Source organism: Psychrobacter sp. van23A, assembly GCF_030845275.1.
In the GTDB taxonomy this organism is placed as follows: domain Bacteria; phylum Pseudomonadota; class Gammaproteobacteria; order Pseudomonadales; family Moraxellaceae; genus Psychrobacter; species Psychrobacter faecalis.
The window spans coordinates 2,768,227-3,136,206 of the sequence record NZ_CP132595.1 but is presented as its reverse complement, the minus strand read 5'-3'; the positions used below and the strand labels follow the sequence as shown (position 1 = coordinate 3,136,206).

291 protein-coding genes, 11 tRNA genes, 9 rRNA genes and 3 pseudogenes (1 of these 314 only partly in view) are annotated in these 367,980 nt (G+C 44.3%); 183 read left to right on the top strand and 131 right to left on the bottom strand.

Annotation, left to right across the window (positions count from 1 at the left end; all coding sequences use genetic code 11):
- Positions 1 to 647 precede the first annotated feature (647 nt).
- The 8 genes from rpmH to RAH45_RS13300 all read left to right on the top strand — a co-directional run bounded on the left by rpmH (position 648) and on the right by RAH45_RS13300 (position 8,181).
- The gene (rpmH, locus tag RAH45_RS13335) at positions 648 to 782 is read left to right on the top strand and encodes a 50S ribosomal protein L34 (RefSeq protein ID WP_007394757.1); all 135 of its coding nucleotides are present in this window, start codon (positions 648 to 650) and stop codon (positions 780 to 782) included.
- A 205-nt stretch (positions 783 to 987) separates the two neighbouring features.
- The gene (gene rnpA, locus RAH45_RS13330) at positions 988 to 1,359 is read left to right on the top strand and encodes a ribonuclease P protein component (RefSeq protein WP_068405046.1); all 372 of its coding nucleotides are present in this window, start codon (positions 988 to 990) and stop codon (positions 1,357 to 1,359) included.
- A 1-nt stretch (position 1,360) separates the two neighbouring features.
- A complete protein-coding gene (gene yidD / locus RAH45_RS13325; RefSeq protein WP_306495353.1) occupies positions 1,361 to 1,738 on the top strand; it encodes a membrane protein insertion efficiency factor YidD in 378 nt (125 codons plus the stop codon).
- Positions 1,739 to 1,952: 214 nt separating this feature from the next.
- Positions 1,953 to 3,635 carry a membrane protein insertase YidC gene (yidC, locus tag RAH45_RS13320; RefSeq protein ID WP_306495352.1) on the top strand — a complete coding sequence of 561 codons (1,683 nt, stop codon included), beginning with the start codon at positions 1,953 to 1,955 and terminating at the stop codon, positions 3,633 to 3,635.
- A 214-nt stretch (positions 3,636 to 3,849) separates the two neighbouring features.
- Positions 3,850 to 5,295, top strand: coding sequence for a tRNA uridine-5-carboxymethylaminomethyl(34) synthesis GTPase MnmE (gene mnmE / locus RAH45_RS13315; protein ID WP_193030430.1), 1,446 nt, complete (start codon positions 3,850 to 3,852; stop codon positions 5,293 to 5,295).
- Between the two features lie 108 nt (positions 5,296 to 5,403).
- Complete coding sequence (nrdR, locus tag RAH45_RS13310; protein ID WP_068405041.1) at positions 5,404 to 5,862, top strand: transcriptional regulator NrdR; 459 nt, start codon at positions 5,404 to 5,406, stop codon at positions 5,860 to 5,862.
- Between the two features lie 123 nt (positions 5,863 to 5,985).
- A complete protein-coding gene (ribD, locus tag RAH45_RS13305) occupies positions 5,986 to 7,041 on the top strand; it encodes a bifunctional diaminohydroxyphosphoribosylaminopyrimidine deaminase/5-amino-6-(5-phosphoribosylamino)uracil reductase RibD (RefSeq protein ID WP_068405039.1) in 1,056 nt (351 codons plus the stop codon).
- 465 nt (positions 7,042 to 7,506) lie between these two features.
- On the top strand, positions 7,507 to 8,181 hold the full coding sequence (locus RAH45_RS13300; RefSeq protein ID WP_068405037.1) for a riboflavin synthase: 675 nt from the start codon (positions 7,507 to 7,509) through the stop codon (positions 8,179 to 8,181).
- A 57-nt stretch (positions 8,182 to 8,238) separates the two neighbouring features.
- On the opposite strand, the gene RAH45_RS13295 is transcribed toward RAH45_RS13300, so the two are convergent.
- Positions 8,239 to 11,172 (bottom strand): response regulator, encoded by a 2,934-nt coding sequence (locus tag RAH45_RS13295; protein WP_306495351.1) that lies wholly within the window; start codon positions 11,170 to 11,172, stop codon positions 8,239 to 8,241.
- A 183-nt stretch (positions 11,173 to 11,355) separates the two neighbouring features.
- Between RAH45_RS13295 and fmt the strand changes: the two genes are divergently transcribed.
- From fmt to thrC, 3 genes are all read left to right on the top strand, one after another.
- The gene (gene fmt, locus RAH45_RS13290; RefSeq protein ID WP_068405031.1) at positions 11,356 to 12,462 is read left to right on the top strand and encodes a methionyl-tRNA formyltransferase; all 1,107 of its coding nucleotides are present in this window, start codon (positions 11,356 to 11,358) and stop codon (positions 12,460 to 12,462) included.
- Positions 12,463 to 12,546: 84 nt separating this feature from the next.
- Positions 12,547 to 14,118: a transcription antitermination factor NusB gene (locus RAH45_RS13285; RefSeq protein WP_068405030.1), complete on the top strand. Its 1,572-nt coding sequence runs from the start codon at positions 12,547 to 12,549 to the stop codon at positions 14,116 to 14,118.
- A gap of 41 nt (positions 14,119 to 14,159) precedes the next feature.
- Complete coding sequence (gene thrC, locus RAH45_RS13280; RefSeq protein ID WP_068405029.1) at positions 14,160 to 15,581, top strand: threonine synthase; 1,422 nt, start codon at positions 14,160 to 14,162, stop codon at positions 15,579 to 15,581.
- 289 nt (positions 15,582 to 15,870) lie between these two features.
- Here thrC and RAH45_RS13275 read toward each other — a convergent pair whose 3' ends face one another.
- Complete coding sequence (locus RAH45_RS13275; protein WP_306495350.1) at positions 15,871 to 15,999, bottom strand: hypothetical protein; 129 nt, start codon at positions 15,997 to 15,999, stop codon at positions 15,871 to 15,873.
- On the opposite strand from RAH45_RS13275, the pseudogene RAH45_RS13270 reads away from it, so the two are divergent.
- The 7 genes and pseudogenes from RAH45_RS13270 to RAH45_RS13240 all read left to right on the top strand — a co-directional run.
- Positions 15,944 to 16,084, top strand: a pseudogene (locus tag RAH45_RS13270) (LysM peptidoglycan-binding domain-containing protein); the annotation flags it as partial. The gene RAH45_RS13275 and the pseudogene RAH45_RS13270 overlap by 56 nt on opposite strands.
- Before the next feature lie 63 nt (positions 16,085 to 16,147).
- A complete protein-coding gene (locus tag RAH45_RS13265; protein WP_306495349.1) occupies positions 16,148 to 16,975 on the top strand; it encodes a peptigoglycan-binding protein LysM in 828 nt (275 codons plus the stop codon).
- A gap of 79 nt (positions 16,976 to 17,054) precedes the next feature.
- Positions 17,055 to 18,305 carry a DNA-processing protein DprA gene (gene dprA / locus RAH45_RS13260; RefSeq protein ID WP_068405025.1) on the top strand — a complete coding sequence of 417 codons (1,251 nt, stop codon included), beginning with the start codon at positions 17,055 to 17,057 and terminating at the stop codon, positions 18,303 to 18,305.
- Between the two features lie 106 nt (positions 18,306 to 18,411).
- Complete coding sequence (locus tag RAH45_RS13255) at positions 18,412 to 19,047, top strand: L-threonylcarbamoyladenylate synthase (RefSeq protein WP_068405023.1); 636 nt, start codon at positions 18,412 to 18,414, stop codon at positions 19,045 to 19,047.
- Positions 19,048 to 19,206: 159 nt separating this feature from the next.
- A complete protein-coding gene (locus RAH45_RS13250) occupies positions 19,207 to 20,169 on the top strand; it encodes a TIGR01777 family oxidoreductase (RefSeq protein ID WP_068405021.1) in 963 nt (320 codons plus the stop codon).
- A gap of 195 nt (positions 20,170 to 20,364) precedes the next feature.
- Positions 20,365 to 21,438 carry a metallophosphoesterase gene (locus tag RAH45_RS13245; protein WP_068405019.1) on the top strand — a complete coding sequence of 358 codons (1,074 nt, stop codon included), beginning with the start codon at positions 20,365 to 20,367 and terminating at the stop codon, positions 21,436 to 21,438.
- A 116-nt stretch (positions 21,439 to 21,554) separates the two neighbouring features.
- Complete coding sequence (locus RAH45_RS13240) at positions 21,555 to 22,691, top strand: metallophosphoesterase (RefSeq protein ID WP_068405018.1); 1,137 nt, start codon at positions 21,555 to 21,557, stop codon at positions 22,689 to 22,691.
- A gap of 107 nt (positions 22,692 to 22,798) precedes the next feature.
- Here the strand turns inward: RAH45_RS13240 and RAH45_RS13235 are convergent, their stop codons facing one another.
- Positions 22,799 to 24,286, bottom strand: coding sequence for an alpha/beta hydrolase (locus RAH45_RS13235; protein ID WP_068405016.1), 1,488 nt, complete (start codon positions 24,284 to 24,286; stop codon positions 22,799 to 22,801).
- A gap of 477 nt (positions 24,287 to 24,763) precedes the next feature.
- Here RAH45_RS13235 and grpE point away from each other — a divergent pair, with 477 nt between their 5' ends.
- The 6 genes from grpE to RAH45_RS13205 all read left to right on the top strand — a co-directional run bounded on the left by grpE (position 24,764) and on the right by RAH45_RS13205 (position 31,504).
- Positions 24,764 to 25,378, top strand: a complete 615-nt coding sequence (grpE, locus tag RAH45_RS13230; protein ID WP_068405014.1) for a nucleotide exchange factor GrpE — start codon at positions 24,764 to 24,766, stop codon at positions 25,376 to 25,378.
- A gap of 243 nt (positions 25,379 to 25,621) precedes the next feature.
- Entirely contained in the window at positions 25,622 to 27,565 is a 1,944-nt protein-coding gene (dnaK, locus tag RAH45_RS13225) for a molecular chaperone DnaK (protein ID WP_068405012.1), read from the top strand.
- 330 nt (positions 27,566 to 27,895) lie between these two features.
- The gene (locus RAH45_RS13220; RefSeq protein ID WP_068405010.1) at positions 27,896 to 28,432 is read left to right on the top strand and encodes a porin family protein; all 537 of its coding nucleotides are present in this window, start codon (positions 27,896 to 27,898) and stop codon (positions 28,430 to 28,432) included.
- 168 nt (positions 28,433 to 28,600) lie between these two features.
- A complete protein-coding gene (locus RAH45_RS13215; RefSeq protein WP_227514939.1) occupies positions 28,601 to 29,089 on the top strand; it encodes an NfeD family protein in 489 nt (162 codons plus the stop codon).
- Between the two features lie 21 nt (positions 29,090 to 29,110).
- Positions 29,111 to 29,971, top strand: a complete 861-nt coding sequence (locus RAH45_RS13210) for an SPFH domain-containing protein (RefSeq protein WP_068405008.1) — start codon at positions 29,111 to 29,113, stop codon at positions 29,969 to 29,971.
- Between the two features lie 156 nt (positions 29,972 to 30,127).
- On the top strand, positions 30,128 to 31,504 hold the full coding sequence (locus RAH45_RS13205; RefSeq protein WP_068404322.1) for an esterase-like activity of phytase family protein: 1,377 nt from the start codon (positions 30,128 to 30,130) through the stop codon (positions 31,502 to 31,504).
- A gap of 97 nt (positions 31,505 to 31,601) precedes the next feature.
- On the opposite strand, the gene hemN is transcribed toward RAH45_RS13205, so the two are convergent.
- From hemN to RAH45_RS13185, 4 genes are all read right to left on the bottom strand, one after another.
- Positions 31,602 to 33,146, bottom strand: coding sequence for an oxygen-independent coproporphyrinogen III oxidase (gene hemN / locus RAH45_RS13200; protein ID WP_193030422.1), 1,545 nt, complete (start codon positions 33,144 to 33,146; stop codon positions 31,602 to 31,604).
- 189 nt (positions 33,147 to 33,335) lie between these two features.
- A complete protein-coding gene (locus RAH45_RS13195) occupies positions 33,336 to 33,677 on the bottom strand; it encodes a penicillin acylase family protein (protein ID WP_228706558.1) in 342 nt (113 codons plus the stop codon).
- 167 nt (positions 33,678 to 33,844) lie between these two features.
- Positions 33,845 to 35,413, bottom strand: coding sequence for a penicillin acylase family protein (locus RAH45_RS13190; RefSeq protein ID WP_306495348.1), 1,569 nt, complete (start codon positions 35,411 to 35,413; stop codon positions 33,845 to 33,847).
- The gene (locus RAH45_RS13185) at positions 35,341 to 35,928 is read right to left on the bottom strand and encodes a penicillin acylase family protein (protein WP_226928783.1); all 588 of its coding nucleotides are present in this window, start codon (positions 35,926 to 35,928) and stop codon (positions 35,341 to 35,343) included. The genes RAH45_RS13190 and RAH45_RS13185 overlap by 73 nt, the downstream gene beginning before the upstream one ends.
- A gap of 378 nt (positions 35,929 to 36,306) precedes the next feature.
- On the opposite strand from RAH45_RS13185, the pseudogene RAH45_RS13180 reads away from it, so the two are divergent.
- Positions 36,307 to 37,869, top strand: a pseudogene (locus tag RAH45_RS13180) (YifB family Mg chelatase-like AAA ATPase).
- Between the two features lie 8 nt (positions 37,870 to 37,877).
- On the opposite strand, the gene ilvD reads toward RAH45_RS13180, so the two are convergent.
- Positions 37,878 to 39,560, bottom strand: coding sequence for a dihydroxy-acid dehydratase (ilvD, locus tag RAH45_RS13175; protein WP_068404344.1), 1,683 nt, complete (start codon positions 39,558 to 39,560; stop codon positions 37,878 to 37,880).
- Between the two features lie 211 nt (positions 39,561 to 39,771).
- Here ilvD and RAH45_RS13170 point away from each other — a divergent pair, with 211 nt between their 5' ends.
- Positions 39,772 to 39,924: a hypothetical protein gene (locus RAH45_RS13170; protein ID WP_306495347.1), complete on the top strand. Its 153-nt coding sequence runs from the start codon at positions 39,772 to 39,774 to the stop codon at positions 39,922 to 39,924.
- Complete coding sequence (locus tag RAH45_RS13165) at positions 39,921 to 40,862, top strand: NnrS family protein (RefSeq protein ID WP_306495346.1); 942 nt, start codon at positions 39,921 to 39,923, stop codon at positions 40,860 to 40,862. The genes RAH45_RS13170 and RAH45_RS13165 overlap by 4 nt, the downstream gene beginning before the upstream one ends.
- Before the next feature lie 104 nt (positions 40,863 to 40,966).
- Here RAH45_RS13165 and RAH45_RS13160 read toward each other — a convergent pair whose 3' ends face one another.
- From RAH45_RS13160 to RAH45_RS13145, 4 genes are all read right to left on the bottom strand, one after another.
- Positions 40,967 to 41,686: a phosphoglycolate phosphatase gene (locus RAH45_RS13160; RefSeq protein WP_068404348.1), complete on the bottom strand. Its 720-nt coding sequence runs from the start codon at positions 41,684 to 41,686 to the stop codon at positions 40,967 to 40,969.
- Between the two features lie 92 nt (positions 41,687 to 41,778).
- Positions 41,779 to 42,279 (bottom strand): DUF4385 domain-containing protein, encoded by a 501-nt coding sequence (locus RAH45_RS13155; protein WP_068404350.1) that lies wholly within the window; start codon positions 42,277 to 42,279, stop codon positions 41,779 to 41,781.
- Between the two features lie 195 nt (positions 42,280 to 42,474).
- Positions 42,475 to 42,550, bottom strand: a tRNA-Phe gene (locus RAH45_RS13150).
- Positions 42,551 to 42,672: 122 nt separating this feature from the next.
- Entirely contained in the window at positions 42,673 to 43,095 is a 423-nt protein-coding gene (locus tag RAH45_RS13145) for a hypothetical protein (RefSeq protein ID WP_102076993.1), read from the bottom strand.
- A 360-nt stretch (positions 43,096 to 43,455) separates the two neighbouring features.
- Between RAH45_RS13145 and hisB the strand changes: the two genes are divergently transcribed.
- The 4 genes from hisB to RAH45_RS13125 all read left to right on the top strand — a co-directional run bounded on the left by hisB (position 43,456) and on the right by RAH45_RS13125 (position 46,461).
- Positions 43,456 to 44,103, top strand: coding sequence for an imidazoleglycerol-phosphate dehydratase HisB (hisB, locus tag RAH45_RS13140; RefSeq protein ID WP_193030531.1), 648 nt, complete (start codon positions 43,456 to 43,458; stop codon positions 44,101 to 44,103).
- Entirely contained in the window at positions 44,104 to 44,748 is a 645-nt protein-coding gene (hisH, locus tag RAH45_RS13135; protein WP_193030533.1) for an imidazole glycerol phosphate synthase subunit HisH, read from the top strand.
- Between the two features lie 137 nt (positions 44,749 to 44,885).
- On the top strand, positions 44,886 to 45,278 hold the full coding sequence (locus RAH45_RS13130; protein ID WP_193030535.1) for a hypothetical protein: 393 nt from the start codon (positions 44,886 to 44,888) through the stop codon (positions 45,276 to 45,278).
- 220 nt (positions 45,279 to 45,498) lie between these two features.
- The gene (locus tag RAH45_RS13125) at positions 45,499 to 46,461 is read left to right on the top strand and encodes a DJ-1/PfpI family protein (protein ID WP_198328124.1); all 963 of its coding nucleotides are present in this window, start codon (positions 45,499 to 45,501) and stop codon (positions 46,459 to 46,461) included.
- 91 nt (positions 46,462 to 46,552) lie between these two features.
- On the opposite strand, the gene RAH45_RS13120 is transcribed toward RAH45_RS13125, so the two are convergent.
- The 14 genes from RAH45_RS13120 to RAH45_RS13055 all read right to left on the bottom strand — a co-directional run bounded on the left by RAH45_RS13120 (position 46,553) and on the right by RAH45_RS13055 (position 62,635).
- Positions 46,553 to 47,884: a valine--pyruvate transaminase gene (locus RAH45_RS13120; RefSeq protein WP_198328125.1), complete on the bottom strand. Its 1,332-nt coding sequence runs from the start codon at positions 47,882 to 47,884 to the stop codon at positions 46,553 to 46,555.
- Positions 47,885 to 48,015: 131 nt separating this feature from the next.
- On the bottom strand, positions 48,016 to 50,637 hold the full coding sequence (locus RAH45_RS13115) for an ABC transporter permease (RefSeq protein ID WP_306495345.1): 2,622 nt from the start codon (positions 50,635 to 50,637) through the stop codon (positions 48,016 to 48,018).
- Positions 50,615 to 51,313, bottom strand: a complete 699-nt coding sequence (locus RAH45_RS13110) for an ABC transporter ATP-binding protein (RefSeq protein WP_306495344.1) — start codon at positions 51,311 to 51,313, stop codon at positions 50,615 to 50,617. Before RAH45_RS13110 ends, RAH45_RS13115 begins: the two co-directional genes overlap by 23 nt.
- On the bottom strand, positions 51,310 to 52,131 hold the full coding sequence (locus RAH45_RS13105; RefSeq protein WP_306495343.1) for an arylesterase: 822 nt from the start codon (positions 52,129 to 52,131) through the stop codon (positions 51,310 to 51,312). The genes RAH45_RS13110 and RAH45_RS13105 overlap by 4 nt, the downstream gene beginning before the upstream one ends.
- Before the next feature lie 90 nt (positions 52,132 to 52,221).
- A complete protein-coding gene (locus RAH45_RS13100; protein ID WP_306495342.1) occupies positions 52,222 to 53,499 on the bottom strand; it encodes an MFS transporter in 1,278 nt (425 codons plus the stop codon).
- A gap of 374 nt (positions 53,500 to 53,873) precedes the next feature.
- Entirely contained in the window at positions 53,874 to 54,119 is a 246-nt protein-coding gene (gene nqrM / locus RAH45_RS13095; protein WP_068404374.1) for a (Na+)-NQR maturation NqrM, read from the bottom strand.
- A 121-nt stretch (positions 54,120 to 54,240) separates the two neighbouring features.
- Positions 54,241 to 55,371 carry an FAD:protein FMN transferase gene (locus RAH45_RS13090; protein WP_193030546.1) on the bottom strand — a complete coding sequence of 377 codons (1,131 nt, stop codon included), beginning with the start codon at positions 55,369 to 55,371 and terminating at the stop codon, positions 54,241 to 54,243.
- A 180-nt stretch (positions 55,372 to 55,551) separates the two neighbouring features.
- Positions 55,552 to 56,352 (bottom strand): SDR family NAD(P)-dependent oxidoreductase, encoded by an 801-nt coding sequence (locus RAH45_RS13085; protein ID WP_193030548.1) that lies wholly within the window; start codon positions 56,350 to 56,352, stop codon positions 55,552 to 55,554.
- 139 nt (positions 56,353 to 56,491) lie between these two features.
- A complete protein-coding gene (nqrF, locus tag RAH45_RS13080; RefSeq protein ID WP_144297945.1) occupies positions 56,492 to 57,727 on the bottom strand; it encodes an NADH:ubiquinone reductase (Na(+)-transporting) subunit F in 1,236 nt (411 codons plus the stop codon).
- Positions 57,728 to 57,847: 120 nt separating this feature from the next.
- Complete coding sequence (gene nqrE, locus RAH45_RS13075; protein WP_068404382.1) at positions 57,848 to 58,456, bottom strand: NADH:ubiquinone reductase (Na(+)-transporting) subunit E; 609 nt, start codon at positions 58,454 to 58,456, stop codon at positions 57,848 to 57,850.
- Positions 58,456 to 59,127 carry an NADH:ubiquinone reductase (Na(+)-transporting) subunit D gene (locus RAH45_RS13070; RefSeq protein WP_068404384.1) on the bottom strand — a complete coding sequence of 224 codons (672 nt, stop codon included), beginning with the start codon at positions 59,125 to 59,127 and terminating at the stop codon, positions 58,456 to 58,458. The genes nqrE and RAH45_RS13070 overlap by 1 nt, the downstream gene beginning before the upstream one ends.
- A 1-nt stretch (position 59,128) precedes the next feature.
- Positions 59,129 to 60,061: a Na(+)-translocating NADH-quinone reductase subunit C gene (locus RAH45_RS13065; protein WP_144297944.1), complete on the bottom strand. Its 933-nt coding sequence runs from the start codon at positions 60,059 to 60,061 to the stop codon at positions 59,129 to 59,131.
- Positions 60,042 to 61,277: an NADH:ubiquinone reductase (Na(+)-transporting) subunit B gene (locus RAH45_RS13060; RefSeq protein ID WP_193030549.1), complete on the bottom strand. Its 1,236-nt coding sequence runs from the start codon at positions 61,275 to 61,277 to the stop codon at positions 60,042 to 60,044. Before RAH45_RS13060 ends, RAH45_RS13065 begins: the two co-directional genes overlap by 20 nt.
- A gap of 5 nt (positions 61,278 to 61,282) precedes the next feature.
- Positions 61,283 to 62,635 (bottom strand): Na(+)-translocating NADH-quinone reductase subunit A, encoded by a 1,353-nt coding sequence (locus RAH45_RS13055; protein WP_193030551.1) that lies wholly within the window; start codon positions 62,633 to 62,635, stop codon positions 61,283 to 61,285.
- Between the two features lie 964 nt (positions 62,636 to 63,599).
- On the opposite strand from RAH45_RS13055, the gene hisA reads away from it, so the two are divergent.
- The 3 genes from hisA (at position 63,600) to RAH45_RS13040 (ending at position 66,584) form a co-directional block, all read left to right on the top strand.
- Complete coding sequence (hisA, locus tag RAH45_RS13050) at positions 63,600 to 64,340, top strand: 1-(5-phosphoribosyl)-5-[(5-phosphoribosylamino)methylideneamino]imidazole-4-carboxamide isomerase (RefSeq protein ID WP_068408306.1); 741 nt, start codon at positions 63,600 to 63,602, stop codon at positions 64,338 to 64,340.
- Positions 64,341 to 64,542: 202 nt separating this feature from the next.
- Positions 64,543 to 66,180 carry a mechanosensitive ion channel domain-containing protein gene (locus RAH45_RS13045; RefSeq protein WP_193030553.1) on the top strand — a complete coding sequence of 546 codons (1,638 nt, stop codon included), beginning with the start codon at positions 64,543 to 64,545 and terminating at the stop codon, positions 66,178 to 66,180.
- Between the two features lie 119 nt (positions 66,181 to 66,299).
- Positions 66,300 to 66,584: a hypothetical protein gene (locus tag RAH45_RS13040; RefSeq protein ID WP_193030555.1), complete on the top strand. Its 285-nt coding sequence runs from the start codon at positions 66,300 to 66,302 to the stop codon at positions 66,582 to 66,584.
- A 154-nt stretch (positions 66,585 to 66,738) separates the two neighbouring features.
- On the opposite strand, the gene rnr is transcribed toward RAH45_RS13040, so the two are convergent.
- The 4 genes from rnr to thrS all read right to left on the bottom strand — a co-directional run bounded on the left by rnr (position 66,739) and on the right by thrS (position 73,384).
- Entirely contained in the window at positions 66,739 to 69,048 is a 2,310-nt protein-coding gene (gene rnr, locus RAH45_RS13035) for a ribonuclease R (RefSeq protein ID WP_193030557.1), read from the bottom strand.
- A 148-nt stretch (positions 69,049 to 69,196) separates the two neighbouring features.
- Complete coding sequence (locus RAH45_RS13030) at positions 69,197 to 70,441, bottom strand: toxic anion resistance protein (protein WP_193030559.1); 1,245 nt, start codon at positions 70,439 to 70,441, stop codon at positions 69,197 to 69,199.
- 481 nt (positions 70,442 to 70,922) lie between these two features.
- Positions 70,923 to 71,426, bottom strand: coding sequence for a translation initiation factor IF-3 (gene infC, locus RAH45_RS13025; protein WP_144297936.1), 504 nt, complete (start codon positions 71,424 to 71,426; stop codon positions 70,923 to 70,925).
- Positions 71,427 to 71,449: 23 nt separating this feature from the next.
- Positions 71,450 to 73,384 (bottom strand): threonine--tRNA ligase, encoded by a 1,935-nt coding sequence (thrS, locus tag RAH45_RS13020; RefSeq protein ID WP_191692435.1) that lies wholly within the window; start codon positions 73,382 to 73,384, stop codon positions 71,450 to 71,452.
- A gap of 1,074 nt (positions 73,385 to 74,458) precedes the next feature.
- On the opposite strand from thrS, the gene RAH45_RS13015 reads away from it, so the two are divergent.
- The 12 genes from RAH45_RS13015 to nrdD all read left to right on the top strand — a co-directional run bounded on the left by RAH45_RS13015 (position 74,459) and on the right by nrdD (position 88,450).
- Positions 74,459 to 75,997, top strand: a 16S ribosomal RNA gene (locus tag RAH45_RS13015).
- 76 nt (positions 75,998 to 76,073) lie between these two features.
- Positions 76,074 to 76,150 (top strand) — tRNA-Ile (locus tag RAH45_RS13010).
- A gap of 9 nt (positions 76,151 to 76,159) precedes the next feature.
- A tRNA-Ala gene (locus RAH45_RS13005) sits at positions 76,160 to 76,235 on the top strand.
- Positions 76,236 to 76,562: 327 nt separating this feature from the next.
- Positions 76,563 to 79,424, top strand: a 23S ribosomal RNA gene (locus RAH45_RS13000).
- A gap of 117 nt (positions 79,425 to 79,541) precedes the next feature.
- A 5S ribosomal RNA gene (gene rrf / locus RAH45_RS12995) occupies positions 79,542 to 79,656 on the top strand.
- Positions 79,657 to 80,567: 911 nt separating this feature from the next.
- A 16S ribosomal RNA gene (locus RAH45_RS12990) occupies positions 80,568 to 82,106 on the top strand.
- Positions 82,107 to 82,182: 76 nt separating this feature from the next.
- Positions 82,183 to 82,259, top strand: a tRNA-Ile gene (locus RAH45_RS12985).
- Positions 82,260 to 82,268: 9 nt separating this feature from the next.
- A tRNA-Ala gene (locus tag RAH45_RS12980) sits at positions 82,269 to 82,344 on the top strand.
- Positions 82,345 to 82,671: 327 nt separating this feature from the next.
- Positions 82,672 to 85,533, top strand: a 23S ribosomal RNA gene (locus RAH45_RS12975).
- Positions 85,534 to 85,651: 118 nt separating this feature from the next.
- A 5S ribosomal RNA gene (gene rrf / locus RAH45_RS12970) occupies positions 85,652 to 85,766 on the top strand.
- The 16S, 23S and 5S rRNA genes sit together here with 4 tRNA genes alongside, the layout of an rRNA operon.
- A 439-nt stretch (positions 85,767 to 86,205) precedes the next feature.
- Positions 86,206 to 86,664 (top strand): anaerobic ribonucleoside-triphosphate reductase activating protein, encoded by a 459-nt coding sequence (gene nrdG, locus RAH45_RS12965; protein WP_193030918.1) that lies wholly within the window; start codon positions 86,206 to 86,208, stop codon positions 86,662 to 86,664.
- Positions 86,657 to 88,450, top strand: a complete 1,794-nt coding sequence (nrdD, locus tag RAH45_RS12960) for an anaerobic ribonucleoside-triphosphate reductase (protein ID WP_193030916.1) — start codon at positions 86,657 to 86,659, stop codon at positions 88,448 to 88,450. Before nrdG ends, nrdD begins: the two co-directional genes overlap by 8 nt.
- A 180-nt stretch (positions 88,451 to 88,630) precedes the next feature.
- On the opposite strand, the gene RAH45_RS12955 is transcribed toward nrdD, so the two are convergent.
- A complete protein-coding gene (locus RAH45_RS12955; protein WP_193030914.1) occupies positions 88,631 to 89,524 on the bottom strand; it encodes a pirin family protein in 894 nt (297 codons plus the stop codon).
- A gap of 140 nt (positions 89,525 to 89,664) precedes the next feature.
- Positions 89,665 to 89,925 (bottom strand): DUF1289 domain-containing protein, encoded by a 261-nt coding sequence (locus tag RAH45_RS12950; RefSeq protein WP_193030912.1) that lies wholly within the window; start codon positions 89,923 to 89,925, stop codon positions 89,665 to 89,667.
- A gap of 197 nt (positions 89,926 to 90,122) precedes the next feature.
- On the opposite strand from RAH45_RS12950, the gene RAH45_RS12945 reads away from it, so the two are divergent.
- The 3 genes from RAH45_RS12945 (at position 90,123) to RAH45_RS12935 (ending at position 93,633) form a co-directional block, all read left to right on the top strand.
- Positions 90,123 to 90,788: a YqiA/YcfP family alpha/beta fold hydrolase gene (locus RAH45_RS12945; protein WP_193030910.1), complete on the top strand. Its 666-nt coding sequence runs from the start codon at positions 90,123 to 90,125 to the stop codon at positions 90,786 to 90,788.
- 110 nt (positions 90,789 to 90,898) lie between these two features.
- Positions 90,899 to 92,782 carry a DNA topoisomerase IV subunit B gene (parE, locus tag RAH45_RS12940; RefSeq protein ID WP_193030908.1) on the top strand — a complete coding sequence of 628 codons (1,884 nt, stop codon included), beginning with the start codon at positions 90,899 to 90,901 and terminating at the stop codon, positions 92,780 to 92,782.
- A 155-nt stretch (positions 92,783 to 92,937) separates the two neighbouring features.
- Positions 92,938 to 93,633 carry a lysophospholipid acyltransferase family protein gene (locus RAH45_RS12935; RefSeq protein ID WP_193030906.1) on the top strand — a complete coding sequence of 232 codons (696 nt, stop codon included), beginning with the start codon at positions 92,938 to 92,940 and terminating at the stop codon, positions 93,631 to 93,633.
- A gap of 121 nt (positions 93,634 to 93,754) precedes the next feature.
- Here RAH45_RS12935 and RAH45_RS12930 read toward each other — a convergent pair whose 3' ends face one another.
- Positions 93,755 to 94,537 (bottom strand): meso-2,3-butanediol dehydrogenase, encoded by a 783-nt coding sequence (locus tag RAH45_RS12930; protein WP_191692316.1) that lies wholly within the window; start codon positions 94,535 to 94,537, stop codon positions 93,755 to 93,757.
- A 243-nt stretch (positions 94,538 to 94,780) separates the two neighbouring features.
- Between RAH45_RS12930 and RAH45_RS12925 the strand changes: the two genes are divergently transcribed.
- On the top strand, positions 94,781 to 96,076 hold the full coding sequence (locus tag RAH45_RS12925; RefSeq protein WP_193030904.1) for a hypothetical protein: 1,296 nt from the start codon (positions 94,781 to 94,783) through the stop codon (positions 96,074 to 96,076).
- Positions 96,077 to 96,333: 257 nt separating this feature from the next.
- Here the strand turns inward: RAH45_RS12925 and RAH45_RS12920 are convergent, their stop codons facing one another.
- Positions 96,334 to 98,085, bottom strand: a complete 1,752-nt coding sequence (locus tag RAH45_RS12920) for a mechanosensitive ion channel (protein WP_144298018.1) — start codon at positions 98,083 to 98,085, stop codon at positions 96,334 to 96,336.
- A 416-nt stretch (positions 98,086 to 98,501) separates the two neighbouring features.
- On the opposite strand from RAH45_RS12920, the gene RAH45_RS12915 reads away from it, so the two are divergent.
- Positions 98,502 to 99,233 (top strand): BamJ family beta-barrel-assembly machinery protein, encoded by a 732-nt coding sequence (locus RAH45_RS12915; protein WP_193030902.1) that lies wholly within the window; start codon positions 98,502 to 98,504, stop codon positions 99,231 to 99,233.
- A gap of 140 nt (positions 99,234 to 99,373) precedes the next feature.
- Here RAH45_RS12915 and argA read toward each other — a convergent pair whose 3' ends face one another.
- On the bottom strand, positions 99,374 to 100,696 hold the full coding sequence (gene argA / locus RAH45_RS12910; protein WP_306495341.1) for an amino-acid N-acetyltransferase: 1,323 nt from the start codon (positions 100,694 to 100,696) through the stop codon (positions 99,374 to 99,376).
- A gap of 329 nt (positions 100,697 to 101,025) precedes the next feature.
- Here argA and RAH45_RS12905 point away from each other — a divergent pair, with 329 nt between their 5' ends.
- A complete protein-coding gene (locus tag RAH45_RS12905; protein ID WP_193030898.1) occupies positions 101,026 to 101,613 on the top strand; it encodes a hypothetical protein in 588 nt (195 codons plus the stop codon).
- A 223-nt stretch (positions 101,614 to 101,836) separates the two neighbouring features.
- Here RAH45_RS12905 and RAH45_RS12900 read toward each other — a convergent pair whose 3' ends face one another.
- Positions 101,837 to 102,799 carry an IS30 family transposase gene (locus tag RAH45_RS12900; RefSeq protein WP_193030505.1) on the bottom strand — a complete coding sequence of 321 codons (963 nt, stop codon included), beginning with the start codon at positions 102,797 to 102,799 and terminating at the stop codon, positions 101,837 to 101,839.
- A gap of 61 nt (positions 102,800 to 102,860) precedes the next feature.
- Positions 102,861 to 103,874, bottom strand: a complete 1,014-nt coding sequence (locus RAH45_RS12895) for a patatin-like phospholipase family protein (protein WP_306495340.1) — start codon at positions 103,872 to 103,874, stop codon at positions 102,861 to 102,863.
- 218 nt (positions 103,875 to 104,092) lie between these two features.
- On the opposite strand from RAH45_RS12895, the gene recG reads away from it, so the two are divergent.
- From recG to RAH45_RS12845, 10 genes and pseudogenes are all read left to right on the top strand, one after another.
- Complete coding sequence (gene recG, locus RAH45_RS12890; protein WP_306495339.1) at positions 104,093 to 106,408, top strand: ATP-dependent DNA helicase RecG; 2,316 nt, start codon at positions 104,093 to 104,095, stop codon at positions 106,406 to 106,408.
- Between the two features lie 451 nt (positions 106,409 to 106,859).
- Positions 106,860 to 107,954: an OmpW/AlkL family protein gene (locus tag RAH45_RS12885; RefSeq protein WP_068406115.1), complete on the top strand. Its 1,095-nt coding sequence runs from the start codon at positions 106,860 to 106,862 to the stop codon at positions 107,952 to 107,954.
- A gap of 361 nt (positions 107,955 to 108,315) precedes the next feature.
- Entirely contained in the window at positions 108,316 to 109,623 is a 1,308-nt protein-coding gene (locus RAH45_RS12880) for an efflux RND transporter periplasmic adaptor subunit (protein ID WP_068406112.1), read from the top strand.
- Positions 109,620 to 112,718 carry an efflux RND transporter permease subunit gene (locus RAH45_RS12875; RefSeq protein ID WP_068406109.1) on the top strand — a complete coding sequence of 1,033 codons (3,099 nt, stop codon included), beginning with the start codon at positions 109,620 to 109,622 and terminating at the stop codon, positions 112,716 to 112,718. The genes RAH45_RS12880 and RAH45_RS12875 overlap by 4 nt, the downstream gene beginning before the upstream one ends.
- A gap of 517 nt (positions 112,719 to 113,235) precedes the next feature.
- Positions 113,236 to 114,258, top strand: coding sequence for a DUF1852 domain-containing protein (locus RAH45_RS12870; RefSeq protein WP_068406106.1), 1,023 nt, complete (start codon positions 113,236 to 113,238; stop codon positions 114,256 to 114,258).
- Positions 114,259 to 114,341: 83 nt separating this feature from the next.
- On the top strand, positions 114,342 to 115,388 hold the full coding sequence (locus RAH45_RS12865; RefSeq protein ID WP_068406103.1) for a methionine synthase: 1,047 nt from the start codon (positions 114,342 to 114,344) through the stop codon (positions 115,386 to 115,388).
- 103 nt (positions 115,389 to 115,491) lie between these two features.
- Complete coding sequence (locus RAH45_RS12860) at positions 115,492 to 115,983, top strand: flavin reductase (RefSeq protein WP_068406101.1); 492 nt, start codon at positions 115,492 to 115,494, stop codon at positions 115,981 to 115,983.
- Between the two features lie 61 nt (positions 115,984 to 116,044).
- Entirely contained in the window at positions 116,045 to 116,887 is an 843-nt protein-coding gene (locus RAH45_RS12855; RefSeq protein ID WP_068406098.1) for a sulfite exporter TauE/SafE family protein, read from the top strand.
- Positions 116,888 to 116,979: 92 nt separating this feature from the next.
- A complete protein-coding gene (locus RAH45_RS12850; RefSeq protein ID WP_068406095.1) occupies positions 116,980 to 117,462 on the top strand; it encodes a hypothetical protein in 483 nt (160 codons plus the stop codon).
- Between the two features lie 127 nt (positions 117,463 to 117,589).
- A pseudogene (locus RAH45_RS12845) lies at positions 117,590 to 118,871 on the top strand (IS256 family transposase).
- 145 nt (positions 118,872 to 119,016) lie between these two features.
- Here the strand turns inward: RAH45_RS12845 and glmS are convergent.
- The 7 genes from glmS to hisF form a co-directional block, all read right to left on the bottom strand.
- Positions 119,017 to 120,861, bottom strand: coding sequence for a glutamine--fructose-6-phosphate transaminase (isomerizing) (gene glmS, locus RAH45_RS12840; protein WP_306495338.1), 1,845 nt, complete (start codon positions 120,859 to 120,861; stop codon positions 119,017 to 119,019).
- A gap of 165 nt (positions 120,862 to 121,026) precedes the next feature.
- Entirely contained in the window at positions 121,027 to 122,403 is a 1,377-nt protein-coding gene (glmU, locus tag RAH45_RS12835; protein WP_068407979.1) for a bifunctional UDP-N-acetylglucosamine diphosphorylase/glucosamine-1-phosphate N-acetyltransferase GlmU, read from the bottom strand.
- Positions 122,404 to 122,656: 253 nt separating this feature from the next.
- Positions 122,657 to 123,247, bottom strand: coding sequence for a phosphatidylglycerophosphatase A family protein (locus tag RAH45_RS12830; protein WP_068407981.1), 591 nt, complete (start codon positions 123,245 to 123,247; stop codon positions 122,657 to 122,659).
- Between the two features lie 3 nt (positions 123,248 to 123,250).
- Positions 123,251 to 124,291, bottom strand: coding sequence for a thiamine-phosphate kinase (thiL, locus tag RAH45_RS12825; protein ID WP_068407983.1), 1,041 nt, complete (start codon positions 124,289 to 124,291; stop codon positions 123,251 to 123,253).
- A gap of 2 nt (positions 124,292 to 124,293) precedes the next feature.
- Positions 124,294 to 125,313 carry a transcription antitermination factor NusB gene (gene nusB, locus RAH45_RS12820; RefSeq protein WP_082894382.1) on the bottom strand — a complete coding sequence of 340 codons (1,020 nt, stop codon included), beginning with the start codon at positions 125,311 to 125,313 and terminating at the stop codon, positions 124,294 to 124,296.
- A gap of 279 nt (positions 125,314 to 125,592) precedes the next feature.
- Positions 125,593 to 126,123: a 6,7-dimethyl-8-ribityllumazine synthase gene (ribE, locus tag RAH45_RS12815; RefSeq protein WP_068407989.1), complete on the bottom strand. Its 531-nt coding sequence runs from the start codon at positions 126,121 to 126,123 to the stop codon at positions 125,593 to 125,595.
- 146 nt (positions 126,124 to 126,269) lie between these two features.
- Complete coding sequence (hisF, locus tag RAH45_RS12810; RefSeq protein ID WP_068407994.1) at positions 126,270 to 127,052, bottom strand: imidazole glycerol phosphate synthase subunit HisF; 783 nt, start codon at positions 127,050 to 127,052, stop codon at positions 126,270 to 126,272.
- A gap of 187 nt (positions 127,053 to 127,239) precedes the next feature.
- Between hisF and RAH45_RS12805 the strand changes: the two genes are divergently transcribed.
- From RAH45_RS12805 to RAH45_RS12795, 3 genes are read left to right on the top strand one after another with little or no spacing between them, the layout of a single operon-like run.
- Complete coding sequence (locus RAH45_RS12805) at positions 127,240 to 128,427, top strand: homoserine kinase (protein ID WP_068407996.1); 1,188 nt, start codon at positions 127,240 to 127,242, stop codon at positions 128,425 to 128,427.
- Positions 128,428 to 128,476: 49 nt separating this feature from the next.
- On the top strand, positions 128,477 to 128,785 hold the full coding sequence (locus tag RAH45_RS12800; RefSeq protein WP_227514998.1) for a hypothetical protein: 309 nt from the start codon (positions 128,477 to 128,479) through the stop codon (positions 128,783 to 128,785).
- Positions 128,786 to 129,694 carry a class II glutamine amidotransferase gene (locus tag RAH45_RS12795; RefSeq protein WP_068407998.1) on the top strand — a complete coding sequence of 303 codons (909 nt, stop codon included), beginning with the start codon at positions 128,786 to 128,788 and terminating at the stop codon, positions 129,692 to 129,694.
- A 34-nt stretch (positions 129,695 to 129,728) separates the two neighbouring features.
- Here the strand turns inward: RAH45_RS12795 and RAH45_RS12790 are convergent, their stop codons facing one another.
- Together RAH45_RS12790 and RAH45_RS12785 are read right to left on the bottom strand one after the other, a co-directional pair.
- A complete protein-coding gene (locus RAH45_RS12790; protein WP_068407999.1) occupies positions 129,729 to 130,292 on the bottom strand; it encodes a YchJ family protein in 564 nt (187 codons plus the stop codon).
- Positions 130,293 to 130,335: 43 nt separating this feature from the next.
- Positions 130,336 to 131,052, bottom strand: coding sequence for a metal-dependent hydrolase (locus RAH45_RS12785; RefSeq protein WP_068408001.1), 717 nt, complete (start codon positions 131,050 to 131,052; stop codon positions 130,336 to 130,338).
- 114 nt (positions 131,053 to 131,166) lie between these two features.
- Between RAH45_RS12785 and RAH45_RS12780 the strand changes: the two genes are divergently transcribed.
- Entirely contained in the window at positions 131,167 to 132,180 is a 1,014-nt protein-coding gene (locus RAH45_RS12780) for a DUF3025 domain-containing protein (protein WP_068408003.1), read from the top strand.
- Positions 132,181 to 132,608: 428 nt separating this feature from the next.
- On the top strand, positions 132,609 to 135,395 hold the full coding sequence (acnA, locus tag RAH45_RS12775) for an aconitate hydratase AcnA (RefSeq protein ID WP_068408004.1): 2,787 nt from the start codon (positions 132,609 to 132,611) through the stop codon (positions 135,393 to 135,395).
- A 100-nt stretch (positions 135,396 to 135,495) separates the two neighbouring features.
- On the opposite strand, the gene RAH45_RS12770 is transcribed toward acnA, so the two are convergent.
- From RAH45_RS12770 to gltX, 8 genes are all read right to left on the bottom strand, one after another.
- The gene (locus tag RAH45_RS12770) at positions 135,496 to 135,846 is read right to left on the bottom strand and encodes a transposase (protein WP_306495956.1); all 351 of its coding nucleotides are present in this window, start codon (positions 135,844 to 135,846) and stop codon (positions 135,496 to 135,498) included.
- A gap of 15 nt (positions 135,847 to 135,861) precedes the next feature.
- Positions 135,862 to 136,002 carry a hypothetical protein gene (locus RAH45_RS12765; RefSeq protein ID WP_201542604.1) on the bottom strand — a complete coding sequence of 47 codons (141 nt, stop codon included), beginning with the start codon at positions 136,000 to 136,002 and terminating at the stop codon, positions 135,862 to 135,864.
- A gap of 34 nt (positions 136,003 to 136,036) precedes the next feature.
- Positions 136,037 to 136,531: a winged helix-turn-helix domain-containing protein gene (locus tag RAH45_RS12760; RefSeq protein WP_306495337.1), complete on the bottom strand. Its 495-nt coding sequence runs from the start codon at positions 136,529 to 136,531 to the stop codon at positions 136,037 to 136,039.
- Between the two features lie 39 nt (positions 136,532 to 136,570).
- The gene (locus RAH45_RS12755) at positions 136,571 to 137,224 is read right to left on the bottom strand and encodes a LysE family translocator (protein WP_198328236.1); all 654 of its coding nucleotides are present in this window, start codon (positions 137,222 to 137,224) and stop codon (positions 136,571 to 136,573) included.
- A gap of 248 nt (positions 137,225 to 137,472) precedes the next feature.
- Positions 137,473 to 138,513, bottom strand: coding sequence for a hypothetical protein (locus RAH45_RS12750; RefSeq protein WP_306495336.1), 1,041 nt, complete (start codon positions 138,511 to 138,513; stop codon positions 137,473 to 137,475).
- 449 nt (positions 138,514 to 138,962) lie between these two features.
- Positions 138,963 to 139,038: transfer RNA gene (locus tag RAH45_RS12745), tRNA-Glu, on the bottom strand.
- A gap of 164 nt (positions 139,039 to 139,202) precedes the next feature.
- Positions 139,203 to 139,278, bottom strand: a tRNA-Ala gene (locus RAH45_RS12740).
- 229 nt (positions 139,279 to 139,507) lie between these two features.
- Complete coding sequence (gene gltX, locus RAH45_RS12735) at positions 139,508 to 141,043, bottom strand: glutamate--tRNA ligase (protein WP_068404310.1); 1,536 nt, start codon at positions 141,041 to 141,043, stop codon at positions 139,508 to 139,510.
- Between the two features lie 425 nt (positions 141,044 to 141,468).
- Here gltX and rsmH point away from each other — a divergent pair, with 425 nt between their 5' ends.
- The 7 genes from rsmH (at position 141,469) to RAH45_RS12700 (ending at position 150,909) form a co-directional block, all read left to right on the top strand.
- Positions 141,469 to 142,482 carry a 16S rRNA (cytosine(1402)-N(4))-methyltransferase RsmH gene (gene rsmH, locus RAH45_RS12730; RefSeq protein ID WP_227514924.1) on the top strand — a complete coding sequence of 338 codons (1,014 nt, stop codon included), beginning with the start codon at positions 141,469 to 141,471 and terminating at the stop codon, positions 142,480 to 142,482.
- Between the two features lie 247 nt (positions 142,483 to 142,729).
- Positions 142,730 to 143,200 (top strand): cell division protein FtsL, encoded by a 471-nt coding sequence (locus RAH45_RS12725; RefSeq protein ID WP_068404308.1) that lies wholly within the window; start codon positions 142,730 to 142,732, stop codon positions 143,198 to 143,200.
- Complete coding sequence (locus RAH45_RS12720; RefSeq protein WP_198328238.1) at positions 143,197 to 145,302, top strand: peptidoglycan D,D-transpeptidase FtsI family protein; 2,106 nt, start codon at positions 143,197 to 143,199, stop codon at positions 145,300 to 145,302. The genes RAH45_RS12725 and RAH45_RS12720 overlap by 4 nt, the downstream gene beginning before the upstream one ends.
- Before the next feature lie 106 nt (positions 145,303 to 145,408).
- Positions 145,409 to 147,118 (top strand): UDP-N-acetylmuramoyl-L-alanyl-D-glutamate--2,6-diaminopimelate ligase, encoded by a 1,710-nt coding sequence (locus RAH45_RS12715; protein WP_068404305.1) that lies wholly within the window; start codon positions 145,409 to 145,411, stop codon positions 147,116 to 147,118.
- A 107-nt stretch (positions 147,119 to 147,225) separates the two neighbouring features.
- On the top strand, positions 147,226 to 148,674 hold the full coding sequence (murF, locus tag RAH45_RS12710) for a UDP-N-acetylmuramoyl-tripeptide--D-alanyl-D-alanine ligase (RefSeq protein WP_068404303.1): 1,449 nt from the start codon (positions 147,226 to 147,228) through the stop codon (positions 148,672 to 148,674).
- A gap of 3 nt (positions 148,675 to 148,677) precedes the next feature.
- A complete protein-coding gene (gene mraY, locus RAH45_RS12705; protein WP_068404301.1) occupies positions 148,678 to 149,796 on the top strand; it encodes a phospho-N-acetylmuramoyl-pentapeptide-transferase in 1,119 nt (372 codons plus the stop codon).
- Between the two features lie 168 nt (positions 149,797 to 149,964).
- Positions 149,965 to 150,909, top strand: a complete 945-nt coding sequence (locus tag RAH45_RS12700) for a putative RNA methyltransferase (protein ID WP_068404320.1) — start codon at positions 149,965 to 149,967, stop codon at positions 150,907 to 150,909.
- 26 nt (positions 150,910 to 150,935) lie between these two features.
- Here RAH45_RS12700 and cls read toward each other — a convergent pair whose 3' ends face one another.
- Both cls and RAH45_RS12690 read right to left on the bottom strand, forming a co-directional pair.
- Positions 150,936 to 152,387, bottom strand: a complete 1,452-nt coding sequence (cls, locus tag RAH45_RS12695; RefSeq protein WP_068404298.1) for a cardiolipin synthase — start codon at positions 152,385 to 152,387, stop codon at positions 150,936 to 150,938.
- 102 nt (positions 152,388 to 152,489) lie between these two features.
- Entirely contained in the window at positions 152,490 to 153,284 is a 795-nt protein-coding gene (locus RAH45_RS12690) for a YdcF family protein (protein ID WP_068404296.1), read from the bottom strand.
- A gap of 161 nt (positions 153,285 to 153,445) precedes the next feature.
- Between RAH45_RS12690 and arsC the strand changes: the two genes are divergently transcribed.
- The 3 genes from arsC to RAH45_RS12675 all read left to right on the top strand — a co-directional run bounded on the left by arsC (position 153,446) and on the right by RAH45_RS12675 (position 156,029).
- Entirely contained in the window at positions 153,446 to 153,853 is a 408-nt protein-coding gene (arsC, locus tag RAH45_RS12685; protein WP_068404294.1) for an arsenate reductase (glutaredoxin), read from the top strand.
- Between the two features lie 52 nt (positions 153,854 to 153,905).
- Positions 153,906 to 154,652 (top strand): arsenical resistance protein ArsH, encoded by a 747-nt coding sequence (gene arsH, locus RAH45_RS12680; protein ID WP_068404318.1) that lies wholly within the window; start codon positions 153,906 to 153,908, stop codon positions 154,650 to 154,652.
- 66 nt (positions 154,653 to 154,718) lie between these two features.
- A complete protein-coding gene (locus RAH45_RS12675) occupies positions 154,719 to 156,029 on the top strand; it encodes an arsenic transporter (RefSeq protein ID WP_068404292.1) in 1,311 nt (436 codons plus the stop codon).
- Between the two features lie 63 nt (positions 156,030 to 156,092).
- On the opposite strand, the gene RAH45_RS12670 is transcribed toward RAH45_RS12675, so the two are convergent.
- A tRNA-Ser gene (locus RAH45_RS12670) sits at positions 156,093 to 156,183 on the bottom strand.
- A 146-nt stretch (positions 156,184 to 156,329) separates the two neighbouring features.
- Between RAH45_RS12670 and RAH45_RS12665 the strand changes: the two genes are divergently transcribed.
- The 3 genes from RAH45_RS12665 to RAH45_RS12655 all read left to right on the top strand — a co-directional run bounded on the left by RAH45_RS12665 (position 156,330) and on the right by RAH45_RS12655 (position 158,228).
- A complete protein-coding gene (locus RAH45_RS12665) occupies positions 156,330 to 157,223 on the top strand; it encodes a DNA/RNA non-specific endonuclease (RefSeq protein ID WP_227514923.1) in 894 nt (297 codons plus the stop codon).
- 74 nt (positions 157,224 to 157,297) lie between these two features.
- The gene (locus tag RAH45_RS12660) at positions 157,298 to 157,561 is read left to right on the top strand and encodes a hypothetical protein (protein ID WP_068404288.1); all 264 of its coding nucleotides are present in this window, start codon (positions 157,298 to 157,300) and stop codon (positions 157,559 to 157,561) included.
- Between the two features lie 283 nt (positions 157,562 to 157,844).
- Positions 157,845 to 158,228 carry a DUF2147 domain-containing protein gene (locus RAH45_RS12655; RefSeq protein WP_068404286.1) on the top strand — a complete coding sequence of 128 codons (384 nt, stop codon included), beginning with the start codon at positions 157,845 to 157,847 and terminating at the stop codon, positions 158,226 to 158,228.
- A 200-nt stretch (positions 158,229 to 158,428) separates the two neighbouring features.
- On the opposite strand, the gene RAH45_RS12650 is transcribed toward RAH45_RS12655, so the two are convergent.
- From RAH45_RS12650 to RAH45_RS12635, 4 genes are all read right to left on the bottom strand, one after another.
- A complete protein-coding gene (locus tag RAH45_RS12650) occupies positions 158,429 to 159,703 on the bottom strand; it encodes an ammonium transporter AmtB (RefSeq protein ID WP_306495335.1) in 1,275 nt (424 codons plus the stop codon).
- A gap of 93 nt (positions 159,704 to 159,796) precedes the next feature.
- Complete coding sequence (locus tag RAH45_RS12645; protein WP_011514651.1) at positions 159,797 to 160,135, bottom strand: P-II family nitrogen regulator; 339 nt, start codon at positions 160,133 to 160,135, stop codon at positions 159,797 to 159,799.
- 449 nt (positions 160,136 to 160,584) lie between these two features.
- Entirely contained in the window at positions 160,585 to 161,439 is an 855-nt protein-coding gene (locus RAH45_RS12640; protein ID WP_068404282.1) for a universal stress protein, read from the bottom strand.
- A 149-nt stretch (positions 161,440 to 161,588) separates the two neighbouring features.
- On the bottom strand, positions 161,589 to 163,088 hold the full coding sequence (locus RAH45_RS12635) for a SulP family inorganic anion transporter (protein ID WP_193030954.1): 1,500 nt from the start codon (positions 163,086 to 163,088) through the stop codon (positions 161,589 to 161,591).
- A gap of 671 nt (positions 163,089 to 163,759) precedes the next feature.
- Here RAH45_RS12635 and murD point away from each other — a divergent pair.
- Together murD and RAH45_RS12625 are read left to right on the top strand one after the other, a co-directional pair.
- Positions 163,760 to 165,178: a UDP-N-acetylmuramoyl-L-alanine--D-glutamate ligase gene (gene murD / locus RAH45_RS12630; protein WP_068404280.1), complete on the top strand. Its 1,419-nt coding sequence runs from the start codon at positions 163,760 to 163,762 to the stop codon at positions 165,176 to 165,178.
- A 430-nt stretch (positions 165,179 to 165,608) separates the two neighbouring features.
- Positions 165,609 to 166,733, top strand: a complete 1,125-nt coding sequence (locus RAH45_RS12625; protein WP_068404278.1) for an FtsW/RodA/SpoVE family cell cycle protein — start codon at positions 165,609 to 165,611, stop codon at positions 166,731 to 166,733.
- Between the two features lie 101 nt (positions 166,734 to 166,834).
- Here the strand turns inward: RAH45_RS12625 and gluQRS are convergent, their stop codons facing one another.
- From gluQRS to RAH45_RS12595, 6 genes are all read right to left on the bottom strand, one after another.
- Complete coding sequence (gene gluQRS / locus RAH45_RS12620) at positions 166,835 to 167,794, bottom strand: tRNA glutamyl-Q(34) synthetase GluQRS (RefSeq protein WP_068404276.1); 960 nt, start codon at positions 167,792 to 167,794, stop codon at positions 166,835 to 166,837.
- 227 nt (positions 167,795 to 168,021) lie between these two features.
- Positions 168,022 to 168,465 (bottom strand): RNA polymerase-binding protein DksA, encoded by a 444-nt coding sequence (dksA, locus tag RAH45_RS12615; protein WP_068404274.1) that lies wholly within the window; start codon positions 168,463 to 168,465, stop codon positions 168,022 to 168,024.
- A 512-nt stretch (positions 168,466 to 168,977) separates the two neighbouring features.
- Positions 168,978 to 169,820, bottom strand: coding sequence for a metallophosphoesterase (locus RAH45_RS12610; protein WP_068404272.1), 843 nt, complete (start codon positions 169,818 to 169,820; stop codon positions 168,978 to 168,980).
- Between the two features lie 284 nt (positions 169,821 to 170,104).
- Positions 170,105 to 170,950: a metal ABC transporter permease gene (locus tag RAH45_RS12605; protein ID WP_068404270.1), complete on the bottom strand. Its 846-nt coding sequence runs from the start codon at positions 170,948 to 170,950 to the stop codon at positions 170,105 to 170,107.
- A 66-nt stretch (positions 170,951 to 171,016) separates the two neighbouring features.
- Positions 171,017 to 171,754: a metal ABC transporter ATP-binding protein gene (locus tag RAH45_RS12600; protein WP_082894257.1), complete on the bottom strand. Its 738-nt coding sequence runs from the start codon at positions 171,752 to 171,754 to the stop codon at positions 171,017 to 171,019.
- Between the two features lie 163 nt (positions 171,755 to 171,917).
- Positions 171,918 to 172,466, bottom strand: coding sequence for a transcriptional repressor (locus RAH45_RS12595; protein WP_306495334.1), 549 nt, complete (start codon positions 172,464 to 172,466; stop codon positions 171,918 to 171,920).
- A gap of 310 nt (positions 172,467 to 172,776) precedes the next feature.
- On the opposite strand from RAH45_RS12595, the gene RAH45_RS12590 reads away from it, so the two are divergent.
- The 13 genes from RAH45_RS12590 to RAH45_RS12530 all read left to right on the top strand — a co-directional run bounded on the left by RAH45_RS12590 (position 172,777) and on the right by RAH45_RS12530 (position 185,990).
- Positions 172,777 to 173,574 carry a metal ABC transporter substrate-binding protein gene (locus RAH45_RS12590; protein WP_227678588.1) on the top strand — a complete coding sequence of 266 codons (798 nt, stop codon included), beginning with the start codon at positions 172,777 to 172,779 and terminating at the stop codon, positions 173,572 to 173,574.
- Between the two features lie 325 nt (positions 173,575 to 173,899).
- On the top strand, positions 173,900 to 174,307 hold the full coding sequence (locus tag RAH45_RS12585; protein ID WP_068404263.1) for an ATP synthase subunit I: 408 nt from the start codon (positions 173,900 to 173,902) through the stop codon (positions 174,305 to 174,307).
- A gap of 731 nt (positions 174,308 to 175,038) precedes the next feature.
- Positions 175,039 to 175,905, top strand: coding sequence for a F0F1 ATP synthase subunit A (gene atpB, locus RAH45_RS12580; RefSeq protein ID WP_068404261.1), 867 nt, complete (start codon positions 175,039 to 175,041; stop codon positions 175,903 to 175,905).
- Between the two features lie 33 nt (positions 175,906 to 175,938).
- Positions 175,939 to 176,187 (top strand): F0F1 ATP synthase subunit C, encoded by a 249-nt coding sequence (gene atpE, locus RAH45_RS12575; protein WP_025651437.1) that lies wholly within the window; start codon positions 175,939 to 175,941, stop codon positions 176,185 to 176,187.
- 117 nt (positions 176,188 to 176,304) lie between these two features.
- Positions 176,305 to 176,775, top strand: a complete 471-nt coding sequence (locus tag RAH45_RS12570; RefSeq protein ID WP_025651436.1) for a F0F1 ATP synthase subunit B — start codon at positions 176,305 to 176,307, stop codon at positions 176,773 to 176,775.
- Positions 176,776 to 176,788: 13 nt separating this feature from the next.
- Complete coding sequence (locus RAH45_RS12565; RefSeq protein ID WP_068404260.1) at positions 176,789 to 177,412, top strand: F0F1 ATP synthase subunit delta; 624 nt, start codon at positions 176,789 to 176,791, stop codon at positions 177,410 to 177,412.
- A gap of 91 nt (positions 177,413 to 177,503) precedes the next feature.
- A complete protein-coding gene (gene atpA / locus RAH45_RS12560; RefSeq protein ID WP_068404258.1) occupies positions 177,504 to 179,048 on the top strand; it encodes a F0F1 ATP synthase subunit alpha in 1,545 nt (514 codons plus the stop codon).
- Between the two features lie 246 nt (positions 179,049 to 179,294).
- On the top strand, positions 179,295 to 180,176 hold the full coding sequence (gene atpG, locus RAH45_RS12555) for a F0F1 ATP synthase subunit gamma (RefSeq protein ID WP_068404256.1): 882 nt from the start codon (positions 179,295 to 179,297) through the stop codon (positions 180,174 to 180,176).
- A 50-nt stretch (positions 180,177 to 180,226) separates the two neighbouring features.
- On the top strand, positions 180,227 to 181,660 hold the full coding sequence (gene atpD / locus RAH45_RS12550) for a F0F1 ATP synthase subunit beta (RefSeq protein ID WP_068404254.1): 1,434 nt from the start codon (positions 180,227 to 180,229) through the stop codon (positions 181,658 to 181,660).
- Positions 181,661 to 181,775: 115 nt separating this feature from the next.
- Positions 181,776 to 182,192: a F0F1 ATP synthase subunit epsilon gene (locus RAH45_RS12545; protein ID WP_068404252.1), complete on the top strand. Its 417-nt coding sequence runs from the start codon at positions 181,776 to 181,778 to the stop codon at positions 182,190 to 182,192.
- 768 nt (positions 182,193 to 182,960) lie between these two features.
- A complete protein-coding gene (locus RAH45_RS12540) occupies positions 182,961 to 183,677 on the top strand; it encodes a response regulator (RefSeq protein ID WP_021812806.1) in 717 nt (238 codons plus the stop codon).
- A 366-nt stretch (positions 183,678 to 184,043) separates the two neighbouring features.
- Positions 184,044 to 185,729 carry an ATP-binding protein gene (locus RAH45_RS12535; RefSeq protein WP_068404250.1) on the top strand — a complete coding sequence of 562 codons (1,686 nt, stop codon included), beginning with the start codon at positions 184,044 to 184,046 and terminating at the stop codon, positions 185,727 to 185,729.
- Positions 185,730 to 185,810: 81 nt separating this feature from the next.
- The gene (locus tag RAH45_RS12530; protein WP_068404248.1) at positions 185,811 to 185,990 is read left to right on the top strand and encodes a hypothetical protein; all 180 of its coding nucleotides are present in this window, start codon (positions 185,811 to 185,813) and stop codon (positions 185,988 to 185,990) included.
- An 85-nt stretch (positions 185,991 to 186,075) separates the two neighbouring features.
- On the opposite strand, the gene RAH45_RS12525 is transcribed toward RAH45_RS12530, so the two are convergent.
- Positions 186,076 to 187,548 carry an ATP-binding protein gene (locus RAH45_RS12525; RefSeq protein WP_068404246.1) on the bottom strand — a complete coding sequence of 491 codons (1,473 nt, stop codon included), beginning with the start codon at positions 187,546 to 187,548 and terminating at the stop codon, positions 186,076 to 186,078.
- A gap of 427 nt (positions 187,549 to 187,975) precedes the next feature.
- On the opposite strand from RAH45_RS12525, the gene rpsP reads away from it, so the two are divergent.
- The 4 genes from rpsP to rplS all read left to right on the top strand — a co-directional run bounded on the left by rpsP (position 187,976) and on the right by rplS (position 190,446).
- Entirely contained in the window at positions 187,976 to 188,245 is a 270-nt protein-coding gene (gene rpsP / locus RAH45_RS12520) for a 30S ribosomal protein S16 (RefSeq protein ID WP_068403757.1), read from the top strand.
- Positions 188,246 to 188,457: 212 nt separating this feature from the next.
- Positions 188,458 to 188,991: a ribosome maturation factor RimM gene (gene rimM, locus RAH45_RS12515; RefSeq protein WP_068403756.1), complete on the top strand. Its 534-nt coding sequence runs from the start codon at positions 188,458 to 188,460 to the stop codon at positions 188,989 to 188,991.
- Positions 188,992 to 189,053: 62 nt separating this feature from the next.
- Positions 189,054 to 189,818, top strand: a complete 765-nt coding sequence (gene trmD, locus RAH45_RS12510; RefSeq protein WP_068403754.1) for a tRNA (guanosine(37)-N1)-methyltransferase TrmD — start codon at positions 189,054 to 189,056, stop codon at positions 189,816 to 189,818.
- Positions 189,819 to 190,023: 205 nt separating this feature from the next.
- Positions 190,024 to 190,446 carry a 50S ribosomal protein L19 gene (gene rplS, locus RAH45_RS12505; RefSeq protein ID WP_068403752.1) on the top strand — a complete coding sequence of 141 codons (423 nt, stop codon included), beginning with the start codon at positions 190,024 to 190,026 and terminating at the stop codon, positions 190,444 to 190,446.
- Between the two features lie 248 nt (positions 190,447 to 190,694).
- Here the strand turns inward: rplS and RAH45_RS12500 are convergent, their stop codons facing one another.
- Complete coding sequence (locus RAH45_RS12500) at positions 190,695 to 191,252, bottom strand: DUF4442 domain-containing protein (RefSeq protein WP_068403750.1); 558 nt, start codon at positions 191,250 to 191,252, stop codon at positions 190,695 to 190,697.
- Between the two features lie 425 nt (positions 191,253 to 191,677).
- On the opposite strand from RAH45_RS12500, the gene RAH45_RS12495 reads away from it, so the two are divergent.
- Positions 191,678 to 193,201, top strand: a complete 1,524-nt coding sequence (locus RAH45_RS12495) for a DUF3360 family protein (protein WP_068403748.1) — start codon at positions 191,678 to 191,680, stop codon at positions 193,199 to 193,201.
- A 186-nt stretch (positions 193,202 to 193,387) separates the two neighbouring features.
- The gene (uvrC, locus tag RAH45_RS12490; RefSeq protein WP_306495332.1) at positions 193,388 to 195,232 is read left to right on the top strand and encodes an excinuclease ABC subunit UvrC; all 1,845 of its coding nucleotides are present in this window, start codon (positions 193,388 to 193,390) and stop codon (positions 195,230 to 195,232) included.
- A gap of 448 nt (positions 195,233 to 195,680) precedes the next feature.
- Here the strand turns inward: uvrC and RAH45_RS12485 are convergent, their stop codons facing one another.
- The 3 genes from RAH45_RS12485 to lgt all read right to left on the bottom strand — a co-directional run bounded on the left by RAH45_RS12485 (position 195,681) and on the right by lgt (position 198,127).
- On the bottom strand, positions 195,681 to 196,247 hold the full coding sequence (locus RAH45_RS12485) for a dihydrofolate reductase (RefSeq protein WP_306495331.1): 567 nt from the start codon (positions 196,245 to 196,247) through the stop codon (positions 195,681 to 195,683).
- A 43-nt stretch (positions 196,248 to 196,290) separates the two neighbouring features.
- Positions 196,291 to 197,163, bottom strand: coding sequence for a thymidylate synthase (locus RAH45_RS12480; RefSeq protein ID WP_306495330.1), 873 nt, complete (start codon positions 197,161 to 197,163; stop codon positions 196,291 to 196,293).
- Between the two features lie 79 nt (positions 197,164 to 197,242).
- Positions 197,243 to 198,127, bottom strand: coding sequence for a prolipoprotein diacylglyceryl transferase (gene lgt / locus RAH45_RS12475; protein ID WP_306495329.1), 885 nt, complete (start codon positions 198,125 to 198,127; stop codon positions 197,243 to 197,245).
- A 181-nt stretch (positions 198,128 to 198,308) separates the two neighbouring features.
- On the opposite strand from lgt, the gene RAH45_RS12470 reads away from it, so the two are divergent.
- Positions 198,309 to 199,922: a DUF4139 domain-containing protein gene (locus RAH45_RS12470; protein WP_306495328.1), complete on the top strand. Its 1,614-nt coding sequence runs from the start codon at positions 198,309 to 198,311 to the stop codon at positions 199,920 to 199,922.
- 35 nt (positions 199,923 to 199,957) lie between these two features.
- Positions 199,958 to 200,776, top strand: coding sequence for an NRDE family protein (locus RAH45_RS12465; RefSeq protein ID WP_191690729.1), 819 nt, complete (start codon positions 199,958 to 199,960; stop codon positions 200,774 to 200,776).
- A 63-nt stretch (positions 200,777 to 200,839) separates the two neighbouring features.
- Here RAH45_RS12465 and RAH45_RS12460 read toward each other — a convergent pair whose 3' ends face one another.
- On the bottom strand, positions 200,840 to 201,361 hold the full coding sequence (locus RAH45_RS12460) for an RNA pyrophosphohydrolase (RefSeq protein ID WP_068403735.1): 522 nt from the start codon (positions 201,359 to 201,361) through the stop codon (positions 200,840 to 200,842).
- Positions 201,362 to 201,943: 582 nt separating this feature from the next.
- Here RAH45_RS12460 and RAH45_RS12455 point away from each other — a divergent pair.
- Together RAH45_RS12455 and RAH45_RS12450 are read left to right on the top strand one after the other, a co-directional pair.
- Complete coding sequence (locus tag RAH45_RS12455) at positions 201,944 to 202,357, top strand: OsmC family protein (protein ID WP_191690731.1); 414 nt, start codon at positions 201,944 to 201,946, stop codon at positions 202,355 to 202,357.
- Positions 202,358 to 202,371: 14 nt separating this feature from the next.
- Positions 202,372 to 202,797 carry an MAPEG family protein gene (locus RAH45_RS12450; RefSeq protein ID WP_144297679.1) on the top strand — a complete coding sequence of 142 codons (426 nt, stop codon included), beginning with the start codon at positions 202,372 to 202,374 and terminating at the stop codon, positions 202,795 to 202,797.
- Positions 202,798 to 202,867: 70 nt separating this feature from the next.
- On the opposite strand, the gene RAH45_RS12445 is transcribed toward RAH45_RS12450, so the two are convergent.
- The 6 genes from RAH45_RS12445 to hisIE all read right to left on the bottom strand — a co-directional run bounded on the left by RAH45_RS12445 (position 202,868) and on the right by hisIE (position 208,566).
- Entirely contained in the window at positions 202,868 to 203,890 is a 1,023-nt protein-coding gene (locus tag RAH45_RS12445; protein ID WP_306495327.1) for a tRNA dihydrouridine synthase, read from the bottom strand.
- 66 nt (positions 203,891 to 203,956) lie between these two features.
- Positions 203,957 to 205,456, bottom strand: a complete 1,500-nt coding sequence (locus RAH45_RS12440; protein ID WP_191690735.1) for a UvrD-helicase domain-containing protein — start codon at positions 205,454 to 205,456, stop codon at positions 203,957 to 203,959.
- A gap of 224 nt (positions 205,457 to 205,680) precedes the next feature.
- Entirely contained in the window at positions 205,681 to 206,547 is an 867-nt protein-coding gene (tatC, locus tag RAH45_RS12435; protein WP_306495326.1) for a twin-arginine translocase subunit TatC, read from the bottom strand.
- Positions 206,547 to 207,263, bottom strand: coding sequence for a Sec-independent protein translocase protein TatB (gene tatB, locus RAH45_RS12430; protein WP_306495325.1), 717 nt, complete (start codon positions 207,261 to 207,263; stop codon positions 206,547 to 206,549). The genes tatC and tatB overlap by 1 nt, the downstream gene beginning before the upstream one ends.
- A gap of 25 nt (positions 207,264 to 207,288) precedes the next feature.
- Positions 207,289 to 207,528, bottom strand: a complete 240-nt coding sequence (tatA, locus tag RAH45_RS12425; protein WP_296191325.1) for a Sec-independent protein translocase subunit TatA — start codon at positions 207,526 to 207,528, stop codon at positions 207,289 to 207,291.
- A gap of 189 nt (positions 207,529 to 207,717) precedes the next feature.
- Positions 207,718 to 208,566 carry a bifunctional phosphoribosyl-AMP cyclohydrolase/phosphoribosyl-ATP diphosphatase HisIE gene (hisIE, locus tag RAH45_RS12420; protein WP_286796784.1) on the bottom strand — a complete coding sequence of 283 codons (849 nt, stop codon included), beginning with the start codon at positions 208,564 to 208,566 and terminating at the stop codon, positions 207,718 to 207,720.
- A gap of 352 nt (positions 208,567 to 208,918) precedes the next feature.
- On the opposite strand from hisIE, the gene rpmI reads away from it, so the two are divergent.
- The 5 genes from rpmI to RAH45_RS12395 all read left to right on the top strand — a co-directional run bounded on the left by rpmI (position 208,919) and on the right by RAH45_RS12395 (position 214,020).
- On the top strand, positions 208,919 to 209,116 hold the full coding sequence (rpmI, locus tag RAH45_RS12415; RefSeq protein WP_011281253.1) for a 50S ribosomal protein L35: 198 nt from the start codon (positions 208,919 to 208,921) through the stop codon (positions 209,114 to 209,116).
- A 131-nt stretch (positions 209,117 to 209,247) separates the two neighbouring features.
- Complete coding sequence (gene rplT, locus RAH45_RS12410) at positions 209,248 to 209,604, top strand: 50S ribosomal protein L20 (protein ID WP_058369591.1); 357 nt, start codon at positions 209,248 to 209,250, stop codon at positions 209,602 to 209,604.
- 329 nt (positions 209,605 to 209,933) lie between these two features.
- Positions 209,934 to 210,989: a phenylalanine--tRNA ligase subunit alpha gene (gene pheS / locus RAH45_RS12405; RefSeq protein WP_201592051.1), complete on the top strand. Its 1,056-nt coding sequence runs from the start codon at positions 209,934 to 209,936 to the stop codon at positions 210,987 to 210,989.
- A 68-nt stretch (positions 210,990 to 211,057) separates the two neighbouring features.
- A complete protein-coding gene (gene pheT, locus RAH45_RS12400) occupies positions 211,058 to 213,472 on the top strand; it encodes a phenylalanine--tRNA ligase subunit beta (protein WP_306495324.1) in 2,415 nt (804 codons plus the stop codon).
- Between the two features lie 248 nt (positions 213,473 to 213,720).
- On the top strand, positions 213,721 to 214,020 hold the full coding sequence (locus RAH45_RS12395) for an integration host factor subunit alpha (RefSeq protein ID WP_011281249.1): 300 nt from the start codon (positions 213,721 to 213,723) through the stop codon (positions 214,018 to 214,020).
- A 187-nt stretch (positions 214,021 to 214,207) separates the two neighbouring features.
- Here the strand turns inward: RAH45_RS12395 and RAH45_RS12390 are convergent, their stop codons facing one another.
- On the bottom strand, positions 214,208 to 214,564 hold the full coding sequence (locus RAH45_RS12390; protein ID WP_198328953.1) for a hypothetical protein: 357 nt from the start codon (positions 214,562 to 214,564) through the stop codon (positions 214,208 to 214,210).
- Between the two features lie 495 nt (positions 214,565 to 215,059).
- On the opposite strand from RAH45_RS12390, the gene RAH45_RS12385 reads away from it, so the two are divergent.
- Positions 215,060 to 215,944 (top strand): KPN_02809 family neutral zinc metallopeptidase, encoded by an 885-nt coding sequence (locus RAH45_RS12385; protein ID WP_144297669.1) that lies wholly within the window; start codon positions 215,060 to 215,062, stop codon positions 215,942 to 215,944.
- 182 nt (positions 215,945 to 216,126) lie between these two features.
- Here the strand turns inward: RAH45_RS12385 and RAH45_RS12380 are convergent, their stop codons facing one another.
- The 3 genes from RAH45_RS12380 to trxA form a co-directional block, all read right to left on the bottom strand.
- Positions 216,127 to 216,372, bottom strand: a complete 246-nt coding sequence (locus RAH45_RS12380) for a YMGG-like glycine zipper-containing protein (RefSeq protein ID WP_068403710.1) — start codon at positions 216,370 to 216,372, stop codon at positions 216,127 to 216,129.
- Between the two features lie 293 nt (positions 216,373 to 216,665).
- A complete protein-coding gene (gene rho, locus RAH45_RS12375) occupies positions 216,666 to 217,934 on the bottom strand; it encodes a transcription termination factor Rho (protein WP_068403707.1) in 1,269 nt (422 codons plus the stop codon).
- 572 nt (positions 217,935 to 218,506) lie between these two features.
- Entirely contained in the window at positions 218,507 to 218,833 is a 327-nt protein-coding gene (trxA, locus tag RAH45_RS12370) for a thioredoxin (protein ID WP_068403703.1), read from the bottom strand.
- 371 nt (positions 218,834 to 219,204) lie between these two features.
- On the opposite strand from trxA, the gene RAH45_RS12365 reads away from it, so the two are divergent.
- Positions 219,205 to 219,918 carry an RluA family pseudouridine synthase gene (locus RAH45_RS12365; protein ID WP_306495323.1) on the top strand — a complete coding sequence of 238 codons (714 nt, stop codon included), beginning with the start codon at positions 219,205 to 219,207 and terminating at the stop codon, positions 219,916 to 219,918.
- A 57-nt stretch (positions 219,919 to 219,975) separates the two neighbouring features.
- Complete coding sequence (locus RAH45_RS12360; protein WP_306495322.1) at positions 219,976 to 221,607, top strand: flavin-containing monooxygenase; 1,632 nt, start codon at positions 219,976 to 219,978, stop codon at positions 221,605 to 221,607.
- Here the strand turns inward: RAH45_RS12360 and RAH45_RS12355 are convergent.
- From RAH45_RS12355 to RAH45_RS12345, 3 genes are all read right to left on the bottom strand, one after another.
- Positions 221,604 to 222,563, bottom strand: coding sequence for a D-2-hydroxyacid dehydrogenase (locus RAH45_RS12355; RefSeq protein ID WP_068403697.1), 960 nt, complete (start codon positions 222,561 to 222,563; stop codon positions 221,604 to 221,606). The two genes, RAH45_RS12360 and RAH45_RS12355, sit on opposite strands and share 4 nt — an antisense overlap.
- A gap of 243 nt (positions 222,564 to 222,806) precedes the next feature.
- Positions 222,807 to 223,769 (bottom strand): response regulator, encoded by a 963-nt coding sequence (locus RAH45_RS12350; RefSeq protein WP_306495321.1) that lies wholly within the window; start codon positions 223,767 to 223,769, stop codon positions 222,807 to 222,809.
- 96 nt (positions 223,770 to 223,865) lie between these two features.
- The gene (locus RAH45_RS12345; protein WP_306495320.1) at positions 223,866 to 226,178 is read right to left on the bottom strand and encodes a sensor histidine kinase; all 2,313 of its coding nucleotides are present in this window, start codon (positions 226,176 to 226,178) and stop codon (positions 223,866 to 223,868) included.
- A 793-nt stretch (positions 226,179 to 226,971) separates the two neighbouring features.
- On the opposite strand from RAH45_RS12345, the gene rapA reads away from it, so the two are divergent.
- The gene (gene rapA / locus RAH45_RS12340; protein ID WP_289050945.1) at positions 226,972 to 229,860 is read left to right on the top strand and encodes an RNA polymerase-associated protein RapA; all 2,889 of its coding nucleotides are present in this window, start codon (positions 226,972 to 226,974) and stop codon (positions 229,858 to 229,860) included.
- Positions 229,861 to 230,307: 447 nt separating this feature from the next.
- A complete protein-coding gene (locus tag RAH45_RS12335) occupies positions 230,308 to 231,210 on the top strand; it encodes an acyl-CoA thioesterase (protein ID WP_144297665.1) in 903 nt (300 codons plus the stop codon).
- Between the two features lie 97 nt (positions 231,211 to 231,307).
- Here RAH45_RS12335 and mutY read toward each other — a convergent pair whose 3' ends face one another.
- From mutY to RAH45_RS12305, 6 genes are all read right to left on the bottom strand, one after another.
- Entirely contained in the window at positions 231,308 to 232,579 is a 1,272-nt protein-coding gene (gene mutY, locus RAH45_RS12330) for an A/G-specific adenine glycosylase (protein WP_289050947.1), read from the bottom strand.
- Between the two features lie 123 nt (positions 232,580 to 232,702).
- Positions 232,703 to 233,632, bottom strand: a complete 930-nt coding sequence (locus RAH45_RS12325; RefSeq protein WP_289050948.1) for a DUF6414 family protein — start codon at positions 233,630 to 233,632, stop codon at positions 232,703 to 232,705.
- Positions 233,633 to 233,749: 117 nt separating this feature from the next.
- On the bottom strand, positions 233,750 to 234,160 hold the full coding sequence (locus RAH45_RS12320) for a hypothetical protein (RefSeq protein WP_200662304.1): 411 nt from the start codon (positions 234,158 to 234,160) through the stop codon (positions 233,750 to 233,752).
- Between the two features lie 81 nt (positions 234,161 to 234,241).
- Positions 234,242 to 235,198 (bottom strand): ribosome biogenesis GTPase YlqF, encoded by a 957-nt coding sequence (gene ylqF / locus RAH45_RS12315; RefSeq protein WP_201592078.1) that lies wholly within the window; start codon positions 235,196 to 235,198, stop codon positions 234,242 to 234,244.
- A 134-nt stretch (positions 235,199 to 235,332) separates the two neighbouring features.
- Positions 235,333 to 238,362 carry a DUF2339 domain-containing protein gene (locus tag RAH45_RS12310; protein WP_306495319.1) on the bottom strand — a complete coding sequence of 1,010 codons (3,030 nt, stop codon included), beginning with the start codon at positions 238,360 to 238,362 and terminating at the stop codon, positions 235,333 to 235,335.
- Positions 238,363 to 238,609: 247 nt separating this feature from the next.
- The gene (locus RAH45_RS12305; RefSeq protein WP_198328990.1) at positions 238,610 to 239,350 is read right to left on the bottom strand and encodes a dienelactone hydrolase family protein; all 741 of its coding nucleotides are present in this window, start codon (positions 239,348 to 239,350) and stop codon (positions 238,610 to 238,612) included.
- A 204-nt stretch (positions 239,351 to 239,554) separates the two neighbouring features.
- Here RAH45_RS12305 and RAH45_RS12300 point away from each other — a divergent pair, with 204 nt between their 5' ends.
- Positions 239,555 to 240,175 (top strand): YcgN family cysteine cluster protein, encoded by a 621-nt coding sequence (locus tag RAH45_RS12300; RefSeq protein WP_198328989.1) that lies wholly within the window; start codon positions 239,555 to 239,557, stop codon positions 240,173 to 240,175.
- 108 nt (positions 240,176 to 240,283) lie between these two features.
- Here the strand turns inward: RAH45_RS12300 and RAH45_RS12295 are convergent, their stop codons facing one another.
- Entirely contained in the window at positions 240,284 to 241,576 is a 1,293-nt protein-coding gene (locus RAH45_RS12295) for an Lnb N-terminal periplasmic domain-containing protein (protein WP_198328988.1), read from the bottom strand.
- 341 nt (positions 241,577 to 241,917) lie between these two features.
- On the opposite strand from RAH45_RS12295, the gene RAH45_RS12290 reads away from it, so the two are divergent.
- The 5 genes from RAH45_RS12290 to RAH45_RS12270 all read left to right on the top strand — a co-directional run bounded on the left by RAH45_RS12290 (position 241,918) and on the right by RAH45_RS12270 (position 249,387).
- A complete protein-coding gene (locus RAH45_RS12290; RefSeq protein ID WP_068403676.1) occupies positions 241,918 to 242,817 on the top strand; it encodes a CorC family transporter in 900 nt (299 codons plus the stop codon).
- A 282-nt stretch (positions 242,818 to 243,099) separates the two neighbouring features.
- Entirely contained in the window at positions 243,100 to 244,674 is a 1,575-nt protein-coding gene (gene lnt, locus RAH45_RS12285) for an apolipoprotein N-acyltransferase (protein WP_144297657.1), read from the top strand.
- A gap of 134 nt (positions 244,675 to 244,808) precedes the next feature.
- A complete protein-coding gene (locus RAH45_RS12280) occupies positions 244,809 to 245,264 on the top strand; it encodes a hypothetical protein (protein WP_068403673.1) in 456 nt (151 codons plus the stop codon).
- A gap of 305 nt (positions 245,265 to 245,569) precedes the next feature.
- The gene (locus RAH45_RS12275; protein WP_068403671.1) at positions 245,570 to 247,135 is read left to right on the top strand and encodes a peptide MFS transporter; all 1,566 of its coding nucleotides are present in this window, start codon (positions 245,570 to 245,572) and stop codon (positions 247,133 to 247,135) included.
- Positions 247,136 to 247,569: 434 nt separating this feature from the next.
- Positions 247,570 to 249,387 carry an aminopeptidase P family protein gene (locus RAH45_RS12270; protein ID WP_068403669.1) on the top strand — a complete coding sequence of 606 codons (1,818 nt, stop codon included), beginning with the start codon at positions 247,570 to 247,572 and terminating at the stop codon, positions 249,385 to 249,387.
- 115 nt (positions 249,388 to 249,502) lie between these two features.
- On the opposite strand, the gene RAH45_RS12265 is transcribed toward RAH45_RS12270, so the two are convergent.
- From RAH45_RS12265 to RAH45_RS12255, 3 genes are all read right to left on the bottom strand, one after another.
- Entirely contained in the window at positions 249,503 to 250,357 is an 855-nt protein-coding gene (locus tag RAH45_RS12265) for a hypothetical protein (RefSeq protein WP_198328986.1), read from the bottom strand.
- Positions 250,358 to 250,507: 150 nt separating this feature from the next.
- Positions 250,508 to 251,893, bottom strand: coding sequence for a beta-ketoacyl-ACP synthase II (fabF, locus tag RAH45_RS12260; protein WP_156508470.1), 1,386 nt, complete (start codon positions 251,891 to 251,893; stop codon positions 250,508 to 250,510).
- A gap of 106 nt (positions 251,894 to 251,999) precedes the next feature.
- A complete protein-coding gene (locus RAH45_RS12255) occupies positions 252,000 to 253,370 on the bottom strand; it encodes an anhydro-N-acetylmuramic acid kinase (protein WP_198328985.1) in 1,371 nt (456 codons plus the stop codon).
- A gap of 119 nt (positions 253,371 to 253,489) precedes the next feature.
- Between RAH45_RS12255 and tyrS the strand changes: the two genes are divergently transcribed.
- The 3 genes from tyrS (at position 253,490) to RAH45_RS12240 (ending at position 255,928) form a co-directional block, all read left to right on the top strand.
- On the top strand, positions 253,490 to 254,701 hold the full coding sequence (gene tyrS, locus RAH45_RS12250) for a tyrosine--tRNA ligase (protein ID WP_068403761.1): 1,212 nt from the start codon (positions 253,490 to 253,492) through the stop codon (positions 254,699 to 254,701).
- 136 nt (positions 254,702 to 254,837) lie between these two features.
- The gene (locus RAH45_RS12245) at positions 254,838 to 255,068 is read left to right on the top strand and encodes a DUF1653 domain-containing protein (protein WP_068403663.1); all 231 of its coding nucleotides are present in this window, start codon (positions 254,838 to 254,840) and stop codon (positions 255,066 to 255,068) included.
- A gap of 203 nt (positions 255,069 to 255,271) precedes the next feature.
- Positions 255,272 to 255,928, top strand: a complete 657-nt coding sequence (locus tag RAH45_RS12240) for a hypothetical protein (protein ID WP_306495318.1) — start codon at positions 255,272 to 255,274, stop codon at positions 255,926 to 255,928.
- Positions 255,929 to 255,952: 24 nt separating this feature from the next.
- Here the strand turns inward: RAH45_RS12240 and RAH45_RS12235 are convergent, their stop codons facing one another.
- Both RAH45_RS12235 and upp read right to left on the bottom strand, forming a co-directional pair.
- Positions 255,953 to 256,705: an SDR family NAD(P)-dependent oxidoreductase gene (locus RAH45_RS12235; protein ID WP_306495317.1), complete on the bottom strand. Its 753-nt coding sequence runs from the start codon at positions 256,703 to 256,705 to the stop codon at positions 255,953 to 255,955.
- A gap of 78 nt (positions 256,706 to 256,783) precedes the next feature.
- Positions 256,784 to 257,431 carry a uracil phosphoribosyltransferase gene (gene upp, locus RAH45_RS12230; protein ID WP_068403656.1) on the bottom strand — a complete coding sequence of 216 codons (648 nt, stop codon included), beginning with the start codon at positions 257,429 to 257,431 and terminating at the stop codon, positions 256,784 to 256,786.
- A gap of 402 nt (positions 257,432 to 257,833) precedes the next feature.
- Between upp and RAH45_RS12225 the strand changes: the two genes are divergently transcribed.
- The 6 genes from RAH45_RS12225 (at position 257,834) to rrf (RAH45_RS12200) (ending at position 264,400) form a co-directional block, all read left to right on the top strand.
- Entirely contained in the window at positions 257,834 to 258,400 is a 567-nt protein-coding gene (locus RAH45_RS12225; RefSeq protein ID WP_373429192.1) for a uracil-DNA glycosylase family protein, read from the top strand.
- Between the two features lie 802 nt (positions 258,401 to 259,202).
- Positions 259,203 to 260,741: ribosomal RNA gene (locus tag RAH45_RS12220) — 16S ribosomal RNA — on the top strand.
- Positions 260,742 to 260,817: 76 nt separating this feature from the next.
- Positions 260,818 to 260,894, top strand: a tRNA-Ile gene (locus RAH45_RS12215).
- 9 nt (positions 260,895 to 260,903) lie between these two features.
- A tRNA-Ala gene (locus RAH45_RS12210) sits at positions 260,904 to 260,979 on the top strand.
- 326 nt (positions 260,980 to 261,305) lie between these two features.
- Positions 261,306 to 264,167, top strand: a 23S ribosomal RNA gene (locus RAH45_RS12205).
- Between the two features lie 118 nt (positions 264,168 to 264,285).
- Positions 264,286 to 264,400, top strand: a 5S ribosomal RNA gene (gene rrf / locus RAH45_RS12200).
- 125 nt (positions 264,401 to 264,525) lie between these two features.
- On the opposite strand, the gene RAH45_RS12195 is transcribed toward rrf (RAH45_RS12200), so the two are convergent.
- Positions 264,526 to 265,620: a catalase family protein gene (locus tag RAH45_RS12195; protein WP_306495315.1), complete on the bottom strand. Its 1,095-nt coding sequence runs from the start codon at positions 265,618 to 265,620 to the stop codon at positions 264,526 to 264,528.
- A gap of 365 nt (positions 265,621 to 265,985) precedes the next feature.
- Between RAH45_RS12195 and RAH45_RS12190 the strand changes: the two genes are divergently transcribed.
- Positions 265,986 to 267,041 (top strand): 5'-nucleotidase, encoded by a 1,056-nt coding sequence (locus RAH45_RS12190; RefSeq protein WP_306495314.1) that lies wholly within the window; start codon positions 265,986 to 265,988, stop codon positions 267,039 to 267,041.
- A gap of 41 nt (positions 267,042 to 267,082) precedes the next feature.
- Positions 267,083 to 267,688: a rhomboid family intramembrane serine protease gene (locus RAH45_RS12185; RefSeq protein ID WP_191692502.1), complete on the top strand. Its 606-nt coding sequence runs from the start codon at positions 267,083 to 267,085 to the stop codon at positions 267,686 to 267,688.
- Here RAH45_RS12185 and RAH45_RS12180 read toward each other — a convergent pair.
- The 3 genes from RAH45_RS12180 to RAH45_RS12170 all read right to left on the bottom strand — a co-directional run bounded on the left by RAH45_RS12180 (position 267,685) and on the right by RAH45_RS12170 (position 270,490).
- Positions 267,685 to 268,230 carry a hypothetical protein gene (locus tag RAH45_RS12180; RefSeq protein WP_191692503.1) on the bottom strand — a complete coding sequence of 182 codons (546 nt, stop codon included), beginning with the start codon at positions 268,228 to 268,230 and terminating at the stop codon, positions 267,685 to 267,687. The genes RAH45_RS12185 and RAH45_RS12180 overlap by 4 nt on opposite strands.
- A 126-nt stretch (positions 268,231 to 268,356) precedes the next feature.
- Positions 268,357 to 270,225: a sodium:solute symporter family protein gene (locus tag RAH45_RS12175; RefSeq protein WP_102076655.1), complete on the bottom strand. Its 1,869-nt coding sequence runs from the start codon at positions 270,223 to 270,225 to the stop codon at positions 268,357 to 268,359.
- Between the two features lie 4 nt (positions 270,226 to 270,229).
- On the bottom strand, positions 270,230 to 270,490 hold the full coding sequence (locus tag RAH45_RS12170; RefSeq protein WP_068406957.1) for a DUF4212 domain-containing protein: 261 nt from the start codon (positions 270,488 to 270,490) through the stop codon (positions 270,230 to 270,232).
- A gap of 794 nt (positions 270,491 to 271,284) precedes the next feature.
- Between RAH45_RS12170 and RAH45_RS12165 the strand changes: the two genes are divergently transcribed.
- Positions 271,285 to 272,781: an alanine/glycine:cation symporter family protein gene (locus RAH45_RS12165; protein WP_068406960.1), complete on the top strand. Its 1,497-nt coding sequence runs from the start codon at positions 271,285 to 271,287 to the stop codon at positions 272,779 to 272,781.
- 244 nt (positions 272,782 to 273,025) lie between these two features.
- On the opposite strand, the gene RAH45_RS12160 is transcribed toward RAH45_RS12165, so the two are convergent.
- Positions 273,026 to 274,663 (bottom strand): electron transfer flavoprotein-ubiquinone oxidoreductase, encoded by a 1,638-nt coding sequence (locus tag RAH45_RS12160; RefSeq protein WP_068406995.1) that lies wholly within the window; start codon positions 274,661 to 274,663, stop codon positions 273,026 to 273,028.
- 677 nt (positions 274,664 to 275,340) lie between these two features.
- On the opposite strand from RAH45_RS12160, the gene RAH45_RS12155 reads away from it, so the two are divergent.
- The 4 genes from RAH45_RS12155 to RAH45_RS12140 all read left to right on the top strand — a co-directional run bounded on the left by RAH45_RS12155 (position 275,341) and on the right by RAH45_RS12140 (position 278,851).
- Entirely contained in the window at positions 275,341 to 276,075 is a 735-nt protein-coding gene (locus RAH45_RS12155) for a DUF1285 domain-containing protein (RefSeq protein ID WP_306495313.1), read from the top strand.
- Positions 276,076 to 276,119: 44 nt separating this feature from the next.
- Positions 276,120 to 277,124 carry a glutamate racemase gene (gene murI / locus RAH45_RS12150; protein ID WP_200663460.1) on the top strand — a complete coding sequence of 335 codons (1,005 nt, stop codon included), beginning with the start codon at positions 276,120 to 276,122 and terminating at the stop codon, positions 277,122 to 277,124.
- A gap of 227 nt (positions 277,125 to 277,351) precedes the next feature.
- Positions 277,352 to 278,380: a DUF4062 domain-containing protein gene (locus RAH45_RS12145; protein WP_306495312.1), complete on the top strand. Its 1,029-nt coding sequence runs from the start codon at positions 277,352 to 277,354 to the stop codon at positions 278,378 to 278,380.
- Between the two features lie 174 nt (positions 278,381 to 278,554).
- A complete protein-coding gene (locus RAH45_RS12140) occupies positions 278,555 to 278,851 on the top strand; it encodes a hypothetical protein (protein WP_068406968.1) in 297 nt (98 codons plus the stop codon).
- A 156-nt stretch (positions 278,852 to 279,007) separates the two neighbouring features.
- Here RAH45_RS12140 and RAH45_RS12135 read toward each other — a convergent pair whose 3' ends face one another.
- The 3 genes from RAH45_RS12135 to msrA all read right to left on the bottom strand — a co-directional run bounded on the left by RAH45_RS12135 (position 279,008) and on the right by msrA (position 282,027).
- On the bottom strand, positions 279,008 to 280,501 hold the full coding sequence (locus RAH45_RS12135; protein WP_306495311.1) for a lytic murein transglycosylase: 1,494 nt from the start codon (positions 280,499 to 280,501) through the stop codon (positions 279,008 to 279,010).
- Between the two features lie 217 nt (positions 280,502 to 280,718).
- Positions 280,719 to 281,384, bottom strand: coding sequence for a thiopurine S-methyltransferase (gene tmpT / locus RAH45_RS12130; RefSeq protein WP_306495310.1), 666 nt, complete (start codon positions 281,382 to 281,384; stop codon positions 280,719 to 280,721).
- A gap of 121 nt (positions 281,385 to 281,505) precedes the next feature.
- Positions 281,506 to 282,027, bottom strand: coding sequence for a peptide-methionine (S)-S-oxide reductase MsrA (msrA, locus tag RAH45_RS12125; RefSeq protein WP_144298101.1), 522 nt, complete (start codon positions 282,025 to 282,027; stop codon positions 281,506 to 281,508).
- Positions 282,028 to 282,322: 295 nt separating this feature from the next.
- On the opposite strand from msrA, the gene cmoA reads away from it, so the two are divergent.
- Positions 282,323 to 283,126 (top strand): carboxy-S-adenosyl-L-methionine synthase CmoA, encoded by an 804-nt coding sequence (gene cmoA, locus RAH45_RS12120; protein WP_306495309.1) that lies wholly within the window; start codon positions 282,323 to 282,325, stop codon positions 283,124 to 283,126.
- 83 nt (positions 283,127 to 283,209) lie between these two features.
- Positions 283,210 to 284,241 carry a tRNA 5-methoxyuridine(34)/uridine 5-oxyacetic acid(34) synthase CmoB gene (cmoB, locus tag RAH45_RS12115; RefSeq protein ID WP_306495308.1) on the top strand — a complete coding sequence of 344 codons (1,032 nt, stop codon included), beginning with the start codon at positions 283,210 to 283,212 and terminating at the stop codon, positions 284,239 to 284,241.
- A 34-nt stretch (positions 284,242 to 284,275) separates the two neighbouring features.
- Here the strand turns inward: cmoB and RAH45_RS12110 are convergent, their stop codons facing one another.
- Complete coding sequence (locus RAH45_RS12110) at positions 284,276 to 284,494, bottom strand: DUF2788 domain-containing protein (protein WP_068406984.1); 219 nt, start codon at positions 284,492 to 284,494, stop codon at positions 284,276 to 284,278.
- Positions 284,495 to 284,880: 386 nt separating this feature from the next.
- On the opposite strand from RAH45_RS12110, the gene argS reads away from it, so the two are divergent.
- From argS to RAH45_RS12095, 3 genes are all read left to right on the top strand, one after another.
- The gene (gene argS / locus RAH45_RS12105; protein WP_306495307.1) at positions 284,881 to 286,710 is read left to right on the top strand and encodes an arginine--tRNA ligase; all 1,830 of its coding nucleotides are present in this window, start codon (positions 284,881 to 284,883) and stop codon (positions 286,708 to 286,710) included.
- A gap of 138 nt (positions 286,711 to 286,848) precedes the next feature.
- Positions 286,849 to 287,691 carry an SPOR domain-containing protein gene (locus RAH45_RS12100; protein ID WP_306495306.1) on the top strand — a complete coding sequence of 281 codons (843 nt, stop codon included), beginning with the start codon at positions 286,849 to 286,851 and terminating at the stop codon, positions 287,689 to 287,691.
- Between the two features lie 104 nt (positions 287,692 to 287,795).
- Positions 287,796 to 288,890 carry a PTS sugar transporter subunit IIC gene (locus RAH45_RS12095; RefSeq protein ID WP_373429191.1) on the top strand — a complete coding sequence of 365 codons (1,095 nt, stop codon included), beginning with the start codon at positions 287,796 to 287,798 and terminating at the stop codon, positions 288,888 to 288,890.
- Between the two features lie 126 nt (positions 288,891 to 289,016).
- On the opposite strand, the gene RAH45_RS12090 is transcribed toward RAH45_RS12095, so the two are convergent.
- The 6 genes from RAH45_RS12090 to rdgB all read right to left on the bottom strand — a co-directional run bounded on the left by RAH45_RS12090 (position 289,017) and on the right by rdgB (position 296,911).
- A complete protein-coding gene (locus RAH45_RS12090) occupies positions 289,017 to 289,994 on the bottom strand; it encodes a c-type cytochrome (RefSeq protein ID WP_198328564.1) in 978 nt (325 codons plus the stop codon).
- 525 nt (positions 289,995 to 290,519) lie between these two features.
- Positions 290,520 to 291,416 carry an SDR family NAD(P)-dependent oxidoreductase gene (locus RAH45_RS12085; protein WP_306495955.1) on the bottom strand — a complete coding sequence of 299 codons (897 nt, stop codon included), beginning with the start codon at positions 291,414 to 291,416 and terminating at the stop codon, positions 290,520 to 290,522.
- A 433-nt stretch (positions 291,417 to 291,849) separates the two neighbouring features.
- Complete coding sequence (gene clpX, locus RAH45_RS12080; RefSeq protein WP_068407781.1) at positions 291,850 to 293,124, bottom strand: ATP-dependent protease ATP-binding subunit ClpX; 1,275 nt, start codon at positions 293,122 to 293,124, stop codon at positions 291,850 to 291,852.
- A 166-nt stretch (positions 293,125 to 293,290) separates the two neighbouring features.
- The gene (gene clpP / locus RAH45_RS12075) at positions 293,291 to 293,968 is read right to left on the bottom strand and encodes an ATP-dependent Clp endopeptidase proteolytic subunit ClpP (protein ID WP_373429170.1); all 678 of its coding nucleotides are present in this window, start codon (positions 293,966 to 293,968) and stop codon (positions 293,291 to 293,293) included.
- A gap of 552 nt (positions 293,969 to 294,520) precedes the next feature.
- Positions 294,521 to 295,858 (bottom strand): trigger factor, encoded by a 1,338-nt coding sequence (gene tig / locus RAH45_RS12070; RefSeq protein WP_144297796.1) that lies wholly within the window; start codon positions 295,856 to 295,858, stop codon positions 294,521 to 294,523.
- A gap of 384 nt (positions 295,859 to 296,242) precedes the next feature.
- Positions 296,243 to 296,911, bottom strand: coding sequence for an RdgB/HAM1 family non-canonical purine NTP pyrophosphatase (gene rdgB, locus RAH45_RS12065; RefSeq protein WP_306495304.1), 669 nt, complete (start codon positions 296,909 to 296,911; stop codon positions 296,243 to 296,245).
- Between the two features lie 427 nt (positions 296,912 to 297,338).
- Here rdgB and RAH45_RS12060 point away from each other — a divergent pair, with 427 nt between their 5' ends.
- Complete coding sequence (locus RAH45_RS12060; RefSeq protein ID WP_289050741.1) at positions 297,339 to 297,968, top strand: superoxide dismutase SodB; 630 nt, start codon at positions 297,339 to 297,341, stop codon at positions 297,966 to 297,968.
- A gap of 112 nt (positions 297,969 to 298,080) precedes the next feature.
- On the opposite strand, the gene RAH45_RS12055 is transcribed toward RAH45_RS12060, so the two are convergent.
- From RAH45_RS12055 to RAH45_RS12040, 4 genes are all read right to left on the bottom strand, one after another.
- Positions 298,081 to 298,953, bottom strand: coding sequence for an SIR2 family protein (locus RAH45_RS12055; protein ID WP_306495303.1), 873 nt, complete (start codon positions 298,951 to 298,953; stop codon positions 298,081 to 298,083).
- Positions 298,954 to 300,003, bottom strand: a complete 1,050-nt coding sequence (locus RAH45_RS12050; RefSeq protein WP_306495302.1) for a ParA family protein — start codon at positions 300,001 to 300,003, stop codon at positions 298,954 to 298,956.
- A gap of 218 nt (positions 300,004 to 300,221) precedes the next feature.
- Positions 300,222 to 301,040 carry a DUF72 domain-containing protein gene (locus RAH45_RS12045; RefSeq protein WP_306495301.1) on the bottom strand — a complete coding sequence of 273 codons (819 nt, stop codon included), beginning with the start codon at positions 301,038 to 301,040 and terminating at the stop codon, positions 300,222 to 300,224.
- A gap of 40 nt (positions 301,041 to 301,080) precedes the next feature.
- On the bottom strand, positions 301,081 to 302,208 hold the full coding sequence (locus tag RAH45_RS12040; protein ID WP_373429169.1) for a polyprenyl synthetase family protein: 1,128 nt from the start codon (positions 302,206 to 302,208) through the stop codon (positions 301,081 to 301,083).
- A 702-nt stretch (positions 302,209 to 302,910) separates the two neighbouring features.
- Here RAH45_RS12040 and fadB point away from each other — a divergent pair.
- From fadB to RAH45_RS12015, 5 genes are all read left to right on the top strand, one after another.
- Positions 302,911 to 305,070 (top strand): fatty acid oxidation complex subunit alpha FadB, encoded by a 2,160-nt coding sequence (gene fadB, locus RAH45_RS12035; protein WP_306495300.1) that lies wholly within the window; start codon positions 302,911 to 302,913, stop codon positions 305,068 to 305,070.
- Positions 305,071 to 305,214: 144 nt separating this feature from the next.
- Entirely contained in the window at positions 305,215 to 306,387 is a 1,173-nt protein-coding gene (gene fadA, locus RAH45_RS12030) for an acetyl-CoA C-acyltransferase FadA (RefSeq protein ID WP_201592384.1), read from the top strand.
- Positions 306,388 to 306,634: 247 nt separating this feature from the next.
- Positions 306,635 to 307,210 (top strand): isochorismatase family protein, encoded by a 576-nt coding sequence (locus RAH45_RS12025; RefSeq protein ID WP_191691966.1) that lies wholly within the window; start codon positions 306,635 to 306,637, stop codon positions 307,208 to 307,210.
- 240 nt (positions 307,211 to 307,450) lie between these two features.
- Positions 307,451 to 308,095, top strand: a complete 645-nt coding sequence (locus tag RAH45_RS12020; protein ID WP_198328604.1) for an HD domain-containing protein — start codon at positions 307,451 to 307,453, stop codon at positions 308,093 to 308,095.
- Between the two features lie 103 nt (positions 308,096 to 308,198).
- The gene (locus RAH45_RS12015) at positions 308,199 to 308,804 is read left to right on the top strand and encodes a DUF1287 domain-containing protein (protein WP_198328606.1); all 606 of its coding nucleotides are present in this window, start codon (positions 308,199 to 308,201) and stop codon (positions 308,802 to 308,804) included.
- 87 nt (positions 308,805 to 308,891) lie between these two features.
- Here RAH45_RS12015 and asd read toward each other — a convergent pair whose 3' ends face one another.
- A complete protein-coding gene (gene asd, locus RAH45_RS12010) occupies positions 308,892 to 309,725 on the bottom strand; it encodes an archaetidylserine decarboxylase (protein WP_306495299.1) in 834 nt (277 codons plus the stop codon).
- Positions 309,726 to 309,853: 128 nt separating this feature from the next.
- Here asd and dtd point away from each other — a divergent pair, with 128 nt between their 5' ends.
- Positions 309,854 to 310,306 carry a D-aminoacyl-tRNA deacylase gene (gene dtd / locus RAH45_RS12005; RefSeq protein WP_198328609.1) on the top strand — a complete coding sequence of 151 codons (453 nt, stop codon included), beginning with the start codon at positions 309,854 to 309,856 and terminating at the stop codon, positions 310,304 to 310,306.
- 48 nt (positions 310,307 to 310,354) lie between these two features.
- Here dtd and RAH45_RS12000 read toward each other — a convergent pair whose 3' ends face one another.
- Positions 310,355 to 310,963, bottom strand: coding sequence for a M23 family metallopeptidase (locus RAH45_RS12000; protein ID WP_198328611.1), 609 nt, complete (start codon positions 310,961 to 310,963; stop codon positions 310,355 to 310,357).
- A gap of 196 nt (positions 310,964 to 311,159) precedes the next feature.
- Between RAH45_RS12000 and RAH45_RS11995 the strand changes: the two genes are divergently transcribed.
- Positions 311,160 to 311,849 (top strand): putative quorum-sensing-regulated virulence factor, encoded by a 690-nt coding sequence (locus RAH45_RS11995; protein ID WP_198328613.1) that lies wholly within the window; start codon positions 311,160 to 311,162, stop codon positions 311,847 to 311,849.
- A gap of 51 nt (positions 311,850 to 311,900) precedes the next feature.
- Here the strand turns inward: RAH45_RS11995 and RAH45_RS11990 are convergent, their stop codons facing one another.
- Positions 311,901 to 312,791 carry an alpha/beta hydrolase family protein gene (locus RAH45_RS11990; protein WP_198328615.1) on the bottom strand — a complete coding sequence of 297 codons (891 nt, stop codon included), beginning with the start codon at positions 312,789 to 312,791 and terminating at the stop codon, positions 311,901 to 311,903.
- A gap of 450 nt (positions 312,792 to 313,241) precedes the next feature.
- Between RAH45_RS11990 and RAH45_RS11985 the strand changes: the two genes are divergently transcribed.
- On the top strand, positions 313,242 to 313,919 hold the full coding sequence (locus RAH45_RS11985; RefSeq protein ID WP_198328617.1) for an LOG family protein: 678 nt from the start codon (positions 313,242 to 313,244) through the stop codon (positions 313,917 to 313,919).
- Positions 313,920 to 314,021: 102 nt separating this feature from the next.
- Here the strand turns inward: RAH45_RS11985 and RAH45_RS11980 are convergent, their stop codons facing one another.
- A complete protein-coding gene (locus tag RAH45_RS11980; protein WP_306495298.1) occupies positions 314,022 to 315,569 on the bottom strand; it encodes an FAD-dependent oxidoreductase in 1,548 nt (515 codons plus the stop codon).
- A gap of 597 nt (positions 315,570 to 316,166) precedes the next feature.
- Between RAH45_RS11980 and RAH45_RS11975 the strand changes: the two genes are divergently transcribed.
- Positions 316,167 to 316,601: a COG4315 family predicted lipoprotein gene (locus tag RAH45_RS11975; RefSeq protein WP_068405150.1), complete on the top strand. Its 435-nt coding sequence runs from the start codon at positions 316,167 to 316,169 to the stop codon at positions 316,599 to 316,601.
- A 377-nt stretch (positions 316,602 to 316,978) separates the two neighbouring features.
- Positions 316,979 to 317,257, top strand: a complete 279-nt coding sequence (locus RAH45_RS11970; RefSeq protein WP_068405148.1) for a type B 50S ribosomal protein L31 — start codon at positions 316,979 to 316,981, stop codon at positions 317,255 to 317,257.
- 116 nt (positions 317,258 to 317,373) lie between these two features.
- Here RAH45_RS11970 and RAH45_RS11965 read toward each other — a convergent pair whose 3' ends face one another.
- The 5 genes from RAH45_RS11965 to RAH45_RS11945 all read right to left on the bottom strand — a co-directional run bounded on the left by RAH45_RS11965 (position 317,374) and on the right by RAH45_RS11945 (position 322,851).
- Positions 317,374 to 318,228 (bottom strand): SGNH/GDSL hydrolase family protein, encoded by an 855-nt coding sequence (locus tag RAH45_RS11965; protein WP_068405146.1) that lies wholly within the window; start codon positions 318,226 to 318,228, stop codon positions 317,374 to 317,376.
- Complete coding sequence (locus tag RAH45_RS11960; protein WP_102076943.1) at positions 318,222 to 319,619, bottom strand: nicotinate phosphoribosyltransferase; 1,398 nt, start codon at positions 319,617 to 319,619, stop codon at positions 318,222 to 318,224. Before RAH45_RS11960 ends, RAH45_RS11965 begins: the two co-directional genes overlap by 7 nt.
- Positions 319,620 to 319,748: 129 nt before the next feature.
- Positions 319,749 to 320,813 (bottom strand): bifunctional nicotinamide-nucleotide adenylyltransferase/Nudix hydroxylase, encoded by a 1,065-nt coding sequence (locus RAH45_RS11955; RefSeq protein WP_198328621.1) that lies wholly within the window; start codon positions 320,811 to 320,813, stop codon positions 319,749 to 319,751.
- 270 nt (positions 320,814 to 321,083) lie between these two features.
- Positions 321,084 to 321,719 carry a glutathione S-transferase family protein gene (locus RAH45_RS11950; RefSeq protein WP_198328622.1) on the bottom strand — a complete coding sequence of 212 codons (636 nt, stop codon included), beginning with the start codon at positions 321,717 to 321,719 and terminating at the stop codon, positions 321,084 to 321,086.
- 142 nt (positions 321,720 to 321,861) lie between these two features.
- The gene (locus tag RAH45_RS11945) at positions 321,862 to 322,851 is read right to left on the bottom strand and encodes an alpha/beta fold hydrolase (RefSeq protein ID WP_198328623.1); all 990 of its coding nucleotides are present in this window, start codon (positions 322,849 to 322,851) and stop codon (positions 321,862 to 321,864) included.
- A gap of 404 nt (positions 322,852 to 323,255) precedes the next feature.
- Between RAH45_RS11945 and nfuA the strand changes: the two genes are divergently transcribed.
- Both nfuA and RAH45_RS11935 read left to right on the top strand, forming a co-directional pair.
- A complete protein-coding gene (gene nfuA, locus RAH45_RS11940; protein ID WP_102076939.1) occupies positions 323,256 to 323,939 on the top strand; it encodes a Fe-S biogenesis protein NfuA in 684 nt (227 codons plus the stop codon).
- Between the two features lie 258 nt (positions 323,940 to 324,197).
- The gene (locus tag RAH45_RS11935; protein WP_198328627.1) at positions 324,198 to 325,502 is read left to right on the top strand and encodes an O-acetylhomoserine aminocarboxypropyltransferase/cysteine synthase family protein; all 1,305 of its coding nucleotides are present in this window, start codon (positions 324,198 to 324,200) and stop codon (positions 325,500 to 325,502) included.
- Positions 325,503 to 325,786: 284 nt separating this feature from the next.
- Here RAH45_RS11935 and RAH45_RS11930 read toward each other — a convergent pair whose 3' ends face one another.
- Positions 325,787 to 326,806 (bottom strand): adenosine kinase, encoded by a 1,020-nt coding sequence (locus RAH45_RS11930; protein ID WP_198328628.1) that lies wholly within the window; start codon positions 326,804 to 326,806, stop codon positions 325,787 to 325,789.
- A gap of 193 nt (positions 326,807 to 326,999) precedes the next feature.
- Entirely contained in the window at positions 327,000 to 327,959 is a 960-nt protein-coding gene (gene rsmI / locus RAH45_RS11925; RefSeq protein WP_198328629.1) for a 16S rRNA (cytidine(1402)-2'-O)-methyltransferase, read from the bottom strand.
- 158 nt (positions 327,960 to 328,117) lie between these two features.
- On the opposite strand from rsmI, the gene RAH45_RS11920 reads away from it, so the two are divergent.
- The 8 genes from RAH45_RS11920 (at position 328,118) to hisC (ending at position 336,282) form a co-directional block, all read left to right on the top strand.
- Entirely contained in the window at positions 328,118 to 328,585 is a 468-nt protein-coding gene (locus RAH45_RS11920) for a YraN family protein (RefSeq protein ID WP_198328630.1), read from the top strand.
- A gap of 297 nt (positions 328,586 to 328,882) precedes the next feature.
- A complete protein-coding gene (locus tag RAH45_RS11915) occupies positions 328,883 to 329,671 on the top strand; it encodes a BON domain-containing protein (protein ID WP_238060236.1) in 789 nt (262 codons plus the stop codon).
- A 270-nt stretch (positions 329,672 to 329,941) separates the two neighbouring features.
- Positions 329,942 to 330,916 carry an alpha/beta hydrolase gene (locus tag RAH45_RS11910; RefSeq protein WP_305935757.1) on the top strand — a complete coding sequence of 325 codons (975 nt, stop codon included), beginning with the start codon at positions 329,942 to 329,944 and terminating at the stop codon, positions 330,914 to 330,916.
- 100 nt (positions 330,917 to 331,016) lie between these two features.
- A complete protein-coding gene (locus tag RAH45_RS11905; RefSeq protein WP_305935756.1) occupies positions 331,017 to 331,268 on the top strand; it encodes a BolA family protein in 252 nt (83 codons plus the stop codon).
- A 104-nt stretch (positions 331,269 to 331,372) separates the two neighbouring features.
- A complete protein-coding gene (gene murA / locus RAH45_RS11900) occupies positions 331,373 to 332,641 on the top strand; it encodes a UDP-N-acetylglucosamine 1-carboxyvinyltransferase (protein WP_306495296.1) in 1,269 nt (422 codons plus the stop codon).
- A 95-nt stretch (positions 332,642 to 332,736) separates the two neighbouring features.
- The gene (hisG, locus tag RAH45_RS11895) at positions 332,737 to 333,432 is read left to right on the top strand and encodes an ATP phosphoribosyltransferase (protein WP_102077686.1); all 696 of its coding nucleotides are present in this window, start codon (positions 332,737 to 332,739) and stop codon (positions 333,430 to 333,432) included.
- Positions 333,433 to 333,724: 292 nt separating this feature from the next.
- Entirely contained in the window at positions 333,725 to 335,035 is a 1,311-nt protein-coding gene (hisD, locus tag RAH45_RS11890; protein WP_306495295.1) for a histidinol dehydrogenase, read from the top strand.
- A gap of 113 nt (positions 335,036 to 335,148) precedes the next feature.
- Positions 335,149 to 336,282, top strand: a complete 1,134-nt coding sequence (hisC, locus tag RAH45_RS11885; RefSeq protein ID WP_198328635.1) for a histidinol-phosphate transaminase — start codon at positions 335,149 to 335,151, stop codon at positions 336,280 to 336,282.
- Between the two features lie 115 nt (positions 336,283 to 336,397).
- Here the strand turns inward: hisC and RAH45_RS11880 are convergent, their stop codons facing one another.
- Entirely contained in the window at positions 336,398 to 338,104 is a 1,707-nt protein-coding gene (locus RAH45_RS11880) for an anthranilate synthase component I family protein (protein WP_201592331.1), read from the bottom strand.
- A gap of 2 nt (positions 338,105 to 338,106) precedes the next feature.
- Entirely contained in the window at positions 338,107 to 339,342 is a 1,236-nt protein-coding gene (locus tag RAH45_RS11875; RefSeq protein ID WP_198328637.1) for a beta-ketoacyl-ACP synthase II, read from the bottom strand.
- A 528-nt stretch (positions 339,343 to 339,870) separates the two neighbouring features.
- Here RAH45_RS11875 and RAH45_RS11870 point away from each other — a divergent pair.
- The 15 genes from RAH45_RS11870 (at position 339,871) to RAH45_RS11800 (ending at position 361,098) form a co-directional block, all read left to right on the top strand.
- Positions 339,871 to 341,094, top strand: a complete 1,224-nt coding sequence (locus RAH45_RS11870) for an EcsC family protein (RefSeq protein WP_306495294.1) — start codon at positions 339,871 to 339,873, stop codon at positions 341,092 to 341,094.
- A gap of 438 nt (positions 341,095 to 341,532) precedes the next feature.
- A complete protein-coding gene (rpsL, locus tag RAH45_RS11865; RefSeq protein ID WP_011281154.1) occupies positions 341,533 to 341,907 on the top strand; it encodes a 30S ribosomal protein S12 in 375 nt (124 codons plus the stop codon).
- A gap of 205 nt (positions 341,908 to 342,112) precedes the next feature.
- On the top strand, positions 342,113 to 342,586 hold the full coding sequence (rpsG, locus tag RAH45_RS11860; protein ID WP_068405119.1) for a 30S ribosomal protein S7: 474 nt from the start codon (positions 342,113 to 342,115) through the stop codon (positions 342,584 to 342,586).
- 409 nt (positions 342,587 to 342,995) lie between these two features.
- Complete coding sequence (fusA, locus tag RAH45_RS11855) at positions 342,996 to 345,122, top strand: elongation factor G (RefSeq protein WP_193030563.1); 2,127 nt, start codon at positions 342,996 to 342,998, stop codon at positions 345,120 to 345,122.
- Between the two features lie 220 nt (positions 345,123 to 345,342).
- Positions 345,343 to 346,533: an elongation factor Tu gene (gene tuf, locus RAH45_RS11850; protein ID WP_068404023.1), complete on the top strand. Its 1,191-nt coding sequence runs from the start codon at positions 345,343 to 345,345 to the stop codon at positions 346,531 to 346,533.
- 539 nt (positions 346,534 to 347,072) lie between these two features.
- Positions 347,073 to 347,148 (top strand) — tRNA-Trp (locus tag RAH45_RS11845).
- A 51-nt stretch (positions 347,149 to 347,199) separates the two neighbouring features.
- Entirely contained in the window at positions 347,200 to 347,688 is a 489-nt protein-coding gene (gene secE, locus RAH45_RS11840) for a preprotein translocase subunit SecE (RefSeq protein WP_068405077.1), read from the top strand.
- Positions 347,689 to 347,758: 70 nt separating this feature from the next.
- Positions 347,759 to 348,289 carry a transcription termination/antitermination protein NusG gene (gene nusG, locus RAH45_RS11835; protein ID WP_068405079.1) on the top strand — a complete coding sequence of 177 codons (531 nt, stop codon included), beginning with the start codon at positions 347,759 to 347,761 and terminating at the stop codon, positions 348,287 to 348,289.
- Positions 348,290 to 348,379: 90 nt separating this feature from the next.
- Positions 348,380 to 348,811: a 50S ribosomal protein L11 gene (gene rplK, locus RAH45_RS11830; protein ID WP_068405081.1), complete on the top strand. Its 432-nt coding sequence runs from the start codon at positions 348,380 to 348,382 to the stop codon at positions 348,809 to 348,811.
- The gene (gene rplA, locus RAH45_RS11825) at positions 348,812 to 349,513 is read left to right on the top strand and encodes a 50S ribosomal protein L1 (RefSeq protein ID WP_068405082.1); all 702 of its coding nucleotides are present in this window, start codon (positions 348,812 to 348,814) and stop codon (positions 349,511 to 349,513) included.
- Positions 349,514 to 349,940: 427 nt separating this feature from the next.
- The gene (gene rplJ / locus RAH45_RS11820; protein WP_025652244.1) at positions 349,941 to 350,468 is read left to right on the top strand and encodes a 50S ribosomal protein L10; all 528 of its coding nucleotides are present in this window, start codon (positions 349,941 to 349,943) and stop codon (positions 350,466 to 350,468) included.
- A gap of 126 nt (positions 350,469 to 350,594) precedes the next feature.
- Entirely contained in the window at positions 350,595 to 350,969 is a 375-nt protein-coding gene (gene rplL / locus RAH45_RS11815; protein ID WP_068405083.1) for a 50S ribosomal protein L7/L12, read from the top strand.
- A gap of 803 nt (positions 350,970 to 351,772) precedes the next feature.
- On the top strand, positions 351,773 to 355,891 hold the full coding sequence (gene rpoB, locus RAH45_RS11810; protein ID WP_068405086.1) for a DNA-directed RNA polymerase subunit beta: 4,119 nt from the start codon (positions 351,773 to 351,775) through the stop codon (positions 355,889 to 355,891).
- Between the two features lie 167 nt (positions 355,892 to 356,058).
- The gene (rpoC, locus tag RAH45_RS11805; protein WP_102077692.1) at positions 356,059 to 360,279 is read left to right on the top strand and encodes a DNA-directed RNA polymerase subunit beta'; all 4,221 of its coding nucleotides are present in this window, start codon (positions 356,059 to 356,061) and stop codon (positions 360,277 to 360,279) included.
- A gap of 276 nt (positions 360,280 to 360,555) precedes the next feature.
- Positions 360,556 to 361,098, top strand: coding sequence for a DUF6586 family protein (locus tag RAH45_RS11800; protein ID WP_102077693.1), 543 nt, complete (start codon positions 360,556 to 360,558; stop codon positions 361,096 to 361,098).
- A gap of 133 nt (positions 361,099 to 361,231) precedes the next feature.
- Here the strand turns inward: RAH45_RS11800 and RAH45_RS11795 are convergent, their stop codons facing one another.
- Positions 361,232 to 363,907, bottom strand: a complete 2,676-nt coding sequence (locus tag RAH45_RS11795; RefSeq protein WP_306495292.1) for a penicillin-binding protein 1A — start codon at positions 363,905 to 363,907, stop codon at positions 361,232 to 361,234.
- 213 nt (positions 363,908 to 364,120) lie between these two features.
- On the opposite strand from RAH45_RS11795, the gene pilM reads away from it, so the two are divergent.
- The 5 genes in view from pilM to pilQ are tightly spaced (at most 27 nt apart) and all read left to right on the top strand, a layout consistent with a single transcriptional unit that may run on beyond the window.
- Positions 364,121 to 365,176, top strand: coding sequence for a type IV pilus assembly protein PilM (gene pilM, locus RAH45_RS11790; RefSeq protein ID WP_102077695.1), 1,056 nt, complete (start codon positions 364,121 to 364,123; stop codon positions 365,174 to 365,176).
- Positions 365,176 to 365,829 (top strand): PilN domain-containing protein, encoded by a 654-nt coding sequence (locus RAH45_RS11785; protein WP_306495291.1) that lies wholly within the window; start codon positions 365,176 to 365,178, stop codon positions 365,827 to 365,829. The genes pilM and RAH45_RS11785 overlap by 1 nt, the downstream gene beginning before the upstream one ends.
- Positions 365,826 to 366,557 carry a type IV pilus inner membrane component PilO gene (locus tag RAH45_RS11780; protein ID WP_068405096.1) on the top strand — a complete coding sequence of 244 codons (732 nt, stop codon included), beginning with the start codon at positions 365,826 to 365,828 and terminating at the stop codon, positions 366,555 to 366,557. The genes RAH45_RS11785 and RAH45_RS11780 overlap by 4 nt, the downstream gene beginning before the upstream one ends.
- Positions 366,557 to 367,090, top strand: coding sequence for a pilus assembly protein PilP (locus tag RAH45_RS11775; RefSeq protein ID WP_306495290.1), 534 nt, complete (start codon positions 366,557 to 366,559; stop codon positions 367,088 to 367,090). The genes RAH45_RS11780 and RAH45_RS11775 overlap by 1 nt, the downstream gene beginning before the upstream one ends.
- A gap of 27 nt (positions 367,091 to 367,117) precedes the next feature.
- Positions 367,118 to 367,980: the beginning of a type IV pilus secretin PilQ gene (gene pilQ, locus RAH45_RS11770; RefSeq protein ID WP_102077697.1), read on the top strand. The gene runs 1,510 nt beyond the window's last position; the window shows 863 of its 2,373 coding nt (coding positions 1-863); it begins with the start codon at positions 367,118 to 367,120; the stop codon falls past the right edge of the window.

Below are 367,980 nucleotides of genomic sequence, written 5' to 3'. Positions count from 1 at the left end.
GAAAAATACTAACCCCATAGTCCAAGGTAATCGGTCAAAAGAACGTCGTTTTTATAGTGTAAATCTAACAACTTTAAGCCCCAAAAAGCCTCTTGTCTTAACAAAGATATCTTATGGTCACATGACTCAAAATCATACATCTAGTAGGGCGCTAATCTAACACAAACAGCCTGTGGATAATACCTCGTTTTTTGTGGATAAGACTGTGGATAGTTTTGTGGATAAGTATATATCATGAGTTATCCATATTTCACCCACAGGTTATCCACAACCTTACCCATAGCCTATCGTATTGATAAAAAAGTAAAAAAACAAGTTAACCTCAGATAATACGATCCCCAATAACAACAATATTTATATATATTAATAGTTAATTATTATAGAGTTCGGCACAAACTGTGGATAAGTTTTAAAAATTGATTATCAAAATAGTTTTTCTAAAAGATGATTTGGGTCTACTGATATGAGTTTATTTAACTAAATCTCTTAGCTGTAAATATCTCATTACGGATAAATATAAGAAAACTCACTCTGTTGTAAAATCATCTGTATAAAAACAGAGCAAATTAGTTCATTGACCAAAATACTATGCGGTGGTATAATCCTCCGCTATTACGAATTTAGTCCATTATTTTGATAGGTGAGTTATGAAACGTACATTCCAACCAAGCGTGATCAAGCGTAAACGTACTCACGGTTTCCGTGCACGTATGGCAACCAAAAAAGGCCGCCAAGTCTTAGCTCGTCGCCGCGCTAAAGGACGTCATCGCCTTACTGTATAATTAATCAGTAGATTGCGATAAGCATGGCCGATAGTGCTTGTTGTGTTTCTATTATTTTATAGATTGCGATCGTCAAGCATCACAACTGTCACTTAGCCATATATTAAAAGCGCCCACATCGGCGCTTTTTTTGTCTCTATACTTTGTTATTCTTTCTACGCTATTATCTCTGCTAGTGTTATTAGCTCTTATATTAGGTTGTATTATGCCCAATACCGTTTCAGCGCCCCCTAACGCTCGCTTTACCAAAGCGCAGCGCCTGCTCACGCCTTCGTCCTTTCGCGAGGTATTTGACGCGCCTGAGCGCAAGCTGCATCAGAGTCATTTAATGGCATTTGTACGTAGCAATCATTGTGAACAGCCTCGAGTCGGTATGGCCATTACCAAACGTAAAGTACCGACGGCTGTCACACGAAATTTAATCAAACGCCATGTTCGTGAGCAGTTTCGTATAAAGGCAAGTCACTTAGAAAACAAAGATATTGTATTTATTGTTAAAAAGTCTATGAAGCAATTAAATAATAAAGAAATAATAAATGAAATTAATAACATCTTTAAAAAAATAGAAAAAAAATAAAATGTATTACTTATTAAAAGTTATAAATAATTTTTTTTATAAAATATTTTATTATTTTATTGTTTTCTATCAAAGAATAATAAGCCCTATTTTACCTGCGCGCTGTCGTTATTATCCAACTTGCTCAAATTATGGTAAACAAGCTTTAGCATGGCATGGGGTTTGGTCGGGTAGTTGGCTATTATTAAAACGTATCAGTAGCTGTCATCCGTTAGGCGGACATGGCATCGATTTTGTGCCACTCCCTTTGTCTTCTTATCATTATCAATATATATCGCCTACGACGACACCAGCTTATGATAAATCGCAAAGCTGGTATGTTTATAAAGATACTAAGAGCTATGTGGCTCGCCTAAATTATCTAATGAAGTCGATATAAACTTTATTATCGACTAAGCAGTTGTGGATATCTTTCAGGTTACCCACAAGTTATCCACACGCTTGTATCATTTAGAGCGGTTTTTTAGTAAAATGATGAACATTTTATGTGATTGACTGCTGGTATGACTGCTAAGGAAAGGGTTTGATACTGTGTGGTGGTCATGACACATGCCTGATTTTTCATTCCCTAATTTTTAATCTAGGAAAGGTTTATGCAAAAGATATTTCGGGTGATGATCATCATTGCGATGCTAATCACCGCTTATCTGCTGATTTTAGCATGGCGAGATGATTATGCCGATGCACCAGCTGTAGACGCGGTACCAGAAACGTCAACATCGGCAGGTGCTGATATTCCTGCTACCACTGGCGCAGCAGGTGACATTCCAGCACAAACGCTACCAGTTGATGCGGGCGCTGTGGCAGAGGCACCTGCGACCAATACGGGTCTAATCACGGTCACAACCGATCGCTATGACATTAAAATCAATCCAGAAGGCGGGGATATCGTTTATGCGGCGTTAAAGCAATATGATGCCACACTCAATAGCGAAAAACCTTTTGTGTTGTTAGAAAATAATAGCGGTCGCGTTTATGTGGCGCAGTCTGGTCTTATCGGTCCAAACGGTATTGATACCGCCGAAGGTCGCGCCAAATATAGCCACGCTGCCAATAATTATGTGATGGAGAAAGGTCAGCAAACGTTATCAGTACCACTTACCTATCAAAAAGATGGCGTGACGGTTACTAAGACCTTTACTTTCACCCAAGATAAATATCCGATTGATATCAGCTATCAAATTCAAAACGCTTCTGCCAATCCTTGGCAAGGACAGATGTTTGCGCAGTTAAAGCGTGACGATAGTAAAGACCCCGGCATGTCTGATAAAGGCGCGCTAAGCATGGCGACGTATTTGGGCGGCGCTTGGGGCACACCTGAAGATCCTTATAATAAGTTAAAATTTGGTAAATTTAACGATGGTGAGTTGACTACGACCAGTGATGAAGGTTGGGTTGGTATCGTTCAGCATTACTTCGTTTCTGCTTGGACGCCTGAAAACTTTACGGGTAAGTTCTTTAGCCGTGAAACGGGCAATGATTACTTTATTGGTTTTAACAGTCAACCTGTTAATGTGGCACCAAACAAGCAAATTACCTTAAAAGCAACTCTCTATGCTGGTCCAAAAGTACAGTCTGAGCTAAAAGAAGTGGCAGTAGGTCTGAATCAGACCGTCGATTATGGATTGCTGTGGCCAATATCAAAAATATTATTTGCGATTTTGGATGGTATTCATAAAGTTATCGGCAACTGGGGCTGGTCAATTATTCTATTGACGCTGTTGGTTAAAATCGCCTTGATGTGGGTATCTAATAAAAGCTACTACTCAATGGCGAAAATGCGGGCTATCGCCCCAAGACTGGCGGCATTAAAAGAAGAACACGGCGACGATCGCATGAAAATGTCGCAAGAAATGATGGCAATTTATAAAGAAGAGAAAGTCAATCCGATGGCGGGTTGTTTACCTATTCTGATGCAAATGCCGATTTTCTTGGCCTTATATTGGGTATTGGTTGAAAGTGTTGAGCTGCGTCATGCGCCTTGGATACTGTGGATTCAAGATTTATCAGCGATGGATCCATGGTTCATTTTACCGCTCTTAATGGGTGCGTCGATGTTTATCCAGCAGCAACTAAATCCGCAGCCCGCTGATCCAATGCAAGCTAAAGTGATGAAGTTTTTACCGATTATCTTCACTGCGTTTATGCTGTTCTTCCCCGCAGGTTTGGTGCTATACTGGACGGTGAACAACTTATTTAGTATGACCCAGCAGTACATCATCAACCGCAAGGTTGAAGAAGAACAAAAACGTCGTACCGTCAAAGTTCTGGATTAAATAAAGTTCAAGTCTAAAAAACCATCGCTACGGCGGTGGTTTTTTTATGTATGAAAGAGAATGCTTTTCTTATGTTAATAAACAAGGAAAATAGCTATATAACCATACTTTAGGATTTTAATAATCTACTCGTTGAAGTTTGCTTTGTCAGTGCCTGCTAAGCCGTCTATAATGGGGTTTTTGCTTATTGAGAGTGATTGTGGATTCTTTAAAGATGGCACTAGCCGCCGATAATTTGGATGAATCACCTAAAAATTCTAATATATCTGGCCTTCCGACCATTGCGGCGATTGCTACACCGCTTGGGCGTGGTGGCGTCGGGGTTATTCGTCTGTCAGGCGCGCGTGCTTACGATATCGCTTGTCAGCTTACTGGTAAGTCGACTTTCACGCCGCGTATGGCCAGTTTTTGCCGTTTCTATCAGGCTGATGGCACGACCATTGATGAAGGTTTGGTGCTGTACTTTAAAGGTCCGCACTCGTTTACTGGCGAAGATGTGATTGAGCTACAAGGTCACGGCGGCATGATTTTACAAAATCAGCTGCTAGCACGCGTGTTTGAATTGGGCGCAAAACAAGCGGGCGCAGGAGAGTTTTCTTACCGTGCTTTTGATAATGACAAATTGGATTTGGTACAAGCAGAAGCCATTGCTGATGCGATTGATGCTACCAGCGCCGCCGCTGCCAGTAGTGCGATTCGCTCACTTAGTGGTGAGTTTTCACAAAAAATTAATCAGCTACTTGAGCAATTGATTCATCTGCGCTTGCACGTCGAAGCGGCGATTGATTTCCCTGATGAAGAAGACGTTGATTTCTTATCTGATGGCGTTATTCAAGATAAGCTTGAACAAACCCAATCCAAAATACAGCAAGTGCTAGCGACCGCCAAGCAAGGTCAGCTATTACGCGACGGTATTCATGTAGTGCTTGCTGGCAGACCAAATGCGGGTAAATCAAGCTTGTTGAATCGTTTGGCAGGGCAAGAGCGTGCTATCGTGACCGATGTCGCTGGGACAACACGCGATACCCTGCAAGAAACCGTCGTGCTTAACGGCTTAACCTTGCATTTAACCGATACTGCAGGTCTGCGCGAGACTGAAGATACGGTCGAGCGTATCGGTATTGAGCGTGCGCGTAAGGCGATTACGCAGGCTGATATGCTGCTGATGGTTTATGACGTGACTCGTGACCTTGCAAGCGATAGCACGCCATTACAACTGGCTGAACAGCTATTTGGCGAGTTGCCAGAAGCCAAGCGCTTACTGATTATTGCCAATAAAAGCGATTTATTAAACGATAACAGCAGTAAAGAAAGAATCGCCACTTCACAAGCAGAAATAAAAAATCGTGGCTATGAGCAGGTCAATGTTTCATGTGAAACAGGCACAGGAATTGATGATTTGGTTGAAACCTTATGTGCTAAAGTAGGTTTTCATCCGCCAGAAAATAGCTTAATCGCCCGTACACGTCATTTGGACGCGCTAAGACGTACCGCTGATTCGTTAGTAGAAGCACATGAGCAGCTGACGGTGTTTAAAGCAGGTGAGTTAGTGGCAGAAAGCCTACGCCAAGCGCAGCAAAGTTTGGGAGAAATTACGGGTGAATTTAGCGCTGATGATTTATTAGGAAAAATCTTTGGTAGCTTTTGTATTGGTAAATAACGAGTAAAAGTCTGCTTCTTTATCTGCATAGTAAAATTATCATTTTTTAGAAAATTTAGTTTTATCAATAATTATATTCGCCCTCACTATTAACCTAAGGAAAAGCGTATGCATTGCCCATATTGTAATGCGTCAGATACCAAAGTTATCGACTCACGGCTAGCAGCTGATGGCGCGCAAGTACGGCGCCGCCGCTCATGTAATAGCTGTCAGGAACGCTTTACGACCTTTGAAGTGGTAGAAGTAGTGATGCCGCGTATTATCAAATCAAGTGGCAAAATTGAGCCTTATGACAATGATAAATTGCGCCGCTCGATTTTATTGCCCTTACAGAAGCGCCCAATTACTATTGATGAGCAAGAAGCGATGATTAGTCGTATCGAAAAGCGCGTACGCCAAATGGGTGAGCGCGAGGTAAGCAGTAAGGTTTTGGGTGAGATTATTATGAGTGAGCTTAAAACGCTCGATGATGTCGCTTATGTACGTTTTGCCAGTGTCTATCGTGATTTTCAAGATATCGACGCTTTTCATCAAGAAATTGCCAATATTCGCCCAAATGAAAAATAGGCTGATGTAAGTATCAATATCTTGGTAAAGCCAATTTAATCCTTAGCAATCTTTGTAATTTAAAATTGCTTAACTTATTGAATGATTATAAAACGTTTCCTACCCTTTATTAAGTACGCCTTTATGTCGAACTCAAATTATTCTCAAGACGCCAAAGACCGCTATTTTATGATGCTCGCCGTTGAGCAGGCTAAGCATGGTCTGTATACCACGCGTCCCAATCCAGCGGTCGGCTGTGTGATTGTGCAAGCAGATGAAGTAGTCGGCCAAGGCTTTCATCCGAAAGCAGGGCAGCCGCATGCTGAGGTATTCGCCTTAAAAGATGCGGGCACGCGCGCGATCGGTGCGACCGCCTATGTGACTTTAGAGCCTTGTAGTCATACCGGACGTACACCGCCTTGTGCCTTGGGTCTTATCAAAGCTGGAGTGGAGCGTGTTGTCATTGCCGGTCTCGACCCCAATCCACAGGTGGCTGGTCGCGGTGTGAAACTTTTAGAACAAGCAGGCATTGCTGTTACCGTCGGCGTGCTAACCGCGCAAGCAGAAGCTTTAAATAAGGGTTTTTTAAAGGCGATGCGTAGCCAAATGCCTTATGTTAGTCTTAAGATTGCTACCAGTCTTGATGGCCGTACGGCGATGGCATCCGGTGAGTCAAAGTGGATCACGGGTACAGCAGCGCGCGAAGATGTACAGAAACTGCGTGCGCAAAGCGGCGCTATTATCACAGGCAGTGAAACGGTCATCATTGATAATCCGCAGTTAAATGTACGCTCTAGTCAGCTAGGTATTAATCCTGAACATGTGCCATCGCCTAAAATAGTGATACTCGATAGACGAGGGCGATTAGAATACGATTTACAGTCTGACTATCAGCTATGCCAGAGTCCAAAAACTCTTTATTGGCGTGAAGAAAGTTTAATTGAGTTATTAAAGAACTTAGTGAGTGAACATCACTGTTATGACGTCTTAATAGAGGCGGGCGCAAACGTTGCAGGGAGCTTTTTACAACAGCAACTGGTGGATGAGCTCATTGTTTATCAAGCACCGTGCTTATTAGGGAGTGAGGCGCGTCCTATGGTTGCTGTCAATCCATTATCGTTAGCGCAGCAGCTACGTTTTGATATCCACGGTCATGAGCAGCTTGGTTCTGATCTTAAGCTTACCTTATTACCTTTATAGTCGGCGTTATAAATGCCTTGTCTTTCAATATTTTATCCACAAGATTAAACCTGTATACACTATACGTGGATAAATAAAGTAGTTTTATCGAGGTTTCACATGAAACTGTGTATAACTTTGTTTCACATGAAACTTATCAGTAATTTTTAATAATATTTTAAAGCTATAAGTCATTTATAATCAATAACTTACATGTATAATTTAAGTGTAGTAAATAATTATTAAAAAACAGACTTATTGTGGATAACTCTTTAGAAACCAAGACTCTCATACTACTACTTCTTAAATCAACGCTAGTTATCCACAGTTTATCCCCTGCGTCTTTTTATTAACGCTAATTTTACAGTAAGCGCTATAAATAGCTTAAATATTAATAGCGATTATCGTTATTGATTTTGAATGAAATAATAGGCTCAAATAATATATGCTGCCTTTAACGGCAATAAAAAATACCAAGAGGTTAATATGTTTACTGGAATTATAGAAAGCATTGGCAAAGTAAAGTCCATGCAGCCAACGGGCGGTGATATCCGCTTGGCCATCGAATCTGATGGCTTAGATTTTAGCGATGTGAAATTGGGGGATTCTATTGCTTCAAATGGCATTTGCTTAACGGTAGTGGAGTTTGGTAGCAATTATTACTCTGTCGATGTTTCACGTGAAACAATCGCTCGTACAGCGCTGGCAGATTTAAAGCCCGGTTATACGGTGAACTTAGAAAAAGCCATGCTACCAACCACCCGTTTTGGTGGGCATATCGTTGCCGGTCACGTTGATGGGGTAGGCGTGGTTAGTAAATTGCAAAAGGATGCGCGCTCACTTTATATTGAAATTGAGATACCGCACGAGTTGGCACATTATACGGCGACCAAAGGCTCTATTACCCTTGATGGTATCAGTCTCACCACCAATTTAGTCCGCGATAATATCGTTTCACTCAATATCATTCCGCATACCGCGCAAGTCACCAATATTGCCCAGCATTGGCTGGTAGGTAGTAAAGTTAATGTTGAGGTCGATATTGTGGCGCGCTATTTAGAGCGTTTACTAAACAAATCGCAAGCAGATACTGCCCATGCTAGCAGCCCACAAAGTACGATTACTGAGGCGTTTTTAGCTGAGAATGGTTTTATGAAATAAGAATTAAATAGCCAAAATCATAACCAAGCTGTTATAAAAGACAGATTGTGCAAACGCTTATTGGTTTTTAATCAGCGTTTGCAAAACAGTTTTTAGCTTTTGTTTATTAATAGGCTTAGCCAAAAACTCATCCATGCCCACTTGTAAACAGGCGATTTTATCTTCTTCGCTATTATTTGCTGTTAGCGCAACGATTGGAATATCATCGCCTTGCGCGCGAATCGCTTGGGTCGCTTGCAGTCCATCCATCACAGGCATCCGGCAGTCCATCAAAATAAGCGCAATCTCCTGACGCTGCGCTTGCAATCTTTCTAACGCCTGCTGCCCATCTTCTGCCACGATACTGCGATAACCGATTTTTTCTAATATCTTACAAGCTATTTTTTGATTGGTTGGGCTGTCTTCTACCACTAAAATCAGTGGCGCTAACGTTTCATGAGCGGCGTCATCTGCGCCTAACGGGCTACTGCTTTGCTGATTGTTTTCTTGGCTAGTTGTTTGCGGTAACAGTGTTTGTCTAACGGGTAGAGTTAATCGCAGTAATTCAGAGAGTAATAATGCCACATCGAGTGGTTTGTTTAAAAAACCGTCACATTGATCCAATAACATAGAGGGAATGCGGCGTTCAGCTTTCATACTGACCAATATTTTTGGCAGCGCAGTATTAGACAGTAAGCTATTTAGAGCCTGCTGTTTATCGATATCTATACGTGTTTTATTTGCTAATTTCTCCAATTTATTTTCAGCGTCTATATTTTTATGATCAATGTTTATTTGAGGTGATAACGCGAGCGTAATGTCTTCATAATACTCGTAATCTAAGAGCAAAATAGGTGCAAGTCTTTGTGCATCTTGCGCCAATTTATTATTTATTTGCTCAAGCACCACTCTATCTATAGAAGTAGAAATAGTCGCTGGGATAGATAAATAAGCGCACAAATCGCGTAAATGCTTGGCTCGCAGCGGTTGTTTAATGACGGCAATAAGGTGAATATAAGTCAATTGCGAATTAGAGTGGTAAATAGGCTGATAGGCTGGTCGCCTACAAGGCAAATACAGGTTAAAAGTACTGCCTTTATTAAGCGTGCTTTTCATCTCAATAAAACCGCCTAATAGTTTAGCGAAGTTATTAACGTCATTTAATCCGAGCCCTTTTATGGCGCTGTTTTTGTGCGCGTAGTTAATAGGGCGGTTTTTGATGTGAACACTGTTTTGACTGTTGCTTTCATTAAAATACGTCAGCAGTTGGTGCTGCTTTGCGATATCGATCCCTGTGCCGCTGTCTTTTATACTAAACCGAATCCAGTCGTGCGATGGATGAATGGTAGTGTTTGATTTATCTAGATTGCCGTGATTCGTATCATGGCTGTTATTAGATATGTGCTCTTTATCTACCTCGCCTATACTGGTACTTTTGATATCAGCTATGTCCGCATTGGTCACCGCGTCGATGGTAAGTGACACATAGCCAGAATTGGTAAATTTAATGGCGTTATCTAATAGATTACGTAGGATTTGCCGCAAGCGCCTATAGTCGGTAACGATACAGCGCGGGCTGTCAGGCGCAAAAAAATACAAGAGCTCAAGTCCTTGCTGCCTCAAGCTTTCTACCATCGATTGACTAACTTGTTGACCAAGCTTATAAATATCCACCGCTTCAATAGATAGACGGGATGTACGAACCTCTATCTCTCCTATATCTAACATATCGTTTAGCATCGTCAGCATAGAATGGCTGGTTTGAGTCAAAGTCGTAACGATTTGATGTTGCTTAGCGCTCAGATTATCGGGATTGATAGGCTCTAACGTGTCAATCATGGCTTCTAACGGCAGGCGTAAATGATGTCCCATCGTCGATTTAAGTGCTTCAAACTCATCAAGCTGACGTTGTAGTTGACGGTTTTGCTTTTCCAAATGCGCCGTTTGTTCGACAAGCTCATGGATGTTATTGAGTAAAACGGTAAAACCATGCACCTGCCCGTGTTCGCCAAACCACGGCGTGATATGCAACTGATAAGCTTTTTTATTGTGCAAACCATAAACCAGTAGCGTGCGCGTGAGCCGCAAATCTGTCAGTTTTTGTAGCAGGGCTTGGGTTGATTCGTCTTTAGTAAAGAAAAAATCGGCCAGTTGATAGTTGCTATCGCTGTGAAAGATAATGTCAAATACCTGCTCAAAGCGTTGATTAAAAAAGCTGATTTGACCGTGTCTCATAATCATCAGCATTGGCAAGGGCGCATGATCAACCAATCGCTCTAAACGATGCTTTAAGGTAGTAATACGGCGATGACTATTATGCAACTGATAACTGATACGGCTAAGCGCGTGACCCAAACGCAAAAATTCATCTGTGGTTTTCTTTTCGATAAACGGCGGTGTGACATAGCCATCCTTAGCATGGCTACTTAACTCATCGGTATAAATGAGCAGTTGTTCCCAGTTGGCACGCCGCTTTAGAGTATAGAGTAAGGCCATAGCAAATAGTAAGATGGCTGTCATCAATGGCAACCAATAGCGATACGACATCCAATTGATATCAAGCGGTTCATGCCGCAGTATCAGGTACACCTTATGACCACTTTCCAGTTCAATGGTGCCGACCAAATTACGATTATTTAGCTCATAGGCACTATGATGATTGTTAGGAGAAGGTACGGAAGTAATGACGTTAGGAAAGGTAATGCCAGTAAATTCCCGCTCATTTGGGCGGGTACGTCGGTGAATATACGTTTGCCCAGAAGGCATCATAAAAATCAGCTGATAGCTCATATCCTTTAAAAAAGGCTTTTGTAATATCTTTTTAATTGCTAAGTTTGTAGGGTTTGAGAGCTGGGTTATCTCGTGCTGTAAATTATAAAAGCTTTGGATACTGTGCTGCTCATTATGCTGCCTCATCTCATAAAACATGGTGCCGTAATACACTGCCAACATCGCTAATAATGTCAGTGTATAAAAAATCAGCAGTCGTTGTAGAGATTTAAATTGTTGCATAAAAGCAGGACCCTAAATCGGCGGTAAGTCGGTATGTCTTAATATGAAGTCAAAACTACGCTTAATAACTATTATAAAGATAAAACGCCTGATTAATAGCGCTTGATTGCTGCTATTACAATCATGGCACAACGCTACAAACTCACCTATAATAGGCAAATTAACCATAAATACTGCCTGACTATGACCACATCTGCTGCACAATCTGATTTATCTATTAACGCCACTCAATCTCAGCAAAACGTTGCTATCAAAGTGCCGCCGGCTGCTAAACCGCTGCGAGTGGTATTTGCTGGCACACCAGAGTTTGCAGCGGTTAGTCTTGAGGCGCTTATCGAGCAGCAAGAAGCGCTGAATATAGATATCGTTGCCGTTTATACCCAGCCCGACCGTAAAGCTGGCCGCGGACAAAAACTGGCGGCGTCGGCGGTCAAACAAGTCGCTTTGGCCAATGACATTGTGGTTGAACAGCCTGCTACCTTTAAAAAATCCAGCACCGAAGGCATGGCAGCACGGCAGACGCTGCGTAGCTATCAGCCTGATGTGATGATTGTCGCGGCTTATGGGCTTATTTTACCGATTGGCGTCTTAACCACGCCGACTTATGGTTGTCTTAATATTCATGCTTCGCTGTTGCCGCGTTGGCGCGGTGCCGCCCCGATTCATCGGGCGTTACTAGCGGGTGATAGCGAGACTGGCATTACCGTTATGCAGATGGATAAAGGCTTGGATACGGGTGATATGCTTTACAAGATCAGCGCACCTATCGAAGCTGATGATACGGCCGCCAGCTTGCATGATAAAATGGCAGCACTTGGCGCGGCGGCTATTACTACCGTATTAAAAGACTTGGCGCATTACCAAGCACAAGCTGTTGCTCAAGATGACAGCCAAGCCAATTATGCGGAAAAATTGGTTAAAACCGAAGGCGAAATCGACTGGACGCAGTCTGCTACACAGATTGAACGCCAGATTCGTGGGTTGACTCCTTGGCCTGGCGCCTACACCTTTTTAGCAGGGCACCGCGTCAAAATTTTGGCCAGTCTGCCTGTAAACCCATCACAGCAAACCGTTAAGCCTGCGGGCACTGTTATCAGTGTTGGGCGAAAAGCCATACTGGTCGCTTGCGGCAGAGACACTATTAGCGAACCCCAAAGCAAAGAATACTCAGCGACGACTTTGGCGATTACTCACTTACAATTTGCAGGTGGTAAGCCGATGAGCGCTGAGCAAATTTGCCATGGTAATCAATTAAACGATGGCGATCAGTTTATGGCAGAAGTAAAGTAACTTACTTATGCTTAATGTATTTAATAACAAGCAATCTAACTTTTATCAGACGCTGTCGATCAGACGTCAAGGAAATTCAATTTAATGAGACAAACCAGCACTGCACCAAGAAATAATAAGCTCAAACCGTCAAGCAACCTTATTATGAATGGTAGCGTCCGTGTCCGGGTGATTCGCACTTTAGTGGCCATTCAAAATGGTCAATCACTTGCCAGCGTCCTTGACCCGTTACTCAACAGTCTGCACGACGGCGATAAAAGCTTTGCCCATGCCTTACTACTGACGACACTGCGCCAGTGGTACGCGCTGGCACGTTTGCTCGATACGCTAGCGGACAATCCTATCGATGAGGTTGAGGTTCGGACTACTATTCAAGTGGGTTTAGCGCAATTGCTGTATTTAGAAGTGGCGGACCACGCAGCGATTCATGAAACGGTTGAGGCGGCAAAAGAGATTGATTTTGCCCATGCAACAGGTTTGATTAACGCTATCTTGCGTAAAGTCGCTAAGAATCCTAGCAAGTTTCGTAAAAAATGTGATAAAAAGCACAGTCTGCCGAACTGGCTTGCTTATCAGCTTAAGCAGGACTGGAAGGATGAGTATGACGAGCTGATGCAAGGTTTGCGCCACGCAGCACCGATGTTTTTGCGAGTCAATTCGGCGGTTAGCTCAGTAGAGGATTATCAGAAAATACTTGATGGGGCAGAGATTGAGGCGGATGTGGTTGAGCTAACGACTGGTTTTAAATTAGCGAACTCGTCAGATACCGCTTTAAACACCACGCTATCTACTAAAGGGTTGCGACTACAGCAAAGCACCGCTGTTAGCGCCTTGCCGCATTTTGCTGAAGGGGCGCTCAGCGTACAAGATATGCACGCTCAGCTTGCAGCACCGATTATCCATAAAGCTTTGATGAATAAGGTAAGCGCTGATAAGTCCAATGCTGATTCAGATAGTAGCAACAATAATGAACTACATATCCTAGATGCTTGTGCGGCACCTGGCGGTAAATTGGCGCATTGGTTAGAGCTTATAAGCTCTAATAACGATTCATCATTGTTTCACGTGAAACAAAACGACGAATCTGTTTCTATGGCTTCAAGAGTGAAGCTGACGGCTATCGATAACGAAGCGCTGCGTATCGAGCGTATTCATACTAATTTACAGCGCCTAAACTTAAATCAGCAAGATTTAGAGCAGGCTGAGAAGAATATAGCGCTAAATATCGTCTGTGCTGATGCGACCACATGGCAAGGGGCTGGTAAGAAAAAGAGCAAACTTGTCTTTGATGCTATATTATTAGATTCTCCTTGTACGGCGACTGGCGTAATCCGTCGTCATCCTGATATCAGTATCTTGCGTACCGAAGAAGACGTTGAGCAAACGGCACTCTTACAAGCGGATATTTTGCATAACCTGTGGCCACAGCTAAAAGCGGGTGGTTATCTGCTATATGTCACCTGCTCTATCTTAAAGCAAGAAAACGTCGAGCAAATGCAGGATTTTATGACTCACTATAGTAATGTAGAAGCCATTAAATTTAGCGACAATTGCAGTTGGGGTATAGAACAAGCGATTGGTCGCCAGTGCTTGCCGATTGATAGCGAGAGCGGCGACGGTTTTTATTATGCCTTGCTGCAAAAAACTGCTGAATAAACTGTTTTAATTAATCATCTCATTGTAGACAGGACAATCTAATGAAATATATCAGTACCCGTGGTCAGACAGCGCCGATGGATTTTAGTGATGTGTTATTGATGGGGCTTGCGCCTGACGGCGGTTTGATGCTGCCTGAGCAGTATCCAAATATTGATAATGCGACGCTTACCGAGTGGCGCTCGCTTAGCTATCCACAGTTGGCGCTGGCGATTATGCAGCGCTTTGCTACTGATATTCCTGTGGCTGATTTACAAGATATCATTGAGCGTACTTATACCGCTGAGATATTTGGTTCTGATGAGATTGTTCCTGTCCGTAAGCTTGAAGGCAATTTATATATTTTAGGATTATCGAACGGTCCGACGTTGGCGTTTAAAGACGTTGCCATGCAGTTTTTGGGTAATGCTTTTGAATATGTGCTTAAAAGAAAAGACGCACGTATTACCATCATTGGCGCCACCAGTGGCGATACAGGTAGTGCGGCAGAATATGCCCTGCGCGGTAAAGACAATATCGAAGTCTTTATGCTGTCACCGCATGGCAAAATGAGCGAATTCCAGCGCGCGCAAATGTATAGCTTAACCGATGCTAATATCCATAATATCGCCATTGATGGTATGTTTGATGATTGCCAAGATATTGTTAAAGCGCTACAGCAGGATGCTGAATTTAAAGCCGCTTATAACCTCGGAACCGTCAACTCTATCAACTGGGGGCGGATATTAGCGCAAATCGTTTATTACTTTAAAGCCTATTTTGCCGTTACTACAAGCAACGATGAAAAAGTCAGCTTTAGCGTGCCATCAGGTAACTTTGGCAATATCTGTGCCGGTCATATCGCTCGCGAAATGGGATTGCCAATCGAGCGTCTAATCGTTGCGACCAATGAAAACGATGTGCTTAACGATTTCTTTAATCAAGGGGCCTATCAGCCGCGTCCGACTGATAAAACTTACGTCACCTCAAGTCCGTCGATGGACATCTCTAAAGCTTCCAACTTTGAGCGCTTTGTCTATCTACTACTCGACAAAGACAGTGCCCGTGTCAGTGAATTATTTGAAGGGGTGAAATCTGGCCAAGGGTTTGATTTGTCTGACTTGATGAAGGTGGTCAATACCCGTTATGGCTTTGCTGCGGGCAAGTCCACCCATAGCGACCGCCTACAAACTATTAAGGTACTTTATGAGCAGCATGGTGAGCTAGTTGATCCGCACACGGCTGACGGTATTAAAGTTGCTAAAGAATTACAGCGCGAAGGTGAAGTGATTGTTTGTGCCGAAACAGCATTACCGGTGAAATTTGCTGATACTATCTTTGAGGCGGTTGGAGAGATAGAAATTGCGCGTCCTGCGCATACCGATGGCTTAGAAGCCTTACCGCAGCATGTAGTAGTATTAGATAATAATGCTGAATTGGTCGCTGAGCAAATTCGTCAGCATGTGACACCAAATCCAGCTTAGGCAGCTTATTTTTATTAACCGCTTATCAAAATTAATATCCAGTTATCAATAACTAAATTTAGGTTACGCCATTGTAATAAGATGTTTATGATTGTGTTATGGTATATATAATTGTAATATTGAAAACGGCGTCGGTAAGTCATTATTAGGCTAGGCGATTTTTTACAACTAAACCCGTCAATCATACTGAATAGCTGCTTTATAGACATTATATTAGCGGTATATATTGTGGATATAACAATGAAGATGAGCTTAAAGAAGATAGCAAACGCACTATTACTGACGGCATTTAGTGGTGCAATGCTGCTGACCACTGACCACTGACCACTGACCACTGACCACTGACCACTGACCACTGCCCACTGCCCACTGCCCACGCCAATAATCCACCGCCTACTATTAAGGCTGATGCGCCCAATCGCTATATCGTCAAAAAAGGCGATACCTTATGGGATATCTCAGGGCGTTATCTAGACAGTCCTTGGCGCTGGAAAGAGATTTGGGCGACCAACAAGCAAATCAAAAATCCCAACCTTATTTATCCTAACGACGTTCTTATCCTCTGCGTGATTCAAGGTAAAACCTTGGTCGGTGTCGATACCGGCGAAGGTTGCGCAGGGGTTGAAAAACAATTGACTGGCAATGTGGTTGCCAGCTCAGTTACTGTGACCTCTACCGCTAATAGTATTCCGCCTATTCCATGGTCTGCTATTCAGCATTGGCTCGACAAGACCATCATTGTTAATCCAGCAGATTTTAATACCACCCCATACATTTTAGCCTCAAAAAAAGGCAATTTAATTACCGCTAGTGGCGATAAAGTCTATGCCAAAGGCGTACCACTTATCGTTGGCCAGCGTTACGGTATTTACCGTGAAGGCGAAAAGTATGTCGAGCCTAAAACACAAAAAATTATCGGTTTAGAAGTGACTCAAGTCGCTACCGGTCTGGTCACGTCTACCGAAACCAATGGCGTGACCAGCTTGCAGCTTATCGACAGCTATGGCAAAGAAGTGCGTGAAGGCGACCGCGTTTTTGTGGAGCTAAATAATTCAATTCCGCCAGTATTTTATCCAACGCCAGCAACGGTTAATCGCGGCGGTATGATTGTTCGCGTGATGGATTCTATTAGCTCAGCGGCTAAGGGGAGCGTCGTTGCTATCAATTTGGGCAGCGCACACGGTGCCAAACCTGGTGATGTATTGACCGTTTTTCAAAAAGGCGCGGTCATACGCGATATCAAGGATAATGACACGCCAGTACGTTTACCAAGCGAGCCTACCGGTATGGTAATGGTATTTAATACCTTTGATAATATCAGCTATGCGTATGTGCTTGATTCTGAGCTACCGCTCAATGTCGGTGATCAGCTGTTACCACCGCCGTATCTATAATAAGTGCAATATCTCTAATAAGTATAATGCTTATTCTTTGAGCTAAAAGTTTAACTTAAACTAAATGAGCTAGATGATTATGACCGCAGTCGCTTCTTTTTTATCCGCCGAGCAGCGTGCCGTTTTGGCGCTGTGGACTGAAGTGAATGCGTCATTATCAGCGTATCATAAACTCATCTCTAATTTTGGTACGGCAGGGCTTGCTTGGGACGCTAAAGTAGAGGCATGGCGTCAATTGGGCATTCATAGTACCCATCTTAAACGTCATGAGCAGCCAGAACAAACGCTCACTACTATCGATAAAATCCAGCAAGCATTGTTAGACGGAAAGTACGGTCTTTTATTTGCAGACCAGCCTGATTATCCAGCGCAGCTGCTAGAAATATACGACCCACCACCATTGTTATTTTACCGCGGTGATAAAGCACGTTTGCAGCAAGCGCAAATCGCCATCGTTGGTAGTCGCAAACCCACCGCCCACGCGCAAAAAATCACCTTTGATATGGCACAATACTTAGCGCAAGCTGGTTATATTATCACTAGCGGTCTTGCGATGGGTGTCGATAAGCGCGCCCATTTAGGTGCTTTAGCTCAGTCTGATACTGAATATCAAGGCCGTACGATTGGCGTGATGGGGACGGGGATTGATGTCAATTACCCCAATCATCATGATAAATTATTTAGTCAGATTATTGACCAAGGCGGCTGTATCGTCAGTGAGCTACTACCGCACACGCAGCCACACAAACACACTTTCCCGCGCCGTAATCGTCTAGTTGCAGGACTTAGCCTCGCGACCATTGTCACTGAAGCGACCATTCAAAGCGGCTCACTGATTACTGCGCGCCTAACCTCCGAGCAAGGTAAACAAGTTTTTGCCATTCCAAGTCATATTGATAATAGTAATGCCGAAGGTTGCCATCATTTAATACGTGAAGGCGCAACGTTGATTTATCATCCGCAGCACGTCCTTGAAGATATTAATAATCAGTTGGACTATAGAGCGCATACCTATCAGTCGTCATCTAATGCAGAGTCTAGTATTGAGCAAACAACTCTTAGCCAAAGTTCCAATTCTTTAAATACAGAGAAGCTCTCTAGCAAAAGTATTAATCAATCACCACAATCTAATCTTAAACCTTCTTCCCATACTAGTGTTATTCCTGAGCATTTAGCGCTCATTTATGAGCAACTTGATTGGCATGGGCAGGATTTAGATGCGTTGTTAAATACTACTGATATGTCGGCCGCGCAATTGATTGGGCAACTTATGGAGCTAGAGTTATTAGGGGTCATTAGTGTACAAGGTGGGCGTTATTTGCGCGTGTAGTTTTATTTTTAATCAAAACGCGATTTTAAGAAATCTTTAAACCTGCTGTTTTCCCCGTCGTTTAAGTTGTATTATATCTCCTTATACTTTCCTTTCTCATTCCGCTATGTCTACATCTAAAGCTCTTATCACCGATTCTGTCATAGAAGCTGCGCATTGGCTACAACAAGGACAGCTGCTTGCTTATCCAACCGAAAGCGTTTGGGGTATCGGCTGTGACCCCTTCAATCAACAAGCAGTAGAGCAGCTTTTGGCTATCAAACAACGACCGTTAGAGAAGGGCATGATTGTGGTCACCGATAGTGTCAGTCGACTTAAGATGTTGTTAAATAGTCTAAATGAAGATCAACGCCAGCAAGTGTTAGTCAGTTGGCGTAACGATACTGATTGTGATGTCGATAGCCAGCAGGCCCATACGTGGTTATTACCGTTATCAGAAAACTTACCCGTTTCTATCCCTGCGTGGATTACCGGTTCCCATCATAGTGTGGCGGTGCGGGTGATTGACCATCCTTTGGTGCAGCAGCTGTGCCGTCAAGTGGTGTCCGTCCATAATCCCTATGGCTTTGTCGTTTCGACCAGCTGTAACCCGTCCGGTCAGCCGCCTGCTTTAACACTTTCACAAGCACAGGCTTATTTTTCTAATAGCAATGAGCAAGTTGGCTATCTAAAGGGCGAGACGCTTGGTTATCAGCTCCCTAGCCAAATCAGCGATGCTCGAACGGGTCAAGTGATTCGTTAGTAACCATTTAAAAGCTAATATTTTTTATATTAGTAGTTCAGTCCTCTATTTATACCCAATCTTACTTTACGCCTTATACCTACAATTCATCTCTTGTTTTTGTAGATGGTTTTTTGTCACACTGAGAAAAAGGCAAGACAACTATAAGGATAAAAAGCGATGGATATTCTAATCAGTGGTGGCTCGGGATTTTTAGGTAGCGCGTTTAGTGAAGCAATCATTAAGCGCTATCAAAAAGATGATAAAAAAGTGCAGATTACGTGGCTGACGCGCGATAGTAAGCAGGCGCATCCTAATGATATTAAAATGATGACCTATGATGAGCTGGTGAAGTCAGATAAAAGCTTTGATGTTATTTTGAATCTAGCAGGCGCAGGGATTGCTGATAAACGTTGGAGTGACGCGCGTAAAGAGCAATTGCTTGCCAGCCGTATCAAACCTACTGAGGCGCTACTGGATTTTATTGCGCGTAGTAATAGCAAACCTAAGCTACTGGTTAGCGGTTCAGCGATTGGCTGGTATGGTCCTCAAGGTGATAAGTCTTTGACAGAAAGCAGTGGTTTTAACGCTGATTTTTCGCATAAACTCTGTGACGACTGGGAACAGTTGGCGCTAAAAGCTACCGATTACGGTGTCCCTGTTGCTATCGTACGCACTGGTGTGGTTATCCATCCTAAGGGCGGTATGGTCAGTAAATTATTAACGCCGTTTAAAATGGGTGTCGGTGGTCAATTGGGTGACGGTAAGCAAATTATGAGCTGGATCAGTCGTACTGATTGGGTAAGAGCGGTAATATTTATCATTGAGCAACATCTTAGTAGTCAGAGACAGCAAGTGAATAGTATTGATAATACTCTAACAACAGCAAACGCTACGCCAGCGCTGGTTTATAACTTGACCGCGCCCAACCCTGTGACCAATCATACTTTTACTAAGATGCTTGGCGCATGGCTACATCGTCCGACATTTTTTACTTTACCAGCATTTTTATTAAAGCTGATGTTTGGTGAGATGTCGACCTTGTTGATTGATGGGCAAAAGGTGCTGCCACAAGCGCTACTAGGCGCAGGCTTTGAATTTGAACACACAGCTTTAGAGCAAGCGTTGGAGCAGCAATCGTAAACTTTAAAAGATGTGTTTCATGTGAAACAATGGGTTTGAAACAACGTTTTTAAAGCATTGATTTAAAAATAGCGTTAAATTACTAAGTGCTTTATATTTCTAGTTCTATAAAGTTTCAATAAACCATCATGCTGTCTACAACAGGTAAGAATATTGGCGTACTATAAGCCCGTCTTTGTCTGATTCAATTTTATTATGTGGCCTTTTATCATTCTTACCCAGCTGCTCGCCCTGATGAGTAGCGTGATATTTTACTGGTTCTTTCAACCAAAACAGCGCTTAGCTAAAGCCGGTTTGTTTTTAAGTGTTTTTATTATCAACAATGCTTTTCTGCTCTACGGCTTGAGTGAATTTTGGCGCGAGCGCTTTCATGTCTATCTGGTTGTCGGTATTTTACAAGGCTTTATGTTTTATGCCGCATTAATAACTGCGGTTATTGCCTTGGTCTATGGTTATATTCTTAAGCAAAAAATTCAGCCAAAACTTATACGCGCCGTTGCAGCGATAACTTATATTGGTATTGTAGGTTTGGCGGTATTTAATGCCTATTCACCTGTCGTCCATCGTCTAAACGTCACGACAGATAAGCCACTTAAGCGGCCGCTGCAAATTGCTTTAGTGTCTGATACGCATTTAGGGAGATGGTTTGGCAATCGGCAGATAGATAAGATGGTGAGGCTGATCGATGCCCAAAATCCTGATGTCGTGGTCATCGCAGGCGACGTCATGAATGATTCTACTGACGCTTATGATAAAACCAATATGCATGCGCACTTATCAAAACTAACAGCGCCGCTCGGTGTCTATGCCACGTTGGGAAATCATGATTATTCTGGTAACGAAGTGGCAATTGCCAAGGCCGTTGAACGCGCAGGGATACAGGTAATTGACAATAAAAGCGTTTGGTTAGACGATTCAGTGTTGCTGATAGGGCGTTCAGATGAGACAGATCCCGCACGTCCGGCTGCGACAGATTTGCTTAGTGAAGTGAGGGCGGATAAACCAGTAATATTTTTAGAGCACAGCCCTGCTGACTTGGAGCAAATAAAAGGTTTGCCGATCGATTTGCACCTGTCAGGGCATACGCATGGCGGGCAGATATTTCCTTTAACGATATTACTAAAGTGGTTTACGCCGCTGGTTTATGGGGCAAAGTACAGTGAGGGCACGCAGTTTTTGGTGACTTCTGGCTATGGTATTGGCGCAGTACCCTTTAGGCTTGGCACGCGCTCTGAGATATGGATGATTACCTTGCAGTCGGCGCAATAGTAGTCATCCCAGCGCTCACAAGTATTGAAAAAGCAGTCGCTATAATCCGCTAATTTATAAATACTGCCACAACCCAGCAAACGCTTTATCAAAATATTATCTCGCTAGGAATTTTCATGCGTTACGCATTTATTATCACTATTATTGTCCTGCTGCAGCTGTTTAGTTTTGGCGCAGCGTGCAGTCTAGAATGGTGGCTACAGCCTTGGAGCACGCCTTTATTAATACAGGTGACTTGGCTTGCTGTCTTTGCGATTACCAATGTTTTTTTGCTGCTTAGCGTCACAAAATCATTTGCCAATAGCTATCGCTGGATAAGCGCTTGGATGATGGTGATGCACTTTATGCTACTAACGGCGCTATTGAGCAGTGTATTATATGGTGGTTTTTGGCTTTTACATGCTTTGGGTATTCCTACTTTTTATGATACAGGCGTAATTAGTATTGGCTTACGCATTTTTGCCCTAGTTTTCTTTATAGGCCTATTTAGCTATACGCTGTATAACGCTTACGTGCCGGCGGTGCGCGAGCTGTCTGTCAAGATTAATAAGCCGCTAAATTACTCGCTGCGTATTGCAGTAGCCAGTGATTTGCATTTGGGCCGTTTATTTGGCAATAAATCTATCGAACGGCTCAATGACATTGTGCAGAGCTATCAAGCAGACATATTGTTGATGCCAGGCGATATTATGGATGACAATACCAAGGCGTTTGCGGCCTATAATATGGCAGAAGATTTGGCAAAGCTGGTAAGTAGTCTGCGCTACGGTGTCTATGCGACGTTAGGTAATCACGATTTGTACGGTCACGAGCAGCCAATTAGTGAAGCTTTACAAGCTGCTGGCGTGCAGTTGCTCAACGATGAAGCGATTTGTCTGTCGCATCAAGGTCAGCCGGTTTGGCTCATTGGACGTTTTGATAATCATAAACGGCAGAGGGTAGCGACGACCGAATTGCTCGAACAAGTGAATACTACTGAGCCAGTGATTTTGTTAGACCACCGACCGAGCGATATTATGGCGCATAGCCAGTTGCCGATTGATTTACAGGTTTCAGGACACACCCATAATGGGCAGATATTTCCAGCTAATTTTATTGTAAAGGCGATTAATCGCTTGGGCTACGGCTACGAAAAAGTCGGTAAAGGTCACTTTGTGGTATCGTCAGGTTATGGGTTTTGGGGCATACCTTTTCGTTTAGGCTCACGTTCTGAAGTTTGGCTCATTACGTTAAACGGTCAGCCCAATTCATAAAAACTATCTTTATCATATTAATGTCCTTGACGATTTAGTTGTCATAAGTCCTTAATTGCCCATTAAACGCCAACCTCACTTTTTAGTGATAACGGCTATTCTATTTCTTAGGCTGCTAATAAATTTTGTGTACTTATAATGTCACGTACAAAACCAGCAAAGCCATGGATAATATGATTGGTTTCCTGCTCAAGTCCTTGGTGCACGCTCATAAAATGAATAAAGCCATGCGGCGCACCGTAGACCGTATAAGTTTGGACAGCTCTACCATAATCTTCTAACTGCTTGGCATACGCAAACGCCTCATCACGTAAAACGTCCAATTCTGCTGCAACGACATAGGTCGGGCAAATTTGTCGATTGTCACCGAGCATAGGCGACGTCAAGATATGTTGACGTGGCAGCGGACTATTTTCTAAACAAGCCGCATCAAAAACCGCCACATCGGCGTGATCGAGCAATAACCCTTCGCCGTATAGCTCCCAGCTTGGATAATCATTTTCGATATCTGTCACAGGGTATAAAGGCATTTGTGCCAGTGGCTGCGGCAGGCGCTGTAATATCTCAAACGTTTTTTGCCCATCAATCCCTAAGTCTTGCCATGCTTTTGCAGACGGCGTGATGACTTGTTGCGCAATCATGGTTGATAAGCCGCCGCCTGCACTATCTCCTGCCAAAACAATACGTGACGCTAGTGCCCCGAATGATTGGCAATTATCAGCTAACCAAGCATAAGCGGCAATACAATCTCTTAACCCCGTAGGCGCAGGATGTTCAGGCGCTAGGCGATAATCGACACTGACCACTGGCCATCCTGTTCGCTCACAGACAGCATGACAAAACTCGTGATGGGTGTTGATGTCGCCAATACAAAAGCCACCGCCATGGAAAAATAGCATGACGGTTTCATCAGGATTGCGTTTGGCTTTCTTTTTAAAACTAAAGCCTGCTGCGTTTACTTGCTTTTGATAACAACGAACCAGCATATCGCCATCATCAGCGTTGGCAATCGTCTTATCTTCCCAATTGACGCTAGGTTCATTTTTCTTAGTAAAAGGTTTTATCATGTCGAATAAGGATGAGCTTGCCTGCTGCCAAACTCTTGGCGTTTGCATAGCAACGGCGTCAGTGGCAAAGCGTTTACGCAGCTCGCCCATCTCTGAGAGCTGTAAAGGGGTTTTAAGCTTGCTATTTACCGCCAGAATCAAACGCAAATGCGCATCAACGTGTTCATACTGCTTAGCCGTAGGTCCATCTAGATAATCAACCAAGCTGTCTAATACTGTTTCTGGCAAGAGACCGATACTTTTCATTGCATAGTGCAGCAAATGTGGCTGATAAGTCGTCAGCAAATTGTGATGCAGTACTTTATCTCTAATGGATAGGTGCTCGCTGTCAATGCAGGATTGCCTATCGTCAGTGCTTATTTGCAAAGTATTGATGGGCAACGGCTCATTTTCAACATTCTCTGAAGGGTTGTTTGATGAGTTAACAGATGAATGCTGACGTTTTTCTTGACCTAAAGACGTAAGGTTTAGTGTCCTTACTGCTTTATTAAGTAAGGTGTTGACTGATAATGTCGCTGAATAAGGCATAACACCTCCCATAAATGATAAATTATATTTGTAAATATCATAAGATAGGCGAAAATAAAGTTGAGTATTCTTTGGTAAGAGTGTGCAGGCTAATAGTAATTTATCTGGCTTAACTGACGTTTTTTTGTAGGTTTTGTTAGTGAAATGAATTACTTATTGACAATAAGCGTAAAGGGAATAAGGTTGTTTTAAAGTAGGTAATCATCTCAAGCATCACCATATCGTTATCATGGATTAAGGTAGTATTCATAACCAGCGATAAAAATTCTACACAGTAGGCTTGAAATTTACCCTCATCACCTTTATTAATCAGCTATCAGAAGGTAGTTAAAAGTTATTGCTAACCATAGGTGATTTATAAAATCACGGTTTGGCTAATGGTCGATTATTTCATTGTCTGGCCAATTTATGGTGTTGTTTTCTAATCCATCATTATTCAGTTAATAGCCTTATTCATAATTATATAAAGGAGCCATCATGAACGAGCAGAATAATAATCACGAAAATATTGATCAAAACGTGCCACACGACAACGTTTCGCATGACAATGTCGAGCACGATGATAGTATCTTAAAAGAAACGCTAGAAGAGTTTAATCCACAGCAAAACTCAGGGGAAGAAAGCACTATCGAAAACGATATCGATTTAGATACTTTTAAAGCCCGTATCGCCGAGTTAGAAGGCGAGGTCAAGCAAGCGAAAGAAGGGACAGCGCGCGCCAATGCTGAAGCTTACAATGCGCAAAAACGCATGGAGCAAGAAGCCGATAAGAGCAAAAAATTTGCCCTGCAAAAATTTGCCAAAGAGCTATTAGAAGTGGTCGATAATTTAGAGCGCGCTATCGAAAATGCTCAAGCAGATGATCCTGTTATCGAAGGCGTCAGATTGACGCATAAAGCATTATTAGATGTCTTAAACAAAAACGGCGTAGAAGTGGTTGAGCCACAAGGCGAGAAATTTAACGCTGATTTGCATGAAGCAGTTGGTATTGATCCAGAAGCTGAAGCCGATACTGTGGGTACAGTACTGCAAAAGGGCTATAGTCTGAACGGTCGTTTGCTGCGCCCCGCAATGGTTCGTGTTGGACAATAGGTTCTGCCAGCTTAACCATTTAAAATTAATATTTTAAATAATAAGTCTTTAACCACGCTAAACCTTACTATTAATAAGGGTTTACACAAAAAATCACATAAAAGACATTTTTTGCCGGTTAAATGACTTGAAATAATACAGCGCCAAACCTATATAGAACAACAAGTGACCGTCTAGTATCTGCTAGATTAGGTCTGATGAGATAAATAGCTTATTTAAAAAATAAATTAGGAGCAATTAATTATGGGTAAAGTAATTGGTATTGACTTGGGTACAACGAACTCATGTGTCGCAGTGATGGAAGGTGATAAAGTTAAAATCATCGAAAATGCTGAAGGTACACGTACCACACCATCGATTGTCGCTTACAAAGATGACGAAATCTTGGTCGGTCAGTCAGCAAAGCGTCAAGCGGTGACCAACCCAAACAACACTTTATTTGCCATTAAACGTCTGATTGGTCGTCGTTTTGATGACAAAGTGGTACAAAAAGACATCGGTATGGTGCCTTATAAAATCGCTAAAGCCGATAACGGTGATGCATGGGTTGAAATTAACGGTAAAAAATTAGCGCCACCACAGGTTTCTGCTGAAATCTTGAAAAAAATGAAAAAAACAGCGGAAGACTATCTTGGTGAAAGCGTCACCGAAGCTGTTGTAACAGTACCTGCGTACTTTAATGACTCACAGCGTCAAGCAACCAAAGATGCGGGTAAAATCGCTGGTCTTGATGTAAAACGCATTATTAACGAGCCAACCGCTGCCGCACTTGCTTACGGTATGGATAAGAAGCAAGGCGATAGCACCGTTGCCGTTTATGACTTGGGTGGTGGTACTTTTGACGTATCAATCATCGAAATCGCTGACGTTGATGGCGAGCAGCAGTTTGAAGTATTAGCGACCAATGGTGATACCTTCCTTGGCGGTGAAGACTTTGACTCAGCGTTGATTGATTATCTGGTTGATGAGTTCAAAAAAGATCAAGACGTCAACCTAAAAGGTGACTCGCTGGCGATGCAGCGTTTAAAAGAAGCCGCTGAAAAAGCAAAAATCGAGCTATCAAGTGCCCAAAGCACTGAAGTCAACCTACCATATATCACTGCCGATAGCAGTGGTCCTAAGCATTTGGTTGTCACTATCAGCCGCTCAAAACTTGAGAGCTTAACGGAAGATTTAGTACAACGCACGATGGGTCCTTGTAAAACTGCCCTTGAAGATGCTGGTCTAAAAGTTGGCGATGTTGATGACGTCATCTTAGTTGGTGGTCAGACTCGTATGCCATTAGTGCAGCAAAAAGTACAAGAGTTCTTCGGCCAAGAGCCACGTAAAGATGTGAACCCTGACGAAGCGGTTGCCGCTGGTGCTGCGATACAAGGTGCGGTATTGTCTGGTGACAAAACTGACGTCCTATTGCTTGACGTAACACCATTGACGCTCGGTATCGAAACCATGGGCGGTGTCATGACGCCAATCATTGAGAAAAACACCATGATTCCAACTAAGAAATCACAAGTTTTCTCAACGGCGGAAGACAACCAGCCAGCCGTAACGATTCAGGTGTATCAAGGTGAGCGTAAAATCGCTAACCAAAACAAACAGCTTGGTCGTTTTGACTTGACGGATATTCCACCAGCGCCACGTGGTTTGCCGCAAATCGAAGTTACCTTTGACATTAACGCTGACGGTATCATGAACATCTCAGCGAAAGATAAAGGTACTGGTAAAGCGCAAAGTATCCAGATTAAAGCGGATTCTGGTTTGTCGGATGAAGAAGTCGAACAAATGGTGCGTGATGCTGAAGCCAACGCTGCTGAAGATGAGAAATTTGCTAACCTTGCGCAGGTACGTAACGAAGCAGATGGTCGTATTCATGCGGTACAAAAAGCGCTAAAAGAAGCTGGCGATAAAGTCACTGAAGATGAAAAATCAACAGTAGAAACTGCCATCTCTGAGCTTGAAGCGGCTGCTAAAGAAGATGATTATGATGATATCAAAGCCAAACTTGAAGCGCTAGACAATGCTTTCTTACCAATCAGTCAGAAGATTTATGCTGACAGCGGTGCTGGTCCAGAAGGTATGGATCCAAGCCAGTTCCAACAAGGCGCTGAAAATGCTGGTAACAACAACCAAGCGGATGACGATGTCGTTGATGCTGAGTTTACTGAAGTTGACGAAGATAAAAAATAAGCTTAATTAAAGCTTAAATCGACGTTGATTTCATAATAAAAGGCGTATCTTTCGGGATGCGCCTTTTTAATGTTGACTCTCAGTCGCTGTTAATGAGTAGGGAATATTACTCAAACTAGGTGATTGTAACAAAAGATTTCATATCTAGCCCTTTGTAACCCAAGGGCCGACAAACACTTGCAAAAGTTAACTTTCTTACCATTAAACACTGACAGAGTTTTTGACATGGTTTGTTACTATGTATACATCGTTAGCAAACAAGGCGATATGGCTAAAAAGCCCACATAAATAAATAACTTGTTTGTCCAAATTGATTTTAAGGAGCTACACATGAAAACTCTACAAAAAACTTTACTAGCCCTAGCTGCAGGTTCTTTACTAAGCGTAGGTGCACAAGCAGCCGTAGCATACGGCAATGGTTATACTGGCCAGCCATACGTTGGTGTAAAAGTCGGTCAGTTTGACCTAGACGTAGATGGTGCTGATGATCCAACTGCTTATGGCGTATACGGTGGCTATAACTTTGATCCTAACTTCGGTATTGAAGCTGAATATGTAGGTTCAGATGATGCTGATTATCGTGGCGGCGATATCGATGCCAAAACTTACGGCGCTTACGGTACTTACCGTTATGCATTCCCAAATACTGGGCTATACGCTAAAGGTAAATTAGGGGTTGCCAGAACTGAAGTAGAAGCCTCTGGTACAACTTTAGGTTTATATAACGGTACAGATAAAGATACAAGCCTAGCAGGCGGTGTTGGTCTTGGTTACTCAGTCAATCCTGACTTCAGCGTTGAAGCAGAATATGACAAACTAGGTAGCGATGCGGATCTTATGACTATCGGCGCTCATCTTAAATTCTAATTAACTGAACATTAAGTTCTATATTAATGAAAGAGTTAGATGATAAGCAAAATAAAAAACGATCACTTAGGTGGTCGTTTTTTTATGCCTATAACTTTTAAGGCGCTGTTTGATAACAAAATGTGCTACATTGAAAGCTAGAATGATAAAGATAGGGAATGAGCAATTATGGAGATGCTTTGGATGCTTGAACCGTGGCACTGGCTGGTATTAGGCTTTGTATTGCTAATCATTGAGATGTTTGTACCGACGTTTGCCAGCCTGTGGTTTGGCGGAGCGGCTATCATCGTGGCTGCTCTTGCGTGGTTGCTACCCATTTCTGTATCGATGCAAATCATTATTTGGTTGGTGCTCTCGGCTATCTTTTTATTGGCTTGGTTTAAATTTATCAAACCATTATCTGTCGATCGCACCAAAGCGGGGTTGGGCGGTAGTGTCATCATCGGTGAAACTGGGATGATTATCGTCGCGCCGCAGTTAGAGCGCGCAGGCGTTGTACGCTTTAGTGTACCTATCGTCGGGGCTGCTGAGTGGATGTGCCGTACGAGCGGTGAGCAAGTCGCCGTCGGCGATCGCGTGATAGTGACGGATATCGTAGGTAATGAGCTGATTGTCAGTAGTATGCAAGCGCAAGCAGTTATTAATAAAAATAGTTAGGCATAATAATAGAGGTGCAACATGGAAAGTTTTAGTATTGTCATGATCGTTTTGATTGCATTGGTCGTGTTTACGGTGTTCAAAGGCGTGCGCATTGTTCCTCAAGGGTATAAATGGGTGGTGCAGAGACTCGGTAAATATAGCCAAACCCTAGAGCCGGGATTAAATTTAATCATTCCTTATGTCGACGATGTGGCTTATAAAGTGACGACCAAAGATATCGTCCTTGATATTCCCTCACAAGAAGTCATTACCCGAGATAACGTGGTCATTATCGCCAATGCCGTTGCTTATATTAATATCGTGCGCCCCGATAAAGCGGTTTATGGTATCGAAGACTATGAATACGGTATTCGAAATCTAGTGCAGACGTCTTTGCGTTCAATCATTGGTGAGATGGATTTAGATAGCGCCTTGTCAAGCCGTGATGAAATCAAAACCAAGCTCAAGTATGCCATCTCAGAGGATATTGCCGATTGGGGTATTACCTTAAAGACGGTAGAAATCCAAGATATCAATCCCTCGCAAACCATGCAAGCCTCGATGGAAGAGCAGGCGGCGGCAGAGCGTTTACGCCGTGCTACCGTCACCCGTGCTGACGGGCAAAAGCAAGCGGCTATCTTAGAGGCAGATGGTCGCCTAGAAGCGTCACGCCGAGATGCGGAAGCGCAAGTGGTATTGGCGAAAGGCTCAGAAGAATCTATTCGTCTGATTACTGCTGCAATGGGCGACGAAGAAATGCCGATTGTCTATTTACTTGGCGAGCAATATATCAAATCGATTCGTCAGTTAGCCGAATCTGATAACGCAAAAATGGTGGTATTACCGGCTGACATTCTAAGTACCATAAAAGGTATGGTAGGTGATAAGCTTAAGGTTTAACTAAGTATGCTTTAGGCGTATTTAAATTTGTTAGAAAAATAGTCAGTGAGCGTTTTACGTGCTGACTATTTTTTTAACTTTTAATTGATAGCTAATCAACTTTTTAGCGTGCATTACTCTATTTTTAATAACAATAATAATTCAAGGAAAATAATAATGGCTAACGAAGATATCAATAATAAAATGACGGCTATAAATGAATTTGTGCAAGGTAGCCCGTTGCCTTATAGCGAGCTTGATGCGTCGCATATCAATGCCGCTTATCCTGAGCAGAAATTAGAGATTCGAGGCGGCGGCTACGGCTCAGATGCAGCGGCGCATCCAACCAATGCCAAGCAATTTTATGCCCTGACCGACCGTGGTCCTAATGCCGACTTTGACGGAATTGCCGGTAAAGGTAAGCAGTTTCTTGTGCCAAATTATACGCCGTCTATTGGGTTGTTTGAATTGCAAGCTGACAGCAAAATTATCAAAGTAAAAGAAATAATTCTAAAAGATAGCAATGGCAATCCTATCTCAGGACTACCAAACCCCAAGGCTTTTGGCGGCACCAATGAAGTACCTTATGATGTCAATGGTCAACCGATGACAGTCAACCCGCAATTGCCTTTTGATGCGGTAAGTAATCCGATCAAAACTGATATCAATGGTTTAGACCCTGAAGGACTCGCAGCGCTGCAAGATGGCAGCTTTTGGGTCAGCGATGAGTACGGTCCGCACCTTGTGCATTACGATGCCAATGGCGTAGAGATTGCGCGTATCAATGCGTTTGCCAATGATGAGCGTAATAATGTGATGGTTGATGCTAAGCCAATCTTGTTACCGACGGAATTTAGCAAACGTCGTGCCAATCGTGGCATGGAGGCGTTAACCATTACGCCTGACCAAACGACGCTGGTCGGTATCATGGAGTCCTCTATGGACAATCCCGATAAGTCAGGGCGACTGTCTTCTTTAGTACGTATGGTAACGATTAACTTAGTTTCAGGACAAATAGCGCAGTATTTATATCGATTGGATAATGCAGCGCATGTGACCTCTGGCATTGTGGCGCTTAATGACCATGAGTTTTATCTCATTGAGCATGATCGCAAATTCCCGCTCCAAGATAAGTCAGCACAAAAACTCATTTATAAAATTAATATCGCGCAAGCAACAGATATTGCAACCATTGCAAATGATAAAAGTGTTAAACAGAATGATAGACTGGGTTTGACAGTGAATGGGCAAACGCTTGAGCAGCTGATTGCAGAAGACGAAGAAAACTGGCAGACCCTTGAAAACTTAAACATCACGCCTGTTAAAAAAACCTTGGTCGTCGATGTGCTGGCGAGCTTAGATTACCCACATGATAAGCTTGAGGGCTTATGGTTAAGACAAGATGGTTCATTGGGTCTACTCAATGATGATGATTTTGCGATGACAGATACCGATATAATCAATCCAAAAAGTAGCGTCGAGCAAAAGTATCTCGATAAAGAAAAAACCATTGAAGATGCCAATCGCTTATATATTGTTATGCCGACTGAATAGAGTAGATTGGTTTTTTTATCAATACTTATCGTATTACAGCCAATAAAAAGACCTCGCATTAGCGAAGTCTTTTTTATTAATAACGTATAAAAAAGTTTTAAATTACTTTAGAGAAGCGGTTTTTATGTTTTTTCTCAAGATACTCATCGAACACCATAGCGACATTACGCCCTAATAGACGACCTTTTGGCAGGACGCGAATACCAGCGGCATCCATGTCAATCAAGCGGTCCTCTTGCATCGCGCCCAATTGCTGAATTTCATCGATAAAGTAAGTAATAGCATCGATACCGAATTTCTGATTAACGTCTCTAAAATCGATATAGTCGTGACAGAGCAAATTCATAATCACGTATTCACGCAGACGATCTTTAATCGAGGTTTTAATCACATTGACCGCTGGCATGATCGCTGGATTATCACGCGCGGCATCGATATTTTCTTTATATATCTGCAAATCCGTATGGTTTTGCAAAATATAGCTGCTATTGGCATTAGAGATTTGGCTGATTGACGACACGCCAAAACCTAATAAATCGCAATCGCCCATGATGGTATAACCCTGAAAATTACGATGTAACTTGCCTTCGCGCTGGGCGATAGCAAGCTCATCGTCAGGTTTGGCAAAATGGTCGATACCGATATATTGATAACCGGCCTCGCTCAAGGTATTGATGGTATTACCAAGCATGGTAAGCTTGGCAGCTGGCGTCGGTAAATCTTCCTCTTTAATTTGGCGTTGCGATTTAAAGCGCTCAGGTAAATGAGCGTAATTAAACACCGATAAACGATCGGGTGACATCTCGATAACACGGCGTACGGTCTTGTCTAGAGTCGTTGGCGTTTGATGCGGTAAGCCGTAAATCAAATCGACGTTGGTAGAATGAAAGCCCAATCTACGCGCTTCAGCAAGCACATTCTCAATCAGTTCAGCAGAGTTGATGCGGTTGACGGCAATTTGTACTTTTTCATCTAAGTCTTGTACGCCTAGACTGACGCGGTTAAAACCAAGGTTACGCAGTACCGTTAGTGTCTCGTCGCCAAGCTCACGCGGATCGATTTCAATAGAGTAATCGCCTTGGTCTTCTGGCAAAAATTCAAACTGGGTCTGCAAAAATTCCCAAAGTTTTATCAACTCATTATCTTGTAGAAAGGTTGGCGTACCGCCACCGAAATGCAGCTGCTTAACCAGTGGATTTTTACGATCGGCTGGCGTTTTTAATAGGCTACGTTTGTGCTTGATTTCCGCCATTAAATATTCTAAATAATCTCCAGCGTCGCTGTTCTTTTTGGTGATAATTTTATTACAAGCACAGTAGTAGCAAAGGTGACGACAAAACGGAATATGGAAATACAGCGATAAGGGCGCATCGGCTTCGCGCTCTTGCAGAATCTTAGTCTCCAGCCCCTCAGGCATCGGTGAAAATTCTAATGCGGTCGGGTAGGAGGTATAACGCGGCCCAGAACGATTGTATTTATTGATAATCTCTTCATCGAATGCTGGTAGCTGTTTGCTGGTAATGCTGCCACGGGTACTGGCATAGGGATTGGGCATCTCAACCACAGGGCGTGCAGTCGTAGGCTGCTCGTCGGCATGAGCGAAAGATTTTTGGTCGCTATTGATATCGGCTGGTTCTGACATGCGAGATTCCTCGGTTTAACTGTATAAATCGCCACTTAAGTAATAAGTAGTATAACAAATCAATAGTCATAGTGGCATGGACGGTAAGTTTTCGTATATACCCATAAAGTTGTATTGCTATCTACAATAAAAAAAGACTTCAGGATTACCCTAAAGTCTTTTTTATTATAATCAATAATTTAGCTAGAACTATTCTCTCAATTTAATCACTTCACCAACCGCTTGTTTGGATATTTCGCTCTTACTAAATGGCAGACGAATCCACTCTTTATCTGAATAACGGCGCGTCTGATCACGATGATAAGGGCGCGTCGTATCTCCTGCTTGTGAGTAGGCAAGCAGCGCCTCTACAACAGGACCTTTACTATCAAAGGTCACTGACTGCATATAGGTTGGGCCATTGGTCACTGGACCATAAGTGCCATCGCTGTTTTGACTTGAGCTTGCGACATTGAAGACGCCTTCACCACCAAAACCACCATGCATAGGAATCTTTTCATTGTTCTTGCCTGCATCAATAACGAACTGCAAGCTTCCTAATGGCGCATCAAGCGCAATAGTTCTATCATTAAAATATTTGGTGGTGTGTCAAAAAGTATGCTGATTAAAACTTGAACAGTTTTTGAAGCCTTGAAAGCCCTATAGAATCAGAGAACTTAGCATAGATTTTTTATTGGCTTCTATCGCCAGCATACTTTTTAGAACACCACCAAATATTTGATTGAGTCGCCAAGCGCAGTACGTGTCTTATCATTGATGATTAAGTCACGAGGGGTGTTAATGGGATCTGCCTTATTAAATGGAACACCAAAACCTGCATAATCACTCACACCAAGATTGGTCCAAAACTTTCTAAAGACATGAGCGCCTTTACTATCGAGATTATCGCGGCGATCCCAATTGCTTAGTACGTTACAAGCTTGGGTTGCGTCAATGCTGCCACCGTCTTTTAAAGGCAATAGAGGGTTAGCGGTACAATCTGCTAAGACATCATCGAGCACTAATTCGGCTGCATAACTGCGGTTGCCATAGACGACTTGTTGTAGCTTATCTAAATCAAAATTATGGCCACCAAGTCCATCTTTATTGCTCAGTCTATCTAATACTTGGGTAAATGCCATTCTGGTACGTAAAGATAGCGGTGCCGCGTCTTCAGAAAGCGGTAACAAATCACGTCTTAATAATGGGGAGAATCCAGTTAATGGTTGTTCTGCATTACTGAGCCAATAACTATCGTTTGAATTTAGGACATAATCATCACGAATTAAAAACGGTAATTTTGAGCCGCCAAAGATACCCGCTTGAGGAGAATCGGCGTCCGTATCCCACTCACAGGCAGCCGTACTACCATTAAGTGCAGGTAAGTCTGCGGCAATCAAAAGAGGAAGAGCAGCTCCAGCGTCAGCACTACAAGCTACTAACTTTTCTCTAGTGACATTAGGTACCGTTGAGATATCGGCGTAAAGCGCTTTACCGTTACGGTCAGTAGCAATGGTATTGACAAACCCTAGGCCTAGAATTTTTTGCATTCTATCGACGAGATCTCCAACGCTAGTGGCCATATTCATACTGCGCCACTGATTGAGGGCTCTTGGGTTCTCAGAGGCAGCATCACGGATAGTATAAACAACGTTATTAGCATCACCCCATGCTGGTAAGCGAGGATCAAGCAGTTTTGCATTGAGTATTGGCCCATAATGTGAAACATAGATGTTCCGAGTTATTGTTTGATTGTTTGGCATCTTAACAATGACTGGAACCGTTTCAATATCACGTTGTTCAACCTTACCGTCGCTGTTGACATAATTGTATTTAAAAGGACTACCGTTGACTAGACTAAGCTGATAAAGGGTAAAGCGCTTAGCAGTCGATACCGTATGGCTCCAAGCCACGTCTTTATTAAAGCCGATGTTGATAAAAGGTTGACCTTGCTGAGCGGAACCCATCACATCAATCTTACCTGGTATTGTTGTATGAAATTCATAAAAACGCTGAACGCCTTCCCATGGTTCATGTGGATTTCCATACATTACGCCACTATCAGTACCTGTTACCTTACTACCAAAGGCATAAGCATTACTACCGCCATCTAATACGTTGATAGTTGTCATATCGAATTTTTCATCCGACTCTGCTATAGGTTCAGGGCTACTCATTCTAGAGCTTCCCATGACGATACCTGACGCTGGAGGAGCTACTTGTGCGATTTGTTTGACGAAGTTAGAGAGTCCACCGCGTAAATTGGCTTTGCCATATAGAGCCAACATATCGTCAATATTGATTTCGCGAACCCATTCAGCGCCTGCACAGGCAGGGTCTTCAATATTTTGACCCCTTTGTCACGCAAATAGCGATTGTAGCCAGCGGCATAGCCTTTGACCGCATCAATCACTTCAGGGTCTTGAGCCCCTAGAAAACCCGATCGTCGTTCAGGAGAGTTATACCAAGTGTAGAAAACATCGCTATTCTCATTACCCTCAGCACCCAGATAGCGCATACTCTCACCCTTAGCGATTACGATTTCACGTGCTAAGGAGCAGATATTGTCTTCGGCAAAAGCATACCCGACGCCATAACCCAGACCTTTATAATTTTTAGCAGTGATGTGCGGGATACCAAACTCAGTGCGCTGGATATCCGCCGCATAAGTACTATCACCAGTGCCGTCGTCTATATTGCCGTTAAAATTGTCGTTATCCGAACAGCCAAACAGTCCCAGAGAGACTGCCATCGTCAATAGCGTGAGTGTGCGTACACGCCGATTAAGCACATTAATGCTCATAAGCTTACCCATCCATGGTTAATTACGATTTTATAAAGCGCTAACGAAAATCACCGCCAAGCTTTATATGTCAATAAAATCCTTTTATTGCCATGCTTTTATCTGTCTTATTTTCTATTTTTTTGAATGAAATAATAAATAAGAAAAATTAAAAACATTTATCAATCATATAACACTTTTAAATATCTATGCTAGCGAATAAATCGCAGAATTTAGGCGCTGATATTTTGCTTAGTAGTAGTCAGAAATGAGTTTTATCTATTAAAAAATAGGCTAGAAATAATAAGGTTTAAACGGATTGATAAAAATAGAACACGACATTTGCGCGCTGATTGATAATGCTCTATTATCGATTAATCTTTATAGTAGGAAACGCTGATGTCGTTCGCCCAAGTCTATACGCGTTCAGTCGTCGGACTGCACGCGCCGCAGGTCATTATCGAGGTGCATTTATCACAAGGCTTGCCAGCGCTGACCATTGTCGGCTTGCCTGCCGCTGCTGTGCGCGAAAGTAAAGACAGGGTGCGCTCGGCGATTTTGAATTCGGGCTTTCAATTCCCTAATCGGCGTTTGACGATTAATCTAGCACCGGCAGACTTGCCAAAAGATGGTGCAAGATTGGATTTGCCAATAGCCATCGGTATTTTGGCCGCCAGTGGACAGCTTGAGCCAGAAACGTTATCAGGGTTTGAGTTTATCGGCTAGCTTGCACTCAATGGCGAGTTGCGGCAAGTGAGTGGTAGCTTGGCGGTTGCTCGAGCGATGAAAGCAGAGTCGTTAGTGGTAAATTCTACCAAACCTTCTACAAAATCTGATGAACAAGAATCGCGCCAGTTACGGCAATTAATAGTACCGATTGATAATGGCGCGGAAGCCAGCCGTGTCGAGGGGGTGACGATATTAGCGGCGCAAAACTTAAAGGCAGTCTGTAATCATTTGCAGTCGCTCACAGATTCTAGCCTTATAGATGAGCGCTTAGAAGTCGTGCAAGCAACCGCTGCGCAGAGTAAAGTTGCTTATAAAGTTGATTTGGCGGATGTTAAAGGTCAGCATCATGCTAGGCGGGCGTTAGAAATCGCCGCCGCTGGTGGCCATTCGATACTGTTTACCGGACCGCCGGGTTCTGGCAAGACGTTGATGGCATCACGGCTACCCACTATCTTGCCAGACTTGAGTGATGAAGACGCATTAGAAGTTGCCAGCACCTATTCAGTGGCAGATAGCGACTATGATTATGGTACGCGGCCATTCAGGCAAGTTCATCACACCATATCTGCAGTGGCGTTGGTTGGTGGTGGTTCTCGTCCCAAACCTGGCGAGATCACCCTTGCTAACAAGGGAATTTTATTTTTAGATGAATTACCAGAGTTCGATCGTACGGTGTTAGAAGTATTGCGTCAGCCGTTAGAGGCCAAGCAAATAACCATTAGCCGTGCCAACTCGCAGCTTACTTTCCCCGCAAACTTTCAACTGGTAGCAGCGATGAATCCTTGCCCGTGTGGCTATGATGGTGACGGCTCAGGGCGATGCCGCTGCCGACCTGAGCAGATTAAACGCTATCAGGATAAGCTATCAGGGCCATTACTTGATCGGATTGATTTGCATATTACTGTGCCAGCGCTACCGATTGCTGATTTACAAAATGCGCAGGCTGGCGAAACCTCTGAGCAAGTCCGCACACGAGTCGCTGCCGCGCATGAGCGGCAGTTAAAACGGCAGAAAAAGGTAAATAATGAGCTTAGCCCCAATGAGATAGATAAATATATTCATTTGGGCGAGGCCGAGCAACAGTTATTACAGCTTGCACAGCAGCGTCTAAATCTATCGGCGCGCGGCTACCATCGGGTATTACGCGTTGCGCGCACCATTGCTGATTTGGCAGATAGCGAATGCATCACCAGCGCCCATGTCTCTGAGGCGCTAAGCTATCGTAGCAAGTGATTTAGCGCTTAAAACCTATCGGTAATGGCACCTTCTGAGGCACTGCCAACGGTTTTGGCGTATTTAGCCAGTACGCCGCGCTTTATATTTGGCTCTGGAGCGATCCACCTGCTTAAACGCTTCTCAATGTCTACTTCGCTGATATTTAAATTGATTTCATTATTATCGGCATCAATGGTGATGGTGTCGCCGTTTTCAATAATGGCAATCGGGCCGCCAACCATGGCTTCAGGGGTGATGTGGCCAACGACAAAACCATGACTACCACCAGAGAAGCGGCCATCGGTAATTAAGGCAACATCATTGCCCAAACCGCGCCCCATAATAGCAGAGGTCGGCGACAGCATTTCACGCATTCCGGGGCCACCTTTTGGGCCTTCGTAACGAATAACAACCACGTCACCCGCCACCACGGTGCCATCTAAAATGGCGCTCATGGCATTTTCTTCTGAGTCAAACACCCGTGCTGTGCCCGTAAATTGAGTGCCTTCTTGACCACTGATTTTTGCTACCGCACCGGTTGGTGCAACGTTGCCGCGTAATATACGCAAATGGCTGTCAGCTTTAATGGGATTGTCGAACGGACGGATAATGTCTTGGCCTTCCGGGTAATCTTTTACGTTAGCTAGATTTTGAGCGATGGTGTTGCCATTAACGGTTAAGCAATCACCGTGTAGTAACCCTTTTGCCAATAAGCGCTTCATTAATGGGGCGATGCCACCAATCTCGATGAGCTCTGACATGAGGTAACGGCCTGATGGGCGTAAGTCGGCCAACACAGGAACGCGCTTTCCTATTTCGGTAAAGTCATCAATATTTAGCTCGACACCAATGGCATCGGCCATAGCCAGTAAGTGCAGAACCGCGTTGGTTGAGCCGCCCAATACAATCACCATGGTAATGGCATTTTCAAAGGCCTTGCGCGTCATAATATCGCTAGGCTTGATATCATTATCAAGGAGCCATTGGATCGCTTCACCGGCTTTTCGGCAGTCTTCACGTTTTTCCGGAGAGATAGCTTCTTGCGCCGAGCTACCGGGTAAGCTCATGCCAAGCGCTTCAATCGCTGATGCCATGGTGTTGGCGGTATACATGCCACCACAAGAGCCAGGGCCTGGGATAGCCGTTCTTTCAACTTCTAAGACTTCCTCTGCTGTCATATCGCCACGGGCATTGGCACCGACGGCTTCGAAGACAGAAACGATGTCGGTGTGGTTTTTACCCGGCTGAATGGTACCGCCATAAATAAACAGCGAAGGACGGTTTAAGCGCGCCATGGCCATAATACAACCCGGCATATTTTTATCGCAGCCACCGATAGCAATGATCGCATCGTGACCTTGGCAGCCCGACACGGTTTCAATAGAGTCGGCAATCACTTCACGCGATACTAAGGAGTACTTCATACCTTGGTAACCGTTAGCAATACCGTCAGAGATGGTAATAGTATTAAAGATAATCGGTTTGGCATAGGCCAAATAAACGCCTTTGGCCACTTCATCCGCTAAGCCGTTAATATGAATATTACAGGGCGTCACTTGGCTCCAAGTCGAGGCAATACCAACTTGTGGGCGCTTAAAATCCTCATCGGTAAAACCGACAGCACGCAGCATAGAACGAGCAGGAGCTTTTTGGATGCCATCGACCAAAATAGCGGAGTATTTTCTGTTGCTGTCATCTTTTTTAATCATTCTCTGTCTCCAATAGCGTACGGTTTATTGGCTTATTTAAGCTTAAGTACCGCTTAATCATACGCTAAAGCGGTTATAAAAACCTAGTACTCCAACACTTACACTGGATTATTCGCCCATAACTCTCGACACTTTACTATACTTAACCCCAAGCATACCTTTAATGCTCGCTTAGACGTCCCTGACGTTTTATAAAAGGATTCTTCCATTAATGAAAGCCAAACCGCCTTTTGCTCATACTTATTGGTTTCCGCTTGTTGCGTTGTATTCCGCTTTAACGCTACCTTTATCAGTGGGTGGTCAGCTCGGCTGGTTTACTGTCCCTGCAGGCTTGCAGTACGCTTGGGTCACGGTCATGAAATGATTTTCGGTTTTGCTTTACTGGTGATTGCAGGCTACCTTGCTGGCCCGCAACCAAAAGCTTATATCTTTACTGTGATTGGGTTATGGCTAGTGGCTAGGTTGAGTTTTTGGTTTGCGCCTATTTTTCTGCGAACGGCTAAGAAATGGCGAAACAAATCCGCGGGGTTTGTGCTAGTAGGCTTAGGTATTGCTGCGGTTGGTTTTCATTTGGCTATGCAAAGCAATCAACCCGATGACTGGCGTCTGAGGTTGTTATTAGAAACGGTATTATTGTTAAGTATCTTAATGTTTTATATGGGGGGCCGAATAATAGCGTCAGCGTTGGCAGGGCATTTTCAGAGTCAAAACCGGTTCTTAAAAGACCGTGTGCAGCCCAGGTTTGAAGGCAGTGTTTTAATTCTGCTGTTTTCAGTATTGGTGTTAAATCTACTGCCTTTTGCTTGGGTAAAATTCACTATAGCAGCTCTTTTACTGCTCAGTGCGCTGCTTTGTGTGGTTCGAGTGCTGCGCTGGCGACCGTGGTGGAGCTATGGGCGTGCTGATCTATTGGCTATGCTTTTGGGATATAGCTGGATTATCGTGGGCTGGGTAGGTATCGCCTTAAGCTTGATAACGGCCAATTTTCCGATTACCAAGGCTTTGCACGCGATTACTATAGGGGCACTTGGAACGCTCACCTTCACAGTGATGTCGCGAACTCGATCACACCGAGTATTGCGTGACACGAACGCCAAGCCTTTTGTCTTTGTCTTAGCGTTATTGATAACCGCTGCCGCATTATTGAGGCTTAATCCCACTTGGTTAGGATATTCTCAAAGTATTTTTTTAGCGGTCTGCTGTTGGAGCTTTGCTTTTATAGGACTGTTTTTCTGGTTAATATGGTTAAACAAGGTGGAGAAAAAAGTGAAACGGCAACGACAATTAATGCAGGATAAGTAGGCGCTTAGATAAAGTGTTAATTATCATATTAGTCTATTTATCACTGTCGATGACGAGAATTACAGCGTCACTTTAACTACAATATCAAATCCCTATCAAAAACGTTATACGCCCAACAGTTCTAATAAGCCAGAAAACTCATCAAACGCAAAGTTTGGCTTACTATCACGAATATCGACACCATAGTTATAACCATATGAGAGCCCAATGGTATCCACGCCCGCATTTTTCCCCGCTAAAATATCATTAATCGAATCACCAATCATAAAAGCGTCAATAGGCGCAAACCCAAGCGACTCGCAAACATATAATAACGGCGCAGGATCTGGCTTTTTAGTCGGTAAGCTATCGCCGCCAATCACTTCGCTAAACAGCGGCGTCCAGCCCATATGATCTAGTATTTTAGGGACAAAACGAATCGGCTTATTGGTCACCAGTGCCAAGGTATAGCCTGCGTTTTTAAGCTGATGCAAACCTGCGCTCACATCAGGATAAGCTGTGGTTTTTTGACAATCAAGGGCGCCATAAGCGGCAAAAAAAATACGAAGCGCTTCCTCTACCGCCTCGTTGTCTAGGCTGTCATCAACAATCACCTGACCTAATAGCGCCCGCTCAACCAATACACGCGCGCCATTACCAATCCAGCCTTTAATGGTATCAAGTGGGAAGGGAGATCGACCTAGTTGCTCAAGCATCAGATTGGTGGCATCCGCCAAATCAGGTACGCTGTCAATCAGCGTGCCATCAAAATCAAAAATGAGAAGTGGTTTTTGTTGTGAAGTAAGTTGCGCTGTAATGGGCGCTGGGGCAGAGTTGTTGGACATCATAAAAGCTCTTATTATTAAGTTCAGATAAAGCGTAGCACAATAAAGCGCCTGAGGTCATTGTGATTCATGGTTGTCATTTTTATAACCGATTATTTGACGTCTTTATAGCGTGCGCGATGTTCTGCTTTCATTTTGAGATACACGTCATTTTCGCGGCATTTATCCCAAGTTTGCTTAAAAATACGCGCTGATTCTGCTTTGATGGGGTCTTTAACCTGCCGTGGTAATTCTTCACGGCCATGAGCGCCGCTTTGGCCTTTTTTATCGTCAGGGACGGGTCCTTTGTATTTCTTGCCACCTTTGTAGTTGGCGTAGCGGCGGGCGCGGGTATAGCCCATTTGAATAAATTTGCGCGCCATATCGGCACCAACAAAGTCATCGGCAGCCAGATAATCTAAAAACATCTGATAAATGGTCTCGCTACTTTCTTTTGCTATATCAGGTGTCGCAAAGCGCCAATGCGGCAATATCTCCGACTTATAAGGTTCGACCAATAACACCCCCTGCTCACCGCGACCGACGCGATAAAGCTCGGGCTGTGCGCGCAAATCTAGGTTTTTATAATCCAAATCATAATCAAACTCTCTCATGGTTTTACCCTTTTACTTTGCATCAATCGTTTTAGTATAGAGAGAGTTTACCCTTTAAAAACAGCCTAAAAGTGTTATGAATTAGTGCGACTATCAGTTGTAGTGGATAGCTATCCTTGTAATTTCCATTAAATTTTAAGCATAAAAAAAGCCCCAAACAGTAATGTCTGGGGCTTTTTGGAATGCTTAAACGAATGGTGGCTCGAGGCAGGTTCGAACTGCCGACACACGGATTTTCAATCCGTTGCTCTACCGACTGAGCTATCGAGCCGTCTTCGTTGAGGCGCTATTAAACTAAATATAGGCGTTACTGTCAAGTGGTTTTTGCATAATAAGTGAGAAAAGCCTATAAATAATCGAATATAAGCCAAAATTAAGCTTTTAACCTCGTATTTAATCCTTAACGCGCAGGAGCTCATACTCGCTCATAATACGATGAATATCAGCGTCAACAGGGACAAACTGGCGTACGCCTTTTTTCACTTCAGCATCATAAACCAGTTTGATAAACTTCGCATCGATAGCGCGACCACGATTTTGGCTGTGTACCGTAAGATATTGAAGACGTTTGGCATCGGTTTGCCCGTCATCAAAGCAAGCAACCGCGGCGATAGGCTTATCATTAAACATGCCGACATACAAAGTTTGACCACGCTTAAAGCCTTGCTCAACGAGGTTTAATACCTCTGCACCACTTGGCTGATTGTCATCGCTGTCATATAGGGCATGCAGCCGCTCTGATAACTCGTTCTCACGCGCAGGGTTTTTAATTAGGGGCGCATCTAAGCTATTGATGGCGATCGCTTCTAAAGGCATAATCGGTTCCTATAATTGTTTACCGCGTCGTAGCATCGAATGTAGGGTTAGAAAGTCAGCGCGGGTGATGATTGATAATACTGAACGCACTATTTTAGCAGAATAGGGCGATTTTGTGCGTGGATTACTGCTTGGTCGTGGCAGTAAATGCTAGGGTTTGCTATGATGAAGATAGACAAGGGTTTATACACCAAAAACCTAATATTTATACCTTTTTAAATAATTTTTTTAAGCAAATATTGAACCTATTTTTAGCTTAATCTTCTATATTTTTATTCATTGTTTTAAATGCTAGTAAGAATGCTTTGGGCGCTTTTTCGCCCTATTTTATTGACCGCTTTTCATTTATAGAGAGTAGCCATGACAGCCAATTCTACCGAACAAAATCAAAATTCTGCTCAAAATCTTTTCGGTCATGCCGCACGTACGGCGACCGTTACGCGTAATACTGCTGAAACGCAAGTCACTTGTACGGTAAACCTTGATGGTACCGGTCAAGGCACTGTCGATACTGGCGTGCCGTTTCTAGACCATATGATTGACCAAATTAAGCGGCATGGTCTGTTTGACTTAGATATCAAATGCACTGGTGACACCTTTATCGATGATCACCACAGTGTTGAAGATACCGGCATTACCCTTGGTCAAGCGTTTGCAAAAGCGCTCGGCGATAAAAAAGGCATTCGTCGTTACGGGCACTTTTACGCACCGTTAGATGAGTCGCTTACGCGCGCGGTGGTTGATTTGTCAGGCCGTCCAGGACTTCATATGGACATTCCTTTTACCCGCTCGCACGTTGGTAACTTCGATGTCGATTTGTTTAGTGAATTCTTCTACGGCTTCGTCAATCATTCATGGATGACGGTGCATTTAGACAACCTCAAAGGTAAAAACAGCCATCACCAAATCGAGTCTACCTTTAAGGCGTTTGCCCGTGCGCTGCGTATGGCTTGCGAATATGATGAGCGTGCGCTGAATACCTTGCCATCGACCAAAGAGGCTTTTTAGATGAGTCGAACCACAAAAATTGCATTATTAGATTATGGCATGGGTAATTTGCACTCGGCCAGCAAGGCATTGTCAGCGGTAGGCGCGGAAGTCTCTATTACCAATGACCCAAAAGTAGTCGCGGCGGCTGATAAGATTTTCTTCCCCGGTGTCGGTGCGATGCGCGATTGTATCGCTGGCATGCAGGATGCAGGTATTGACGAGGTCATACGTCAGGCGATATTTAATAAGCCTGTTATGGCCATCTGTGTGGGTATGCAGGCGTTGTTTGAGCAGTCCGCTGAGAATGGTGGTACAAAATGTTTGGGCATCTTAGATGGCAATGTAGAAGCGTTTGGCCCTACTTGGAAAGATGAGCAAGGGGTTACCATTAAGGTGCCGCACATGGGCTGGAATACCATCAGCGGCATGGATTTTGACCATCCATTGTGGAATGGTATCGAGGACAACGCGCACTTTTACTTTGTACATAGCTATTACTGCGCGCCTAGCGACGATGCACAAGTGGCGGCCGTTTGTGATTATGGTCAGCCGTTTTGTGCCAGTATTTTGCAAGACAATTTATTTGCCACCCAGTTCCATCCAGAAAAAAGCCACACCGCGGGCTTACAGCTGTTAAAGAACTTTGTCGATTGGGATATTTAATAACTATACTTTAAATATTTCTTCAATAATAAGGTAGATTAGCAAATGCTTAATCTACCTTTTTTATTCTCAATGTATAATTGGCTGTTTTTCATTTATACTCAGTTACTTTTACCTCTTTTACGCGGAATAAAATCGTGGATTTTTATCTCTTTAAAAACGGTGTCGTTGATGCTACTGGCTTAGACAAAGACGCCTTACATATCTATGTGGGCATTGGCGTCTACCTATTAAGTTTACTTTTGCTGCGTCCAATTTTTAAAAAATACAGCGTTAGAGCCTTTGTCGCTTTGATTTTGGTGACCGCCATCGCTCTATTGGGTGAATATTTGGACAATCGCCAGACGCTTACCGAACTTGGTGTGGTAGGGTTAAAAGCAGCAGAAATAAAAGCCAGTATCCATGATATCGTGAATACCTGTCTGCTTTCTTACATAATCTACGGCCTTACCGTATGGACAAAGACATTTCAGTCAATCAATACCGTCAAACCTATGATTAAACGGCAGAAAAAAACGGACTATCGCTAAGTCCGTTTTTTATTCCTTTGACGAGGAGCTTCTTCAAGGCTTTTTAAAACGCCAAATCTAAGCAACTCACCATTTACAAAGCTTACGAAAGTCAAAAAACTCTGGTCTATTTAATGCGTTATGAGTTTGCTACCTTACAATCAGAAAGGTAGCGACAGGCAATTATTCTATCTTTTCTAACTATCAATCCAATATAAGCAATAATAAAATAGGAAAAGTTATGAATATCTCAGACCTTAATATCAGTGACATAGTAGACAAAGCCAAAGACACCTTAGGTTTAGAGCCGCAAGAAGCCGAAGATGGCGCTTATACCCCTTCTAAAGCTTCGCTTAGATTGGCAGCGCCTAACAAAACCAACTACGATCATAGCGAGTACGAAGCGCCATATACGGGCAACAAAAAAATCCTGATGGTCTGTACCGAGCAGCAGTACATGACCATGGCAAATGATAAGAAGTTTAAGACAGGCAATCATCCGGTTGAGATGATGGTGCCGTTGCTGCATTTTAAAAAAGCAGGGTTTACGGTAGATGTTTTTACCCCAACCGGGGAGTCTGTCAAAGTCGAGCAGTGGGCAATGCCAGAGGACGATGACGACGTCAAAAAAATCTACGCGGAATATGAGTCTAAGCTTAAAAGTCCAAAAAGTATCGCCGATTTTGTCAAAAATGATATGGTAAATAGCGAGGATTACGCAGCAATCTTTATCCCCGGTGGTCATGGGGCAATGCTGGGCTTGCCTGAAGATTATAACCTTGGCGAGTTGCTACGTTGGGGTTATGACAAGGATTTATTTACCTTAGCGATTTGTCATGGACCGGCGGCTTTATTGGCGGCCAATTTAGCAAGTCCTGATAGCTCTGATAAATCTAATGGCGCTGACAATACTCATAGCGCCGATAAAGACGATAACGCCAAACGCGACTTTATTTTTAAAGGTTATAAAATGGTAGCGTTCCCGACAGCTATGGACAAGCAAATGCCAAAAATTGGTTATTTACCCGGTACGATGCCTTGGTACTTTGGCGAAAAGCTAGAACAGTTGGGCGTTACGATTACCAATAAACTGGCGACAGGACATACCCATCAAGACAGAAAGCTGATCTCAGGCGATGGCCCCTTGGCGGCCAATGACTTTGGTAAAATGAGTGCTGAAGCTTTGTTAAAAGCGCTGCGCTAAACCGTTTAGATTCAGTCATAGCACAAAAAAAACGGACTATTTATAAGTCCGTTTTTTGTTTTTATGATTCAATATCTTTATGATATAAGATTTAGTCTTTCTGACTGTTAGCCTTATCATAAAGCTCACGTACCACTTCACCAATCACTCGAATACCATCAATCAGCGTTTGCTCATCAGCAGCGATACTCATACGAATACATTCATGGGCATGTTTATAATTACTCACATCAACACCAGGGAAGAAATACTCACTTGGTACGATAATCGTGCCTTTGTCTTTGAGAATCTCATACAGCTCAGTGGTGCTAATCGGCAAGTCTTTAAACCATAACCACAAAAATATCGCGCCCTCAGGCTTATGAATCATTAACGGATAATCACCCAGCGCTTCTTTTAATAGCTTGACCGCTAATGTCGCTTGCTGTTGATAAAAGGGTTTAATCTCATTATCCGCCAACTGCTTGATACGGTCATCGTTCACCAGTGGCGTCGCAATTGCCGCACCAAAACGTGTCGGCGCTAGATTGACCACCGCATTCATAGCGCTGACCGCTTCGATGACTTTCGTATCGGCAACGATAATGCCGGTACGCATACCGGGCAGACCAATTTTAGACAGGCTAAAGCACAAAATCGTATTATTATCCCAGTTCAAATGCGCGTTAGAGTAGATGATATTCGGGAAGGGCATACCGTAGGCGTTATCGATAATCAGCGGTATCTCATAACGTTTGGCAAGCTCGGATAAATGCGCCATTTCCTCATCGGTCAACACATTGCCCGTTGGATTGGTCGGACGCGAACAACAAATCGCACCAATATGACCTTCCTTCAATGCTGACAAGCTTTCTAACGCGTCAAAATCTACCCGATATTTAAAGAAACCTTCCTCGCCATCATGCGTCACTTCATCGATATGCGGTAATACGGCGGCGAAATGCTGACCTTCGACATGCACATCGCTATAGCCAATATACTCAGGGGTTAATGGTAGCAAAATAGATTTATCTACCAATTTGCTCTGTTCGTCAACGAACGCACCACCAAATAAATTAAACAAGTAGAAAAAAGCATTCTGTGAGCCATTGGTCAAAGCGATGTTTTCTGCGCTCAAACTCCAATCATAATGACGATTAAAGAAGCTAACTAAGGCATCGATAAAGGCAGCATCCCCTTGTGGATTGGAGTAATTTGCCATACTAATAATCGCGCTACTATTCGCCTCACCGGTATCGTTGTCAACGCCAAGCGCTTTATAAGTCTCTAAAAATAGCTCATTGACGGCATCAATCTTGGCAGGGTTACCACCGCCCAGCATATTGATAGGCTGATCGCTTTTTAGCGCATCGCCCAAATCATCCATCAATTGTGAGATACCAGTTGGCTGGGTAAATTTTTGACCAAACTTTGAGAATTTCATAAGGCTACCGTACTTTTTTAAATGGTTTATGAGAGCTATATCTGAATGCTGGGACGCGCATTAGTATAGCAAATAGTCAGTTTTAAACGAGCTGGAATATTAAGAATGACTGACATTCACAATATCGACTGTTAAATCATCGCCCGTACCCGCGCCATAATCCCGCGTCCAATCACCAATCGCACATAAATAATGGCAATGGCAAATAGCAAACCAACTAACGCTACACCGCCAATACCCAAACTTGCCCACGGCACACTAAAGCGCAGATTAAACCATTGGGTAATAGCAGCCCATGCACCGATATTAGCGATAATAACCGCAAATAAAGCGGCACTAATGCCAAGTATGCCAAGCTCTAAGATATTGAGCATATATAGGTCACGCTTTTGCATACCGAGCAGTCTAAATGAGGCGCTGTCTTTCATGCGGTCTTGGGAGGTAGAGAGTAGCGAGCTAATCAAAACCATAATACCCGTCAATAATGCCAGTAAGGTGAAGACGTAAACCAAACGGCTCATTTGCACCACTAACTCTTGGACTTGCTGCGCGATAGCCGTGCCGTCGATAGTGGTCACAGCAGGAAACTCGCGTACCAGTTTACCTTGTAACTTTGGAATATCTTCCGCTGCGACATGAGCGGTGGCAAATTGGATTTGCGGCGCAGCAGATAGAACCGCTGGCTCAAATAAGAAGTAAAAATAGGGGCTGGGTCCTTTTTCATAGCGCGAGCGGATACTGGTAATTTGCCCGACGATTTCAATCCCTTGGATATTAAAACGCACCTGATCGCCCATGCCGACATTTAGCAAGCTGGCAGCAGTATCCAAAATTGATAATGGCGCAACGGTTTGTGCTGAGTCGTTATCTGCAGTCTCAATAGGCGCATAAAGCTTGTCGTTTTCTACAGCATCAGTAATGAGTTCGGTATCCATCACCGTATCGGCGTAGCTTAAATTAAACACACGCGCAGGGTCATCGAAGCCGTCAGTAGGTTCGATATCTTGAACAGGAACATCATTAGCCGTGACGACACGCGCACGAATGACAGGATAATAGCTCACAGGCGCAGCAATGATGTTATCAATCTCGTCGTGCTGGTCACTTTGAATATCGAGCAAAAATAAATTGGGCGCATCTTCAGGATAGGCATTAATAAACTGGGCATTGATACTATGATTAAGTGTAGTGATCAAAGTTAAGACCGCCACTGACAGTGATAAAGTGACAAAGAACAATGCCGACTGATTGCCTTTACGCGCAAGATTATGGATAGCAATACGCTGCATCCAGCTAATCTTAGAATGCTTGGCAAACTTAGTCAGCAGCCATAACCAACCGCGTGCCAATAGCCAAAATATCGCGACAAAAGCAGTTAAGCCTATTAACAGCTGCGCCCCTAGTAACAGAGAATTGACTTCATAAGCAAAAAACACATAGAGACCAACTAGCATCAATCCATACCAAAGTAACGGCAGACGCCGATACCAAGGCAGATTTTGTGAGTTTGTGCTTGCACCTTGATTGAGTAAGGTCGCAGGCTTGGTGGTACTTAATGTACTTAGACCACGCTGAGCAATCAGCAACGTCAGCACTAGCGCGATAATAATGGTTTTAATGGCGCTAATTGGGTTAATAGCTAAACCAACATCCGCTGGCAAGATAGCAATGAGATACGGCTGACCGACTTTAAGTAAGCCAAAACTCACGATAACCGCGGCAATACAAGCAATGATAGTAGTAACAATCAATAGCTGATAGTAGCTGCGCTTTAAGGATTTAAGCGGCTCACCTAATGCCAAGCGAATGGCATTACTAGACTGCTGCTTGGTCACAAAAGCCGTGATGACGCCGTACATCGCCACTGCTGATAATAATAGTACAGCAATGACGAGCAGCTTTAAAAACATCAAAACGTTGTCAGAGATACGCGAGACAGAAGTATCTGCTGACTCGGCATCAGAGAGCTCAATATCAGGATAATTATTGAGTATTTGCGTCAGCTTATCTCGCTGTTCTGCCATTAACTCTCGCTCACCTGCCAGCTCAATACGGTAATTAATACGGCTACGCTGCCCTAATAAATTAGTTGCTGCGAGCGCATCCTCATGCATCAAAACGCGCCCACCAAAACCAAAGGCCGTCAACGGGCGGTCAGGCTCTTTGGTTAGCACATCACTAATCATAAACTCAGCATCACCAATGGTGATTTGGTCACCGACAGTGGCGTTTAAGCTGTTCAATACTTCGGGTGCGACGACGACATTCGCAGCGCTTAATTGTGTCCAAAGAGGCTGCCCTGAGGCAAGCTCAGCGTCTCCATATAATGGATAAGCCGGCGAAACCGCTTTGACGCTGGCAAGTAAAGTTTGTTCATCGGTCACTACCATGGCGCTAAACTGATAGTCATATACAATTTGCGTATCAGCGACCGTCTCTACTTGTGCTAATACCTCGCTTGGCCAATCTTGCTTACTGTTTAAAATCAAATCGCCGCCAACGAGCGCGCGCTGATTATCATTGATATAGGTATCAACAGACTGTTGGATAGAATCTAAAGTCAGGTAAGTGGCAAGCGAAAGGACTAGCGTGATTAAGAATAAGACGGGATAGATCCAGCGCTGCCACCAGCTACGACTTAAGGCTTGCGCGCCCAAGTTTTTTGAAATTAACAGACGGTTAAATAGTTGGCTTATGATGCCACGCGAATCATTCGACTCATTATCCATGTTATCCATTGATTTTTGATCCATCTATCATACCGTCATGCATGGTAATGACACGATCTGCCATCTCCGCTAGTGCGGCATCGTGGGTGACCACGACCAATGCAGAGCCAACTTGCTGGCGTAAATCTAATAACAGCTGCATCACTTGACTGGCATTTTGCTCATCTAAGTTACCGGTTGGTTCATCGGCAAAGACAATTTTTGGCTGCGACACCAACGCGCGGGCAACCGCCGTTCGCTGCTGCTCACCGCCTGATAATTGGTTAGGCAAGCTATCACGCCGATGCCCTAAATCAACCGCTGCAATCAATTCGTTGACGCGTGCTTTATTCGGACGGCGGGCAATATCAAGCGGAAAGGCAATATTCTCGCTGACAGTTAACGTTGGCAGTAGATGAAACGACTGAAAAACAAATCCCATCTCGCGTTGACGAATGACCGCCAGCGTATCTTCATCAAGGCTGCTTAAGGTTTGTCCCGCTAACTCAACCGAGCCACTATCAGGATAATCTAACGCTGCCAGTAGTCCGAGCAAAGTCGATTTTCCCGAGCCGGATTTACCCATGATGACCACAAACTCGCCCGCATCGACATGGATATCGACGTCTTTAATAATGGATAATGATTGCTCTCCGACTTGGACGGTTTTATTCAGCTTGGAGGCGGTAAGTAGCGCTTTGTTATTGGCTGTAGCGGTCATTGGCTAGTCTCAGTAGGCGTGCTAGGTTTCGTTGCCGTATCGGTATAGGCTGCTTCTAGCTTTTCGATTTCAGGTTGCAGAATTGGCAAAATATTGTCGTTAACGATAATAGTATAGCCTTTCTTGGTTGGATGAATGGCATCGGCTTGGTTTAATTCTGCATCACCGCCCACACCGTCTAAAAAGAATGGAATCAGCGTCACATTCATATCTTTCGCCACCCTTGGGTATATCGCGGCGAACGACTCTACATAGTCAGCGCCAAGATTGTCATAAATCTGCATACCACCCAAAATGACTTCGCTACCGCCATCTTGAAGGCGTTTAATAGCGGTACGAATATTGGCTTCGACCGTTGCCACATCAATACCGCGGATGGCATCATTGGCACCGATGGTCAAAATGGTAATATCAGGTTTGGTTTGTAAAACCCAATCGAGTCGATTGACCAATCCAGTACTGGTTTCGCCGCTTAATCCTGAATTGATTACTTTGACATCCTTGTAGCCAAGCTCTTGTAAGCGAGCTTCTAGCTGCGCGGGGTAATTGGCATTATTATCAACGCCAAGCCCTTCAGTTAACGAGTCACCCAGTGCCAAGATGGTTAAAGGTGCTTGCTGCTCAGCTGAATGCTTAGATGGAGTAGATTCTGGTGTTTGAGGTTCAGCCATTGTCGTATTGACGGCCGAATTATTATTTTGAGTGTTATCAGCCGTTTTAGTGTCAGGCTGCTGTTGACAACCGCTAATAGCGATTGCGAGGCTCAAGGCGGCGACCGTGAGCAAACGCTGCGGTAGGTGAGAGGGTGCGTTTATCATGTTTCTGCTGTCCTAAATACAATAAAGTCAGTCTAGCAGAATCAGGTAAGCCGCAATATGGTACAAAAGTTAATTGATTGAAGATAAAAATTAAATCTTTTTACCATCGACCATTAGCGGGCGGCTAACCAGCCAAGCAAACCCCACGTTGATAATCATCAATACCAGCATAATAAATAACGGCAAATCCCAGTTGTCCGTTGCTTCGTGCAACCAACCGGTGCCAAGTGGACCAAAAAACGCAATCAGATAACCAATGGCTTGCGCCATGCCCGACAGCTCGCTTGATTGATTGGCGGTATAAGTACGCATCGAAAACAGCATCATACTTAAAGTGAAAATCGCCGAGCAGCCCATGCCCATTAGTCCTGACCATAGCCAAGCATAATCGGCAGACAGATAAGTGAGACCCAAGACGCCGAGCACGTTTAGTGACGCAGCAAAGATGGCCAGCGCTTGTATGGGACGCCCGCGGTTGACGAGCCACGTTAAGCTTAAAATAGCAACCGGTGCCATAAATTGAAAGACGGAAGCCATTTGTCCCGCGCTCACCGCTGACAGCCCTTTACTTAGCCAAATCGACGGTAAGAAACTGGCGACGGTATAAAAAAGCAAGGACTGTAAGCCCATAAATACCGCAATTTGCCAAGCAAACGGCGTGCGCCACATCGAAATGTGCGATAGGGCCTTCTCGCCTGCGGCAAGAGGTTTGATGGGCTGATGGTTTGATGAACCCAAACGCAGCCGTAGCACTACCCAAATGACTAAAGCAAACAAGCCTAAAATCGACCAGCCACCCAGCGCCCATTGCCAGCCAAATTGCTCAGATAACGGCAAAACCACGCCTGCGACAATCCCTGCCGAGACGGTCATGGTAAGACTAAATAAACCGGTAATCAGTGGAATATGATTCGGTGTGCGCTGCTTAATAACCGGAGCAGCAAGGGTATTGGCAAAGCCAATTGCCAACGTCAGTAGTAAGGTGCCGCTTAAAAAGCCAATCCAAGTCGGAATAATGCTACGAATAACCATACCTGCGGTTAATAACGCAATCATCGTGATCAGCGTATTTTCAAGGCCAAAACGCTTCCCAATCGTAGGGGAAATAAAAGCCCCAAGCGCAAAGGTCAGCATCGGCACCGCACCAAGCCAACCAATTTGGGTTTCGGAGATATCAAGCGCCCCTTGTACCACCGGTGCAATAGAACCCAGCGCCACAATCGGCGCGCGCATATTGGACGCCAATAAAACCATAGCACATAGCACGAGCCAAAAAATAAAGCGCGATGAGGGCAGCTTTAGGTTTGCTGGCGCATCTGGTTGAGACTGGGACGGTATATCAGATTGCAAATTAGGAGAGGTAGACATAGCAGCACGACTATTAAAATAAAAAAAGGACACGTCATTTATAAGCACTGACGCAGCAGCACTTATAAATAACCCCAAAGCCCGTCGATAAGACGGCGCTCAAGACCACATATTAGAATATAGAGTATAAAAACACTTGCAGAAAGCAAGTCATATGAACTTGCTACCCCATTTATCAGGGTAAACTTAGTATATGAATAGTGAAGTTTTGGCTTTGCTGATAGCGCTTATGATAAAAAGGCTTTTATATAAACGCTAAAGCAAAAATAGCGTCAGTCACCGTTAGTTTGCAAGGTTAATTGCAAAGGACTCGACGCTATTATAAGAATAGAGGACGGCTAAATACTACCAACGTATGGTAACAAATAGCAGGTTTATACCGACTTGCCTAATTGCGCAGCCTTTAGCGCGGTTTCTTGCTGCTGGTCAACCAGCGATTCGCATTTATTGGGGTCGTTACCACAAAATGAGCAAAACTCATCACCCATCAATTTTGCCACACCACCGCACGAGCCTCTAAGCGGCTTTTTTTTGACCATATAACCGATGCCCATAAAGATAAAAAACAGCATAAAGACGGTAAAGGTAACAGCAAGCATGGGAAGCAATTGGTTAAGCATAGAGATAACCTCTCGTTTAAAATATGAAGCAGCCATCTAAGCAATGACTTACTTATAGTATAGCAAAAATTTGCCTCGCCCGTTTGTGCTTAGCAGGTTATTACAGTCTAGACGTTTGATACTAAGACTTTTTATCGGCGCGTAAGGTTTTCATCGCCGGCGTTTCGACCACTTGCCAATCATCAACGCTGTCGGTCGCCGTGTCTGCTGCAACACCTTTTGCCAAAATGACAAATAAAGCTGCGATATTGTGCTCTTTCGCCGTAGCCAGCGCTTTTCCATAAGGCATGGCGGTCAAAGCCGTTGCCCACGCATCCGCCAGCGCCACCGTTTCTGCAGCGACCGTTACTGATGGCGCACCGCCTACGATTGGCTCACCTGTGGTTGGGGCAATAGTATGGCTATAATGCTTACCATCGAAAACAACGGAGTTGCGATAGTTGCCAGAAGTAGCAAGCGCCATGCTAGCGCCATTATTGATAGGCTGGCGAATCACCGCCATTGCTTGCCGTGTACTTACTGTACTGCCCTCAATGGGTGCATCAATAGCGATTTGCCACGGCTGCTGCTGGGCGCTAACGCCTGAAGTCGCCACTTCGCCGCCAATCTCAACCATATAGTTGCGAATTTGATAAGTGTTCTTAAGCACATCGGCAATGACGTCGACGCCATAACCCTTAGCCACCGCCGAAAAATCAAGGCCAACGCCGTCTTTGGTTTTATAAATGCTGTCATCTTTTTGAATGACACTGTCAAAATCGACCAAGGCTTTCGCTTGCGCAATCTCAAGCGCCGTTGGCGGACTTTGTAAGCGCTCAACCGTCATGGTACTGCCAAAGCCCCAAGTTTCTATCAAAGGCATTACCGTTGGGTCAAAAGCGCCGCCCGATAGCTCATAAACTTGCCTTGAGGCTTGCAACACATGGCTAAAATCGGCGTCGATAGCAATCGGCGTATCTTTGCCTAATTGGTTAAATTTAGAAATAGTAGAGTCGGCTTGATAGGTCGACATGCTGTCGTTTATATCTTGCAAGCGCTTATCAATTGCTGCTTGTATGGCAGCTTCATCAGCGCCTTTGGGTAATTGATAACTGATGTGGTAGCTGGTGCCCATGGTCTCGCCGCTAAGATTGTCGTAATCGGGCTTTTGCTGGCAGGCGCTAAGCATGAGTACAGAGCTGATAGCAATGATGGTTAAAGAGGCGGATTTTAGGGGTTTGTTAGGAGTAAGAAAGGTGGTTAAATTTGTCATATAAGTCATCACAGCTTGATAAAGCGAAGGGGTGAGTGGGGGCGTTAGTTTGCAGGTAATAAACTAAGCAAGCTAAGCGTCGCCTATTTTACACCCCTTGTTACCGATAAGGCCAATTTACGACTAACGTACGACTTAAATAACTACGACTCGAGAAGATACGATTGAACCTGCCTGTTTTTATTTAACCTGTGACTCACGAATAAGCTTATATAGCTTCGGCGGCGATAAACGATTGACTCTAGTGGCAAGCTTTTCTTTACTGCCAGCAACGATGACATATTCTTCACCCTTAGTCAGGGCTTTGACGACTTGCTTGGCAAAGGCGGTCGCAGTAAGACCTTTATTGGTGGCGTCATCCATTGTCCCTTGCGCACTACCATCACCAGTCAAGGCATTGATAGAAATATTGGTTTGAATAAACCCTGGGAATATGGTCGCGACCTCGATGCCTTGGTCATGCAATTCTGCGCGCAAGCTGTTTGCCCACATATGGATAGCGGCTTTGGCAGCACCATAAGCGCCGCGATATTGGGTACCCAGTAAACCTGCCACGCTCGATACCATGACAATTTTGCCGCCACCTTGCGCAATCATATCGGGCAATACCAGTCTGGTCAGCCGCGTTTGCGCGAAATAATCTATCTCCATCAGCTTACGTTCAACTTCCTCGGTCGTTTCCATGATAAGCGCGCGTTGACTGATGCCCGCATTATTAATCAACCAATCCACTTTTTCAGTTTTAGCCTTGATTGTTTCATAGGCTTCTTTTGCTTGCGCGGCATCGGCGATATCAAAGGGAACGACGATATGCTTTTTGCTGTTTTTGCAGCGATTTTTGACTGTCTCTAATTTAGCTTTATCACGGCCACTTAAAATAATGCTGGCACCACGTTTGGCAAAGGCAATTGATAATGCTTCGCCGATACCGCTAGACGCGCCGGTAATCCAAATGGTCAAATCTTTCGCTTTGGTTTTCATAAGAATCCTTTCTGATTGAAAATGGTTTATTTAGCGCATAAAAAAAGAGCCTCCATTGAGACTCTTAATTTATCATATATTTTAGCTTAACGATACTTGTTGAATAAATAGGTGTTATCAACCGATTTAAATAACTCGCTTAACCACCAAAATCATCAAGCATGATGTTTTCATCTTCCACGCCCAAGCTGTGTAGCATGTCGATTACCGCCGCGTTCATCATCGGTGGCCCGCACATGTAGTATTCACAGTCTTCTGGGTTTGGATGGTCTTTAAGATAGTTTTCAAGCAGCACGTTATGGATAAAGCCGGTTGGACCTTCCCAATTGTCTTCAGGGAGAGGGTCAGACAAGGCCACATGCCACTCAAAGTTATCAAACTCTTCTTCTAGCTGATCATAATCTTCAACGTAGAACATCTCACGAATCGAGCGCGCGCCATACCAAAAGCTAATCTTACGCTTGGTATCTAAGCGTTTAAGCTGATCGAAAATGTGCGAGCGCATCGGTGCCATACCCGCACCACCACCGACGAAAATCATTTCAGCTTCGGTGTCTTTGGCAAAAAACTCACCATAAGGACCAGAAACCGTCACTTTATCGCCAGGGACGAGGCTAAATACCCAAGAGGACATTTTGCCCGGTGGTATACCGTCAGGGCCGCGAGGCGGTGGACTGGCGATACGGATATTAAACTTAATAATGCCTTTCTCGTCTGGATAGTTGGCCATTGAGTAAGCACGAATAACTGGCTCATCAACTTTTGACACATATTTGAAAATGTCGAACTTTTCCCAATCTTCGCGGTATTCTTCGTCAATCACAAAGTCTTTATAATGCACTTCATGCGGCGGCGCTTCTAACTGTACATAACCACCCGCACGGAAATTGACTTCCTCGCCTTCTGGAATTTTAAGCACCAATTCTTTAATAAAGGTGGCAACGTTATCGTTCGAGACAACTTCACATTCCCATTTCTGTACATCAAAAAACTCAGGGTCAATCTCAATTTTCATGTCTTGCTTTACCGCAACCTGACAGGCAAGACGCATGTGGTTACGGATTTCGCCTTGGGTAAAATACCCAGTTTCGGTGGGCAGGATAGAGCCGCCCCCTTCGATAACGCGGCAACGACACTGCGCGCAGGTACCACCGCCACCACAGGCCGAAGATAAGAAAATACCTTCGCTTGCCAATGTTTGTAGCAGTTTTCCGCCCGCGGGTGTCACGACGTCATTATCGGGATTATCATTGATATGGATAGTAACATCGCCTGAACTGACCAATCTTGAGCGCGCTGCCAAAATAATGGCAACAAGACCCATGATGATCACGGTAAACATAGCAACGCCACCAATCGCCGTAGCGTAATCCATGGTAGGTATCCTTAATCTATGGAGTAGGGGAGCGAAAAAACGTCTTTGCGTTTTTTGAACCCCTACCGAATAAATGAATTAAATAGGTCAAAGTGCTAAATAGGGTTTAAGCTTAGCGGTTTAAATTGACATACCGCCGAAAGACATAAAGCCAAGTGACATCAGACCAACCGTGATAAAGGTAATACCAAGACCACGCAGCGGCGCTGGAATGTCTGAGTATTTTAGCTTTTCACGGATACCCGCCAAGGCGGTAATCGCCAATGCCCAACCAAAACCTGCGCCGACGCCGTATACCATCGATTCGCCAAAGTTATAATCACGCTCAACCATAAACAGTACGCCACCTAAAATGGCGCAGTTAACGGTAATCAGTGGCAAAAACACCCCAAGGGCGTTATACAGACTCGGGACGAACTTATCCAAGAACATCTCTAAAATCTGTACCACAGCGGCGATCAAACCAATATAACTGAGTAGGCCCAAAAAGCTTAAGTCGATATCAGGGAAACCTGCCCATGCCAGCGCACCATTTTTTAAGATGAACTGAAACAAAAGGTTATTTAGCGGTACGGTAATCGCCATCACGACGACCACAGCGACTCCAAGACCAATCGCGGTGGAGACCTTTTTTGATACCGCCAAAAAGGTACACATGCCTAAGAAGTAGGCCAGCGCCATATTCTCGATAAAGACCGAGGTTATAAATAAACTGACATAGTGTCCCATTAGTGACCGCCTCCTTGTGCCATGCCTTTAGATTGCGGCTTCATTACAAATTCAGCTTCTTCGACCTGTTCAGGTTTCCAAGTACGGATAATCACAATGAACAGAGCAATGATAAAGAACGCTGACGGTGGCAATAGTAATAGACCATTTGGTACGTACCAACCACCATCGTTAGCAGTTTGCAAAATGGTAATACCGAACCAACTGCCTGCGCCCAAAATCTCACGCACGCTCGCGACAAATAGCAGTACCGCCGAGTAACCAAGACCGTTACCAATACCGTCTAAAAAGCTTGGTACTGGTGGATTGCTCATGGCAAATGCTTCGGCACGGCCCATCACGATACAGTTGGTGATAATCAAACCAACGAATACCGACAAACCTTTACTGACGTCATAAGCGACCGCTTTTAAAATCTGGTCAACCACAATAACCAATGACGCAATAATCGTCATCTGCACAATAATACGAATGCTTGATGGGATTTGCTTACGGATAATAGAGATAAAAAAGCTTGAGAATGCCGTGACCAAGGTCAACGCCACACTCATTACCAGCGCATTCGCCACACTGGTAGTAACCGCCAACGCCGAACAAATACCTAAGATTTGCAGGGCAATCGGGTTATTGTCAAAGATAGGCGAGGTTAAAATCGTTTTTGTATCAGCCATGTTATGCCTCCTTACCGTGTGCTGCTGGCACTACTGCGACCAGTTCGGTTGCGGGATGCGTCTGCTGTTGATGTAAGTTCTGACCCAGTTTTTTATACGGACTTTGACTGGCTTTGACTTCTGGATCCGCCACTGTTTTGCCGTTTTGTTCACGCAGCTGGTCTAAGTAAGGCTTATAGCCTTGCTCACCTAGCCAAAACTGAATCATGTTACTGACGCCGCGACCGGTTAAGGTCGCACCACTGATGCCATCTACCCAGTTGTCTTTTGGATTACCGGCTTTAGTCACACCTGTTGCAACTGCGCCGTTTTCATCATAAGAGTGAATGCCGCTCCACATGGCGCGCCACTCAGGCTCCTCGATACGAGCACCTAGACCTGGGGTTTCTTTATGCTCATAGAAACTGATTCCTTTGATGGTATTCATATCACTTTCAAGCGTTAAGAAACCATAAATCGTACCCCATAGACCATAGCCTTGAATCGGCAGCACCACCATTTCAGGCTGTCCCGCGTCATCACTTTTGACATAGACTTTGGCGTATTTAGGAACACGGCCGATACCAGCAGGGTCATTACCGCCCAAATCTTCGCTTAGCGCCTGATTTTTGGTCGCTTGACTGGCATCGTACGCATTGCGATCAGGAATGCCAGCGGCTTTTAGCGCGTCGTCATCGAGGTAATTGCCTTTATTAAGGTCAACGATTTTTACCTCAAAGTCTTTAAAACGCTCGGCCACATCTTCATTGGTATCAGACGCTGGGTCAAACATACCAGCGGCGACTAAGATATTTTTGTTACGGTCTAAGCGCGCGTTTTCAACTTGTGCTGGTTTCAAACCCACAGCCGCCGCTGAGACCAATACAGAGCACACCAAGCATAGCGTCAACGCCACGCTGATGGTTTTTGCATTATTACTTTTGGGCTTGGACATAACGAACCCTCCGTGCTGTTTGGCGCTTGATATTGGCTTGCGTCACAAAGTAATCAAATAATGGCGCAAATAAGTTGGCGAATAAAATGGCAAGCATGATGCCTTCTGGGAAGGCTGGGTTGACGACGCGAATGAGTACGGTCATAAAACCAATCAAAATACCATAAGCCCAGCGGCCTTTATTGGTGTGCGCAGCTGATACAGGGTCGGTTGCCATAAATACTGCACCAAAGGCAAAACCGCCGATGACTAAGTGCCAATAAAACGGCAGGCTCATCATCATATTGTCTTCAGAACCGACCATATTAAAGACTAGCGATGTGGCAATTAGCCCAACCACACAACCTGCCATGATGCGCCATGAGGCAATGCGCGTCCAAAGTAGAACCACTGCACCTAGCAAAATAGCCAGCGTCGATACTTCACCGATACTGCCTTGCATATTACCTAAGAAAGCATCCGTCCATGTGATGGCATTGCCATAAACATCAACGAAGTCTGCTGGGACGACGCCAAGCGCGGCAAGTCCAAGTGGCGTGGCTCCTGAGAAACCATCAACCGCCGTCCATACTGAGTCGCCTGACATATAAGCAGGGTAAGCAAAGTATAAGAACGCACGACCTGATAGGGCAGGGTTCAGGAAGTTTTTACCCGTACCGCCAAAGACTTCTTTTGCCACGACCACACCAAAGATAATACCTAAGGCAACTTGCCATAAAGGAATATCTGGTGGGAGACACAGCGCAAATAGCACAGAAGTCACAAAGAAACCTTCGTTAACTTCATGCCCGCGCACGACAGCAAAGATAATCTCACAGAGAATACCAACCGCAAAGGTGACGATATAAATCGGTAAGAACTGCATGGCTCCGTAGACAAAGCTTGCCCAGATACTGTCTGGATTGTAGCCCGCCATACTGGTGATAACGGTACGCCAGCCTTCAGGCTGTAAGCCAAGCTGCGCAATCGCTGTTAATGCTTGATGACCGATATTGTACATACCCCAAAACATCGCAGGGAAAGTACATAACCAAACGGTAATCATAATACGCTTAAGGTCGATACCGTCGCGTACGTGTGAGGATGCGTATGTCGTTGAGCCTGGTTGACGTAAAAACGTATCAAACATCTCAAAGATGGCGTAGTACTTTTCGTGTTTGCCACCCTTGGTGAAAGACGGCTCCATACGATCGAACATACTGTGTAAAAATTTCATCGTGGTTAGCCCTCCAGCTCAATGCGCGTTAAGTTGTCACGCAAAATATCGCCGAATTCATATTTGCCAGGAGATACAAAGGTGCATAATGCCAAATCTTCTTCGTCCAATTCAAGTACGCCCAAATCGACAGCGCTAACGATGTCTTCGACAATCAAAGCGCGCAGTAGCTGCGTTGGCAGATAGTCTTGCGGCATGACTTCTTCATAGACGCCAATTGGCACCATCGCCCGCGGTGAGCCATTGCTCGAAGTGGTAAAGTTATATTTTTTACCACCAAAAAACTGCGAGATATAGATAGGCAATTTAGAAAAGCGATTGGCACCAGCGGTAAAGAAGTGAAACGCTGGACGTTCACGACCTTCGGTTAGCGCACTGATTTGATTATGAAAGCGACCAAGATAATTGGTATTGCCCGCCACTTTGCGACCTGAAAGCACAGAACCCGAGACGATACGGTTCTCGCCAGCTGTAAGCTCACCTTTGGTCAATGCTGCGATATCTGCACCGCGCTCGGTGACCACCAAATGCGGGTTTTTAACCGCAGGGCCAGCGAGGCTAAGCATACGGCGCGTATATAAACGACCAGTAGTAAACAACTTACCAATGGCAATCACGTCTTGGTAACCAATCGTCCACACGGTCACGCCGCGCATGATAGGATGCAAAAAGTGAATGTGCGTGCCAGCCAGACCAGCAGGGTGTTTGCCAGCAAAGCTATGATACTCAGTGACATTATTAGCAGCCGTTTTGGCAACTGGCGTCAGCTGGGCATCGCCATGATGGCAGACAAAGGTCTTGGGGCTGAGGGTTGATAATACAGCAAGTCCGTCATTGAACGCTTGAAGCTGCTCATTAATCAGCAACATCGGGTCAAGCGCTAATGGATTGGTATCCATAGCGGTGACAAAGATAGCGTGCGGACGGGCACCAATATCGGGGGAGCGGCTATAAGGACGCGTGCGAAAAGCGGTCCATTCACCAGAGGCAAGCAGTTGGGTTTCAACGACTTCAGAATCTAGGTCAGCAAGTTGCTGGGAGTCGTAGCGCTGAAATTCTACTTCTTCACCGTTTGGGTCGACCGCAATCACAAGACTTTCAAAAACACGACGCTCACCGCGATTAACGGCGACGACCTTACCAGCAGCAGGGGCAGTGTAGATAACGCCAACCCGTTTTTTGTCTTCAAAAACGGGCTGACCTTTAGCTACGATGTCGCCTTCTTTGACATTCATCGTGGGCTTCATGCCCACATAATCATAGCCAACAAGTGCTACATAGGCGGGTCTGTGCTCAGATATCTCGCGGGAGGGTTCACCAGTGATGGGTAAATCCAAACCTTTTTTGATGGTAATCATAAGCGAAAACTTAGTCCATAGTCTAAAACGATACCAGACGTCCTGTTTGGTATATCGGCAGCATGGATAACAGCGTCATCAATAAAGTGCTTTATCACTCCCAAAAAAGGGCGTGAAAAAGTGCTCTAGACATAACACATCATCATAACTACAAGTAAGAGTATTAACGCTGACCTTAGACTCCTTAACAACACGTTAATGTCTTATTCGAATGACCAAAGTGACGACTGGCTACCAAGGTGTATCGTAAAACTCACAAATCTAACCGCGTCCTCAACGAGGATGACAGTAGATAAAATACAGTTTTACCATACGATTTATTAAAATCTTAAAATTTGTCGTATCAGGAATCATAGGGTTATTAAAATTTACGCAGCGCTATTCATACGAGTGCATATAAATGAGGCATCAGTGATTTGTTCATACTTTATGAAAGCTGTCTTTGTGAAAGCTATCTAAGTGCTGGTTAATGACCTATGATTACAGGGTAAACTCAATGTCTTGATAAGCTCAGCATTAATTTAGTGCTAATGGGGTGCTCATATTTACCTTATGCTGATTGCAATCGTCAATAGGTAGCAGACGATTAGGTTTTATCATACAAATACAAATTTACCTAGGATTATACGCTAAACTGACCTAAAATTGCCAGTTGGTAAATGAATTTACCTAATGTTACGAGTGTTTCCTTCGGCTAAAACTTATTGTTATGATTGTGATTACGGTGATGGGTTCTTTACCATTTTTTAACCAAACTTTAACTCGTATTCTCATTTACCACTGCCATTTTTAATATTTAATCAATTTTCCCTAATAGCTGCTTTTAATTTGCTATGCTAAATAAATTTTATGTAGTCGCCCTTTGATGGGCTTGGATACTTTTTTCACTTTTGAATTTTTCTTATTCAAATTGTTATTATTCAACTATTTTTAATCGCTGATATCGTTTTATAAGGAATGCTGTATGTGTGCTGTCCCTGTCATTATCCCCGCTATTGATTTAAAAGATGGTAAATGTGTGCGTTTAAAACAAGGTCGTATGGAAGACGATACGGTATTTTCTGATGATCCAGTCGCTATGGCGGCGCGTTGGGTCAATGAAGGCGCGCGGCGCTTGCATTTAGTCGATTTAAATGGCGCATTTGATGGCATCCCAGTACACAAACAAGTGGTCAACGACATTGCCAAAGCTTTCCCCAAGCTGCCGATTCAATTGGGCGGCGGTGTGCGCAATATGAAAACCATCGAGCAGTATATTAGCGCAGGTTTGACCTACATTATTATTGGTACCAAAGCCGTGGAGGATCCTGACTTTGTGACCGAAGCCTGCCGCGAGTTTGCTGGACACATTATTGTCGGTATCGATGCCAAAGATGGCATGGTTGCCACGCACGGTTGGGCAAACGTGACCGATACCAAAGCTACCGAGCTTGCCAAGCGTTTTGCTGATGTTGGCGTATCGTCAATCGTTTATACCGATATCGCTCGTGATGGCATGATGCAAGGCGTCAATGTCGAGCAAACGGTTAATTTAGCGCGTGAAGGCGGCTTGCCGGTGATTGCGTCAGGCGGCGTCACCGATATGAAAGACATTGAATTGCTAAAACCTTATGGTGACTGTATCGAAGGGATTATCACTGGCCGCGCGATTTACGAAGGCACCTTAGACTTGGGTGAGGCGCAGCTTTATCTAGATGGTAAATAGTTTTTAGTCGCCATGTCCAGAGAGCGTTATTGGAAATGTGATATAAAGCTAGAATAATAAAGGGATACTTATGGCAGCGTATGTTGACCAGCCTCAATTACGTAGGCTACACAGGTTAAGCCAGCGCCAGTCGCGTATAACGATAAACGTCTACGCTCAGCTGTTATTGCTATTAAGTATCTTTTTAAGTGTTCTTTTAAGCATGCCAACTTATGCGGCTACAGACAGCAGCACAAGTGAGAGTATTATACTCAATAATGAGGCTACTGAAGATAGTACAGCTGACAGTGGGACCAGCGCTCAGACGCCTAACGCCCCAGCTATAAACGCCCCACCTGCCAATGAGCCAAATAATAGTCTAAATAGTGCCATCACTATTACCCCTGCTACGCCAAGTACTTCTGACACTGCGCCCGCGCCAGTTGAAAAACCGCCAGTTATCAGCGGTGAAAGTACTAATAATGCCCAAATCGAAACCACGCCAACGCCGTTAAAAGACAATGATATCCAGCAACGTATCAGTGGCATTTTTTCAGAAATTGACGGCTTGCAAGCAGTAAGTGTCAGCGTCAACCAAGGGGTTGTAACCTTAACCGGTGAGACGCCTAACGAGAAAAAAGCCCAGCAAGCGATTAATCTGACCAATCGCTTAACCGACGTGGTGACGGTAGAAGATAGAATCAATCGCACCCTTGATGTGCAGGATAATGTCTCGACTGTTTATCAGAGTCTCAAAGCGCAAACCAAAAACCTAGTCAAAGCGTTGCCGCTACTACTCGTAGGGATTGTTTTATTTGCCTTAGTGACGTGGTTTGGCAGTTGGTTATCCAATCGACAAAAAATGTGGCAACGTCTTACGCCAAATCCCTTTGTCGCAGAGTTACTTGCCCAAACCGTTAAAGTCATCTTTATCATTTTCGGTCTTATCTTAGCGTTAAGTTTGATTGGTGCTGAGACTATCTTGGGCACGCTGCTTGGTGGGGCAGGTGTTATTGGTATCGCCGTTGGTTTTGCCGTCAAAGACACCATTGAGAACTATATTGCCTCGCTCATGCTCAGTATCCGCCAACCGTTTCGCGCCCGCGACCATATTTTGATTAACAATCAAGAAGGCATCGTGGTGCGCCTAACCTCACGCGCCACGATTTTAATGACCTTAGACGGCAATCAGTTACGTATTCCTAACGCTGAAGTCTTTAAAGCAACAATTTTAAATTACACCAAAAACCCCGAGCGCCGTTTTACCTTTGAGCTCGGGGTTGATGCCAACGACGATCCGCTTGCTGCGATCAAGGTAGGTATCGATGCCATCTGTCAGTTGGGATTTGCCTTAGATAAGCCAAAAGTCACGGCGGTTATCAAAGAAGTCGGCGAATCAAACATCGTTTTACAGTTCCAAGTATGGGTCAATCAATTGGAGGCAGATTTCTCCAAAGCCCGCAGTATCGCCATTCGCGAAACCAAGCATGCCTTAGAAGATGAAGGTTTTACTTTACCCGAGCCCATTTATCAGTTGCGCTTTAACCATAAGCTAGAAAAAGCCTTTGAGCATTTCCAAAGCAGTCAAACGAACGATAAATCACCAGCGGAAACGACGGTAACGCCGCACATTTCTGCAACTGATAAAGCGTCTGATGTATCTTCTGCTACTGGTACTAGCATTGAAGATAAAGATAAGAAACAAGCAAAGGCGCGGGCCAAGCATATCTTACAAGGTCGCAATGCCGACGAAGTACTCGATGCGCGTCCTGACCAGAAACTAATGGAAAAAGTTGAGCAAGAAATTGCCGAAAATTCAGATGAAACCGACCTATTAAGTAACAACAGTCCGCAAGAATAGCCCAAAAGAGTGGCGTTGAAGATTATCTATTAAAAAATGATTACTAACTATAAAAGTCGGCATAAAAAATGCAACGAAACGTCTATCTACCTTTTATCGACATAGACGAGATATTTTTTATGCAAATCAAACATCTGATTATTTTTGCTTTGGCTGGTATCGTTATTCTCGCAGGGTTTAATATGATCAGCGGCAGCCAACGTGAAAAAAATAGAGAAGCGTTAGCCGCTAGTAGTGTCGCAGAACAAACTGACATTAACGTAGCTGAGAGTAATACTTCAGATATCGCAAGTCAGCCGTTAGGGCAGCAGCCAAAAGCTATCCTTGATAAAGCAAGCACGCAGATAGAACAAGCGGAGCAGGTCAGTCAACAACGCCGCGAGCAAATCGCTAATACGCAATAGGAGCTTTAAACCTTAGAGTTATTATTGTTTAGAATTTTAAGGCTGAAATAAGTGGCGTCTTAATAACAGCATCTAATTAATCGCCCTTTAATGAATACAAAAAAAAGACTAACGATAATGTTAGTCTTTTTTTAATCTTAACATTTAGGCAACGTTAGCTTTTTTTGCTGGTGCCTTTACCACGGCTGCTGCTTCTTTTAGAAGGGGGTTTATTCGCCGAAGTTTTGTTAGCAGAGCTCTTACCAGCCGAATTGTTCTTTGGCTGATCGCGTTTGGTTTGATTCATTTGGCTTGCTTGTAGCTTAGCTTTAAGATCAAAGTCGATTTGTAGCAGGTCCATATTAACGCCCGCTACTTTTACGCGAACCAAATCGCCAAGCCCAAATACCGTGCCTCTGTCTTTACCGATAAGCTGTTGTTGCTGCTCATCATAGACAAAGAAGTCGTCGCCAACGTTGGAGATGTGCACGAGACCATCGATATATAAGTCGGTCAAAGTCACAAATAAACCGAAGCTCGTCACAGTCGTCACCACGCCATCGAACTCTTCGCCGACATGATCTTTCATATAATGACATTTGAGCCAAGATTCCACATAACGCGATGCTTTTTCGGCGCGGCGCTCGGTATCTGAGGTTTGCGTGCCAGCATCTTCAAGCGAGAAATCCATTACTGGCTGCTGGCTATTAGTCACTTTCGCTTTAATCGCGCGATGCAGCATTAAATCAGGATAGCGGCGAATCGGCGAGGTAAAGTGGCTGTATTCATCATAAGCCAAACCAAAGTGACCGATGTTGTCAGGCGCATAGTTCGCTTGCATCATCGAGCGTAGCAGCATGCTGTGGATGCTAATCGCGTCAGGGCGGTCTTTGGTAGCTTCGATGATACGCTGATAATCTGCTTGCGTTGGGCTTTCCTCAGGGAAGCTTAAGCCAAAGTTTTTGGCATATTCATGAATGCGCATTGACTTTTCGCTATCAGGCTTATCGTGGTTACGATATAAGACAGGCAACTCATGTTTTAGGGCAAAGTTTGCTGCACAGGTATTAGCAAGCAGCATACATTCTTCGATAAGCTTTTGCGCATCGCCGCGCGTACGCGGTAAAATCGCTTCGATGCCACCTTTTTCATTAAACTTAATATACGTTTCGACTGTTTCAAACTCCATGGCATGGCGTTCTTCACGTTTTTTTAGCAGCAGCTCATACAATTGATGTAAGGTATCGACCGATTTTTTAACATCTTTATTAGCCGTTAATGATTCAGGAACGCTTTTATCTTTTGGATTGGCAAGGTAAGCATTCACTTGGTTATAAGTCAGGCGCGCTTGTGAGTGCATAACGCCCGGATAAAATTCGTAGCCTGTGACTTTACCAGCACGCGATATCTTGATATCGGCAACCATACAGAGACGGTCAAGGTTGGGGTTCAAAGAGCATAGGCCGTTAGACAATACTTCTGGCAGCATCGGAATCACGCGATGCGGAAAATACACTGACGTGCCGCGCTCGTAAGCATCTTTATCAAGTGGTGAGTTTGGCGTGACGTAATAGCTTACATCAGCAATCGCTACTAAAACACGATAGTTACCGCCTGAGCGTTTTTCGGCAAACACTGCATCATCAAAGTCGCGCGCGTCTTCACCGTCGATAGTAATAAGAGGTAAATCGCGCAAGTCTGTACGACCTTTCAAGTCTTTTTCGGTCGGCTCTTGATAGCTATTGGCCTGCTGTAATGCCGCTTCGCTAAAGTCTGACGGGATATCATAGTTGAGTAGAGTCGTCTCAATAATCAATTCACGGTCATTATCATCAGATAAGACTTGAGTGATTTTACCAGTGGCAAACTCGTGTTGGTTTGGCCAATCGATAATATCGACTTTGACTGGCGCACCTTGTTTGGCATCTAACGCTTGCACGTTTTCTTCAGTGACGGTAATCGGCTGATGGTTATTTGGGCTACCAAGCTCAACGCAATAACCTTCTTCATCATGCGCCAATGTACCAATAAAATTGTTTTGGCGACGCTCAACGATATCGACAATACGCCCTTCGGTACGACCGCGATTATCCGTAGAGGTGCCAACCGCTTGTACGGTATCGCCATTAAATACCCAGCGCATCTGCTTTTCATGCAAAAACAAATCAGGCATATCGCTCAATATCACAAAGCCAAAGCCTTTAGGGTGAGCTGACACGGTGCCAGTGACGATATCGTGTTCGGTTACAGTACGATAGCGATAAGGACGCCCGTCGCGGTTTACTTGCCCATCGCGCGCCATTGCCTTTAGACGATTGCCTAAAGCATCAAATTGGTCAGGGTCATCAATATTAAAGGCTTTTGCCAATTGTTGATGCGTGACTTCACCGTATTCATTAATCGTACTGAGTATCAGTTCGCGACTAGGAATAGGGTTAACGTATTTTTGTGCCTCACTCGAGGCGTTTGGATCATTCCAACTCATAAATTACCGTATCTATTTTTTAAAATTATTAATAAGTGCTATCTTAACACGAACAACGCCGTAATATCTTAGGTCAATTGTCTTATGTGTATCAGATAGCAAGTAGCTGCTAGCTTGTATCGCTAACAGCCTTCGACATGCGAGCCAATCAAATATCAATATCGACCGTATTTGATTGATTGGTTATCTTTTTAGTATTTAATTCTTTCGATACTTCAAGGACAGTCGTTTGATTCGACTTATCGAGATATTTCTGCGCTTTATCAACTTCGGCTGTCAGAGTATTGACCGTTTGCTTCATATTTTCTAACGCCTCGATTTTATAATTGCTAATCATATCCATCGTTTCATAGACGTTATTGAAGGCGTTTTGGAGTTTATCAAGCTCAATCGTGCTACTGGTTGCCTGCTCATGAATCTCAAGCGATTGACGTTTGAGCATCGCAGAGGTTGATTCAATCAAGCTGCTGGTCGTTTTATTTAGCGCGGTGATTTGATCGAGTACCAGTTTTTGATTGGTCATTGCTTGAGCAACCACCACTGCCGTACGTAGCGCCGAGATCGTCGTCGTCGTCGCGCGATCCACACCTTTAATCAGCTCTAGGTTGTTTTTACGAATGGTATCAAGGGCCAAGTAACCTTGTACGTTTACCGCCAATTGCGTTAAAAAGTCGGTATTTTTTTGCCGTACATAAAACAGCATTTCTTCTTTAATAATACGCGCTTTTTCGGGGTCAGTGGCTTCAACGGCATAAACCTTTTGCTCAAGCTGTTCATCGATTTTTTTGCCAACATAAATGTATTGGCGAATCGATTGCATCAGCTCCCACATATTGACTTTTTCCTGCTCAATCATGGCATTGTCTTTGAGCAGTTCGTCTTTGCCATTATAAAGGCTGGACACCACGGCGTTGATATGCGATTGCGCTGACTCATATTGACGGAAATAATCTTGCACTTTATTACCAAATGGAATCAGACCAAAGAGCTTGCGTGAGCTGGTCAGCTCTTTTTTGCTCGGATCCAAATCTTCAACAATACCGCGCAGCTCAGTCAATGATTTGGCGATAGGTGAGTTATCAAACAAGCTATCATTGAGACTTTTTGCTGGTAAATCGAGCATACGGTTTGACACTTGTGCCGATTCGCGAATTTCTTTATTGCCCAAATTATGGATAGATTGCACGTTTTGCTGAAACTCAGCGCTGTGTACTGAGTTGTTAATCACGTGATCGACAAAGGCATCGACTTTAGCATCAAGTTCAGGAATCTGGCTTTCGTCCAGTTTCACCATTTGATCCGCTTCGCTTTTTTGTATTTCTTTCACCGGCTCAGGAGCGGTTAAAGTGATGCTTGGCGTTGAGGCGTTTTCGGGCGGGGTCAATTCTTGCATAAAATTTCCTATAATATCTAAAAATGGGATTCTTTACCGACGACGTTATTTATCAATGACACTATTTATTGACTATTAATTGTCATTAACTATTAATTGTTAATGAATAACAGTTTTTGCTAAGCGCTTTTATAGTCGTGGTTTCAATTGTTTTTATTACCCAATGATTTTTATTCGAATGAGATATGTGTGATGAGATAATCTTTAGATTAACTGGTAATGAAAAGGTTGAGAAGATGGGTTTTGTAAACTGAGGTTTATAAAGCGTTTATAGAGGAATTTGGCTTATCGTACTTAGCTTTTTTATATTTAATGGGCGTATTCAGTAATAAATATGAAAAAACCATCAATATCCCGGAGTATATTGATGGTTAAGAGTATAACTATCTATAATAACGAGCTGTCTGTGTTAGTTAATTGATTATATTAACTAACCATCACATCGATTTACAGCCACTACTCGCTATAATCCACAGGTGGATTATTTTTTCTTAGTAGGTCCAAGTAGCATACCCATTTGACGGCCTTCCATCTTAGGATACTGTTCGACGTTTGAGATATCAGCGGTATCTTCAATGATACGATCAAGTTGTTTACGTCCAATCTCTTGGTGCGCCATTTCGCGGCCACGGAAACGGATACTGATTTTAACTTTATCTTGGTTTTCCAAGAAGCTGACGATTTTTTTCAGCTTAACTTGATAATCCGCCTCTTCAGTACTAGGACGTAGCTTCATCTCTTTTAGCTGGGTCTGTTTTTGGTTCTTCTTCGCTTCTTTCGCTTTCTGCTTTTGATCATAGAGGAAATGTTTATAATCCATGATTTTGCATACTGGCGGCTTGGCTTCAGGAACCAATTCGACCAAATCTAGATTTTCATCACGCGCCGCTTTCATCGCGGTTTCGATATCGACCACGCCCATTTGCTCGCCATCTTCTTTAACCAAACGGACTTCTTTAGCATTGATATCTTCGTTGATGTTCAAACGGTTTGACTGTTTAATAGGTATTACTCCTCATCTGTTTTTGGGGTCTGTCGGCCTTTTTTGCTGACAGCAGTCTGTACTAAGCTAATAAATTCTGCAACACTCATGACGCCGAGGTTTTCACCTTCACGAGTTCGGACGTTGACACTGCCCGTTTCAACCTCTTTATCCCCTAATACTAGCATATAGGGAACGCGTTCTAATGTTTTCTCTCGTATCTTAAATCCAATCTTTTCGTTACGCAAGTCACTCGTCGCTCGCAAACCTGCATTTTTCAGCTCACGGACCACATTTTCACAAGCATCGGCTTGTTTATCAGTAATATTCATCACCGCCACCTGTTGCGGCGCAAGCCATACAGGCATCCAACCGGCGTAGTTTTCGATCAAGATACCGATAAAACGCTCAAACGAGCCTAAGATTGCACGGTGCAGCATAATTGGGGTTTCGCGCTCGTTTTGCTCATTGACGAATTCGGCATCAAGGCGCTCAGGCATATTTGGATCAACCTGTATCGTACCGCACTGCCAGACACGACCCAATGAATCCTTTAGACTAAACTCAATCTTCGGACCATAAAATGCGCCTTCACCCGGTAGATATTCCCAATCAAGACCTGAGCTATCTAGGGCATCTGCCAAGGCTTTTTCGGCAAAATCCCAAGATTCATCGCTACCAACGCGTTTTTCAGGACGGGTTGAGAGCTTCATAATGATATTATCAAAACCAAAGTCTTCATACACCGCAAGGGTCAGTTTAATAAAATCCGCAACTTCTTGCTGAATTTGTGCTTGCGTACAGAAAATATGCGCATCATCTTGAGTGAAACCACGTACACGCATCAAACCATGTAATGAGCCAGAGGGTTCGTTACGATGGCACGAGCCAAACTCCGCCATACGTAGCGGCAGTTCACGGTAAGACTTTAAGCCTTGGTTAAATACTTGTACGTGACATGGGCAGTTCATTGGTTTTACTGCATAATCACGGTTTTCGCTCGAAGTGGTAAACATATTGGTGGCATAGTTACCCCAATGGCCTGAACGTTCCCACAAGCTGCGATCGACGATTTGCGGCGTTTTGATTTCCTCATAACCATGGTCATGCTGCACTTTACGCATATATTGCTCAAGTACCTGATAAATAGTCCAACCATTGGCATGCCAAAACACCATACCCGGCGCTTGCTCTTGCATATGAAATAAATTTAACGCTTTACCAATCTTACGGTGATCACGTTTTTCCGCTTCTTCGATACGTTGGATATATGCTTTTAAATCTTTTTTATCTGCCCACGCCGTACCATAAATACGTTGCAGCTGCTCGTTTTTGGCATCACCGCGCCAATAAGCGCCTGACATTTTGGTCAGTTTAAACACTTTTAAGAAGCGCGTATTTGGCACGTGTGGACCACGGCACATATCGACATATTCTTGATGATGATACAGACCAAAGGCTTCTTCGCCAGGCATGTCATTGATCAATTTCAGCTTATAATCTTCGCCGCGCTCTTCAAAAATCTTGATGACTTCATCGCGAGGGGTCATTTTTTTGATGACATCATAATCTTGCTTAATCAGCTCCATCATGCGTTTTTCAATTTTTTCCATGTGCTCAGGGGTAAATGGCGTCTCACTATAGATGTCATAATAAAAGCCATCTTCGATAACAGGACCGATGACCATTTTTACGTCAGGATAAAGCTGTTTTACCGCATGACCTAACAAGTGGGCACATGAGTGGCGAATGATGTCGACGCCATCAGCGTCTTTTGGCGTCACGATTTCAACTTTTGCATCGGCAACGATAGGGTCGTGTGCATCTACTAAATGACCATCAACGCGTCCCGCGACCGTCGCCTTCGCCAAGCCCGCTCCAATACTTTGCGCCACTTCCATGACCGTTGTATTGCCTTCAAAGTTTTTTACGCTACCATCAGGTAAAGTAATCGCTACCATAATCTATTCACCTTTTTGGGTCCGTTGGCAGTGATGATTGCAACCATCAATCATATAACCGTAAGATCACGTCAATTATATCTAACCACTATGATATGTTGGATATGTTGTAAGAAATGAGCATTAACTACAAGCACTGAGCTAAAATTTATCTTATATATTATGCTAATTAAGTAGCTATCTAATAACTGATCATCAAATCGCTATAATTCAAATCGCTATAATATAGAATAAGTTGCTTGTTCATAAGAGTAAGTAGGAGTGCCATGCAGTAATGTCATAGAAGCCGTTATTATAGCAAACGCTGTCTATTAACACTAGACAGCCGCGACGAAGTCAGCTTCCCTATATAGGTACGCTTAATGTCAATATCAATAGTGACGAATATATCTATAGATACATCTGCTATAACAAAAAAATCTAGGGTTTATAAATGTCCAATTGAGCTTACTAATAAGCTTCGTAGCAAATAATAATTAAACATTAAGGCATGTCTAGAGAATAATCTTCTTTGGTTTAATATCTGATTTTTACTAAGCTATTGAAAAATATGGTTTGTTTACCGTCTTCTAAAATAAATTAAGAAATCTATCGAAAATCGGTTGACACCCAGTTCAAACCGTCTATAATACGCACCTCATTAGGGAGAACCGGAACAACTTATATGTCAATTACATATAACAAACCTGGCTAACCCATTGAAACAAATTATAAAAAAGCTTGACAAACCAAATCATCATGATATGATAGTCGGCTCGCTAGATAGGATAAGTTCTTAACTTAAACGAACTAGCAAAGAGAAATACCCTATATATCAGTTACTGGACGACAGTAGCTTGACACTATTTAAAAGCATAACTAAAGAACAACTTGTGTGGATTTTTGCTGATTCAGAATGCTAAAAAATAAAGTTGGTTTTACTCTCTTTTCGGGAGTCATTCTAACTATAAAAATTATCATTTAAGACAGCAAGAAAACTCAAAGTTAATTCATTATATGAAACATACGAGAGCGTAATTGCCAGATTAAATGAGCCAAGTTTCGGAGTCTCTTTAAAGGACTTCATGCAAGATTAAACTGAAGAGTTTGATCATGGCTCAGATTGAACGCTGGCGGCAGGCTTAACACATGCAAGTCGAGCGGTAACAGGAGAAGCTTGCTTCTCGCTGACGAGCGGCGGACGGGTGAGTAATACTTAGGAATCTACCTAGTAGTGGGGGATAGCTCGGGGAAACTCGAATTAATACCGCATACGACCTACGGGAGAAAGGGGGCAACTTGTTGCTCTCGCTATTAGATGAGCCTAAGTCGGATTAGCTAGATGGTGGGGTAAAGGCCTACCATGGCGACGATCTGTAGCTGGTCTGAGAGGATGATCAGCCACACCGGGACTGAGACACGGCCCGGACTCCTACGGGAGGCAGCAGTGGGGAATATTGGACAATGGGGGCAACCCTGATCCAGCCATGCCGCGTGTGTGAAGAAGGCCTTTTGGTTGTAAAGCACTTTAAGCAGTGAAGAAGACTCTATGGTTAATACCCATAGACGATGACATTAGCTGCAGAATAAGCACCGGCTAACTCTGTGCCAGCAGCCGCGGTAATACAGAGGGTGCAAGCGTTAATCGGAATTACTGGGCGTAAAGCGAGCGTAGGTGGCTTGATAAGTCAGATGTGAAAGCCCCGGGCTTAACCTGGGAACGGCATCTGATACTGTTAGGCTAGAGTAGGTGAGAGGAAGGTAGAATTCCAGGTGTAGCGGTGAAATGCGTAGAGATCTGGAGGAATACCGATGGCGAAGGCAGCCTTCTGGCATCATACTGACACTGAGGTTCGAAAGCGTGGGTAGCAAACAGGATTAGATACCCTGGTAGTCCACGCCGTAAACGATGTCTACTAGTCGTTGGGTCCCTTGAGGACTTAGTGACGCAGCTAACGCAATAAGTAGACCGCCTGGGGAGTACGGCCGCAAGGTTAAAACTCAAATGAATTGACGGGGGCCCGCACAAGCGGTGGAGCATGTGGTTTAATTCGATGCAACGCGAAGAACCTTACCTGGTCTTGACATATCTAGAATCCTGCAGAGATGCGGGAGTGCCTTCGGGAATTAGAATACAGGTGCTGCATGGCTGTCGTCAGCTCGTGTCGTGAGATGTTGGGTTAAGTCCCGCAACGAGCGCAACCCTTGTCCTTAGTTACCAGCGGTTTGGCCGGGAACTCTAAGGATACTGCCAGTGACAAACTGGAGGAAGGCGGGGACGACGTCAAGTCATCATGGCCCTTACGACCAGGGCTACACACGTGCTACAATGGTAGGTACAGAGGGCAGCTACACAGCGATGTGATGCGAATCTCAAAAAGCCTATCGTAGTCCAGATTGGAGTCTGCAACTCGACTCCATGAAGTAGGAATCGCTAGTAATCGCGGATCAGAATGCCGCGGTGAATACGTTCCCGGGCCTTGTACACACCGCCCGTCACACCATGGGAGTTGATTGCACCAGAAGTGGGTAGCCTAACCTTTTAGGATGGCGCTCACCACGGTGTGGTTGATGACTGGGGTGAAGTCGTAACAAGGTAGCCGTAGGGGAACCTGCGGCTGGATCACCTCCTTATAGACAGCATTCGGTCAGCAAGAATTCACAACAAGTTGTTCTTTAGTTTAAGCTTACGTTTATACAAGCGTAATTTGGGTCTGTAGCTCAGCTGGTTAGAGCACCGTGTTGATAACGCGGGGGTCAGTGGTTCAAGTCCACTTAGACCCACCATTTATATATGGGGCCATAGCTCAGTTGGTAGAGCGCCTGCCTTGCACGCAGGAGGTCAACGGTTCGACTCCGTTTGGCTCCACCACTATAAACGCCAAGTAAGCTTTCAGTGCACAGCATAAACAGAATTAAGTGATCATCATTGATTATTTACTTCTGTTTTATACAGAACTTACTACTCGACGAGAGAGTAAGAACTATTTAAAAACATAGATATGAGTCTGGGTTAGAGTGGCGTGTTCACGCGACACTCTAACCTTAAGAAATCCTCTTTTAACGACATTGTTTGTTATCCCAAAGAGGGTTTCTTAAAAAAGTAAAGAGAACTGAATCAAGCGTAAACATAGGTGATATCGTTATCATAATTAGATTGTATGACACTTTGAAGTCGAAAGACTACTTGGGGTTGTATGGTCAAGTAATGAAGCGCACATGGTGGATGCCTTGGCAGTCAGAGGCGATGAAAGACGTGACAGCCTGCGATAAGCTTCGGGGAGGCGGCAATATCCTGTGATCCGGAGATTTCTGAATGGGGAAACCCAGCTAGCATAAGCTAGCTATCTTATATTTATATAAGAGGCGAACGAGGGGAAGTGAAACATCTCAGTACCCTTAGGAATAGACATCAATTGAGATTCCCCTAGTAGCGGCGAGCGAACGGGGAGAAGCCGATTAATGCTAATGTAGAAGAACAGCGTGGGAAAGCTGACCGTAGTAGGTGATAGTCCTGTATTCGAAACATTAGCGTTAACATATTAAGTAGAGCGGGGCACGAGAAATCCTGTTTGAAGATGGGGGGACCATCCTCCAAGGCTAAATACTCCTGACTGACCGATAGTGAACCAGTACCGTGAGGGAAAGGCGAAAAGAACCCCTGTGAGGGGAGTGAAATAGAACCTGAAACCGTGTGCGTACAAGCAGTGGGAGCCTTAATTTATTAGGGTGACCGCGTACCTTTTGTATAATGGGTCAGCGACTTATATTCTGTAGCAAGGTTAACCGTTTAGGGGAGCCGTAGGGAAACCGAGTCTTAATAGGGCGATTAGTTGCAGGGTATAGACCCGAAACCGAGTGATCTATCCATGAGCAGGTTGAAAGTGCCGTAACAGGCACCGGAGGACCGAACCCACTGTCGTTGAAAAGCCAGGGGATGACTTGTGGATAGGGGTGAAAGGCTAATCAAACTCGGTGATAGCTGGTTCTCCCCGAAAGCTATTTAGGTAGCGCCTCGGACGAACACCATTGGGGGTAGAGCACTGTTTCGGCTAGGGGGTCATACCGACTTACCAAACCGATGCAAACTCCGAATACCGATGAGTGATATCCGGGAGACACACAGTGGGTGCTAACGTCCATTGTGGAGAGGGAAACAACCCAGACCGCCAGCTAAGGCCCCAAATTCCTAGTTAAGTGGGAAACGAGGTGGGAAGGCATAGACAGCTAGGAGGTTGGCTTAGAAGCAGCCATCCTTTAAAGAAAGCGTAATAGCTCACTAGTCGAGTCGGCCCGCGCGGAAGATGTAACGGGGCTCAAACTAGGAGCCGAAGCTGCGGATTTGAATTTGTTTTCAAGTGGTAGGGGAGCGTTGTGTAAGCCTGTGAAGGTGTGTTGTAAAGCATGCTGGAGGTATCACAAGAGCGAATGCTGACGTGAGTAACGATAATGCGAGTGAAAAGCTCGCACGCCGGAAGATCAAGGGTTCCAGTCCAACGTTAATCGGGGCTGGGTGAGTCGACCCCTAAGGCGAGGCCGAAAGGCGTAGTCGATGGGAAATCGGTTAATATTCCGATACTTGTTTATAATGCGATGGAGGGACGGAGTAGGTTATGTCAGCCTGGCGTTGGTTGTCCAGGTGAAAGGATGTAGGCTTACAGTTTAGGCAAATCCGGACTGTAATACGGCTGAGATCTGATAGCAAGCGGTACTTGTACCGCGAAGTGGCAAATACCATGCTTCCAGGAAAAGCTTCTAAGCAATAGTTATAAACGAATCGTACCCTAAACCGACACAGGTGATCAGGTAGAGAATACCAAGGCGCTTGAGAGAACTCTGCTGAAGGAACTAGGCAAAATGGTACCGTAACTTCGGGAGAAGGTACGCTGCCGATGGTGATAGGACTTGCTCCTTGAGCTGTTGGCAGTCGCAGATACCAGGCTGCTGCAACTGTTTATTAAAAACACAGCACTCTGCAAACACGAAAGTGGACGTATAGGGTGTGATGTCTGCCCGGTGCTGGAAGGTTAATTGATGGGGTTAGCGTATGCGAAGCTCTTGATCGAAGCCCCAGTAAACGGCGGCCGTAACTATAACGGTCCTAAGGTAGCGAAATTCCTTGTCGGGTAAGTTCCGACCTGCACGAATGACATAATGATGGCAGCGCTGTCTCCAGCAGAGACTCAGTGAAATCGAAATCGCAGTGAAGATGCTGTGTACCCGCGGCTAGACGGAAAGACCCCGTGAACCTTTACTACAGCTTTACATTGAACTTTGACCTGACTTGTGCAGGATAGGTGGGAGGCTTTGAAGCCGAGACGCTAGTCTTGGTGGAGCCATCCTTGAAATACCACCCTGGTCATGTCGGGGTTCTAACTCAGGTATAACAATACCGAGGACAATGTATGGTGGGTAGTTTGACTGGGGCGGTCTCCTCCTAAAGAGTAACGGAGGAGTACGAAGGTGCGCTCAGAACGGTCGGAAATCGTTCATAGAGTATAAAGGCAAAAGCGCGCTTAACTGCGAGACCCACAAGTCGAGCAGGTACGAAAGTAGGTCTTAGTGATCCGGTGGTTCTGTATGGAAGGGCCATCGCTCAACGGATAAAAGGTACTCTGGGGATAACAGGCTGATACCGCCCAAGAGTTCATATCGACGGCGGTGTTTGGCACCTCGATGTCGGCTCATCTCATCCTAGGGCTGAAGCAGGTCCTAAGGGTATGGCTGTTCGCCATTTAAAGAGGTACGCGAGCTGGGTTTAGAACGTCGTGAGACAGTTCGGTCCCTATCTACCGTGGGCGTTGGAAATTTGAGAGGATCTGCTCCTAGTACGAGAGGACCAGAGTGGACGAACCACTGGTGTTCGGGTTGTCATGCCAATGGCATTGCCCGGTAGCTACGTTCGGATGGGATAACCGCTGAAAGCATCTAAGCGGGAAGCCCACCTCAAGATTAGATTTCCCTAAAGAGCCGTTCAAGACTAGGACGTTGATAGGCAGGGTGTGGAAGCACAGCGATGTGTGTAGCTAACCTGTACTAATTGCTCGTTTGGCTTGACCATACAACACCCAAGTGGTTTGTATCAAGTCTAATTATTTCGATATCACCTTAATCCTTGGTTCAGTTGGATTAAGATGACACTAGTCATTAAACACACAGACTCATATCTAACCCCTTTGCTGACGACAATAGCATGATGGTACCACCTGATCCCTTCCCGAACTCAGAAGTGAAACATCATCGCGCCAATGGTAGTGTGGCTCCGGCCATGTGAGAGTAGGTCATCGTCAGCTCTCTATTCCTGAAAACCCCCTTAGCTTAATTGCTAAGGGGGTTTTCTTTTGGCTGCTTTAAGCTAGATAATTATTAATCCAATGACTGTACGTTTTTTCATTCATAAGGCTCAACATTAGCTATTATTCGTGTATGTATATTCGGCTTAAGAATCTTATATCCTAATGAAGTAATAGCTTTATGGCGTTTTTCTAAAAAACTAATGCTCTATTCAACTTATTTAAAGTGATGTATTTTAATAAGTTGTAATATGTATAAAATAAAAATGGATATTAGCTTGACCCCATACTAAAAGCGCGTATAATGCCACCCAGTCGAAAGGGAAGGGCGCTTAGAAAGTGTTTTGGCACTGAATAAACACCCATTAGCGAGAAAGAACACATCAAGCTACTATTAAGTAGGCTGATAAAAATTTCAAACTAAATAAAAATAACTTCTTGACTAATTAAAATAAGCGTCTATAATACGCACCTCATTAGGGAGAACCGGAGTAACTTATATGTGGATTTACATATAACAAACCTGGCTAACCCATTGAAACAAATTATAAAAAAGCTTGACAAACCAAATCATTATGATATGATAGTCGGCTCGCTAGATAGGATAAGTTCTTAACTTAGACTGACTAGCAAAGAGAAATACCCTATATATCAGTTACTGGACGACAGTAGCTTGACACTATTTAAAAGCATAACTAAAGAACAACTTGTGTGGATTTTTGCTGATTCAGAATGCTAAAAAATAAAGTTGGTTGAAACTTCTTTTCGGAGTTCTTTCTAACTATAAAAATTATCATTTAAGACAGCAAGAAAACTCAAAGTTAATTCATTATATGAAACATACGAGAGCGTAATTGCCAGATTAAATGAGCCAAGTTTCGAAGTCTCTTTAAAGGACTTCATGCAAGATTAAACTGAAGAGTTTGATCATGGCTCAGATTGAACGCTGGCGGCAGGCTTAACACATGCAAGTCGAGCGGTAACAGGAGAAGCTTGCTTCTCGCTGACGAGCGGCGGACGGGTGAGTAATACTTAGGAATCTACCTAGTAGTGGGGGATAGCTCGGGGAAACTCGAATTAATACCGCATACGACCTACGGGAGAAAGGGGGCAACTTGTTGCTCTCGCTATTAGATGAGCCTAAGTCGGATTAGCTAGATGGTGGGGTAAAGGCCTACCATGGCGACGATCTGTAGCTGGTCTGAGAGGATGATCAGCCACACCGGGACTGAGACACGGCCCGGACTCCTACGGGAGGCAGCAGTGGGGAATATTGGACAATGGGGGCAACCCTGATCCAGCCATGCCGCGTGTGTGAAGAAGGCCTTTTGGTTGTAAAGCACTTTAAGCAGTGAAGAAGACTCTATGGTTAATACCCATAGACGATGACATTAGCTGCAGAATAAGCACCGGCTAACTCTGTGCCAGCAGCCGCGGTAATACAGAGGGTGCAAGCGTTAATCGGAATTACTGGGCGTAAAGCGAGCGTAGGTGGCTTGATAAGTCAGATGTGAAAGCCCCGGGCTTAACCTGGGAACGGCATCTGATACTGTTAGGCTAGAGTAGGTGAGAGGAAGGTAGAATTCCAGGTGTAGCGGTGAAATGCGTAGAGATCTGGAGGAATACCGATGGCGAAGGCAGCCTTCTGGCATCATACTGACACTGAGGTTCGAAAGCGTGGGTAGCAAACAGGATTAGATACCCTGGTAGTCCACGCCGTAAACGATGTCTACTAGTCGTTGGGTCCCTTGAGGACTTAGTGACGCAGCTAACGCAATAAGTAGACCGCCTGGGGAGTACGGCCGCAAGGTTAAAACTCAAATGAATTGACGGGGGCCCGCACAAGCGGTGGAGCATGTGGTTTAATTCGATGCAACGCGAAGAACCTTACCTGGTCTTGACATATCTAGAATCCTGCAGAGATGCGGGAGTGCCTTCGGGAATTAGAATACAGGTGCTGCATGGCTGTCGTCAGCTCGTGTCGTGAGATGTTGGGTTAAGTCCCGCAACGAGCGCAACCCTTGTCCTTAGTTACCAGCGGTTTGGCCGGGAACTCTAAGGATACTGCCAGTGACAAACTGGAGGAAGGCGGGGACGACGTCAAGTCATCATGGCCCTTACGACCAGGGCTACACACGTGCTACAATGGTAGGTACAGAGGGCAGCTACACAGCGATGTGATGCGAATCTCAAAAAGCCTATCGTAGTCCAGATTGGAGTCTGCAACTCGACTCCATGAAGTAGGAATCGCTAGTAATCGCGGATCAGAATGCCGCGGTGAATACGTTCCCGGGCCTTGTACACACCGCCCGTCACACCATGGGAGTTGATTGCACCAGAAGTGGGTAGCCTAACCTTTTAGGATGGCGCTCACCACGGTGTGGTTGATGACTGGGGTGAAGTCGTAACAAGGTAGCCGTAGGGGAACCTGCGGCTGGATCACCTCCTTATAGACAGCATTCGGTCAGCAAGAATTCACAACAAGTTGTTCTTTAGTTTAAGCTTACGTTTATACAAGCGTAATTTGGGTCTGTAGCTCAGCTGGTTAGAGCACCGTGTTGATAACGCGGGGGTCAGTGGTTCAAGTCCACTTAGACCCACCATTTATATATGGGGCCATAGCTCAGTTGGTAGAGCGCCTGCCTTGCACGCAGGAGGTCAACGGTTCGACTCCGTTTGGCTCCACCACTATAAACGCCAAGTAAGCTTTCAGTGCACAGCATAAACAGAATTAAGTGATCATCATTGATTATTTACTTCTGTTTTATACAGAACTTACTACTCGACGAGAGAGTAAGAACTATTTAAAAACATAGATATGAGTCTGGGTTAGAGTGGCGTGTTCACGCGACACTCTAACCTTAAGAAATCCTCTTTTAACGACATTGTTTGTTATCCCAAAGAGGGTTTCTTAAAAAAGTAAAGAGAACTGAATCAAGCGTAAACATAGGTGATATCGTTATCATAATTAGATTGTATGACACTTTGAAGTCGAAAGACTACTTGGGGTTGTATGGTCAAGTAATGAAGCGCACATGGTGGATGCCTTGGCAGTCAGAGGCGATGAAAGACGTGACAGCCTGCGATAAGCTTCGGGGAGGCGGCAATATCCTGTGATCCGGAGATTTCTGAATGGGGAAACCCAGCTAGCATAAGCTAGCTATCTTATATTTATATAAGAGGCGAACGAGGGGAAGTGAAACATCTCAGTACCCTTAGGAATAGACATCAATTGAGATTCCCCTAGTAGCGGCGAGCGAACGGGGAGAAGCCGATTAATGCTAATGTAGAAGAACAGCGTGGGAAAGCTGACCGTAGTAGGTGATAGTCCTGTATTCGAAACATTAGCGTTAACATATTAAGTAGAGCGGGGCACGAGAAATCCTGTTTGAAGATGGGGGGACCATCCTCCAAGGCTAAATACTCCTGACTGACCGATAGTGAACCAGTACCGTGAGGGAAAGGCGAAAAGAACCCCTGTGAGGGGAGTGAAATAGAACCTGAAACCGTGTGCGTACAAGCAGTGGGAGCCTTAATTTATTAGGGTGACCGCGTACCTTTTGTATAATGGGTCAGCGACTTATATTCTGTAGCAAGGTTAACCGTTTAGGGGAGCCGTAGGGAAACCGAGTCTTAATAGGGCGATTAGTTGCAGGGTATAGACCCGAAACCGAGTGATCTATCCATGAGCAGGTTGAAAGTGCCGTAACAGGCACCGGAGGACCGAACCCACTGTCGTTGAAAAGCCAGGGGATGACTTGTGGATAGGGGTGAAAGGCTAATCAAACTCGGTGATAGCTGGTTCTCCCCGAAAGCTATTTAGGTAGCGCCTCGGACGAACACCATTGGGGGTAGAGCACTGTTTCGGCTAGGGGGTCATACCGACTTACCAAACCGATGCAAACTCCGAATACCGATGAGTGATATCCGGGAGACACACAGTGGGTGCTAACGTCCATTGTGGAGAGGGAAACAACCCAGACCGCCAGCTAAGGCCCCAAATTCCTAGTTAAGTGGGAAACGAGGTGGGAAGGCATAGACAGCTAGGAGGTTGGCTTAGAAGCAGCCATCCTTTAAAGAAAGCGTAATAGCTCACTAGTCGAGTCGGCCCGCGCGGAAGATGTAACGGGGCTCAAACTAGGAGCCGAAGCTGCGGATTTGAATTTGTTTTCAAGTGGTAGGGGAGCGTTGTGTAAGCCTGTGAAGGTGTGTTGTAAAGCATGCTGGAGGTATCACAAGAGCGAATGCTGACGTGAGTAACGATAATGCGAGTGAAAAGCTCGCACGCCGGAAGATCAAGGGTTCCAGTCCAACGTTAATCGGGGCTGGGTGAGTCGACCCCTAAGGCGAGGCCGAAAGGCGTAGTCGATGGGAAATCGGTTAATATTCCGATACTTGTTTATAATGCGATGGAGGGACGGAGTAGGTTATGTCAGCCTGGCGTTGGTTGTCCAGGTGAAAGGATGTAGGCTTACAGTTTAGGCAAATCCGGACTGTAATACGGCTGAGATCTGATAGCAAGCGGTACTTGTACCGTGAAGTGGCAAATACCATGCTTCCAGGAAAAGCTTCTAAGCAATAGTTATAAACGAATCGTACCCTAAACCGACACAGGTGATCAGGTAGAGAATACCAAGGCGCTTGAGAGAACTCTGCTGAAGGAACTAGGCAAAATGGTACCGTAACTTCGGGAGAAGGTACGCTGCCGATGGTGATAGGACTTGCTCCTTGAGCTGTTGGCAGTCGCAGATACCAGGCTGCTGCAACTGTTTATTAAAAACACAGCACTCTGCAAACACGAAAGTGGACGTATAGGGTGTGATGTCTGCCCGGTGCTGGAAGGTTAATTGATGGGGTTAGCGTATGCGAAGCTCTTGATCGAAGCCCCAGTAAACGGCGGCCGTAACTATAACGGTCCTAAGGTAGCGAAATTCCTTGTCGGGTAAGTTCCGACCTGCACGAATGACATAATGATGGCAGCGCTGTCTCCAGCAGAGACTCAGTGAAATCGAAATCGCAGTGAAGATGCTGTGTACCCGCGGCTAGACGGAAAGACCCCGTGAACCTTTACTACAGCTTTACATTGAACTTTGACCTGACTTGTGCAGGATAGGTGGGAGGCTTTGAAGCCGAGACGCTAGTCTTGGTGGAGCCATCCTTGAAATACCACCCTGGTCATGTCGGGGTTCTAACTCAGGTATAACAATACCGAGGACAATGTATGGTGGGTAGTTTGACTGGGGCGGTCTCCTCCTAAAGAGTAACGGAGGAGTACGAAGGTGCGCTCAGAACGGTCGGAAATCGTTCATAGAGTATAAAGGCAAAAGCGCGCTTAACTGCGAGACCCACAAGTCGAGCAGGTACGAAAGTAGGTCTTAGTGATCCGGTGGTTCTGTATGGAAGGGCCATCGCTCAACGGATAAAAGGTACTCTGGGGATAACAGGCTGATACCGCCCAAGAGTTCATATCGACGGCGGTGTTTGGCACCTCGATGTCGGCTCATCTCATCCTAGGGCTGAAGCAGGTCCTAAGGGTATGGCTGTTCGCCATTTAAAGAGGTACGCGAGCTGGGTTTAGAACGTCGTGAGACAGTTCGGTCCCTATCTACCGTGGGCGTTGGAAATTTGAGAGGATCTGCTCCTAGTACGAGAGGACCAGAGTGGACGAACCACTGGTGTTCGGGTTGTCATGCCAATGGCATTGCCCGGTAGCTACGTTCGGATGGGATAACCGCTGAAAGCATCTAAGCGGGAAGCCCACCTCAAGATTAGATTTCCCTAAAGAGCCGTTCAAGACTAGGACGTTGATAGGCAGGGTGTGGAAGCACAGCGATGTGTGTAGCTAACCTGTACTAATTGCTCGTTTGGCTTGACCATACAACACCCAAGTGGTTTGTATCAAGTCTAATTATTTCGATATCACCTTAATCCTTGGTTCAGTTGGATTAAGATGACACTAGTCATTAAACACACAGACTCATATCTAACCCCCTTTGCTGACGACAATAGCATGATGGTACCACCTGATCCCTTCCCGAACTCAGAAGTGAAACATCATCGCGCCAATGGTAGTGTGGCTCCGGCCATGTGAGAGTAGGTCATCGTCAGCTCTCTATTCCTGAAAACCCCCTTACGCGAAAGTGTAAGGGGGTTTTCTTTTGGCTGCGGGGTTTATATAAAAAAATATCGCTTGCCTACTCCAATCAATGCTTACTTTACTTATCTGAAGTTGTAGTCAATTTTTTCTAGCCCTTTCATATATCTTTATGAAAGGGTTTTTCTTTATTTAAAAATACTCCTTACTACCTCTGTTTTTCACATCTATAGATTTCAAACCTATCTTTAAAAATTATTTTATTCCAAATAATTTCTCAATTTTCTTCTAATTAATCGCTTAAATAGTAGATCTTTAGTGTGTTTCTTATAGCTAAATGATTGATTTAGATATGGTTACTGAGCAGTATTTAAATTAAATACCCCACATATTGTGTTATTCGTAAGGTGTATATACTATATATAGGTCTCCGCGATTTGGTTTAAGGGGTAGTGATGTTGAATATTGTTGAATATGACATTGTTTTCCAAGAAGTGCCAACAGAGGTTAGCTTAGCGTTGACCGTTGCTGGCTGCCCTTTAATGTGCCGAGGTTGTAGTCGTGCCGACACGTGGAAAAAAGAGAAAGGTACGCCTTTAACTGATGACTTTTTAGCGGGGTTATTGGAATGCTATAAAGGTCTCGTCAGCTGTGTGCTGTTTATGGGTGGTGAATGGCAACCGTCCGCCTTGTTGTCTGCGCTCAAGCAGGTTCGACACTCCGGATTGAAAACGGCACTGTACACAGGCTTGGATGCCATACCGTCCAGTTTGCAAGCAGAGCTAACTTATCTAAAAACAGGACCATGGGTTATGGAGCTTGGAGGTTTAGACACTCCAACCACTAATCAAAGGTTTATCGATTGTACTAACGGTGAAGTATTAAATCATTTGTTTTGGAGGAATTATGAGTAAGTTGAATTCAGAGCAGTTGGGCGATAAATTGTTTTTTATCAAAGATTATATGCGAGCCAATAATGCGGCAGATGGCTCTCATGTCGATGCCAATGCCAACGTGACGGTTAAGAATATCGCCACGTTAGAAAGCGAAATTATGAAAGATTACTTTATTCAGGTTAATCGCAGTCAAGTACAACAGCAGATTCGCACATGTTTTGATGGTCATTTGGCAGATGAGTATTTGCGCCAAATCGAAGCTCATGAAATTTATGTGCATGACGAAACCAGCCTAAAACCTTACTGCGTCTCAGTATCATTATATCCATTTTTGCTGGATGGCCTAAAGAAATTGGGCGGCGAGGCAGGTCCGCCGCAGCACTTAGCGTCGTTTTGTGGCTCCTTCATTAACTTGATATTTGCCATTAGTTCGCAATTTGCGGGCGCAGTGGCGACGGTCGAGTTTCTTGCCTATTTCGATTACTTCGCTCGTAAAGACCATGGCAGTGATTATTTAACCACGCATAAATCATTGATTGAAAACTGTTTCCAGCAGGTGGTTTATTCCATTAACCAACCTGCTGCTGCGCGTGGTTATCAAAGCGCGTTTTGGAATATCTCTTTATACGACGCACATTATTTTGATGCCATGTTTGCCAACTTTGTGTTTCCTGATGGTGAAAGACCATGCTGGGAAACGATTAAACAGCTACAAGCGTATTTTTTAACCTGGTTTAATGAAGAGCGTAAGCGTGCAATTTTAACCTTCCCAGTCGTTACCTGCGCTATGCTAACCGAAAACGGTAAATGTAAAGATGAAGAATATGCCGATATGCTAGCGACCGAGTTGGCAGAAAAAAACAGCTTCTTTATTTATCAAAGCGACAATCCGGATTCTTTAGCCTCTTGTTGTCGTCTACGCAATGAAATCACTGATCACAGTTTCTCTTATACTTTGGGCGCAGGTGGTGTGGCTACTGGTTCCATCAATGTTATTACTCTTAATCTGAAACGTATGATTCAAAATGGGCAAGATTTGGCTGCAGAGGTACAAAAAATTCATAAGTATCAGGTCAGTTATCGTAAGCTGATGGAACAATATCAAGCATCTGGCATGTTGCCCGTTTACGATGCAGGGTTTATTCAACTAGATAAGCAGTTTTTGACGCTCGGTATCAACGGGATGGCAGAAGCTGCGGAGAGTCAAGGCATAGTAGTCGGTAATAATCAGCAATATCATACCTTCGTTAATAATATCCTAAAAACCATTTATGATGAAAATCGTAAAGCTAGCATAGAATATGGTTTGAAGTTCAATACTGAGTTTGTACCCGCAGAAAACTTAGGCGTTAAAAATGCCAAATGGGACAAACGAGATGGCTATGAGGTGCAGCGTGAGTGCTATAACTCTTATCTTTATCTGGTAGAGGATGAAACAACCAATACCTTGGATAAGTTTATGCTGCATGGACGTGAGCTTACGCAGTGGCTAGATGGCGGCTCGGCCTTACATTTGAATTTGGACGAAACTCTCGATAAGCAGCAGTATCGTAAATTGCTTGATATTGCGGCAACCACAGGGTGTCAGTACTTTTGTATTAACGTGCGTATTACCATTTGCAATGAGTGTCAGCATATTGATAAGCGCACCCTTTATCACTGTGAGGCTTGTGGCTCAAACGATGTTGATCATGCCACGCGTATCATTGGCTATTTAAAGCGGGTATCCGCTTTTAGTGAGGGTCGGCGCTTGGAGCATCAGTTACGTCACTATCGCCGTGAACGCCAAGTAGATGTGGCTTAAATCTGCCAATGAGTCTTTCTAGGTGATGGGACTGTTATTCAGTGCGACTAGATAGCTGGTTAAAGCAGTAGATTTGCTTTTCTTATGATTAAAAAGCCCGTATTGGCGAACTAATACGGGCTTTAACATTCAAGAGAGTATTTAAATAAACAGCGCTAATGCTTAGCTAATAGCTAAACTTTAAACACCTTCACCAAACTTGCCACTTTGGAAATCAGTAACCGCTTGCATGATTTCTTGCTGACTGTTCATGACAAAAGGACCATATTGCACAATCGGTTCGCGTAGAGGGCGACCTGTGATTAAAATCACTTTGGTATCCTCACTACTATCGGCTGTAATGGTAACGCCATCTGCACTTTCATCATTCTCAAGGATAGCCATAGTCTTAGTTGGCACCGTTTCGCTTGCAATCTCTATGGTACCGCGATAGACAAAAGCAAAAGCATTATGGTCAGCCAGAATCGCCTGACTAAAACTCGTCCCTGCTGGTAGATGGATATCCAAATAAGTCGGCTCAGTGATATCGCGTGTGACCGCGCCTTCAATACCATGCGATTGACCCGCAATTACCGTGACGTCTACGCCATTCTCTGTGGTATATTTTGGCAAATCGTCACTTTGGAAATCTTTATACCAAGGGTCATTCATTTTATCTTTGGCAGGTAGGTTAAGCCAAAGCTGAAAACCTTCCATTGCGCCGTTTTCTTGTTCAGGCAATTCTGAATGAATCACACCGCTCGCCGCCGTCATCCATTGGACGCCGCCATTTTGTAATAGCCCTTCGTTACCGGCGCTGTCGCGGTGGCGCATACGGCCAGTAAGCATATAGGTAATGGTTTCAAAACCGCGATGTGGGTGATTCGGGAAACCGGCAACATAGTCGTCTGGGTTGTCGCTTTTAAAGTTGTCTAACATCAAATACGGGTCAAGACGCTCTTGCAGCTGCTGGGTCAGTACCCGTGTCAGCTTAACCCCAGCACCGTCTTGGGTATCGACGCCAGCATAAAGATGTTCAATTTGGCGCGATTTTTTGACTGTGTCTTTTATATCAGGCGTGACAGTATGATTCATTATCTTATCCTTAAAACTATTTGAATTATCAATATTCTTTTAATTATATATAATGATAAACAAATAAATTACAACAGGTAATGTGTATATATCTTAAACTAAGATACGATATTATTAAATAAATATTAACTTAACCTTCACTAAAACAATCTTCCTGTTTCTATTTCCTCGTCAAAATCAAAGCCCAATTGCTCGCCTTTACGCTGTCGCAGCTGCTCGATACGTTGCCGACGTCCTGCTATAAGCCTTAGTACTTCGCGGCGCTGTTCGGTGGTCATATCATGCCATAGCTGGCGCTCAGGACGGCTACGCAGGCAGCCAAAGCAGTAGCCCTTTTTATTGCTTTGGCAAACACCAATGCATGGATTGGCAATCTCGAACAGTTCAAACTGCTGATTCATGGCGGCTCCATCGCTATTACGTTATTCCTTTAACTTGCCCGATTGCTTGTCTCGTCTCATCGTAAATACTATTATGGCGCAAATAGCGAGTAATACTGTGCCATTTTATCGTTACTGTTTTTGTGGCGTCAGTGCTATGCTAAGTTTTGCACCGCCATATACAGCAATCATAACAAAACCAATCAGTGAGATTCTACGTGAATATTATTTATATCCATGGCTTAGACAGTGATGCCAACTCTACAAAAGGCAGGTTGTTGGAGGATTATTGCCAAAAGTATCATCCTGATATTAAGGTATTACGACCAGATTTAAATAAGACCCCTGAGCAAGTTTTTAAGCAAATACTCTTGTTAATTGAACGTTTAGACGGTCAAAATAAAAAGGCGCAAGATAAGCCAAATAAATCTTCTCCTACCGTACTGGTCGGTAGCTCATTGGGCGGTTATTTTTCTACGGTGGTTAGCAATCATACCGGTTGCCTAGCGCTATTATTAAATCCCAGCATCCAGCCCCATATTACTTTGCAGCGGTTTGCCAAAGATTTTGCGCTAAAAAACAATGTTAAAGACGAGGATTTGGGCAAGCAGGTTATTCATTCGACAGCGGGCGGTTGGGATATTACCCAAGCAGATTTACGCTGGTTTGCAGCGCACCAACTATCAACCATTAATTATCCTAATAAAGTTGCTGTCCTCATCAAAGAAGGTGACGAGCTGCTCAATCCTGAACTGTCTAAACAGTTTTATCAAACACAAGGCGCAAGCGTAACGATGCAAACGGGCGGCGATCATCGCTTTAGTGACTTCAATGAGCAATTACCTACGATAATTGAGATGTTGCAGAAACTCGCACGGATTTAAATAGACGACATTATCTGACGTAAGCAAATGAGTATTGACCTTAAGGCTACTATTTTTCGTTATAATGGGTTAATAGAATTAATCGCACATGAATAATTAAGGATGCATTTGTGAGTCAATATAATGCGCAATCGTTAGAAGTTTTAGAAGGGCTGGAGCCTGTCCGCCGTCGCCCTGGAATGTACACCGACACCACGCGCCCCAATCATTTAGCTCAAGAAGTCATTGATAACTCAGTCGACGAAGCGTTGGCGGGCTATGCAAAGACCATCAAGGTGCAGCTGCATAGTGATGGCTCGCTATCGGTCGAAGATGATGGCCGCGGTATGCCAACCGATATCCATCCTGAATTTGGCCAATCAGGGATTGAGCTGATTTTGACCCGTTTGCATGCGGGTGGTAAGTTTTCGACCTCCAATTATGAGGTATCGGGCGGTCTGCATGGTGTGGGTATCTCTGTCGTTAACGCGCTCTCAACGCGAGTTGAAGTAACGGTTTGGCGCGATAGTACGCAGTTCGAGATGGCCTTTGAGAATGGCGCAGCGGTCACCTCTTTAACCGAAACGGTAAGCTCGAATAAACGTAAGCGTGGCACTAGAGTTAAGTTTTGGGCCGATGGTAGTTTTTTTGATACGCCAAAATTCAATGTTAAACAGCTGAAACACAATCTAAAAGCCAAAGCGGTATTAGCCGCTGGTCTGACGATTGAATTTATCGATGATATCAATAATGAAAAAGTCATTTGGCAATTTACCGATGGGGTGGTTGAGTATCTAAACGAGCAGCTAGATGGTTTAGAAACCTTACCAGAAGCACCATTTTATTATAACCATGAGGCCAAAGCTGGTGAGCGCGCTGCTATTACCTTTGCTTTGTCTTGGTTGCCGGATGGTGGCACGCCGATTCAAGAAAGCTATGTCAATCTTATCCCAACCGCGCAGGGTGGTACGCATGTTAATGGCTTACGTACTGGTATTTTAGAGGCCCTACGTGAGTTTTGCGATATCCATAATCTACTGCCTCGTAATGTTAAATTAACGGCCGAAGATGTCTGGGACGGCGTCAATTATATCTTGTCGCTCAAGTTTTCTGAACCGCAGTTTTCTGGTCAAACCAAAGAGCGGCTTTCTAGTCGTGAAGCGGCAGGCGCGGTACAAACACTAGCAAAAGATGCTTTTAGTTTGTGGCTCAATCAACATGCCGATATGGGCACACAGATTGCAGAATTGGCGATTAATAAAGCCGGTCGCCGCCTAAAATCAGCCAAAAAAGTGGCGCGTAAAAAAATCACTCAAGGTCCTGCATTGCCTGGTAAGTTGGCGGATTGTCGCGGTGATTTACGTGACGGCGCAGAGCTGTTTTTAGTCGAAGGGGACTCGGCAGGTGGTAGTGCCAAGCAAGCACGCGACCGTCACTATCAAGCGATATTGCCGCTGCGCGGTAAGATTTTAAATACGTGGGAAGTGTCGTCAGATACGGTATTATCAAGCCAAGAGATTCATGATATTGCCATCGCGATTGGTGTGGATCCAGCGTCGGATGATTTATCTGAGCTGCGCTATGACAAAATATGTATTTTGGCTGATGCTGACTCTGATGGTCTCCATATTGCCACGCTTATCTGTGCGTTGTTTGTTAAGCATTTCCCAGCGTTGGTTGATGCAGGTCATTTATTTGTCGCGATGCCGCCGCTGTACCGCGTCGATGTGGGTAAAGAAGTACATTATGCGTTAGACGAATCTGAGCTTGAGCACATATTGGCCAATGTACCAGGCAATAAAAAAGCCCAAATTACGCGCTTTAAAGGCTTGGGTGAAATGAGTGCCGAACAGCTACGCGAGACCACCATGAATCGCGATACCCGCCGTTTGGTACAGTTAGATATGGACGATATGATATTAACCAATAGTGTCATGGATATGTTGCTCGCCAAAAAACGTGCGTCTGATCGTAAGTCATGGCTTGAGCATAAAGGTAATTTAGCAGTTATCTGATATCAGCAGTGCGTGATGTATCGATATTACTTTTCACTCACTATATATAAGTAGATAAAAAACTAAGCTGGCAGGCGGTAAAAATCTATAAAATTCAATGTAGTAGCAGACGCTTAATGGTATTATAGAGGTATCTTTTACTATATGGTGCCGTCATGACATCAAAATTTTTTAAGCGTTCTAAAGCGGCTGCTTCTAAACCTACGCGCTCAAAAGTACTACCAAGTTTGAGCAAAAAGCAGCTGGGTGATTTAGTACCAAAACGTGGTAATAAGTTTGCGCCAAAGATTGGCTCGGCATTGTTAAAAGCAGTAGGTTGGCGTACCGTTGGCGAGATTCCAAATATCCCGCAGGCGGTGGTTTTGGCGCTGCCGCATACCTCCAACGTCGATGGTATTTATGCGATACCAAGCTTATTTGCTCTAGATTTAAAAATTAGCATCATGGGTAAGCATACGCTGTTTAAAGTGCCGGTGTTTGCACAGCTGTTAAAGTGGATTGGCGTCATTCCTATTGACCGTGGTAATAAAGGTTCGGTGCTGCAGGCGAGTATTGATAAATTTAAAACTGGCAAACCGCTATTTTTAGGCTTAGCGCCAGAAGGGACGCGCCAATATACCAAAGACTGGAAGACTGGCTTTTATTATTTGGCATTAGGTGCCGGCGTGCCGATTTTACCCGTAGCGATGGACTATAAAACCAAAGAAATACGCTTTATGTCGCCCGTCTATCCGACCGGTAATATCGACGTCGATTTGCCAAAAATATATGCGCAGTATCGCGGCGTTGTACCGCGATATCCTGAGCGATTATCGCAGCCACTACAGGATATCAATCATTTAGCTGAGTAACGCTTTTATGATTTTTAATAACGATTGCAATCAAAAAGCCTCTGATACTTGAGCTATCAGAGGCTTTTTAATGTTAAACATTTAAGTTTGCTATTAAGTGGTTCTGGTCGGTGATTGGCTACTAAAAATGCGGTTGTCCATTAGAGGCACTGACTCCGCCATCAACGGGCAAATTAACACCGGTAATCATAGCGGCGTCGTCACTGGCTAAAAAAGTAATGGTCGCGGCAATATCTTCTGGTTTCGCCATACGCTTAAGGGGGCAGCGGTCCAAAAACTTATCAGTTTTGCTGTCGTTGTCTTGAATAGCGGTGGTCATCTCGGTTGCTGTCACGCTTGGATTGACAGCGTTGACGCGCACGCCATCGGCGCCGTGGTCTAGCGCGAGCGTACGCGTTAGGTTGCTGATACCGGCTTTGGCCGCATTATAAGCCGCCATATTCCAGTCGCCACCGACGCCAGACAGCGACGAGACATTGATAATATTGCCTTTACTCGCAATCAAGTGCGGCATGGCAGCCTGACAGACATAAAAAGTGCCATTTAAATTGACATCAATCGCCAATTTCCAGTCTTCAGAAGACAGCTCAGTGATTTTCCCTTGCATGGCTTTGCCGGCATTGTTTACCAAGACATCAATTTTGCCAAATTTATCGACGACTCTTTTCATCATTTCTTGTACTTGAGCCTCTACGCTGATATCACAGACGACGGTCAAAAAATTATCAGTATGAATCCAAGTGCGATCTTGTGGGAACGCTTTTGCTGTTTCCTCTAGGGTGGCAGCGGTGCGTCCGACTAACACCACATTGGCGCCTTCTTGAGCAAAACGAATGGCGGTTGCGCGGCCGATACCTGAACCTGCGCCTGTGACGATGACGGTTTTTTCTTTAAAGCGTTTCATGATGTTCAGTCCTTGTTATCATACGAGTGTTATTATATAAATGAAAATATTAAGCAAGCCAAATGCGATGGCAATTTATAGCCCAGTAAACGCGGTGCAAAGCTGCTAGCTTTTATGTCATCATAACAACTCACTGCGATGAATGCGACTAGGTATAATAGCGTTTATGTTGTTCAATTTATCGCTAAAAGTTATGACAAGGTATACATTGCTATATTTATTTAATAAGAAAAGGTTGCGGCTGTGTCCAATTTGACTACGGTGATATCTGATAAAGGCTATCTTGGCGATGAGTTAGCCTGTTACCTGCAATCTGAAGTATTAGAGATTGTATTGCCTGCTGTTCAAGCGCTTGTTACTAGCTATAACGGTCAATATAAGGTGCAAAAATATGACTATCAATTGCCCCTAGGTCAGTTGCAGCTATTAAATCTAAGCATTTATTTACCTGAGGATATAGGTGCAGGATATATTGAAAACGTACGTAAAACGGCTATTGAATCGATTTCGGCATGGCGCAACGGCTATTTAACTAGGTACAAAGATAAGATAGATGCGACGACCTATGTTGTGGTTTTTGATATTCAATTTAGAAACATTTATCAGAACACAAGTAAACGTGTAAAAAATAACCTTATTGGCAATGGGTTTATAGACGGTTTAAGTTCAGAAATACATGCAAGCGAACCGCCATTACAGGTGTTTGGCTGGCATGATTGGCAATTGATATTAAGGGCATTACATACGCCATGCGAGCTATGGCGATTTTTACAATATCGTTTAGGGCAGTGGCAACATACTGATAATAGCCGTATAGATAGTCTTAAGTCTGAAGAGGCGATGATTGCTGATTTCCTAAATGACCCTGCCGTATTTGCGCAAGCTATCGCTATAGACAACGCACTGATTAAATATAAGATGCAAGATAAGCCAAATTCCGCTTTGATAGCAATAGCGCTAGCGCAAAAAAGTCAGAGTACCACCAGCCAAATGTATCAGCAGCATATGGCGCAAGCGGCTGTGTTATGGTCGCAAATGATTGGCCAAATGTTAAAGCGGTATAGCGATAATGGGCAAAAAAAGAATAAGCAAGATTTCTCGGCAATAAATCTTGCTTATTGGCAGCAGCAAATACTCGATGAGTCTTTATTTTCACGGCATGAGCTGATTCGTACTTTGTATCGCCATCCCAAACAACAACAGCAATTACGAGAACAAGGCTATGTCGTCCATCAACATTCCTATGAGTCTTTAGGTCGGCACTATATGCTGATATTTTATGGGCAAGATGCTAAAGGGCAACATAGTAAACAAACCATTCAACCAAATCTTGCGAAAATCGCTTTGGATGTGGCCACGCGCTTACCGATAGCGGAGCTGCATCACGTGATTGTATTGGGTATAGATTTCATTGAGGAGGCAAATGACACCTTCATTGATATCGATTTATGGATACAACCAGTTGCTCCCATGAGCCAACGCGAGCGCCAGCTAACCAAGAAAATACAGCAGCTGCAACAGCAAAATCTAAACCGATAGTGGGAGCAGAACCAAACATAAAATGCGCTTTGTTCTAGCTATAGTCAAAATATCCTAAAAACGCTAAGGTATTGCTGATATCAATTTTTCTTGCTTGCTGTGCCTGCGCAGACAGAGACTACAAAAAATTGATATCAGCAGTGCGTGATGTATCGATATTACTTTTCACTCACCATACCTCGTTAGAAATATTTATAAACGCGTATAAAAAAAGACAGCCTAGGCTGTCTTTTTTGTACTTAAAATATAATCACTGCTTATTTATTATTGGTATCGTCATATAAACCGCTACCAGGCAGGATGTTATTGTTAGCAATATCATCATCAGTGATACTACCATCGTTAACGTTGTTATTTACGTTAGTATTGGCAGTATTGTTGATGTCAGAAGTATTGATAGTGTCCGTATTCACCCGTGTTGTATCAACGATATCGGTATGAATATCAGGAGTTGATGTAGTCGCAGGCTTAGCCGTTGGCGTATTCTCACGCACTGACGCGGCAACTTTATCTTGCGTCGATGAGTTAGGTGTTAGAGCAGATTTCGCTTTTGCTTCGTCACGTTCTCTGTCCATCTTATCTTGCATTTTACGGAGGAAGCGAGCAGCTGCTTCTTGACCGCCAAGACCAAATGATAGGGCAAATGCAACCGCAACCGCACCTAAGGTTAGACCGAATGCTAAGTTAACGATAGAATCAGCGATACCCATCGCTTTTAGACCCATTGCCAATACTAGGCCCATGATTAAGACACGTACAATGTTTGCTAAGAACTGTGAACCTTGTTCAGAGCGCTCAACGACACCAGCGATGATGTTGGCAAGCCAAAAACCAATGAACAGAATGATTGCGCCTAAAATAATATTGGCACCAAAAGCAATAAACATAGCGATGATGGCTGAGATAGGTTCGAAACCTAATAGATCAGCGGCAGCGATAGCAGCAAATAACATGGCAAAGAAGATAATCGCATAACTGACAAGATCAGAAATCTTCTTATCACCCATGGTTTCTTGCAGACCAACTTTCGCAGGTAATTGGTTGATTTGAGTATTTTCGATCAAACCTTTGATGATGTTAGCGACCATACGTACTACATAGAAGGTCACGATTAAAATCGCTGCTGCCATAAATATATTTGGCAACGCTTCCATGATTTTGTTCAGCATGTTAGTTGCAGGGCGCGCAATCACATCGATTTTTAGCGCATTTAAAGCAGCAATAATCGTTGGGATGATAACCACTAAAAACGCTAATGAACCTGCGATATTAGGCAAGCTGTTTTGTTCGCTTAGACCTGCTTTTGATGCAAGCTTCTGTACATCGAAAGTAGAAACTAAGTTGGTGACAATGCCGCGTACGACTTTGGCGATGATATAACCCACCACGAAGACCACACCAGCAATAAGAATATTAGGAATAAAGCTAAAGATTTTATCAACCATATTGGTCAATGGCGCAAATAAACCATCAAGCTCTAACTGACCAAGTACCATGGTCAATACAACCAAAAGGATGAACCAGTAAACCATATCAGCAATGGTGCTGCTCATTGGTTTTACGCCTGCCTTGGCACTTAAACGCTCATCCATTGAGGTTTTTGCTAATGCTGCGTTAATGGCAGTACGCGCAACGGTCGCAATGACCCAACCAATCACACCAACAGCAATCGCGGCGATAAGGTTTGGAATAAAGGTCAAGACTTGATTGACCATATTAGCGAATGGCGCTGAGATAGAATTTAGATTCAGCTGACTTAACGCGCCTGAAATCGCAATGATGAAAATAAACCAAAAGACGATTTTTGAGATAATGCCTTCTAAATCGTAGCTTTTACCGGTTGAAGAATTCATGCGTTGGTTAAGATTTACTTTTGACAACACACCACGTACAAGGGCAGCGATACCCAGTGCCACAAGCCAACCAATGATAAAAATTAAAATAGCGCCGATGATGGAACCAATAGGGCCACCCAGATAACCGTTGAACGATGTATACATTGGATTCATCCTGTCCTCCTTTAATGATCATGCATTCCTTATCGAATAATCACTGCTCTACAATATAAGCCTGATTATTGGTAACGAACCCATACCTAATTATTAATATTTTTAATTGATATTATTCAAGAAGTGTTTTTTATAAGACCCTAACTAACATTCTGTGCAGATTGTTAACAAAATCTACGTTCTGTTACTTCTTACCTTAACCAATTTAGCTTAGCTGATGTAATGAGGTATTTAAAGACAGAAAGCTTAACGGCTTACTATAGTTGTGTGATAAGTTGTTAATTTGGCGGCAGATATTAACACAGACTGTACATTTGACCGATAATTTCAAGGGAATCGTAGCTCCTAAAACTAAGATTTGCTATGATAGAACAATGTGACATCTCGCCACTATCCTTACAATTTGAGAGTATTCTATGAAAAAAATTACTACCTTAAGCATTAGTGCCCTTGCTAGTGCGATGTTATTAGTTACCGGCTGTAATGCTAGTAATGGCAATAAAGAAAGCGCCAGCAAAAGCGTTTCAGTGACTGAAAAAAGCCCAGCCAATGAAAAAGTGGGTTACAGCTTGGGTTATATGATGGCAGAAGGTAATAAAGAAGCGGTCGGCGATCTGAACCTTAATACCTTTGAAAAAGGCTTCCGCGACGGCTATGAAGGTAAAGATTCAGCATTGACGCAAGAGCAAATGCAAGAAGTGTTGATGACTTATCAAAAAGAACAAGAAGAAAAGTTCGTCAAAGAGATGGAAGGCAAAGCTGAAGATAACAAAACCAAAGGTGCGGCATTCTTAGCAGAAAATGGTAAAAAAGAAGGCGTGAAAACCACCGCTTCTGGTTTGCAATATAAAGTATTGACCGCTGGTACTGGCAAATCACCAAAAGCGACTGACGTGGTCGAAGTCAACTACGAAGGTAAATTGCTTGACGGTACGGTATTTGACAGCTCTTATGAGCGCGGTGAGCCGATTGAATTTCCATTAAACCAAGTCATCGCTGGCTGGACAGAAGGCCTACAGTTGATGAAAGAGGGTGGCAAATACGAATTTTATATTCCATCTGATATCGCTTATGGCGAAGCAGGTAATGCGGGTATCGAGCCTAACAGCACGCTTATCTTTACCGTTGAGCTATTAAAAGTAAAATAAGGCGTTATTAGTTTTTTTATCCCTTTAGTTTAAAGCGGTTAAAAACAATAAAAAAGCCCTCTTAGTGTATGAGGGCTTTTTGCTGTACGCTAATTCGGCCAGTCGATGATTAATCGCTAATTACTTATAGTGTTTTTAAATTAAAGTGTTTTTTGGAACACTTTAGAATTGCGACCGTTATTATATTTTTCACGGCGCGCCTCCGGTAGAGTAGTAGCAGCAATTTCCGCAAAACCTTGCTCGACAAACCAATGTGCAGTACGAGTGGTCAGGACGAACAACTTATGCAAACCATGGCTGCGCGCTTGTTGCTCCAAAAACGCCAGCAGGTCAGCACCGCGGTTGCCACTACGATATTCAGGATGCACCGCCACACAAGCGACTTCGGCTGAATCTGCATCCAGTGGATAAAGCGCGGCACAACCCAAAATCATACCATCACGCTCAATGACGCTATAGTGATCAATTTCTTGTTCTAAGCGCTCGCGCGAGCGGCTGACCAAGATACCTTGTTGTTCTAGCGGGGTTAGTAGTTCAAGCAGTCCAACCACATCGTCGATATCAGCACGGCGAATCTCTTCATACGGGTCATGGCTAATCAAGGTGCCAGAACCATCACGGGTAAACAGCTCTTCGAGTAACGCGCCATTTTTGGCATAAGAGATGATATGGGTGCGATGTACGCCTTGACGGCAGGCATTACTGGCACAGCTTAAGAAGTAATTAATCTCGCAATTCAGATCACGATCGCGTAAAAAGCGGTCGACTTCATTTGGAATCATCTCACGTAATAAACGGTCTTCATGATTGATGCCGGCTTCTTCGCCTAAGAATATCAGCTTATCAGCACCGAGCGCCACAGCCGCACTAAGCGCGACATCTTCTGCCAATAAATTGAAAACTTCACCAGTCGCTGAATAACCCATTGACCCCAAAATCACAATATGGTCGTGTAACAGGTTGTTTTTAATGGCTTCGACATCGATTGAGCGCACTTCACCGGTCATCTGATAATCAACGCCATCACGTATTCCATAAGGACGCGCGGTGACAAAGTTGCCCGAAACCGCGTCAATGCGCGAGCCATACATGGGTGAGTTTGCTAAGCCCATCGATAGTTGGGCTTCGATTTGCAAACGAATCGCACCAACCGCTTGTAAGATAGCGGGCATAGCAACGCGCGGGGTCACGCGAATATCTTTATGCAAGGGGGAGGTAATCTGGGCGTCTTTCAAGTTTTTTTCGATTTGCGGTCGCGCGCCGTGTACCAGTACCAGTTTGATACCTAGACTGTGCAATAAAGCAAAGTCGTGAATCAAGGTACTAAAATTGGGATGATTGACCGCCTCACCGCCAAACATAATCACGAAAGTCTTACCGCGATGGGTGTTAATGTAAGGGGCAGAGTTGCGGAACCAGTGTACGTATTCAGGATTAATTTGTGGCATGGCGCTAGTAGTCATAATGGGTGCAATAGTTGTTAGAATAAGAAAAAGAGCATGACAGCAAAAGCGTGTCGCTAATGAATTACCATAGCAAAAAACACCGTTATGAGCTATCTTTTATTTTAGCCACTGTCATGAATCTTGGTAGCAAATAGATGATATACACAACCTCAACACGGGATTAGTGTACCGCCAAACGCTTTTTGTTATGCTAAGCGCTATTGCTTTAGCACCAGCTTACGCAGATAATTGATAAAAATAACCATGTTGTTGACCGACGCTTTATCAACAAATTGTTTTACCGCTATACTGTTTTACCGATACATTAACTAGGGATAATGAATGTCATGAAGAAAAGTAACCATTTTGCAAATCCATTCAGTGCGTGGAGCGGCCACCGCTTATTTCATGTTGTCGCTGGTACGCTCGTTGGCGTGATGGCAGTGACGCAGGCTTCAGCAATGTTGCCAACGCCAGAGCAAGCCGTTGATAATTCAGTGGCAATCGAGTCAAATGCCAACCCAGCCAGCACTTCAACGGCGCAAGCGGTCAATAGCAAAATCACCGCCTCATTGATTAGTGTTGATGCAAATGGTCAAGAAGTGCTGGTGCCAGTCAATGCCAATACGCGCCTGCAGTCAGGAAATGTCTTAGAATATCAAGGCTACTTTACCAATACCAATGCTGATCGCGTACGTAAAATGACTGTCACTATGAGTATTCCTGAGCAAGTAGAGTTGCTACGTGCCGTTTCTCCTGACTTCCCTTATGGTAGTGCTGACGGCAACACCTTTGCCCGTATGCCATTACGCGGTAAGGTTGATAATCAATTGCAAGAAATCCCGTTAAAATACTATAAAGCGGTACGTTGGGATTTAGAAGGCGTTGGTTTGAATGATACCGTTGTGGTTAAATATCGTGCACGCGTTAAATAAGTTGGTTTTTTGATATTTATCTAATGCTTGCCGAATCGAAAAGCACCACAGTCTAAGGTCTAGGCTGTGGTGCTTTTTTTATAAACAACTTACTAACTCAGATTTGGTAAAATGGCTTTTACCAGCTGAATGTGCTTTTGAAATTAAAGCGTGGCATATTTACTTGGCAGCTTTTCTACAATACCTTTTTCTTTCAGGGCTTTGTCTTTTATAAGCCTTAGATTCAACATTGAAGTGCAACGCACCCGAAGCTAGATTTTATCTCAAGCGGTGTTCTAAACCCTAGCACCTTTCTTGGTCGATTATTTAAACTGTCTTCAATCGACTGAACTAAGTGCCTGCATAGGTTATCTAGACGCATCGACTTAGGTAGAAACTGACGAATTAAACCATTGGTATTCTCATTCGTTCCGCGCTCCCAAGAATGATAAGGCTGAGCGAAGTAAATATCAGCCTTTAACGCGGTTGCCATCGCTTCATGGTCAGCAAACTCTTTACCGTTGTCAAAGGTGATGCTTAACGCCTGCTCACCTTTTAACATGTCAATACAAGCTTGTGTGACAGCTTTTGCCTTACGATTGGGTAGCGCTTTGATCTTAGTCTCTCGAGTCGTTCTATCTACTAAAGTAACCAGAACACCTTGATGTCCATGACCAACCACCGTATCCCCTTCATAATCGCCCATACGACTGCGTGTCTCAATGATGCTAGGACGCTCAGTGATATCACAGCGGTTCGCTATTTTCCCGCGCCTATCATTGCCTTGCAGATACCGTCTCTTATAACGCTTTTGACATCTGAGGGTGGTGTGTAGAGCACCCCCTGCCTTTTTGTCAGTATAGATGTGTTGGTATATCGATTCATGGCTTGGGACATCTTCCCAACCCAGCATCCTCAGTCGCCCTGTTATCTGTTCAGGGGAGTAGTGCTTGCTGAGTAGATGCTCAATATAGCACCAGCCAAAGCGACTAATCTGTGTGCTATTCTTAACTTTGCGCGCTTTTGCCAAACGATGGGCTTGTTTGGGGCGATAACCCCTTTGTCCCAGGTTTCGCCTTATCTCTCGACTCACCGTTGATTTATGACAGCCGATAATTCTAGCTATTTCACTCATGCCTTTTTTAGCTTGCAATAGTGCTGATATTTGATATCTTTGCTCTTGGGTAAGATGTGTATAGTGTTTCATAACGTTCTGATATGTAGGAGTTGAAGTTTGAAATGCAACACGGCACATCTTACTCTTCAACTCATTCTTTTAAAACGTTGCACTTCTTATTTGAATCTAGGAGCTGTTTAATGGCGGCAATCTGCGGGGTAGTGGCTTGCATGCCAGCCGTCATTAGCGCGCGTCGTTGACTGGTATCTAGCGAGCTAATATGACCGATATCGGGGATAATGATAATATCAGCGCGCTCACGTTCACGGCGCATTGCTGTCGAACGCTTGGTGTTTGATTGACTGGAATCAGTGACAGATGCGGTGGCATTTGCGACAAAACTGCTCTCAAGAAAGCCCCAAAAACTGCTTAATGAATTGATAGACGGTATTTTATTATTAGCGGGACTATTAGCATTCGCCGCCGTCACATCAACGGCGATGATAATATCGGCCCCTAAATCACGGGCGGTGTCGACTGGTACTAAGCTGACCACGCCACCATCGACATATTTTTTACCAATCTTTTCAGGAATGCGCGGCGCGATAAAAATATTGGGTACGCTGCACGATGCTTGTACTGCAAGTCCAGCATCGCCGCTGCTAAAAACGGCCTTTTTTAGCGTGTGTTTTTCGGCAGCAACCGCGGCAAAAGATATTGGAAAATTTTCTATAGCGCGTCCGCCAACTTTTGCATTAATAAAATTTTTAAGCTTAATACCTTCGATAAAGCCTTGGTTTGATAAGGTGAAATCTGTCAATTCGCTATCAGAAGTATTTAACGCCAATTGTTCAAGCTGTTTGGCGTTATAACCACTGGCATATAAGCTGCCAATTAGACTGCCAATACTGGTACCGACCACTAGCGTTGGCGTGATACCGTTTTCTTCTAAGGCTTTAATCACGCCAATATGAGCAAAGCCCTTGGCACCGCCGCCGCCTAAGACTAAGGCGACCTTTGGCTGCTTGTTTAAAGGAGCGACGGTTTCAATAACTGGCGGCAAACTTTGGCAAGCACTAATAAACACGCCCAATATGCCAAGCATACTAAATCGCAGCAAGCGTGCTAAATGACGATAGCCATTATAATGAGTAGATAAAAACATACGCGAAAATCACCATAGAGCAATAAAGAGGTATACGATAAGCCATTCATCAGTCGCTTAGTGAGAAATCAGCTAGACGCCATATCGTTAAATAGCTTAGCATAGGTAAGTCGCTTGTCAGTTATAATCATCATGATTAAATATTTTATAGAGGTTGATGATTATAGCTTTTATAAGACCAAATATACGTTAAATCATAACCATCATTAGGATTATTGATGCCCACATCGGTTAGCCGCACTCCTACCTTGAACTCAGCAGACACTATAAGGCCTGAGATGCCCGTTTCCGCGCTTGATATGCCGGTGACGGCACTGGCGGGCGTGGGGCCAAAAGTGGCGGAGCAGTTGTCCCAGTTAGGTATCGAGCGCATTTTTGATTTGCTGTTGCATCTACCGCGTGATTATGAAGATCGTAGCCGATTGGTATCGATAGCTGATGTGGCGCATGGGCAAGCCGCTTTGATTACTGGGCGGGTGGTGCATGTCGATACCAAGCGCAGTGGTATGACCGTGATGGTCGATGATGATACTGGCACGATATCGCTGCGTTTTTTTAAGGTCTATCGTGGCCTTGCGCAAACGATGAGTCTCGGCACACAGCTACAATTATTTGGCGAAGTAAAGGTCAGTCGTTACGGTAAGCAGATACATCATCCTGAATATCAAGTGATCAGTAGCAATGAAGCCATCGTCAATACAGGGTTACAGCCGATTTATCCAAGTGTTAAAGGCTTGCATCAAAATAAGCTGCGCACGCTAATTAAGCTTGCGCTGCAAACGGTGCGCACCCAAGGTCTACCCATGACCTTGTTTACGCCTGCCGACTTTGCGGTGGTTGCTGATTTACCGTTAGCGCCTTTTGAGCCTGCTAAATTGGCAATGGCAGAAGATGATTTTCCAGACGATATATTCTCAACCCTTGCGCGCCGTGTGCCTGACAATTCAATAAGCAATATTGGCAACGCAACTGCAGTTAATGACATGGCTAATCAAAACGTTTATAACCTAACGATATTTGAAGCCTTAGTATTGCTGCATACGCCGCCAACTTATACCGATGCAGGACGACAATATCAGCTGCTTACGCAACTAAGCGCCCGCACTCATGCTGCCTGTCAGCGATTAATCATTGAAGAATTAACCGCGCATCAACTGAGCCTACTATATCGCCGTCAGCAATTGCATCAGCATAAAGCGCCTAAATGTACGATGAGTAGCCCGCTTGCCGATAAGCTATTTGCCGCATTGCCGTTTGATTTAACCAGCGCGCAGCAACGCGTCATGAAAGACATCAAGGCTGATATGGCGACTTCTATTCCGATGCTCCGACTGGTACAAGGAGATGTTGGCGCAGGCAAAACTTTGGTCGCGGCGGGGGCGGCGGGCTATGCGCTCGATAGTGGCTGGCAGGTTGCGGTCATGGCACCAACAGAAATCTTAGCAGAACAGCATTTGCTCAATTTTAAAAACTGGTTTGAGCCGTTAGGGGTCGGCGTTGGCTGGCTTGCTGGCAAACAAACCGCCAAGCAGCGCCGTGAAGCGTTAGAAGCGGTGGCAGAAAATACGGTGCAAATAGTAGTTGGTACGCATGCCTTATTTCAAGAGCAGGTACAGTTTGCTAAACTAGGCTTAGTCATCATCGATGAACAGCACCGCTTTGGCGTTGAGCAGCGTATGGCCCTGACCAATAAGGGCGTGGCCAATAGCACCCCGCATCAGCTCATTATGACGGCAACCCCGATTCCGCGTACGCTGGCGATGAGCGTTTATGGTGATATGGATACATCTATCATTGATGAGCTGCCTCCGGGGCGTACGCCAATTACCACGGTGACGATTGACCGTAACCGCCGCGACGAAGTCATTGAGCGTATTGCGGTCAATTGTGAAGCGGGCAGACAGGCGTATTGGGTTTGCTCATTGGTAGAAGAATCAAGCGTGCTCGATGCGCAGGCAGCAGAAGCGACTTATGAGGACTTAAATGAGCGCTTAGATATTCGCATTGGCTTGGTACATGGCAAAATGAAGTCTGCTGACAAACAAGCCATCATGCAAGAGTTTAAAGCGGGTAACTTAGATTTATTGATTGCCACAACGGTCATCGAAGTGGGCGTTGATGTACCTAATGCGTCGTTAATGGTCATCGAAAACGCCGAACGTTTGGGTTTATCGCAACTACATCAGTTGCGCGGGCGGGTTGGGCGTGGTTCGACCAAAAGCTTCTGCGTACTGTTATATCAAAAGCCGTTATCAGAGACGGGTACGGAGCGCTTAAATGTGCTGCGTGACAGCACCGACGGTTTTGTGATTGCGCAAAAAGACTTGGAGCTACGCGGCCCCGGTGAGCTGTTAGGCAAACGTCAAACCGGTAACGTCGGTTATTATTTGGCCGACCTTATCCGCGATGAGCAACTATTTGCCATTGCGCAGCGCCTAGCGAAACATCTTATCTCTGACCCAACACGTAAAGCGGACGTCAGCCAACTTATCCATCGCTGGATGCCAGAAGCCAGTCGCTATACCAATGCTTAATAATTAACGCTTGCTTAGTAACTGAGCCAATTCTCTGTCATCAACTCTCCTAAAAAAGCCATTATTTTTTTAAAGATAATGGCTTTTTCTTATGGGTTTTATAAGCTATTTATTAGCGCAAATAAACACTCTATTTTTATTTTCATCAACTAATATTGACTCAGCTGTTCTCTAAACTTTCTTGATATGACGATTGAGGTATGGCAGTTTACGGCAGTGAAGCATAACTATGTGCTTTATCTATTTACTAGAATATTCTGCTGTAGATGTATTTTTTGGTGAAAATAAACCTCTAAAAACAGCACATTTCTAGTCGTTTTACCGATTCTAACAGGACGTTAGGATAGGAGTTTGATTGGCTTAATTTTGCCAGCTTTGTCTGATTTTCTTCGTCATTACTGTGCCATTCATGCTTTTAATTAACGGCCTGAATTTTTTACAAGGATGTATCATGAACAAGACGTTAACCCTCGCTTGCGCTATCGCCGCACCATTATTATTCAGCCAATCCGCTGTTGCCGAGTTTGATTATTTCAAAACCGATGGTAGTTTCAAACGCTTTTCTGTTTCGGCTGGTTGGTTGCACGCTTCTCCGCAAGGCAAAGCCAATCCAATGCAAACTACGACCGCTGCCAAAGATGGTACGGTTGCCGATAATGGCAGTGTAAAAGTAAAAACGGTGCGAGAGGTATTGGTGAAAGATCAAGACCGTTTCGGCTTCATAGATGGCACATTAAAGGGTTTAGGAGCGGAAACGGATTTGTCCGACGTTACAATATTAGGTGACGTTTCTGGTACGACCAAAATTAATGGCTTAGAGAGTTGGACCAGTGCTGGTACTGGACTTGAGGCCGATGATGTCGATACGTTTGGTCTGTTATTTAACTATTATATGAATGATCATTGGTCGATTGAGGTCAAAGCCGGTATACCGCCCAAAGTTGATATTTTAGGGCAAGGGCAAGTATATGCACCGCTCTCGGGCAAAGTCAGTCCTAGCGGTATTGCAGGCGGATTATTGGGCGATTTTGATATTTCCAAAAATATTCCCATTACTGATTTAACTCAAGGCGGCGGGGTATCTTCAAGCGCTCGCGCGTGGCTGCCAGCAGCTGGGGTGCAATATCAATTTGGCAAATCTGGGGTCAATAAATTTCGCCCCTATGTCGGCGCAGGGGTGATGTATGCTTATTTTAATGATATCGAGCTCAATGACGGTATTCGTAACGATTTAGAAATGGCTGGTCATCAAATCCAAAATATTAAGGATGGGAAAGCGGGCGCTGCATTAGAAAATGTAAAATCGACTCAGGGCATGAGCGTCGACGTTGAAGCAGACAGCGCCTTTGCACCTATCGTGACAATTGGCGCGACTTATGATTTTAATGACAAATGGTTTGGCGTTGGTTCTGTATCCTATGCAAAACTCGATAGTGATACGACCATCACCGTTCAAAACGATAGTGGTGAAGAGTTGATTCGAGCGAAAACCAACCTTGATATCGATCCGTATATTACCTATCTTGGCGTTGGCTATCGTTTTTAATAAACGAGTTAAGAAACATTAAGTTAGTAGCATCTTGATAAATATAGCGCACATTCTTAGGGATGTGCGTTGTGCTTTTTAAAAGTTAAAAAAGAAGTTTGATTTAGACAAATTTATCAAGCAGTCGTTTTACTTAGTTATCATTTTTATCCGCTTCGCTTTGCCAGTTTTACGCCCATCCTACTATTAATAGAAGCAGACTTACGAAGCTAAAACACGATATATAAAAATAAGATGATGACTTAATATATGCTATCCTCAATAAATTTATAGACTATTGTAATCATAAATAGCCCCTTTTTTAGCTATAATTTTCTAACTTTATACCCTTTCTAATTGCCTGTATTGACAGAGAGTTATCATGAGCGATGTTGAAGACAAACAGCGACCAGTTGAGTCTGAGCTACCACCTTACCGCCAAGCGGATGCACGTGCGCCCAAATCATCATCGAAATATCCTTGGTGGTTATTGCCAGTATTAGCCGTAGTCCTTGTGATTGGGGTTTTGGTCGGTAAGTATTGGGGCGGCGATAAAGATGCGAGTGTTGATTCACCAGCGGCTAACAAGGCACAAAGCGCAAACGCTGACCTAAAGGAGAGCAGCAATCAGCAGGCAGTGCTTTCGGTCGAAACGGTGATGCCAAGCCAAGACAGTATTGGTAATACCTTAAGCGCTGACGGCACCATCAGTGCCAAAGATGTCGCCAATGTCAGCCCTAAAGTAAATGGTGTGGCTATCGAGCAGGTGTTGGTTGAAGAAGGCGATCGCGTTAAAGCGGGGCAAGTCCTGGCGATATTTGATACCGATGCCATGCAGCAGCAAGTCTTGCAGGCGGAGGCCGATGTTGCCGAAGCCGAAGCAACGCTTGCCAATGCAACTGCCGATGCCGCTCGTGTCCTGCCATTGATTGAGATTGATGCCATCAGTAGGCAAGAAGCGGATCGCTATCGTACCTCAAAACTACAGGCAGAGGCGGCATTGCAAGCCTCTAAAGCCCGTCTTAGTACCCAGCGCTTGAGCGTGAAAAATGCCAATGTGGTCGCACCGGTAAGCGGTGTCATCAGTGAAAAAATGGCGGAAGTCGGTATGGTTGCTGGTGGTGAGCCTTTATTTACTATTATTAAAGGCGGTATTTTAGAGTGGCGTGCTGATATCGATCCTAAACTTCTTGGTGAAGTCAGTGTTGGCACGCCAGTGCGCGTCAGCTTGCCAGCCGGCGATTCGGTTATGGGTAAGGTTAATCGTATTGCGCCAACGGCTGATGATAATCGCCAAATCACCATTTATGCTAGCCTTGCTGCAAACTCAAAAGTACGCGCGGGCATGTACCAAACGGGCGAGTTTTTATTGGGTAGTACCAGCGCGCAAACGGTGCCCAATAGCGCTATCGTCAGCAATGACGGTTATGATTACGTGATGCTAGTGACCAATATTAAGAGCCAAGACGGTCAAAACATTGGCCGTATCAAGCAACAACGCGTGAGTTTGGGTGAGCGCTTTGGTGATAGTGTAGCGCTGGCAGAGCCACTACCAGCAGACAGCCGACTGGTAAAGCAGGGCGGTAGCTTTTTAAACGACGGCGACTTGGTACGTGTGGTTGATGGCCTAAATACCGCCAATGATACATCAGTCAGCCAAACTGGCACAGCCACGCAGGCGCGCTCATGAGTTTAAATGTCTCCGCTTACTCGATTAGAAATCCTTTAGTTGCCATCTTGCTGTTTGTGCTGCTGACCTTGGGCGGCATCTACGGTTTTATGCAAATGAAGGTGCAGCAATTCCCCGATATTGACCTGCCAGCGGTGGTGGTGACGGTGACCTTGCCGGGAGCCGCGCCATCGCAGCTCGAAAACGACATTGCCAAAAAGATAGAAAATAAGCTCACCAGTATTGAGGGCGTTAAGCATATTCGTACCACCCTACAAACGGGTGCCGCGACCATGGTCACCGAGTTTGTCCTAGAAAAAGACATACAAGAAGCGGTCGACGATGTACGTTCGGCGGTCGGTGAAGTACGTGGCGATTTGCCAGCTGCTGCCAATGACCCCATCATTACCAAAGTCTCAACGGCTGGGTTTCCCGTCGTCACTTACTCGGTTGCCTCTGACAATATGAATGTCGAGGATTTGTCTTGGTTCGTCGATGATACGGTCACCAAGCGTTTATCCGATATTCCAGGGGTCAGTACCGTTAGCCGCATCGGTGGTTTGCAACGTGAAATCACCGTTGCTGCCGACCCGATTGTGTTGAGCGGTTTGAAATATCCTATCGCTCAGCTATCAGAACAAATCACTGGTATTCAACAAGACAGCTCAGGCGGTGAAGCGGAAGTAGGTAAAACCACCCAGACTATTCGGGTACTTGGGGCGGTTGAACGTGCCAGTGATTTGAACAATTTACAAGTCGCGGTACCGACAGGTGGTACGCAAGCGCTTGGACGTATGGCACAAATCACCGATGGGGCTGCTGATCCAAGCTCGATTGCTAAGCTTGATGGGCAAACAGTGGTGGCATTTAATATCACCCGTTCGCGCGGTGCCAGTGAGGTTGAGGTGATGGAGCTGGTTGACGCCGAGCTTGCCAAGCTGTCAGCCGATGTCGGCAATATCGATATTGAAAAAGTCTACGATAGAGCCACGCCAATTGCCGAAGATTACAAAGCATCGTTACGCATGCTAATAGAAGGTGGTTTACTTGCAGTCGTCGTGGTGTTCTTATTTTTACGCAATATCCGCGCGACTTTTGTGGCAGCCGTGGCGTTGCCGTTGTCGGTTATTCCTACTTTTTTAGGTATGTACTTATTTGGCTTTAGCTTAAATATTATCTCCTTATTAGCACTGTCATTGGTCATTGGCGTCTTAGTCGATGATGCGATTGTAGAAGTTGAAAATATTATCCGCCATTTGCGCATGGGCAAGACGCCTTATGAAGCTGCGATGGAAGCAGCTGATGAGATTGGTTTAGCAGTCGTCGCGACCACATTTACTCTCATTGCGGTATTTTTACCGACAGCTTTTATGGGCGGTATTGTCGGGCAGTTTTTCCGGCAATTTGGTTGGACTGCCGCCTTATCGATATTTGCATCGTTAATGGTCGCGCGTCTTATCACTCCGATGATGGCCGCTTATATATTGCGCCCAGAAAAAAAGCATGTCGAAAAACAAAGCGCGCTCATGGATTGGTATTTAAAAGTGGTCTCTTGGACGCTGCATCATCGCTGGATTACCATGGGTGCGACATTACTCTTGTTTGTAGCATCACTTGCCTTGGTGAAATTACTACCAACGTCCTTTATTCCTGATAATGATATTGACCAAACGCGGGTTGAAATTGAGCTAACGCCAGATGTGGCGCTAGAAGATACCGAACGTGTGGCGGCGATGGCCAGTGAGCGTATATTGGCCATGCCTGAAGTGAGCCATATTTTCACCTCGGTAGGCGAAGCGCAAGCGGCAATGGAAGCCAGCTCTGGCGGCAAAGCTGAAAATATCGCAGGCTTAGATATCGTATTGGCCCCACGCGCAGAGCGTGGCTCTAAGCAAGAGATTGAACGGCAAATAAGCAGCATGCTCTCAGAAGTACCCGGCGCACGCTTTACCGTTGGTTTATCGAGTGGCGGTGAGACCGGTTATAATTTTTCTTTGACCAGTACCGACCCGCGTTTACTTGAGCAAACCGCGCAGCAAATAATGGCAGAGATTCGGGCGTTACCAAGTGCCGGCGCTGTCACCAGTGATCGTAGTCTACCGCGTCAAGAGCTAACGGTAACTCCAGACAGACTAGCGATGGCAGATAAAGGCGTGACCACGCAAGATATCGCCACCACCTTACGTGTGGCGACTGTTGGTGACTATGAGCAGCGGTTATCTAAGCTCAATCTCGATACACGCCAGATTCCTATCGTGGTGCGCCTGCCAGATGTTGCCAAACAAAACGTCAGTCAATTAGAAGGCTTATATGTCCCAAATGCATTGCCACCGGGACAAGGTGTACGGGTAGGTGAAGTTGCATCGTTAAACTTTGGTACCGGACCTGCGCAAATCAGCCGCCTTGATCGTGAGCGGGCGATTAGTATCACCGTGCAGCCTGCCAATGGCGAGCTTGGTGACTTGGTGCAAGCAGTAAAAGCCATACCCAGTATGCAGCAACTACCGACCTCTATTACTATTATCGATCAAGGACAAGCCGAAAACATGGCTGAGCTATTTAGCGGCTTTGTGATTGCGATGTCTGTCGGTGTGGTCTGTATCTTAGGTGTACTGATTTTATTATTTGGGCGGATATTGCAGCCATTTACCATTTTGATGGCTCTACCGTTGTCTATCGGTGGCGCTTTTGTCGGCTTGGTTATTACCAAGAGTAGTCTGTCGATGCCATCGATGATTGGTTTTATCATGCTGATGGGCATCGCCACCAAAAACTCTATCTTATTAGTCGATTATGCCTTGATTGCTCAGCGCCGAGGCTTGGCGCGTTTTGATGCCATTATCGATTCTTGTCGTAAGCGTGCGCGGCCAATTATTATGACCACCATTGCGATGGGCGCTGGCATGATGCCGCTGGTATTTGGCTGGGGCGATGCTGATCCTACTTTCCGTCGTCCGATGGCTGCCGCGGTATTGGGTGGTTTGGTGACCTCAACCTTATTAAGCCTCGTAGTCATTCCCGTGGTTTATACCTTGATGGATGACTTATCAGGATGGTTTGGCAAATGGTTGATACCGCATGGTAAAGAGAAGGAAAGCGTCGTTATTGAAAAATAATTCGTACTAGTAAAGCTGCTGGGTCAATCAAATAGGAATTGGTTGATCTAGGGTTTTGCACCCTGTTAATAATAAGGGTTAGGAGTATTATTGACCTTCCAAAATATTGCCTAAACTTAAGGCATAGCTCAAATTAAAGCCATGCTGACTACAACATATCTAAAAACCTAACCGCAAGCATGGCTGTTAATATAAAAATTAGAGCGCTTACGCATAATGCCTGCCAGAGAAATTTTTTATCATCCATAATTAACTACCTTACATTCTTTTATATGAATATAAAACGTTAATTATTTTCTAATGCAAAAAAATCACTCAAAATATCATTATTCATAAAACCTTCTGCCACGCTCCTAGTTATCAAGTCCTATTCCATAACCTTGTCTTATCAACGTGAATTTAACTCATCTTAGATTTAAATAGTATCATTTTTATTCATGATCGCGTTCGGGTATGATTTATCTCATATACAAATTTGGTTTTATCTCACACAATGAGAATAGGGTAGCGGATTATCATGAGTAAACAATTTACATATTCGATCTCGAGCATTCGTTTTGATGAAAACTATCATCCGGCAGATAGCACGCGTCTGACCACGAACTTTGCCAATTTGGCGCGCGGTGAGCAGCGTGAAGAAAATCTGCGTAAAACACTAAGAATGATTAATAATCGTTTTAACGCTTTGGCGCATTGGGACAACCCAGCCGCCGACCGTTACTCTGTTGAAGTTGATATTATTTCAGCAGATTTAGATATTGAAGGTAATGGCGATACTTTTCCGGTCATCGAAACGCTAAAAACCACGATCGTCGACCATAAAGACAATACCCGTATCGACGGTATGATTGGTAATAGCTTTTCCTCTTATGTACGCGATTATGACTTTAGCGTTGTCCTATTAGAGCATTTCGATAAAAACCCGTCATCGCCACCGCCGGCAGATTTTGGTGACTTACATGGCAAACTGTTTCAGTATTTATTGAATTCAGAAACCTATCAAGCCAACTTTACCAAACAGCCGGTCATTTGCCTAAGTGTATCGACCAGTAAAACCTATCATCGTACGATTAACCAGCATCCGGTGTTAGGGGTTGAATACCGACAAGACGAATATTCTTTAACTGACGATTATTTTCATAAAATGGGCTTAACCGTGCGCTATTTTATGCCGGCCGGTAGTGTCGCACCTTTAGCGTTTTATTTTGCCGGTGACTTGCTGAGTGACTACACCGATCTTGAGCTCATCAGTGCGATTGCAACTATGGAAACCTTCCAAAAGATTTACCGTCCTGAAATTTATAATGCCAACTCGACGGCAGGTCAGGTATATCAGCCCAGTTTGAAGTACCAAGATTATTCACTGACGCAAATCGTTTATGACCGTGAAGAGCGTAGCCAGATGGCAGTGAAGCAAGGTAAGTTTACACAAGAGCAATTTATCAAGCCTTACCAAGCGATTCTTGAAGAATGGGCGACAAGCTTTGATGTTAATGAGCGCACGTCGGAAGCGTGTGCAGATAAAGAATACGCTGCCTAACTATTTTCAATCTAGATGCGTTCAACCTAGATGCGTTCAATTTAGCCGAAATGAGAACACCAAAAAATAAGAAGACAAATCCTATGACACTATTATTATCGACACAAAGATTATTACCGACATCAACCGCTGGCAGCTTGCCAAAACCGTCTTGGCTAGCTGAACCGGAAAAAATTTGGTCACCTTGGGCTTTAGAGGGCGAGCAACTGCTCGAAGCCAAACAAGATGCGCTACGGGTGTCATTACAAGAGCAATTGCAGGCAGGGATTGATATCGTCAGTGATGGCGAGCAGACACGTCAGCATTTTGTGACTACCTTTATTGAACATCTTGATGGTGTCGATTTCGAAAAGCGTGAAACGGTTAAAATTCGCAATCGTTATGAGGCAAGTGTTCCGTCAGTTGTGGGTAGCGTAAGTCGCCAAAAAGCTGTGTTTGTTGACGATGCCAAATTTTTACGCTCGCAAACCGATCAACCTATCAAATGGGCGTTGCCCGGCCCAATGACGATGATTGATACCTTATATGATGGTCATTATAAAAGCCGTGAAAAACTGGCTTGGGAATTTGCCAAAATTTTAAATCAAGAAGCGAAAGATTTAGAAGCGGCTGGTGTGGACATCATTCAATTCGATGAACCAGCGTTTAACGTGTTTTTTGATGATGTTAACGACTGGGGTATTGCCACTTTAGAGCGTGCTATTGAAGGTCTAAAATGTGAAACGGCGGTGCATATTTGCTACGGCTACGGTATCAAAGCCAATACCGATTGGAAAAAAACTTTAGGGACAGAGTGGCGTCAATATGAACAAGCCTTTCCAAAACTGCAGCAGTCAAATATTGATATCGTCTCTTTGGAGTGTCAAAACTCGCATGTACCGATGGATTTGATTGAACTGATTCGCGGTAAAAAGGTAATGGTCGGCGCCATTGATGTGGCAACCAATAATATCGAAACACCGGAAGAAGTAGCAGATACGTTACGTAAAGCGCTGCAATTTGTCGATGCAGATAAGCTTTATCCTTCGACCAACTGCGGCATGGCACCGTTATCGCGCCAAGTTGCACGCGGCAAATTGCAAGCCTTGAGCGCAGGTGCAGCTATTGTACGTAAAGAGCTTAGCGTTTAGCATTTCTTAACAAAGCTTACCTTGTTTAAACCCATGAGTGACCTCAGTTATCAATGTACTTAAAGATTAAAGTACTTAAAGATTAAAATTTAGGAGTTAAGTCATGATTGAAGCAACTGATTTTAGAGATGCCATGTCTCTATTACCGACAGCGGTCAATGTGATCACCACAAAAGGTGACTCTGGCTGTCATGGGTTTACCGCCTCGGCGGTCTGTAGCGTGACCGATACACCGCCAACCTTGCTTGTCTGTATGAATCAGAGCTCGCGCTCACACGAACATTTTCTTGAAAACAAAACGTTAAGTGTCAATGTCTTAGGTACGCAGCACGAACCCATATCTAATGCCTTTGCCTCCAAACTATGCTCAGAAGAGCGTTTTTGTCACGGTGCTTGGACGACATTAACCACAGGTGCCCCTGTTTTAGAGGATGCGCTAGTCAGTTTTGATTGTGAAATTGATGACATTCAACAAGTCGGCACACACAGTATTTTTATGTGCCGCGTGGTCGCCATCAAACAAGGTGTGAGCGATGAAAGTTTGGTGTATTTCAATCGCTCGTACCATCAAGTGGGTCAAACAGAAATCGTTTAACCTACTTTTAAAGCCCTTGTTATTTAACTAAAACTATAGCTAACTGAGAAGTAACTATCCTGTGGAAATACTCATTTTTTTAATAATAGGCGCGCTAGCAGGATTTGCTGCCGGGCTTTTTGGTGTGGGCGGTGGCACGATTATTGTGCCTTTATTGTTTGTCGTTTTTACCCAAATGGATTACAGCCCTGACAGCATTATGCATTTAGCATTAGGGACGTCATTGGCGACTATTACTGTCACCTCTATCAGCTCGCTTATGGCACACAATAAAAAAGGCGCTGTGATGTGGCCGGTGTTTAAAAATCTGGCACCAGGTTTAGCGCTAGGTTGTTTCTTAGGCGCGGGAATCGCAGGGCAGATATCTGGGTTGTATCTTCAGCTGATTGTTGGGGTATTTTTGCTGTGGGTTGCTTATAAGATGTTTTTTACTGGTAAAAAGCCAGTTGCTAATCATTCTAATGGCGCTAATGATGTCAGTAGCGCCAACTACGCCAACCCATTACTACCGTCAAAACCTAAGCAATTAGCAGCAGGCGGCGTTATTGGTATCGCTTCTGCTATATTTGGTATTGGCGGTGGCAGCTTAACGGTGCCTTATCTCACGCGTTATAATGTGGTGATGCAAAAAGCGGTTGGGACCTCAGCGGCGTGCGGATTGCCGATTGCCATTGCCGGTGCGTTAGGTTTCATGTTTTTTGGCATGCAGCAGCAAGTCAATGTGCCCAATACCATTGGTTTTGTCCATGTTTATGCTTTTTTAGGCATTAGTATTATGAGCTTTTTTACCGCCAAGTTGGGCGCGAAAGTCGCGCATATATTATCGCCAGAATTGTTAAAAAAATGCTTTGCGATATTATTAACGGTGGTGGGGTTTTATTTTCTATATAAAGGGCTGGTCTAAATATATATTTGTATAATGGGGCGTATTCTCTTTAGAATGAGGATGCGCCCTAATCATATTATTTTGGCTAATTAGGTTCAATAAAGATAATTATGTTCAATAAACTTAAAGCATTGATTCTACTTTTATCTTTTCTCACAGTCATTGCCTGTTCGGATAATAATTCGGTTTTAGCTCATGATGAAAAGGTTACCACAGCTAGCAATCACGAACGTGATACGCAGGAGATGTATCGTAAGATCGATACGTTAAAAAGAGAGCTGCCAAGCGTAATTGATGAAGTTACTACGTTAGAAAAAATTGATTTTGATGGAAAAACGGTTACTTTCGGCTATCGGCTAAAGATATCTGATTATAATGCTTCTAAAAGAAAAGAGATTGAAACGGCAATGCGCGATGAACATACTAAGTTAGCCTGTGCAGAAGCAGAAGTTATGCAAGGGATAAATAAGGGATTTGATTATCAGTATAGTTATTACGATTTAGATGATAGTAAAGTGGCTAGTTTTGAGGTCACAAAAGACATTTGCGACAACCTAAATAAGGCTGACTCTGAAATTGAAATAGGGACATAATCAACTCTGGGTTACTTTGCTGCTGCATATAATATTTATACTGAGATATATCCAAATTATTGAAATTTTTTGGGAGTTTCCCAAACTCTGTGTAACTGCTTATAATCCACTAACAGGAGAATAAGCAATGACTACTCAATCTGACCTTAAAAAACTGGCCGAGCAAATGGCTGGTAGCATGAACAGCTTTGATGACATCAAAGACTTTCAAAAGCAGCTCATGCAATCTTTTATCGACACTGCCTTAGAAGCTGAGATGGAAGACCATCTTGGATACCCCAAGCATGAAAAAGCAGACAAGCCTAATAAGCGCAACGGTCATACTAAAAAGACCGTCCGTAGCGACACAGGCGACCTTGAGATCTCCACTCCAAGAGACCGTGATGGTGACTTTGAACCTGCGTTAGTGCGTAAGCATCAAACCCGTATCTCAGGCCTTGATGACAAGATCATATTTCACTACAGGCATAGCCTTACGTCTTGCGCTTCGGGCAAGTGTCTCCCAGACACTTGCTGATCCTCGCTCATACGCCAAGGGTCAAACCACCACCGAGATTGTAGAGAGTATCAAAGAGCTTTACGACGTCGATATCTCAAGCTCTCTTGTCTCAAGAGTCACTAACAACATCATAGACGACATCACCGCATGGCAGAACCGGCCGTTAAGCAGTGTTTATCCTATTGTCTATTTAGACTGTATTGTCGTCAAAGTACGTCAAGATAAGCAGATTATCAACAAGGCAATCTATCTGGCGCTAGGCGTGGGACTTGATGGTAGAAAAGAGCTGCTTGGCATGTGGCTATCAGAGAATGAAGGCGCTAAGTTCTGGCTTGGCGTTCTCACTGAACTACAAAGCCGCGGGGTACAAGATATCCTAATCGCTTGTGTTGATGGTCTAAAGGGCTTCCCTGATGCCATCAATACCGTTTATCCCAAAGCCAAGGTTCAGCTGTGTATCGTACATATGGTGCGCTATTCGATGAAGTTTGTACCTTGGACAGATAAGAAGGCAATAGCGGCTGATTTAAAAGCCATCTACGGCGCTGATACGCTTGAGATAGCAGAGGCCAATCTTGAACACTTTGATGAGACTTGGGGCACAGAGTACCCACATGTCATCAAGTCTTGGCGTAATAACTGGGAGGGCCTCACGGTGTTCTTTGGTTACCCTAAAGACATCAGAAAAGTCATATATACCACCAATGCTATTGAGTCGCTAAACAGCGTGATTCGTACGGCGGTGAATAAGCGTAAGGTATTTCCCTCTGATCAGGCAGCGTTTAAAGTGGTATATCTAGCAACACAGCAGGCATCCAAGAAGTGGTCGATGCCGATTCGTAACTGGACGTCTGCTCTTAATCGCTTTATGATTATGTTTGATGATCGTATCAGTAAGCATTTAATCTAAAGGGCAGTTACACAGAATTCGGGATGGGCTCAATTTTTTATGTCCATTATAAAAAAAAGCTTTGCTATCTATATGGTACTAGACAGCAAAGCATTTAGTGTTATACAATATTAAGATAAAAAGCTTTCAGAATCAAGCACTTATCCTACTCGACCGTGACTGATTTTGCGAGATTACGTGGCTGATCGACATCCGTACCACGCATCACTGCTACATGATAAGACAGCAGTTGCACAGGTACGCTATAAACGATAGGGGCAAGCGTCTCGCAAACCTCGGGGACATAAACCACGTGCATTCTATCTTCTGCGACCATCTTGCTTTCTTCACTAGCAAATACAAACAGCTCACCGTGACGCGCATGTACTTCTTGCATGTTGGCTTTTAGCTTATCAAACATACTGTCTTTTGGCGCGAGCACCACGATTGGCATGTCTTTATCGACCAACGCCAATGGACCGTGCTTTAGCTCACCTGCCGCATAGCCTTCTGCGTGAATATAAGAGATTTCTTTTAGTTTCAGCGCGCCTTCTAAGGCGATTGGAAACTGTAAGCCACGACCTAAGAATAAGCAGCTTTTCTTATACTCAAAATGCTCACTCATGACTTTGATAGGCGCATCGAGTTGTAAGCTGGCATGTAGTTGCCCGCGTAGCTCTTGTAATTTGCCTAACAAGGTGGTTAATTTTTCACCTGTCATACGCGCTTGTACAACACCCACTTTTAACACCAGTAACATCAACGCGGCAAGCTGAGTGGTAAAGGCTTTGGTCGAGGCAACGCCAATCTCAGGGCCGGCAAGCGTTGGTAAAAAGATATCGGTTTCACGCACCAAAGATGAGGTCGGTACATTACATAAAGCCAAGCTGACGAGACCTGCTGGCGTGTGCTTTTGAATATCACGAAGTGCCGATAAGGTATCCGCAGTTTCGCCCGATTGCGAGATGCAAATGACCAAGGTGTCATCGACGACCACTGGATTGCGGTAGCGGAACTCACTAGCAACCTCAACCGAACACGGCAAACGGGTTAGGCTTTCAAACCAATATTTCGCGACCAAACCTGAATGATAGCTGGTCCCACAAGCGATGACTTGAACGTTCTTGATACCTTTTAACTGTGCTTCATGACGCTGCAAAAAGTCATCGCGCAGCTTAGATGGCGCATCACTATCTAAAGCCATCTCAATCGTACGGGCAACTGCATCTGGCTGCTCATAGATTTCTTTAAGCATGTAATGCTTAAATTCACCTTTATCAGCATTATGCTGGGCGGCATCAATCTCATGTATCTGACGTTTTACTTTTACGCCATCGGCATAAACTTCAATACTATTACGGGTTAATTTGGCGATATCGCCTTCTTCTAGATACATAAAGCGATTGGTCACGGGCAAAAGCGCCAATTGATCAGAGGCAATAAAGTTCTCACCGATACCTACACCGATGACCAAAGGCGAACCTAGACGCACGGTAATCAGCTCGTCTGGGCAATCAATGTGCAAAATGCCAAGGGCAAACGCGCCATGTAATAAAGGAATAACGGCACGCACAGCTTCCAGTAAATCAGGCGTATTTTTGTAGATATCATTGATTAAATGGACGACGACTTCGGTATCAGTTTGCGAGGTAAACTCGTAGCCTTTAGCAATCAGCTCTTCTTTTAGCTCAGCATAGTTCTCAACGATACCATTATGGACCACGGCAATTTTACCAGATACGTGCGGATGAGCGTTGCGCTGCGCAGGTTCGCCATGCGTGGCCCAGCGCGTATGTGCAATACCGATATGACCATCGAAAAATTCAGGATTGACGGCGACGGCATCGACCAGCGCTTGTACTTTGCCCACTTGGCGCTCACGATGCAGCTCGCCATCACGGATAACCGTCAGACCAGCAGAGTCATAACCACGGTATTCTAGGCGTTTAAGGCCTTCAAGTAAGATATTGGCAATATTCCGCTCAGCAACTGCTCCAACGATTCCGCACATAATTATTCCTTAAATTTTATGTTCTCATACCATGTGATTTTGAAAGATACTGATACATGGACAATCATTAATCTATAAATATAAATAAGCAGCACCACAAATCATTGTCGTACTGCTTTAGTGGTCTTACCATCATTTTTATCAAGTTAACTATCAGCGCCGCCTTTATTTTTTAGTCGGACGCTGAAAGTCATCTTTCTGGGTTTGGCGCGCACGTCCAAAGGCTAAGGCGTTATCATCGACGTTTTTGGTAATCACTGAGCCTGCCGCAACCGTAGCGGTATCACCAATAGTAACTGGCGCAACCAAGCTGGCGTTAGAGCCGATAAAGGCATTGTCTTCGATGATGGTTTGCGATTTATTGACGCCGTCGTAATTACAGGTAATCACGCCCGCACCGATATTGACATTTGTTCCAACCGTCGCATCACCCACATAACTTAAATGATTGACCTTGCTACCTTGGCCGATAATCGATTTTTTAATCTCGACAAAATTGCCTACTTTACTGTTATTAGACAAAACAGTATCAGGGCGCAAGTGGGCGAAAGGTCCAATATCGACGCCGTTTCCAATTTGAGCACTGTCAATGACGCAGTACGGCTTTAGGTGACAGGCATTGCCAATGTGCGCATTTTTAATCACACAGCCAGCTTCGATATAAACGTTATCGCCTAAGACGCAATCACCTTCAAAGACCACGCCCACATCGACGAATACATCTTGTCCTGCGCTCAAGCTACCACGAATATCGACGCGAGTAGGGTCTGCAAACTGCACGCCAGCTTCTTGTAAGTCTGCAACCAACTTACCTTGCCATGTACGCTCTAAGCTGGCAAGCTGCTGGCGGTTATTGACGCCTTCAATCTCAAAGCCATGCTCAGGCTCAATCGCGACAATATTAATCCCTTCAGCGACGGCCATTTTAACGATATCGGTGAGATAATATTCTTTTTGCGCATTGTCGTTAGTCAGCTTCGGCAGATATTTATGCAATAACGCATTATCAACGCAGTAAATACCGCTATTAATCTCTTGGATTTTTTGTTCATCGGCGCTGGCATCTTTTTGCTCAACGATGGCTTCAATATTGCCGTCTTTATCACGTTTGATACGGCCGAGACCAAAGGGATTTTCTACCGTCAAGGTCAACATTGACATACCGTCAGTATTGGCAGATTTTAAAGCTGTTAACGTCTGGCAGCTGACCAATGGCACATCGCCATAGAGAATCAGACTTTGGCCTTCTTTTGGTAATTCGGACAGGGTGACTTTTACTGCATGGCCCGTTCCTAACTGTTCAGTCTGGGCAACCCACGTAATCGGCAAATGCGCATATTGCTCATTAATATCTGCTTGCACTTGCTCGCCGCCAAAACCATGGACGATGATGGTGTCATCAACGGTCAATTGATGACAAGTATCAAGCACATGACCGAGTAACGACTTGCCAGCCAGTGTCTGTAGCACTTTTGGCTTGGCTGATTGCATACGCGTGCCTTTACCAGCCGCGAGGATAATTACTGAAAGAGGAGCTGTCATAGTATTCCTAAAAAAGAGCTTACAAATGTAACAAAATATACTTCTGAATTATAACGCAAATTACGATTTAACCAAAACGCTATGTCGTGACATCTTTGTAAACTGATTATGACATTAGCTGTCTATAGATATAAATTAAACAGCAGGCGTTCAGAAAATCTAACCGCTAAATAGGTGAGCGATATAAAAGGCGATAAAGCAGAAGTATTTATGGTAAAAACGTTTATTTGAGGCTTAAAGGATAAGCTTAAGATTAAAAGGTAAAAGAGAAGATAAAGGTATAAATAATTACCCAAACGGCTGCTGCCATCACTCCCGCAATAATATCATCGAGCATAATACCGAGGCCGCCTGCGACTTTTTTATCTGCCCAACCAATCGGCGGCGGCTTAATAATGTCAAAAAAGCGGAATAATATAAAGGCGATAATAATCGCTACGATAGTAGGTATTTGGATGATATTTTGCCAAAAGCTGCCGTTAGCGATACCCATATAAGACAGCGGCAGTAGGGTAAGCCACATACCAGCCCACTCATCCCAAACAATATGCGGATTATCGTGACCGCCCATCAGCTCTGAGGTACGACCGCATATCGCATTACCAAGGAAACAAGCTAAAATAGTAATCATCAAAAACGGCACAAAACCTAAGCTAAGCAGCGGTATAGCGACTATTAATCCACCAACTGTACCCCAAGTACCGGGTGCACGGCGCGGCAGACCGCTGCCTAGACCGATACCAAGCCAATAAACCAAACGATCAAGCGCACTGGCATTGGCGGGTAGAGGCGGGCAATCATTGGCTTGTCGGATATCAGGCTTAGATAGGTTGTGATCAATCATGGGTTAACCTGCAAAATGTTGGTAACCCGTCAGATTGGGCCAAGTAGGAAATGGGGCGGGATGCGTCGCTGTGACTGGCTGTCCTTGATAAAAAATCTCTGGTTGTACATTTTTAGCACCATCTGTCTTATTTACGGCTATGACTTCACCGATACAGGTGACATGCGTGTCGCTATTATTATTAATCGGTGGCTCGATATGGGCAGGCAAGGTAAAAGCCAGCTCATAATCATCGCCGCCCGCCAACTGACATAATAAGCGCTCAGATAGACCAACGCTTGATAATGCTTTACTGGTAGGCAGCTGCTCAAGGTGAATGCGCATACCAATGATACTTTGCTCACAGATATGGCTAAGGTCTTGATACAGACCATCAGAGATATCTATCATCGAAGTTGCGCCAATTGTCGCCACTGCTGCCCCTAAGGCAATACGTGGCGTTGGCATATGCAGCCGATGGGCAAGCTCAATACCGATAGCATTATTAGGATGCTGTAGCGCATAAGCAGCATCGCCAAGCGACCCCGAAACATAGATTTTATCGCCGACTTGCGCGCCCGAGCGGTAAACAGCTGGCGTAGCCGCATCAAGCAATCCTTGCGCGCTGACACTGAGCACTAAGTTATCACTGCGCGTGGTATCACCACCAATAAGCGTGACACCAAATAGCTGGCAGGCGTGAAATAAACCTTTAGCAAATTCAGTCAGCCATTGCTCATTCGCCAAACGCTCAGGTAAGGCCAATGCCAATAGAATACTATGCGGCGTTGCGCCCATCGCGGCAATGTCGGAAACGTTAACCGCGACCGCTTTATAGCCGATTTGAAAGGCTAACTGGTTTACGTCATTCCAATCAGCACTAAAGTGCCGCCCTTGAACGAGGGTATCAATACAGCTAACCAAGCGCGCACCTACAGGCAAGCTCATTACTGCCGCATCATCGCCAATGCCTTTTTCGACATTGCGTGCTTCGGCAGTGCTGGACGATGACGGTGCAGCTTGCATTTGCGAAAATATACGCTCAATCAGCTCAAACTCGTTCATGGCTAGTCTTTATTGTTTTCATTAGGAGTAACAAGGTTTGAATCATGTAAGCCTACGTCAGCTGCGTCACTATTCTCATCATAGCTAACATCATTGGTAGATGTGTTTTCTTCTACAGCGCTTTCTTCTGCAGATTTGTCATTAACAATATTATTTGGCGCTTCATTTTTTGCGGCGTCATTTTTCTTATTGATCTTATAGTCCATAATATTCGCTAGCGCTTTACTCGCGCTATTACGTTTAACACTGGCATTATTGGCACTGATACGTGGTTTGTTTGAAGCAGTTGCAGTTGACGTACTATCGATATCAGATTCAGCAGTGCTTTCACTAGCTTCTTCAACAGCTGCAGATTGAACTTCAGCCTGCTTAGCATTTGCTTGAGTCGCCGCTTTTTGTGAGGTGCGCAGATTGGCTTTGCTATCGGCATCGACTTCAAGCGCGCGCAATTCAATCGCCATTTTATCAAGGACAGCATTAATTAATTTATGGGCGTCAGTAGCGCCAAAGTGATTGTTTAGCTTCATCGCTTCATCAAGCACGACTTTGTAGGGAATCTCTAAGCGGTTTTGTAGCTCATACGCCCCAATCAATAAAATAGCATGTTCAACAGTGTCCAATTTATCAATGTCACGATCAAGATGCCGACTGATTAGCGCATCGAGAGCGTCAATCTGCTCTGGAATATCGCGCATCATTTCATGATAGTAGCCAATATGAACGGTATGCATGGCGTTGCTCGCGCGCGTACGGGCAGCGATATCATGCGGCGCATTGTCCTTCCAGCCAAGCTTACCATCTTTATCAAAACGGCGGTCGGTGACCAACCACTCATATAGGCCTTGCATTGCAAAGCGTCGAGCCTTACGCACAGCGGTGTGGCTAGTCTTATAAGTCGTTTCACTCATATCAAAGGTTTGCTCACCCGCACTACTGCTCGCGATACGAGTAGCTTCAGCTTGTGCATCATTGGCTTGGGCGGTTTGTGCAGCGTTAATGGCGCGCTTGAGTTGGTCAGTCATAGGGGGTCAATACCTAAATTTTAAATAACTATCATTTTAAACATCTATCTTGGCGCAAATAACAGGCTTGGCAAAGACAGCAAGTTGTAAGAAATAGTATAAAAGTTGTTAAATAGTAGACGACTGGCAGGCTGTGACAGTCGGATATTAAAACGGTGTTTTATAGAACTGTTTATAGTGCTTTTTACTATCATATTGGCACTGCGGTCTATATCAAAGGTGATATAAGCCGCAGTGCCATTTAAATGACAAATAACCGTTTATAAAATGAAGACTTAATTACGCGTCATCACTATTATCATAGTCATCAGCAATATCTAGCTGTGATAGAACCGCTAGCATCTCAAGCACCACCATCGCCGCTTCTGAGCCTTTGTTACCGGCTTTGGTACCAGAGCGCTCAATCGCTTGCTCGATGCTGTCAGTGGTTAATACACCATTAGCAACAGGGATATTATAATCAATTGCAACGCTGCTTAAACCTTTGGCAGATTCGCTAGCGACAAAATCAAAATGCGGCGTACTACCACGGATAATCGCGCCTAATGCAATGATGGCATCAAAGCGATCAGATTCAGCGGCGCGCTGAGCAACGAGTGGCAACTCAAACGCACCCGGTACGCGAATCACAGTAATGTTGCTACCCAATACGCCATGACGCAGTAGGGCATCGATTGCACCATCTACCAATGACTCAACGACAAAACCGTTAAAACGACCGACGACGATACCAATGCGCGCATCTTCGTTTTGATGTAAATTGCCATCGATATGGGTAATATCATTGCGCTGCTGTTGTAAATTTGACATAAGAAAATCCTTTGAGTAAGTAGCGTTTAAAACAAAATTTTTATGTAAAATCTCGATTGTTTTCAATAGTTAACTGACAAAAATAAATAAGTAGCGCTATGATACCATTTTTTGCACAGGCATTGATATTTTAGCAATCTTAAAGATTAAAGACGCATCTGTATGCCTTGTGCGGCCATATAAGCTTTGGCCTCTTGCACGGTATATTCGCCAAAGTGAAAAATACTGGCCGCAAGTACGGCATCGACGCCGCCTTCTATTACGCCTTCGGCCAAATGTTGCAAGTTACCAACGCCGCCTGAAGCAATAACCGGCACATTTACGCGGCTGGTAATTTGCTGCATTAAGACCAAATCATAGCCTTTTTTGGTACCATCACCATCCATTGAGGTCACCAATAATTCGCCAGCGCCGAGAGCAGCCATTTTACTTGCCCAAGCCACGGCATCAATACCGGTTGGTTTACGCCCGCCGTGAGTAAAGATTTCCCAACGCGGCATGATGATGCCATCAACCATTATATCTGCAACGCGTTTGGCATCGATAGCCACGACGATACATTGATTACCAAATTTCTGTGCCGCCTCCCCAACGAACTCAGGGGTAAATACCGCTGCTGAATTAATCGCTACTTTATCCGCGCCTGCATTGAGCAAATTACGAATATCAGCGATTTTACGCACACCGCCACCAACTGTGAGCGGTACAAACACGGTTTCAGCCATACGCTCAACGGTATGATAAGTGGTATCGCGATCATCATTGGTCGCGGTAATGTCTAAAAAAGTAATCTCATCAGCACCTTGCTCGTTATAGCGCTTAGCGACTTCGACAGGGTCGCCGGCGTCTTTAATATCGACAAATTGCACGCCTTTGACCACACGGCCATTATCCACATCCAAACAAGGGATGATACGCTTTGCTAACATAGGGTCTTTCACCTTATAATCAATTTATCCGTAAGCGCTAGTCTAGCAAAATCGCCGCCATATCAGGCAGCTTTTCGCAAGATTATTATGCTTTTAACCAAAGTTTGCTCATGCGCGGTACAATCACTGTCATTACCGTCGATATTTATCCTATTTACCTTCTTTTAATTGCCATAAGTGAGATGTCATGTCCGTCTATACCCAGTTAACCGATGACCAGTTTGCCGCTTTTTGCCAGCGTTTTGGCGTCTCATTTGCGCGTGCCATTCCGATTACCCAAGGTATCAAAAACTCTAACTGGTTTATTCAGACGACTGACGATGTAGATGGCGCGCACTCTTATGTATTTACCTTATTTGAAGAGCGTCCACCAGAAGACATCGAAAAAATGGCGGTTATCCTCAATCAATTGGATGGTAAATTGCCAGTAGCGGCGCCGTTAGCATTGCTTGATTTAGGCGCTGATAGCGCAGAAAAACGCTATGTCATACGCTATGATAATAAAGCAATTACCCTCGTACCTTGTTTGGCTGGCGCGCATCCACAGCAAACCACGCAAGCGATGTGTTATGAGATTGGCGCCGCTTTAGCCATGCTGCATGAGACCTTACAAGCACTGCAACCTGCGGAAGAATATGGCGTGCCTTTATACCCATGGGCGGAAGTACGCGACCGTGAAATGCAGTTTATGCCCGGTGACGAAGCCAAGCTCATGAGCGATATTTGGCGCGCTTACTCAGATTTGCCGCTTGCGACGTTGCCAAAAGGCTTATGTCATTTAGACATGTTCGCTGATAATACCTTATGGGACTTATCGTTAAATAATAGCCAAAAAGGCGCAGCGCGTTTAACGGGATTGCTAGACTTTACCGAAGTCAGCGTTGAGCATTATGTGATGGATATTGCCATTACCATTAATGATTTTTGTACGACGTGGGGCGATGCCGAGCAAGGCGAAACCGTCAATTTTGACCGCAGTAAAATGGCGGCTTTTTTGCAAGGCTATGAGTCGAAACGTGCGCTTGGCGAAGATGAAAAACGCGCTTTACCAGTGATGCTCGCCAAGGCGGCGGTGATTTTTTGGCTATTACGTTTAAACGTTATCCACTATAACCGTACCGAAGGTCGGACTGGTGATAACATCATGGTCAAAAATCCTGACCTGATGAAACGCTTGGCGGCTTATCATTGGTCACATGTTGAAAAAGAACAAAATACGGTCTTTGTATTGTTAGATAATGAATCGGCGATGCAAAAAAGCACTCAGATAATCGGTATTTTTAGCAATATCACCCAAGCTGAGCAAGCACGTGATAAATTAAGTAATAGCAGTGATTTTGCAATCAAAGAATATACGCTCGACCAATTGGCATAGATTGTTATTTTTCGACCATTCCTGTATCAAAACCATAAAGGCAAATCCCATGACCGATCAAGTTGATAACTGGCACAAACTGGCGCGCTACGATACCAATATGCAAGGCGAGCTGCATGCCAATCTGCTGCGTAACAATGGCATTACGGTGTCACTGCAACCGCTGAGTGCCATGCCCGGTATGAATTCTGGGATAGTGCTGTGGATACAAGATACGGATTTGGCGCATGCGCAGCGTATTTTGGCGAATATTGACACCGATGGGGCCACGCCTTATGAGATGTTTGATGAAGTATCAGAAGCTACTCTAAACCCTCCTTTAAATTCTGCAAAAGACAACAACGGCGGTGAAGTATAAATGTGTCAACTCTTAGGAATGAACTGTAATACCCCAACCGATATTGGCTTTAGCTTTGCAGGATTTCGTCGTCGCGGCGGCATGACCGACAGTCATGAAGATGGCTTTGGTATTGCGTTTTTTGAGCGCAGTGAATGTGCCAATAATGATAAAACAGCCAATGCTTCGACTGGTTTGCGACTGTTTCATGACAATCGCCCAAGCCATTTATCACCTGTTGCCGACTTGGTGAATAATTATCCGATTAAAGCGATGAATGTCATTGCCCATATCCGTAAAGCAACTCAAGGGCAGAACTGCTTAGCCAATACCCATCCTTTCGTCCGCGAAGTGTGGGGCGAGCAGTGGGTTTTTGCCCATAACGGGCAGATGAATAGCGAATTTATCAAACGCTGTCAGCGCCTGCAAGACAATGGCAATGCCTCACATTGTCAGCCAGTTGGTAACACCGATTCTGAAATGGCGTTTTGCTATTTGGTCAATCGCCTAAAAAGCAGCTTTAAAACCCGCCCAGATGATCAAACGCTGTTTAATTTTTTAACCACCCAATGTCGCTACCTTTCTGCCAACGGTTTGTTTAATTGCCTAATCTCAAACGGTCGGTGGCAGCTGGCTTATGCTGGTAGCTTATTGTTTTATCTCACGCGCAAAGCACCGTTTGGCGAAGCAAAATTAGCAGATGATGATTTGGCCATTAACTTTGGTGATGTGACTACCGACAGCGACAAAGTGACGATATTGGTCACCGTGCCATTGACTGAAAATGAAAAATGGCAACAGTTGGCGGTCAATGAGTGCTTAATATTCCAAGAAGGTGATGTTATTTATAAAGACAGTCCAAGTCAGCGTAAGTTTTTAACCATTGAAGAAGGAATTGCGGTAGCACGCGCGGTTGGAGCGAGTGTTTAGGAGTGGCAAGTATTTAACGTTGATTAAATATCAGTTAGATATAAGCGCCACAACAGCGCTTAAATTTTTCACCTGAGCCACAAATACACGGCTGTTTTTGCGTGACAGTCATAGAAACAGTCGGGTCGAGGAAATACCAACGCGCATCGTTGTTCGCTTTGTCTGTTACTTTTACAAAGGCAGATAATTCATGATGCGCCTGTATGCCGTCATCTTTATTATCAGAGATATTAAAGTAAGCCTTAAACTCAACTTGCGCATGGCGTTTACCTAGCTTTGGCGTATGCGTAATGATTTCTAATCCTGCCCAATCTGTCTCTTTTGCCCAAGACTCAATCGCCTGAATATCTAGTAAATTTTGCTGCGCAGGCAAAGTGGTTTTGACGATATATTCTGGTTTAACTAAGACAAAGGCGCTATAACGCGACCGCATTAGACGCTCAGCAGAGTCTGGCTTTGCACCGTCAATTTTATCAGCTTCGTTATTTAAAAGCCCGTCATGATAAGGCTGGCAGCAATCTTGATAAAGTAGCGGTACGCCAATAGCATTTGAGGCTGGGTTAATTTGGCAAGGGCAGATTGGTAGGGAAATTGACATTATTTACTCGTGTATTATTCATTTTTTAACGGTTCTATAAATTTTAATTGAGCCAGTTTTTTATCAATTCTGGCCATAGTCCCAGTTTAAGCTTTGCCCAAGGTTCGGGGTCACGCAGCTGCTGCCAAAACTCAGCAAATGGCGGCGCAAAATAGACCAAGAGCGCAAGGATGACGTACAGGAGCAGATACCACCATTTATCTTTATGCTGATAAAACTTCATCGCTGTACCCGATGAGCGCTTCATTTTCATATTGGACAAATTCACACTATATAGCTCATCCAATGCCAAATGTACCATGGCGCCGCCGAATAAAAACAAGCCATAAAACCAACTGACAGTTAGCGGTAAGGCTAAAATATCGTAGCTGACGTAGGTCATTCCAAGCCCTAGTATGGCCATGTAGGGCACCGAATGAATGACGCCGCGGTGTACGGTCATATTGGTAAAAATTGAAAATACCACATAACGCATAAAGCCGTAGCCCGCCAACCATAAAGCTATCAGCGCCAGTAAACTCAGCTCACTGCGCCAATGCATGACCAGACCAAAGGCAAAAATAAACGAGGTAATATTAAACCCAAGCTTAATCGGCGTCGAGTTATCAGAATCCAAATCAGGCAGCAGCCCACCGATAGTGCCGAGTGCCACGCACATCAAAAACCCTGAATCATCAATCAAGCCTGCTTTATAAACCGCAAGACTCATCGTACCACTTGCCATGAATGCAACATTTAAGTGGGTGTTAAAATTTGCCATAAAAACTCATCAATAAATAGCGCACGAAATCTGTATTTCGAGCGGCTTGTCTAGCTGTAAAAAAGCGCTCCATGATACCATAGCCACGCCAGTCGTCTAATAGAGATAATCAATATGACCGCCACTGATTTACCTGCCAAGCCTTATCGAAATACTGCTTTTGATGCATCTATTAATAACCCGTCTGCATACGCCAGCACGCTTGATGACAGCTTTGCTGCTATTGATTGGCAAGCGTCGTGGCTGTGTCACTTAAACCAGTTAGGCTATATAAGTAAAAGCATCAGCCAGCTAAGAGGCTTAAAAAATGACCCTGCTCAGACAGAAAAACTCGAACATACGCCTGATATCATCGCCAAGGTTTTGAATACCGCATTACAGAAGCATGCTGACGCCTTACAACAGTCATTACCGCAAACCAAACCTGCGCTAAACAATCAAGCCCAAACCTTAAAATTCGTTTCACAAAATGAGCTGCCAGAAGGCGAAGCGTACGAGCGCTTTATCGGCACCACCGGTAATATCCCGACCCGTGATAATTTGCATGATTTATTTAACGGTAGTATTTGGCTCACCTTTCCAAAGACCAAAGCGCTGCTCAATTATTATCATATGCTTGAGATTAAGGAGCAAGGTATTGGCGCCAGTCGCGGCCGTGTCCGCGATACCATTACCGTTTTTGATGAAAATGGCGCGATATTGGTCACCGCTGAGTCTAGTATCGGTAAGGCATTGGTTGATTTTGATTGGCAGGAAAGTTTGGTTGCACCACGTGACAAATGGGACGAGCCAAAGCAACTTAATAAACAAGCTCAGGCAGCAGTTTATATTTTTGGTCATGCACTGTTAGAGAAGCTACTGCACCCACGCAAAGCATTATGCGCCCATAGTATCGTGATAAATGTCACGCAAGATTTTTTTACCTTGTCGCTATCTGAGCGTATCAATCATTTGGATCAAAAAGTGGCCGATTATATGGACGCGTTATTATCAGAGCCAGATGTGTCCCCGCGCAAACTGTCGCCATTGCCCATTTTGGGCGTGCCACACTATTGGGCAGAAAATGTCCAGCCGAGCTTTTATGAGGACAGCCAAGTCTTTCGGAGCGGTCGTCGTAGTCAAAGTTAAAAGATATGGGCACACCTTGTCCGGTAAACGTTGAATTTTAACTGCTAAAGCATTGTCGTGGTTACGATTGTGCCACGATTCAACACCATCTAGTCGTTAACAAAGTGCTGCTTATTTGTTATGGTAAAAGGACGTTACAGTTAAACGCTAAACAGATGCATATATCTTTTGTTAACGGCGATTTCGTTCACCTCACCGTTATCAATAAATATTTATTCAAATAAAAGCACCGTTAACTATTGTACTTAGCACTTGTTAAAAACGAGCGTTTATTAAAAAATAGTTGTCGCCATTCGATTTAAGCACATTCATTTAAATTAAGAAGAAATAAGCCACCAGTTATCAGCATAAATTGCCATGCATTCACAGTCGTATTAATGGCATAAGGATTTATGCTTAGGATCTATAACAACGATAAGGAAGCTACCATGAGTGATATTTTTAATGTAAAAGATACGATTGACGTCGCTGGCAAGGAGCACGTTTATTATAGCTTGCCAAAGCTGACTGACACTTACGAGAACATCAGCAAACTGCCATTTTGCATGAAAATCGTCTTAGAAAACCTACTGCGTAATGAAGACGACGGGCAATCTGTCGGCAAAAACCACATCGAAGCCGTTGCCAATTGGGACGCTGGGGCAGAAGCGTCAAAAGAAATCGCCTTTATGCCAGCGCGTGTCGTCCTGCAAGATTTTACCGGTGTACCATCAGTGGTGGATTTGGCAGCGATGCGTGATGCGGTGGTTGAGCTTGGCGGTCGTGCTGAGCAGATTAACCCCTTTATCCCAAGTGAATTGGTCGTTGACCACTCTGTACAGGTCGACGCTTATGGCCGCGAAGATGCACTAGACTTAAACGAGAAAATTGAATTTAAGCGTAATAACGAGCGTTATGAGTTTTTACATTGGGGCAAAAACGCCTTTAAAAACTTTGTCGTTGTGCCACCAGCAACCGGTATTGTGCATCAGGTTAACTTAGAATATTTAGCGCGTGTAGTAATGGCTGCTGAAGTAGACGGAGAGCTGACCGCGTATCCAGATACGGTATTTGGTACAGACAGTCACACCACCATGATTAATGGTATTGGCGTACTTGGTTGGGGTGTTGGTGGTATCGAAGCGGAAGCGGCGATGCTTGGTCAGCCATCCTCAATGCTCATTCCACAAGTGGTCGGTTTTGAGCTCAAAGGCAAATTGACCGAAGGCGTGACCGCAACGGATTTGGTACTACGCGTCGTTGAGATGTTACGCGCTCACGGTGTGGTAGGTAAATTCGTCGAATTTTACGGCGAAGGCTTACACAGTATGCCACTCGCTGACCGTGCAACCATTGCCAACATGTCACCAGAATACGGCGCAACCTGTGGTATTTTCCCGATTGACCAAATGGCTATTGATTATCTGCGTCTGTCAGGTCGTGAAGAAAGTCAGATTGAGCTGGTTGAAAAATATGCCAAAGCGCAAGGCTTATGGCATGATGCCGATACGCCGGCTGCGACATATTCAAGTAAGCTTGAGCTGGACTTATCATCGGTGAAACCAGCCCTTGCCGGTCCGAACTTGCCGCAGCAGCGTATCAATTTGTCTGATATGCATGAGAAGTTTGGCGAAACGCTAGAGAAAATGACCAAAGACCGTAAGTCAGAAATTGATGGTAAAGTGCGCTTTGACCAAGAAGGTGCGCAGCAAGAGCAAGCCGATAGACTGTATGCCAAGCCTAATGTCTTCTCTGACGTTAATATCGATGATAAGAGCCACAAACTGCGTGATGGTTCGGTGGTTATCGCCGCGATTACCTCTTGTACCAACACCTCAAACCCTGCGGTGATGATTGGCGCTGGTTTGGTGGCGAAAAAAGCCGCTGCCAAAGGTTTAAAAGCCAAGCCTTGGGTAAAAACCTCATTGGCACCAGGCTCAAAAGTTGTTACCGATTATCTTGAAAAAACCAAACTGATGGATGAGCTAGAGAAAACAGGCTTCTATTTGGTTGGTTATGGTTGTACGACATGTATCGGTAACTCAGGCCCACTCTTAGAGTCGATTGAACAAGGTATCAAAGAAAACGATTTGGTTGCCGCTGCGGTGTTATCGGGTAACCGTAACTTTGAAGGGCGTATTCACTCGCACGTCAAGGCCAGTTACTTGGCGTCGCCACCGCTGGTGGTTGCTTATGCGCTGGCAGGGACGGTCGATATTGACTTGACCACCCATCCGCTAGGACAAGACCAAGACGGTAACGATGTCTACCTAAAGGATATTTGGCCAACGTCCGATGAAATTAATGAACTAATTGCCAATAATATCGACGCCGATATGTTCCGTAAAAACTACGGCGAAGTGTTTGACGGTAGTGCTGCATGGAACGCCATTAGCTCAGCCGATAGTCAGCTGTATCCATGGAGCGAGAAGTCTACTTATATCAAAAACCCACCGTTCTTTGATGGCATGACCATGGAGCCAGAAGGCATTCCTGATATCGAAGGCGCGCGTATCTTGGGTCTATTTGGCGATTCAATCACCACTGACCATATCTCGCCAGCTGGTAATATCGATGCTAATTCTCCTGCGGGTAAGTACTTGCAAGAGCGCGGTGTGATGCCAGCCGACTTTAATAGTTATGGCTCACGCCGTGGTAACGATGCGGTCATGACCCGCGGTACTTTTGCCAATATCCGTATCAAAAACCAGATGATGGGCGGTAAAGAAGGCGGCTATACTTACTACTTTAAAGGCGACAACGCCACGCTTCAAGACGGCGAAGAAATGGCCATCTATGACGCGGCGATGAAGTATAAAGAAGATCAGCGCCCACTTGTGGTACTTGGCGGTGCAGAGTATGGCTCTGGTTCTAGCCGTGACTGGGCCGCGAAGGGTACGATTTTGCTCGGCGTAAAAGCGGTATTGACCAGCTCGTTTGAGCGTATTCACCGCTCAAACCTAGTCGGTATGGGCGTGTTGCCATTAACCTTTAAAGATGATGAAAACGCCGATACTTATCACCTAGACGGTTCTGAAGTACTAAGTATCACAGGCCTTGATAATGGCGAAAGTAAAACCGCAACAGTGACGGCGACCCGTGCTGATGGTTCAACTGAAACCTTTGAGGTAAACGTCATGCTACAGACGCCAAAAGAGCGCGAATACGTGCGTCATGGCGGCGTATTGCACTATGTACTACGTCAATTGGCAGCTGAGAGTAAAAACGCAGCGTAATATTTAATTAAAGTGAGAATAAGAAAAGCCCAGTCGTGATAACTGGGCTTTTTTATGCGCAATGCTTTTTAATTCGTTATTTTTATACCAAACCCAACAATTAAAGTTGTGCCCAAGCACGAGCAGTTAACGACCGAATTCTTTGTGGCTGTTTAAGCAAATTATTCCAAGCCAAGCAAGTGGCATCGACAATAGCCTCATAACTGTCATAACAACGATTAGATAGCTCATTTTGCTTAAGGTACTGCCATACTCTCTCAGAGGGATTCAGCTCAGGTGAATAAGGCGGTAGTTTAAGCATAGTGACATTAGCCTGATTCAAGCTTGGTTGATGCCATAATGCGCCATCCATCACCACCACCGCATGACGTCCTTTTGGAACGGCTTTACTAATCTCTTGCATATGCAATAACATAGTATGTTTATTCACTGAAGGCAGTACTAAGCCGATAGCCTTCTTTGTCGCTTACCAAAAGGCACCAAACAGATAAGCGGAATGAAACTGTTGCTGTTTGATCAGTCGAGGTCGCCCACCGCGATAGTGCCAAACTCTGGTCAATGAGCCTTGTTGTCCTATTCGAGTTTCATCTTGAAACCAGATGTCCACTTGATCTAGGCTTACATCAGTAGGCAGTGACGCCTTAACCTGTGCTATAAAGTTTTTTAAAAGCGTCTTGAGCTTGTGGGTCGGCTTTTGGATGCTGACTACGAGCACTTATCCAACTCATATCAATACGCTTGAGTAGCTCGTAGATACCGTTAACGGTGTAGTGAGCGTTGTAGTGTTCTTTAGCCAATTGCTGAATGTCTTTGCCTGTTAGACGACCGCCAGCTCGCTTTTCTTGTTCAGAGACTATCATGGCTTTAAAAGCGGCTGTGTCTGCTTCTGCCAATTTGCTGTGACGACCTCGACGATGACGATCGTAGAGACTCTCAAGTCCTCGTTCATAATATCGCTTCAATGTCCGTCTGGCAGTTTCAGGATGTATGCAGAGGTCTTTGGCAATATCGTTAGTGGCTTTGCCTATACTATATTGGTATAAGATGAGCAGGCGTAGTCGGGCTCTGGGATTGCGCTCAGTCTTTGAGTGTTTGCCAAAGTCATGGTCTTCTAGGTTATGTATTGGTATAGTCATAAGTGGATTATACTATATATCTTGGGTTTGGTATTACCTTTAACCCTTCTCAGTCAACAGTTTAATCCCCAAGCCAATAAACACCACACCACTAATTTTATTTAAAATAGATTCGATAGTTGGATTCTCTCGCAGCTTTTCACTGAATTTTGACGCCAGTAATGCCAAACATAAACACCATATAAAACCAGTGACGGCAAAGGTCAATCCTAAAATGATGAACGACACCATGCTATTGGCATAATTAGGATTGATAAATTGCGGGAAGAACGCCAAAAAGAATAATGCGACTTTTGGATTAAAGGTATTGGTAAGCACGCCCTGTTTATAGATTTGTCCATAATCTAAAAAACTAGTACGAGTAGGATGATCATGGCTGGATAAATTATCGGCCATTAAAGCATCTGGTTTCGTTAGCAGCATCTTTAGGCCTAAATAGCATAGGTAGCTGGCACCAATATATTTAACGACCATAAATGCAGTAGGGGAGTTGGCCAATAAGACGGATAAGCCCAGCGCCGCCAATAACGTATGCACTAAAATCCCTGAGATAATACCGAGCACGGAATAAAAACCCGCCGTTTGCCCCTGTGAAATACTGCGGGTAACGATATACATGCTATCGCTGCCAGGGATCAGGTTTAACAAGATGGCTGCCATGACAAACCCTAGGTAATTCTCAATACCGAACATCGCCAACGTGCCTTTTAGATAATAGGAGAGGCTCTTAGTATAGGCTTGTGCGCGGCGAAATGTCTAGTTTTTCAAGTTCTATTCTTTCAGACTTAAAGTGCTATTAATAAAAAATGGTATCAATAAAACGTGTTGCCAATAAAAAACGCTAGGCGAAAAAAAGCCCAATCACGATATAGTGTGACTGGGCTTTTTGACAAAGTTTAATAAGTATATTGTTCCTTACTTATTTTAGTTCATTTGGCCTTTTAGCGAACGTTATCACCAAGAGTAACGATAGGCTTGTCTAAACGATGGTTGGCTGCTGCACTTCTTGCGCCCATAATAGCAGCGATAAAAGTTAAGATAGTGCTGATTAACCAAAATAGACCACTATATAAAGCTGCTTTACGAGCAACCTCTTCCGCTTGTTGTAATTTTTGTTCAGCGGCTGCTTTTGCTTCAGCGATATTTTGCTCAGTTTTTATTTTATATTCGTTAAATGACTGCTGAACCTCGGTACGAACTTCGATAGCTTGCGCTTCTGTTAGACCTTCTTGTTGCAAACGGGTGATGAGCTCAGGACCTTTTAAGGTCTGCTCGATTGCTGCCATACGCTGTTTTGCATAGTCATCAATATTGCGCCACGTGTCGATATCGGTAAAGTCCATATTGGCTACTTGTGTCTTAGTACCATTGACCAAATCTTTAACCACACGACTGGTTGCTGCGACTTGCTGTTCGCTTAAGTTTTGCGTATTTTTTGCTACCATTGCTTGGATATCTTCTTCACTGATATCTCCTGAAACGCGCTGATAAATCTCCTGCGCTTTTTGCTGTACGCCGTCGTTTTGTGCGGCTTGACCAGCAGCGGCTGCACCGACGGTCGCTGTTGTGGCAGCCGTTTTAGCGACCGTACCAACGGTAGAACCTACCGCATTACCAGCTGTGGTTAAAATCCCAGTTGCGCTACTTAATGTAAAAAAAGTAGTAAACAGTACAATCAAAGCGGCGGTTAGCATACCCGTTAAGGTAGCATCTCTTGGATCTACATCGGTACCATCACCAAATAATGCTTCTGGCGCTGAGAATTTAATTGCAAAGTGACCTGCTACAAAAGCACTGATCAAAGCGGTAATAACCGCATATATACCGCCCGCGATACTGGTACCTTTTAAATCAAACGGTAAAAATGAGCTTAGCACTAAAGCCAAGGCAACCATTGCCATCACGATAATCAATCCCATGACCATACCGGCAAGTACACCGCGCCAGGAGGGGCGTCTTTGAGGAGTATAAGTAGTTAACATAACCATTCCTTTTTTAAAATTTCCTAATTTTGTATGGGTATTTATAGTTTTCACTCTATGCTTAGAGCAGTTGTACACGTACTTAAATTCACAACCATTGATTGATATTTATCGTTTATTGTTTTTTGCCATCAATTAAAGGTTGTGAACATAATATAAGCATAAGGAATAGAAAGACTTATTAATAATACTGTTAAGTAGAAAAGCATGAGGAATGTGTATTAGAATGTTAAAATAAGTGACAAAATCAACGAAATGTAAGTGTAAGTAAGAAAGAATTAAGCAATTAATATTTGTCTCGTAATGATTTTTTAAAATAGGCGACAAAAAATACAGACAAAAAAAGCCCAGTCACCATATGATGACTGGGCTTTTTTATTGTGCGCTTATTAGTCTAATCTAATACTTAAAGGTACTAAGCAAAAGTGCTAATAAGTGACGCCGAATAGTGGCGTCCCCAGGGGGATTCGAACCCCCGTTACCGCCGTGAAAGGGCGGTGTCCTAGGCCTCTAGACGATGGGGACGCATAGAGTGTCATAACCACTATTTTACAATAGCATTACAACGGTACTTCACAATATCAGAGTGCTTATCTATTAATAGAGCAAGCCTTGCCTAGGTGCTGATATCGTCCTACTAGCGAGTATTTATTCAGGTTTCAGTAAACTGAACGTTGCGATAAATAGTATGGTGGAGCTAAACGGAGTCGAACCGTTGACCCCTTGCATGCCATGCAAGTGCTCTACCAACTGAGCTATAGCCCCTCGCTAAGAGTGTGCGTATTTTAGGTAAGACCAGTAGTCTTGTCAACCGCTATTTTAAAAATAATGCATAAATTTGCAAAAAAAGTTAGTAAAAGTATTTAAATGGCTAATTATGGGCATTTAAGTACGGAGATTAATATAAAAAAAGGGTCAGTATTAGCCTGACCCTTTTTTATTAATTATCCATTCTACTCTTAATTAACCAGTACAAGGTTATTTAGCAGCCAAACTATTCAGCCGCCAAGAAGTCTGGCAACTCTGCCGCTTGTTTCTCAAGTTTTTTCAGTTTCTTTTTGCCAAGGCCACCCAGTACATCAACCGCATGGCGTAAACGGGTCAGGGTCATATCAGCGCCGATAATCGCCATAGAGTTCATGACTGGCGTCGATGAGGTGCTACCAGCGATAGCGATAAAGAACGGCGCCATAAAGTCACGCATTTTAATATCAAGATGAGCAGCAAGGCCTTTTAGCGTGGCATAAATATTTTCTTCCGTCCACGTCGGCAAGGTTTCTAGCTGCCAAAGCGCCAGTTGTAGCATCTCGGTAATTTGTTCAGGCGTCAGCGACTTATGGGTAAAGCTTTCAGCGGTGATAGCAGGCAGGTTTTGAAAATAAAAGCCGCCCCAGTTAACCGCATCAGACAGCAGTTCAATACGTGGTTGAATTGCGGCGGCAATCGCGGTTAGTTTATCGCTGTCACTTGCCCAGTCGAGGATTTTGTTTTTAAGCTCTTCAGGGCTAAGCGCACGTAGCCATTCCGCATTTAGCCAGTTGAGTTTTTCGATATCGAAAATAGGACCGCCAAGCGACACACGCTGAATATCAAAGCTGGCAATCATCTCATCCAAGGTGAACTTTTCCGCTTCGTCAGGCATTGAGTAGCCCATACGGCCAAGGTAGTTGAGCAGCGCTTCTGGTAACACGCCGGCATCACGATAGTAGGTAATAGAGGTTGGGTTTTTACGTTTTGACAGCTTTGATTTATCAGGGTTACGCAATAATGGCATATGACAAAGAACGGGCATCTCCCAACCAAAATACTCATAAAGCAGCTGATGCTTCGGTGCAGAGTTGAGCCATTCTTCACCGCGCATAACATGACTGATTTCCATCAAATGGTCGTCGACGACGTTGGCCAAATGATAGGTTGGCATACCGTCAGTTTTTAGCAGCACTTGCATATCGACTTGCGTCCATGGAATCTCAACCGTACCGCGTAGCATGTCATGTATTTGGCAGACGCCTTCGGTTGGCACGCGCATACGAATAACGTGCGGTTTGCATTCAGCGACTAATTGCGCGGTTTTCTCTGGTGCTAAATGTGCGCAGCGACCGTCATAGCGCGGCGTTTCGCCATTGGCCATTTGCTCAGCGCGCATGGTATCAAGCTCTTCAGGGGTACAAAAACAGCGAAACGCATGATCGCTTGCTATCAGCTGCTCGGCATGTTTTTTATAAATATCACTACGCTCGCTTTGACGATACGGTGCGTGCGGACCGCCGATATCTGGACCTTCTGCCCAGTCAAGACCGACCCAACGCAGCGCATCCAAAATCATTTGTTCAGATTGCTCGGTTGAGCGCGTTTGATCGGTATCTTCAATACGTAAAATAAACTCGCCGCCGTGGGCTTTGGCAAAGGCTAAATTAAATAGGGCGATATAAGCGGTGCCGACATGCGGAAAACCAGTCGGTGAGGGCGCAATACGCGTACGAATAGGACGCTTGCTATCAAGGTTGGCTTGGGATGATGTTTGGGTCATAAAAATCTCAGAATATGCTAGTGAATGAATAAAATGGTGAGAAAAGTTAAAGCTCAAGGCGAATAAGGAGTTTGAGTCAAAATACGGGTGAAACAGTCGCCGTCACAGTAGAAAAATAGCGTAAAATATAGCCCTAGTATAACAGAGAGCTGAGATATTTTTAACGAAAAGCCTCTCTAGCGCTTGACTCGCCGTATATCCTTGCGATAATAATGCTAGGTGAGTCATAACTTGTTTATTTTCATCTTATTTTTTACTATTACTGGCCAAAAAGGTCATCATCTACTGAGTCGTTTGTGTCCATATCGAATCCAAAGTCAAAAAACACGTTAAATTCTAAAGAAACCCCTTCTTCAGTCATTGATAGTTCTGAGTCAGAAGTCAATTCGTCTATTGTTGAAAACGATTCTGCTCAAGAGCCCGTCATAGAGCAAGCAGGTGCTGATGAATTAAATTTTGTTCATGACGCCGTGCTACTACAAGAAACGGTGGCGGCGGTATTGGGTGTCAAATCGCTGCCCAAACAAACAGATGACAGCCGTCAGAATAGCTTACAAAAAAGTGGCATTTATGTGGATGCAACTTTTGGGCGCGGCGGGCATAGCCGCCTGCTATTAAGCCAGCTTGCCGATGATGCAACCTTGATTGTGTTTGATAAAGACCCAACAGCCATTAGCGTTGCGCAAGAATTAGCAAAGTCTGATAGCCGCGTCAAAGTGGTGCATGATAGCTTTGCAACCTTGACCGATAGCCTAGCGGCAATGGGTATCACAAAAGTGGACGGCTTAATGGCGGATTTGGGTATTTCCTCGCCGCAGATTGATGACGGTAGCCGTGGTTTTAGTTTTATGCGCGATGGTGCGGTCGATATGCGCATGGACACCAGTCGCGGACAGTCGGTTGCCGAGTGGCTCGAGATGGTCGATGATGAAACCTTGGCCAATGTGCTTTATGAGTTTGGCGAAGAGCGTCATAGCCGCCGTATTGCTCGTGCGATTAAGCAGATGGACAGTTATGAGTCGACGCTTGCGCTGGCAGAAGTGATCAAAGCAGCGCATCCAAATTGGCAGCGCGGTAAGCACCCAGCGACTCAAAGCTTTCAGGCCATGCGCATTTTTATCAATAATGAGCTTGGTGATGTCGACGACTTTTTAGCACAAAGCATTCCGATTTTAAAGTCGGGCGGACAGCTGGCGGTGATTAGTTTTCACTCGTTGGAAGATCGCCGTATCAAGCAATTTTTGCAGCGCCATAGCAAAGGTCAGTATCCAGAAGATGAAAACTTGCCGATGCCGCCCAAGCGTCCGCGTTATTTTAGTAAACCAAAACGTGTTGGCCCCAGTCAGGCTGAGATAAGCAATAATCCGCGCGCGCGTAGTGCGTGGCTGCGCATGGCGACTCGTAGCGATACGGATTATAAAGCAGATGATAATTCTTAAGCTAAGTCTTAAAACTTGCTATTCAGTTATGTGGGTAAAATATGACTGAATGTTTTAATGATTACGCGGCTGTTAAAAAGCTGTAAACATTCTCTGCTAGGCTCAGCAGTTACTTTTTGCTTGGTTATGTGTTTATTGATTTTATTGGTAGTTATTTTTATTGATGGTGCTGATGGCTCATGAGGGTGTGTTCACTCGCAAATCTTAGCGCTTTTTTTATTTTGAAGTTCACTTTTTTGAGATCGTCATGGCAATATCTGACAAACCTGTAAACCGCCGCGCCGCAATGCCTCCTAATACTGATGTTGGCGAATTATTCGTGCGCCGATTTAACGTAGTCAGTATATACGTGGTCATATTAGTGTTACTGGCGGCGGCTATTATCTGGAGCGGCATCAAGACGGCAGAGGGCGTGCAGCAATATCATCAGGATTATAAAACCTTGCAAGACATGAAAAAACAAGAGCGTAAGCTACAAGTTGAGCACCAACGTCTATTGATTGAACAGCAAACCTTTAGTGCGACCCCGCAAATTGCCAGTCGCGCCGTTGCTGAATTGGGTATGTTTTCGCCAACCCTTAAAGATAAGCTGATTATTCAGCCGGGTGCGGCAGTTGCCGTCGCGCCAGTGCTCGAGGACGATGGCACAGATGCTGCCGCTGCCAATGAAACAGATTTTTTTGAGGCAGATGCTAACGCTGCGGAGGCAGGACGATGACTGATAAAAAGCCCACTGCCAAAAACGATAAAGCGGCCAAAAATAACAGCAAAAAATCCGCCAGCGGCAAAGTCACTAAGCCGCTACGCCGTGCCAGTGTTGCCAAATCTGGACAAACAAGCGGCAAAGCTGACAATAAAGCGGCCGATAACCGCAAAGCTAAGCTATTTAGCCGCCTAAAAAAGAACGAAGAGCAGGGCGCTTATACCAGTGTAAAAACCCAAAAAAGCAAAAGAGCCTTTTTGGGTAAAGCCTCTGGGGCATCGTCGCGCGGCGGTGTTGAGCTAGACAAAAACCGCTTTCGCACGATTTGGGCAATATCGTTAGTCATTTTAGGCTTATTAATTGGCCGTGCTTATTATTTACAAGTCGCCAATGCGCAGTTTTATCAAGATAAAGGCAATGAGCTGATTACCAGCGTGCGTACGCAAAAATCCTATCGCGGCATGATTACCGATCGTAATGATTTGCCTTTAGCCGTCAGTGCGCCGCTTGCGACCGTGTCGTTTAGCCCGCACGATTATGCGCGCGAATATTATGAGCTGAAACGTATTATATTGACCAATCCTGAAAGTCCGCAGCTTGTCGCGCGTATGCAAAAGCGTTTAGATAATATGGATTTAACCACGCTTGCAGCAGCGGCCAATATCTCAGTTACTGAGCTGAAAAAAGTCACAGCTATCGATGACAGTATTGACGTCACCGATGAAGAAGCGGTGAAGGCGGCGTTGCCATCGGGCGCAGGTTCACATTATCTGCCACTCCTTAATAAAGTCACGCCTGAGATTGCCCAAAGCGTCAGCTCGCTCGATTTCCCGGGTGTCTATGAGAAAAACTTCTTTCAGCGCTATTATCCGCAGCCGCAACCAAACTCGCAGCTATTAGGTTTTATGGGGCAGAACGCCAATGATCCTGAAGGCGGTTATGAAGGCCGTGCTGGTATTGAGCGTCAGTATGAAACGGCGCTGGCGGGTGAAGACGGTAAGGTGCTGGTATTAAAAGACGCCAAGCAAAACAGCTTAAAAGAAATCAAGCAAGTCGAGCCAGAAGTACCGGGTAAAGATGTCGCCTTAACGATTGATTCGCGCTTACAGTACTTGCTTTATAAAGAGCTTGAAAAAGCCGGTCGCCTGCAAAAAGCGCGCTGGTCGACCGGTATGATTGTTGATGTGCAAACGGGCGAAGTGCTAGCGCTATCGACGTGGCCATCCTTTAACTCTAATAATCTGAACGAGATGACGGGTGAAAACCAGCGTAACCGTGCGTTGCTCGACGTCTTTGAGCCGGGTTCGGTCATGAAGCCATTTACCGTGGCAGCCGCATTGGATTCCGGTAAATACACGACGACCTCATTGATTGATACCAATCCAGGCTCTATTCGTGTGCGTGGTTATACCATTCGTGACCACAATAACTTGGGACGCATTACGCTTGCGACATTGCTACAAAAATCTAGTAACGTCGCCTCAACCAAGATTGCGTTATCCTTGCCGCCTGATGCCATTACCAATATGCAAAGACAGTTTGGCTTCGGGGCAAAAACTCCGCTGCAATTCCCCGGTGAGGGCAGTGGACTTGTGGTCACGCCAAAAGAAAAAGAAACGTCAAGACGAGCAACGGTCAGTTATGGTTATGGTCTACAAGTGACCTTAGCGCAGGTCGCACAAGCGTATTCGGCGCTTGCCGCTGGCGGGGTGATGCATCCATTAACCTTAATTAAAGACGACAAAAAACAGCCCAGCAAACGTATCATGGCGCACGAACAAGCTATGTCTATCGTACAGATGCTAGAAAGTGTCACCGAGCCGGGCGGTACCGCCAAAGCCGCGGCTATTGATGGCTATCGTGTGGCGGGTAAAACAGGTACCTCACGCCGTATCAACCCAAAAGGCGGCTACTATAGCGACCAGTACCGTAACGTTTTTGCCGGTATGGCGCCCGCGTCCAATCCTAAGCTGGTCGGGGTGATGCTTATCGAAGACCCACGCGGTCAGATTTATGCTGGCTTAACGGTAGCGCCTGTCTTTCATAACGTCATGAAAGAGGCGCTGCGTTTATATAATGTGCCGTTAGATAAGCCATTAAAAACCGAAGAGCCGTAGCTAAAAAGTAAGTTCCATGGTTAAGTTTTATGACTAATTTCCATGACTAAGCTCCATGTTTCAGCTGTTAACTATTTGATGCGTTTTAACCGTTTAGGATTTGCCAATGTCTCTGTCTACCTCGCCAAAAAGCAACGCCGCAGTCACCTTACAACAGCTGATTGAAACCAGTAGCAACGATAGAGATAGGCAAAGCCATAGCTTAACGCAAGCATTAACAACGCTGGTAAGCGCATCTAGCAGTCAACTACCGAAAGCAAAAACTTCGATTGCTCATATTCCCTTTGAGCAATTCTGCTTAGACAGCCGTCAGTTAGCAGCAAACGATGTCTTTATATTATTAAAAAGTCAGACACCAAATTGCCAAAAAAGTCGCGACTACTTATATCAAGCCGCTGAGCAGGCGGCGTTTATCCTGTCGGAAATTGATCCAATCGCTTTGCTGTCTACCGCTAATGTGCCGCCACACGCCAATATTTCCTTCACAAACGATAGTGATCGCTCTAAAGCGCAGCAGCAATTAGCAGCACTGCCTTGTCCAGTAGTATACGTACCCCATATTCGTGATTTTTTAGGTGACTTGATTCAAGCGCGCTTACAGCATCAGCAGCCTGTGACCTTACCGACGGTCGTTGCGGTGACTGGTACCAATGGCAAAACCACCATCAGCCAATTGGTGGCGCAGTTGACGCAGCTGACGGGTATGAGTAGCGCGGTGATGGGAACAGCAGGTAATGGTAGACTCGGCGCGTTGGTGCAAGCCAGCCATACCACCGGCGATGCCTTAGCGGTGCAGCAGTTTTTATATCAAATGGGTTTGGAGAAGGCGCAATTATTGGCCTTAGAAGCAAGCTCGCACGGTCTCGATCAGCAGCGTTTACAAGGTATGCCAGTGTCGGTGGCGATTTATACCAATTTGAGCCGTGACCACCTCGATTATCATGCTGATATGGCAGAGTATGCGGCGGCAAAAGCCAAGCTGTTTGATAAAGCGCGTTTCCCCGAGTTAACCCACGCCATTATCAATATCGATGACGAGCATGCCCAGATTATGCTTGATACGGCGCATGCCAGTGGTTTGACCGTTTGGAGCTATAGTTTAGACCCAGCAAAATCTGCAACCTTTGTTGCCGCTGATATCAAGCCAAGCTTGCAAGGAGTTGAGATTGCGCTGTGTACGGATTTTAAAAATAAAGAAACCAAGAGCATTAATATCATTAGCCCATTACTCGGGCATTTTAACGTTGCCAATTTACTGGCTGCTATCGCCACTGTTATGGCTTTAGGAATTAACCTTGAGCGTATTGCTGATGTTATCCCGCAACTGCAAGGGGCGGTAGGGCGCATGCAGCGTGTGCCCTCCAATGATGGCTGTTTTATCGTCGATTATGCCCATACGCCCGATGCATTAAGCCAAGTACTTGCCAGTCTAAAAACCCATTGTAAAGGTCAGCTGTGGGCAGTATTTGGTTGCGGCGGTGATCGTGATGGCGGCAAACGTCCATTAATGGCGCAGGCTGGATTGGCGGGCGCCGATAAAGTGGTATTGACGGCGGACAATCCGCGTACCGAAGACCCAAATTTAATCTTGCAAGATATGCAAGCGGGCATGACCAACGAGCAGTATCAGCGTACCCATATCGAGCCTGCGCGCAAAACCGCCATCGAATATGCGGTCAAGCAAGCAGCGCCTGCTGATATCGTTGTTATCGCGGGCAAAGGTCATGAAACCTATCAAGAGATTAACCACGTGCGTTATGATTTTGACGACAGCGTTATTTTGCGACATGCCCTTAAGCAAGCCGGACGCTTATAGTATTTATAGCGAAGTAATAGCGCCTGCCATTCATTTTTTGTACGTTTTAAAAAACGTACGCTGAAAAATATCAAAGATAAGTAGTCATCATATATAAGGTAATCATTATGACAGCCGACAACGATAACAGCATTCAGTCGCAAGGGCTGTATGTTTGGCAAGCAGACAATCTGCTTGCGGCAACCAAAGTAGTGGGTGGCCATTGGCAATTTGGGGCAGTACCTATAGAGCCAAACAATAACGCAAACAAACCCATTAGCAGTACACGTATCGCTACCGATACGCGTACTATAAAAACCGGTGATATCTTTTTAGCCTTGACGGGTGATAATTTTGACGGACATGATTATCTGGATATTGCTATAGAAAAAGGTGCGGTTGCGGCTATCGTTTCACGTCCGATTGCTGCTGATATTGCGCAATTGGTTGTCAATGATACGCGTTTGGCGCTCGGTCAATTGGCGGCCTATCGACGGCAGCAGCACAAAGATTTGACCGTCATTGCCATTACGGGCTCGAGCGGCAAAACCACCTGTAAAGAGATGCTCGGTAGTATCTTTGGACGCTTGGCGCCAACGCTGATTACCCGTGGCAACCTAAATAATGATTTGGGCGTGCCAATGATGCTACTCGAATTATCCGATCATCATCGCTATGCTATTTTGGAGCTGGGCGCCAACCATATCGGTGAAATTGCTTATACCACTGAGATTGTGCAGCCTGATGTTGCGTGTATCTTAAATATTGGTACCGCACATTTGGGAGAATTTGGCAGCCGCGAAGGCATTTGCCAAACCAAAGCTGAAATTTACCATACCTTACATGATAACCAATTTGCCATAGTTCCTGATAAAGATGATTTTACCAATCAATTACGCCGTATCGCTGAAAAGCATACCCCAAACGTTATAGGCTTTGGCAATACCGATGTCAGTGCCAGTCATTTAGATGTTGAGCCTGAGCGCAGTGAGTTTAAGCTGCATATTGGTAGCCAAGTCCATGATATTAATTTGCCTTTAGCAGGCGAGCATAATGTCAATAATGCGTTGGCGGCTGCTGCTTGTGCCCATGCGCTAAATATCGATATTAGCGATATCGTCGTCGGGCTTGAAAACGCCCGTCCTGCAAAAGGGCGTTTGAATAGTCAGCTCCTTGGTATGCATCGCTTGATTGATGATACGTATAACGCCAATCCGCATTCGGTGCGCGCAGCTGCTAAAGTGCTGGCGGCGCAAACGGGTACGCAGGTGATGGTACTTGGCGATATCGGCGAGCTAGGAGAGGCGGCGATCAGTGAGCACCAAAGCTTAGGTCGTACCATTGCGACCACTGGAATCAATGTGCTGCTGTGCGTTGGTCAATATGCGCCATATACGGTGGCGGGCGCGCAAGAGATTTCTGCTATCAATGCCCATGCCTTTGCTGATAAAGACAGCTTACTGTCCTATTTGCAGTCTTATTTACAGGCACAGCAGGCGCAGCCTTGTACGGTGCTGTTTAAAGGCTCACGTTCCATGCAGATGGAAACCCTTATCAATGCGCTAGTCGAGGAGTAGGCGGTGTTAGTTTGGTTGTTTGGCTGGCTTGGTCAGTATTATACGCCGTTTTCTGCGGTTTCTTCGTTGACGCTACGGGCGTTGTTGGCGGTTATTACTGCGCTGGCGTTCAGTATGGTGTTTGGCAGTCGCGTCATCAATCGCCTGCGTGCATTGAAATACGGTCAGGCGATTCGTAACGATGGTCCGCAGTCGCATTTGGTCAAAACCGGTACGCCAACCATGGGTGGGGTGCTGATTTTGAGCGCAATTGGCGTATCGACGTTACTGTGGGCGCGATTAAACAATCCGTATGTGTGGATTTTGCTCATCGTGATGATTATCTTTGGCGCGGTTGGCTGGGCGGATGATTGGCTTAAAATCAAATATAAAGATCCCAAAGGTCTGATCGCGCGTAAAAAATACTTTTGGCTGTCGATGGGCGCGTTATTCGTCGGGGTTTCTTTATATTACATTGCTACCTTGCAGCCAGATATAGCGACCACGCGTGAGATGCAGGACTTGCTGTTACCGATTTTCAAAGATTGGATGATTCCTTTTTCGGCCGTCCCGTTTGGGATTGGCTTTATTATCTTTACCTATTTTGTGATTAATGGTGCCTCAAACGCCGTTAACTTAACCGATGGCTTAGATGGTTTGGCGATTTTGCCCGTGGTCTTGGTGGCGGCAGGTTTAGGCGCCATGGCTTATGTCTCAGGCGACGTACGCTTTGCTGATTATTTACATGTGCCTTATATTGCTTATAACTCAGAAGTGATTATTGTTTGCGGCGCGATGATTGGCGCAGGGTTAGGTTTTTTATGGTTTAACGCTCATCCAGCGCAAGTATTTATGGGTGATGTTGGGGCGCTGGCATTGGGCGCGATGCTCGGTACGATTGCGGTTATGACCCGTCAAGAGATTGCCTTTGCCATTATGGGCGGTTTATTTGTCGCCGAAGCCTTGTCGGTGATGCTACAAGTTGGCTCGTATAAGCTGCGTAAAAAACGCGTCTTTCGCATGGCGCCACTGCATCATCACTTTGAAGAGATTGGTTGGAAAGAAACCCAAGTGGTGGCACGATTTTGGATTATTGCCATTATCCTTGTGATTCTTGGCTTAATGACCTTAAAACTGCGTTAAGTTGTCAAACAGGTTTAAATCAAAAAATTTTCAAATCAAAAGCCATCTTAAAAGTTAAGATGGCTTTTTTAGGTCTTATGCGAACTTCTTTTTGTTGCGGCATTTATCCCTTACTTAGCCGGAACTTTGTTAAAATGGCAGCCATATTGCGCTAACGTTGAGATACTTGTGAGCTTATTTATTTGTCCCCTTTGTCAATCACCTCTGCATCCAGCTGCTGATACGTGGCGCTGTGATGGCAGCTTGAATCCTAAGCAAACCGCTCATCCATTTGATGTGGCGCGTCAGGGTTATGTCAATCTATTACCGGTGCAACAAAAAAAATCCAAAGCACCGGGCGACAGTCAGCAATCTATTGAGGCGCGCAAACGGTTTTTAAATGCCGGACACTATCAGCCACTAAATGACCTAATTTGCCAAAAGATGACAACGTTATTGATGGCAAAAAAAGCCAGTCTTAAGCAAAAAAATAAACCCATTAATTGGCTAGATATTGGCTGCGGAGAGGGCTATTACACGCAGGCAATGGCGCAAACGGGTATGGATGTGCTTATCGCTGCCGATATCAGTAAACCTGCTGTTGTAGAGCTGGCGAGAACCAGTAAGGCTTTAGGTCGTCTTTGGTACCAAGAGGCTAAGGAGGCTAAGGAAGATGGGACTTATGCAGCAGCTATTTATCCGCTGGTGACTAGCGCGGCGCATTTGCCGCTACGCGCGCATAGTATCGATGGTATTAGCAGTATTTTTAGTCCGATTTTGCCAGAAGCATTTAATGAAGTGTTAAGCGATGAGGGTTATATGATCATTGCCAAGCCCGATGTTGGGCATTTGGCGACGATGCGTGAGGCGTTATTTGATGACGTCCGCGAGCATGATTCTGATAAGTTTTTGGACGAATTAGCGCCTTATTTTCAGTTGTTAGAGACTCATCATGTCAGTAGTAAGCTCAGTTTAGCGGCAGAGGCATTGGCAGATTTAATGACCATGACCCCTTATGCCTATCGGGCGCGCAGCGAAAAAAGGCAGACGCTACTAGCAGAGGTGGCAGCACAACCTTTTGCGACAGAAGCTAAGTTTGTTATCTATATTTTGCAAAAAATGCCCGCTCATTAATAGGCGGCAATAGGCTAAAGGTCCACTTATAAAATCGGTCCCATGGTGGCGACGACATTATTCCAAATCCGATACGGCAACGGCCAGTTGTTAACCTCTTCAAGCGTTACTTCATCAGAATCAGCGATATACTGATATTGGCGCTCCATAATATCGGCGGTCAGTTTGTTATCACTAAAGACGATATTGTTTTCATAATTCAAATGAAAACTGCGTAAATCCAAATTGGTTGAGCCAATCAAGCTGATTTCACCATCGACGGTCAGGGTTTTGGCGTGTAGCAGCCCCGGCCTATACTCGTAGATTTTTACGCCAGCCTCAAGCAATTCCCAATAGTAGCTATGACTGGTCGCAGCAACGATAAAGGAGTCATTTTTTTTCGGAAAAATCATCGTTACTTCAACCCCGCGATAGGCGGTCGCACATAGGATACTGACCAGCGAATAATCAGGCACGAAATAAGGGGTAGAAATTATCAGGGTATGCTGGGCTTGGCTAATTAAAGCACCCAAAAACTGCGGGGTGTTACCATGACGCTGGGTCGGTCCATCAGAGAAAACTTGCGCAGCAAAATCATTGAGCGGCAGGTTTGGCTGTAAATCGGTGCTATACGGAAAGCTGTCGAGCGGCGTATCAGGGTTTTCAGTTAGCCAATCACTGGCAAATAGCATCTGATTTTGCGCAACGATGGGCCCTTCGATACGCAGCATAATATCGACCCAAGGGGCGTATTTGGGCTTTACGCGAAACTCAGGGTCGGCGCAGTTACGGCTACCAAAATAGCCGATTTTGCCATCAATCACGGTAATTTTGCGGTGATTGCGCAAGTCAATACGGCTAAAGAGCATAACCTTTATGATATTGGTTAATGGTAGCGCCACACTGAGCTGCACACCCGCGTCCTTCATTTCTTGCCATAACTTTGAGCTGACCATTTTGCGCGAGCCCATGCCATCGACCATCGCTCGGCAGGTGACGCCGCGCTTTGCTGCCCGAATCAGCGCTTCTGCGGTAGCCGTACCCATGCCATCGACCAGCCAAATATAATACAGCACGTGGATATGGTTGGTTGCCGCATCAAAGTCGTCAATCATACGTTTGCGCGTCTCATTGGCATCTGCCATTAGCTTAGCGCGATTGCCAACTGTCGTCTGAAAGCCAGTGGCTTTTGCTGAATAAGCAAAGGCTGCGCGGTACTCAGGTTTAACGGCATGTAATAACGCCACATTGCTACCAAGTACCTCTGGGCGATGGCGATGTAATTTATCGATAATTTTCTGACGTTCGCGTGTGAAGTTACGTCCTAAATGTACCTCACCGAACATCCAATAAACTAGGACGCCAAAATAAGGCAAGAGAAATAAAATCACCAACCAAGCCAAACGCGCCGGCGCCGTTAAGTCATGGCGCGCAAGGACGCGCAAGGATATCAGCACCAATAATATAAAGTGAATGGTTAATAAAATATCGACGAGCATAGCGGAATCCGTTGTTATTATATTTATGAAGGCTATAGTCGTTCTTAGTTATATTGCAGGACTAAATTATTGGCCGAGTTGCCTTATTGATGGCCTTTATCATTAATACTCACCAAACAGCCAACCACTAACGAAGGCAAAATACTCACGAAACCAAGCATTGTAGCGAATCGATAGCGGCGTCGGGCTGGCGAGCAAAATAGGTCGCTGATAGCCTTGATGCTTGGCAATGGCAGCCACACGAATGGTATGAAAATCACTGGTCACAATGGCAATAGGCGCCGTGATAGGCACTTCTTTTGCTGCCAAAATGACTTGGCTATAAATTAAGTTTTCGGCGGTACTAGTGCTATTACCTTCTTGCAAAATGTGCTCAAGAGCAATGCCATGCTTCTCATGTAAATAGCGCGCCATAATACTGGCTTCGCTATGTGTCTGCCCCATACCAATGCCACCACTGGTCAACGCTAATGCCTCGGGCTGTGCTTTAATCAGCGGTGCCGCCGTATCTAAACGCTGAGCAAGCGTCGGTGTTGGCTTACCGGCGATAGTACCTGACCCTAATACAATAATCGCCGCGACCTCCGATACAGGCTGCGAGCTCTTTTTAATTTGCTGCTGCAATGAGAAAATAAATAACCCAAAGCTTATCAGCCAAATAAAAAATAGCAGCCATAGCGTGTACCAAAGACGATTGCGAAATGGGTTTTGCCTAGTAAACTTGCGGATGGCATGCCAAAATATCCCATGGGCGACAAATGCGCTGCCCAATAAAAACGGCACGACAGTACCAAAGTTAATTTTGCCAACCGTCATTAACACGGCACAATCAACCATGATAACGGCACCGATAACGACCAATCCAACTCGCGTTATAATGAGTAGTTTTTTTGCCATAGTTTTAAATTTATTATGTTTAGGTAAAAATGCTGTAGTTTAGGGTTTATTCAATCAAGTGCTTATTTATCTATTAATTATACGTTGTTTTAATTGCATGGCGGTTTGGTCATATCAAGACATACTAAATCTAATCCCTTTAACGTAAAGAGGAAAACCTTATGACGCCAATGATTTTTCATAATCCAAAATGTGGCACTTCTCGTAATACCCTTGCCATTATGCAGGCCTCAGGTGAGACGCCAGATGTGGTGGAATACCTAAAAACACCGCCATCTCGTGAGTACTTGGTTGAGCTGTTGGCATTGATGCAGAGTACCCCGCGCGAGCTTTTACGCAGTAAAGAGAGTATTTATACCGAGCTTGGTTTAGACAATCCAGCATTGACGGACGCGCAACTGATTGATGCCATGATAGCGCACCCTATTTTAATCAATCGTCCTATTGTTGTTACCGATAAAGGCGCGGCGCTGTGCCGACCGTCTGAAAAAGTGTTTGAATTACTGCAAAATCCGGTCAATAGTTTCACAAAAGAGAATGGGGAAGTGGTGAAGCATGTTACAGAATAAAGAAACTAAAGCCTTAGTGACAGACAATATTGCTAGTAAAAGTACTAGTAATATTGGCGCTACTGATTCACCCGCTGCTGATTCACTTAATAACGATTTACCCAATGTTGATTTTGATCAAATACAAGCCATTGATATTGAGTCTTTGGTCGGTAAAGATGACCCACGCCATGCGCCAAGAATATTGGTGTTATATGGCTCCCTGCGTGCGCGTTCATTTTCTAGATTGGCCGCTGAGGAAGCAAGTCGTCTATTGCGTTGGTACGGCTGCGAGGTGCGCATGTTTAACCCATCAGGTTTGCCACTGCCAGATGACGCCGATAGCGACCACCCAAAGGTACAAGAGTTACGCGAGCTGGCACAGTGGTCAGAGGGTATGTTGTGGGTCAGTCCAGAACGCCATGGTAGTATCACCAGTATTATGAAGGCGCAAATTGACTGGATTCCGTTGGCGCTCGGCGGCGTACGTCCGACCCAAGGTAAAACGCTGGCTATCATGCAAGTCAGTGGCGGCAGCCAAAGTTTTAATACCGTCAATCAATTACGTATTCTTGGGCGCTGGATGCGCATGATTACCATCCCCAATCAATCTTCTATCCCCAAAGCGTTTTTGGAATTTGACGATAATGACCGCATGAAAATGTCACCATTATATTTGCGAGTGGTCGATGTTTGCGAAGAGTTGGTCAAATTTACCTGGCTTACCCGTGGGCGCTCGGCGTATCTGACCGATCGCTATTCAGAACGGGTCGAAAGCGTTGCAGAAGTCTCCCAACGCGTCAATCAAAAATCGCTCTAACTTCTTTGTTTTATTATTGCCCTTATTAATATTTCATTGCTTCAATTGCCCCATTAAGGTTACTTCATGCTCGCATTCGCTATTTTTATCGTAACTCTGATCTTAGTCATCTGGCAGCCGAAAGGGCTTGGCATTGGTTGGAGTGCGATGGGCGGCGCTTTGGTTGCTTTAGTATTTGGTGTGGTGCAATGGTCTGACGTTGGTATTGTCTGGGATATTGTTTGGGACGCCACTTTTACCTTTGTCGCCCTGATTATCATCTCCCTTATTTTAGATGAAGCGGGATTTTTTGGCTGGGCGGCGTTACACGTTGCTCGGCTTGGTAATGGGCGCGGGCGTTTGCTATTTCCGATGATTGTACTATTAGGGGCGTTTATCTCCGCCTTCTTTGCCAATGACGGCGCGGCATTATTACTGACACCGATTGTGATTGCTATTCTGCTGCGCCTTGATTTTGCCCCCAAATCTGCTTTAGCTTTTATTATTGCCACTGGCTTTATCGCCGATACCGCAAGCTTGCCGTTGGTGACTTCTAATCTGGTCAATATCGTCAGCGCTAATTATTTTGATATTGGTTTTGGTCGCTACGCGGCGGTGATGGTACCGGTAAATATCGTCTCTGTCCTAGCGACGCTATCGGTATTGTGGCTTGCTTATGCGCGGTACATTCCGAGGCACTACTCAACGGCAAATCTTAGCGCACCTCAATCGGCTATCAAAGATCCGCTGGTATTTCGGGCGGCTTTTCCACTATTAGTATTATTATTAGTGGCGTATTTCGCGACTGAATCGCTCGGGCTGGTTATCTCAGTGGTGACTAGTGTCGCGGCGCTTATCCTAATGGCCATAGCTGGACGCTGGTGGCAAGGCGGGCGTGATGCTAAGTTTTCTATCGTCAATATTCTTAAAAAAGCACCGTGGCAAATTGTATTATTTTCAATCGGTATGTATTTAGTGGTTTATGGTTTGGGCAATGCAGGACTTACCGCCTATGGCGCACGAATACTTAATTGGCTAGGTCAACAAGGCGCGCTCGTTGCGACGGTCGGCACGGGGTTTTTATCCGCCATCGTAGCGTCTGTGATGAATAATATGCCGTCGACGCTAATAGGAGCGCTGGCGATTGATAGCGCCCAAGTGCCCGCTGCTACTCGAGAGTTGATGATTTATGCCAATGTCATTGGCAATGACTTGGGACCAAAATTCACGCCTATTGGTAGTTTGGCGACGCTATTGTGGTTACACGTATTGGCTGAAAAGGATTATAAAATCAGCTGGGGGCAATATATGAAGGTCGGACTGCTGATAACGCCGCCGGTATTATTAGCCACGCTATTGGCGTTGGTATTTTGGCTGCCTAAATTGCCGAGTGTTTAAGGAGTTTGTGAAAAAGTAGAAAAAGATAGGAAAACTGCGGGCTTTGATTGAGCAGAATAAGATTGGCGGTGAAGGAGGGATTCGAACCCTCGATACGCTATGAACGTATACACACTTTCCAGGCGTGCGGTTTCAGCCACTCACCCACTTCACCGTTTTTTGTAAGACCAAGATTTTTGGCTGCCTAAGTATAGCGGATAGCATTTAAAATGTCACGGCCTGCGCAGCATCTTTCTTTATTACTAACGGCCTGCTAGGATAACGCCTACCGAATGGCAGGCATAGATGGTTGGAAGTGGCATGATAAGTTTTTTTAAAGATAAAGCACAGTTTAACAATAACACCATAATGACCGTATTCACGGTCTTAATAGGAATATCGGCTGCACACGCGGAAGATTTAAGTCAATGTAGCCAGTCTTTTTATGGTGGCGTCTATCCTGAATTCACCAATCCTAAGCTCAGCAACAACACCCAAGCGCTATGTATGGACGGTTTTGCTGTCATGCACTCAGGCGTATCACGTACCCCGCTGTGGTCAGCAGAATATCTCGACCGTAAGCGCTTGCAGCAAGCCAAACAGATTGATCGTGAAGACAGCTTTCATGAAGAAAGCCGCCTGCCAAAATCCATGCGCGCCAAACTGTCCGATTACTCAGGCTCAGGTTATGATCGCGGGCATTTAGCGCCCAATGGTAATATGGCCAATCGCAGTCAGCAATACGATAGCTTTAGCCTTGCCAACATCGCGCCGCAATCGCCGCGCAATAATCGCTATATTTGGCGTAATATCGAGTCAGCCACGCGCTATTTGACCCAGCAATACGGTGAAGTTTATACCATTACTGGGGTGGCGTTTACGAATAAAAAGACCAAACAACTGGCGAATCGTGTACTGGTGCCCAGTCATTTTTTTAAAGCGGTCTATATTCCAGCCAGCAACCAAGCAGGCGTGTATTATGCGCCCAATGATGAATCAGAGCGTATAGAAGTGATTAGTCTGGATCAATTAACCGCCAAGATTGGCATCGACGTGTTGCCCGTATTAGATGCTCAAACCAAAGCGCGCGCGTTTGATCTGCCGTTAAAAGCAGGTGACAGCTCAGATTTACCCGAAGACTCACCAGAAGAGCCCACTTGGATGTTATTTGTGCTGGCTATTATCGATTGGCTCATGGCACAATTAAAAGCATAAGGCGTCTAAATATCACCATATTCTCACAGTATTGCAAAATCACGTAAATTGCTGTTAAGGTAGAGGAAGCTCAAATGATTGAACCCTTTATGAATAATCATGAAAGTATGCAAATTGGCGATTTGGTTATTGAAAACCAAGAAGATAAAATTATCATTTATGGCGACATTAATCTAGTCTTTGACGAAGCTGGATATGAGCAGGCACAGCAACTACACGAGCTAACGAGCAAAATTATGCTGGCATTTGAAAACCGCAATCGATATAGTAGTTTTGAGGATAAGTCAAAACAAAAAGATGACCAATCGGGTAAAATTATAGACAATCCGTTTCTATAACTGTTTGATATGCTTTTGATTTTAGAGAAATAATAAACTATAAAAAAATTACTAGGCAAAATCTAAAAATTGCTTATAATGGGTCAAGACATCGCTTATGTCGATCGAGATTTCTCTGTCAAACCAATCATTAGTAGCATTTAATAGCATATTAACGAAGGTTACTTGCTTAAAATGAGCGTAGGATCGAAGGGTTTGCAATAAAAGAATGTTGATAAAAGGATAAGCGAAGACATTAGAAACGCAACGTTTCTAGTAATCATTAAATGAAGGGAGTCAATTTATGAAATTATTCACAAAAACCACTTTAGCAGTTGCTGGTATCAGTATGGCAAGCATGGCATTTGCCGCTGACCCATTACATAACACCACTTGGCAGACTTATGATGAAGGTAAGCCAAAAGGTTTAGTTAAAATTACTGAATCTAATGGTGTCCTAACTGGTACCTTGGTTGATACCAACTCAGCTAAAGGTAAGAAACATATTGGTACAACTATCATCAAAGGCCTAAAGGCTGACGGTGGTGGTAAATATAGTGGCGGTACAATCACCGACCCTGAAAAAGGTAAAGACTATCGTATGACCGCCAATCTAAGCGGCAGTACTTTAAAACTAAAAGGGTATATCGGTCCATTTTCACGTAGCCAAACGTGGAAAAAGAAATAAGCCAATATAATCTTACTCTATAAAGATCAGTTGCTAGACTGGGCATTATAAAAAGATAAACGGTTAAAGACTATAGTGTTAAAGAATAAATAATCCCGCAAGACCGAAAGGTTTTGCGGGATTTTTAATGGGATAGGTTTTTATTAAAAGGGTTTTATCGATGATTAGCAAATCAACAATAAAACCCTCTTAAATACTTTTTACCTTATAAACTCTGGATAGGCTTCCATACCACATTCTGCAATATCTGCGCCCTGATATTCCTCTTCTTCAGAGATACGCAGGCCCATTACGACTTTAATAATGCTCCAAACAAGCAAGCTACTGATAAACACCCAAGTAAAGATGGTTGCTGCACCAGCAATTTGACCGAGCAAAGTAGCATTTTGGTTGGTCAATGGCACTAGCATCAGACCGAACAAGCCGCACACCCCATGTACAGAGATAGCACCGACTGGGTCATCGATTTTTATTTTATCTAATGCAAGGATTGATATGACCACAATAACGCCTGCTGTCATGCCAAATAACGTTGCTTGCAGCGCCGACGGGGTGGACGGTTCGGCAGTGATGGCGACCAGACCCGCTAATGCACCATTTAATAGCATGGTCAAATCTGCTTTACCAAAAATGATGCGCGCGATAATAAGCGCGCCAATCGCCCCACCCGCAGCGGCAGCGTTGGTATTTAAAAACACCATAGCAACGGCATTGGCACTGGTGATATCGCCAAGTTTAAGCACGGAGCCGCCGTTAAACCCAAGCCAACCCATCCACAAGATAAGCGTACCAAGCGCCGCTAAAGGTAAATTGGCGCCGGGAATTGCCCGTATCTCACCGTTAGGTCCATATTTACCTTTACGCGCCCCTAAAAGCAGAACTCCTGATAACGCCGCTGCTGCTCCTGCCATATGCACGATACCTGAACCGGCAAAATCAGAAAATCCCAAATCGCCAAGGCTAAATAAGCCGAATACGGCTTTACCGCCCCACGTCCAGCTGCCTTCTAATGGATAGATAAATCCGGTCATAACGACAGCAAACAGCAAAAAAGACCATAGCTTCATACGCTCAGCCACTGTGCCTGAAACGATAGACATGCAGGTAGCGACGAACACAACTTGAAAGAAGAAATCAGAAGCCGCCGAGTATACCGCATCGCCATTAAAGCCATTTTTAGCTGAGCTCGCTAAGGCATCGGCTACTAACGTATTGTTTAAGGCATCGTTGCCAGCAATACCGCTTAAAAACAGATTACCATCGTACATAATGGCATAACCGCAGATCATATACAGAGTACAGGCGGTGGCAAAGAGGGCGATATTTTTGGTGAGGATTTCGACGGTGTTTTTTGAGCGTACCAGTCCAGATTCTAACATGGTGAAGCCAGCGGCCATCCACATGACTAGCGCGCCACAGATTAAAAAATAAAACGTATCTAGCGCGTACTGGAGCTCAAAGATTTGATTTTGCATATTAATTCCCCCTTGAATAGATGCAATACAGTGATCGAGATGACCTATAAATCTGTGTTTATAAGTGGTCTAGCGCTTAATTATTCTTAACTATTAAATAGCGTCAGGACCTGTCTCACCCGTACGAATACGAATGACTTGTTCAAGATTGGTCACAAATATCTTGCCGTCACCGATTTTGCCGGTACTGGCAATGCGCGTAATGGCTTCGATAGCAGGCTCGACCATCTCATCCATCACTGCTACCTCAACTTTCACCTTAGGTAAAAAGTCCACCACGTATTCAGCGCCGCGATAGAGCTCGGTATGACCTTTTTGACGACCAAAACCCTTGACCTCGGTGACGGTGACACCCTTTACACCGATGTCAGAAAGCGCTTCGCGCACATCATCGAGCTTAAACGGTTTTAAGATCGCAGTGATTAGCTTCATAAAAAAATCCTTATATAGATGATGTCGCAGGTTAATAGAGACCGTTTGCTGGCTCGTATTATTGTCAGGCTCATGGTAAATAGTTCAAGAATTGTGCCAAACCTACTCAAGGGGGTTGGTAGAGTTGGGCGCATTTGCTTAAAAATAACCAAGATAGTGACAAAGACTCTTGCCTATATCGCAACGATAACACTGTTTTTATGGATATAAGTTGGAGCTATCAACCTTTAACGTTGGGAGAATAAACACTTTATTATAACCAACTTTTTAAGCGCTTGGGGAGGCTATCACTTTATTTCATGTGACGATTTGATAAGAGGTTTGATAAGAAAAATGGGAAGAGATAGGAGAAAAGTAAGCGCATAAGCATTGTAAAAACGTCGATTATTAAAAACGCCATTATGAATAATAGCGTTTAAAATCAAAAGTTTATACATAAAAGGAAGGTTTTAAGCTTTGGGGAAGAGTAAATATGGAGTTTTGGTGCTACCAAGTAGTTTTTTAGTTTCGCTACCTTTTAGCAGCTCAAGCAAACGCGGTTGCCCAAAGGCGCCGGTCATCAGCAGCCCAATATCATTTTTGCTTTGATAGTAATTTAAGGCAGCAGTGACATCACGGCAGTCGAGTAAGGCTTTTTTACATTTGATACCCGCTTGTTTAAGGCGCGCATAGGCTTCCCGCAGTGCATCGCAGTTTTCTGAGTTTTCTTTGGCAACCATGACGATATGTACGGTCAACGCCCGAATAAGCGGCGTTTTACACAGCCAACTGAGCAGTTTATGCGAAGTTGGACTGTTATCAAAAGCAAATAATGCCGTCGTTGGGGGCAAAAATGGTGCATGGGTCACCAAAATGGGGCAGTGACTCAAACGTATCAGCTGACTCAAGGTTGATTTGCAAGTCACATGATGACCGATGACCATTAATTGTGCCTTGTCATCGACGTAATCAATACTGTCACTCAGGCTTTCATGGCGATGCAGAGTATAGGTTTTTAGCTTATGATGTTGCTGCTCGCAGTATGTGCTGGCTTGATGCAGCAGCAATTTACCTTGGGCTTTTAGCTCGCTATTGCTCAAATGCTCTTTTGCGGTGAATTGGTCTAACAAGACATTTTCATCGTCAACATTGAGACAGCCGGAATAATCAACGGCAGCTTTTTGTTGCAAACTTGGTACAGAATGCAGCAGACCAATGGGTGCTTGCAGACGAATAGAGGCCCACATACTGGCATCCAATACCGCTTGCACATGATTGGGGCAGTCCAAGCAAGCAATCACACTATCTGGCTTCAAATTACTCATAAGGGCACCACATATCTCAATAATAAAAACACAGGCTCGCGGCTTAAAGTTGCTCCTTTAAGCCGCGAGCCTGATTTTATATACCAATATAATTGCTGAACAATAAAGACATTATTGCGCTCAGCTTGATAACACCACTACCGTTTTGTTTAATCTAACAGTCCAATATCTCGGCGATCATGAATCGAAAAGCGATCGATAAGGGTGCGGCTGGCGCTGTTGAGTCCGACCACTTTGACATCAATACCTTCGCGCTGCAAACGCATGACCAGTTTGTCTAAGGTGTCGACGGCACTGACGTCCCAAAAGTGGGCGTGGCTAACATCGATTTGTACGCTGTCTAACGCTTCTTTGGTATCAAAGCTTTGCAAAAACTGCGTCGTTGACGCAAAGAAAACCTGTCCTTGCACGTAGTAATAACGCGTATTGCTACTGTCGTCATACTCACTAAAGACCGTTAAGAATTGCCCGATTTTATTGGCAAACGCCAACGCTGAGAGCAGCACGCCAACGCCGACGCCGTACGCGAGGTTATGGGTAAACACAGTGGTTATCACGGTCGCCAGCATCACGATATTAAAGGACAGTGGGTGGGTTTTAAATTCTCGAATAGATTGCCAATTAAAGGTACCGATAGAAACCATAATCATCACCGCTACCAATGCCGCCATCGGAATTTGGCTGACCCACTCACTTAAAAATACCACCAAGATGAGTAGCACCACGCCAGCAATAAGCGTTGATAAACGCGTACGGCCGCCAGATTTGACGTTAATCATTGATTGCCCAATCATCGCGCAGCCTGCCATACCGCCAAAGAAGCCTGATACGACGTTGGCCATACCTTGACCACGGCATTCGCGGTTTTTATCACTGGGCGTATCGGTCAACTCATCGACGATGGTCGCGGTCATCATCGATTCTAATAAACCTACGATAGCAAGCGCGATAGAATAAGGCGCGATAATGAGCAAGGTTTCAAAGTTCAGCGGAATGTCAGGTAATAAAAACACCGGTAAAGAATCGGGCAAATCGCCCATGCTACCGACGTTACGAATATCAAGATTCATATACATGGCAACCGCAGTCAAACCAACGATACAAATCAGCGGTGACGGAATCACGCGTCCGATTTTAGGAAGCAGCGGAAATAAGTAAATAATCGCAAGGCCTGCCGCCGTCATGATATAAACTGTCATGCCGACGCGCTCAGTCATCGGGTTCAGCTCAGGCAATTGAGCGGCAAAGATTAAAATCGCCAGCGCATTGACAAAACCGATGACCACCGAGCGCGACACAAAGCGCATCAAGTTACCAAGTTTTAAAATACCCATAATGATTTGAATGACGCCGCAAAGTAACGTAGCGGCAAGCAAGTACTGCAGCCCGTGCTCGGCGACCAAATCAACCATCACCAGTGCCATCGCGCCGGTCGCCGCCGAAATCATACCCGGACGTCCACCGACAAAACTGATGACCACGGCGATGCAAAATGAAGCATATAAACCGACTTTTGGGTCGACACCAGCGATAATAGAAAAGGCAATCGCTTCTGGAATCAAGGCCAGTGCGACCACTAAACCTGATAACGTATCACCGCGAATATTGGAAAACCACTCTTCACGCAAACTGCCAAAAAAAGATGTCATAAGTAAACTGTATAGGGTTAGAGGCAAAAAAAACAACCATTTATGATCGAGCAATAAAGCGTCACCCTAAAATGATTGTATCGAGACTAACGGTTATCGACCTTTATAGCGGTATCGCACAAACCGTTACCCTTAATCATTAGGATAACAGCTCTTAAAAACATGAATAAGTGTTTGCCGTGAAATACGGCGGAAGAAGATACGTCTTTTGTCAGACAAAACGCCAAAATATGGGGCAGCGGTTGCCTGTCATATCCACCTCAGCATAAAAAACATAACTGCAGGACGATGACAATGGCGCGATAAAGGTGACAACATGCTAAACTAAAATGCTAAATTAAAGATTTGGTTAAAGAGCGCTTACTATCGTAGCGGTTCTTATTAAGGCGGCTATTATAGCATTAGCGGTGCAATATAAAAACAGGCGCATAATAACACAAAGCCTCAAAAAACCAGTACCGAAATTGTGGCAATGGCTTTATGATGCTCATCATCCACAGCAGCTTACTCATACTGGTTCAAGCTGGTTCAGACTTGCTAAAAACGGCTGAGATTAGTTGTAGCCCTGACGTTTAGCGTAAAGCCCACTATAAAAAGCCATTATCAATACTATTGATAAAGCCAAGATGCTTGATACAATTTTGTTAGTTTAATAGATAAAAGGAATAGATATGACCACTAACACCGCAACAGAAGCCTTACTTCATAAGGGCAGTGGTTTACAAGTCGTGGTCGGTTTGGGGCAGTCGGGGCTGTCGGTTGCGCAGTATTTGACCAAGCAAGGTTACCAAGTCGCTGTCACCGACAATCAAGTCAATCCCACTTTAGCAAACCAATTGCCTGCTGCTGTTGATATTCGCCAGTTTGGCGCGATAGATGCCGATTTATTGCAACAAGCGGCTCGCATTATCATCAGCCCAGGTATCTCCTTAAAAACCCCAGCGGTTGCTGCGGCGCGAGAGGCTAATATTCCCGTTGTCAGTGACATTCAGCTATTTTGTGAAGCGTGCCGCGTACCGATTGTTGCGATTACAGGCTCTAACGCTAAAAGTACCGTCACCACCTTGGTTGGACAAATGGCCGCCGATGCTGGGGTCAATGTTGGCGTAGGCGGCAATATTGGCGTGCCAGCACTGACGTTACTGTCCAATACCGAGATGGAGTTGGCAGTTCTCGAGCTATCAAGTTTCCAGTTAGAGACCGTAACCAATTTAGGCGCGCAAGTGGCAACGGTACTGAACATGTCGCCTGACCACCTAGACCGCCATGGCGATATGCTCGGCTACCATCAAGCCAAGCATCGCATTTTTCAAGGCGCCAAGTCAGTGGTTATCAATCGCGAAGATGCCTTGACGCGCCCGCTAGTGGCTGATAATTTGCCACGCTTAAGCACGGGCATTCACGCTCCTGACAAAGGTCAATATGGACTGATTACCGACTCAGAAGGGCAGACGTATTTGGCCCGCGGGACAGAGCGTTTGCTGTCGGCAGACAAACTGCGTATCAAAGGTCGGCACAATTTACTCAATGCGCAAGCGGCTTTGGCTTTGGGTGAGCTTGCCGGTTTACCGCTTGATAGTATGCTCACTACTTTGCAGAACTTTACAGGACTTGAGCATCGCTGCGAATATGTGGCTACGGTCGATGGGATTGATTATTTTAACGATTCTAAAGGTACCAATATTGGCTCAACTATGGCGGCAGTCGAGGGCTTAGGAGCGGTATATGCACCTAAAGACGGTAAGCTGTTATTAATTTTAGGTGGCCAAGGTAAAGGTCAGCAATTTGGCGAATTAACGCCATTTATCAATCAATACGTCAGCCAAGTACTGTTTATTGGCGAAGATAGCCAGCAAATTGAGCAACATTTACGCGCCGCTGGTATCAACGACGATGATGTCTATATGCATCAATGTCAAACGCTAGAGGGCGCTTTTGCGACGATACAGCAAGTCACAAAAAGCAGTTTATCGCAAGTACAAGCGGTGCTCTTGTCGCCAGCTTGTGCCAGTTTCGATCAGTTTAGTGGCTTTGCGGAACGCGGCAAGTACTTTAGTCAGCTGGTTAACCAGTTAGACAAGGCGTCATAAGGTATCTTGTTACCTGATAAGACTTCTTGATTTGAGGTAGTATGAGCATTAGGTTTTAAGCGGTTGGGCTTAGCGTTATAAAATGGCAGGCGTTTTTTGATAAATGATTGTTTTGCTTATAAATTGCTGCTACTGTCAACTAGGTAATAAAGCGGACGACAAACGATTTGCAAACCATCGTTGCTATTCATGTTGCTAACCACTGTACTATTAATACTGACAAGCTAAACGATTAACAATCGGGGTTTGTCACCGCTTTGCTGTCTGCTATTATCTATTGGATAAAATCAACTTCATTTTTTTAAACGGTGGCGTTTCATAACGCCGTGTTTTCTCGTTTGCTAGTGTATATAAAATTATGGCGCTCTCTTCTTTTTTTCGATCAAACTCTCAATCGCCGCGAGCTACTGGCTCAGATGGCGTTCTCTCCATGCCCTCAGCGCGCGCCATTTTATTAGCAAGCGTCGGCTGTATGTTGGTGCTCAGCTTATTGATGGTGGCTTCTGCTTCTATCCCGTTTGCCCTTAGTCGCGGCATGAGCGAGCTGCATTTCTTTTATAATCAGCTTTTATACATGGCGATTGGGCTGGTTATCGCTGGTATTTCTTATAAAGCGGTAACGCTAAAAAGGCTTTATAAAACCGAAACCCAGTTTATGCTCTTGGCCATCACGGGGTTATTGTTATTTGCCACTTTATTTAGTACGCCTATTAATGGCTCAAAACGTTGGCTCACGCTCGGTGGTTTTAATTTTCAGGTCGCAGAGCTTGCCAAATTGGTGATGATTATCTTTGTCTCAGACTTTGTTGTACGGCGCTCATTTGAGGTACGTAACGGTTGGGATGGGTTTTTACGCATAGCCATCGTGGTTGGATTAATCACCGTTCTGTTGCTCGCGCAGCCAGATTTTGGCTCGTTTGTGGTTATTATTGGGACGGTCTTTGCCATCTTTTATATTGCCGGCGCGCCTTATAAGCAGTTTATCGCGCTCGGCGCTGTGGCCGTTGGCGGTGCTGTATTAATGGTGGCGACCGTACAATACCGACTGGTACGGGTGATGTCGTTTTTGGACCCTTTTGACGATGTACAAGACACTGATTATCAGCTAGCACGTAGCTTAATTGCCTTTGGTCGCGGACAGTTTACTGGCGTCGGCTACGGCGAAAGCGTGCAAAAACTGTCGCATTTACCAGAGGCGCATACGGATTTTCTACTAGCTATTACCGGTGAAGAATTGGGCTTTGTTGGAGTCACGATGATTCTCATCTTTGAGGCGCTGATTATCGGAAGTGCGATGCGCATCAGTTATAATGCCCTAAAACGTCGGCAAATGCGCATGAGCTATACCGCTTTTGGTATCGCGGTGGTGTTTATTGCGCAGACGATTATTAATGCGGCAATGAATATGGGCGCGATTCCAACCAAAGGGTTGACCATGCCATTTTTCAGTTATGGCGGCTCATCGATGCTGATTAGCTTGGTGATGGTCGCGGTACTGCTAAAGATTTATAAAGAAAGCCCTGAGATTGAAAAGAGCCAATGCCGTTATTACTAAGTCATTTAATGATTAGAGTGTTTACGGCATTCTAATTATTCACTATAAAAAAACGTCGCTCATAGCGGCGTTTTTTCTGTTGAGGGTTTAGAACTCTGTTATTAAATATCAGGCATATTTAAAGACTGCATGTTTTTTAGCGGTGAGTTATCCCATTGTGCAATTGCTTGCTTTAGCATGTTTGTCGGCGTGTCTCTATCAACGGTAGGCTGCTGTAATAGCTGCAAAGCATGGGCAATTAGATGACTTGGGTCACGGGTATCAATTGGCTGGGCAAGGTTTTGTTTAGAGAGCTTTTGACCGTCAGGACTGCATATCAATGGCAAATGATACCAATGATCGATGGCTGGCAAATGCGCTGCATGCATAATGCTAATTTGCGCGGTGGTCATCGGTAAAATGTCCAAGCCACGCATAATATGCGTCACACCTTGCAAGCCATCATCGAGGCTAGCAGCCAAAATATAGTTGATCATGACGTCTTGGCGACGCACCACCATATCTCCCAAGCTTTGCTGCGGATTGCTCCATTGCACACCTTGAATACCATCTTTAAAGCCGATACGGTAATCTGGTAGCTGTATACGCAGTTTGTTTTTTTCTTTATCAAGATTGGCATTTAGACAACAGCGCGGATAGCGTTGCCTGTTCAGCAGTTTTTCCTGTGCCTGCTCTGCGTCTATGCTTTCTCCCATCGCTTTTTGCTGCCAATAACGCTCAAGGCTTTTACGCGAGCATTGACAGCCGTAAGTCAGCGGATATAAGCTTGAAGATAAATAATCATTATAAATATCAAGGCGCTCAGATTGGTAGATGACATCGCCATCCCAGTGCAGCCCAAGCACTTCTAAATCCATCAAAATCTGCTCGGTAAACTGTCGATCACAGCGCTCGGTATCGGTGTCTTCGATACGCAGTAGCCATTTGCCACCAAGAGATTTAATATGACAAAAGCTGGCAAGCGCGGTGGTTAAGGAACCAAGATGCAGCTCACCGGTTGGTGACGGCGCAAAACGGCCAATAGGTTGGGGCAGAGTAAGATTAATAGGCGTGTTTGCCATAGAGGTAGCAGATGTTTTCAAAATAGACACTTAGCTAAAGTAGAAATAGATAGAATAAGTAAATCGATGCCAAAAAGATATTTGCTAAATATGCGTATTTTGTTGGTGCCGTGTCAACCACTAAAAGCTATTTAATAAAAAATAACGCCGTAAAACGCAACGAGCGACCAATGAATGGTCGCTCGTATTTGTATTTACATGATTAATGACTGTTAAATTGGCTGGATTTAAGCGCCTTGGTTTTGACGCTCTTTAATCTCAGACAAAGTTTTACAGTCAATGCACTGGGTCGCGGTTGGACGCGCTTCAAGACGACGCAGGCCAATCTCGACGCCACAAGTTTCACAAAATCCATAATCCTCGTTTTCAATTTCAGCGATAGATTTATCAATTTTGCGAATCAGCTTACGTTCGCGGTCGCGCGTACGCAAGGTTAGGGCAAACTCTTCTTCTTGAGTGGCGCGGTCATTGATATCAGGCATGGCACTGGACTCATCTTGGATATAAGTCTTGGTACGATCTGCTTCGCCAATCAATTGATGCTTCCAATCTAATAAAATGGCTTTAAAGTGCGCCAATTGCTCATCCGACATGTATTCTTCGTTTTCGGCAGGCGCATAGGGGGTGAACTTTACATCACTTGGATTTGGGTTTGGGGTCAGGGTGCTCATATGGGTATCCTACTTTTTCAAATTAATTCAATAAAACGACCTATCGACAGACAAGACGTTATCAATTTACCAAACGCTATAAATGGCTTCTTTTATATGCGTTTTACCACTTAGTGACACAAGTAACACAGCTGATCTAAACATACGGTTATTTCGATATCCTGCTAGCGATTTATCGATTATCAATGGTCAGGTATATTGTTATCAATCTTTTTATTTAAATGCTAGCCATTAAATAAAGCTACAAATCACTGACTGTGGAAACTTAGCTTGTGGTCAATTTAGCCGTCCTAGCTATTATAATCTTGTCTAAATGTAGACCGTTCTCATTTTTTACCTTATTTATGATATAACTTATTTATCATTTTTAGCTTTACGGTTAGGTTGCTAGTATTAGCAATCACGCTGTGGCTGTCTATAACCAGTAATTTTAGCTAGCCCTATAACATACACACTCTGGCGGTATTATACTAGCTAAATACTAGCCAAATTTTTGCCAATAAAACTGGTTGTCAAGTATCTAGTCTTTCAACCCAGCTTGCAACCTCTCCATTGTTGGCTAATTGCAACCAGCGATAGCCGGGAAGGGCTCTTTTATCATAAGCGAAATCATCTTCAAAAGGCTTAAACTGATAGCAGGTAGAGGGCGTACTGTAGACGGTAACTCCTTGCCGATGGCGGACTTGCTCTTGGTGGGTATGCCCGCTAATAATGACTTTAAGATGCTCAAATGTTGCCAGCCGTTGCCAAAAAATATCGGCGTTTTCCACCATATGCTGATCAATCCAGTCTGAATCGACCGCTATCACATGATGGTGCAGCGCAATAAGCGCAGGCTTCGCGCATGTCTCTAGCTGCTCACAGAGCCAATCAATGTCGCTTAGCGTCACTTCACCTTCTACCTTGCCTGTCACCGAAGAGTCTATTAACAACAACTGCCAATGGTCGGTTTCGATAACATGACGGTTCAATAAGCGTCTGTCCGCGGGTCTGGCAATCAGTTCACGCTGAAAAAATGGCAACTCACTGTTGTTTTCATCGGTAACGTCATGGTTACCGGCGATACAAGCAAAAGGAATACCCGTTGCTTGCAATACGTCAAAAATATGATCGTAAATCTCTGCTTGTACTTTATTGACCAAATCGCCTGTCACGAGAATCAAATCGCAGCGCCGCTCTGCGCTCAACGCTTGCTTGATAATCGCCTCAAAATTGTATTGGCAAACCGCTACTTCACTACTGGTTTCGTCAGCCGCCGCAGGCACGTGGGAGGATAAGTGCAAATCGGTAATTTGCAAAACATTGACTTGTCCGTCGGGCGTGCTGACTGCGCTGGCGGGGTAGTAGCTAAGCATGGGGGTTAGTCCCTTATCAAGCAAAACGATAATAAATTAAAATATGATGAAACGAAAACATTCGTTAAAAAAACATCTTAGATTGGTACACCAAGAATTTATTAAACCAAATATTCACCAACTATCGCATTGATAGTATTCAGGAAAGTTTATAACATAATGGGCATTAAAGCTCTAGCAATATTGATGAAATAAAGTTCGACAAAGGCCAAGCAAATATCAAAATCACGACCTAAATGTAATGGCTGAGACGTTTAGAAATCTGATGCTATATGTGAATAACGCTAACGGCGTGGGGACCAGAATTTTGCCAAGATGGATTCGGATCCTGATTTTTTGCTTATTAGCTTTGAGATAATGAGCGCCACAAAAAATAAAATAGCCAGTACCAAAACGATAGCAAGCCCCGTTTGGATATCTAGCCAAATGCTGCCCCAAACGCCAAGCGTGACGCCAAGCTGGGCAATGATTAAAGAGATAACAACCATTTGTTTTGGTGATGCCGACCATAAACGTGCTGTTAATGCTGGCAACACCAATAGGCCGCTGATTAATAAACTCCCAACCGCTTGCAAGGCAATAGCACAAAACCCTGCCAATACGCCCATAAAAAACAAGCGCTGGCGTGTTGGATTGATCCCTTGAATGCGTGCCAAAGCTTCGTGGGTGGCAAGCTTGATTTGTGCAGGCCATATATAAATCAGTAATCCTAAGCCCACCAAAACACTTACTGCAATCAACGGCAAATCTGCCCAGTCAAGCTCGAGCAAATTGCCAAATAAAAAACCTAAAACATTGGCTTGCTGATCGGTAAGCTGCGTCAAGGTTAATAAACCTAAACACAGCAGCGATACCGCAACCACGGCCAGCACTGCATCGACTGGCAGACGCTCATCATCGATGAATACCAAGCCCAGTACGACTAAAATACTGACGATGCCAATACCGATGCCCATCGGTAATTGCCACAAAACTGCCAACGCCACACCAAGTAACGTGCCATGTGCCAAGGCATCGGCAAAAAATGCCATGCGCCGCCATAAGACTAGGCAGCCTAAAGGCGCAGAAAGTAGCGCTAAAATACTACCAGCAATCCAAGCAGGAGCTATGATGGCTAACCAAGCGGTCATAATAGATATCCGTAACGTTTTTATAAAAGGAACAAGGCAATTTGCCTAAAAAGCTTGGTTTTTTAATTATATCTCGCTTGGGGCATGGTGCTCACAAGCGTGCGGCTGATGCACATAAGGCTGCTCATAATGATGGCCAAAAAGCTTCTGAAACTCCGAACTAATCGCAAGCTCGCTTGGTTGCCCTTCGCAGCAAATGTGCTTATTCAGACAAATGACTCGACGACTGCCTTTCATCACCCAATGCAAATCGTGTGAAACCACCAGCATGGCACAGCGCAAAAATGCTGGCAGCTCATCGATAAACTGATAGAGCCAAACCTCGGTATCAGGGTCTAGTCCTTGCATCGGCTCATCTAAAATTAATAAATTGGGCTTGTCTAATAAGGCACGCGCCAATAATACTCGCTGGGTTTCACCGCCTGATAAATGCAGCATTTGCCGAGACAATAAATGCGTCAACGATAAATTATCAAAGATAAATTGCCGCTGCTCAGCGCTTAGGCGTTTTTTATCGGCTTGTGCCAATAAATCGCAAACGCGTAACGGTAAAATAGGCGGCACGGCAAAGCGCTGCGGCACATAGCCAAGTTGCAAGTTTTGGTGCGACGTTATCTGCCCACTCGTCGGTTCGATTAAACCTAAAATTAGTTTAACTAAGGTGGATTTGCCCGCGCCATTAGGACCTATCAGACTGACCGTTTCATTAACAGCAATATCAATATCGATATGCGAGAGGATACGTTGCTGCCCGATATGGTAACTGATATCACTTAAGCTCAGCAGTTTAGCCGCGTTAGGCATGGTTTTATCGCTTATATTCATAGCAGAGGGCTTGGTTGGTAAAATTGCTAGGCTCATAGGGCAGTACTGATGTATTAATGATAATTAAGAAATGACAGAATAATAATTTAGCATGAAAGCGTAAACCTAAAATTCAGGTCAAAAATATAAGCAAACCGTTATTTTACTGACACGCTTGGCAACGACCGCTCAATTCAATGACGCTACGCTCGACCATAAAGCCAACGTCTTGCTCTGCAAAGCTCATTATTTCTTGTACCGGCAAACTGCTGCATTCTTGTACCCGCTGACACTGGGCACAGATTAAAAACGCTGCTGTATGTTGGGCGCGTGGATGACAACAAGGCACATAAGCATTAATCGAGGTTAGCTGATGAATCAAACCTTCGCTCAATAAAAACTCCAAGCTGCGATAAACCGTCGGCGGCGCGACATTTTTTGGCGTTTGATTATTTGCTTGATGGCTCGAGCTATCACTTTCTGCTTCAGGCTCGGTAAGGCGCATCTGCTGCAATTGGGTGATTAAATCATAAGCGCCCACTGGTTTATTGGCTTCTAGCACCAGCTGGTAGATTTGTTGACGCAGCGGCGTAAAGCGCGCGCCGCTTGAGCGACATTGCTCTTTGGCTGCTAGTAAACGCTCATTGACATCGGACGCTGTAAAATCTTGCACATCATGGATATGAGCGCAAACAGATGAATGAGTAGACATGCAGCAAACTCCTAAAGATGACCTAGCGGTGTGATGGACAGTATTTTTAATTAATGGATATTTTATAATGGTTTTTTATATTGTTATAGTATAACATACTAAAACGCAAAACAGAGAAGTCCTTTGCATTTATTCACAGGTCTGCTGTTTTATACCAGAATAACGTTGCAAAATATTTATAACTACCTTTGCCAATTATCCTTGAACCTTAAAAGCCGCCATTATGATTCCATTATTTAAAAACTTTATGCATTTAACTCTGCGCTTACAGCGATTTTTCATAACTAGCGTGCTTATATTTGCCTCGTTCATGATGAGCGCGCAAGCGGCAACGGTGAGCGTCAGTAACTATCCGCTGTTTTTATTAAGCCAAGCGGTGACGGAAGGCGCGCCATCAGCCAAGCAATTATTGCAAGCAGGGGAGGTCGGACATCACGGCAGTATCAGTCCCGGCGATATCAAGGCGATTCAAAACAGTAAGTTTGTGGTTTGGTTTGGCGAGCCGCTAGAAAACAACCTCGCCACCACGCTCAATAGCGCGCCCAATGCGATTGCGTTATTTAAATTCGACGCCTTTAATCGTCATCCGCTGCGCGATGTTAAAGGCAAAGCCATTGCTGGCACGCTCGATCCGCATATTTGGCTCGATCCTGAAAACGCTAAAGCCATTACGCGAGCGCTTGCTGTCATTCACAGTCATGCCAATCCGCAATATAAAAAGCTCTATCATGCTAATGCGCAAAAATTTGCCCAGCGCATGAATAAAGCCGTGGCGGCAGCTCATGCAAACCACGCGCAAAAACCTTTGCCGTATTGGGCATATCATGATGCTTATCAATATATGGAAGACAGCGCCAAGTTTCAGTTAATTGGCAGCTTAAGTACCGATCATCATTTAGCGCCAAAAGCCAGTCAATTACGCTGGTTAAATGAGCAGCGCCCAGCAAAACAAATGTGCTTGGTCAGCCCAAATCAGCCTGCTAAAGGTTTGCTGGCGAAATTACAACCGGTTAAAAGTAGCGTGCAAGCGGAAGATATGAGCAACAGTAAAGATTTTATTAGTGGTTGGCAGACAATGGCGCAGCAAATCCGTCAGTGTATTTCCTAAATAAGGGTCAAAAGTAGCGGTCAAGTTCTAATGGCAAGCTGAGCTTTTGAGCTATTTGAAATGACGTAAGTTAAATTAACGGTAGAATAGGTGAATTTAGAGGTGATTAGCGCTACTTTATTGACTCTGTAGAGAGATTTTCAGCGCTAAATAACTAAATGCTTGATAAAAGGCATATTTCACTTGCTTAAAATCTGCTTGCTCCCTATAATAAGTGGCGTTTTATTTTGGTTAAAAGATAACGTCTGTAGAGTGAGCCATTCACGGATAATATTGTCGCAACGGTGTGGCATTGTCCCCACGTTATAGAGCTATAGAAATATCAATGACCAAACCTGCCAAACGCACCCAAAGAGATAAGATTGCTATTTATCTAAAACGCCAAGCATGGATTTTATTTATCCTGATTGTGCTCGGTTGGATAGTAGATGTTACTTGGTTGGGTAATAACGGCAATACGCTTGTTATTGCAAAGAGCAACGCTATTGGGGCGCTACTCAGTTTTGCCACCCAAGCGGTCTTTGCTGGATTTATCTTTTGGTATACCGGATATCGCGCGCGCAGACACATTGTCAGCCAGCTATATCGTGGTCAAATGGTCAAATGGCTACTGACCGTATGTGGTTTTGCACTAATTTTTATTACCATACAACCTCTATCAGCGCCTGCGCTATTCGTCGGTTTTATGGTAATGCAGATTAGTCACAGTTGGATGTTGTGGCAGATACGCTAGATTTAGAACCTATTATAATTTTAATAGCTCAATAATACAGCACGTACATTTGTCATCCTGCGGTCCAGCTTCTCTAAGATTACTGTTATAAAGTCATCAACCAATGATTAAGTGACTGAAAACTGTTTTTACAATAAAAGTATGAATAAAGACGCTTAACTAGATCTAAGCGTAAAAATCGCGATAAGTAACCCTCTCTCTAAGTAGAGTGTTCAAATACAATTAAATTATCGGCTTTGATGGATAGACGCAAAGCCATAGTAGCGAACGTTAACAGCGGTTAACGTATTCATACCGTAAATAAAAAAGTCATAATTGACTTTACACGATTACAACGCTGCATTAATATAGACAGCTAACTGTCTTGCTGCTGAGCACCGTATTGGGTGTGAGGAAAGTAAAGCGAGACAAGTAAACACATACTTAAAAATTTGCGTAGATATGCAAGGGCCATTAATGAATAATCGTGCGCCCTTTTTTGATAGCTAAAATTTATCCATGACTATCAAATTGAGCCGCCGCAATAAAAAAATTGGTTATTCCGCTTAATTATTTAAGAATAACAGAGTAGTTATAGAGCTATGGGTTGGATGTTATTGGTTACATGAGGGCTGTAAGTGTTTTTCTGGATTTGCTTAATGCAGATTAAATAAAACCGCCAACGCCTCATCAGATGACAACCATATTTTTTGGTAGTTGATTAAATCGTTGATTAATAAGAAGCTTACATTATGGCATCCGAGCAAACATCATCAGAATATATCTCTCACCACTTAACGAATTGGACGTACGGCTATCTGCCGGGCGAAGGTTGGAAAGTTGCCCATACTGCTGAAGAAGCAGGATTAATGGGTTTTAAAGCTATCCATCTTGACTCCATGTTATGGTCAATCGGTCTGGGTATTTTATTTTGTGCCATCTTTTGGATGGTTGCCAAAAAAGTTACTTCAGGCGTTCCCGGCAAAACTCAAGCAGCGGTTGAGATGATCGTTGAGTTTGTTGATAACAACGTTCGCGATTCTTATAGTGGTACGTCAAAATTGATTGCGCCGCTAGCGTTGACCATTTTTGTATGGATTTTCTTGATGAACTTGATGGATTTATTGCCTATCGACTTCATTCCAAGTCTAGCAGGTCAAGTTGGCGCTGCGATGGGTCATGATCCACATCACGTGTTCTTCAAGATTGTGCCAACGACTGACCCTAATATCACCCTAGGCATGTCATTTTCTGTCTTTGCGCTGATTATTTACTACAGTATTAAAGAAAAAGGGTTGGGTGGTTTTATTGGTGAGTTAACACTGCATCCGTTTAGCGCCAAAAACCCAATCATGCAAATCATTTTAATCCCCATCAACTTTATCTTAGAGTTTGTTACTTTGATTGCCAAACCCATTTCACTAGGTTTGCGTCTGTTCGGTAACATGTATGCTGGGGAGCTAATCTTCGTATTGATTGCCCTGATGCCGTTTTGGATTCAATGGGCGTTATCGGTGCCGTGGGCGATTTTCCACATCTTAATTATTACCCTTCAAGCGTTCGTATTTATGATGTTGACGATAGTTTATATGTCGCTTGCATCATCAACTGAACATTAATTATACATTCAATAGGTAAATGAGGATACATCAATGGATCCAGTATTAGGTGGTTACACAGTTATCGCAGTAGCACTGCTTATCGGTCTTGGCGCACTTGGCACAGGCATTGGTTTTGCTATTCTAGGCGGCAAGTTCTTAGAAGGTGTTGCACGTCAACCAGAACTTGGTTCACAACTGCAAACTCGTATGTTCATCGTGGCAGGTCTACTTGATGCCGTACCGATGATTGGTGTTGGTATTGCTATGCTATTGTTGTTCGCTAACCCTCTAGCAGGTTAATCAGAAAGCTCAGTTGTAAATGTTTGGTGGTCAAAGTTTGTATATTAAACATAGCCAAAGTTTGGCTATCAAATATGATCAATGAAACTGATTTTTCATTAACAAAGAGGTGATCACGTGAATATCAATTCTACCCTCATCGGTCAAGCCATTGCTTTTGCAATATTTGTGATTTTTTGCATGAAATTCGTGTGGCCACCACTTATCGGTGCCATTAATGAGCGTCAGCGTAAAATTGCTGAAGGCTTAAACGCCGCAGAAAAAGCAAAAGCAGATTTAGCGACCGCGGAGCAAAATGTACAGCAGGAGCTTGATGTTGCAAAAACTAAAGCTGCTGCGCTAATTGAGCAAGCGAACAAGAGCGCCAATCAGCTTGTTGAAGATGCAAAATTGCAAGCCCAAGCGGAAGGCGAACGCATTCGTCAACAAGCGCAAGCCTCTATCGACCAAGAAATCAATCAAGCGCGCGAATCATTGCGTGCCCAAGTTGCTGAACTGGCTGTACTTGGTGCTGAAAAGATTTTGCAAGACAAAGTCGATGTGCAAAAACATGCCAGTATGTTAGACCAACTGGCGGCGAAGCTGTAATTGTGAGGATATCATGGCTGACTTATCAACCTTAGCACGACCGTACGCTAAAGCCGCGTTTGACTATGCCAATGAAAACGGGGTAGTAAATGAGTGGGAAAACTTCTTATTTATTGCCGCTACCGTTGTCAATGACAAGTCGTTCAGTACTTGGCTAGACAATCCAGCTGTTTCTGCTGAGCATAAGTCAGCTGCTTTGGTCGATCTTTATGATACGCAAGTAGCTAGCGCGAATGATTCTGCTTTTAAGCAGTTATTAGGTGAGACCCAAGGGGCTCGTCATGACCAAAACGCCAGCTATCCTAAAGTATCAGTAGCACTTAGTAACTTCGTTAAACAGTTATCAGAACAAGAGCGTCTGGCGCTGCTTCCTGAAGTTTATGAGCATTATCGCCGTCACAAGGCAATAAGCTTAAAGCAGCTTGACGCTTATGTGACCTCTGCTTATCCATTAACTGATGCTCAGCGTCAGACGCTGCAAACGCGTCTTGCTGACTCGCTCAATGCGAGCGTGGTGATTCACGAGTCGGTTGATCCAAGTCTATTGGCGGGCGCTACGATTAAAGTCGGTGACAAAGTTATCGATGATTCGATGCGTGGCAAGTTACAACAGTTAAAAACACAGCTAACGGCCTAATGCCAATCATCCGTGCAGCTTACTAAAGCTTGCGTGATATAAGAGCATTTAAGTCAGTGGCGGGTTATCATAAATTAAAGGAAACAAGGCAATGCAACAATTGAATCCAGCGGAAATCAGTAATCTGATTAAGCAGCGTATTCAAGACCTTGATGCGGGTGCAACTGCAAAGAATGAAGGCACGATTGTCAAAGTATCTGACGGTATCGTGCAGATTCATGGTCTTGAAGATGCCATGTACGGCGAAATGATTGAGTTTGAAGGTGAAATCTACGGAATGGCGCTTAACTTAGAGCGTGATTCTGTTGGTGCAGTAGTATTAGGCGACTTCCTAAAACTACAAGAAGGTCAAAAAGCCTATTGTACTGGTCGCATTTTGGAGGTACCCGTAGGTCCTGAGTTGCTAGGCCGTGTTGTTGATGCGTTAGGTAACCCTATTGATGGCAAAGGTCCTATCGATGCCAAGATGACTGATAAAGTCGAAAAAATCGCCCCAGGCGTAATCGACCGTCAATCAGTTGATCAACCAGTCATGACTGGTTATAAAGCCGTTGATACCATGATTCCAATCGGTCGTGGTCAGCGTGAGCTTATCATTGGTGACCGTCAGACGGGTAAAACCGCGATGGCTATCGATGCGATCATTGCGCAAAAAGCATCTGGTATTAAATGTGTATACGTCGCAATCGGTCAAAAACGTTCTACCATTGCTAACGTGGTACGTAAGCTTGAGCAAACTGGTGCCCTTGAATATACCACTGTGGTGGTCGCTTCAGCGTCAGAACCAGCAGCACTTCAATATATCGCACCGTACTCAGGTTGTACGATGGGCGAATACTTCCGTGACCGCGGCGAAGATGCACTGATTGTTTTTGATGATTTATCAAAACAAGCCGTTGCTTATCGTCAGATTTCACTATTGCTACGTCGTCCGCCAGGTCGTGAAGCCTATCCTGGTGACGTATTCTACTTACACTCACGTTTACTTGAGCGTGCATCACGCGTAAACGCGGCATACGTAGAAAAATTCACCAACGGTGAAGTGGTTGGTAAAACCGGTTCTTTGACCGCGCTACCTATCATTGAAACTCAAGCTGGTGACGTCTCTGCATTCGTACCAACCAACGTGATTTCAATCACTGATGGTCAGATTTTCTTAGAGTCTAGCTTATTTAACTCAGGTATCCGTCCAGCAGTCAACGCTGGTATCTCGGTATCGCGTGTTGGTGGAGCTGCTCAGACGAAGATTATCAAAAAGCTGTCTGGTGGTATCCGTACTGCATTAGCTCAGTATCGTGAATTGGCAGCATTTGCTCAGTTTGCATCAGACCTTGATGATGCGACTCGCGAACAGCTTGATCATGGTGAGCGCGTGACTGAATTGATGAAGCAAAAACAATATCAGCCAATGTCTATCTCTGAGCAAGCCGCCGTTATTTATGCGTCGAACGAAGGCTTCTTAGCAGACGTTCCTGTTGAAAAAATTGGTTCTTTTGAAGAAGCTTACTTACGCTATATGCATGATGAGCAGAGTGAATTGATGCGTGAGATTGATGACACTGCGAATTATAATGATGATATCGCAGGTCGTTTAAAGTCATCTTTAGAGACCTTTAAACAAAATCACAGTTATTAATTTAACGGGTTAAACCTGAAGTGGTTAGCGCTCTGCTTTAGAGCGCAAAAAGTGGCGTATTATCTGAAAAATTTTAAGTATAGAGATTTTCCTTTAAGATAATCGCGCCGCTATTTTAACCAATAAAGGTCTAAGATTGCGTCATGCCACAAGATGTAAAGACATTATTTCGATAAGTTCAGTGTTTTATATTAAATGATTGTTGCATACGCCCATGCTTTTTAACCCTCTTATATTGGAATCATTATGGCAAGCTTAAAAGAGATACGTGCCAAAGTCACCAGTATTAAAAGTACCCAGAAAATTACTCGCGCTATGCAAATGGTAGCCGCTAGTAAAATGCGCCGTGCCCAAGAGCGCATGGAAGTGGGTCGCCCGTATGCTGATAGTATGCGCCGGGTTATTTCGCATTTGGTGCATGCCTCATCAGATTACAAACACCCATATATGGTCTCGCGTCCCGTTGATAAAGTTGGCTATATCGTCATCACATCAGATCGCGGCCTAGCGGGTGGTTTGAATATTAACCTATTCAAAGCTTTATCTAAAAGCATTCAGCAGTATCAAGACCAGTCCGTACAAGCCGAGTTTGCCGTTATTGGTGCTAAAGGCGTGAGTTTCTTTAAAAACTTCGGTGGTAAAGTCACTTCAGCCGTTACTGACTATGGTGATAAACCGACGTTTGAGCAATTAAACGCGCCAGTGCAAGCGATGTTAGAAGACTATAGCAACGGTAAATTAGACCGTATTTATGTGGTCTATAACCAGTTTGTCAACGCCATGACTCAAAAACCGATTGTCAACCAATTGGTACCTTTACCAGAGGGTTCATTTGGTGATGAAGAAAGTGGTATACAAACAGAGCTGAGCTGGGATTATATCTACGAGCCTGACATTAAAACCTTGATTGATGAATTACTTGGTCGCTATATCGAGTCGATTGTCTATCAAGCGGTAATGGAAAACATTGCCTCTGAGCAGTCTTCACGTATGGTTGCGATGAAAGCGGCAACAGATAATGCTGGTGACCTAATTAACGATTTACAGTTGGTTTATAATAAGCTGCGTCAAGCGGCGATTACCCGAGAAATCTCGGAGATCGTTGGCGGTGCTGCTGCTGTTTCATAATTGAAACCCTTTATAAAACCCACTATATACAGAAGTTCAAGGAGAACGCAATGAGTAGCGGTCGTATTGTACAGATTATTGGCGCGGTTCTTGACGTTGAGTTTGACCGTAACGAAGTTCCTCAAATTTTTGATGCCTTGCAAGTAGACGGCACTGAAACCACCCTAGAAGTACAGCAACAGCTAGGTGATGGTATCGTACGTACTATTGCGATGGGTTCAACCGAAGGTTTAAAACGTAACCTACCAGTGACCAACACAGGCGCACCTATTTCTGTACCAGTCGGTATGGGTACCTTAGGTCGCATCATGGATGTTCTTGGTCGTCCTATCGATGAAGAAGGTCCGGTCGCAGCAGATGAGCGCTGGTCTATTCACCGTGAAGCCCCAAGCTATGCAGAACAGTCAAACAGTACTGAGCTGCTAGAGACTGGTATTAAAGTTATCGATTTGCTTTGCCCGTTTGCGAAAGGTGGTAAAGTTGGTCTGTTTGGTGGTGCTGGTGTTGGTAAAACCGTCAACATGATGGAGTTGATCAACAACATCGCCCTTAAACACGAAGGTCTATCCGTGTTTGCTGGTGTCGGTGAGCGTACCCGTGAAGGTAACGACTTCTATCACGAAATGCAAGAGGCTGGTGTTGTCAACGTTGAAGACTTTAGCAAATCTAAAGTTGCGATGGTATATGGTCAGATGAATGAGCCACCAGGTAACCGTTTACGTGTTGCACTGTCTGGTTTGACCATGGCTGAGTACTTCCGTGATACCAAAGATCCTGCCACTGGCAAAGGTCGTGACGTATTATTGTTCGTTGATAACATCTATCGTTATACGCTAGCGGGTACTGAAGTATCGGCACTGCTAGGCCGTATGCCATCAGCGGTTGGTTATCAGCCAACGCTAGCTGAAGAGATGGGTATGCTGCAAGAGCGTATTACTTCAACGCAATCAGGTTCAATTACTTCGGTACAAGCGGTATATGTACCTGCGGATGACTTGACCGATCCATCACCAGCAACGACGTTTGCTCACTTGGATGCGACAGTGGTACTAAGCCGTGATATCGCTTCACAAGGTATCTATCCTGCGGTTGATCCACTAGATTCAACCTCACGTCAGCTTGACCCATTGGTTATCGGTGAAGAGCATTACAACGTTGCGCGTGGTGTTCAAGAAGTGTTACAGCGTTATAAAGAGCTAAAAGACATCATCGCCATTCTAGGTATGGATGAGTTGTCAGAAGAAGATAAACTGGTCGTTTATCGCGCTCGTAAGATTCAGCGCTTCTTGTCACAGCCATTCCACGTAGCGGAAGTCTTTACTGGTGCTCCTGGTAAATATGTGCCATTACGCGATACCATTGCTAGCTTTAAAGCAATCATCGCTGGTGAGTACGATGATCTACCAGAGCAAGCTTTCTATATGGCAGGCGGCATCGACGAAGTTGTTGCTAAAGCAGAAAAAATGAAGTCTTCTGCAGCGTAAGTGGTATTGGTATGGGCTAACGAGTAGGTATAATATAACCTTTATATCTACTCCTCAGTAACGCATCGCAGTTTTTAATGTTTTTTGATCGCGCTTTGATGGTAAGGAATTAAGTATGGCAACATTACAATGTCGCGTCGTAAGTGCTCGTGAAGAGTTGTATTCAGGCGAAATTAGCATGTTAATAGCTAGTGGTACCGAAGGCGAAATTGGTATATTGCCAGGTCACACCCCGCTTATTACTTTGCTAAAACCCGGTCCGATGCGCGTACAAACACCTAACGGTGGAGAAGAAGTCATTTATGTATCTGGCGGTGTGTTAGAAGTACAACCAAAAATGGTCACCGTACTTGCTGATACCGCGATGCGTGCACACAATCTTGATGAGAGTAAAATCGTTGAAGCACGTAAGAAAGCTGAGCAAATGCTGGTCAACCAATCTGATACCGTACAAACCAATGCGGCATTAGCGTCATTGGCAGAATCAGTCGCCCAGCTGCAGACTATTCGTAAATATAAAAACCGCGCCTAGCACATTGTTACGCTTTAGTTTTTGTTATAAACATAAAAACAGTCCATTAGGGACTGTTTTTTTATGCCTGTTCTTCTAATAGTTAGCTTTTTAGTAGTTAGCGCTTAATATTTGCCATAGCTCAGACATTTACTATAGTGAGTGAAAAGTAATATCGATACAGCACGCACTGCTGATATCAGTTTTTCTTGCTTACTGTGCTTGCCGCAGACAGAGGCTACAAAAAATTGATATCAGCAATACCGTAGCGTTTTTAGGATATTTTGCCTATATTTGAAATATCTCCTAGGTTATGCAATATTTATCAAAAACTAAACTGATTTTCATAAAATGATGGAAAAGTGACTAGCGGCAACGCAGATATATGGTTATATTAGAGCGTAGCAACCACGTTTTTTCTTTTAAAAGTTTATTAGCTTTTTTAACGATATTTAACGACATTTATTATTTCGGCTTTTAAAGCGTTGGTTCGATATAAGACCAGTAGAATGATTGAATAAAATTTATCCTATGCCTTTTAAAGTTAATAAGAGGTATAATTTTTGGACGCAAACTAACGTTTTATAGGACGTAGTTTATAGGTTTTGTTACCAACTATAAGCTATAGTATAGGAAGCTGTGTGTTTAATAGTATACTGTGCTACCAAGTTTGTAACCGTGTTACGGTCACTGCCTGTATTGGCTTACAAATTGATTGAGTTACGGTGCTATTAATTTACCGCTCTTATTTTCACCGCTTTTAAATAAGATGTATTAGAGGATATAACAATGACAACGAATGAAGAAGACAACACCCCCCGAATCTTGATTGTTGAGGATGACGAGCGCTTAGCTATGTTGACCCAAGATTACTTGGTTAAAAATGGTTTAGAAGTGGCAATTGAAACCGATGGTAATCGCGCCATTCGCCGTATTGTCAATGAACAACCAGATTTGGTCGTACTTGATGTCATGCTTCCTGGTAGCGATGGCTTGACGGTATGCCGTGAAGTACGTCCCCACTATCAGAATCCTATTTTGATGCTGACCGCGCGCACAGAAGACATGGATCAGGTTTTGGGTCTTGAAATGGGCGCTGATGACTATGTCGCTAAGCCTGCGCAGCCACGTGTATTGCTTGCCCGTATCCGTGCTTTATTACGCCGCTCAGAAAATGCGCCATCAGAAGATGTGCCGCAGCGTCTTGAGTTTGGTGAGTTGGTTATCGATAACGGTGGTCGCTCAGTGAATTTGGGTGATGAATTGGTTGATTTCACCAGTGCCGAATATGATTTATTATGGTTACTTGCGTCTAATGCTGGTCGTATCTTGTCACGTGAAGATATCTTTGAGCGTCTACGGGGTATCGAATATGACGGTCAAGATCGCTCAATCGACGTACGTATCTCGCGTATCCGTCCAAAAATTGGTGATGATCCAGAAAATCCTAAACGTATCAAAACCGTGCGCAGTAAAGGCTATTTGTTCGTTAAAGAAGGCAATTAACAGCGTATTGTTAATGCAATTCTCTTTACTAAAATACTTTTTAATAAAAAACCAGCGTAAAGCTGGTTTTTTATGGTCTAAACTTTAATTTTTAAACTTAAATGCTGCGTTATGTGGTTTAATTGAGCGATAATTATGGATGCTAGATTAATAGTATAGTGAGTGAAAAGTAATATCGATACATCATGTACTGCTAATATCAATTTTTCTTGCTTGCTGTGCCTGCGCAGACAGAGGCTACAAAAAATTGATATCAGCAACACTGTAGCGTTTTTAGGATATTTTGATTATATGAGATAAATTGCGCTGCAAGAATTTCTCTTCTTCCTTTATCAATAATTTTTTATTAGGTTGGTCACGGCACGTATGTCATTAGTTTCTTCTCTTAAACACAGTATCTTTGTTCGTATTTATGCTGGACTGCTCATTGTCTGTTTGTGTGTGGCATTATTTGCGCAATTGTTGATGGATACGATCAATAAAGAACGCGTCCAATCTTACCGCGAAAATATGGCTACGGGCGCTTTTCATATCGTTGCTGAAGGCATTGCCCATCAAGAAAGCGAATCGCAGCGTGAGTATTGGCTGTCGGATGCTAGTAGCTTATTTGGCGCAGAATTTAACATTGTGCCTATTAACGAGGTCGATTTTAATGCCAGTGAGCTGCGCCGTTTTGAAAAAGGCAATACCGTCGTTCGCTATGTTGCCCAGCCTATTTACGCCGATGTTTATTATCGCTTGCCAGACAACGAGAGTGTTTTAACCGCACGTATCTCGCAAGTGACCGAGCAGCAAGTACGCGCTATCGCGGTATTTTTGCTCGATGATTTGTCTTATTACGCGACTTTATCCGATAAGCGTGCGCGTTTGGCAGAACTAGAAGAAAAATTCTCTTTTCCATTAGAATTTAGAGCGATCAATACCCTTAATTTAGACCCCGATCAAATGGCACGCTTACGCCGCGATGAGGTCGTCATCTTATTACAAGATACCAATACCAGTAAAAGTAATTCGTCGATTAAAGTGGTCGTGCCGTCTGAAATCAATGATATGGCGATTTTAATCGGGCCGGTACCTTTGTTTAACTGGTTCCCGCTCAATCTGATTGTCAGTATGATTTTGATCAGTATGTTCCTGATCAGCTTAGGCGTGTATGCGCTTATTTTCCCGCTAGAGCGCAAGCTGCAACTGATTCAAGTGGGCGTTAACGAAGTCAGTAAAGGCAATCTTGATATCAAAGTGCAGGTTATCGGACAAGATGAAATTGCGCGTCTATCCGCGACCTTTAATGCGATGACGGCACATATTAAGCGTTTGATTGAATCGCAGCGCGAGCTGACGCGGGCAGTATCGCACGAACTGCGAACGCCGGTTGCACGTATTCGTTTCGCTGTCGATATGCTGGCAGATACCGATGATGAAGATTCGCGCTTTATGCAGCGTGATTATATTGATGAAGATATCGAAGCGTTAAATGGTTTGATTGATGAGATTTTAACGTACGCCAAACTTGAAGAAGGCTCACCAAAACTGGATTTAGAACCGGTCAATCTGCGCGAGTTGCTTGAGCAAATTGAGCGTGAAACCAATGCTTTAGGCAAACCGATTAAGATAGTAACCAATCTGCCAAATGCGAAAGTGACAGCGGTTGCGGATAGACGTTACCTGCACCGGGTGATTCAGAACTTAGCCGGAAATGCTTTACGTTATGCCGAAACCACGATTATCATTAGTGCGGGAGTGAAAAAAGGCAATGCTTTTGTCAGCGTAGAAGATGATGGGCACGGTATTCCTGAAGCCGACCGTGAAAAAGTCTTTATACCATTTTCACGCTTGGACGATAGTCGTACACGTGCCTCAGGTGGTTATGGTTTGGGCTTGTCTATCGTATCGCGTATCGCTTTTTGGTTTAATGGCAATATGAAAGTAGACGAGAGCCGTGAGCTTGGCGGCGCACGCTTTGTCATGACTTGGCCGATTAAACCATTGACCCAAGTCCTTGCTGCCGATGAGTTGACGCAAGAAAAAAGTGAACGCGATTTCGATGCTTAATCTTTTATAATGACCGATAAATTGATATTGATAATTTATTAAAATGATTGAAATGAGCTTAATAGTAAAGGAGGGCAAAGGATGCCGTATTTATTTGGTGGTTTAGTGGTATTGAACGCAGCAGCGCTTGGGTATTATTTATTTTTGCAGCAGCCAACCAGCACTGAGACGCTAAAGGCTGCGCAGCAAGAAATAACCCAGCCTTTAACCTTTAGCAATAGTGCCGAGTACATTCCTCCAGTTATTGGTACTAAAAAGTAGGGCTATTAAAGTGGCCAATAACGATCAGTTATTAGCCACACTCTGATGTTGTCTGTTATTTCTATTTATTTAACGTTCATTTATTTTATTGGTCGTCTATATTGGTAGTAGCATTAAATGGTTTATCATTATCAGCAGCCAATGGCGGCTCTCCGGCAACTTTAGAAATAAGTGGGATACGAACACAGACTTGTAGACCGCCATCTGGATGATTGATGGCCTCGACCGTCCCATGATGCAAACGCGCGATACGATCGACAATTGCTAAACCAAGTCCGCTACCCTGAGTAGTACGCGCTGACTCCCCGCGCTCAAACGGTTGCATGATACGCTCTAATTGGTCTTCTGCGACGCCCGCACCGCAGTCGCGCACGCATATCAATAACTGCTCTTTTGCTTCTTTATTGACCTCATTTTCAGTCACTACATCGCTGTCTTCTACTACCGTTTTTTCTATGAATGTCGGCACCACGGTAGCGGATAAATAAATGGGCGGTTTGCCGTAACGTTTGGCGTTATTGACCAAGTTAATCACCAAGCGTTTGATAGACATTGGCCGCACGGGCACCATTTTTTGACATTCGGATTGATAAATAAACTCTAGCGGCGCAAATTGCACCATAATTTCATTAAATATGGTGTCCAAATTGGTCAGGCGCACTGGCTCATCGGAACCGTCTTTCATAAAGGAAATAAACTGCTCCAAAATCGCATCCATATCTTCGATATCGTAAATCAAACCTTCTCGAAAAAATTCATCAGGCAGCATCTCAGCGGTTAAACGCATACGGGTCAGCGGCGTGCGCAAGTCGTGCGAGATACCCGCCAGCATAATCGTCCGCTCTTTTTGTGCTTGATTGAGGGTAGTAAATAAGCGATTAAATGCCATATTGACTTGGCGGATCTCAGTGGGACCATTATGGGTCGGTAAAGTGGTAGCGTGGCCGAGGCGAATATAGTTGGTCGCCGCGCGCTGCAAATAGCGTAGTGGACGATTTAATTGCCGCGCTAATAAAATAATGGTCAGCAAGGTTAAAATTGGTAGGCCAACTAAAAACAATACTAATAAAGCGGGACTGTACTGCGAATAATACACCACCGGCTCGCGAATCCAAAAGCTGGTATCGCGACTGTCTTGCACCCACAGCTGCGGCGTTGGTTTAAACTTAAAATATACCTCTACTGGACGACCCAGTTGCGCGCCAATTTCGCGCTGCAATACATCGGTAAAGACGCCAACAAACGCCTTATCTTCTATCACCGGAAAATCGCTAGGATTATTGACCACCACCACATGCGAATGCTGATAAATCCATTGCCGGACGGCCGGCACATTTTTCCAGTCTTTATTGACGCTGTTCATCAAGCGTAATTCACTGGTCAGATAGCGCGCATGATTTTTAAGCTCTGGCAAATACAGACTGCGCCAAAAAAACGAAATCGACACCCCGACGCTAATAATGACGATAAAAGCGACCATCAAGGTGGTGAGCCAACTGTTAGAGTAGGAGCGTGCGAGCCAACCTTTGCGCTGTGGCTGTGATTTTGCGGTGGTCATATATATCCAAAAAATTAATCAAAATATGGGTAAGGTGATTTTCTTTAAAATGGCAGCTAAAGCAGGTAAGTAAGGTATTTTTATTGAATGTCTCTATAAATTAAATATCTAGATAAAAAGTAACTCGCTGTATGCGCGCTTACAAGCTTATGTTTTATGGATTTCTATCACTGCTATTGTTGGTAGCATAGCATAATCAAATAGTAAGACAGGTTGCTTTACGATAGTCAATTTGCAAGAAGACCCAGACCTGAAATAGCATTCTGCCGCTATAAATTAACAAGATATTTTGAATTGTATTTTACATGCTTTGCCATTTAAGCTATTGTTAATAAATAATTAAATAAGCACGGTTTATGTTTTCAATAAAATAAGACTGTGCTATAATTATGCCCTTTTTGGTATACCTGCGAAAGAGAGAATTCACATGGTTGTTATTCGTTTAGCACGGGGCGGTGCCAAGAAACGCCCATTTTATCAAGTAGTTGTTGCTGATCAACGCCGCGCGCGTGACGGTCGTTACATTGAAAACATTGGCTTTTTTAACCCGCTCGCTAAAGAGTCTGAAGAAGCAGTACGCCTAAACATGGAAGCGTACGATGCGTGGATCGCTAAAGGTGCACAACCTTCAGATCGCGTTGCTTCATTAGCAAAAGCTTATAACAAGTCTGCCGCTCAAACTGAAGCAACTGCTTAAGTTTGTACCGTCACTGAGGCGCTGATAGCTGGTCTATGGCAGTCTCAACAGACTTTAGAAAACATAGCGTAACTGGTTTGACCAGGGTGCGCCATTAACTGTTTATTACTTTTGATTGCGCTTAGCGCTGTTGATTGAGCTGTATTTACCCTTGTTCTTTAGTCATTGCTTTATCTATCATTGTTGTTTTAGTCATCGTTAGGTTAGCCGTTATGTCATCTGTTCCAAACGCTAGTGCACTTATGAAAATCGGCCAGCTAAAAAAGCCTTATGGCATTAAAGGCTGGCTGTGGGTATTTAGTGACACGGATGATCGCACGGCAATCTTTGACATGCAGCCTTGGTGGATGAAAACTGCTACTGGCATGAAGCCTTTAACTGTAAAGGCGTGGCGCGAGCAAGGGACGGGCATTGTCGCTCAATTTGAACAAGTCCCTGATCGTAACGTTGCAGAGACCATGAATGGCGTGACCATTTGGGTTGAGCAAAACGTTTTGCCAGAAACCGGTGAAGACGAATATTATTGGTCAGATTTGGTTGGCCTGCGCGTGATAAACGAGCAGGACGAAAACTTAGGCGATATTACTGAAATGTTTGAAACCGGAGCCCATGACATCATGCGTGTCGCGGCAACGTCAGACAGTTTAGATGCCGAGGAGCGCCTGATACCTTGGCATAAGCAAACGGTGATTGAGGTCGATTTGGCTGAGAAAACCGTGCTTGTGGCATGGCAAAGTGATTATTAATCGTAATTTCTTTTGATTGATAAAAACGTCATTCACGCAGTGTTTATGCAAGTAGAGATCTGATGTATTTTGCCGTGATTAGTATTTTCCCTGAAATGTTTGCCACGATTCGTGAGTTTGGAATCACGGGACGGGCAGTCACTCAGGAGCAAGTCACGATTGAATGCATCAATCCACGTGATTATACCACGGATAATTATCGCCGTATTGATGAGCGCCCGTATGGTGGCGGCCCTGGCATGGTGATGATGGCTGAGCCATTATCCCAAGCGATTGAGGATGCCCGCCTGCGTGCCCGTCAGCACGGTTGCCGTGTCGACAGTGCGCACTGTCCGGTGATTTATATGTCACCACAAGGACAGACGCTGAGCGAGAGTAGGGTGGTCAGCATGACTGAGTATGACGGCATGATTTTATTATGTGGTCGTTACGAAGGTATTGATGAGCGCTTACTGACGCAGTATGTCGATATGGAAATATCACTTGGTGATTATGTGTTGACCGGTGGCGAGCTACCAGCAATGGTGCTCATGGATAGTGTGATACGTCGTCTGCCTGATATTATGGGTGATGATAAATCCGCTGAGCAAGACTCGTTTGTCGATGGTTTGCTTGATTGTCCGCACTATACCAAGCCGCATGAATTTGCTGGGTTGGCGGTCCCTGAAGTTCTACTTTCAGGTCATCATAGCAATATCGCTAAGTGGCGCTTTAGCCAACAGGTCGAACGTACGCAAGCGCGGCGTCCAGATTTATGGCAAGCGTTTACGCCAACGGTCGAGCAAGCAAAGTGGCTCAAAGCATTGGCAAAAGCAGATAAAAAATAGCGTTAATAGCGGTTAAAAACATAAACAGTTAAGCAATAATATTTTGAGCAACAATAAAACGTGTCATAGCATCATGGCCGTTGGTCATAACCCATTTACGTTGTAGTTATTATTAATCCAAGATATTAATAATAGCTATGATTCATTATTACAAACAGGTGATATGCGTCAAGCCTCTATTATCTAATGTGAGGAGATAACTCTCATGAGCAACAAGCATCCATTGGTTCAGGTCATCGAAAATGCGCAATTGATTGAGCGCCCAAGCTTTGCACCCGGCGATACCGTTGTGGTTCAAGTAAAAGTACGTGAAGGTGAGCGTGAGCGTTTACAGGCTTTTGAAGGCGTTGTAATTGCTAAGCGTAACCGCGGTCTAAACTCAGCGTTTACCGTACGTAAAATCTCAAGCGGTGTTGGTGTAGAACGTGCATTCCAATTGCATTCACCAATCATTGATAGCATCGAAGTGAAACGCCGTGGCGCAGTTCGCCGTGCGAAACTATACTACTTACGTGAGCGTTCTGGTAAATCAGCCCGTATCCGCGAAAAACTTGGTGCTCGTCCAGCTGCAAACAAAAAAACTGACGCTGGCGTACCTAAAGCAGTTGATACTGCTCCTGGTATTTAAGAACCAGTTTGCTTTGCTGCGCTTAGTCGTCTGATTGGACGCTTGATGCTTGGCAAGGCGAAAGTAGATACAAGCCCTTATTCATAGGTTTATTTATAAATAAGCGGGCCATACCAAAAAAGACAAAACCCCAATCTGTGCTTATGCCAGATTGGGGTTTTTGTTTCTGCCGCTTTTATTTAGGCTTTAATTGCTGCTTTCATGCTGTTTTCATTAAAGATTTGCGTGACATGTTGGCTTTCAATGTTTTAGGTCTCAATATTGTCTACGCGGCTGGTTTGGTCTTTAGACTTACTGTACTTACGCAGTCGAATATAAAGAGTCTTAGTAACAGTAGCGACGACTTTTTGTTGCTCATCGACGATATCGACGCTGTATTCACGAAAGACGGGCTCGCCATCCTTTGCCAACTCTTGAATAGCGATTACTTCAGCACTGCTAACCTTGATCCTTGCGGTGACTTTGCTCTTACCCGGCGCGATAAATTCAATATGTGAGCTTTTATCCCATACTACGTAGCTGCTGCCCAATTGGTGCATAAGCATCAGCATATAAAACGGATCTACCATCGAGTATAAGCTGCCCCCAAACTGGGTGCCGACGATGTTTTTGTTTAAATTATTTAAGCCCATGCTGACCACGCATAAACCTTGATCTAAATTCATGTGTTCAATCTTGATACCAGCGCCGATGTAGGGCGCATAAGTGTTGATACGCAGTTTAAGCAAGTAGGGCGTCAGTAATGGCATGATATTTTTTTTCGCGTTACGTTTAAGCGTTTCAAGTCTTTTAGGCAGTAAATTCATCAATATTTCCTATTCCCTTTTTAGATATTGCTAGTCTGATGGTATGAGTTATTTTTATTGTATTAAGTTAAGTATGACTGCAAGGATTGTTGCTTATAAGGTAAGTTTTCAAGCAATGAGTCATAAAAAGATATTTATCATAGTGAAAAACCATGAAGCTCGCCAGTTTTAAAGCGTAACGAAACGGCAAATGCGACGATAAAGCCATTATCTTGTTTGCATTCATTACCATTTTCTAAGTGTGAACGATTGAGTCATAAAAAATATTTTTCATAACGTTGCGGGTAGTATCTTTTAATGGCGAAAGTCTCGCATTATCTTTAACGATGTCTTACAATAGCGGGATTTTGTTTTGGGCGGTTTAATATTTACTCGATATTAGGATAATAACGCCGCTCAAACCTCAGTTGACATAAGGAAATGTGATGAGTGGTACACAGCTTCCCACCTCAGGGCGCAACCCGCAGCAACCAATCTCTTCTGATAATGACGATTTGCAAAGCAGCTATGTAGAGTTACATAAGCCCAGCGCTAGCTTTAAAAATCGTAATGCCTACCTCAATCATGAACTGCAAATCATGCAACCAAAACGTTGGCGTGCTAATTTGCCGTTCCGCGATTATCGTTTTGAGTATGAAGATACGATTCCGGCAATGGCAGCGACCATCGGTAAAGTGGTGATGGTGGGCGCCATTGCTGCAACCTTTGCTGGTCCGCTTGGTTTGGGCGATGCTTTTGTGTTAGAAAACGTGCGTTATGAATTGCTTATCGTGGCGTTTTTTGTGATTTTATTCTCAGGTTTCCTGCTACCAACTGCCAACCTTGCCGGTACGCACGGCCCACTGATTCCGCTCATTCCTATCGTCGTTGCCGCAGGTGGTCACCCGATGGCCTTTGGTCTACTAATCGGTGCTTTTGGTTTGCTACTTGCCATTAGTAAAGGCGGCAGTCTGCTGGCAAACTTGACCAGTAAAGGCGTGTGTGGCGGCTTACTGCTGTATTTGGGCTTTATTGGCACCACCTCCCAAGTCAAAAACCTATTTGCTTGGGCAGAGGGCATTGGCATGTCACATATTGCCTTTGTGGTGATTCTACTGACGATTATCTTATATGCACTGTTAGAGAATTATCAAAAACGCTGGCTTGCAGTGCCACTCAGTTGTTTGTTAGGTGGCGGTGTTGCCTTTGCGATGGGCGCGCCTTTTACCTTTAAAACCGCACCCGGCCTACCAAATATGAATCCAATGTATTGGTGGGGCGAAAATACTGGTTGGATGTTAGGCTTGCCGACTGTCGAAAGCTTTATCGTGGTGTTGCCATTTGCGGTGTTGGCCGTTGCTATGTGGTCGCCGGATTTTTTAGGTCATCAAGTCTTTCAAAAAATAAGCTATCCAAAACGTACTGAGCGCGTGCTGATGGATATTGATGATACCATGACCAGCGCCTCTATTCGTCAGGTGGCAGGCTCTGTGCTTGGCGGTGCTAACTTCGCTTCTTCATGGGGCACCTATATTGTACCAGCGGCAATTGCGAAGCGTCCTATTCCAGCCGGTGCGGTATTAACGGGATTATTCTGTATTATTGCTGGTGTTTGGGGTTACCCCATGGATTTAGCCATTTGGGAGCCGGTAATGTGTGTGGCATTGATTGTTGGTGTCTTTATCCCGCTACTTGAAGCGGGCATGGAGATGACCCGCGAAGGTAAAACCACGCAGTCTGCGGCGATTGTCGTCTTTGCTTCTGCCTTGGTCAATCCAGCCTTTGGTTGGTCGATTACTTTGGTACTGGATAACTTAGGCTTGATTGGTTCAAAAGAGCGCAGTGCCAGCTTAACAAAAATGAGTCGCTGGATTATTCCTGTGGTGACCTTTGTCATTTTAACCACAGTGATGGCTATCGTCGGCATGTTGCCCGGTATTCCAGCGCTTTTGCCAAACTTCCGTCACTAGATTTTTAACGTTTTCCATAAAAAGCCAGCCTCGATGCTGGCTTTTTTTATGACTTTGGTTAAGCCAATTTTAGGCTTGCAAAATGCCCGCTGTTGCCCCATAAATATGATATTACTTACGTTTTTACAGTGTGCTGTTTTTACTCTGTACTAACGTTAAAGCCCTAATTTAAGAGTCAAAAATTCTATGGTCAATGTCTCCGCATCGAGTCCCGTCGACGATAAAAAAGCCCGCCTAAAGCATTTAATCCAGCGCCTGCCAAATCTGCCAGGGGTGTATAAAATGCTGGGTAAAAATGGCGATATTCTCTATGTTGGCAAAGCCAAATCGCTGAAAAGTCGTGTCAACAGTTACTTTGCTAAGACCATTGTCCATCCAAAAACGCGGGCATTGGTGGCGCGGATTCATAATATCGAAACCATTATTACTCGTAGCGAAACTGAGGCGCTATTACTCGAGCAAAACCTGATTAAAGAGCATCGTCCGCCTTATAATGTGTTACTGCGCGATGATAAATCTTACCTTTATGTGTTTATCTCAGCGGATAAGCCCTATCCAAGATTGGCTTATGGGCGCGGTAAGGGCAATCACCAAAAAGGTCGCTTTTTTGGGCCGTTTCCATCGGCTCATGCGGCGAAAGAGACGCTGGTGCTCATGCAAAAAATGTTTCAAATGCGCCAATGTACCAATACTTTTTTTAAACAGCGTAAGCGCCCGTGCCTTGAGTATCAGATTAAGCGTTGCCGTGCGCCCTGCGTTGGTTTGGTGTCGCCAGAAGAATACGCCGAGGACGTTAATAATACCATTCGCTTTTTAAAAGGTGATTCAAGTGATATTCATCAGACGTTAATTAAAAAGATGGAGAGCGCAGCGGAAGCCTTAGACTTTGAAAAGGCAGTTTTTTATCGTGATCAGCTCTCTATGCTGCGTGAAGTACAAGCGAAGCAAGCCGTTTATACCGTAGAAGGTGAGGCGGATGTGATTGCGATTGCCAGTCAGGCGGGCATGACTTGCGTCAATGTGCTGACTGTGCGCGGCGGACGCGTGCTTGGCGGTAAAAACTATTTTCCCGATATCGATAGCAGTGAGCCACTTGCGGATAATTTATCGGCGTTTATTACTTCGTTTTATTTTCAAGTAACCGATGATTTGCCAGCTGAAATTATACTCAGCCATGAGCTACCGGATCAAACAGCGGTCAATGAAGCACTGGTTACCCACTTTGGCAGTAAGACGGTCATTAAAACCAACGTCCGTGAGCACCGCGCTGAATGGTTAGATTTGGCCAAACTCAATGCCAATAACGCCCTAAAAACCAAGCTTGGCGATTATCTAGAGTTGCATGCGCGCTTTGGTGCACTGAAAGACGTCCTCGCCGACGTTACCGATCGAACCATTGACCGTATCGAGTGTTTTGATATCTCACATACCATGGGCGAAGCGACCATCGGTAGCTGCGTGGTCTTTGACCAAGGTGGGTCGCGTCGCCGTGATTATCGTCAGTATGCGATTCATGATATCCAAGGTGGTGATGACTATGCGGCGATGAAGCAAGTGCTGACGCGGCGTTATAAGAAGCAGCCATTGCCGGATTTATTGCTGATTGATGGTGGTAAAGGTCAACTTGGTATTGCTAAAGAAGTACTCACAGAGTTGGGTATTCTCAATGATACGTTGCTCATTAGTGTGGCAAAAGGTGAAGGGCGTAAAGCAGGCTTGGAAGTATTGCACTTTATCGATCACGAGCCGCTTGACTTGCCGATGGATAGCAAAGCGCTGCATTTATTGATGCATATCCGCGATGAAGCGCATCGGTTTGCCATTACCGCGCACCGTAAAAAGCGCGATAAACGCCGTTCCTCATCGGTGCTAGAAGTCATACCAGGGCTTGGCGAAAAGCGCCGCCGTGACTTACTCAATCACTTTGGCGGTATGCAGCAATTGCTTGGCGCATCGCAGCAGGAGCTGGCTGGCGTGCAGGGAATTGGTCCGGTATTAGCAAAAACGATTTATAAAGTGCTGCATGAGTAGAAAAATTAATGAAAAAAGACCGCTATCTTAGGACAGCGGTCTTTTTTTAGAAGAAAACTATTTAAATAATATTTAAACGTTAAAATCAAAACTTAACTGTTGATTTGGATAGCTGCGACAGTGCTCGCAAACGCGCTCCCAACGATTAAATCGATAGCGCCAATACCAACGAACATGCACAGCTTTAGGATAATTGCATTGAATGATCATAATGATCTCCATAATTATGATAGAAAATTCATAACCGTGCAGACATAGACATCTATTAGCAATTACTATAAAGTATGTAGACCTTCCCCAAGGTAAACAAACTCATAAGTAAGCTAAACGTTGATTATATTTCCACGATTATCTTATATAAAAGTTTTTTAAGCTCAGCAATTAGTTTTGCTGGGCTTTTTTAATTTTCCATAGATTGTTTCTCCTTTTAAGTAGTTGATAAAAGAAATTAAGCTTCCCTTTTATAAGTCACAAACCTAAAATCTAAGCCACTTTTTTCATCGTGTTTTTGCTCAGATTCTGCTGCGACTACAAACTCGTTTGGCAGCTCAGGGTAAAAGGCATCGCCATCTTTAATATCAGTATCGACATGCGTCAGCTCGACGCGGTCGGTATACATCATTGCCTCACTAAAGACCCGCTCGCCGCCAATCACCCAAATGGTATCAAGGTGCGCACCATGAGCAAGGCTGGCCGCTTGGGTCAGCGCATCGTCTAAATTATGCATCACATATGCTTTTTCACTACCGACCAAGCCATTTTGCGCGGCGTAGTCTAGTTGGGTCGTGATAATAAAGCTGATACGTTTTGGTAGCGGCTTGCTGCCCATCGACTCAAAGGTTTTGCGACCCATGATGACGATACCTTGTATCGCGCCGTCACTTTGTTTGGTCGTCATGCTTTTAAAATGCTGCAAGTCAGCTGAGATATGCCACGGCAAATCATTCCCTTTGCCGATACAGCGATTGCGACTGATGGCCGCGATTTGGGCAACTTCGGTATTGGCATAGCTCATAACCTATCCTTTTTATGGTCTTTTAAAAGTAAAGCGATTAAATTTAGACGGCAACTTTGGCTTTAATAGCTGGATGCGACTCATAACCTTCAACGCTGATATCGTCAAAGGTAAAGGCAAAAATATCCTTAATGTCAGGGTTTAGGGTTAAGGTTGGCAGCTCATACAGCGAGCGCGTCAACTGCAATTCAACTTGCTCACGATGGTTTTGGTAAATATGACAATCGCCGCCCGTCCAAACAAACTCACCAACCTCTAAGCCGCATACTTGCGCCACCATATGAGTTAGTAAGGCATAGCTGGCGATATTAAACGGCACACCAAGGAATAAATCCGCTGAGCGCTGATAAAGCTGGCAGGACAGTTTATTGTCCGCGACAAAGAACTGAAATAAGGTATGGCAAGGCGGCAGCGCAACTTGATCCGCTTCCTTTGGATTCCAGCCAGAGACGATTAAGCGGCGCGAGTTGGGATTGGTCTTTATTTGTTCAATCACCTCAGTGATTTGATCGACGCCATCGTTGTCATAACTGCCGTCTTCACGCTTGGTGGCGCCATAATTGCGCCATTGATGACCATAAATGGGACCCAAGTCGCCAGCAGGACGATTAAAGCGCGCGGTTTGGTCAGCGGTCGCCCATTCGTTCCAGATACGCACGTTATTTTCTTGCAGATAATCAACGTGGGTACTGCCACTTAAAAACCAAAAGAGCTCATAAACGATCGATTTAAAATGGACTTTTTTGGTGGTTAATAAGGGAAATCCATCGGCTAAGTCAAAACGTAGCTGCGCACCAAAGTAGCTTAGCGTACCGGTGCCAGTACGATCGCCTTTTTCAGTGCCATTCGTCATGACATATTTTAGCAAGTCTAAATAGGCTTGCTCATTTTTACTGTTATGATAATTACTGGTCATAAAACTACTCTTTTGCCTGATTCAAATATAGCATTCAATATTTAAACGTGTTTTTAATATCTTACTTGGTAATTAATGCTTAATAAGCCGCCTGTTTTCCCCAATCATAAATACCGCGTTTATAGGCATAAACCAGCATGATTAGGCCAATAATAATCATCGGTGCGCTTAATATTTGGCCTTTGGTCATCCAGCCGAGTAAAATAAAGCCTTGGTCGGCATCGGGCTGACGGAAAAACTCGATAATAAAGCGGCTAAGACCGTAACCTAATAAAAAGATAGCCGAGACTGCCATACGGGGACGCGGTTTTGAGGAATACCACCATAAAAATATAAATAGCAGCAGACCTTCTGCAAGCGCTTCGTAGAGCTGCGATGGATGACGCGGCAATAAATACTGGCCATTGACCTCAAGCATTAACGATTGTAATTCAGGATTGGTTTGTAATTGCTGCGCATCAAATGCCGCGGCTTGCGGAAAGTAAGTCAGCCAATTATAGCCACCGTCTGAGACGCGGCCCCATAGCTCGCCGTTGATGTAGTTGCCGATACGCCCAAACAGCAGACCTGTTGGTACACAGGGAATAATAAAATCGAGCACCTGAAAAGGGGTCTTTTTATATTTACGGGCAAAATATAACATGCCTAATAAGACGCCAATCATGCCGCCGTGAAACGACATGCCGCCTTCCCATACCCTAAACAGATACGCAGGATTTTGTAGCAATTCTCCAAATTGATAAAACAATACATAGCCGATACGGCCGCCCAAAATGACACCAAGGGCACCAAAAAAGACCAAATCAGACACCATGTCGGTGGTCCAGCCATCGCGTTTGCTACTGCGATACCATGCAAGGCCATAAGCGGCGGCAAAGGCCAATAAGTACATTAAACCATACCAGTGCACTTCTACTGGCCCCAAGGACAGCGCTACGGGGTCGAACTGAGGATGAATCATCATAAAGGTATCATATTATTGATAATGGAATGTGGCCCATAATAGCAAAATTCATCCGTTGCGAATACTATGATAAGTTTATCGATAAATAAATGGATGAAGGGAATGGCACATGGAATCAATAGCAAATCGGAGCAAAAACCGATAAGATGAAAAAAAGTGCTTCAATTTCTAAGGAATCCTTATGCAGCTGCCTTTACCAACATTATCCTTGCTCGGCATCATGGCTTCAGGTTTGACGCTATGTATTCCTATTAGTGCACAAGCAGCGTTGAGCAATATTGAGAACATCACTATTTATCAAGGCTTGGCCAGTGTCACGCGTACCTTGCCAATCAACGGCAGTGGCGAGCAAACGCTGGTCTTTTCTTGTTTATCGCCGAACATTGACGCTGATAGCATTAGCGTACAAGCACTAGGTAATGTTAACGTCGGTGAAGTCAGTATCGAAACCTTGAGCGCTGAGCAAGCGGCGCAATGTCAATACGGCCAATATCAAGGCGATGCCAAAGTACAAGTCCAGAAAAACACTCTTGCCGATATCAGTGCTGAATTAGAAGCGGCACGCTTAACCAAAGCCTATTTGCAAAATTTGACCAAGGTCACGCAAATTAATACGGCTGGCACATTGGCCAATAACGCCCGCGATTTAGAGGCGCAAGCAGCCAATATTAATAAAAGAATTGTTGAGCTACAGCAGCGCGAAGCACAAACAAAAGATGCGCTCAATCAGCTGCTGGCGGGCAGTACGACCTCAAAACAGAATAGCGTGACCCAGGTTAGTGTTCGCACCGCCAGTCGCACGCCAAGCACCGTTAAACTACATTATCAGGTGCGTGGCGCCAGTTGGGAGCCGACCTATCAAGCGCGCTTAAATACCGACAGCAAGCAGCTGAATATTACCGCCTCCGCCATTATCGCTCAACGAACCGGCGAGAATTGGAGCAACGTGCCTGTTATTTTAAGCAGCGTAAATCCCAATCAAACGACTACCAGTCAGCTGCCACACGTTGAGCGCTTGTCATTATATGAAGAGCAGCAACAAGCTAAATTGGCTCGTTATGCAGCGCCGATGATGGAGATGGAAGCATCGCCTGTCGTTGTTGCTTCTGCAAGAGACAATTATGGCGGCGGTGCAGAGATGCCGCCACTACCGAGCTTTACTGTGAGTAGTCAAAACAAAAATGGCATCACCGAATATCGCTTGCCGCAGCGTGTGAGTATTCCCAGTGATGGCAGGCGCGTACGCACGGTCATTGATGAGCAATCTGGCACCAGTAAGCTTTGGCTACGCAGTACACCAAGTGCCGAGACCGCCGCTTATTGGTATGCATCCGCGCCGTTCTTGACGCCTGCTTGGGCTGATGGCTCGTTGCAGCTATACCGTGATGATAACTATGTCGGGCAGTCGCGCTATAATTATCAAAATTTAAAAGAGCAGGGTATTGGTTTCGGTATTGACCCAAGTTTGCTGGTGAAGCAATTGACCGATGAGAATAAACAAGGCGATAAAGGCGTGTTTAACCGTCAACAAACCAAAACCATCACTCAAGCATATCAATTTACCAATCAGCACAATCGCAGCGTACGCTTGCAAGTGTTAAGTGCTGAGCCAGTGAGCAGTGATGACAATATTAAAGTCACGTCGGCGCACACCCCAGCGATTAGCCAAAAAGACTGGAATGACCATAAAGGTATTGTCGCTTGGGAATTTGATTTACCAAGTAAGCAATCACAAGTGCTGCAATCGACGTATCAAATCAGCTACCCTGCCGATAAAAAGCTGAGTACCAACTAAGCGCTGGTAATTTAATATTTATATCAAGGAAAACTATGTGTATCGTCGCCATTGCTTGGCAGTTATTTGATGAGTTGCCGTTGGTTTTACTGTCCAACCGTGATGAGTTTTTACAGCGTCCAACAGCGCCGCTGCATCAATGGGAGGATAAGCCTATTTATGCAGGGCGCGATAAGCAAAGTGGCGGCACATGGCTTGGCATACATCAACAGCAACATGGCGATTTTTACGACCAAAACGGGCGCTGGGCGGCGGTGTTAAATTTTCGTGATGGCGTACAAGCAAGTAATGATGAGCGCTCACGTGGCGAATTGGTCACCGATTTTTTGACCAGCACTTTAAACCCATTGGAATTTGCTCGACAAATCAGTTTGCAAGATTACGCAGGTTTTAACCTTGTTATTGGCGATACGGCGCAAGCGGTGATTGTCAATAATCGTGGTCATGCACCAACGCCGTTATATGCTGGATTGTACGTAATATCCAATGGTCAGCCAGAAGAAGGGTGGTTTAAAACCGAACGCCTACGCGGTCGGTTACGCCAAGAGGTGTTGCCATTGATTAGCGAGAACAGCGCCCTTGACTACTGGCAAGCAGCGGCGTTTGCCGTGATGTCAGATAATACGCCAGCGCCAGAAAATAAATTACCCGAAACAGGTGTCGCTAAGCAGATTGAGCGCGCACTGTCCTCCATTTATATTGAATCTGCTGATTTAAGTAGTATGAATAAAACAGCCATGCCAAGCTATGGAACGCGGACGCAAAGTATTTTAACCTTACGTAAAGAAGATAGTTCAGACAAAAAAATCAAAGCAGCACTTATTAGCCGTGAATGCCAGCATAGGCAAATCTAACATAAAAAAATTCCCCTATGAATAATAGCTATCAATAGGGGAATTTGTTTTCTATTTGAATACTTATTCCACCAACAAATGGTTGTTTTGTTCTGGAATAATCAGTTCTTGTTTAAGCGGTAGTTCGCGCACCAATTCTTGCAAGGCGCGACGATATACCCCGCGTTTAAAATGAATCACTTGTCCGAGTGGATACCAGTAGCTGACCCATTGCCAATGGTCAAATTCTGGTTTACCCTCATCAAAGCGGATGTGTTGAGTATTCGGCTCATCTAAGCGCAGCAAAAACCATTTTTGTTTTTGCCCAATACACAAAGGGTACTGCCCATGACGCACATAGCGTTTTGGCAAACGATAACGCAACCAATCTTGCGTGACCGCCAGTAGATCGACATGACGCGGATGTAAACCGACCTCTTCCCAGAGCTCGCGATACATCGCATCCATCGGCGTCTCCCCGCGGTCGATGCCGCCTTGAGGGAACTGCCAAGCGTTGTGACCAATACGTTTTGCCCACAGAACTTGCCCTTGTGTATTTGCCAAGATGATGCCGACATTGGCGCGAAAGCCGTCTGCATCTATCATGACTAAACCCTTTTAAATTGTTTAAAAATAGCTTATTTCGACAAGGTACAACGACAGCAATCATAGTTATTATAGGGTGATGACCATCAGTACTATGACAAAATAAGATTCATTACCGTTATTAAACCAAGAAACAACCAAAATGTGTAACAGTATTTTGCTATAAAATGTTTCACAAGATTAATCCTTTAAAATCAGTAACTTATAATTCTACTTTTGTAAGTAAATTCCGCAGATTTTTCTAACAATGATAAGTCGCGGTAACGATAGGTGTATAAATACTTAAATATCGAATATTATTGTTAAAGCATAAATAAGGTAGCGGTTTATAAAAGGTAAACAAGAAAAGGCAAACGAGGAAAGAGCGTCATAAATCTGGTTTTTGCTTATGCTACACTAATAAAAGACAGTATTTTTCAAAAAGAGATTGTATTTCAGAAAATAAGAAACCTTTACTATTCAAACTAAAAATCATGTCAAATTAAAAAGCATATGAATTAAGAAGCATATGAATTAAGAAGCATATGAATTAAGAAGCATGCGCATTCAAAGTCGTAGCAATTAAAACAAGGAATATCTAAGATGTCAGAGTCAAAAGCAAGCGTCACGTGGCAAGAAAATAAAGCCTTTATGGGTGTGTCGCCATCAGGACATAACGTCCAAATCGATGCTGATAAAGAAAAGGGCGCCAGTCCTATGGAGCTAATTTTATTAGGACTTGGTGGCTGTGCCAGCTACGATGTGGTGGCAATTTTACAAAAGTCGCGCCAACAAGTGACCGATGTACGTTGTGAGCTGACCGCTCAGCGTGCTGAGACCATTCCAGCAGTTTATACCGACATTCATATGCATTTTGTGGTGACCGGACAAGAGGTCAAAGAAAGCCAAGTAGAAAAAGCCATCAAATTGTCGGCCGAAAAATACTGCTCAGCCAGTCGGATGCTGGTACAGGGCGGCGTCAATGTGACTCACGATTTTGAAGTGATTGCAGGATAGGGACGAGTATACTGATGAGTCTATTCTTTGGGTTGATTCCCGATAGTGCCGCAGCGGCTATTTGGGCGATGGTGGTGGCAAGTCTGCTGCCACTGATGATGGCGCTGACAGCAAAAGCGCTTGGTGGTTTTAATTTTGCTGACAATGCCCACCCGCGTGATTTCTTACAAGGGACGACAGGAGCGGCCGCGCGGGCCAATGCTGCCCAGCAAAACAGCTATGAAACCTTGCCTATATTTTTGGCGGCAGTATTGGTTGCAATGCTGTTTTTTGTACCGCAGTTGATAATTAATACCATCGCTTGGCTTTATGTGCTGATTCGTATTGGGTTTTGCGTGGCCTATATTACCAATTTAGCGACCTTTCGCTCTATTCTTTGGGTGCTTTCGATGGCTTGCTCATTGATGTTGTTTTATTTAGCGATTCGGGTCAGTTTTTAGCTTATTGCTGCTGTAAGTCTTTGAGATTTTTATTTTTAACACCTTTACAATATCGATCATAAGGCGCTGTTTATTCGCATGTGCTATTTTGCAGCGCCGCGATAATCACCGCTTTATTTTTTTCTCTTTTAATACGTTCCCACAAGGTTTGCGCCTCAGAGTAACCTTTGGTCAACATACCAAGCCACTGCTTATAACGCCCGACCAACACCACATCGTTTTTCGCCGCACCCTCTAAAAACTTAATCTGATGGGTAATTAAATCTTGCCATGCTAAGGCTGTCAGTGTTTTTGTGTCGTTATTATCGGCATCAATCTCGGCAATCAAATCCGGACGGGTGACAGCGCCGCGACCAAGCATCAGATGCTGGGTTCCTGACTGTGCCATACAGTTTTGTGCGTGTTCACTATTCCAAATTTCACCATTGGCAATCACTGGTATAGCAAGCATATTAAAATTTTGGATTTTGTCCCAGTAAGCGGGCGGCTTATAACCTTGGGTTTTGGTACGCGCATGAATGGTTAACCAATCAGCGCCGCTCGCAGCAATCGCCGCTTTGATATCGTCCATGCGACTCGTATCCGTATAGCCCAGGCGAATCTTTGCGGATACGGGAAGGTGCGCGGGTACAGCTCGGCGTACGGCACTGATAATCTCATACATCACCTCAGGCTCATCAAGTAGCACTGAGCCACCACGATGGCTGTTAACCGTTTTAGCCGGACAACCAAAATTGATATCAATCGCAGGCGCACCAAGCTCGGCAGCATAAGCGGCATTTTCTGCCATCAATTGCGCGTCACTACCGAGCAACTGAATATGAATCGGTGTACCGGATGCAGTTTTGGCATCATGATGCAACTCTGGTACGTATTTATAAAAAACGTGTGCTGGTAAGACAGTTTGGGTGACGCGAATAAACTCACTGACCGACCAATCATAAGGACGACCCAAGTCTGACGCAATTTGGGTTAGGATTTGGCGCATCAAGGGATCAGTTAAGCCTTCCATGGGCGCAAGAAGACGAACAGAATTGGCAAATAATTGCTGTATGGTGTTTTGGCGTGCTTGAAGTTGCTGATTATGATTCATGATAGGAGAGTCAATGTTATAAAAAGAGGTCGGCAAAGGCGATGAGGGGAGAGATAGACGGGCAGATTAAGTATTACCAAAAATCACCTTTTTACCCGTCTGCAGTCCTGATACCAAGTCTTTAATATTATGAATATCTAAATTGCTTTGCGCGCGCGTACACGCAACGTAGAGCAGACGCAGCTCTTCTGGGCTAATCTTGACCGCATTGGTGGTTACGTCATAATAAAAATCATCATCGAGCTGCACTTTGCCCCACTCAAGCCCTTTGGCTTTATGCGCGGTTGAGATGACATAATCAGCATTTTCGATACGGGTTAGGCTGTTAACTGCCTGCGTCAACACATTGGTACCATGGTCATCGACCAACTTCACCAAGGTTTTAAGGTCACTGCCTTCATTGGTTTCAGAGTATTCTTGAACGTCACCCCAATTATAAAAATACGCCAGTTCGGGCACGCCATACGCCGATTTACCATTTTTTAAGTTTTCGGCTGCCTGACAAAATTTAAGCATACGATCAGTATCGGCTTGTAACGCCACTCTATGCCCAAGTTTTAAACCAGTTAATAACTGCGACATCGCCGCAGCATTGGTACGGCAAAGAATGGCATCTTTTTTACTATGTACCATGCCTTTTTCGGTAGACGATTGCTTATTTGGATTGCCTTTTAATGGTACGTCTTCTTGTAAAGCTTTGAGCAAGGTATTGGCAATCTCGGCAATTGGTTCGCCAAAACGAAACGATTGGGTCAATAAGGTTTGCGGCAACGGCAGTTTTTTCATCGCATTGACCGCGCCGCGCCACTCATAAATCTGCTGATGGGCGTCACCGACATAAATCACCTGCCGTGGCTGCTGGGTCAAAATCCCCATCATCAACGGATCGGCATCTTGAGCTTCATCAAATAAGATAAAGTCCGCAGGAATACTCGGTTTCGATAGTGCCCACAATTTAAGATAAATATCATGGCCGATACCAGCCGGATGGCGCGCATCAATCGACTGTAACCAGCGCTGCTCAACAGCAGGGTAGAGCATTTCGCGTAACTGCTCGCTATCTGACTCAGCAAGCCAGCTTGGAAATTCAAGATGCCTTGGGGCAGGATAGCTGGCGTGGGTACTACAAAAATTACTCACTGCATCACTGACAAACCGCGACAAGCGCGCTGGCGTGAGGGTAATATATTTATTCACCCCATCCATTTGCCGGCGTACTTGTACCGGTTGTAAGCCCAAATCATCACCCAAACGCTTGGGTGAAAATCTCGGTAACGACAATTTAGCGGTAATATCACGTGGTACGTGACGGTAGGCTAATGAGTGAAACGTCCGACAATCGACATGACCGGGGAATTTTTGCCGCGCATCGTTGGCAATGGCTTTGTTAAAGGCTAAATACAAGCCGCGACCGCGCAGACGCTCACCAATTAATTTGAGCGTCGTGGTTTTCCCTGCACCCGCATAAGCGACCACTTTAAATGACTTGTGATCCATCGCCATGTTTAGCGCGTTCAGCTGCTCATCAGTGGGATCGCTCATATAAGCTGGCATCGATGCGGACATAATAAAGCTACCTAAAAAACTAGAATGGGGTCAAGATTAGCGACGGTAAAAAAAGCCACTGCATAAACAATGGCTGACGGCTGATAATAACGGTGATATTGAGACACTCATTAACACTGAGGGTAGTACTGAGCGACTTAAATAAGAAAGCGATTTAAATAAGAAAGTTATATTAACAGATTAGCGTGTTGGCTGCTTTTTGAATAAGTGCCTGATAAGTAAAGTTATTCTTTCTTCAACTCTATATCGTCTGTCAAAGTCAGTTTACGTTCTTCTTTGATTAAAACTTTCGCCAAAAACAATCCCAGCTCAAACAATAACCACATTGGGATGGCAAGCATTAACATCGACACCCCGTCGGGCGGTGTAACGACCGCTGCAACGCCAAAACAGCCGACGATAATATAGCGACGTTTATCTTCTAGACTCTGAATGGAGACGACACCCGCCAATATCAATAGTAAAGTCACCACTGGAATCTCAAAGGTAAGCCCAAACACCATAAACAGCTTGAGCGCAAAGCTTAAATAACTGTCGATATCTGTCATCGGTAAGACGTTTTGCGGCGCAAACATGATAAAGAACTTAAGCACGCCCTTTAAAACAATAAAATAAGCAAACGCTACGCCCGCATAAAATAAAAATATCGAAGACATCAGTACAGGAATAGCGACTTTCTTCTCTTTTTTATACAAACCAGGCGCGACAAACGACCAAATTTGATACAAGATATAGGGCATTGCCAAAAATGCCGCCACAAAGATACTCAGACGTATTGGCGCCATAAAGTTAGAGGTGATATCGGTTGCTATCATCGTCGAGTTGGCGGGCAACTGAGCAACCAATGGGTCGGATAAAAAATCATAGAGCTCACGTGAAAATCCGACCAACGCCAAAAATATCACCAGTACCGCGACGCATATTTTAATCAGATGCCGACGCAATTCAATCAAATGCTCAGTAATCGGCATATCAGCCATTGAGCTTAAGATATCACCAGAGTCATCATGCGCAGCGGCATCTGTAATAGCATCGATGTCTGTAGCCGTTACTTTTTCTTGACGGCTTTTTTTACGCTTAAATAAACCCACTAATCATTCTCCTGCTGCTTGGCGGAAGCCTGCTGAATTGATGATTTGTTAATCGATGGTTTATTTAAATGGTTATTTAATAACGTATCGGCTTTATAATTGGGCAGGTAGGGCGGCTGCGGCAGACGCCTTGCTTTGTCATAAGCGCCCAAACGAAACCACATGTTTTCCCAGGGTTTGGTAATGGCAGTTTGGATTATTTGATGGGTATTGTCGTTAACATCAGTTTTCAGATTAGCATCATTATTTGAGTTCTGTAATTCTAATGGTTCAGGCGCTGTTAATTTTTTATCGGAGTCATAGCGGTCGTAAGCGTAGTCAAATTCTTTTGGCGTTACTGATGAATGATCGTCTTTTTCATGGTCGATTTTATTACTAGCGCTATCCACTTTCGCAGTATTAACTCGATGCGCAGCTTTAAGATGCTGGTTTTGCGAGGATTCAAATTCTTGCAGACTGCCGCGCATCTCTGCCATCTCACGGCGCATTTCAGCTTCAGTTTCACGAATTTTAGCCAGCTCTTTTTGCATTTGCTGCCGCGTCTCTGCCAAGTCAAGCTCAGCTTCGATTTCAGACTGCAACGTAGACACCGTGCGGCGAATTTTGGCATACCACTGCCCAGCCGTACGCGCCGCTTGGGGCAGTTTTTCTGGCCCCAAAACAATTAAGGCGATGACGCCAAAAAGCAGTAATTCAGAAAATCCAATATCAAACATAATGTCCCAATGCCATTATTAAATGCTATACATTATGCTTGTCATCAACCTTAGTGGTTGTGCGCTCTTCAGTGTGCGCATTGCCATCATGATCGAGCACGACTTGCTTTTTGGCATGTTCGGTATTTTCATCTTTAACGGCTTCTTTAAAACCTTTGACCGCGCCGCCCAAATCTTTACCGGCATTTCTTAGCTTGGAGGTGCCAAATACGACCACCACCACCACCAATAAAATTAGCCAATGCGTAATGGAAAAACTACCCATGATGCTATCCTTCTGTCTTGGTTTTTAGTCTTTATATAAATACTTTGAGTGTATAGAATATTGCTGTCGTACACAAAAGCTATCGACAGCTTATGCGAAGTAACACGTCATTATATTATAACCTGCACTTGTGACAAAAAGGTGAAAGCAACAATAATCAAACAGGGTAACGGCTAAGCTTAAAAAACGCTAGCGCGCGGCTTTTTCATCAATACCTGACAGACCAAAACGTCGGCCTAGCTCATTTAATACCGCTTCTGATTCTATATCAAACCATGCCAGCCCAACTAAGCTATGGAACCAAACATCAGCGACCTCATAGATCAGCTCGTGACGCGCTTCGTCATACTGGGTTTTATCCACATTTTCATCGCAATTGGCTAAGTCTTTAGCCGCGATAATGCTCTCGGTACTTTCTTCGCCTACTTTTTCTAATATTTTATTGAGACCCTTGGCATATAGACTTGCCACATAAGAGCTGTCAGCGTCCGCTCGTTTGCGCTCGGCCAATACCTTATCAAGCTGCTGCAAAATAGAATGAGTGGTAGCAAGGCTGTTATTTTGATGGGTGTTAGAATGGTCTATATTTTCCGCCGCCGCTTCATTAATTTTAGGCGTGGCTTTTGCTGCGGCGTTTGTCTGATAAATTTCTGCTGGGTCTTTTAATACTTTATCGACGGTTTGCCATTCAGGTATTTGCCCTGACAAATCCAAACGCTGATAAAAACAAGACTCGCGGCCAGTATGACATGCAATACCGCCCGCTTGCGTGACGCTCAGTACAATCACATCAGCGTCGCAGTCCAAACGAATATCATGCACGCGCTGGGTATGCCCAGACGATTCGCCCTTATGCCATAACTTGCCACGCGAGCGCGAAAAATACACCGCTGTCTGCGTTTCGGCAGTTAATTGCAGCGATTCGGTGTTCATCCACGCCATCATCAAAATACGTCCGGACACATAATCTTGGGCAATCGCAGGAATCAAACCATCAGTATTAAAATTTACGGCAGCAAGCCAAGCAGGTAAAGTCATAATCTATCAGTCGTCTTATAAAAGAAATGAGAAAGTGGTAAAAAGTATAAAGTAATAAAGATAGCACTCAAACCCTACTTAAACACAGCTACCGCTGACATTCAATATGTTAACGCAGGAAATAAAGCGCAATTATAACAGCAGCACGTTTTTGCGCGTAGTGTATTTCATATCAACTAACGCACCCTATAAAGTAGCGATTAAAACTTTCCTTGGCAAAACAGCGTACTATCTGCTAAAATAGCGCCTCCCACCTCGAGGCAAATAGCCGTTTAGTGCTTGTTTTTAAAGCGACTATTCGTTTTTACTATTTGACGACCAGGTTCTATCAAAGACAAAGAGGCAAATCATCATGAAAGTTAAGATGAAAACGAGAAGCGGCGCCGCTAAACGCTTCAAAAAAACAGCGAACGGCTTTAAGCGTAAACAAGCATTCAAAAGCCATATCTTGACCAAGAAATCAGCTAAGCGTATTCGCCAGTTGCGCGGTCTAAAGATGGTGGACAAGTCTGACGAAGCAGCAGTTCGTCGTATGTGCCCATACATCTAATAGCCTATCGTCATTTAGCTTTAATCAATTAAAGATATTTGACTTTGCAATTTGATAACGATGTCTATTAGTCAATTATTTGATGACATCGTGATTCGTTTAATAATGATTAAAAAATCTTGGAGTAATTTATGGCCCGTGTAAAACGTGGTGTACAGGCAAATCGCCGTCACAAAAAAATCTTAAAGCGCGCAAAAGGCTACTACGGTGCTCGTTCACGTGTTTATCGCGTAGCAGTACAAGCTGTGACCAAAGCTGGTCAATATGCATATCGTGACCGTCGCAACAAAAAACGTACTTTCCGTCGTCTTTGGATTGCACGTATCAATGCTGGTGCACGCTTAAACGGCTTAAGCTATAGCCGCCTTATCAACGGCTTGAAAAAAGCAAACATTGCTATCGATCGTCGCGTACTTGCTGACATCGCTATGCATGATGCAGCGACTTTCACCGCCTTAGTTGAAAAAGCAAAAGCGGAATTAGCCTAAATATTAACTATCCTTTAAGTATTCCGCTTTTTTGAGTGTTTGCTTAAATGGATAGCAATAATATTGATTAATAGTACGATATTAATAAAAGCTACCGCTGGTCGGTGGCTTTTTTTATATTAAATTATTTTACAGCCAGTTTTACACCGCAAAAATGTAAAACGTTTTTAGTAAAGTTGCACTTTTTATTGTCTAAATATTCAAGCCATTTATATCACACGCCTTTGGTTGAAAATGAGTGGGTAAATGGTTTGCAATATTTGGTCAAATCCCTACAATTATAAATCACTATTATTAATAGTCCGTTTAAATCAGGAAGAATGCGTCTTATGACTACCCCTGCTGCTACCACCGATTTGTCGGCGCTACCGACCTTGTCCACCGAGCTCAGCGAGTTAAGCGAAGCCCAGTTAAATGAGTTTGCCAGTGCTGCTGAAGCGTTAGTTTTACAAGTAACCGATGTGCGCGCGCTACAAGATTTACGTGTGCAACTGACCGGTAAAAAAAGCCCATTAACCGGCTGGTCAAAGCAGATGGGTAAGCTTGGTAGCGATGACAAAAAAACTTACGGAGGTTGGTTACATCAAGTGCGTAGCCGCATTCAAGATGCATTGACGGCGCAGCAGCAAGAGCTAGAAGTGTCGGCATTAAATGCCAAGCTTGCCAGCGAGAGCATTGATATCACCTTGCCTGCGCGCGGTGGTCAAAAAGGTCATCTACATCCTGTCACCATGATTACCCAGCGTATGCAGCAGTATTTTATCCAAGCGGGTTTTAATGTCGCCACTGGCCCTGAAGTTGAGAGCGATTACTATAATTTTGAAGCGCTAAATATCCCGTCGCATCATCCAGCACGGGCGATGCACGATACCTTTTATTTTGATGCGCATTATTTACTGCGTACCCATACCAGTCCGGTGCAGATTCGCACCATGGAAAAGAATGAGCCGCCGATTCGTATTATTTGTCCAGGTCGCGTGTATCGTAATGATTCAGACCAAACCCACTCGCCGATGTTTCATCAGTTGGAAGGGCTTATGGTGACAGAATCGAGCACCTTTGCCGAGCTAAAAGGCTTGATTAGTGAATTCTTAGAAGCGTTTTTTGCCAAAGAGCTAACCGTGCGTTTCCGTCCGTCGTTTTTCCCATTTACCGAGCCTTCTGCTGAAGTCGATATCCTCGATGATAATGGTAAATGGCTTGAAGTCATGGGCTGCGGCATGGTACACCCACAGGTGCTGACCAATTGCGGTATTGATAGCGAAAAATATACCGGCTTTGCTTTTGGCATGGGTATTGAGCGCTTTGCCATGCTGTATTATGGTATCGACGATTTGCGCCTATTTTTCCAAAACGACGTACGCTTCTTAAAACAGTTTGGCTAGATGGTCGTTATTAATATGTCACCCTTTATTCTAAAATCTTTATTATAAAATTCAGATCCGAGATATTTATGAAAATTAGCGAACAGTGGCTACGTCAATGGGTAAACCCCAACAATAGCAGTGAGCAATTGGCCGAACAGCTTACAATGGCAGGGCTTGAGATTGACGATCGCTTTGCAGTTGCTCGTGCTTTTAGCGGTGTGGTAGTAGGTGAAGTGATTAGCGTCGAGCAGCATCCCGATGCCGATAAACTGCGCGTCACGCAGGTCAATATTGGTGCCGTTGAGCCGTTACAAATCGTTTGCGGCGCGCCCAATGTGACAGTTGGTATGAAAGCGCCGGTTGCGACCGTTGGCGCCGTGTTGCCAAGTGATGACAGTAAAGGTTTCAAAATTAAAAATGGCAACCTACGCGGTGTCGATTCTAACGGTATGCTTTGCGGTGCCTCTGAAATTGATTTAACCGATAGCATCGATGGTCTGCTCGAATTGCCAGCTGATGCACCGATTGGTATGGATATTCGTGAATATTTAGGTTTAGACAATCAAATACTAGATATCTCTATCACCCCAAATCGCGGTGATTGTTTTAGTGTACGCGGTATCGCGCGCGAGATATCAGTGATTAATGACTTGCCGATGCAGCAGCCTGAGATTCCTTCTAACGTGCCAACTGACGCTAACGGTGCTGGAAATACTACGCCAGCAGTAACAGTAAGCGCGGTTGAAGCGTGCCCACGCTATTTACTCCAATCAATCAGCAACATTGATCGTAGCATCGATACGCCAAAGTGGATGACTGATGCGCTCGTACAGTCAGGACTGCGCTCGCATAACTTTTTGGTTGACGTGACTAACTATGTATTGATGGAACTCGGTCAACCGCTACATGCGTTTGATGCTGATACCATTGAAGGCGATATCGTAGTACGTTTGGCGCAGCCTGCTGAGACCATTACTTTATTAAATGAGCAAACTATTACTCTAACGGGTGATGAGTTGGTCATTGCCGATGATAAAGGTGCATTGGCACTTGCTGGTATCATGGGCGGTCAGCGCAGCAGTGTCACTGATAACACCACCAATATTATCCTAGAAAGTGCCTTTTTTAACCCATTAGCGATCGCTGCACGCGCCCGCCGTTTTGGTTTGCATACCGATGCCTCACAACGCTTTGAGCGTGGTGTCGATTTTGAATTGCCAGCGTTAGCACTAGCGCGTGCAGTTGATTTGATTACCAGTGTCACGAGCTCTCAAGCTGGGCAAATAGTAAAAGTAGAAAATATCGTGCACTTGCCAACACGTACGCCGATTACTTTGCCAATTAACAAAGTCCGTGAGGTCATTGGTATTGAGATTGAGCCTGCCGTGATGGTGCGTATTTTGACTCAATTAGGCTTTGAGGTAGAGCAGCAAGCAGATAAGCTGATTTGCACGCCGCCATCGTATCGTTTTGATATGAGTATCCGCGAGGACTTGATTGAAGAGATTGCCCGTATTTACGGTTATGATAATATTCCAAGCGTCTTGCCGCATTTGCAAGTCAGTATGGATTATGACGACACCGCGGACTTGACGCACGAGATGAAGCTCGCGCTAGTCGATAATGGCTATATGGAAGCCATTAGCTTTAGCTTTAGTGATGCAAAAATAGAAGCCTTGCTTGATGATAAAGCGCTGGGCGAAGTGTTGGCACTGGCCAATCCTATCTCTAGCGACTTGGCAGTGATGCGCCGTACTTTGCTATCAAGCTTATTGCCTTGTGTGCAATATAACCTCAATCGTCAGCAGCCGCGCGTGCGTTTCTTTGAAACGGGTTTAAGCTTTGTCGGTCAAAGTATTAGCGAGCTGGTACAAACGCCAAGTATTGCGTTAGTCGCAGTTGGCGATGTTTGGGATGAGCAAGCGTATCAAAACCGTGCGCTAGATTTTTATGATCTTAAGCATGATATTGAGCAGTTATTACCTGCGCAAATCGACAGTGCGCGTATCCGCTACGAGCGTAGTGCGCTTGCCTTCTTGCATCCGGGTCAAAGTGCCAAGCTTTATATTGATGAGGTATACGTCGGTTGGTTGGGTCAACTCCATCCTAATACCGCTAAACAGCTAGACTTGCCAGCGACGTGGGTCGCGCAATTGTCACTGGCGCCATTATTAACCTTGGTACGTGAACAGCACGCTATCACCACGCCAAGCAAGTTCCCACACGTACGCCGCGATATCGCCATCTTAGTCGATAGTGACATCAGCTTACAGACCTTGCAGGCGACGATTCGTGCTGCAGCTGGTGAATTGCTGACAGATTTATGGTTATTTGACGTCTATCAAGGCGACAAAGTACCGACCGGTCAGCGCTCTTTAGCATTCGCTTTAATATGGCAAGACAAAGCACAGACCTTATCTGATGACGCAGTAAAAACGGCGACAGATAAAGTCGTGCAAGCGCTAACTGAACAGCACGCCGCTCAGTTGCGTGATAGCTAAAACCAAGATATAACCATCTAAAACGCTCTATAGCCTCTGCATAAATGAGGCTATGGCGTTTTGCTATTTATAAAAATGTTTATCTTAGATAAATTTTCATTCATAAAAAAGTTAAGTGGTTATTAATAAAGGATTTTCATGCAGACTTTATGAAAAAGAGGACAAAAAACCTTTATAATAACTAACATTAATTCTCATACCGCTAAACCATGATATTCGACATCACGACATAGCATAGGAGTCGTACTGTGAGCACCTTAACCAAATCTGACATGATTGAGCATTTGATGAGTCATCTTAACCTGACACGCCAAGAAGGCCGCTGTTTGGTGGAGAATTTTTTTGACGAGTTGTCAGAGAGTTTGATTGATGGCAAAGAGGTCAAGCTGTCAGGCTTTGGCAACTTTGAGCTTAAAGATAAAAATAGCCGTCCTGGGCGCAATCCAAAAACAGGGGAGCCCGTTGCCGTGTCAGCACGCCGCGTCGTCACCTTTAAAACTGGACAGAAATTTCGCCAGCAAGTGGATGAGCGTTTATTTGACCAATAATAATCTTTGTAGTAAGTAAAAATGATGGTTATCACAGTCTATTGAATATATTACTGTGATAACCATCATTTTTTTATGGGGCGCTTTTATATCAAACTACTTTTTATAAAACATGAATAGTAGACATAAAAAAAGAGAGCATAGGCTCTCTTTTTTACTGCAGTACTTTTATCATGAAAAATAAAAATTACTGAGCTGGTTCTTCAACAACAACTTCATCAGCAGCGTCAACAGCTGGAGTTTCGCTAGCTACGTCAACGCTAGTAGTAGTACCATCTACAGGTACTTCAGCATCAACTTCGTCAGTAGCAGTAGTAGCTTGTGCATCAGCGATGTCAGCTTCAGCATCAGCTACAGCAGCTTCAGCTTCTGCAGGTACCGCTTCGCCTTCAGCAGCAGCTTCGTTTAGTTCTTCAGAAGCGTCTTGCACTTCTTCTTGCGCGTCAGATAAATCTTCAGCAGCGTTTTCTTTGTTGCTATCACAGGCAGTAAGGCCCATAGTTGCAGTCATGATACCAGCTAGAGCAAGTAATTTAAGTTTCATAGGGTTTCTCCGGAAAAATGAAATGATCAGTAGCAGCAAAAAAGGTTGAATATCCGAGATGTCCCAGAATTCAACTAGTATTAATTACAGCTACTCAGCTTTCACGCATTCTATATGATTTCTTTCTGCATGGAAAGAGGTTGTACAATTAAGTAACAATAAAATTGTAAACCGACTTTTAACTTGCTCATTTAATATACTTTTTAATACAACAAGCCAAATTAATCGACGTATAATCAATGACATCAGGACGTTTTAGCACTTTTTTGATAAAAGGATTTTCTTTAGGATTTTAAGCGTATTTTGAGATTATCGATAGGCTATCCATCAATAAAATTGACATTAAAATAAAGCAAAAATATAGAAGCGATTATGGTTGAAAGCTAGAATATAAAATCAACGGAATGAGTCATATATCTTATAACGTTAATAATCAAATAATAGGGTTTACTACGATAGTGATAGGCATGCTATTGGATTTTTAGGAGAAACATTATGAAGTGGCAAGACAGACGTGGCAGCTCGAATGTGCGCACCACCAGTGGCGGCGGCAAAATGATTGGTGGCGGTATCGGCGGTATTATCATTGCTGGTATTTTATGGCTGGTGTTTGGAGTCAATCCGATGACCGCCTTGCAAACGGGGCAAGTGATTACGGGTGGCGGCAATACGTCTACCCAACCTGCCACTAGTGATGACCGTGATACCCGCTTTGTAAAAGTCGTATTAGCGGATACAGAGGAAGTTTGGCATCAGATATTTAACGAGGCAGGGAGCACTTATAAAGAGCCGTCATTGATTTTATTTAATGGACAGGTCAGCTCAGCTTGCGGCAGTGCCAGCGCCGCCACCGGGCCTTTTTATTGCCCCGGCGATCAGACGGTATATTTGGATACGTCGTTTTTTGTAGAAATGCGGCAAAGTTTAGGTATTACTGGCGATGAACAAGGTTCAGGCGATAGTGAAAATCAAGGTAAAGCGGGAGACTTTGCGCAAGCCTATGTCATCTCTCATGAGGTCGGTCACCACGTGCAGACTTTGCTTGGTATTACTCAGCAAGTCAATGAAGCCAGTCGTCAAGTAACACGCGCGCAGGCTAACAAGTTATCCGTCATGCAAGAATTACAAGCCGATTGTTTTGCAGGCGTCTGGGCGCAGCGCAATCAAGAGCGCGTACAGTTCTTGGAAGCGGGCGATATTGATGAAGCCATCAATGCGGCCAGTCAAATTGGTGATGACCGTTTAGCGCGTGCCGGCGGCGGCGCTGTGGTACCAGATAATTTCACTCATGGCACCAGTCAACAGCGCGTGCAGTGGTTTACCCGTGGTTTAGAGAGCGGTAATGTGCAAGCGTGCGATACTTTTAGCGGCGCGTTATAGAGTTCGTTTTGTGTTATAAAAATATTTGGGTATTGCTTACCCTATAAACGTAAAAAAGCCTGCAAATCCATTGCAGGCTTTTTTCTTGCTAACTTTTTAATAGTCAGCTATCTTTTTTCAATACTCATGTAATCTATCATCTTAATTAAGATAATGATTTAATCATAGCTAACGAATAGTGATTAACGAGTTTGGTCAAGGATATAAGCACCTGCGCCGCCGATTGCTGCGCCGCCGATTGCACCGCGAGCGATGTCTTTACTGTTGCCGCCACTTTTAAGAAGTGCGCCAGCCGCTGCACCAGCAGTTGCGCCTTTAGCAGTGTTGCTTAAGCCACTGTTGTAACCATAACCATTGTTAGCACAACCGCCCATCATCAAAGCTGAGCTTGCAATCGCAGTTAGTGCAAAAGTTTTAGCAAATTTCATGGTATCACCTATTAAGTTGTCAAATTTGAAATCCAATATACAGGATGTATCTAAATATGTCTGTACTACTTTTAATAATAGCTTGTTTGTCTCTATCAAGCCGTAGTAGAAACGCTAAGCTTTGCAAATATACGGTAAATTATGTTACTTCGCTGTATCATTGGTAGGGGTTTTGCTTATAGTTATTGTATTTATAATGATAGTCCGCTAACTGTTTTTTGCAATTGCGTAATTGCAAAACCAAAAAGACCACATAAAGTGGTCTTTTTTAATCTAGTAATCTAGCTAACGATCTAATTTTGTGACTTACGTTTCATTTGCTCAAAGAATTCATCATTGGTTTTGGCTTCTTTTAAACGATCAAGCAAAAACTCAGTCGCTTGCACGCCATCCATCGGTTGTAACAGTTTACGCAATATCCAAACTTTACGTAGTTTATCTTCATCAAGTAGGCGCTCTTCGCGGCGGGTACCGGATTTTTTGATATTAATCGCAGGGAAGACGCGTTTTTCGGCTAAGTCACGCTCAAGGGTAATTTCTTGGTTACCCGTACCTTTAAACTCTTCAAAGATAACACTGTCCATTTTACTACCTGTATCAATCAAGGCACTGGCAATGATGGTTAAGCTGCCGCCTTCTTCGACGTTACGCGCCGCGCCAAAAAAGCGTTTTGGACGTTCTAACGCGTTAGCATCCAAACCACCGGTCAATACTTTACCCGATGATGGAATAACAGTGTTGTAAGCACGGGCAAGACGGGTGATAGAGTCAAGCAAAATGACCACGTCTTGCTTATGCTCGACCAGACGTTTAGCTTTTTCGATGACCATTTCGGCGACTTGGACATGGCGCTGCGGTGGCTCATCAAAGGTTGAGGCAACGACTTCACCGCGCACGGTGCGTTCCATCTCGGTTACTTCTTCTGGACGCTCATCAATGAGCAAGACGATAAGGTAGCATTCAGGATTATTGCGGGTGATAGACTGAGCAATAGATTGCAAGAGCATGGTTTTACCGGCTTTTGGCGGTGCAACGATAATCGAGCGCTGTCCTTTACCAATCGGGGCAATCAGGTCGATGATACGACCAGTCAAATCTTCAGTCGTACCATTACCAAGCTCTAGCTTTAATTGCTCAGTTGGAAATAATGGCGTTAAGTTCTCAAAAATCAGCTTATGACGCGAGCGATCTGGGGTATCAAAGTTGATTTCACCAACTTTTAGTAGCGCAAAATAACGCTCAGAATCCTTTGGCGGACGAATGGTGCCCGCGATACTATCGCCCGTCTTGAGACTAAAACGGCGAATTTGGCTCGGACTGACATAAATGTCGTCAGGGCCTGCTAAATAAGAGCCCTCTGATGAGCGTAAAAAGCCAAAACCATCAGGAAGTACCTCAAGCACACCGTCGCCGTAGATGGCTTCGCCGTTACGGGCATGGGTTTTTAAGATAGCAAAGATAATGTCTTGTTTACGGCTACGCGCCATATTATCAAGGCCCATTTCTTTGGCGATGGCCAATAGCTCAGCGATTGATTTTTTCTTTAGTTCAGTAAGATTCATAGATAGGTCATTAGCAGTTGATCAGATGAGAGATGCCATTATCAGCACAAATCACGACAAGGATTAAACAAAGGGTGTAAGGCGATAGAGGGTATATACACAGGGCTTGGGGCTTATGTAGGATTTGTTTTACGTGCCAGCTTATAAACGCCTTGCAAGACAGTCGGGCAGGTTTATAAAAAGTGAAGATAAAGAAGTCTACATAAGAGTCTGCGTCAAAAACTCAATATCAGTAATTGTGTTTAGTCATTGCGTTCAGTAGTGGTGTTTTATAATGACGATTGTGTTTTTGTTGATAAACACGAGGAGAATAGCGACAAGACACTTAGGAAAATGATTAGTTTTCTCTTGTCAGCAGACTATACGGCGTTCAAGACAGCGTTGTCAATAATTTTTGCTAAAAAAGCTATAATATCCAGCTTTTTGCTCAGAAAAGCAGCAAAAAAGCCATTAGCTCAAAAAGATAATGGCTTTTTCAATACGTACTTTATAAATAGCATAGCGCATTCTTTAAAATCGCTATTTTTAACAAACACCTTTAGCGATTATTAGAGGGCGTGTATTAACCGTACTTATAGATGTTTATCTAATACTTTAGCAAGTTCAGCTTTTGGCTGTAAGCCCATGACTGAATCGACTTTTTCGCCATCTTTAAAGACAAATAGCGTTGGGATGTTGCGGATACCAAAACGGCTCGCTGCTTGCGGGTTGTTATCGACGTCGACTTTAACGATTTTGACTTTACCTTGGTACTCGCTCGCCAAATCTTCTAAAATAGGTGCAATGGCTTTACAAGGACCACACCAAGTTGCCCAAAAGTCTACTAGCACTGGCATATCAGATTGTAGAACGTCTTGGTCGAAGTTTGCATCAGTGGTATTAACAATAAGGTCTGACATAATTTATCTCTCTTGTTTTATTATTTCTATCACCAGTCATCATACAATACGGCTGTCATATTCGAGCGATGAGTGGTTAAAGAATGGTTGGGAGGTGGTGAAAATCTGCCATTATATTAACATGTTTGCTCAAAGTTGACAGATGCAGGCGGGTTAAAATGTTTAACTATTACTATTAGCACAATAAATCGACACATAATGACACAGGTTATGTTTTATCTGTCACCCTAATCTCTTGCGGGCATTATTCTACATCTAGCATGTTTACCGTGTAGCGCCGTTAATATTTCTAAACCCTAATATCATTTATTGCCTTATTAGAATAATCTATTTTTAGACCACCAACCTTTTGATATAAGTAGCCCATTTTTATGCCTTTTACCGATGAAGCAATAAACGCCTTAAACGCTCAAGAAAATGCCTATCCTCTTGCGTTTTTCCAAAAATTTGCCCAAGACATTACCGTCTATGAAGACGATGACATTTGGGTTGTTGATAAGCCCGCCGGACTGTTAAGCGTCGATGGTAAAAGCCTTAAGGTGAGTTTGTTGGCACGACTCGAGCGCGCCAATCCGGCGGTAAAGTTGATCCATCGTCTAGATATGGATACTTCAGGGCTACTAATTTTTGCCAAAAATGCCGCCGCGCAAAGTCACATTAGTAAGCAATTCATCGACCGGTTGCCGCAAAAAAGCTATCAAGCGCGCGTCTTTGGTCGGTGGCAAAACGTCGGTGCCAAAGGCGAGATATCAGTGCCGGTACGCTATGAGCCTACGACCAAACCACGGCATATCGTTGACCATAATTGGTCAAAGCATGCATTGACACTGTATGAGGTGTTGGCGCATGAAGAATGCAACGGTCAAGCCGTTACTCGCGTGCTGTTAAAGCCCGTGACCGGTCGTAGTCATCAGCTGCGCGTGCATATGGTGCACGTCGGTCATGTGATGATTGGCGACCCAATTTATGCCGAAGGTAACGCCTTAACGATTGCGCCGAGGCTTAATTTACATGCTCAGCAATTGCGCCTTAAACATCCGACCCTTGGTGCGTGGATGGATTGGGAAAGTCCATGCCCTTTTTAGTAACTCCTTTCTAATAAGCTATTTTTAAATCAATCATGCAAAAACAAGGATCGTATTATGCTTGATGTAACAGCCGCCAAACAGGCACTTAAGCAGCGCTTTAAACCTAAAGCGTGGTCATCCGCCTCAAATATCCCCGTCGATTGTGAAGTACTTATCATCGGCGCTGGTATTGCCGGTATCGGTATGGCATGTCGATTGCAGCAGCAAAAGCATAAAGCGCTGTTTGGGCAAAAAAGCTCGAGTCGCTTAAAACAGCGAGCAACAAGAAAGCGGCAAAAAACTAGCCAGCGCTTTATGGTATTAGAAAAACGCGCGGATTTGGGCGGTACGTGGGATTTGTTTACGTATCCTGGTATTCGTTCCGACTCTGATGCTTTGACCTTTGGCTATAGCTTTCGTCCGTGGTTGAACCATCGAGTATTGGCAAAAGGCGGCGATATTAAAAACTATATTGCTGATACGGCGCGCGATTTTGGTATCACTGAACATATCCGCTATCAGCATGAGGTGCAGCAACTGTCTTGGTCAAGCCATAACCAACAGTGGACGGCAACGGTAAAAAACCATGTAAGTGGCGAGGTATTTGCCTTAACGGCAAAGTTTGTCGTCGGTGCTACAGGCTACTATGATTATGAGCAAGGTTATCGTCCTATTTTTGAAAACGAAGCAGATTTCCAAGGTGAAATCATTCATCCGCAGCATTGGCAAAACGTCAATTATGACGATAAAAAAGTCGTCATAATTGGTAGTGGGGCGACGGCGATGACGCTATTGCCTGCCATGGTCGATGAAGCGGGCGAGCAATGCGCGCAGCACGTTACTATGCTACAACGCTCGCCGACCTATGTAGCAAATGTACCGGGCGATGATTATGCGCTTGATTGGCTGGCAGGTAAATTTTCGCCGTTATCAAAAACGCAAGCTTATAAGCTACTGCGCGCGCGTAATGTGTTGATGCAACAAGGGACGTATCGAGCAGCGGTTTTTGCGCCGAAGGTGATAAAAGCCTTATTAAAACGTGGCGTTAAAACCGAGTTAAAGGGCAGCGGAGTTGATATTGCGCATTTTATGCCTACTTATAATCCGTGGGATGAGCGACTTTGTGCTGTGCCAGACAGCGATTTGTTTAAGGCATTACATGGCAAGCGCGCTGCCGTCGTGACTGATCAAATCAGCCACTTTACCAAAACTGGCATCATGCTTGACTCTGGCAAACACCTTGACGCTGATATTGTTGTGACCGCAACGGGGCTAAAGCTGCAAATGCTTGGCGGCGCGAAACTATATATCGATGGACAGGCAATTGATATTGGCAAACGCATGACGTATAAGGCGGTGATGGTTGAAGGCGTGCCAAATATGGTGGCGCTATTTGGTTATACCAATGCGTCGTGGACGCTCAAAATCGATTTGGCTTGTCAGTATGTGCTGCGGCTTCTCAACCATATGCATAAGCACGGTTATCAGGTGGCAGTGTCACAAGCAAAAACTGCGCATAGCGAGGCGCATGCGCAGCCAGATACGGTCATGGGCGCGCTATCGGCAGGCTATGTGCAGCGCGCGCAACACCAATTACCGAAACAAGGCGATATTTATCCTTGGCGGGTCACCAATAATTATCTGAGTGACCGCGTGATGCTTAAATACCGCAAAATAAAGGACGATTGGTTAAATTTTAGTCGTTAAGTGTTATTAGTGGTTGTCTTCTCATGCTTATCGATAAATTCTGAGACTTGTTTGCTTAAGATTTGCCACAAGGTTTCTTGCGCGCTTTTACTGCCCCAGGCGTTATGCGGACTAAATATCACCCGCGGATGCTTAGCAAGGGTTAATAAAGGGTCGTCTTTGACAATCGGCTCTTGCTCAAATACATCGGTGGCATAACCAATAATTTGCTCGTTATTAATGGCATCGGTCAGCGCTTGGCTATCGACAATACCGCCACGAGCGACATTGACAATCAGTGGCTGTTTAGCCATTTTCGCTAAGGTGTCTTTATTAATTAAGTGCTTGGTTTGCTCATTTAATGGGCAATGTAAGCTCAGTACATCAGACTGCGCCAGTACCTCATCGAACGCCGTATAATCCTCATTACGCGGCGTACGCCCTTGATGCTCCGCCCACAATACTGTCATGCCAAAAGCGCGGGCGATGTCGGTGACGCGTTTACCAATAGTGCCAACACCAATAATACCAAGCGTCTTCTCTTCCAAATCTATCAGCGGAATATCGAGCAAGCAGAAATTACCATCATCTTGCCACGTACCGTCCGCAACTTTTTCATGATAATGAATGCCTGCGCGCATGGCCGTTAGCATCAGCATAAAGGTATGCTCGGGCACGCTTTTGACCGCGTAACCAGCGACGTTATATAGCGCAACATTGTGCTTAGCACAGGCATTTTGATCGACGTTATTCATACCTGTGGCGGTCAGTTGGATAAGCTTAAGTTTGGACAGATTGGCAATGACGTCAGCATTGATTTGGACTTTATTGGCAAAGATAATATCGGCATCTTGACAGCGCTCAATAATCAGCTCTTGAGGTGTATCGTCGTAAGTAATGTAGTCAGTCACGCCAGCAGGTGCTGGTAAGTCGACATTGTCAGAAAAAGTACCCTTGTCTAAAAAAACCGCTTGCATGATGTTTCCTTATCTCATTGTTATTTTAAATAGATGATATTTTAAATAGATGACGTTTTAAATGGTCTTGCATTTTAAATAGGCTGATAGAGTTATTGGCTTAATGTAGCACGTTGCCGGGCTTAGTCAAAAAACGCGTCAAAAACCTTATCGAAAAGCGTGCAGTAAAAAACCTCTACTTCAATTGAAATAGAGGTTTTATTTTATGCGACAGGAGTTCTTGTGCTTATATCGTTTTTCGTTTTATAAAGAAAAACGCTTGCGCAATTTGCCAATCAGACTACGTACGCGACTGCTTAAATCAATACGTACATCGTTTTCAGGGTCGTGCTCCACTTCATAACGCTTAACCAACTCAGGGCTGGCTTTGAGTTTTGCATGATGCTGGAGAGCACGGTTGACGCTAATCTCAAGTAGGCTGGCACGCATGGGCTTAGGTAAGCAGCGATAAACCTGACCTTTATTAATCAAATCAATGAGCAAGCCCGCATCCTGAAATTCCGTCTGTACCAAGACCACCAAGTGCGGCGCATCTTGTTTTAAGGTGAAGATAATCGGCGCGATGTTTTCGCCGCTGACATTGATGTCGGTAATACACACGCCGATATCTTCATTGGCCAAATAATCGTAAGCTTCTTCCAAGCCTTCAGCGTGCAGGACTCTATAGCTATGCGAGAACTGCTTGCTTATTTGTTCAATTAGCTCGTCGGTTTCATCGATGACCAACAGTGTCTGCTTTTTACCAGAACTGTCGAATTGCTCCGCGTCCTCATCTGGATTATAAGTCAACGCGATTTCGGTGGCGCGACCGACGACCGCAAGTAGCTCCTCAGATTTACAAGGTTTGGTCAAATAACGATAAATCTCACCATCGTTAATAGAGCCAATAATGGCGTTCAAATCAGCATAACCGGTCAATAAAATCCGCATGGTAGATGGCGACACTTCTTTGACTTCACGCAAGATATCGACACCCACGCGCTCAGGCATACGTTGGTCGCTGACCGCCACGTGTACATGGTTATTTTTGATATAGTCGATATACTCAGTCGGGTCGGTGGTGATAAACACGTCATGCGTTTTACGAAACAGCAGTTTCATCGAACGTAAAATACGTTGCTCATCGTCGATAAACGCCAACTTCGGTTTCGCTTCAGACCCTAGCTCAGCGCCAGAGGTTTCCATTTCATGGTCAAATTCATTCATGATGATATCCTTATGATGAATAATAGTGCTATAGCTTTATATAATCATTAAAATAGCAATTGAGCTCACAACAAAACGAACAACAGAACCTAGCGCTTACGCTGCTAGGCTTTGTTCGGTTAAATCATTATAAATCGGTAGCGTTAAGGTAAAGGTGGTGCCAACGCCTTCGGTTGAGACCGCTTTAATGTCGCCATTATGCTGCTCCATAATCTGCTGACTGATGGCCATCCCAAGACCGGTTCCTTTGCCCGCGCCTTTGGTGGTAAAGAACGGTTCAAAGATTTGGTTAAGCACCTCGGCGCTCATGCCTTTACCATTGTCGCTGACATCGATATAGACATTGCGCTCATCAGAACGCGTGCGCACTTCGATTTTGCCATCCGGTTTTTCGCCCATGGCTTGCGCGGCGTTATTAAGCAAGTTCACCAAGACTTGGTTAATCTGTGACGGCGAGCATTTAATCTCAGGGTTCGGCGCAAAATCAGTGACAATTTCTTGATGTCTGATAGAGTTGCCAGCGATTTTCAATGACGCTTCGATACATTCGCGCACATCGATGGTTTTCACTTTTGACTCATCAAGACGGGCAAAGTTACGTAAGTTTAGTACCATCTCGGTGATTTGCTCGACGCCAAAGAGAGAGTCTTTAATCAGCTCTTTAAGCTCAGTGGACAAATCATCTTCTTGGATTTCATCCGACGCACGGACGATATCAGCCAATAGTTTGTCAATTTTGCCATCAGTAGCGGCGTCAGTTTTAACGGCTTTTAACCCTTGTACCAACTCAATCAGCTCTTCGTATTGCTCAGTCAACTGACCGATAATTTCTAGGTTGTTTTGCACATAAGACAATGGCGTATTAACCTCATGAGCAACACCTGCGACCATTTGACCTAACGTTGCCATTTTTTCTGAACGAATCAATTGCAGCTGAGAGTTTTTCAGCTCTTTTAGCGTCTCTTGTAGCTCAGCGGTACGCTCTTCAACTTTAATCTCTAGCTGCTGGTTGATATTGGCAAGCTTACCTTCGTTAGATTGGATACGGTCTAGGAGGTCATTAATAGAGCCGTTTACCAGCCCAATCTCGTTGCGACCTTCGGCGAATTTAACCTCGCTTAGCTTATTGTATTGCTTATCGTTAATCAGGTTTTCCGCTTGCGAGATTTTATCGGTGGTTTCTTTTAATGGTTTAAACGCTAAATAAGTGAGCATAAAGTAAATCAAACCCGCGGTGATAAGTAGCGCGAGGGCAATCCAGTTGATCAGATTTTTACTTAAGTTGTCAGCGATGGCGTTAATTTCAGCGTCAGGCTGGACGACGATAAGTTTCCAATAAGTCTCAGGAATCTCAAATACGTACGCTTGGCTGCCGTTATAGTAGCTGTCTTTTTCCAACTCAAAGCTCTGCAATAAGCGGCTATCCATCGCGTTTTGCTTATTTTCACCGTTGTTTAGATAAGCGGCGTAGTTGACGAGATAATAGCCTTTTGACGTACCGGTTTCGGCTTTATCAAGCGTGGTCAATACCTGCTGGACTTGCGGCGATACGCTAGCGGCAACGCGCTCGATAGTCTCTTTACGCTGCATCTCCAAGAAGTTTAGTACCGGATTCCAAGCAGGGTCAGCGTTGATAACTTGCTTGATATCGAGCGGTGTGCCGGTGGCTTCGTCGATATAGCTTAAGCGCTCAGGATTAGATGAAGCGATAACTTTGTCACTGTTATCGAGCAGTAAAATATAACCTGAGCCTGAGCTTTCGCTGAGCTTAACGATGTTTTCTTGCAGCTGGTTGAGGGTAAAGTTGACGGTACTGGCACCCCAGAACTGGTTGTCACGCTCGATGGCGACACCGCAACTCATCGCCAGCTCGCCTTTGGTTTGGCTGGCGCGGACATGGTTCCAAATACAGCTTTCAGGTTTGAGCAATTTCAAAACGCTAAACCAGTCTTCTTGATAATAAGGATTGGCAGGGTTTGGGTCGCTGAGTACCGCTTGATAATCGCCGTTTTGACGCACCATCAAAAATGGATGGGTGGCGGTATTGGCGCCCAGTGCGCCTTTTTCTGGCCAAATGCCGCCACTACCTAATAAGTTATAATCGCGCTTATCAAAAGCATTGGCGGTACTGGCTTGCAAAATCGCTTCTTGTGGCGGCAAAGTCTGCGCGCTTTGCTGCAATAACAGGGCACTGCGCATCACGCGATTGATATCGGCTGAGATACTATTGACCGCGGTATTACCACGCTCAGCGACCAGTTTTGCCGATTCAAGGCGAATTTTTTCATGACCTTCTTTATCAACAACATACACAACAACGGCTAGTACGACCACAAAAGCCATAAATAGAATGGTCGTCACTTGGGTACTGACTTGGTTAAAAAAGCCAACTTTTTTGGAGGCACTCATGAGGGGATTGTCCTTGGATAAACGTGACCTCAAAGCAGACTGTCTATACAGACTACTGATGCTATTTGCTGTGAGCAATCGATGATGTGGTGATACGTAAGCCTTACGAAAATGGGATTTGAGTATTGGGGCAAAGTTTTTAAGATTATCACTTAGTTAAACATCTAGATATATAACTAGTATTAAAGTATTTACGGTTAATTCATAACTTAAACGACTATGAAAAACACTATTTGGCTTACTTAACGGTCTTAAAAAGGACAGTATTAAGTAGGAGGTTGCCGAAATTTTGTGTTTTAAGACTTGATAGTTAAATTTTTTGAATAACTTTTTTATATCATTGGGAAAATCTAAAAGGGGGTAATGGTTAATATAGCTTCAATAACAATAAGAAATGTTAAATTGCATATATTAACAATATAGAAACAATTTTATGATAACAATGTTTAGGGCATAGTAGCGAGCCTTTTTCTTTACTTGTGAGTCGTTATATATGGATTTCTAAAAAGTTACTTAAGCGCAGTATTGCAATATTCTTGCCAAACAATTGCAATAATCTTGCCAAAAACTGCTCTTGAAAAGTCAAGTTAACGCACTCATCTAGGCGCTAACGTTATATAATGGTCTGTTTTATCCATCGACCTAGCTGACAAGTTGGGCGTTGCTGATAGCTTCAATGACCAGCAATTTATTAATGAGTTTGAGCTATTAATTGACTAAATCCTTGTGTGATTGTGGCTTGATTCATTAATTATCTATTTTCTTATCATCTGAGTACAAAAGACATCGCCTTATGACTATCTCTATCGCTTCATTGCACAGCACCGAATTTGCCGTTGGTCAACGTTATTTATCTGATACGGAGTCTGAGCTTGGCTTGGGTGTGGTCATCGACGTCGATGACCGCTGTGTGCATATCCTATTTCCGCAAAGTGAAGAGACGCGCGTCTACGCCAAAAATTCTGCGCCGTTATCGCGCGTGGTGTTCAAAGAAGGCGATAGCATTTCTGACCAAGCCGGTAATACCTTTACGGTGACAGCTGTTGAAGAAGTGATGGGCGTGCTCAAATACAGTGTTGATGAGCATGAAAAAGGCATTATGGAAACCCGTTTGGCGGCTAATATCACGCTGGCTAAGCCGCTTGAGCGTTTGCTGGCTGGTCGTATTGAGCGCGGGGATTGGTATGAGCTGCGTCAAGATATCTTGCGTATGCAATCAGCGCTAGCGGGTCATCCGCTCAAAGGCTTGATGGGCGCACGTGTCGATATCATCGAGCATCAGCTGTATATTGCCCATGAAGTCGGTAAACGTATCGCCCCGCGTGTCTTGCTTGCTGACGAAGTTGGCTTGGGTAAGACTATTGAAGCAGGTCTGATTATTCATCAGCAGCTACTGACTGGCAAAGCTGAGCGCGTCCTAATTCTTGTACCAGACAGTTTGCAGTATCAGTGGATGATCGAGCTGCGTCGCCGTTTTAATCTAAACTTTGCCTTGTTTGATTTGGTACGTACCGCTGCGATTAAAGAACACGACCCTGAGCAAAACGTCTTTACGACTGAGCAATGTATCATTGCCGGCATGGACTTATTGCTTGACCATCCAGATTTGTACGATCAAGCGATGGAAGCGGGCTTTGATTTATTGGTCGTCGATGAAGCGCATCACCTGCATTGGGATGAAGCACAAGGCGGCAATGATAAATATGACCTCATTGCCGACTTTGCCGAAGAAACACCGGGCGTCATGTTGTTGACCGCAACGCCAGAGCAGCTTGGTGCCCAAAGTCACTTTGCCCGTCTGCGTTTATTAGACCCCGACCGCTTTGATGACCTTGATGAGTTTATCGATAGCCAAGAAGCCTTTGCTGAAACCGCCGCTGTTGCCAGTGTTTTAATCGAAGATAAACCGTTAAGCGACGGTCAAATAGCGGCGTTGAGTCATCTGCTTTCTATTAGTATCGATGAATTAGCAAACATTAATGACGACGAAAAACTGCGTACTTATGCGCTTAATGAACTCCTTGACCGTCATGGTACGGGACGTATTTTATTCCGTAATACTCGTGAGAGTGTCAAAGGTTTTTATGGTCGTAGCAGCCAGCCGTATCCATTGTCGCTACCTGCAGCATGGGTCGATAGCTACCAAACCAAGGGTAAATTGCGCGAGCAGCTTTGGGGCGAAGAAAATCAACCCGATGGTGGCTGGCTAGAAGATGACCCGCGGGTGCCGTGGTTGATTGATATCTTAAAGGGTGAGCTTAAGCATAAAAAAGTGCTGCTGATTGCGCGGAGTGGGGCGACGGTCGAAAGCTTAGAAGCCGTCTTACGTCTGCATGCTGGTATTAAAACCGCCATCTTTACCGAGCAGATGACCTTACTTGAGCGTGACCAAGCGGCGGCGTTTTTTGCTGACTCAGAGGGCGCACAGATATTACTCTGCTCAGAGATTGGTTCGGAAGGTCGTAACTTCCAGTTTGCAAGCCAGCTGATATTGTGGGACCTGCCTGCCAATCCAGATACGTTAGAGCAGCGTATCGGTCGCCTAGACCGTATCGGGCAGACACAGCAAATTATGCTGCACGTACCGTATGTACAAGGGACGGCGCAAGAGCGACTGTACCGCTGGTATAACGACGCGCTCAATATGTTTAATCAGATTTCTCCAACGGCGCAAAGCGTACAAGAGCAATATATCCAAGAGCTAAAGCCGATGCTTGAAGGCGCGGATACCGACGCTAACCGCACCACTTTGCAGGAGATTATCGAAGAAGCACAGCAAACGCGCTTGGGACTAGAAGCACAGCTACAAGCCGGTCGCGATCGCTTGCTTGAGTACAACTCATGCCGTCCGCGCGTTGCTGGGCGTATTGCCGATGCCATGCATGATTTTGATAAACACAATCTATTGCCGCAATTTATCGAGCGCTTTTTTGCTTCCGCCAATATCGACCACAATATCCAGCGTGATGGCTCATGGGTGATTGCGCCGATTGATAGCACGGAAATTAGCGATTATATCGACGGTCTGCCGCTCGGTGATGAGGATGGTATGACGCTGACCTTTGAGCGCAAGCAAGCGCTGCAGCGTGAAGATATCGAATTTATCACCCATGAGCATCCATTGATGCGCGCGATTTATGAGCTAGCAAGTACCAGCACTTTTGGGAATACCACCGTTGCGATGCTAAAGAGTGTCGCCGTTCCACAAGGTATGGTGATGCTAGAAGTGAATTTTCGCGTTGAAGCGATTGCGCCAAGATTGCTTAATCTGCCTGCAACCCTGCCGACGCAAAATATTCGTGTGTTTATCAGTGAGCAGGGCAGTGATTTATCCGCGCGTATTAGCAGCGATATGATTATGCCGCATATTGAGCGCTTGGATAAAAACCGCGCCCGCCAAGTGATTAAGGTACGTGGCGATGTGATTGAGCAGCGTTATTATGAAGCCGAAGATATTGCCCGTCAACAGCTAGAAGACATTGGTGAACAAGCAAGCGCGCGCTTTAGCCAACAGTGGTCACGTGAAATCAAACGCCTAAAGCATTTGCAAACCATCAATCCTAACGTGCGCCCAGAAGAGATTGAGCGTCTAGAGCAGCTAAAAGCCCAAGGTGAGCAAGCACTAGGCAATTTATCGCTGGTTCCAGACTCTATTCGCGTGTTGGTCGCTGTAAAGCCATAATATAAAGTTAAATAAAAAGCGAGGTGTCTCATCATCTCGTTTTTTATTTATGTTTGTGAGCTTAGATGCTACTTGGTTAGATAATTGCTTGTTTAGATAATTACTTGCTCATTATTGTTAAGCTAATAAAGCGTTAAACCGACTCGTAAGGCGGCGACTGCCTAGTCAAAATCTTTAATATTCGCTAAGATGATTGGCTTTTCGCTTTATAATGAGCGATTGCTAATCATTTTACTGGCTATTTATTTGGCGTTCTCAGCGTTATGTGGGTGTTTATCGCAAACTATAATAGCCATGCTATAACAGTTTTAAAATAAACCTACTATACATATTATTTTAAATTAAAACGCCGCATTGGCTTAAGCCTATCGTATTGATACGCTTGACCCTTGAGTGCTTATATCTCAATGCTTGGCGTGATTGATCAAAATAAGGAAACCTATCGTCATGTCTGATTATCCGCAACTGATCGATGAGCTGCTCGCTACCGTCGCGCTTATCGAAGTCAGCCCTGATGTTTTTGAAGGTAAAAGCCACGATTATGTGGGCAGTCGTATTTTTGGCGGGCAAGTGCTGGCGCAAGCAATTATGGCCGCATCGCATACGCTCGATAAAGACAAACCTTGTCATTCGTTGCATGGTTATTTTTTGCGCGGTGGCGATATCAATCAGCCGGTGATTTACCAAGTACGCCGCCTGCGTGATGGTCGCAGTCTGTCAGCGCGTGAAGTCACGGCAATTCAGTATAAAGAAGTGCGCGGTAAAGCGCCTGTCGAGCAAGTGATATTTTCGATGATTGCTTCGTTTTCACCGATGGAAGAGGGTTTGGAATATCAAGAAGATATGCCAGTGTATCCACCGCCAGAAGACTTGCTTGATGAGCAAGATTTAAAAGAGCAGTATGTTGGAAAGGTTCCTGATGCCCTAAAAGCGCGCTTTATGCGTCATCGTCATGTCGAGATTAAACCGATTAAGCCGCGTGATCCGATTCATCCAGAACCGATGAAACCCAAGCAAGCAAACTGGCTGCGTATCCGTGAGCTTGGCAAGCAGCCAGTGGCCATTCAGCAAGCACTATTGGCATTTTCGTCTGATTTTTACTTGGTCGGTACGGGGCTGATGTCACATGGTGTCAGCTTTATGACCAGTGGCTTGCAAGCGGCGAGTATCGACCACTCGATGCATTTTCATCGTGATTTTGATTTAAATAATTGGCTGCTATATGACATGTGGAGCGACACCACATCTAATGCCAAAGGCTTAAACCACGGACAGTTTTGGCAAGATGGTCGATTGGTCGCGACGGTACAACAAGAAGGTTTGATGCGCTTGCGGGTGCCCAAATCTTAAGTTTTGTCTTAGTTTTTTGTAGGTTATAAATGAAAAAAGCGACTCAGAATATATTTTGAGTCGCTTTTTTTTATAAAGGTTACTTAGTCGCCCTAACTTAGGCTTCCAAGATCTTTACCATTGCTCGTGGCAATCCAAGTGTTGCTTGTGCATCTTCAGCATTTGACCAATTTATATTAATATCTGCTGCTTGCAAGGCTTTGGTCAAATCAGCCGTTTGCTCATTCGTTAAAGTCAGTGATTGCGGCGTTAAATACCAATGGAAATGAGTTAATGAATGTTTAATAGGCGCGTCATCAATTAAGGCTTTATTAATGGGCGCGGCTGCTAAATTATGCTTATTTAACCATTCATTGATAATTTGCTCAGCGGTGGTAAATTCTGTTTCATAGACTTTTTCATTGCTAGCAACTTTTAATGATTTATCATCGCTGGCTTTTGAATTTTTAGCAGTTGTTTTGCCACTTACTTTACCGTCAATTTTCTCAAAAAATTGCAAAGGCAAACTCCACAATCCGCCCCAAATGCCATTGTCAGGACGCTGTAGCCACAGTATTTTGCCGTCCGTATCTTTAATCAATAGTGCATTGCTAAATTTGCTGGGCTTGGGCTGCTTTTTAGCTTTGACTGGATAATCGGTTTCGCGACCCTGCGCATGGGCAATACAATCCTCTTGCAGCGGACAAAATAGGCAAGCAGGTTTGCTACGAGTGCATAAGGTTGCGCCCATATCCATCATGGCTTGCGCAAATAATCCTGAATTTTCCCTAGGCGTTAAACGCTCCGCCAATGCCCACAGCGCTTTGGTCGTCGCCGACTTAGTAATATCACCATCGATAGCCGCCCAGCGTGTCAGGACGCGCTTGACATTACCATCACAGATAACGCCGTAACGATGAAGACCCATTGCCATAATCGCCCCAGCGGTCGACGGTCCAACGCCAGAAATCGCCTCCCAACCGGCTAAGGTTTGCGGAAAGTCGCCCGTCTCATCAATGACTTCGACCAATTGCTTCGCGCCTTTATGTAAATTACGCGCGCGCGCATAGTAGCCAAGCCCTGCCCAATGCTCCGCCACCATATCCCAATCTGCTGCTGCTAAATCCTGTACCGTCGGAAAGCTATCCATAAAACGGGCAAAGTAGGGCAGCACTGTCGTTACTTGCGTTTGCTGTAGCATGACTTCTGATAGCCAAACGACATAAGGATTGGGCGTGTCAGTTTGGTGCTGTTGCCAAGGTAAGTCGTGGCGACCGTTTTCGGCGAACCAATTAAGAAGTCGCGGGGCGAAGTTAGTTAATTCAGCTTCGGATTGGCTAAATATGTGGTTTCCAATTTTATTTTTTAAATTAGCGGTTGGCTGAGTCATAAAAAACCGTCATATTAGAAGCGAGAATTAGGATATGAGGGCTTTGAGTCAGCTTTTCCATCGTTTAAAGTTAATTCATATAAAATTGTTTTATAGTTTTTACATTTACTTTATCAGATTTAGTTATAACTCAGTATATAATGCGATTGGATCAATAATTATTTCATTACTAAGCCTGCCAGTGAATGCCGATTCTAAGTTAGTTATATGGGAAACCATATTCATTATGGCTTCTTTCAAAGTTTCATAGTCATGCGTTGCTTCAGGAACGCTAGTTTGTTCTTTTTCACATTGTGTGATTATACCAAATAAAGTAAATTTCACTTCAGTCTGTCTCGAATATTTACGAATCACTAAGTCTTCTGGTTCTCTAAGAAACTTTCGATTGAGATTAGCGGAAGCTATATGATTAGACAGATTCATTTGTACTTCAAGTTGACCTCCCAAACCATATTCTAAAAGGAAACTTAAATCTTCAAGTAACTGTTTATCAAAATTTAAACCTTGATCAGACGACAGTTTATCTATATTGCTGATTCTTTTAAGTTCAGCGTTCAGCCCACTAATTTTACCTCTTTCATCTTTTCCTTTTTGAACCCTCAAGAGTTCCGCTTTAACTAACTTAATGTCTTCGTAATTAGTGACATACGTTAGGGCTTTACCCATTCGGTTAAAATCATTAAGGGTATTTATTATTGAATCTATATCGTTGAATGTTGCCTTTGCTGTAACTTTTATAAATGACTTTTCTTTTATTAATTTTTCTAAACTAGAGCTGTCGTATGAAACTGTAAGTACCTTATTTTCTTCAATAAGCTTCTTTTCAAAAAGAGTATATGAATAATCATTTAAAAATTTCTTTTCAGTATTTCTTTCGCTATTTTTTAAAATATCACCGACTATTCTACCACTGGAAACAGGACCTTTTTGCTGCTCTGATTCGGATTTATCTAAGCTTTTCTCATTTAAAATATATTCAGTCACTCCTTCAAAAAGCTGTGATGATAATGAATACATTTTATCTTCATCAAGATATATAATATTTTTAATCATTTCTTTTCCTTTTAATATACTCATCATAGTATTTTTTACGAGTTGTTATTATTGACCAAACAGCTATAAATATACCTATTAACGCTAAGATAATAGTCGCAACTATAATTATAGTAGTCATATTGTATTCTCAACAGAAGGAATAGGTATTCTTGAAACAGCATCATATACTGAATAGCTGATAACAAATGAAACTACTGCTAAACCAATAGCACAAAATGTTATAGCTCTAATATCAACAACATCTGCTCCAACTAGATTCAAAGCTAATAGAATGCTATAAAAAGCTATAAATGTAATCGAAATACCATTTTGGACAGTTTTCCATTGTTCTTCTTGTCCTACGCAGTGTTCTATTTCATTGATGTTAGAGATGTGCAAAACTAATCCAAAAGCAACAAAATCGGAGGCTGATAGTAAGTCAAGACTACCTTCTTTAGTTACAAACCAGACCATAAGTCTTGCAAGAATTGGAATTAATCCTACTAGAACGGTATAAATTAGCCATTTAGTCTTTTTGCTTTCCATAGTCCTAGGAGTACCTTAAAAGCTGTTAAGTTAAATAGGTAGGCATAATATTACTATATAGCAAGAATAGTTAATAAGCATCTACTTCCGATTCTTCCGCGTTTTTAAACGACGTAAACGTTTTTCTTCTTCTTTAGCGATTCTTTTCTCTTCGGCTGCGACTCGTTGTTCAGCGACCACAATTTCTTCAGCTTCAGTCATTTCTGGCGTCTCGAGGGTAATATTTCCAAGCTTGCCGCTACGTAACTCGTTAATCAAAATCTCAGACATGCGGTAGGTATCGACTTGATTGCCCGCGCGCACGCAGCCGCGATTACGTCCCGCCATTTCAAAAAACTCCCAATCGGTCTTGGGTAATTCTTCAATCTTATAGCGGGTTTTTAGCAGTTCAGGATAGGCTTGCATGAGATACTCAGCGGTATAACTGGCCACATCGGCGAAGTCAAACGCCGTATCACGAATACCGCCGGTCGCCGCCAAGCGATAGCCAGAGTTTTCGTTTTCAACCTTTGGCCATAGCATACCAGGCGTGTCATAGAGCATGATGTCATCGTCAAGCTTAATCAGCTGCTGCGACTTGGTGACTGCGGGCTCGTCGCCCGTTCTAGCTACCGCGCGTCCAGCCAAGGTATTAATCAAGGTCGATTTACCAACGTTTGGAATACCCATAATCATGGCTTTGATTTGGCGACCCGTACCGACTTTATTGGGCACGAGGGATTTGCATATCGCGATGATACGCTTGACGTCATCGGCTTTATTATTGTCGCAAGCGATGGCTTTAACGCCATCTTGTTGCTCAAGATATTCCATCCACGCTTTAGTCAATTCAGGATCAGCAAGGTCGGCTTTATTTAAAATTTTGATGACTGGTTTTTCGCCGCGTAATGCCGCGACCATGGGGTTTTCGCTACTATAAGGAATACGCGCGTCAATCACTTCAATGACGACGTCCATCTGCGGCATGATTTCTTTGATTTCGTTACGGGCTTTGTTCATATGCCCAGGGAACCACTGAATACTTGCTCTCTTATCCATCTGCTTTACTAACCTTTTATAAAAAATGCTCAAAGTAAGACAATCAACGTCTACTTTCTAATGGTGTTCAGTTTACTACACAACCAGCGTCACCACGTTAACATTTCATTCAACGTAACGCACAGAGCAGACTATTATTCAAACTCGTCTGTTAAATCCTCACGTGCTGGTGGCAATGGCGCTAAATAACCAATGACCAAGATTAAGCTACCCGCACCAAGGAAGGAAATCACTCGCCAAATCGCCTCGGTTTGTGATAAATCGACGATGACCAGTTTTAACACCACAACTCCCAATAGTCCAATGCCCATAAACCATAGCGTTCGTTGTCCATAGCGGCTGGCGATAATAGTGGCGACCAAAGCAATGAGCGTCCATAAAATGGTTAGTCCCGTTTGTACTTGCTCGCTATTCCAAGCGCCTCCTGTCACGTCGTATAAACCGCCAGTCCATAAAGGCGTACCGATAAATGCATGCAGCGTTCTAACCAACATACTAGAGCCTACCCAAAGGCCAATCAGCGCTAACACAATTAATAGCATATCGTTTTTAGGAATGGCTTTTAATAGGTTTCTCGAACCTCTACCATGTGGCTGACGGAGTAAATAAACGCCCAAGCCGTAAAACACCACCAGCCATAACGTCACATCATATAAGTTAAATAAAGGAAAGTAGGGCAGTTCCCAAATAATACCATCGTAAGTGAAGTTGGTAAAAATAGCCCAACCTAGTGCGATAGGTACAAAGAGTTTGGCACTGTCTAATAATGCCTGATGCCAATCAAACCAATAAGGCGCAAATGCTGAGGTCGCTGCTCCTGTTTGCGAGTGTGATTGCTTATCATTGTACTGAACCATAGCATGACGCTGTGTCCACCATAATCCAGCTAGCATAAAGGCAACCGGAACTAAAATAGTCATGACGCCTTTTGAATCGGGCAAGCCATAATGCATAGCTTCTGCCAACAGGATAATGCCAGCACCAAGCCAGCTCGCGCTATCAAAACTTTTTAACTCCAATTCTTTATGCCATGTTCTTAACCACAATTTTCCAACGACCAACCAGCCTATGAGTAGCATGATAAATATCGGCCAATGAAAGGTGGTCCATTGATAATCAAACTCATATTTTTGCGGTAGTTGAAACAGTAGCGCGGCATAAAATAGCAGCAATAACCCATGGCTAAACTGCCTAATCTCGCGCCACGAATGATAGTGATTGATTGCCTGATAAATAGCTAGGCTGGTTAAGGTGGCCAATCCTAGCAGCGCCGTCGTTGCTAATCGCCAACTGTCAAGCCATTGGTTAAAATCGATGATCAATACATACAGCAGCCAAACCATTGCAGTAAAGGTCAAAAATCGACCCAAATTTGGACTGCGCCACATCAAGTTAAACGCCATACTTTGGCTATTGATACTGGTAAGCCATTGCTTAGTAGCGAGCTCACCAATGCCCAAGGTTTTAGTATAGGCAGTCAGCGTATGATTGGCGTTAAGCTGGTTGTTGGCGTCATCAATAGGCGAGTTGCTGGCGCGTAAGATAAACATCGTAGCTAGATAGCTGAGCGCCGAAATCGTCAACGCCAACGTTGGATAATCTTTGATCGTAAAGACCACATTTATCATTAGCATCGCGATACTGAGCAGCTGCAATAACAACCCAAACAATACCGACCATGCACGTAGTGAGCGCCGTCCAAACCATACCAGTGCCAGCCCTTGTACCGACCAGCCAAAGGCAATCCATTCTGCATCGAGTGCCAGCGGAATCACCAAGGCTAAAAAGCCAAATCCCAATGCCAGCATACCCTCGGTAATTAAGGCGTAGCGCTGGCTACGCTGGACAAATACCCAGCCAATACCCAAATAAATTGCCGCGAAAATAGCACTGGTGAAGGTCAACCCATTAGGAATAGCTTCTAACAACGCCGCGAATAAACCAAAGGCCAGTATCGGCACGGAAAATAGCAAGCCGGTATCAATAGGGAATATATAGCTGTGGTTTCCTAAATAAAATTTATCTAAATGACTTGGATTCTCTGCACTATCAACGTTAGCTGTATGAGCAAAATTTGCTTCATTAAGTGTGTTATAAGCAATGATTTGCTGCGCGTAGCGAATGACGACAAACAAATATAGTAATACGTGCAGCGCCACTAGCAATACCAACGTCCAGCGCTGCGCCTCAATAACAGCGCTTAAATTTTCCGTCACACCCCAATAGTAAGCCAGTCCAAAGGTGACCATCACGCCGAGTAGATTGAGCATTTTCCAAGTACGGTAATGAGCGATGACAGCAATGGTGACGTTTAATAATAAATAATAGCTAAACAAGGACACTAAATTACCGATATCGCTACTGGTCAATATCGGTGCAAAAAACCCACCAGAAAGTGCCAACAATGCCAACGGTAAAGCGTTTTGGCGCACGGCGAGACCGATGGTGACAGCTGATAAAAGGCCAAGTCCAATAAAGCTCGGCACACTCGCCAGCACGTGATAGACGCTATAGGCAAAAAAGGTCGTCAAGTAAGCAATCGTTAAACCTGCCCCTTGCAGGGTGATGCCATAAGCAAAGCGATTTTTTGCTAATTTTAAACCAAGCGCAGCCAACGCCAATCCAATAATGCCAATGCTCACAAGCTTCAGGGCAATCGGAATTTCGATATAGTCGCTTAATAAGCGCAGCAATAACACCACCCCGACGAGCAACACCAAAACCCCAACGCGCACTACTAAGTTGCCGCCAAAAAACCAGTTTTGCATCGAGTGAATGAGTGAGGTAACGATAGGTAAGGAACGCTCGTCTGGCTCTATCGTTGTAACGGGGGTTCTCGATTTTGTCGATTCTGCTGGCTTTGGCTTTAAGCCGAGGTTTTCTTCTATGGGTTCGGCGCTAGCGTCAGCTGCTGTAACCGAATCTACTGCTGCTAACGGTATCGGTGGCGGCATTGGTGACCGCGAGGTTAAAGAGAGATCGGGCGTTGCTGCAAATTGACTTTCTTGATTGCTATTTATATCGGCGTGAGAAGATTTTGCTGTGATTAAGCCCTCTTTTTGCCGTTTAAGCTCAGCTTGTAGCGCTGTCATATCATGACGCAACTGTCTGATTTGTTGGCTTATCCTGGCGTATAGTATGAGCACCACGATCAATAAAGCCATAAAAGCCAGCCAGCCCAGCTGATTTATCAATAGATATAACATCCTCGTTACTCAATCCCACTTATAATAAAGAGATAATGACGTTATTTGCTCATAAGCACAAGATTGGTCATGGTAGTTATTGTGTATAACGACAAAAAACAGGGGTCGCTTTCTGAGAAAGTGACCCCTGTTTTTTGTCTTATGCTTTGTATTAACACTCGTTATAGTGAGCGTTTATACAACTTGATTGATGATATCTTTAAAATCATTCACCAAGATTGGTTTTCATAAATTCAAGCATGTTGTCCCAGCTTTGCTTAGCAGCCGTTTCGTTGTAGCCAAGGTCAACATCATTTTTGGCCGCGCGTTCATCGGCGTGCGGATTGGTAAAGCCATGTTTGGCACCGTCATAGACATCAATCGTGTAGTTAACATCGGCAGCATCTAGCTCTGTTTTTAGACCTTCGATTGCCTCCATCGACACCATCGAATCATCACGGCCGTGAGCGACCAATACTTTGGCTGTAAAGTTCTTGTCGGCTGGCTGTTTTGCTGATGGGTTGCCATGGAAAGTTGCGACGGCTTTTAATGGCATGCCTTCGCGTGCCATATCGAGCACCACTTTACCGCCAAAGCAATAACCAATCGCCGCTAAGTTATCGCGATTAACCGCCAGTTGATCACCAAAGTCATTGAGTATTAAGCGGCAACGTGCCATTAGCATGTCTTGATCAGCAAGTACTTGCTCCATCCACATATTGGCCATCGACGCGTCGCTGGTCAGCTTGCCTTCACCGTAAACGTCCATCGCCACCGCCGCATAGCCTGCTTTTGCCAAGCGCTCAACGACGGACTTTGGATGATCGACCACGCCCCACCATTCTGGCGCCACCAAAATACCTGCTACTGGATTGTCCTCTGAGGCAGATTCTGGCAGCGCCACATAGCTGATAAGCTCAACGTTATTTTCGGTAGTGCTGATCAATTCAAAAGTCTTAATTGACATATTATTGTCCTTTTTTTATGTTATGAAGGGGGTTTTATAAATGGCTGTTTTATAAATAACTACTTTATAAATGCTTGTTTTATAAGTATTAACTGTTCGTATTTTGCTTCATTCTTTTATTTACTTCTCCTACCTTAACGCCCAAGCATACCAAAAACAGCTATAATACTGTAACGCTCTTTATCAAAATGCTACGGCGACTTTATGACACTCAATTTGCTCAATCAATCTGAATCTCAATTAGCATCCGCTCTAGATTCCAAAACAACAACTGATTCAGATTCAGCGACGCAATCTGCTGTGCGCTTATTTCCTCACAGCCAAAACGATGCTAATGATCTATTGCGTCCGCAGTTTTGGTCACGTTTTGCGCTGTCAGAGCTAAACCATAGCGAATGGGAAGCGCTATGCGATGGTTGCGGTAGCTGCTGCCTAATTAAATACATCGATGATGAGAATATCAGCGATGACAATAATCATGAAGCAGAAATGGTTGAATATACCGATGTCACTTGTCAGCTGATGGATTGCACGACCGGTTATTGCAAGCATTACGCCACCCGCCAAGAGCACGTGCCAGACTGTATTCAGCTAACTATGGAGAATTTGCCGCAGATGATGTGGCTGCCGTCGCACTGTGCTTATAAGCGCTTGTATAAAGGACAAGATTTACCAAATTGGCATTTGTTATTGACGGGAGATGCGGTGGCAACTCAGCAGCAGATGCGCGCTGCCAATGTTGGCGTAGCAGGGCGCTGTATTTCTGAGATTGGCATAACAGATGAGGAGATGGAGGAGCGGGTGGTAAATTGGGTTCAGCCCTAACCTAAATTTTTTTATAAAGGGTTTAATCTATGTTTATGCTTAATGAACAATGGATTTAACGTCGCAATACCGCTTTGGAGAGTAGCTGCACCTCTTCGAAAACCTCAGCTATTCTTTAGAGTCCTGCGCGGCAGATTTGGCACTCGCTTCCGCATCGGCTTGTGAATCTGCCAGTGGCGGGATAGGAATATCTTGCCGAATTTGCTTGGAGAACTCGCGGCTATTGATAGCGCTGTTTCCTGCCAAATTATCAAAGCCGCGAACCTTTGGATTGATATGCGTGCGCTCGTACCACGTGTCCATTGACCAAGGCTGACCGTCTTTTTCAGGGTTGGCGTCGAGCATGCCAACGTCGTATAAGTAGTTTGGTAGCCAGCCCGATACCCAAATTCGGTAATCCCATGGCAGACGGTCGCCACTGACAATACGCGCCATATAAAAGATAATATTGGTACAGTTGCTCATCAACGTATTGTACCAAGTTGGTTTGGCATTCAATTCATCGGCGGCAGTTAAGTAAGACTCAAATAACGACTTGACCTCGTGCTGTTGTAGATTGCTGACCGGAAACAGATAAACTTGCTCACCGCGAGCATTACTACGGGTATAAATGATATCGCGCTCTTCAGCAGCAATCAGGCTCAGCTCAAAACGCCTAAAAAACCCTGCCAATGCCGAAAACGACTCGCCTTCTTCTTTACGAATCTCAAATGAGAAGGCGAGCGGTCTATCATCTTCAAAGCGGAAACTGACCAAAGTATGCGCAATCAGCGGCCCCATCCAATAGGAGTTGGTCACATCGACGCCAGAGAGTTTTGACATATCAATGGTGCGCGTGTCCCAGTGTTCAGCCGCCTCTTTATCAGTACGCCAATCAAAATTACGCACATTGGTGAGCGTGACTAAGTTAGGATTATTGGCGTCACGGCGATAGGTGACCCTTTCGCTGACTTCCGCCATCCAGTCGCGGTCTTGTTTGGGCTCGATAGAAAAGAACCAACCCAAACCGATAAACCAAACTGCGCCATATAAACCGATGAGCCATTTAACGGCCACTTTTTTATCCGGCGCTGTTAAATTATTTGATGGCTGATTACCTCGATTTTTTGGACTTTTTGACCAATGCCTTTTTGTTGCATAAGCTGCCTTAGCCAGCGCCGCTAAAATGCCGACTATCATAAGGGTCATAAGCCACGTAATTGGTGAGCGTATGCCAAACTGATACCAGATTGCCATTAACAGCCAAATAGTAGATAGGAGCAACGTAGTAACGATTAAAAGCTGCGCGAGGTAATAGCGCCAAGTCCGCTTTTGCTGGCGATCATAAGCTGCCCCATGCTCTAAGCGATTGCTGTTTGCGAGCGGCGAGAGCAGGCGAGAAAAAAAGGCACGTAGCGACATAGGTTTGACTTTGAGGAATGAAGGCTTTGACCATAGCAAAGTTTACAACACACTGACAATACAATTTGAGTGAATTTGTCGTTGAATGTCCGTAAGCCTTGCGATAAAGTGAAACTTATTAAGCTGGTCTATTTTTATCTATACTTATATAGTTGTCATTTATCGTTATGATAGGATTTTATAGATAATTTGTCCTTTATTTAAATATTTTGACCATTATCTAAATATAAAGTCGCTGTTTTATTTACTATTTTAATCCCCATTTAGATTTAAGATTTTAATTGCTATTTACTATTTTCTTTGATTACTGCTATTAACTAAAGAGGTTAAATCACATCATCATGTCCGAAGACGCTCCAAGCCCGAGTAGTTGGTCGATGCGCGGCTTAAAACGCTGGCTATCGACCGCCCCCGAAACCCGTGATGAACTGATACGTTTGGTGCAAGACTCGCGCCAGTTCTTAGAACCCGATACCGTGGATATGTTGGAAGGTGTCCTTGATTTGCCTGCCACCCAAGTTCGCGAAATCATGACCCCGCGCCCGCAAGTGGTTGGGCTGCACGAAAGCGCTAGCTTAGCTGAAGTGATGGATATCATTCTTGAGACCACACACTCGCGCTATCCGGTCTTTGATAGCCAAGACGATGATGCCGTTATCGGTATTTTATTGGCAAAAGATTTGATTCCCATCCTCGTACACATGGTGCGAGATCAAGAAGATAAAATTGACAGTCAACGTTTACGAGACTTGGTGCGTCAGCCGCTTTATATCAGCGAAACGGCACGCTCTGATACTTTGCTACGCTCATTACAGCGCACCCAAGTGCATATGGCGATTGTCGTCGATGAGTTTGGTAACTTCGCTGGTGTGGTAACGATGGAAGATTTGCTCGAAGAAATCGTTGGCGATATCGTCGATGAGCATGATGACTTCGATGAAGACAGTGATATCAATAATATCGTCGCCGATCCTGAAAGACCAAATACGTGGCGCGTGCAAGCATCGACAGTGATTGAAGACTGTAACGATGAGCTTGGCGCCCACTTTGATGATACCGATGTTGATACTATGGGCGGTTTGGTGATGCAAGCGCTCGGTCATGTTGGCGATTTAGAAGGTGAAAGCGTGGTGATAGACGATTGGCAAATTACCATTACCGATGTTGAAGGGCGCTTTATTCAAAATCTTGAGCTGTCTAAAATCAATGCTGACCAGCAAATATTAATAGGTAGCCATTAATTTATTGATGTTTATCACTTAAGCTTGGCACTTAAAGATCAGCTCGGCATTTAAATATAAAAAAACACGATTGCGGTCGTGTTTTTTTTTGCTTTTAAAATGGGCATTTTGCAACGCAATGTTACCTATTGAGTGATTTAGACTGGTATCATGGGCAGGTTTAATTTTTGAGCGCTGTATTGAGCAGCTAACGATTGGCTACCAATTCCAGCGCTAACTGAATAAAACAAAGTTAATATGTAAGTTTTAAACGACTGAAAAATAAGGTTTTGGATAACTGCTATGCGTCTGTCTACTGTTGATTTGCAAAAACGTCTAAACCCCGATAAGCCCAAGGGTTTGCCGCTGGTGTTGACCATATTGATTGCGTGGCTGGCAGGCGCAGTGTTTATCTTTGCCCTCGCGCCGTATGGTTTTTGGCCGGTGGCGTTGGTGTCGCCCGCTATTTTGTATGCCTTACTGATGCCTGATATGACAGGCAAGCGTGCTTTTGTTATCGGTCAAGCTTATGGCACCGGGCTTTGGTGCGTCGGGGCGTTTTGGCTGTATACCTCAATCCATGTCTATGGCGATACGCCAGTGTGGCTCGCGCTAATTATGATTGCGCTGATGGGCCTTGGGATGGGCTTGTTTCATGGCTTTTTGGCGCTGATTTTTAATCGTGTCGTCGGTAAGCAGCCGTTATCCTTTGCCGCGCTTTGGGTATTGCAAGAGTGGATGAAAACTTGGCTATTTACCGGTTTTCCGTGGTTATTTGTCGGTTATGCCTTTACCGAGCAGTATTGGCTATCGTCATTAGCGCCCATTGCTGGTGTGTTTGCGGTGTCTTTTGTGGCAGTATTATTGGCGGCAAGTTTGGTTGAGCTATTGCGTCGCCGCGGCGGTTATATGATTCCTACTGCCGCACTACTTATTGTCAGCTGCGCGTTATGGTTGCTAAATCCGCAATGGACAAAACCAAAGGGCACGCCTGACTTATCGGTATCATTAATTCAAGGTAATATTCCACAAGATTTAAAATGGCTGACTGAATATCAGGTAGAAACGCTAAAAATTTATGCCACCCTGTCCAGTACCGAATGGGGCAGCGACATGATCTTGTGGCCAGAGTCTTCCATTCCCATGTTTCAAGATGAAGCGCTAGGTTTTATCAGTGAAGTGGTCAAAGTGGCCAAAGAAACCGATACCACGTGGGTCACTGGTATCCCTTATAAGGATACCGCGGCTTTTGATGCCAAGACCGATAAATACCCGCCGTTTTATAACAGTGTCATTGCTTTAGGTGCGGACGCTGAAGGGCTATATAAAAAACAGCGTTTGGTACCTTTTGGCGAATATATTCCTTTTGAGGGTATGCTAGATATCTTGCCAAACCTTGCTGGTAGCCAAGATATCATGAGCTATAGCCGCGGTAGTGATAATCAATCACCGCTGCGCGTGCGTGGTCATAACTTGGGCGCTGCGGTTTGCTATGAAGTTGCCTATCCTGACACCACGCGCAAAAACGCCATCAATACTGACTTTTTATTGACCATCTCTAACGATGCGTGGTTTGGTAGCTCGGCAGGTCCGCTCCAGCATTTGCAAATGGTCCAAATGCGCGCGCTTGAAAACGGCCGCTGGTTTATGCGCGCCACCAATACTGGCGTTACGGCTATCATTGACCATAAAGGTCATATCGTAAAGCGCGCACCGCAGTTTGAGCGCACCGTCTTACGCGGAAATGTGCAGGCACGCGTTGGTAATACGCCTTATATGCGCGCGGGTAATTATCCTATTTTAATCATTATTGCGCTTCTGCTATTATTAAGCTATCTTGGCAAGCGTGCGACCCCGCAGAGACGTTTGGTCAAATAAAAAATACCCATAGGCTTTGGTTGTAAGTTTTTTCGCTAATAAACCCTTTAAATCGTTAAGGGTTTTCACAAATCGATATAAATTGCGATATAATAGGCCAATATTTTAAATATTTTGTGCAAGGTGGATAAGGTATGTCAGAACATATTGTCGAAAACAATCCCAAGAAAGAGTTCCTATTTGCCTTAGGCGGTGTTGCCTTATTTTTAGGTATCGTCTTATTAATCGGCATTTCTGGCTATTTGCGTCCAGCAGGCGAGCATATCACTGCTGAGAGCACCGAAGCGGCTGCTGAAACAGAGGCAACTGCGGCAGAAGAAACTGCGCCCGCTGCAACCGCTGCCGAGCCAGCAACAACTGGTACGCCTGCAACCGCACCTACTGAAAATCCAGCAGATGCTACCGTAACCCCAGCTGCTGATACTGATGGTACGGTTGTTGCTGCTGAATCTGGCACCGCAACTGCTGAGGGTACTGTCAATCAAGCGGCAGTACCTGATGATGCTAACTTGACAGCAGAAGAAGCCGATGCGGATTTGGATGGTGGTGAGGGTGCAGAGTTAACGCATACTTGGAAAACTGAAGAGTAAGCTTGTGACCTAAGTATTTGTTATAAAAACAAATACTTGTATAAATATAGTCAGATACCCGTAATTAAGTACAACTGTTGTGACGATACTTTATTCTAAGAGTGAAAATACTCTAGAAGCTAACATTAAAGACCTGTGCTTGGTTAACTGAGCACAGGTTTTTTTGTAGGTATTTGTGTAATTATTGAATAACTTTTTCTTTACTTGACCATAACCAAGTGAAACAATAATGCGCCTATGTGACCGCTTAGCAAAATAAACAGGAGTTTGGTCGTCATTACAGTGGTCTTTAAAGGAATAAAGTTATGAGCAGAGACTCAAAAGTAAATGTTAGTGAAGCTGAATTGGCAGCACTGGATAATGGGTTTATGGGGCACCCAAAGCCACTACGCCCGCTGTTTTTTACCGAAATGTGGGAACGCTTTTCTTATTATAGTATTCGTCCGTTATTAGTACTGTTTATGGTAGCCACCGTTGGCAGCGGCGGTTTTGGCTTTGATGAAGTCACCGCTTCTGCTATTTATGGTATTTTCGCCGGTTCATTATATTTGGCGGCAGTACCGGGCGGTTGGCTCGCTGATAACTGGCTTGGTCAAGAGCGTGCCTTATGGTGGGGCAGCGTGATTATCGCCCTCGGTCATTTATGTATTGCGCTCTCCGCCATATTTGGCATGACGCTATTTTTTGTTGGTTTGATATGTATTGTATTAGGGTCAGGGTTATTTAAAACCTGTATCTCCGTCATGGTAGGCGCTTTGTATAAAAAAGGCGATGTGCGCCGTGATGGTGGTTTTACCTTGTTTTATATGGGCATTAATATTGGCGCCCTTTTAGCAGCGCTCATCGTTGGGGTGTTTAAAGAAAAGGGCATGTGGCACGCAGGTTTCGGTGTTGGTGGTATCGGTATGCTGATATCATTACTGATCTACCGTTTTTCTGCGCAAAAAACCTTGACCCACTATGCCCAAGCCAAAAATATAAAACCTGAGTGGGAACACGCCAATGACCGCTATAAAAACATCGGTCGCTGGGTAATTGGTTTCTTGGTGTTATTGGCAGCGGTTGTGGTTTTGGTGGCAAGTGGTATGTTACCGTTCAATCCTGAAACGGTCGCTGAATATATGACTTATATCATTGCCGCGGTGGTGATAGGCTACTTTGCGGTTATGTTTGTCTCGCCGCGTCTTGATAAAACCGATAAGCTGCGCCTACTGACTTGCTTTATTTTAATCATTGGCTCAACGCTATTTTGGTCAAGCTTTGAGCAGCAGCCAACCTCGTTTAACCTATTTGCCGATCGCTATACTGACTTGAACGTCTTAGGGTTTGAGATACCGAGTATTTGGTTCCAATCTTTAAACCCGTTGTTTATTTTATTGCTGGCGCCCATTGTTAGTATTGTTTGGGTCAAGCTTGGCAAACGCGGTCTTGAACCTAATAGTATGACCAAGTTTGCGCTCGGGATGTTGATTACCGCGGCAGGCTTCTCGTTGATGATATTTGCCTCAAAAAGCATCTTGACCAGTGACGGCGGCTTAGCATCGCCATTATGGCTCGTGGGTAGTTTATTACTATTAACTTTAGGGGAGCTGGCGCTGAGTCCAGTAGGGTTATCCTCAATGACCAAGCTTGCTCCAAAAGGCATGCAAGGGCAAATGATGGGATTATTCTTTGCCTCTGTCGCCATGGGTAACTTGGTCGCTGCGTTCTTTGGTGGTCACGTTTCAGCCGACAAGATCGAAGGCTTGCCAACACTATTTACCACCATGACCATCTTTTTGGTGGTGACCGCAGTGGTGTTATTAGTACTGGCAAAACCTATCAATAACATGCTGGTCAAAAGTGAGCAAGCCGATAAAGCGGCTCAGTAAATAAAGCGTTAAGAAGATGGTGAAGATTAATTAAGCCTATTTAGCTTATTTATAGTAGCAATCGTCCCTATAAACGCCAAAAGATAAGACGTGTTACCATAATCGGTAGCACGTTTTATTGTTTCAATCAGTGAGTTATTTCTCTATCGCCATTGAAAGCCTGCTATCTGCCCAAACATCTAGAGAGGCGCTGCTTTAATACTATTATTAAAATACTATTACTAAGCTGAAATTAATAATAGCTCGGCTAAACGCCTAAGCACTCTTACTCATTTATATAGCTATCATTCTAAAAATAGTAAACCCTTTATAGGCAAATATAACGCTGTATTTAACATTGATAAATTTATTTGCCTCAATAAGACGGCTACTCATAGTCGCCTCTCAAGCGTTTTTTTTAACTCTCATTTTTAAAAGTAATAAGGACACCTTTCATGAATAAACAACACATCCACGAGCGTATTGATAGCCTACGCCAAACGCTAGCGGCACAAGATTTAACGGCGATTATCGTGCCGTCAGCAGACCCGCATTTGTCTGAGTACTTGCCAGAATATTGGCAAGCGCGTCTATGGTTATCAGGCTTTACAGGTTCGGTTGGTACACTGGTCGTTACCGCTGACTTTGCTGGCCTATGGACAGACAGTCGCTACTGGGTACACGCCGCGCATCAGCTAGAAGGCACGGGTATTACTTTGGAAAAACTGGCTCCTGGTCAGCCAAATCATATCGATTGGCTAGCGCAAAACTTAACCGAAGGCGATAGCGTGGCGGTGGATGGTAATGTATTGTCTATCGCTGAGCAAGACAGATTGCTTGATGCGTTTGATGCTAACGATATTACTTTAATCACTGAGCGCGATGTGTTGACAGACATATGGAACGACCGTCCAGCATTGCCATCAGCACAGCTCTACCAACACGATGCGCAGTTTATCGATCAGCCCGCCAGCTCAAAACTTGCTGCCGTGCGCGCAGGCATGAAGGAGGCAGGCGCAAGCCATCACTTGCTGTCAAGCTTAGATGATATTGCTTGGTTGACCAACTTACGCGGTGCAGACGTCGATTATAATCCGGTATTTTTAGCGCATATGCTCATTAGCGAAGATAAAGCGGCCTTGTTTGTTGATAATCATAAAGTCAGTAGCGAGATTGAAAAAGCGCTAAAAGACAGCGGTATCACGCTTGCAGATTATGATGCGGTGCAAGAGGCATTAGCTACCTTAACGCCAGAAGATATATTATTGTTAGACCCAAGCAAAGTGGCGGTCGGTACGTTATCAAAAATGGCCGACGATGTTGGCTTTATTGAGCAAATGGCGCCAAGTACGTTACTCAAATCAGTGAAGTCTGCGGCGGATATCGAGCATGTACGCGAAGCGATGCGTCAAGATGGCGCGGCGTTAAGTGAGTTTTTTGCGACATTTGAAAAACGCCTAGCAGACGGTGAGCGTTTGAGTGAGCTGGATGTCGATAGTATGCTCATCGAAGTTCGTAGTCAGCAGCCGCATTATGTGTCGCCAAGCTTTCCAACCATCGCAGGCTTTAACGAAAACGGCGCCTTGCCGCATTACCGTGCGACGCCAGAAAAATTCAGCTACCTTGATGTCGCTGAAGGCGAGGGCGGCTTATTGCTCATTGACTCAGGTGCGCAATATCAAAACGGTACCACCGATATCACCCGCGTGGTCGGGATTGGACAAGTAAGTTCTGAGCATAAACGCGACTTTACCACCGTGCTTAAAGCCCATATCGCCTTAGCAAAAGCGCATTTCCCTGATGGTATTGCGTCACCGCTCATCGATGCGATTTGCCGTGCACCCTTGTGGCAAGCACAGATGGACTATGGTCATGGTACCGGTCATGGCGTTGGTTATTTCTTAAACGTCCATGAAGGCCCGCAGGTCATTGCTTATAGTGCCAGCACGCCAAAAGAGCGCGCGATGAAAGAAGGGATGATATCTAGTAATGAGCCAGGTTTATACCGCGAGGGCAAATGGGGTATTCGTATCGAAAACTTGGTGGTCAATACGCCGGTTGCGAATCCGACTGAGACTGAGTTTGGACAATTCCTACACTTTGAAACCATCACTTACTGCCCCATTGATACCCGTTTGATTGAGCCTGCACTATTAACCCAATTCGAGATTGATTGGCTCAATGATTATCATAGCCAAGTCTATGCCGAGCTAAAAGATCGCGTTAAAGGTGCAGCACTTGAGTGGCTAACCGAGCGTACTAAAGCTATCTAAGGCAAAAACTTATATTCTTGAATTGAAGATATTAAAAAGCCCCGTCAATATCGATGGGGCTTTTTAATCTCTAGTTATACGAAGAAACTCCTAATTTAAATCAGGTTTTTTATAGCTAATGAATGTTTTTCTTGGCGATATTTTCATTACTTTTAATAGTAGTGGTGGTATCAGGTTCGGTTAAATGCTGTGCCAATTCGGCCCGTAACCAAGATTTTAAATTCTCAGAAATTTGCATCATTTGCTCGCTTAAATAGTCATCGACATGCATCTCAAGCTCGCGAATTAATTCTGGGTGACTCGCGCCAAGTTTAGTATCTTTTAAAGACAAAGGAATAGCGGCGTCTGAAACAGCTTTATCGATAACGGTTTTCATATTATGATCGTTTGCGCCATTTACCACATTGGCAGTTTCTTGAATGGATTTTTTATCAGTGTCAGTATCAGCAGTAGTTTTCGTAGCATCTGTTTTAGTAGCTTCCAGTTTTTCTACTGCGTCAGTGTCATTTTTACTAGTAATATTTTTACTACTATCATTGTCATCAACACTGGTAGCTCGTTTATGATCTAGCTGCTCATCGTGCTGTTGCTCTTGTTTCGCCGCTGCTGCCTCTAATGCTTCTTCTTCTTTCTGCTTAGCGTCTGCTACTGCTTTTGCCTGTTTTTCTTTTTCTACACGTTCTTCTTCTTCTAAACGCTCTTTTTCGGCAGCCGCTCGCTCTTGCGCTTGTTTTTCGGCAATGGCTTTGGCAATCGCTTGTTCAGCTTCATGATTTTCATAAAGATTATCAAGATGGGCGTCTAAGTCATGAGTGCTAAAAACAAAGGTTTCAAATGGCGTGTCGTGTTGTAAGAGGGTGGTGATATCGGTAAGTTCTTGGGTGATAGAGGCGCGTACAGGGTCTGGCGCACACGTCCAGCGCTGATAAAACTGATGGGAAAATGAGTAGCTTGACATGGTATCTTCCATAAATGTTGCATAAAATTACCCCTTATCATACGCAAGTACGATAAGGGGCTGCAAGTGGTCAAACGTAGCAAATCTGACACCAAGGTTACAACGGCTAAAATAATAGTTTTTTAACATTTATTTAGCGTTTTTAACGTTGTTTTAGGCGTTTTAGCTTGATGGTTGCACCGGCCAACGAGCGAATATAAGCGACCCATTGGTGCCACCAAAACCAAAGCTATTGGAGACTGCATATTGCAGATTATCAACTTTACGTGATTGGTTGGCCACGTAATCGAGATTGCAGTTGTCTTCAACATTATCTAAGTTAATGGTCGGCGGTACCTGCTGATGTTGCAGGGCAAGCACAGTAAAGATAGCCTCGATACCACCAGCGGCACCCAATAAATGACCGGTCATCGATTTGGTCGAGCTGACCAAAATGCTGTCTTTAACGGGCGCAAAAACGGTTTCAATCGCAATGGATTCGGCAACATCACCAGCAGGCGTACTGGTACCGTGGGCATTGACGTAGCCAACCGCGGCAGGCTCAATACCGGCATCGTTTAGTGCGTTGCGCATGGCGCGAGCCGCACCGCTACCATCTTCTGGTGGTGCGGTAATGTGGCTGGCATCGTCACTCATCCCAAAGCCAACCAGCTCAGCAAGTATCGTTGCGCCGCGCGCTTTAGCATGGGCAAGGCTTTCAAGGACGACGACACCCGCGCCATCACCGAGTACAAAGCCATCACGCTCTTTATCAAACGGACGCGAGGCTTTGGTTGGCTCATCATTACGAGTTGAGAGGGCATGCATCGCCCCAAAACCTGACATTCCAAGCGGGCTCGAGCCTTTTTCACTACCACCTGCCAGCATCACATCGGCATCGCCATAGGCAATCAAGCGCGCAGCAAGTCCGATAGCGTGGGTCGCGGTGGTACAAGCAGTCGAGGTCGCCAGGTTTGGGCCTTGTAAAGTATGCTTAATAGCGACCAAACCTGCAGCCATATTAACGATAGAACCTGGAATGATAAAGGGCGAAACCTTCATAGCGCCTTTGTCACGTAGGGTATCACGGCTGTTTTCAATGGTTTGGATACCGCCAATGCCTGACCCTAATATTACGCCAAAGCGCTCTTGCTCGACATCTTGTACAGGTGTATCAGCTGCGCTAACTTCATCGATAAAACCCGCGTCTTTTAACGCCATAGCCGAAGCTGCAACGGCATAATGCATAAATTCATCATAGCGGCGCGCGTCTTTAGCATTCATATATTGCTTGGCGTCAAAATCCTTGACCACACCCGCAATTTGCGCCCGATAGTCGGTTGCATCAAAATGAGTAATGGGCGTGATACCGCTCTCGCCATTAAGTAGACGCGTCCACGAGCTTGCGACGTCTAATCCTAAAGGTGTCACCGCACCCATACCCGTCACCACCACACGCATCTCATCTGGGCGTTCATAATGGGGCGGCTTTTGGCGCAGAGTTTGCTGGATAGTGGCAGCATTAGAGTCGGCGGCTTGCGCGTTTGGTGAACTGCTATATTGGCTCATGCGATATATCCTGTACGTGCGATCCTAAAAAGAAGGTATTTTAACCGTCATTATAAAACACATTAGTGCACGTATGTAAACTAAAATTTAAACAATTAGAGGCTTATTAAGCAAAACAAACTTGACCCAATACCACGCCTTTACTTGCGCCAGTGACCGCTGGCAAGTTACCAGTTTCTCCCATTAGGGTTTGCCGTGCCAACCATGCAAAGGCAACGGCTTCGACCCAAGCGGGGTTCAGCCCTAAGCTGGCCGTAGTTTCTACTTTGCAGTGAGGTAAATGCGCCTGCAAGCGAGTCATCAAGTAATCATTTAAGGCACCGCCACCGCAGACATAAACCGAGCTGTTTTCATTTGCCTTAATAAACATATTGATTTGCATACTGGCACTCATCGCCGTCAGCTCGGTCAATGTTGCCTGCACATCAGCTGACGAATAGCGAATATGGGCAGAGGCTTGGTCAAATTTTTGCAGCTCGCTTTGTAGCCACGCTAAGTTAAAGTCTTCACGCCCTGTGCTTTTCGGATAGGTTCGCGCAAAAAATGGATGCTCTATCAGTTGATTAAGTAACGGCTCAACGACTTGTCCTGACTGCGCCCATGCGCCACCAGCATCATAATCTTTATCCGTATGCAATGCCGTCCACGCATCGAGTAATAAATTGGCAGGGCCGGTATCATAACCAATCACCGAGCTATTATTAACAACAGCATCATTAGCATTAATAGAGCTGTCATTGGCTGGTAAGACGGTGATATTGGCAATACCGCCCAAGTTTAATAACACTCGCGTGCTATCAGGCATGGCAAATAATGCTTGATGAAAGGCAGGTACTAAGGGCGCGCCTTGACCACCGACGGCCATATCGCGGCGGCGAAAGTCGCTGACCACGCTAATACCAGTACGCTCGGCGATGATATTGGCATCGAGCAGTTGCAAACTAAATCCCATTTGCGGACGATGGCGCACCGTTTGACCATGGCAGCCAATCGCTAGCACCGACTCTACATCGGTATTGGACTGCTGCAATAGATTATTGACCACGTCGCTGGCAAATTCAGCATATTCCTTACTTGCCCAGCCAAACCAGTCTAATTCGCTGCTTGGTTCGCCCATTGTCGAGGTTAATTCTTGCACACCATTTGGCTGACAAAGTGCCAATAACACCTCACGCAGGCGTGGCGGAAAATCTTGGCTAATAGACGCTAATAGCCGTAGCGGTTGTTGGATGTTTTCTTCACCACCGAATTGACAAAGTACCGCATCCATACCATCCAAGCTGGTGCCAGACATCATGCCGATATATAAGCCATCATCGAAGTTTTCAAATACCGTTTGCTCAAGCGCATCGGTCAAGGTGGCATAATTCAAATCGTCATCTAAAGTTTTGTCCAAAGTGTTATTTAAATTATCGTCATAATTGATAGTTGAATCAGTATTATCATTAGTATCAGCAATCGATGCAGGGTTGGTCATGGCAATTTACCTTAAAAAACGCTAGTATATCTCTCAAATTCTAACATCTTTTACGGGCTACGAAATTCTAATTGGCCCAAACGCGTTACCCTTTAAATAAAGACAATAAAGAGAGCATCATGACCACCCAAACTTACACCCTAGAAGAACAACTTGCCCTGATTCAGCGCGGTACGCAAGAAATCCTATCGGAAGACGATTTGGTTAAAAAGTTAAAACTGAATCGCCCGCTGCGTATCAAGGCAGGCTTTGATCCCACCGCGCCTGACTTACATTTAGGTCATACCGTGCTGATTAATAAGCTGAAGCATTTTCAAGACTTGGGTCATGAGATTTATTTCCTAATCGGTGATTATACCGCCAAGATTGGTGATCCATCTGGCAAAAACAGCACACGCCCGCCGTTGACCGATGAGCAAATCAAAGTCAACGCGCAGACTTATGCGGAACAAGTCTTTAAGATTTTGGATAAAGAAAAAACCAAGATTGTCTTTAACTCTGAATGGTTTAAAGACATGTCAGCGGGCGATATGATTCAGCTTTCTAGCCAGTTGACCGTTTCACGCATGCTTGAGCGTGATGATTTCTCTAAACGCTATGCGGCGCAAACGCCAATTGCTATCCATGAGTTTTTATACCCATTGGTGCAAGGCTATGACTCTATCGCGCTAAAAGCCGACGTCGAGCTTGGCGGTACGGACCAAACCTTTAATATCTTAATGGGACGTACTTTGCAAGGTCGTTATGGGCAAGAGCCACAAGTTTGTATCACCGTGCCAATCTTAGAAGGGCTGGACGGCGTTAATAAAATGTCTAAGTCACTCGGCAACTACGTCGGTATTTACGATGCGCCGGGCACCATGTACCAAAAACTGCTGTCGATGCCAGATACCTTAATTCGTCGCTACTTTGAATTTTTAAGCTTTAAGCCGATGGAAGAAGTCGAAGCGTTAATGGCAGAGATGGAAAACGGTCGCAACCCACAAGAAATCAAACGTATTCTTGCTGAAGAATTGATTGAACGCTTCCATGATGCGGATGCTGCTGCTAATGCGCATAAATCAGCAGGTAACGTATTGGCTGATGGCGAATTGCCAGTCGATTTACCAGAAGTGACGTTAGAGTTAGAAGGGCAGGACGCATTATTTATCACGCAAATCCTAAACCAAGCAGAGCTTGCCAAAAATAGCTCATCGGCTAAAGATATGATTAAACGCGGCGCGGTAAAAGTAGATGGCGAAGTGGTCGATGCAGGCTTTAGTTTAACGTCTGGTCAGACAGTCGTTATCCAAGCAGGTAAAAAGGCTTATGCAAAAGTGACAGTTGCTTAAATTGACTAGTTTCAATAATTCAGGTAATCATTAAAGATAAGGTCGACATTGATTGTTGACCTTATTTATTTTGCGTTATGAATTTACTGCGACAGTATTTAGCTCGTGTACTTAAGATATAAATGAGGATTTAATCATGACAGAAAAAACGGTTTGCCAAGGCATTTACCGCCATTATAAAGGCAGTCTTTACCAAGTTTTGCATACCGCGCAGCATTCAGAAACCGAAGAAGCGCTAGTCGTTTACCGCTGCCTATACGGTGAGTATGGCGTGTGGGTACGACCATTAGCGATGTTTACTGAAACGGTTGAAGTTGATGGTAAAGAAATACCGAGATTTGAGCTGATTAAAGCCTTAGCTGATTAAGGCTTTAAAAATACTTAAAACTCATTGCTCAAATAAAAAGCGTCTTTTAAGGTCGCTTTTTTTATATGAGTAAGGCGATCAAATGAATCCAAGCACACAATCTGTGCTGCTATTCGATAGCAAATGACTGTAATAGGAAACGTATATAATAGATACTATATGTACTAAATAATAGTTTCACTGTTTAATAAGGATGTTAGCCGATGGGCAAGTTAACTTTAGCATTGCTTGATAGCAGCTTATATCCACAAAGCTGGCAGCAGCAAATATTTACCAATCCGCGCGCGCTATTGCTAGCCATGCTCATGACAGAAAATATGCCAGATGCCGAAGCATTTACAAAGCAATTATTAGCCAATGGTGTTTATCAAGATTGGATAAATAGCAGCGTCTTTGGTCGCTATCTACATCGTAATTTTACGGCCTTTTATCGACAAACAGAAGACAGCTTTAATACCGATATGCCAGCGTTATTTCGCCGCGAGCTTATGCGCCACGCCCAGTGTTTACCAATAGAGCAAGTATTATTATTTGCAGGAGATTTAGCAAAAAGCGTGCGTCAGACAAGGGTGTTAATCACAACGCTCAATCCTGCCACCGCGATTATTGATGCTCAAAAGGTAAGTGCAAAATCTACTATGAATAATCCGACCATGATTATCAATCAGATAGTAATTAAAGGTAAGCAAGTTTTAGGATTTCCGATACGCCACAATAAACGTACCAGCGAGCGCATGCGTAATGAGGTATTGATTTTGGATTTTCAGGAATTGCGCTTGGTCAATGAAGAGAGTGTTATGGCCGAAAAAAAAAGCAACATAGAGGCGACTATATTGCTTCGGTCTTATGAATTACGTTAATAAGTCAAACGGTAGTTTAAACGTTTATGAATCTTGCTTAGCAATCGTTAGACCATTATAGGTTTGCGCAACCGGCATCACTTCTAAACGATTGACGTTAATATGGGCAGGCGACTCAATCAGCCATAATAAAATATCGCCAATATCATCACCGGTCATGGTTTTAAAGCCGTCGTAGACTTGAGCGGCTTTCTTGTCATCGCCATGATAGCGCACGTTTGAAAATTCAGTGCCCGCGACATTACCTGGTTCAAGGTTGGTCACCCGTACTTGCGTACCGATGAGATCCGCGCGCAGATTTAAGCTAAACTGTTTGACAAAGGCTTTGGTCGCGCCATAGACGTTACCACCAAAGTAAGGCCAACTGCCGGCGATAGAGCCGACATTAATGATATAACCGCTATCGCGTGCGACCATGGCTGGCAAGACAGCATGAGTCAACGCCATCAAACCTTTAACATTGGTATCAATCATACGCATCCAGTCATCGATATCAGCTTTTTGTGCAGGCTCGGTGCCAAGTGCCAGTCCAGCGTTATTCACCAAGACATCGATTTGACTAAAGTCAGCCGGCAAGTCAGCAATGATTAGCGCGATAGACGCGGTGTCACTGACATCCATGACCACAGGTAAAAATGCCTCGCCCAACGTATCTGCCAACGCGTTTAGCTTATCTAAGCGTCTGGCACAACCAATCACGCGATGACCATTGGCAACCAAACGCTCAGCTAATGCTTTACCGAAACCCGCGCTTGCGCCTGTAATCAATACGTTCATCTTATATCCTTATCATTGATGTTCTGTATGTGTGTCATGGTTTATAACGCCAGCTTGTCTTGGTTTAAAGGCGTTGTCTTACTTGTTAAATAACTGCTTACCAAAGATTTTATCGCCCGCATCACCTAAACCGGGAATGATATAACCATGCTCATCTAAATGGCTGTCGAGTGCGGCAGTATAAATGGTCACATCAGGATGGGCTTCATTCACCAAACGCACGCCTTCAGGCGCGGCAACCAAGACCAATGCCTTGATATTGGTACAGCCATTTTTCTTGAGCATCTCGATGGTTGCAACCATTGAGCCGCCAGTCGCTAACATTGGGTCAATGATAAGGGCTGGGCGTTTGTCCATGTGGCTGACAAATTTTTCAAAAAACGGCACAGGCTGCAAGGTTTCTTCGTCGCGCTGTAAACCGACGACAGAGATTTTCGCCGTTGGGATTAAATCGAGCACGCCGTCGAGCATACCGATACCAGCCCGCAAAATAGGAACGATAGTCACAGTTTTGCCCGAAATTTGCTCACCAGTGATTTCACCACACCAGCCTTGCATCGGGAAGCTTTCGATTTCAAAGTCACGGCTCGCTTCATACGCCATCAAGCGCGCAAGCTCTTTGGTTAGGGTGCGAAATTTATAAGTACTACAGTCTTTTTCACGCATAAGGCTGAGTTTATGACGGACTAACGGGTGATCAATAACGGTGATTTTTAAGTCATTCATAAGGTCTCTCTTGATTTTTCGCTGATGCTTGCGCAGTTACTGCGGTTGCTATTAGTAATAAAGATACAAACACTTACTGCACTTCAACCCTATACCTAGACCATCAATAGTAAGCTTAATGCTTTAATAAAAAAGTAAGCCAAAGGCATTTATAACAAGGTTAGTTTTATTTAAGCAAACTATGTTCGACTATAATAACGCCCTAACAAATGAAGTAGTGTTCAGGCTTGCTATGATAACAAAAAAACCGCTTTTCTGATGAAGAATCTTATGACTACACAACCATCCCATACCCATGATAATACTGATAAATTGGCTACCAACTCGTTATTGTTCGACACTCGCGCCGCAGAAGTAGAAACCCATCCGTTCGGTCCAGTGTTACCGCCGAATGCTACCGTGATGATGATGGGTACTTTTCCACCGACTGCTGATAAATGGGCAATGCGCTTTCACTACCCGAACTTTTATAATGATATGTGGCGTATCTATGGCAGTGTTTTTTTTAATGACGTTGATTATTTCAGAGTAGGCGATGAAAAGCGTTTTGACCCTGAGCGTATTCGTGCCTTTATGTTCGAGCGCGGCATTGCCTCTTGTCCTACCGTCACTCAAGCTATCCGCGAGACTGGTAATGCTTCTGATAAAAACCTCACCGTTGTCACCCCCGTTGATTTAGATATTATCTTGCCACAAGTACCAAAGGTTGAAACCTTATTTACCACGGGCGGCAAAGCCACTGAAGTGCTACTCAATTTATTAGCTGAGCCACCTGCCAAATCAAAATACCCTAAGACCAATCAAAGTATGGATTACCCTTATGAATGGCAAAATGATAATAATAAGAAAGTTAATGTAAATAATCTTACCTTATATAGGTTACCTTCAACGTCGCGCGCCTACCCTTTAGCGTTAGATAAAAAAGTCGCTGCTTATAAGGATTTCTTTAAAAAGATAGGTAAACTATAGAAGTGTCATATCCTATATAGAAGATAATTATTAGATAGCCGTTATATAGGAGAGGTAAGCAATTTTAAGCAAAAAAGGTAGTCTATAATGAAGGTGAAATTGTTTTTAACCCTAACTAACTGATAAATAAACAGTATTAATGACAAGGTCAGATAATCGCTAAAATAGCGGATAAACCCCCTTGACCCCCTACTAAAAGCGCGTATAATGCCACCCAGTCGAAAGGGAAGGCGGATTGGATAAGTGGTTTACCACTTATTATTAGTAGCGAAGCTATTAACTAATCATCCAACCTACTAAATTACTTTTAAAATAAAATAATTTACTTCTTGACTAATTAAAATAAGCGTCTATAATACGCACCTCATTAGGGAGAACCGGAATAACTTATATGTGAATTACATATAACAAACCTGGCTAACCCATTGAAACAAATTATAAAAAAGCTTGACAAACCAAATCATTATGATATGATAGTCGGCTCGCTAGATAGGATAAGTTCTTAACTTAGACTGACTAGCAAAGAGAAATACCCTATATAATCAACTACTGGACGACAGTAGCTTGACACTATTTAAAAGCATAACTAAAGAACAACTTGTGTGGATTTTTGCTGATTCAGAATGCTAAAAAATAAAGTTGGTTTTACTCTCTTTTCGGGAGTCGTTCTAACTATAAAAATTATCATTTAAGACAGCAAGAAAACTCAAAGTTAATTCATTATATGAAACATACGAGAGCGTAATTGCCAGATTAAATGAGCCAAGTTTCGAAGTCTCTTTAAAGGACTTCATGCAAGATTAAACTGAAGAGTTTGATCATGGCTCAGATTGAACGCTGGCGGCAGGCTTAACACATGCAAGTCGAGCGGTAACAGGAGAAGCTTGCTTCTCGCTGACGAGCGGCGGACGGGTGAGTAATACTTAGGAATCTACCTAGTAGTGGGGGATAGCTCGGGGAAACTCGAATTAATACCGCATACGACCTACGGGAGAAAGGGGGCAACTTGTTGCTCTCGCTATTAGATGAGCCTAAGTCGGATTAGCTAGATGGTGGGGTAAAGGCCTACCATGGCGACGATCTGTAGCTGGTCTGAGAGGATGATCAGCCACACCGGGACTGAGACACGGCCCGGACTCCTACGGGAGGCAGCAGTGGGGAATATTGGACAATGGGGGCAACCCTGATCCAGCCATGCCGCGTGTGTGAAGAAGGCCTTTTGGTTGTAAAGCACTTTAAGCAGTGAAGAAGACTCTATGGTTAATACCCATAGACGATGACATTAGCTGCAGAATAAGCACCGGCTAACTCTGTGCCAGCAGCCGCGGTAATACAGAGGGTGCAAGCGTTAATCGGAATTACTGGGCGTAAAGCGAGCGTAGGTGGCTTGATAAGTCAGATGTGAAAGCCCCGGGCTTAACCTGGGAACGGCATCTGATACTGTTAGGCTAGAGTAGGTGAGAGGAAGGTAGAATTCCAGGTGTAGCGGTGAAATGCGTAGAGATCTGGAGGAATACCGATGGCGAAGGCAGCCTTCTGGCATCATACTGACACTGAGGTTCGAAAGCGTGGGTAGCAAACAGGATTAGATACCCTGGTAGTCCACGCCGTAAACGATGTCTACTAGTCGTTGGGTCCCTTGAGGACTTAGTGACGCAGCTAACGCAATAAGTAGACCGCCTGGGGAGTACGGCCGCAAGGTTAAAACTCAAATGAATTGACGGGGGCCCGCACAAGCGGTGGAGCATGTGGTTTAATTCGATGCAACGCGAAGAACCTTACCTGGTCTTGACATATCTAGAATCCTGCAGAGATGCGGGAGTGCCTTCGGGAATTAGAATACAGGTGCTGCATGGCTGTCGTCAGCTCGTGTCGTGAGATGTTGGGTTAAGTCCCGCAACGAGCGCAACCCTTGTCCTTAGTTACCAGCGGTTTGGCCGGGAACTCTAAGGATACTGCCAGTGACAAACTGGAGGAAGGCGGGGACGACGTCAAGTCATCATGGCCCTTACGACCAGGGCTACACACGTGCTACAATGGTAGGTACAGAGGGCAGCTACACAGCGATGTGATGCGAATCTCAAAAAGCCTATCGTAGTCCAGATTGGAGTCTGCAACTCGACTCCATGAAGTAGGAATCGCTAGTAATCGCGGATCAGAATGCCGCGGTGAATACGTTCCCGGGCCTTGTACACACCGCCCGTCACACCATGGGAGTTGATTGCACCAGAAGTGGGTAGCCTAACCTTTTAGGATGGCGCTCACCACGGTGTGGTTGATGACTGGGGTGAAGTCGTAACAAGGTAGCCGTAGGGGAACCTGCGGCTGGATCACCTCCTTATAGACAGCATTCGGTCAGCAAGAATTCACAACAAGTTGTTCTTTAGTTTAAGCTTACGTTTATACAAGCGTAATTTGGGTCTGTAGCTCAGCTGGTTAGAGCACCGTGTTGATAACGCGGGGGTCAGTGGTTCAAGTCCACTTAGACCCACCATTTATATATGGGGCCATAGCTCAGTTGGTAGAGCGCCTGCCTTGCACGCAGGAGGTCAACGGTTCGACTCCGTTTGGCTCCACCACTATAAACGCCAAGTAAGCTTTCAGTGCACAGCATAAACAGAATTAAGTGATCATCATTGATTATTTACTTCTGTTTTATACAGAACTTACTACTCGACGAGAGAGTAAGAACTATTTAAAAACATAGATATGAGTCTGGGTTAGAGTGGCGTGTTCACGCGACACTCTAACCTTAAGAAATCCTCTTTTAACGACATTGTTTGTTATCCCAAAGAGGGTTTCTTAAAAAGTAAAGAGAACTGAATCAAGCGTAAACATAGGTGATATCGTTATCATAATTAGATTGTATGACACTTTGAAGTCGAAAGACTACTTGGGGTTGTATGGTCAAGTAATGAAGCGCACATGGTGGATGCCTTGGCAGTCAGAGGCGATGAAAGACGTGACAGCCTGCGATAAGCTTCGGGGAGGCGGCAATATCCTGTGATCCGGAGATTTCTGAATGGGGAAACCCAGCTAGCATAAGCTAGCTATCTTATATTTATATAAGAGGCGAACGAGGGGAAGTGAAACATCTCAGTACCCTTAGGAATAGACATCAATTGAGATTCCCCTAGTAGCGGCGAGCGAACGGGGAGAAGCCGATTAATGCTAATGTAGAAGAACAGCGTGGGAAAGCTGACCGTAGTAGGTGATAGTCCTGTATTCGAAACATTAGCGTTAACATATTAAGTAGAGCGGGGCACGAGAAATCCTGTTTGAAGATGGGGGGACCATCCTCCAAGGCTAAATACTCCTGACTGACCGATAGTGAACCAGTACCGTGAGGGAAAGGCGAAAAGAACCCCTGTGAGGGGAGTGAAATAGAACCTGAAACCGTGTGCGTACAAGCAGTGGGAGCCTTAATTTATTAGGGTGACCGCGTACCTTTTGTATAATGGGTCAGCGACTTATATTCTGTAGCAAGGTTAACCGTTTAGGGGAGCCGTAGGGAAACCGAGTCTTAATAGGGCGATTAGTTGCAGGGTATAGACCCGAAACCGAGTGATCTATCCATGAGCAGGTTGAAAGTGCCGTAACAGGCACCGGAGGACCGAACCCACTGTCGTTGAAAAGCCAGGGGATGACTTGTGGATAGGGGTGAAAGGCTAATCAAACTCGGTGATAGCTGGTTCTCCCCGAAAGCTATTTAGGTAGCGCCTCGGACGAACACCATTGGGGGTAGAGCACTGTTTCGGCTAGGGGGTCATACCGACTTACCAAACCGATGCAAACTCCGAATACCGATGAGTGATATCCGGGAGACACACAGTGGGTGCTAACGTCCATTGTGGAGAGGGAAACAACCCAGACCGCCAGCTAAGGCCCCAAATTCCTAGTTAAGTGGGAAACGAGGTGGGAAGGCATAGACAGCTAGGAGGTTGGCTTAGAAGCAGCCATCCTTTAAAGAAAGCGTAATAGCTCACTAGTCGAGTCGGCCCGCGCGGAAGATGTAACGGGGCTCAAACTAGGAGCCGAAGCTGCGGATTTGAATTTGTTTTCAAGTGGTAGGGGAGCGTTGTGTAAGCCTGTGAAGGTGTGTTGTAAAGCATGCTGGAGGTATCACAAGAGCGAATGCTGACGTGAGTAACGATAATGCGAGTGAAAAGCTCGCACGCCGGAAGATCAAGGGTTCCAGTCCAACGTTAATCGGGGCTGGGTGAGTCGACCCCTAAGGCGAGGCCGAAAGGCGTAGTCGATGGGAAATCGGTTAATATTCCGATACTTGTTTATAATGCGATGGAGGGACGGAGTAGGTTATGTCAGCCTGGCGTTGGTTGTCCAGGTGAAAGGATGTAGGCTTACAGTTTAGGCAAATCCGGACTGTAATACGGCTGAGATCTGATAGCAAGCGGTACTTGTACCGTGAAGTGGCAAATACCATGCTTCCAGGAAAAGCTTCTAAGCAATAGTTATAAACGAATCGTACCCTAAACCGACACAGGTGATCAGGTAGAGAATACCAAGGCGCTTGAGAGAACTCTGCTGAAGGAACTAGGCAAAATGGTACCGTAACTTCGGGAGAAGGTACGCTGCCGATGGTGATAGGACTTGCTCCTTGAGCTGTTGGCAGTCGCAGATACCAGGCTGCTGCAACTGTTTATTAAAAACACAGCACTCTGCAAACACGAAAGTGGACGTATAGGGTGTGATGTCTGCCCGGTGCTGGAAGGTTAATTGATGGGGTTAGCGTATGCGAAGCTCTTGATCGAAGCCCCAGTAAACGGCGGCCGTAACTATAACGGTCCTAAGGTAGCGAAATTCCTTGTCGGGTAAGTTCCGACCTGCACGAATGACATAATGATGGCAGCGCTGTCTCCAGCAGAGACTCAGTGAAATCGAAATCGCAGTGAAGATGCTGTGTACCCGCGGCTAGACGGAAAGACCCCGTGAACCTTTACTACAGCTTTACATTGAACTTTGACCTGACTTGTGCAGGATAGGTGGGAGGCTTTGAAGCCGAGACGCTAGTCTTGGTGGAGCCATCCTTGAAATACCACCCTGGTCATGTCGGGGTTCTAACTCAGGTATAACAATACCGAGGACAATGTATGGTGGGTAGTTTGACTGGGGCGGTCTCCTCCTAAAGAGTAACGGAGGAGTACGAAGGTGCGCTCAGAACGGTCGGAAATCGTTCATAGAGTATAAAGGCAAAAGCGCGCTTAACTGCGAGACCCACAAGTCGAGCAGGTACGAAAGTAGGTCTTAGTGATCCGGTGGTTCTGTATGGAAGGGCCATCGCTCAACGGATAAAAGGTACTCTGGGGATAACAGGCTGATACCGCCCAAGAGTTCATATCGACGGCGGTGTTTGGCACCTCGATGTCGGCTCATCTCATCCTAGGGCTGAAGCAGGTCCTAAGGGTATGGCTGTTCGCCATTTAAAGAGGTACGCGAGCTGGGTTTAGAACGTCGTGAGACAGTTCGGTCCCTATCTACCGTGGGCGTTGGAAATTTGAGAGGATCTGCTCCTAGTACGAGAGGACCAGAGTGGACGAACCACTGGTGTTCGGGTTGTCATGCCAATGGCATTGCCCGGTAGCTACGTTCGGATGGGATAACCGCTGAAAGCATCTAAGCGGGAAGCCCACCTCAAGATTAGATTTCCCTAAAGAGCCGTTCAAGACTAGGACGTTGATAGGCAGGGTGTGGAAGCACAGCGATGTGTGTAGCTAACCTGTACTAATTGCTCGTTTGGCTTGACCATACAACACCCAAGTGGTTTGTATCAAGTCTAATTATTTCGATATCACCTTAATCCTTGATTCAGTTGGATTAAGATGACACTAGTCATTAAAACACACAGACTCATATCTAACCCCTTTGCTGACGACAATAGCATGATGGTACCACCTGATCCCTTCCCGAACTCAGAAGTGAAACATCATCGCGCCAATGGTAGTGTGGCCCCGGCCATGTGAGAGTAGGTCATCGTCAGCTCTCTATTCCGATTACCCCCTTACGTGAATGCGTAAGGGGGTTTTCTTTGTTTGGGTTTTTTAAAAAACCATCAATTGTAATAATGATGGCTCTGTCTGCTAACTTTAGACTATCATCATGAGTAATTACTCGGTCGCTGATTTGCTAAAAACCTCTTTTAAGCTAGTCGGTACTTTACGCTTAGCGTTATTATACTCATGACGAGCCTTAGAAGAGGCCTGGTAAGCACGTAGTCGAGAATGTTGTATGACGCCAATAGGGCGATTGGCTTCGAGGCAGCGAAAAGTGGTAAAGCTCAAATCTTCTATTGCTTTAAGATTGCCGTCATCAGGCACGTCTTGGCAAGGTATCGTCAAGGTTGCGACGGTGACGAATGGGGCATCAGACTCTTTCCATTCTTTGGTTAGCTGTTCAATAGGTTGTCTTTTGATATTAAGACAAAGTTGGACTTGTACTTCAAATTGATAGTCGTGTTCCTTAATCTCCTCAATGATAGCTGGCCGAATCGCTTCGTGTTCGGTAAACAAGTGAATGTTGGTACGTTTAATTTTATCCATTGACGCTTTGGTAGGGGTAACTCTGATTTTTGCCATATAGTCTCCATGACGAAACGCGCCTTGGGAGAAATAATCGTATAACCAAGCATTTTTGGGTGGAATGGTTGCTAGCTTTCTAAAGGCGTTCAGTGAGCGCAGACCTTCCATATCAGGGAATTCTTTACCGTATTTAGTCAACCAATGAAACACGAACTTGCCTTTACCCCGTAAACCATCTCCCAAATAACCATTCAAGCCAAAGTTTAATTTCGAAAGATAGGCGTAGTTTTTCAGGCTATTGGTGAAAAATATAGGACCGTTGACTAGTGCATAATCAAAAGTAGTGCTATCTTCCTTCCCTGGTGCCAGTTTTTTACCAGGCACGTCAAATATCTTAATAGCCAATCCTTGTCCTAATCCCAGTCTTCTATCGGCGCTAATCGCGGCGGCGGCATTAGAAAAGCGAATGACAGCATCATGAATGCCGGGCTTTGCATAAAGGCCTTGCGCGTATTCCTTAGGAATATCATCCAATATTTCAAACTTAGCTTTTAGACCACAATAACTTTTTGCATGAACAGCGCGTACATGGTGGTCAATGTCATTTAGTGCTTTGCTTTTTTTGACATAGAAACGAATATCGTTGGTAATCGTCTCTATGATTTCATGATCTTCATCGCTCAAGGTAATATCTTCTGGGACATATTTGATATATCTGGGTTTAAACAGTTTTTTAGCATAATCAGCTACCTAAAAGTTATAAATTAGAATTTAATACCTTAATAATGTTACAAAAGTCTAGAAACAGTAGTTTAGGATAAGTAGTGACAATGTGTAACTATAGAGTGAGTAATATATGTTGAAAGGCAATTTGTATATTAAGACAATGAAGCTTATGCGGGGGTAATTACCATAAGTGGCTCAATCGGAGTTTTTTATGGCCAAAGACAAAATACTATAATCAAAAGCCTACTTACGGGTTTGGCTTAAATTGTTAGACTGCTTTATAAGAGCGACATTTATTGTATATAAAAAATGAGTAGGAAAATATGGCTGTAGATTTTACCAATACCTTAATTGTTGCGATATCAGCGACGGCTTTATTTGATTTATCAGAATCTGAAAATCATCTGGTAGCGTTATTGCAACAGCAACCTCACGAAGCGATTAAAGAGTTCCGCGACTATATGGCTGAACGTGAAAACGATCCGCTCAGCATCGGTGCTGGCTATCCGCTTATCAAAGCGTTGCTAAATTTAAATAACTATTGCAATGATTGTGAAGGGCAGAGTTCAGGTATTGATACACCGCTGGTTGAAGTGGTGATTGTCTCAAAAAGTAGTCCGGATACGGGTATTCAAGTGCTCAATGCGATTCGTGAACATGGTTTAACCATTTCTCGCTCGGCGTTTATATCCGGAAGCCCTATAGCGCCTTATATTAAAGATTTTAATGTGGATTTGTTTTTGACCACCAATCGTGATGACGCTCAGCAAGTTGCCGATGCCAATATTTGTGCCTGTGCGATATTAGATGCCACACCAGTAAATACTTATGAGCTCGATACTAAGCAGCTGCGTATCGCATTTGATGGTGATGCGGTATTGTTTGATGACTCAGGTGAGCTGCTTTATAAACAAAAAGGGTTGCGGGCTTTTCATGAGCGTGAAGCCGAAATGCGGGATTTGCCGATAGAAAAAGGACCTTATGCAGAGCTGTTGATTAAGCTGTCAAAAATGCAAGAGCGATTGCCTGCAAGCTTGCATACGTCTCCCATGAAGATAGCGTTAGTCACTGCCCGTAATGCCCCTGCGGACTTACGGGCGATTAAAACGCTACGTGATTGGGGTGTTGATCTCGATATGGCATTTTTTTTGGGCGGACTTGAAAAGACGGCAGTATTAAAAACCTTTGCGCCACATATCTTCTTTGATGATTCGGTCAAACATATTGATGCGGCGCGTGATTTTATGCCAACGGCGTTGGTTCCTTATCATTCGACCTCTTTGCTGCATGCCAAGAGTGTATTAACGGCAGAAGAAGACGCCTCATCATTGTCATTTAAACCTGTAAAAAGCCCACGGTCTTCTGTGAGCGAGCAATAGGGTTTTAATAACATTCAAAGGTTTAAAAGATAAGGTTTGTTATGAAGTGGCAGCAATTATTTAGCTTAATAACACGCAGAATTAAGCAAGTTTTTGGCTTATATGCGTTTGTTCTTATACCGATGTGGGGCATGTTTTTTCTCAATGAAACGCTGCTTTTCGGGCTATGGAATATCTTTGGAATTGTGCCACGGGCGTTAGACTTAGGTAGTATGATTGGGGTGTTTGCGTCATGGACGATGCATGGCAACTTTTCTCACTTACTTGGCAATACGTTGACGTTATTACAAATTTTATTTTTGTTCGGACTATTTGAAAATAATGCTTATCGTACGGTAATTAAATTGATCGTGGCGTCAGGATTGGCGACTTGGATTATCGGTTCGCCATTGTCGATTCATATCGGCGCTTCGGGGCTATGTTTTGCGATGCTGGGTTATATGATAGGCGGAGCGTTATTTGCGCGGCGCTGGGGTTATCTGCTTGCTTGCATCGTCATGGGAACTGGTTACTGGTTGATCATCAAACAAGGTTTGATGCCGCAGCAAGGTATCTCATTGGCGGCGCATTTTGGCGGACTATGCGCCGGCTTATTATTAGGGGCAAACTCAAAGCATGCTTATGCCAGTATCAACACGCGTTATTAACTTTTATTGATACAAACGTTGATATATAACGGATCATTTTTTTCTAATGGCCGCCACTTAGTGGTTTGCTTCACATGCTCATCAATGCTCAGCTTACTATCCTTTTCTTGCAATACATAATCGGCGCGGGCAGGGGCAGCACAGTCAATAACTTGCGGTACTTGCTGCACACTTCGACGTCGCTCAAACAAATATAAATTCACCAAATAAACATCTGGATTATCAGCATTAGCGCGCGCGTGCCCACTGTCTGCGGCCATAAAACGAAAGGTTTGTGGTTTGATATATGACCAAGGACGAAACCATGTGCTCTGTTCAACTTTTTTCACCACATGCACGCCGTTAGGTAGTTGCGCAGTTTGCTGCTCGAACCAGCTATATTCTTGGCTGATTTGAAAGCCAAAGATGCCAATCGCACCAAACAATGGAATCAGCCATCTTGGGGCTTTTTTTCCTGCAAGTTTGCTGAGATGAGTTATGATTAGTGCTATCCCAGCCATACCAAATCCGGCAGCTATGGTGGCGATAAACTCAAAAAGCATAAGATTTTTCCTTAACGCCATCAGCGCATTTAAAACCAGTTCATAAAAAGATAAAAAAAACACTCACAAGCAGCTGCTGCCGGTGAGTGACTAGATTACAAATAATAGCACACAATATCGTCTAGATTAGTGATCGATTGCGCCGCCAGCTCCACGTGGAGAACGAACACTTTCAACCAATTCTTGGATATGTGCTGGTGGTGGCGCAGTCGCATAAGAAACGGCGAATGCCACGATAAAGTTCAGTAATGCACCAACCGCACCAAATGATAGTGGTGAGATACCGAACAACCAGTACTCTTCAGTATCAGGGAAGCTGGCTGTACCACTGATAAAGAACCAGCCTTTAAAGATAAAGATATAAACCAAGATACTAACCAAGCCCGTTAACATACCAGCAATAGCGCCAAGGTTGTTAATACGCTTAGAGAAAATACCCATCATCAGTGCAGGGAACAGTGAGGCACCTGCAATACCAAAGGCTAGTGCAACGACCTGTGCGGCAAATCCTGGCGGGTTAATACCAAGCCATGTCGCAACCACAATCGCAATCGCCATCGTGATACGGGCAACTTTTAGCTCGCCTGCATCGGTAATGTTTGGATTTAAGTTACGTTTAATCAAGTCATGACTGATTGCTGATGAGATAGCAAGTAGTAGACCCGCTGCCGTTGAAAGCGCTGCTGCCAAACCACCGGCGGCGATAAGACCAATAACCCAACCTGGTAGCTGTGCAATTTCCGGATTGGCCAATACTAAGATATCAGCGTTGACATCAAGCTCATTACCTTCCCAGCCTCTATCGACAAAGATACCATCACGCTCTAAAGCATGCTCAGCTTTTGCTTCTTCAACCGCCGCTGTCGTTGCCGCAACATCACCGCCGTCAGTAGTGGCAGCCGCTGCTGCGAGCTCAGCTGCACCAAGTCCGCTATCGCTATAGAACTGGATACGACCATCGTTATTTAAATCGTTATATTTAATAAGACCCGTGTCTTCCCACGTTCTCATCCAGTCTGGGCGTTGATCGTACTCGATAGCAGGCTCTTCAACACCTTGTGGATAAATGGTATCGATTAGGTTTAGACGCGCCATTGCACCTACCGCAGGGGCAGTGAAGTATAGTAGCGAGATGAAAACCAATGTCCAACCAGCCGTCCAGCGCGCATCCGCAACTTTAGGAACGGTGAAAAAGCGAATGATAACGTGCGGTAAGCCTGCGGTACCAATCATCAGTGATAAAGTGAATAGCACCATGTTTAGCTTGTTTGGCACGTCAGCAGTATAAGCGGTAAAGCCCAAGTCGACGACGATTTGATCAAGCTTAGCTAAGATAGGAATACCGGCTTCCACATGGTTTGAGAACAAACCAAGACCCGGAATCGGATTGCCTGTCAGCTCAAGTGAGATAAATACCGCAGGAATGGTATAAGCAATCATAAGAACAATATACTGCGCAACCTGCGTGTAGGTAATCCCTTTCATACCACCAAGTACGGCGTAGAAGAATACGACGACCGCGGCAATAATTAGACCGGTGGTATTATCCACTTCTAAGAATCGTGAGAATGCTACCCCAGCGCCGGTCATCTGACCGATAACGTAAGTGGTTGAGGCAATAATCAAACAAACCACGGCAATCATCGCTGCGGTCTTAGAATAAAAACGGTCGCCAATAAAATCTGGAACCGTGAACTTACCAAATTTACGTAGGTAAGGCGCAAGCAGCATGGCCAGTAGAACGTAACCACCCGTCCAACCCATCAAATAAGTTGAGGCCGCATAGCCGCCAGTAGCAATAATACCTGCCATCGAGATAAATGACGCGGCACTCATCCAATCAGCAGCCGTTGCCATACCGTTTACTACAGGATGGACGCCGCCGCCAGCAACATAAAACTCACTGGTTGAACCTGCACGTGCCCACCATGCAATACCGAAGTATAAAGCGAAAGATAGACCTACAAAAATAATATTAATCGTAAATTGACTCATAGGGCTATTCCTCGTCTACACCATATTGTTTATCTAACTTATTCATACGCCACGCGTAGAAGAAAATTAAAATGATAAATACGCCAATGGAACCTTGCTGAGCGAACCAAAATCCTAGGTCAGTACCGCCTATTCGAATCCCTGTTAATAATGGACGAAATAAAATACCGAAACCGTATGAACAGAGGGCCCAAATAACGAGGCAACCTATAATGAGACGGATATTGGCACGCCAATAACCAGATGGATCGTTGTGGTTTTCCATAGGACAACTCCTTTTGTCTTGCCTAAAAACATAATATTTGATTTGAGCTTAATGAGTTATTCTTGTCTATCGCTTCAAGCGAAATTGTGTCTATAACAAAACCATCCTATAGACGATTCATACAAAATGACTCAACAGCTTAGCTGAAAAAATGCGCACAAATGAAAAATAATAAAAACCAAATACTAAAACGTGAACCAGTCATAAAGCGATTTAGTAGTCATTTATTTAACATTAAGCTGACTTAATCAAATAAACGACATCATAAATGCTAGGGTTTTTAAGAGTGTCTTGCAGAAAAAAAGGGGATTTATCGAGGAAAAACGATGAAGGTCAACAATCCGCTGTCTTTTTACGATCCCGTCTTCCTGACAAGAGTCTTAAAGTTGTTAATACGTTAGTCATTCATGCCAATAAATCAATATCAACCGAATGCTAATATCTATAAAATCTACTCTATCGTAGTTAAAAAACGTGGTCGGTAATAAAGTAGACTTCTATAAGTGTTTAGAATATTTAATCTTACTAAGATCGTACGATAAATGTCTAACCAATGCTACTGATTTGTTACATTCTCCATTCTATAGGACTTCAATAGGAAGTAACATTTATTTCAGAAATAGTCTTTTTAACTTAATAACCAAATTTGATAGTAGTAGGTGTCTTAATCTCTATAGAATGCACACGGCATCTTATTAGTAGAGATGTTTAGCAGAACTATGAGCGTTATAATCAGTTAAATGTGTTTCTATATAAAAATAAGTAACATTTATAAACGTAAGTGAGGAGTAGGTATGAGTGACGGCATAGCAGGCTGGTTTAATAACATCGTGAATTACGGCGTTAGTATTATCTGGGGTAATAACGATTGGTTAATCGCCAGCAATCCTTGGTATGGATTGTTGATGTTTGTGTTGATTGGGGCTGGTCTATATTTCACCGTTGCTACGCGTTTTATTCAGTTTCGTCACTTTGGTCATATGTGGCAATTATTACGGGTGTCAAACCAAGGCCGTAAAGATGGTGGTATCAGCTCGTTTGAGGCGCTGATGACGTCTTTAGCGGCGCGTGTCGGTACCGGTAATCTGGCAGGGGTAGCGATCGCTATCTATCTTGGTGGACCGGGCGCAGTATTTTGGATGTGGATGACGGCGCTCGTCGGTATGTCGACCAGTTTTATCGAGTCAACCTTAGCCCAAGCCTATAAAGTGCCGCATAATGACAATGTTTACCGCGGTGGACCGGCTTACTATATCGAAAAAGGTTTGGGTAAGCGCTGGCTGGCGATATTTTTCTCGCTTTGTTTGCTGGTTGCGTTTGGTTTGGCGTTTAATGGCGTGCAGTCGAATACGATTGCGCAGGCGACCAATGAAGCGTTTGGTGTTCCAACGTGGATGACAGGGTTAATACTGGTCGCGCTCGTCGCCCCAGTGGTATTTGGCGGACTACGCTCGGTTGCACGTATTGCAGGTAAAATCGTGCCAGTCATGGCGATTCTTTATATCTTGTTGGCGCTTTATATTATTATCACCAACTTTAGCGAATTCCCAGCAGCCGTTGCCTTGATCGTAAAATCAGCCTTTGGCTTTGAGCAAGCGGCGGGCGGTGTGATTGGTTATGGTATTGCGCAGGCGATGATTAACGGTATCAAGCGTGGTTTGTTTTCGAACGAAGCGGGTATGGGTTCAGCGCCCAATGCCGCAGCGACGGCAAAAAGCCATCCTGACCATCCAGCGGTGCAAGGCTTTATGCAAATGCTCGGTGTCTTTATGGATACGCTGGTTATCTGTACGGCAACCGCGGCGATTATTATACTTTCAGGTGTCGTCGATCCAAATGTCGAACAAGAAGGTATTCAATTAACCCAGTTGGCACTGTCGCAGTATGTGGGCGATATGGGCGTAGTTTTTGTCGCGATTGCAATTTTCTTCTTTTCGTTTACCTCTATCATTGCCAACTACAGCTATGGCGAGTCCAATCTTGAATTTATCTCTGGTGAAAAAAATGCCAAAGTCATGATTATGATTTTCCGTTTTATGGTTTTAGGCATGGTATTTGTTGGTGCTATTGCTAGCTTACCTGCTATTTGGAACTTCGCTGACTTATCAATGGGTCTCATGGCACTCGTCAACTTGATAGCGATTTTAATCTTGTCGCCAGTGGCGCTTAGAATTTTGCGTGATTATGAAAGACAAATCAAAGAAGGCAAAACCGGCGAGCAAATCAAATTCGACCCCGATGACTTTGTAAAATTAAGAGATGAAGCCAATCGTGATGCGTGGACTGATTAGTATTTTTTAGTAAGCTAAAAAGTTATTCTATTAAATATAGTAGGTTCGCTTTAAAAGCGATGCAGTGTGACTTAGATGAATTTTTCGTAGCCTCTATGATAACAGCAAGCAAGGAAAATTTATCCCAGTCGTACGCTAGCTACTAGCGTATTGTCTTTATTTCGAGTGGATCATACAAGCATAAAAAAACCGCTCTTATATTAAGAGCGGTTTTTTATTAAGCCATAATTATCTCAAACATGATTTACATGTTTGGATAGTTAGGACCGCCGCCGCCTTCTGGCGTTACCCAAGTAATGTTCTGTGACGGGTCTTTGATATCACAGGTCTTACAATGCACACAGTTTTGCGCATTGATAACAAACTTAGCACCTTCGGCATCTTTCACCACCTCGTAAACGCCAGCTGGGCAGTACAGACGCGCAGGCTCAGCATACAGCGGTAAGTTAATTGAAACAGGCACCGTAGGATCGGTGAGTTTCAGATGCGTCGGTTGGTCTTCAGCGTGGTTGGTGTTGGAGATAAAGACTGATGACAGCTTATCAAATATCAGCTTACCATCTGGCTTAGGATAGGTTGGCTGATAAGCATGCGCCGCACGCTCTAGCTGATCATAATCTCTCTTATTATCATGAATGGTCAAAGGCATTTTACCGCCAAGCAAATTTTGCTCGATAAAGGTAAAGGCGCCGCCCATCCATTGACCCATACGGTGCATGGCTGGGGCAAAGTTACGCGCTTCGTAGTTGTCTTGATACAGCCATGATTCTTTATACATGGTGCTATAGGCAACCACGTCGTCATACTCACGGCCTGCTTGTAACGCTTCAAAAATCGCTTCAGCCGCCAACATACCTGACTTCATTGAGGTGTGCGTACCTTTGATTTTGGCAGGGTTTAAGAAGCCTGCATCATCACCGACCAACACGCCACCTGGGAAGGTGAATTTTGGTAAGGAGTTTAAGCCGCCTTTGGTCAACGCACGCGCGCCGTATGACAGGCGTTTGCCGCCTTCTAAGACGTTGCGAATGACTGGATGAAGTTTTAGGCGCTGCATCTCATCAAACGGTGACATATAAGGGTTTGAGTACGATAGGTCGATGACCATACCAAAGCTGACTTGGTTGTTTTCATCGAAGTACAACCACCAACCGCCAGATGAGCCGGTATCCGTTAATGGCCAACCTGAACCATGCATGACCACGCCTTGCTCGTGCTTCTCTGGGCTGACTTCCCATAGCTCTTTTAGACCGATACCATAATGCTGAGGGTCTGAGTCTTTATCAAGCGCGAAACGGCTGATGAGGCGCTTGCCCAAATGTCCACGGCAACCTTCGGCAAAGATGGTATATTTACCTAGCAGCTCGTAACCTGGCTCAAAGCTCGGCTTGGCTTCACCATTGGCAGCCACGCCCATGTCGCCTGTCAAAACCCCTCTTACCGAACCGTCATCATTATATAAAATCTCATCGGCAGCAAAGCCTGGGAACATCATGACTTCAAGCTCTTCTGCTTGCTCAGCTAACCAGCGAACGACGTTGCCCAATGAGACAATGTAGTTACCTTCATTGTGCATGCTGGCGGGTACGATAGAATCAGGGAGCTTGGTTGCTTTGGTCGCAGAACCGAGCATATAAACGCGGTCTTCAATGGCAGGTACGTTTAGTGGCGCGCCTTTTTCTTTCCAATCTGGTATCAGCTCGTTTAAGGCGCGCGGCTCAATAACCGCACCAGATAAGGTGTGCGCACCAAACTCTGAGCCTTTTTCGACCACACAAACCATGAACTCATCATTGCCCGCTGCAAGAGCAAGCTGACGCAGACGAATGGCCGCTGATAAACCCGCTGGGCCGCCGCCGACGATGATGACATCAAATTCCATTGATTCACGTTCGATTTCAGGCTCAGTAGTTTCTGGTTCTACGGCTGGCTCGGGCGTTGCTTCTGTTGCAGTAGTGGATTCTACTGGCTCAGCGGCAACTTCTGTCGCCTCAGTTGCAGCGCTTTCTTCAGTAGTGGCGACTTCTTCTACGGCTACATCAGTATGTGCGATGTCGCTATTTACAGTGTCGTTACTGACAATGTCATTATTAACAACGTCGTTGCTAACAGTGTCATTATCAACAACAGGCTTTTGATTGTCTTGCTCTTGCATACCTACTCCTAAACTTTTAGTGGCTTATCTCAGGGCATCATTAGCTTAACAATTGAATAATAAAGCTTGCGGCGCTAACGTTACTCAGACATATGGCTGCCCGATAAGAACTGTCTTTGCGGCATCAATTGACGACGTTAAGCGTACAAAGATTGACGTAAAATCTAGCACCCATAACGTAAAATGTGTTGTTAATTCAACACCCACTGAACCATTGCAAATAAATAATCGTTACTCATTATAAAAGAAAAGTCCTACAAACACGATACGCATTTCTGGGTATCAATGTTAAGGTAAGAGGGAAATAATGGGGGTACAATGACGATAGGCTTTCATCATACCCGAAACAAAAATTTATAGTAATAATAGATGCGCCAAACTTTGATTACTACATAAAGGATTTTATGATGAATGACGATAATAAAAACGACAATTCTAATGATAAAGATAACCTCAAAGTCACGAATGACAAGGTATCTGCGCCAAATGGTATGGATGCTTTGAGTCAGTATTTTAAGTCAGCGCCAAGTATACGCGAAGGGCGCGCTATACCGCCGCTTGAGAACTGGCATCCTGAGCAAGTAACGGACATGGATCTAACCATCAAAGCCAACGGCGAGTGGTGGCACGAAGGCGGGCACATGACCCGTCAGTCATTAGTCAGTTTGTTTGCCACTATTTTGTGGAAAGAAGAAAATAATGGCGCGGTTGAGTATTTTTTAAAGACACCGGTACAAAAACTGCGTATCCACGTAGAAGATGCGCCGTTACTGATTAACGATGTTGGTATCGTTGAAGAACAAGGTGAAAGCTGGCTAGAATTTACGACCACCACCGGTGATGTAGTGCGTTTAGATGATGAACATCCGATTAGTTTGCGTGCTTATACAATGAAAGACTCTGATGACAATAGCCATTCTGACAAAAGTAAGAATAAAGAAGATAATGAAAGTACAGAAAGCTCTACGCAAATTCGTCCTTATATGATGGTACGAAACGGCTTGGAAGCATTGATTGGACGTAACGCTTTTTATCATTTAACAGAAATTGGTGAATTGACAGAGCGTGAAGGTGAGACGATACTAACGCTGCAAAGTGGTGATAATGCTTATACGTTATCAATGCCATCAGATTCATAATAGACTATATTTAATACTTATATAAGAACGGCGGTAAGAAAGCAATGAAGGTTGCCGTAAAAGCAGTGCCTGATAATACAAGCCTTGATATTATTGATAGCCTTGAGACGCACAAAACCACATTTATTAATGATAGTTTTAAAACGCTTAAAGCAGATGATAGCGTGATAAATAACGCGCTTAAAAAGGAACGCAGTGCGCCAATCGGCTTGTTCGATTCGGGCGTCGGCGGCTTGTCGGTCTATCTACATCTGGCTCAGCAATTACCGCATGAGCGTTACGTTTATTATGCCGATACCTTGCATGTACCGTATGGCAATCGTGATAGTGAAGACATTAAAGCCTTAACGCTCGCTGCAGTGGCATGGCTATACCAACAAGGCTGCAAGCTTATTGTCATCGCCTGTAATAGTGCTTCGGCGTATGCGTTAGAGACGGCCAGACGCTATTATCCGCAGCTGCTTATTGTTGGTCTGGTGCCTGCTTTAAAACCTGCGGTATTGGCCAGCAAAACTCATCACGTAGCCGTATTGGCAACGAAAGCGACGTTAAACGGTGCGCTACTAAATGACGTCATTACGAATGTTGCCATTCCTCATGCCACCAGAGTCTCCAAATACTTTGACCCAAACTTAGTCCCTTGGGTTGAGTCAGGTATGCCTAAAGACAGCAAAACGGCTCAGGATTTACGCCTGCAATTGCAGCAATTTTCGCAAGATGGCGTCGATCAGTTGGTATTAGGCTGTACCCATTATCCATTTTTTAAAGCGTTTTTACGCCAAGAAATTACTCAGCAGCAGTTAGCGCTACATATTGTCGATTCGGGGCATGCAATCGCTGAGCGCGTTAAGCAGCTATTGATAGCAGAACAGTTGTTAGCATTACCCGTTAAGGTATCAGCTAATGAAGCGTTAAATGGCCTAGCGACCGCTATAGATATACCGCCGGCTTTGACTTTTTATGCGACTAAGTATGATAAACAGCTCGGCGCTGTAGTGCGACGTTTATTGGGTAAACAGTCTCGTATACAGTATATTCTTTCGCCTTAAGCCCTTTTGTTTTAGTCTAATAGGGTTTTTTGCCTGTGCAATAGTGAAGTAGCTGTTATAATCCCGCAATATATTAGTGGAATTAGCAATAAATTAAACGTATTCGCGTAATATAATGCTAGGCTAGTATTTGCCAAACAGAATATTAGACAGGCTCTGATGCTATCGCTTTTCGATAACAATCGAGATAACTTTCATTTATATGACTAATAAGTTTAGAGGTGATTGTGTCAAACCGTCGCTATCATATTCACGTCATATGCGCTGACAACGACCAACTGTTGGTTTTAGACAGTGTGGCGATGTTTTTCCAAGGCCGCGCATTTTTAACCTATGACGTTTCTAGCAAATTACCCAAAGCGGCGTTATATGGTCGCCAGTGTATCGATGCTTGCGATTATGCGCTGATGATAATCGGTGATAGCTATGGCACGGCGCAAAATACTGGTGTCAGTCAAATGCATTTGAGCTATCTCAATGCCAAAGCCAAGCTCAAACCCTTGTTAATATTGGTCAAAAGTCATCATAACGAGGTCAATATCAGTCGGCAGCTGCAAGAATTCACCAACATGGTGACCAAAAAAGCCGATAAGATTTATTACTATGAAACAGAAAATGATATCGAGCAGCTACTCATTCAGGCCTTCTATAAAATGGTCGCCAATCATGAAGTAGGGGACGGCTGGGTAAGAGTGAGCGACGAGCTGATGAAAGCCAATAAATCGGCACTGGCCGAAGAAACGGCCACGAGCTTTTCTACCAAGAAAGCCAAACTTACCCAATCTCGCCCTGCTGTTACCGATCATTTAGCAGCCGATAGTGTCAGCAAGCCACTGGTGCTGACAGACACTTTTGAGATTCAGTACAAAGCCCAAGCCTATGAAGGCGGTAATTTAACCGACGTCACCCGCCCTATGACTTTATCGTGGCAAGAAGTGCTCATCGCCTTAATAAAAATACCGGCTACCTTTTCAAGCTATGGTTTACAGAGCGCCATTAATCGCTTAATCGCAGTCAAAGCTGAAACAGATATCAAAAATGACATGCCAAATGTTCACGCGGTGGCACGTTGTCAGATTTATCAAGATGACTTAAACCAATTACAGCGGCAGTTGGTGACGGCTAACTGGATTCAACTCACCACCTATGGCACGCGCGTGTCACAAGAGCTTTGGAAACTCACCTTTTATGCGAAGAGCTTATTGACAGGCACTGACGCCAACACTTTTAGTGCGCCAACTTTACCGCTTAGCTAGGGCAAATGCTCTCTGCTCTATTTATAATTTTATGGATAAAAAATCCATTTATAAAGCCGGCGCTTACCCTTTGTAATACAAAGCATACGTCTCTGTAGTTGTGAAGCTGAGCAATACCCGTAATAATAAGCGTATAAATACATAATAATGCTTAATAATTAGGGAGAACGAACAATGAGTGATGCCAAAAAAAATTTAAATAGTGAACTAACCAGCTTAGAAGAAACCATGCTTGAAGCCGACCAGTTTCGTACGCTCGAAGAACAAGTCGCCGATATGAAGCGCCGCGGCATTGACCCAACCCAAGCCTATAAGGACTTGGATAGAAAGGAAGAAGATGCTGACTGGGGTGATGCGACGTGGAAAGAAAACGGTAAATGGAAACCAAAAACGCCTGCGGATTTAGATGACAAAGCCCGCGAAAATTGGGATGGCGATAATGGAAAACCAAATCCGCCACCTGTTATCTAGTAGGTATTATTTAACAAAATAATAGAATGATGACCGTATTTTTTCCAATTTATTCAATTCATTTAATAAAAAAGCCACGCTCATTTGCGTGGCTTTTTTATTAGTCGCTAATACATGCTTGTAGATACTAAATAAATCATTCCTTAGCTTAGCTAATTATGAACCTTCATCGACACGTACAAGCTTTATCGTACCATCAGGACTGGTAACCCGGCGATAACGCGTATTGCCCGATGAGGTTGATGGTCTAACGGTTGGCTGCACAGACGGCTGTACCGAGTAAGGATTAGAGTTTGAGCTGCCAGTTTGCTGTTGAATCAATTGCCCCATACGGTCTGCAGGCGCAGGGTTTAAAGGACGACTGTTTGCTGGTTGTCCGTACGGATTTCCATATTGGGAAGTGCTTGCAGCACTATTACCGACGATGGCGCGATAAAATTTTTGTCCGGCGCGTCCATCGGCTGGAAAGATGCCATGGCTTGATTGATATTGCTGAATCGCCGTACGCGTATTATCACCAATGATACCGTCCACTTCGCCAATATCGTAGCCTGCATTTAATAATGCTTGCTGGATATCTTTAGATTGCTGACGGCTAATACCAGAGTCGTCCGTCGGCCAGGCAGTGACAAAGTCGGTTTTGCTGCTGTCTTCACGCGCGATTAAGTCTGATAAGTGGGCAATTGCTAAAGCATAATTTTCTGAAGCGTTATACGAATAAAACGTGTCGAAGTTTTTACCCACCAAGAATGCTGGGCCATCAGTGCCGGCTGGTAATAATAAACCTGCGCTGCCCAAGGTAGAAGGCAGAGGGCTGCCGTTCGCCAATGTCAGCCCTTGATTGCGCCAATGGCTGATAGATTTTTTGTCTTTACGGTTTGATGCGCCCCAAAAACCACTCGGCAGTTTGACTTCATAACCCCATGGCTCGCCGGTACGGTAACCACGTTTGTCCAAAAAGTTGGCAGTAGAGGCGAGCGCATCAGGGACGCTATTAACTAAGTCGCGGCGGCCATCACCATCGAAATCGACAGCCAGTTCTAAAAAGGTACTTGGCATAAACTGCGTTTGCCCAAATGCACCTGCCCATGAGCCGGTCATATCACTAGGCGCAATATCGCCATTTTGGACGATTTTTAGCGCATTGGCATATTCGCCTTGGAAGTAGCTTTGACGACGATCAAAACATGACAGCGTCGCTAAAGATTCAAACAAGGGCTTTTTACCCAATGTCTGGCCAAAGTTTGACTCCACGCCCCATACGCCCAGTACATGCTCAGCTTTGACCCCATAGCGCGATTCAATGCGGCGCAAGGTATCTGCCCATTGGTGCTTAGCCCGAATACCATCTTCGACCCGCTCTTTATCTACCAATGATGACAAATAATCCCAAACGTCCTTTTGAAATTCAGGCTGGTAATTGAGTGACTGAATCACACTAGGGTCAGGCTGGCTTGGACGATAGTTATTAAACGTATAGCTATCGACGCCGCGGAATTTACTAGAGTTTTTTAAACCATCTAAGCACTGTTGAAACTGGCTATTAGATAGGTCTGGTGCTGGTGGTTTGGCCGCTTGCGCAGTACTGGCAAAGCTGAGGCCAATCGCGATGCTAAGTAGCGATAACGTAGAGGTCGAAGAAAAACGCATGGAAATATCCTATAAACATCGAAATAGTCATTGAAAGAGAACAAAGCTGAATTAAGCAGTATGAACTTAGAGTAACCAATCTCAATAGTAAAGAAAAGGTATCGAAGCACTCAGTTACTATAAATTGACGTGAGCGTGAGGTTAAGAGAGGGTTTGGCTATCCTGTTGAAGCAAGCTTTAGCGCTTTTTCGTGGTTTAGCTCCAATGAATAAGTTGATTAAGAATTTAATAACCAAACCTGTTCAGTTACGGCTAGCTCAGATGCCGCATTAAGGGTTGATGACTGGTTTTCAAGCTCGATAATTTTATAGTCGGTATCATAATACTGCTGTAACTGCTGCTGACTAATCGAAAAAGGCGGGCCGTCTTTTTTACTTTGGTCATAGTTTAGGGTGATTAATAGTTGTGGCGCATGATTGCTAAGCTTAACTATTTGCGCACTATAATCAGTACGCATCGTTGCTGGCAAGGCTATCAATGCTGCTCTATCATAAACGGCATTAATCTCGCCTATATCTATTGCGCTAATAGCAAAAATATCTGCTGCCCATAAAGTAATGGTTTGCCCAGCTAGCTGACCCTGATAGCGTTTTAAAATGGCGTTAACAGTAGCGCTCGTAAATTCAGTAATAGTTGGAATAACCTTTTGCTCAACAAAGAACGCTTGCACAGCCGTTTCCACCAGCTCGACGCCAACGACGTCATAGCCTGCGTGCGCAAGCCATACCATATCAACCGATTTACCGCATAAAGGTACCAAGACTTGGCTGCCGATGGGCACTGCCAGTTCAGAAAAATACTCGGTTAGTTGAGGATTGACGTTAGACTTATGAAAGCCAATACGGCCATCTTGCCAGCGCTGTTGCCAAAATTTAGAATCCATACCTTTATTCCTAACCTATATATACTTTAGATGTTTGATATTATCATACCGCTAAACGCAATAAAAAAGCCAAGCGTCTTAACCCTTGGCTTTGATAGCGTATAAAACTTACGTTACTTGTTTAATGCACCATATACTCACTAAATTCTTTGCGTAGTTTGGCAAGTTTTGGCGGAATAGCAAAGTTACAATAGGCTTGACCCGGGTTTCTATTATAGAAATCTTGATGGGCGTCTTCAGCTTTGTAAAATTCCATAGCAGGATGGACTTCTGTCACCACATTAAGGCCCATGTCACGTAATTTGTTAATAGTACGGTCGACCGTTGGTTTTTGCGCCTCATCGGTATAAAAAACCACGCTGCGGTATTGGCTGCCGACATCATTGCCTTGACGATCCATGGTGGTGGGATCATGCGTGGCAAAAAACACATCAAGAACCACTTCTAATGGTACGATAGACTCATCAAATTCAACCTTGATTACTTCAACGTGTCCGGTATCACCACCGCAGACCGCTTCGTAGTTAGCAGAAACGGCATCGCCGCCCATATAGCCTGACACCACAGATTGCACGCCTTTTACGGATAAAAATACTGATTCGGTGCACCAAAAGCAGCCACCGCCTAAGATAATGGTTTGCATAATTGTTCCTATTATTATAGCTGTTGTCATAGAGACGCGCTAAGGTCTTTATTTGGTTGCAATATCTCATCTTTCAATCCTAATTTTATGTCTCAATATTGCCTTTATAAAGAATTAGCGTTACCTATTTAGCTTAGCAGGGCAGTTGCTCGCCATAAGTAACAAACAGTAATGTTATAATGGGCTTTTGCTATCTTTGGCTGTCTTTAAAGCCCTGAGCAATTCACCATTTAATTAATATTTTATTTTTAAAGAATCAAAGTTTCATTATTAAAAAACGAACCACTATCAAAAAATGAGCAACCTCATGAGCCAAACTAAGCCTACTAAACTGACTAATAACACCGTAAAGCACGATACCTTATTTACCACGCCACTCGATAAAGCGGCGCGTTTTTCTTTTGATGAGCAAGTGGTGGCGTGTTTTCCTGATATGATTCGCCGTAGTGTACCCGGTTATGGTCAAGTGCTGGCGATGTTGCCGATATTCGCTCGTCGTCACTGTAAATACCGCCAGCAAGATGATAGCGGCCAGCGTGTCAGCCGTGTCTATGATTTGGGCTGCTCACTGGGTGCAGCAAGTATGGCGTTGGCAGGCGAGTTTGAGCCGCAAGATTTACAGATTAAGGCGATTGATATCTCACCCGCGATGACCAATGAGGCGAGCACGTTATTAACGGAAAATTATCCCGCGCATAACATCGAGGTTATCACCGCCGATATTCGTGATGTCGAGCTTGAGCCATGCGATATGGTCATTCTGAATCTGACGCTGCAATTTTTACCCGCTGCCGATAGAGTGGCAGTGCTTGAGAAAATTTATGCCGCATTAAGTGAGGGTGGTATTTTGGTATTGACCGAAAAAACCCATGCTTTTGATGAGCAGTATGATGCGTGGTTGGTTGAGCGTTATTATGATTTTAAACGCGCCAATGGTTATACCGAGATGGAAATCAGCGGCAAACGCAATGCGTTAGAGAACGTTTTGATTACCGATACCTTGGATGAGCATCATACGCGTCTAGCGCAAGTTGGCTTTGAGCGTCATTTGACGTGGTTTCAATTTTTAAACTTTGTCTCTATTGTGGCCTTTAAATAATATTTAAACGCGATAGTAATAACAGCTCGACTTTTAATATAAATTTTTACTCTATCTTTTTACCAACATGGCAATCTGTTTTTATGCTTAACGACACCATCACTCATGCCGAACGCGAATTATATTTAACCTTGCTGTCATTGGCGCAGCAGCAGCCGAGTGCTTATGAGTGGCTGACGCGCTTGCCGACGTGGCTTAATGCTATTAAAGATAAAGCCAATTACGCACACGCGCCTGCTTACCAAGCGTCGGTGGCACGTTTGCCAACAGTAGCGGCTGATAAAGTAGATTTGGACAGTGATGTATTAACGATTGCCGCCAACCTCAGCGACTCTGAGCGCAAACAAACCTTAGCGCTACTAAAGCAGCTAATGCCGTGGCGCAAAGGGCCTTTTCAGATTGGTGGTCAAATTGCTAATGACGAGTCCGCTATAAAAATTGATACCGAATGGCGTAGCGATTGGAAATGGCAAAGGGTTGCACCGCATTTAGGCAATCTAAAAAGACGACGAATATTAGATGTGGGCGGTGGCTCGGGTTATCACGGTTGGCGGATGGCAGGTGCGGGCGCAGAGACGGTCATCATTATTGACCCATCATGTTTGTTTTATCATCAATTTATGGCCATTCGTCATTTTGTCGGCGCCGCTGATCATTATAAAACGCATTATATTCCCGTACCGCTTGAAGCTTTGCCGGAGCACAGCCAGCTATTTGATACCGTATTTAGTATGGGCGTGCTCTATCATCGCCAGTCGCCGTTTGAGCATTTGCAACAGCTAAAAGGTCAGTTGGTTAAAGGTGGTGAGCTGGTGCTGGAAACCTTGGTTATCGATGGCGATGCCAATACTGTCCTTGTACCGCATGATCGTTATGCACAGATGAATAATGTCTATTTTTTGCCATCGGTCGATGCACTTATTGGCTGGCTAGAAAAAGCGGGGTTTAGCGAGGTACGCTGCGTCGATGTAGCGGTTACATCGACTGAGGAGCAGCGCAAAACCGAATGGATGACGTATCATTCATTGGCGGATTTTTTAGACCCTACTGATGGAAGTAAAACCATCGAAGGGTATCCTGCGCCGAAACGGGCAACCTTAATTGCAAAAAAATAGCGCTGGCGGTTTGCGGTTGGCTAAGAGAGGTCGGTTAAATAAACCAGCGTTTAAATGCCATCTCTATCAATACTTTTAGGATAAAACCGATAAAACCCGCACCTAAGGCCAAAAACATCCAAAAAGTACCAGCGCGCCCAGCGTTAGACTGTTTTGATAAATCCCAAATAATAAAGAATAAGAAAGCAATAAAAATGGGCAATAAAATATACATGCCCCAACTGGTGACGGTACTAGAAGCAATAGCAAACATGGTTTTATCCTGTCAATGAAAGTGTAAAGTGCTGCGTTTTCTATGGTCTGTTTTTATATATGGTTATAAATGGCATCAGCATTTATAGAAGCAGCAATAGATTAATGTTGCCATTATAACGCGGAATAAGGTTGCTATAAATGTTTCACCAACGTCAAACAACAGTAACGCTACAATCCGCTTAAATAGCCCTATATTTGCAGCCTATAATAGTCGTCCACTTGTCACTTGCACATATCTAGTATAATAGCGGTGATTTTAGTGCTATTTTTGGTTCAAATAGTGCAATAGCAGCTAAAGGTTGTTATATTTATAGGTTACTTATTTTTTCTGTTTTATCTTATATTACCCCAATTTTTTGTTCATTTATCTGAGTTTATAGTCCTATGTCACAAGCCCAAATCGATACGCTCGCCTCACTGTTTGACAGTGCCATTGAAGTCCTAAAAACGAACGGCGAACTACCGGCTGATTGGCAAAACAACAGCCAAATTACGCGCACTAAAGATACCAGTCATGGTGACTTTGCGAGCAATATCGCCCTAACGGCTGCCAAAGCTGCGAAAGCCAATCCGCGCCAGCTTGCTGAAAAAATCGTTAATGCCTTGCCTGAAAATCAAAATATTCGTCAAGTAGAAATCGCAGGTCCTGGTTTTATCAACGTCTTTTTAAATACCGAAGCCAAATTTTCGGTGTTAGACGATATCTTTAAATTGCAAGAACGCTTTGGTTTAAGCAAGCAGTTTCAAGGTCAAAAAATTCAAGTTGAATTTGTCTCGGCCAACCCTACGTCTAGCTTACACGTCGGTCATGGACGCGGTGCTGCCTTTGGAATGAGTGTGGCAAATTTGCTTGAAGCCATTGGTTATGATGTCACGCGTGAGTATTATGTCAATGACGCCGGTCGCCAAATGGATATTTTGGCGACCAGTACTTATTTGCGTTATCTAGAAGCTAATGGCGAGGCAGTCACCTTCCCAGTCAATGGCTATCAAGGCGATTATGTCAGGGATATTGCGCAAACCCTAAAAACCCAGCATGGCAATAGCTACGTGCACAGTTTTGCCGATATTGCCAAAGACGTAGCAGCAGATGCACAGTTTGAGATAAATAATGATGGCGAAAAAGTACTGCTATCAGGCGATAAAGAAGCCCATATCGATGGTTTGATTGCCAATAGCAAAGCCTTGCTTGGCGCCGGTTATGAGCTGTTTTTAAATGCGGCATTGAGCAGTATTTTGGCTGATATCAAAGACGACTTAAATGACTTTGGTGTCCGTTATGAATGCTGGTTTAGCGAAAGATCCATCGATAGCGAGATTGAGCCTGTTTTACAAATCCTCGATGAAAAAGGCTATTTATACGAAAAAGACGGCAATATCTGGTTTAAATCGACTGATTTTGGCGATGAAAAAGACCGTGTGGTACGCCGTGCTAATGGTCAAAGTACCTATTTTGCCTCTGATATCGCTTATCATAAAAACAAGTTCGATCGCGGTTTTGATAAAGTCATTAACGTTTGGGGCGCTGACCATCATGGTTATGTGCCGCGCGTAAAAGCGGCATTGACGGCACTTGGTATCGATGCCGACCGCCTTGATGTGGTATTGGTACAGTTTGTTGCCTTATGGCGCGGTAGTGAAAAAGTGCAAATGTCATCGCGCTCGGGCAAATTTGTTACCTTACGTGAGCTGCGCCATGAAGTCGGTAACGATGCTGCACGTTTTTATTACGTCGCTCGTAAGCCTGAAGTTCATGTTGATTTTGACTTGGAGCTGGCCAAATCGCAAAGTAAAGATAACTTGGTTTACTATATTCAGTATGCGCATGCCCGGGTTTGCCGTGTGTTAGAAAAACTAGAAACCAGTGGTCTGCAAGTAGACGATATTACTGGCGCTGAAAAGCAAGCGTTATTGACCGCACCGAGCGAAGAAGAGTTGATTAAATTATTGGCCGCTTATCCGGCAACCTTGCTACGCTCAGCGACAGGCTATGAACCGCATATCTTAACCAACTATCTAAAAGAGTTGGCGGCGTTATTTCATGGTTGGTATGATGGCAATCGCATCTTGCCGGTCAGCCTAACTTCAGGTGAAACGCCAAGCCAAGATGAGACGGATTTGATGCAAGCGCGTTTACGCTTATCTAAAGCCGTACGTCAAGTATTGGCCAATGGATTGAGCTTATTAGGCTTGTCTGCACCGTCTAGCATGTAGTATAAAGGAAGACGGCTGTAGCCATTATTTGATGATAATTCTTCAATTCTAATCTAATCGACAGTGCTGATTCGATAAAGACAATTCGATAACGATAACTCGACAACGACAGATAATTCAGTAGGGAGAACGAGATCCATGTTAGCCAAAAAACCAAAAGGTGCCACTGAAAAACGCAAAACCAGTAGTGTGTCAGGCTTATTATGGATGTTTGTTGGGGCAGTATTGACGCTCATGATCGGGGTGTTTTTATACCTCTCACCCTTGTTTAACTTTAGTCCTGCGGGCAGCGGTGAGGGCACCGATGCTGATAGACAAGTTCAGCAACGGGTCGATACCGATACCGACAATGGTGATTATGAGTTCTATGATATTTTGCCCAATCAAGAGATGGCAACCATTCCCGATGAGGACTTCGGCGAAGGCAGTAGTAGCCAATCCGGTCAAATCACTGATTTTGAGCCAGATGTAGTCGTCAATCAGCCAGAAAACACCACGCCCAGTACTAATGATGCGGGTAACTTTGGTATTTCTGAGAGCACAACGATTGAGCCTAGTCGTAGCAACAATACGAATAATGCAGCAAACAGCAATAATGACGACGATATTGTCATCGTCGAAGAAGATGCGACTTATGATGATACACCAGCTGCCAATAATACAGGCGCGAATACAGGCGCGGCTGCAAACAGAGCTAATACAGCGAACGCTAGCAATGCTAGTATTCAGCCAGCGAAGCCTGCGGCGACTTATATTTTGCAAATCAACAGCTTTGGTGATGCCGATGAAGCAGACCGTCGGCGAGCACAAGTTCTGATGGCTGGTGTCGATGCTAGGGTGGTGAAAAACACTACCGGTAATGGCCTGCCTATTTATCAGGTGATTTCACGCCCGATGAATAATCGACAAGCGGTTGCCACTGCTCAGCAGCGCCTGCAAAATAACGGTATTGATTCTATTATCGTTGAGCAGCGCCGTTAAACCTAAAGCATCGATAAAGAAAGCGTCAGAGGACGCTTTTTTTATCCCTTTTTTTTGATATGTTTTTTAGCTCCTTTCGGCAAACTCAATATAAGAGCATCATGATGACTGTAACTCCTTCAGAAACTGCGCCCGTTGGTATGATGAAAGCTTTTTTTCAAAAGTATTTTATCGATGCTTTTACCGGCATGGCGTTAGGGTTGTTTGTGACCCTTATCGCTGGTCTTATCATCTCGCAAATTGGTGGTTGGTTAAGCCTGCCAGCCTTGGTAGCGGTCGGCAAGCTGGCGTCAGTATTAATGGGCGCAGGTATCGGTGTTGGTATCGCCTACTACCTAAAAGCACCAACTTTGGTGATGCTAAGTTGCTTGGTTGCAGGGATGCTTGGCGCGCATTCTGAAGCTTTGATGGCGGGCAATTTATTTATCGCGCAAGAGGCAAGTCCAGCAACTTTCGTTGCTGTGCCCGGTAATCCAATTGGTGCTTATTTGGCTTCAGTATTTGCTTATCGCGCTGGTACTTGGATCGTTGGCAAGACCAAGCTCGATATTTTGCTTATCCCTTTAGTGGTATGTACGGTGGCACTCATCGTCTGTGCGCTACTTAATCCTCCAGTCGTCGCTGCGGTCAACGCCATTGGTCAGGGTATTCAAGCAGCGACTGAATTACAGCCGCTTCTCATGGGTGTCGTGATAGCAGTGGTGGTCGGGATTTTATTGACGCTACCGACCTCAAGCGCGGCTATCTGTATCGCTATTGGACTTGGCGGCTTAGCAGGTGGGGCAGCGGTAGTTGGCTGCGCGGCGCATATGATTGGCTTTGCGGTGGCCAGTTTTAAAGACAACGGCGTCAGTGGTATCATATCCCAAGGACTTGGTACCAGTATGCTACAGATTCCTAATGTCCTTAAAAAACCGCTCGTACTATTGCCTGCTGTGATTGCTAGCGCCATCGTTGGTCCTATCGCAACCGTTGGCTTTGGGCTAGCTTGCACAGCAACTGGCGCTGGTATGGGCACGGCAGGACTGGTTGGGGTGTTTGGCGTCATTGAAGCATCACAAGAAATCATGAGCAGTGCTCAGTTGTGGACGGCGATTATATTATTGATGTTCATTTTACCTGCTCTCATTGCTGGTCTGGTCGCTTACGTGATGCGCCGCCTTGGCTGGTTGGTCGATGGCGATATGAAACTGCCCTAAATGAATAGTAAGGCTAAAGCTAAAGCACGCCAATTTTCCTAACTATTTGTCTTAACTATCTATGATAAAAAAGCCCAGCTATTCAATAACTGGGCTTTTTTATGGTCTAACTCATAAGTTTTTCAATTAACGACGCACATCTTTTGGTGCATCGCCATTTGGCCAATCTTTGTCTTTATTGGCTTTGACAGGGCGCGGCAAATGGGTAAAGTAGGCGGCAATATCGACCGCTTCTTGATCGCTTAGTGTATTGCCCTGACCGAACGGCATTTTACCTTTAATAAAGGCCGCGGCGGTATATGTACGCGCCATGCCTGCGCCATCATTAAAAGACTTGTCGCCTGCGACTGCTGGGTAAAGGTAAGTACCATCATCATTGTATTGACCTTCGCCATCAGCACCGTGGCAAACGCTGCATTTTTCTGCAAACAGCTTTTTGCCGGTTTCAGGGTTTGGCTCTAACTCTTTATTCACTTTTACAAAACCGCGACCTTCAGGTGATACCCCGAATGGCATATCTTGCGACAACCAGCTCATATAAGACACCATCGCATTCATATCATCTGAATCAAGATCGAGTGCCTTACCATTCATCGAACGCTCAAAACAACCGTTAATACGCTCCTGTATGGTATTGACGCGACCTGCGCGTGAGCGATAAATCGGATAAACGCTGGGCATATTGTTCCAAGGCGCGGCATACGCTTCTGAGCCATTGCCTAGGTGGCAGCTGGTACAGTTAAGCTGGTTACCAACGTTATTTGGCAGCTCTTTATAAGTATGGTTGGCAAGCTGTAGACCGCGGCGTACGGCAGCGCCATACTCATCATCTGGAATGGTCGATTCGTCTGGCATTTTAATGGACGGCTTACCGCTTGCAGCATCAGCGCCGCCTGCAGTTATATCATTGGCAGCAGGCATGTTGCCTTTTAAGGCATCTGCACGTGCCTCAAGATCCTTTACGCGTGCTAGGGCTGCTGCCTCCTCGACGCGATCAACTGCCTTAGTTTCACTACTATTATCACAACCTGTGAGAACAGTTGCACCAAGAGCAAAGATAGACGCCACTAAAATAGAAGACTTAGTACGTAAAAACTTTCTCATTGGAATATCCTTATCTTAAAATATAATATATAAAAATCTATCGATGTGTTAATTTAGCAGCAATGATGGCAGAACTTATGCTGTGATTTAGATAAAACGACAGTACGAATTTATGTAGACGCTCCACTTTGCTCATCAAAAACTACGGGGTAATCAATCAGTAACTTGCTAGTAACATGATTGTATCAAATACAAATACGTAAAGTGATTTTAAATTGAAAATAAAACATAACGTGACAAACCAAGTTGAAAAAAGCTAAAGCGCAAACCACAGTATCTATAGTGAGTGGAAAGTAATATCGCTACATTACGCACTGCTGATATCAATTTTTCTTACTTGCTTGCTGTGCTTGCGCAGACAGAGGCTACAAAAATTGATATCAGCAATACCGTCGCGTTTTTAGGATATTTTGACTATATGTTGTTTTCTACTAAAAAAGCGCGTGAATAGCGAAGTATTCACGCGCTTTTTGCTAAGCATGTTTGTTTAATAGTTTAACTTATCGTCGTGTATTTGCCGCTATATTAATGAGTAGTTACCGCTTTAGGGTTGGCTGTTTTTACGTGCTTTTTGCCTTTTAATTTACGCGATAATTTGTTGATATCATTGAGTACCTGACCATAACGAGACGGGAATACGCGTTGGACGGCATCCATCATTTTGGCATCGTTGCCAATCAAGCAGCGCGGCTGGTTGGTCGCCGCCGCTTGTAAAATAATCCAAGCCGCTGCGCTGGCATCGAATTTTAAGAATTTATTAAAGCTACGAATGGCTTTGCTACCGCTACGCATACCGAGGTCGCTGATACTGTCGTTACCGCGGGCGCTATTGGCAATATTGGTCTTAATACCGCCGGGATGTACACAAGTTGCCGACACGCCGCAGCGCTGAATGTCTAACTCTTGGCGCAAGCTTTCGGTAAAGCCGCGCACCGCAAATTTACTGGCGTTATAAGCCGATTGGGAGGGTTGCGCGGTCAAACCAAACAGGCTTGAGATATTAATGATATGACCATGCTCGTTAAATTGGCGCGACTTGTTATCTTTTTTACCAGTATCAATTTCGCTTTCTTTGACGCTATTTTTAATCAGGGGTAAAAACGCCTTGGTGCCATAAACCACGCCCCAAAAATTGATATCCATCACCCATTCAAGCTCGCTAATACTGCTGCCTTCAACGGAAGAGTAGAGCGCCACGCCTGCATTATTAAAGATAAAATTTACTTTGCTATGTTCTGCCATCACGCTATCTGCCCAAGCTTCGACGGCTTTATTGTCCGAGACGTCGAGTACGGTGGTGGTAACTTTGACATCATAGCCGACCAGTAGCTCCTTGGTCTGCGCCAATTGTTCAGGATTGATATCCGATAGCGCTAAATGGCAGCCCATTTTTGCCAAATGCAGGGCAAGCTCGCGTCCCATGCCAGAACCTGCACCGGTGATAGCGGCGACATGATTGGCATAATAAGGGGTAATATCGTGGTCTTGCTGCAAGGGAAAAGGCAGATGCTGACGTAGAGAGTTTGCGATTGCAGAGATATTTCCAGAAACGTGGTTAAGCATGATAAACAGTCCTTTGTATCATTGATTTGAAGAGTTTGGTCGTCAATAAGGATAACGTATAAAAGTCGCTTTACCTTAGCATGATTTGTCCCTTTGGCTGCTACTGATTGATAAACGCAGCTGTCATTTTTAGCCAGCCTATGATGATAAATCACAGACATAAAAAAGCGCCTGAATAACTATCAGACGCTTTTTAAATCAATAGCATGTTAAGCATATAGTCTGTTAAGCATATAGTCTGTTAAGCATATAGCCCGTCAAACATGATGAAGTGCTTTTACCCAATCGTCACTTATGCAATTTTAGGGGTTTTGCCTTCGTTAATCACTTGCTCGTCAACGAGTACGGTTTTGGCATTTTTCATCGATGGCAGCTCGTACATGGTTTCAAGCAGAGCGTTTTCGACGATAGAGCGCAGACCACGCGCACCGGTTTTACGCTCCATGGCTTTTTTGGCAATCGCATCAAGCGCTTCTTTGGTAAACTCAATCTCAGCGCCTTCCATTTCAAACAGATATTTATACTGTTTTACTAAGGCGTTTTTCGGTTCTGTCAAAATCTGTACCAAAGCTTCTTCATCAAGCTCTTGTAGCGCTGCAAGTACAGGCAGACGACCAATCAATTCAGGAATGAGACCAAACTTAATTAAATCTTCTGGCTCAACTTGCTGCAGCAAATCTGAGCTGCGGCGGCTGTCATCTTTTGAGCTGACATCAGCGTTAAAACCAATACCGCCTTTTTCCGTACGCTGCTGAATGACTTTATCAAGACCGGCAAACGCACCGCCAACGATAATCAAGATATTGCTGGTATCGACTTGGATCAGCTCTTGCTGTGGATGCTTACGACCACCGTGTGGCGGGATAGCGGCAACCGTGCCTTCGATAAGTTTCAGCAACGCTTGCTGTACGCCTTCGCCCGACACGTCGCGAGTGATAGAAGGGTTGTCGCCTTTTTTACTAATTTTATCAATCTCATCAATATAGATGATGCCTTGCTCAGCTTTGCTGACATCATAGTCAGAGGCTTGCAAGAGCTTTTGTACGATGTTTTCAACATCTTCACCGACATAACCGGCTTCCGTTAACGTCGTCGCATCTGCCATCGCAAACGGCACATCAAGTAAGCGTGCGAGTGTTTGCGCAAGCAAGGTCTTACCAGAACCCGTTGGGCCAATCAGCAAGATATTACTTTTTGCCAACTCAACCATGGCGTCATCAGCGCCGATTTTGGCTTTTTTGCTATCTCTAGCCAACGTTTGGCTGACTTTTAGGCGTTTATAATGGTTATAAACTGCGACCGCTAAGGCTTTTTTCGCCGCATCTTGGCCGATGACATATTCATCAAGCTTGGCACGCAGCTCTTTTGGCGTTGGTAGTTTTTTATTGACCCAAGAGGTATCAATGTCGCTGTCGTCGTCGCCATCTTCGGCGCTATCAGCAATCAGGTCCGTACATAGCTCGATACATTCATTACAGATATTGGCGTCGTCAGCGGCAATCAGCTGCTTTACTTCACTTTTTTCTTTGCCGCAAAACGAACAATGCGGGGTATTATCTTCTGCCATATACAGGCACTCCTAAAATTTAATGCTTATCAATGTTTTGATTATGGACATCAGCGACAAAGCGCAGGTCGGTTGATACATTCTCACTTACCGTAGCGCATTTAGGCTACTGATGTTTTACAGTCTTTTAAACGTCTATTATCAAAGCTTATAAAGAAATTAAAGCTTATAAAGAATCGGGGCGACGCTCTAATACTTCATCAACCAAACCGTATTCTTTGGCCTCTTTAGCATCTAACCAGTAGTCACGCTCAACGTCTTTTTCAATTTTCTCTACCGGTTGACCGGTACGCTCAGCCAAAATCTCGTTCAAACGAGCACGGGTTTTTAGAATTTCACGCGCATTGATTTCAATATCGGTTGCTTGACCTTGCGCGCCGCCTGAAGGCTGGTGAATCATCACGCGCGAGTTGGCTAGGGCATAACGTTTGCCTTTTTCGCCCGCTGCCAGTAAGAATGAGCCCATGCTATACGCGCCGCCCATACAAATGGTTGAGACTTCAGGTTTGATAAAGTTCATGGTATCAAAAATAGCCAAACCAGCACTCACTGAACCGCCTGGCGAGTTGATATATAAATGAATGTCTTTATCAGGGTTTTCTGCTTCTAAAAATAATAGCTGCGCCACGATAAGATTGGCCATGTGGTCTTCAACTTGACCGGTCAAAAAGATAACGCGCTCACGTAATAGGCGTGAGAAAATATCAAACGAGCGTTCACCGCGCGCTGATTGCTCAACCACCATCGGAACCAATGCGGCTTGAGTCGTGCTTTGTACGTTGTCATGCGCACTCATCAACATATCAAAATGCGGGTTAGCAGTGATGCGATCATAATCTGTCATAAAGATGTCCTGTTTATAAGTCCATAAAATAAAAAATAGAAGCTAGCTGTTGGCTACATTGTTATTGATGATTATCATTGTAAACATTATCGCTTGGTAATAAAACCTACTAGAAAATAAAACCTATTCGCGCATACATTTTATTTTATTAAATTAATCCGGCGCCAAAATATACTTAATTAAGAAGATTGGCTCTGCCTGCTAAAATAGTGGCTAATAAATAATGGTCGTCGCTAGAAATAAGTGAGCCAATAGTAACTTTTTTACCAAAGCAATAGTAACGGTTTAATGTGACAAATGATAAACGACTCCCTATTAATAAGGCGTCTGTGCGCACTTATCAAGGGTAGCATGAATAATCTGTTTATAAAAAATGCTATATTCAAAATATCTTAAAAACGCTACGGTATTGCTGACATCAATTTTTTGTAGTCTCTGTCTGCGCAGGCACAGCAAGCAATAAAAATGCCCTAACAAATGTGTCAGGGCATTTTTGATTATGCTAGGTATTAAACCAGTCCGTATTGACTGGCGAAACGCTAAATTACATTATTACATCGCTTGTTGCTGCTGAGCGGCCAATAGGTCTTGGTAGCTCACTTCTTTGTCTGTTACTTTGCCTTGCTCGATTAAATAATCAACCACTTGGTCTTCTAGCACTACTGACTCAATGTTAGCGCGTTGCTGCTTATCATTGGTGTAGTATTCTATGACTTCCGCTGGGTCTTCGTAGTTTTCAGCGGCTTCTTTGATAAAGCTTTCAACACGCTCTTGGTCAACTTCTAAGCCTTTGGTGTCGATAACACGAGCAACGATGATGCCAAGACGGGCAGCACGTAGCGCTTGCTCTTCAAACAGCTCATTTGGCAGCATGTCTTTATCGAAACTATCAGCATTAGCACCAAACTGCTGAGAAAAACGTTGCATCATCATGTTGCGTTGACGATCGATTTCTTGCTCTAGCATAGCGTTTGGTACGTCAAACTCGTTCTTTTCTAGTAGCGCATCAAAGGTCGCTTGCTTTACTTGGCTACGCGCGGCATTTTTGATTTCGCGTTCCATGTTTTTACGCACGTCTTCTTTTAATTTCTCAACGCCGCCTTCTTTTACGCCGAATAGCTCTAGGAACTCGTCGTCGATTTCAGGAAGTTTTGATTTTTCAACCAATTTCACATTGATTTTAAATTGTGCTTCTTTACCAGCCAAGTTTTCAGCTTGGTAATCTTCTGGGAAAGTCACATCGATGACTTTTTCTTCGCCCGCTTTCATACCTTTGATGCCATCTTCAAAGCCTGGAATCATCTGATTGCTACCGATAACCAATTTGAAGTCTTCAGCAGAGCCGCCTTCAAATTTTTCGCCGTCGATTGAACCTTCAAAGTCAAAGGTCACTTGGTTGTCTTTGGCCGCTTTACCTTTTTTCTCAACGAACTCTTGACGCTGCTTTTGTAGGTTTTCGATCATAGTGTCAACGTCTTCGTCGCTGACGGTCGCTGTGTGACGCTCAACTTCGATTTCATCAATACCTTGGACGTCGATTTCTGGGAAGATTTCAACAGTCGCTTGATAAACCAAGAAGTCGTCTTCAAGTTTCACGTCGTCGATGTTGGGCATGCCAACAGCACGGATGTCTTCAGATTTGATCGCTTCAAATACGGTATCACGGATCACATCGTTGATGACTTCTTGTTGAATGCCGGCACCGTACTGTGAACGGATATGCGACATCGGTACTTTACCTTTACGGAAACCGTCAATCTTGGCGGTTTTCGCCACTTGGCTGATGCGACCTTCAACTTTGTTTTGAATTTTTTCAACGGGTACTTTAACCGTTAGCTGAGTTTCTTTGTTAGACAGCTTGTTGGTTGTGACTTGTAAATCTGTAGCCATATTCGTTACACCTTTAGGATTAAATAGAAATAGACAACCAGGCTGCAAAATACGCGTGTGCTACTGGTTGCCGTTGGAATAAATAGGGGATATTGCTAGCGCGCGATTTCGCAATCTGTGAGCGTAGCAATCGCTGACGGCACAAAAATATGAAACGCTTTATTCTAAATAAACGCTCTCAGATATCAATATTAACTGCTAATCGCCCGCATAATAACGCTTTTTGCTCAATTATACAGACAAATAACGGCTTTCAACAAAATTTTAAAAGTAGAACAGTATAATCTATCTGTTTATCAAAGTAAAAATTATCTGTTTAATCGCCTCGTCGAGAATTTATAGGTTTAGCTATCATTGTAATAGTCTACTTATTAAAAAATACGCTTATAGCGGCAATTGCGCCAATAACTGCTCAATGGCTTGACCACGATGACTGATGCTGTTTTTGTCCTCAGCGCTAAGACTTGCCGCCGTCGCTTGTAATTCTGGCAACCAAAATAGCGGATCGTAACCAAAACCACCATCACCATGCGGCGCGTCTAAAATCTCGCCGTGCCATAAACCTTGGGCGATAATCGGTAGTGGGTCATCGGCATGACGCACCATGGCCAATACACACACAAACATACCTTTGATAGGGGTATCTGGCTTGGCTGCACGAATAGGCTGCAAGTCAGCGATAAGCTTGGCGTTGTTTTTGGCGTCATTGCCATGCTCGCCGGCATAGCGGGCAGAGTAGATACCGGGCGCATTGCCCAATACTGGCACACAAAGCCCTGAATCATCCGCAATCGCCGGTAGGCCACTTGCTCGGCTGGCATACCGTGCTTTGATAATAGCGTTCTCAACGAAGCTTAAACCGTCTTCGATGGCATCAGCGATATCAAGCTGACCTTGCGGCACAATCGTCACAGCCAAATCTGCCGCTGCAAATAAGCGTTTAAACTCAGCAAGTTTGCCTTTATTATTACTGGCAAGCACCCATTGATTGGCGAGGGTCGTTTGCGTTAAATGCTCTTGTGGAGTAAGGTTTGCGCTGCTGGCTTGCGTCATATTTTCTGTCCGTCATTGATTCACTGATACTGCTATATTCTAGGCTAGCATGAGCTAAATTACCAATTAGCATAACGAATCGTTGAATCATAACATTTGGTAACTGATATTTGTCACCACTCTTGCTATAATAGGCGACAAGCTACAGTGAATTATATCTTATAGCTTGTGAACTTTTAATTAATAATACTTATGAATATCGATCATGGTTTTGCCCATTATATATTTATAAGTACATTAACTAATAAGTGATGCGCGCTTAAGATAATTTTAGCATGCAAGCCTTTTAGGTTTACCGTAATATGTTTAGCATATTGAGTAATGACTTTCACTAACAATAAACTAAGCCAATTTAGTCCAATAATTTATAGCGTTGATTTGAGCTATACCTAATACTAATGGCTAAACCAGCAAGGATAAAATAACTATGTCAAATATTACTTTACCAGATCTACCTTATGCAAAAGACGCGCTTGAGCCGCATATCAGTGCTGAGACGCTAGAATACCATCATGACAAGCATCATGCCGCTTATGTAAACAAGTTAAATGAATTGCTCCCGGGTTCTGGTCTAGAAGACAAAACATTGCCAGAAATCATCGTAGCGACTGCGAAAGATGACAGCAAAAAAACCATGTTTAACCAAGCAGCGCAAGTATGGAACCATACGTTCTATTGGAACTGCATGACGCCTGATAATGGTGGCGGCGAACCTACTGGTGACTTGAAAGGTAAAATCGAAGAAGATTTCGGTAGCTATGACAAGTTCCGCGAAGAGTTCAAAAACGCAGCAACTTCACAGTTTGGTTCTGGTTGGGCTTGGCTAGTTGCTGATAAGGTTGGCGGTAAACTATCAATCGCTAAAACTGGTAACGCTGATAACCCATTGGCGCATGGTCAAGTCGCGGTATTGACTTGTGACGTATGGGAACATGCTTACTATATCGATTATCGTAACCGTCGTCCTGACTATGTTGACACCTTCCTAGACAAGCTAGTGAACTGGGACTACGCCAATGCGAAATACAAAGGTCAAGATGCTGGTGTTGAAGAGTAATCTTTAACCGCTAAGTATTTGATTTGAAAAAAGGACGCTGAGAGGCGTCCTTTTTTTGGTTTGGTTTTAGAGCAAAAGTGTACGGATACTCAGGCACGCATTGTATTGCCGACTAGCTTGTCAAACCATATTTTGCTCTTATTAAGTCGACTTTATCTCTTAATTCTTTTATTTTTAACGGAAAATTACTATGATCGTCTTCATCTTTTTGTTCATAAATAATTAATTCAATATTATACTGACTCTTGATAGTATCTTTAATTCTTGCAGCATAAGATTTTGAACCAACCATCGCATAACTAGGGTTTGTGGTACCTGTTTCAATATTATTGTTTTCTAAAATTAAATTGATATCAGGATCTTCAATACCGCAACCAATGAAGACTACTGTATTTAATTTATAAAGTGAAGATGTGAGCTCAAAAAATGATCTATTCTTTTTTCGTAAATTGAAATAATCGGAACGACTAAGTATGGTATTTGCTGCATGCTTAGCACAACCGTGCATTTTTATTAAAATAGTACTTGGGGATCTTATTGAATCAAGTAACCCCTCTCGCGTATGTTCATACTGAGTAAATGAGTTATGACCAGCATTTTCAATTATGGCTCCCTCTATTAAAGTATCATAATTGGTAGTTGAGAATATTCTTGGTGAAATATTTACTAAGTCCTTATGAGCATCGGAAGGAAGGAAGTTATTATCGATAAATGTTTCTCGTATTTTAGCATTGTATTCAGCAGGACTTCCTTTTGTTCTAATAACTTCTGCTGCATCTAGGTACCTTTTTTGAGAGATAAACTCATCTACTAGAACTTTATCTGAACTATTATTTAAAGTTGAATCTTTTAATATATTTAATAGTGATTCCCAACTAGGTGGTCTATTACCGTTCTCGTCTAATGCTTGACATGACATTCCAGCACCGAGATGAATAATACAGCGTTTTTCAACTATTTCTCTAACAAGAGAGTCAGGCCACATTCAAGCATCTCCCAAGTTTTGTATAATTCTATCAGATATAGTATCAAATGCTTTGATGTAGTTTTTTGCCTGAGTGTACTGTGAACCAGCCATTCCATCTGTTGATTTCAAGTTGGCAATTGGCGCACCTACAAATTGAGACAAGGCTAATATACCAAACATATGAGGTATTTCACCTAGATTTAATTCAGTAAGCTCCGTTATCTCTGGTTTTCTAAATATGCTCAAGTTTTTATTAACTTCAGGCTCAAAGTTATCAATAATAGTCTGATACGACTGCGTTGTTCTAATTGTACCGTCTGCATGCTTACGAGAGATATAAGACTGTATTGTGTAACCAAGAAATCCTTTATCAACAGTGACCTCTGATTTAATTTCATCTTTGATTTTTTCCCAAATATGACTTTTTTCTGCTTTAAATACTTCATGTTTGGAGTTGTAATAAGGTACCCACTTATCAAACCATTGTTTAATATTTTTTATTGCTACCAGACTAAATATGTCACAGCTCATCGGTGAAATAAAATAGTCCGAAGCAAGTAATGCAGTTCGATTGATAGCACCAAGACTAGGACTAAGGTCAATAAGAACATAGTCATAGTTTTCTTTTTCTGTATTCAGAAGAGTATTAATCCAGTTTGATATTCTCATTCCACTTACGCTATCAGGATCGGATAATTCGTTCCATTTCTTACTAAGTATGTCTTCATATGAAGCTAAAAATGGATTTCCTGCAATGATTGATGCTTGAAATCTATCACAGAGTATAGGCTTAACGTTTGTGTTAATTGTGCTTTCACCCATTTCATAATTATCAAATGCATCAACTATAGTATTTTCTTTTTTTGGAATTTCTCGATCATAATATGGAGCGATAACCTCGCTTGCTGATTCATCACCTAACATGTAATGGGTTATATTAGCTTGTGGATCTAAGTCTAATACTAAAACTCTTTTATTGTGTTTCATAGCGAAATGAGTAGCTAAGTTAGCACAAAAAGTGGTTTTGCCAACGCCACCTTTATTATTGAATATTGCAATAGTTTTCATTTTTTTTCCTTAAATAAAAATGCTTGAGTTTTTATGACTATTTAATAATCGAGTAAGAGTTACTCGTTCGAATCCATCTGGTTCGTGTTCAATATCTAGCTTTACTATTTTAGGGTACATTAAATTACTCCGCTAAATTAATTCAAATTTATCTAAAATTTACTTTTATAAAACTATTTTTATTGAGAATATTACCTTGCTCAAAGCAAACATATAAATCACAACACCTCAAACCCAAACTTGCTCAACGCTTCCCGTAACATCGCAATATTATAATAAGCATGCGCATTGACGGTGTTTTGAAAGAAAATATAGAGCGTATCAAAATGCTGACGTTGATTGGCAATCGCTTGCGCCCAGTCCTGCATTTCAGCCTGACTATAGCGATAATCATGACGATCAGCAGCACTCATCGCATCCCACCAGTTTAGATTATTGCCATGCATGCGCAGATAGCCAGTACGCTGAGTGAATATCAGTCGTGACGGCGGTAAACCGCTTACTTTGGGATAATCGACACTACACCAAATCAAACCTTGCTCGATAAAGCTATCGACCACTTGCGGCGTATGCCAACCATTATGGCGAAACTCAACGGCTAGTGGATAGTCTTGAAACCAACTGACCAGATTGGCGAGATACAACCGATGCTCGCGAGTACGATCAAAACCGTGTGGGAATTGCAGTAGTAATGGCGCGAGAGCATTGGCTTCGATAAGTGGTGTAAGGGCAGTAATAAAAGCTTGCGCATGCTCGCTTGTGCCCTTGCGTGCATGAGTAAAGTCTTGATGCAGCTTGACGGCAAATTTCAATTCACTGTTTGCTTGCACGTAGGCTTTATCAACCATACCAGCAAAGGCTTTTTGTCCGATGGGTGCGTAAAAAGTGCTATTAATCTCGACCGCGCCGTATTGCTTGGCGTATTCGCGTAAGAAGTCGGTCTTTTTGGTGCCAGTTGGGTACAGCGTACCAAGCAGATCGGTATCGCTATAGCCGCCCGTGCCGAGGTAGATACGCTGAGTAAGGGTACTTTCCATGTTGACCACCCTTTATCGTTTTTAATGTTTATTGCTGAGCTTATTTTTTACGTGACCATAGCCATTCAATGAGTGCCAATAAGGCGTTGGTGTCCTTATTAGCGCTTAACTCACGACTATTTAATTCACGATTAAGCGCTGCGCGGCCGTCATTAAATAGCGATTGCGCATAGTGGGTCGCTTGCTCAACGCCCATCAGTTTCACATAGGTAGATTTGTCTAACTTTTCATCGCTGCCCGCAGGTTTGCCGAGGGTATCGGTGCTGGTGGTCACATCTAAGATATCGTCTTGGACTTGAAAAGCCAGACCAATATGCTGGGCGCAATCTTGCAAAGCAATACGCTGCGGCGCCGTCGCACCTGCACAGATGCCGCCCATGAGCATCGCCGCTTCAATCAACGCACCTGTTTTGTCACGGTGGATGGCTTCTAAATCACTTTGCGTGATATCAGTGCTGGCTTCGGCATTGAGGTCGAGCATTTGCCCAGCAACCATGCGTCTGGCACGCGGCGCGAATATCGCGATCAGCTGGCTTGCGATAGCAGAGTCATAGGGCGCAAAGGTTGGCAGCTCAGCGGTTAGTACTTCAAAAGCAAGTGTTTGTAGCACGTCACCGGCGAGCAGGGCGGTCGATTCTGCAAAGACGATATGGGCAGTTGGCTGACCACGGCGCAGCTCATCATCGTCCATACAGGGCAAGTCATCATGCACCAGTGAATAGGTATGCAACAGCTCTACCGCCAATGCTGCACGGCGCGCCATATCATAATCGGAGTCGTTTTCTAGTAGTGATTCTAAATCGCTATTTTGCTGAATTTGCTTAGCTTCTTTATCAGTGCTTTTATCGACATATTCATCAGCCCTATTAACGTCGTCATTCGCATTGCTTCGATTGACACTATCAAAGGCGCTGGCGACCAATAACGGCCGTACCAATTTACCCTGACCGGTCATCACATAACGGCAGGCATCAAGCAGCGGACTTGGCAGCTCAGCGTAAGCAAATAGCATCTCGATATCTTGCGCCAGTTGCGCGCGCACGGCGCTATGAAATTGCTCAGTATTATTATTAAAGCTCGCAAAAGGTACCGTTGTTGAAACAGTGTTTGAAGCCGTTGTTGAAGACATAGGGCTTGGCATAGAAGTAGAAGCAGGGGAAACAGTCATAATCCAACCATTAATCAGGTGAATAATAAAAATAGCGCTAGTGTAGCATGATAGATTATATTCCTTATGCTACGAGTATTATCAATGACGTATTTTTGGCGGTTTAATGTTAAAAATTGGCGTAAAAAAGCCCGTTGAATAGGTGTAATAATGCAACAAACCCTTGTTACCTATTATTGATTTAACTTGACGGTTAGATGTGTTTTGATAATAAAGGCTAATTCTTATCTTAAATCTCAGTATACAGGCGGACACCTAAAGCACCTTGGCCGCAAGGTAAAGGGTTGGTGTCGACTTAAGAGTGACTTGCGAGTATGGTATTAGCTTGTGACAGTCGGGGGCATAATCCCCTACACTAATTGGCGTGAAAATGGTCTGGCACTTAGCGCATAGGTTTTTAGCCTGATTTAAGTGACTGATCATCTCAATGTTCAGTCAGTGTTTATAACATCAGTACCGGTAACAAACGTATATAAATGAAGCGCCGTATTCATATTTGCTATTACCTGATAGCGTTGCAAAAAATGAATACAAACATGAGCGCTGGATAATAAAGACATCTGCACTGCTCATATACTGACTTTTAAAGCAGTATGTTGGCAGTGTTATTACTCGTTTTACTAACAATAACTGACTATGACCTTTAATTTTAAAGCTTTTAATTTTAAAACGTAGCTTTCGTTATATAGCAAGGAGTTTCAAATGGTATACCAAGGAAATCGCATTACGGTGACAATGCTAGAGGATGGCATCGCCAACATGCAATACAACGCCGAAAATGAGAGCGTGAACAAGTTTGATGCTGAAACCAATAAGCAATTTGCTGAAGTTGTGACAGCGCTAGAAAAAGCGGATGACGTGAAAGGCTTAATCGTCACCTCAAGCAAAGGCGTGTTTATCGCTGGGGCGGACATAACAGAATTCGTCGGTTCATTTAAGAATCCAGAAAACGAAATCAAAGATTGGGTCGTTAATATCAATGACGCTTTCAACCGCTTTGAAGACCTGCCATTTCCAAAAGTAGCGGCCATCAATGGCGCAGCGCTTGGCGGTGGTTGTGAGATGACCTTGGTTTGTGAATACCGTGTCATGAGCGACAAAGCCATTATCGGTCTACCAGAAACCCAGCTCGGTATCTTCCCAGGTTTTGGTGGTACGGTGCGTAGTACGCGTGTGATTGGTATCGACAATGCGCTTGAATTGATCGCCACTGGTACCCCGAAAAAACCACTTGATGCGCTAAAATTAGGCCTAGTCGATGCGACTGTTCCTGCCGATGACTTGCAAGATGCCGCCATTGACCTAGTCAAAAAATGTATCTCAGGTGAGCTTGATTGGCAAGCGAAGCGTGAAGAGAAGCTGAATCCTGTAAAGCTAAACCAGCTTGAGCAAGCGATGGCGTTTAACAGTGCCAAAGGTATGATCTTTGCCAAAGCCAATCCTAAGCAGTACCCAGCGCCAGCAATCGCTATCGAAACCATTGAAAAACACGTCAATTTGCCACGTGATAAAGCAATCGAAGTCGAAGCGGCTGGTTTTGCCAAAGCGGCGAAAACCCCACAAGCGGAAAGCTTGGTCGGTCTGTTCTTAAACGATCAATTGGTCAAAAAACTTGCCAAGCAGCACAGCAAAAAAGCACATGAAATTACTGAAGCAGCCGTACTAGGCGCCGGTATCATGGGCGGCGGTATCGCGTATCAGGCAGCGAGCAAAGGCTTGCCAATCATCATGAAAGATATCAAGTCTGAGCAATTAGACCTTGGTATGGGCGAAGCTAGCAAGCTACTTGGTAAAATGGTCGAACGCAAAAAGATGACCCCAGCGAAAATGGGTGAAACCTTAAGCCGTATCCGTCCAACTTTGAACTATGGTGATTTTGCAGAGACTGATATCGTTATCGAAGCAGTCGTAGAAAATCCAAACGTTAAGCGTGCGGTACTTAAAGAAGTTGAAGGTTTGGTTAAAGACGATTGTATCCTAGCGTCAAACACCTCGACGATTTCTATTACTTATTTAGCAGAAGCACTTGAGCGTCCAGAAAACTTCGTCGGTATGCATTTCTTTAACCCAGTACATCGTATGCCACTCGTCGAAGTTATCCGCGGTGAAAAATCATCAGAAGAAGCGATTGCAACTACAGTTGCGCTAGCGTCTAAAATGGGCAAAGTGCCGGTTGTCGTCAATGACTGCCCAGGTTTCTTGGTCAACCGTGTGTTGTTTCCATACTTTGGTGCTTTTGACTTGCTGCTTAAGCAAGGTGCTGACTTTGCTCATGTCGATAAAGTCATGGAAAAATTCGGTTGGCCAATGGGTCCTGCTTATCTAATCGACGTGGTTGGTTTAGATACGGGCGTTCACGGTGCAGAAGTGATGGCAGAAGGTTTCCCTGATCGCATGAAGCCTGATTATAAAGGTGCTATCGAGCATCTATATGAAAACAAACGCTTAGGTCAGAAAAACGGCGTTGGTTTCTATAAATATGAGACTGATAAGCGCGGTAAGCCTAAAAAAGTGGCTGACGAAGCGACTTATGAGCTATTAAAAGCGACGACGGATAGCGACAAGCAAACCTTTGATGATCAAATCATCATCGACCGCACCATGCTGGCTTTCTGTAATGAAACGGTTCGCTGCCTAGAAGACAACATCGTCAGCACGCCATCTGAAGCCGATATGGCGATGATTATGGGCGTTGGTTTCCCGCCATTCCGCGGTGGCCCTTGCCGTTATATCGACCAAATGGGTCTAGATAACTACTTGGCGCTATGCGAAAAATACGCGCACCTTGGCAAAGCCTATGAAGCGCCGCAAAAGATTCGCGATATGGCAGCCGCAGGCGAGACTTTTTACGCCACCGCGTAATGGTCGGTCATTACTAGGATGAAGTGCCGTACCCATGCTCGATAAGGTTGTTGATGATTTATTTATTATGAATAATCTTTTACATAAAATATGACGAGCATTGTGGTACTGCCACTGACAATAAAAATTGAAAAGGAAGATAGTATGACAACTTTAAGTCCAAAAGACGTGGTCATCGTAGATGGCGTACGCTCAGCAATGGGTAAATCTAAAAACGGTATGTTCCGCCACGTGCGCGCTGATAGCATTTCTGCTGAATTGGTTCGTGCCTTGGTTGAGCGTAACGACTTTGACCCACGTGACGTTGAAGACATCATTTGGGGCTGTGTGAACCAAACTTTAGAGCAAGGTTTAAACATCGGTCGTAATATCGGCTTGCTAGCTGGTATTCCAAAGACTGCTGGCGGCCAAACGGTGAACCGTCTATGCGGCTCATCTATGCAGGCGCTACACACAGCTGCTGCGCAAATTATGACCAACCAAGGTGAGGTTTTCATCATCGGTGGTGTTGAGCATATGGGTCACGTTGGTATGATGCATGGCGTTGACTTAAACCCTGAAGCTTCAAAACATTATGCAAAAGCGTCAAATATGATGGGCTTAACCGCTGAAATGTTGGGCCGTATGAATAACGTCACCCGCGAAGAGCAAGACGCCTTTGGTCTTGAGTCGCATCGCCGTGCATGGGCTGCCACCACAGAAGGTCGTTTCGATAATGAAATCATCGGTATCGAAGGTCATGATGCCGCCGGTCGTTTGCAACTATGTACCGTCGACGAAGTGATTCGCCCAGACGCGACGATGGAGCAAATGCAAAAGCTACGTCCAGCCTTTGATCCAAAAGGCGGTACAGTCACTGCGGCAACTTCATCAGCTCTATCTGACGGTGCGTCAGCGATGCTCGTCATGAGCGCGCAAAAAGCCAAAGATTTGGGTCTAAAACCACGTGCGCGTATTCGCAGCATGGCAGTTGCTGGTTGTGATGCGGCTATAATGGGTTATGGTCCAGTTCCTGCGACCCAAAAAGCCCTAAAACGCGCTGGCATGAGCATCGATGATATGCAAACCATCGAGCTTAACGAAGCGTTTGCAGCTCAAGCACTATCGGTACTTAAAGCCTTGAACTTGACCGACAAGCAAGACATCATCAACGTCAATGGTGGCGCAATTGCCCTAGGTCATCCACTCGGTTGTTCTGGTGCTCGTATCACAGTTACTTTGCTAAACGCTATGGAGCAAATGGATACTGAAATCGGTCTTGCCACTATGTGTATCGGTCTAGGTCAAGGTATCGCGACTGTAATTGAGCGTGTTTAAGCGTTTTAATAAATCTTTTTAGTTTTATATCTTTAAAAAAACCCCTAGTCATGAAGACTAGGGGTTTTTGTGTTGGTCAATTAAAAACTGGTTTTATAATATCCTGTTCATAATTGTTAATAAGATTTATCTTCATTGACCCGCTTAGCAAACTATGACTAAATAAGAATAAGAACAATAACGAAAACACCCATGATAAATCTAACATAGCCTTTAATAATAAGGTCAGTCGTACAAGGAGTGTACTATGTCTACCATGATTACCGATCGCACTTATCGTATCGCCCGCGAAAATACCCAAGCGATGATTATCGATATTCAAGAACGCTTGACGCCACATATCTATGACCACGAAAATATCGTCAAAAAAACCGTCACTCTGATTAAGGGTTTGCAAGCGCTCGATATTCCTATCATGCTCAATGAGCAGTATAAAAAGGGACTTGGCGATACCTTGCCTGAAATACGCGATGTATTAGAAGGTGACAATGCCAAAAGCTTTGAGAAAGTGACGTTTAGCGCCTGCGATAACGATGATTCGTGGCATTATTTAGCCCAGCAAAATCGTAGTATCGTTTTATTGTTTGGGGTAGAGGCGCATGTTTGCGTGATGCAAACAGCGCTTGATTTACTCGATAATGGTATGCAGCCCGTGATTATTGGTGATGCGGTCGGCTCACGCTTTCCTTATGATAAAAAGCAAGCGATTCGCCGTATTCGCCGCGCTGGTGGGGTCATTAGCACGGTAGAATCCATTCTGTTTGAATTATGCCGCAGCAGTAAAGACCCAGCGTTTAAAACCATTAGTAATTTGATTAAGTAGCCTAATTAAGCATCATGCTTAAGCAAATTTAATTATTAAAAATAGTTTCTTAATAACTCTCAAAAATAAAATAGCGCTCAATACTATCGGCGCTATTTTTTTATCGAAAAATTATATTGAAGCAAGTTGTTTACGGTTTTTATAACGGCTATCAATGCCGCAGTGCTTAAATATTTACTATAATATCTGCCTTTGCGTGAAAAGACAGCGCTCAAATTTATCAGTTATTTAGAGAGAATCATGACGTTACCCTATTCTAATGGTGTCAACCATACACCGTTGACCGACCCTGCGACTGCTGCAAATATTGATATTGACGATGTAACGCATTTTTTATTAGAGTTGGATGCGCTAAAACGCGTCAATCGGTGCAGTTATGTGACGAAAACAAATCGGTTGGAGAATTCCGCCGAGCACTCTTGGCATTTGGCGATGGCTTGTTGGTCAATTGCTGAACAGTTTGAGATTGATGTTAATCATGAAAAATTGCTGAAGATGGCATTAATACATGACTTGGGAGAAGTTGATGCCGGTGATACATTTTTATTTGCCAATAGTAGAGCTGACGCTCACGCTGGAGAGCGCGAGGGCATCGCTCGATTACGAGCTGAGCGCGGCAATGGTATCAAAAACTTAAGTGAGATTTGGGAAGCGCAAGAAACGGGCAGGAGCAAAGAGGCTGAGCTGCTGAGAGTGATTGATCGAATTTTGCCATTTTTGTTAAATTTAAATACGGGCGGGAAAACATGGAGTGATCATGAGGTGACACGCTCGCAAGTGACTGGCGTCCTAAGATTTATTAAAGACAGCTTTCCGAGTATTCATCAATGGCTATTGGAACAGGTTGAGTATGCGACCGAGCAAGGCTGGCTGATTGATAGATAAGTGGTTAAAAGTTTTTTTTGCCTGTCAGCTGTTTACAAATTACTCATTATCTTCCTGCACTAAAGCCTTTATATTAGGGACAATCACGCAAAGAGACGGTCACATGAAAATAGCTGGTACTTATAAAACATTCGCGAAATCACTGGTTTTTCTTGGCGTACTAAGTTTAGCGCAATTGGCGCAGGCGACCGAGTCTGTTGGTAAGGGCGATAAATTGGCCTATGATGCCAAAAAACAGATAGGTGTGACCACCAGCTATGACCCTACCTATCGTCAGCTGGATTTTCCGCGTGGCGATGTACCGATAGAAACCGGCGTTTGTACCGATGTTGTCGTACGGGCATACCGCCTGCAAAATATCGATTTACAGCAATTGGTCAATCACGATATGAAGTCCAATTGGTCGGCCTATCCAAAGACGTGGGGACTAAAATCAACCGATAAAAATATCGATCATCGCCGTGTGCCGAATCTTGAGGTGTTTTTTGCCCGTCATGGTCAAACATTATCTACCACTGATAAATCTAGCTTTCAAGCCGGTGATATAGTGACGTGGCGGTTGCCAAACGGCAATTTACCGCATATGGGCATCGTTTCTAATAAAGTCGCCGCTGATGGCTCGCCGTTGATTATTCATAACATCGGACGCGGAACGCAAGAAGAAAACATCTTATTTGCGTATCCTATTCACAAGCACTTTCGGTATTAGATTGAATGCGTCTAATAAAAAACCTAGCTAAGCTGAGTGGCTTAACTAGGCTTATACGTAGAGGTTTTTAGGGTCTTTATACAACTGCTATTTATTCGCAACACCCAATAGCTGTCCCATTTTTACCATACTGTTGGCTTGTAAGCTGTCTTGCCAATCGGCTTTTGCGCCTTTTGGTAGAACGACAATCGCCGTTGAGCCTAAATAAAAGCGTCCAAGCTCATCGCCTTTGGCAAAGCTCATATTGTGAACCATTTCTTGGATATCCTCAGTGCGGCTGATTTTTCCCGTCGCGACGGTTTCGATACCAGCGACAATCATCGCTCCAACCATGACCACCGCCGCTTTGCCGTACTCTGTGTCAAATAAACAGACCAAACGCTCATTACGGGCAAATAAATCCGGCACGTTTGCCGCCGTGACATTATTGACAGAAAATAGGGTACCCGGTATATAACGAGTCTTGGTCAAGGTACCCGCAAATGGCATGTGCACGCGGTGATAGTTACTCGGCGCAAGATACACGGTGGCAAAGCTACCATCAGCAAAATAACTGCCATCTTCGCTATCAGCGAGTAGTTGACCGATGTCATAATGACGACCTTTGGCTTGCAGTAATTTATGGTCGCGGATTTGCCCTAATTGCGAGATAACACCATCAGCAGGGCTAACAATTCCATTTGCGCGGCTATCGATGAGACGCCCGTCGTCTTTTAGCTCACGGGTAAAAAAGTCATTAAAGCTTTCATAAGCATTGAAACTTTGGCGCTCGTATTCGTCTAAGCTGACATTGTAAGCTTTGGCAAAGCTACGAATAAACGCACGCTTGACATAAGGGTGGCGGCTGGCTGCTAGACGTCCAGCGACTTTACTCAGCTGCTGCTGCGGTACAAATTGTTGAAGGGTGGCAAATAAATTCATAATAAGGTTACCAAAATAGGGTTCGATGTAATTATTAATAGGCAAGTTAATGGCGGTATTTTATCATGGTCAGGGTATGATTGTATGACCATAAACTGTAAGCGATTTATAAATAAGGAAGGCTGTAAATGAGAGCACTGATACAAAGGGTGGAGCGCGCCAGCGTCACTGTCGATGCGCACTGCGTTGGTGCGATTGAGCATGGAGTCTTGGCTTATATTGGCTTGGGTCATGAGGATAACTTGCAAAGTGCGCAGCGTATGATTGATAAAATCCTCACTTATCGCATTTTTGAGAATGACGATGAGCCTGCTAAGTTTGGTAAATTGGATAAAAATGTCCAGCAGGTAGGCGGCGGTTTATTACTGGTGTCACAATTTACCTTAATGGCAAAAACCGATAAAGGTCGCCGTCCTGACTTTGGCGGGGCGATGGCACCCGATGCTGCAGAGGTATTGTTCGAGCAACTAATTACTTATGCCAAAACCCAACATCCCCATGTAGCAACTGGTGAGTTTGGCGCTGATATGCAAGTGGCGAGTATCAACGATGGGCCGTTAAATTTTATATTGGAAGTTTAAGGTCTTATTTTTAAAAGGGTCAGGTTTTAAAGGCCAAAAATTCAAACGCTAGCTATCAGGCTTTTGCAAAAGTGGATAAGGGTTGACCGCGCTGCCATTGATATAAATCCCATAATGGACGTGCGGCGGCGTACCTTTGGCATTTCCGCTGTCGCCGACGTAACCGATGATATCGCCAGCATTGACCCAGTCGTTCGGGCTGATATCGGCATAATCCTCTAAATGGGCATAATAATGTCCAGCGCCGCCCGGGCCAATGATGACCACCACGCGCCCGCCTAAGCTGTTTTCGCCAACTTTGCTAACGATGCCTTGCGTCGTTGCTTGTATCGGCGTACCTCGCTTGGCAAATATATCTATGCCTTCGTGAGAACGACCTTGGCTACGCGCAGCGCCCCATGTATCCGTTAAGTGTCGTTCGGGCAGTGGGCTAGGTAAGCTATTTTCTGTCGGTAATTCTTGTTGTAATAAACTGAGCTGTTGCCATTTTGCCAGTACAAACGACTGAGTTTGCTTGCTGATACTCGGTAAGAGCTTGTCAAAGACAAATAACAGCATCAGTAACACCGCCGCCTTGATGAATACACTTAGTACACGGCGTAAAAGGTTTGGCTTTTTACTTGGGCTTGGCTGCGGATTATTGCCATCTGCTAGCATTGATATCTCTTTATTTTTTTTGAGTTAACTCTAATGGGTAGTATAAGAGTTAACGTTTCTATTGTTTGTATGCCATTGTTATCTTTAGCTTTTATCCCCATAAATACATTGTTGCTTTTAAAGCTAACCTGTTTTTTAGGTCTATGTAGAAAACTGTTATTGCTACCTATTTTTAAATAACGATGGCCAAATCTTTATGACCGACATTGCGCTGATTATCGATACCGAAACCGACCAAGGCCGTGATCCGCGTCCGATTCAAGTGGCGACGATCAATGTAGCGACAGGATTTGAGTGGATGAAATACTTTAATAGTGGACGCTCGATATCGCCCGTCGTGATTAGAATCCATGGTATCACCGATGACGATGTCGCCGGTCTTGAGCGCTTTGAGCTTGGGCAATTTGAGTTGCCGCAGTACTTGATTGGCCATAATGTGCGCTTTGATTGGCGGGTGATTGGTAGTCCGTCCGCCAAGCTGATATGTACGGTGCGGCTGGCGCGCGTGGCCTTTCCAGAATGGAGCGCTTATGGGCAATCGAAATGTATCGAGCAATTATTAGGTAAAGGCGAGGCAGGTAAAATGACGATTGCCGCTCATGATGCGCTGGGTGATGCGCGCATGTGTTATCTGCTGTATCAGGCCTGCTGCGAGCGCCTAGCAATTGCGCCGACAGATTTTGCCGCAGCACACGCTATCGCCAATAAAGCCAATCCACTGAGCAAAATGCCCTTTGGTAAACATAAAGGCATGCCGATTAAAGACGTGCCAATTAGCTACGTAAAATGGATGCTAGGCAACATTCATAATATGCAGCCGTCGCTGTATTCTGCGTTGACCAAGCGTGTGCAAGCAGAACAAGCAGCAAAAATCACGCAAGACTAAATAGACTTGCGCTTGAAAGGCCTGCGCTTAAACGACTGCCCTAAACAAAACTTATTGCTGCTTGGCTAGCCAATCGACTGCCATTTGCCAAAGCTGCGGGGCTTTAGCATTGGTTTTGCTGCTAAAATAGCGCATATGACCGATACTGTTTAAGCCAAATTCTTCGGGGTCAAAATAGTATTTTTCGACTGGCATTTTGCTGAAGACGCGAATCATATCATCGATATTTTTGCTATTGGCAATCTCATCATCGCTAAAGCCGAGCCACAACGCAGGCATATCAATCTCATCGTAAAAATGGGTATGAATACTTTTACCAAAAGCGGTTTTAATATAGCCTGCGCCATTGCACCACTCGCGCCATTGACGAGCGACGCCGCGTGGTAGTGGCTCTCCCATGCCGATTTTATCCGCTGGCGTATAGCCTAGCGTTAAGTTGGTGAGCGGGATAAAGGCGTCCATAAAACCCATCGCTTTGAGCTTATAAGGCATGTCCATATTTTTAATTTGCCCTGATGAACAAGCGACGTTAAATACTGAGGTAAGCGCCTTATAATTTGGCATCAGACCAATCAGCTGACCGCCAGCGCTATGTCCAATTAAATGATAAGTGGCATCAGTAAATTCGTCTTGTAAGGCATCAAGGACGGCTGGCATGTCATGACGCCCCCAACTGATTAAAGAAGCATCACATTTTGCCAAATCGGTGCTAAGTGATTCGCCGATACCTTCGTTATCAAAGGTTAAGACCCCAAAGCCACTGGCTGCTAAATAAGTGGCAAAATTATGATAGAACTGGCGTTTTATACCAGTAGCCGGCGCGATCATAACCGCGGCTTTCACCTCGTCTGTAGGACGATAAACGGTCGCTGCCAATGCTCGATTGCGCTCAGTCATGATGCTTAGGGTATAAATATCTGTTTGATTGTGCGGATTTTCCATGGTTTAACCTTCATGTATTTTTGTCATTTTTATGAGTAAAAGTTTTTTTATCAATCAGTATTTTGGGTCAATAAAAACGCTTGCTAGGCGCTCAGCGTTTAAAAACCAGCGTTTAATAATCAATATTAAGCGTGCAGTCATTAAGCCGTGATTGGTTGCTTACTTTATAGCCTAGCTGGCGATAACCGCATGATGACTTTGCAGTAACACTGCTTATGGTAAAATAAATCTTAGTGAGGAAGGTAGGCGAAAATGACTTCTAAGTTCTATGAGCAAGCTCGACGTTGTATATTTTGAGCGCTATTTTTCAGCAATATTTTAATTATTATCGATTAAGCAGTATGTATTTTGACCAAATAACACATATCAATAAACTACTATGCATGAATAAACGTGTTTTAATAGCTAAGTATTTAATAAGAACAATGTATATAAAATTAAGGAAACTCTATGCAAATGAAAATTAACAATGACACCTATGAAGTTATTACCAGTCAAGACATTACCAATATTGAAAAAGCTGTGGATAAATCAGCGCTCACCATGCCGCTGGTCGCGGTTTATTGTGGCTCGCGTTTGGGCAATAATGACGTTTATGAGCAGGCAGCGCGTGAGCTTGGTAGTGCGCTTGCCGATAATGGCATGGGTTTGGTCTACGGCGGAGCGAGCATCGGGCTGATGGGCGCAGTCGCTGATGAGGTCATCCGAGGTGGCGCGCAAGCGGTTGGTGTGATTCCAACCTTTATGCTCAAGCACGAAATTGCCCATGAGCAGCTGACCCGCCTGCATTTGACCGATACCATGCACACCCGTAAAACGGTGATGGCAGAGTATGCCGATGCCTTTATTACCTTGCCGGGCGGGCTTGGGACGCTAGAAGAAATCATGGAAATCGCCACCTGGCGTCAGCTATATCAGCACGAAAAACCGATGATTATTCTTAATATTAATGGTTTTTATGACTGTATGATTGAACATTTACAATATACCGCTGAGCAAGGCTTTATGAAGCAACAAGACCTTGAGCGTTTGGTCGTTTGTAATACCATTGACGAGGCGATTGCCATGCTAAAAACCGTCGTAAAAATAGATGACGCCGTTGATACCGAGAAAATGGCGGGAAACTAGCAGCGGTTATCTTTATCAATAACTAAATATAAAAAAGAGAGCAAGGCTAACATTAAGCCTTGCTCTCTTTTTTGCTTTGACTTTATTAACATTTAAATCATTTTAATTAGTCTCATGAATACCATGATTTACGCCCGCCATTGCCAATGGAAAGCCGCGCTCTTGCGCCAAATGACGCGCGACTTTATCAATCGCCACGCTATCATTTTGTGCCAAATACGCCCATTCATGCGCATAACGCTGACGGTTTTCTGGTGCCTCAAAATCAACCAAACCAAGCGTCGTCAATTCATCAACGATTTGATCAGCAGCAATCAGCGTCGATGAGGCTTTGACGTTTTCTGCCCGCGCATAGCGAATATTAGAGTATAAGCTCACATCGGCAACGCGCAGCGTATCGTCTTGCCCCGGTATTTGCTGCCCGCCATAGAGCGCATTGCCAACTGTACGCGCGCTATGAAAGGTTGGGACGAATTCAGCCACGTAATCAATGGCTTGCTGGCTGCGCGCTTGCAGCGGCGCTTTATCCCAACCGTCCTCGATATAATGCAGGTATTGCGATGGCAATTTCGGTTGCGCGCTATTTTTGTTAGAAGCAACCAAACCATCATCAAATAAGGTGATAAATTTACTCATGCCATGTATCTGAAAATAACCATCAGGGTAGGGCGTTAGTTGCGCCATGCCCTCAGGGGTGCCGCGCTCACCATAGACGATGATTTCTGGTATTTGCCCGCCCGTATCGTCCCAATAAGTGATATAAGAGGATTTAAACTCGACCATACGCGTGACTTTGACCCCGACCATATCATCGATGATGCCAGTACGAAAACCACAAGCGTTGATTAAGTAATCAACTTCGATAGAATCCGTTTTGGCTTCAAATTCGGTTTCAGTATCAGAGCGCGCTGCTTGTTGATAATCAATGCGCCATCTGGTCACATGATGGTCAGCATTTGAGCAGTTTTCACAATTGACTGGCATCACTTGCTTCACCTGCGTATCGGTAAACACGTGCGCGTGCTCATAGCCTTCTAATGCCAATTGTGCAGACGCTGCCAAACGGAAGATATTCCAGCCATATTCTTGTACGACAATTAGCGGAAATTTAACCTTGTTTAAATCCAAATACTTAGCAACTGGTATCATCCATTCATCAACCGTGCGCGGCACCGCGACTTGCTCGCGCTCAGATAAGGCAATCAGTTGCTCATGGCTGTAGAGCTGATAGTAGTTTTCAGGTTCGCCGAGTACTTTATTATTAGCATCTTCGGCGATAAGCTCTCGATAAGCGTCGGTTAAGATGTCTAAGCGTGGCAATAAATCCTCAGGCAAACCTTCATCGCGTGTTGGCACCGCAAATACCGTCGGGCGTACATCAATGGTATAAGGATAAAGGCGCAGAATATCGATGCATTGTTTGAGCAGGGCAACGCAATCTTCATCAGGTATTTCACGATATAGATTGCCGCCCGCATGCAAATGACACATCGGCGGCCCATCAATCAGCGAGGTGTTTTTTTCAAATAAATACGTCTCAAGGCCTAATGCCGCAAGGCGAATCGCGATAGTTGCCCCCGCTGTACCACCACCGAGAATACCAACCCGTTTGCTAGCAGGCGCTTGATTGTTCATAACAGAATGAGTCATTGTCGTTGTTATATCCTTAGTCGCATTCCTATATTCAGTTAGTAGGAATGGCTCGGCGTCTTTGTGAAATAATTCGTTGCTAAGTTTCTTTTCTTAAGTTTTTTATATTCGCCGTGCTTATATGTTAAATAACGTGTTTTTCTAATGCGTATGTTTTTTCATGCAAGGCTACCGATATGCGTACAGCGAACCCTAAGTTCAACAGTCATTTTAAACCGCCATAGTCATATTTCTCATTGTGTAGTAATTCTTAATATAGGTGTCTTATTCTACGAAAAAATTACTCAAATTAGCATGGCAAAAACGTAAGTAGATGCATAAGTTTTGTCAAAGGACGGCAAACAAGGAGCGACTAAAACACAGCTTTGTAAAAGCATTTTTAAAAAATTGAAGAGCAAACTTTATTTAATTTGTAAACTTTATGTGCTTTTGTAAATTTATATGATGCGAGAAATAACTGATTTTATGTCTGTGCTATAGTAAAAATACTTATGGTCAGCTTTAAGCCGTTTTTTGCTTTAAGGTATAGGATTGCAGACCACAAGAAACCATATAAAAGAAGCAATTTAAAAAACCACTATTAACAAGGACGTTATTATGAAACATATACTTATGTTATCTGTCATTTCTGGTGCATTAGCGCTTAGCGGCTGTTCTACGTTTAACAATATGCTGGGCAAGGATGATTCTGGCATGCATGAGGTGCAAGCGACCACTAAAAATACCGCTCCAGTTGCCAGTAAAAACGGTATGTTGGTCGATGCAACCAATCATATGACCTTATATACCTTTGATAAAGATTCTATGAATAAATCAGAATGTGGCTCAGCTTGTCTGGTTGCTTGGCCAGCGTTTTTGGCACCAAGTAATGCCAAAGCGTCAGGACAGTTTGCCGCCTTTAAACGTGAAGATGGCAAATATCAATGGGCGATGAATGGTAAACCGTTATACTTTTATGCCAATGATACCAAGGTTGGCGATAAAGATGGCGACAACAAACTTGGCGTTTGGCATATCGTAAAAACCAAATAAGTTTCCATTTTTCCAAAAATAAGTTTTCCAAAAATAAGTTTTCCATAAAAAAGGCAGCTAGCGTGGCTGCTTTTTTATGATTATTTATGTGGTTTTTTGACTCAGCATAATGGCGTTAAGTCGAGTTCATGGCATGGTTTTATCGTAGAAGCGGCTTGCATCGAGTAGCAAAAACCGTTAAAATCGCGGTTTGATTTTCCCGCTGGGGAAAGGCTAAGTGAGCAGCGGTGTGGTGTTGGGTGCTGGAATAAGCCAGTGACGTAATTGCCAGACTGATAGATGTCCTTAGTGCCTCAGTTACGTATGTGAGCGTGCTTGATAGTCAAAATGCCATTAAGCAAAAGTGCTTTCCATACATCGGACATAGAGAGTTTATTATGCGTAAAGATATCCATCCTAATTACCAAGAAGTTTTGTTCCATGACACCAACGCTGACGTGTTTTTCTTAACTCGCTCAACCGTTAACACCAAAGCCACTCGTGAATACGAAGGTAAAGAATACCCATACTACCCACTTGATATTTCAAGTGCGTCGCATCCATTCTATACTGGCGAACAACGTAAAACCTCTACTGAAGGCCGTGTTGCAAGCTTCAACAAACGCTTTGGTGCGTTTGGTGGCCGTAGTAAGAAAGCGGCTGATTCTGCTGAATAATTTATACTTATGGTGTAAATACATATCGCGAAGCAGTCTTTTGCTAAGCAATAAAAAACCGCTGACTATTCAGCGGTTTTTTTTATCTAAATTTTAATGTTAAGTATTTGCACTACTCAGCTACTTAACTTAGTAGTCGACGAATCTAGCAACTTCACAATCAATTCTGCCACTTGCTGCGCCCAATAGCCATACATCAAACTGCTTGGATGAAAGCCGTCGCTGGCAAACATCACTCTGATATCGATCGGCGTGCCGTTAGAGTGTTCTTCTATCATGCGCGCAAAGTTCGTTGCCATATAAGTGACATTGTCATGAGCGGCACAAATTTGCTGCAAGCTATTATCAAGGATAGCGGCTTTGGCACCAACGAAGTTATTCAATGGCGCAGGTATTGCAGGCATTTGTGCCATCGGCGGTAAGCTTAAAAAAACCAGCTCGCGTACGCCAAATTTACGCTGGGCGATAGCAATGATATTTTCAATCTGCTGTTGCCATTGAGCCGCAGAGACTTTGGAGGTGGTGTCATTAACGCCGACACTTAATACCATCACATCAATAGGTTGGCTCGGTGCAGGCAACACATAAAGCCTGCGCAAAATATCAAAGCTGGTATGACCCGTGGTCGCTTGCAACGACCAGTTTAAGGTATCAAAAGCGCTTTGGATAGCAGGCTGCTCAGTCAAAATAGGTATCAAATGACCAACCAGCGCCTCTTGTTGGGTTTGACTACCGACGCCAGCCGCTGCCGAATCACCAACGACCATCAGGTTCAATATATTATTGCTTTTACCCTTTGAGGTAATAGGCAAGTTATTGAGCTGAACCTGTCCATGACGCTCGCCATTTGGCTCAGGTAGGCGTACGGTATCACGCTTGATTTTGTGCCCTTGATAAAGGTAAACAGGAGCAAGCAGCACGTCCTTGGCAGCAGCGGTTATTTTATTTTGCATTTTTTTAGTAGCTACCATCCTGCACGCTCCCGAATCGTAGTGAGGTTGTCTTCAATAAGTAATTTACCATCGATATATACATCGCGTAGTAGGTTATCTGCAGCTGACGTTAAATTATCCGCTTTAATGGTATCTATGTTGCCTTTGCTATTTTTTATGAGTGCCAAACGGCCTCTTTTTGAGCGTTTTGAGCGACTGGTGACAGGGTCTTTATAGATATCTTTCCATACACCATCGATAGAGATGGCACTGGCTTTCATCGCCCAGCTCATGGTATCGCGATTGACTTGCTGCAATAAGCCGCCGCCCATCCCAAAGGTGATATTGTCGGCGCTAAAGCCTGCGTTTAAGACCACATCGATGATTTTGCTTAAGCTTTGCGGGCTGATACCATCGCCTTGGATAATGCGTACATAGTCGGGCAGCACTTTATAGCCTTTGCTATTGATGGTGGTGCCAAACTTTACCGCCAAACGCTCCAAGGCTTCGCGCACCACTTTTGCCGGATCGCCGCTATCTGGACGGATAACCAAAGTTCCGCCCATATTTTTGACGTCGTCTTTTAGGCTACCGCCCCAAATATTATCAATGGCATTCCATAAATCATAGCTGTCAGATACCACAGAAAAACTTTTACCAGCGCCGCCAAATTGTTCAATCATATTGGCAAAGGCGGCAGTTTCTCCGTCGCGACCCCACGCCGTCATGGTGCTATGCTCAGCAGCAGGGATAGAAAAAGCAGCTATTTCTTTGTCCATGTGATACCAGCGGCTGGCGGCAACCAAGGCCGTCATCGAGTCGGTACCAGCAAAGTTCACCAAATGCGCAAGACTACCAAGGGCGACAGATTCTTGACTAGACGCACCGCGCGAACCAAAATCATGCAAACGGAAAATCAGCGACTCGGTATTGTCGGCAGATTTTTCTAGTGCCTGACGAATGATGCCTTTGCAATAGTGCGAGACGCTAGCGACGGTTGAGGGATACCAAATCGCACGCAGTAGCGCCGTTTCGATATAGCTTGGTAGCCAATAGAACTCAGGGTCAGTATTAATAATTTGGCAGACCACATTGGATGCTGGAACGACGCTGCCTTCAGGAATGGCTTCGATGCGCAGTGGCAGATAGCCGCCATACTTATCGACTAACAGCTCCCAACCGGCACGGTTAAAGGTTAAGCCATGGGCTTGAATGACCGTTTCGGCTTCATCGATATCTTGATGGGTAATCGGCGTGCTAAGGTATTCTTTGATAAAGGCTTGCAAGCCAAAAAATACCACATCGTAGTCACCTTTACGCGCTTCGATATAGCTTGATAGATACTCGCTACCTTTTGGATATTGCACCCAATGGGAGGTTTTATAGCTGTCGCTATTTAAGATTAAATTGTTTAAATTGCTGGTGTACATCACAGAACTCCTCTGCTTTGAGATGCCGCAGCTGTTTTTTAATAACCGCTGCGGCGGTGAGCCATTGCCGTCTATCGGCGCTGGCGTGAAAAAAGGTTAATAAAAATTGCACAGTCGCCTGATAAAAGCCTACAAACCAACCATTTTAGCGATAATCGCATAATGGTCTTCAAACATCATGGTGGCATCAAGCTCAGCGAGTGGCAGCCAAAACGCTTTGGCTGCATCGTCGCCACCTTTGACTTTTGGCAACCCTTTTGGGTCGTTTTTTAGCTGAAAATAAAAAGCTTGGGTAATCGTACGCCCACGCGCTGAGCGATACGGGTCGTCAAAGGTATGCTGACTATGACAAGAGCCGCGTAGCACCGGTTCAGGCACTTTTAAGCGCGTCTCTTCGCGTAGCTCGCGGATACAGGCATCAAAGAGTGTTTCTTTTGGATTCAAAAAACCACCCGGTAATGCCCATAGCCCGCGTCCTGGCATACTGCGGCGTTCAACCAATAAAATATGCCCTGATTGTACGACGAGCGCATCAGCGGTCATAAAGGTCGGTGGATAAGGCGCAGATTCCCATTGTCTTTTATATTTATCGACAAAATCGGCTTCTTCATGCAGGTTTTGATAAATATCGGTCTTTTTAAAGTCATTGAGGACGTTGCGGGTCGACTCAGGGGTGCGCTCAGGCGTTGGCGTGGCACCCATCAGGTAGCTGTCACGAATAGGGGTCGCGGATAAATTGTGATAATTGGGTACAGAAACCGACGCCCAATTTGGGAATAAGGATAAATAATAAGATGAGCTGTCTTTTGAATGACCAATCAGCCCAATATCAGCCTGTAAGTCGCCGGTGACGGATTTGACGCCCGTCTGCACATATTGCAGCCAACGCGTGTCATTGTAGAGTGCATCGTCGAGGCCGACACAGTGAATTCGCGCCGCTTCTGCTGGCAAGTAGGTGTTCTTAATCATCGCCGCCCGTTCATCGACACTAAATGGATTACGCAGACTGCGCGGCAGGTTGGCAGAACCGATCAGCATAATGACGTTATCGGCACGTTTTAATGCTTCATCGACCACTGCCTTATGCCCGCAGTGAAACGGCTGGAAACGTCCAATAAATACCAAATAACGGTAGTCTTTACTGTTATTTTTATCCGAGCTTTTATCCGAACCTTGCTCTGCTGATTCACTCATAACGGCCAACTCCTAACTTACTGCTATTAATTATCAATTTAAAATGTCTCAAAGAGGCTAATACTGACACAGCCTATATCTGGCTGACAAGTATAAAGATGTTTAGTGCCGTGACTTTATCGCTTTAACGAATTTTAGCGCTTGGTTTTTGCGCCATGAATGTTATTTTAAAGGATAATATTTTTATAGATATAAAAGCAAAAACCCTTCTAAAGGCTAGAAAGGTTAAGGTTAGAAAGGTTTTTGCAAACGCTCAAAGCATTAATAATATCAAATCTCAAGTGTTTTGATTTTTTCTAAGCCTTGCTGCTCAATGACGGCGGTCAAACCTTTATCTTCTTCAATACGTTTGACAAAGGTATCAAGGTTTTTATAGTCAGATAGATCGATCTCAAACTTTTTCGCCCACGTTAGGGTGATGTATAAGTAAATATCAGCCGTGGTTTTACTGCCTGTTAGATAATCAGTTTTACCGAGCTGCTCGTTGGGCAGTCTAAGCAAATGGGCGATTTTTTCTTTGGCCTTTTGTTTTAAGCTTTCTTGTGCTGCATCCCCTTCAACAAAGCCATCAGGGCCAAAGAGCGGGGCAAAGGCTTTATGCAGATCCGCATTCAAAAACCCTAGCCAATGCATCAGTTCACCTTTACCAGCTGGTGAGGTATCTGAACCAAATATATTGGCATCGGGATAGGCGGCATCGATATAGACTTGGGTGGCTATGTTTTGAGTAATGATAGTGTCGCCATCGACGATAGCTGGCACCGCGCCTTGCGGATTGATACGTAGATATTCTTCTGATTTGACCGAATCGTGATCTAAAAGCTTAAGCTCGTAATCTGTCCCCGTCCATTCGAGGGCAGTGTGCGGTACAACGGCGCAAGTTCCTGGTATGACATATAACTGCATAAACTACTCCTGTGGATTTATTATAGCGTTCAATCCAGTCTAAACAGCCAATCTGGCCAAGTCAGTTATGTTATGTGAAGTTAGTTTTAGGAGATGTAGTATTATGCTGTTTGCGTCATTTGACCTATTCTAATCTGCAAGTTTACCCTGCATGTTGCGCAATCCATGCCGCCACCGTTGGCCAAATCTCTTTGGCAGCCGTACGACTGTTTAAAATGCGGCTATGGGTATAATCATCCAAGTCACCATGACTTCGCGCGTATTCACGAAAAACGTTAGCAGAGTTTTTGTTGAGCGAGCGATTAAAGTCGTTAAAAAGTGACAGGCAACCTCGAGTTGGCGAGATGAATTTATCACCCTTGGCGCTGATAGCATAAATGGGTACGGTAATATTCGGCATATACTGCCGATAATCAAAAATCGCACTTTCAGGAGTATTTTGCTGGCGAGTGTGGCTATCAAAAGCACTTTTCTGAATACCATTCGCATTTATATCACTTTGTTTAATAAAACTGCTGTGGAAGTTTTTATGCAAATTCCACTCATACCATTGATTCATGGTGTGATGGTTTTCATTGATGGGTCCCAGTTTGAGTTTTCTGGCGGGTATATAGCCAAATAGACGGGTAAACATCTTGGCGGCGACTATTTTAAAATAGTTCTTCAGATTGACGATGGCGCCGTACACTTGGCAAGCAAACATGCTGATGCTATTTATTTTATTGATATACTGCGGATTTTGAATGAGAAACATCGTTAAGCAAGCGCCGCCGCCACTATGGGTGACGCAGTGTAAATTGCTGAGCTTTAATTCGTTAAATAAATAATCAAAAGTGGCGGCAAAATCATAGGTGGCGACAGTTTCGAAATTGAATTGGTCTGTGGGGTTTGAGCTTGCGCCATGAGCGCGCCATTCCATGATATAGCAATGATGTCCAAGCTCAGCTAAGTATTCGGCGATTCTTAAGCAGGTTTTTTTGTCCGAAAAAGTGCCGTGCGTTAAGAAGATATTTTGACCTTGATGCGCATTAACGATAGATAATTGATGGCTTTTTTCATTATCAAAAACTTCCCAAATAGCGATTTGTACGGCATCTTTGGTGGTCACAAAATTTAGATTCTCAGTCAACATACTGCTCTCTCAAAATAGTTAAGATTCTGATATTTATTCTTTTAAAATTTTCATAAGCTCTTTGGTGCATTCTACGCCCGCTAGACTTGATAAGTCTGCACACTGTCTTTATATACTATGAAGATAAAGGCAGCTTACTATAGGTAAGCCTTATTAAAAATAGCCATCGCTTAAAACCTCAGCGCTTAAAAATCGCTACTGCCAATTCACACTAGTGCGGTCGGAATTATGCGTTAAGTGCGCTATAATAGACATCATAAAGAGCTATAAAGAAATTTTCATCACGGTCAAAGCATTAAAACGATAAGCCAAAATGATGGTAATTTCATTAGTCCCAACCTCACATAGACGACACAGTAGACGTGGCCAATATAACGCTTGTGTCATAACACATAGGAAGCATTATGAGTGAACACAATCCAACTGATACTCAAGTAAACCCTGCTGCCGATTACGAGTCAGCGTTAGATACTGAGCAAACCGAAGCTAAAAGTAACATCACCATCACTGAAGCGGCGCAAGGGTATTTGGCAGATTTATTAGCGAAGCAAGATACCGATGGTATCGGCGTGCGTATTTTCGTCGAGCATCCAGGCACACCGCGTGCCGAATGCTGCATGGCGTACAATCAGCCAGGCGAAGAAGACAGCGCTGATTTAAAATTGACTTATGATGATTTTTCGGCCTTTATTGAAGCGGCATCGGTGCCTTATTTAGAAGATGCGGTGATTGATTATAATAAAGACCGTTTTGGTGGGCAGTTGACGTTCCGTGCGCCAAACTCAAAAGTGCCAAAAGTTGGTGCTGATGCCAGTGTCGAAGAACGTATCAACTATGTCTTACAGTCTGAAATTAACCCAAGTTTGGCCGCTCACGGCGGTGATGTCCAGTTGCTTGAATTGATTGATGAAGAAGGCGTTGGTTTGACCGCGATACTAAAATTCGGTGGTGGTTGCCAAGGCTGTTCAGCGGTTGATATGACCTTACGTCAAGGCGTCGAAGTACAGCTAAAACAGCAAATTCCCGAGCTGACCCAAGTCATCGATGAAACCGACCACACGCGTACAGAAAACGCTTACTATAAATAGAAAATGACAAGTCGTTATAAAAATAGCGCCGATATCACCTAGGAATATGCTTATTAGTTTCTTTGCTTATAAATATTACTTATGAATGTTTGTTATTAAGAGATGAAAAATTTGCTATTCTTTTAATAAAGAAGCTGGGTTATGATTAACTCAGCTTTTTTTATGACTTTTTGTTATAACCAATTTTGATAAATGAAATATGGGTTTAATAACCTAACAATACCCTCTAAATATCCCATAAAATTTTAGGAGCACCTGATGAGTGACGGACAACCAGCTAAGCAGAATACCCAGCGCCTTGAAACCTTAGCTATTCACGCTGGCTATAGCGTCGAGCCAACCACCAAAGCGGTCGCCGTGCCTATTTATCATACCAGCTCGTATGCCTTTGATAATACCCAGCATGGCGCCGATTTATTTGATTTAAAGGTTGCTGGCAATATTTACACCCGTATCATGAATCCGACGACGGCGGTGTTAGAGGAGCGCGTTGCCGCACTTGAAGGCGGTATTGGGGCGCTAGCGGTTGCCTCAGGTATGGCGGCTATCACTTATGCGATTCAAACCATTTGTGAAGCAGGTGATAATATCGTCGCCGTATCAACGCTATACGGCGGCACTTATAATCTATTTGCCCATGCTTTGCCGCGCCAAGGTATCGAAGTCCGTTTTTTTGACCATAAAAACCCAGAAGCAATATGTGATTTAATCGATGATAAAACCAAGATGGTCTTTGCCGAAAGTATTGGTAATCCATTGGGTAATATCGTCGATATCCAAGCACTGAGTGACATCGCCCATGAATATGGCGTACCAGTGGTGATTGATAGTACGGTTGCGACGCCGGCGCTGTGCCGTCCATTTGAGTTTGGCGCTGATATCGTCATTCATTCATTGACCAAATACATGAGCGGTACGGGCACCTCAATTGGTGGCGCGATTGTTGATAGCGGAACTTTCCCTTGGGGCGATTATCCTGAGCGCTTCCCATTATTAAACACCCCAGATGAAAGCTATCACGGCGTAAACTTTGTCAAAGACGTCGGCGCAGCGGCCTTTATCGCTCGTGCTCGCGTGGCGCCTTTACGTAATACTGGCGCAGCAATTAGCCCACTCAATGCTTTTGGTATCATGCAAGGGATGGAGACATTGAGCTTGCGTATGGAGCGTCATGTGCAAAACGCGCAAGCGGTTGCTGAATATCTACGCGACCATGACAAAGTTGCTTGGGTAAAATATGCTGGTCTACCTGACCATCCTGAGCATGAGCTTGCGCAAAAATACATGAAGGGCACGCCATCTGCTATTTTAACCTTTGGGGTAAAAGGTGGCCTCGAAGCAGGCGCGCGCTTTATTGATGCGCTGCAACTGATTACGCGCTTGGTCAATATCGGTGATGCTAAGTCGCTCGCTTGTCATCCAGCCACAACCACTCATCGTCAGCTTAACGAGCAAGAGCTAGAAAATGCCGGCGTCAGTGCGGATATGGTTCGTTTATCGATTGGTATTGAGCACATCGAAGATATTAAGGCCGACTTAGAGCAAGCATTGGCTACGGCTTAGTCAAATATAAGATATTGCATACAGAGAAAGCCCATATTGATTTGAGATGGGCTTTTGCTTATTAGATGCTAAAGTTTTGTAGGCAATCCTAAATAAAAGCGCGAAAATATTATAAAGTGCTACTGGTGCAAATTTTCCTTGCTTGCTGTGCGACTTCGTCGCTCCAGAGGCTGCGCAAAATTTATCCCAGCAGCACTATCTTTTATTAGAGGTAAACTAGAAACGCCATCTCAGACACTTAGAAACTTAGATTTTAGCGCTTTAGTAATCAAATAATCCAGCCACTAAACCGTTAAAACGCGGCGCGAGATATCTTGATACTCTTTTGATGCGAGGCGTGGACCAAACTGCTGAATCACTTGGGCGGCGATTTCGCTAGCAAGTTGTCCGCATTCTGGCAAGCTATAATGCTGCGATAAAGCATATAAAAACGCCCCAGAATAGTTATCGCCGGCACCATTGGTATCAATAACATTTACAACAGCTGGCGTAGGAACCTCAAAAATTTCAATCTCTGACTCATCATTTGGCTTATGAGCGATGATAGCGCCATTGGGTCCATCGGTAACGACTGCTGTCTGACAATGCTCAAGTAAGGCTCGCGCCGCCGACTTATGCTGTTTTTTATCGGTGAATAATTTGGCTTCTTCACTATTACAAAATATCACCGCGACTTTATTGCCGAGCATATTAAGCAGGCCTTCTTTGGCAAACTTTACCACGGCAGGATCAGCAAAGCTGACGGCAATTTTGGCGCCATTGATACCAGCTTGTTGGCGTAGTTTGGTCATCGCAGGCTGGATACCTTCGGACATCGCCAAATAACCTTCTAAATATAACCAGCCAGCTTGGGTTAATGCTCCAAAGTCAACGTTATTAGCCGTAATATCGCTTGAGGTGCCAAGGAATGTTTGCATGGTACGCTCACCATCTTCGGTCACTGCTACCACGCATGAGCCAGTCACGCCGCCTGCATGGATGGATTGCGGGGAGGTGGCAACGCCCGCTTCATGCAAGTCTTTTAGGTAAAACTCGCCTTGCTTGTCATCACCGACGCGGCAAGCATAAAAAGGTTTACCGCCTAAGCTTGCAAAGGCATACATTGCATTGGCCGCTGAGCCGCCGCCTGCTTGTTTTGATGGCGCAATGTCGGCCAGTTTAAAATACGCCAATAACTGCTGCTGCTCTTCGAGTCCTGCAAGCGTCATATTGCCTTTGGTCAGGTCGGTTTCTTCTAGCGCTGCATCCGACAGCAGGTATTCGTGGTCAACCAAGGCATTACCTATTGCCATCACATCGTACATACTGTTTCTCTCCTCAATGAATTTACCAGTACTTAATTTACTGACATTTAATTTATCAATACTTAATTTATCAATACTTAATTTATCAATACTTAATTTATCAATACTTAATTTATCAATACTTAATTTATCAATACTTAATTTGCTGTTACTTAATCTATGGCTGCTTCGCTTAATTTTTTATAACTACAAACTATGCTGTTTGTAGTTCAAGCAGGCGCTGATAAAGTGCGTTCTTTTTGACGCCTGTGATATCAGCGGCCAAGGCAGCGGCTTTTTTAACCGATAAATCCTCTAATAAACGCTGTAATAATTTATCGTGGATACTGATATCATCATCGTCCTGCGCCATATTTACCCCAGCGACGACCACGACGATTTCACCGCGTTGCTGATTGTCATCAGCTTTGACAAATTCGACCAATTCGCCAAGCGTGCTTTTATGCACGGTCTCAAAGGTTTTGGTCAATTCACGGCAAAACGTCACTTCGCGCTCTGCACCAAAAATAGCTGCCATATCTTCTAAGCTAGCAACAATACGGTGCGGCGCTTCATAAAATATCAAAGTTTCGGTACGTGAATTGAGAGTCGTTAATTGTTTTTGGCGACCGTGGGTTTTGGCTGGTAAAAAACCAATAAAGCTAAAACGGTCTGAGGGCAATCCTGCAACCGATAGCGCAGCAATAGCAGCAGAAGCACCAATAATAGGAGAGACGCGAACACCAGCAGCATGAGCGGCTTGTACCAATTGATAACCGGGATCGCTAATCAGCGGCGTGCCAGCATCACTAATCAAGGCAACCGAATGACCTTGCTGAATCATCTCAATAATTTTGGGGGTTTGAATGGCGCTATTATGTTCATGATACGCCCAAAGCTTATGATGACCTTTTTGTTTAGCAGCGCCATCAGACTCGTTTTCGGCAGCATTTTTATTATGGTAACCCGTTCCTTCTTCGCTATCTTCAACCTTATTGCCTTTGGTATTAATACCAAAATGTGATAAAAGTTTGCCTGAGGTGCGTGTATCTTCACAGGCGATGATGGCAACTTGCTTTAAAACGTCAATTGCGTGCGGTGTCATGTCGCTTAAATTACCAATCGGCGTGGCAACGATATAGAGACAAGCTGGCATCGCGGTAGGGCTAGACATGAAAACCTCGGAGTATTAAGAAATTGTCTTAAGAAAGAGCATTAAAAACGCATATGAAAAGCGATTATGAAAACGCGAAAGTGGTTAGTTTAGCATGATGTGCTATGATAATTCTCAAATGTTCCGCTGACCGATAGCCATGATAATAAAAGCCCGTGATGGTAAATGACAAACCCTTAAACCTAACTTCACCGACCCAGCGTCAAGGCAGCCGTTTTGAGCAGCAAGCGTGTGCGTTTTTGCAAGCGCAAGGCTTGATATTGATTGCGCAAAATTGGCAACAACCAAAAGTGGGTGAGCTCGACTTAATTATGCTAGAAAAAGGGCAGGCGTGGTCGACACTGGTATTTATTGAAGTGCGGCAACGGCAGCGTTCAGGATTTGGTGATGCTGCCCTTAGCGTGACGAAAAGTAAGCAACATAAAATTATCAAAGCGGCGCGCTATTTTTTGCAGCAGCATCCTGAATATAATGACTTCGAGTACCGGTTTGATGTGATAGCCTATGATACTAATGTCAATACTAGTGCCAGTCATAAAAACAAGAGTAGTGAGGTTAAAGAAACGACGTCAAAAAACACTCAACCAGAATGGCTGCAAGGCGCTTTTATCGCGTCAGCGTGGTAAAAGGACTTTACGAATTTAAAATGCTGGAACGTTGATTTGGTTTAAAGGTTAAGCTAAAAAGTAAAATAAATAAAGCATCAAGCTATCGTTACCAAAAGCCTAACCGCCTAGCATAAAATTTCAGTAAAGTAGCGGCATTAAAAACGGTTCATTTAATCATATTCCTATCATTGTCATTATTAAGCATCAGCATAATTAATCGTTTTTATTATCAAGCTTAATTATTATCGAGCTTAGCCATTATCAAGCGTCACCCTATTAATCATTAGTTAATCATCACGCTCTAAGAGGTAAATCATGACACGGATGCATTTGCACACTGCTATTTTTGGTTCATCACGCCGTAAGGCGATTGGCGTTATGCTATTGACCAGCATCGTCGCCACAGGCTGTACCACCAACTATTTGACCAATAGCACAGAAGGAACGTATGGCGTACCGATGACCGAGCGCACTATTCCGCAGCGCCTGCTTGACCGCAGTATCGAGCATACCGTCAAAATTAACGTCTATGGTCTACAAGAAAATTTGCAGCAAATCAGCCGTATGAGCATTGATAGTTTTAATAGTGAGGTGCTGCTCACCGGTGAGGTGCCAACGCAAGAGATTAAGACAGAAATTGAAAAAGTGGTTGGCTCTATGCCAGACGTCCGTCATGTCTATAATGAGCTGAATGTGAGCGCCTCAAGGGGCTATAGCTCAACCGTTCACGATGGTTATATTACCTCCAAACTACTGGCAAAAATAGCCTCTAGTAATGGCGTAAAAGCCTCGCAAATAAAGGCGGTTACCAATGATGGTGTGGTTTATATTATGGGTCGCATGACGCCGACGCAGCAAAGCCATCTGATTGATATTGCCAATAATACCGTCGGCATTACAGAGCTGGTGCTGCTGACCACCGTCGTTGACGATAGAGGGGTAAAGATAGGCGAGGACGATATCATGTATGAAGAGAATTTAGCCAATCCTACCAGAGGGCCAGCGCTCGATAGTCGGGCAGCGCCTGAGGTCACAAGTGTAGTAGAGCCACCAATTAACGCTACGCCGATTATCGTCGACGAGAATGGCGCGCCCGTTAATTAGCCGTTATTAAGTTGTCATTATCAAGTTGCTATGTTTACCTTTATCAAAAGTCTTGTCTCGCTAATAAACACAAGAAACCTAAACACTCATAACAGGAACAGAACGATAAATCCCCAGTCTGCCAGTAAGATATAAAACGTAAAAAGTAGAAGTGTGGCTTTAGACAAAAACGCGCTAATTAAAATAATAAAAAATGAAAAAGCTGTGACTCTACTATTGAGTTTTAATCAACTATGACCAAACGACAAGCTTATAATAGGAATACTGGCGATGAAGGATTTAAGTAAAGCAGCCGTACAGCCTGTGCCAAGAAAAAATCGCCTACCTAAACCTATCAGCGTCGGTGTGACGGCAGCATTGGCTGTCGGCGGTATTGCGCTCGCGACTCAGCAAGCACAAGCGTTATCGGCACTGGCTGTTGTGAATGGTATCACCTCAAATGGCGGCGTTGGTGTCAGTAAAAATATCTTGTATGGCGACAAGCCTTTGCAGGATTTAGATATTTATTATCCCAAACCTTTAGCAAAAGCCATGCAGTCAAAAAAAGCGACTGCTGATAACCCAATTAACCACAGTTATCCGATGGTGGTTTTCGTCCATGGCGGCTCGTGGGAAAGCGGCAGTAAAGATGAATACGCCTTTGTTGGTCAGAGTTTGGCACAAGCAGGCTATGTCACGGCAGTGATTAATTATCGTAAAGCGCCTGAGCACGTTTATCCTGATTATGTGCAAGATACGGCGCAGGCCATCGCGTGGAGTTATAAGAATGCCGAAAGTTTACATGCTGACCCCAAGCGCTTGGCGGTGATAGGGCATTCTGCGGGCGCATTTAACGCGGTTGCTGCCGTCGCTAATGAAGACTTTTTAGCGCCGTATGGGGTGAAACCAAGCGATATTGCTGCGGTAATTGGTATTGCAGGGCCTTATAGTTATGACTTTCGTAAATTCAGTAGTGCCAGCGCTTTTGGGGCAAACGCCACGCCCGATAACATCATGCCAGACCGTAATATTAAAGGTGCGCAGCCGCCATATTTATTATTGACTGCTGAAAAAGACAAAGTCGTTCATATAAGCAATACCCTTAAAATGACACAGGCGTTAAAAGCGGCAGGCGTTAAGGTTGAAACAGGCGAAATCGCAGGTGCCAGCCATGCTACTAGTATCGGGGCGATGGCGCCACCTTTACGCTGGGTCAATGATGTGCGCGCGCAAGTGCTCAGCTATTTGGATAAAACGCTGCAATAGTTAAAGACAGTTGTAGAAGACAGTACTGTAAGATGGTCAAACTCTTGTTATAATGGCTAACTTTATATCCACCTATTAAACCTTTAAGGCAGAATATTCTATGAGCATGAACGCTGACGATTTGATTGCATTTTTACAAACTCACTTTCCTGATGCTTTTATTCAAGCTGCCAATCAAGGTACCAAGTTTGATGTACGGGTGGTTGATGCCAGTTTTGAAGGCAAGCGCGCAGTACAACGTCAGCAGTCCATTTACGCATTGGTCAATGACAAAATTGCTAGCGGTGATATTCATGCGCTCAATATTCAAGCCTTAACGCCTGCCGAATGGGAAGTGCAATCGCAAGGCTAAGCTTTTTTTATGACTAGGATTTGTCGCACCGGCAATGGATATTGCTGGTTTTATCATTTCTGGTTTTTCATATTTTTTATACTTATCGCTAGGTTGTCACCTTTATGGATCAATTTTTAATCACCGGTAGCAGTCGTATCGCAGGGGAAGTCACCATCTCAGGCGCCAAAAATGCCGCTCTGCCGTTACTCGCTGCTATGATTTTAGCCGAGACCCCAACGACGTTACATAATGTGCCATCGCTACAAGATGTGCGCACCTTGATTGATTTGATCGCTGGCATGGGCATTGATATTCAAAAGCAGGGTGACACTGTCGTTTGCGATACCAAGAATATCGATAATTTCTATGCGCCGTATGATTTGGTCAAAACCATGCGCGCCTCGATTTTGGTTTTAGGCCCTTTGCTGGCGCGTTTTGGCGAAGCCGAAGTGTCTTTGCCGGGCGGCTGTGCCATCGGCTCACGTCCTGTCGACCAGCATCTAAAAGCCTTTGAAGCCATGGGTGCTGAGATAAGCGTCGAAAATGGTTATGTCAAAGCCCAAGCGCCAAAGGGCGGCAAGCTTATCGGTTGTAATTTTTCATTTGATATGGTAACGGTTGGCGGTACGGAAAACGTTATTATGGCCGCGGCATTGGCAAAGGGCACGACCGTACTTGGTAACTGTGCGCTTGAACCAGAAGTGGTCGATTTGGCCAATATGCTGGTAGCGATGGGTGCTAAAATCAGCGGTATTGGTACGGCAACCATGACCATCGAAGGGGTTGAGCGCTTGCATGGCTGTGAATATTCGGTCGTACCAGATCGTATCGAAACGGGCTCTTATCTTGCCGGTGCTTTGATGACACGCGGTGATGTGCTGACCAAAAACACTTCGGCACTTTTATTAGCGCCTGTGTTAGAAAAATTTGAAGACATGGGAGCGATTATCACTACAGGCGATGATTGGATTCGGGCGCAAATGAAAGGTCGCCCACTACCAGTCAATATTCGTACCCAGCCACATCCGGGTTTTCCAACCGATATGCAAGCGCAGGTGATGGCGATTGCCTGCCTTGCTGACGGTACCAGCACCTTTATCGAAAATATCTTTGAAAATCGCTATATGCATGTGCCAGAACTCAACCGCTTGGGTGCATCCATTCAAGTAGACGGTCATACAGCTGTGGTTAAAGGCGTCGAGCACTTTACTGCGGCGCCAGTGATGGCAACAGATTTGCGCGCGTCGATGTCACTGGTCATGGCGGCGGCTTCTGCTGAAGGCGAGAGCTTGATTGATCGTATTTACCATATTGATCGTGGCTATGAGCACGTCGAAGAAAAACTGCGCGCGCTTGGGGTCAATATCGAGCGTATTAATACCAACGACTAAACTGGTTCACTAACCATTATTATCGCTATTGATACCTAATAAATTAATAACGCCTGTTAAGTAAGGCAACTAACTGTACACGGACACGAGTCATTATGACTGAAGCAAGTAACAGCTTACCAAATGATGGTTTATTAAATGAAGTAAATGAGGCGTTTTCAGGTTTGACACTGGCGCTATCAAAGGGTCGTATCTTAGAAGAGACGATGCCTTTACTGCGCGCTGCTGGTGTTGAATTGTTAGAAGACCCTGAGGCGTCGCGCAAGCTTATTTTCCCAACTTCAAACCCAAATGTACGCGTGTTAATTTTACGCGCCAGTGACGTGCCAACCTATGTTGAACACGGCGCTGCTGATTTTGGCGTGGCGGGTAAAGACGTGCTGCTTGAGCATGGCGCCAATCACGTTTATGAATTGCTCGATTTACAGATTGCCCAGTGTAAGCTGATGACAGCGGGCGTGAAAGGGGCGCCGCTGCCAAATCGTCGTCTGCGTATCGCGACCAAATACGTCAATGTTGCCCGCGCTTACTTTGCCAGCCAAGGTCAGCAAGTCGATGTGATTAAGCTGTATGGTTCGATGGAGCTTGCGCCATTGGTTGGTTTAGGCGATTTAATTGTAGACGTCGTCGATACGGGTAATACGCTGCGCGCTAATGGGCTTGAAGCGCGCGACCATATTTGTGATGTATCGTCACGCCTTATCGTCAATCAAGTCAGCTACAAGCGTAAATTTGCCCTGCTTGAGCCGATTTTAGACAGTTTTAAAAACAGTATTGCCAGTGCTTCTTAAATGAGCATTTATTCAGTATTGATAAAACACTGTTATTAAACGCTAGCAATCATTGATAATATCAAGCATGACTATACAAAAATTTAAACCAGTTTGGCGCTCTAGGATAGATATAGCGTGCTAAACTGGTTTTATTGTATTTGCTTGCTAGAAAATAAAAGCTCAGTATAATCTGAGTGAGATAACTAAGAATAAGCGGAAATAAGCAGACAGACCAAACTTTTCTTATTTCCTCTTTTATTCAAACTATTTTTTTATAGCCGACTTTTATGCTCACCTATAGGATTCAGTCATGCGCCAACTAAGTACCCAAGATGCTGATTTTGACAGTCAATTGACCCAGCTTCTCGCTTTTGAAACCGTCAACGATGTTGAACTATTAAAAACCGTTGACGATATCATTGCAAAGGTACGTCATGGTGGCGACAGCGTGGTACTGGCGTTGACCCAAGAGTTTGATCAGCATCCAGCGAAGGCGATGCAAGAGTTAGAGCTGTCTAAACAAGCGCTTGCTGATGCGTTTGCCAATCTTGATGATGAGGTAAAAAATGCGTTAATGACGGCAGCGACACGCGTGCAGACATTTCATGAGCGCCAAGTGCAAGAAACTTGGCAATATGAAGATGAGCTTGGCAATCGTTTAGGGCAAAAAGTCACGCCGCTTGATCGTGTCGGTATTTATGTGCCCGGCGGTTTGGCCTCTTATCCATCTTCGGTATTGATGAATGCGATTCCTGCCAAAGTGGCTGGCGTTGCCGAGGTAATCATGGTGGTGCCAGCGCCAAAGGGCGTGCTCAATCCATTAGTGTTGGCAGCGGCGCATTTGGCACAAGTTGACCGCGTCTTTACCATTGGCGGAGCACAAGCGGTTGCGGCCTTGGCATACGGTACCGAGACCATACCAGCCGTAGATAAAATCACGGGTCCTGGTAATAAATATGTCGCTGCAGCGAAGCGGGCGGTATTTGGTCAAGTAGGGATTGATATGATTGCTGGCCCTTCTGAAGTATTGGTCTATGCAGAAGGCGAGGCGCAAGATCGCGCCGATTGGTTGGCGATGGATTTATTGTCACAAGCGGAGCATGACCGTATCGCCCAAGCTATCTTTGTCACGACAAGTGAACAGCAGCTTGCAGAAGTGGCGGCGGAGATTGAAAAAGCCTTGGCAGAATTGCCAAAAGCTGATATCGCCCGTGATTCACTAAAAAACCGCGGCGCGCTGATTTTGGTCAAAGACCGCGTGGAAGGTATGGCGGTGATTAATCGCGTTGCCCCTGAGCATTTAGAATTGTCAGTTGATAACCCTGATGCGCTGCTGAATGAAGTTCGTCACGCTGGTGCTATCTTTATGGGTCGTCATACGCCTGAAGCGATTGGTGATTACTGTGCCGGTCCTAACCATGTGTTACCAACCTCTGGTACCGCGCGCTTTTCTTCACCGCTTGGTGTTTATGACTTTCAAAAGAAATCCTCGATTATTTATTGTAGTGAAGCGGGTAGTAAGCCGCTGGCTGCGACGGCGGATATTTTAGCGCAGCGTGAGGATTTAGAAGCCCATGCGCGCTCAGCCCGCTATCGCTATCGCTATCAAAAAGATAGCTAATAAAACAGTTAGGTAGTTGAGTTTTAATAAGCTGATTTTAATAATTCGATTTTAATAACCCAATTTTAATATTTACGTTTAATCATTTATGTGGCTAATGAGTAGGATAACTTATGAGTGAGTTAAAGATAGACACCAGACTTTGGTCATCTAAAGCGCGAAATCTGTCACCTTACGTCCCTGGCGAGCAGCCTCAGCATAAAAATTTGTGCAAATTAAATACCAATGAAAACCCATTTCCGCCGTCACCAAAAGTCGGCGAGGCCATCGCAAAAGTCTTAGCGCAGCAAGCCGATGAGCTGCGTTTATATCCTGCGCCTGAATCGGATGATTTGCGCGCCGCCTTAGCCGAGTTATACAACCTTGATATCAATCAAGTCTTTGTTGGTAATGGTTCTGATGAAGTATTGGCATTGGTATTTGCCAGCTTTTTCTTAAAAGAGCGCCCTGTTTTAGCGCCTGATATTAGCTATAGTTTTTATCCGGTTTACGCCCATACCTTTGGTATTGAGTTGGTACAAATCGCCCTAGAAGCCGATTTTAGTATCAGCCCTGATGCTTATCGTCAGCCTTGTAGCGGTATCATTATTGCTAACCCAAATGCGCCAACGGGTATGCTATTATCGCTTGCTGATATTCGTAAACTTGCTGGCGAGCATTCAAACTCAGTGGTTGTGATTGATGAAGCTTATATCGATTTTGCGCAGAAACAAGAAAATGGTTCAGATGCAGAAGTGTCGGCGATTAGCCTAATCAATGACTGCGATAATATCCTTGTCACGCAAACTTTTTCAAAATCACGCTCGCTTGCCGGTTTACGGGTCGGTATGGCGTTTGGTAATGCCTCGTTAATCGAAGCACTGACGCGTATGAAAAATAGCTTTAATAGCTATCCGCTCGATAAGTTGGCGCAAGCAGGAGCAACCGCTAGTGTCTTAGATGTCGAATATTTTACCCAGACCTGTCAGCAAGTCATTGATTTACGCCGAGCGCTCAGCGCCGAGCTGACGGCACTTGATTATGAGGTGTTACCATCGCACGCTAACTTTGTCTTTGCGCGTCCGAAAAATGGTGATGCTAAAGGTGTGGCGGCTGATTTGCGCGAGCAAGGTATCATTGTGCGTCATTTTGAGAAACCGCGCATCAATGAGTACTTGCGTATTACTGTTGGTACGGCAGCGCAGAATAAGCGTTTGATTGATGCCTTAAAATCGCTACAAACAGAGGCTGAAAGCGTTACTGAGTAATACCTTAATAATGTAAAGCCAAAACAACAAGTTATATAAATAAAAGAGCCTGCTAACGTTATGTTAAGCAGGCTTTCTATTGGTTTTTAATTTGCCTTTTAGATAAAGCGTAAGTTTATTGCTTTATATTGTTTTGAGCTAAAACGCCTAACAGGTTGCCGACTTTATCCAAACATTCTTGATATTCAGCATTGCAATCAGAAGCAACCGTGATACCACCGCCTGCCCATAAGCTGACACGTCTTTCTTGTTCTGACTTATCATTCGATAAGGTATTGGCTTGCAAAGTACGAATTAATACATTCCATTGACCGCTACCATCAAAGTTCATATAGCCCAGGGTGCCGCAATACGCACCGCGCGCGGCACCTTCTAGCTCTGAGATAATTTCAACAGCGCGTTTTTTTGGCGTGCCAGTGATAGAGCCAGCAGGTAAACTGCCAAACAATACTTTGAGCGGATGACTATCTGTCTTTAGCTCAGCGGTAATGGTGCTGACCATATGATGCACATTGCTAAAGCTTTCAATCGCAAATAATTGCGGCACTTTGACGCTGCCAATCTTGGCATATTTACCCAAATCATTGCGCAATAAATCAACAATCATGACATTTTCGGCACGGTCTTTTTCGCTATCGATAAGCTGCTGTTTATAAGCGTTGTCTTGTGCAGTATTTAACCCGCGCGGCATCGTCCCTTTAATGGGCTTGGTGCGTATATGGTGTTTGCCACTATTATTGTCTTTGATAAAGGTAAAAAACAGTTCAGGCGAGCAGCTTAACAATTCAAATTGATAATCTTGCGTATCAACGCTTATTTCGTTATCAATATGATTAACCGCTAAATATCCTGCAAACGGCGCTTGGGTATTACGATGTAGGGTAGGTAAGTAATCAATCAGTTTTACTCCGCTACCATTATCACTTAGAGTATTAAAAGCGCCTTGCCATGCTTGGGTGAGATTGATTTGATAGCAGTCACCTTGTTGCAGGTAGGATTGCGTTTTATCAAAAGCTTGCTGATAATCTCGCTTACTCCATTGTGCTTTTAATAATAAAGGCGTGGTTTTATAGGACGTTTCAAGTGCTGGTTTTTCTAAAGCTTGGTTAGATAATTCCTTATCCATTATATCTAAATATGAGATAAGCGTTTTAACCAGTACGCCTTTTTGTTCGTTATCAGTATCAGTGACGCTGTCTTTTATAGTGAGCTGCCAACTGGTTTGCTCAGCGTTTGGTGTTAGATAAATATCATAATGCCCTAAGGCGGCACAAGGCTGCACTGCGAGCTCTATTCGCGCGTTTGGGCTAAGCTCATAAGCGGCAATATCATAACCAATAAAGCCTATTAATCCATGCTGATAACTTGGCTGCTGCTCGATTTCTGTAGTTGAGGACGAGTTATTATCACAAGTATCATCTATGTCATAAGTCTGACTATAAGCAATTAAATCCTCTTGCCAGTCGCTATAACTCATATAGCTACTAATAATCGCTTGATTGGTCTTAGCATGGCTATCTAAACCATCACGGTAAGTTCTTATAACTTTATAAATAGGCGCTGGCTTATTAGAGTTTGCTGCATCATTAGAAAGAGGATAAACCGACCAGCTCATTTTTGGTAATAAACCGATGACAGGTCTTCCGTCGTTATTCAGCCAAACCAGTTGCCAATTTACATTAGGTTTTTGTACATATAAGTAACGTTGTAGACGGGGCATTAATTCGGCAGCAGTTAGCCCACCAAAACGCCAGCTAGGATAAGTAGCTGGCGATGGGGCAGATGCTGTCTGCTCAGTTTTAACAGGCGGAGCTAGAGGCATAGTTAAGCATCAAACTTTTTAATAATAAGAGTGGCGTTAGTACCGCCAAAGCCAAAGCTATTGCTCATAAGCGTTTTAAGCTCAATATCACGCTTTTCAGTGACAATATCAAAGCCTTTGGCAGCAGGGTCTAATTCTGTAATATTGATACTTGGCGCGATAAAGCCTTCTTGTAGCATCAGTAAGCAATAAATCAATTCTTGCGCGCCGACTGCACCCAAGCTATGACCGGTCATTGATTTGGTTGAGCTGATAGCAGGTACTTGACTAACATCATCACCAAATACTTTGGCAATGGCTTTAAGCTCAGTCACATCCCCTAGCGGCGTACTGGTACCATGGCTATTAATGTAGTCAACGCTTTCTAAGCCTGCTTCAGCAAGGGCGAGTTGCATACAGCGAACAGCGCCTTCACCGCTTGGTGCAACCATTTCAGCACCATCGGAGCTGGCGCCATAACCGACGATTTCAGCCAAAATATTGGCACCGCGCGCTTGGGCGTGCTCAAGACTTTCAACCACCACCATTGCCCCGCCTGCGGCAATCACAAAGCCATCGCGGTCTTTATCGTAGGCTCTAGAAGCAAGGGTTGGCGTGTCATTATACTGTGTACTGACCGCACCCATCGCATCAAACATACACGACTGCGTCCAATGTTCCGCTTCACTACCGCCAGCAAGTATCACATCGGCTTTGCCAAGTTGGATAAGTTCGGCGGCATGACCGATACAATGCGTCGACGTTGCGCACGCAGAGCTCAATGAATAAGAAATCCCTTGGATTTTTAACCCCGTTGCAAGCGCCGCTGATACCGAGCTGCCCATGGTTTTTGGTACCGCCATCGCACCGACACCGCGCAAACCTTTTTCGCGCATTGCATCGACGGCATTGACGATGTTTTCAGTTGACGCACCGCCCGAGCTTGCGACCACACCCACGCGCGGGTTATTGTTAATGGTTTCAAGCGGCAATCCCGACTGCTCAATGGCGTTTAACGCGCTGACATAAGCGTAAAGACTGGCATCACTAAAAAAACGCTTCAATTTACGGTCAATGCCCGAGGTATCAAGTTCTGCTTGATCAATACTACCGCTAACCTGTGATTTAAAGTCGTGCTCAGCATACGATTCATTGAACGTAATACCTGAGCGCCCTTGTTTAAGAGCATCGGTGACAGTCGCCAAATCATGTCCGATACAAGAGACAATCCCTGCTCCAGTGATAACAACGCGGCGCATATTCTATTCCTTATGAGTAACGATTTTTTGATAATGACCTTTAACAATCGCTTTTAAATGCTTATTTGACAGTCATTTTAGTGCGCAAAAACCTACAATAGGCTGCTTAAATGCTGTTTGATAAATAAAAGTACAACTGTACTTTGAGTGATGGCATATAATAACGTATCGACGGTTTAAAATCTTGGCGTAAGTGTAAAATAACGCCAAAATGGTCTTTATTTTTAAATGAACTTATTATCAAAGCAGGTAAAGTTTTTGGCCGTGTTAAAGCAGCAATGGCAGTAAAATTTCCGTTAACAGAGTAAAAATTATTTTTAGCTAAGACATATTTAATATATGTTGACGCTATTTATGGTTTAAAATAAGCGATACTTTTAGATACAAAATTGACGCTAGTGATAACATTGTTGGCACTGACAGTTATCGTAAGCGTTGGCTAAAATGGCAGTCAATTTGCAAAGTTCTGATAACAAGCTCTTATAAATAATATTAATAACAAACACTCATCACATTAAGGATATAAAGATGGCAAAGCCTAGCACACTATTTAAAGGCATCAGCAGCGTTGGTTCTTTTACTCGTGGTAATTTGGAACGTATGGGCGCAATGATTGATAGCGTCAATGCCAAAAGCGGCAAACCGCGCCAATTTAAAGCAGTAAATCTCGGCGATGAAGATTATCAGCAGGATTTGTTTCGCGAGCAAACCTTAAAAGCCACCCAGCAGTTATTGGGTACGCGTTTTGCTACTTATGGCAAGTATGCCAAAAAAATAGTACCAAACAGCTTGTTTGATTCGACGGTCGATGGCGCTTTTGCGCAGATTGCCAAGCTTGCGTCCAATTGGAGTCAGATTGACCTGCCAAATCAGCATCGCTTTGCCAATATCGCAAACTTAGACAATGAGCAACGTTATGCTCTAGCAACGGATATCGCCAATCAAAACCGCGCTTTGGCGACATTGGGTGGCTTGACAGGATTAGCAGGCCTACCAGGCTTACTCGCTGATACCTTGTGGTTGTTACTTGTCTCATTACGTACCGTTTATCAGCTAGGCGCTATTTATAATAAGCCATTGACTGGTAAGCAAGGCGTCAAAATGGCTTATGAATTACTGGCAAGTGCCGATTTGAGCAAAATGCAAGAGAAGCAGGCTTTATTAGCTGGTATCGGTATTGGTAAAGGCTTGCTTGATAATGCGCAAAGCAATGGTTTGCATAATGAGCTTAAAAACCTTGGTCTGAAAAATAAAAACGTCAATTTTTATGCCGAACAAGTAGATAATATTGCCAGCCAAATTGGCATTAACTTAGATAACATCAACTTATCATGGGTACGCCGCTTTTTACCAGCCACTGCCGTCATCGTTGGTATGCGTTACAACAGTCAGCTGATTGATGAAGTGATCGGCGTGGCGCAAGCGACGTTTGCACCAGAAGCCAAACTTGCTAACCGTACCATTACCGACGATAGCAGTAGCGAAGCGCAGGTGAAGAAGAATACCGACAGTACCGACAGTAAGAATGAAGAGCAAAGCCCTAAATCTGACAATGCAAAAAAAGACACAGATAAGGCTAAAGACGATAAGACCAAAGCTGAAAACAACAAATCTAAGACTGACGACGATAAACCTAAAGCTGACCAAACAGAAAGCGAAATAAAAGCTACCTCAGAGCCTGTGTCAAAAACCACTGATGAAGAGTCAGTAGATGGAAACTACAAAAAAGCTCAGGCGAGTAAAAAAGATTAACGTTTTAGTCTATAGCGGTTTAACTATAATTTACTGTATGAAGGCAGAAGCTGATATAAATCGGCTTATGCCTTTTTTATAAATATGTCTTTTTTATGAAGGGGTCTTAAGGCTAAAAAAGTATCTAAAATTCAAATTTTGCCTTGAAAAATAAACAACCAACTCCATTAATAGGAAATATCGATTTTACCATCTTGCAATGAAACAATTGCTCATCTTAAAATCTGTTGCTTACCGTTAAGTCTGCTACAATCTTTGCTCATGCACATCTATCGAATGTTGTAAAGGACAACCGCTCATAAGTGGTTGAAATAGCAGCAACAACTCTTTATAATACACTGTCCTAAAAATGGGTGTGCCAAAATCTGTCGTTAATGTCAGATTGTTGGTGCATTGGCCCATTTTTTTGTTTTATACCAAACGGGAGAAGGATGCCTTATGGCAACAACTAACCAATTGATTCGTAAAGGTCGCAAAACCATCAAGGAAAAGTCAAAAGTTCCTGCGTTGGAAGCGTGCCCACAACGCCGTGGTGTATGTACTCGCGTATATACTACTACCCCTAAAAAACCTAACTCAGCCATGCGTAAAGTATGTCGTGTACGTTTGACTTCAGGCTATGAAGTATCAAGCTACATCGGCGGTGAAGGTCATAACCTACAAGAGCACAGTGTTGTTCTTATCCGTGGTGGTCGTGTAAAAGATCTACCAGGTGTACGTTATCATACCGTTCGCGGTGCACTTGACTGCGCAGGCGTAAAAGACCGTAAGCAAGGTCGTTCTAAATATGGTGCGAAGAAGCCTAAAGTTTAATAGCTAATTGTTATTAAATAAGCTGATTTGTATCACCCATTAACTGTGCATGGGACTGGTGTTAGCGGTATTTTTAAGTTATTAATTGACGCTATAACATACCGCCATGCAGTAAGGCTGACTGACAACTCGATATAACGCCATCCAATAGTAATTGGTGCGAGATTGTGAATGTCAGACACTCCTGAAGAAAAGGATTATTATTATGCCAAGACGTCGCGTCGTTGCTGCCCGTGAGATCCTACCAGATCCTAAGTTTGGTAGCCAAACTGTTGCAAAATTCATCAACCATGTCATGAGTCATGGTAAAAAATCTACTGCTGAGCGTATCGTTTATGGTGCTCTTGAGACAGTAGGCCAAAAGCGCAACATCGAAGATCCAGTCGCTTTCTTTGAAGAAGTTTTAGAGAATGTCCGCCCAATGGTCGAAGTAAAAGCTCGCCGTGTTGGTGGTGCAACTTATCAAGTACCAATGGAAGTACGCCCCTCCCGTCGTACTGCCTTGGCTATGCGTTGGTTAGCTGAAGCTGCTGCTAAGCGTTCTGAAAAATCAATGGCTTTGCGTCTTGCAGGCGAATTGAATGATGCTGCTGACGGTAAAGGTAATGCTATGAAAAAGCGTGACGAAGTTCACCGCATGGCAGATGCCAACAAAGCATTCTCTCATTACCGCTTCTAAGCTGGTTTTATTTTTAAAACTGGTTTAAATGCTTAGGATTAACGGTTTCGATCAGTTAATCCTGATATTGTTGATTTATTCTATTGATTGCCGCCATCATTATTGGGTTGTTTAATTTTTCCTCAAAAGCTGAGAATGTATTGAATAATTTAGATGGCGGACATCTGTCAAGATGCTGTTTTGTAAGGGATGCTTTTCTATAAAGCCTGCAAAAAATATGCACCGCTTAAAAAAAAGTCTCCTAAATTTGATGCCGCACTATTCTTAATATTTGCTCTTTTTTTGTCCGTATTTGGCCCAATAAACAGTAAGTAATATAACAAAGTTCATGGTCTCATGGCTTTGTCATAGAGTATGAGGTAGAGACACAACACATTAATATATACACGAATTTCCCTAGGAAAACACTATGGCTCGTAAAACTCCCCTAAAGCGCTATCGCAATATTGGTATCTCAGCGCACATTGATGCTGGTAAGACGACCACTACTGAGCGTGTTTTGTTCTATACCGGTGTTAGCCACAAGCTTGGCGAAACCCATGATGGTGCAGCTACCATGGACTTTATGGAGCAAGAACAAGAGCGCGGTATTACCATTGCTTCTGCGGCGACGACTTGTTTTTGGTCAGGTATGGCAAAGCAGTTCCCTGAACACCGTATCAACATCATTGACACCCCAGGCCACGTTGACTTCACGATTGAAGTTGAGCGTTCTATGCGTGTTCTTGATGGCGCTTGTATGGTTTATTGCGCGGTAGGCGGGGTTCAGCCACAGTCTGAAACCGTATGGCGTCAAGCAAACAAATATAAAGTACCACGCTTAGCGTTCATTAACAAAATGGACCGTGTTGGTGCTGATTTCTACCGTGTGGTAGAACAAATCAAAACTCGTCTAGGCGGCAAGCCAGTACCGTTAGTTATTCCAATTGGTAAAGAAGACGACTTTGAAGGCGTTGTGGATCTTGTGACCATGAAAGCTATCTATTGGGACGAAGCGTCTCAAGGAATGAAGTACGAAGAGCGTGAAATCCCAACTGAACTACAAGAAAAAGCGGAAGAGTACCGTGAGTATCTAGTAGAAAACGCTGCTGAAGCCTCAGAAGAACTCATGAATGAGTATCTTGAAAATGGCGAATTGACGGTAGAGCAGATCAACGACGCTATTCGTCAATTGACCATCAACAACGAAATCATTCCACTTCTTTGTGGTACTGCCTTTAAAAACAAAGGTGTACAAAAGATGTTGGACGCCGTTATTCAGTATCTACCTGCGCCAATGGACGTACCTGCTATCCGCGGTATCCTTGACGACAAAGACGAAACTGAAGGTACGCGTGAAGCCTCTGATGACGCGCCGTTCGCAGCACTAGCGTTCAAAATCATGAACGATAAGTTCGTTGGTAACTTAACCTTCGTTCGTGTGTATTCAGGTGTTCTGAAACAAGGTAGTAGCGTTTATAACCCTGTTAAAATGAAGCGCGAGCGTGTTGGCCGTATCGTTCAGATGATGGCAGATGCTCAGGTAGAGCTACAAGAAATCAGCACGGGTGATATTGCAGCCTTAGTTGGTATGAAAGACGTCACTACTGGTGATACGCTATGTGACGAAAACAACGTCATCACGCTAGAGCGTATGGAATTCCCAGATCCAGTTATTTCTCTAGCTGTTGAACCTAAGACCAAAGCTGACCAAGAAAAAATGTCTATCGCTTTGGGTCGTTTAGCAAAAGAAGATCCATCATTCCGCGTCCATACTGACGAAGAGTCTGGTCAGACCATCATCAGTGGTATGGGTGAGCTGCATCTAGAGATTCTTGTTGACCGTATGAAGCGTGAGTTTAACGTTGAAGCAAACATCGGTGCGCCGCAGGTTGCTTATCGTGAAACCATCCGTAACGTGGTTGAGCAAGAAGGTAAATTCGTACGTCAGACTGGTGGTCGCGGTAAATTCGGTCACGTTTGGTTACGTCTTGAGCCTATGGATCCAGCGGGCGATGTTCTATATGAATTCGCTGAAGAAGTTGTTGGTGGTACAGTGCCAAAAGAATTCCACGGTGCAGTCGACAAAGGTATCCAAGAGCGCATGAAAAACGGCGTACTTGCAGGTTACCCAGTTGTTGGCGTTAAAGCGACCTTGTATGATGGTTCTTACCATGATGTTGACTCGGATGAGTTATCATTTAAAATGGCTGGTTCTATTGCATTCCGTAAAGGCTTCATGGCAGCAAACCCAACCCTACTTGAGCCAGTAATGAAAGTAGAAGTTGAAACACCTGAAGATTACATGGGTGATATCATGGGCGATTTAAACCGCCGCCGTGGTATGGTTCAAGGTATGGAAGACTTACCTGGTGGCACTAAGCAGATTCGTGCGGAAGTACCATTAGCAGAAATGTTTGGTTATGCTACGCAAATGCGTTCAATGTCGCAAGGCCGTGCAACCTATTCAATGGAATTCCAAAAGTACGCTGAGATTCCAAAATCAGTTGCAGAATCTATCATCTCTAAATTCAACTCTAAAGATGAAGACGAGTAAATATTACATATTAATAGGACAATATTGAGTTCATTTCTCTATTGTCCGTAGAGATTGCGCCAATAATTGGTTAAAAGACTTGTTATTGGTCGCGATTTTCTTATAATATCTGCACATTGTATGTGCAACCTTTTAACAATTATCTTAATGTGGTCGGTATCCCTTAACTTGCGCATGTTTAGCAGTTAACTACTTGACCCCAAATAAAGAGGAAATACCCATGGCAAAGGCCAAGTTTGAACGCAGCAAGCCACACGTCAACGTCGGTACCATCGGACACGTTGACCACGGTAAAACAACATTAACTGCCGCTATCGCAACCGTAGCCGCAATCACCTCTGGTGGCGAAGCCAAAGACTACGCAGCGATTGATAGCGCACCAGAAGAAAAAGCACGTGGCATCACCATCAACACCTCACACGTAGAATATGACACCCCAACCCGTCACTACGCCCACGTTGATTGCCCAGGTCACGCCGACTATGTTAAAAACATGATCACCGGTGCAGCCCAAATGGACGGCGCAATCCTAGTCGTATCAGCAACTGACGGCCCAATGCCACAAACCCGTGAGCACATCCTGCTATCACGTCAGGTTGGCGTACCGTACATCATCGTCTTCATGAACAAATGTGACCTTGTTGACGACGAAGAATTGCTTGAGCTAGTAGAAATGGAAGTTCGTGAACTGCTTAACGACTACGACTTCCCAGGTGACGACACCCCAATCGTCAAAGGTTCAGCTACCCAAGCCCTTAAAGGCGACGAAGGTCAATACGGCCAACCAGCCGTTGTAGAACTACTAGGCATCCTAGACACCTACATCCCAGAGCCAGAGCGTGACGTTGACAAAGCATTCCTAATGCCAATCGAAGACGTATTCTCAATCTCAGGCCGTGGTACCGTAGTAACCGGTCGTGTTGAATCAGGTATCGTCCGTGTTGGTGACGAAATCGAAATCGTCGGTATCCGTGACACCCAAAAAACCACCTGTACTGGTGTAGAGATGTTCCGTAAACTGCTAGACGAAGGTCGTGCAGGCGAAAACTGTGGCGTACTACTACGTGGTACCAAACGTGAAGACGTACAACGTGGCCAAGTACTAGCCAAGCCAGGTTCAATCACCCCTCACACCAAATTTGACGCAGAAGTATACGTTCTGTCAAAAGAAGAGGGTGGTCGTCACACACCATTCCTAAACGGCTATCGTCCACAGTTCTACTTCCGTACCACTGACGTAACTGGCGCAATCCAATTACAAGACGGTACCGAAATGGTTATGCCTGGTGACAACGTTGAGATGGGCGTAGAGCTTATCCATCCAATCGCTATGGACAAAGGTCTACGCTTCGCAATTCGTGAAGGCGGCCGTACCGTAGGTGCTGGTGTTGTTGCTAACGTCCTTAGCTAAGCATCAAAACCCTAACGCTATTAGAATTATCTAAGCGTTAAGCAGTAAGAAAAAAGCCATCCTTGATTAAGGGTGGCTTTTTTTGTGGGGTATGAATGAGGATAAATATTTAAAAAGACATATAGTAAACATATCCTAAAAACGCGACGATATTGCTGATATCAATTTTTTGTAGCCTCTGTCTGCACAGGCACAGCAAGCAAGAAAAATTGATATCAGCAGTGTGTGATGTATCTATATTACTTTTCACTCATTATAGTAGAAGAGTGGGGCAGACAAAAACCAATCTCACCTTATATGGGTTTATACATGTACCTTAAAAAGCGCTTATTATCTGATTGGTGTCTATTGTAATTCTTAACCGAGCTTGCTATATTAACGCTGCACCTCGTTAGCACCTTGTACGTTTAGTTTTTATTCGTATTAAGTGTTTTCATAGAGAGGCTTAAGAACAGTGATATTAGCGTCGCAGTAGAATTTTATTCCTAAATGCTTGCATTCTATGCTCAATATTGTATAATGCTGTCCTTTACACCCATAGGCGATTGGCTCAATTGGTAGAGCATCGGTCTCCAAAACCGAGGGTTGTAGGTTCGAGTCCTACATCGCCTGCCATCTTCTTATCATATCTTTGTCATACCCCACCATCTCCGAAGTGAGTTCTTTATGAGCAATAATCAAGATAACCTCGAGACTAAGTTATCTGATGCTAAGGCAGTGGCTGGTGGAATGCTGTCCAAAGATAAGCACGTTTCGGCGAACAATCAAACAACCGCTGTTGAAGTTGCTAAAACTGGTTCAGTTAAAGATGTGGTATTGTGGCTACTTGCCGCAGTAATTTTGATAGGGGCAACCTTAGTCAATCAATACCTACCAGGCTATTGGCAACCTGCCAATGATGTTTGGATGCGTATTGGTATCATCGTTGCTCTAGTTATTATTGCCTTGGTCTGCTTAGCGTTAACGCATCAAGGCCGCGCTTTTAAAATATTATTAAAAGATGCTGCCGTTGAGCTACGCCGAGTCACATGGCCTGGCAAAGATGAAACCTTTCAATACACATGGCAAACGATTGTCATGATTGCTATTGTGGGTTTTTTGGTTTGGTTGTTAGATAACTTTTTTAACTGGTTCGTTGGTATTTTTATTGGTTAATGACGCGTATTAGTGTCCATTAAGCCAGATTTACTTATAACGACTTAACTTTACTGATCAGGAGCGTGATATGCGTTGGTATATTGTCCAAGCGTTTTCAGGATATGAAAAGCAAGTACAACGTTCATTAACTGATCGTATCAATCGTAGTGAATTTGCTGATTCATTCGGCGATGTTTTGGTACCTACCGAAGAAGTCGTTGAAATGAAAGACGGCAAAAAGCGTAAAAGTGAGCGTAAGTTCTTTCCAGGCTATGTATTGATTCAGATGGAAATGAACGACAACACGTGGCATATCGTCAAAGACTGCCCGCGTATTATGGGCTTTGTCGGTGGCACGCCTGAAACGCCAGCACCGATTACGCAAGTAGAAGCCGACCGTATTTTAAACCGTTTAAATCAGACTGAAGCTGACCCACGTCCGAAGACTCTATTTGAGCCAGGCGAAGAGTTGTTGGTTATCGATGGTCCATTTACGGACTTTAAAGGGTTGGTGGAAAAAGTGGATTATGAGAAGTCTAAACTGCATTTAACGGTAAACGTATTTAATCGCCCGACCCAGGTCGAGCTTGAGTTTAGTAAAGTTGAAAAACTAGACTAAACCGGTAAAACATTCATCAACCGGGGAGCTGTTAGTCAATGAGGTGCATACCACATTGATTTGGCGCTATTACCCATTTAGGAGAGTATCATGGCTAAGAAGATTGATGGTTACATCAAACTGCAAGTGCCTGCAGGTAAAGCAAATCCTTCACCACCGATTGGTCCAGCATTGGGTCAAAAAGGCGTGAACATCATGGCGTTCTGTAAAGAATTTAACGCTGCGACCTCAAACCAAGAGCCGGGTCTACCGATTCCTACTGAGATCACCGTATACAGCGATAAATCTTTTACCTTCATCATGAAGTCACCACCAGCTGCATACTTACTACGTAAGGCTGCTGGTATCGCTAAAGGTTCTGGTACACCTAACACCGCTAAAGTCGGTAAAGTTGACCGTGCACAATTAGAAGAAATCGTTAAGACTAAAGATGCAGACTTAACCGCTGCTGGTCTTGATGCTGCTGTCCGTACCATCGCTGGTACTGCACGTTCAATGGGTATTACCGTGGAGGGTGTGTAAATGAGTAAACTTACTAAGCGTCAAAAGCTAATCGCTGAGCGCGTTGAAAACGAAAAATTATACACTCTTGAAGAAGCCGTTCAAATCCTAAACGATTTGCCAGCTCTTAAATTCAAAGAGTCTATCGACATCGCAGTAAACTTGGGCGTTGACCCACGTAAATCTGATCAAGTCGTTCGTGGTGCTACCAACCTACCTGCGGGTACTGGTAAAACCAAACGCGTTGCTGTCTTTGCTCAAGGCGCTGCTGCTGAAGCCGCTAAAGAAGCCGGTGCTGACATCGTTGGTTTTGAAGACCTAGCTGAGCAAATCAAAGCCGGTAATATGGACTTTGATATCGTTATTGCTGCGCCTGACGCGATGCGTGTGGTTGGTCAATTAGGTACTATCCTAGGTCCACGTGGCCTAATGCCTAACCCAAAAGTTGGTACGGTAACGCCTAACGTTGCTGAAGCTGTGACTAATGCGAAAGCGGGTCAAGCACAGTACCGTGTTGATAAAGCGGGTATTATCCATACCACGATCGGTCAAGTTGGCTTTACTGCTGAGCAAGTTATGCAAAACGCTCAAGCATTGCTATCTGATCTTAAACGCGCTAAACCTGCGACGTCTAAAGGTACTTTCATTAAGAAAATTACCTTGTCTAGCACCATGGGCCCAGGTATCTCAATTGATCCTGTTCCATATCGCGTTGCCAAATAATTTTATTGTATAAAAACTGCTCTTTATTCAACGATTTTGAATAAAGCGCCCATATTGTTTTAAAGAATTAGGTCAGCGTAGCAAACGCTTCGCTGTCTAAGACCGTAGGTAGAAAGCGGTTTATTATTACTTGTGATGGTAAGCTGCTTTTGTTAATCGACGACAGGTGAAAATCTTAGTTGTCCTACGCAGACGGTGACCCACCCAGTTGTTGATAAGAGCCAATAGATTGGTATTTATACCAAATTATTACTCGATGTCAGTCTGATAACGGTGCCGTAATCAGTCGTTATGAATGAACTCTTTATGGAGTTTATACATAACGTGTCGTATCAAGTCAGTCGTAGTAAGTTGTTTACATTGTCCAAAACTTCGGTTTTAGAATATTAAATAATGAGCGGATTGATAAGATTAAAGGAGTCAACTTATGGCATTAACGCTAGAGCAAAAACAACAAGTTGTGGCTGAAGTGTCTGAAGTTGCTGCTAATGCTTACTCAGCAGTAGCTGCCGAATATCACGGTATTGGTGTTGCAAAGCTTACTCAGCTGCGCGAACAAGCTCGTGATAAAGGTGTCGTTTTGAAAGTGGTAAAAAATACCCTAGCAAAACGCGCTTTTGAAGGCACTAAGTTTGAGAGCATGTCAGACCGTATGACTGGTCCACTACTTTTGGCTTTCTCTATGGAAGATTTGGGATCTGCCGCTCGAGTCGTTTTCGACTTCAGCAAAGATAACAAAGCTTTAGAGACCAAATTGGTATCAGTCGGTGGTGAAGTTTATGGTCCAGAAGAGCTAGAGCGCGTATCGAAGCTACCAACTCGCGACGAAGCAATCTCTATCCTAATGGCTACTATGAACGCACCAGTGACCAAGCTTGTCCAGACTATGAACGCAGTTCCTGGCAAGTTCGTTCGCACGGTAGCGGCAATCAAAGACGCAAAAGAAGCTGCTTAATTGCTTGTTTTAACGTAACTTTGACATCGCCGATTGCACTTTATTGCCAACCCTATTCAAACATTTGGCAAGCAATCCAAGCGATATTAAAACCAACTAAATTTTATCAGATAACGGAGAGTTCTCATGGCACTATCTAAAGATGATGTGTTAAACGCAATCGCTGAAATGTCAGTAATGGATATCGTTGAGTTAATCAGCGACATGGAAGAAAAATTCGGCGTAACTGCTGCTGTTGCCGCTGCTGCACCTGCTGCTGCTGGTCCTGCTGCTGCCGCTGCTGAAGAAAAAGACGAGTTTGACGTTGTTCTTGCCAGCTTTGGCGAGAAGAAAGTTGGCGTCATTAAAGCAGTACGTGAAGCTACTGGCCTTGGCTTGAAAGAAGCGAAAGATTTGGTTGAAAGCGCTCCAGCTCCAATCAAAGAAGGCGTAAACAAAGCTGAAGCTGAAGAGTTGAAAAAGAAACTTGAAGAAGCTGGTGCAACTATTGAACTAAAATAAGTTCAACTGCTGTAAAAAAAAAGCTGGTAATGCCTTGCATTATCAGCTTTTTTTTATTATAATCCGTAGCTTGACCTTTTGTGTCTGCCAACATACGTATGCAACATCACGGTGGATACCCATCAAAAGGACAGACGATATACATGCAAGCACACTTAGTAGTTATTGAAATCAGTTAACGAGCTAAACGTCGATCGATGTTTGGCATTTTTTTGTGTCTGCATGCTTTTCATTAACACTATAATTTATACTGATTCTAAAAGTCACTGCTTTATAATAAGTCACTGTTTCAAAATTTATAGTTATCTCAGATTTTTAATCTAAACGCTGTTAATTAAATCATCTGGTAAGGTTTTACTGTCAGTATATGCACTGGTAGACGGTAGATATCAGCGACGATATTACTTATGATAGCAGATGATGAGTAGGTTTTTAAAAGAGAAGTAGCAATAGTACTTTAAGTGAATTTACAAAGAGAATCAATAGTATCTAAATGCCAGTCATTGGTCTTAGATACGGTGCAGTGGTTACTCGTAAGTACTACAAAGTTAAAAGGTGCAAGGCATTGAAATTTTTAGTGTTAGCACTCATATAGGCATGCTTAGATGCCGATTTACGCTTAAATAAACTGGATTAATTATGCACTATACGCGTGAAGTAATCAGCAGTCATTAAATGAGCATGAATATCCGTTTTATATTATCGTTTACGTTGCCAGGTTTGCATGATATTCATATTAAATAGTATTAATGCAAGTCGGCCGCGCTTTCAATTTGTTTCCACGTTTACTGTAAGGACTCTCGATGGCATATTCTTATACTGAAAAAAAGCGTATTCGCAAAAGTTTTGCTGAATTGCCTACTGTGATGGACATTCCCTATTTGTTGTCTATCCAAGTAGATTCTTATGAGCAATTTTTGCAAGAGCATAAAAAGCCAAAAGCTCGTGAGAATACTGGTTTACAAGCTGCGTTTTCTTCTATTTTTCCAATTGAGAGTCACTCTGGTAACGCAGAGCTACAATTTGTTGAATATTATTTAGGTACGCCTGAGTTTGATGAGCGTGAGTGTATCTTACGTGGTTCGACCTTTGCAGCGCCAATGCGCGTTAAAATCCGTCTGATTATCAAAGATAAAGACAGCAAAGACAAAGACAGCAAAGCGGCGATCAAAGACATCCGTGAGCAAAGTGTCTATATGGGCGAGATGCCATTGATGACGGCTAACGGTACCTTTATTATCAATGGTACTGAGCGTGTGATCGTATCACAGCTACATCGTTCGCCAGGTGTGTTCTTTGACCATGATAAAGGTAAGTCGCATTCAAGTGGTAAAGTGCTTTACAACGCCCGTATCATTCCTTACCGTGGTTCTTGGTTAGACTTTGAATTTGATGCCAAAGATTTGGTTTTCGCGCGTATTGACCGTCGCCGTAAATTGCTTGCGTCTATTATCCTACGCGCTCTAGGCCTAACTACCTCTGAAATCTTAGATTTGTTCTTTGATAAAGTAAAAGTATATAAAGGCGAAGAGCAGTTTGAGATCGATTTGGTTGCGGATCGTCTGCGTGGTGAGATGGCACAGTTTGATATCGTATCACCAGAAGGTGAGGTGATCGTCGAGCAGGGCAAACGTATCAACGCCCGCCGTATCCGTCAGCTTGAAGAAGCGGGTATGACCAAAATTGCGATTCCTGATGAGTATTTATACGAACGCATTTTGGCCGAAGACATCGTTGTCAATGATGAAGTGATTGCGCGTGCCAATACGCTTATTGATCATGAATTATTGGTTAAGTTAAGCTCGTATGAAGCCAGTGATTCTATCAAAGAATTCAGCATTCTATTTACCAACGATATCGATCAAGGCAGTTATATTGCCGATACGCTACGCGCCGATAGCACCTCAAGCCGTGAAGAAGCCTTGATTGAAATTTATAAGGTCATGCGCCCCGGTGAGCCACCAACGGTTGAAACCGCTGAAAAGCTGTTTGAAAGCATGTTCTTTAACGCTGACCGTTATGACCTATCAAACGTCGGACGTATGAAGTTTAACCGTCGTTTGGGTCTAGAGTTTGAAGACACTGACGATGCTGATGTACAGCGCGCGCGTAGTGTTTTGACCAATGATGATATCGTTAACGTTCTAAAAGAGTTGATTGAAATTCGTAACGGTCGCGGCGAAGTCGATGATATCGACCATTTAGGTAACCGCCGTATTCGTTCGGTTGGTGAGATGGCTGAAAACCAATTCCGTGTCGGCCTAGTGCGTGTTGAGCGTGCGGTAAAAGAGCGCTTATCATCAGCAGAATCTGACAACTTGTCACCACAAGATTTGATCAACTCAAAGCCTGTAGCGGCAGCAGTGAAAGAATTCTTTGGTTCAAGCCAGTTATCACAGTTTATGGATCAGAACAATCCATTGTCGGAAGTGACGCATAAACGCCGTGTATCAGCGTTAGGACCGGGCGGTTTGACCCGTGAGCGTGCAGGCTTTGAAGTACGTGACGTTCACGATACCCATTATGGCCGCGTCTGTCCGATTGAAACACCTGAAGGTCCAAACATTGGCTTGATTAACTCATTAGCGACTTTTGCTAAAACCAACAGCTTTGGTTTTTTAGAAACGCCATATCGCCGTGTGGTTGACGGTAAAGTAACGGATCAAATCGAATACTTGTCAGCGATTGAAGAAGTCGGTACGGTCATTGCTCAGGCGGATTCGCCAGTAACGGCAGAAGGCGCGCTATCTGATGAAATGGTCAGTGTGCGTAGCTATGGTGAGTTTGTACGTATGCCGCCAGAAAAAGTGACGCATATGGATGTGTCACCAAGCCAGGTGGTGTCGGTTGCCGCCGGTTTGATTCCGTTCCTAGAGCATGACGATGCTAACCGAGCGCTCATGGGCTCGAACATGCAACGTCAGGCTGTTCCTACGTTACGTGCTGATAAGCCATTAGTTGGTACCGGTATGGAGCGTCACGTTGCTCGTGACTCTGGTGTTTGTGTGATCGCGAAGCGTGGCGGTGTGATCGAAGACGTTGATGCGTCGCGTATCGTCGTGCGTGTCAATGAAGATGAAATGGTCGCCGGTGAAGCGGGTATTGATATTTATAACTTGATCAAATACACGCGCTCAAACCAAAACACTTGTATTAACCAACGCATCATTGTAAACCAAGGTGATGAAATTGCTTTTGGTGATATCTTAGCCGATGGTCCGTCAACCGACCTTGGGGAGTTAGCGTTAGGTCAGAACATTCGTATTGCCTTTATGCCTTGGAATGGTTACAACTTCGAAGATTCGATTTTGTTATCTGAAAAAGTGGTCAAAGAAGATCGTTTCACCACCATTCATATTCAAGAATTAACCTGTGTAGCGCGTGATACTAAGCTTGGTACCGAAGAGATTACTGCCGATATTCCAAACGTTGGTGAAGCGGCGTTATCAAGCCTTGATGAAGCAGGTATTGTTTATATCGGTGCTGAAGTTGACGCTGGTGATATCTTAGTTGGTAAAGTCACGCCAAAAGGTGAGACGCAACTGACCCCAGAAGAAAAACTGCTCAGAGCGATCTTTGGTGAAAAAGCCGCTGATGTGAAAGACACCTCATTGCGTGTTCCAACATCAAGCAAAGGTACGGTCATTGACGTCCAAGTCTTTACCCGTGACGGCGTTGAAAAAGATGCGCGTGCTAAAGCGATTGAAAAATCACAACTTGATAGCTACCGTAAAGATTTAAAAGAAGAGCTACGCATCTTTGAAGAAGCGGCTCGTGGCCGTATCGCAAGCTTGCTTGATGGTCAAAAAGTCAGTGGCGGTTCTGGTCTAAAAGCCGGTACAGTCATGGCATTGGCTGACATGAAAGAGATGAGCCTTGAAACCTTGCTTGATATCCAGCCGGTTGAAGAAGAAATCTCTGAGCGTCTGACCCAAATCGCTGATTACTTGGTCGATAAGCAAAAAGACATCGATGTGAAATTTGCAGAGAAAAAACGCAAATTGACCGCTGGTGATGACTTACAGCATGGCGTACAAAAAATCGTTAAAGTATATCTAGCGGTTAAACGCCGTATCCAGCCTGGTGATAAAATGGCCGGTCGTCATGGTAACAAGGGTGTGGTATCGCGCATTATGCCGGTTGAAGACATGCCTTATGACGAACATGGCAATACCGTTGACATCGTCTTGAACCCACTTGGTGTACCATCGCGTATGAACATCGGTCAGGTATTAGAGACGCATTTGGGTATGGCAGCGAAAGGCCTCGGCGAAAAGATTGACGGTATGCTCAAAGCCCAAGCTGCGATTAAAGATTTGCGTGATTTCTTAGATAAAATCTATAACAAAGTAGGCGGTGAGAGCGTTGATCTTGATAGCTTAAGTGATGATGACATCATGGCGCTGGCGGACAACTTACGCGACGGTGTACCAATGGGTACCGCAGTATTTGATGGTGCTCATGAGTATCAAGTCAAAGAATTGCTTGAGCTTGCGGGAATGGATCGCGATGGTCAGCAGACCTTGTATGATGGTCGTACGGGTCAGAAGTTTGACCGTAAAGTAACCGTTGGCTATATGTATATGCTCAAACTTAACCACTTGGTTGATGACAAGATGCATGCGCGTTCTACCGGTTCTTACTCGCTTGTGACGCAGCAGCCGCTTGGTGGTAAAGCCCAGTTTGGTGGTCAGCGCTTCGGTGAGATGGAAGTTTGGGCCCTAGAAGCCTATGGCGCGACTTATACCTTGCAAGAGATGCTAACGGTGAAGTCGGATGACGTTGAAGGCCGTACACGTATGTACAAAAACATCGTCGATGGTGAACAATACATGGATCCAGGTATGCCTGAATCGTTTAACGTATTGACCAAAGAAATCAAATCACTGGGTATTAATATTGAGTTAAAACAAAGCAACTAAAACCAACGCAGGCAAAATAGCTGTTTAACTTAGTTGTCCACTAAAGGCAGTCTGCTTTATTGCTGCTGCTTTTAGTGATTTGTCTCAACCCTATTCATTGCCTTCATTCATCTTAGCCGCGCTCATAGCACGCTGTCAGATGATTATAAAGATAACGGAGAAGCAACTTGAAAGATTTACTCGATATCATGCAAAGCCCTACCGGTAACGGTAACCATGAATTTGACAGTATTCAAATTACGTTGGCCTCACCTGATGTGATCAAATCATGGTCACATGGTGAAGTTAAAAAACCAGAAACGATTAACTATCGTACCTTTAAGCCTGAGCGTGATGGTCTATTCTGTGCCAAAATCTTTGGCCCAGTAAAAGACTTTGAATGTTTATGTGGTAAATACAAGCGCCGTAAGTTCCAAGGCGTTATCTGTGAAAAATGTGGCGTTGAAGTCACGACCGCTAAAGTACGTCGCGACCGCATGGGTCATATCGACCTAGCCAGTCCTGTTGCGCATATTTGGTTCTTAAAATCTTTACCAAGCCGCATTGGTCTGTTGTTAGATATGACGCTTCGTGATATCGAACGCGTCCTATATTTTGAAAGCTATATCGTCACCGAGCCTGGTCTGACTTCTTTAGAGAAGTATCAGCTGCTTGATGATGAAGATTATTATAAAGCGCTTGAAGAATTTGGCGATGAGTTCACGGCCAAAATGGGTGCTGAAGCGGTTCAAGACCTATTAAAAGACATCGATTTAGATATCGAGATTGATGAGCTGCGTGAAGCCATTCCGCAAACCGGTTCTGAGACTAAACTTAAAAAGATGTCTAAGCGTCTTAAATTATTAGAAGCATTCCGTGATTCTAATAACAAGCCTGAGTGGATGGTAATGAATATCTTACCAGTACTACCACCAGATTTGCGCCCGCTAGTACCACTAGAAGGCGGCCGTTTTGCGACATCAGATCTAAACGATTTATATCGCCGCGTAATTAACCGTAACAACCGTTTAAAGCGTCTATTAGAGCTAAGCGCCCCTGATATCATCGTACGTAACGAAAAACGTATGTTGCAAGAATCAGTCGATGCCTTGCTTGATAACGGTCGCCGTGGACGTGCGATTACCGGTAGTAATAAGCGCCCATTAAAATCTTTGGCAGATATGATCAAAGGTAAGCAAGGCCGTTTCCGTCAGAACTTACTTGGTAAGCGTGTTGACTACTCTGGTCGTTCGGTTATCGTTGTAGGTCCGACCCTGCGTCTACATCAGTGTGGTCTACCGAAGAAAATGGCACTAGAACTATTCAAGCCATTTACTTATAACAAGCTATTGTCTCATGGTCTAGCGACTACGATTAAAGCTGCCAAAAAGATGGTAGAGCGTGAAGAGCCACAAGTGTGGGATATGCTGGCCATGGTTATCCGTGAGCATCCAGTACTACTGAACCGTGCGCCGACGCTTCACCGTTTGGGTCTACAAGCATTTGAGCCAGTATTGATCGAAGGTAAAGCGATTCAGCTGCATCCTCTCGTTTGTACCGCGTTCAACGCCGACTTTGACGGTGACCAAATGGCGGTACACGTGCCATTGACCCTAGAAGCACAGCTTGAATCACGTGCGTTAATGATGTCGACCAACAATATCTTGTCGCCTGCGAACGGTGATCCAATCATCGTACCATCACAAGACGTTGTACTTGGTTTGTATTACATCAGCCGTTCATCAATCAATGCCAAAGGCGAGGGCATGATCTTTGCCACCGTTAATGAAGCATTGCGTGCGATTGGCTCAAACGATTTGCATGTTAACGCTAAGATTAAAGTGCGTGTAACGGAAACTCATGTCGACGACGAAGGTAATGAGACCAAAGAAGTCAAGATGCAAGATACCGTTGCTGGCCGTTTGTTGATCTGGAACATCATGCCTAAAGGTATGACGTTTGATGAGTGTAACCAAGAGATGACCAAGAAAAATATCTCTAAATTGATCAACTCTTGCTACCGTAAAGTTGGCGTGAAAGAAAGTGTTATGTTCGCTGACCAATTGATGTACCTTGGTTTTGCACAAGCAACCTTATCTGGCGTATCTATCGGTATCGATGATATGGTCATTCCACCGCTGAAAAAACAAATCATCGAAACCGCTGAAGCAGAAGTTCGCGAGATTGAAGATCAATTCGAGCAAGGTTTTGTGACCGCGGGTGAGCGTTATAACAAAGTGGTTGATATCTGGTCGCGTACCAATGATAAAGTCGCTAAAGCGATGATGGATAACTTGGCAACTGATAAAGTTATCAATGCCAAAGGTGAAGAAGACGAGCAGAAATCGTTCAACTCTATCTTTATCATGTCGGATTCTGGTGCTCGTGGTAGTGCCGCTCAGATACGTCAGTTAGCAGGTATGCGTGGTTTGATGGCAAAACCGGATGGCTCAATTATTGAGACGCCGATTAAGGCCAACTTCCGCGAAGGTTTGACCGTACTGCAGTACTTTATTTCAACGCACGGTGCACGTAAAGGCTTGGCTGATACCGCTCTAAAAACCGCTAACTCAGGTTACTTGACGCGTCGTTTGGTTGACGTAGCGCAAGATTTGGTTATCACTAGCGAAGATTGTGGTACTGAGGAAGGCTTGCTCATGAAGCCGCACATTCAAGGTGGCGAAATCATCGAGAAACTCGGTGAACTAGTCCTTGGTCGTGTGACCGCGCGTGATGTTACTTACAACGATGATGCGTCAAAAGTCTTGATTCCAGCAGGTACCTTAATCGATGAGTATTGGGTAAATGTGCTTGATAACAACGCGATTGATGATATTTGGGTACGTTCGGTCATCACGTGTGATATTGAGCATGGCGTTTGTTCACAGTGTTATGGTCGTGACCTTGCTCGTGGTCATAAAGTCAATATCGGCGAGTCAGTCGGTGTTATGGCAGCGCAGTCTATCGGCGAACCTGGTACTCAGTTAACCATGCGTACGTTCCACGTTGGTGGGGCTGCAAGTTCGGCGTCTGTAGACAATAGCATCTCAGCACGTAATGCGGGTCAAGTGCACTTTGAGAACATGAAAACGGTACAACATACCGATGGTCACTTGGTTATCGTATCGCGTTCAGCAGAATTGGCATTGACCGATGAGCTTGGCCGTGAGCGTGAGCGCTATAAAGTACCTTATGGTTCTAGCGTCCTTGTGAAAAACGAAGAGCAGGTCGAAGGCGGTCAAACTATCGCTAAATGGGATCCGCATACGCACCCAATTATCACAGAGTTCGCCGGTACCGCACGCTTTAGTGATATTGTTGATGGTTCGACAGCAACGGTTAAAGTTGATGATGCCACTGGTATGAGCTCGTTTGAAATCCTAGCGACTCGTGACCGTTCAAGTTCAGCCAAAGACTTACGTCCGGCGATTATCTTGAACACTGACGAAGGTAAAGAAGTGGTTTACTTCTTACCAGCTGAAACGATTATTCGTGTCAGCGATGGTGAGAAAGTAGCAGCCGGTTCGATTTTAGGCCGTGTACCACAAGCGTCTTCAGGAACCAAAGATATTACCGGTGGTCTACCACGTGTTGCTGACTTATTTGAAGCGCGTCGTCCGAAAGATCATGCCATCATGGCAGAAATGACGGGTGTCGTCAGCTTCGGTAAAGAGACCAAAGGTAAAAATCGCTTCATTATTACCAATGAAGATGGTGAAGTCCATGAAGAGCTAATCCCGAAATGGCGTCAGATCAACGTCTTCGAAAACGAGACGGTTGCTCGTGGTGAGATTATCGCTGATGGTCCACAAAACCCGCACGATATCTTACGTCTAAAAGGACAAACTGCGCTTGCTGATTATATCGTAAACGAAGTTCAGGACGTTTATCGCTTACAGGGCGTGAAAATCAACGACAAGCACATCGAAGTTATCATTCGTCAGATGCTGCGTAAAGTTGAAGTCACGGACGGTGGTGATTCAAGCTACTTTAAAGGTGACCAGGTTGAGTACGCTGACGTCAAAGCGCTGAATGCGAAACTGGAAGCGGAAGATAAGTTCCCAGTTAAGTATGAGCGTCAATTGCTTGGTATTACCAAAGCAAGCTTGGCAACAGAAAGCTTTATCTCAGCGGCATCGTTCCAGGAGACAACCCGTGTCCTAACGGCGGCAGCTGTGACAGGTAAAGTTGATGAGCTACGCGGTCTAAAAGAGAACGTGGTGGTTGGTCGCTTGATTCCTGCTGGTACTGGTCTTGCTTATCATAAAGCTCGCAAAGAAAAAGCGGAGCAAAAGCTGCAAGATAATGATTTGAATGCAGCGTTTGATATGTCTGCTAGTACCGATAGCACAGACTTTGCAAGCTTTGATGAAGCCTTTGCTCAAGAGCTTAACCAAGGTAATCATTAATCTAAATAACCTTTAGTTATTTCTCTCAATAAAAAAGCCAGCCTCAGTTGCTGGCTTTTTTATTGCCTAAAGAAAATAGAGTTTATAAATTATTTTTGTATACCATCACTTTTTTATAATAACTTAAGCAAAACGTACATTGCTATAAAGATGCCTTTTAAATTACTATTAATAGATTTTGAGCGCGTTATAGAATGATATGACATTTTCAATGACGGTAGCCAATTAAACAATTCACTTCATTCAATTAACTTATAAATACATAGGGATAAGCGCATGGCCGGTAAGACTCGCGTTGCTAAATACCAAGCTGATCGTACCAATCAAAAATTATATTTTTGTCGTTTGGGCTGTCAAGCAGCTGCTAATACGAGCGATAAACAACTATACCAAGCGCACTGTGAGACCGCTATTTTTCATTTATACGGCGCCTATCTTGCTTTTATACAAGAGCTTGGAAATTTTTATGGTTTAACGATGACCGCGCCAACCTTAGCAGATATTGAAGAAGGACTAAGCGCCCGTACGCAAGTATCGCCTGAAGTACAGCGCTTAGAGCAGCTTTTACAGCAAGGTTTTTTGGCTGATATAGAGCGTGCCTATCAGCGTTGTCTATATCCAGTGTTACCTGAGAATGTAATAGATGATAAGGTAATAAATGACAAGGCAGGTCGCGGCACAGCAGCGGCACCCGATCTGATTGTTAATGTCGTGACGTTATCAAATCAGTGGCTGCCAGATGAGGCGACCATACGCGAATGGCGGCAGCAATTATTAGAGCTGATCGAACAACTGCGCGCCGGTATGGTTGAGTTTTAAATAACCTCTAGGCTTTTATACTCTGTTTAAGTAATAGGCTTTATTTTTATAAATAAGTGTTAATAAAAAAGGTCTGGCACAGTGAAATTGTGCCAGACCTTTTCTTTGCATCTAAACTAAAACTGTCCCTTATTTATTCGGGCATCGGCGGCATGCGCTCAACCGGCGTGGCTGATAAAGGTTTGTTTTGAGGATTACCGTTATCAGTACGACTTGGTTTTGGTTTTTCAGGAGCGGGTCGATTTTGAATCTGCTCTTCAACTGGCTCAGGGGCAGGTGGCTTACGTTGTTGAGTGGTGGTTTTGACTGGCTTTGCTGATTTGCCATCATCTGCTTCTTCATCTTCAAGCTCAGCTGCGCCTTCGTCCATCATTTCTATGATAGTCTGCTTCTGCTTTTTAGATTTGGCACGGTTATTGATAGCTACCCATTGATGAGGGGTGTTATTTAACTGGGCTTTCATAAAGTCCATCCAAACAGGCAGCGCTGCCACGCCGCCATATTCACGGCGTCCAAGCGTTGATGGCTGATCAAAGCCCATCCAAACGACAGTAGCATTGGTAGGATGAAACCCTGCAAACCATGCGTCTTTTGCTTCATTCGTCGTTCCGGTTTTGCCACCAATGTCATCGCGTCCCAACGCTTTCGCGCGCACAGCCGTACCGCGCTGGATAACGTCGCGTAGAATATCGGCCATCTCAAAAGCCACTCGCGGTTTTAAAATACGCGGCGCTTGCTCAGCACGTACATACTGCAAAACTGGCGCTTTTAGGCGATCCGAATCTGGACTGGCATCATAAACTTCTACATCAAGTGCTTTGCTATCTTTTAATGGACTGTCTTCTGTAGCATCAGAATCTGAACTATTTTCAGCTTTAATATCGCTCTCTGATTTTTTCGACGCCTTATTTTCTTCTTCTACTTTTGCTTCATAATCTTCGATAAGTTTTTTGTTGAGGTCGTCGAGCTGTTCATTAAAACATAACGCGCATGCTTGTTGCGGGTTGGCTTGAAACAGCAGCTTATTATTATAATTATAAATTTGGTCGATAAAATAAGGCTGAATACGATGACCACCATTGGCAAAGGTCGCATAAGCCGTCGCCATTTGTAATGGGGTAGCTTGACCTGTGCCCAATGCTAACGACAAAGTGGTAGGCAGCTTTTCTTTATCGAGTCCAAACTCATCTAATAAATTACGTGCATCGGAGATACCAATGGCTTGTAGCAAGCGAATAGACACTAAGTTACGTGATAAATAAAGTCCACGGCGCAAGGTAATATCGCCTAAAAAACGTTGGTCAGAGTTTTTAGGTTTCCAATCGCCTACTTGAATCGGACGGTCTGAAACAATGCTGTCTGGGCGGTAGCCTTTTTCTAGGGCCGCGGTATAAACCAGTGGTTTAATCGTTGAGCCGGGCTGGCGCCAGCCTTGTAGGGCGCGGTTAAATTTACTGTGATTATAATCAAAACCGCCAACCAAAGCTCGTACAGCGCCTGTTTCAGGGTTTAAGGAAACCAAACTGCCTTGTACGTCTGGTATTTGACTCAATTGCCAACTGCCATTAGCGGCTGGTATCAAGCGCACGATGTCATTTTTACTAACAATCTGGCTGGCATTACTCGGAAAATAGCCAATACGGTCGGCAGAGATATATTTACGTGCCCAGCTCATGCCAGACCAATTGACGGTGACGCTTTCACCGGACTGCAGGATTGCTTCAAAACTGCGTGAGTTAACCTTGGTGACTTTCGCCGGCGACATATTGCTATAACGACGGAATTTTTCCAGCGGTTCACCGTTTGCTTCTGGACCGCGCCAGCCATGACGATGCTCGTAGGCCACAAGCCCCGTCAATATTGCCTTTTCTGCCGCTTTTTGCGCTTCACTATCAACAGTCAAACGCACGCGCCAACCGCCATTCATGACTTGTTCGCCATAGCGCTCGACCAAGGCAGAACGTGTCATCTCTGCCAAATACGGCATGTTCATATCAAGCTTTTCTTGATAAAGGTTGATACCGATAGGGGCGTTGATCGCTTCGTCGTGCTGCTGCTTGGTGATATAACCAAGCTCATGCATACGGCCAATAATCCAGTTGCGGCGGGTGAGCGCACGACTAGGATTGGCGACAGGATTGTATTTAGAAGGGGCTTTTGGCAAACCTGCAAGCATAGCCATCTCGGCCACCGTCAGGTTCTCAAGTGATTTACTATAGTATTTTTTGGCAGCAGCGCGGATACCATAAGCGCCTTCGCCTAGATAGATTTTATTGACATATAAGGTAAGAATGTCGTTCTTACTCAGCTCATCTTCTATTTTACGGGCTAAGAACAGCTCCGTTAATTTACGGTTTAATGTACGTTCAGGGCTTAAAAAGTAGTTTTTAGCGACCTGCATAGTGATGGTAGAGCCGCCGGTTTGGCTTTCATCGTCGGTTACCACTTCGGTCACGGCGCGACCAAGTCCTTTAATACTGATACCGCTATGCTGGAAAAATGTTGCATCTTCGGCCGCCAAAAAGGCATGCGTTAAGCCTTCGGGGATTTCTTCAAATGTAACTGGTAGCGATAAACGGTTGCCATACTGACCAATCAGCTTGTCGTCACTACTATAAATCTGTAAAGGCATCTCAAGATTGGCGGTTTTAATCTCTTGGGTACTGGGTAAGGTTGGCGCTAAATACATCGCCATACCATAAAAACCAATCGGTACAGCAAGCGCTAAAATGAGCGCTAACGCTAAGCAGGCAATGAAAAGCCCCACCAAAAAGTGAATGAGACGAGCGGTAGCATTTTTTTTGGTCATAATCAGGCTTATCAATTAAAATTTGCAACAGGTAGGAGATTATACCTTGAACAAAATAGGCAGGTAATAATAAATGTGTAAGTGTGGCTTAATAAGTAGTCTAAATGCTTGATAAACAATCTAAATGCTTGAATCTATCTATTAAGTAAAGTGTTGTACTAAATTATTACAAATAACTATCAGAATGTACACTTAATATAAGGTATAGAGTTTGTGAGGCTATTTACTTCTAAAAGTCGGCATTTGATTGGCGTGGATATTTGCGCCACGTCAGTAAAGCTGGTCGACATTCAGCGCCAACAAGGTATCTTTCATTTAAAGTCTTACGGTATCGAAGCGCTACCAGAAGGCGTAGTCGTTGACAAACTCATCGTAGACACTGAGGCCGTAGGTAATACTATAGCAAGCCTAGCACGGCGTTGCCAAGCTGCGGGCAGTAATGCGGCAACTGCTGTATCAGGTTCTGCTGTGATTACCAAAATTATTGATATGGATATGGTGCTTAACGATGTCGAGCGTGAAGCGCAGATTCGTTTGGATGCCGATCAATATATTCCTTATTTATTAGAAGATGTAAATTTAGATTTTGAAGTACTAGGGCCGTCACTGATAAATGATGATATGGTGCAAGTGCTCCTAGCGGCGTCGCGCTCAGAAAACGTCGACCAAAGAGTCGATGCGCTTACTTTTGGCGGTTTGCAAACCGAAGTGATGGATATCGAATCGCATGCTATTGAGCGTGCCTTTGGTTTGATGGTCGATAATCTCTCAAATATACCAGACTTGGTCGCTTTAGTTGATATTGGTCATAACCAAACGACCTTATATATAGCTAAAAACGGTGAGTTTATTTATAGCCGTGAACAGTTATTTGGTGGTGCGCAGCTCACTGATGCGATTCAAAACCGTTATGGACTATCTGCTGAAGAAGCAACCATTAGCAAACGTGAACGCACTCTACCTGATGATTACTACCCTGAGGTATTGACACCGTTTATCGAAAATACCATTCAGCAAATTACGCGCTCATTACAGTTTTACTTCTCATCAAGCCAATACAGCAGTATCGATCATGTCGTGCTAGCAGGTGGTAGCAGCTCTATTGCAGGGCTTGCCGGTATGGCGCAGCAACGATTGGGTGTCCCTGTCACTATCGCAAATCCGTTCATCAACATGACCATTGCTCCTTATATCGATAATGAGCAACTGGCGATTGATGCACCAAGCTTAATGGCCGCGTGCGGTCTTGCGTTAAGGAGCTTCGACTAATGGCTCGTATTAACTTATTGCCCTGGCGGCAAGAAGAGCGCGAACGCCGCAATAAAGAATTTATCACTTTGGTGGCCGCAGTAACCTTGCTCGCTTTATTAGCGGCATTTGCCTCATGGAGCTATTTTAATAATGAACTCGATGAGCAATTGGATGCCAATGCGCTGATTGAGCAAGAAAACGCGCGCTTAGATAAAGCCTTAGTAGAGATTGATAGCTTAGAACAACGCCGTGAAGACATCATCTCACGGATGCAGGTTATCCAAGATTTGCAAGGTCGACGTCCGGTTCCAGTCCGTATATGGGATGATCTTGCCAAAGCAATACCGCCTGCTCTGTATTTAACCAATTTAAAACGCGAAGGCGATGTACTGACGTTAACAGGTCTTGCTGATAATCCAAATATCGTCTCTAGCTTGATTCGTAATCTAGACAGCAGTAAATGGATGGGCAATTCAGCGGTAAGCAATATTCAGCAGAATATCAGCGCCTATCAAGCCGCGCCCATCTTAGAAAATACGGTGACTACTGGAGCGCAGCCGCGTCCGGTTTATCCTGAAGACAGCTATGTTCAGTTTGTTGTCACGACTAAAGTACAGTCAGAAACAGCGGAAGCGACTGAAGCTAACGCTGCGTCTGGAGGTGAGTTATGAAACTGATTCGAAAAAAGAGCTTGGTTAAAACCAAGAAAGAGGCGTTAAGTACGAAAAAGCAGTTTGACTTGAATGAGTTTCGCCGCAGTTTCGAATCATTAGACAGCGAAAACTACGGCAGCTGGCCGCTTCCTGTCAAAGTTACCGTGATTGGATTTATTATTGCTTTGATTGCAGCGCTATCTTGGGCGCTGCCAATCAGCAGTAAAATTGATGAAATTAATGCCGCTGAAAGTCAGCAGCAAACTTTACTTGATAGCTACCGCGAAAAAGAATCGCGTGCGCGTCATTTAAAAGCCTATCAAGCGCAAGTGATTCAAATGGAAACTGAGTTTAATACTTTACTCGATCAACTCCCAAAAGATACCCGCGTATCAGAGCTGGTCGAAGGTATCAATATGACGGGCGTTGGCAGTAACATTCGTTTTCAAGATATCTCTGTTGAGCCTGAAATTGAGAATGAGTTTTTTATTGAGCAGCCTATTCGTATCGCTGCCTTAGGTGAATACCATCAGTTTGGTAGCTTTATCAGTGGTCTTGCTGCCTTGCCGCGTATTATTACCATGCATGATTTTGAAGTCAGTAATCCGCAGCCAACTCTAGATGTATTGCCTGAGCTCAATCTGGTGCTACAAACCAAAACCTATCGCTCAAAAGAAGCTGCTCCTGAAGGTGAAGAAACCGCCACACCAGACGCTGCTACCACTGATGCTGCAGGAGGCAACTAATGCGTATCCAAAAACTGCCCATGCTGCTGATTTTAAGCGCGACTGTTTTGTCAATGACCGGTTGTACTGACCGTATTGGCATGGTAGAGCAGGCGATGACTGATATTCGCAACCAGCCAGCACAGCCAATTGAGCCGCCGCCCAAAGCTGAGCTGGTAGAAGATTTTGTTTATAGTGCCAGTACGCAGCGCAGCCCATTTTTGCCACCAAGCTTAGTGAATGTCCAAGGCCCTGCCACCTCTATTGATGGTGTGCGCCCTGATATAACCCGAGTGAAAGAACCACTTGAACAATATGAGCTGTCGCAACTCGTCTTTCGCGGCGTCGTTATTTCACCTGAAGGTCAGCAATATGCCTTAGTGCAGCGTCCTGACGGTTCGGTTGCGAGCGTAAGAGTCGGTAATTATCTTGGCTTAAATGACGGCCGTATTGTTGAAATCACGCCGACCCAGATTAACTTGATCGAAATTGTGCCAGACAGCCGCGCTGGGTTTGTTGAAAAACCCCAGTCGCTGGTCTCCCCTATAAGCTAAGTCGGCAGATTTTTTGAGGAATATATAATGACAGTACGCAACAACAAGGTAATGACGATGAGCGACCGCGTATCTTCTAGTTTTGCCATCTCTGCATTGGCAATGAGTATGGTAGCAATAAGTAGCAGTGCTCATGCTGAGCAGCGTATCAATAACGTCTCTGTGGTACAAACAGCGCCAGCGGTTACCCAAATGCGCTTAGGGTTTGCCGGTAAGCCAGTATTACCTGCTGCCTATCAGCTTGATAATCCAAGCCGTTTGGTATTAGATTTTGAACAAGTGCAAAATGGGCTTGCCAGCCGTTTTAGTGAATATAATGTTGGTATGATCAACGATGTCACTACCCTGAATAGCGACAATACCACGCGTCTGATCGTCGGTCTCAAACAAGCGGGCAATTATACTACCGCTATTGAGGGCAATAATTTGCTGCTAACCATCAGCGACCCTAGTCGTCCGGTGGTTAATCAAGTAGTTACCAATGACCCAGTCCAAGACTTATTAAATGGCAACGCAGCTATCACCACTACTGCGGTAGTGACGCCAATTGTTGAAAGCAGTAGCGTTGCAGTTGCACCAATTAAAACCAAAGTAGTGAAAACTCAAGCAGTTGCAACACAGGCACCTGCTGATACGATGGTAGTGCGCGTCAATCCTTTATTAAGCCCACAGCTTGCCGCCTCACAAGTGAGTAAGCAATATAGTTATGATGGTTTAACGGCGGTTAATTTCACTAAAGGCAATGACGGCGGCGGTAATGTCAGTATTGCACTTGCTAACGAAGCTATTCCAGTAGACGTGCAGCGCCAAGGTAATAAGTTGGTGGTTCGTTTAACGGGTAGCACGGTACCGAGAAACTTGCTGCGCCGCTTGAATGTGAATAGCGGTCT

Bases quoted from the DNA above. Each gene is read 5' to 3' on its own strand.
- rpmH (WP_007394757.1), top strand. From the start codon at position 648: ATGAAACGTACATTCCAACCAAGCGTGATCAAGCGTAAACGTACTCAC.
- rnpA (WP_068405046.1), top strand. From the start codon at position 988: ATGCCCAATACCGTTTCAGCGCCCCCTAACGCTCGCTTTACCAAAGCG.
- yidD (WP_306495353.1), top strand. From the start codon at position 1,361: ATGTATTACTTATTAAAAGTTATAAATAATTTTTTTTATAAAATATTT.
- yidC (WP_306495352.1), top strand. From the start codon at position 1,953: ATGCAAAAGATATTTCGGGTGATGATCATCATTGCGATGCTAATCACC.
- mnmE (WP_193030430.1), top strand. From the start codon at position 3,850: ATGGCACTAGCCGCCGATAATTTGGATGAATCACCTAAAAATTCTAAT.
- nrdR (WP_068405041.1), top strand. From the start codon at position 5,404: ATGCATTGCCCATATTGTAATGCGTCAGATACCAAAGTTATCGACTCA.
- ribD (WP_068405039.1), top strand. From the start codon at position 5,986: ATGTCGAACTCAAATTATTCTCAAGACGCCAAAGACCGCTATTTTATG.
- RAH45_RS13300 (WP_068405037.1), top strand. From the start codon at position 7,507: ATGTTTACTGGAATTATAGAAAGCATTGGCAAAGTAAAGTCCATGCAG.
- RAH45_RS13295 (WP_306495351.1), bottom strand. From the start codon at position 11,172: ATGCAACAATTTAAATCTCTACAACGACTGCTGATTTTTTATACACTG.
- fmt (WP_068405031.1), top strand. From the start codon at position 11,356: ATGACCACATCTGCTGCACAATCTGATTTATCTATTAACGCCACTCAA.
- RAH45_RS13285 (WP_068405030.1), top strand. From the start codon at position 12,547: ATGAGACAAACCAGCACTGCACCAAGAAATAATAAGCTCAAACCGTCA.
- thrC (WP_068405029.1), top strand. From the start codon at position 14,160: ATGAAATATATCAGTACCCGTGGTCAGACAGCGCCGATGGATTTTAGT.
- dprA (WP_068405025.1), top strand. From the start codon at position 17,055: ATGACCGCAGTCGCTTCTTTTTTATCCGCCGAGCAGCGTGCCGTTTTG.
- RAH45_RS13255 (WP_068405023.1), top strand. From the start codon at position 18,412: ATGTCTACATCTAAAGCTCTTATCACCGATTCTGTCATAGAAGCTGCG.
- RAH45_RS13250 (WP_068405021.1), top strand. From the start codon at position 19,207: ATGGATATTCTAATCAGTGGTGGCTCGGGATTTTTAGGTAGCGCGTTT.
- RAH45_RS13245 (WP_068405019.1), top strand. From the start codon at position 20,365: ATGTGGCCTTTTATCATTCTTACCCAGCTGCTCGCCCTGATGAGTAGC.
- RAH45_RS13240 (WP_068405018.1), top strand. From the start codon at position 21,555: ATGCGTTACGCATTTATTATCACTATTATTGTCCTGCTGCAGCTGTTT.
- RAH45_RS13235 (WP_068405016.1), bottom strand. From the start codon at position 24,286: ATGCCTTATTCAGCGACATTATCAGTCAACACCTTACTTAATAAAGCA.
- grpE (WP_068405014.1), top strand. From the start codon at position 24,764: ATGAACGAGCAGAATAATAATCACGAAAATATTGATCAAAACGTGCCA.
- dnaK (WP_068405012.1), top strand. From the start codon at position 25,622: ATGGGTAAAGTAATTGGTATTGACTTGGGTACAACGAACTCATGTGTC.
- RAH45_RS13220 (WP_068405010.1), top strand. From the start codon at position 27,896: ATGAAAACTCTACAAAAAACTTTACTAGCCCTAGCTGCAGGTTCTTTA.
- RAH45_RS13215 (WP_227514939.1), top strand. From the start codon at position 28,601: ATGGAGATGCTTTGGATGCTTGAACCGTGGCACTGGCTGGTATTAGGC.
- RAH45_RS13210 (WP_068405008.1), top strand. From the start codon at position 29,111: ATGGAAAGTTTTAGTATTGTCATGATCGTTTTGATTGCATTGGTCGTG.
- RAH45_RS13205 (WP_068404322.1), top strand. From the start codon at position 30,128: ATGGCTAACGAAGATATCAATAATAAAATGACGGCTATAAATGAATTT.
- hemN (WP_193030422.1), bottom strand. From the start codon at position 33,146: ATGTCAGAACCAGCCGATATCAATAGCGACCAAAAATCTTTCGCTCAT.
- RAH45_RS13190 (WP_306495348.1), bottom strand. From the start codon at position 35,413: ATGTTGGCTCTATATGGCAAAGCCAATTTACGCGGTGGACTCTCTAAC.
- RAH45_RS13185 (WP_226928783.1), bottom strand. From the start codon at position 35,928: ATGAGCATTAATGTGCTTAATCGGCGTGTACGCACACTCACGCTATTG.
- ilvD (WP_068404344.1), bottom strand. From the start codon at position 39,560: ATGATTAAAAAAGATGACAGCAACAGAAAATACTCCGCTATTTTGGTC.
- RAH45_RS13170 (WP_306495347.1), top strand. From the start codon at position 39,772: ATGAAAGCCAAACCGCCTTTTGCTCATACTTATTGGTTTCCGCTTGTT.
- RAH45_RS13165 (WP_306495346.1), top strand. From the start codon at position 39,921: ATGATTTTCGGTTTTGCTTTACTGGTGATTGCAGGCTACCTTGCTGGC.
- RAH45_RS13160 (WP_068404348.1), bottom strand. From the start codon at position 41,686: ATGTCCAACAACTCTGCCCCAGCGCCCATTACAGCGCAACTTACTTCA.
- RAH45_RS13155 (WP_068404350.1), bottom strand. From the start codon at position 42,279: ATGAGAGAGTTTGATTATGATTTGGATTATAAAAACCTAGATTTGCGC.
- RAH45_RS13145 (WP_102076993.1), bottom strand. From the start codon at position 43,095: ATGCCTTTAGAAGCGATCGCCATCAATAGCTTAGATGCGCCCCTAATT.
- hisB (WP_193030531.1), top strand. From the start codon at position 43,456: ATGACAGCCAATTCTACCGAACAAAATCAAAATTCTGCTCAAAATCTT.
- hisH (WP_193030533.1), top strand. From the start codon at position 44,104: ATGAGTCGAACCACAAAAATTGCATTATTAGATTATGGCATGGGTAAT.
- RAH45_RS13125 (WP_198328124.1), top strand. From the start codon at position 45,499: ATGAATATCTCAGACCTTAATATCAGTGACATAGTAGACAAAGCCAAA.
- RAH45_RS13120 (WP_198328125.1), bottom strand. From the start codon at position 47,884: ATGAAATTCTCAAAGTTTGGTCAAAAATTTACCCAGCCAACTGGTATC.
- RAH45_RS13115 (WP_306495345.1), bottom strand. From the start codon at position 50,637: ATGGATCAAAAATCAATGGATAACATGGATAATGAGTCGAATGATTCG.
- RAH45_RS13110 (WP_306495344.1), bottom strand. From the start codon at position 51,313: ATGACCGCTACAGCCAATAACAAAGCGCTACTTACCGCCTCCAAGCTG.
- RAH45_RS13105 (WP_306495343.1), bottom strand. From the start codon at position 52,131: ATGATAAACGCACCCTCTCACCTACCGCAGCGTTTGCTCACGGTCGCC.
- RAH45_RS13100 (WP_306495342.1), bottom strand. From the start codon at position 53,499: ATGTCTACCTCTCCTAATTTGCAATCTGATATACCGTCCCAGTCTCAA.
- nqrM (WP_068404374.1), bottom strand. From the start codon at position 54,119: ATGCTTAACCAATTGCTTCCCATGCTTGCTGTTACCTTTACCGTCTTT.
- RAH45_RS13090 (WP_193030546.1), bottom strand. From the start codon at position 55,371: ATGACAAATTTAACCACCTTTCTTACTCCTAACAAACCCCTAAAATCC.
- RAH45_RS13085 (WP_193030548.1), bottom strand. From the start codon at position 56,352: ATGAAAACCAAAGCGAAAGATTTGACCATTTGGATTACCGGCGCGTCT.
- nqrF (WP_144297945.1), bottom strand. From the start codon at position 57,727: ATGGATTACGCTACGGCGATTGGTGGCGTTGCTATGTTTACCGTGATC.
- nqrE (WP_068404382.1), bottom strand. From the start codon at position 58,456: ATGGGACACTATGTCAGTTTATTTATAACCTCGGTCTTTATCGAGAAT.
- RAH45_RS13070 (WP_068404384.1), bottom strand. From the start codon at position 59,127: ATGGCTGATACAAAAACGATTTTAACCTCGCCTATCTTTGACAATAAC.
- RAH45_RS13065 (WP_144297944.1), bottom strand. From the start codon at position 60,061: ATGTCCAAGCCCAAAAGTAATAATGCAAAAACCATCAGCGTGGCGTTG.
- RAH45_RS13060 (WP_193030549.1), bottom strand. From the start codon at position 61,277: ATGAAATTTTTACACAGTATGTTCGATCGTATGGAGCCGTCTTTCACC.
- RAH45_RS13055 (WP_193030551.1), bottom strand. From the start codon at position 62,635: ATGATTACCATCAAAAAAGGTTTGGATTTACCCATCACTGGTGAACCC.
- hisA (WP_068408306.1), top strand. From the start codon at position 63,600: ATGTGTGCTGTCCCTGTCATTATCCCCGCTATTGATTTAAAAGATGGT.
- RAH45_RS13045 (WP_193030553.1), top strand. From the start codon at position 64,543: ATGCCAACTTATGCGGCTACAGACAGCAGCACAAGTGAGAGTATTATA.
- RAH45_RS13040 (WP_193030555.1), top strand. From the start codon at position 66,300: ATGCAAATCAAACATCTGATTATTTTTGCTTTGGCTGGTATCGTTATT.
- rnr (WP_193030557.1), bottom strand. From the start codon at position 69,048: ATGAGTTGGAATGATCCAAACGCCTCGAGTGAGGCACAAAAATACGTT.
- RAH45_RS13030 (WP_193030559.1), bottom strand. From the start codon at position 70,441: ATGCAAGAATTGACCCCGCCCGAAAACGCCTCAACGCCAAGCATCACT.
- thrS (WP_191692435.1), bottom strand. From the start codon at position 73,384: ATGGTAGCGATTACTTTACCTGATGGTAGCGTAAAAAACTTTGAAGGC.
- nrdG (WP_193030918.1), top strand. From the start codon at position 86,206: ATGTTGAATATTGTTGAATATGACATTGTTTTCCAAGAAGTGCCAACA.
- nrdD (WP_193030916.1), top strand. From the start codon at position 86,657: ATGAGTAAGTTGAATTCAGAGCAGTTGGGCGATAAATTGTTTTTTATC.
- RAH45_RS12955 (WP_193030914.1), bottom strand. From the start codon at position 89,524: ATGAATCATACTGTCACGCCTGATATAAAAGACACAGTCAAAAAATCG.
- RAH45_RS12950 (WP_193030912.1), bottom strand. From the start codon at position 89,925: ATGAATCAGCAGTTTGAACTGTTCGAGATTGCCAATCCATGCATTGGT.
- RAH45_RS12935 (WP_193030906.1), top strand. From the start codon at position 92,938: ATGACATCAAAATTTTTTAAGCGTTCTAAAGCGGCTGCTTCTAAACCT.
- RAH45_RS12930 (WP_191692316.1), bottom strand. From the start codon at position 94,537: ATGAAACGCTTTAAAGAAAAAACCGTCATCGTCACAGGCGCAGGTTCA.
- RAH45_RS12920 (WP_144298018.1), bottom strand. From the start codon at position 98,085: ATGAATCCAATGTATACATCGTTCAACGGTTATCTGGGTGGCCCTATT.
- RAH45_RS12915 (WP_193030902.1), top strand. From the start codon at position 98,502: ATGAAAAAAATTACTACCTTAAGCATTAGTGCCCTTGCTAGTGCGATG.
- argA (WP_306495341.1), bottom strand. From the start codon at position 100,696: ATGACTACTAGCGCCATGCCACAAATTAATCCTGAATACGTACACTGG.
- RAH45_RS12905 (WP_193030898.1), top strand. From the start codon at position 101,026: ATGAAGAAAAGTAACCATTTTGCAAATCCATTCAGTGCGTGGAGCGGC.
- RAH45_RS12900 (WP_193030505.1), bottom strand. From the start codon at position 102,799: ATGAAACACTATACACATCTTACCCAAGAGCAAAGATATCAAATATCA.
- RAH45_RS12895 (WP_306495340.1), bottom strand. From the start codon at position 103,874: ATGTTTTTATCTACTCATTATAATGGCTATCGTCATTTAGCACGCTTG.
- recG (WP_306495339.1), top strand. From the start codon at position 104,093: ATGCCCACATCGGTTAGCCGCACTCCTACCTTGAACTCAGCAGACACT.
- RAH45_RS12885 (WP_068406115.1), top strand. From the start codon at position 106,860: ATGAACAAGACGTTAACCCTCGCTTGCGCTATCGCCGCACCATTATTA.
- RAH45_RS12880 (WP_068406112.1), top strand. From the start codon at position 108,316: ATGAGCGATGTTGAAGACAAACAGCGACCAGTTGAGTCTGAGCTACCA.
- RAH45_RS12875 (WP_068406109.1), top strand. From the start codon at position 109,620: ATGAGTTTAAATGTCTCCGCTTACTCGATTAGAAATCCTTTAGTTGCC.
- RAH45_RS12870 (WP_068406106.1), top strand. From the start codon at position 113,236: ATGAGTAAACAATTTACATATTCGATCTCGAGCATTCGTTTTGATGAA.
- RAH45_RS12865 (WP_068406103.1), top strand. From the start codon at position 114,342: ATGACACTATTATTATCGACACAAAGATTATTACCGACATCAACCGCT.
- RAH45_RS12860 (WP_068406101.1), top strand. From the start codon at position 115,492: ATGATTGAAGCAACTGATTTTAGAGATGCCATGTCTCTATTACCGACA.
- RAH45_RS12850 (WP_068406095.1), top strand. From the start codon at position 116,980: ATGTTCAATAAACTTAAAGCATTGATTCTACTTTTATCTTTTCTCACA.
- glmS (WP_306495338.1), bottom strand. From the start codon at position 120,861: ATGTGCGGAATCGTTGGAGCAGTTGCTGAGCGGAATATTGCCAATATC.
- glmU (WP_068407979.1), bottom strand. From the start codon at position 122,403: ATGACAGCTCCTCTTTCAGTAATTATCCTCGCGGCTGGTAAAGGCACG.
- RAH45_RS12830 (WP_068407981.1), bottom strand. From the start codon at position 123,247: ATGATTGATCACAACCTATCTAAGCCTGATATCCGACAAGCCAATGAT.
- thiL (WP_068407983.1), bottom strand. From the start codon at position 124,291: ATGAACGAGTTTGAGCTGATTGAGCGTATATTTTCGCAAATGCAAGCT.
- nusB (WP_082894382.1), bottom strand. From the start codon at position 125,313: ATGACTGACCAACTCAAGCGCGCCATTAACGCTGCACAAACCGCCCAA.
- ribE (WP_068407989.1), bottom strand. From the start codon at position 126,123: ATGTCAAATTTACAACAGCAGCGCAATGATATTACCCATATCGATGGC.
- hisF (WP_068407994.1), bottom strand. From the start codon at position 127,052: ATGTTAGCAAAGCGTATCATCCCTTGTTTGGATGTGGATAATGGCCGT.
- RAH45_RS12805 (WP_068407996.1), top strand. From the start codon at position 127,240: ATGTCCGTCTATACCCAGTTAACCGATGACCAGTTTGCCGCTTTTTGC.
- RAH45_RS12800 (WP_227514998.1), top strand. From the start codon at position 128,477: ATGACCGATCAAGTTGATAACTGGCACAAACTGGCGCGCTACGATACC.
- RAH45_RS12795 (WP_068407998.1), top strand. From the start codon at position 128,786: ATGTGTCAACTCTTAGGAATGAACTGTAATACCCCAACCGATATTGGC.
- RAH45_RS12790 (WP_068407999.1), bottom strand. From the start codon at position 130,292: ATGTCAATTTCCCTACCAATCTGCCCTTGCCAAATTAACCCAGCCTCA.
- RAH45_RS12785 (WP_068408001.1), bottom strand. From the start codon at position 131,052: ATGGCAAATTTTAACACCCACTTAAATGTTGCATTCATGGCAAGTGGT.
- RAH45_RS12780 (WP_068408003.1), top strand. From the start codon at position 131,167: ATGACCGCCACTGATTTACCTGCCAAGCCTTATCGAAATACTGCTTTT.
- acnA (WP_068408004.1), top strand. From the start codon at position 132,609: ATGAGTGATATTTTTAATGTAAAAGATACGATTGACGTCGCTGGCAAG.
- RAH45_RS12760 (WP_306495337.1), bottom strand. From the start codon at position 136,531: ATGACTATACCAATACATAACCTAGAAGACCATGACTTTGGCAAACAC.
- RAH45_RS12755 (WP_198328236.1), bottom strand. From the start codon at position 137,224: ATGTTCGGTATTGAGAATTACCTAGGGTTTGTCATGGCAGCCATCTTG.
- RAH45_RS12750 (WP_306495336.1), bottom strand. From the start codon at position 138,513: ATGTTAACTACTTATACTCCTCAAAGACGCCCCTCCTGGCGCGGTGTA.
- gltX (WP_068404310.1), bottom strand. From the start codon at position 141,043: ATGACCCAAACATCATCCCAAGCCAACCTTGATAGCAAGCGTCCTATT.
- RAH45_RS12725 (WP_068404308.1), top strand. From the start codon at position 142,730: ATGGCAATATCTGACAAACCTGTAAACCGCCGCGCCGCAATGCCTCCT.
- RAH45_RS12720 (WP_198328238.1), top strand. From the start codon at position 143,197: ATGACTGATAAAAAGCCCACTGCCAAAAACGATAAAGCGGCCAAAAAT.
- RAH45_RS12715 (WP_068404305.1), top strand. From the start codon at position 145,409: ATGTCTCTGTCTACCTCGCCAAAAAGCAACGCCGCAGTCACCTTACAA.
- murF (WP_068404303.1), top strand. From the start codon at position 147,226: ATGACAGCCGACAACGATAACAGCATTCAGTCGCAAGGGCTGTATGTT.
- cls (WP_068404298.1), bottom strand. From the start codon at position 152,387: ATGCTCGTCGATATTTTATTAACCATTCACTTTATATTATTGGTGCTG.
- RAH45_RS12690 (WP_068404296.1), bottom strand. From the start codon at position 153,284: ATGGCAAAAAAACTACTCATTATAACGCGAGTTGGATTGGTCGTTATC.
- arsC (WP_068404294.1), top strand. From the start codon at position 153,446: ATGACGCCAATGATTTTTCATAATCCAAAATGTGGCACTTCTCGTAAT.
- RAH45_RS12675 (WP_068404292.1), top strand. From the start codon at position 154,719: ATGCTCGCATTCGCTATTTTTATCGTAACTCTGATCTTAGTCATCTGG.
- RAH45_RS12665 (WP_227514923.1), top strand. From the start codon at position 156,330: ATGATAAGTTTTTTTAAAGATAAAGCACAGTTTAACAATAACACCATA.
- RAH45_RS12660 (WP_068404288.1), top strand. From the start codon at position 157,298: ATGATTGAACCCTTTATGAATAATCATGAAAGTATGCAAATTGGCGAT.
- RAH45_RS12655 (WP_068404286.1), top strand. From the start codon at position 157,845: ATGAAATTATTCACAAAAACCACTTTAGCAGTTGCTGGTATCAGTATG.
- RAH45_RS12650 (WP_306495335.1), bottom strand. From the start codon at position 159,703: ATGCAAAATCAAATCTTTGAGCTCCAGTACGCGCTAGATACGTTTTAT.
- RAH45_RS12645 (WP_011514651.1), bottom strand. From the start codon at position 160,135: ATGAAGCTAATCACTGCGATCTTAAAACCGTTTAAGCTCGATGATGTG.
- RAH45_RS12640 (WP_068404282.1), bottom strand. From the start codon at position 161,439: ATGAGTAATTTGAAGCCAGATAGTGTGATTGCTTGCTTGGACTGCCCC.
- RAH45_RS12635 (WP_193030954.1), bottom strand. From the start codon at position 163,088: ATGACATCTTTTTTTGGCAGTTTGCGTGAAGAGTGGTTTTCCAATATT.
- murD (WP_068404280.1), top strand. From the start codon at position 163,760: ATGACCACTAACACCGCAACAGAAGCCTTACTTCATAAGGGCAGTGGT.
- RAH45_RS12625 (WP_068404278.1), top strand. From the start codon at position 165,609: ATGCCCTCAGCGCGCGCCATTTTATTAGCAAGCGTCGGCTGTATGTTG.
- gluQRS (WP_068404276.1), bottom strand. From the start codon at position 167,794: ATGGCAAACACGCCTATTAATCTTACTCTGCCCCAACCTATTGGCCGT.
- dksA (WP_068404274.1), bottom strand. From the start codon at position 168,465: ATGAGCACCCTGACCCCAAACCCAAATCCAAGTGATGTAAAGTTCACC.
- RAH45_RS12610 (WP_068404272.1), bottom strand. From the start codon at position 169,820: ATGCTTAGCTACTACCCCGCCAGCGCAGTCAGCACGCCCGACGGACAA.
- RAH45_RS12605 (WP_068404270.1), bottom strand. From the start codon at position 170,950: ATGACCGCTTGGTTAGCCATCATAGCTCCTGCTTGGATTGCTGGTAGT.
- RAH45_RS12600 (WP_082894257.1), bottom strand. From the start codon at position 171,754: ATGCCTAACGCGGCTAAACTGCTGAGCTTAAGTGATATCAGTTACCAT.
- RAH45_RS12595 (WP_306495334.1), bottom strand. From the start codon at position 172,466: ATGTCTACTCATTCATCTGTTTGCGCTCATATCCATGATGTGCAAGAT.
- RAH45_RS12590 (WP_227678588.1), top strand. From the start codon at position 172,777: ATGATGAGCGCGCAAGCGGCAACGGTGAGCGTCAGTAACTATCCGCTG.
- RAH45_RS12585 (WP_068404263.1), top strand. From the start codon at position 173,900: ATGACCAAACCTGCCAAACGCACCCAAAGAGATAAGATTGCTATTTAT.
- atpB (WP_068404261.1), top strand. From the start codon at position 175,039: ATGGCATCCGAGCAAACATCATCAGAATATATCTCTCACCACTTAACG.
- atpE (WP_025651437.1), top strand. From the start codon at position 175,939: ATGGATCCAGTATTAGGTGGTTACACAGTTATCGCAGTAGCACTGCTT.
- RAH45_RS12565 (WP_068404260.1), top strand. From the start codon at position 176,789: ATGGCTGACTTATCAACCTTAGCACGACCGTACGCTAAAGCCGCGTTT.
- atpA (WP_068404258.1), top strand. From the start codon at position 177,504: ATGCAACAATTGAATCCAGCGGAAATCAGTAATCTGATTAAGCAGCGT.
- atpG (WP_068404256.1), top strand. From the start codon at position 179,295: ATGGCAAGCTTAAAAGAGATACGTGCCAAAGTCACCAGTATTAAAAGT.
- atpD (WP_068404254.1), top strand. From the start codon at position 180,227: ATGAGTAGCGGTCGTATTGTACAGATTATTGGCGCGGTTCTTGACGTT.
- RAH45_RS12545 (WP_068404252.1), top strand. From the start codon at position 181,776: ATGGCAACATTACAATGTCGCGTCGTAAGTGCTCGTGAAGAGTTGTAT.
- RAH45_RS12540 (WP_021812806.1), top strand. From the start codon at position 182,961: ATGACAACGAATGAAGAAGACAACACCCCCCGAATCTTGATTGTTGAG.
- RAH45_RS12535 (WP_068404250.1), top strand. From the start codon at position 184,044: ATGTCATTAGTTTCTTCTCTTAAACACAGTATCTTTGTTCGTATTTAT.
- RAH45_RS12530 (WP_068404248.1), top strand. From the start codon at position 185,811: ATGCCGTATTTATTTGGTGGTTTAGTGGTATTGAACGCAGCAGCGCTT.
- RAH45_RS12525 (WP_068404246.1), bottom strand. From the start codon at position 187,548: ATGACCACCGCAAAATCACAGCCACAGCGCAAAGGTTGGCTCGCACGC.
- rpsP (WP_068403757.1), top strand. From the start codon at position 187,976: ATGGTTGTTATTCGTTTAGCACGGGGCGGTGCCAAGAAACGCCCATTT.
- rimM (WP_068403756.1), top strand. From the start codon at position 188,458: ATGTCATCTGTTCCAAACGCTAGTGCACTTATGAAAATCGGCCAGCTA.
- trmD (WP_068403754.1), top strand. From the start codon at position 189,054: ATGTATTTTGCCGTGATTAGTATTTTCCCTGAAATGTTTGCCACGATT.
- rplS (WP_068403752.1), top strand. From the start codon at position 190,024: ATGAGCAACAAGCATCCATTGGTTCAGGTCATCGAAAATGCGCAATTG.
- RAH45_RS12500 (WP_068403750.1), bottom strand. From the start codon at position 191,252: ATGAATTTACTGCCTAAAAGACTTGAAACGCTTAAACGTAACGCGAAA.
- RAH45_RS12495 (WP_068403748.1), top strand. From the start codon at position 191,678: ATGAGTGGTACACAGCTTCCCACCTCAGGGCGCAACCCGCAGCAACCA.
- uvrC (WP_306495332.1), top strand. From the start codon at position 193,388: ATGGTCAATGTCTCCGCATCGAGTCCCGTCGACGATAAAAAAGCCCGC.
- RAH45_RS12485 (WP_306495331.1), bottom strand. From the start codon at position 196,247: ATGAGCTATGCCAATACCGAAGTTGCCCAAATCGCGGCCATCAGTCGC.
- RAH45_RS12480 (WP_306495330.1), bottom strand. From the start codon at position 197,163: ATGACCAGTAATTATCATAACAGTAAAAATGAGCAAGCCTATTTAGAC.
- lgt (WP_306495329.1), bottom strand. From the start codon at position 198,127: ATGATGATTCATCCTCAGTTCGACCCCGTAGCGCTGTCCTTGGGGCCA.
- RAH45_RS12470 (WP_306495328.1), top strand. From the start codon at position 198,309: ATGCAGCTGCCTTTACCAACATTATCCTTGCTCGGCATCATGGCTTCA.
- RAH45_RS12465 (WP_191690729.1), top strand. From the start codon at position 199,958: ATGTGTATCGTCGCCATTGCTTGGCAGTTATTTGATGAGTTGCCGTTG.
- RAH45_RS12460 (WP_068403735.1), bottom strand. From the start codon at position 201,361: ATGATAGATGCAGACGGCTTTCGCGCCAATGTCGGCATCATCTTGGCA.
- RAH45_RS12455 (WP_191690731.1), top strand. From the start codon at position 201,944: ATGTCAGAGTCAAAAGCAAGCGTCACGTGGCAAGAAAATAAAGCCTTT.
- RAH45_RS12450 (WP_144297679.1), top strand. From the start codon at position 202,372: ATGAGTCTATTCTTTGGGTTGATTCCCGATAGTGCCGCAGCGGCTATT.
- RAH45_RS12445 (WP_306495327.1), bottom strand. From the start codon at position 203,890: ATGAATCATAATCAGCAACTTCAAGCACGCCAAAACACCATACAGCAA.
- RAH45_RS12440 (WP_191690735.1), bottom strand. From the start codon at position 205,456: ATGTCCGCATCGATGCCAGCTTATATGAGCGATCCCACTGATGAGCAG.
- tatB (WP_306495325.1), bottom strand. From the start codon at position 207,263: ATGTTTGATATTGGATTTTCTGAATTACTGCTTTTTGGCGTCATCGCC.
- tatA (WP_296191325.1), bottom strand. From the start codon at position 207,528: ATGGGTAGTTTTTCCATTACGCATTGGCTAATTTTATTGGTGGTGGTG.
- hisIE (WP_286796784.1), bottom strand. From the start codon at position 208,566: ATGACTTTACCTGCTTGGCTTGCTGCCGTAAATTTTAATACTGATGGT.
- rpmI (WP_011281253.1), top strand. From the start codon at position 208,919: ATGAAAGTTAAGATGAAAACGAGAAGCGGCGCCGCTAAACGCTTCAAA.
- rplT (WP_058369591.1), top strand. From the start codon at position 209,248: ATGGCCCGTGTAAAACGTGGTGTACAGGCAAATCGCCGTCACAAAAAA.
- pheS (WP_201592051.1), top strand. From the start codon at position 209,934: ATGACTACCCCTGCTGCTACCACCGATTTGTCGGCGCTACCGACCTTG.
- pheT (WP_306495324.1), top strand. From the start codon at position 211,058: ATGAAAATTAGCGAACAGTGGCTACGTCAATGGGTAAACCCCAACAAT.
- RAH45_RS12390 (WP_198328953.1), bottom strand. From the start codon at position 214,564: ATGAAACTTAAATTACTTGCTCTAGCTGGTATCATGACTGCAACTATG.
- RAH45_RS12385 (WP_144297669.1), top strand. From the start codon at position 215,060: ATGAAGTGGCAAGACAGACGTGGCAGCTCGAATGTGCGCACCACCAGT.
- RAH45_RS12380 (WP_068403710.1), bottom strand. From the start codon at position 216,372: ATGAAATTTGCTAAAACTTTTGCACTAACTGCGATTGCAAGCTCAGCT.
- rho (WP_068403707.1), bottom strand. From the start codon at position 217,934: ATGAATCTTACTGAACTAAAGAAAAAATCAATCGCTGAGCTATTGGCC.
- trxA (WP_068403703.1), bottom strand. From the start codon at position 218,833: ATGTCAGACCTTATTGTTAATACCACTGATGCAAACTTCGACCAAGAC.
- RAH45_RS12365 (WP_306495323.1), top strand. From the start codon at position 219,205: ATGCCTTTTACCGATGAAGCAATAAACGCCTTAAACGCTCAAGAAAAT.
- RAH45_RS12360 (WP_306495322.1), top strand. From the start codon at position 219,976: ATGCTTGATGTAACAGCCGCCAAACAGGCACTTAAGCAGCGCTTTAAA.
- RAH45_RS12355 (WP_068403697.1), bottom strand. From the start codon at position 222,563: ATGCAAGCGGTTTTTTTAGACAAGGGTACTTTTTCTGACAATGTCGAC.
- RAH45_RS12350 (WP_306495321.1), bottom strand. From the start codon at position 223,769: ATGAATGAATTTGACCATGAAATGGAAACCTCTGGCGCTGAGCTAGGG.
- RAH45_RS12345 (WP_306495320.1), bottom strand. From the start codon at position 226,178: ATGAGTGCCTCCAAAAAAGTTGGCTTTTTTAACCAAGTCAGTACCCAA.
- rapA (WP_289050945.1), top strand. From the start codon at position 226,972: ATGACTATCTCTATCGCTTCATTGCACAGCACCGAATTTGCCGTTGGT.
- RAH45_RS12335 (WP_144297665.1), top strand. From the start codon at position 230,308: ATGTCTGATTATCCGCAACTGATCGATGAGCTGCTCGCTACCGTCGCG.
- mutY (WP_289050947.1), bottom strand. From the start codon at position 232,579: ATGACTCAGCCAACCGCTAATTTAAAAAATAAAATTGGAAACCACATA.
- RAH45_RS12325 (WP_289050948.1), bottom strand. From the start codon at position 233,632: ATGATTAAAAATATTATATATCTTGATGAAGATAAAATGTATTCATTA.
- RAH45_RS12320 (WP_200662304.1), bottom strand. From the start codon at position 234,160: ATGGAAAGCAAAAAGACTAAATGGCTAATTTATACCGTTCTAGTAGGA.
- ylqF (WP_201592078.1), bottom strand. From the start codon at position 235,198: ATGGATAAGAGAGCAAGTATTCAGTGGTTCCCTGGGCATATGAACAAA.
- RAH45_RS12310 (WP_306495319.1), bottom strand. From the start codon at position 238,362: ATGGCTTTATTGATCGTGGTGCTCATACTATACGCCAGGATAAGCCAA.
- RAH45_RS12305 (WP_198328990.1), bottom strand. From the start codon at position 239,350: ATGTCAATTAAGACTTTTGAATTGATCAGCACTACCGAAAATAACGTT.
- RAH45_RS12300 (WP_198328989.1), top strand. From the start codon at position 239,555: ATGACACTCAATTTGCTCAATCAATCTGAATCTCAATTAGCATCCGCT.
- RAH45_RS12295 (WP_198328988.1), bottom strand. From the start codon at position 241,576: ATGTCGCTACGTGCCTTTTTTTCTCGCCTGCTCTCGCCGCTCGCAAAC.
- RAH45_RS12290 (WP_068403676.1), top strand. From the start codon at position 241,918: ATGTCCGAAGACGCTCCAAGCCCGAGTAGTTGGTCGATGCGCGGCTTA.
- lnt (WP_144297657.1), top strand. From the start codon at position 243,100: ATGCGTCTGTCTACTGTTGATTTGCAAAAACGTCTAAACCCCGATAAG.
- RAH45_RS12280 (WP_068403673.1), top strand. From the start codon at position 244,809: ATGTCAGAACATATTGTCGAAAACAATCCCAAGAAAGAGTTCCTATTT.
- RAH45_RS12275 (WP_068403671.1), top strand. From the start codon at position 245,570: ATGAGCAGAGACTCAAAAGTAAATGTTAGTGAAGCTGAATTGGCAGCA.
- RAH45_RS12270 (WP_068403669.1), top strand. From the start codon at position 247,570: ATGAATAAACAACACATCCACGAGCGTATTGATAGCCTACGCCAAACG.
- RAH45_RS12265 (WP_198328986.1), bottom strand. From the start codon at position 250,357: ATGGAAGATACCATGTCAAGCTACTCATTTTCCCATCAGTTTTATCAG.
- fabF (WP_156508470.1), bottom strand. From the start codon at position 251,893: ATGAGCCAATATAGCAGTTCACCAAACGCGCAAGCCGCCGACTCTAAT.
- RAH45_RS12255 (WP_198328985.1), bottom strand. From the start codon at position 253,370: ATGACCAACCCTGCATCGATTGCTGATACTAATGATAATACTGATTCA.
- tyrS (WP_068403761.1), top strand. From the start codon at position 253,490: ATGACCACCCAAACTTACACCCTAGAAGAACAACTTGCCCTGATTCAG.
- RAH45_RS12245 (WP_068403663.1), top strand. From the start codon at position 254,838: ATGACAGAAAAAACGGTTTGCCAAGGCATTTACCGCCATTATAAAGGC.
- RAH45_RS12240 (WP_306495318.1), top strand. From the start codon at position 255,272: ATGGGCAAGTTAACTTTAGCATTGCTTGATAGCAGCTTATATCCACAA.
- RAH45_RS12235 (WP_306495317.1), bottom strand. From the start codon at position 256,705: ATGAACGTATTGATTACAGGCGCAAGCGCGGGTTTCGGTAAAGCATTA.
- upp (WP_068403656.1), bottom strand. From the start codon at position 257,431: ATGAATGACTTAAAAATCACCGTTATTGATCACCCGTTAGTCCGTCAT.
- RAH45_RS12225 (WP_373429192.1), top strand. From the start codon at position 257,834: ATGATGATGGGTACTTTTCCACCGACTGCTGATAAATGGGCAATGCGC.
- RAH45_RS12190 (WP_306495314.1), top strand. From the start codon at position 265,986: ATGGCTGTAGATTTTACCAATACCTTAATTGTTGCGATATCAGCGACG.
- RAH45_RS12185 (WP_191692502.1), top strand. From the start codon at position 267,083: ATGAAGTGGCAGCAATTATTTAGCTTAATAACACGCAGAATTAAGCAA.
- RAH45_RS12180 (WP_191692503.1), bottom strand. From the start codon at position 268,230: ATGCTTTTTGAGTTTATCGCCACCATAGCTGCCGGATTTGGTATGGCT.
- RAH45_RS12175 (WP_102076655.1), bottom strand. From the start codon at position 270,225: ATGAGTCAATTTACGATTAATATTATTTTTGTAGGTCTATCTTTCGCT.
- RAH45_RS12170 (WP_068406957.1), bottom strand. From the start codon at position 270,490: ATGGAAAACCACAACGATCCATCTGGTTATTGGCGTGCCAATATCCGT.
- RAH45_RS12165 (WP_068406960.1), top strand. From the start codon at position 271,285: ATGAGTGACGGCATAGCAGGCTGGTTTAATAACATCGTGAATTACGGC.
- RAH45_RS12160 (WP_068406995.1), bottom strand. From the start codon at position 274,663: ATGGAATTTGATGTCATCATCGTCGGCGGCGGCCCAGCGGGTTTATCA.
- RAH45_RS12155 (WP_306495313.1), top strand. From the start codon at position 275,341: ATGATGAATGACGATAATAAAAACGACAATTCTAATGATAAAGATAAC.
- murI (WP_200663460.1), top strand. From the start codon at position 276,120: ATGAAGGTTGCCGTAAAAGCAGTGCCTGATAATACAAGCCTTGATATT.
- RAH45_RS12140 (WP_068406968.1), top strand. From the start codon at position 278,555: ATGAGTGATGCCAAAAAAAATTTAAATAGTGAACTAACCAGCTTAGAA.
- RAH45_RS12135 (WP_306495311.1), bottom strand. From the start codon at position 280,501: ATGCGTTTTTCTTCGACCTCTACGTTATCGCTACTTAGCATCGCGATT.
- tmpT (WP_306495310.1), bottom strand. From the start codon at position 281,384: ATGGATTCTAAATTTTGGCAACAGCGCTGGCAAGATGGCCGTATTGGC.
- msrA (WP_144298101.1), bottom strand. From the start codon at position 282,027: ATGCAAACCATTATCTTAGGCGGTGGCTGCTTTTGGTGCACCGAATCA.
- cmoA (WP_306495309.1), top strand. From the start codon at position 282,323: ATGAGCAACCTCATGAGCCAAACTAAGCCTACTAAACTGACTAATAAC.
- cmoB (WP_306495308.1), top strand. From the start codon at position 283,210: ATGCTTAACGACACCATCACTCATGCCGAACGCGAATTATATTTAACC.
- RAH45_RS12110 (WP_068406984.1), bottom strand. From the start codon at position 284,494: ATGTTTGCTATTGCTTCTAGTACCGTCACCAGTTGGGGCATGTATATT.
- argS (WP_306495307.1), top strand. From the start codon at position 284,881: ATGTCACAAGCCCAAATCGATACGCTCGCCTCACTGTTTGACAGTGCC.
- RAH45_RS12100 (WP_306495306.1), top strand. From the start codon at position 286,849: ATGTTAGCCAAAAAACCAAAAGGTGCCACTGAAAAACGCAAAACCAGT.
- RAH45_RS12095 (WP_373429191.1), top strand. From the start codon at position 287,796: ATGACTGTAACTCCTTCAGAAACTGCGCCCGTTGGTATGATGAAAGCT.
- RAH45_RS12090 (WP_198328564.1), bottom strand. From the start codon at position 289,994: ATGAGAAAGTTTTTACGTACTAAGTCTTCTATTTTAGTGGCGTCTATC.
- RAH45_RS12085 (WP_306495955.1), bottom strand. From the start codon at position 291,416: ATGGGACGCGAGCTTGCCCTGCATTTGGCAAAAATGGGCTGCCATTTA.
- clpX (WP_068407781.1), bottom strand. From the start codon at position 293,124: ATGGCAGAAGATAATACCCCGCATTGTTCGTTTTGCGGCAAAGAAAAA.
- clpP (WP_373429170.1), bottom strand. From the start codon at position 293,968: ATGACAGATTATGATCGCATCACTGCTAACCCGCATTTTGATATGTTG.
- tig (WP_144297796.1), bottom strand. From the start codon at position 295,858: ATGGCTACAGATTTACAAGTCACAACCAACAAGCTGTCTAACAAAGAA.
- rdgB (WP_306495304.1), bottom strand. From the start codon at position 296,911: ATGACGCAAGCCAGCAGCGCAAACCTTACTCCACAAGAGCATTTAACG.
- RAH45_RS12060 (WP_289050741.1), top strand. From the start codon at position 297,339: ATGTCAAATATTACTTTACCAGATCTACCTTATGCAAAAGACGCGCTT.
- RAH45_RS12055 (WP_306495303.1), bottom strand. From the start codon at position 298,953: ATGTGGCCTGACTCTCTTGTTAGAGAAATAGTTGAAAAACGCTGTATT.
- RAH45_RS12050 (WP_306495302.1), bottom strand. From the start codon at position 300,003: ATGAAAACTATTGCAATATTCAATAATAAAGGTGGCGTTGGCAAAACC.
- RAH45_RS12045 (WP_306495301.1), bottom strand. From the start codon at position 301,040: ATGGAAAGTACCCTTACTCAGCGTATCTACCTCGGCACGGGCGGCTAT.
- RAH45_RS12040 (WP_373429169.1), bottom strand. From the start codon at position 302,208: ATGACTGTTTCCCCTGCTTCTACTTCTATGCCAAGCCCTATGTCTTCA.
- fadB (WP_306495300.1), top strand. From the start codon at position 302,911: ATGGTATACCAAGGAAATCGCATTACGGTGACAATGCTAGAGGATGGC.
- fadA (WP_201592384.1), top strand. From the start codon at position 305,215: ATGACAACTTTAAGTCCAAAAGACGTGGTCATCGTAGATGGCGTACGC.
- RAH45_RS12025 (WP_191691966.1), top strand. From the start codon at position 306,635: ATGTCTACCATGATTACCGATCGCACTTATCGTATCGCCCGCGAAAAT.
- RAH45_RS12020 (WP_198328604.1), top strand. From the start codon at position 307,451: ATGACGTTACCCTATTCTAATGGTGTCAACCATACACCGTTGACCGAC.
- RAH45_RS12015 (WP_198328606.1), top strand. From the start codon at position 308,199: ATGAAAATAGCTGGTACTTATAAAACATTCGCGAAATCACTGGTTTTT.
- asd (WP_306495299.1), bottom strand. From the start codon at position 309,725: ATGAATTTATTTGCCACCCTTCAACAATTTGTACCGCAGCAGCAGCTG.
- dtd (WP_198328609.1), top strand. From the start codon at position 309,854: ATGAGAGCACTGATACAAAGGGTGGAGCGCGCCAGCGTCACTGTCGAT.
- RAH45_RS12000 (WP_198328611.1), bottom strand. From the start codon at position 310,963: ATGCTAGCAGATGGCAATAATCCGCAGCCAAGCCCAAGTAAAAAGCCA.
- RAH45_RS11995 (WP_198328613.1), top strand. From the start codon at position 311,160: ATGACCGACATTGCGCTGATTATCGATACCGAAACCGACCAAGGCCGT.
- RAH45_RS11990 (WP_198328615.1), bottom strand. From the start codon at position 312,791: ATGGAAAATCCGCACAATCAAACAGATATTTATACCCTAAGCATCATG.
- RAH45_RS11985 (WP_198328617.1), top strand. From the start codon at position 313,242: ATGCAAATGAAAATTAACAATGACACCTATGAAGTTATTACCAGTCAA.
- RAH45_RS11980 (WP_306495298.1), bottom strand. From the start codon at position 315,569: ATGACTCATTCTGTTATGAACAATCAAGCGCCTGCTAGCAAACGGGTT.
- RAH45_RS11975 (WP_068405150.1), top strand. From the start codon at position 316,167: ATGAAACATATACTTATGTTATCTGTCATTTCTGGTGCATTAGCGCTT.
- RAH45_RS11970 (WP_068405148.1), top strand. From the start codon at position 316,979: ATGCGTAAAGATATCCATCCTAATTACCAAGAAGTTTTGTTCCATGAC.
- RAH45_RS11965 (WP_068405146.1), bottom strand. From the start codon at position 318,228: ATGGTAGCTACTAAAAAAATGCAAAATAAAATAACCGCTGCTGCCAAG.
- RAH45_RS11960 (WP_102076943.1), bottom strand. From the start codon at position 319,619: ATGTACACCAGCAATTTAAACAATTTAATCTTAAATAGCGACAGCTAT.
- RAH45_RS11955 (WP_198328621.1), bottom strand. From the start codon at position 320,813: ATGAGTGAATCAGCAGAGCAAGGTTCGGATAAAAGCTCGGATAAAAAT.
- RAH45_RS11950 (WP_198328622.1), bottom strand. From the start codon at position 321,719: ATGCAGTTATATGTCATACCAGGAACTTGCGCCGTTGTACCGCACACT.
- RAH45_RS11945 (WP_198328623.1), bottom strand. From the start codon at position 322,851: ATGTTGACTGAGAATCTAAATTTTGTGACCACCAAAGATGCCGTACAA.
- nfuA (WP_102076939.1), top strand. From the start codon at position 323,256: ATGAGTGAACACAATCCAACTGATACTCAAGTAAACCCTGCTGCCGAT.
- RAH45_RS11935 (WP_198328627.1), top strand. From the start codon at position 324,198: ATGAGTGACGGACAACCAGCTAAGCAGAATACCCAGCGCCTTGAAACC.
- RAH45_RS11930 (WP_198328628.1), bottom strand. From the start codon at position 326,806: ATGTACGATGTGATGGCAATAGGTAATGCCTTGGTTGACCACGAATAC.
- rsmI (WP_198328629.1), bottom strand. From the start codon at position 327,959: ATGTCTAGCCCTACCGCGATGCCAGCTTGTCTCTATATCGTTGCCACG.
- RAH45_RS11920 (WP_198328630.1), top strand. From the start codon at position 328,118: ATGGTAAATGACAAACCCTTAAACCTAACTTCACCGACCCAGCGTCAA.
- RAH45_RS11915 (WP_238060236.1), top strand. From the start codon at position 328,883: ATGACACGGATGCATTTGCACACTGCTATTTTTGGTTCATCACGCCGT.
- RAH45_RS11910 (WP_305935757.1), top strand. From the start codon at position 329,942: ATGAAGGATTTAAGTAAAGCAGCCGTACAGCCTGTGCCAAGAAAAAAT.
- RAH45_RS11905 (WP_305935756.1), top strand. From the start codon at position 331,017: ATGAGCATGAACGCTGACGATTTGATTGCATTTTTACAAACTCACTTT.
- murA (WP_306495296.1), top strand. From the start codon at position 331,373: ATGGATCAATTTTTAATCACCGGTAGCAGTCGTATCGCAGGGGAAGTC.
- hisG (WP_102077686.1), top strand. From the start codon at position 332,737: ATGACTGAAGCAAGTAACAGCTTACCAAATGATGGTTTATTAAATGAA.
- hisD (WP_306495295.1), top strand. From the start codon at position 333,725: ATGCGCCAACTAAGTACCCAAGATGCTGATTTTGACAGTCAATTGACC.
- hisC (WP_198328635.1), top strand. From the start codon at position 335,149: ATGAGTGAGTTAAAGATAGACACCAGACTTTGGTCATCTAAAGCGCGA.
- RAH45_RS11880 (WP_201592331.1), bottom strand. From the start codon at position 338,104: ATGCCTCTAGCTCCGCCTGTTAAAACTGAGCAGACAGCATCTGCCCCA.
- RAH45_RS11875 (WP_198328637.1), bottom strand. From the start codon at position 339,342: ATGCGCCGCGTTGTTATCACTGGAGCAGGGATTGTCTCTTGTATCGGA.
- RAH45_RS11870 (WP_306495294.1), top strand. From the start codon at position 339,871: ATGGCAAAGCCTAGCACACTATTTAAAGGCATCAGCAGCGTTGGTTCT.
- rpsL (WP_011281154.1), top strand. From the start codon at position 341,533: ATGGCAACAACTAACCAATTGATTCGTAAAGGTCGCAAAACCATCAAG.
- rpsG (WP_068405119.1), top strand. From the start codon at position 342,113: ATGCCAAGACGTCGCGTCGTTGCTGCCCGTGAGATCCTACCAGATCCT.
- fusA (WP_193030563.1), top strand. From the start codon at position 342,996: ATGGCTCGTAAAACTCCCCTAAAGCGCTATCGCAATATTGGTATCTCA.
- tuf (WP_068404023.1), top strand. From the start codon at position 345,343: ATGGCAAAGGCCAAGTTTGAACGCAGCAAGCCACACGTCAACGTCGGT.
- secE (WP_068405077.1), top strand. From the start codon at position 347,200: ATGAGCAATAATCAAGATAACCTCGAGACTAAGTTATCTGATGCTAAG.
- nusG (WP_068405079.1), top strand. From the start codon at position 347,759: ATGCGTTGGTATATTGTCCAAGCGTTTTCAGGATATGAAAAGCAAGTA.
- rplK (WP_068405081.1), top strand. From the start codon at position 348,380: ATGGCTAAGAAGATTGATGGTTACATCAAACTGCAAGTGCCTGCAGGT.
- rplA (WP_068405082.1), top strand. From the start codon at position 348,812: ATGAGTAAACTTACTAAGCGTCAAAAGCTAATCGCTGAGCGCGTTGAA.
- rplJ (WP_025652244.1), top strand. From the start codon at position 349,941: ATGGCATTAACGCTAGAGCAAAAACAACAAGTTGTGGCTGAAGTGTCT.
- rplL (WP_068405083.1), top strand. From the start codon at position 350,595: ATGGCACTATCTAAAGATGATGTGTTAAACGCAATCGCTGAAATGTCA.
- rpoB (WP_068405086.1), top strand. From the start codon at position 351,773: ATGGCATATTCTTATACTGAAAAAAAGCGTATTCGCAAAAGTTTTGCT.
- RAH45_RS11800 (WP_102077693.1), top strand. From the start codon at position 360,556: ATGGCCGGTAAGACTCGCGTTGCTAAATACCAAGCTGATCGTACCAAT.
- RAH45_RS11795 (WP_306495292.1), bottom strand. From the start codon at position 363,907: ATGACCAAAAAAAATGCTACCGCTCGTCTCATTCACTTTTTGGTGGGG.
- RAH45_RS11785 (WP_306495291.1), top strand. From the start codon at position 365,176: ATGGCTCGTATTAACTTATTGCCCTGGCGGCAAGAAGAGCGCGAACGC.
- RAH45_RS11780 (WP_068405096.1), top strand. From the start codon at position 365,826: ATGAAACTGATTCGAAAAAAGAGCTTGGTTAAAACCAAGAAAGAGGCG.
- RAH45_RS11775 (WP_306495290.1), top strand. From the start codon at position 366,557: ATGCGTATCCAAAAACTGCCCATGCTGCTGATTTTAAGCGCGACTGTT.